Raw genomic sequence first — 461373 nt, 5'->3', positions numbered from 1 at the left:
GCACGGCCATGCGGGTGTCGAAGGCGCCGCTGCGCAGGATGCGCCAGCCCTGGTCGATCAGGCTGGCCAGCCCGCCCGGGGCGGTCATGACGATGAGGATGAAGAACGCGCCCAGGTAGAACTGCCAGGCTTGCGTATAGGCCGACAGCCAGGACGAGAACAGCACGCCCACCACGCCCCCGACGATGGGGCCATAGAAGTAGGCGCTGCCGCCGATGAAGGTAAAGAGCAGGATCGCGCCCGAGCGCAGCGCGCCTACGTACTCGGCGCTGACGATCTCGAAGTTGATGGCCGACAGCCCGCCCGAGACCCCGGCGAAGAAGGCCGAGAGGATCAGCGCCAGGTAGCGCACCCGCTGCGGATCGTAGCCGATGAAGGCGGCACGTTCGGGGTTGTCGCGCACGGCATTGAGGATGCGGCCCAGGGGCGTAGCGCGCAGCGCCCAGATGGCGATGGCGCAGACCAGCAGCCAGCCGGCGATGAGGTAATAGACCTGGATCTGCGGCCCATAGCTGATGCCCAGCACCGGCTCGCCGATGACGCGGTTGCCGGAAATGCCGCCCTCGCCGCCAAACACCTCGGGAAACATCAGCACGCAGGCCGACACCAGCTCCACCAGCCCCAGCGTGATCATGGCGAAGGTGGTGCCGGCGCGGCGCGTGGTCAGGTAGCCCAGCAGCACGCCGCACAGCGCGCCGGTGAGGCCGCCAGCTAGCGGCACCAGGGTCATGGGAAAGGCCAGCGCGCCCTCGGCCATGCGGTTCATCAGGTGGATGGCCCCGAAGGCGCCCAGGCCCGAATAGACGGCATGGCCAAAGGACAGCATGCCGCCCTCGCCCAGCAGCATGTTGTAGGACAGGCAGAGCAAGACCATCGTCCCCATCTGCGAGAGCAGCGACAGGGCAGCGCTTTGCGGGAAGACCAGCGGCGCGGCCAGCAGCACCAGCGCAAAGCCCAGCCAGGGCAGCAGGAGCCGCTTCATCCTCATCCCTCCCGCTGGCCCATCAGCCCCTTGGGCCGCACGATCAGCATCACCACCAGCAACAGGTAGGGCAGCACCGGCGCCACCTGGGCCAGCGTCAGGCGCAGCAGCGGCGCCAGCGCGCTGTCAGGAGCCACGCTCAGGCCGAGGCTGGCCAGCGAGACATCCAGCGCCACCGCGAAGGTCTGCATCATGCCGATCAAGAGCGAAGTGATGAAGGCCCCGGCCAGCGAACCCAGGCCGCCCACCACCACCACCACGAAGATGATGCTGCCCACGGCGGCGGCCATGCCCGGCTCGGTGACGAAGGCATTGCCGCCGATCACGCCAGCCAGCGCCGCCAGCGCGCAGCCGCCGCCAAAGACCAGCATGAACACGCGTGGTACGTTGTGGCCGAGCGCCTCGACCATCTGCGGATGGGTCAGCGCAGCCTGGATCACCAGGCCGATGCGGGTATGCCGCAGCAGCAGCCACAGGGCCAGCAGCATCAAGGCCGCCACCAGCAGCATGAAGCCGCGGTAGACCGGGAAGGCCGTCGTATAGAGCGTGAAGAGCGTGCCATCCAGTGCAGGCGGGATGCGGTAAGGCACCGGTGCGCGGCCCCAGACCAGTTGCACCAGCTCCACCACCAGATAGGACAGCCCAAAGGTGAAGAGCAGCTCCGGCACATGGCCATAGCGGTGCACGATGCGCAAGCCATAATGCTCCACCAGCGCGCCGGCCACGCCCACCACCAGCGGCGCGATCAGCAGCGCCGGCCAGAAGCCCAGTACGCCGGCAATCGCATAGGCGACATAGGCCCCCAGCATGTAGAAACTGGCATGGGCGAAGTTGGGCACGCCCATCATGCTGTAGATGAGCGTGAGGCCCGATGACAGCAGGAACAGCAGGAAGCCGTAACCCAGGCCATTGAGGAAGGTGATCAGCGCGAATTCCAAATTGCCAGCCTTGCCGCGAGAAGACCGGCCAGAGGCGGCCGGGATGAAAAGTGGAGCGATCCTATGGGATTCGCGCTTCTCTGTCAAAATAGCGCATTGCGCCCGGCTTCGGGCTCCACTGGCTGCCCATGACTCTTCCCTACCCGCGTCCCTATCCGCTGCCCCCGTTCGGCAACCGCTTTGCCGAGCTGCCCCCGGCTTTCCATACCCGGCTACAACCCACGCCCCTGCCCGCGCCCTATCTGGTCGGCTTCAGTGAAGACGCCGCCGCCAGCATTGCCTTGCCGCGCCCGCAGGCCGACGATGGCGATTTCCTCGACATCTTTGCCGGCAACCGCATCGCGCCGGGCTCCACGCCACTCTCGGCGGTGTATTCGGGCCACCAGTTCGGCGTCTGGGCCGGCCAGTTGGGCGATGGCCGCGCCATCACGCTGGGCGACCTGCCCGCCGCCGATGGCGCAGGCCGCATCGAGCTGCAGCTCAAGGGCGCCGGTCAGACCCCCTATTCCCGCATGGGCGATGGCCGCGCCGTGCTGCGCTCCTCGATCCGTGAATTCCTCTGTTCGGAAGCCATGGCCGCCCTCGGCATCCCCACCACCCGGGCGCTGACCGTGATCGGCTCGGACCAGCGCGTGCTGCGCGAGACTGCCGAGACTGCCGCCGTGGTCACCCGCATGGCGCCCAGCTTCATCCGCTTCGGCTCCTTCGAACACTGGTACTACAACCAGCGCTTCGACGATCTGAAGGTGCTGGCCGATACGGTGCTGGAACAGTTCTATCCCGAACTGCTGCGTGCAGAGAACCCCTATGCCGCCCTGCTCAAGGAAGTCACCCGCCGCACCGCCACGCTGATGGCGCAATGGCAGGCGGTGGGCTTCATGCATGGGGTGATGAATACGGACAACATGTCCATCCTCGGCCTGACGCTGGACTACGGCCCCTTCGGCTTCATGGAAGCCTTCGATGCGCGCCACATCTGCAACCATACCGACAGCCAGGGCCGCTACAGCTACCAGATGCAGCCGCGCATCGGCCAGTGGAACTGCTTCGCGCTGGGCCAGGCCATGCTGCCGCTGATCGGCACGGTGGAACAGACCGAGGCCGCGCTGGCCGACTACGAAGCCATCTTCCAGGCGCAGCACGACACGCTGTTGCACGCCAAGCTCGGCCTGCGCACGCGCCAGCCCGAGGACGAGCAACTGATCGAGGCCATGTTTGCCATCCTGCAGGCCAACCACGTCGATTTCACCCTGTTCTTCCGCCGCCTGGGCGATTTGCAGATCGGCAACACCGCCCATGACGAAGGCCTGCGCGACCTCATCCTGGACCGCCCCGCCTTCGACGCCTGGGCCACGCAATACCGCGCCCGCCTGCGCGCCGAAGACAGCGACGACCAGGCGCGCCAGCTTGCAATGCATGCGGTCAACCCCAAATACGTGCTACGCAATTACCTCGCCCAGGTCGCCATCGAGCGCGCGCAACAGAAGGATTTCAGCGAGGTGGCGCGCCTGCAGTCCATCCTGCGCCATCCCTTCGATGAGCAGCCCGAACACGACAAGTACGCCGACCTGCCGCCCGACTGGGCCAGCCACCTGGAAGTGAGCTGTTCTTCCTGAGCCGCCCACATCGCCACACATTGCCCTCATCAACAAGGAGCCAAGCATGACCAAACGCGTAGAAAAGACCGAAGCCCAGTGGCGCGAACAACTGGACCCGCTGGAATACCAGGTCACCCGGGAAGCCGCCACCGAACGCGCCTTCACCGGCCGCTACTGGGACCACCACGAGGCCGGCACCTACACCTGCGTGTGCTGCGACACCCCGCTCTTCACCTCGGACGCCAAGTTCGATTCCGGCTGCGGCTGGCCCAGCTACTTCGAACCCATCGACCCGGCCAACGTACGCGAGAAAGTGGACCGCAGTTATGGCATGATTCGCACCGAGATCATCTGCAACGTCTGCGACGCCCACCTGGGCCACGTCTTCCCCGACGGCCCGCCGCCGACCGGACTGCGCTACTGCATCAATTCGGCTTCGCTGCGTTTTGACCCGGCGTAAGCCAGCCCTTCGCACTATTTTTATTGACTCACTAAAGAAGCCGATCCGATGAAGTTCTTGTTCGACCTGTTCCCTGTCATCCTCTTTTTCGGCGTTTTCAAGTTCGCTGAAGCCGACAAGACCAAAGCGCTTGAATGGGTGACGCTGTACCTGAGCAGTTTCATGGCCGACAGTGCGCTACAGGAAAAGGACGCGCCCATCGTGCTGGCGACCGCCGTGGCCATCCTGGCCTCGCTGGTGCAGATCGGCTACCTGCTGCTGCGCCACAAGAAGGTGGACGCCATGCTGTGGCTATCCTTCGCCATCATTGCCGTCTTCGGCGGCGCCACCATCTATTTCCACGACGACACCTTCGTCAAGTGGAAGCCGACCATCCTCTACTGGTGCTTCGGCCTGGCCCTGCTGGTGTCACAGCTGTTCATGAAGAAGAACCTGATCCGCACCATGATGGAAAAGCAGGTCAGCCTGCCCGAACCGGTCTGGCCACGTCTGAATCTGGCCTGGATCGTCTTCTTTGCGGTCATGGGTGTGCTCAATCTCTACATCGCCTTCAACTACCCGCTCGACACCTGGGTCAACTTCAAGATGTTCGGCAGCATGGGGCTGATGTTCGCCTTCATCATCGGCCAGAGCCTGTTCCTGTCCAAGTACATGAAGGATGAGCAATGAGCGCTGCTGACACCCGGGTGCAGCGCATTACCGAGCGCCTGACTGCAACTTTCTCGCCGCAGGTCTGTCTGGTCGAGGATGAGTCTGCCCAGCATGCCGGTCATGCCGGTGCAGCCTCTGGCGGAGGACATTACAGGATCCGCCTGGTTTCCGACTTGTTCGAGGGCAAAAATCGGTTGAACCGCCATCGGCTGGTGTATGATTGCCTGTCCGACCTGATGCAGCAGGAGATCCACGCGCTGGCCATAGTGGCGCTCTCGCCGTCAGAGGCAACGAACTGAGACCAAGAACAAAGACCGACGCCTGCTTATCAAGCCCCTCCTGTTTTTCTTCTCCGTTTTGATTCATTCCTTTCTTTTCTAGGATTCAACAATGACATTCAAACCTGCTCGTCTGCTGGTGCTGCTGTTCGCAATCGCTTCCATTCCGGCCTTCGCCCAGAACCTGGCCGTGGTCAACGGCAAGGCGATTCCCTCCTCCCGCGCCGATTTGATGGTCAAGCAGATGACTGCGCAAGGCCAGCCTGACAGCCCGCAGCTGCGCGGCGCCATCAAGGAAGAACTGATCAACCGCGAAATCCTGATGCAGGAAGCCGACAAGCAAGGCCTGGCCAACAGCTCCGACGTCAAGAACCAGTTGGAACTGGCCCGCCAGTCCATCGTCATCCGCGCCCTGATCGCTGACTACCTGAAGAAGAACCCGGTCTCGGACGCCGACATCAAGGCTGAATACGACAAGTTCAAGGCCCAGGCCGGCGACAAGGAATACCACGCCCGCCACATCCTGGTGGACAAGAAGGAAGACGCCGAAGCCATCATCGCCAAGCTCAAGGCTGGCACCAAGTTCGAAGACCTGGCCAAGCAGTCCAAGGACACCGGTTCGGCAGCCAATGGCGGCGACCTGGACTGGGCGACCCCAGCCTCGTTCGTCAAGCCTTTCTCCGACGCCATGGTTGCCCTGAAGAAGGGTGAAGTCACCCCGACTCCGGTGCAGACCCAGTTCGGCTGGCACGTGATCAAGCTGGAAGACGTGCGTCCGGCCAAGGTCCCGACCCTGGACGAAGTCAAGCCGCAGATCGCTGAAGCGCTGCAACAGAAGAAGCTGCAGGCTTACCAGGAACAACTGCGCGCCAAGGCCAAGGTGCAATAAGCCCTTGGCGCTGCGGGAAGGCGTCTCGCCTTCCCCGCTGCAAGTTTCACCTTCATGCCCGGCCAGGTCCTGCCTGCCGGGCATGTTGCATTTTAGCTACGCTTCCTGCCTGTGGAAGATGAAGAAAATGGCTGAAAAAGGCCCGCAAAACGCCTCGAGACGCCTCGGAGCGCCACCGTCGGACGGCTGGAAAGCCACGCCAGAGGCCATAGAGAGAATTTTTCTTTATAAAAAATATACCGACTGATTTTTTCGACCGAGAATTTATTCTATAAATAATTATAAAAAAAAGAATTTCTCTGCACCAAATCGCGCATTTTGCGAACCGTCGTTCTGATATTCTTCATCCCTGTTCCAAATAGGGACAGGTTGCATTTCCCATCAGATCCAACAACAAGGGAGTGCAGCAATATAAGACGTGACGGGGAGGGGCACACAAGGTCGCTCCATGGCGTCATGACAAACACAACATCGTGGTTTCAGGAGAAATACCTATGAAGAAGAGTTCCCTGCTGCTGCTGGCAGCTGGCTTGACCAGCGGCGGTGCGGCATTTGCCCAGTCCAACGTCACCATCTACGGCATCGTCGATACCAGCATCCATTACCTGAGCAACGCCAATGCCCAGGGCAACAGCAATGTGCGCATGGATAACGGCGCCATCGCCAACAGCCGCATCGGCTTCAAGGGTACGGAAGACCTGGGCGGTGGCCTGAAGGCCATGTTCCAGCTGGAAAACGGTTTCAACAGCGACACTGGCGCCATGAGCAACTCCGGCGTGCTGTTCAATCGCCAGTCGTGGGTCGGCCTGCAAGGCGGCTTTGGCAAGGTTCGCGTCGGTCGCCAGAACACCCCGATGTTCGACCTGCTGGCCGATCACTTCGACCCGCTGACCGTGGGCAACTACGCCAGCAACTCCTGGCTGCCCGTGGCGGCCACCCTGGCCCGCCGCAGCAATATGCTGCGCTACGATGGTGACTTCGGCCCCGTCTCGGCGTCGGTCAGCTGGGGCTTCGGCGAAACCGCCGGCTCGGTGCGTACCGGTAGCCAGTTCGGCAGCTCGCTGCGTTACACCGCTGGTGCATTCGCCGTCGGTGGCGGTTATCAGCAGACTGTGAGCGGCACCGATTCCAGCCTCAAGCACACCTCGTGGACCCTGTCTGCCTCCTACGACTTCGGCCCGGCCAAGGTCTTCGGCGGCTGGATCAACATCAAGGACAACAGCGGCATCACTGGCTCGGTCATGGCCGCTGACAGCGACATCGGCACCCAGTGGACCTCTGCCGGCACCTTGGCGGCAGCCGCCAACAACCAGCGCAAGGACAACGGATTCTTCCTGGGCTCCAGCTACAAGGCAACCAATGCTCTGACCCTGACCGGCGCGTTCTACTATGACCGTAGCAAGAATGTCGCCTACGTCGCTCCGGTCGGCAACGTCGGCGACGGCAAGCGTTACGCCCTGGTCGGCTGGGCTGACTATGCCCTGTCCAAGCGCACCCAGCTGTACACCACCATCGACTACAACAAGGCCAAGGACGCCGCCGTGTACGAGTTGACCAACTCGGCCTCTGGCAAGAACAGCCTGACCACCGTCGGCGTGGGCATCCGCCACATCTTCTGATCTGCCTGAACGAGGCGCGCTCTTCCGGGAGCGTGTCTCTGCTGTTAAGGCATTCAGAAACAAAAAACGCAGTTCCTATTCGGAACTGCGTTTTTTTTCGCCTGAATGTTTGGGCCTGGATGTTGGCCTCGATGATCGCCCGGCGAACCGGGCAAGCTACCAGCGCAGGATCAACCCACCCACTTGCGGGCATTGCGGAACATGCGCATCCACGGCGAATCCTCGCCCCAGGAGTCGGGATGCCAGGACTGCGTCACAGTGCGGAATACGCGCTCGGCGTGCGGCATCAGGACCGTGAAGCGGCCGTCCGGCGTGGTCACCGAGGTGATGCCTTGCGGCGAGCCGTTCGGGTTGAACGGATAGGCTTCGGTGGCCGCGCCGCGATGATCGACGTAACGCATGGCGACGATGGCCTTGTCGATGTCACCGGTCTGCGAGAAGTCGGCGAAACCTTCACCGTGGGCGGTAGCGATCGGCGCCTGGGTGCCGGCCATGCCCTGCATGAAGATGGAGGGCGAATCGGCCACTTCCACCATCACGAAACGCGCCTCGAACTGCTCGGACTTGTTGCGGGTGAACTTGGGCCAGGCTTCCGCACCCGGGATCATGGACTTCAGGTTGCTCATCATCTGGCAGCCGTTGCAGATGCCCAGCGAGAAGGTGTCCTGGCGCTGGAAGAAGCGCGAGAACTGCTCGGCCAGTTGCGCATTGAACAGAATCGTCTTGGCCCAGCCTTCGCCCGCGCCCAGCACGTCACCGTAGGAGAAGCCGCCCACGGCGATGAAGCCCTTGAAGTCGTCCAGCTTGGCGCGATTGGCGATGAGGTCGCTCATGTGCACGTCCACCGCAGTGAAGCCGGCCTTGTGCATGGCGTAGGCGGTCTCGATGTGCGAATTCACGCCCTGCTCGCGCAGGATCGCCACCTTGGGACGGGCGGCTGCGCCCAGCGACAGGTACGGCGCGGCAATGTCTTCCTGCGGGTCGAAGCTCAGCTTGGGCGTCATGCCGGGATCGGTCGCGTCCAGCAGGCGATCGTATTCGGCATCGGCGCAGGCCGGGTTGTCGCGCAGGCGGGCAATGCGCCAGCTGGTTTCGCTCCAGACACGATGCAGCTCGGCGCGCGGCTGGCTGTAGATGTTCTTGGCGTCGCGCATGAATTCGATCACGTCGCGGTCATTGGGCTTGCCGATGATGTGACTGCACGCGCCCAGGTTGTAGCTGCGCAGTACGTTCATGACGTCCGACTTCTGCTCGGCCGGGACCTGGATCACGGCACCCAGCTCTTCGCTGAACAGCGCGCGCAAGGTCAGTTCATTGCGGCGCTCGGCCACTTGCGTGGTCCAGTTCTTGGAATCGCCCCAGTCGGCGGCATGCTCGCCTTCCATGGTGAGGATGTCGAGGTTGACCGAGATACCGGTATGGCCGGCAAAGGCCATTTCGGCCAGGGTCGCATACAGGCCGCCGTCGGAACGGTCGTGGTAGGCCAGCAGACGATCTTCGGTGTTCAGTTGCTGGATAGCGTTGAAGAAGGCCTTCAGGTCGTCGGCGCTATCCACGTCCGGGGTCTCGTTGCCGATCTGCTGCATCACCTGCGTGAGCGCCGAGGCGCCCATGCGATTCTTGCCACGGCCCAGGTCGATCAGGATCAGGACGGTTTCGCCCTTGTCCTTGCGCAGTTGCGGGGTCAGCACGCGGCGCACGTCGGTCACCGGCGCAAAGCCGGAGACGATCAGCGATACCGGCGAGGTCACCGACTTGGCGCCCTCTTCATCGCTCCAGGTGCTGCGCATGGACAGCGAATCCTTGCCCACCGGGATGGACACGCCCAGCGCCGGGCACAGTTCCATGCCCACGGCCTTGACGGTATCGAACAGCGCGGCGTCCTGGCCGGGCTGGCCGCAGGCCGCCATCCAGTTGGCCGAGAGCTTGATGTCACCGATCTCGGCGATCGGTGCGGCGGCGATGTTGGTGATGGCTTCACCGACAGCCATGCGGCCCGAGGCCGGGGCGTCGATCACGGCCAGCGGGGTACGCTCGCCCATAGCCATGGCTTCGCCCAGATACCCTTCCAGGCCCATGGCGGTCACGGCCACGTCAGCCACCGGCACCTGCCAGGGACCGACCATCTGGTCGCGCACGGTCATGGCGCCGACGCTGCGGTCACCGATGGTGATCAGGAAGGACTTGTCGGCCACGGCCGGCAGGCGCAACACGCGCTGGGCCACGTCCACCAGATCCATGCCGGTCAGGTCGACCGGAGGCAATTGCTTCTCGACGTGCGTCACATCGCGTTGCATCTTGGGCGGCTTGCCCAGCAGCACGTCCATGGGCATGTCCACGGGACTGTTGTTGTGCTCGGGGTCGATCACCTTCAACTGGCGTTCTTCGGTGGCGGTACCGACCACGGCGAAGGGCGCGCGCTCGCGCTCGCACAGGTATTTGAACAGTTCCAGGTGTTCCGGCAGGATGGCCAGCACATAGCGTTCCTGGGATTCATTGCTCCAGATCTCGCGCGGGGCCAGGCCGCTTTCTTCCAGGGGTACCTTGCGCAGGTCGAAGATGGCGCCGCGCTTGGCATCGTTGGTGATTTCCGGGAAGGCGTTGGACAGGCCGCCCGCGCCCACGTCGTGGATGGACTGGATGGGGTTGTCGTCACCCAGCGCCCAGCAGGCGTTGATGACTTCCTGGGCGCGGCGTTCCATTTCCGGGTTGCCACGCTGCACCGAATCGAAGTCCAGGTCAGCCGCGTTCACGCCGGTGGCCATCGACGAGGCTGCACCGCCGCCCATGCCGATACGCATGCCGGGGCCGCCCAGCTGGATCAGCAGGCTGCCGACCGGCAGGTCGTTCTTCTTGGTGTGCTTGGCCGAAATGTTGCCCATGCCGCCGGCGATCATGATGGGCTTGTGATAGCCCATGACCTGCCCGCCCACGTTCTGCTCGTAGGTACGGAAGTAACCGCCCAGGTTGGGACGGCCGAATTCATTGTTGAAGGCGGCGCCACCCAGCGGGCCGTCGATCATGATCTGCAAAGGCGAAGCAATGCGCTCGGGCTTGCCGTAGATGCCGCCCTGGGCGTGGGCGTCGCGCTCGGCGACCGGCTGGGCGACATCGCGGGCGTTTTCCCAGGGTTGCACGGCGTGGGTGACCATCAGGTTGGAGACGGTAAAGCCGGTCAGGCCGGCCTTGGGCTTGGAGCCGCGACCGGTCGCACCTTCGTCGCGGATCTCGCCGCCGGCGCCGGTGGAGGCGCCCGGGAACGGGGAGATGGCGGTCGGGTGGTTGTGGGTCTCCACCTTCATCAGGATGTGGGTCAGCTCTTCCGAGGCTTCATACACGTTGCCCTTGGTGGCGCCACGCTGGTAGAAGCGCGAGACGGTTGCGCCCTCAATGATGGAGGAGTTGTCCGAATAGGCCACCACGGTGCCCTTGGGAGCCAACTGGTGGGTGTTCTTGATCATGCCGAACAGCGACTTGTCCTGCTTCTGGCCATCGACGGTCCAGTCGGCGTTGAAGATCTTGTGGCGGCAGTGTTCGCTGTTGGCCTGGGCGAACATCATCAGTTCAACGTCAGTCGGATTGCGCTGGGCCTTGGTGAAGGCTTCCACCAGATAATCGATCTCGTCATCCGACAGGGCCAGGCCCAGCTCGGTGTTGGCGCGTTCCAGCGCGGCGCGGCCGCCGCCGAGCACGTCCACGGACTCCAGCGGCTTGGCCTGCAGTTCGGAGAACAAGGCCGAGGCCTGCTGGGGATCGCGCAGCACGGTTTCGGTCATGCGGTCATGCAACAGCGCGGCCACGCCGGGGATGCTGGCTTCATTGAGCTTCTTGGCGCCGCCCAGGAGGCCCGTCTTGACCTGCACGCGGAAGATGATGCCGCGTTCGACGCGATGGATGTGCGCCATGCCGCAGTTGCGCACGATGTCGGTGGCCTTGCTGGCCCAGGGCGAAATGGTGCCCAGGCGCGGGATGACGACGAAGGTCTCGCCGTCGTCGCTGCCATTGAAGGGGTCGCCGTAAGTCAAGAGGCCATTCAGGCGCGCCTCGTCCTCCTGGGTCAGGGCCTGGGCGGCATCGACGAAATGCAGGTAGCGGCCGGACACGCCGGTGATGGCGGCGTCCACAGCTTGCAATTGGGTCAGGAGACGTTGGGTACGGAAAGCGGAAAGGGCATTGGAGCCCGGCAGGATCAGCATGGCGGAGTCGAGGCAGTTAGCTTGAATCGGGAAAACCGTCGCAGCAGCGCGGCAGGGATCGGTCCACCGGCACCGGCCAACCCGTCATGGCGCATTGCACAAGGGAAAAACCGTGCAGGCCGGGGGTCGTCGGAATGATGGATCGTGCGCGCGTCAGCTGGCAAAGCGCGCATTATACCGTGGTCCCGCCCCGACGTCCCGCCCAAAGCGAGCTTTCCACGCTGCCTCCGGTGGCCCCACCCAAAGAGGCTGTCATCGGGGACGCGGCGCCAGACGTTGTCACTCCTAGACGTCAATTTGTGCAGGCAGCTTGTACGGCAAGCCAGGCGGCGGTGCTGCGGCAATAGCGCAACGACAACAGAATTTCGCGGTATCATTCGGCCCGCATCGAAAAACCCGGCTGGCGCTGCGGCAGCCAGCCTTGCGGGGGCAGCGATGACCATGACCACAGCGGCCGCGCCGCTTCCAAGACGAACAGAGTGAACAGCACACATCGACAGATCGCCGTCATCGGCGGGGGACTTTCAGGGATTTGCAGCGCCTACTTCCTGGCCACCAAGGGCTATGAAGTAGCGGTGATCGAACGCCGCGCGCATGTGGCCGAGGAAGCCACCTTCGGCGACTCCGGACTGCTGGCCCCGGGTACGGCCATGCCGCTGACCCTGCCAGGCGCGCTGGCGACCTTTGCCTGCCGCTTCCAGGACGAGCCCCGTGTGCTGCTGGCCTCCGGCGCCGACTTCGGCCGCCGCCGCTGGATGCGCGCCACGCGCACTGCCCAGCAACATCATTTTGCCCAACACAAGCTGATCCTGTCGCGCCTGTCCGCCTATGGCCAGGATCTGACCCAGCAACTGCAGGCCCACTACAACATGGAACACGAGAACAGCGCCGGCGTGTTCCACCTGTTCCGCCAGAGCGCCGAGGCGGCGCGCCTGCCCGCCCTGCAGGAAGCGGCCAGCCAATGCGAGTACAAGCAGCTGACGCTGGATGCGGCGGGGATTCGCGCCCTGGAGCCGGCCTTCTCCTCCGAAGCGGCGCTGGCTGGCGCGCTCTACTACCCCAATGACATTGCCGGCAACAGCGTGCTGTTTGCCAAGCAGATGCGCAATGCCGCGCAGGCATTGGGAGTCAGTTTCCATTTCAACTCGACGGTGAGCAGCATCCGCAGCGAATTCGGCGGCCGCGTCACGCTGGAGGTGCAGTCTGCCCACCTGGCCTCGCACCTGACCATGGACGCCGTCGTGGTGGCCGCCGGCATGGCCAGCGCCGAGCTGTTGCAGCCCCTGGATACCCGCCTGCCGCTGCGCGCCTTACAGAGCTACTCGGCCCTGGTACCGGTCAAGAATCCCGACGACGCCCCCGCCATGGCGCTCTACGACGACAGCTACAAGGTCGCCATGACCCGCCTGGGCAGCCGCATCCGCATCAGCGGCCTGCTGGGCTTCGTGCCGGCTTCGCAGACCCTGCCCCCGAAGGCCTTGCGCAACCTGCTCAAGATCGCCGGCGACTACTACCCCAACGCGGCCAACTACAACCAGGCCCACTTCTGGAGCAACAGCATCGCCATGATGCCCACCGGCCTGCCCGTCGTGGGCCCGACGCGCCAGGGCAACGTCTTCGTCAACGTCGGCCATGGCGTCACCGGCTGGGCCGCCAGCGTAGGATCGGCGCGCCTGCTGAGCGACATGATGGCCGGCGAAGAGACCGAGATCCCCACCGCCGGGCTGCTGCCGCGCGACGTCCTGGGCTGAGGCCCGGCTCCATGGCGGCCGCCTGATTTTCATGCGGACCGGGCCTGCGTAGATAGCCTATTTCACTTAAAATTACGGCTCTTGCGTACGCACTGCCCCGCCTGAGCTTCACTTCATCCACGCAACACTAACGCATCAGCGATCACGATCATGAGCGCGCTCCATACCGTTGCCGAGATCCGCCGTATCGAACAAGAGGCCTTGGCGGCCCTGCCGCCCTACACGCTCATGCAGCGCGCCGGCGCGGCCATTGCCGAGCTGGCGCAGCAGATGCTGTGTTCCAGCACGGCCTCCTCGCCCTCGGTGCTGGTGCTGGCAGGCCCTGGCAACAATGGCGGCGATGCACTGGAAGCCGCCTGCCTGCTGGAAGAAGCCGGCATCGAAGTCACCGTCCAGTTGCATGCCGACGAAAGCCGCCAGCCGCCCGATGCGCGCCGCGCCCTGGCGCGTGCGCGTGAAGCCGAGATCCAGTTCATCGAAGACCACGGCGACGCCCTGCTGCGCCAGCAGGCCTGGGCCCTGGTCATCGACGGGCTGTTCGGCATCGGCCTGGCCCGTCCGCCCGGCCCGCGCCTGCGCCTGATCATCGACTACATCAACAGCCTGCGCTGCCCGGTGCTGTCCATCGATGTCCCCAGCGGTCTGGATGCCGATACCGGCAGCATCGTCGGCGGGCGTGACGGCGTCGCCGTGCAGGCCACCCATACCCTCACTTTCATCGGCGACAAGCCCGGCCTGCACACCTGCGATGGCAGCGACCACAGCGGCCAGATCGTGGTCGATACGCTGGAGATCGCCGCCGAGCGTTTCGCGCCCACGCAGGCTTTCCTCAATGGGCCGCAGAGCTTTGCCACGGCCCTCAAACCACGCGCCAACAACAGCCACAAGGGCAGCTATGGCGACGTCATCGTGGTGGGCGGAGCGCGCGGCATGGCCGGCGCGCCGGTGCTGGCGGCCCGTACGGCGGCCTTTGGCGGGGCGGGACGCGTCTATGTGGCCTTTGTCGATGATGGCCTGGCCTATGACGACAAGCACCCGGAACTGATGTTCCGGCTGGCCGACCGGGTCGAGTTCGCCGCCAGCGCGGCGCTGGTGGTCGGCCCCGGCATGGGCACCTCGCGCCATGCGCATGACATCCTGGGGCGCGCCCTGGACAGCGAAGCCGAGATCGTGGTCGACGCCGACGCCCTGAACCTGATTTCGGCCGAACCCTCCCTGCAGCACAAGCTGCACCGGCGCAGCCAGGCTGGCGCGGCGGCCAAGACCATCATCACCCCGCATCCCCTGGAAGCGGCGCGGCTGCTCGACAGCACCACCCAGCAAGTCCAGCAAGACCGTCCGCACGCAGCGCGCCAGCTAGCCCGCCAGTTCAACGCCATTGCCGTGCTCAAGGGCGCGGGAACGGTGATCGCCTTCCCCGATGGCGAGATCGCCATCAATCCCAGCGGCAACCCTGCCCTGTCCACCGCCGGCACCGGCGATGTGCTCTCCGGGCTATGCGGGGCGCTGCTGGCGCAAGGCTGGCCCACCCGCACCGCCGCCCTGGCCGCTACCTGGATCCACGGAGCGGCGGCCGACCAGCTGGTGGCCAGCGGCGTGGGCCCGGTAGGCCTCACCGCCAGCGAATTCATCCCGGCCATCAGAGCCGTGTTCAACCAGATCATCCGAGACCATGTCCAGCGCCGTCCTGTCGCAACTGCCCATCGCCCGCACCCATAAGCTGGGCATCCTGTTCCTGATCTCGGGGCTCTGGACCCTGTCGCTGCTGGATACCGCCGGCAAGCTGCTGGCCCTGGCCGGCTATCACGTGGTCATGATTGCCTGGATGCGCTATACCATCAACCTGTTCTTCATGGCCGCCACACTGGCGCCGCTGTACCGGCGCCGCCATGGGCGCAGCATCCTGCAGACGAACCGGCTCGGCCTGCAACTGGGGCGTGGTGCATTGCTGCTGGGCTCGACGCTGATTTTCTTTTCGGTATTGAAGATCGTGCCGCTGGCCGAGGGCACGGCCATGAATTTCTGCGCGCCACTGATCGTGCTGGCGATCTCGCCCTGGCTGCTGGGCGAGCGCAGCTATCTGTCACGCTGGATCGCGGTGCTGGTGGGCTTTACGGGCATGCTCATCGTGATCCGTCCCAGTGGCGACATCCCGCCCTACGGCGTGGCGCTCGGGCTGATCTCGGCCTTTACCCAGGCCCTGCTCTCCATCCTCAACCGCAAGGCCAGCCAGGCCGACAATCCCATGGTGACGCTGTTCTACGGCGCCCTGGTAGGCAGCGTGGTCTCTACGCTCCTGGTACCCTTCTTCTGGACCAGCCATACCCCGACGGCGGTGGAACTGGCAATCCTGGTCTCTACCGGCATCACCAGCACCATCGGCCACTTCCTGCAGAACAGCGCCTACCGGCACGCCGAAGCTTCCGTGCTGACGCCCTTCTTCTATGCCCAGATCATCTCGGCCTGCGGCATGGGCTGGCTGGTGTTCGGGCAATTCCCCGACCGCATCACGGTGCTGGGCATCGCCATCATCTGCGCCAGCGGCGTCGGCATTGCCTACATCGAGCACAAGCGCGCCCACCCGCTGCCGCCAGCCGATCCGATGGAATCGGTCTGAACCCGGCTCAGGCGACCTAGGCCAGCCGGCCAGCGGCGATAGTGATAGTGCGCTGGCAGCGCGCCGCCATGGCATTGTCGTGGGTGACCAGGACCAGGGTGGAGCCGCGCTCGCGGTTCAGTTCAAACATCAGCTCGATGACCGCCTCGCCGGTGGCGGCATCCAGGCTGCCGGTCGGCTCGTCGGCCAGCAGCAGCGGCGGCTCGGTGACGAAGGCGCGCGCCAGCGCCACGCGCTGCTGCTCGCCGCCGGAAAGGTATTTGGGAGAATGCTTCAGACGGCTGCCCAGGCCGACCCGGCCCAGCATCTCTGTAGCCTTATCACGAGCGCGGGCGTCGCCGCGCAACTCCAGCGGCAGCATGACGTTTTCCAGCGCATTCAAATGCCCCAGCAACTGGAAGGACTGGAACACGAAACCCAGCTTGCGCTTGCGCAGCAGCGCGCGGCCATCCTCGTCAAGCGCATAGATATCTTCCCCATCGAGCCGCACGGAACCGTCGCTGGGCGTATCCAGTCCAGCCAGCAAGCCCAGCAGCGTCGATTTGCCGGAACCGGAAGCTCCCACGATGGCCACCGTGGTGCCAGCGGCCACGGTAAAATCGATGCCATCGAGGATGGTCAGGCGGCCCGCTGGGGCCGATGCATCGGCAACGTGTTTGGACAACTGAAGGACTTCAATGGCTGGAATGGCGGCGGCAACAGCGGTAGCGGAAACAGGCATGCAGGGCAATCGGGCAAGAGGGTCGGCAACGGGTGCAGTGCGCCATACAGTGGCGATGTGGCTGTGGCGGCTGCTGGCGGGCGTCGCCCTGGTGCTGGCGGCGACGAGCGCTTATTCTGCCCCAAAAACCCTGCTCGTGCTCGGTGACAGCCTCTCGGCCGAGTACGGCCTGGAGCGCGGCACAGGCTGGACCGCCCTGCTGCAGCAACGCTTGCAGCAACACAAGCTGGCCACCGCCGTGGTCAACGCCAGCATCAGCGGCGACACCACCATCGGCGGCAAGAACCGCTTGCCGGCCCTGATGAGTCAGCACAAGCCTGACGTGCTGGTGATCGAACTGGGTAGCAACGACGCCCTGCGCGGCCTGCCGCTGAAGACCAGCCAGGACAACCTGCAGGCCATGATCGATCTGGCGCGACAGCAGCAGGCCAAGGTGCTGCTGGTAGGCATGCAGATCCCGCCCAACTACGGGCCGGACTACACGCGCCGCTTCAGCGCCATGTACCAGGATCTGGCCAAGACCAACAAGGTGGCGCTGGTGCCCTTCTTCATGGAAGGCATCGCGGCGGACTTGTCGCTGTTCCAGGCCGACCGCATCCATCCCAATGAGCAGGCGCAGCCACGCCTGCTGGATAATGTCTGGCCGGCGCTGAAGCCGCTGCTGGGCCTGAAGTAAGTCGTCGCCCGTACAAAACCAACAGCCCCCGCGCGCCAGGTCTGGCGACGGGGGCTGTCTGTCATGGGAGAGCGCCTTCAGTGACGCGCATGCAAGGCCAGGAAACGCCGCAGCAGTCCGGTGGACTGGGGCGTGTCGCTGACCTTCTCGCACAGCGCCTGGGCGTCGATGCCGCAGCCGCGATAGATGTCGGCGTAGTAATGCAGGTGGGCGCGCACGAATTCGGGCGAGAACTCCGGGTGGAACTGGGTCGAATAGACGTTGTGCTTGTGCTTGATCACATGATGCGGGTCCATCGGCGAGCGCGCCATGACGATGGCCTCCGGCGGCGGGCGCAAGACCGACTGCATGTGCAGCATGTGGGCCGGGAACTCGGGGGGCAGCACGCCCAGCAGTTCATCCTCGCGGCAGCATTCCAGGGTCTTGACGTGCATGGTGCCGGCGGCCCGTCCTGCCGGGTTGTAGCCGACTTCGCCGCCGAAGGCGTGGGTGAGCAGCTGGTGGCCGTAGCAGATGCCGAACATCGGCGTATCCAGCTCGGCGGCTTCGCGCAGCCATTCGGCGGTGCGTTCGCTCCAGTCTTCCTTGTCGGTCACCATGGCCGGCGACCCGGTGATGAAGACCGCCCGATAGCTGCGCGGGCAGGATGGGCGCTGGCCCTCGTAGACGGTCACGACCTGCAGTTCGCTCTGGCACAGCCCGGCCGCGCAGCCGATCTGCTGCGCATAGCCGCCATAACTGTCCTTGAGGGTGGGATTGGCATCGCCGGTCTGGATGATGAGAACTGGGGCAGGCATAAAAACGTGGTTGATAGTCAGGGCAACACGGCACGCAGCGTCGGCAGACCACCTGGCCAGGCCACGCCTTCCGGATCGGACTGCTCTGTGCTGTCGACGACAACGCTGGTGCAGCCCTCCCTTTCCGGAACGGCGCACACCTTCATGCGGATGACAGGGAATTTCATCTCGATCAATGAAACAGTGAATGTTCTCACCGCCTGCAACAACGGCCCGGCATCAATGAACAACTGGAAGAAGTGAAGCGGATTCCCCACTGCCGGCCCCTTGTGCATCCCGCCTGAATGCAGCGCCGGGTTCCATGATGAAACAAAAAAGGCCGCTGGAAAAGCGGCCTGAGGAAATTTTTTAGCAATTTGTGGCGCTCATGCCGACGATGCGCCGGCATGGGGCGCAGTCGCGCACCGATTCACGATTGCGGTGCGCGATTGCGGTCCGCGATTGCGCCATCCTGCCGCACGCATCGCCGCTCACTTGGCGGCATCGTCGGCGCTGACCGCTGCCGCACCCTTGAGCAGCTTGGTCTTGGCCTTCTCGCGCAGGTAGTCCAGATAGGACAGGGCTTCCTGCTGCGACAGGGCGCTGGTGATCTGCTCGCGTTCGGCCTGGCGGCGGGCGGCATCGACGGTCTTGGGCTGTTCCACCTTGCTGATGCGGTAGATCTGGTAGCCCATGCCCGGGGTCTCGGCGCCCACATAGGCGGGCAGCTTGGCGGTATCGGCCTTCATGACGGCATTGAAGGCTTCCTGGGTCCAGCCGTCGGCCTTCACGCGGGAGACTACCTTGGCATCGCTGAAGCCGGCGGCGTCATCCTTGGCCTGCAACTGCGCCAGGCGTTCCTGGCCAGCCTTGACGGCCAGCAGTTGCTCTTGCTGCGCCAGCACGGCCTTTTGCACATCGGCCTTGACCTCGTCGAAGGGACGCTTGCTCACCGGCTTGTAGCTGGTGACGCGGCCTGCCACCAGGGTGTTGGGCGCGGTCTGCACGGCTTCGGTGTTGTGCTTGGCCTTGATCACGTCGTCGGTGAAGAGCGCGGTCAGGAACTTGGCGTTGTTGTAAGGCAGCGGGCCGGCAGCCGGGTTGGGCGTACGGGTAACGCCGGTGGCGGTCTGGATCTTCAGCTTGAGCTTGTCGGAGACGGCCTTGAGGCTGTCGCCGTTTTCATAGACCAGGTTGTTGAACTGGTCTGCCATCTCGGAATACTTCTTGGCGGCGATCTGCTTCTTGATCTCGCTGCCGATCTCGGCCTTGACCGACTCCAGCGGCTTGACTGCCGCCGGCTTGATGCCGGTCACTTCGATGATGTGGTAGCCGAAGTCGGACTGCACCGGATCGCTGATCTCGCCCTGCTTCAGGCTGAAGGCAGCGTCTTCGAAGGGCTTGACCATGGCGCCCTTGCCGAAATAGCCCAGGTCGCCGCCGTTCTCGGCCGAACCGGGGTCTTGCGAATTGGCCTTGGCCAGCTTGGCGAATTCGCCAGGATTCTTGCGCAGCTGCGCCACCAGGCCTTCAGCCTTGCTCTTGGCGGCAGCCTGGTCGGCGGCAGACGCATCCTTCTTCACGGCGATCAGGATGTGGCTGGCGCGACGCTGCTCTTCGGTGGCGTAGAGCTTCTTGTTCTGCTCGTAATAGGCCTTGATGTCGTCATCGGTCACCGCCGACTGGGCGGCCACGGCCGCCGCGTCCAGCACCACATACTCGATGTCGGCCTGTTCCGGGATCTCGAAGCGGGCGGTGTTCTTGTCGTAGTAGTCCTTGAGCATCTCATCGCTCACCTTGACCTGGGCAGCGTAGCTGTCGGGCTTGAAGTTGAGCATCTGCACCGTGCGTTCCTGGTCGTTCAGGGCCGACAGGTTCTCGGCCACGGTCTTGGGCGCAAAGGCGGTGGTCTGGATGGCGGCGTTCAACTGCTGCACGGCCATCTCGCGGCGCAGGCCGGCTTCATAGGACTTGGGCGTCATGCCCTGCGCCGCCAGCAGCACGCGGTACTGCTCGTTGTCGAACTTGCCGTCGGCCTTGGTCAGGCCGGGAATCTGCAGGATGCTCTGTTGCAGCACCTGGTCCGGCACCACCAGCTTGCTGGCCACCACTTCCGCCCCCAGGGCGCGCTGGGCGATCAGGTTGTCCAGGATGGCGCGGCGCGCCTGGGGACTGTCGAAGATCTTGCTGTCGAACTGGTTGCCGTACACCTGGCGCATGCGTTCGAGCTGCTGACGGTGGGCTGCGTCCCATTCTTCCTTGGTGATGGTCTGACCGGCCACCTTGGCCACGCCGTTGTCGTCGGTCAGTCGGCTGTAGCCTTCCAGGCCGAAAAAGGCGAACGACGGGAAGATGAACAGCAGCAGCAGGAACTGCATCAGGCGCTGGTGGGTACGAATGAAATCAAACATGTATAGCCAATCAATAAACGATCTGGTCAATGAAGATGGACAAGGGCTGCCATGGCGGCGTCCGCGGATAATAAAAAAGGCGAACTCGCGTTCGCCTGGTTCCGGCGCAGGTCCCTTGGACCTGGGACGCACAACGCATACCGTCGTGCACGCGCGACATTATACACATGCCAATGCCGCAGGACACCTTGATAAGAGCTTACTCGCCCATCTGCGCCAGGGCCACGCTGCGTAGCTGGAAGCGCCCATCGTTATTGAAAAGCCAACTTTCCGACAATTCGATGCGGTTATGCTTGAGCAGCGCCGCCGGCGGCTTGGGGAAAGGCGCCGCCGATTTCAGGCTGCCCATGGCGCTGGCTTCGGCGTGCCTGTCGCGGTTGCTGCGCAGGATCTCGCTGGTGACCAGGTTGCCGTCGGCATCGACCACATACTTGATGACGATGACCGAGCGCAGCAAGGCCTGAGGCCGCTCCACATAGACGCTGGTGAAATTGACCTGGGAGATGCGCTTGGCCAGGTCGACCTTGTAGCCATCCACGGTGGTGGCGGTGGAGGTGCCGTCGGAGGTGGTCTTTTTCTGGTCGATCAGCTGCCGCGCCAGGGCGTCGCGGTCCTCCTTGCTGCTTTCCGGTGAAGAACAGGCTGCCAGCAGCGCCGCCACGCCAATCCCGGAGGCCAGCAGCCGCCTGACCCCTTTGGATCTGCCCAATCCACTAAATCTGGTCATATGAACTCCTCAATAGGTGAATGATATTCCTTCACCAGGAAGGCCTCGTCAATGTCCTTTTATGACCATATCAGAGGGCCATGATTCCCCTGGCGCGGGAGCATTCCGGCTCATCCATAACTTCAAGCTATAGCACGAATACCGGGCCGCTATCACAGCAGGGGGTGTCATCCAGCAGTCATATTAGGCCCGTACCATCCGCTTGCTTTCCGAACCCAGGCACGCCCCGCAAACACGCATGGGCGCTGCCTTCGGGCAATACGCGACCTAGCCGGACACACGCCACGATGATGCATACTCCCACCGCCGCTCCGTTCATGACTGCCGCCACGGAGGAGGATGCCGCCGTGTTCCTGTCGGTACGCGAGGTGGAAAAGCGCTTCGGGAGCTTCACGGCGCTGGACCGCGTGTCGCTGGAAGTGCGCCGTGGCGAGATGGTCTGCCTGCTAGGCCCTTCCGGCTGCGGCAAGACCACCCTGCTGCGTACCATTGCCGGGCTGGAACGCCAGGACAGCGGCCGCCTGCATGCCGATGGCCGCGACATTTCACAACTGCCGCCGCAGGCGCGGGACTACGGCATCCTGTTCCAGTCCTATGCGCTGTTTCCCAACCTGAGCGTGGCGGACAATGTGGCCTATGGCCTGGGCCGCATGAGCCGCCAGCAAAAGCGCGAGCGGGTCACCGAGATGCTCTCGATGGTGGGCCTGGACGGCAGCCAGGACAAATACCCCGGCCAGTTGTCCGGCGGCCAGCAACAGCGCGTGGCGCTGGCCCGGGCGCTGGCGCCCTCGCCTTCCTTGTTGCTGCTGGACGAACCGCTCTCGGCGCTGGATGCGCAGGTACGCGAGCACCTGCAACTGGAAATCCGCCGGCTGCAGAAGCAATTCCGTATCACCACCCTCATGGTCACCCACGACCAGGAAGAAGCCATGGTGATGGCCGATCGCATCGCCGTCATGCAGCATGGTCGCATCGAACAGTTCGGCACGCCCGAGCAGATCTATCGCCGCCCGGCCACGCCCTTCGTGGCCGACTTCATCGGCCAGGCCAACTGGCTGCCCTTCACCCGGCTGTCCGGCTCGCAGGTGGCAGTGGGCGGCCTGCATCTGGAAATCCAGCCCGACGAGAGCGACCGCGCCAGCGGTCGCTTGTTCTGCCGGCCCGAGGCAGTGCAACTGTTCTCCGACGAGGGCTGCGCGAACCGCTTCCTGGCGCGGGTGGTGGACCGCATCTACCTGGGCGACCGCTACCGCCTGGCGCTGGCCGCCGAGGCCCTGCCGGGGCAGACCTTGCTGGCCGATGTCAGCAGCCAGGCGCACGAACGTGTGGCCAGCCTGGACGCCCAGGATGGGCTGTGGGTGACGCTGCCGCGCCAGAGCCTGCAAGTGTTTGCCTGATGCGCACCGAGATGACCATGCCTGCTACCGTGTCTGCGCCCCTGCCCACCCTCAGTGCTGAAACCAGCACCTCCGCCCGGCCCGCGCCCGTGCCGGATCGCAGCCAATGGCTGCCGGGCCTGCTCAAATGGATGCTGCTGATGCTGCTGGCGCTGGGGCTGGTCGGTCCCCTGCTATTCATCCTGGCGCAGGCGGTGCTCACGCCCGCTGGCCAGTGGGCGGGGACGCAACCCTTTGTGCAGTTATTTGCCAACATCAACTTCCTGCCGATGCTGGCGCGCAGCCTTTGGGTATCAGCCGTGACGGCAGTGGTCACGGTGCCGCTGGCCTACGTCTTCGCCTATGCGCTGCAACGGACCTGCATCCCCGGCAAGGGTTTGTGGCGCGGCATCGGCCTGCTGCCGCTGCTGGCGCCCTCGCTGTTGCCGGGCATTGCGCTGATCTACCTGTTCGGCAACCAGGGACTGTTCAAGGAATGGATGGAGGGCAGCATCTATGGCTTCTGGGGCATCTTGCTGGGTGAGGTGTTCTACACCTTCCCGCATGCGCTGATGATCCTGCTGTCGGCGCTATCGCAGGCCGATGGCCGTCTCTATGACGCCGCCCAGGCCATGGGCGCATCGCGCTGGCGCATCTTCACCACGGTGACGCTGCCGGCCACGCGCTATGGCATCTTTGGCGCGCTGTGCCTGGTCTTCACGCTCACCATCACCGACTTCGGCGTGCCCAAGATCACCGGCGGGGCCTACAGCGTGCTGGCGGTGGAAGCCTACAAGGCCGTGGTCGGACAGCAGCAGTTCGGACGCGGCGCGCTCATTGGCCTGTTGCTGCTGGTGCCGGCGCTGCTGACCTTCACCCTGGACGCCTGGCTGCAGCGCCGCCAGCGCGCCAGCATGAGCAGCCGCTCCGAAAACTATGTGCCACGCGCCGACTGGCGGCGCGATGGCGCCAACCTGCTGGCCGTGATGCTCATCGCCAGCGCCATCCTGATGATGATCGTGGTGGCCATGGGGGCTTCGGTGGTCAAGCTGTGGCCCTACAACCTGCAACTGACGCTGCAGCACTACGATTTCGACAACATGGATGGTGGCGGCTGGCTGGCCTACTGGAACAGCCTCAGGCTGGCCTGTGGCACTAGCGTGGCCGGCACCCTCTTCATCTTCTGTGGCGCCTGGCTGATGGAAAAGACCCGTGGCCAGGCTTGGCTGTCCACCCTGCTGCGCATGCTGTGCTTCCTCCCGATGGCAGTGCCGGGACTGGTGCTGGGGCTGGGCAGCCTGCTGTTCTTCAACCATCCGGCCAATCCCTTCAACTTCCTCTACGGGACGATGACGCTCCTGGTGCTCTGCTCTGTCGTGCACTTCTACACCACCGCGCACCTCACCGCAGTGACGGCCCTGAAACAGCTCGATCCCGAATTCGAGGCCGCCTCGCTGTCGCTGAAGGTGCCGCTGCTGAAGACCTTCATCCGGGTCACCGTACCGCTGTGCCTGCCGCAGTTGCTGGAGATCTTCCGCTACCTGTTCGTGTCCTCGATGACGACGGTCTCGGCGGTGATCTTCCTGTACCGGCCCGACACAGTGCTGGCCTCGGTCGCGGTGCTGAACATGGATGACGCCGGCGATGTCGGCCCGGCTGCCGCCATGTCCACGCTGATCCTGCTGACCTCGGCAGCGGCATCGCTGCTCATGCACCTCGCCGGCAGCCGCTGGCTGGCGCGCGCCCAGGCCTGGCGCCGGGGACGGGCGCACTGAGCGGGCCGGTCAGGCCAACGATTTCTCCACCTTGCGTCCTCGACGCGTTTTCAACCCAGCCATTCACAGACGAAGGCCATCATGAAAAAAACCAAGCTGTTTTCCCTGTTCGCATCGGTGATCGGCGCCGGCATGCTGTTCTCGGCCCAGGCCCATGCGGCCACTACGCTGACCGTCTACACCGCCCTGGAAGCCGACCAGATCAAGGCCTACCAGGCCGCGTTCCAGAAGGCCAATCCGGACATCGAAATCAAGTGGGTGCGCGACTCCACCGGCATCGTCACCGCCAAGCTGCTGGCCGAAAAAGCCAACCCGCAAGCTGACGTGATCTGGGGCCTGGCCGCCACCAGCCTGGCCCTGCTGGACAAGGAAGGCATGCTCATGCCCTACGCCCCGCAGGGCCTCTCGGCCATCGACGCCAAGTACCGCAGCGCCGCCAATCCGCCGGCCTGGGTGGGCATGGATGTGTGGGCCTCGGCCATTTGCTTCAACACCGTGGAAGCGCAAAAGCAGGGCCTGCCCAAGCCGACCTCCTGGGCCGACCTGACCAAGCCAGTCTATGCCGGCAAGATCGTCATGCCCAACCCGGCCTCTTCCGGCACCGGCTACCTGGACGTGTCGGCCTGGCTGCAGATGATGGGCGAGGACAAGGGCTGGGCCTACATGGACGCCCTGCACAAGAACATCGGCCAGTACACCCATTCCGGCTCCAAGCCCTGCAAGCAGGCTGCGACCGGCGAATTCCCGATCGGCATCGCCTTTGAATACCGCGCCGTCAAGACCAAGAAGGAAGGTGCGCCCATCGACGTGATCCTGCCGTCCGAAGGTCTGGGCTGGGACATCGAAGCCACTGCCATCGTCAAGGGCAGCAAGCATCTGGAAGCAGCCAAGAAGCTGGCCGATTTCTCCGCCAGCAAGGAAGCCATGGCCTTGTATGAAAAGAACTTCGCCGTGGTCGCCATTCCTGGCGTGGCCAAGCCGGATGAACTGCTGCCGGCCGACTACGAGAAGCGCCTGATCAAGAATGACTTCACCTGGGCCAGCACCAACCGTGACCGCATCCTGACCGAGTGGAGCAAGCGTTACGAAAGCAAGTCGGAGAAGAAGCAGTAAGACGTAGTAAGGCCGTCGGGAAATACCCTGTTACCGTTCGACCTGAGTAGGCCCGATCCGGGCCGTATCGAAGGCTGCCGCGAGCTTGTCGAAGGCGTTCACCGACGCTGATCCTTCGATACGCGGCTTTGCCGCTACTCAGGACGAACGGTAGTCGGGGCGCGACAGCCTGACAGACCCAACACGCTGCCGCAGCCAGCCTGCGACAGCGTGCAGAGAGGACCACAGGACGCCGCCAGAGCGCCCCCGCACAACAGGCAACGCCTCATCTCGCAACCCTATCCGCTGGAGCATCCCCCATGACGCTGTCCCCCTCAGAACACGATCCGCAGCACTTCGACCTGGCCGTGGTCGGCTCAGGCATCCTTGGTCTGGCCCACGCCTACGCTGGCGTCAAGCGCGGCCTCAAGGTCGCCGTCTTCGAACGCACCGGCACGCCGCTGGGCGCATCCGTGCGCAACTTCGGCATGGGCCTGGTGACCGGCCAGCCGCCCGGGATCATGCTGGACCTGGCCCGCGAAAGCCGCGCCATCTGGCTGCACCTGGCCGCACGCGCCCACTTCAGTGCCCGTGAAGCCGGCACCTTGCTGTTCGCCCGCAGCGAGGCCGAACACGATGTGCTGCAGGAATTCATGATGGTGCGTGCACGCCAGTACGATTACCGCGCCTCGCTGCTGGAAGGCGACAAGCTCAACGCCCTCTACAATGGCCGCTTCCGTCACCACCGTTCGGTCCTGCATGGTACCGAAGACCTGCAACTGTATTCGCGCGAAGCCATGCCGGCGCTGGTGGCCTACCTGCATTCGCAGGGCGTGCATTTCCGCTTCAATACGCTGGTGCATGGCACGGGCGATGGCCGCCTCTCGACCACGGCGGGCGAATTCCGCGCCGAGCGCGTGGTGGTCTGCTCGGGCCACGATTACCTGACCCTGTTTGCCGACCGCCTCCAGCCGATGAACCTGAAGCAATGCCGCCTGCAGATGCTGCGCTTAAAGAGCGAAGAAGCCCTGCCGCTGACCCATGCGGTGCTGACCGGCCTGTCCTGCACCCACTATGGCGCTTTTTCGGACTTGCCGACGGCGCGGGCGGTGCACGCCGAGATCGAGGCCAACGCCCCGCTGCTCAACAAGCATGGCATCCATCTGCTGGTCAGCCCTACGCCTTACCAGGAACTGATCGTCGGCGATTCGCACCACTATGGCACCGATGCACCGCCCTTCAACAGCGAAGAAATCGACGAACTGCTGCTGGGCCTGGTGGAACATACACTGGCGACCCGGGTGAAAGTGATCGAACGCTGGCAAGGCGTCTATGGCAGCAAGGGTCCCGGCCCCTTCTCGGCCCTGGCCATCGATGCGCAGACCTCGGTGGTGCTGATGCATACCGGCATCGGCATGAGCGTGGGGCTGGGACTGGGGGAACGGGTGGTCAAGGCGCTGCTGGAAGGTGCTGAACTACCCTCCCCGGCCGCCGTGCCTGTTGCGGTGACCGCACTGGCCTGAGTCCAACTCCCGGTGACTGGCCGATGCTGTGGCGGCAGCGGTCAGAAAAACTTTTGCTGCTCCTTCGGGCCGCCAGCATCACCGCCCAACTCCTCATTGCATCGCAATAGCGCCCGCATCCCGCAACACCGCGCGGGGCGGGCGTTTTTCCTGTTGCGCTGCAACCAGGTTTGGACGTCCGCAGCTGTAAGCTTGTGTAAGTTTGCAGCAAGTCCTGCGTAAGCTTGGCGTCGCACACTCGCGCCATGGACAAGTGGGTCCTTACGCAAGCAATGCGAAGCCAATATCGCGGTTTGTGTCTGACGGGGAGGCGCGGGGTGTGATCCTTGATGCTGTCTCCGGTGCGTTCTTGCATAACGCCCCATTCGACCATCTGTTGCATATGTCGCATCTGTTGCACCCAGTGCAGTAGCAATATCAATTAAAACCAAGGAGACCAGCATGACCACAGCATCAGTCAACACGACTGCGCGCGGCATCACACCGGAGGAAAAGAAAGTCATCTTCGCCTCGTCGCTAGGCACCGTTTTCGAATGGTATGACTTCTACCTCTACGGCTCGCTCGCGGCCATCATCGCCAAGCAATTCTTTGCCGGCACCGATCCCAACACCGCATTCATCTTCGCCCTGCTGGCCTTTGCCGCCGGTTTCATCGTGCGTCCCTTCGGTGCGCTGGTGTTTGGCCGCCTGGGCGATCTGGTGGGCCGCAAATACACCTTCCTGGTCACCATCCTGATCATGGGCGCCTCGACCTTCATCGTCGGTGTGCTGCCCAACTACAACTCCATCGGCATCACCGCCCCGATCATCCTGATCATCCTGCGCATCCTGCAGGGCCTGGCGCTGGGCGGCGAATACGGTGGCGCGGCGACCTACGTGGCCGAACACGCACCGGAAGGCCGTCGCGGCTCCTTCACCGCCTGGATCCAGACCACCGCCACGATGGGCCTGTTCCTGTCGCTGCTGGTGATCCTGGGCGTGCGTACCGCCGTGGGTGAAGCCGCCTTCGCCGACTGGGGCTGGCGCATTCCCTTCCTGGTCTCCATCCTGCTCTTGGCCATCTCGGTGTGGATCCGGATGTCCATGAACGAGTCGCCGGCCTTCCTGAAGATGAAGGCTGAAGGCAAGACCTCCAAGGCTCCGCTGACCGAAGCCTTCGGCCAGTGGAAGAACCTGAAGCTGGTCATCCTGGCGCTGGTCGGCCTGACCGCAGGTCAAGCCGTGGTGTGGTACACCGGCCAGTTCTACGCGCTGTTCTTCCTGACCCAGACGCTCAAGGTCGATGGCCCCACCGCCAACATCCTGATCGCCTTGGCCCTGCTGCTGGCTACGCCCTTCTTCCTGTTCTTCGGTTCGCTGTCGGACAAGATCGGCCGCAAGCCCATCATCCTGGGTGGCTGTCTGATCGCCGCCGTGACCTACTTCCCCATCTTCAACGGTCTGACCCACTTCGCCAACCCGGCGCTGGAAGCAGCCCTGCAAAAGTCGCCGGTGATCGTCACCGCTGACCCGGCCAGCTGCCAGTTCCAGTTCAACCCGACCGGCACCAAGAAGTTCACCTCGTCCTGCGACATCGTCAAGGCCAAGCTGTCGGCTGCCTCGGTGAACTACCAGAACGTGGCGGGCGCCCCGGGTTCGGTGGCGACCGTGAAGATCGGTGACCGCATCATCACTTCCTACGACGCTGCTGGCCTGTCCAAGGAAGATGCTGCGGCCAAGGACAAGCAACTGTCCAAGGACCTGGCTGACGACATCAAGGCTGCCGGCTACCCCAGCAAGGCTGATCCGGACCAGATGAACAAGCCCATGGTCCTGCTGCTGCTGTTCATCCTGGTGATCTACGTGACCATGGTGTACGGCCCGATCGCTGCCTGCCTGGTGGAAATGTTCCCGACCCGCATCCGCTACACCTCCATGTCCATGCCCTATCACATCGGCAATGGCTGGTTCGGCGGCCTGCTGCCGACGACCTCCTTCGCGCTGGTGGCCTTCAAGGGTGACATCTACTACGGCCTGTGGTATCCGATCGTGATCGCCCTGGTCACCTTCGTGATCGGTATGCTGTTCGTCAAGGAAACCGTGCGTAACAACATCCACGACTGATCCCCGATCAGCATCAGGTTCTACCTCGCCCCGCGCCTTGTCGCGGGGCTTTTTCTTTGGTCCTTGCCGACGGCTCTCTCCTGCCGCTTTCCTGCCATGGCCGCTTCGGCCTCGGCTTTCTCCTGCACCAGTTCCAGCAAGCCCTGCGCGGCCAGCGACAGGCTGCGCTCCTTGGGTGTGACGATCAACAGGGGGCGCTTCAACTCGGGCGCATCCAGCGGGATCGCCACCAGGTTGGGCAGGCGGAACTGGAACAGCGTCAGTTCCGGCACCACGCTCACGCCCAGGCCGCTTTCGATCAAGGCCGCGACCGTGGCCAGGTGTTCCACTTCCAGCCCGGTATGGATCACGCCCCCGGGACGCAGCACCGCGTCCAGATGCTGGCGCACGCTGGTGGAGCGGGCCAGGTGGATCATCTCGCATCCCGCCAGCTGGGTCACCTTGATGCGGCGCTTGCTGGCCAGCTTGTGGTCCTTGCGGCAGACCAGGTAGAACGGATCCGAGCACAGGGGCCGGGTGTCGAACTCCAGCAGGTTCGGCCCCGGTGCGGTCAGGGCGATATCCACCTTGCCATGGCGCAGCAGGTCCAGGCACTGGTCGGAGATGGCGTCGAACAATTCCACCGTCACGCCCGGATAGCGCTGCCGGTAGTCGGCCAGCACCGGCGGCAGCCAGCCCGCTGCCAGCGAGGGCAAGGCCGCAATGGCCACCCTGCCCTTGCGGCGCGCCACGTAGTCGCTCATGTCGGAAAACGCCGCTTCGATGTCCGATACCAGCTGGCGCGCCACCTGCACGAACAACTCCCCCTCGGGGGTGAGCGTGACATTGCGGGTATCGCGCTCGAACAGGCGCGCACCGGCGGCTGCTTCGATCTTCTGGATCATGGCGCTGAAGGCCGATTGCGAGACATGGCAGCGCTGCGCTGCATGGCCGAAATGGCGGCAATCGGCCAGGGCCAGGAAGGCTTGCAGCAGGCGCGTGGAGATGTTGGTTTGCATGAGGGCGAGCGGCCTTGGATTATGCGGAAAAGTCGATCAATCAATCGAAAAAATCGACTTTACAACAAAATCGACCGCCACCTACACTCGCCCCTGATCCCATCCCGCAGCCCCACTACAGAACAATGAGCGGGCGCGATGGATGCGATGACAAGAACATCAAACCAAAAAAACGGAGACACGCATGTTAGCCCTGCTCGGCTTTGTCACGATCGTATCCTTGTTCACGGCCATCCTCACCAAGAAGATGTCGCCCTTGGTGGCGCTGATCGCCATTCCCATCGTCGCCGCGCTGCTGGGTGGCTTCGGCTTGCAGACCTCGAAGTTCATCGTCCAGGGCGTCACTGCCATTGCACCGGTGGCGGGCATGTTCGTCTTTGCCATCCTGTTCTTCGGCATCGTGACGGATGCCGGCATGCTGGACCCCATCATCAGCCGCATCCTGAAGACCGTTGGCAGCCGCCCCACCCGCATCGTGCCCGGCACGGCCTTGCTGGCGCTGCTGATCCACCTGGATGGCTCGGGTGCGGTGACCTTCCTGATCACCATTCCGGCCATGCTGCCGCTGTACACCCGCCTGGGCATCGACAAGCGCATCCTGGCCTGCGTGGCCTCGATGGCCGCCGGGGTGAACTTCCTGCCCTGGACCGGGCCGATGATCCGCGCCTCGGCGGCCTTGCACATTCCGGTCTCCGACATTTTCACGCCGCTCATCCCGGTGCAACTGGTGGGGTTGACCTTCGTCTTCATCGCCTCCTACCTGCTGGGTCTGAAAGAAGAACGCCGCCTGGGCCTGGGCAAGGGCTCCACGGTGGACTTCGTGCAGCAGCATGAACTGAGCGAAGCGCAGTTGAAGATCCGCCGTCCGCAGAACTTCTGGGCCAACATCGTGCTGACCATCTTCGTGCTGGGCGTGATGATCAGCGGCAAGGTCGATCCGGTGGTGATGTTCATGATCGGCGTGGTGCTGGCGCTGATGATCAACTACCGCGACGTGACCATGCAGCGTGAACGTATCGATGCGCATGCCAAGGCGGCGCTGCTGATGGCCAGCATCCTGTTTGCGGCGGGTGTGTTTACCGGCATCATGACCAAGTCCGGCATGCTCTCGGCCATGGCCAAGACGGCCGTGGGCCTGGTGCCGCCGGAGATGGCCAGCCACATCCCGGTGGTGCTGGGCGTGCTGTCGATGCCGCTGTCGCTGCTGTTCGATCCAGATTCCTTCTACTTCGGCGTGCTGCCGGTGATTGCCGAAGTGAGCCACATGCTGGGCGTACCGACCATCCAGGTGGCGCAAGCGGCACTCTTGGGCCAGATGACCACGGGCTTCCCGGTCAGCCCGCTGACACCCGCCACCTTCCTGGTCTGCGGCCTGGCCGGCATCGAACTGGCCGATCACCAGAAATACACCATCCCCTTCCTCTTCGGCGCTTCGCTGGTGATGACCATTGCCTGCGTGGTGCTGGGGCTGTTCCCGCTGTTCTGAGGGCACTGGCCAGATGAACACAGATACGTTTTGGAGAATCGCATGACCCACCATCCGCAACGCAAGGTGCGCATCGGCGCTGGCGCCGGCTACTCGGGCGACCGCATCGAACCGGCCGCCGAACTGGCCGAACGGGGTGAGCTGGATTACCTGATCTTCGAATGCCTGGCCGAGCGCACCATCGCCATCGGGCAGCAGGCGCGCCTGGCCGATCCGGCCAAGGGCTATGACCCCTTGCTGGCTGAACGCATGCACGCAGTGCTCAAGACCTGCGCCGACAAGGGCGTGCGCATCATCACCAACATGGGCGCGGCCAACCCCATGGCGGCAGCACAGCGCGTGCGCGAGATCGCCCGCACGCTGGGCCTGGCGCACCTGAAGGTGGCCGCCGTGACCGGCGACGACGTGCTGCAAGCCGTGCAGGAAGGGGACTTCCGCATCGAAGACAACGGCCAGCCGGTGAGCTCGCTGGGTGAGCGCCTCATCTCGGCCAATGCCTACCTGGGCGTGGCTCCTATCCTTGAAGCCTTGCAAGCAGGCGCCGACGTGATCATCACCGGTCGCGTGGCCGATCCGGCCCTGGTGCTGGCGCCTCTGGTGCATGAGTTCGGCTGGGCCGCCGATGACTGGGACAAGCTCGGCCAGGGCACCCTGGTAGGCCACCTGCTCGAATGCGCCGGCCAGATCACCGGCGGCTACTTTGCCGATCCGGGCAAGAAGGATGTGGCCGGCCTGGCGCGGCTGGGCTTTCCCATCGGTGAAGTCAGCGCCGATGGCAGCGCCGTCATCACCAAGGTGGCCGGCTCCGGCGGCCAGGTCACGGCGCAGACCTGCAAGGAGCAACTGCTCTACGAGATCCACGATCCTAGCGCCTATTACACGCCCGATGTGGTCGCCGATTTCTCACAAGTGCAGATCACCAAGATCGGTCCCGACCGAGTGGCCGTTAGCGGCGGACGTGGCCGGGCGCGCCCCGCCACGCTAAAGACCACACTGGGCTATCGTGACAGCTTCATCGGCGAAGGCCAGATCTCCTATGCCGGCCCTGGCGCACAGGCGCGTGCCCAACTGGCAGCCGAGATCGTGCGCGAACGGCTGGCGCTGACCGGTGTCGAGACCGAGGAGTTGCGCCTGGACCTGATCGGCATGAACGCCATCGCGGGTCCACAGATGTCGGCTGGCGCGCCGGAACCCTACGAGGTGCGCCTGCGCGTGACCGGCCGCACGGCCAGCATGCAGCAAGCCGTGCGCATCGGCAATGAAGTGGAAACCCTCTACACCAATGGACCAGCCGGCGGTGGCGGCGCGACCAAGTCGGCCCGCGAGGTCATTGCCGTGCTGTCGCTGCTGCTACCGCGCAGCCTGGTCCATCCATCCGTTCATATCGAGGAGGCCTGACATGTTGCTCAGAGAAATCGCCCATTCGCGCGCCGGGGACAAGGGCGACATTTCCAACATCTCGGTAATCGCCTATCGGCAGGAAGACTACCCGCTGCTGGAGCGTGAACTGACCGCTGAACGGGTGCGCGCGCATTTTGCCGGCGTGGTGCATGGTGAAGTAGTGCGCCATGCGCTGCCACATCTGGGCGCGCTCAACTTCGTCATGCAACGGGCGCTGGGTGGCGGCGTGACGCGTTCACTGGCGCTGGACGCGCATGGCAAGTCCTTGTCGGGCGTGATGCTGGACCTGGAATTGGCGTGAGGTGAGCCTCTGGCAAGCCTGGATCAGGCTTGCCAGGGATTGATGACCGTCAGCTCTGCGGCCAGATAAGGGGTGACGTCGCGCGACGCCACGAGGAATCCGCAAGAAGCGGCAATGGCGGCTATGTAGCCATCCGGCGTGGGAAATCCCCGACCTGCACGCCTGGCCATGGCGGCCAGCTCGGCATGCGAGCGTGCGGCGTCCATATCGAAGGGCAGGACGCGGTCCTTGAACATGCGCAGCAAGCCCTCGAAGCGACGCGCCAGCAGATCCTGGCGACGGCCGGCAGGCAGGCAAGCAATGCCGAAGCCGATCTCGGCCACCGTAATGCTGGTCAGGTAGAGCGTGTCGGGCGCCTGGGCATTGAACCAGGCCTGTACGGCGGCGTCCGGGGCGGGCTTCATGGCCTCGGACACCACATTGGTATCCAGGACGATCATTCGAAACTCATCGGCTGGGCTGGCGCACGTTCGCGGGTCTGCTGCAGGGCTTCGACATCTTCATTGCTCAGACCCAGCTCCCGGCTCATTGCCGCCAGCGCGTCTCCCAGGCGCAGTTGTCCGGCAGGCCTGACTGCCAGAGTGAGAATCTCGCGGATTTCCGCCTCGGTGCTGCGGCCATGCTGGGCCGCGCGCACGCGCAGGGCGCGATGGACCTCGTCGGGGAGGTTCCGGACTGTTAGGGTCGCCATGACAGCATTACTCCTAGATGATAGCAATGCATTCATTCTAGACATTTGAAGCTCTCCTTTCTAGCGTAATTTATGTGCGGTGCGTCGCCAGTCCGTGCTTCCTCGGCGGCAAGGTTCTCAATACACAGGATCGCGGGATTTTCGTGCTGATTTGCCCTTAGAAAGAAGAGGAAGACCGACGTTATTCGAGAACTTCCACCACTGAACCCCCAATAACTTTCCACATGGAAAAATAGGCAAATTTTCGCCAATTTTTGTGACTGAAACTACCTACATTGCGACTGTCCAAACAGTGCAAGATTTGGTATCGTCCGCCCGTGATTGATTTCTCGCACTGCATCAGCGCCCCCCGCTGACTCTCCCTCCTCCGATATGAAAAAACCAACTCGACTCGGCACCCCGCTTTCCTCCTCCGCTACCAAGGTCATGCTGCTGGGCTCAGGTGAGCTGGGCAAGGAAGTCATCATTGCCCTGCAACGCCTGGGCGTTGAGGTCATTGCTGTTGACCGCTATGAAAACGCGCCCGGCCACCAGGTCGCGCATCGCGCCCACGTCATCAACATGACCGATGGCGCTGCCCTGGCCGCCCTGATTGAACAGGAAAAGCCGGACCTGATCGTGCCCGAGATCGAGGCCATCGCCACTGAAACCCTGGTCAAGCTGGAAGAAGCCGGCCGCGCCCGCGTCATTCCGACCGCGCGCGCCGCCTGGCTGACCATGAACCGCGAAGGCATCCGCCGCCTGGCCGGCGAAACCCTGGGCCTGGCCACCTCGCCCTACCGCTTCGCCGACAGCCTGGAAGAACTCAAGGCCGCCATCGACCAGATCGGCTATCCCTGCGTGATCAAGCCGGTCATGTCCTCTTCCGGCAAGGGCCAATCCAAGATCGACGGCCCCGACGAGATCGAGACCGCCTGGAACTACGCCGCCGCCGGCGGCCGCGTCGATGCAGGCCGCGTGATCGTCGAAGGCTTCATCGACTTCGATTATGAAATCACCCTGCTGACGGTGCGCTCGCTCAACGAGAACGGCGACACCATCACCAGCTTCTGCGACCCCATCGGCCACGTACAGGTCAAGGGCGACTACGTCGAATCCTGGCAACCGCATCCCATGCCCGGCGCGGCGCTGGAAAAGGCCCGCGACATCGCCCGCAAGGTCACTGAGAACCTCGGCGGCCTGGGCCTGTTCGGGGTGGAATTGTTCGTCAAGGGCGATATGGTCTGGTTCTCCGAAGTCAGCCCGCGTCCGCATGACACCGGCATGGTCACCATGGTCAGCCAGGTGCAGAGCGAATTCGAACTGCATGCCAAGGCGATCCTGGGCCTGCCCGTCAACACGGCGCTGCGCGCACCTGGCGCTTCGGCTGTCATCTATGGCCAGCACGAAGCCCGCGGCATCGCCTTCGATGGCGTGGCTGAGGCGCTGCGCATCCCCGGTGCCGAGATTCGCCTCTTCGGCAAGCCTGAATCCTTTGCCCGCCGCCGCATGGGCGTGGCCCTGGCCAGCGCCGACAACATCGAAACCGCCCGCATCCGCGCCAAGCAGGCCGCTGCCAAGGTCAAGCCGGTGATCCCGGAATAAGGCTGCACGTCATCGGCGTACTGACGGGCTCCGATGCTTCATCGGAGCCCGTTTTGCTTTTACCCGGGCCGGCTGCGCCGGGACGGGAAACGATATAAACAATACCCTGGCCGCGACTGGTTATAATCGTCGCCTCCCTCCACTACAGCAGCTTTGCTCACGATCATGAAGTGCGATGTCGCCATCCTCGGCAGCGGTCTGGCCGGTCTTTCCGTAGCTCTCCATCTGGCCGAGAAGTATCAAGTGGTGGTCGTCTCCAAGGGAGAACTGCTGGACGGAGCCAGCAACTGGGCGCAAGGCGGCATTGCCGCCGTGCTCGATTCCCACGACAGCCACGCCCAGCACATCGCCGACACGCTGGTGGCCGGAGCGGGCCTCTGCGATGAGAGCGCCACCCGCACCATCGTCGAACAGGGCCGCGAAGCCATCGAATGGCTGATCGAACAGGGCGTGCCCTTCACCCGCGACGACAGCGCCGAACTGGGCTATCACCTGACCCGCGAAGGCGGCCACAGCCAGCGCCGCATCATCCATGCTGCCGACGCCACCGGCCACGCAGTGCAGGTGACGCTGGAGCAGCGCGTGCGCGCCCATCCCAACATCACCCTGCTGGAACATCACTGCGCCATCGACCTGATCCACGCCCGCAAGCTCGACGCAAAAGCCGAGCCGCGCTGCCTGGGCGTGCATGTGCAGGACACCGCCAGCGGCAAGGTGCTGGCCATTGCTGCGGCCCGCACCGTGCTGGCCACCGGCGGCGCCGGCAAGGTCTACCTGTACACCTCCAATCCCGATTCGGCCACCGGCGACGGCATCGCCATGGCCTGGCGCGCTGGCTGCCGGGTGGCCAACATGGAATTCATCCAGTTCCATCCGACCTGCCTCTACCACCCTTACGCCAAGTCCTTCCTGATCAGTGAGGCGCTGCGCGGCGAAGGTGCGCTACTGAAGCTGCCGCTGTCGGCCGGCGCAGCAGCCGGACAGCGCTTCATGCCGGAACATGACGAACGCGCCGAACTGGCGCCGCGCGACGTGGTAGCCCGCGCCATCGACTTCGAGATGAAAAAGCGCGGCCTGGACCATGTTGACCTGGACATCAGCCACCAGAGTCCAGCCTTCATCGCCGAACATTTCCCTACCATCCAGGCACGCTGCCTGGAGTTCGGCATCGATATCACGCGCCAGCCGATTCCGGTGGTGCCGGCAGCGCATTACACCTGTGGCGGCGTGGTCACTGACATGGCCGGCCGCACTGACCTGCCGGGCCTGTACGCCGTGGGCGAGACTGCCTATACCGGCTTGCACGGTGCCAATCGCCTGGCCAGCAATTCCCTGCTGGAATGCCTGGTGCTGGGCCGCGCCGCCGCCGCCGACATCGAGCATGAACTGGCCGCCGGCAACTGGCGCGTGGACGAGGTGCCGGCCTGGGATGAAAGCCGCGTCACCGATGCCGATGAAGAAGTGGTGATCGCCCACAACTGGGACGAGTTGCGCCGCTTCATGTGGAACTACGTCAGCATCGTGCGCACCGACAAGCGCCTGGAGCGCGCCCAGCACCGCATCCGCCTGCTCAAGGAAGAAATCGACGAGTACTACGCCAACTTCCGCATCTCGCGCGACCTGCTGGAACTGCGCAACCTGGTCGATGTTGCGCAGTTGATCGTCTCCAGCGCCCTGATGCGTAAGGAAAGCCGCGGCCTGCATTTCAGCCAGGACTACCCGCGCACCCTGCCACGCGCCACCCCCACGATCCTGCCGGGCCGCAGCTGAAGCGATGCGCGCACCTTGCAAGGCGCTGCTGCGCACCCTCCTCCTGGCGCTGGCCAGCGTCAGCCTGGGCGGCCCCGCTGTGGCCGAAACCAGCAGCACCGCCGCCCCCGCAGCCACACAGCCGCGTCCGCGCGTGTGCCTGGTGCTCTCCGGCGGCGGCGCACGCGGCTACGCCCACCTGGGCGTGCTGCAATACCTGGAGCAGCTGCATATCCCCATCGATTGCATCGCTGGCACCAGCATGGGAGCGCTCATCGGCGGGCTCTATGCCAGCGGGCTGGATGCCGAGCAGCTGGAGCGGCGGTTGGCGGCCACCAATCTGTCCGACATCGCCTTCGACCGCAATGAGCGCTCGCGCCTGCCGCAAGCGCAGCGCGAGGATGAGTTCCAGTATCCGATCTCGATCTCGGCCGGCCTGGACGGCAGCAAGCTCAAGCTGGCCTCTGGCCTGGTCCAGGGCAACAAGCTGCTGGCCTTGCTGCAGAACTGGACGGCCCAGTTGCCTGCCAACATCGACTTTGCCCGCCTGCCCATCCCCTTTCGCGCCGTCGCCACGGATCTGAGCCTGGGCAGCGAAGTGGTGCTGGACCATGGCTCCCTGCCGCGCGCCATGCGCGCCAGCATGGCGGTGCCGGGCCTGTTCGCGCCGTTTCGCATCGACCAGCGCACCCTGGTCGATGGCGGACTGGTGAGCAACCTGCCGGTCCAGACTGCGCGTGACATGGGTGCTGACGTCGTCATTGCCGTCAACATCGCCACGCCGCTACAAGACGCCGCACAGCTGCAATCGCCCACGGCAGTGGCGCAACAGATGGTGGGCATCCTGATCCAGCAGAACGTCAAGGCGCAGAAGGCCTTGCTGGGCGCGCAAGACATCCTGATCGAACCGCAGATGGAGGGCATGTCCTTCACCGACTTCGCGCGCGGCAAGGACGGCGTCAACGCCGGCTGGGAGGCGGCCCAGCGCCAGCAGGCCCGGCTGCTCCAGCTCTCGCTGACACCGACGCAATGGCAAGCCTATCTGGATCGCCGCACGCACGACGGCATGGCGCTGGCCGCGGGCACCCGTATCGACGCCATCGAGATCCGCAGCGGCAGCCGCATTCCGGCCAGCTACGTGCGCAGCCGGCTGGCGGTCAAGGAAGGCGATGTCTACGATGGCCAGCGCATCAACCAGCAGCTATCGCAACTCTCGACCAACGGCGACTTCAACAATGTCACCCAGGAACTGGTAAGCCGCGAGGATGGCCGGCACGTGCTGCTCATCGATGCCGAAGAAAAATCCTGGGGACCGCAGTACCTGCTCTTCGGGCTGGGCGTGTCCAACAGCTTCAATGGACGAGGCGGCTTCAACCTGCAGCTGGGCCACCGCTATCCGTGGATGAACCAGAGCGGCCTGGAGTGGCGTAACGACCTGGTGCTCGGCGCCAAGCGCGCCAGCCTGCAGACCGAGCTGCGCCAGCCGATCTGGGGCAGTACCGGCGCCTACCTGTCGCCCTATCTGGAAGTGAGCCGGCGCTACGTCGACCTGTATCCCGACGGCAGCGACGTGAAGGCCTCGCCGATCAACGAATACCGCATCGATTCCGCCCAGGGCGGCCTGGACCTGGGCCTGCCCTTGTCTCGCCTGGGCGAGCTGCGGCTGGGATTGAGCTATCAGCACGTCAAGTACTCTCCCACCTATAACCTGCCGGCGGGCGGCAGCATGCTCTTTGACAGCGTCCAGACCAGCCAGCCCGTGGCGCGCCTGCGCCTGACCATCGACCAGCTTGATGACGCGCTCTTCCCGCGCAAGGGCTATTACCTCTCCGCGGAAGCCAACCGTGGGCTGGGCAGCGACGAGCGCCGCTTCTCCAACGTCCAGGCGCGCACCCTGTGGGCTGTCAGCCACGAACGCAATACCTTGAACCTGGCGCTCGAGGGGGCCAGCAGCCTGTCGGCCAACAGTGCGGGCATCGGTTTCACGCTGGGCGGTTTCCAGCACCTCTCTGCCTATGCGCCCGACCAGTTCTTTGGCAACTACTTGCTGTATGGCCGCCTGAGCTGGCTGCGCGACCTGGCCGACATCAGCCTGCCGGGACTGCGCAATCCAGTGCTGGGCGCGAGTCTGGAAGCGGGCAATGTCTGGCAGAGCCGCGATGCCTTCGGCGATGGGCCTTACAAGAAGAGCCTGAGCCTGTTCCTGGGAGGCAGCAGCCCGGTGGGGCCGCTGTACTTCGGCGTGGCGCTGGGCCAGCAAGGGGTCTGGAATCTGTATCTCCAGCTGGGCCGGGTGTTCTGAGGGTTGCGCTCAGTCGGCCGGATCGATGAGCCAGACGCCGCCCACCCTGGGTCCGGCGTCGCGACTGCGCGGCAAGGGGCGACTGCGGTCCAGCACGGTGCTGCCATCCTGCAGACGCACCGGCATCTGCACCGCCCGCGCCGGATCATCCCCATCCAGCCAACGTTGCCGCAGGCGCGCCTGGTCCAGCGGCGACACCAGCGCCAGCACCTGATCCAGTGTCTGCGCGACTGCCGCCGGTACGCCCAGCACGCCGGCCACATCGCCTTGCCAGGTGAAGCAGCGGGTCTGTACATCGAACACATAGGCGACCTGGCGGCTGGCCGCCAGCGCCAAATGCAGTTCGCGCCGGCTGCGCTCGGCCTCGTCCAGCTGTTGTCCGCGTCGCGTCTTGAAGGCCCCGACGAACAGCGCCAGCAGCGCCGCCACCCCCAGGTAGACCTGCAGTTCCAGCAAGGCATTACTGGCGTGCAGCTGCACCAGCTTGACGAAAGGTCCACCGCCACGCGCGTCATAGACCATGGCCAGCAGCGCCAATAGCAGCGCCGCCCAGGCGCCGCTGCGCGCTCCCCAGGCCAGGGTGAGCACGGCCAGCAGCAACAGCGGGAGATAGCTGGTGGCGAATTCAACGTCCAGCAAGCGGCGGTCCAGATCGCTGTTGAAGGTCAGGTAGGCCGTCGCCAGCATGCCGGTCAGGCAAGCCAGGCCGATCAGGAATTCGCCGCGGGTGAGGCCGCGCGGATGGGCGCGCGCGCCGGGCACGCACAAGAGCAGCGCAGGTGTCACCAGCAGGATGCCGACCAGTTCCGAGAAAATCCATAGGCGCAAGCTGGAAGCGAAGGGCAAGCCTTGCGTGACCTGCTGCCAGCCGGCGCCCAGCAAGGCGCTGGCCACGCTGGCCCCACCCGCGACCAGCACGAGCGCACGCACGAAAGCCAGCCCCGACAGGGGCCGAGGGCGACGATGCAGCAACGCGACCGCCACGGCGGCGACACCCGTTTCATTGAACGCCAGCAGCAGCACGCGCCACAGCTCGCGCTGCTCCAGCGCCCCCAGGCCGACCTGGGCCGCAATGATCAGCACCAGGAGCGCAAACCAGCGCGGCAACGGGGTCAACCACAGTGCCGCCACGGTGATCCCAGCCGGCAGCCAGACATGACCGCCGGCGAAGATCGCCCCATGCAGGTGCAGGCAGGCCAGGCCTGCCAGGAAATACGCCGCCGCCCATGCCAGCGGGGCCGCCAGTTCATTGGATTGCACGATGCGATTGATTGCCGGTTGGGTAGGAGGATGGATTGGGCGACATTCTAGCAGCCATAAAGCAAAGCCCGTCCTGCAAAAACAGGCCGGGCCTCAGGCGCAGCGCCGCAGCGGGAAGACTTAGCCGACCACGCGCAGCGAAAAGTCGGTGGCCTGGACGTCCTTGGTCAGGCTGCCGATAGAGATACGGTCCACGCCGGTCTCGGCAATGGCGCGCACGGTCTGCATGTTGATCCCGCCGGAAGCTTCCAGCAAGGCGCGGCCGGCGTTGACGGTGACGGCTTCACGCATCATCTCCAGCGAGAAATTGTCCAGCAGGATGGAGCGCGCGCCGGCCTGCAGGGCTTCGTTGAGTTCGCCGATGCTCTCCACCTCAACCTGGATGCTGACACCGACGTTGAGCTTGAGAGCGGCCGCCACGGCGGCGGTGATACCGCCAGCGGCGGCAATGTGGTTTTCCTTGATCAGGATGCCATCGTACAACGCCAGGCGCTGGTTGACGCCTCCGCCCACCCGGACCGCGTACTTCTGCGCCAGGCGCAGGCCGGGCAAGGTCTTGCGGGTATCGAGGATGGAGGCGCGGGTGCCCTGCACCACGTCCACGTAACGGCGGGTGGCGCTGGCCACGCCAGAGAGCAATTGCAGGAAATTGAGGGCTCCGCGTTCAGCGGTCAACAAGGCGCGGGCCGGGCCTTCGATGATGCAGACCTCGCTATCGGCGGCCATGCGTTCGCCTTCAGCGTAACGCCAGCTGACCTGCAGGCGCGGATCGAGACGGGTCATGACCGCCTCGAACCAGGGCGCGCCACACAGCACGGCGGCTTCGCGCACGATCACGCGGGCCTTGACGAATTCACTCTCGGGGACCAGCAGGCCGGTGTAGTCGCAGTCGCCCACGTCTTCGGCGATGGCCTGGTTGACGTTGGCGTCGAAGGCCGCATGCAGAGCGGCATCGAAAGGCCCGAAAGGATTGCGCAGATTGCTGGCGGCAATGGTCGAGGCGGATGTGAGGGCGTGGAGCGTCATGCGGGACCGATTCCTGCAAACAGTTGCTGTTCGTCTTCAAGGCGCGCCGAGGGGCGGACCTTGGCCTTGCGCTGGGCGGCGAAGTCCAGCATGCGATCGATGCAGACCACCGCCTGCTTGCCGACTGCGGGATCGACATGGATCTCGTTGGCGCCGGTCTCCAGCACATGCAAGAGATTCTGCAAGCCGTTCATGGCCATCCACGGGCAATGGGCGCAGCTCTTGCAGGTGGCGCTGTTGCCGGCAGTCGGGGCATCGATGAAGCGCTTGCCAGGTGCGGCGGCACGCATCTTGTGCAGGATGCCGTTGTCGGTGGCGACGATGAAGGCCGGGGCGTCGGAGGCCTGCACGGCGGCGATCAGCTGTGAAGTCGAACCGATCACGTCGGCCTGGGCCACTACTGCCTCGGGCGACTCCGGGTGCACCAGCACCAGCGCGTCCGGATGCTCGGCGCGCATCAGTTCCAGTTCCACGCCCTTGAACTCGTCATGCACCAGGCAGGAACCCTGCCACAGCAGCATATCGGCTCCGGTCTGCTTCTGGATGTAGCTGCCCAGGTGCTTGTCGGGCGCCCACAGAATCTTCTTGCCCTGAGCGTGCAGGTGCTGGACGATTTCCAGACCGATGCCGGAGGTCACCATCCAGTCGGCGCGCGCCTTCACGGCGGCGCTGGTGTTGGCGTAGACCACCACGGTGCGGTCCGGATGCTGGTCGCAGAAGGCGGCGAATTCATCGGCCGGGCAACCCAGGTCCAGCGAACAGGTCGCCTCCAGGTCGGGCATGAGGATGCGCTTTTCGGGACTCAGTATCTTGGCGGTCTCGCCCATGAAGCGCACGCCGGCCACGACCAGGGTCTGGGCGGCGTGGTCACGGCCGAAGCGGGCCATTTCCAGCGAATCGGAGACGCAGCCGCCGGTTTCCTCGGCCAGGTCCTGCAGATCTCCATCGACGTAGTAGTGCGCCACCAGCACCGCCTGCTTTTCCTTGAGCAGCTGGCGGATGCGCGCTTTCAATTGCGCGCGTTCCTCGGGGCTGGGCGTGGCCGGTACCTTGGCCCACGCATTGGCGGTACAACTGCCGCCGGTCTCCATTTGGGGTCGCTCGAATTCGACGACCTTGGTTGCTGTTGCTTGCATGGCGGTCAACAATGCTGTGCTGATGCGGTTGGGGGGATTATTCGATGCCCTGGCTGGCCAGGTAGTCTTCGTAGCCGCCCTGGAAGTCGATCACCTGGCCGTCCTTCACTTCGAGGATGCGGGTAGCGAGAGAAGACACGAATTCACGGTCGTGCGAGACGAAGATCAGGGTGCCGGCGTACTTTTCCAGCGCGATGTTGAGCGACTCGATGGATTCCATGTCCATGTGGTTGGTCGGTTCATCCATCAGCAGCACGTTGTGGCGGCCCAGCATCAGCTTGCCGTACATCATGCGGCCCTTTTCGCCACCGGAGAGCACCTTCACCGACTTCTTCACATCGTCGCCCGAGAACAGCAGACGACCCAGGATGCCGCGCACGGCCTGGTCATCGTCGCCTTCCTGGGTCCACTTGCCCATCCAGTCGGTCAGGGTTTCGCCACCGGCGAATTCTTCGGTCGGGTCCTGCGGCATGTAGCCGACGTTGGCGTTCTCCGCCCACTTCACCTCGCCGGAATCGGGATGCAGTCCGGTGACATCACCGCCGATGCTGCGCAGCAAGGTGGTCTTACCCGCACCGTTGGCGCCGATGATGGCGATCTTCTCGCCGGCTTCGACCATGATGCTGAAGTTCTTGAAGATGTCGCGGTCGTAGGTCTTGGTGATGCCCTGGGTTTCCACGGCCAGGCGGTGCAGCTTCTTCTCGCCTTCGAAACGCACGAACGGGTTCACGCGGGAAGACGGCTTGATGTCCTCGACCTTGATCTTGTCGATCTGCTTGGCGCGCGACGTGGCCTGGCGGGCCTTGGACTTGTTGGCCGAGAAGCGGCGCACGAAGTCCTGCAGTTCGGCGACCTTTTCCTTGGCCTTGGCATTGGCGGCCAGCTGCTGGGCGCGCGCTTGCGAAGAGGCCAGCATGTAGTCGTCGTAGTTGCCCGGATAGACCTTCAGCGTGCCGTAATCCATGTCGGCCATGTGGGTACAGACCTGGTTGAGGAAGTGGCGATCGTGGGAAATGATGATCATGGTGGAATTGCGCTCGTTGAGCACTTCTTCCAGCCAGCGGATGGTGTTGATGTCCAGGTTGTTGGTCGGTTCGTCCAGCAGCAGGATGTCCGGGTTGGAGAACAGCGCCTGGGCCAGCAGCACGCGCAGCTTCCAGCCGGGCGCAACATTGCTCATGGGACCGTTATGCTGTTCGATGGGCACGCCCACGCCCAGCAACAGCTCGCCGGCACGCGCTTCGGCGGTGTAGCCGTCGTATTCGGCGAACTTGGCTTCCAGATCAGCCGCCTTCATGTAGTCGTCGTCGGTGGCGTCCGGATTGGCGTAGATGGCGTCGCGCTCGGACATGGCGGCCCACATCTCGACGTGGCCCATCATGACCACATCCAGCACGCGCATCTCTTCATAGGCGAACTGGTCCTGGCGCAATTTACCCAGGCGCTCGTTGACGTCCAGGCTGACGTTGCCGCCCGAGGGCTCCAGGTCGCCGCCCAGGATCTTCATGAAGGTGGACTTGCCGCAGCCATTGGCGCCGATCAGGCCGTAGCGATTGCCATCGCCGAACTTGACGGAAATGTTCTCGAACAACGGCTTGGCGCCGAACTGCATGGTGATGTTTGCGGTGGATAGCACTGCGAAAACCTTTTCAAAAATGTAACTTGCGTGCGCAGAACGAAGCCGATGCCGTGGCACGCGAAACGGCGGATTTTACCACTCCGAGCCCGCCACTGCTCGCTTTGCGCCGTCGGCAGGCCGCTAAAACTTGTCAAAAACCAATGCTGGCTGTGATGCCGACGCGGCTGGCGCTTACAATTGCCCGGGATTTTTCGCCCCGGTCGGGGTTCCTATCCACTTTGACACTCTGGACACTGCAAGCATGAAGCGAGCCCTCTTCCCTGTCTTCCCTGTCGCACTCTTCCTCGCTGGCGTCACCCTGATCCCATCCCTGGGCCACGCCGCCGACAGCGGCTACAACATCTGGACCAACGAATACACCGTGTCCAGGCAGCAACTGCAGAGCGCCATTGCGCCGCAATTCCCGCGCAAGCTGCGCTACATGGACATCTTCGACGTCACACTGAGCAATCCGCGCCTGGGCATGCTGCCTGCCGACAATCGCATGAATACGGTGGTCGATGCACAGATCGCCAATCCCTTGCTGTTGCAGCGTCCGGTCAATGCCGTGCTGACGCTGAGCAGCGCCTTCAAATACGACCCGGCCACGCGTTCGCTGCGACTGGATGCGCCCAAGGTGGACAAGGTCGACAGCAGCGACCTGCCGCCACAGTACGCACAGCAACTGACCGCCTTGGGCAACGCTGCGGCTGACCAGTTCCTGCGCGACTATGCGCTCTATACCTTCAAGCCGGAACAGCTGCAGATGAATGGCAAGAGCTTCGAACCGGGCAAGATCACCGTCGAGCAGGATGCGGTGAAGGTCGAGATCAAGGAAAAATGACCTCCCTGGCCACTGGCCAGGTTCAGCGGCGGGTCAGGGTCGGATAATCCGACAGGGTCAGCGTAAAGCCATCCGCACCCTGCGCATCCAGCACGGCATGTGCGCCGATGGGCAAGGTGACCAGGTCGCGCACGTGGCCGAACGGCAGGCCGGTGACGATGGGTGTGGCGATGTGCTGGCGCAGGAAGGCCAGCATCTGGGTGAAATCGTAGCCGTTGTCGATCTCGGCTAAGCGATAGCCGGAGAAGTCGCCCAGCAAGATGGCGCGCTGCCTGGCCAGCACGCCCGCCTGATGCAATTGCAAGATCATCCGTTCGACGCGGAAGGGATGCTCGTTCACATCTTCCAGGAACAGGATGCCGCCCTCGACCGGCGCAAACTGCGGATGACCCATCATGTGCGCCATCATCGCCAGGTTGCCGCCCCACAGCTTGCCCTCGCAACGCACCACCGGGCTGGCCGGATCGGTACGACGGTCGCCGATCGGAGCGCGGTCCATGCCATCCGGTCCGCTGTAGTTGCGCACCATCACCCGGGGCGAGGTCAACGTCTTCCAGAAGCAGGCCAGCGCCTGCCAGTCCGGCGACTCGGCGCCGAAGTCGCCGCACAGCATTGGTCCCTGGAAACCACCCTGGCCGCAGTGCGCCAGCAAGGCGCACTGCAGGGCGGTAAAGTCGCTATACCCCACCAGCAGCTTGCCGCTGGCCGCCAGGGCGGCGATATCCAGCGCGGGAAGGATGCGGCTCATGCCGTAGGAGCCGCGCAGGCCGAGGATCACGTCCACGTCCGGATCGGCGGCAGCCTCCATCAGCTGTGCTGCGCGCTGCGCATCGGTCGCGCCGAAGCGCTGATAACGCTGCTGATGGTCATAGAAGTTGCGCACCCGGCAACCCAGCGACTCCAGCAGCGCCACGCCGCGCGGCACCCGCTCGGGGTCAACGCCGGCGTGACCGCAGGGGGCCACGATGGCCACGCCGGTGCCGGGCGGAACCAGCCCCTCCAGAAGTTCACGACCTGCTGTCATCCTGCTGCTCCATTTTCCTGACTGTCCTCACCGGCGGCAGCCTGCAGACGTTGCTGCTTGAGCTGTTCGCGCCGCATGACAAAGAAATCCTTCAACAATTGTCCGCACTCCTCGGCCATGACGCCGCCCAGCAGGGCTGTATGATGATTCAGCTGATCCTGCTCGAACAGGTTGACCACCGAACCGCAAGCACCGGTCTTGGGATCGGCAGCGCCAAACACCACCCGTGCCAGGCGCGCATGCATCATGGCGCCGGAACACATTACGCACGGCTCCAGCGTCACATACAGTTCGCAACCCGGCAAGCGATAGTTGCCCAGGATTTCCGCTGCGCGGCGCAAGGCCATGATCTCGGCATGGGCAGTGGGATCATGCTTGCCGATGGGCTGGTTGAAGCCGGTGGCGATGACGACGCCGTCCTTGACCACCACCGCCCCCACCGGCACCTCGCCCAACTCCCAGGCATGCCGGGCCTGCTCCAGCGCGGCGCGCATGTGCAGCAGATCGGCCTCGCCAGCCGCCGCTGATGCGGATGGCACAGTGCAAGGCGCGTCCATCAGTCTGCCGTAATCTCGGCCCAGCAATTGGGCGTTTCATGCAGCACCAGCTTTTGCAGGTGCAGGCCGGTGCCATAGCGGTCCTTGTAGGCCGCCTTGAGGATGGCGAAGGCTTCGCGGGCCAGGTTTTCCACGGTCGGGATGCTGCCGATGATGACCGTCTTGTGGCCCGGCAGGCTGGCCAGGAAGTCGCGCACGGGCGTGTCCTTTTCATAGACCAGGAAGGCGTGGTCCCAGACATCGACCAGGTGTTCCTTGGCCAGGGCCTTGATGTCGGAGAAATCCATGATCATGCCATTGTCGGAATTGCCCTCGATGTCGATGACCGCGCCGGTCAGAGTGATTTCCAGCGTATAGCGGTGGCCGTGCAGGTTGCGGCACTGGCTCTTGTGGTCGGGGATACGGTGGCCGGCGTCGAATTCGAGTTTGCGGGTGATGGTCAGCATGGATGTTTCTTCAGAGAAGCCCGCTGCATCAGCTGTGCAGCGGACGGGATGAGGCTATTGTAATCACGCGGCGCACAGCCGCATGAAGGAAAATTCAGGGAATATTGAGCAGCTTGTGGGTCTGGATGCTCAGCTTCCACTTGGGATTGTTCTTGACCATCTCGATGGCCAGACGGGTATTGGCAGCCGCCTGCAAGCCGTCCATGGGTTGCAGCAGGAAGTGCTGGAAGTCCAGCTTTTCATACTCATCCAACGGCTGGCCGGGCTGCGGCACCACGACTTTGAGTTCACTGCCGCGCCGAACCTTCAGTTCCGATCCCATCTTGGGGCTCACACAGATCCAGTCCACGCCGTCAGGCACGTCGATGGTGCCGTTGGTCTCGATGGCGATTTCAAAGCCCACCGCGTGCATCGCCTCGATCAAGGCGGCATCCAGTTGCAGCAGCGGTTCACCGCCGGTGAAGACCACATACTTGCTGGGTGCATAGCTGGCGGGCCAGAGGCTGTCGATCTTGGCGGCCAGTTCGGTGGCAGACTTGAATTTGCCGCCGTTTTCGCCATCGGTGCCGACAAAGTCGGTGTCGCAGAACTGGCAGATGGCGCGAGCGCGGTCTTCCTCGCGTCCGGTCCACAGGTTGCAGCCCGAAAAACGGCAAAACACCGCCGGACGACCGGCATGAGCGCCCTCGCCCTGCAAGGTATAGAAGATTTCTTTGATGCTGTAAGTCACGATAAGGGATGGCCGGCCTGGCAGCCACAAACAGAAGGGGTCGGACAACGCCAGCGTGAATCCATGACTAAGTCACTGATATTGCAGCCGATTTCGCTGGCGTCCAGGGGGCATATTATAGCCGGTCGGGGCCGATCATGAGCTCATTGATCCTCATCAGGCATCATTGAGCATCAAGCCCGGCGGCGGCAAATCCAGCTTCAATCCCAGGCGCTCGATCAGCCGGCGGGCATCGAAGGGGGCCTTGACCTTCATATCGTTATCAAAATAGCAGTACACATCCCGACTGGCGCGCTTGCGCGGGGCGGCCGCCGAAATGCGCGGCCCCTGCTCCGGCTGCCCGCCTGCGGCCCAGGCGCGGATGCGCTCGGCCCAGGCGTCGATGGCCTCATCGCTGTAGCCGCTCTGGTACAGGCGCTTGTCGCCGTGCAGGCGCAGGTACATGAAATCGGCCGTGACGTCTTCCTGGTAAGGCCACTTCTTGGGCGCATCCGCGATCACCAGGGCCACCTGGTACTTGCGCAGCAGCTTGATGAAAGACTCGTCCACGAAACTGTCATGGCGGATTTCCATGGCATGGCGCAGCTTGCGCTTCCTGTCGATCTCCAGCGCCACCCTGCCCTGCATGCGCGGCTCGTGCCCTTGCGCCAGGGCCATGGCCGCTTCGGTATCGTGCGGCAGCAGGCTCAGGAAGTGTTCCAGCGGTTCAGGCTCATAGCGGAAGCTGGGCGGGAACTGCCACAGGAAAGGCCCGAGTTTTTCCTTCAGGTTGAAGACACCGGAGGCAAACACGTTGGCCAGAGCGCCATCGATGTCCTGCAGGCGCCGGGTGTGGGTGATGAAGCGATTGCCCTTGTGGCTGAAGAGAAAACCGGCTGGCGTTTCGTCATACCAGCGCTGATAGCTTTCGGGGCGTTGCAGGGCGTAGAAGGAACCGTTGAGTTCGATGCTGGGCAGTACCCTGGAGGCGTAGTGCAACTCATCGTCCTGTCGCAATCCCTTGGGATAGAAACTGCCGCGCCAGGGCGCGTAACGCCAACCGGAAATACCGATCCAGATCTTGCTCATGCATGTCTCCTTGTTCACCTATGCAAGCGTGTGACTGAAGGCCGGCCGCTTGGTGCCAGCCAGCACGACAGTAGCGGTGCGGCTGCTGTTACACTGCTGCCCTCAAAAAGACTGTTCGACGCCTGCCTTGCCGCCATGACCACTACGAATGCCATTACCCAATTTCGCCTCAGCTCGCCCCCGCCCGAATTCGACCATCCGCGTGAAGACCGCCGACTGGACGGCAATCCCCTGCGCACTACCTGGAACCACTTCACCAGCGCCAGCGGCGAAGTAAACGCCGGCATCTGGGCCTGCGAAAAAGGCAGCTGGCGCATCGCCTTCGCACAGAACAAGGACGAGTATTTCTATGTACTGGAAGGTCGTTGCCGGGTCATTGATGAGCAAGGCCATGCGGCCGAGGCAGGACCAGGCGATGCGATGGTGATTCCGGCTGGGTTTAAGGGGGTCTTTGAGGTGGTGGAGGCGGTGCGGAAGCACTACGTGATTGTCACGGGGAAAATCTCATCGAACCAAACCGATCGTGCTGACCGCGAGTAGAGGAAATACCAACCTTCGGCGAAGCGCAAGGCACCCAAGTCCGATGAATCTGTCATCAGACCAGTCCTTTCAAGTCCAATTAGCTGAGGTGGCACTGCGTTGCCGGACAATTCCGGCAAATATATAATTTCGCGCAATTAAAATATGCCTTAGGTGTGATTATTGTGCATATGCGACCCTGTTCCAGGCTAAAAACGTATTTACAATTTATGAGCATCCTTCAACGCCCCGCACTTTCACACTCGAAATATCGCTCAGACATTGATGGTTTAAGGGCTATCGCGGTGTTAGCAGTAGTGAGCTTTCACGGCTTCCCCAATTTCATTAGAGGTGGATTTATCGGAGTAGATGTTTTCTTTGTTATCTCCGGATACCTTATCTCAACCATCATTTTTGAGAATCTGGACAGAGGTACCTTTACTTTTACAGAATTCTACGCTCGCCGCGTAAGACGCATTTTTCCTGCCCTTCTTCTCGTATTGAGCACATGCTTTGTTGTGGGTTGGTTCGTCCTTCTAACGGACGAATATAAACAGTTAGGCAAACATATTGCAGGTGGCGCCAGCTTTGTTTCGAACTTTCTTTTGAGAGATGAGTCCGGCTATTTCGACAATAGCGCTGAAACCAAGCCGTTGTTACATTTATGGAGTTTAGGTATTGAGGAACAATTTTATATTTTATGGCCAATGTTATTATTTTTTTCCTGGCGACGGAAACTCAACCTCTTAACAATCACCATTATTGTCGCCTTAGCTTCCTTTACTGCAAATATTAAAGGAATTAATAAAGATGCGAGCGCCGCTTTTTATCTACCCCAGTCAAGATTTTGGGAACTGCTAAGCGGCACCTTGTTGGCATGGTTCACGCTTTATAAGCAACACACAACAATCGAACTTAGGTCCAGATTAGGTACGTGGATACTTCAGTTTATATATAGCGAAAAGCGGAAGTCTGACGGAAAATTTTTAATCGACGTCTCGTCCATCACTGGCTTGTGCATAGTGCTGTACGGCTTCTGGCGAATCAATAAAGAACTGGCGTTCCCTGGAATGTGGGCATTGGTTCCCATTTTAGGCACAATATTAATTATTGCCGCCGGGCCGGCAGCCTGGGTTAATCGCACCTTGCTTTCCAACAAAATTCTGGTTTGGTTTGGACTGATTAGCTTCCCGCTTTACCTATGGCATTGGCCCGTACTTTCTTTTGCAAGAATAGTCGATAATGAATTGCCAAGCTATTCATTGCGCGTAGGAGCGATAGCCCTTGCTATCATTCTCGCCTGGTTTACGTATGAAATTGTTGAGCGCCCTATACGCACAGGAAATAATACCAACACAAAAATCACAGTAACAGCGCTTATAGGCCTAATGGCCCTCGTGGGGGCTGTCGGCTACTGGACATTTGCGGCTAATGGATGGGAGTCCAGAGTGTCCGCAGATATCACCAGAATTTCCAGGGCAGCCGGTGAGTGGCAGTATCCTGGAAAACTAACCGCATTCAATTTTGAAAACAGAACCTTCTACCGCCAAAATTCGAACGTGGATGAAATAACATTGTTTATCGGCGATTCGAATATTGAGCAATACTACGTCCGCACCGATGAGTTAATTTCGACCAAGCCGAACAACAGCAATAGCGTAGTTTTTGCAACTGGAGGTGGCTGCCTTGCCATTCCCGGCTCCCCATATGACGAGGTTCATATGAGTTGCACCAACTTAATGGAAACCGCGCTCAACTATGCCAAAACTAATGCAAGCGTAGCAAGCGTCGTTATAGGTGCCCAATGGAATAGCTATTTATCAGACGGATATGGATTAAGAGGAAGCTTTGGAACTGCAGGCAAGGATTATTCCGCAGCCTTAAACCGCTTGGCGAGATATATAAGAGAACTAAAGTATTTAGGGAAAAAAGTTTACCTCATTTTAAATATCCCAATCGGAGATGAACTTGATCCTAAATTTATGATTACGCGCGACCTCAAGTATTTCCCACATGCAATTAAGCTGAAAGAGGGAGGATTGAGTAGAAAAGATATTGATGAAAGATATGGAAAAATACAAAAGGATTTAGAGCAGATCGCCCGGTCCGCTGGAGCGGACGTGGTAAATCCCATGGACTTTTTATGCAACGCTACCAAATGTTCCAGCTTAGATGATGAAGGCGAACCCATCTACAAAGATAGATCTCATTTGCGTCCGCAGTATGTAAGATATAGGGCTAGCTTTATAGATGAATTTCTTACGTGGCATTAGTTATTTACGCCTCCATTTCTGGTCAATACAGGAACACTGACAGAGACGTTCCCATCGCTTAACCCAAGTAGGGTTTGCTTGAGTATTACAAAACACCCCAAAAGTGGGATCGGAATCCAAAGTTTTGGGGTGCAGTTACATCATGCGAATCTTAGGCGCTTTCTCGCCATCCGCTATCGATCACATAGGCGCGATCATTCCCACTCGATGGTCGCCGGCGGCTTCCCCGAAATGTCATACACCACCCGGTTCAAGCCCCGCACCTCATTGATGATGCGGTTGGACACCCGCCCCAGCAGCTCATGCGGCAGATGCGCCCAATGCGCCGTCATGAAGTCCTGGGTCTGCACCGCACGCAGCGCCACCACGTATTCGTAGGTGCGGCCGTCGCCCATGACGCCCACCGACTTCACCGGCAGGAACACGGCAAACGCCTGGCTGGTCTTTTCGTACCAGGTCTGGCCATCTTCATCCTTGGTATTGCGCAGTTCTTCGATGAAGATCGCATCCGCACGACGCAACAGGTCGGCGTATTCCTTCTTCACTTCACCGAGGATACGCACACCCAGGCCTGGACCCGGGAACGGATGACGGTAGACCATTTCCGGCGGCAGGCCCAGCGCCACGCCCAGTTCGCGCACCTCGTCCTTGAACAGTTCGCGCAGCGGCTCCAAAAGCTTCAGGTTCAGCGTTTCCGGCAGGCCGCCGACGTTGTGGTGGCTCTTGATGGTGTGGGCGGTCTTCTTGCCCTTGCCGGCGCTTTCGATCACGTCCGGATAGATGGTGCCCTGGGCCAGCCACTTGGCGCTGGTCAGCTTGGCCGATTCGGCCTGGAACACTTCGACGAACTCGCGGCCGATGATCTTGCGCTTGGCTTCCGGATCAGTCACGCCAGCCAGGTGGCCCATGAACTGCGCGGTGGCGTCCACGTGGATCACTTTCACGCCCAGGTTCTTGGCAAACATCTCCATGACCATCTTGCCTTCGTCCAGGCGCAGCAGGCCGTGGTCGACGAACACGCAGGTCAGTTGGTCACCGATGGCGCGGTGGATCAGGGCCGCTGCCACGCTGCTGTCCACACCGCCCGACAGGCCAAGGATGACTTCATCGCTGCCCACTTGCTGGCGGATCATCTCGACGGCTTCGGCGATGTAGTCCGGCATGTTCCAGTCCGACTGGCAGCCGCAGATCTCGTGCACGAAGCGGCCCAGCATGGCCTTGCCCTGCACGGTATGGGTGACTTCCGGGTGGAATTGCAGGCCATAGAAACGACGCTCTTCGTCGGCCATGCCGGCGATCGGGCAATTGCCAGTAGAAGCCATCAGCTTGAAGCCGGCGGGCATTTCGTTGACCTTGTCGCCGTGGCTCATCCAGACCTTCAGCATGCCGTGGCCCTGGGCGTTGGTAAAGTCGCTGATGTTGTCCAGCAGCTTGGTGTGGCCGTGGGCGCGCACTTCGGCGTAGCCGAATTCGCGCAGATGACCGTTCTCGACCTTGCCGCCCAGTTGCTCAGCCATGGTCTGCATGCCGTAGCAGATGCCCAGCACCGGCACGCCCAGTTCGAAGACCGCTTGCGGAGCGCGCGGGGTATCGCCTTCGGTGACGCTGTTGGGGCCGCCGGAAAGGATGACGCCGGCTGCGCCGTAGTTGCGCACGAACTCGTCGGTCACGTCATGCGGGAATACCTCGGAAAACACACCGGCTTCGCGCACGCGGCGAGCGATGAGCTGGGTCACCTGGGAACCGAAGTCGAGGATCAGGATTTTCGAATGCGAATGCGTGGACATGGGCAATGAGGTCTGGCTACGTTAGCTACGTTGGAAATGGACTGCTGAAAAGTTCAACAGCCCGACAGCCTGGCATGATGCCGTTGGACTGTCGGGCTGTGGCCGCATCGAAAATTACTCGGCGCGGTAGTTCGGGGCTTCCTTGGTGATCTGCACGTCGTGGACATGCGATTCACGCATGCCGGCCGAAGTGATCTCGACGAACTCGGCACGCTCGCGGAAGTCGTCAATGGAGGCGCAACCGCAGTAACCCATGGAGGAGCGCACGCCACCCACCAGTTGATACAGGATGGCGACCACCGAGCCCTTGTAGGCAACGCGGCCTTCGATGCCTTCCGGCACGAACTTGTCGGCGGTATTGTCGCCGTCCTGGAAGTAGCGATCAGCAGAACCATCGGCCATTGCACCCAGCGAGCCCATGCCGCGATACGACTTGTAGCTGCGGCCCTGGTACAGGATCACTTCGCCCGGCGCTTCTTCGGTACCGGCGAACATGCTGCCCATCATCACGGCCGAAGCGCCGGCGGCCAGCGCCTTGGCGACGTCGCCCGAGAAACGGATACCGCCGTCGGCGATGACCGGAACACCAGTGCCCTTCAGGGCTTCAGCGACGTTGGCGATGGCCGAGATCTGCGGCACGCCGACACCGGCGACGATACGGGTAGTGCAGATGGAGCCGGGGCCGATACCGACCTTGACGGCGTCCGCGCCATGCTCGACCAGCGCCTTGGCGGCAGCGGCGGTAGCGATGTTGCCGCCGATGACTTCCACGTGTGGGAACTTGGTCTTGACCCACTTGACGCGGTTGAGCACGCCAGCGGAGTGGCCGTGGGCGGTATCGACCACGATCACGTCCACGCCGGCGGCGACCAGCAGCTCGATGCGCTCGTCATTGTCAGGGCCGACGCCGACGGCCGCGCCCACGCGCAGCTTGCCGTGTTCGTCCTTGCAGGCGAAGGGGTGTTCGGTGGATTTCTCGATGTCCTTGACGGTGATCAGGCCGCGCAGCTCAAAGGCGTCGTTGACCACCATCACGCGCTCCAGGCGGTGCTTGTTCATCAGACGCTTGGCTTCTTCGGGATCGGCGCTGGAGCCGTTTTCCTTGACGTAGACCAGCTTCTCACGCGGGGTCATCTTGGCGCGGACTTCTGCGTCCAGTTCTTCTTCGAAGCGCAGGTCGCGGTTGGTGATGATGCCCACCAGCGCCTTGCCTTCCACCACCGGGAAGCCGGAAATGCCATGCTGCTTGGACAGCGCGATGACATCACGGATCTTCATGGTGGGGGGAATGGTGATCGGGTCGCGGACCACGCCGGACTCGAAACGCTTGACCTTGGAAACCTCGCGCGCCTGTTCCTTGGGCGTCAGGTTCTTGTGGATGATGCCGATGCCGCCCTCTTGCGCCATGGCAATGGCCAGACGACCTTCAGTCACGGTGTCCATCGCCGCCGAGACCAGCGGAATGTTCAGCGAGATCTTGCGCGTGAGGCGCGTGGTCAGGGAAGTATCTTTGGGGAGGATGTCCGAGAAGGCCGGAACGAGCAGCACATCATCGAACGTGAGTGCTTTTTGGAGAAGACGCATAGTGTTTCCTATAGGCGCAAAAGCGAATTATACAGAAAACTTGAACTTGCGTCTTGCCCTGCTTGCGTTTATCCATCCTGGCGTGGCAAAAACGCTGGATAGATTGAAATCGCGACAAGCACCGCCCCCGCTCAAGATGGGGGAGTCGGCTCCTTCCCCAGGGCGCGGCGACGACGCGATTGCTTGGGATCGGCGATCAGGGGACGGTAGATTTCGATACGGTCACGCTGGCGCAAGGGGCTCTCGAGCGGCTTGACCTTGCCAAAGATGCCGACCTTGCAGGCCGACAAATCGATGGCAGGATGCTGGCGCAGCAGTCCGCTGTCCAGGATGGCCTGCTGGATGGTGCAGCCCGGCTCGACTTCCAGGTCTCGCAGTATCTGCAAGCCGGGCGCCGCGTAGCACAGCTGCACTTGCAAAACAGACACATCAGCCATATATCTGTTCGGCGCGCTTGCAGAAGGAATCGACGAAGCTGTTGGCGATCATGCTGAAGACGGGTCCGATGACGCCTTCAAGAATGCGGCTGGAAAACTCGTATTCCATATCGAATTCGATCTTGCAGGCATCTTCGCGCAAAGGCTTGAAGGTCCAGCGGCCTTCGAAATGCTTGAACGGCCCTTCCACCAGGCGCATGGTCATGCTGGTGGGACGCACATTGGTGTTCTGGGTGCTGAAGGATTGCTTCAGGCCGTGGTAGTTGATCTTGATCTTGGCGGTCAGGCTCTCATCGCTGCGCTCGGAGACCTCGACACCGCCACACCAGGGCAGGAATTCAGGATAATCCTCAACCTTGTCGACCAGGTTGAACATCTGCTCCGCGCTATAGTTGATCAGGACGGTTTTGTGAACGACTGCCATCGAGGGTGATCCGTTTGATAAAATCGCAAAGGCACAATTTTAACCGACGAGACGAATTTTTATTTAGATGAGCATTATTGATAACAAAAAGGCCTTTTTCGATTACTTCATCGAAGAGCGATTCGAAGCCGGCCTCGTCTTGCAAGGTTGGGAAGTCAAGTCGATCCGCGCTGGCCGCGTGCAATTGAAGGAAGCCTATGTGATCGTGCGCAATGGCGAAGTCTATCTGTTCGGCTGCCACATCAGTGCGCTGACCAGCACCTCCACGCACGTGCATCCGGAAACCACCCGCACCCGCAAGCTGCTCTTGAATGCAGCCGAGATCAGCAAGCTGATCGGCAAGGTCGAGCGCTCCGGCTACACGCTGGTGCCGCTGAACCTGCACTACAGCAAAGGTCGCGTCAAATGCGACATCGGCCTGGCCAAGGGCAAGAAGCAGCACGACAAGCGCGAGACCGAAAAGCAGCGCGACACCCAGCGCGAAATCCAGTCGGCGATGAAGCAGCATCGCCGCTGATCCCTCCCAACCGCCCTGCCCGCCACCACGGCTGCCCCTGGCAGCCGTTTTCATTTCGCCTGCAGCAATCGCTCGGTGCAAACGGCAAGCATCTCTTCAATGACCGGGCCCCACTGACCCCGCTCACGCTGGCGCAGCAGCTGCAGCGAGGGATACCAGGGCGTCTGGCTACCCTTGACACCCCAGCGCCACTCGCCGTCATACCGCAAGGGCAGCAGGCAAGGCACGCCCAGCGCGCCGGCCAGATGCGCGACAGCGGTGTCCACGCTGATCACCAGATCCAGGGCACAGAGCAAGGCCGCCGTATCGGCCCAGTCGGCCAACACCGGCGTATGCAAGCGCTGCGCCAGCGTCGCATGAGCGGTCTGGTCGTCTGCAGGCACTTCGACCTGCAGGCTGACAAAGTCGGCGGGCAGCGTCCAAAGCGGCGCGAGCGCATCGAGCGGGATATCGCGACTGTGATGCACCGTGGCGTACTGCCGGCCAGCCCAGGCAATCCCGATCCGCGGGCGGCGCGGCATGGCTGGCCACAAGGCCGACAGATAGGCCTGCCACTGCTGCAGCCGCTGCGGCTGGGCCGCCAGATAGGGCGTTGGCGGGCCCTGACGTGGATCGGGCAGTCCCAGCAGCAAGGGCAGGCTCAGCAGGGAAGCGTGCAGATCATGGTCCGGTGCCTCGCCGGGATTGGCCATGCATCGAACCTGGGGCAGGCAAGGAGCCAGCACGGCCAGCAAGGACGCCGGGGCGCACAGGCTCACCTCTGCCGCCTGCTGCGCCACCAACGGGATATAGCGGGCAAACTGCAGGGTATCGCCCTGCCCTTGCTCGGCCCAGAGCAGGACGCGCTTACCGCGCACCTGCTCCCCGGGCCGCCAGCGTGGACGCGGGCTGTCGATGCCACGCCGGGCCAGTTCGGCGATGCCGAAACGCGCTTCGTGGGCGCGCCACCCCTCAGCATAGTGTTGCTGGCTCAGCAGCATGTGGGCGCGGCCCACCTCAGCCTCGGGGAAATCAGGATGCCACCGCAAGGCTTGCTCAAAGGCGGCCTGGGCCTGCTCGATGCGTCCCATGCGGCGCAGGATGTCGGCCATGTTGAAGGCACGCAGGGCGCGGGCCTGGTCATCGTCAGCGGTTGGGGGATAGCATTGCAGCGCCTCCTCATGGCGATTGAGCCGCAACAGGATGTCGGCATGCAAGGCGTGCAGCGCCGGGCCGGCCTGCCCCGATGCCAGCGCGCGCTCCACTGCCGCCAGGGCTGGCAGGGGCTGATCCAGTTGCAGACGGGCGCGCGCCAGGTCGATCAGCGCCGCGCTGTCTGATGCACCCTCGTCCGCCGTTTGCAATTCGCACTGGGTCGCCCAACGCTGCAGCAGGCTGCGATGCAGCGCCCTGGCCTCGACATAGTCCGGCGCCAGGTCCAGACAGGCGGCGCAGGCAGCAATGGCCTCGGGCAAGGAGCCCATTTCCTGCAGCAGGTCCGCGCGCTGCATGTACAAGGGAAGAAATGACGGGTCCAGGGCCACAGCCTGATCCAGCGCCGCCAGGGCGGCCTCGGCTTGCTGGGCGCCGCGCAGCGCGATGGCGTCGCACATCAGGCCCATCAGACGGGCCAGGGTGACAGGATCGGGGGAATTCATGGCCGGCAGCTTAACATGGCTACCGGTAGCACCCTGCTATGGGCAGGCGGCGGGATGGCCGTTCCGTGTTAAGTTGACGCTCGGCTGGCAAAGGGGAGTAAAGTTCTGCAAAGGTGCTCCCGCCAACGTGGCTTGGAATCCTGCCGTGCAGGACACTGGCAAGGGCCTGGCTGTTCTGCGCGCCGCAGTAAATGATTGTAAAGATGCAATTGTAAAGAAGCTTGGCAACACTTCTGCAAATCCTTTTACGGCATATTACCGGCTGCCGACGCCCGGCGGCATGTGTGCGGGGCAATTCGAGAATGGAATGCAGCAATGTCTAAAGTGCTTTTGATCGATGATGACGTGGAACTCGTCGACATGCTCAAGGAATACCTGGAGCAGGAAAAATTCGAAGTCAATGTCGCCTACGATGGCGAAGCAGGCGCCGCCGAAGCGCTGACCGGCCAGTACGCCATCGCGGTGCTGGACGTGATGATGCCGCGCCTGAACGGTGTTGACACCCTGCGCCGCATCCGCGCCAAGAGCAGCATGCCGGTGGTGATGCTGACGGCCAAGGGCGATGACACCGACCGTATCATTGGCCTGGAGCTGGGCGCTGACGATTATGTTCCCAAGCCCTGCTCGCCGCGCGAGATCGCGGCGCGCATCCGCGCCATCCTGCGCCGCGCCTCGGCCGAGAACAACGAGCAGTCGCCCTACTCGCCGCTGGCCGTAGGCGCACTGTCGATGTGGCCGGAACAGCGCCGCGCCACCTGGAACGGCAAGCCGCTGGAACTGACCAGCAGCGAATTCAACCTGCTGGAAGTGCTGGCGCGCAATGCCGGCAAGCCGGTCAGCAAGCAACACCTGTCCGAACAGGGCCTGGGCCGCCCGCTGGCGCGCTTTGACCGCAACATCGACGTCCACCTCTCCAGCATCCGCCAGAAGATCGCCGCCTTGGGCAGCGACAAGAGCTGCATCCAGACCGTCTACCGACTCGGCTACCAGTTCATCAAGGAATAAAGTGGGCCGGTTATTCTGGAAGTTCTTCTTCTTTATCGCCATCGCCCAGATCACCGCCACCTTTGGCGTGGGCGTGCTGTTCTGGGTCGAAAACCTCGAACGCAGCAATCGCAACTCGGAAATCGACCTCAGCCCGCCGGCCTCCTTCATGATCCGCTCGGCTGCCGCCACCCTGCAGTTCGGCGGCACCGAAGCGCTGCGCAGCCTGATCAACGAGGGCCGGCCGCATCGGCTGCAGCTCTATGCCCTAGACGAAGACAACAAGGACCTGATGGGCCGCGAGGTCTCGCCAAAACTGGTGGAACAAGCCAAGCATATTCTGGCCACCGAGCGCGAGCGCCGGGTGGTGGAACGGGTCAAGGCCCCCAATGGCCACAGTTACCTGATGTTCATCCCCGCGCCCAGTGACGAGTTCGGCCCGGGCGGTCCTCCCGGAGGTGGGCGAGAACCCCACCGGATAGGTGAGCGCGGACCCAAGTCCATGTTCTTCCCGACCATGCCCATCGCCGTCGCGCTATTGGCCAGCCTGGTGTTTGCCTTACTGCTGGCGTGGTATTTCTCGCACCCCATCGGCCATCTCAAGAATGCCTTCAACCAGGCCGCCAATGGCAACCTTGACCTGGAGCTGGAGCCGGTCATGAGCGCGCGCAATGATGAACTGGCCGACCTGGGCCGTGACTTCGACCTCATGACTGCCAAGCTGCGCACCCTGATGGAAAGCCAACGGCGGCTGCTGCACGATGTCTCCCACGAACTGCGCTCGCCGATTGCACGGCTGCAGGTGGCCATCGGGCTGGCGCGGGTACAGGACAAGGACAAGCTGGACCTGACCCTGGAACGCATCGAGCGCGAAAGCGTGCGCATGGACAAGCTGGTCGGCGAACTGCTGACGCTCTCGCGCCTGGAAGCCAACGTGCCAGGCTCGATGGAAGAACCGATCGCCATCGAAGCCATGCTGGGCGACATGATCAACGATGCCAGCTTCGAAGCCGAAGCCATTGGCAAGCATGTGGACGACCAACTCGACTGCAGGGTGCAGGTCAAGGGCAATCCGGAGCTGCTCTACCGCGCCATCGAAAACGTGCTGCGCAACGCCATCAAGCACACCGCGCCGGGGACCACGGTACAGATCCACACCCAGCTCGACGAGATCAACAAGCTGCTGCACCTGTCCATTCTTGACCGGGGGCCAGGTGTGCCGGAAGAAGAGATGAACAGTATTTTCGAACTGTTCTTCCGCAGCAGCCGCACCAAGAGCAACAGTTCCGGTCACGGGCTGGGACTGTCGATCGCCCGGCGCATCGTCGAAGCCCACCATGGTTTCATCCAAGCGGCCAACCGCAGCAATGGCGGCTTGCGGGTCGATATCACCCTGCCCTTCATGGCGGATGAACCTGCGCGGGGAGATACCGTAGAGAGCTGATCATCCACTGCCAGTGAAGCGACGCCACCATCGACAAGCCCCGTGCTGCATCAGGCAGGACGGGGTTGTTGTTGCGACTGACCAAAGCCGAAGGCGCTATCTGGGACCAGGAGTAGGGTCAAGAGCAGGAGCAGAATCAGCATCAGGAGCGGGCTCGACCGGTGCTGCCGACGGCTGCACGATGGCCGCCATCAGGCCGCGCTGCACCGCAGCCTGGAAGGCCTGCAGCCCCTCCACATCCTGCTCGGGCGGATAGGCCACGGGCATGCGGTTGAACAACACCGCCCAGGACCAGCCATCGGCGCGCGACTGCAGGTAGGCATAGCTGCCGGCGGGCAGCGCACCGCTGTGCGAGATGATGTCTACGCCGCCGGTTCGGGTCAGCACCCACCCCAATCCATAGGGGTTATCAGGCATGCGCGGATGACGCTGCTTCATTAACGCCACGGTCTGAGGCTGGAGCAAAGCGGGCCGGTTGCGCCCCTGCGCCGCATCGACGAACTGCACCAGATCGGCGGCGCTGGCGATCCAGCCGGCCGTTGCGTCCATGCTGGAGAAATGATGGACGGCGTAGGATTGGGGAATAGCAGCGCCCTCGCCTTCAGCAGCCGGGACCGCTGGCCAGCGCGCATCGTCATAGTAGACCGCCTCGCCGGCGGCCCGCCCCGCACGACCGTCGGCTGCGATGGCGGCATCGCTGACGCCAGCAGGATGCCAGACCAGCGCCTGTACGGCTTGCGCATAGGGCTGACCGGAACGCTGCTCGATGATGCGGCCCAAGACGACATAGGCAAAATTGTCGTAGAAGAATTCCGTACCAGGCGCGGCATCCAGCAAACGTTGCTTGAGCACGTAGGCAATCACATCATTTGCCGACGCCGGCGACTTGACCTTCATCGCCTCGGCGATATGGCGCAGGTCGTAAAGCGGCTCGTAGTCACTGTCGCCCCAGCCAGCGGTATGCTGTAACAGGTCGCGCAGGGTCATCTGCAACACGCGCCGGTCAAGCGGCTGGGCAAAATCCGGATAGGCCGTGTCCGGCAACAGACCGTCTGGACCGAACACCCTGCGCTCCAGCGCCTCAGGCAATTCACCCTCGAACAGCTTGAGCACCGCCATGGCGGTCACGGACTTTGAAATGCTGCCGATACGGAACCGCGTCTGCGGCGTCACCGGCGTCTGCGTTTCGGTAACCGCCATGCCATAACCGCGCTGGTAGACCAGGCGACCCTGGTAGGCAATCGCGATGCTGGCGCCGGGTATCGGGTAGGCGGCCAGCAGGCGTCCCATCTGTGCATCGACGCGGTCCTCCAGCCCCTGCAGTGGAGACGGAGCCGTTTCCTGGGCCCATGTGACGCGGCCCGGCGGCAGGACGATGGCGGCCAGCGCGGCCGCCAGCAGGGAACGGCGGCGAGCTGCGACAGGCGCTGCAGAAAAAGGAAAGCGCTGCATCCTGTCTTACTTCTGCTGCTTGACCACTTGCAGGGCCGAGGCGATCAATCCGCTCATGTCCGAGAGATTGGCCGGGACGATGATGGAGTTGTTGGCCTTGGCCAGCTTGCCGAATGCGTCCACATACTGCTCGGCCACCTTCAGGTTGACCGCGTCCTCCCCGCCCGGTTGCTGGATCGCGGCAGCGGTCTTGCGGATGGCTTCGGCGCTGGCCTCGGCGATGGCGAGGATGGCGGCAGCCTGACCTTCGGCGCGATTGATGGAGGCCTGCTTCTCACCCTCCGAGCGGGCAATGGCGGCTTCGCGCTCACCGGTGGCGATATTGATCTGTTCCTGCTTGCGGCCTTCGGAGGCGGCGATGAGGGCGCGCTTCTCGCGTTCAGCGGTGATCTGCGCCTGCATGGCGTGCAGGATTTCCTTGGGCGGGGTCAGGTCCTTGATCTCGTAGCGCAGCACCTTCACGCCCCAGTTCTCGGCCGACTCGTCGATGGCGCTGACGATGGCGGTGTTGATGTGGTCACGCTCCTCGAAGGTCTTGTCCAGTTCCATCTTGCCGATCACCGAGCGCAGCGTGGTCTGGGCCAGTTGGGTGATGGCGGCGATGTAGTTGGAAGAACCGTAGGAGGCGCGCATCGGATCGGTGATCTGGAAATAGAGGATGCCGTCCACCTGCAACTGCGTATTGTCCTTGGTGATGCAGACCTGCGGGGGCACGTCCAGCGGGATTTCCTTGAGGATGTGCTTGTAGGCCACGCGGTCGATGAAGGGGACCACGATGTTGAGACCCGGCGCCAGTGTGGCGTGGTACTTGCCCAGGCGTTCCACCACCCAGGCATGCTGTTGCGGGACCACCTTGACCGTCTGCACGACGAAGACGATGGCGAGGAAGAAAATGACCAGAGTAACGCTACCCAGCATGGAATTCTCCTGAAAACGAGAGGGGGGAAGAGAACAAGGACAAGGACAGTGCGAATCAGCGCGGCGCCACCAGCAGGCGGCTGCCGCGTATTTCGCGGATGACGTAACTGCCGGGTAGCGCGTGATGTCCCGGCAGCAGTTCGACGTCCCATTGCGCGCCGCGATACGGTACGCGGGCGAGATATTGCGTGCCATGGGCTTGCCAGGCCGTGACCTCGATGCTCTGGCCGATATCCAGCAAGAGACTGGGATCGTCATTGGAATTGCTCTGGCGCAGGCGGCCATAGGGACTGCTGCGCAAGCCCAGCACGGCGGCCACACCGACCACGGCGGCCACCAGCAACTGCCATTCCAGCGCCAGTCCGCACCACGCCGCCACGGCGCCGGCCGCCAGGCCCAGCGCGATCATGAGCAGGTAAAAGGTGCCGGTGAAGAGTTCCGCACCCAGCAAGCCGCCGGCCAGCACCAGCCAGATAGCCCAGTCCGTCATCATTGATTCCCCATGAAGTAAGCTGCAAACGGCATCAGTCTACCGCAGCTGAGGAATGCAAAAACAAAGGCGCGGACATTTCTGCCCGCGCCTTCGACTTCTTTTGACGGTTTTACTCGATGAGAGTAATGCTTACCTCATCCTCACTTCTTGGCCAGTTGCTGCCAGGTGTCGATGACCGTGTCAGGGTTCAGCGAGATCGACTCGATGCCTTGGTCCATCAGCCATTCGGCGAAGTCCGGATGGTCCGAAGGACCTTGGCCGCAGATGCCGACGTACTTGCCCTTTTCGCGGCAAGTGGCGATGACCTTGGACAACAAGGCCTGCAGCGCCGGATCGCGCTCGTCGAAGTCGGCCGCCAGCAGCTCCATGCCGGAATCGCGGTCCAGGCCCAGGGTCAGCTGGGTCAGGTCGTTGGAACCGATGGAGAAGCCGTCGAAGTGTTCCAGGAACTGCTCGGCCAGGATGGCGTTGGAAGGCACTTCGCACATCATGATGACGCGCAGGCCGTTCTCGCCACGCTTGAGACCATACTTGCCCAGGAGCCCGATGACCTTCTCGGCCTGGCCCAGGGTGCGCACGAAGGGCACCATCACCTCGACGTTGGTCAGGCCCATGTCTTCCCGCACGCGCTTCATGGCCTGGCATTCCATCTGGAAGGCTTCGGCAAAGTCTTCGGCCAGGTAGCGCGCGGCGCCACGGAAGCCCAGCATCGGGTTTTCTTCGTCCGGCTCGTAGCGCGAACCGCCGATGAGCTTCTTGTACTCGTTGGACTTGAAGTCCGACAGGCGCACGATCACCGGCTTGGGCCAGAAGGCGGCGGCGATGGTGGCGATGCCTTCGGCCAGCTTGTCAACGTAGAAGGCCTTGGGCGAGGCATGGCCACGGGCCACCGATTCGACGGCCTTTTTCAGGTCAGCGTCGATGTTCGGGTATTCCAGGATGGCCTTGGGGTGCACGCCGATGTTGTTGTTGATGATGAATTCCAGACGCGCCAGGCCGACACCGCCGTTGGGGATCGACTGGAAGTCGAACGCCAGTTGCGGGTTGCCCACGTTCATCATCACCTTCAGCGGGATCGGGGGCAGTTCGCCACGGGCCACTTCGGTCACTTCGGTTTCCAGCAGGCCGTCGTAGATCTTGCCTTCGTCGCCTTCGGCGCAGGACACGGTGACCAGGGTGCCATCCTTCAACACATCGGTGGCGTCGCCGCAGCCGACCACCGCCGGCACACCCAGTTCACGGGCGATGATGGCGGCGTGGCAGGTACGACCGCCACGGTTGGTGACGATGGCCGAGGCGCGCTTCATCACCGGCTCCCAGTTGGGATCGGTCATGTCGGCCACCAGCACGTCGCCGGGCTGTACACGTTCCATTTCGGCCGGATCCGTGATCACGCGCACCGGACCGGCGCCGATCTTCTGGCCGATGGCGCGACCGGTGGCCAGCACGGTGCCGGAGCTCTTGAGCTTGAAGCGTTGCTGGGCGTCGGTCGCCTTCTGCTGCGACTTCACGGTTTCCGGACGAGCCTGCAGGATGTAGAGCTTGCCGTCGCGGCCGTCCTTGCCCCATTCGATGTCCATTGGACGCTGGTAGTGCTTCTCGATGATGGTGGCGTACTTGGCCAGTTCCACCACTTCGGCGTCGGTCAGGGAATAACGGTTGCGCAGTTCCACCGGCACATCCACGGTCTTGACCGAACGGCCAGCCTTGGCTTCGCCGGTGAATTCCATCTTGATCAGCTTGGAACCCAGGTTGCGGCGGATCACCGGTTGCTTGCCCAGTTCCAGCATGGGCTTGTGGACGTAGTATTCGTCCGGGTTGACGGCGCCCTGCACCACGGTTTCACCCAGGCCATAGCTGGAGGTGATGAAGACCACATCCTTGAAGCCGGATTCGGTATCGATGGTGAACATCACGCCAGCCGCACCGACGTCGGAGCGCACCATGCGCTGCACGCCGGCCGACAGGGCCACTTCAGCGTGGGTGAAGCCCTTGTGGACGCGATAGGAGATGGCGCGATCGTTGTAGAGCGAGGCGAAGACGTGCTTCATCGCTTCGAGCACGTTGTCGATGCCGACCACGTTCAGGAAGGTTTCCTGCTGCCCGGCGAAGGATGCGTCGGGCAGGTCTTCTGCGGTCGCGGAAGAGCGCACGGCGAAGGACATCTCGGCGGTCGAATCGGCCACCAGCTTATCGTAGAAGGCACGGATCTCCTGGTCCAGGCGGGGCTGGAACGGGGTATCGATGATCCATTGACGGATCTCGGCACCGGCTTGCGCCAGCGAACGCACGTCATCGATATCCAGGCCTTCGAGGCGCTTGGCAATACGGGCGGCCAGGGTCGGGCCGCCATCGGCGCTGTGCTCCAGGAAATCGCGGAAAGCTTGCGCAGTCGTGGCAAAACCGCCCGGCACGCGTACACCAGCGCCGGCCAGCTGGGAAATCATTTCCCCCAGCGATGCGTTTTTGCCACCGACGGACTCGACGTCCGTCATGCGAAGAGTTTCAAAGGAGGCTACGTATACCGCCCCCTGGGTGTTTGCTGCGTTGGACATGACTACCCCTAGCTTGATGATAAGAAATCTTCGCGGGCGCGGCATGGGTCGGTTTATTTTTGTTATTCTGCGACGGTTGCGGCAGCAGGTGCGGCTTCGAGGAAGTGCCCAGAGACATCAGCAGACGCGCGCAGGCACCGAGGACGTTTGCCAGGGCAAACATCATCAGGAACTCGGTCAAATTGCGCAGGCGAATGACGGTCATCAGGATGGGCTACTCGAAAAGTTGCTAGGCATTGTACCGCGTGAAATCATTTTTGTTCGTTGCACCAAACTTTTTTTCAATTTTTCCAAAAGACAATAATCTCCACCATGCTCGACCCCATGCCGATCCCGCACCCCTCTCCTGTCCTGGCCGCCAACCGCACGGTATTCTTCGTCTCCGACGGCACCGGGATCACTGCCGAGACCTTCGGGCATTCCGTGCTGAGCCAGTTCGAGCTGCGTTTCAAGCAGGTCCGCCTGCCCTTCATCGATACGCTCGACAAGGCCCATGACGCCACCCGCAAGATCAATGAAGCCTATCAGGTCGATGGCAAGCTGCCTATTGTCTTCTCCACCCTGGTCAAGTCCGAGCTGTCTTCGGTGATCCGCCAGGCCAAGGCCATGCATATGGACCTGTTCCAGACCTTCGTGGAGCCGCTGGAGCAGGAGCTGGAGATGAAGTCCACCCACACCATCGGCCGCAGCCACAATACGGCTGACTCCGAGGAGTACCGCAACCGCATCGAGGCGATCAACTTCTCGCTGGCGCACGATGATGGCCAGTCCAACAAGAACCTGTCGGAAGCCGACGTGATCCTGGTGGGCGTCTCGCGTTCGGGCAAGACCCCGACCAGCCTCTATCTGGCCATGCAGTTCGGCATCAAGGCCGCCAACTACCCCTTGATCCCGGAAGATTTCGAACGCGACAAGCTGCCCAGCGGCCTGGTGATGCACAAGAAGAAGATCTTTGGCCTGACCATCGCCGCCGAGCGCCTCTCCGAGGTGCGCAATGAACGCCGCCCCGGCAGCAAGTACGCTTCGCTGGAAAATTGCCGCTATGAAATCAATGAAGCCGAGAAGATGATGCGGCGTGAAGGGATTCGCTGGATGTCTTCCACCGCCAAGTCCATCGAGGAAATCGCGGCGACCATCCTGCAGGAAATCAAGCCCGAGCCGCGCTGACGCCAGTCTGCCCCGTTCCGCCGCTGTCACCGTCGCCACAGCGGCGGTAGGTGGTCAGCACCCGGGTGCGTTTGCGGGGGCCGTTGATGAAGGTCTCCATGCTGAACGCATCTTCACTGTCGAACGTGTACGCAGCGTTGTAGCAGTCAGGGCCGCACAGATGATCGGCGGCGGGCACCAGCCTATTCCCTCGCAGCAGATAGCTCTGATAGGGTTGCCCTACCCGTTCGCCATCGGCAAACAGGACATCGAGCCGGTCCTGGCCAAAACGGTAGTCAAACAGGCGAGAGAAAAGGATGGGCCGCCCTTGCCCGTTGGACAGCATGTGCAACTGGCCGCGTTCGCGATAGAGCAACTGCGCGGGCTGACCGGTCGGCGCAAAGCTCATCTCGCCGCTTGCGCTGGCCTGAGGCGCTTCGCCTCCCTCCCAGATGGTGCGGCTGAACTGCCATTGTCCCTGCAAGCAGGACGCCAGCGCGGCCATGTCGGCAATGACAAAGGCAGCCACGTCCGCAGCCTCAACGACCAGCAGTACGCTGGCGCAGCTGTTCGAACAGGCAGACAGCGGCCGCTGCCGCCACATTGAGCGATTCCATCTGGCCCAGGTGCGGGATCACCACCTCCTGGGTCGCGGCCTCCTGCAAGGCTGCCGAGACACCCTGTCCCTCATGGCCCAGCAGCCAGGCCACCGGCCCGGAGAGATCGCAATCGTAGATGGTCTGGGCCGCATGGGAACTGGTGGCCAGCAAAGGGATGCGGCTGGCCGCGCACAACGCCACCAGGTCGGCATCTTCAAAGATATCCAGTACGAAATGCGCCCCCATGCCGGCGCGCAAGACCTTGGGCGACCACGCTGCGGCCGTACCGGGAGAGCAGAACACCTGCCTGACGCCCGCCGCCGCAGCGCTGCGCAGGATGGAGCCGAGATTGCCGGGATCCTGCAAGCCATCGAGCAGCACCGCCGATTCCGTCAGGGCCTTGGGCGCGCTGGCCACGGGCGTGGCCACCAGCAGGAACAGGCCCACGCCGTTATCTACCGTACTGACGGCGTCGTAGAGCTTGTCGGCCAGCACCAGGCACTGGGCCTGCAGGGCTTCGCATTGCGCCAGGATGGGGGCGACTTCCGGATGATATTGGGCGCTTTCAGCGACCACGCACAACTGTGGTGCGCCGCGATGCTGCAGCCAGGCTTGCGCCAGATGCACGCCGTCGAGCAGGCTCTGGCCAGCACGGCGACGGGCCTGGCTGCTGCTGGCCAGCTGCTTGAGCTCCTTGAAGAGCGGATTGTCTTTGGAGGTGATCAGCTTCATGCGCACTCTCTTAGGCCGCCAGGCCCGGCTGGGCAGTCAGCAAGGCCTTGACCGGCGCATAGGAACGGCGATGCACCGGCGAGACGCCATGCAGGCGCAGCATCTCCAGGTGCAGCGGCGTCGGATAGCCCTTGTGGCGGTCGAAGCCATAGTGCGGATAAGTGTCATGCAAGACCATCAGCGCAGCGTCACGGGCGGTCTTGGCCAGGATGGAGGCGGCCGAGATGGCTGGCACCTTGTCGTCGCCCTTGACGATGGCTTCGGAACGGATGCTCATGACCGGGCAGCGATTGCCATCGATGAGCGCCAGCGTGGGCAGCGTCGAGAGCGCCTCCACGGCGCGCCGCATGGCCAGCATGCTGGCGTGCAGGATGTTGAGTTCATCGATCTCCTGCTCGTTGCAGGACGCGATCGCCCAGGCCAGGGCCGACGCCTTGATCTCCAGCGCCAGGCTGTCGCGGGCGGCTTCGGTGAGCTTCTTGGAATCGCGCAGGCCCTTGACCGGTCGGGCCGGATCGAGAATCACCGCTGCCGCGAACACGGGACCGGCCAGCGGACCACGGCCGGCCTCATCGACCCCGCAGATGATCTCGCCGGTGTAGTCGTCAAACAAAGCCAGGGTCTGGGGCGCCGCCTTGGGCATAAGTATTTCCTTGATCAAACTATCGAACCGATCGCCATGGCGATCTTCTTGCTTATCCTGCTTATGCGTCAGCGGCGGCGCGCGCCGATGACTTCACATACCGCATTGGCGCTTTCCCGGCTGGTGTCACGCAGCAGGGACTGATGCATGTCGGCAAAGCGCCGCGCCAGACGCTGCTGGTGCGCGTGATCTTCCAGCTGGAACCACATGGCGTCGGCCAGCGCCTCGGGCGTGGCCTGGTGCTGCAGCAGTTCGGGCACCAGGAACTCGCGCGCCAGGATATTGGGCAGACCGACCCAGGGCTGGTAAGCCATGTGCCGCATGATCTGGTAGGAGGCCCAGTTGACCTTGTAGGAGATCACCATCGGCTTCTTGTACAGCGCCACCTCCAGCGAGGCCGTGCCGGAGGCGACCAGCACGGCGTCCGAGGCTTCCATGGCGCTGTGCGACTGGCCCCGGATGACGCTGATGTCCAGGTCTTCGTAACCACCCTGGCGAATCTGTTCCTGGAACGCCGCCATCTGCCGGTCACCGGCCATGGGCGTGATGAACTGCAGTTGCGCATCGCGTTGCTTCAACAGCCGCGCCGCCGCCAGGAAGCCTTCGCCATTCTGCTTGAGCTCGCTCATGCGACTGCCCGGCAGGATGGCCACCACCCTGCCCGGCCCGTTGAGGCCCAGGCGCTGACGTGCTCCCATGGTATCGGGCTGCAGCGGAATCACCTCGGCCAGCGGATGGCCGACATAGGTAACCGGCACGCCGGCCTGGCGGTAGATGCTTTCCTCGAAGGGGAAGATCACCAGCATGTGCGACACCGCCCGCTGGATCTTCTTGATGCGCCAGCCGCGCCACGCCCAGATCTGCGGACCGATGAAATGGATGGTCGGAATACCGGCCTTCTTGAGCTGTTCTTCCAGCCCCAGATTGAAGCCCGGGTAATCGACGCCCACGAAGACATCCGGCCGGTCCGCCAGCAGCTTGTTGCGCAGTGCCTCCTGGATGCCCTTGATCTCGCGGTAGCGCGGGATCACCTCGAACAGGCCGCGCACGGTCAGCTTGTCCATCGGCCAGTCGCTGGCGAGGCCTTGGGCCATCATGTGCTCGCCGCCGATGCCATGCAGCCGCACCTCGGGCAGGCGTTCGCGCACGCCGGCCAGCAGGCGGCTGCCCAGCAGGTCGCCTGAGCTTTCCCCCGCCACCAGTGCAATGGACTGGCGGCGTGTGATGTCAGCGGATGATGCCACGGGCCGAAGCCTCGATGAATTCGCGGAACAGGCGAATGTACTGCGCCGAATTGGCCGAGCTGGCTTCCATCTGCGCCAGCTCTTGCTTGGCCTCTTCCAGCGGCAGGCCGGCGCGGTAGATCACCTTGTAGGCGCGCTTGATCTCCATGATCTGCTCGCTGCTGAAGCCACGACGCTTGAGTCCTTCGCTATTGATGCCCGCCGGCACTGCACGGTTGCCCGCCGCTGTGACGAAGGGCGGCACATCCTGGCTGACCGCTGCAGTAAAGGCGGTCATCGCATGCGCGCCGATATGGCAGAACTGGTGCACGGTGGTAAACCCGCCCAGGAAGACGTGGTCGCCCAGGTGGACGTGGCCGGCCAGGGTGGCATTGTTGGCCAGGATGATGTTGTTGCCCAGCTGGCAGTCATGCGCCAGGTGGACATAGGCCATGATCCAGTTGTCGTTGCCGATGCGGGTGGCGCCGGCGTCCTGTACGGTGCCGCGGTTGAAGGTGACGAATTCGCGGATGGTATTGCGGTCGCCGATCTCCATGGTGGTCGGCTCGCCGGCGTACTTCTTGTCCTGCGGCGCGGCGCCAATGGAGGCGAACTGGAAAATCTCGTTGTCGCGGCCGATGCGGGTATGGCCTTCGATGACGACATGAGGGCCGATGCGGGTGCCCGCACCGATGCGCACGTCCGCTCCGATGACGGCGTAGGCGCCGATCTCGACCGATTCGTCGATCTGCGCACCGGGGGCGATGATGGCGCTGGGATGGATCTTGGACATAGCCTGTGCTTCGATAGGGTTCGCTGGATGAAACAATGGCAACTTCTACAAGGGTTGCAACGAGGGCACTGATTGCACCAACCGCACCAATTGCATCAATTGCAACAATGCGATGTTTCAATGAATCAGGCCCGGCGCGACCTTGCCAGTCGCCACCGGGCCTGCCTTGCAGCCTGCGTGGGCCGGTCGGGAAATCAGGCGCTCTGGCTGGCGTCGGCGGCGCTGCGCATGGTGCACATCAGATCGCCTTCCACGGCCACCTGGCCGTCCACGGTGGCCACGGCGCGGTACTTCCAGATGCCACGCGCACGGCGGGTGATCTCCACGTCCATCTTCAGCTGGTCGCCCGGCTCGACGGGCCGCTTGAAGCGCGCATTGTCGATGCCGACGAAGTAGACCACGGTGTTTTCATCAGGCTTGCGGCCTTCGGTCAGGAAGGACAGCAGCGCGGCGGTCTGGGCCAGTGCCTCGATCATCAGCACGCCGGGCATGACCGGCTTGTGCGGGAAGTGACCATTGAAGAACTCTTCATTGACGGTCACATTCTTGATGGCGGTGATGGTCTTGCCACTCTCCCAGTTCAGCACGCGGTCCACCAGCAGCAGCGGGTAACGGTGCGGCAGGTACTGTTTGATTTGATTGATGTCGAGGCTATTCATTCTCTTCTTGATTCTCTGAAAGCGGGGCTTGGCCTGCTTGTTCTTGTGTCAACGTTTTGAGCGATTTTTCCAACGCCCGGATTTTCTCACGCATCGTGCCCAGATTGCGCACTAATGCCGCCGATTTTTCCCAGTCACGGTGTTCGGTGATGGGGTAGAAGCCGGTGTATTGACCCGGCTCAAGGATGGAGCGCAGGGCCAGCGTGCCCGCCGAGACGTGGACCTTGTCCACGATGGTGATATGGCCATGGATCATGGCGGCACCACCGATGGAGCAATACTTGCCGATCTTGGCGCTGCCAGCGATGCCGGCACAGGCGGCAATGGCGGTATGCGCGCCGATGTGGCAGTTGTGGGCGATCTGGATCTGGTTGTCGAGCTTGACACCCTCTTCGATCACGGTATCGGCCAGGGCGCCACGGTCGACGGTGGTATTGGCGCCGATTTCGACGTCATCACCGATCATCACGCGGCCAACTTGCGGAATCTTGATCCACTGCCCGGCCTCGTTGGCGAACCCGAAGCCATCGGCCCCGATCACGGCGCCGGAGTGGACGATGCCGCGTGCACCGATCTCGCAGGCATGATGCAAGGTCACGCGGGCATGGAAATGCGTATCCTCACCCACCTTGGCGTGGCGGCCAATGAAGCTGCCTGCATCGATGCGCGCACGGGCGCCGATGACGGCGCCTGCCTCGATCACCACCATCGGGCCGATCACGGCGTCCGCCGCCACGCTGGCGCTGGGATCGACCACCGCGCTGGCGTGGATGCCCGCAGGCGGCACCACCTCGGCCATCGCCTGGAACAGTTGCGCTGCGCGGGCGAAATAGGCGTAGGGGTTGCGGGTGACGATGCGTGCGCCGGCGTAGGCCTGCACCTGGGCGTCATCGGCCTCGGAGAGGATCAGCGCCGCCGCCTGGGTCTGGTCGGCCTGGGCGCGAAACTTGGGGTTGGAGAGGAAGGTGATGTGACTGGAACCCGCCGCATCCAGCGGTGCGATGCCCTGGACGGCGATCTGTGCATCGCCCTTCAGCTCCCCGCCCAGGCGCTCGACCAATTGCTGCAGCCGAATAGTCATCTTGGCTTTCCGAATGAGTTGCGTTGCGTCTGAAACGAAGCCGCCTGCACTGCCCTGACGGACAATCCGGCGGCCCTCAAGCGACATGCGGGCGCCAAGGCGTTGCCGCCTCGCGCCCGCATGGTCAGGACGGACTTACTTGGCCAGTTCCTTGAGCACCTTGTCGGTGATGTCGATACGCTTGCTGGCGTAGACCGCTTCCTGGAAGACGATGTCGTACTTCTCGGCTTCGGCGATCTGACGGATCACCTTGTTGGTACGCTCCAGCACCACGGCCAGTTCTTCGTTGCGGCGCTGGTTCAGGTCTTCACGGAACTCGCGCTGCTTGCGCTGGAATTCCTTGTCCAGGTCCGACAGGTCACGTTGACGCTTGGCGCGATCCGAATCCGACAGCACGGCAGCGTCCTTGTCGAGCTTGTCGGACTGGGTCTTCAGGCGCGCGGCCATGTCTTGCAGGTCGCGGTCACGCTTGGCGAACTCGGCTTCCAGCTTGGACTGTGCGGCCTTGGCCGGGGCGGCTTCGCGGAAGATACGCTCGGTGCTGACGAAGGCGATTTTCGAGCTTTCCTGCGCGTGGGCAGGGGCAAGGCTAAACAGGCAAGCAGCCATCACGACGGTCTGCAGGGACAGGAACGATTTGGTCATGAACTTCAAGATTACTCTCCGTATTACGAATCAATGATGACCGCTTTAGAAGCCGGTACCCAGTTGGAACTGGAAGGTTTGAGACTTGTCGCCAGTCTTCAGGTTCAATGGCTTGCCGAAGCTGAGCTTGAGCGGGCCGATCGGCGACACCCAGCTGATACCCACACCCGCGGAATAACGCAGGTCGTTGAGCTTGATGTTCTGGCCATCGGCGAAGACGTTGCCGCCATCGAAGAAGGTGAACCAGCGCAACGTGCGGTCCTGGCCGGAGCCGGGGAACGGGAATTGTAACTCCACGTTGCCGTACAGACGAGAGGCGCCGCCCATGGAGTCGCCGTATTGGTCCTTGAGGCTACCCAGTGACGAGGCTTCGTAGCCGCGCACGGTGCCGATACCGCCGGCATAGTAGTTCTTGAACACCGGATAGGGCTTGCTGCCGATACCGCGGCCATAGTCCACTTCGCCATTGAGGGCCAGCGTCACGGCCTTGCTGAAGAACGGCTGGAAATACTGGTGCTGGTAGCTGGCGCGATAATACTTCAGCGTACCCAGGTAGGAGACTTCCAGGTTGGCGCGCTGGTAGCGGCCGGTCGTCGGGACCAGGGCGCTGTCGCGACCGTCGCGCTGCCACGCCACCGTCAGCGGGATGCTGGTGGTCCGGGCGCTGCCGATGCCGCAATTGTTGCTGGTGTTGGTCACATCGCAACCCGCCACGCCGGCGCCGCCGAAGTCACGCACGTACTGGCGATACAGCGTCGGGCTGGTGGTATCGGTGCTGACGTCGGTGTTTTCCAGACCCACGCCGAAGAAGACGCGATCCAGTTCCGAGAACGGCACGCCGAACTTGATGCTGCCGCCCAGGGTCTTGACGCGGTAGTCACCGGTGGCGTAGACCGACGGGCGCACCGTGCGCAGATAGACTTCATAGGTGCGGCTGATGCCGTCATCGGTGAAGTAAGGGTTGGTGGTCGACACCGAGACCGTGCGGTAGCGCGAGCTGGTATTGATGTCGATGCCCACCGTATTGCCGCTGCCGAAGGCGTTTTCCTGCGAGATCGAGCCGGTCAGGCTGAGCTTGTCCGATTGCGAGAAGCCGGCGCCGAGCATGATGTTGCCGGTCGGCTTTTCCTCGACCTTCATGTTCACGTCCACCTGGTCGCTGGTGCCTGGCACTTCCGGCGTGTCCAGCGTGACTTCCTTGAAGTAGCCCAGACGGTCGACGCGGTCGCGCGAGAGCTTGATCTTCTCGCCGTCATACCAGGAATCCTCGAACTGGCGGAATTCGCGGCGGATCACCTCGTCGCGGGTCTTGGTATTGCCGGCAATGTTGATGTGACGGACATACACGCGCTTGCCCGGATCGATCATGATGGTGAAGGCGACTTCCTTCTTCTCGCGATCGACATTGGGGTTGGCGTTGACGTTGGCAAAGGCGTAGCCGAAATTGCCCAGGCGCTCGCCGATCTTCTTGGTGCTGTCGGTGAGCTTGGCGCCGGAATAGACGTCGCCCGCCTTCAACTGCACCAGCTTGGCCAGTTCCGGCTCCATGCCGAACATCTCGCCCTCCAGCTTGACGCCGGAGACGGTGTACTTCTCGCCTTCCTTGATGTTGACGGTGATGTAGATGTCTTTCTTGTCGGGCGTGATCGACACCTGGGTCGATTCGACCTGCATTTCCAGGTAGCCGCGATCCAGGTAGTAGGAACGCAGGGTCTCGATGTCGCCCTGCAGCTTTTCCTTCGAATACTGGTCAGCCTTGGTGTACCAGGTGAACCAGCCCGGGGTGGTCAGCTTGATCTGGTCGCGCAGCGTGCTGTCGGAGAAGACCTTGTTGCCCACGAAGTTGATCTGCTTGATCCGCGACACATCGCCTTCGTCCACCGAGAAGGTGATGGCCACGCGGTTGCGCTCCACCGGCGTGACGGTGGTGGAGACCTTGGCGCCATACAGGCCACGCGAGAGGTACTGGCGCTTCAATTCCTGCTCGGCGCGGTCAACCTGCGAGCGGTCGAAGATACGCGACTCGGCCACGCCGATTTCCTTCAACGCCTTGGTCAGCTGTTCCTTGTCGAATTCCTTGATGCCGGAGAAATCGACGCTGGCGATAGCTGGACGCTCCACCACCTGCACCACCAGCACGTCGCCCTCGGACTCGATGCGCACGTCACGGAAGAAGCCGGTGGCATACAGCGCCTTGATGGCCGCAGTGCCCTTCTCATCGGTGAAGGTATCACCCACGCGCACCGGCAGGTAGCTGAAGACGGTGCCGGCCTCGGTACGCTGGATGCCTTCGACGCGGATATCCTTGACCACGAAAGGCGTGACCGCCATGGCCTGGCTGGAGCACAGGGCAAAGGCGGCGGCTGCGATCAGGCGACGGGAAAAGGTCGGGATGGGATGTTGCGCAGGGTGTAATTTCATCTATCGTTCATCAACAGTATTTTTGCCGTGGCTGTGCCCGACAAGATGCTGGTAAGAAATTGAGAACGGATTCGCGATCCATTGCCAATTGCTTAACAACTGCCTTCGGGGATAGGCCGGCAAATATAAAAAATCCGGTCTTTTTCAGGCCGGATTCATCCTTGGAACATCAGTCGCACGATATCGTTGAATGCGGCAACGAGCATCAGCGCCATCAGGATTCCCAGGCCGGCACGCTGCGCGATTTCCCCAAACCGCTCGGAAACGGGCCGCCCTGTCAAAATCTCCAGCGCATAATACAGCAAATGACCGCCATCTAAAACCGGGATTGGCAAGAGATTCATCACCCCGAGGCTGATACTGATGAAGGCCAGGAAGCTCAAATAGCTGACCAAGCCTACCCGGGCGGTCTGTCCAGCATAGTCTGCAATGGTGATGGGGCCGGTGATGTTCTTCAGCGAGACCTGGCCGATCACCATCTTGCCGATCATCTTGATGCTCATCACGCTGGTATCCCAGGTGCGACGGACGCCCTTGGCCAGCGCGGTGAAGGGGTCGTCGCTCACGGTGGCCATTTCCGGTGCCAGCGGCACTTCGACCTTGATGCGACCGATACGCTTGCCGCTGCCCTCCTCTTCCACGCTGTCAGGCATTACCCGCACGGTGAAGGGCTCGTTGCCGCGCACAGCTTCCAGCGTCAGCGGCTTGCCCGCCGATTCGCGCACCGTTTCGACGAAAGCCAGGCCGTCCTGGACCGGGGCGCCATCGATGGCCGTGATGCGGTCGCCCGTCTGCAGGCCGGCGGCCTTGGCGGGTCCGTCCATGATCTTGCCCAGCACCGCAGGCGGACGCGCCAGCGACAGACCCAGCTTGGCCAGGAAGTCTCCCTCCAGGTCATCGGCGGCGATGCTGCCCAAAGGCAAGCTGACCGTATTGAGCAGCTTGCCACTGCCATTGGGATTGGGGCGCTCCACGTCGAGCCGGGCATCGGCCTTTTCCAGCACCAGTTGCATGAGCTTCCAGCGCACCTCGGACCAGACATGAACCGGCGCGCCATTGATGGCAGTGATGCGATCACCGGCGCGCAGGCCGGACTGGTAGGCGACACTCTGAGTGGCCGCTGCGCGCAGCACGGGCACAGGTTCCGGCACGCCATGCATGTAGAGCCCGGCGAAGAGCAGGATCGCCAGCAGGAAGTTGGCGATGGGGCCGGCGGCCACGATGGCGATGCGCCGCCAGACCGACTGGCGGGTGAATTCGCGCTTGAGATCAGCCTCGGAGATGTCTTGCAGGTCTTGCTCGCGGGCATCGAGCATCTTCACGTAGCCGCCCAAGGGCAGGATGGACAAGGCCCACTCGGTCTGGTCGCGGCCGAAGCGGCGCGACCAGATCACCCGGCCCATGCCCACCGAGAAACGCAATACCTTGACTCCGCACCAGCGCGCCACCAGGTAATGACCCAGTTCATGCACCACCACCAGAGTGCCGAGGGCGACGAAGAAAGCGATCAGGGTATGCAGCAGCGTCATCGTGAAATCAGGTGTTCGGCATGAGAACGCGCCTGCCGGTCCTGCTCCAGCAGCGCATCGATCTCATCGGCTTGCCGGTTGGGGATGGCGGACATGACCTCGTCAATCAGGGGAGCAATCTTCCCGAAGCCGATACGGCGATCCAGGAAGGCCTGCACGGCGACTTCATTGGCGGCATTGAGGATGGCCGCCAGGGTACCGCCAGCACGCAGGGCATCATACGCCAGTTTCAGGCAGGGAAAGCGTTGGAAATCCGGTTGGCTGAAGGACAATTGCGCAATCTGCGCCAGATCCAGCGGCGCCACACCAGAGGCGATGCGCTCCGGATAGGCCAGTGCGTTGGCAATGGGCGTGCGCATATCGGGGTTGCCCAGCTGTGCCAGCACGGAACCATCCGCATAGGACACCATGGAATGGATCACGCTCTGCGGATGGATCACCACCTCGATCTTGTCGGCCGGCGCACCGAAGAGCCAGTGCGCCTCGATCACTTCCAGGCCCTTGTTCATCATGGTGGCAGAATCCACCGAAATCTTGCGCCCCATCACCCATTTGGGATGGGCCACCGCCTCTTCCACCGTGACGGTATCAAGGGTGCATACATCGCGCGTCAGGAAGGGGCCGCCAGACGCGGTCAAGAGGATCTTCTCGACGCCGTGGGCGGGCATGGAGCGCGTATAGCCCGGCGGCAGGCACTGGAAGATGGCATTGTGCTCGCTGTCGATCGGCAAGAGGCTAGCGCCATGGGCAGCCACGGCATCCATCAGCAACTGGCCGGAAATGACCAAGGCTTCCTTGTTGGCCAGCAGGATCTTCTTGCCGGCGCGGGCGGCCGCCAGCGTCGAGGCCAGGCCGGCGGCGCCGACGATGGCCGCCATGACCATGTCGCAGCCATCGGCTGAAGCAATGTCGCACAGCGCCTGCGGGCCGTACGCCACCTCGGTCTTGATTGCGCGCGCAGCCAGCAGGGACTGCAGCTCGGCAGCGGCGGCAGCCGTCCCCACCACGGCCACCTGCGGGCGGAACTGCGCACACTGCTGCGCCAGCTCGGCTACGCGCGAGTAGGCGCTCAGGGCATAGACGCGATAACGGTCAGGATGGCGCGCCACCACATCCAGCGTAGACACGCCGATGGAGCCGGTAGAACCAAGAATACTGATGGACTGCATGGAAATTCCAGGAGCAAGGCGGCCGCTTACGCGGCGGCCAGCCAGAGATCGACCAGCGCCGCCAGCGGCAGCACGGGAATGAGAGCATCGATGCGGTCAAGCACGCCGCCATGGCCAGGCAGCAGGTTGCTGCTGTCCTTCATGCCGGCGCGACGCTTGAGCTGCGACTCGAACAGGTCGCCCGCCACGCTGGCGGCCACCATCACGGTCAGCACGCCCACGAAGCCCAGCCAGCCCCAATGGCTGTAGAGGTGATACTGGAAGGTTTCTCCCGCGCCCATGGACATGGCCACCGCCGCCGAGATCACCAGCACGGCCAGCCAGCCGCCGACGGCGCCTTCCCAGGACTTGCCGGGCGAGATCGTGGGCGCCAGCTTGTGACGTCCGAAACCCTTGCCCGAGAAATAGGCGCCGATATCGGCCACCCACACCACCGCCATGACCGACAGCAGGTACAGCGGCGAACGCTGGAACAGATCGACGATGGCCACGAAGCACCCCAGGATGGAGAGCATGTAGGTGGCGTTGAGCAAGCGGTTGGCGAACGACTCCACGGGTGGCAGGCCCAGGCCCAGCGCGGGCACGAAGCGCACCGCCCAGAGCAGTACGCAGAGCACGTACAGGGGCCTTACGCTGGGCATGCCGGTAAAGAACAGGATGATGCAGAAGGCCAGCGTCCAGAGCGCAGCCCACAAGGTGGGGCGCGGGCTCTTGAACAGGCGGAAGCACTCCCAGGCGCCCGCTGCGAAAAACACCAGCGCAGCCATCGCAAAGGCCGGGAAGTAGCCGAAATACAGGATGGGCAACAGGATCGCCAGCAGGATCAACGCCGTGATGACACGCGTCTTGAGCATCAGGAAGCCTTTTTCTGGTCCAGCACCTGGGCGCTGGTGCGCCCGAAGCGGCGCTCGCGTTGTTGATAGGAGGCTATCGCCAGATCCAATGCCTTGGCATCGAAATCGGGCCAGAAGGTCTCGGTGAAATACAGTTCGCTATAGGCCAGTTGCCACAGCAGGAAATTGGAGATGCGCTGCTCGCCGCCGGTGCGGATGAACAGGTCCGGCTCGGGTGCATAGGCCATGGCCAGGTAGGGAGCCAGTTCCTCTTCGGTGAAATCGGCGTGACCAGGCTTGTCCTTGATCATCTTCGAGACCGCCTGCATGACGTCCCAGCGCCCGCCGTAGTTGGCGCAGACGGTCAGGGTCAGGCGGCTGTTGGCAGCGGTCTGGGCCTCGGCCTTGGTCGCCATTTCCTGCAATTTGGGGTCAAAACGGCTCATATCGCCGACGATCTTCAGGCGTATGCCGTTGGCAGCCATCTTCCCTACTTCGCGCTCCAGCACCGTCATGAACAGGCGCATGAGCACCGAGACCTCGTCGGCCGGGCGACGCCAGTTCTCGGAGCTGAAGGCAAACAGGGTAAGGAATTCGATACCGCGCTCGGCGCAGGCCTCGACGATGGAACGCACCGCGTCCACGCCCTTGGCATGCCCTGCCACGCGGGGCAGGAAGCGCTTGGTCGCCCAACGGCCATTGCCGTCCATGATGATGGCAACATGGCGCGGAACTGCGGACGTCTCCGGAACCGCCAGAGTTGAGCTTTGATGCTTCATGAAATTATTTTTGCATTCAGTGCATTGAGGTCGCCGGGCCATGGTAGCGGGCCAGACCGGCTTTGACAAACAGACTGGCCGGTATATCCTCCCTGCCCCGTCTTTTCTTTCCCCACTGCACCTTTTCTTGTCGTATATGCCTGGGCGGCGCGGCCCGCCAGGGACCGCGCAGGAGCTGCCAAACGGCTTACACCGTCATCACTTCCTTTTCCTTGTCGGCGACCATCTTGTCGATGTCGGCGACGAACTTGTCGGTCAGCTTCTGGATCTCGTCCTGGCCGCGGCGCTCGTCATCTTCCGAGGCAACCTTGTCCTTGACCAGCTTTTTCAGTCCTTCGTTGCCTTCGCGGCGGATGTTGCGCACGGCGATCTTGGCATCTTCGGCTTCACTCTTGACCAGCTTGACCATTTCCTTGCGGCGCTCTTCGGTCAGCGCGGGCATCGGCACGCGGATCAGGTCGCCGTGGGTGGCCGGGTTCAGGCCCAGGTCGGCTTCACGGATGGCCTTCTCGATGACGGCGGCCATCTTCTTTTCGAAGGGCTGCACGCCGATGGTGCGGGCATCGATCAGAGTCAGGTTGGCGACCTGCGACAGGCCGGTGGGCGAACCGTAATATTCGACCATGACCTGGTCCAGCAGGCCAGTGTGGGCACGGCCGGTACGGACCTTGGCCAGGTTGGCCTTCAGGGTTTCGATGGACTTGGCCATCTTCTGCTCGGTATTTTTCTTGACGTCAGCGACACTCATGCTGCTCTCCTAACTTGGTGCAATAACTTGGCTTGTCTTGGTGGCAAATGCCTGAAAGACGGGCATTGTAAACGGGAATGGCCGGCCTGAGGCCGGTTTCTGCGCAGCAACGCGCTCAGACGTGAACCAGGGTTCCTTCGTCATCCCCCATGACCACGCTCCTCAAGGCGCCCGGCTTGACGATGGAAAACACCTTGATCGGCAGTTTCTGGTCGCGGCACAGCGCAAAGGCAGTCGCGTCCATCACCTGCAGGTGCTTGGCGATGGCTTCGTCGAAGGAAATCGACTGGTAGCGGGTGGCCGACGGATCCTTCTTGGGGTCGGCGGTGTAGACGCCATCGACCTTGGTGGCCTTGAGCACGATCTGGGCGCCGATTTCCGAGCCACGCAGGGCCGCGGCGGTGTCGGTGGTGAAGAAGGGATTGCCGGTACCGGCGGCGAAGACCACGATCTTGCCCTCTTCCAGGTACTGCAGCGCCTTCGGGCGCACATAGGGCTCGACCACCTGCTCGATGCCGATGGCCGACATCACGCGGGCCGTCAGGCCGGCCTGGCGCATAGCGTCGGCCAGGGCCAGCGAGTTCATCACGGTGGCCAGCATGCCCATGTAGTCGGCGGTCGCACGATCCATGCCCTGGGCGCCCGGCGCCACGCCGCGGAAGATATTGCCGCCACCGATCACGATAGCCAGTTCCACGCCCAGTTTGCTGATTTCTGCTACATCCGCGACCATGCGTTCGATGGTCGCGCGATTGATACCGTAGGCGTCGTCGCCCATCAGTGCTTCGCCGGAGAGTTTGAGGAGTACGCGCTTATAAGCAGGTGTTGTCATTGCAGGGCTCCGTTTTCTTTCCGATTCTGAATTGCTTGTTGACGCATCCGCATACACTCCCGTCGTGACGAAACGGCGCGCTTTCGCCGCCGGGAGGATGCCTGGACACATGAGGTGGGTACTGCTGCGCCCGACTGTTACTGCACTTGCTGCACCTGGTACTGCATCTTCACACCTGCCGCCTTGATCTGCCTGCCGCAAGCCAGAGGCTGGAGCACGACCTTGACTGTAGATGCGAGCGCCCGGGAAAGTTCCGGGACCAGCTTAAAAAAACGGGCCTCTCGGCCCGTTTTTCCTGCGACGCTTACTGAGCTTGTTTCGCTGCAGCCACTTGCGCTGCCACTTCAGCAGCGAAGTCGCCTTGCTTCTTCTCGATGCCTTCGCCCACCACGTACATGGCGAACGACTTGACGGTGCTGTTGGCAGCCTTGAGCATCTGCTCGACGCTTTGCTTGTCGTTCTTCACGAAAGCCTGGTTGAACAGCGACACTTCCTTCAGGTACTTCTGCACCGAACCATCCACCATCTTGGCGACGATGTCGGCAGGCTTGCCGGATTCAGCAGCCTTCAGGGCGGCAACCGAGCGTTCCTTCTCGATCAGGTCGGCCGGCACTTGCTCGGACGACAGGGCGACCGGCTTCATGGCGGCGATGTGCATGGCCACGTCCTTGCCCACTTGCTCGTCGGCGCCGTCGAATTCGACGATCACGCCGATACGGGTGCCGTGCAGGTAGGAAACCAGCTTGGCCGAGGTTTCGAAGCGCTGGAAGCGACGGAAGGACATGTTCTCGCCGATGCGGCCGATCAGTTCGGTGCGCAGCTCTTCCAGGGTCTTGCCATCGGGCAGCTTGCAGGCGCCCAGAGCAGCCACGTCAGCGGGGTTCTGCTCGACCACCAGCTTGGCGGCGGCTTCGACCAGACCGATGAACTCGTCGTTCTTGGTCACGAAGTCGGTTTCGCAGTTCACTTCGACCAGCGCGCCGACGTTGCCGGCGATGTAGGTCGAGATCACGCCTTCTGCGGTGATGCGGGAAGAGGCCTTGGAAGCCTTGCTGCCCAGCTTGACGCGCAGGATCTCTTCGGCCTTGGCCATGTCGCCATCGGCTTCGGTCAGCGCCTTCTTGCATTCCATCATCGGCGCGTCGGTCTTCGCGCGCAGATCGCCCACCATTGCTGCGGTAATTGCCGCCATACTTTTCTCCTGACTGGGAGGCATCCCGCCTATGGCGGCATGCCTGAAACTCGAAAATTGAATCAAAAAAAAGGGGCCACTGCGTCACTACCCGCTGTCACCCCTTTTTCTACTACCGTACTACCGGAAGAGCAGAATCAAGCCTGCTCGACCTCGACGAATTCGTCGCCCTTGACTGCTTCAACCACGTCGTTGACGGCGTTGGCGCGGCCTTCCAGGACAGCGTCAGCCATGCCGCGAGCGTACAGAGAGATCGCCTTGGCGGAGTCGTCGTTACCCGGGATCACGTAGGTGACGCCTTCGGGCGAGTGGTTGGTATCGACCACGCCGATGACCGGGATGCCCAGCTTGGCGGCTTCGGTGATGGCGCCCTTGTGGTAGCCGACGTCGATGACGAAGATGGCGTCAGGAATGCCGCCCATGTCCTTGATGCCGCCGATGGCCTTTTGCAGCTTTTCCTGCTCACGGCTGAACAGCAGGGCTTCCTTCTTGGACAGCTTCTCGACCGAACCGTCTTCGATAGCAGCTTCCATATCCTTCAGGCGCTTGATCGAGGTCTTGATGGTCTTGAAGTTGGTCAGCATGCCGCCCAGCCAGCGCTGGTCAACGTAGGGAACACCGGCGCGCTGTGCTTCAGCAGCCAGGATTTCGCGGGCTTGACGCTTGGTGCCGACGAACAGGATGGTGCCGCGGTTGGCCGACAGTTGACGCACGTACTTCTGCGCCTCCTGGTACATACCCAGGGTCTTTTCCAGGTTGACGATGTGAATCTTGTTGCGATGGCCGAAAATGAAGGGGGCCATCTTGGGGTTCCAGAAGCGGGTTTGGTGACCGAAGTGGACACCGGCTTCCAGCATTTCGCGCATGGTAACGGACATGAATTTCTCCAGGGTTAGGTCTGGAATCCGCTCGGTCATCCGGCTCATGCAGCCAGACACCCTTTTAGCGAACGGATTCGCGTTTCAAAAGATATTTTCTACAAACATTGCCAAAAAGACATGAAGAATCATTCCGCATACCTGATTTCGGCGTCTGACCTGTGGTTTTCAGATCAGCCCGGCATTCTACTCGACCCCGTCACTTTGTTCAAGCAGCACATGAACCCGGACTGCGAAACCCTTCACAAGCCCCGCCACCGCAGGCCGGAGACTGCAAAACAGAAACCAAGACCGTCGTCTATAATCCTGTCTTGACGATTTTCTAGCGAATTGCGATTCATCATGGGCAACATCACCATCAAGACCGCCGAAGACATCGAAGGCATGCGCGTAGCCGGCCGCCTGGCCGCCGAGGTGCTGGACTACATCACCCCCTTCGTGAAACCGGGCGTGACCACCGGCGAGATCGACCGCCTCTGCCACGAGTACATGACCAATGTGCAAGGCAGCATCCCGGCGCCGCTGAACTACTGCCCGCCCGGCTACACGCCCTACCCCAAGGCCATCTGCACCTCCCTGAACGATGTGATCTGCCACGGCATCCCGGGCGACAAGGTGATGAAGAACGGCGACGTGCTCAACATCGACGTCACCATCATCAAGGACGGCTACCACGGCGACACCAGCCGCATGTTCTTCCTGGGCGAGCCCTCCATCCTGGCGCGCCGCCTCACCGAGATCACCTACGAATGCATGTGGCTGGGCATTTCCAAGATCAAGCCGGGCGCGCACCTGGGCGATATCGGCCATGTCATCCAGCAGCATGCGGAAAAGGCCGGCTACAGCGTCGTGCGCGAATTCTGCGGCCATGGCATCGGCAAGGTCTTCCATGAAGAACCGCAAGTGCTGCATTACGGCCGTCCCGGCACCCTGGAAAAGCTGGAAGCCGGCATGATCTTCACGGTCGAACCCATGATCAACGCCGGCCGTCGCGAGATCCGCGAAATGGGCGACGGCTGGACCATCAAGACCAAGGATCGCAGCCTCTCGGCGCAGTGGGAACATACGGTGCTGGTCACCGAAACCGGCTTCGAAGTGCTGACCGTCTCGCCGGGCATGCCGGCGCCGCCGGCCTTCATCCAGAACCAGGCCGCCGCCGTAGCCTGAACCGGACTGGCGCAGCAAGACCGAGATGCCGGCGATCCTGCACACGGCTTCCGGCATGAAACCTGCTAAGGGCATGGGGCCGCATGGGGATGCGGCCCTGTTCATTTCTATCGGCCATGCCCGGCCCTGCCTTCACTGATCATTCCAACGATGCCCACTCTCGCCATCACGCTCAAGAAACAACTCAAGGCCGCGCGCCAGCAGGCCATCGAGGTGTTCCAGTCCAATCACAAGACCGAGCAGTTGCTGGCGCAGTTGCGCCGCAACGTCGATGAGGCCCTCACCCAGGCCTGGGAGGCCCTGGGCATGTCCGGCAACGCCGCACTGGTGGCCGTGGGCGGCTATGGTCGCGGCGAACTGTTCCCGCACTCCGACGTAGACGTGCTGATCCTGCTGGACAAGGCGCCGGACGCCGGCAAGAAAGAGAAGCTGGAATCGCTGGTGCAGCTGTTCTGGGACATCGGCCTGGAGATCGGCCACAGCATCCGCACCATCGATGAATGCCTGGACGAGTCCGCCGCTGACATCACAGTACAGACCAGCCTGCTGGAAGCTCGCCTGGTGACCGGCAGCCGCGCCCTGTTCAAGCAGCTGCAGGAACGCTACCAGGCCGCCCTGGACCCGCTGGCCTTCTTCCAGGCCAAGACGCTGGAGATGCGCCAGCGTCACGTGAAATATGAAGACACGCCCTACAGCCTGGAACCCAACTGCAAGGAAAGCCCCGGCGGCCTGCGTGACCTGCAGGTGATCCTGTGGGTGGCCAAGGCGGCCGGCCTGGGCCACTCCTGGAGCGAACTGGCCGAACACGGCATGCTCACTTCCACCGAAGCGCGCCAGCTGCGCCAGAAGGAACGCGCCTTCAAGGACATCCGCATCCGCCTGCACATCCTCACCGACCGCCGCGAAGACCGCCTGGTGTTTGACATCCAGACGCAGATCGCCGAAACCTTCGGCTTCAAGACCACCGACACCCGGCGCGCCAGCGAATACCTGATGCAGCGCTACTACTGGGCGGCCAAGGCAGTCACTCAGTTGAACACCATCCTGCTGCAGAACATCGAGGCGCACCTCTTCCCGCAGCAAGCCGTGCCGCGCCAGATCAACGAGCGCTTCAATGAAGTCAACGGATTTGTCGATATCGCCCACGACAATGTCTTCGAGGAGACGCCCTCGGCCATGCTGGAAGTGTTCCTGGTGCTGTCCGAACATGCCGAGCTCAAGGACATGTCGGCGCGCACCATGCGCGCGCTCTGGCATGCCCGCTTCAAGATCGACAACGCCTTCCGCAACAATCCCGAGAACCATCGACTGTTCATGCAGATCCTGCAAAGCAAGCGCGGCATCACCCACGCCCTGCGCCGCATGAACGCCACCAGCGTGCTGGGACGCTACCTGCCCAACTTCCGCCAGATCGTCGGGCAGATGCAGCACGACCTGTTCCATGTCTACACGGTGGACCAGCACATCCTGATGGTGGTGCGCAATGTGCGCCGCTTCACCATGAGCGAACACGCCCACGAATACCCCTTCTGCAGCCAGCTGATGGCCAATTTCGCCCAGCCCTGGGTGCTCTACGTGGCCGCGCTCTTCCACGATATCGCCAAGGGCCGCGGCGGCGACCACTCCAAGCTGGGCATGGCCGACGCCCGCGCCTTCTGCGTACAGCATGGCATCTCGCCGGAAAACACCGATCTCATCGTCTTCCTGGTGGAACAGCACCTGGCCATGTCGCATGTGGCGCAGAAGCAGGACATGTCCGACCCCGACGTCATCACCGCCTTCGCCCAGTTGGTCAAGGACGAGCGCCACCTCACCGCGCTCTACCTGCTGACGGTGGCCGATATCCGCGGCACCAGCCCCAAGGTCTGGAACGCCTGGAAAGGCAAGCTGCTGGAAGACCTCTACCGCATGACCCTGCGTGTGCTGGGTGGCGAAGAACCCTCGGCCGACCGCGAACTGAAGAATACCCAGCAGGAAGCCCTCAAGACCCTGCGCCTGTACGGCCTGCCGGCCGATGCCCACGAACAGCTGTGGAAGCAGCTCGACGTGGCCTACTTCCTGCGCCACGACGCCTCCGACATCGCCTGGCAGACGCGCTGCTTCTTCGACAAGGTCGATACTGCCGTGCCGCTGGTGCGCTGCCGCCTTGCCCCCATCGGCGAAGGGGTGCAGGTCGCGGTCTACACGCCGGACCGGCAAGACCTCTTCGCCCGCATCTGCAGCTATTTCGACGAAAAGAGCTTCAGCATCTTCGACGCCAAGATCCACACCACCCGCAACAATTACGCGCTGGACGCCTTCCTGATCAATGCCCCGGTCTTCGCCAAGAACTACCGCGACATCATCAACCTGATCGAGCACGAGCTGGGTGCGCTGCTGCAGTCCGAGGAGCCCCTGCCGGCACCCTCCAAGGCGCGGCTGTCGCGCCTGTCGCGTACCTTCCCGGTCAATCCGGCGGTGGACCTGCGTCCGGACGAGCGCGGCCAGTACTACCTGCTGTCGATCTCGGCCAATGACCGCGCCGGCCTGCTCTATTCGATCTCCAACGTGCTGGCCAAGTACAAGATCAACCTGCATACCGCCAAGGTGATGACCCTGGGCGAGCGGGTGGAAGACGTCTTCCTCATCGATGGTCCAGGCCTCTCGCAGCCGCGCAACCAGATCCTGCTGGAAACCGATCTGCTCAAGACCCTGCGCATCTGATCCACTCCGGCGGGGCCGCTGCTGCGGTGGCGCGGCGGCCCCGCTTGGCCGTACAATCTCACCCTCGCCGCTGGCCGGCTTCCGTTTTTCGCAAGGCAATCCCCATGACTGAACCCGTACGACTTTCCAAACGCATGTCCGAACTCGGCCTGTGCTCGCGCCGCGAAGCCGACGAGTGGATAGAGAAAGGCTGGGTGCGCGTGGATGGCGTGGTGGTGTCGGTCCTGGGCAGCAAGGTGCTGCCGCACCAGAAGGTCACGGTGGAGCGCCAGGCCAGCGCCGAACAGGCGCAGCGCGTGACCATCCTGCTCAACAAGCCCATGGGCTACGTCAGCGGCCAGGCCGAAGACGGTTACAAGCCCGCCGTGGTGCTGGTCAACGAACAGTCGCGCTGGGCCGAAGACCAGACCGAGATGCGCTTCCACCCGCGCCAGTTGAAGAGCCTGGTGCCGGCCGGACGGCTGGACATCGATTCGGTGGGCCTCTTGGTGCTCACGCAGGATGGCCGCATCGCCAAGCAGCTCATCGGCGAAGACTCGGCCGTGGACAAGGAATATCTGGTCCGGGTGCAGTACACCCGCCCCGGCAAGTTGCCCGAGGCCGACCTCAAGCGCCTGAACCACGGCCTGATCATGGATGGCAAGCCCTTGCGTCCGGCCAAGGTGGTCTGGCAAAACGAAGATCAGTTGCGATTCACCCTGCGCGAAGGCAAGAAGCGTCAGATCCGCCGCATGTGCGACATGGTCGGACTCAAGGTCATCGGCTTGAAGCGCGTGCGCATCGGCGGCGTGAAGCTGGGCGAGCTGCCGACTGGGCAGTGGCGGTATCTGCGGCCAGATGAGAAGTTCTAAGCCAGCGCAACCAAAAAATAACGGCCCTGATCGAAAATCAGGGCCGTTATTTTTGCGGCATTCGATGTCAGCAAATTACCGTTCGTCCTGAGATCAGAGAAAACGATCCAGAATCTTGCGGCTGTGCTTGTCCAGCGCCTTCTGGTCACGGATCAGGAACTGGATGCCATGGCTGTCGGCAATGAGCAGCGCCGGCGCAGCCAGGCGACGAATGTCTTCCTCGCCCTTGAGTGTGAAGGTCGTCGCGCCGCGCGAGGTCTGCACGGTCCAGTCGCTCGGCGTGGCGAAGGTGGAAACGCTGATGATGCGCTGGATCTCCGGCATGAATTCGCGGCTGGCCAGCTCTTGCTCGACCAGCGCGCGCGTGGGCGCGTCGAGCTGATCAAGAGTATCGATCCAGGCCAGCTCATGGCCGTCGCTGCTGACCAGGGACATGCCCTGATCAGGCGAGGTGATGGGAAATGCGCGCACCGGGATCACGTTCTCGTGGGCCACACCCTCGGCATCGGTCAGCACCAGCCGGCCGAAACTGTTGCGTTGCAGGGTGAAGGACTGGGGAGCGTTCATTGGGGTGTTCATGGTCTTACTCGCCCTTCTCTTCTTCGCTCACCGAGACCTCGGCCTCGCCATCAGGGTTGCGCGCCTGGGCCTGGTAGAGCTTGTAGTAATGCCCTTCACGGGCCATCAATTCTTCATGGTTGCCGACCTCGACCACCTGGCCGCGGTCCAGCACCACCAGACGATCCGCCTTGCGCAGCGTCGACAGGCGGTGCGCGATGGCAATCGTGGTGCGCCCTTGCACCAGGTTGTCCAGCGCCTTCTGGATTTCCTTTTCGGTAGTCGTATCGACCGAGGAAGTGGCTTCATCCAGGATCAGGATGCGCGGATCGATCAGCAGCGCACGGGCAATCGAGATGCGCTGGCGCTCGCCGCCCGACAAGGCCTGGCCGCGCTCACCGACCAGCGAGTCATAGCCCTGCGGCAGGCGCAGGATGAATTCATGGGCATGGGCCGCACGGGCGGCGGCGATGATTTCCTCACGGGTGGCTTCCGGCTTGCCGTAGGCGATGTTCTCGGCAATCGTGCCGAAGAACAGGAAAGGCTCCTGCAAGACCAGGCCGATGTTGCGGCGATACTCGGAGATCGGCAGCGAGCGGATATCCACGCCATCGATGCGGATCGCCCCTTCGGAGACATCGTAGAAGCGGCAGATCAGGTTGACCATGGTGGACTTGCCCGAGCCGCTGTGGCCGACCAGGCCGATCATCTCGCCCGGTGCAATCGACAGGCTCATGTTGCGGATCACCGCGCGATTGCCATAGCGGAAGCCGATGTTGCGCACCTCGATGGCGCCCTGCACCTTTTCCAGGTGCACCGGATTGGCCGGCTCCGGCACGCTGGAGACGTGGTCCAGGATATCGAAGATGCGCTTGGCCCCCGCCGCCGCCTTCTGCGTCACCGAGACGATGCGGCTCATCGAATCCAGACGGGTGTAGAAGCGGCTGATATAGGCCAGGAAGGCCGTCAGCACACCCACCGTGATCTGGTTGCTGGAGACCTGCCAGATGCCGAACACCCATACCACCAGCAGACCCACTTCGGTGAGGAAGGTCACGGTCGGCGTGAACAGCGACCAGATCTTGTTGACCCGGTCATTGACCATCAGGTTGTGGCGGTTGGCTTCGCGGAAACGCGCCACTTCGCGCTTTTCCTGGGCAAAGGCCTTGACCACGCGGATGCCGGGGATGGTGTCGGCCAGCACATTGGTCACTTCCGACCAGATGCGGTCGATCTTTTCGAAACCATGGCGCAGGCGATCACGCACCACATGGATCATCCAGGCGATGAAGGGTAGCGGCAGCAAGGTCACCAGCGCCAGCCAGGGATTGATGGAGATCAGGATGGCTGCGGTCATGATGATCATCAGCACATCGATGGCGAAATCCAGCAGGTGCAGCGACAGGAAGACGCAGATGCGGTCGGTTTCCGAGCCGATGCGCGCCATCAGGTCGCCAGTGCGCTTGCCGCCGAAATATTCCTGCGACAGCCGCAACAGGTGGGAATACGTGGTGGTGCGCAGGTCCGCGCCGATGCGTTCGGACACCAGCGCCAGGATGTAGGTACGCGCCCAGCCCAGCCCCCAGGCCAGCACCGCCGCACCCAGCAGGCCCGACAGGTAGAGCATGGCCAGGTGGGTATCGATGGGTGCGCCGTTCTGGAATGGAATCAACACATTGTCCATCAGCGGCATGGTCATGTAGGGCGGCACCAGCGTGGCGGCGGTGGAGGCCAGCGTCAGCAGGAAGCCCAGCAGCAGCGAGCCCTTGTAGGGCTTGGCAAAGCGCGACAGGCGGAACAGCGCCCAGGTGGACGGCGGGGCTTCCTTGGTCTCGGGGCAGATGGCACAGGTTTCCTGGCCTTCCGGCAGCACAGCCTTGCAGTTGGGACAGACATCGCCCTCTTCCTCGGCCTGCACGCCCGAGGCCAGCAAGTCGCGTTGCTGCTCGAACAACTTGATCAGGCGCAGCGCCTGCGGATTCTGCGACAAGGTATAGCGCCATGCCGCCAGCCGTCCCGCGCCATCGCAGAGCTCCAGCGTTCCGACGCCAGCATGGTCATGGTGCTTCAGTTGCAGATCGGAGCGATAAGCCCATTCCTGCCACGCCTGCCCCGCATGCGGGCTGGCCAGCAGGCGGCGGTCGGTGGCCAGCACCAGCGAACGGTTGAATTGCAGCTGGGCGTCGAGATCCAGCTCCAGCCAGGCCAGCACGGTTTCGCCAGCGACCAGGCGGGCGGCGATTTCCGACTGCCAGCGCTCGGGCAGGCTGGTATGGGCGGAAGGAAGTGAGTCAGTAGTCATGTAACGGCAACGTTGAGCCCGATGTGAGCGGTGAGGCTAGAGATAATGGATGAGCAGGTCTCTGCGGACCTGTTGCCTGCGCCAGCGGCGCAGCGCGCGATTATAGCGCAGCGCTCCCCACCTGCACGGCTCCACCGATAACGCGAGAACCTGCAAAATGGTGCACCTGAACACCAGCGCAAGCGTACTTTTCCTCATCCTGCGGATCCCTGAAAGGCGTGCCGGCCATGTTTTTTGCGCCCGGACTGCCCCGAGCGCGGGACAGTCTGCGACAATAACGTTCACGCCCATTCCGACGTCCTCCCCATGACCTACGCGCCCTCCCCCCGCCAAGCTGATCCGATTGATCCGTTTTCCGGCTGCGGGTACAGGCGCTGATTTCCCGCCAGCAAAAGAATTGATGGCCTGCCTGTCACTCCCAGTAAACCAAACGCCGCCCTGCGCGTTAGTGTTCCATGCGCTATTCTGACAGAGTGCTGACCAACCCGGGGTTGGACAGCCTCGGGCTGGCGCGATGTCCCAGGGAAGAAGGCAGCATCGGCGAGACGGCTTGCAGGGGGCGCGCGCTCGGCCCCAGGCAAATTGAGCGGCATTAGCGGCATGAGCGATACTAGCGGCACTGTTAGCAGCACATTAAGGCGGCACACACCACACATGAAAAACATCGAATTCCTCCGTTTCCTGAACCTGAAGGGTCCCAACATCTGGACCTACCGCTCCGCCCTCGAAGTGTGGATCGACATCGGCGAACTGGAGGACTTTCCCTCCAACACCATTCCCGGCTTCCCGGACCGCCTGACCACCTGGCTGCCTTCCCTGATCGAACACCGTTGCAGCTATGAAGAGCGCGGCGGCTTCGTGCGCCGCCTGCACGAAGGCACCTGGCCCGGCCACATCCTGGAACACGTCACGCTGGAACTGCAGAACCTGGCCGGCCTGCCCGGCGGCTTCGGCAAGGCGCGCGAGACCAATGTGCGCGGCGTCTACAAGGTGGTGGTGCGCGCCCGTCATGAAACGGTGACCCGCGCCGCCCTGTTCGCGGCCCGCGACCTGGTGATGGCCGCCATCGAAGACCGTTCGTACGACCTCGACGGCACGCTGCGCAAGCTGCGCCGCATGGTCGACCGCCTGTGCCTGGGTCCCAGCACCGCCTGTATCGTGGACGCCGCCGACGAGCGCCGCATCCCCACCATCCGCCTCTCCGAAGGCAACTTGGTGCAACTGGGCCACGGCTGCAAGTCGCGCCGCATCTGGACGGCCGAATCCGACCAGACCAGCGCGATTGCCGAAGGCATCTCGCGCGACAAGGACCTGACCAAGTCGCTGCTGGAAACCTGCGGCGTGCCCGTCCCCGAAGGCCGCCTGGTGGAAAGCCCCGAAGACGCCTGGGAAGCCGCCCAGGACATCGGCCTGCCGGTCGTGGTCAAGCCCTGCGACGCCAACCATGGCCGCGGCGTCTTCATCGACCTGAACACTCGCGAGGAAATCGAGACCGCCTACAAGGTGGCGCTGGAAGAAGGCAGTGGCGTGCTGGTCGAACGTTTCATCCCGGGCCTGGAACACCGCCTGCTGATCGTCGGCGGCAAGCTGGCCGCCGCCGCCCGCGGCGAACCGATCTTCATCGTCGGCGATGGCAAGTCCACCGTGCAGGACCTGCTGGACGAGCTCAACCGCGACCCGCGCCGCGGCCTGCTGGAAGAACACCTGCTGGACCCCGTGCTGCTGGACCGTGAACCGGCCGCCGCGCTGGAACTGCAGCGCCAGAACCTGACCACCGAGTCGGTGCCCGCCGCCGGCCGTCGCATCCTCTTGCTGCGCAATGGCAACGTCTCCTCCGACATCACCGACCTGGTCCACCCCAGCGTAGCCGCTGCCGCCTCGCTGGCCGCACGCATCGTCGGGCTGGACATCGCCGGCGTGGACATCGTGGCCGAGGACATCTCCCGCCCCCTGCAAGACCAGGGCGGCGCCATCGTCGAAGTCAACGCCGGCCCCGGCCTGCTGATGCACCTGAAGCCCTCGGACGGCAAGCCGCGTCCGGTCGGCGAAGCCATCATCGACAACCTGTTCGGCCCGGAAGAAAACGGCCGCATCCCCATCGTCGGCGTCACCGGCACCCACGGCAAGACCACCATCGCGCGCCTGATCGCACGCATCGTGCACCTCTCGGGCAAGCACGTCGGCCTGGCCTGCGGTGAAGGCCTGTACTTCGGCGAACGCCAGATCGAGCGCGGCAACCGCGCCAACTGGGACGCTGCCCATCGCGTGCTGCTGAACCGCGCCGTCGAAGCCGCCGTGTTCGAGAACGGCAGCGCCGCCATCCTGGCCGAAGGCCTGGCCTATGACCGCTGCCTGGTCGGCGTGGTCGCCAACATCGACCCCAACGACAGCCTGCCCGAGTTCTACATCGAAAACGCCGAACAGATCGCCACCAAGGTCAAGCGCACCCAGGTCGACCTGGTGCTGCCGGACGGCGCGGCCGTGCTCAACGCCGATGATCCGCTGGTGGCCGACATGGCCCAGCTGTGCGATGGCGAAGTCATCTTCTTCAGCACCGACCCGGCCTCGGAACTGGTGGCAAGCCACCTGAAGGAAGGCGGCCGCGCCGTGTTCCTGCGCGATGGCAACCTGATCCAGGCCGACGGCGAACGCCAGTGCAAGGTCAGCTCGGTGGACGCCATCCCGCTGACCGAGAACGGCGCCGTAGCCTACCAGGTCGAGAACGTGCTGGCCGCCGTCGGCGCCGCCTGGGCGCTGGGGATCAGCCCCGAGGTGATCCGCGCCGGCATCGAGCTGTTCGGCACTGAACGGGCCGAAGAGCAAGGCCTGAAGTTCAAGAGCCAGGCCGCCTGAGCCGCCGCGCTGGCCGGTATTGCAAGACAGACTGAATCAAGATCAAGAGACACCTAGGAAAACTTGTCCATGGACGTATCCCGCATTCGCGCCCTGCGCGGCCCCAATCTCTGGAGCAGACACACTGCCATCGAGGCCATCGTTTCCTGCACGGAAGACGAACGCGTCATCGACAACATGCCCGGCTTCGAGCTGCGCCTGCGCGCCCGCTTCCCGCAGATCGGCTTTCTCGAACCCGATGGCGGCAAGCAGGTCGTCTCGCTGGCCCACGCGCTGGCAGCAGCCGCACTGGGCCTGCAATCGCAGGCGGGCTGCCCGGTCACCTTCAGCCGCACCGTGTCCACCGTCGAGACCGGCATCTACCAGGTCGTGGTGGAATACAGCGAAGAAGAAGTCGGCCGCCTGGCCTTTGATCTGGCGCTGGAACTGGTGCGCGCCGCCCAGGCCGATGCCCCCTTCGACCTGACCGCCGCCCTCACCCGCATCCGCGAACTGGATGAAGACGTGCGCCTGGGCCCCTCCACTGGCTCCATCGTCAACGCCGCCATCAAACGCGGCATTCCCTTCCGCCGCCTGACCCAGGGCAGCATGGTGCAGTTCGGCTGGGGCAGCCGCCAGAAGCGCATCCAGGCGGCCGAAACCAGCAACACCAGCGCGATTGCCGAATCCATCGCCCAGGACAAGGACCTGACCAAGATGCTGCTGCACGCCGCCGGCGTGCCGGTGCCCAACGGTCGGGTGGTCGAGACCGTGGAAGACGCCCTCAAAGCCGCCGAGGAAATCGGTTCGGCGGTGGTCATCAAGCCGCTGGACGGCAACCAGGGCAAGGGTGTGGCCGTCAACATCAGCACCCCGGAACAGATCACCCGCGCCTTCAACAACGCCGCCCTGATCAGCGATGAAGTCATCGTGGAGCGCTACCTGCCCGGCCACGACTTCCGCCTGCTGGTGATCGGCAAGACCCTGGTGGCCGCCGCCCGCCGCGATCCGCCGCAAGTCATCGGCGACGGCGTGCATACCATCCGCCAGTTGATCGACCAGGTCAACGCCGACCCGCTGCGCGGCGACGGCCACGCCACCTCGCTGACCAAGATCCGCCTGGACGACATCGCCCTGTCGGTGCTGTCCGGCCAGAACCTGGACCCCGAAGCCATTCCCGCCCAGGGCGTGCGCGTGGTCCTGCGCAACAACGCCAACCTCTCCACCGGCGGCACCGCCACCGATGTCACCGATGACGTGCATCCCGACGTGGCTGCCCGCGCCATCGCGGCAGCGCAAATGGTAGGCCTGGACATCTGCGGCGTGGACGTGGTCTGCAACTCGGTGCACATGTCGCTGGAAGAACAAGGCGGCGGCATCGTCGAAGTCAACGCTGCGCCGGGCCTGCGCATGCACCTCTCGCCGTCGTACGGCAAGGCGCGTGATGTCGGCGAAGCCATCGTCTCGACCATGTACGAGGATGGCGACGATGGCCGCATTCCGGTCGTGGCCGTGGCCGGCACCAACGGCAAGACCACCACCGTGCGCCTGATCACCCACCTGCTGGCCAAGACCGGTCTGCGCGTGGGCATGACCAATACCGATGGCGTCTATATCGACGGCCAGCGCACCGACACCGGCGACTGCAGCGGCCCGCGCAGCGCCCGCAACGTCCTGTTCCACCCCGATGTGGATGCCGCCGTGCTGGAAACCGCCCGTGGCGGCGTGCTGCGCGAGGGCCTGGGCTTTGACCGCTGCGCCGTGGCGGTGGTCACCAACATCGGCATGGGCGACCACCTGGGCCTGTCCTACATCAGCACCGTGGAAGACCTGGCCGTGGTCAAGCGCGTCATCGTCGAGAACGTCGCCCCGACCGGCACCGCCGTCCTCAACGCGGCCGACCCCATGGTCGCCAAGATGGCCGCCTCCTGCCCTGGCTCGGTGACCTTCTTCGCGCTGGACCCGACCCACCCCATCATGGCCACGCACCGCGCACAAGGCCATCGCATCGTCTACCGCGACGGCGACGCCATCGTGGCCGCGCAAGGGACGTTCGAAAAACGCCTGAAGCTCTCCGGCATCCCCCTGACCCGCGCCGGCGCCATCGGCTTCCAGGTCGAGAACGTGATGGCCTCCGTGGGCGCGGCCTGGGCGCTGAACCTGGACTGGGAGCAGATCACCGGCGCCCTGGCCAGCTTCATCAGCGACAGCGGCACCGCCCCAGGCCGCTTCAACCTGTTCGACTACAAGGGCGCGACCCTGATTGCCGACTATGGCCACAACCCCGACGCCATCCAGGCCCTCATCAAGGCCGTGGACAGCCTGCCTGCCAAGCGTCGCTCGGTGGTCATCAGCGGTGCAGGCGACCGCCGCGATGTCGACATCACCCGCCAGACCGAACTGCTGAGCGACGCCTTCGATGAAGTGGTGCTCTACCAGGACCAGTGCCAGCGCGGCCGCGAAGACGGCGAAGTGATCGCGCTGCTGCGCCAGGGCCTGTCCAAGGCTTCGCGCACCAGCGACGTGAAAGAGATCAATGGCGAATTCGTGGCCATCGATACGGCGCTGGCCTCGTTGCAGCCGGGCGACCTGTGCCTGATCCTGATCGACCAGGTCGAAGAAGCACTGGCCCACATCGACGCGCGCGTCAAAGAAAGCAGCTGAGCCTGCCGTCTCATGTGAAAAAGGGCATCCCCATCTTACGGCGGGGATGCCCTTTTTGCGTGGCGGCGGCGTTACCTCAGTCGTCCTGACTGGGATCAAGCTCCGGGAACAACACCTCGGTAAAACCGAACTGGCGGAAGTCACGGATGCGCATCGGATAGAGGATGCCCTGCAGATGGTCGCACTCATGCTGGACCACACGGGCATGGAAGCCCTCCACGCTACGATCGATGGGCTCGCCGTTCTGGTCAACGCCCTGGTAGCGCAGCCGGCTCCAGCGCGGCACCACGCCGCGCATGCCGGGTACCGACAGGCAACCTTCCCAACCCTCTTCTTCCTGATCCGACAAGGGCGTCAGGACCGGGTTGATCAGCACGGTCTCCGGTACTGGAGGCGCGTCCGGGTAGCGCTGGTTCTGGCCGAAGCCGAAGATCACCAGCTGCAGGTCCACGCCGATCTGCGGCGCAGCCAGACCAGCGCCATTGACCGCACGCATGGTCTGGAACATGTCATCGACCAGGCGCGCCAGTTCGGGCGTGCCGAACTCCGTCACCGGCTGCGCCTGGCGCAGCAGGCGCGGGTCACCCATCTTCAGAATCTCGCGTATTGCCATGATTGCACTCCAATGAAAGACGCCCGGGCAGGCCGGGCGTCACTGCTGCGATAGGACCACAGCGCCAACAGGCTCAACAGGCTCAAGCCTGCTTGCTGGCCACATCCTTGAGGAATTCGCTGAAGGCCGCGCCGGTCTCGGGGTGCTTCATGCCCATGGCGACGGTGGCTTTCAGATAGCCCAGCTTGGAACCGCAGTCGTAACGCTGGCCCTGATAGCGATAGGCCAGCACCGATTCCGCCTGCATGAGCTTGGCGATGCCGTCGGTGAGCTGGATCTCGCCACCGGCGCCGCGGCCGATGTTTTCCAGGTAGTCGAAGATGCGGTTGTTGAGCACATAGCGGCCCACCACGGCCAGAGTGGACGGAGCTTCTTCCGGAGCCGGCTTCTCGACGATGGCGTTGACGCGCTCCAGGTTGGGCTGGTAAGGCGTGGCGCTGACGATGCCGTATTGCTTGGTGTCGCTCTGCGGCACTTCCTGCACGGCCAGCATGCTCATGCCTTCGCGCTCGTAGATCTCGGTCATCTGCGCCAGCACTGGCTTGACGCCGGCATCGGTATCCATGAAGTCGTCAGCCAGCAGCACGGCAAAGGGTTCCTCGCCCACCACCGGACGCGCGCACAGCACGGCGTGGCCCAGGCCCAGCGGAACCGATTGGCGGATGAAGATGCAGTTCACGCTCTTGGGCACCACGTTCTGGACGATTTCCAGCAGCTTCTTCTTGCCCGCCGCTTCCAGTTCGCTTTCCAGCTCGTAGGCCTTGTCGAAGTGGTCTTCGATGGCGCGCTTGTTGCGGCCGGTGATGAACACCATTTCGGTGATGCCGGCAGCGACCGCTTCTTCGACCGCGTAGTGGATCAGAGGCTTATCGACGATGGGCAGCATTTCCTTGGGCTGGGCCTTGGTGGCCGGCAGGAAGCGGCTGCCGAGACCGGCGACGGGGAAAACGGCTTTCTTGATCTTCTTGATCATCATGACTCCGAGGGAAAATTATCTGTTGCTGCGCCCGGCTTGCCGGAAGTGGCTTCCGAACGCATTGTAAACCTAGTCAGCCACCGGCTCGGCGCACAGGGCCTTGAGACCATCCTCGTCCAGGATGGTGATGCCCAGCTCTTCCGCCTTGGCCAGCTTGCTGCCGGCCTCGGCGCCTGCGACCACATACGTGGTCTTCTTGGACACCGAACCCGTGACCTTGCCACCGGCCGCCTCGATGAGCTGGGACGCCTCATCGCGCGACAGGTTGGGCAAGGTGCCGGTGAGCACGAAGGTCTTGCCGGTCAGGTGCTTGGCCGCCGCCTCCACCCCGGCGCTTTCCGGCCAGTGTACGCCCACTGCGCGCAACTGCTCGACCAGCTCGACATTGAGGGCATCGTCGAAGAAGCTGCGAATCGACGCAGCCACCACCGGGCCCACGTCCGCCACCTCCAGCAACTGCGCTTCGCTTGCCGCCAGGATCTTGTCGATGCCGCCAAAGTGCCGCGCCAGTTCCTTGGCGGTCGCCTCGCCGACGTGCCGGATGCCCAGCGCATAGATGAAGCGAGCCAGCGTGGTGGACTTGGACTTCTGCAAGGCATCAAGCACGTTCTGTGCCGACTTCTCGGCCATACGGTCCAGCTCGGCCAGGGCCGACAAGCCCAGGCGATACAGGTCCGCCGGGGTATTGACCACCTTCCTGTCGACTAGTTGCTCGACCAATTGTTCACCCAGGCCTTCAATATCCATGGCCCGGCGTGAAGCAAAATGCTGCAGTCCGCCCTTGCGTTGGGCGGAACACTTCAGCCAGCCGCCCGAACAGCGCGCTACCGCCTCATCCTCGGCGCGCACGATGGGCGAGCCGCAGACCGGGCAAGCCGCAGGCATGACGAAGGCGCGGGCATCGGCCGGACGCTTCTCCGGCACATAGGCCACCACCTCGGGGATGACGTCGCCAGCGCGTCGCACGATGACGGTGTCGCCGATCTGGATGTCCTTGCGGCGCACCTCGTCTTCGTTATGCAAGGTAGCGTTGGTGACGGTGACCCCGCCCACGAAGACCGGATTCAAGCGTGCCACCGGGGTGATCGCACCGGTACGGCCCACCTGCACCTCGATGTCCTGCACCACGGTCAGCGCTTCCTGGGCCGGGAACTTGTGCGCCAGCGCAAAGCGCGGCGCGCGCGAGACGTAGCCCAATTGCTTTTGCTGGTCCAGCCGGTCCACCTTGTAGACCACGCCATCGATCTCGTAGGGCAGGCTCTCGCGCTTGGCGCCGATGCCACGGAAGAATTCCAGCAAGCCGGTCGCGCCTGTGACCACGGCGCGCTCCTTGCAGACCGGCAAGCCCAGTTGCTGATACCAGTCCAGCAAGGCCGAGTGCGAAGACGGCATGTCCGCCCCTTCCAGCACGCCGATGCCATAGGCAAAGAAGCGCAGCGTACGCTGCGCCGTGATGCGCGAATCCAGCTGGCGCAGGCTGCCGGCAGCGGCATTGCGGGGGTTGGCAAACTCCTTCTGGCCGGCGTCGCGCTGGCGCTGGTTCAGGCGCGCGAAATCGTCCTTGTACATCAGCACTTCGCCACGCACATCAAGCACCTGCGGGATGGCGTCGCCATGCAGGCGCAGCGGGATGGCGCGTACCGTACGGATATTGGCGGTGACGTTCTCACCGGTGGCACCGTCGCCGCGTGTGGCCGCTTGCACCAGCACGCCGTTTTCATAGCGTAGGCTGATGGCCAGGCCGTCGAACTTCAGCTCGGTGGCATAGCGCACTTCCTGCAGGGTTTCCAGGCCATCGCGCACGCGCTTGTCGAAGGCTTCGATATCTTCGTCAGAAAAGCCATTGCCCAGCGAGAGCATGGGAATGTCGTGCCGAACCGGCTCGAACTGCGGCAAGGGGCCAGCGCCCACGCGCTGGGTCGGCGAGTCCGGTGTGAGCAGCTCGGGATGGGTGGTTTCAAGCGCCTGCAATTCCTGGAACAGCCGGTCGTATTCGGCATCCGGAATGCTGGGCTGGTCCAGCACGTAGTAGCTGTAGTTGTGGCGATTCAGGTCGGCGCGTAGCTCGAAGGCGCGCACCAGCCAGTCCGGCGCCCCTTGCGGGGGCCGTCCGGCGGAAAACAAGTCTGCTGGCATCGTGGAGGAGGTAAAAACGCGCCTTAGCTGAACAGGCGCAGGGCGCGCGTGGAACCGGCCGGAATCTCGGCCGATTCCATGGCGCTGTAGAAGGCCGCGACCTGCTCGGCGATATCGGACAAGGCCTCATCGGAGAGCGGCTGGTCGCTGTCGTCGACGATCACCCCGCCCAGGCGCTGGGCCAGCGAACGGGCGCAGGCCACCAGTGCGCCATAGCCATCTCGGGCCGGCGACACGCGCGGCACGTCCAGCAGCAGGGTCAGGCGGTCGGTGGTCTCGTCGGTGGGGGTGGCGTTGGTGGAGAGCGCAAAGAGCACCTCGCCTTCGCCATCCTGCATCACCAGGTAACCCTCGGTGCGGCGGTCGAAGCCTTGCCGGGTCAATGCGGCCAACAGGGTGGCCAGGCTCCAGGGTGCGCCTTGCGAGCGCACGTTCACCGACAGTTGCGCATCGTGGTCGGCAATGAACTGGTGCAGCGCCTGGGCGGTGCGGATGACGTCGGGCATGTCCGGCAGTTCCGGCTCGCCCGAGAGCGAATCGGTCAGGTCGCGCAGACGCATGACCAGCTCGGAATACTCGATCTCGTTGAGGGCATTGCTGCGGTTGGCCAGTTGCGCCCCGGCCAGCAAGGCGTTGTAGACGCCGCCATGGGCGATGGCTTCCCACTGGCCCTCGAGGGTGCGGCCGATGAAATGCACCGGCTTGTTGCCGACGTGGCGCAGGTTCTGCAGCAGCGGCAGCAGCTTGTCGCCGCGCAGCGGGTTGTCCAGGGCGATGGGGATATTGCAGTCGATCAGTTCATCGACCGGCAGTTCGCGCTTGGGGGCCAGGCGCGCCTGCATTTCAGGCGGGGGCGCAAAGGCCGGTGCAGTCTCGACCGGATCTTGCGCACCGGCGATGACCTGGGCCACGGTCGACTGCGGCGCTTGCGCCAGGACCTCGTCCGTCAGGGCAGCATCGCCTGGCTGGGCCGGGGCCGCCATCGGTGCATCACCCAGGAAGGGTTCGCGCGGCTCAAACTCAGCCTGATCGAGGTAGGCCTTCACGGGGGCCGGCACCGGCTTGCGTTCCGGCGCTTCATAGAAGGAGGGTTCGGCGCGCTCGCCGGTCACAGCGCCTTCGGACGGCTCGACGCGACGTTCGGCCACGGGCGCGGCAGCCGGCGCCAGCGTGGGCTCGACCAGAGGTGCATCCTCGTCGGGCGACATCAGCACGTCATCGTGGGACGACGAAAAGGCGCGCTCTACCGTCTTGCGCGCCTTGTGTTCCTGCCACTTGTTGTAGGAAATGACACCGGCGACGAAGACGCCGCCGAGAATGATCAGGCTGGTCTGGAGATCCATCATCATGCTGCACGACCTTTCAGGCTGGCTGGCGGAAAGACGCCGTCAAGGGCGCCGCGTGGCATGGTCGGCTGGGAAAAGCTGCTCATCGAAGAAGTCCGAATCCTATCAATCCAATAAGGCCTGGACCGCGGCTGCGGCCGGTTCGGGGCTCCGTCGATGCGGCCCGGCTGGACTGGTGCAAGCCAGCCAGGGGAGAAATCGGGCGCATCCGGCGAAGGAGAAACGGCAGGTTCGCGGTCAAGATATTGTTATTTTTCCATGGCCCGTAGGGGCCCAATCAATGCTGTTCCAGCGGGGCTAGCGCCTGCTCCGGGCTGGACGACAAGGTTTTCAGGGTACGGTCACACCCCCGCCTTGTCAAGCCGACAAAGGCCGGGGGAACGACCACGCTGGCCGTCAGGCTGCCTGCTCCGCGCTGGAGAAGTTGGCCGCCGATTCCATGTCCACGGCAACGATACGCGACACGCCCTGCTCTTGCATGGTCACCCCGATCAGTTGCTGCGCCATTTCCATGGCGATCTTGTTGTGCGAGATGAAGAGGAACTGGGTGTGCTCGGACATGCGCTTGACCATGTTGGCGAAGCGTTCGGTGTTGGCATCGTCCAGCGGCGCGTCCACCTCGTCGAGCAAGCAGAACGGCGCCGGGTTCAGCTGGAACATGGAGAACACCAGGGCCGTGGCGGTCAGCGCCTTCTCGCCACCGGAAAGCAGGTGGATGGTGGCGTTCTTCTTGCCCGGGGGCTGCGCCATGACCTGCACGCCGGAGTCCAGGATCTCGTCGCCGGTCATGATGAGCTTGGCCTGACCGCCGCCGAAGAGCACCGGGAACAGTTCCGAGAAGTGGTGGTTGACCTTGTCGAAGGTGTCCTGCAGCAGGTCGCGGGTTTCCATGTCGATCTTGTGGATCGCATCCTGCAAGGTGGTGATGGCTTCGTTCAGGTCGGCATGCTGGGCGTCGAGGAAGTGCTTGCGCTCGGAGGCGGTGGCCAGTTCGTCCAGCGCAGCCAGGTTGACCGCACCCAGCGCCGCGATGGCGTTGGTCAGGCGGGTCACTTCGCCTTGCAGGTAGGACGGGCGCATGTCGCTGGTCAGCTTTTCCGACAGCGCGGCCTCGTCGGCCTGGGTCTGCGCCAGCGCTTCGGAGAACTGCTCCTGGTTCAGGCGTGCTGCCTGTTCCTTCAGTTGCAGTTCGGTGATGCGGTCACGCTGGGGCTGCAGGCTGCGTTCTGCCTGCATGCGCGATTCTTCATGGGAACGCAATTGCTGCGACAGCTGGTCCAGTTCGTGGCGGGCGTCGGCCAGCGCGCGTTCCTGTTCACTGCGGCGGTCCAGCAGTTCCTGCAGGCCGGCCTGGGCGGCCTGGTCGTCCAGGCTTTCCAGTTCCAGCGATCCCTGCTGCATGCTGGCGAACAGTTGCGCGGCCTGTTCCAGGGCGGTGGCGATACCGCGCTTCAATTCCTCGATCTTGTTGCGATGCGACTTCTCGGCGAATTCGGTTTCCTGGGCGGCGCGCTCCAGCTCGCGCAGGCGGGTGCGGGCGTCGTTGAGCTGCTGTTCCTTGTTGAGGTAATCGGTCTGGCCATTCTCGTGCTGCTCCTGCAGCTCGGCCAGTTCGATGTCCAACTCCTCGAAGCGGGCCTCGGATTCGGCCTGCACCTGCTGCTGCTCGGCTTCCTGCATGCCGATTTCTTCCAGGTCGGTGGCGATCTGGGTGCTGCGCTGGTTGAAGCGCTCCTGCACCTCGGCCAGCTTCATCACTTCGATCTGCAGGCTGTGCGCCGACTGGGTCAGCGAATTGACGCGCTGGCGCAGTTCCTGCAGGCGCTGCGAGGCCGCCGACAAGGCCGCCTCGGCGCGCACGGCGCGACCCTTGGCTTCTTCAGCCAGCATCGACTGCGCGCGTTGCTGCTTGGTGATGTTCTCGATTTCCTGCTGGCGCGCCAGCATGCCGTCCTGCTCCGAATCGGAGGCATAGAAACGCACGCTGGAATTGCTCACCACATGGCCCTGGCGAGTCACGAACAGGCCGCCCAGCGGCAGCTTGGCGCGCTCGGCAAAGGCGGTGGCCGTGTCGTCGGCGATGTAGATGTGGTTGAGCCAGTCGTTCATCAGGGCGCGCAGGCCCGGATCGTTCAGCTGCAGGAGCGTGACGAAGGGCTTCAGGCCCGCCACCGGCTGGGCTTCGGGCTGGGCCAGGCCGGCATTGGGGGCGTACAGCGCAAGCTTGGCCGGCGGCGCATCGCTGAAGAAGGCCTTGGCCCAGTCCAGGTTGGACATTTCCAGTGCCGACATGCGCTCGCGCAGCACCGCTTCCAGCGCGGTTTCCCAACCGGATTCGATGTGCAGCTTCTGCCACAGACGCGGCAGTTCGGCCAGGCCGTGCTTTTCCAGCCAGGGCTGCACCTTGCCCTGGGCTTGCACGCTTTCCTGCAATTGTTTCAGGGCGGTGAGGCGGGCTTCCAGCTGGGCATTGGCCGAGGTTTCCTTGCTGACCAGCTCTTGGGCGGTGCGGCGCTCTTCTTCCAGGCGCGGCAGTTGCTCCTGCGCCTCGTCCAGGTACATGCTGGCCTCTTCCAGCGAGGCCTGCTTTTCTTCCAGCTGCATGCGCAGGTTGGACAGGTGGACCTCGTCGGGCATGGCCATGCCGTTCTTTTCCTGCATCAGGCGCTCGCGGCGCGCCGCCAGGCCGGAGAGGATGTTGGAGGCATTGCGCTGGTGCGTCGATTGCAGCTCGATCTGCTGCTGCACCTGCATGATCTTGCCGCGTGATTCGGTAGTCTTGACCTGCGACTCGCGCCATGCTGCTTCCAGCGAAGGCAGGCGGTCGCTGGTGTCCTGCACGGCGTGCTGGGCCTGCTCCACGCGCATGCCGAATTCTTCCAGCTGGATCTCGGCCTCGGCCAGTTCTTCCTGCTGCTGGGTGCCCTGGCGCTGCCACTGGTCGCGCTGTGCGCCCAGGGAGTTCAACTGGGCCTGCAGGCGGTTGCGCGATTCGATGACGAACTTGATCTGCGCTTCCAGGCTGCCGATCTCGGAATTGGTCTGGTACAGATGACCTTGCGCCTGGTGCAGGCGGTCGCCGGCGGCATAGTGCGCCTGGCGCATGTGTTCCAGTTCGGTTTCGACGTGGCGCAGCTTGGCGGTCTGCTCTTCCAGGTCGATCTGGGCGCGTTCGATTTCCTTGAAGAAGCGCTCCTGCTCGGCCTTGGCTTCGTTCTTGCGCAGCAGCCAGAGCAGCTTCTGCTTTTCTTCCTGGTCGTTCTGCAGCTCGTGGAATTTCTTGGCCACGGCGGCTTGCGCTTCCAGCTTTTCCAGGTTGGTGTTCAGCTCGCGCAGGATGTCTTCCAGGCGCGTCAGGTTTTCGGTGGTGTCGTGCAGGCGGTTCTCGGTCTCGCGGCGGCGTTCCTTGTACTTCGACACGCCCGCGGCTTCTTCCAGGAAGATGCGCAGCTCTTCAGGACGCGCCTCGATGATGCGCGAGATCATGCCCTGCCCAATGATGGCGTAGGCGCGCGGGCCCAGGCCGGTGCCGAGGAAGATGTCCTGGATGTCGCGGCGGCGCACGGACTGGTTGTTGATGTAGTAGGAAGACGTACCATCGCGGGTCAGCGTGCGCTTGACGGCGATTTCGGCGTACTGCCCCCACTGGCCCGCCGCCTTGCCGGCGGAATTGTCGAACACCAGCTCGACCGAGGCGCGCCCGGCCGGCTTGCGGTGGGTGGAGCCGTTGAAGATGACGTCCTGCATCGACTCGCCGCGCAGCTCGGAAGCCTTGGATTCACCCAGGACCCAGCGCACAGCGTCGATGATGTTGGATTTGCCGCAGCCGTTCGGTCCGACCACGCCTACCAGCTGCCCCGGAACCTGGAAATGCGTAGGCTCGACGAAGGACTTGAATCCAGATAATTTGATGGAAGTTAGACGCACGTTATCGACAAATTAAAACAATTGGGAGAAAGCGGGAATTTTGCTTCCGGAAAGGCCGGTATCATAACATCGCAAGCGCCGGACCAGACCAAAAACGGCTCCTGGCCTGCACTGTCAGCAGCAGCACGGTGGCCAGGCCTATCCCGGCGCGCAAGAAAAAGACGCTGCGCCGACTCGCATCAGCGCAGCGTCTTGCCTTGGGTAGCAGGCGCGCCCGTTCCCGGACTGCGCCAGCGCTGGAATCAGAAGGTCTCCCAGTCCCCGTCATCGCCAGCCGGCATGGCCTTGGAGGTAGAGGTCGGCTTGGCGGCTGGCGCTGCCTTGGCGGGCGCGGGCAAGGGCGCCGCCCCGCCCGCAGGCTTGGCCAAGGACTTGCCGGCCAGCGGTTTGGCCGATGCAACGGGGATAGCAGCTGCGGCAGGCGCTTTGCGCACGACATTGGCGGTGGCGGCAGCCATCGCCGGCGCCAACGGGGTACTGAGGTTCTCTTCACCATCGACGCGGAACGTCGATACCGCCGCCTTCAGGCGGCGCGCCTGCTCTTCCAGCGAACCGGCGGCTGCAGCGGCCTGCTCGACCAGGGCTGCATTCTGCTGGGTCACCTGATCCATTTCACCGATGGCGAGGTTGACCTGCTCGATGCCGTTGCGCTGCTCTTCGGACGCTGCCGAGATTTCACCGACGATATCGGTGAGGCTGCGCACCGCCGCCACCACCTCGCCCATGGTCTGGCCAGCACGCGCCACCTGGTCCGAACCGCTGCCCACGCGCTGCACCGAATCCTCGATGAGGGCCTTGATTTCCTTGGCCGCCTGGGCGCTGCGCTGGGCCAGCGAACGCACTTCCGACGCCACCACGGCGAAACCGCGCCCCTGCTCGCCCGCCCGGGCCGCTTCCACCGCGGCATTGAGGGCCAGGATGTTGGTCTGGAAGGCAATGCCGTCGATGACGCCGATGATGTCGGCGATCTTGCGCGAGCTGCCGGTGATGCCCTCCATGGTCTGCACCACCTGCCCCACCACCTCACCCCCACGGGTAGCGATGTCGGAGGCGCTATGGGCCAACTGGCCGGCCTGGCGGGCATTGTCGGCGTTCTGCTTGACGGTGGCGGTCAGCCCATCCATGTTCGAGGCCGTCGTCGCCAATGAGCCTGCCTGTTCTTCGGTGCGGCTGGACAGGTCGAGATTGCCGGCGGCGATCTCGCGGGCGCCGATGTCGATGGCGTCGGTGCCCTGGCGGATGCCCTTGATGACCCCGGCCAGCCGCTCGCGCATGGTGGCCATCGCGTAGAGCAGGCTGCGGGTGTCCCCGGGGCGCGTGTGCACCTGCACGGTCAGGTCGCCATTGGCAATGCGGGTGGCGATATCGACCGCATAGGCCGGCTCGCCGCCCAGGCTGCCGGTGATGCGACGGATGATGGCCAGCATCATCACCGACACCACCACCCCCACCACCAGCAGGATGCCCAGCAGGCGGAACAGGTCAGCACGGAACTGCGCCTGCACGTCGCTGAGGAACACGCCGGTGACGATGAACCAGTCCCAGTCCTGGTTATGCACCACATAGCTCATCTTGGGCGTGCGGTTGCTGTCATCGGTACCCGGCAGGCGTCCCATGTACTGGACGAAGCCATGCTGCTTCTCCTGGCCCACCTTCATCATCTCGACGTAGTAGGCCTTGCCTTCCGAATCCTTGCGGTCGGCCACGTTCTTGCCCACCATGGCCTTGTTGGACGGCAGCATCAGTACCACCGGGCGGGAATCGAAGATGAACAGGTAGTTGTCGCCGTCGTAGCGCATGGCGGCAATGCGCTCCAGCGCGTTCTTCTGGGCTTCTTCCTTGGAAACACGGCCGGCAGCGACATCGGCCACATAGCTCTTGACCACGCCATTGGCGGCCTCGACCACGCGCCGCAAGCCGTCCTTGCGTTCATCGATCATGTTTTCACGGGCGCTGAAGGCCGACCACGCAGCCAGCAGCAACAAGCCCGCCCACATCACCACCAGCGCCGACAGCAGCTGTGCCTTGAGGCTTTTCATTATTTTCTTCTCCGGGTTCGACGGCCGTCCTCGTGGGTCGGCCAGGTTTGGCGAACCCGCACGATACCCCTGAAAGCTTCCTGACAATCCACTGAATACACCGGCTCCATGAGCCCGATTGTTCAGATTGCACGTTGTACAGCTTACTTTTCATTCACGAGCACGGATGTCACCTGGCAAGCAATCATGTCTGGCGATCAACAGGGCGAGGGACCATCAGCCCGGCAATGACGGTATAATCGCAAGCTTTCCCAGCCCTTTGCCCTGGCCGACCGCATGCAAGCCGCATGTGCGCTGGCCCGCGAAGCTTTACTCCAGTCCAGCGCCGTGAATCCCTTACTCGACCAACTGCAGCCGTATCCCTTCGAAAAGCTCAAGAAGCTCTTCGCCGGCGTCACGCCCGATCCCGCCTACCGCCCGATCAGCCTGGGCATTGGCGAGCCCAAGCATCCGACTCCGGCCTTCATCCAGCAGGCGCTGATCGACAACCTGGCTGGCCTGGCCTCCTACCCGGCCACCCTGGGCAGCGACGCCCTGCGCGGTGCGATTGCCGACTGGCTGCAGAAACGTTATGACATCCCGCGTCCTGACCCGGCTACCGAGATCCTGCCGGTCAATGGTTCGCGCGAGGCGCTGTTCTCGCTGACCCAGACTGTGGTCGATCCGACCAGGCCGGGCGCGCTGGTGATGTGCCCCAACCCGTTCTACCAGATCTACGAAGGCTCGGCCTATCTGGCCGGCGCCCAGCCCTACTTCGTCAATTCGGACCCGGCGCGCAACTTTGCGCCCGATTTCAGCCAGGTACCGCAAGAGGTGTGGGAACGCGTACAGCTGCTGTTCGTCTGCTCGCCGGGCAACCCGACGGGCGCGGTGCTGACGCTGGAAGACTGGAAGGAACTGTTCGCCCTGTCGGATCGCTATGGCTTCGTGATCGCTTCCGACGAGTGCTATTCCGAGATCTACTTCAACGAGGACCCGCCGCTGGGCGGCATGCAAGCCGCGCGCCTGCTGGGGCGCGACTACCGCAACCTGATTTCCTTCTCCAGCCTGTCCAAGCGCTCCAACGTGCCGGGCATGCGCTCGGGCTTCGTGGCCGGCGATGCGGCCATCCTGAAGAAATTCCTGCTCTACCGCACCTACCACGGCGCGGCCATGAGCCCGGTGATCCAGGCCGCTTCCGTGCTGGCCTGGCAGGACGAGACCCACGTCCAGGACAACATCGCCAAGTACGTCACCAAGTTCTCCCAGGTCACTCCGCTGCTGCAGGAAGTGCTGGAGGTGGCCTTGCCCGATGCGGCCTTCTACCTCTGGGCCAAGGTCGACAAGCTGATCAACATCAGCGACACCGAATTCGCCCAACGCCTGTACGCCGAATATAATGTCACGGTGCTGCCCGGCAGCTACCTGGCGCGCGAGGCGCATGGCGTCAATCCGGGCGCCGGCCGCATCCGCATGGCGCTGGTGGCCGAAGTCGAAGAATGCCTGGAGGCGGCGCACCGCATCGTCGCCTTCACCAGGAAACTGGCCGGCCAGGCCTGAGTCCGACCAAGAAGCCAGATTCATACCCCTTTCACCCAACCGTTCATAGATATCAACATGACACAGTCCATTCAGCAAATCATCGATCAGGCGTGGGAAGACCGCGCCAGCCTGTCCCCCAAGAGCGCTCCGGCCGACATCCGCAATGCGGTGGCCGAAGTGATCGCAGGCCTGAACGATGGCACCCTGCGCGTCGCCAACCGTCAAGGCGTCGGCCAGTGGGAAGTCAACCAATGGGTGAAGAAGGCCATCCTGCTGTCCTTCCGCCTGGAAGACAACGTGCCGATGTCGGCCGGTACCGGCTACCCGCAGTTCTACGACAAGGTGCCCACCAAGTTCGCCAACTACACCGCTGAAGATTTTGCAAAGGGTGGCTTCCGCGTGGTGCCGCCTGCCGTTGCCCGTCATGGTTCCTTCATCGGCCGCAACGTGGTGCTGATGCCCTCCTACGTCAACATCGGCGCCTATGTCGATGAAGGCACGATGGTCGATACCTGGGCCACCGTCGGTTCGGCTGCCCAGATCGGCAAGAACGTTCACCTGTCCGGTGGCGTGGGCATCGGCGGCGTGCTCGAGCCGGTGCAGGCCGGCCCCGTCATCATCGAAGACAACTGCTTCATCGGCGCCCGCTCGGAAGTCGTCGAAGGCGTCATCATCGAAGAGAACTCGGTGCTGTCCATGGGCGTGTACATCGGCCAATCGACCAAGATCTATGACCGCGAAACCGGCGAAGTCCACTATGGCCGCGTGCCGGCAGGTTCGGTGGTGGTGCCGGGCAACCTGCCCTCCAAGGATGGCAAGTACAGCCTGTACGCTGCGATCATCGTCAAGAAGGTCGATGCCCAGACCCGCTCCAAGACTTCCATCAACGAACTGCTGCGCGGCGAGTAATTCCGCACCAGCGGCTTGCCTGAAGTCCTGAAGCACCCACGCGCCGCGCCGGTCGTCTCGTACACCGGCGCGGCGTCGTGTTCTAGTGACCTCGATTGCGAGAACAAGCGCGAGAACAAGCATGAGCGACAAGATCACCCTCTACGGCATCCCCAACTGCGACACCGTCAAGAAGGCCCGCGTCTGGCTGGACGAGCAAGGCATCGCCTATCACTTCCACGATTTCAAGAAGGCGGGCCTCACCGCCGGGCAAGCGCAAGCCTGGTTGAAGGATGTGGAGCGCGACGTGCTGGTCAACCGCAAAGGGACCACCTGGCGCGCCCTGCCGGACGAGCGCAAGGCCGCCATCACCGATGACACCGCAGCGGTGGCCCTGATGGTGGAAAACCCCTCGGTGGTGAAGCGTCCGGTGCTCTTCGATGGCAAGCAGTATCACGTCGGCTTCAAGGCCGATCAGTATCAACACATTTTCGAGAAATGATCATGAGCAAGACGCTGGCCCTGACCCAGGAATTGATGTCCCTTTCTTCCGTCACCCCCGAAGACAAAGGCTGCCAGGCCAGGCTGGCGGAATTGCTCACGCCGCTGGGCTTCGTCTGCGAGACCATCCAGTCCGGCGATGTCACCAACCTGTGGGCGCGCAAGGGCACAGCCCAGCCGCTGGTGGTCTTCGCAGGCCACACCGACGTGGTGCCCACCGGCCCGCTGGAGAAGTGGCAGTCGCATCCCTTCCAGCCGACCCTGCGCGATGGCCGCCTGTACGGTCGCGGCGCCTCCGACATGAAGACCTCGATTGCCGCCATGGTGGTGGCTTGCGAAGAGTTCACGGCGGCGCATCCGGACCACAAGGGTTCGATCGGCTTCCTCATCACCAGCGACGAAGAAGGCCCTGCCATCGACGGCACCGTGGTGGTCTGCAATGCCCTCAAGGCGCGTGGCGAACAACTGGACTACTGCATCGTCGGCGAGCCGACCTCGGCCAAGACCCTGGGCGACATGATCAAGAACGGCCGCCGCGGCACCATGTCGGGCAAGCTGACTGTCAAGGGCATCCAGGGTCATATCGCCTACCCGCAGCTGGCGCGCAACCCCATCCACCAGGCCGCGCCCGCCCTGGCCGAGCTAGTGGCCGAGCAGTGGGATGCGGGCAATGAATACTACCTGCCGACTTCCTGGCAGATTTCCAATATCCATGGCGGCACCGGCGCATCCAACGTGATCCCGGGCGACGTGGTGATCGACTTCAACTTCCGCTTCTCCACCGCCAGCACCGTGGAAGGTTTGCAGCAGCGCGTGCATGCCATCCTCGACAAGCACGGCCTGGAATATGACCTGAAGTGGACCGTCGGCGGCCTGCCCTTCCTGACCCCGCGCGGCGACCTGTCGGATGCCCTGTCCAAGGCGATCAAGGACGAGACCGGGCTGGACACCGAGCTGTCCACCACCGGCGGCACTTCCGATGGACGCTTCATCGCCCAGATCTGCCCGCAGGTGATCGAGTTCGGCCCGCCCAATGACAGCATCCACAAGATCGATGAGCACATCGAAGTGCGCTACATCGATCCCTTGAAGAACATCTACCGCAAGACGCTGGAAAACCTGCTGGCCTGAGCTGGCGGCATTGCATCCAAGAGAACCTCATGACTCCCAACAATTTCTCCACCGTGCGCGACCTGCTGCGCTACGCCGTGACCCGCTTCAACACCGAACAACTGTTCTTCGGCCACGGCAGCAGCAATGCGCTGGATGAAGCGGCCTACCTGATCCTGCATACGCTGAAGCTACCGCTGGACCAGCTCGATCCCTTCCTCGATGCACGTTTGCTGCCCGAGGAAATCGCTTCGGTCATGCGCGTCATCGAACGCCGCAGCAAGGACCGCGTGCCGGCCGCCTACATCACCAATGAAGCCTGGCTGGGCGCCTATCGCTTCTATGTGGATGAACGCGTGATCGTGCCGCGTTCCTTCATCGCCGAACTGATTCCGCAGCATTTCTCGCCGTGGATCCAGGACCCGGAAGCCATCGAGAATGCCCTGGATCTCTGCACCGGTTCGGGCTGCCTGCCCATCCTGCTGGCTGACGCCTTCCCGAATGCGCAGATCGACGCCGTCGATATCTCCGCCGACGCCCTGGCCGTGGCGCGCAAGAACGTGGATGAATACCAGTTGCAGGAGCGCATCAACCTGGTCGAATCCGACCTGTACACGCAGCTGCCGCTGCGCAAGTACGATCTGATCATCAGCAATCCGCCGTATGTGAATTCCGGTTCCATGAGCAAGCTGCCCCAGGAATACCTGCGCGAACCGCAACTGGCGCTGGCCGGGGGCGAGGATGGCATGGACCTGGTGCGCAAGATCGTCGCCGGTGCTGCCGAGCGCCTCACGCCCGAAGGCGTGCTGGTGGTCGAGATCGGCAATGAGCGCGCCTTTGCCGAAGCCGCCTTCCCGGAACTGGAACTGACCTGGCTGACCACCAGCGCCGGGGATGACATGGTCTTCCTGGTCACGGCTGAACAGCTGCAACTGGCCTGAGCTTGAGCGCTTGCTCTTGCACCGCGTCCCAACGATTGTGAATCACTGATGATCCGTTTCCAGCAAGTTTCCCTCCAGCGGGGCGTCAAGCCTTTGCTGGAGAATGTCGACCTGACGCTCAACCCGGGCGACAAGATCGGCCTGATCGGCGCCAATGGCGCCGGCAAGTCCAGCCTGTTTGCCATGCTGCGTGGCGAGCTGCATGCCGACTTAGGCAATATCGATTTCCCGGCGCGCTGGCGCATGGCCTATGTGGCGCAGGAAACGCCGGCGCTGGACCGTCCGGCCATCGAGTACGCCATCGATGGCGATGCCCACCTGCGCCAGCTGGAAGCCGATCTGGCCCGCGCCGAAGCGCAGCCCGATGACAAGCACGACGGCAACCATATCGCCGAGCTGCATACCGCCCTGGCCGATGCCGATGCCTATACGGTGCGCTCGCGCGCCGAGCAATTGCTGCTGGGCCTGGGCTTTTCGTTGGAACAGATGGCGCGACCGGTGGCCAGCTTCTCTGGCGGCTGGCGCATGCGCCTGAACCTGGCGCAGGCGCTGATGTGCCCGTCCGACCTGCTGCTGCTGGACGAACCGACCAACCACCTGGACCTGGATGCCATCATCTGGCTGGAAGACTGGTTGAAGCGCTACGAGGGCACCCTGCTCATCATTTCCCACGACCGCGATTTCCTGGATGGCGTGGTGAATGTGATCGTTCATATCGATGATCGCAAACTGAAGCGTTATTCCGGCAACTACAGCGCTTTCGAGCGCCAGCGTTCGGCTCAACTGGAACTGATGGCCGGCATGATCGAGAAGCAGCAGCGCCAGCGTGCACACCTGCAATCCTTCATCGACCGCTTCAAGGCCAAGGCGACCAAAGCGCGCCAGGCGCAGAGCCGCATGAAAGCCCTGTCCAAGATGGAAGAGCTGGCGCCGCTGCGGGCGGCGGCGGAATTCTCGTTCGAATTCCGCGAGCCCTTGTCGGCCCCCAATCCCTTGCTGGTGATGGAAAAGGTCAACGCCGGCTATCACATCGAGGGCAAGAATGGCGCGCCCGATGAAGACAAGATCATCGTGCATGGCATCGATTTCTCGCTGCAGAACGGCCAGCGCATTGGTCTGTTGGGCGTCAACGGCGCGGGTAAATCGACGCTGATCAAGACCGTGGCGGGCGAGATCGATCCGCTCTCCGGCACCGCCCGCCTGGGCAAGGGCCTGGTGATCGGCTACTTCGCCCAGCACCAGGTGGAGATGCTGCGCCATGACGAATCGCCGCTGTGGCACCTGACCCGGCTGGCGCCGGATGTGCGCGAGCAGGAGCTGCGCAATTTCCTCGGCAGCTTCAACTTCAACGGCACCATGGCGACCTCCTCCATCGCGCCGTTCTCGGGCGGCGAAAAGGCGCGCCTGGCGCTGGCCCTGATCGTCTGGCAGCGCCCCAACCTGCTGCTGCTGGACGAACCGACCAACCACCTGGATCTGGAAACGCGCGAAGCGCTCACCATGGCGCTGGCGCAGTTCGAGGGCACGCTGGTGCTGGTCTCCCACGATCGCCACCTGTTGCGCGCTACGACCGACCAGTTCCTGATCGTGGCCGAAGGCAAGCTGCAACCCTTCGATGGCGACCTGGACGACTACAAGGATTGGCTCTTCAAGACCAAGCTGGCGGCCCGCAATGATGCGGCGGCTGCCGCGCCTCTACCCACGGCCAGCCAGCCGGTGGTCGAGGCCCCAGCCTCGCTGGTGGACCGCAAGGAACAGAAGCGACTGGAAGCCGAACAGCGCCAGAAGATGTCGGCCCTGAAAAAGCCTATCGAGGCGCGCATCAAGCGTCTTGATGAGCAGATCGCCAAGCTCAACGCCCGCAAGGCAGAGATCGACGTCCGCCTGGCCAGCCCGGACATCTACGACGCCGCCAACAAGGAAGAACTGAAGACTCTCATCACCGACCAGGCCTACTGCAGCAAGGAACTGGACCAGCTGGAAAACGAATGGCTGGAACAGCAGGAGGCGCTGGAGCAATTGCAGGCCTGAAGACCGCAGGAACCGGGGCCGGCATAAGCTTTCTACATCAAAGTATTAAACCAGCCCTTGCAGTTCGGCAAAACGAGGGCATCATTGCGACCTGGCTGCAATGTTTGCGGCGAAAGTTTTTATAAGGACATCGAGATATGAACAAGAACATCAAGCAATGGTTGCTGGCCGGTGTGGGCGCGGCGCTGCTGGCTTCTTCCCTGAGCGTCTCGGCAGCGGACCTGCTGCAGTCGGTCAAGAGCAGCGGCACCCTGAAGGTGGCGCTGGAAGGCAACTATCCTCCGTTCAACTTCAAGGATCCCAAGACGGGCGAACTGACCGGCTTCGAGGTCGATGTCGCCAAGCTGCTGGCCGCCAAGCTGGGCGTGAAGCCGGTCTTCACCACCACCGAGTGGAGCGGCATCCTGGCCGGTCTGGGCGCGGGCAAGTATGACGTCATCATCAACCAGGTCGGCATCACCGACGAGCGCCAGAAGGCCTTCGATTTCTCCGATCCGTACACCCTCTCCAGCGCCCAGCTGATCGTGCGCAAGGATGAAAAGCGCGAATTCAAGAGCCTGGACGACCTGAAGGGCAAGAAGCTCGGCCTGGGCCAGGGCACCAACTTCGAGCAGAAGGCCAAGGCTGTCGCCGGCATTGACGTGCGCACCTATCCGGGCTCGCCCGAGTACCTGGCTGACCTGGCGGCAGGCCGCATCGATGCCGCCTTGAACGACAGCCTGCTGGTGGGCTACATACTGAAGTCGACCAACCTGCCGCTGAAGGCTGGCAGCCCGATTGGCACCGTCGACAAGATTGGCATCCCCTTCCGCAAGGGCAATCCGGAATTCAAGGCTGCCCTGAACAAGGCCCTGGCCGACATCAAGGCAGATGGCAGCTTCAAGGCCGCTTCCGAGAAGTGGTTCGGCATTGACGTGAGCCAGCCGCCGAAAGCACAATAAGGCGCGTTCAAGGCCCGCCTTGCCGTCCGGCTATTGCCGGGCGGAACGATCTATCCCCGCATTGCGGGGATAATTTTTTATATCGAATGCTTATGGAAATCCTCGAACTGCTGCAGCAAGCCGCCCCGACGCTGGCCAAGGGAGTGGGCTACACCCTGCTCTTCGCGCTGGCCTCGATGCTGGGTGGCCTGGTGCTGGGATTCATGCTGGCAGTGGCGCGCATCGTCCCGTGGCGGCCGATCCACTGGCCCGCCGCCATCTACGTGAGCATGATGCGCGGCACGCCGCTGCTGGTACAGATCTTCGTGGTCTATTACGGCTTGCCGGGCATGGGCATCGAGTTCTCCCCACTCACGGCAGGGGTGCTGACCCTGAGCCTGAACGCCAGCGCCTACCTGTCGGAAAGCCTGCGCGGCGCCATCCTGGGCGTCACGCGCGGCCAGTGGAATGCGGCCTTCAGCGTCGGGCTGACCTACTTCCAGACCCTGCGCTACATCATCGTGCCGCAGGCCGTGCGCATTGCCGTGCCGTCGATGAGCAATACCCTGATCAGCCTGATCAAGGATACCTCGCTGGTATCGGTCATCACGGTGACCGAGCTGATGCTGGCGACCAAGGAGGTCATTGCCGTAACCTTCCGTCCGCTGCCCCTGTATGTGGCGGCGGCGGCCATCTACTGGATGCTGAGCCTGTGTTTCGAGGCCCTGCAACACCGCCTGGAGAAGAAGCTGGGCAAGGCCCACCAGATATAGACCTGAGAGATCTGAATCTGAGAGACCTGAGAGAGCTAAGGCCGGCTTGTCCGCGCCAATAAAAAAGCCCGGAACATGTTTTCCGGGCTTTTGCTTGTCGGGGCAGAATCTTTTCCGCCCGCTGATATCCATGCAGATCAGCGCTTGACGCGATAGATGTCCTGGCCGACCTCGTTGATCTGGCGACGCAGTTCGCGCCGCTCGTCTGCGCTGAGTTTGCCGTTGCGGCGCTGCTCCTGGTCGCTGGCCATCTGGTTGCGATGATCCTGCGGGTTGAAGTCGCCCGCGTGCTGCCTGAAGTCACCGGGCTGGCCAGGCATCGGACGTCCGCCCTGGGGTGGGCCCGCCATCGCGGCAGCTCCCACGCCGAGCGTCACCACCGCGGCCAGACATAGCTTGTTGACGACTGCACTCTTCATAACGCGTATTTTCCAGATACAGAGAATCAGAACCAGGAAGCGACGATGAAGCCATCAGCAGCGAGACAATGACAATGCCGACGTCGCTTTCCCTACGTGATTCCAGTTTAGGCCGCAGGCCGCGATGGTATAAGATGATTAAGGTAAGGGATGTAACAGTTTGTAATGGATGGACAAGCCTGACTTGCTCAAAATCGCCAAGACGCTACCATAGGCAACATGAATACGACCAACGGCAACAATAGTAATACGACAACATCCGCCAATCAATTCAAAGTGTTGGTGGTGGACGACGACATCCGTCTGCGCGACCTGCTGCGTCGCTACCTGACCGAGCAGGGGTTCAACGTGGTCACGGCGGAAAACGCCCAGGCCATGAACAAGCTCTGGATTCGCGAGCGCTACGACCTGCTGGTGCTGGACCTGATGCTGCCCGGCGAAGACGGGCTGGCGATCTGCCGCCGCCTGCGCGGCGCGGGTGACCAGACGCCCATCATCATGCTCACCGCCAAGGGCGAGGACGTGGATCGCATCATCGGCCTGGAAATGGGCGCAGATGACTACCTGCCCAAACCCTTCAATCCGCGTGAACTGGTGGCCCGCATCAATGCGGTCTTGCGCCGCAAGGGACCGGACGAACTACCGGGCGCGCCGTCGGAAACGCCGGAAACCTTCGAGTTCGGCGATTTCATCCTGGACCTGGGCACCCGCACGCTGAAGAAGAACGGCGACACCATTTCCCTGACGACCGGCGAATTCTCGGTCCTCAAGGTATTTGCCCGCAATGCCCGTCAACCGCTGTCGCGGGAAAAACTGATGGAAATGGCGCGCGGTCGCGAATATGAAGTCTTCGACCGCAGCCTGGACGTGCAGATCTCGCGCCTGCGCAAGCTGATCGAGCCCGATCCGGCCAATCCGCTGTACATCCAGACCGTCTGGGGCCTGGGCTATGTCTTCATTCCCGAAGGGAAACCGCGCTGATCGTCCGTTTCACCCCTGACCTGCAGGCCGCTTGCCGATGAAAGTCCGTACCCAATCAGGATGGTTCAGCAACGGCCTGTTCTGGCGCACCTTCTTCCTCCTGACCTTCCTGATCACCGCCAGCATGGTGGCCTGGGTGGCCAGCTTTCGCATGGTCGAACGCGGCCCGCGCGCGGAGCAGCTGGCCGCGCAGATCGTCTCGGTGGTCACCATTACCCGCGCCGCCCTGACCCACTCGGCCCCGGAGATGCGCCGCGAATTGCTGTTCGACCTGGCCAGCAACGAAGGCATCCGCATCTATCCGCTGGAAAAGAGTGACCGCATCGTCCCGCCGGAGGATTCCCCCATCGTCCCGGAGCTGGAGTATTACGTGCGCCAATCGCTGGACGAGAACACCTTGTTCGCCTCCAGCGTCAACGACGTCGAAGGCTTCTGGATCAGTTTCAACATCGATGACGACAAGTACTGGCTGATGCTGGACCGGGGCCGCCTGGACCGCACCTCCAGCCTGCAATGGCTGGGCTGGGGTTCGATTGCCCTGTTCCTGTCGCTGATCGGCGCAGTCTTCATCTCCACCCTGATCAACCAGCCGCTGGCGCGCCTGACAGCTGCCGCCCGGGCCATCGCCAAGGGCCGCCAGCCCGAGCCCCTGCCCGAATCCGGCCCCACCGAGATCGAGGAAGCCAATCGCAGCTTCAACCAGATGGTGGCCGACCTGAACCGTATCGAATCGGACCGCGCCCTGATCCTGGCCGGCATCTCGCACGACCTGCGCACGCCGCTGGCGCGCATGCAGCTGGAGGTCGAGATGGCCAACCTGTCCGACGAAGCGCGTGATGGCATGCACTCGGACCTGGCGCAGATGGACAGCATCATCGGCCAGTTCCTCGATTACGCCAAACCCTTCGACACCAGCAGCCTGGAAACCATCGACCTGGCCGACGTCTTGCAGGATGTGGCCGGCAATGCGTCGCGCCTGTCCGATATCCGGGTCCACACCCAGATCACCCCCGACACGCAAGTCGCCGGCAATGGCACGGAACTGGCCCGCGTGTTCAGCAACCTGGTGGAAAATGCCCGCCGCTACGGCAAGACCGAAGGTACCGATTGCGCCGAGATCGACATCCGCAGCCGCATCGAGGGTCATCAGGTGGTGGTGGAAGTGTCGGACCAAGGCCCCGGTGTGCCCGTCAACGAATGCGAACGCCTGCTGCGCCCGTTCACCCGGCTGGACACGGCGCGCGGCCAGGCCAATGGCTCCGGCCTCGGGCTGGCCATCGTCAATCGCATCGTGCTCAAGCACAATGGCAAGCTGCTCCTGAAGGGACATGAAGAGACCCGCAGTGGCCTGCTGGTACAGATCACCCTGCCGCTGCAAGGACATCGGCGCCATGCCTGACCGGGCTATCCTGCTGCTCCTGCTGGGCGCCGCCACCCTGCTGCCCGCCCAGGCCACGGCGCAAAGCTATGCCGACCGCAACCTCAGCCTGCCCCAGGGAGGCAATGAAGGGCGCCGGCCCATCGTCATCCTCTCCCCCATCGTGCCAGGAGCGCCGGCTGCCGCACCCGCGGCCGCGCCCACCAACGGACCGGTGGGCTCTTACGCGTCTGAAGCCGCCGGACCGGATATCCGCGCCCGCAATGCCGACTACGTGACGCAATTCAGGGTAGTAGGCACGGTGCCGCCCGGGTCGACGATCAGCAAGGTCAGCTGGCGCTACACGGTCTCGAACAAGCCGCCCGGCTTCGAAGCCTTGCTGTGCTGGCAGGACGCGGGCAACTGCTGGCATGTCACCGACGCCAATACTGGCAGCACCGATTTCTTCAATGGTCGCGACGCCAGCAAGCCCTTCCAGCTCTACTATCGGGTGCGCGCCCGCGCCGCTGTGGGTGAAGCGCCCATCAAGGGCGGGATCAACCAGGTCATCGTCACCTACAACATTCCCGGATAGCCTGGCAGGCTGGCTTCAACCGGCGTGATCGTCGATCTCGCGGGCTTTCTGCAAGGCGTCGTCGATACGCTCCACCGCGATCACCTTCAAGCCTTCGATGGCCTGCTTGGGCGCATTGGCCTTGGGAATCACGGCAATCGAGAAACCTAGCTTGGCTGCTTCGCGCAACCGCTCCTGTCCCCGTGGCGCGGGACGAATCTCACCGGCCAGGCCGACTTCGCCGAACACCACCAAGCCGCGCGGCAAGGGCTTGTTGCGCATGGAAGAATTGATGGCCAGCAGTACCGCCAGGTCAGCCGCCGGTTCGGTGATCTTGACGCCGCCCACCGCATTGATGAAGACGTCCTGATCGAAGGCGGCCACTCCCGCATGCCGGTGCAGCACCGCCAGCAGCATGGCCAGGCGGTTCTGCTCCAGCCCCACCGAGAGGCGGCGGGCGTTGGGTACGTGCGAACTGTCCACCAGCGCCTGGATTTCCACCAGCAGCGGACGGGTCCCCTCCTGGGTCACCATCACGCAGGAGCCAGGAACCTGGTTTTCGTGTTGCGACAGGAACAGGGCCGAGGGATTGGAAACGCCCTTCAAGCCCTTCTCGGTCATGGCAAACACGCCCAGCTCATTGACCGCGCCAAAGCGGTTCTTGAAGGCCCGCACCAGACGGAAGCTGGAATGGGTATCGCCCTCGAAGTAAAGCACCGTATCGACGATATGCTCCAGCACGCGCGGCCCGGCCAATGCACCTTCCTTGGTGACGTGGCCGACCATGATGATGGTGATGCCCGAGGTCTTGGCCACGCGGGTAAGCTGGGCGGCGCATTCGCGCACCTGGGCCACCGAACCAGGGGCCGAGGTCAGCGCATCGGAATAAAGGGTCTGGATGGAATCGATCACCGCCACTTCGGGCTTGTGCTCGGCCAGGGTGGCGAGGATCTTTTCGAGCTGGATCTCGGCCTGCAGTTGCAGCTCGCGCGCATCCACCGCCAGCCGCTTGGCGCGCAGGGCGATCTGTGCGCCTGACTCTTCGCCGCTGACGTAGAGCACCTTCTTGAGCCGGGAGATATTGGCCAGCGCCTGCAGCAGCAGGGTCGACTTGCCGATGCCGGGATCGCCACCGATCAGCGCCACGCCACCCGGCACAAGGCCGCCACCCAGCACCCGGTCGAATTCCTCGATACCCGTGCCAAAGCGCGGCACATCGATGGCCTCGATGTCGGCCAGGCTCAGCACCGGTGCAGTCTGCGCCAGGCTTTGCGGCGAATTGGAGTAGCGGTTGCCGCCCGCCGGCTCCACCAGGGTCTCGACCAGGGTATTCCACTGACCGCAGGCCGGGCATTGACCGGCCCATTTGTTGCTGACGCCACCGCATTCGGTGCAGGTGTAATTGGTCTTGACCTTGGCCATCGTTGTCTTGCGCTTCCTTGTCGTCTTGCTTGTTCAATGCTGCAGCGGTGCTACCCGCACCCCTGCCAGTTTGCGCCCTTAGTCCACTTCCCGCACGGCCACGCGGGGCGCCAGCGCGCACATGAGTTCATAGCCGATGGTGCCTGCGGCATAGGCGACCTCGTCGATGGGCAGCCTGCTGCCCCACAGTTCGACCTGGCTGCCCACGTCGGCGCCGGGGATGTGGGTGAGGTCCACGGTGAGCATGTCCATCGAGACCCGGCCCACGGTGCCGGTCTTGACGCCATCGACCAATACCGGCGTGCCATTGGGCGCATGGCGCGGGTAGCCGTCGGCATAGCCGCAGGCCACCACGCCGATCTTCATGGGCTTGTCGGCCACGAAGCGGCTGCCATAGCCGATGGCCTCGCCCGCCGGGACCTGCTGTACGCCGATGATGCGGCTCTCCAGCGTCATCGCCGCGCGCAGCCCGAAATCGGCGGCCGAGCCTCCGCCCGGCGTGCCGCCATAGAGCATCACGCCAGGGCGCACCCAGTCATTGTCATTGGCCAGTTCGGCATGCATCAGGTCGGCCGCCGAGTTGCACAGGCTACGGGGACCGTCCAGCCCTTCGGAACCGGCCTGGAAGCGGCGCACCTGCTCGGCCAGCGGCAAGAGCAGATTGCCGGCGTCGTCGGCGTTGGCGAAGTGGGTCATGAGGGTAATGCTGGCCACGCTGGGAATCTTCTGCAGCCGCGCGTAGGCGGCGCGGTAGGCCTCGGGCTTGAAACCCAGGCGGTTCATGCCGCTGTTCATCTTCAGGTGGGCGTGCAGGCTGGCGGCGGCGGTAAAGGCTTCCAGCTGCGCGATCTGCTCTTCGCAGTGCACCGCGAACTGGATATCGTGCTGCGCCAGCACCGGCAGGTCGTCGGCCTCGAAGAAGCCTTCCAGCAACAGGATGGGCTTGGTCCAGCCCAGTTCGCGCAGGCGCACCGCGTAATCCGGCTCGATCAGGGCCAGGCCGTCGGCTGCGGCGAAACCGCGCATGGCGCGCTCCAGGCCGTGCCCGTAGCCATTGGCCTTGAGTACGCCCCAGACGCGGGCGCCAGGAGCATGGGCGCGAGCGACGGCGAGATTGTGTTGAAGTGCGGAAATGCTGATGGAGGCGACGATCGGTCTTGGCATGATGTCCTGTGGCGGCGTTGGGCAAATGACAATCAAGACGCAGGCAATGCGCACCTTGAGCAGTCATGCCGCCCGGCCTGGCTGTCGCGGTCCGCCCGGAAGTTTTTGCCCAGCGGGGAACAAGCGGGCATTTTACCGGACGAACATCTTTCTGGTTTGACTTATGACGGAGTGCGCATGGTTTCATGGTATAAAGCTAGCCGGACATCATTTGTTATACATCTTGGACAGGGATGAATCGCGGTTTCTATACCATCATGGCGGCGCAGTTCTTTTCGTCGCTCGCCGATAACGCGCTGCTGATCGCCGCCATCGCCCTACTTGCCGAAATGCATTCGCCAGCGTGGATGACCCCGCTGCTGAAGCTGTTCTTCGTGCTTTCCTATGTGCTCCTGGCGGCTTTCGTGGGCGCCTTCGCTGACGCTTTCCCCAAGGGCAAGGTCATGTTGATCACCAACATGATCAAGATCGTCGGCTGTTCCCTCATGTTCTTTACGGTCCACCCGCTGCTGGCCTATGCGGTGGTCGGCTTCGGCGCGGCGGCCTATTCACCGGCCAAGTACGGCATCCTCACCGAACTGCTGCCGCCGGAGAAACTGGTGGCGGCCAATGGCTGGATCGAGGGGCTGACGGTGGGTTCCATCATCATGGGTACGGTGCTGGGCGGTGCGCTGGTCAATCCCAAGATTTCCTCGGTGATCCTCTCCTTCGATTTCCCGCTGGTCGATCTGCCCATCGACACCCCCACCGAAGCCGCACTCTGCATCATCTCCCTGATCTACGTGATCGCCGCGCTCTTCAACTTCAATATCCCCGACACCGGCGCCCGCTACGAACACCAGGAACGCAACCCCATCCGCCTGATCGTCGACTTCGCCGGTTGCTTCACCACCCTCTGGAAAGACAAGCTGGGCCAGATCTCGCTGGCAGTGACCACGCTCTTCTGGGGGGCCGGTGCGACGCTGCAGTTCATTGTGCTGAAGTGGGCCGAGAAGTCCTTGCACATGCCGCTGGACAAGGCCGCCATCCTGCAAGGCATCGTCGCCGTGGGCGTGGCGCTGGGGGCCATGGGGGCGGCCCGTTTCGTGCCGCTGAAGAAATCGCTGACGGTCATGCCCCTGGGCATCATCATGGGCATCGTGGTGATGCTGATGACCACCACCACCTCGGTCTGGGTAGCCTATCCACTGCTGGTGATCGTGGGCGCCCTGTCGGGCTATTTCGTGGTGCCGATGAACGCCTTGCTGCAGCATCGCGGCCACGTGCTCATGAGCGCCGGCCACTCGATCGCCGTGCAGAACTTCAATGAAAACCTCTCGGTGCTGACCATGCTGGTGCTGTATGCCTTCATGGTGCGCATGAACCTGGATGTGAATACCGTCATCATCATCTTCGGCTCCTTCGTGGCCGGGATCATGTACCTGATCATGCGCCGTCATGCCGCCAACCAGCGCGAGCATGATTCGCTGGCGCTGATCGGCGAGGACAAGCACGACCATCACTGAGCTCGATCCTCAGCCCGCTGCCACCCACGATCTGATTCTGATCAGATCCGCACCAGCGCGTGCCGCGCCGTATCGGCGGCACGCTGCTCCCAGCCCGGCGGCACGATAAAACCGCGGGCAAGCTCCAGCAACTCAGGTTCTCCTCCCTTGACGATGCGGCATTGCGCCACCATCACCGGACTCTGGTCGGCCAGGAAAGCCGTTTCCAGGGCTGCCTGCAATGCCGGCAGCGACAATCCCTGCGCCATGGGCGCACGCGCCGGCGCCAACCAGGCCAACCGGGGCAGGATCAGGTAGAGATCGTCAGGCTGGTGCTGTGCCGCCAGTCGCGGCAGCTCACACCAGAAGCCGCGACAATGATCCGCCGCCACGCCCAGGGACGCGGGCAGATCGACAGCCTCGCCATGGCGGTAGAACAACCAGCCCTTGACCAGCGCGCGCGCCGCCGTCACCGGGGCAGGCAGGACGGATGCAGCGGCAGGATGAGCCGACAGCATGAGTTGCTGCTGCATGATCTTGCGCATCTTCTTGCCCAGGGTATCGGCCAGATTGGGGCCGACGAAGGCTGCGGCGTCCGTCCCCGCATCAGCGACCGACTGCGGCGCGAGCAGGTAGAACTTGGTGGCGAATTCCCAATGGATCAGACCAAACTCGTCATCACCGGGCGGACGGACGAGGAAATCGAATTCGCCCAGCGTTTCATGCGTCGGTCCCTGCTGGCGCACCTGCAGGTTGGCGGCAACCAGCCAATCCTGCTGCTGGAGATAGAACGTCAGCAACTGCTCGGCATAACGTCCCAGACGGGCGGTGGGCTGGCGCGCCAGGTGGGCGTGCAAGGCGGCGTTCAGGCCAAGATCATGTTCCAGATCATGCAGCCAGCCCGCCACCTCGGGCGCGACCGGCCCCAGCGTGGCGATGCGACCCTCCCAGCAAGGCGCATCCTGCGCCAGCAGGTCGGGCGCATAGAGCAACCAGGCCAGCGCACGCACATGCGGATCGCGCAGTTCAGGCCAGCGCTGGTGGAAGCGCACCTGGTGGCTGGACAAGCTCGTCGCCGCCCGACCGGACAAGACGTCCATCACCTTAGCGCGCCTGCGCCTGATAAGTGCTCATGGCCAGGCACAGGTCGGCCCAGGTCTTGCTCTTGTCCTGCAGCGAACGCAGCAGATAGGCCGGGTGATAGGTCACCACCAGCGGCAGCTCCTGATAGCGATGAACCGTACCGCGCAAGCGCGCCACCGGGGTGGTCGGATCCAGACCCAGCAGCGAGATGGCCGCCGTCTTGCCCAGCGCGACCAGCACGGTGGGCTGGATCAGCTCGATCTGGCGCTGCAGATAAGGCAGGCAGGACGCCACCTCCTGCGGCGAAGGCGGCCGGTCGCGACCGGTCTCGTCGGTGGGACGGCATTTGACGATATTGGCGATATAGGCGTTGTCGCCGCGCTTGACGCCCATGGACACCAGCATATTGTCCAGCAGCTTGCCAGCCGGGCCGACGAAGGGCTCGCCCTGGATATCCTCATTGCGTCCCGGACCTTCACCGATGAAGAGCCACTTGGCCTTTTCATCGCCGACGCCGAAGACCGTCTTCTTGCGTCCCTGGCACAGGCCGCAACGGCGGCAATCCGCCACCTGTTCCTTCAACTGCGGCCAGTCCATCTGTTTGATCCTGGCGATCACGGGATCGACCGCAGGCGCCGGCTCGTCGTCTTCGCCCTCCGGGATCAGCACGGGCTCCAGGGAGGCGGCAAAATCCATTTCGTCCAGCCAGGCCGGCGGTCCGCCCTCTTCTTGCACGGGGGCGCTGCGCGGCATCGGTGCGGCAGGCGCCTTGGGCGCGGCTACCGGTGAGGCTTGTACTGCCGGACGCTCAGCCATTGGCGCCGGCTCCCGCGCGGGCTGCACCGGGACAGGGGACGGGCTCTCGACGGTCTCGACAGCGGCGGCTGTCGGCGTGGCGTTGGCTTGCTGCTGCGCCTGTTCCTGGACTTCTTCCACGGCCAGCTCGCGCCGCACCCACACCGGCCCGATGCCCAAGGCATCGAGCAACGCCAGCGAGGAGCCGAAGCCGTTTTCCTGATTCGTTTGTTCACTCATAGCGGCAGGCTCATGACGATGGCCCCTTCGCGGGACTGGTTGGCGGCCGGATAGTAGTTCTTGCGTCGGCCAATCTCGGCAAATCCGTAATGCCGGTAGACCTTGGCCGCATGGAGATTGGATTCACGCACCTCCAGCAGCATGATGTGCATGCCGTGCTGGCGCGCCAGGGCCGTGGCCCGGTCCAGCAGCAAGCGGCCCAGGCCCTGGTGCTGGTGCGCGGCGGCCACGCTGACGTTGAGCAGATGCGCCTCTTCTACCGCCAGCATGACCAGGAAATAGCCCAGCAATTGCCCCGCGCTATCGCGCAGGGTCTGCGCCTGGTAACCGCTGTACAGCGAATCCTGGAAATTGCCGCGCGTCCAGGGATGCGAATAGACGGCCTGCTCGATCTCGACGACTGCGTCGAGATCCTCGCTACTCATGGGCGCAAATTGCAGACTGCCGTATTTCTCATGCACGACAGCCTCGGGCAAGGTGGCCACGCTGCTCATGCCGCGCCCTTGGCGGCGTCCCGCAGCTCGCGCTCGGCAGTGGTCAGCGCCACCTTGTTGCGCAGGTAGAACGGCTGGGCCTCTTGCGCCGACACACCGCGCCCCTGGTCGAGATGATGCTGCCCCAGCGTGGCAACGTGCTGCGCATGCGGCATGCATTGGGCATAGGCGGCGGCGAACTGGCTGGCGCAGAAGTCCGGCGTGAAATGCCCGGCATAGGCCGACAGCCCGTTGCCACAGGCATACGGACGTCCTTGCGTATTCACGTCAGCGGCAGCCGACAGGACTGGCTCGGCCAGCACATCCCAGCCGCCGCTGCGGGCGCGGTAGCGCGCCCAGTAGACCTCGCCCATGCGGGCGTCGAGGATGGCCAGCACCTCGGTGGCCTGGGCATCATGCACGCGGCAGGCCTGGGCCGCCGCTTCCAGCGTGACCACCGGCACCACCGGCCGGTCAATACCGAAGGCCAGGCCCTGGACCACGCCGCAGGCTGTGCGCACGCCGGTGAAGGAACCCGGGCCGACGCCAAAGGCCAGCGCATCACATTGCGCCAGCGCCAGGCCGGCTTCGGCCAGCAGTTGCTGGATCATGGGGAGAATGGCGTCGGAGTGCGTCTGGGCGCCAGCCGACTGCCGCGACAGCAGCTTGCCTTGGTGCAGCAAGGCTGCAGAGGCGAGCTCGGTCGAAGTTTCAATGGCAAGAATCGTGGACATCCCGCTATTTTACCGTGCGCGCAGCATTCTTCGGCTTGCCTGCGTGAAGGATGACGTAGTGTGCGCCAGCGCAAACCGGCTGCCGCCGAAGCGGTTAAAATACGCGGGCCATGTCTTACCAGATCCTAGACCAGACCAACCGCCGCCAACTCGCCGAGGCGCTTCGCAACGACACCTGGGTCGTTGCCTGCCTGTGCGCCAACTGGTGCGGCAGCTGCCGCGAATATGACGCGGCCTTCCGCGCCTGGGCCGAGCGCTATCCCCAGCATCATTTTGTCTGGATCGATATCGAAGACCAGGCCGACCTGGTCGGCGAGCTCGACATCGACAACTTCCCCACCCTGCTCATGGAACGCGGCGCGACCGTGGCCTTCTTCGGACCGATGGAACCCGATACCCGCCTGGCCGAACGCCTTCTGCTGGCCCAGATGGAAAAGAGCGACGCCGAACTGCAGCGCGAAGCCATCAGCTCGGCCGAGCGTCGTAGCTGGCAGCAGGATTGCAGCCTGCTGGACAAGCTGGCCGATGTGATCGGCTGAACAGCCCTCCTCCCGTCGCTGCAGTTCAACTCAGCCAGGGATCATTTTCCGGATGCGGAAAGCGCGCGCTGATGAATTCGGCAAAACTGCGCACCTTGGCCGACAGCAGGCGCCGGCTCGGGTAGACCATGGACATGATCACCTGGCCCATGTCGAACCCCGGCAAGACCTGCACCAGCCGACCGCTGCGCAGGTCATCCCCCAGCGAATACGAGGGCCGCAGCACGATCCCCATCCCGGCCAGCGCCAGATCGCGCAACAGCACCCCGCTATTGGAGACGACCTTGCTGACGATGGGCACATCCAGCACGCCGCCCTTGGTATTGACGTGCCAGTGATGACGCAGATATTCGTGCGAGAAATTGAGGCAGCTGTGGCGCGACAAGTCCTCTGGCTGTTCCGGCGCGCCCTGGCGCGCAATATATTCCGGCGAGGCGCACAGGATGACCCGCGCCACCCCCAACTGTCGCACGATCATGCTGGCGTCGAATTTCTGCATGCTGCTGAAGAAGCCGATATCGATGCCCTCCTCCACCAGATCAATGGATCGGTCTGACAGGCTGATATCCAGCGCCACCTCAGGGTAGGCCTGCGAGTAGGCCGACAGCATCTCGCCCAGCTGCGACTGGCCAAAACCGGCATTGCAATAGATGGCCAGGGTGCCGGCAGGCCGCTTGGTCTCCAGGGACACCAGCGCCTCGGCATCGTCAACCTCGGCCAGGATCATCCGGACCCGCTCCAGATAGGCCTGCCCAGCCTCGGTCAGGGACAGGCGACGGGTGGAGCGGTTCAGCAGCCGCGTTCCCAGATGCGCCTCCAGGTCGGCGATGAAGCGCGTCGCCACGGCATTGGAAATGTCCAGAAGCTCGGCCGCACGCACGAAACTGCCCTGCTCGACCACCTTGGCGAACACCCGCATTGATTGCAGCCTATCCATTTTTCAAGCCCCAGATCGTTCCAGAAAGAGAAATAGTCAATTCCGATTAGACCCATTTTTCTTTGCGTTGGCAATATTTACACTTCAGACATCGGTTAGCGCATTGCAACAAGCACTGGCCGGTTCCGCCAGATGCCTGTAGCGGGCTTTCCCACAAGGAGAGCACCCCTCCCGCAAAGGGCGTCTGCGGAGCTTTCCCCACTCATCCAACACAGAGGACAAGATCATGAACATCAAGAATATCGTCGTTGCCGCTTCCCTGCTGGCCGCCGCTGGCGCCGCCATGGCCGAGGCTCCGTATCCGCCGGAAACCGCCTTCCACTCCACCAAGACCCGCGCTGACGTGCAAGCTGAACTGGTCCACGCCCGCGCCAACGGTGAAATCGCCGTGCGCAATGAGTACCCTATCATTCACCAGGCGCCCTCCGCCCTGAGCCGCCAGGACGTGCAGAACCAACTGCGCCAGGCCAGCAGCACCGCCCAGCAAGACCTCTACAGAGGCGCCTGATTGCAGCGTGTCCGTTAGCTTGCGCAGCTGATGCGTTCCGCAGACCGCGTCTGAACCGTCCGGCCCGGCAAGCCCATGCCTTACCGCAGTACCGCAGCACTCCGTACCGCAGCACCAACTGCCATGTCGCCCTCTTTCATTGCCGGCGCATGACAGCTGGTGCCCCGACCACCTCTCCCTCCTTCCGCGGCAGCATCTTCCTCCCGCCTGATCATCCTTTCCTGCATCAAATTTGCATGGTCCGTTAGCCTCTTTGGCAAAACGCGCAGACATCGCCGCTCCCGCTCACCATAATGCTGCATTGCCACATGCAAAAATGGCGCGTGGACGCCCTTCCCGTCCAGCTTTTCCTTGAGATTTTGGCGCACCGCATGTAAAGTCAAGGGTTTGTTCCTTCCGGCCTAGCTAAGGGTTTTCTTGTCAAAGTCGGGCCACCTTTTTTTATCCCCTATGGCTTTATACGTTCACAAATACGGCGGCACCTCGATGGGCTCGATCGAGCGCATCCAGAATGTCGCGAAGCGCGTTGCCAAATGGCACGACGCAGGCCATCAGATCGTCGTCGTGCCTTCGGCGATGTCTGGTGAAACCAACCGCCTGCTGGGCATGGCCAAGGAAATCATGGCCCAGCCCGACGGCCGCGAACTGGACATGCTGGCCTCGACCGGCGAACAGGTCTCGGTAGCACTGCTGGCCATCGCCTTGCAGGCGCTGGGCAAGCAGGCCGTCTCCTATGCCGGCTGGCAAGTCCCGATCAAGACCGATTCGGCCTTCACCAAGGCGCGCATCCGCTCCATCGATGACGCCAAGGTCCGCAAGGACCTCAACGCCGGCAAGATCGTCATCATCACCGGTTTCCAGGGCGTGGACGCCGACGGCAACATCACCACCCTGGGCCGTGGCGGCTCGGACACCTCGGCCGTGGCCGTGGCAGCCGCCATCAAGGCCGCAGAGTGCCTGATCTACACCGACGTCGATGGCGTCTACACCACCGACCCGCGCGTGGTCAGCGAAGCCCGTCGCCTCAAGACCGTGACCTTCGAGGAGATGCTGGAAATGGCCTCCCTGGGCTCCAAGGTCCTGCAGATCCGCTCGGTCGAGTTCGCCGGCAACTACAAGATGCCGACCCGCGTGTTGTCCTCGCTGACCGACCCGCTCACGCCGCTGGCCGAAGAAGCCGCCTCCGGCACCCTGATTTCGTTTGAGGAAGACAAGAACATGGAACAAGCAACCATCACCGGCATCGCCTTCAGCCGCGACGAAGCCAAGATCACCGTGCTGGGCGTGCCTGACCGTCCGGGCATCGCCTACCAGATCCTGGGTCCGGTGGCTGACGCCAACATCGAAGTGGACATGATCATCCAGAACCAGTCGGTGGAAGGCAAGACCGACTTCACCTTCACGGTGCCGCGCGGCGAATACGCCAAGGCCGTGGAAGTGCTCAACAACAGCGTCAAGGCGCACATCGGCGCGGCCGCCATCAACGGCGACACCAAGGTCTCCAAGGTCTCGGTGGTGGGCGTGGGCATGCGCAGCCACGTGGGCATCGCTTCGCAGATGTTCCGCACCCTGTCCGAAGAAGGCGTCAACATCCAGATGATCTCCACCTCGGAAATCAAGATCTCGGTGCTGATCGACGAGAAGTACATGGAACTGGCCGTGCGCGCCCTGCACAAGGCGTTTGACCTGGACAGCGCCAAGTAAATCACGCACCGTTCAAGGCGAAGACCGCACCGGTGAAAAAACAGTGTTTATTTGCAAGACCACTGTTGACCGGATGTAAATGAGACGATATTATCTCGGTCTTCGCTGAGGCAACGCAGCAATGCGATAACAGCCTTCAGTGTGGAGACGTGGCCGAGTGGTCGAAGGCACTTCCCTGCTAAGGAAGCATACGGGCTTAAACCTGTATCGAGGGTTCGAATCCCTCCGTCTCCGCCAAGCATTACTAAGCCCCTGTGTTTACAGGGGCTTTTTTATTTCACCATGACTCCAGCTCGGCACTTCGCTGGACTACGCCAAGACTAGATACAGCAGGTTTATCAATGACTTAGGCGAGTTCATCATATGCCGGTGCTTTCTGAAACTTGACCCGACTTCCTCTCTCCTGGCCCCTAGAAGGCTCCTGGGAACCGGGTCTTTCTGAGGAGTCGTCATGGCAAAAATCAAGCTCACCAAGTCCGCTGTCGATGCGGCACAACCCCAGGCGCAGGCCGTCGAACTCCGGGATACGCTGGTTCCAGGCTTCTTGTGCAAGATTACCCCGTCGGGCCGCAAGGTGTTCATGCTCCAGTACCGGACGAACGCCGGCGAGCGCCGCAAGCCCGCCTTGGGCCAGTACGGAGAACTGACCGTCGAACAGGCTCGCTCGCTCGCGCAGGAATGGCTAGCCCAGGTACGCCGGGGTGGTGATCCCGGCGCAGACAAGGCGGAAGCCCGCAAAGCACCCAGCGTCGAGGAGTTGTGCAAGAAGTTCATGGAGGACCACTCCAAGAAGCGCAATAAGCCGAGCACCCGAGTTGGCTATCAAGGCGTCATCGATCGCTGCATCATCCCGTTGCTGGGCCGCAAGAAGGTCCACGACGTGAAGCGCCCTGACATTGCCGGGCTGATGGAAAAACTTTCGTACAAGCCGACCGAGGCGAACAAGGCATTCAGCATCCTGCGCAAGATGTTCAATTTGGCTGAGGTGTGGGGCTATCGGTCTGACGGCACCAATCCCTGCCGCCATGTCCCAATGTTCCCTGCCGGCAAGTCCACCCACCTTATCAGCGACGAGGACATGGGAAAACTTTTCCGGCAGCTCGACAAGATCGAGATCGAGGGGCTGGAGAACTACGTCATCCCGTTGGCGATCCGCCTGCAATTCGAGTTTGCCGGCCGCCGTGGCGAAATCGTCTCGCTCGAATGGGAATGGATCGATCTCGAAAACCGCCGCGTCGTCTGGCCCGACAGCAAGACCGGCGGTATGTCCAAGCCCATCAGCGAGGAAGCCTACCGGCTGCTTTCGACGGCGCCGAGGGAGGAAGGCAATTCTTACGTCCTGCCGTCGCCGCGCCATCCAGGGCACCACCTGACCACGGGCGAGTATTACGGCGGCTGGAGCCGTGCGCTCAAAGCGGCGGGGGCAACGCATGTGGGGACGCACGGCATCCGCCACCGCTCGGCGACCGACATCGCCAATTCGGGTATCCCCGTCAAGGTCGGCATGGCACTCACGGCGCACAAAACCGTGGTGATGTTCATGCGCTATGTCCACACCGAGGACAAGCCGGTCCGGGAGGCCGCCGAACTGGTGGCGAGTCGGCGCAAGGCAATCACCGGCACCAAGCCGCAGCCTGCGGAGGCAACGGCATGAGCAAGCGCGAAGTCGCCGTTCCTTCGCCCGCAGCGCCTTCGGCGCTGTTGGGCGACATCCGGGCACTGATCGAGGCGGCGCGCAAGCGTGCTGCCTCGACGGTGAATAGCGAACTGACGATGCTCTACTGGCACATCGGCCAGCGCATCCGCACGCAGGTCTTGGACGGGCGCCGGGGTGCCTATGGCAAGGAAGTCCTGCCCACCCTGGCGGCGCAGTTGGTGAAGGAGTACGGGGGCAGCTTTGCCGAGCAGAACCTGCGCCGTATGGTGCAGTTTGCGGCCACCTTCCCCGACGAGCAGATTCTCGTATCACTGATACGAGAATTGAGCTGGACGCACTTCATCGCCCTGATCCCGCTGAAAGACCCACTCCAGCGGGACTACTACGCACAGATGGCGAGCGCTGAACGCTGGAGCGTGCGGACGCTGCGTGAACGCATCGACTCGATGCTGTACGAGCGCACGGCGCTGTCCCAAAAGCCGGGCGAGACGATCGCGCAGGAGCTGGCGGCGATGCGCGATGCGCAGCGTATGTCGCCCGCCCTGGTCATGCGCGACCCGTACATCCTCGATTTCTTGGGGCTGCGCGATACTTGGCAGGAAGGCGACCTAGAGGCGGCAATCATCCGCGAAATGGAATCCTTTCTGCTGGAGCTTGGCGTGGGGTTCAGCTTCGTGGCCCGGCAGAAGCGCATCCCGATTGACGACGAGGACTTTCACCTCGATCTGCTGTTCTACAACCGCAAGCTGCGGCGGCTGGTGGCGGTGGAGTTGAAGGTCGGCGAGTTCAAGGCGGCCTACAAGGGGCAGATGGAGCTTTACCTTCGGTGGCTGGACAAACACGAACGGGAACCGGAGGAAGCCTCGCCGCTGGGGATCATCCTTTGTACCGGCAAGAAGCGCGAGCAGATCGAATTGTTGGAGCTGGACAAGTCGGGCATCCACGTTGCCGAGTACCTGACCGCCTTGCCGCCGAGGGGCGTGCTGGTGGAGCGGCTGCACCAAGCGACCCAACGAGCGCAGTCACAGATCGAACAACGCAGCAATCGAGAGACGGGGCATGATAAGAATTCAGATGACTGAGACCTGATTGGCGTACTAACTCAATGCCACTACGCGGTCCCGATTTTCGTGCGGTTAAGCAGCACGCGACGCCGCGCCGAGCCACCGCTCCATCACGAAAATCACAATGGTGTGTAAGGCGTGGACAGCCAAACGGGCCTCTGATGGAACAATTTTCGGAGGTTCGATGCCACGCCCATGTGCTGTCCCAATGTGAGTGCGATAGGCGCCAACGCCAGCCGCTTTACAGCGTAGCTGTCACTCGTCGATGTCGGCTTGCCGGCAACCCAATTGAAAGGGAAGCCTCACAAGCCGTATTTCCGTTTCCGGTTCTTGAAAGCCGGTTCGGTACCTTCGAGGATTTCGACGACCTTGGCCTTAATCACTGACGACTCGATGCCGCCGGAGATGTAGTTGAAGGTGTTCGTCGCCTTGTCGCATGTGGCACAGATGATTTGCTCGGCATCGCACACAACGGCGAGGTTGGGGTTGTGGGTCACCATGATGACCTGGCGGCGTTGCTTGGCGGCTTTGATGCATTTCACGAGCACCTTGAAAATCGTCTGGTTGTCGAGGTTCTCTTCCGGTTGGTCGATGATGATCGGGATGTCGTCCTTGTCCACCAGGAGGTAAAAGACAAGCAGAAGCAGTCCGCGCTCGCCGGGCGAAAGCTGGCTGATTTCCTGCTGGTCGAACGTCAGCGAATATCTCGGCGCAAGGTAGCTCATGCCGAAGAGGTAGTCGAAGATGTCCTGAGGCTCACCGCCACGCCGGAGCTGGTCTGCGATCTTCATTTCACGACCGCCGCCTGATTCGCGACGGTCGAAGTGGAGCATGTCATCAATGGTGTCGAGAAATTTCAGGGTGGAGTCCACGTCCCCAAAATTGACCTCCTTCAACAGCCCGCGCATGAGCTCGTTGCTATCATCCACGCCCGAAAAGCTGCCACGAGATTGGCGGTTGATTCGCGGGAAAAACTGCCCTTGAAAGTTGGACTCTTCGATGCGCACATCGAAATCCAGTGGTAGATGCATGTCCATCTGGGCGGCTGACTTGACGAATTCCTGCACGGGCTCATACAGCCGGCGGTATTCCTCAACCGTTTTGAAAATCTGCTCAAGGACTTTCTTGACCAGCTCCATGCGGCTGGCTCTCAACTCCGCGAGCTTGGCTGGAAGGGCGCCCAGCGACTCGATTTCCGCCTTGAACCATTCGATTGATTGTGACTTTTCCTTGCTGCCCACGAGCTCTTCCTTGGCTCGCTCCCACCTGGCGACCTGCTCTTTGAATAGGACGAACAAGCGCTGCTTTTCGCCGAGCTTGCTCTTGATCTCGGCAACGGCAGCCTCGGCCGCTTCGCGCCTCTTGTTGAGACCAGATGGGTCTTGGTTGGCGAGCGCCGCGTCGATGCTCGTGATCGAATCTTTCGTCGCCTTGTTGAGCGCCTCGATTTTCGTGGTGTCGATCTTCAAATCCACCAACTCGTCCGCGTTCAAAGCCCCGCTAACCTCTGCCAGCATCGGGGTCAACTCGGCGACAAACTGGTCGTGGGCTTTTTTGTGGTTGGCGATGGCTTGGGTGATCCGGCTCAGGACGGCTTGTCGCTTCGCTTCCGTGACCTTCTTGTCTCGGAGCTGCTTTTCCTCGTCGCGCAGTTTTTTGAGTTCGTCTTCCAAGGCTTGAATCTTCTCTGTCGCAACCTTGGACTCTTCCTTGGCTGCATCCGATGCTGTGGGGTCCTCGACTTGCGCGGGCTTTGCTCCTTCGAGGGCAGTCAACTCGGCGACCTTGGCGTCGAGTTGCTCTTGGAGGGACTGCTTGAACTCCGACGTAAGGCGGCGCTCGGTTTGCAATATGTCAGCATTGGCCCGACGTCCCCCCGCCTTCAGTAGCGGTCCGGTTTGAGTCCGGGATTTACTGTAACTGTTTTGCGTAGGCGGCGGGCGTCAGCCCGCCCAGTGCTTTTTTCGGTCGCTCCTCGTTGTATTCACGGCGCCAGTTTTCGATTTCTGTTCGCGCGTGCAAAAGGCTGGGAAACCAGTGCTCGTTGAGGCATTCGTCGCGTAGCCGTCCGTTGAACGATTCGATGTAGGCGTTCTGGTTAGGCTTGCCCGGCTCGATAAGCCGCAGCTGCACACCACGTTCGTGAGCCCAGGCGACCATGGCCTTGCCACAGAACTCCTTTCCGTTATCGCTGCGAATCACCTTCGGGAGACCACGCGCGATCGCCAGGCGGTCCATGACCCGCGTCACGCCGATGCCCGAGATGGCTCTCTCGATTTCGATGGCGACGGCCTCGTGCGTCGCGTCGTCGACGATCGTCAGGCATTTGATGATGCGACCTTCGGCTGTGCGGTCAAACACGAAATCCATCGACCAGACCTCGTTCGCAGCCGCCGGGCGAAGCAGTGGCTGCCTTTCGGCCGGCGGGACTTTCTTTCGCTTGCGGCGCCGCACCTGGAGGCTGGCCTCTTGATACAGGCGCTCGACCCGCTTGTAATTCACCGCGTGCCCGGCTTGGCGAAGCTTCAGGTAGATCATGCCCACGCCATAGCGTTTATGGCGATTCGCCAGCGCGCAGATGATCTCGCGCAGTTCGACGTTACGGTCGGGGCGCGGCTCGTAGCGGTACGCGCTTGCACTCATGCCGGCAATCGCCAGCGAACGGCGCTCGCTCAGCTCCCGGCCGATCAGATAGCGCACCAGCTCGCGCCGGTCCGGTGCGCTCACCATTTTTTTCGCAGAGCGTCTTTAATCACCTCATTTTCCAGAAGCTGCTCGGCTAGCAGCTTCTTCAGCCGGCCGTTCTCAGTCTCCAGGTCCTTCAGCCGTTTGGCCTCCGGCACGCTCATGCCACCGAACTTGCTGCGCCACAGATAGTACGAGGCCTCACTGAAACCGTGCTTGCGGCACAGGTCCTTGACCGGCATGCCGGCCTCGACCTCACGCAGGAAACCAATGATCTGCTCTTCGGAAAAACGCTTCTTCACGTCCAATCTCCTTCTCGTGGGGATTGGACTCGAAACCGGGCCGCTACTCAAATCTGGGGGGACGTCGGGCCTTCGAGATTTCTTTGAGCACTTGCTCGCGCGCACTGTCGATCTCGGCGACTTTGAAATTTAGCAGCTCATCCATGGAGTTGTAGCCCAAGCGGGCCTCTTCCGGGACGTGCGTGTAAATGATCTTGCGCAGCTCGGTGTCAAACGTCGCTGAGCCGCCATCACCAAGCTCGTTACACAGCGTCTCAAGGTAGCTTTGCGGCAGATACTTGACCCGCTCCACGCTAGTGTCTGGTGGGTCTTGGTCGAGATGTCGCTCCGACTCTGTGCCGTCGTGCCAACCGAGCGCACCGACGAAGTGAGGGGCGAGCTTGTTTCGTGGGTTTCTGAAGCGCTTATCGTTCAGAAATGAAAAGCTCTTGAAGTTTTTGGTGTCACCCGCCAGCGCTGCGATGTCGGCCATGGCACTCTTCCCGCTGCCCTTGTTACCGATGATGGCGACCAAGTCGTGGCTCAGCGGCATGTCAATATCAAACCAAGTGTCGGCGAGCGAGGAACCGGGCTTGCGATTGACCCGAATCTTGGACACGTATTTCGTGCGATTGGCCTCAACAAGCAGCCGCTTGGGCGGCGTGTCGCCGATGAACACCCGGTCTTCGAATTCGGTGATGGCCTGCACCAGTCCATCAAAGGTTGGATCGGCTTTGATCCAGGTGAAGCAGTTGCCGACGCGATCTTTGTCCGCCGAGCTGCTCAGGGCGTGGGCGTCGGAGCAGTCGAGCAGCGTGGCCTTGACACTGGAACCCGAAAGCTTCTTTCTCGCAGCGTCATAGGCGGCGGGGTTGGCCGCGGCGGTGAAAACCAAATCGGCTTGGTTGATGATGTTGCGCTTTTCGGCGATGGATTGGTCGTCCCATTTTAGGTTGTCCCATTCGGTCTTGCCAATTGCAATCAAGTATTTGCCTGCGAGATAGTGTCGGTCGAGCGCCTCGACGACCTTCTCCAGGCTCACGCACAGGTTGTTGAAGCCCTCCTGCAGGGGCGGCGCGTAGTCAGCTTTCTTCTCGGCCGGCGCCGAGTCGATGATCATTTGCCCGAGCTCGGCCAGGCTGTCTCGGGTTATGACTCCCTTCCATTTTCCATTCCAATTGGTGGAATCGGAAATTAGCTGGTAGCTGGGGGCCAGGGAGCCTAGGAATTGCTGCCGAATGACCTCAGGGTCCAGCGCGTCGAATACGACGTGCAGGTTGATGCGGTTCCAGCCGGATTGAGAATAAGTTCCGTCCTTGTCCTTCTTGACCACTCCGGCAAACTTGTCCAGGCGCAGCTCGATTACTGGCAGCACGAGGTCAATGTTTTTCAGCCTGCCTTGCTCTAGTTTGGCCTTGCGCACGCGTTCGTAGCCGTCAATGAAGATGTAGTCGTTGATGCCAATTACCTTGAATTCCGCCGGCAGAGCTTCTAGGTCGAGCAGGAAAGCGTCCCAAGCTTCTTCGTTCGTCCCAGGGTAGTTGTGAACAATCGACGATGGCGTGTGGACATGCAAGTCCCACTTCTTCCAGGTAGAGCCAGCCGGTTCATTTTTCATTCCCTCCTCCATCTTCTTGTTGAACGGAATATACGGCTCTAATGACGGAATTCGGAATCTTGTTAGTCATGGTTCCCCATTCAGTTCTTCTGGTCAAGACGTTGACTTAGACATCAAGGGCCAATCTTCCGGCACCAGCGCTGGCGGTTTGGTCCATGGCTGCTCGACCAAGGAATCTTGGAACCACTGGTCCCGAAGATTGGCATGTTCTGTCACGATGAGTTGGAAGCCAGGGACATCCTCTTTCGTGAAATTCAACAATAACTCGAATAGTCGGCGGACCGCTGCCAAGTCGGCGTCTGCCTCCGTTTTCTGGACAGTTCCATCCGCTTCTTTATAGACCTTCTCCGAAGGGAAATAGACTTGGGTTGGCTGGTCGATAAGCAGGAACTGAGGGACCGGGCAATTATTTTTCGATGCGAAAAGATGCAGTGCCAATAATGCGGAGAGGTGGTAGGCCAGATGATTTTCGCCACCACCGGTGCGGCTCATGGGAACCGGACGATCCGGGCGGTCAAAAACGATGGTGAGATGGTTGAGATCAAGCCGTGCGGGGAAAGCGCTGAACTCCGCCTCGAAGGTTTGGATGTACCGTGACACCTGCGCAGAGATGTTATTCAAAATCGAAGTTAGTCGTTCGTGGCTGTCATCAGCACCGACTTTCTTCTCCAACTCCTCAACCTTGAACTTCAGGCGCCGATGCTCTGCTTCGCGCGAAACCAACTCCGTATTGGGCACAAGATTTTCCAGGAACAAACTGATGCGGCCAACAACCCGTGCCGCTGCATTGTTACGCGTTCCCATTTGCGCGATCACTTCGTTGGCCGCGATCGCAGCAGACAACTCCGCTTCCTTATTCTTTATCGCGTCCACGACCTCTCGTACTTTGTCATCCTGTTCGGCAAGGTACGCCTCCAATTTTGGGCGTTGACCCGCGACAATGCTCATTTCTTCGTCGAGTGTTGCCAGTTCTTTGAGGAGCACTTGCGCAACAGGGGACTCCAGAGCCAGGTTCGCTTCGCAAAATGGCCACTGCCATTCACCGGTCTCAGGGTTCTTGGGAAGAGCCTTGATTGAAGCGAGTCGATCTTTTTGCTCCAGCGCCTCACTTTCAAAACCGCCAGCCCGCTTGGAGAACTGGCGGGCAGCATCAACCCTGGATTGCGCCTCTCGCCGATCCTTGCGTAGTTGGCTAATCTCTTCTTCGAGTCGAGATATTCTTTGACCGTCGTCGTCGGGAACTGAGGCCGGTTTCCATTCCAGGGCAGTACGCAAGGCGTCGATCACGCCATCCGGCCCAGCCTGTTGATTCTCCGGCGCGATGATGCCAACCGCCTTGGCCTCCGAGAAAAGGCCGATTCCTTTCTGCTGGGATGTATCGATGGCATCCCGAGCCTGTTCGAGGAGCTTTGCGTTAAGCTTCAGCTCTCGCTGCGCCGCGCGCAGCTTGGCTTCCAGCTCGTACCGGTCATTGGAAGAAATGCCCAGAAGGATCTGGCAACGTGTCGCGGATCGCCTGTGGCTGAAAAGTTTCATTCTGACGATAGAAAAGTTGATCCTTGTTGGCAACGATGCCTTGCTTCTGAAATAGGTAGTAGTACGTGTGCTTGACGTTCGCGTCATAGCTTTCCCGGCTGTGTTCGATCGCAACATCAGTACGGTTCTCCGGGACACCCAACAATCGCGATAGCAACGCAACCACCGCATCGTCGTCGGTATTGGCCGCCAATTCCTTAAAGTCAGGGGCTGCCAGTTGATTGCCCCTTCGCAGCATGGCGGTACTGCAGCTTGTACCACCGGCGGTCGGCGTGGGCTTTGCAATCAGTACCTGTTCCTGGGCGAACTGATAGATCACGGCGAACCATGCCACCTTGTCACGAATAATGCCTTCCGGGACATTGAAGGTTGAGCGCCCCATACAGTATTCGATGATTTCGGAGAGTGCCGATTTCCCGGTGGAGGAGCGACCGGTGATGACGTTCAGACCGTCCACCTTGAACTGAAGATCTCGGCGCTGCCCGTCATGACTGTAGATATGAATCGATTTGATTTTCATGGGCGTATTCCAAAAGTCGTGTACACCGTCACGCGGTCTGCGATGCGGGCAAATTCTTTTCCAACAATGCGTGCGACGCGCTGGCAGGAGATGGACTCATCGGTCCCTGTCACGGATTTCCGAACGCGTTTCGGCACAGTCTTCAATCTGCCATCTGGCGACACGACAAAACATCCTCGCTCCATCAGCACGCCGAAAGCTTCGAGCGCAAACGGCAGCAGGTCGCGGGCACGGTCAGCGAAGCCAACCAGCAACTGAGGATTCTTTTCGGCGATTTTCAAAAGATAACTGCGAGAACTGCCCGCAATCACTTCACGAGCGTCTTTCTGCAAACACAGCGGCAGTACCAACAGCGCAAGAGAGAACGGCATGCCGTCGGGGTCCTCCTCCTCATAGCCTTGCAATGCCCTGAATAGAACTAGGCCGCAGAATGCGGGATTGAAAAGATTCTTGACTTCAAATGGTCGTTGATCCCATCTTTTCATTCCGCAGCCCCCAACAACTGGCCGACACGGCTGAGGAAACGTGGGTGCCAATAGACCCTTGGAAGTGGTCGGCTGTTTGCAAGGATATGGAATCCGCCGCGCACAACATAGGGCTCGGTCACACGCTCCCGAATGCGAAGGGTACTGCTATTGCCGCTCTCCAAGTCAGCCCATTGATACAGCGCTTTTCCCGCTTTCAAAAGAACTGCATCGGCACTGTCCTCATCAAGTTCCTCAAAGACCACATCCCGGTAGCGACTCCATTCATCAATAAGGCGGTCTTCGTACTCTTCCATTTCTCCCGAGACAAGAAGGTTTTGGCGAGCCCAGGAAGACCGCTGCTCGAAAGCTCGGTAGTAGTCCAATATGGCGTTGCGAATGCGGTTGGAGGCAATACCAATTTCTCGCAGTTGGACAACAAACAGGCGCGGATCATTATCTGCGTCGATTTCCCCAGCGGGCACTTTTCCCCTGAAGGTGATCGGAAGGTTGTCTGATTTGTACTCCTCAGCAAACGTGGAAAGCTTGTCTGAGATTTCGTAACCGAAGACGGCTTCTGCTCGCTTGCCGGCCAACAGGTTGACGATGGTGTCATTCCACCAACCTTCGAGGCGCTCGAAGATGGCATCGCGGTTGTCGCGCCGGATGCTACGCATGTGCTGATCTTTGACAATTGAAGGCACATCCTCGATGCGAGGACCTCCATCAAAGATCACGATGCGCGAAAGGAAATCTTCCTTTTCGTCATCGTTGAGTTTGTGGAACTCGGTGGCGATTTCACCAATGAGCTTCGATTCGGACTTGGCCAGAACGTCGGCTGCAACCTGTGATAGGGATGCAGCCGCGTCGTCTGCCGGTGGTTCCAGCAGGAAGCGCTGTAAAAACGAGGTATCTGAAACCGTGCCCGTCGAAAACAGGAAGAAGCGGAGACTTGCTTCGCTGCGCCCATCACGGTTATAGCGGGACAGCCAGATTCGGACCGACTTCCAGAAGTCCGTTGAAAGGTCTGTCAACCGATCACCAACGCCCTTGTGCTTGAGCGAGGCAAGTGTTTTGACGCCATCCTTGTCAAGGAAGTCAAGATCATCGTCTTTTTCAATTAAAACTGACGTGTTTTCCGGCAACTGCAAGAGTCTAAGCAGTGCAAAGCGAGGCTGATAGATATATCCCAGCCCTTGTTCGCCGGCGGAATACTGATCGGTGGAAGCCTCTCCCAGGCTTTAGTCCCTATGTCCGTTGTTCTTCGTTTGAGTCGCCAGACATGACATGAAGGAATTTAAGCTAGTACCAATTTTGCTTGGCCCGCGCCGGTTGCATTCCCCTGATGCCCAAGTCATTGCTGCTCACTTTTTATCAATAGTAACAAACCGATTCCTTTGTTGGGAGTTATTGGGTAGTCAAGAGTGGGCTTCTTGGACAATGTTCTTGCATATGACAACAGTTTGAACGTCCCAGCGTGCCGCCGTCGGGCTCGCGGGCTACGCCCCATGCCTCGTGCCGAGTCATGGCCATGCGGCTTTGATCTCTGACGCCTCCGGCCGATTCTGCGCTCCCGTCCTGCGCGCTGCGCTTGCCCATAGGTCATGGAGTGTGTAGAGGTGGACTTGCTGTTCCCTTCACCGTACCACGCTGTTCTCGCTGTCAAGGTCTACGCGCACGGTGTGCGCTTGCGTCCTGCCGGTTGTCTGCGAACCCTGACAACTGCGCTGCAGCGTGTGGGGCCGGTCTCGGGCAATTCCGCCCGAGCAACCGGAGCACGATCATGTCGCAACTTTCTCTGTCCCTCGATTCCTCGCTGCTGGTGCGTGACGTCCAGGGGCGTTATCTGCCGGCAACTGCCGACCAAATTCTGGAAGCTGCGCGGTATATCATCGACCAGAAGATTGCGCGTGGGACGTTGTTTACTTCACCGGCGCTGGTCAAGGACTATCTGCGCACCAAGCTGGCCAGCTTCGAGCATGAGGTTTTCGCTGCGCTGTTCCTCGACAGCCAGAACCGTCTGATCGAATGCGTGGAGATGTTCCGCGGCACCATCGACCAGGCATCGGTGTATCCGCGCGAAGTCGTGAAAACGGCACTGCAACACAACGCTGCGGCCGTGATCTTTTCGCACAATCATCCGAGCGGAAATTCCGAGCCGAGCCATGCGGACAAGCTGCTGACCCAGCGCCTCAAGGAAGCCCTGGCGCTGGTGGACGTGCGTACACTGGATCACATTGTCGTCGGCGGCGAGGCCACCACGTCATTCGCAGAGCGTGGCCTGCTCTGACCGAGGGGGCTTTGCCCCCTTTTTGCTGCGCCCGGCGCTGTTATTTGTTCCCGTTGCGTTCGCGCTGGCGGAGTCGCTTCATGTACGCGTCATCGACCAGATCGTCTGGCCCCAAGTCCAGGGCGCAGTTTGCCAACGAGGCCAGCGTCCGGTCGGTGAGCTTGCCCCCCCTTGGCAGTTGGCCGTAACTCTCCGCGCTGTTCTCCTCGATGGCGGCGAACAGCGCCTTGAAGAAGTCTGCGCGTGACGGGCGCGCCGCCGCTGTGGCGGCGGCCGTCAACGGGTCCGTGGCCGCCAGGACAGCCTTTTCCGCGTCGGAGGCGAGTTCCTGCATGAACTCGCCCAAGGATGGCCAGTATTTCAGATCGAACTGCCCACGAAGGGCGCCCAGCTTCTCTTGGACGTAGGACTGGAACAGATAGTTGTTCTGAGACGCTGCTTCGATGACGTTGCAAACGTGGTAATGGGTGTCGCTGCTGAAGCCGGATGTGTCGTGGAGATCGGAGCGCTGCTCCAGCAGCATCGCCAGTTCGGCCGTCTTCCTTGCAATCTGCTGGTTGACGTTGGCGAGATCGCTGCGTGCGGCGCGCGCCTCCTGCATCTTCTCCGGATTCCAGAACGCAGCCGTACTCAACACCAAGCCAAGAAAGACCTGGAGCGCTGGCGGACGCGCATGGAGTTTGTCGTGCAATTCTTCGTAGGCATCGCGCAGCTCGATTCCACGCCTCAACAGCCGATCCACAACGGCGTTTTCGCTGGGCAAGATGTGGTGCTCGATGTTGTAGCGCTTTCCCTCCAGAAGAAGGTTTTCGCAGGTTTGCTGCGCGTTTGTTGGTTGCAATGAACTCATGCTCGATCCTTGATTTATCTAACACTTCACAGCGTACAGAACCAAGGCAAGCTTGTCGGTACCCCAGCAATTAACACCAGATAGTCTCTGAGGTACCCGCGTTATCCAATTGATAACGACATATGGGCGTCCCCGGCCAAGGAGGTGCGGCCGGTCGCGCTGTCGTGCTTTGCATCGAGCCACCTGCGGCGTCTCGCCCCATTCGGGCTTCCATCGTTCCCTCGCTCCGCTCGGCTGACGCCTTCGGCCCGGCTTCCCGATCCGGGCCTGCGCGCTTCGCTTGCCGTGCGGTCGGCACACAGGGATGGCCGTTGCCTGTCCAGCCATCTCTCCTGACTCCATCACCTTGCTCGCGACTGTAGCCCGCGGTCGTGTGCCGTCAAGGCGCACAGGGCCGTGTCCTCGGCTGCGCCTGCGGGCCGCACCAACCCTGCGCTTGTTTCCTTGACGACACCCGTCCGCGCGCTCCTGACCGTCGCGGGCGATGAACTCAGGAAAGACGGCGGCAACGAGGCCAACCGGGTTCTTCGTGCCGACCGCACCGAACAGCCGAAAGGCTGGGCTCCGAATCTTGGAATCCGGTGTGCGGTGTGAACAGCAAACCCTTTTTTGTCAGGAGAAAGATCATGCAACTCGCATCCCGTTTCGCTTCCCGTTCCCCGTCGCTGCGCAGCGATTCCCCGCTGTCAGATGACCAAATCCGCCGCGTGGCCCCGTCCATCTTCGCGGACGCCCCGCATGAGAGCCGTTCCGAGCGGTACAGCTACATCCCCACCGCCGCCGTGCTGACCGAACTGCGCAATGAAGGCTTTCAGCCTTTCATGGTGACGCAGACCCGCGTGCGCGATGAAGGCAAGCGCGAGCACACAAAACACATGCTGCGCTTGCGCCACGCCAGCCAGATCAACGGCTCGGAAGCCAATGAAATCGTGCTACTCAATTCCCATGACGGGACGAGTAGCTATCAGATGCTGGCCGGGATGTTCCGCTTCGTTTGCAGCAATGGCCTTGTCTGCGGCGACACCGTGGCAGATGTGCGTGTCCCCCACAAAGGCGACGTGGCCGGACTCGTCATCGAAGGCGCTTACCAAGTGTTAAGCGGTTTCGAGCAGGTGAAGGAGTCCCGCGACCTGATGCGCGGCATCACGCTGGACGATGGCGAATCCGAAGTGTTTGCTCGTGCCGCGCTGGCCCTCAAGTACGACGACCCGGACAAGCCCGCACCTATCACCGAATCGCAAATCCTGATGCCGCGACGGTTCGACGACCGCCGCCCCGACCTGTGGAGCGTGTTCAACCGCGCCCAGGAGAACTTGACCAAGGGCGGATTGCATGGCCGCGCCGCGAATGGCCGCAGGCAGAGCACGCGCCCGGTGCAGGGCATTGACCAAAACATCCGTCTGAACCGCGCCCTGTGGCTGCTGGCCGATGGCATGCGCGCCCTCAAAGCCTGAATCGTCCCTCCCGCCGGAGGGGCGGTTTCCCCTCCATTCCTTGTTTCATTTGATTGGAGATACACCATGAACGCCATTACCCAAACCGAAGCCCGCGCCATCAACACCGCCGCCGCTATCCCGCTGGAAGCCGCCGACCCGAGCAAGAACCTGATTCTGGTTCCCCTGTCGCGGCTGGTGCTGCGACCCACGGGCCGCAACGTGCGCAAGACCCCGCGCATGTCCATCCCCGAACTGGCCGCGTCCATCCAGCGCGTGGGCCTGCTGCAAAACCTCATCGTAATTACCGCCGCCGATGGCGAGCATTATGAAGTCGTGGCCGGTGGCCGTCGCCTCGCAGCCCTCAAGCTGCTGGCGAAGAAGCACCGCATCCCGAAGGAATGGGAGGTGCCTTGCCTGCTGGTGGCCGATGGCACGGCCCGCACCGCCAGCCTCACCGAGAACGTGCAGCGCGAAGCCATGCACCCGGCAGACCAGTTCGAGGCGTTCGCCGCGCTGGTAGCCGAAGGCCGACCCGTCGAAGACATTGCAGCGGATTTCAGCGTCACGCCGCTGGTGGTACAGCGCCGCTTGAAGCTGGCGAACGTCTCACCGCGCCTGATGGCCGACTACCGCGCCGATGCCGTCACGCTCGATCAGTTGATGGCCCTTTCCATCACCGACGACCACACCGCGCAGGAAAGCGCGTTCTACGATGCGCCGACTTGGCAGCGCCAACCGTCCGTGCTGCGTGAACGTCTCACCGAGCGCGAAATCGACGCCTACCGGCATCCGCTGGTGCGCTTTGTCGGGCTGGATACCTACGAGCAGGCGGGCGGCGGTGTTCGCCGCGACCTGTTCGCTGAAGACGATGCGGGCGTATATCTGACCGATGCTGCGCTGCTGGAACGGCTGGCGCAAGACAAGCTGGCGGGCATCGCCGCCAAAGTGAAGGCCGAAGGCTGGGCATGGGTGGATGCGACGCCCAGCGTGACCCATGCCGACCTGCACGCTTTCCAGCGTGCGCCGAGGGAACGCCGCGAGCCGACCAAGCGGGAAGCGCAGCGTATCGAGAAGCTGAAAACCAAGATGCAGGAGGTAGGCGTTGCCCTCGATGCCGCGCTGGACGCGGAGGACGAAGAAAAGGCCGATGCGCTGCAAGAGCAAGGCGAGGCGCTGGGCGAACAATTGCAGGCGCTGGAAGATGGCTTGCAGGGCTATGGCCCGAATGTGAAAGCCGCAGCCGGGACCATCGTCACCATCGACCGCAGCGGCGAGGCCGTGATTCATCGCGGGCTGCTGCGCGAGGCCGAGGCCAAGGCGCTGCGCACGCTGGAACGGCTGCGGCAGGGTTTCGGCAGTGAGGAAGCCGAGAACGACGACGAAGGAGAAACGGCAGGCGAAGCGAAAACCTCCACCATGTCCGACCGGCTGGCGCAGCGCTTGAGCGCGCATCGCACCGCCGCGCTGCAAATCGAAGTCGCCCGACATCCGCAGGTGGCGCTGGCCGCTCTGGCGCATGGCATGGTGCAGACCGTCTTGCAGGCAAGCCACTATGGGACCGACCTGCCGCTGGGCGTGCGCCTCACGGTGCAAAACCGGCTGGAAGGCCCGGCCCCGGACTGGCCGGAATCGTCCGCCGCTGTCGCCCTGCGCGAACTGCAACATGCATGGGGTGGCAAGCTGCCCGAGGATAGCGCCGAACTGTTCGCCGCGCTGCTAGCGATGGAACAAGGCGAACTGGTCAAGCTGCTGGCCGTATGCGTGGCTTCGACGGTGGACGTGGTGACGCCTCGCGCAACGCAGCACCAGCCCGGCGACGAACTGGCGCAGGCCGTGGGCCTCGACATGGCCGCATGGTGGCAGCCGACAGCCGAGGGATATTTCCGGCATGTGCCGAAGGCCGCGATTTTGCAAGCGGTGGGCGAGTACGCGCCGGAACACGTCAACCGGCTGGCGAAGCTCAAGAAGGCCGATATCGCCAGCGAAGCTGAGCGGTTGGCCGATGGTACCGGCTGGATGCCCGCCATCTTCAACGCCGAAGACTCGGCAGTGCAAGAGGCTACGCAGGAGGATGGCCCGGCGCAAGACGCGTCGGAGAATGCCGAGGCCGTGGCTGATGAACCTGCCGAGGCGCTGGCCGCTTGACCCGTGCCGAAAGCAAGCGCCCCGGCTTTGACCGGGGCGTTTCGCTTCAAAGGAGATATGCCCATGACCCGTAGCACCAGCCGCCCGCGCATGGTGGCGATCTATGCCCCTGGCACGGTACGCGCCCGCGGCTGGCACGGCGAAGGCGACGTGCGCGGCTACCGTCCACCTCGCGGATGGACGACCCGCGCCGACCTCACCGACATTCACCCATCACGGGCCGCGCCTTGCCGCATGCCGTGTAGTGACTCATCGAGACGAAAGGATAATCGTCGTCCCACGCATTGTTCGCCAAGAAAAAATTGCGGCCCCGGCGCTACCTCGCGCCGGGGCCGATAAAAAGAACTGGGCGCGACCCGATGGCCGCGCCCAGTTTTAACAACCAATGCAAAAGCACCGCGCTGCTGCCAGTGTTTCACTGGCAGCAGTTCAAACATGCAGCAGAACGACCCAATCGCCCCCAATATGTGGCTATTGAGGGAGTGACGTCTGTTTTTGTTCGCGCGTTGGGATTTTCTGGAGTGGCAGAAGATCCATGACATCACAGAATAGTGAGCGGTTCTTCCAGTCGTTTCTGTCGCCAATCACATAGAAACGCCGCTTGGCCCGCGTTGCAGCCACGTTCAGGAGATTGGGCTCCGAAACGGCCCAGTTGCGGGCTCCTGAACCAGCGGTGTTACCACCCAGCACCATGACGACAACCGGCGCTTCCTTGCCCTGCATGGTGTGAATAGTGCCGAACACAATTTTGTTGCCCACAATTCGTTTGAGATTGTTCCGAACGTCTGTGAAGGGGGTGATGACGGATATGTCTTTGGCCTCCACGCCATCCTCACGCAACAGCGCCAGCAGTTCCTGCAAGGCTTTACCTTCGGCGGGCACCCAGTTCCCTTGAGACGTGCCACTGGCATGTATCCAGCCAGTCGATAAACTGGCGTGCGTCTCCTTCTCGGGACTTGGCGCAAGCGTTCCGTACACCATGGTACCGTCATAGGCAATGCGATTGGCGAGCCCGTGCATCGGCCTGTCGCAGCGGCGATGTACGGCTAGCGGGAGTCCTACCCAAGTCTTGCTACCGGCCGGGCCTGCCATACGTCCCCACGGGGTAGCCTGGTCAGCCAGCGTCTGCGCTGATTGCCGGTTGGGGAGCCAATGCGCATCGACGCGGTAGCGCGTGCGCATGTGTTCTAACACTGCATCGGACACAGTTACGATGGGTTTGAGTTGCAGGGGATCACCCACCAGCAACGCGCGCCGGGATCGCCACAACGCCCCCACCGCAGCTTGCGGGGAAGCTTGACCAGCCTCATCCACCAGCAGCCAGCCAATTTCACCGGCCCCCAATGAGCCGAACGAACGGGCAAACGACGCGAAGGTACTGCTCAATACCGGAACGACCATGAACAGCGAAGCCCAGGCCGAACGGATGGCGTCGCGCGAAAGACCTTGGAAGCGTGAGCCGGTCAATAGACTGTTGATAAGGAAGAGGTTGGAGCGCATCCGGGATGCCTCCAACTCGAAAAACGTCCGATGGAGCTTGAGTGCCTGGATGAAGACGCGCGCGCGGGCTTGTCTCCAGCCTTCAATACGCCAGGGCTCGGCCAGTTCAATGGCATCGCCGCGACCGATGGTATCGCCTTGCAGCCAGGCGACCAGGTGATCGGCTTGGCAGGCACTGGCCAGACCGGTAGCGTCTCGCGTCAGAGCTTTTTCTTGACCCTGCAATTGCAGCAGTGCCCGACGCGCCTCGGCGGTCTGCTTTTCCAAGCTCTCCCTTGATATATCGAGTTGCTTGGTGAGGCGTGTTATTCGAGCGAACTCGGCAGAGGCCAGATCACGTTCGCCTTCCAGCAATTCCTGCGTTGCGTTCCAGTCGCGTTGAGCCTTCCAAAGACTGAATAATTTCGTCCAGAAACCCGGCTTAAGGGCTTGGTGTTGTTTAAGTGCGTCCAGGCACTGCTTGAGCGCTAAGTTGGCGGGGCGGCTTTCCTCGGCATCCAGGTGCACGAGCTGTGCTAGCGCGTCGGCTAGTTTCTGTTCGAGGGCATCAAGTGTTTCGGATTTGTCGGCGATCTTCTTTCTGGTCTGGCAGATCGACTGGATCAACTCGCGAATGCGAACGGCATCGGCGCACGTTTTGCGCATCTCTGTCTTGGCCGCTTCGTAATCGGAGACCGCTTGCCGCCACAAGGCTTGGCGTTGTTCCGATGAGCGTGCCGCGTTGACCTCGGCATGCGCGTTGAGCCAACCCATGAAGCCCTGCGGGCCTTTCTCTTTTTCGGGGGCCGCATCGTCGTGATCGTCGTTGCCGCTGTCACTCTCCTCCACAGCAGAAGGGGCGGAAATCTGGGTATTTACGTCGTTCTCAATTTCCTCGTCTGACTCGACATCTGCATCTTCTTCCGCCTCCGATTCAGCCTTGTCTTTGCTGCCAAAGGGACGCTGACCATAGAAATAGCAATCCACGAAAGTTTTCCGCCGGGCCTTGCTGCCCAATGCACCGGAAATCAGTCCCCAGGCTGGTTTGCCGCTGGCCAGCTCCCCCAGATCGGCGAAATACTCAGCATCCGGCAGCCAGCTCTCGTCGATCTTGTCGCGCTGGGGCAATTCGAGCGTGACATTCTCCACGGCGCCGTTATTGGACGAGGCGACCACGATCTCGAAGCCATATAGCGCTGGGTTGAGCCTGAAGCAAGCCTGCGGCTTGCCACCGTCATTGGCCTCTTCACGCCCGTTGCTCGCGAACCCATCGGAGGCTCGGCGCAACTTGGCAAGTGCATCGGCTCTACTGGTGACAATGGCCGCAATCAAGTCGCGTAATAGCGTGGTCTTACCGGTGCCTGGTGGGCCGTTGATGCCCAGCATTCCCTGGCCATTGGCGAGAGTGGACAGGATCGTATTGACGGCCAGTTGCTGGGAATGCACAAGTCCCAGATGCCGCTCGGCGGGCCAGCAGCTATTCGGATAGGCATCCGGCATCAATCGCTCAATCAGCGGCAAGGATGCGCGGTCGTCATCTACGTGCAGACGCTGCTGAGGGTCGTACTGGCGGAGGTATTGGTCTAGGGGGGCGCTTTTCACGCCCTTGCCGATGCTGTCGGCGACATCGGCAAGATCGTCGAGCAAGAAACTGTTGAGCGGATCATCTTCCGATTCGGGCTTATTGGGCTTGACTGGCTGAGAGCGGAAACGGAACAGATGGCGATCCACATGGCCGAAAAAATCCGCTATCCCAAGGAATTGGAGAATCCATTGGGTCAACTCCCGCAGGGCGTTGCCGGATACCTGGCCTGCAAGCAATGTTTTCGCCTGATCACCGGCAGCTTTCTGATCGTCCTCGAATCCCCTTGTCCAGTCTTTTCCAGTCAGGACCCGCCCCAGGAACCATGCCTCACTGGAGAGTACGAAACTGTTATCGACCATTTGGCCGGCCATGGTGAATTTCGCAGCAAACAGCGCAGATTCTCGAAACTGTGGCTCTCGATAACCTTGATCGGCCCCATAAGCTTCCTTCAGCTTTTCCGCGACGAGCCGACTGTCATACAGGTGAGCATACAGTGTGTGGCTCCAAACCCGCTTCTTGGGCAATGCCTGTTTGACAACATTACTTTCAGGAGCCCAGGGAGGAACAGGATGCTGGATAGGCGTGTCGTGAATGAACGCACTATATGCGTTGCCGCGTTTCTTTAGCTTGGGCGCTGATTGGGGTTGAAGCAACTCGACTGCGTGCCAATACCGGACGATGTTCTCCTGCCCCATCAAAATTTTCTCCCCCGTCATGTTCAATCCTTTTTTCCTTTGCATTTCGTAAAGCCTAAATTGCAGCACGCTTGTTTGAGCTGGCACGGGCCTTCGATCTTGGCAATTAGGCCCTAATAATGCTCATTTCCTAGATGATCTCATGCCGTGGCGATGCGATGGGCGCTGAGTTTTGCCCTGATTTGCTGGACTTGGTTGTGCAAATGGATGCCGTGCTCAATGCTGGTGGTTCGTCTACGCAACGTCACGCGGGACGGTTCACGGACACGCCGCTCAGCCTTGCCATGGAACTTTCACACCACGCCTCAAGCATGCCGCCGCAGGATGCGGCGGGGGTGTTTGCGCTTTCCGTTGAGGTGATCGGCCTTGTCTGCATCAAGGGGCAAGCCGGCGAAGCAGTCCTGCTGGGCTGTCGAGTCGGCCCTGTCTCCTTGCGGAGCAGTCGGCCCATGCGTCCTTGGCTTGTCGTGAATCCTGGCGGGGGCACGGCTGCGCCTTGGGCTTCATGGCCGCAACCGTCCGGTGCAAACAATTTCCCCTGCGCGGTCACTGCGTTCGGCGCATTCCTCGCGGGACAAATTCTTTGCACCTCCCGGTCCTCCACTGCGTTTCGGCCGCAAGCGGTGCGACCCGCCCATCCCCCGCCTGACGGATCACAACAAGGACGCGATGGGCGCGACCTTGGTTAAACCGCAAGGAGAAAACATCATGGCCACCATCGGCACCTTCACCGCAGACAAAGACGGCTTCACCGGCACGATCCGCACCCTGACGCTCAACGTCAAGGTCAAGCTCATCCCCAACGAAAAGGAAAGCGATAACGCCCCCGACTTCCGCGTTCAGGCGGCCGGCGGCTACGACATCGGCGCGGCGTGGAAGAAAGTCAGCAAGGCCGAGCGGCCCTACGTGTCCTTGACCCTCGACGATCCCACGTTCCCGGCGACGATCTATGCCCGCCTGATCGAGGAAGAGGACGGCACGCACAACCTCATCTGGTCGCGCAGCAAGCCCCAGGCGGCCTGACGGCCGCTCAGCGCCCCGTCCATTGCGGCGGGGCAGCCGTGCTCTGCACGGCAAACTACGATCTAACCGCTGCGAGCTGGCTCTCGGTCTCGGTCATCAGCACGGCGGTACTGCATTCAAGTGCGCCGGCGATCTTGAAGATGATCGCCAGAGTGGGCATGTGCTCTCCGCGCTCGACCTTTCCCATATGGGAACGCTCGACGCCCGCCAGATTCGCCAGCAACTCTTGCGCAATCCCACGTTCCGTCCGCAGCGCGCGCACCGCCGCGCCGAAGGCTTGCGCCAATTCGGCATCGAAGGTGGTGGCACCGGTCGGCCGACCGGGTTGGATGGATCGCTTCTGCATAGACAGAAGCGTCCAATTTTGGAATAATTAAAACCACGTTATATTTAACTCATTGGTTGAATTTCGTCCGCTCCCGTGCTTTTACGGAAATCCGTATCGGCGGATTTCGGCAGAACCGGGGAACCGTATCCGTGTCTTACCTGACTTCCACAATTCCCTTTTCGGATTTCTGTGCCTGTACGGATTCGATGGCATGCGTATTCGTGCTTACTCACGAAAGCACACAGCCGGTTCAGTGCTTCTTCACTTTCGCGCAAAAGCACGTTCGTGCATTCGCAGATGCGTGGGATTCCTGCCCATGACCCAGCCGCTCACCACTGCCGACGAACGCACACGACTGCTCGCCAACGGCGCGGCCCGCGCCGCCAGCCAGAGCATCGATCCGCTGCCGGTGGTTCGACTGTTCACGCCGGATGCGCATGCGACCTGGCTGCTGGCCGCGCTCGACCCGGCCGATGGTGATACAGCATGGGGGCTGATCGACGTCGGCATCGGTATGCCCGCACTCGGGACGGTCAAGCTGTCCGACCTGGCGGGCATCGTCGGGCCGCAGCAGCGGCCCATCCTGCGTGACCTGTATTTTGGCGCCTCGCGGCCGTTATCGGAGTACGTCCGGCTGGCGCAACGCGATGGTTCCATCCCGGAATAACGCCCCACCTGCGTCCTGAGCGGGCCATCCAGACCCAGGTCGTTACGGCGCATTGAGTCTTTTTCAGTCAGAGTCAAGACGGTTGCGGTCTGGATAGGCACTCTTGCGCCAAGCGGGTGCGATCTTGGCCGAAATAGACTGGCTGCGGGGCGTGGCTTGCGGCACGGTGTCCTATAACGCAGCCCCATTCCAGAGCTGCGTGACCGTCGCACTCGGATCGCCCGTGCAAGGTTTCGGAGCCAATCGGTCTTGACACGCCTTTTACCGCTCAAATCTATGTTTTTCTGATGACGCTCTGATGTCGTTGATGCCGTAGCTTTCGCACCCGGCGCTCTTGGCGACGTTCCTGTTGAACAGGAGGTTGCGTCATGGCTGACCGAAGCGCCGATTACTGGTATCCGACCGCCGCGTATCTCTACGTGTTGCACCTCGACGCTCCCGCGCTGGCTTGGGAGTACCTGCGCCGCCATCCCGACTACCGGCGCGACTGGCTGCGCCATCGAAGCAGGCCGGAAGCGGCACACGCCTGGGGGCTGCGCGTGCTGGAAGACCCGGCGCTGGATGCGCGCGACGCGCATCCAGCCTGGTTCCCCGACCACGACGCTGTGCTCCAACTCTATCCGGACGACGATCCACCGCCCGATGCCGACGTTTTCGAGTTCTGGCGCATTCCCGGCCATAAGCATCTGATCCACGATGGCAAGCGCTTGGTGTTGGTGGCACGCTGGCCCGACTGCTGCGTGCGGCTCGCACTGGCAGCGGGCCTGGCCGATGGCATGGCCTATCTCTATGGCGTCCGCGCGTGCGCTGCGCCCTGCGGACGCTACCGCTTGATGGCGGCCGAACTAGACAAGCTGGCCGCAGTAGCGGAAACCGCGCCTGTGGCAGCTGCCCGCTCCCGGCCCACGCCCGCCGCGCTGCTGGAGCTGCACACCCTCCAGGCGCTCGACGCGACTCTGGCGGGCGCCTCCTTGCGAGAAACAGCCGCTGGGCTGTTCGGCGCCGAAGCCGTGGCCGGCGGCTGGTACGCCGACGGTGGCCTGCGCTCGCGCGTGCGTCGCCTCGTACAGCGCGGTCAATCGCCGATGCGCGGCGGCTACCGCCGCCTGGCACAGCTCGAATGACCTGGGGAGGGTCGCTTTGCCTTCATTGCAAAACGACCCTCTGCGCTTCGCACCTCTTTCTTGAGACTGCCTCCATCCGGTCGCGTTGTGTGGCTGGGCTTTGCTGACCGATGGAGGTTCTCACCATGCGACCCGCTCCCTTACGACCTGCCGCCGTTGCCGTCGCCACGCCGGCACAGCCCCAGCGCTATCTCACCAACGACGAGGCTGCCGACTACCTGCGGCTGTCGCCGCGCACGCTGGAGAAGCAGCGCGTGATCGGCAACGGGCCGAAGTTCCGCAAGTTTGGCCGGCGGGTCATGTACGCGGTGGCCGACCTTGATGCCTGGGCCGACCAGCGCAGCTTCGAGACTACGTCCGACCCCGAATACGCCGAGCAACACTCAGCCGACAGCCGTGCGCGCTGATCGGAGGCTCGCCGGTGGCCACCACCATGTCCAACGCACCGCAGGAGCGGGAACAGCTCGACCTGTTCCGTGCCTTGCCGGGCGACATGGCGCCGCGCGACAGCCAGGACTTGATGGCCTTTCCGTTCTTCTCGCTAGCGAAATCGCGGCGTACGACGCCGATCGACTTTCGCAGCGGCAACGTCACGATCCGTGTGGAAGGAACACTGGAACACGGCATCGCCACGATCTGGGATGCGGACATCCTGATCTGGGCGGCATCGCAAATCGTGGAAGCACGCGACGCGGGCTTGCGCCCGTCGCGGCTGATGCAGGCCACGCCCTACGAGATCCTGCGCTTCATCGGGCGCAGTACGTCGCTGCGCGACTACCAGCGCCTCAAGGCTGCGTTGGATCGCTTGCAATCCACCACGGTGGCCACGTCCATTCGCGAAACGACCGGGCGGCGCCTGCATCGCTTCTCATGGATCAACGAGTGGAAAGAGTTGGCCGACGCTCGTGGGGCGCCGCTGGGCATCGAACTGATCCTGCCGGACTGGTTCTATGCGGGCGTGCTCGACGCCGCACTGGTGCTCACCATCGACCCGGCGTACTTCCGGCTCACGGGCGGCATCGAGCGCTGGTTGTACCGACTGGTGAGGAAGCATGGTGGGCGCCAGCCAGGCGGCTGGCAATTCGACTTTCAGCACCTGTACCGCAAATCGGGCAGCGTGGCGCGGTATTACGACTTCGCCGCCGATCTGCGCGCGCTGGTGGCACGGCAAACCTTGCCGGGCTACCAATTGGGCATCGAGTACGTGTCCGGTATTTCTTCTCCGCTGTTGACGTTCCGGCCCGTGCCGTCCACGGCACGGGGATAACTGCGGGACAAACTGTGGACGGGCTCGTGCTATCAGGCAACAGGGGTATCGTGCTATCAGGCAAAGAATCCTCGTGCTATCAGGCAAAAAAAACGGCCGCAAACCCAGTAACGGCGCGGGTTTCGACGCTCCTTAACTTACCTAACTTAAATTCTCTAACTTTTAGTAGAAGCGCGCCGTTTCGGTGGACAACTGCCGCAAGGCAAAACAAAATCCGTTTTGCAAAGCAAAAGCAGGCAAGCCTTCCAGATCGGAGGGCCGCGCCATGATCATTGCCTTGCTCAATCAGAAAGGTGGCGTGGGCAAGACCACGCTCGCCACGCACATCGCGGGCGAACTGGCGATGCGCGGGCAATCGGTCATCCTGCTGGATACCGATCCGCAGGGTTCATCGCTGGACTGGACGCAGCGCAGGAGTCAGCAAGGTCTACCCAGGCTGTTCAGCGCCGTGGGCCTGGCACGCGAAACGCTGCACCAGGAGGCCCCAGAACTCGCCAGGAGGGCTGATCACGTCATCATCGACGGACCACCCCGTATCGCCGCCTTGGCGCGCTCCGCGCTGCTGGCGGCCGAGCGTGTGCTGATCCCGGTGCAGCCCAGTCCCTACGACCTGTGGGCCAGTGCCGAGATGGTGGCGTTGATCCGCGAAGCGCAGGTGTTTCGGCCTGCGCTGCGCGCGGCCTTCGTCATCAACCGGCGCGTCAGCACCACCATCATCGGCCGGGAGGCGCGGCAGTCACTTGCCGAACAGCCGCTGCCTGCGCTGCGTTCAGAAGTGCATCAGCGCATTGTCTTTGCTGACAGCGTGGCCGCCGGTCGGCTTGCCCGCGAGACGGCGCCCGACAGCGCTGCTGCACGCGAGATCGCCGCACTCACCGACGAACTGCTGCGGTGGCCGACATGACCACTGAACGATCTGCGCGCGGCAAACGCATCGGCATCGGCGCTCGTCCGCCGACGAATCCGCACGCCGAGGCGTGGATTCGCCAGGGCGACGCCGATGCTTTGCAAAAGGGCGACCTCTACACCGCGCGCCTAACCCTCGACATCACGCCCGCCATGCGGGCGCGCATCAAGGTGTCCGCCTTCACGCGTGGCGTGACGGTGGCCGAACTGCTGCGCGCACTGCTGGGGCGCGAGTTTCCGGAGAACTCCCAATGAACGTACAACCTTCGGCGGCCGCGGCTGCCACGACCAACACAAATCCGCCTTCACTCGCGATGCTCGCCAGACGGACCAGCACCGTACCGTTGACCCGCGTATCACTCGCCTACGTCGAACGGCGCATCGACCTCTACCTGCGCTTCGGCGAACCGTCGCGGATCGTCCGGCTTGACCACTGGCGCCGTGTCGCGGTGTTCTTACCGGGAGCCGTGTTTTGCCGTATCCGGTGGCAGGCCAATAATTACGGCACGATCCGTTGGGAACTCATGGTGATGCAGGCTTGCACGTCGCTGGATGCGGCGCAGCGCATCCCCGGTGTGCTGCCTGGCGCGCGTCTGCTGCTGCACGCCGAAGGCGAACCCGCCGTCCGGGCTGTGTTTGCGCAGCTCGACGCCATCGAGGAGCTGGGCATTGCGCCAGCCGACGTGTCGCCCGCCTACTGGCGCACGCTCGGCAACCGGCTCGCTGCGCGCTTGCCGCTACCCGAATATACCACCGAGCGACATGCGGCTTGGCTGGCCGGGAGGGCGTTGCCATGACGACGATTTCCACATCCAGCATCGCACCGCATCCTCGTTCGTGCCTGCGCGCTCGCATCGTGCTGACGGGCTTCGCCGCTGCCGGCCTCGCTGCGCTGGCCTGGGCCGCGTTCGTGTCGCCGTTGCCGCGTCTGACCTATAACCCGTCCGACAGTGTGGCGGTCGGCTGGTATGGCATTGAACCGTTCGCCCATCGGGCCGCCTCGCTGCCAAGCCCGTTGTCCGTGGACAGCATCGCGCTTGTCCCACTGCCGGCCGAGGCCGCCGCGCTCGCTGCGCAACGCGGCTACCTGCCGACGCGCGTTCCGCTGCTCAAGCGAGTGGGCGCCGTGTCACCGCAGGAGGTGTGCGTCGCTGGCGGTATTGTTCGCATCGACGGCGTGCCTTCGGCTGCCGTGCTGCGTGCCGACCGCATGGGCCGTCCGCTGCCATCGTGGCCGCAATGTCGCCGCCTCGAACCGGGCGAACTGTTCCTGTTGAGCGTGACCAATCCGGCGTCGTTCGACAGCCGGTATTTCGGCCCGGTTGCTGCGTCCACCGTGATCGGTGTTGCGCATCCGGTCTGGCTGGAGACGCGTCGATGATGGCCGCCGATTCGCTGCGCTTCATCGTGCCATCCGGCGTGTCGCCCTGCTGGCCGTCGCCGTGTCGTCGCGCATGTCGTGGGAGCGCATCTGCGCCGCACGTCGCGCAACATCCGGCGACGCTTTCCACCGTGCAGGCATCTTGCCTTGAACGCGACCGGCCGAGGGCCGTGGCCGCGTTCCCCGGCGCGCTGGCTGCGAGCAGCGCAGCGCCGCCGGGCCACCGATGCCCGGAGCGACAGCGAGGGGCAAAGGCGGAATGCCGCTGTAATCGTCGTCAAGGCGGTAGCGCGCGGCGGTGCGTTCGTGACGCGACTACCATGAAAGCCTCTTAACGCACCACTGACACCAAGGAGCACGAACATGGATCACCCTCTCTTTGCCGGTTTGGACGTCTCCATCCAGGAGACCGCGGTGTGCGTCATCGACGACGCCGGACACGTGCTGATGCAAACGACCGTCGCAACGCAACCCACCGCGATCGCGACGGCGCTGGCGCCGTACCGCAAGCGCCTGGGCCGGGTCGGCCACGAAGCCGGCGCGCTGTCGCCGTGGCTGCATCCGGCGCTGCTGGCCCAGGGACTACCGGCGGTGTGCCTGGAAGCACGACGCGTGCGTGCCGCGCTGTCGGCGCAGCGTAACAAGACCGACGCGGCCGATGCGCTGGGCATTGCGCACATCGTGCGCACCGGCTGGTACGGCACGGCGCACATCAAGCAGGAGAGTACCTATCGATTGCGCCTGCTGCTCACGCAGCGGCGCAACCTCAAGCGCAAGTTCCTCGACCTGGAGAACACCATTCGCCACTCGCTCAAGGCGTTTGGCATCCGCCTGCACAAGGTCGGGCGGGCCGGTTTCGAGCCGGCCGTGCGCGAGGCGGTGGCCGAAGACGCGCTGACCCGCGAGCTGATGGACAGCATGCTCACGGCGCGCGCGGCGCTCTGGAAGGAGTACCTGCGCCTGCACAAGCTGGTGGTGCGATACGTCGCCCAGCATCCCGTCTGTCGCCAGTTTCTCGCCATCCCCGGTGTCGGTCCGGTGACCGCGTTGAGTTTCCTGACCGCCGTCGAGGATCCGTCCCGGTTCCGGCGCAGCCGCAACGTCGGCGCGTACTTCGGGTTGACCTCCAAACGCTGGCAGTCGGGCAGTTCGATCGACATCCAGGGGCGCATCAGCAAGGCGGGCGACCCGGACGTGCGCCGTGCGCTCTACGAAGCCGCGACCGTGATGCTCAAACGCTATCGCGGCCAGGACAAGATCCGCGAGTGGGGCCTGCAACTGGCGCGCAAAAGCTGTCATCACAAGGCGGCCGTGGCGGTGGCCCGCAAGCTGGCCGTCCTCATGCACGCCATGTGGCGGGACGGCACGGTCTATATCGGCGACGCGACGCTTAGCGATGAGGCGCGTGCCCGGCACCACCACGACAAGGCAAGGCGGTTGCTGGGCGCCGCCTTGGCGTGAGCCTGGCTGGACTTAAGCCCAGCCACTGAACACCTTGATGAGGTCAACGCGTTCCTTGTGAACACCGTAGCGATGATGCAGACCTGGACCGACGGCACGCACGATGTCTTGCCTGTGGCGGCGTACGCCGACCACGCTCGAATGCCTGTGATGTGGCGCCGTCAGACCGATCGCGTAATGCGCCCCGACGATTCGCCTGCCGTGGTCTTCTACGGCCGCGGCCCCATTCGCCCGTCGGTGAGCGCGGAGGAATGCACGGCGCATCCCCGCTCGGTTTGCCAAGGACACGACGCCCTCGTGGTGTGGACTGATGTGATGTTCCGTCTCCGTGCGCGAGCATGCCGACAGAGACGGAACCGATGTGCAGATGGTCGTCACCCAAGAGATCCGCCATGCAACCCCGCACGGAACCCTTGACGCCGATTAGGAAGGCAAGACAAAAGGACGCGGCACTGGGCCGCGTCGAAAGCCTGTCTGCACATGGGGGTGGCACGGCACGGAGCGGCTTCGCCGCCGTGCCGCTTGGGGCGCGAGGCCCGCGCCAATGCAGGCAGGTCCGCGTGCTTCGCACGACCGGACACGCCAGAGCTTGCAGAGAGCGCAGACGTGACCGACCGCCGCGACGACGATTTCCGCGTGCGTCCCAGTGCCCCGAAGAGCCGGGGCAAAGGCCAGGTCCAGAGCTTCGTTTCCAAGGTGCTCAAGCAGGCGGGCAAGGCCAGCGGCGGCAAGTCCTCGGTGCGCCATTCCGGCGCTGGCGGTGGCCAGGGCCAGCGGCCCGGCTCGCGTCTGGGGCGCGGCCATACTGCGGCGCGTTTCGCGGGCGCGAAGCTGACGCCCATGTCGCGGCGCGTGACGATCAAGACCTTGCTGGTCAATCAACGCAACGCCAGCCCGCAGTCGCTCGCCAAGCACCTGCGCTACATCGAGCGCGACGGCGCCGGCCGCGATGGCGAACCTGGGCGGGCCTACGGGCCGCAGACCGACGACGCCGACCTCGATGCCTTCAAGGAGCGGGCCGCCGACGACCGGCATCATTTCCGCTTCATCGTCTCCCCGGAGGACGGCGCCGAGCTGGACGACCTGCGCACCTATACCCGGCATCTGGTGAACCGGATGGAAGCCGACCTGGGGACGCGGCTGGATTGGGTGGCGGTCGATCACTGGAACACCGACAACCCGCACACGCACCTGATCGTGCGCGGGCGCGACGACACCGGCAAAGACCTCATCATCGCCGGCGACTACATCGCCCACGGCTTCCGCCATCGGGCCGCCGAGCTGGCGACGGAGTGGCTGGGGCCGCGCACCGAACTGGAGATCCAGCAAACCTTGCAGCGCGAGGTGGAGCAAGAGCGGTGGACGAGCCTCGACCGCACGTTGCAGCGCGAGGCCGGCGAGGATGGCCGCGTGCAGATCGAACGCCTCAACGAACCCCGTCTGCAACGCCAGCGCCTGCTGCTGATTGGCCGCCTGCAACGCTTGCAGCGCCTGGGTTTGGCCGACGAGACACAGCCCGGCACCTGGGCCGTCCATACGGATGCGGAGAAGACCTTGCGCGCCCTGGGCGAACGTGGCGACATCATCCGCACCATGCAGCGCGCCATGAGCGGCCAGCCACGCGAGCTGGCGGTGTTCGAGCCGGGCGATGAAGGCCGAACCATCATCGGTCGCGTGGCGGCCAAGGGGCTGGCCGACGAGCTGCACGACCGCGGCTATCTGGTGATCGACGGGGTGGACGGCAAGGCCCACTACGTCGCGTTGAACACCCGTGACGAGCTGGCGAACTATCCCACCGGAGCCGTGGTGGAGGTACGTGGCTCCGCCGAGGTGCGGGCGGCCGACAAGAACATCGCCGCACTGGCGAGCGATGGCCTGTACCGCACCGATCATCACCTGGCGATCGAGCAACGCCGAGCCAAGCCCGGCTGCGACCCGCAGGAGGTCGTCGCGGCCCACGTCCGCCGGCTCGAAGCCCTGCGCCGGGCCGGCATCGTGGAGCGTGTGGCCGACGGGCTATGGAAGGTGCCGGACGATCTAGCCGAACGTGGCCGCCAATACGACGCCCAGCGCTTGGGCGGTGTGGCGGTAGAACTGAAATCGCACCTGTCGATCGATCGGCAGGCCCGCGTGATCGGCGCGACCTGGCTGGATCAGCAGTTGATCGGCGGCGGCAAGGGGCTGGGTGACCTGGGCTTTGGCGGCGAAGCCAAGCAGGCGATGCAGCAGCGTGCCGACTTCCTCGAAGAACAGGGACTGGCCCAGCGGCGCGGGCAGCGCGTGATCCTGGCGCGCAACCTGTTAGGCACACTGCGCAACCGGGAGCTGTCAAAGGCTGCGAAGGACATTGCCGCCGACACCGGCCTGGAGCATCGGTCCGTCGCCGACGGTCAGCGCGTGGCCGGCATCTACCGGCGCTCGGTCATGCTCGCCAGCGGTCGCTACGCGATGCTCGATGACGGCATGGGATTCAGCCTGGTGCCGTGGCGACCAGTGATCGAGCAGCGGCTGGGGCAGCAGCTCGCGGCGATGGTGCGCGGTGGTGGCGTGTCATGGGAAATCGGGCGCTCGCGCGGGCCCGCGATCATCACCTAGTGTGCTGTCCCGCTGATACGTGAGCAAAGTCGATGCAGTTTCTCAAGAATCGAGTCAGCTGTGGCAGTCCATGCGAAGGGCTTGCATGTCTGGTTGTAGGTGGTCACGAAGTGATCGATCTTGTTGATCAGATCCTTGACTGAGGAGAACGAGCCTCGACGAATCGCCTTGTCGGTGATCAAGCCGAAGAAGCGCTCTACCTGATTGAGCCACGAGCTGTAGGTCGGGATGAAGTGCATGTTCCAACGTGGCCTGGCGGCCAGCCAAGCACGCACCTTGGGATGCGAATGCGTGGCGTAGTTGTCCACGATGCAATGGATGTCCAACTCGCCAGGCACCGATTTGTCGATCGTTCGCAGGAACGCCAGGAACTCTTGATGGCGATGACGCGGCTTGCACTCGGCGAGCACCGCACCGTTGAGCACATTGAGGGCTGCAAACAGCGTCGTGGTGCCATGTCGCACGTAATCGTGGGACGCCCTCGACGTATCCCAGCCCCAAAGGCAGCATCGGCTGGGTCCGCTCCAGCGCCTGACACTGGCTCTTCTCATCCACGCACAGCACCAGCGCGTTATCTGGCGGGCTCAGGTACAGCCCGACCACGTCGCGCAGCTTCTCGATGAAGAACGCGTCAGTGGACAGTTTGAAATGTTCGCTGCGATGCGGCTGCAGACCAAACATCTTGAAGTAGCGGTGCACGCTGGTCTTGGAGATGCCCGTCTCTTCGGCCACCGCACGCACGCTCCAATGCGTGGAGCCATCGACTGGCTTGGTATGCAACGTGGTGTTGATCAACCCGGCAAGTCGCTCGTCGTCGATCGAGCGGGGTTTGCCGATACGCACCTCGCTGTACAGCCCATCGATGCGGCGCTCGATGAATTGCGTGCGCCATCTGCGAACGGTGCCAGGGTTCAGTTGCAGGCGCGAAGCGATGGCGCTATTGGTCTCGCCATCCGCGCTGGCCAGGACGATCTTGGCTCTGCTGCTCAGCGCCGAAGGCAGCGAGCGGCTTCGTGTAAACGACGCAAGTTGCGCTCGCTCATCTTCGCTGAGTACCAATGCCGCCTTCGGTCGCCCTCTTGCCATCGCGATATCTCCTCTTGGAAAGATACCGCAGGGCACGCAATATTTATGCTGGATATGAGCGGGACGGCACACTAGCAGGAGTTGGCCGCGTCAGCGCCGCGCACCGTCTGCTTTCTTGCCTGCACCGGGAGTTGTCACCCGGCCCTGCTTCAATCGGGCCGCCGCGGCCACCTTGACCAGGCGCTGGAACGTGGGGCATTGCGCATGGCTGGGCGCGGGGCATTCCGCAGCATGGCGCAGCCCTTCGCTCATGGCCCGCAGGCGTTTGATCGTGGCGTCGATCTCATCGGCCTTGGCCATCAGCAGGTTCCTGTCGACCTGGGGGGCACCAGCGGGCGACAGCATGGCACCAATCTCGTCCAGCGAAAGGCCGCCAGCCTGCCCCAAAGCGATCAGTCCCAACTGGTCAAGCACGTCCGACGCGAAATGCCGCCGCTCCCCCGCGCTTCGGGTCGCCGAGATCAACCCCTTCTTCTCGTAGAACCGCAGCGTGGAGGCCGGCACACCTGTGCGCCGAGCGACTTCAGAAATGTCCATGAACCCTCTTGACTTGAAGTTGACTTCAACTTCTATCCTGCCACCAGATCAGTTTTACGGCAACGGTAAGGAGCAGACATGGCGACGGCGGAGGAGATGGCAAGGGTGGTGCTGATCGGCGTCGGTGCGACCCTGGTGATGGACCTGTGGACCGCGCTGCTGAAGGCGCTGGGTGCCGCCACGTTGAACTACGCGCTCGTCGGCCGCTGGGCCGGCCATTTGCTACAAGGGCAACTGGCGCACGCGAGCATCGGCAAGGCGGCGCCCATCCGCGGTGAGCTTCCGCTGGGATGGGCTATTCACTACGGCGTTGGCATCGCATTCGCCGTGCTGCTGGTGCTCCTTTGCGGAACCGGCTGGCTGAGCGATCCGACCTGGGAAGCGGCTTTGGTCGTGGGCGTGGCAACGATCGTGTTCCCCCTGTTCGTGATGCAGCCCGCCATGGGTGCCGGGATCGCCGGGTCGCGCACACCTGCGCCATTCAAGAACGGGCTGCGCAGCCTGGCAACGCACGCAGTCTTCGGGTCCGGGCTCTATCTGTCAGCGGCCGTGCTGAAGCGGATCTGGACCTGAGAGATCGATCCAGTCCCCCAAGAACGAAACGAGGAAGCACACGCACCATGACCACCAGAAAGCACACAACGTCTATACCGCCGGCCGTCTATCTGCTTGCCCTGAGCCTGTTCGCAATGGGCAGCGCCGAGTTTCTGATGGGAGGCATCCTCCCGATGATCGCGGGCGACCTGCAAATCAGCCTGCCCATGGCGGGCACCTTGATCTCCGCATTTGCCGTTGGTGCGCTGATCGGTGCGCCGCCGTTTGCCATCCTGGCGCTGCGATGGCCTAAGCGCGCCACGCTGGTTGCCAGCCAGATTGCCTTCATCGCCGTGACGGTGGTGAGCCTGCTGGCCTCGGGCTACTGGCCCATTCTCTTCGCCCGCTTCGCGATGGGGCTGACCTATGCCTGCTTCTGGGCCGTCGCGGCATCCACTGCCGTGCAACTCGCGCCGCCGGATCGGCATGCCAGGGCGCTGTCCATCGTGGTCAGCGGCCTGACCGTCGCCATGGTTCTGGGAGGACCTGCGGGGACGTTCATCAGTGAGGCCACCGGCTGGCGCGGCGGGTTCTGGGCGGTGGCGGCCGTCACGGCCGTGGCAGCGGTCGCCGGCTTTCTGGTCCTGCCGAGGAAGGCACCCGGCGATGCACAGGAGCAAGATCTGAAGACCGAACTGCTCGCGATGCGGCGTCCCGTTCTCTGGCTGGCCCTTGCCACGACGGCGGCCACCACAGCCGCCTATATGGGAACGTTCGGATATCTGGGGGCACTGCTGCTTGATGTGAGCAAATTGCCCGCGCGTTGGCTGCCGGCTGTGTTGACCCTGTTCGGCGTTGGCGCCTTCATCGGATTAACCATCGGGGGGCGCACGGCGGATCGCCGTCCTTTCACCACGCTGTTGACGGGCATCGTTGGCTTGATCCTCGTATCCGCCTCGATCGCGATGCTGGCCCCGGATGCCGTAGCGACCGTATCGCTGGTGTTCCTGCTGGGTGTGGCGGGTTTCTTGCTGAATCCGGCGGTGTGGGGCCGAGTCTACGTCCTTGCGCCCGACGCGCCGATGCTGGCCGGCGCGATGAACTCTTCTGCTTTCCAAGCGGGCCTGACGGTCGCTCCGCTGCTGGCCGGGCTGCCGATCAGTCGCGGCCATGGGCTGCCGGCGGTTGGATGGGTCGGTGCTGCCATCGGCGTTGCGGCACTCGGCCTGGCACTTCTCGGAGAAAGGGGAAGTCGCGCAACGGCTTCGAAGTAGCACGGAGTTGCTGCGAGCGTGGAACTCGACAGTCTTTCCGAATATGCAGAAGCACAGCGAATCGGCGAAACACAGAGCGTGATTTTGAGGAGGAGACATGGAGCTTCGCCATCTGCGCTGCTTCCTAGCCGTCGCCGAAGAACTGCACTTCGCCCGTGCGGCCGAGCGACTGCACATCGAGCAGTCGCCGCTGTCGCGTGCGATCAAGGAACTGGAAGAAGAACTGGGCGTGGTGCTGTTCGCCCGTACCACGCGCAGCACGCGGCTGACCCGCGCGGGCAAGCTGTTCCTCGATCATGTGCCGCGCGTCTTCGCCGCCTTGCAGCAAGCCCGCGACAGTGTGAAGGCGGCTGCCAATGGCTTCCACGGACAGTTGCGCATCGCGCTCTCCGACGGCATCACGCCGTCCCGCCTGCCGGCCCTGCTGGCGCTGTGCCGACAGGAGGAACCCGAGGTCGAAATTCGGCTGACCGAAGTGCCGCTGTCGCAGCAAATCAAGGGGCTACACGATGACCTGTACGACCTGGGCTTTGCCCGCGCCGATGAAGTCGGCGATGGCATCGTCGCAATGCCCGTCTGGAACGATCCGCTGATGGTGGCCGTGCCCGCACGGCATCCCTTGCTGGCCCACAAGCGCATCCTGCTCGAAGAACTACTGCGCTATCCGCTGGTGCTGTGCGATCCGCAGGCGTGCGAAGGCCATGCGCGGCAGGTCGAGCGCGTGCTGCGCCGCGTGGACATGGAACCGCTGGTGGCCGAGCGGGTCGCGTCCTGCGACCTGATGATGGCGCTGGTTTCGGCCGGCTTCGCCCTGGGCCTGACCGGCGCCGCGCACATCGCGGCCAGCCGAGAACAGGGCGTCGTCGCGCGGCCGTTGGTCGGCCGCCCGCCGATGCTCACGACCTACCTGCTGCGCCTGGATAGCGAACCTTCGGAAACGCTGGCCCGCTTCATCGAGCGCGTGCAGGCCATCGAGTCACCGGAAGTCGCCAGACCTGCGTCAGGCCATATTCCTGATCCCCCCGAGGAGCCCCAGCCATGAAGAAGGCAATGCGCTTAGAAGGCAATGCGCTTTTGCTAGCCGTGGTGCTGACCGCCTGCGGACAATCCGAAACTCCCAAGCAGGCCGACGTGCCAACCGTCGAAGAATTGGCATCCGACCCTGCACACCTGAAAGAACTACGCCAACAGTGCAACACGGTTCACGCCACGCTGGGCGACGTGCTGTGCAACCGGGTAGCCGAAGCTAAGCGTAAGCGGTTATATGGCAACGGAAAGTGCCTTGTACGCCGCCGGAGGAACCGCTCTAATTCTGAAGATATCTGCGACAGTGCCCGGCAGAGGCATGCGGACAGGATGGTCGTCAGAATCCCGCGCTACCGCTACGACGCAATTTGGCTTGCGGCGACTCACTCCGTGTAGTGAACAAATGCGATCTTGTTGCCGTCGGGGTCGCGGACATAGGCGCCATAGAAGCTCTCGCCATACTGCGGCCGAGGTCCCGGCGCGCCTTCATCGGTTCCACCCTGCCGCATGGCGATCCGATGGAGGCGATCGACCTTCTGCGGACCATCCAGCAGGAAGGCGGTCATGACGCCGTTCCCCATACTGGCTTCGCGCCGATCGTAAGGGTAGCCGGTGATGAACCGAGGAAATGCGGGGTTGTCAGGCCGTCCCCATGAAGCTGTCCGCTCATCTCGCCAGCACAGCGACAGCCCCATTTCCTCGAACAGCGGGGCGTAGAACTGGACGGACCTGTCCAAGTCCTTCGTACCAACCATTGTGTACCCGATCATGATTGCTCCGTCATCGTGTTTTAAGGATGTTGCTCAGCCAATCCTGCACGGCTAAAAGAACTTCGCCAACGGGTGCAAGACGGATTGCGCCACGCCGGGCGACGTGCTGTGCAACCGCATGGCCGAGGCTACGCGCAAACGGTTCTAGGCGATGGCAATACTCCCTACACGCCGCCGGAGAATCCGCCCAAGTTCTGACCGTGGGCGAATGACCTTCTTGCTGATGGTTCAAGCCAGATCCTGCGCGACGCGTTCGACCAGGAAATCGAGCAGCACCCTGACCCTGGCCGGCACATGGCGGCCGGGGCCGACGAACACCGCATGGATGTCTTCCACGGCGCCGCCGTTGTGATTTTCCAGCAAGGGCACCAGCCTGCCAGCGGCCAGATCGGCTCCGACGTGGTAACGCGCCAGCCGGGCGACACCGACCCCGGCCAGCGCCATCTGGCGCATGCTTTCGCCATCGCCCAGGCGCAGGTCGCCCGACGGTGCGATGGCGATGTGCGCGCCATCCTCGCCGATGAAGGGCCAGGCATCCACATGCCGGGCATAGTTGAAGCCCAGGCGCCGGTGCTGGTGCAGGTCTTCGGGCTGTTGGGGAGTGCCTGCGCGCCGCAGATAGTCTGGCGAGGCGACCACCACCAGGCCGCTGGCGCCGAGCCGGCGCTGGGTCAGACGCGAATCGGGCAGCGGCCCGGTGCGGATCGCTACGTCGCTGCGGTCGTCCAGCAGATCGACCACGACGTCGCTCAGCGTCACGTTCAGTTGTACGTCCGGGTAGCGTTGCAGAAATTCCGACAGGCGCGGCAGCAGGTAATGGACGCCGAAGGCCACATGGCTGTTGATCCGCACGCGCCCGCGCGGTGATCCCACCTGTGCGGCCTCGTGCTCGGCGCAGTCGATGTCGTCGAGGATGCGCAGGCAGCGTTCATGGAAGGCACTGCCTTCGGGAGTGAGTTGCAGCTTGCGCGTAGTGCGATGCAGCAGCTTCGTGCCTAGGCGCGTTTCCAGCCGATGGATGAGCTTGCTGACAGCCGAGGCCGTCATGCCCAACGGCTCGGCGGCGGCGGTGAAGCCTTCGGCGGCGACCACCGCGATGAACACTTCCATCTCGAAGCGGCGCTGACGGGCAACCTGTCGCGCAAGACGTTGATGCTGGCGGTGATGGCCTTGTTCGTCCTCGCCAATGCGGCCGCTGCGTTGAGCGCGAGCTACGAATTCCTCATCGTCGCGCGCATCGTCTCCGCCTTGCCGCATGGCATCTTCTTCGGTGTCGGTGCTGCGATCGCCGCGAGTCTGGTGGGGGAAGATCGACGGGCTTCGGCGGTGGCGATCGTGTTCGGCGGCCTGACGATCGCGGTCGCCGCCGGCGTGCCGATTGCGACCGTCATCGGCCAGCGCCTGGGCTGGCCGATGGCCTACTGGTTCGTCGCGGCCATCGGTCTGGTGTCGCTGCTGGCGATGGCGGCCACCTTGCCGCGCAAGATCGACATCGCGCCGGCCGGCAGCCTCATCGAGCAGGTCAAGGTGCTGGGCAGCGGACGCCTGCTGATTGCGTTCGGCATGAACTTCTGTGCCTGGGGCGGCACCTTCGTCGCCTTCGCCTACCTGCCCAGCATCCTGGCCGACATCACCGGCTTCGGCCCGAACGGCGTGGCGTGGATGCTGGCCCTCTACGGTGTCTCGGTGATCGTCGGCAATTTCCTTGGCGGGCGCGTCTCCGACCAGAAGGTGGTGCCGGCGCTGGCGCTGATGCTCGGCGCGCAGGCGGCGGTGCTGCTGGTCTTCACCTTCACCGCGTCGTCCATGCTCGGCTCGATCCTGACGCTGGGCGTGCTCGGCGCGCTGATGTTCTGCAATGTGCCGGGCCTGGCACTCTACGTCGTGCAGCTTGCCCAGCGCCATCGGCCCGGCAACGTGGACATCGCCTCGACCATCAACGTGTCGGCGGCCAATGCCGGCATCGCGCTCGGCGCATTCATCGGCGGCTCGGTGGCGGATTCCCGCCTGGGCTTGGGGGCGACGCCGTGGGTTGGCGCGATCATGGTCGGCGTGGGGTTGTTGCTGACGGTGTGGAGTGGTTGGCTGGACAGGCGGCCGGTGCCGGTTGCGGCGGTGTTGCCTGGCAGCACCCAAGGACGTTGAACATGTTAGACCGCATCCCACGGCGCGTCCCGCCAGCGTTCCAGCAAAAAATCGCTGAACGCCCTCAGCCGCCGCGGGAAGGGTTCGCGCCGCGACCGGACGATGCTGATTTTGGAAGGTGTAGCTTCCCACTCCGGCAACACCCGAAGCAGCCGCCCGTCGCGCAGTTCCTCGTAGATGTCCCAGGTCTCGCGCAGCGAGACGCCCAGCCCGGCCAGGCACCAGGCATGCAGCACGTCGCCGCTGTCGCTGCACAGCGTGCCGCCGACCGCGACAGGCTTCTCCCGCCGGCCCTTGCGCAGCGGCCAGGTGCTCTGCAGCAGGCCCGGATAGGCGAATACCAGGCAATTGTGCTGCGCCAGTTCTTCCGGTTGCGCGGGTTGTCCATGCGCTTTCAGGTAGTCGGGAGACGCCGCCAGGATGCGCCGGTTGCCGGCCACGCGCCGCGCCACCAGCCGCGAATCGGCCAGCTCGCCCATGCGGATCGCCAAGTCCAGGTCGCCGCCATACAGATCCTGCACCTGGTCGGACAGGCGCAGGTCGAAACCGACGTGGGGATGCAGACGGCAGAAGTCGTGGATGGCCGGGGCCACGAACTTGCGGCCGAACGGTGTGGGTGCCGTCAGGCGGATGGTACCGCGCAGTTCCTGATTCGCGCCGATCGCCAGTTCCTGCACTTCTTCCAGCACACCCAGCGCCACGCGCGCCCGCTCGGCGATGGCCCGGCCTTCATCGGTGATGCGCAGGTTGCGGGTGTTGCGCTCGAACAGCGTGGTGCCCAGCGCCTGTTCCAGCCGGGCGATCTGTTTGCTGACCGTCTTCGGTGCCAGGTGCAGTTCGCGTGCGGCGGCAGAGAAGCTCTGCTGCTCCACCACATGCACGAACACCGCCAGGTCATCGAGGTTGCGCAGCGCCATTTGGGCAATTCCGTAGAAAGTGTTTGTCTATTTTGGTCATTCAAAGGATATACCGATTCGCCCAAACTGACGCCCTTCGTCCCCATGCTGCCGTCGCCATGCTCTCTACGGAGGTGTGCCCGGCAGCGCACCCCGACAGGAGTTTCAGATGACCCAGCGCATTCTTGTCGTCTTGACCAGCCATGACCGCAAGGGGCCGGCCGATGCCGCCGATGCCGCGCCCAGCGGCTTCTACTTCTCGGAAGTCACGCACCCGCACATGGTGTTGAGCGAAGCCGGCTACGCCGTCGATTTCGTCAGCCCCAAGGGTGGCAAGACGCAGGTGGACGGGTTCGATCTGGACGATCCGGTCAATGCCGCGTTCTGGAACGACCCGGCGCTGCGCGCCGCCACCGAGAACACCTTGGCGCCGTCGCAGGTCGATCCCGAAGCCTATGCCGCGATCTTCTACGCCGGCGGCCACGCGACGATGTGGGACTTCCCGGGCAATGTCGAGCTGGCCGCCATCGCGGCGCGCATCTACGAGCGCGGTGGCGTGGCCGCGGCGGTCTGTCACGGGCCGGCCGGGCTGGTGAACGTCAAGCTGTCAGACGGCCGCTATCTGGTCGATGGCAAGGACGTGTCGGCCTTCACCGACGACGAGGAACGTGCGGTCGGCCTGGTCGATACCGTGCCGTTCCTGCTGGCCGATGTCTTGGATGAACGCGGTGCCCGGCATATTCCCGCACCGAACTTCCAGGGGCACGTGGTGGTCAGCGAGCGGCTGGTGACGGGGCAGAACCCGACATCGGCCAAGGGCGTGGCCGAAGCGATGCTGCCTTTGCTGGCGCAGCGGGTATCCGCATGAACGCGCGCATGCCCCTCGTTATCTACGTGTTCGCGTTGTGCGCGTTCGCCCTAGGTTTCACCGAGTTCGTCACCATCGGGCTGGTGTCCACCATTGCTGCCCACCTGCATGCCAGCGTCAGCCAAGTCGGTACGGCGGTCACGGCCTACGCGCTGGGCGCGGTGATCGGCGCGCCGGGCTTGACCGCACTCGCCACACGTTGGCCGCGCAAGCGGCTGCTGCTGGTGGCGATGGCGCTGTTCACGCTGGGTAACGCGGTGGTCAGCGTGTCCGATGCGCTGACGCCGATGCTGGTGGCCCGTTTTGCGTCGGGCCTGGGGCACGGCGTGTTTCTCGCCGTCGCGTCCAGCGTGGCCACACAACTGGCGGGCCGGCATCGCGCGGGCGCGGCGGTGGCGGTGGTGTTCGGCGGATTGACGCTGGCCTTGGCGCTGGGCGTGCCGCTTGGCACTTACCTCGGCAGCGTGTTGAGCTGGCAAGTCATCTTCATGGCCGTGGCTGCGAGCGGGGCGATTGGTTTCCTGGGCCTGCTGACCCTGATGCCGACGGATCGCGCCGATGCCTCGGCGCAGGCTAACGCGATGGATGGCCTCAAGGCCATGTTCAATCCGCGCCTGCTGGCCGGCGCCGGTATCACCGTGTTGGCCTATGCGGGATCGTTCTCGCTCTATACCTATATCTCGCCGCTCCTGTTGCAGGTGACGAAGACCAGCGAAAGCACGGCCAGCCTGTTGATGCTGGGCTACGGCGTGATGGCGGCCATCGGCAACGTGTGGGGCGGACGGCTGACCGATCGCAGGGGCGCTGACGCGGCCGTGATGACGGTGCTGGTCGGCTTGGTTGTGGTGTTGCTGGCGATCTGGGCCTGTGCGCCGTCCCTGCCGCTGATGGTGCTGCTGACCGGCCTGCTGGGTGCGCTGACCTATGCGGCGGTGCCGGCCTTGCAGGCGCGGGTGATCGGCCTTTCGCACCTGCATGCGCCGCAGGCGCCCGCCGTGGCGGCCGGACTGAACATCGCTGGCTTCAATGGCGGCATTGCACTGGGTTCCATGCTGGGCGGTGCCAGCCTGCAAGCGCTGGGGCTGACCAGCACGGCGTGGGTCGGTGCCATTGCCGTGGGCCTCGGGATTGGCTGGATGCTCTGGCAGATGCGGCAGGCGCCAGCACGTCGCATCGACGTGTCGGGATAGGCGCAGGCGATGGGCATCGGCATGGGCCTTCCCGAGGCGGCCTCGGCAGTTAGCGCGGCCCTATCCCGATCAGGGCTTGAAAAGCTCCGCGCCCATGAAGTCGATGAACGCGCGCAGCTTCGGCGCCAGGTGCTTGCTCGACGGCCAGAGCAGGCGGAAGGTGCCCTGATGCGGGTTGAAGTCATCCAGCACCGTCGCCAGTTCGCCCGCAGCGATCGCGTCGCGCACCATGAAGTCGGGCAGGCAGGCGATGCCGAGTCCATCGCGGGCGACGTGAACCAGGACCTCGGTGGTATTGCACACCATCGACGCGGAAAGGCTGGGTTGCGCCTCGCCTTGTGGCCAACGCAAGGGCCACGGCTCGAACTTGCCGGTGCTCGGAAATTTGTGTTGCAGGCAGGCATGACCCGCGAGGTCGGCCGGCACGCGCGGCGTACCGCGCGCAGCGAAATACCGGGGCGCGCCGACCAACAGCAGCTTGAAGGTGCCCAGCGGGCGCGACATGAGCCGGGAGTCCGTCGGCTCCCCGGTGCGGATGACGGCATCGAAGCCTTCTTCGATCACATCGACCATCCGATCCGAGAAGTCCACGTCCATTTCGATGGCCGGGTAGCGGTGCATGAAGGCCGTCAGTGCCGGCATGACCAGGCCGCTGACCAGCGGCAGGCTTACGCGCAGCTTGCCTTGGGGTGCCTGCCGGGTTTCCGACAGTTCCAGCTCGGCCGCCTCGACCTCGCACAGGATGCGCCGGCAACGCTCCAGAAACAGCGCCCCCTCCGCCGTCAGCGTGATGCTGCGCGTGCTGCGGTGGAGCAGGCGCACGCCCAGTCGCTCTTCCAGCCGCGCCACGCTCTTGCCCACGGCGGAGGACGAGAGTCCTAGCACGCGCCCGGCTTCCGAAAAGCTGCGGGCTTCGGCCGCTCGCACGAAGAATGCTATGCCATTGAGGGAATCCATCTCGCCACCGATCTAAGAATATTTGTCCGACATGTTTGGAACCTTAGCCTATTTTTCTTAATCGCGCGCGCGTCTACGCTAACGGCTGCACAGGTTGGACGCGGCTGTCCTAGCCTTTCAAGTACGGCCGTGATGTCTGCCTGTCCCTCTACGGACTCTCTGCGGACGTTTTTCATGACACAAGTTTTGGCCGCCACGCGCGGCACCACTGGCCGCGATTGGCTGCAACTGCTCGCTGCTTGCCTCACCGGCATCCTGATCCCGTTGTGCTTCACCGGCCCGGCCGTCGTGCTGCCTTCCATCAGCGAGGAACTGGGCGGAACGGCGGTGCAACTGAACTGGGTAGTCAACGGCTACATCCTGACCTACGGCAGCGCCATGATGGCCGCTGGCAGCCTGACCGACACCTATGGCCGCAAGCGCGTCTGGCTGATCGGCCTGGCGCTGTTCGTACTGGTGACATTTGCCATCCCGCTGGCGCCGACAGTCGGGTGGATCGACGGCCTGCGTCTGCTGCAAGGACTGGGCGGCGCGGCCGCTTTCGCTGGCGCCATGTCCTCATTGGCGCAGACCTTCCACGGCCCCATCCGCACGCGGGTATTCAGCCTGCTCGGCACCACGTTCGGCATCGGCCTGGCCTTTGGGCCGCTAGCGGCCGGCTGGCTGGTGGAGGTTGCCGGTTGGCGCTGGGTGTTTCTGGCCACGGCACTGATCGGGGTCGCCGGCTTCGGCCTGGTGTGGGCCAGCGCCACGGAATCCCGCGATCCGCAGGCGACGGGTCTGGATTGGCCGGGCGCCATCAGTTTCACGGCCGCGCTGACCTTGTTCACCTACGGCATCCTGCTGGCACCGGAGCAAGGCTGGGGCAGCGCCACGGTGACGGGATCGCTGCTCGCGGCAATTCTGTTGTTTGTAACGTTTGTGCGGATCGAGCGACGTGTCGCCCGCCCGATGCTCGACCTGTCGCTATTTGGTCGTGCTCGTTTCGTCGGCGTGCAGGTACTGGCCGCGTCGCCAGCCTTTTTCTTCGTCACGTTGATCGTGATGCTCCCGGGTCGTTTCATCGGCATCGACGGGCTAGGCGCGTTTGAAGCCGGACAAATGATGATTGCCCTGGCAGCGCCGCTGCTGGTGGTGCCATTCCTTGCGGCGTTGCTGTCGCACCGGTTCACTGCCGGCGTGCTGTCCGGCGTCGGGCTGCTGTTGGTGGCGGTCGGGCTGGTCTGGCTGGGACAGGTGCTGGCCGGCGGTGCCGGCCCTGCGCTGGTGGCGCCGCTGGCGCTGATCGGCATGGGCATCAGCCTGCCGTGGGGACTGATGGACGGTATGGCCGTGAGCGTGGTGGAGAAGGAACGCGCGGGCATGGCGACCGGCATCTTCAACTGCATGCGCGTCTCGGCTGATGGCATCGCCATTGCGATAGCCGGCGCATTGCTGGCGTTCCTGATTCAGGGTGGGCTGCGCGGCGCCTTGGGCACAACTGATCCAGCCGTTGTGATCGAGGCCGCCAACCGTGCCGCGCTCGGCGATCTGGCACAGGCCAGCTCCCTCGTCACCGGAGAGCGTGCCTTGCTGCTGGCGAGCTACGACCACGCATTCCGCTGGGTCTTGTACGTCCTGGCCGCTGCATCGGCACTGACAGCATTGCTGGTGTTCGCCTTGCTCGGCCGTTCGCGTGCCCATGAAGACGCGGGAGCGACGGCATGAGTCTGGTCGGGACAGGGTCCTTGCCCATCGACCTCGCCCAGCATCGCGCCTATGCGCGGGTCTTCCAGCCGGGACGTCTCACCTTCGGTTTCATTGCCCCGCTGGAAGGCTACCCGGATTCCCCTGCGCCCACGCTGGAGGGACATGCGGCCTTGGCTCGCCAGGCCGACGCACTCGGTTTCGCGGCCATCTGGCTGCGCGACGTGCCATTCCTCGACCCCAGTTTCGGGGATGTGGGGCAAATCCACGATCCGATGGTCTATGCCGGCTGGCTGGCGGCAATTACCCAGTACATCGCCATCGGCACGGCCGGCATGGTGATGACCTTGCGCGATCCCGTGCTGGTCGCCAAGCAGGCGGCCAGTGTCGATCAGCTTTCCGGCGACCGGCTGTTGCTGGGGCTGTCCACGGACGACCCGGCAACGGAATACCCGGCCTTGGCCCAGTGCTACGACAACCGGGTGGAACGCTATCGGGAGGCGCATGCGCTGCTTCGCGTCGTGACCGAGCAGCGTTTCCCCCTGCACCAGACGGCGCACTACGGGCGGCTTGATGGAAACCTCGACCTTGTGCCCAAGCCTGTGGGCAACCGCCTGCCGACGCTGGCGATCGGCCGCTGCGGCCAGGACATTGACTGGCTCGCTCGGCACATGGACGGATGGATCTGGCATCAAAGCGATTTCGACCGCCTGCTGGACGTGCTGGCGCAATGGCGCGCCAGTGGCGATGGGCGGGTGTTCAAGCCCTATGGCTACGGCATCTTCTTCGATCTCGACGAGAACCCGGACGCGCCCGTGCAGATAGACCGCGGCATCTGCACGGGCCGGAATGCGCTGATCGCGCTTTGGAAGCGGCAACAGGCGCACGGGGTGTCCCACGTTGCGTTGAACCTGAAGCCGCTAAGGCGTCCCGCCGCCGAAGTCCTGGCGGAGCTGGCCGAGCATGTGCTGCCGGAGTTTCCCGTCGGGGCGATGGGTGCGGCGCGGTCAAGCACCCGGGAGGCCCAGCCATGACCGGCCGCGCATCCACCCTCCCCATGTGGGGTGCGGCATGGCTGGTGACAGCGGTATTCATGCTGTCCAACTCGCCAACGCCGCTGTACGTCCACTGGCAGCAGGAACTCGATTTCTCCACCGGCACGCTGACGGTGATCTTCGCCCTCTACATCGCCGGCCTGTTGAGCACCCTACTGGTAGCCGGGCAGTTATCCGACCGCTTTGGCCGCAAGCCGATGCTGCTGCCCGGCCTGCTCGCCGCACTGACGGCCTGCCTGCTGTTCGCCGGAGCGCAGTCGGTGCTGGCATTGGGCATCGCCCGCCTGCTGACGGGCATTGCCGTGGGCGTCATGGTATCGGCCGGCATGGCGGCGGTCGGCGACCTGGGCGGCAGTGAGCGTAGGCGCCAGGCGGCGTTGCTGGCTTCGGTGTCGATGGTATTCGGAGCCGGGTTGGGACCGCTGCTCGCAGGCGGCCTGGCGCAGACGATGGCGCATCCGATCCTGCCGGTGTTCGGCACCGATCTGGCCGTCCTCGGCAGTGCGCTGGTCGTGGCCTGCTTGTTACCCCTGCATCGTCCGGTTCGATCCAGCGGCCAGCCGTTGCAGCTTCGGCTGCCCACGGTGCCCGCCGCCAATCGGCGGCATCTGGCCTACGGCATCGCCACCTTCGGGCCGGGCATCACGGCAACCTCGTTCGTGCTGACGCTGGGGCCATCGCTGCTGTCCCGGCTGCTCGACGTGCGCAGCCCCATGATCGCTGGGGGCATGGCCTGCGCCATGTTCCTGACCGCCACCGGCGTGCAATTCGCGGTGCGCCACTGGCCGATTCGCTCAATCTTCCTGGGCAGCACCACGGCCACCGTACTGGCGATGACAAGCCTGGGCATCGCCGTGCATGCCTCGCTCGCGCCGATGCTGGTGGCGGCGGCGCTGCTGGCAGGTGCCGGACAGGGGCCTGGGCCAATTGGGCGGCCTCACGTTGATCGGTTTGCATGTTCCCGACGAACGGCGTGCCGAGGCCAATGCGGTGCTGAACATCTGCGGATATATCCCGGCGGGACTGCTGCTACCTGATTGACCGGGTGGGATTGGCCGATGGCGCCACGCTGTTCGCCATCGTGCTGGGCCTGACCGCAGCCTTGGGCGGGTTCTTGGTGTTCAAGGCGCTGACACTGGTAGAACTTGGCACGCCGCGCATCACGCGGATGCGTGGGAGGGAATGACAGATGGAACTTCGGCACCTGCGCTGCTTTCTGGCTGTGGCCGAAGAACTCCACTTCGCCCGAACAGCCGTATGGCGGTGCATCGAGCAGTGGTCACGATTCCGAGCAGTCCGCTGGAACGGCGGCGTCCTGCTGCCGCGCATACACCACCAGCCGCAGGTGCCGGTCTTCATCAACCGTCAGCGAGGTGTGTTCGAACGACTCGGGCTGGCCGTCGATCGTCAGCTTGCGCACGCCGTTGCAGGGCGCATGCACATCGTGCTGTCGCCACCAAGCCTTGAATTCCGGCGATACCTGTTCCAGCTCGTCCACCAGTGCGTGAATGTCCGCCTCCTGCATGGCCCGGGCAAAGTCGCGGCGGAAGCTCGACAGCATGAGCGGAGCCTGTTCTTCCCAGGCGTCAATGCGCGCATGCAGCAGCGAATCGGTGAACAGCAGCCAGAGCAGGTTGCGCCGCTCGGGTGCGTGCGTGCCGAAGCCGAACAGCGCATCAGCCGGCGCGTTGAAGCCCAGCACGTCCCATCGCACGTTGAGCACGAAGGCCGGGTGCGGCAGATCGTGCATCAAGCGCCGCACCAGCGGTGGCAGCACACACCACGTCTTGCCCGGTTCGGCCGGCGGCCGTTCGTGGGCCAGCAAGAACAAGTGGCGACGTTCGGCGGCATCCAGTTTCAGCACCCGCGCCAGGTTGTCCAGAAAGGTGGACGACACGTTAATGTCGCGCCCCTGTTCCAGCCATGTGTACCAAGTCAGGCCGACGCCGGCAAGCGCAGCGACTTCCTCGCGCCGCAGCCCTGCTGTGCGGCGGCGGCCACCGCTGGGCAGTCCCACGTCGGCTGGCGCCAGCCCTTCGCGGCGTGTCCGCAGGAAAGCAGCCAGATTGGAGCGCGTTCGTTCCAAGGTTCGCATCGCTTACTCATTGCTTTTAGTAATAGCATAAACAGTTAAATTGTAATGGCTTAAAGAGGGATTGAGAATGATCGTGTCTTTACCCTGGATACGCAAGATGAACTCAAATTCCTGCTTTTCGACGCCGCCCGTGCGCGCCGTCAGTGGCCCACCCTGGCTCGGCTTGGCCGTGCTGTTGCTGGCGGGCTTCGTCACAATCTTCGACCTGTTCGTGGTCAATGTCGCCATCCCCAGCATGCGGGCCGGGCTGGGCGCGAGCTTCGCGCAGATCGGCTTCATCGTGGCCGGCTACGAGCTGGCCTTCGGCGTGCTGCTGATTACCGGCGGGCGGCTGGGCGACCTGTTCGGGCGCCGCCGGCTGTTCGTTGTCGGCATGGCGGGCTTTACGCTGGCCTCGGCCTTATGCGGGCTAGTGCCCAGCGCTGGCTTCCTGATCGGCGCACGGGTATTGCAAGGGCTGGCCGCCGCCTTGCTGTTCCCGCAGGTCTATGCGTCCATTCGGGTGAACTTCGAGGGCGACGACAGCCGCCGCGCCTTCGGCCTGCTGGGGATGACGCTGGGACTGGCCGCCATTGCCGGACAGGTGCTGGGCGGCTGGCTGGTGCATGCCGACCTGTTCGGGCTGGGCTGGCGCAGCATCTTCCTCATCAATGTGCCCATCGGTCTGTTCGCCGTCGCGGCGGCACGCTACATCCCCGAATCTCGCGCGCCACAGCGCCCGACGCTGGACTGGACGGGCGTGGCACTGGTCAGCGCCGGGTTGGCGCTGCTGCTGGTGCCGCTGATCGAGGGGCCGGGCCAAGGCTGGCCGGCCTGGAGCCTGTTGTCGCTGGGTGTGGCGGTGTTGCTGCTGGCGCTGTTCCATCGGCAGCAGGAACAACGACGAATGGCGGGCGGCTTGCCACTGGTGGACATGCGCTTGCTGGTCCAGCGCCGATTCGCGCTGGGCGCGGTGCTGGTGCTGCTGGTCTATTCCACGTCCAGTTCCTTCTTCCTGTGCTTCGCCTTGCTGGTGCAGACCGGGCTTGGGCTTGACCCCTTCGAGGCGGGCAGCATCTTCGCGCCGTGCAGCGTGGGATTCGTGCTGGCATCGCTGTCCGCGCCGCGGCTGGTGGCGCGCTGGGGAACGCGCGCCATCGTCGCGGGTGCGCTGGTCTATGCGGCTTCCATCGGGCTGTTGATCGCGCAGGTGCGGATAGCGGGCGCGGAGCTGGTGCCTGCGCGGCTGATTCCCGTACTGGTCCTGGTCGGCGCGGGCCAGGGTTTCATCATGACGCCGCTGCTGAATCTGGTGCTGGGCTTTGTTGATGACGCACAGGCTGGCATGGCCTCGGGCGTGATCTCGACCGTCCAGCAGGTCGGCGCAGCACTGGGCGTGGCCGTGGTCGGCATCCTGTTCGGCGCGGCACTTGCCGGTAATGGCGCAGCAACGCACGCAGGCCAGTATGTCGCGGCCTTCGTGGCCGGGATGCTCTACAACCTGAGTGCGGCCATGCTGGTCTGCGTGCTGTTGCTGATGCTGGCGAGAACGCAGAGGTCGGCGCGCTGACGAGAGACGGTGCGCGATGGAACTCCGGCATCTTCGCTGCTTGCTGGCCGTCGCCGGAGAACGCCACTTCGCCCGCGCGGCGGAGAAGCTGCACATCGAGCAATCGCCGTTGTCGCGCGCCATTAAGGAACTGGAGGAAGAACGGGGCGTGGGGCGCGTCTGCGCCGCTTTGCAGCAGGCGCGCGAAAGCGTGAAAGCGGCCGCCAATATCTACCTGCGCTCGGTCATACTCACCAGCGGGTGCTACGCGATGCTTGACGACGGCATGGGATTCAGCCTAGTGCTGTGGCGGCCAGTGATCGCCCAGTTGTTGGAACAGCAACTCGCCGCGACGGTGCGCGGCGGCAGCGTCGCCTTGGTGTCTCGTAAGCTATCGCTTGACCAACAACCCACGCAGCAGCAACTCCAGCGCGGCAATACCGCGTGCCAGACGCGCCCTGCTATCCTCGCCGTCGGCGATCCAGAACGCCGCTTCGGCCAAGCTGCCGTAGATCAGCGATGCCAGCGCTTGAGGATCAGTGTCGTCCACTACGTCTTGCTGGATGAGCTTGTCGATCAGCCGCCGCATCGACTCGACGCAATGGCGCTGCGAGTCAGGCGAGGCACCGCCCAGCACTGCCCTGGCATCGCGCAGCACGATGCGCTGGATTTCCGGCTCCAGCGCCATTTCAAGATAGGCGCGACAGCGCCTGCAAAAGCCTTCCCACGCATCCTCGGCGGTGTCGGAAATGGCTTGCAGGCGCTGATCCGTCTCGGCGTCGATCTGCTCCACCACAGCAGCCAGCAATCCCTTCTTGTCGACGAAGTGGTGGTAGAGCGCGCCACGGGTCAGGCCCGCCTGCGCGGTGAGGTCATCCATCGAAGTGTCGGCGTAACCGTGCTCGGTGAACACCCAGCGGGCAGTCGCCATCAACGTGGCGCGGGTTTCTTCCATCTCGGCGCGGGTACGGCGAACCATCCATCTTCTCCTTACATACGACGCGCATGATTATTTACAAACAGTGCGTATGATTATATGATTCTATTCATACGCCTTGCATGTATTTTTGCCGCATAGCGATGCCTTGGCAAGCGGATGCTCTCTGGAGAACGAGATGGCCAACCCTTATCGAGCACTTTTCGCCGCACGCGGCACAAGAGGCTTTGCCCTAGCGGGCCTGTTGGCGCGGATGCCGCTGCCGATGACGGGCATCGGCATCATCACCATGATGTCGCAACTGCGCGGCAGCTATGCGCTGGCCGGGGCCGTCTCCGCCACCTTCGTGTTGACCTACGCGCTGCTGTCGCCGCAGATCTCCCGGTTGGTGGATCGGCGTGGACAAGGCCGCGTGCTGCCAGTCGCCACGGCCATCAGCGTCATCGGCTTTCTGCTCTTGATCGCGGGTTCCAAGTGGCAGATGGCCGATTGGACCTTGTTCCTCGGCGCCTTGCTGGCCGGTTTCATGCCCAGCATGTCGGCCATGGTGCGGGCGCGCTGGACAGCGTTGTGCCGAGGCCAGCCACGCTTGCAGACAGCCTATTCGCTGGAAACAGTGTTCGATGAAGTCACCTTCATTGCCGGACCGCCGCTGTCGGTGGGGCTTTCCGTGGCGGTGTTTCCCCAAGCCGGCCCGCTCGCGGCGGCGCTGTTGCTGATCCTGGGTGTGTTCGCCCTGGTCGTGCAGCGCAGCACCGAACCGCCGGTCGAGGCACAAGACGCCGCCAAGGACGGTTCGGGATCGGTGATCCGGCTGGCGCACGTGCGACTGCTGGCGCTGCTGATGGTGGCCATGGGCGTCATCGTCGGCACCGTGGACATCGTGAGCGTGGCCTTCGCCGAACATGCGGGCCAGCCGGCGGCGGCCAGCCTGGTCTTGTCGGCCTATGCTGCGGGTTCCTGCCTGGCCGGGCTACTGTTCGGCGCCCTCAAGCTGCAAACGCCCTTGCATCGGCTGTTGCTGCTGGGCGGGCTGGCAACCGCCGCAACCACCGTGCCCTTGCTGCTGGTCGGCAGCGTTGCCGCCCTGGCCGGGGCGGTGCTGGTGGCGGGACTGTTCTTCGCGCCCACCATGATCGTGGCGATGTCGCTGGTCGAGCGCCTGGTGCCCGAGCACCGGCTGACCGAAGGCATGACCTGGCTGCTGGCCGGGCTGAATGTGGGCGTGGCGCTGGGTGCGGCTGCATCCGGCCAGGTGGTCGATGACGGTGGAGCACGGGCTGGATTCACCGTCGCGCTCTGCGCAGGTGCGGTGGTGTTGCTCGTGGCGCTGTGGGGACATCAGCGCCTGCGCACGCATGGCTCGCCTGTATCGGATGCCGCGTGATTGCGGCTCCCCCGATTCCGTCATTTCAAGGATTTAAGCCATGAGCACGTTTTCATCTGCGTCCACAGGGGCTTCCGCGCGACATGCTTGGCTGGCAAACAAGCTGTCCACGCGCGGCACGCTGGTGGTGGGGAGCTTGGCCGGCATCGTCGGCACGCTCGCGATGGCGCCGGCCACCTTTGTGGGCGCGGGCTATGTGTTGATCGTGCCTGGGCTGGTGATCTCCGGCGTTGGCCAAGGCATCGTGTGGACGGCGATGTGGATCGCGGCCAGTTCGGGCGTGGCCCATCACGAGCAAGGCATCGCTTCGGGTATGGCCTCGACCACACTCAACGTGGGCAACGCGATTGGCTTAGCAGTGCTGGTGGCACTGGCGAACGCCGGGCTATCCGGCCTGCACGGCGAGCCGCTGCGCAGCGGTCTCGCGCAGGGAGCACAGCAAGCGTTCTATCTGGCGGCGGCAGGGATGGTCTTGGGACTGCTGATAGCGCTTACGTTGCCGCGTAAGGCGGTGAACGCTACGCAGTCCGGCGAAGCAACTTGAGCGAAGGAGACGGCCGTGGAACTGCGACATCTACGTTGCTTCTTGGCCGTAGCCGAAGAACTCCACTTCGCCCGTGCCGCTGAACGGCTGCATATCGATCAGTCGCCGCTATCTCGCACGATCAAGGAGCTGGAAGAAGATCTGGGTGCGCCTTTGTTTGCGCGCACCACGCGCAGCACCCGATTGACCCGTGCCGGCAAGCTGTTGCTCGAACACGTGCCACGCGTGTTCGCCACACTGGATCAAGCTCGCGCCAGCGTGCGCGCCGCCGCCGCAGGCTATGACGGTCAGTTGCGTATCGCGCTGTCCGACGGCATTGCTCCGGCACGCCTTTCCTCGCTAATGGCACTGTGCCGGCAGGAAGACCCGGAGATCGCCATCCACTTCGATGAAGTCCCGCTCACCCAGCAGATCAAGGGACTGCACGATGATCTGTACGACGTGGGATTTGCCCAGTCCGCCGATGTCGGCGACGGCATTCTTGCCGAACCCGTTTGGTGCGATCCGCTGCGACGTCTTCGCTGCTTCCTGGCTATTGCCGAAGAACGCTCCGTCGTGCAGTCGCCACCGTCGAATTCGATCAAGGAACTGGAAGGTGAATTGGGCATGCAGTTGCTCCCTCATACCACGCTCAGCACATGCCTGACCTGTTTCTATCTATTTACTGTTGCTGAAGTCCAGTTGTTCGCGCAGCAGCGCAACGAATGCGCTCGCTGGCGGAGAAGCAAGCTTCGGCCAGACAACATAGAGGACACGGTTCGGAGCGTCCTGAACGGCCACATGGACGACGCCATCCAGCTTCGTGGCCACGGATTCTGGAACCAGACTTGCGGCCAGACCGCGCGAGACGAACTGCGCGATCAGATTCAGGTGGTTGACCTCAAAATGGATCTGGTGCGCAACACCAGCGGCAGCGAATGCTTTGTCGGTCTGGCGGCGGGCACTGCTGTCCTGTGGGTAGTCCACAAGCGGCAGCGTCGCCAGTCGTTCGAGCGTAAGACGTCTGCGAGACGCCAGCGGGTGTTCCGGTGGCAGCAGCGCGACCAGCCTCTCCTGCGCGATCCGCAGGTGCGCCATGCCTTCGATCTTCTCCCCCTGCCACAGGCCGATGAGGGCGACATCCAGACGCCGCTGACGCAGCCGCACCAGCAATTCTTCGCTGCCGCTCTGCGTCAGTCGGATCTCAACTTGCGGATGACGCGCATGGAACTGCTCGATCAGTGCCACGATGTCGATGCTGCCGAGGGCGCTGATCGTGCCGATCGCAAGCTGGCCTCTCACCTGTCCGGCCGCTGCCGCGACTTCTTCCGGTATGCGACGTGTGGCTTCCAGCGCAGCATGCGCTTGCCGCACGAAAGCCTCGCCCGCCAGGGTGAGGCGCACGCGGCGCGAGGTACGCTCGAACAGGGGCGTACCCAGTTCATCTTCAAGCCGCGCCACTTGATGACTCAAGGCCGACTGTACCGTATGACACCGGCTCGCGGCGCGCGTAAAGCTGGATTCCTCGGCGACCGCCAGCACGAATTCGATTTGCCTAAGATTCATTATCCATCTACAAAACAGATTTATTAGATGATAATAATACATTTTACTCATGGATTGGATGAAGGGAAACTGTGCGCCGTACATTTCCGATTTCTTACCCATGAATGCCATGTCACAGTCCAAGCCGGCTCAATCTCTTACAACGCCCCTACTGTGGCTGATGGCCTCGGCAACGGGAATCGCCGTTGCAGGCAACTACTACGCCCAGCCTTTGCTGCCCACGATCGCGGCGCAGTTTGGGACTTCCGAAGCAGCGGTAGCCTGTATCGTGACGACAGCGCAACTGAGCTATGGCGCGGGACTGCTTCTGCTGGTGCCTTTTGCGGATTTGCGCGAGCGCAGAAGCCTGGTCGTGGCCCTGATGCTGCTGGCGGGTCTCGGCCTGGCGCTCAGCGCGGCGGCAACGACCTTGCCGCTGTTGCTGGTGGGCACGGCCATCACCGGATTCTGTTCGGTTGTCGCGCAGGTGCTGGTACCTTTTGCAGCGACGCTCGCCGCGCCGGAACAACGTGGGCGCGCAGTCGGCACCGTGATGAGCGGCTTGCTCCTCGGTATTCTGCTCGCCCGAACCGTGGCGGGCGGGCTTTCTTCCCTGATGCACTGGCGAGCCGTGTATGTGGTCGCGGCCGTTGCGATGGCGGTCTGCGCCATGGCCCTGAGGCATTCATTACCCCGCTACCAGGGCGATGCCGGTGTGGGGTACGGGAAATTGCTACGCTCGGTGATCCAACTGTTCGTCGAGGAATCTGTGCTGCGCGTGCGTGCCATGCTTGGCATGATATCGTTCGCGCTGTTCAGCCTATTTTGGACGCCGCTGGCTTTCCTACTGGCCGCGCCCCCCTATGGCTACTCGGATGCAGTGATCGGTCTGTTCGGACTGGCAGGTGCCGCAGGGGCAATGGCTGCCACAGTGGCGGGGCGTCTGGCCGATCAGGGCCGGGGAACCACTGCTACATGGCTCGGTCTGCTGGGCCTGCTGCTCTGCTGGTTGCCACTCGGATTTGCTCAGGCGTCGCTGGCTGCGCTACTGGTCGGTGTGCTGCTGCTCGATCTGGCCGTGCAACTGGTGCATGTCAGCAATCAGAACGCCATCTACGCGCTGCGGCCACAAGCCCGCAATCGCCTCAACGCGGGATACATGACCTGTTATTTTCTGGGTGGGGCCGGTGGTTCATGGCTGGCGGCCTATCTCTATCCACGCGCGGGCTGGTTCGGCATCGTGGCGGCAGCAGTCGGCCTCGCCATGATGGGCATCGTAGTCGGCCTTGCGGGGTTGAAGCCCAGCCCATACCGATCCAAATGAAGAATGAGGTGAACGCAAGCCGCCATCTCATCGTGGAGCATGCGCCGATGGGCGGGGCGTGACTGTGGAACTGCGACATCTACGTTGCTTCCTTGCCGTGGCGGAAGAACTCCACTTTGCCCGTGCCGCCGAACGACTGCATATCGATCAGTCGCCGCTATCTCGCACGATCAAGGAGCTGGAAGAAGATCTGGGTGCGCCTTTGTTCGCGCGCACCACGCGCAGCACCCGATTGACCCGGGCCGGCAAGCTGTTGCTCGAACACGTGCCACGCGTGTTCGCCACACTGGATCAAGCCCGCGCCAGCGTGCGCGCGGCCGCCGCAGGCTATGACGGTCAACTGCGTATCGCGCTGTCCGATGGCATTGCGCCGGCACGCTTTTCCTCGCTCATGGCACTGTGCCGGCAGGAAGATCCGGAGATTGCGATCCACTTCGATGAAGTCCCGCTCACCCAGCAACTCAAGGGGTTGCACGATGATCTGTACGACGTGGGATTTGCCCAGTCCGCCGATGTCGGCGACGGCATTCTTGCCGAACCCGCATGGCGCGATCCGTTGCGGGTCGCTATCCCGGCGCGCCATCCCTTGCTGGTACATGCACGCATTCCCTTGGATGAGGTCTTGCGCTATCCGCTGGTAATGGGCGACCCGCAGACCTGCGAAGGCTACAACCACCAGATCGAGCGGGTGCTGAGCACGCTGGACAAGGAACCGCTGGTGACCGAGCGGGTAATGTCCTTCGACTTGATGATGGCGTTAGTCGCAGCCGGGTTCGCCCTGGCGCTGGTCGGTGCCTCGCAGATTGCCGCCAGTCGTGAGTCCAACATCGTTGCGCGACCGCTGGCCGGCGGCTCGCCAATGCTCACCACCTACCTGCTAAGGCGAGATAGCGATCCGTCAGAAGCACTGAGTCGGTTTGTTGCCCGCGTCGGCAGACTGGAAGCTGATACCCGCAAGGAACATGTGCCTGCTGGCGACGCTCCTTCCGATGAATTGGAGAAATCCTGATGAACACCGCTTTCCGAACCGCTCATGTACTCGCCTTGGCCGGCTTGCTGTCGGCCTGCGGGCCATCGCCCGCCAATGACTCGGTGGAGTTCCTGACCGCCCATCCCGAACGCATCAAAGAAATCCAGCGACTGTGCCGTGAAGATCGCTCAAAGGTCTCGGACGACCTGTGCCTGCGTGCGGCTGAAGCTGCCAAACGGCGATTCTTCGGCGACCGGCCCGAACAGCGCGCCAAGTAGTTCGCTGGGCGGGGTGGTGGTGGAATTGAAATCGCACCTGCCAATTGGGCGGAAGCCCCGCGTCATCGATGAAGCTTTCCATCGACCAAGGGTACGCAGATCTAGAAGTCCAACAGGTGTGCAATGCCCCATTCTCGCAGCGCGGAGATTGGAAAGCGGTACAGACAAAGCGGGACTCTCGTTCAGAATTGAACAGCCATCGCGTTGAAGGTTAATTAAGAATCAAATCCTTTCGCTGGAGATTCTTCCTCGCAGCATATCAATGAATGCCCTGGTCCTTGCTGGCAAGACTGAATTTTCATGCCATAACGCATGAACTGGAATTGGCGACGGCTCATGCTCAGGCAACAGCACCTCCAGAAGCCCCTGATCAATTTCATTTCTCACCTGCCAAAGAGGTGCCAATCCAATTCCAATGCCATGCAAGACGGCGGCATTTGCGGAAGCTGCATCATTGCAACGGAATCGCCCCGCCACAGATACCCTGAGCAGAGCTCCATTCTCTGTCAGTGGCCATACATCGCCCTCAGGGCCAAATGTCCTAACGACACATGCATGCTTTCCTAAGACAGAAGGATGCAAAGGACGTCCATGCTGGGCAACGTATTGAGGCGTTGCGACAACGACGCGTCTCAGTTTTGCGAGAAGACGCGATTTCAATGCGGAGGACTCCAAATCGCCAATTCGGATGACGATGTCCAACTTGTTTTCCAACAGATCCACTATGGCGTCCGAAAGTGCAAGATCTACTTCCACGTTGGGATAGCGTTCAACAAATGCAGCAACTGCCGGAACGATGTACCGAGGAGCGAATTGAACAGAGGCTCCGACACGGAACAAGCCAAATATTTCTGTTGTACTCCTCCGAGCCTCGGTTGTTGCTTCGTCAAGGTCATGTAGGGCGGTTTTCAGGCGCTCGTAGAAGAGGCCGCCTGCAGCAGTAACTTGCATCCGCCGCGTGGTCCGCTGGACTAGCGCCACCCCCAACTCTGTTTCAAGAGTGCTGAGGGATCTGCTCACATTTTGAAGTGAGCAGCCCAGTTTTCGAGCTGCGGCAGTCAGGCTTTTAGCTTCGATTGTGGCAATAAAGATGCGGTAATGCTCAAGGCTGGCCATTGTCACTATTTCCGTGAGAGTCAATCACTTTGCATGGTGATTATACGCCGCAGACTTGAGAGTAGCATGACTGCATCTATTCATTCAGACGGCTCATGAAAATGGACAAATCCCCATCGTCACAAAATGCAATCAACAGTCCGATGCCTCGCATGCCGCTCATTGCACTGTTCGCTACGGCTGTAGGAATCGTTGTTCTGGCACTTTATGCATCTCAACCACTGGCAGGCATCATCGGTCCGGAACTGGGCCTTTCAACCAGCATGTCGGGATTGGCAACTACATTGACCTTGTTCGGTTATGCGGTGGGATTAATTTTTCTTGTTCCCATGACAGACATCGTTGAGAACAAGAGACTCATTTTGACAACTCTTGTGGGCGACGCCTTTGCTTTATTCATACTGGCAATATCTCCAAATGGACTCGTATTCCTTTCGGCATCATTCGTCGTTGGTCTGCTCACCAGTGCGATACAAATGTTGGTGCCTGTTGCCGCATCGCTGAGTTCTGAAGCACATCGTGGACGCACGATTGGCAACGTCATGAGTGGCTTGATGTTGGGGATACTAGTATCCCGCCCTGCGGCCAGCTTGGTTACTCAGTTCTTCGGATGGCGATATTTGTACGGCTTTCTTGGGGTGATTGTTGCAATTCTCACCATCATTCTCCAAAAGCACATTCCTTCCCTCAGGCCTGCACGCCGAGCAACATATTGGCAGCTAGTGAGGTCATTAATATCCATTATTAAAGAGGAACCAGTTTTACGGCGTAGGGCTGCAAGCCAAGCTATGTGCATGGGGGCATTTGGTATCTTTTGGACCTCTGTCGCTCTCCAACTTGGTCAAGCGCCGTTTCTGTTAGGACAAGGGGGAATTGCCTTGTTTGCGCTAGCAGGGGCGGCTGGAGCAATCATTGCACCGATTGCCGGGCGTGCCGGTGATCGTGGGTGGACGAGACCCATGACTGTGTCGGCACATTTGGCGATCATGTTCGCCCTGATGCTGGCTTACGTTGGCGTTGCAGTGCTATCCAATAACAGAAGTCTTTCTCTTGGCGTGTTGATATTCGCGGCGGTTATTCTCGATCTAGGCGTTATAGCTGACCAGACATTGGGGCGCCGTGCGATCAATCTTTTGCGTCCTGAGGCCCGAGGACGGATGAATGGTCTTTTTACCGGGCTATTCTTCCTTGGCGGCGCTTTAGGTTCAGCTCTATCTGGAATAGTTTGGAATGCATGGGGTTGGCCCGGCATTTGTATTGTTGGACTTATTTTTGGGGCGTTCGCTGCAGCCCTTTCTTTGACAAAGAAGTCAGATTGATTTCGAGTCAGCAGTGCTGTTTCTATATCTCAAACTCAACTTTGAGGGGTAGCGGAATATGGAAATTCGGCACCTCCGCTGTTTCCTGGCCGTAGCAGAAGAACTCCACTTCGCCCGAGCGGCCGAACGACTGCATATCGACCAGTCGCCCTTGTCGCGCACGATCAAGGAGCTGGAAGAAGATCTGGGTGCGCCTTTGTTCGCGCGCACCACGCGCAGCACCCGATTGACGCGGGCCGGCAAGCTGTTGCTCGAACACGTGCCACGCGTGTTCGCCACACTGGATCAAGCCCGCGCCAGCGTGCGCGCGGTCGCCGCAGGCTATGACGGTCAACTGCGTATCGCGCTGTCCGATGGCATTGCGCCGGCACGCTTTTCCTCGCTCATGGCACTGTGCCGGCAGGAAGATCCGGAGATTGCGATCCACTTCGATGAAGTCCCGCTCACCCAGCAACTCAAGGGGTTGCACGATGATCTGTACGACGTGGGATTTGCCCAGTCCGCCGATGTCGGCGACGGCATTCTTGCCGAACCCGCATGGCGCGATCCGTTGCGGGTCGCCATTCCGGCGCGCCATCCCTTGCTGGTGCATGCACGCATTCCCTTGGACGAGGTCTTGCGCTATCCCCTGGTAATGGGCGACCCGCAGACCTGCGAAGGCTACAACCACCAGATCGAGCGGGTGCTGAGCGCGCTGGACAAGGAACCGCTGGTGACCGAACGGGTAATGTCCTTCGACTTGATGATGGCGCTGGTGGCTGCCGGGTTCGCCTTGGCGCTGGTCGGTGCCTCGCAGATTGCCGCCAGTCGCGAGCCCAACGTCCTCGCACGCCCACTGGCCGGTGGCTCGCCGAGGCTCACCACCTACCTGCTAAGGCGAGATAGCGATCCGTCAGAAGCACTGAGTCGGTTTGTTGCCCGCGTCGGCAGACTGGAAGCCGATACCGGCAAGGAACATGTGCATGCTGGCGACGCTCCTTCCGATGAACCGGAGGATTCCTGATGAACGCCATTTTCCGCACCGCTCATGTACTCGCCTTGGCCGGCTTGCTGTCGGCCTGCGGGCCCTCGCCCGCCAATGACTCGGTGGAATTCCTGACCGCTCATCCCGAGCGCATCAAAGAAATCCAGCGACTGTGCCGTGAAGATCGCTCAAAGGTCTCGGACAACCTATGCCTGCGTGCGGCTGAAGCTGCCAAACGACGCTTCTTCGGCGATCGACCCGAACAGCACACCAAATAGTTCGCCGAACGCCTGCTGTCGCCCAGTCGCGACGGATTCACTACCGATTCGCTTATCACGCCGCAGCACGCTCGTGCCTGCGGCATTTTTATGGGCTTCGCCGCCGCAAGAAGTCCGGCTTTTTCTGCCTTAATTCCCGCCATAACGGCCTTTGACCGGCCCTGATCCCGCACCGAACCTGATGACTGCGGCACGTCCCCGTGCTGCTGTTCTTGGGCTTCATTTTGCGGGAGAAGGGAGCGGTCGGCATGCAAGGTCAAGGGGTCCTGTTCGGGCAAATCGGTGTCGTCTTCGGCATTGTGATTGTCGGTGTGTGGTTCGCCACCCAATGGACAGCCGCCGCCCTGGGCTACCAGCTATGCCTGGGCTCGCCCTGGTTCGATCTCCTGGGGACGCCGATCTATCACCCCTGGCGGTTGTTCGAGTGGTGGTTTTTCTTCGACGCCTATGCGCCGCGCATCTTCGACACCGGCGGCCTGATCGCAGGCGGCAGCGGCTTGGCCGCCGTGGTGGTCGCCATGGCCATGTCGGTGTGGCGTTCGCGGCAGTCGAAACTGGTCACCACCTACGGTTCGGCACGCTGGGCTGATGCGGCAGCTATTCGGGAAGCAGGACTCACCCAGAGCGCAGGCGTATTCCTCGGTCGGCTCGATGACCAATACCTGCGACACGAAGGCCCGGAACACGTCCTGACCTTTGCCCCTACGCGCTCGGGCAAGGGTGTGGGCCTGGTCGTGCCGACGCTGCTCTCCTGGCCAGCATCCACCGTCATCCACGACATCAAGGGCGAGAACTGGAGCATCACAGCTGGATGGCGCTCGCGCTTTTCGCACTGCCTGCTGTTCAACCCCACCGATGCGAAATCGGCCGCCTACAACCCGCTGCTGGAGGTCCGACGCGGCGCGCATGAAGTGCGCGACGTGCAGAACATCGCCGACATCCTGGTCGATCCCGAGGGCGCTTTGGAGCGCCGCAACCATTGGGAGAAGACCTCGCACGCGCTGCTGGTCGGTGCCATCCTGCATGTGCTGTACGCGGGAGAGGACAAGACGCTGCGCGGTGTCGCCAACTTCCTGTCTGATCCGGCCAGCCCGTTCGAGCTGACCTTACACCGGATGATGACCACGCCGCACTTGGTGAACGGGGATGGTGGTGGTCCGCATCCGGTCGTGGCATCGGCCGCACGCGAAGTGCTCAACAAGAGCGACAACGAGCGTTCCGGCGTGCTGTCCACGGCCATGTCCTTCCTCGGCCTGTACCGCGATCCCACGGTGGCCGAAGTCACGTCACGCTGCGACTGGCGCATCGCCGACCTGATTGCTTCCGAGCATCCGGTGTCGCTGTACCTGGTGGTGCCGCCCTCGGACATCAGCCGCACCAAGCCCCTCATTCGACTGATCTTAAACCAGATCGGGCGACGCCTCACGGAATCGCTCGACGGTTCGGACGGCATCGCACGGCGCCACAAGCTGCTGCTGATGCTCGACGAGTTCCCGGCGCTGGGCAGGCTCGACTTCTTCGAGACGGCCCTGGCCTTCATGGCCGGCTATGGCATCCGCAGCTTCCTCATCGCGCAGTCGCTCAACCAGATCGACAAGGCCTACGGCCAGAACCATTCGATTCTGGACAACTGTCATGTGCGCGTGACCTTCGCCACCAACGACGAGCGCACCGCCAAGCGCATCTCCGAAACGCTGGGCACCGCGACCGAATTGCGCGCGCAGCGCAACTACGCGGGCCACCGGCTGGCGCCTTGGCTGGGACACCTGATGGTGTCGCGCCAGGAGACGGCCCGCCCGCTACTGACGCCCGGTGAAGTGATGCAACTGCCGCCGGACGAGGCCGTGGTGATGGTGGGAAGCAGTCCGCCGATCAAGGCCAAGAAGTTGCGCTACTACGCCGACGCCAACTTCAAGCGCCGCGTGTTGCCACCGCCGGTTCTCACGGCGGGGCGTTACGCCGACGTACCTCCCTCGCGGCCCGACGACTGGAGCGGCTTGGCGATTCCCACGGTGCCGGCCACGCCAACCAGCCAGGCGGCCGAAGGCTTCGCTACTTCAGCCGATGACGGCGGCCCGCGTCGCCAGCCCGAGCTGTCCGACGTCGCCGAGTTCGATCCGGACATGGCGCCATCGGGCGGCGACGTGTCGCTGCTCGATGACGACGACTTCCCACTTCCCCTTCCTCGCCAGTTCGATCCGGCCATGCAGCGCACGGCCCGGCTGGCGTCCCTCGATCCCAACGACGGAATCGAGCTATGAGCCACTACCGCCTGAATCTGTTCATCCAGCACGAGCACGCCAAGCGCCTGGAAGAGCTGGCCGCCAAGAAAGGCGTGTCCAAGTCGTCCATCGTCGCGGCGGCGCTGGCGTCCTGGCTGTCGCCCGACGCGGGTGACCAGCGCGAGGCGGCCATGGCCAAGCGGTTGGATCGGCTGTCACGCCAGGCCGAACGGCTGGAGCGCGACCAGAACATCGCCATCGAGACGCTGGCGCTGTTCATCCGCTACTACCTCACCGTCAGCACGCCGGTTCCCGAGGCGCACCAAGACGCCGCCCGCGCCCAGGGCAAGGCACGCTTCGCGCAGTTCACCGAGCAGCTTGGCCGCCACCTGCTGCGGGGCCGAAGCCTCGTGCGCGATGTGGTGGAGGAACTGCACCCCGACCCGATGCCCATGGAGGACGCGGAAGCACCAGCCGAGGCGCGGGAGCGTGCGTCATGAGCGCCAACATCTCCGCAGGTGGGCAACTTCCGCACGAGCTGCGCTCGTCCGCTGCGGCGTCGATGGATCGCCGCATCCAGATGCTGCGCACGGCCATGGGGCCGCTGATTGCTGCCGCACTCGACGACCCGGATGTGGTGGAAGTCATGCTCAACCCGGATCGCACCCTGTGGGTGGACCGGCTTTCCACCGGCCGCGCGCCGATGGGGGTTGAACTGTCCGAGGCCGACGGCGAACGCATCATCCGGCTGGTCGCAACGCATGTCGGCGCGGAAGTCCATCGCGGCCAGCCGCTGCTGTCGGCCGAGTTGCCTGAAACCGGCGAACGCTTCGAGGGCATCCTCCCGCCCGCCGCGCCGGGGCCGGCCTTCGCGCTGCGCAAGCGGGCCATCGGCGTGATCCCGCTGGACCAGTACGTCCTCGACGGGATGATGACCCGCGTCCAGGCGGACTTCCTGGTGGGCGCCGTGCGCGAGCGTAAAAACATCCTGATCGCTGGCGCCACCAGCAGCGGCAAGACCACGCTCGCCAATGCCTTGCTCGCCGAAATCGCCGCCACGGGTGACCGTGTGCTGGTGCTCGAAGACACGGTGGAACTGCAATGCGCGGCCCGCGACCACGTGCCGTTGCGTACGCGCGCGGGCGTGGTGTCGATGACCGAGCTGGTGCGCTCGTCCATGCGCCTGCGACCGGATCGCGTCGTGGTGGGCGAGGTGCGCGGCCCCGAGGCGCTGGATCTCATCAAGGTATGGGGCACCGGCCATCCGGGCGGCATCGCCACCATCCACGCCGGCTCCGCGCTGGGCGCGCTGCTGCGCCTGGAGCAACTGATCCTCGAAGTGGCGGTGAATCCGCCCCGTGCGCTGATCGCCGAGGCCGTGGACGTGGTGATCCACATCGGCGGACGCGGGCGCAAGCGCCGCATCGAGAGCATCGCCCGCGTCCTCGGCGTCGACGGCGCGGGCTACCAACTGGCGGACGCGCTGGATGCTCCATTCCCAGAGCTATCACCCATCGCCTCCGTTTCTTCCCTATCCCTTAACCACCCTGGAGAACTGCCATGACGCAGATGACCGTTCCTGCTTTCCGTGTTTGCGTCAACCCGCTTTGCCACCTGTCCCGCCTCGCGTACCTGCGCAGCCTGGCGCGCCCTGCGGTGCAAGGGTTGCTGCTGGCGGCGCTGCTGCTGGTCCTGGCCGGCACCGCGCAGGCCGCCGGCTCCTCGATGCCGTGGGAAGGCCCTTTGCAATCGATCTTGCAGTCGATTCAAGGACCTGTGGCGCGCATCGTGGCCGTGATCATCATCATTTCGACCGGCCTGGCGCTGGCCTTCGGCGATACCTCGGGCGGTTTCCGCAAGCTGATCCAGATCGTCTTCGGTCTGTCCATCGCGTTCGCCGCGTCCTCGTTCTTTCTGTCGTTCTTCAGCTTCTCCGGCGGGGCGGTCGTATGAGCGCGCCGGATATCTTCGCGGCCGGGTTCGCCAACGGATTCGAGATTCCGCTGCATCGCTCGCTCACCGAGCCGATCCTGCTGGGCGGCGCACCGCGCACCGTGGCAATCGCCAACGGCACGCTGGCCGCCGCCGTCGGGCTGGGCCTGCAACTGTGGATTCCGGGTGTCCTGCTCTGGATCGTCGGCCATTCGCTGGCGGTCTGGGGGGCGCGCGTCGATCCGCAGTTCATGGCCGTCTTCGCCCGGCACCTCAAGCACCCGCCGCTGCTGGACGTGTGAGGGACAGGCCATGCTGAACCTAGCCGAATACCGCCATCGCCCGGCATTGCTCGCCGACTGGCTGCCATGGGCCGGGCTGGTGGCGCCGGGTGTCGTCTTGAACAAGGACGGCAGTTTCCAGCGCACAGCACGTTTCCGTGGGCCGGACCTCGACAGTGCGACGCAGGGCGAGCTGATCGCCACGTCGGCGCGCTTGAACAATGCGCTGCGCCGCCTGGGTTCAGGCTGGGCTCTGTTCATCGAGGCCGAGCGCCGCGCAGCCGCCGACTATCCGCACGCCGAGTTTCCCGAGCCGCTGTCGTGGCTGGTGGACGAGGAACGCCGCGCAGCATTCGAGGAATCGGGCCATCACTTCGAGAGCGGTTATCACCTGACATTGATGTACCTGCCGCCCGAGGAGTCCCGCGCCCGCGCCGCGGAGATGCTGTACGAGAACCGGCCTACCGAAGGCGTGGACTGGCGCGAGCGCCTGGCCGCCTTCGTCGCGGAGACGTATCGCATCTTCGACCTGCTCGATGGCGTAATGCCGGAGATCGCGTGGCTGGATGACAGCCAGACGCTGACCTACCTGCATGCCACCGTTTCGACGCGGCGCTATCGCGTCGGCGTACCCGAGGTGCCGTTCCACATCGACGCGCTACTGACCGATTCCGCGCTGGTCGGTGGCCTGGCACCCATGTTGGGCGACCAGCACTTGCGTGTCGTGTCAGTGCGAGGCTTCCCAACCTCGACCTGGCCGGGGATGCTGGATGACCTCAACCGCCTGGGCTTTGCGTATCGCTGGAGCACGCGCTTTCTGTGCCTGGACAAAGCCGAGGCGGAAAAGGAACTCACGCGCCTGCGCCGCCAGTGGTTCGCCAAGCGCAAGAACGTCATCGCGCTACTGCGCGAAACGATCTTCCAGCAGGAAAGCCCGTTGGTCGATACCGACGCCAGCAACAAGGCCGCAGACGCCGATGCCGCCTTGCAGGAACTGGGCAGCGATCAGGTCGCCTTCGGCTACCTCACCGCCACGGTGACGGTGCTCGATGCCGACCCCGCCGTGGCCGACGAAAAGCTGCGCAGGGTGGAACGTGCCATCCAGGGACGCGGCTTCGTCACGATCCCTGAAGCCCTCAACGCCGTGGATGCGTGGCTGTCGTCCATTCCCGGCAATGCCTACGCCAACGTGCGCCAGCCCATCGTCTCGACGCTGAATCTGGCGCACCTGATGCCGGTGTCAGCGGTGTGGGCTGGCCCGGAGAAGAACGACCACCTCGACGGCCCACCGCTGATCGTCACCCGCACCGATGGCGCGACGCCGTTCCGGCTGGTCACGCATATCGGCGACGTGGGCCATACGCTGGTCGCGGGGCCGACTGGCATGGGCAAGTCGGTCTTGCTCGCCACGCTGGCGATGCAGTTCCGCCGTTATCGCGGCTCACGCATCTTCGCCTTCGACATGGGGCGCTCGATGCGAGCCACGATTCTCGGGCTGGGCGGCGAACACTACGACCTCGGGATGGATGGCGAAATCGCCTTCCAGCCATTGGCACGCATCGACCGCGAGGGCTACCGCACCTGGGCCGCCGAATGGATCGAAGGCCGCCTGCTGCACGAAGGCGTCGCAGTCGGCCCGGACGAGAAAGCGTCCATCTGGTCGGCGCTGGGAAGCCTGGCCGGTGCGCCGGTGGAGCAGCGCACGATGACAGGACTGTCCGTTCTGCTGCAATCGAACGCACTGCGCCAGGCGCTGTCGCCGTATGTGCTCGGCGGCGCACACGGCAAGCTACTGGATGCCGACCATGACCGGCTGGGCATGGCCGACGTGCAGTGCTTCGAAATGGAAGAACTGATGCACAGCAAGGCCGCCGTCATGGCGGTGCTGCATTACCTCTTTGCGCGCTTCGATGAGCGCTTTGATGGTGCGCCCACGCTGCTGATCCTCGATGAAGCGTGGTTGTTCCTGGACGACCCGGTATTCGCCGCGCGCATCCGGCAGTGGCTCAAAACACTGCGCAAGAAGAACGTGTCGGTCATTTTCGCCACGCAGTCGCTGGCCGACATCAAAGATTCGAGCATCGCGCCCGCGATCATCGAAAGCTGCGCCAGCCGCATCTTCCTGCCGAACCCGCAGGCGACCGAGCCGCAGATTCGCACGATCTACGAGGGTTTTGGCCTGAACTCGCGCCAGATCGAGATCGTCGCCACTGCACAGCCCAAGCGCGACTACTACTACCAATCCCGTCTCGGCAATCGCCTGTTCGACCTCGACCTGGGGCCGGCGGCGCTGGCCTTTGCGGGCGCTTCCACGCCGCAGGACCAGCGTGACATCGACCGCGTCCTGCTGGATGCCGGCGTGCCCGGTTTCGCGGGCGCCTGGCTGCGCCATCGCGGCCTCGATTGGGCCGCCGACCTGCTGCCCGAGTTCCCCAGTGTCTCACCGGCGGCGGCGTCCTTCCTCGTTTCTCAACTATCGGGGGGTTCCCCATGAAAACCAAGCCTCGTCTGTTGTCCGTCACGCTCGCCGCCGTGCTGTCGGTGTCGATGCTGGTTGTACCGCCCGCATCGGCCATCACCTTCATCGACCCGGCCAACCTGGTGCAGAACACGTTGACCGCCATCCGCACGCTGGAGCAGATCAACAACCAGATCCGGCAGCTTCAGAACGACGCGCGAATGCTCACGAATCAGGCGCGCAACCTCGCCAGCTTGCCCTCCAGCGTGGTGGGCCAGTTGCGCACCAATCTGGCGACGACACAGCGACTCATCGGCCAAGCCCAGGGCCTGGCCTACGACGTGGCGACGCTGGATCGGGCGTTTGCACGTCTGTATCCCGAACAGTACGCCGCTACCGTGAGCGGCGATGAGATGTATCGCCAGGCGCAAGAGCGCTGGAAGAACACACTCACTGGCTTACAGACCGCAATGCAGATGCAGGCCCAGGTGTCGCAGAACCTGGGGGATGACGAGAACGTGCTGACCGACCTCGTCGGCAAGAGCCAGTCGGCGCAAGGCGCATTGCAAGCGATGCAGGCGACGAACCAGCTGCTGGCCTTGCAGGCCAAGCAATCGATCCAATCGCAGCGACTGCAACTCACGCAGGATCGCGCCGCCTCGCTCGAACTGGCACGGCAGGCGGCGGCGACCGAGCGCGCCCGCGAAGTGCGACGTCGCTTCCTCGGCACCGGCACGCCGTACACGCCGCAGCCCGTCCATTTCTACAGCCGCTGACGGAGGTGGCCATGCGATGCGCTTGCCTCCTACTGGCCGTGCTGTTGACCGCGTGCGCTCAACAATCGGAAGACACGCCATGAACGACGTGACCCTCATCGACCGCTTCCTCGACACGTTCTCGCGCTACATCGACTCCGGTTTCGGGCTGCTGCATGGCGAAGTGATGTACCTGACCGCCACATTGATCGTCATCGACATGACGATCGCCGGCCTGTATTGGGCGCTGAGCCACGCCACCGGCCAATGCGAGGACGTGATCGCCAAGCTGCTGCGCAAGGTGCTCTACGTCGGTGCCTTCGCCTACCTCATCCACAACTTCAACGCACTGGCCGGCATCGTGTTCCGCTCGTTCGCCGGGCTGGGGATCACCGCCACCGGCTCGGCCATCACGATGGAGCATTTTCTTCAGCCGGGGCGGCTGGCGAAGACGGGCATCGACGCGGCCGCGCCCATTCTGAAACAGATCGGTCACCTGGTCGGGTTCCCCGACGTCTTCGTGAACCTCGATGCGATCGCGGTGCTGTTTCTCGCCTGGCTGATCGTGATCCTGTCGTTCTTCGTGCTGGCGATCCAGCTCTTCATCACGCTCATCGAGTTCAAGCTGACGACCCTCGCCGGGTTCGTGTTGATTCCGTTCGCACTCTGGAACAAGACCGCATTTCTCGCCGAGAAGGTGCTCGGCAACGTGGTGGCGTCGGGCGTCAAGGTCCTGGTGCTGGCCGTCATCGTCGGCATTGGTTCGGGCCTGTTCGCGTCATTCCAAGGGTCCCCCGCGGAGCCGTCCATCGACCATGCGCTGGTCGTGATGCTGGCCTCGCTCGCGTTGCTGGCGCTGGGCATCTTTGGTCCCGGCATCGCCACGGGTCTTGTGTCCGGTGCGCCGCAGCTCGGTGCGGGCGCGATGGCGGGAGCCGCGGTCGGTGCGGTCGGCACCGGCGTGGCCCTCGGTGCTGCCGCCACTGGCGTGGGGGGTGCCGTCATGGCCGGGGCACGCATGGCGCCGGCTGCTGCAAAACTCGCGGGCTCCGGCGCCCGTGCCACCACGTCGGCGGCCAGCAGCGCCCGGTCGGCGTTCCAGGCCGGTTCCGCTGCCGCCGGCGGCGGGGCCAAGGGTGCGGCAGCGGGTCTCGGTAACGTCGCCAAGACCGGCGCGCACGCCGCCGGCCGCCGCGCCGCGTCCGGCGCTTCGGCGGCCGGGCAAACGATGGCCGACGCCTTCCGCGCCGGCTGGAACGGCGCGGAAGCTGGTGCAGGCCAGGCTGTCGCTGGCGAAGCAGACGACGCAACAGACGGTGCCGCCAGCTCGCAGAAGCAAGAACCACCCGCCTGGGCCAGGCGCATGCATCGCCGACAGCAAATCACCCATGCCGCGACCACCGTCGCCCACACGCTGCGCGGGGGCGACGGTGGCGGCGCCGGGCAAGGCCCGAGTCTGCGCGATGCCGCGGAATGACACCCTCTCTGACTGTCAAGGAGAACCCCGATGCGATTCCAACGACCCCAGGTGCGCTATGCCGAGTCGCCGCCGCCTGCCACCCCGTATCAAGCCGCCGCCCAGGTGTGGGACGAGCGTATCGGCGCGGCCCGCGTGCAAGCGAAAAACTGGCGATGGATGGCCTTCGGCTGCCTGCTGCTGGCGCTGCTGATGGCCGGTGGCCTGGTATGGCGCTCCGCGCAGTCCATCGTGACGCCCTACGTCATCGAGGTGGACACCAGTGGCCAGGTGCGCGCGGTCGGCGAGGCCACCACACCGTACACACCGGCCGATGCGCAGATTTCTTACCACCTCGCGCACTTCATCACGCTGGTGCGCGCGCTGTCCGTCGATCCCATCGTCGTGCGGCAGAACTGGCTCGACGCCTACGACTACACCACCGACAAGGGTGCGGGCGTGCTCAACGAGTACGCCCGCACCCATGACCCCTTCGCGCGCATCGGTCGCGAGTCGGTGACGGTGCAGATCACCAGCGTGACCCGCGCCAGCGACACGTCCTTCAACGTGCGCTGGACGGAGACGCGCTTCGTCAACGGCGCTCTGGATCGCACCGAACGCTGGAACGCGGTGCTGTCCACCGTCCTGCAAACCCCGCGCACCGAACAGCGCCTGCGCAAGAACCCGCTGGGCATCTACGTCAACGGCCTGTCGTGGAGCCGCGAACTGGATGCGTCTGAAGGAGTGAAACCATGAACCCGTTTTTCCGCTTTTACGCTTTGCCGGCGATCCTGCTGGCCTCGTCTGTCCTGTTCGCGGGTTGCGCCTCGCAGGGCAAGCCGCCGCCGTCCGTCTCGCTCGATGAGCCGGTGCAGGCACAGCCCTTGCCGGAACCGCCCAAGCCGGTCGAAGTCATTACCGTGCCCGAGCCGCTGGCTTTACCGGATCAGTTGAAGCCGCTGTCGGGCACGAACGGCGCTAGGCCCACGCCAGAATCGGCCGACGACACCGTGCGCGTATCGAAAGCCAATGTCGAGGCGCGCATCGCGCCGACGCGCGAAGGGTACGTCAATGCAATTCAGGTGTGGCCCTTCAGTGATGGCGCGCTCTATCAGGTCTATACCGCACCGGGGCGCGTGACCGTGGTGTCCTTGCAGCCCGGCGAGGAACTGGTGACGGTGGCCGCCGGCGACACGGTGCGCTGGATCGTGGGCGACACCTCCAGCGGCAGCGGCGACGCGCTGCGCGTGAATGTCTTGGTGAAACCCATCCGCTCGGCCCTGAAAACCAATCTGGTCATCACCACCCGCCGCCGCACGTACTTGCTGGAACTGACTTCGACCGAAAAGGCGTGGATGGCGTCCGTGTCCTGGGAGTACCCCAAGGACGCCCTGCTGGCCTTGCGGCGCCAGAACCAGGTGGCGCACGCGGCCGCACCCGCCGAGCGTGGCTTGTCACTGGAGAAGCTCCGCTTCCGCTATGCCATATCGGGCAACAACCCGCCGTGGAAGCCGCTGCGCGCCTTCGATGACGGCGAGAAGGTCTATATCCAGTTTCCGGCGGGCATCGGGCAAGGCGAGCTGCCGCCCTTGTTCGTGATCGGTGCGCAGGGCGACGGGCAACTGGTGAACTACCGGTTCCGTTCGCCTTATTACATCGTGGATCGGCTGTTCGGTGCGGCCGAGCTGCGCCTGGGTGGCGACAAGGGTGACGTGGTGCGGATTGAACGCACCGATGGCACACGGGGGAACACACCATGAGCCAGGACGAAACCCCAGACGTACCGATTTCGGACACTGCGCCGAAGGTCGCGCCCGAAAACCTGACGCTGCGAGCGCCGCCCCGCGCGGTGACACGCCTGAACCGGCGCACGCTGGCGATCCTCGCCGGCGGCCTGTCGGTTGCCGTGCTCGGTGCGCTGATGTGGTCGCTGCAACCGCCGCGGCGCGGTACTGGCGAGCAGCCCGAGCTCTACAACGTGGATCGCGTGTCGAAGTCCGAAGGGCTGGACGCGCTGCCGGCGGACTATGCCAAGCTGCCGCCCACCGTGCCCGCGCTGGGGCCGCCGTTGCCCGGCGACTTGGGGCCTGCCATCGCGCAGTCCCAGCAGCCGGCCCTGGCCAGTTATACGCCGCCCGGCCAAGACCCCGGTGCAGCCGAGCGTGACGCGCGGCGCAAGGAAGCCGAATCGGCCGCGGCCTCGTCCGTGTTTTTCCGCTCCGGTGCGCAGCAAACCGCGTCGGAGGCGCCGTCGCAGGCCGTCGCCGCACCAGGCTTCGTCGCCAACGCGGCGTTCGACCCGATGGCCGCTGGCCCGGCATCGACGGCGGCACACACGACACCATCCGCTGCCGACCCGACCGCTGTACAAAACCGGCAAGACCAGAAAGAGGCGTTCCAGAAAGCCGGAACGCCTGAAATCCGTAATTCCGGCAACCTGCAAATGCCGACCTCGCCGTATCAGGTCATGGCCGGAACGGTCATCGCCGGGGCACTGGTGACGGGCATCAAGTCGGACCTGCCGGGCGACGTGATCGCCACGGTGACCGAGCCGGTCTATGACACGGCTACCGGGCGCTTCCTGCTGATCCCGCAGGGCGCGCGCATCCTGGGCAAGTACAACAGCCAGGTCAGCTATGGGCAAAGCCGTGTGCAGGTGGTGTGGAACCGGATCATTCTGCCCGACACGTCTTCGCTGACGCTTGATAACCTGGCCGGCACCGACCCGGCCGGCTACGCCGGACTGGAAGACGGCGTGGACTACCACTGGGGCCGCATCTTCACCGGGGCGGCGCTGACGACGTTGCTGGGCGTCGGCGCCGAACTGGCCGCGCCGCAGAACCGGCAGAACGGCGATCGCGTCATCATCGCCGGACGCGACAGCGCCCAGGACAGCGTGAACCATGTCGGCCAGGAGATGACCCGGCGCAACATGAACGTTCAACCCACCTTGACCGAGCGGCCGGGCTTGCCAGTGCGCATCATTGTTCAGCACGACATTCAGCTCAAGCCCTACCAACCGATGTTCTACCAACTGGGAGGTTCGCGATGAACACCCCTCGAAAACTTCGTTTAGGCCCGCTCCCGAAAATGGAGTCCACGAAGCTGACCTTCGCTTGCCCGGCCAGCCTGAAACTGGATCTGGATCGTTATGCATGGCTCCATACACAGACCTATGGCGAACCAGTCGATGCCGTGACGCTGATCCCGCACATGCTCGAAGCCTTCATGGTGGGGGATCGGGGGTTCAGGAAGGGAAGCTCTGTTTCTTCATAGTGCGGAGCCACACTGGCGAACGGCTTCGAATGACATTCGGCGTGAAAGTGAACAAACGTCTCAAAGAAAGGCAGTTCCTGGACAGGTAATAATATCCCGCTCAGGTATCGCCGGAAGCCCTGCCAAGTGTAGATATCAGCGGTAATTGGCAGGTAGCCGTCAGCGCTTAATGGCACGTAGTGGTCTGGTCACGTTACACCAATCACAAGGGTGCTCCTCGCTGCCTCGACCACATCCTCTGTGATCGCGTTCATGCCATTGATCCGAAGGATGCGCTCGATCTGGACAAAGAGTCGATGCAGCAGGCAGAAATTGCCGCCCGTGATCCGGACGATGGCAGCGACGGCGTGGGCGTCAGTGAAGTCCGCTTCATCCATGGCAAGCCCGAGGTCGCGCCAGCGCCGCGTCAGCACGAAGGTCAGCTCCTGATCCTGTAATGGCCGGTACTGGTGGGCGAAGCAGACCCGACTGAAAAGCTGCGGGTAACGCGCCATGCGTTTTTCGATGCCGGGCATCCCGATCAGGATCAGCCCGACCCCGTGGCGGTCGAACAGGTCGCGCATGTATTCCAGCCCGGTCTTGGACAGGCGCTCCGCCTCGTCCACAATCAGCAGTTCGACACAACGCTTCCGGCGGGTCTCGGCCAAGGCGCCCGGCTTCGGACGGACATGCTGGTCATGCAGATATCCCCTCGGTTCATGAGGAGCGGGAGGTCGTGGCGCAGCTCGCGGAAAGCGCAGCCGACATTCGGCGTATAGAATGCGGCTCGCGAGCGGGCGCTACGCGATGCTGGATGACGGCATGGGCTTCAGCCTGGTGCCGTGGCGGCCGGTAATCGAACCACAGCTGGGGCAGCAGATCGCCGCAACGGTGCGCGGCGGCGGGGTGTTGTGGGAAATCGGGCGACAGCGCGACATAGGTATTGCGTGAGATGGCGCAGAACCGAGCACCGGCGCAAGAGTGACTGTCGGCTGCTGTGCAGCCCGCCGTGTCCTGGCGCTATTCTCGTATGCTGATCCGTTCCATCCAGGCAAACAGTTCGTCCAGATCGTAGTCGCCGCTGTGCGGGCGATCCCAGGGCAACGCCAGATCAACGGCATAGCCCTTGTTCTGTAATGTCGCCGCGAGGATGACGGGCACGGCCAGCGAGGTGTCACGATCCTTGGTGCCGTGGCGGATTCGCCAATGCGGCGAGGTGCTGGCGTCGGCCGCGCCAATGTAGCGAAGCGGGTTCATCATCTTCACCGTCGCCGCATCGGCCAGCGTCGCGCCAGCGGCCGTACTGCGGCGCTGGGAGAAAGTGGTGAAATGCTGCTTGTCTATCGTCTCCGTGCCGAACAACTGGTTTTCACCGCTGCTCAGGTCTAGCGCGTCGAAAGCCGGCGGCAACTTCTGGCGACCCGCATAGCGCACATAGCGGTCGAAATCGAGGCTCGTCACCTTGCCGTTTGCCACGGTCAGCCAGTCCAGCGCCGAGAGGTTCTGCCCAGCGTCCAGCGCCGTCTGCGCGGAAGCGATGACCAGCAACTTGATGTAGGTTTTGAAACTGCCATTGCCAGCCGCGTCCAGCGTCAATGCCTGCCCTTGTGGTTCGCGCAATCCCAAGCTGTCGAGATAGGCGGGGAACTGTGCCTTGAGTGCATCGGATATGTCGATCTGCGCGGTCGTCAGGGTGCCCGCGACTTCCCGGCGCTGGACGTTGTAATCCAGCATCGACATGTCGAACTTCTTGTAGTCGTTGACGCCGTTGAATTGCCACTCGTAGGCACTGTCTGCGTGCTCCAAGTTGGTGATCGGGCAATAGGCCGAGACGGCGAAGATGTTGTCGCGCGCGGGTGCGGCACCGAGCGCCTTCAGATATGGCTCATAGTCGGCGCTATTGCCGCTGGCACCGAGCAACGCCGACAGCGCACCGCCGGCGCTGGTGCCGTTGGAAATGATCTTCTCGGCATCGCCAGGTATGCGCGCGTCGTTGTAACGCAGATAGCGCACCGCAGCCTTGAGATCGACGATAGCCGCAGGCGCCTTGCCGGTGTACGTGCCGCCGGCATCCTGGGTGGTGCGGCCGCGTGCGCCGGGCGAGGCCACGACATAGCCCTTGGACAGCGCCACGGCGATGGCACTGACACGGGTTTCCCCGGCGCCGGGGCCGTTTGCGCCGGCCGACCGTATTCCCTCGGGCGGTATGCTTTGGGGCGTGCGCCCGGCGCCTGCCGGCGATGCCGCCATTCCGCCGCGTGCTCCCGCGCCCGGTGGCAGGTCGCGTCTGCCCTCTGGCGTGCCCGGCTGGCTGGGCATGTAGCCGCCGACCTGGTTGGGGAAGAAGATCGGCGCCGTTCGGGCGTCGAACGCACCGACGCGCTCGTCGTGGAAATACGCCTCGGGGACGTAGATGTTCATGACCTGATAGGTCGTGTCCACCGGACTGGCGACGTAGACGACGTTTTCGTAGGCACGCACTGCGGTGGCCTTGCCGTCCACGACGACGGAGCGCGCCTCGTACCGATCCATGGGGAATTCAAGACCGGACGATTGGGTTTCGCGACCGTCCTTGATCGCGAGCGACGTGGTGCCGGTGCATCCGGCAAGCAAGCTCATCATCAAGACGGCGCATCCGGCAAGGGAGATCGGTTTTGGCCAATACATTGCTTCATTACTCCGAAAAGGATTGGTCATGGCGATGACTTGATTCACGCCGTTGCGTTGTCTGTTCTGACAGGGCGCGCTTGAGAACATTGAAAACCCGGTCATCCGTGGATTGCGCCACATTGAAGCGCAAGAAGTCCTGCGCGCTCAGTGACTGGCTGAAAGCATTGCCTGGCGCCAGCACCACACCGTCTTTCAGGCATGACCTGGCAATGGCAGCGGCATCTATGCCCTCCGGCAATCGGCACCAGAGGAACATGCCCGCCTGGGGAACAATCCAGGGTGTGATGCCGATGGCTTCGAGCCGGGCAATCGTCCTCACCATTTCCTCTGCCAGCCGCAGCCGTACCGTCTCCATGTGCTTGCGGTAGCCGCTGTCGGTCAATGCAATCAGCACCATGTCGGCAGCCAGTCGCCCGCCGCCGAAGCTGGTGGCGATCTTCAAGTCAACGAGGTTTTCGATCCAGTTGGCTCGCGTTGCGATATAGCCGCAGCGCAGCGAGGCCGAGACGATCTTGGAAAAGCTGCCGATATGGATGACGCGCGAGAGGCCATCGAAGGCCGCCAGCCTCGGTGCTGGATTGGCCTCGAAGTCGGCGAAAATGTCGTCCTCGACGATGACGAGATCGGAAATGTCGGCCAGCTTCAGGAGCCGGTGCGCGATAACGGGCGATAGCGTCGCGCCCGTCGGATTGTGGATGCCCGAGTTGGTGATGTAGAGCCGGGGCGAGTGCTCCTGCAACGCGGCCGCGAACCTTTCCACATCCGGCCCGTGCGGCGTATAGAGCACGCCCACCACCTGCACGCGATGCGCTTTGAGCAAGGCATGGAAATTAAAGTAGCAGGGGTCATCCACGAGCACGGTATCGCCCGGCTCCAGCAGGAAGCGGCAAATCAGGTCGATCGCCTGCGTCCCCGACTCGGTAAGCATGATCTGCTCGGGAGCCGCCTCGATGCCGGCACTCGCCAGTCGCCGGGAGAGGAACTGACGCAACGCCGGGTGGCCCAACGGCGTTGCGTACTCGGCCAGCTCCAACGTATCGGCCCGCGCCAGGGCACGCAGGGCGCGGCGCATCCCTGCTTCGTACAGCCATGCGGCAGGCAACCAGCCGCAGCCCGGCTTGAGCGTGGTGGCGTCCGTCTCCAGCGACTGGCGTGAAACCCACAGCGGATCAACTTCCCTGTCCCGCTTGGAGCCAATCTGCGTCAGCGCCAGCGGAGCCACCGGCCCGGCCACATAGAAACCCGATCCTGGGCGGGAGGTGATGACGCCCTCTGCCGCCAGCCGTTCATAGGCTTCAACGACGGTTGAAACCGAAACCTGCATCGCACGCGCCTGTGCTCGCACGGAAGGCAGGCGCGTCCTCGGCAGGTAGGTGCGCGAAGCGATCCTCGATTGGATTTCCGCCATCGCCGCATTGATGCGCGTGCCACCCCGTTTCACTTTACCCCTCTCAACTGTACTGGCTTCATATACATAACAGTTTTTTCTAACCGTACCTGACTGTACCTAGCTATTATAATGTGTGATCAGGAGCGTGTCCTCCGATGTCTTCCTGGCTCGACGCCAGCCATTGCCATTCGAGTGGGCTCTGCGTCATTCCGCCACCGGGCACTGGTACCCAAGGTGCATCACGAGAGCGCCGGTCCGCCGGACGTGCACAGCCGCATCACCCGGTTCGCACACCCGTCTGCTCGACCCCATCCAGCCAGCGCGACATCACGTCACGTGCGGCACGCCGTAGGGCCACGCCGTGCGCCTGTGCCTTTTCGCGTAACTCGCGTGGATCGATCTGCGCTTGCCCTAGCTCACAGGCATGGCCTACCAGCCATTGCTCCAGCGCTGCCGGATCGGCTTCCAGATGGAACTGAAGGCCCAGTACGGCGTTACCCATCGAGAAGGCCTGGTGCGCGCACGTGGGCGTGCGGGCCAGATGCAAGGCCCCGTTGGGGATGTCGAATTGGTCGCCGTGCCAATGCAGCACTGGTACGCCGTCTAGCGCCGTCAGCGGGGAGGAGTGGCCTTCGGGGGTGAGCTTCAACGCGCCGAAGCCGATCTCCTTGACGCCCATCGGCGCGACACGCGCACCCAGTGCCCGAACGATGAGTTGGGCACCCAGGCAGATACCCAGCATAGCGCGCTGGCTGCCCAAGCGCTGGCGAATCAGCTCGACCTCGTTCGCAATGAACGGATAGCAGGCGTCGTCGAACGCGCCGATCGGTCCGCCGAGCACCACCACTAGATCGGGCGACAGCACGTCCAGCGACGCGAGGTCATTGATCGCCGCATCGACGTAGCGCACCGCATAGCCGCGTTCACGCAGTAGCGGCTCCAGCGTGCCGAGGTCTTCGAAGTGGACGTGCCGAATGGCGAGGACCGTGCGATTCATGGGTGTGTACTTTCAAAAGAGGGGGGGGGGAAGAAGCATCCGGCCAGTAGTCACTGTCGGGAGTACTGCGCGCACCAAAGATGGCTTGGCCGACCCGCACGACGGTGGCGCCTTCTTCGATCGCCACCGCGAAGTCGCCGGACATGCCCATGGACAGCTCATTCAACCCGACAGTGGGGGGGACATCCTGCCGTAGCCGGTCGCGCAGCGTGCGCAACCGCGCGAAGCAGGCGCGCACGCGGGCGGTGTCTGCCGAGAATATCGCTAGTGTCATGAGCCCTCGCACCCGCAACGCGCCGAAGACTGGCAAGGCCCGCAGGAAACCGGGCACTTCGTCCGGGGGCAGTCCAAACTTGCTGGCTTCGCCCGATGTGTTGACCTGCACGAACACGTCCAGCGACCGGCCTTTGGCCTGCAAATGGCGGTCCAGCGCCTCGGCGACGCGCAGGCTGTCCAGTGCCTGGAACTCCGTGGCGAAGCGTGCGACCCGCTTAGCCTTGTTGGTCTGCAGATGGCCGATTACCGACCAGCGCAGATCGGAGAGATCGGCCATCGCCTCCCACTTTCCATGCGCCTCCTGCACTTTGTTTTCACCCAGCAGGCGGCAGCCCGCCGCATAGGCGAGCCGGAGGTGGGCCACGTCAACGGTCTTGCTGACCGGCAGCAGTCGAACGCTGGCAGGATCGCGGTCCACGCGGGCGCAGGCGGCGGCGATGCGGTCTCGCACAACAGCGAGGTTGTACCGGAAGTCTTCCACCGATTCTGCGCGAGGCCAAGGTTCATGCCGAAGGCCGTCCACCGCATCGGCGGTATGGGGATGAGGGTTGAAAGTCATGTGAGAAATCGTAAAAATATTCTACAATTTGTCCTAGGACAAATTTATCATGCCGGGAGCCATTCATGCAAATCAAAGGTGAGACCGCATCCGACATCTTCGACAGCGTGCGTGCCCTGGTGCGCGGCGGCGACCTGTTGCCGGGTCAGGCTCTGCCCACGGTACGCGCGCTAGCTGCGACGTTGGGTGTGAATCGCAACACCGTGTCGCTGGCCTATCAGCGCTTGGCGGCGGCCAGGGTGGCTGTGACTCAGGGGCGGTTGGGTACGGTGATCTGCGAGCCGGCCGGTTCCGACGAACAGGAGGGCCTGCTTCCCGACTCTCCTTTGGTGGACTTGTCCAGTGGCAACCCGGCCCTGGCCTGGCTGCCGGACATCGGCGCCGCGATGGCCGGTCGGGCTTATCAGTCACGCCTGTACGGCGAGCCGCCCATCGGCCCCGCACTCGACACGCTGGGCCACTATTGGCTGGCCCCCGATTCGCCGGACGGCCTAGTCCTGAACCTGACCCACGGCGCCGTGGATGCCGTGGAGCGGTTGCTGGCCACTTACCTGGTGGCCGGCGACCGCGTGGCCGTGGAAGACCCCTGCTTTCTTGGCAGCATCAACACCTTGCGAACGCAGGGCCTGCAGGCGGTGGGGGTGCCGATGGATGGCGAAGGTATGCAGGCATCGGGATTGGAGCGCGCCTTGGCGCAAGGGGCGCAGGCTGTCATCGTCACGCCCCGCGCGCAGAACCCGACCGGCTGCAGTCTGAGCCCGGAACGCGCGCAGGCGCTGCGCGAAGTACTGGCCCAGCATCCGCACGTGTTGGTGATCGTCGACGACCATTTTTCGTTGCTATCGACGATGGCGTACTACAGCGTGCTGCCGGCGAACGCGAGGCGATGGGCGCTGGTGCGGTCGGTGTCCAAGATGCTCGGGCCGGACCTGCGGCTGGCCTTCGTGGGCAGTGATGGACACACCGCGGACCGACTGCGTCTGCGGCTGTCCGGCGGGACCACGTGGGTTAGCCATCTGTTGCAGGACGCGGTATCGGCCTGCCTGTCGTCAGCCAAAGTCGCCGCGCAGATCCAGCAGGCGCGGGATGACTACGCGCGGCGCCGGTTGGGGATGGCGGCAGTTTTACAGGCACGGGGATTACGGTGCAGCCTGCCTGCCGATGGGCTCAACCTGTGGTTGCCACTGCCGCACAGTGGCCAGGCCGTGGTCTCGGCCATGGCGCTCAGGGGCTGGTTGGTGCGAGCCGGGGATGCCTTCGGGATCGAGACACCGGCGCATGGCCTGCGCATTACGGTGTCCGGCCTGGAGCAAGACGCATTCCACACGTTCGGCGGTGCGCTGAGGCAAGTCATGGACGCGATGAGCGGCTGACATGGTCTCTAAGACCGCCAGGCACCCGCTGGCGACGCCTGCCGCTAGCATCAGCCGGCAACTGACCATCCACAGGACCGCCGGCCATTGCGACGGAGCATCTATTGACCACACCACCATCCCGGAAGTCGAGCGATGCAGGCCGCACGTCGGTGAGATGGAAATCTTGTAACCTTCCTCGAAGCGCAAAGGGATTATCCAGTAGTGCGTCAGCTTCTGCGGGACGAGCCGCGAAGTAGCGAAACTTCGAGGCAATGCTTCGGCGCTGGTGGTTTGTGCCTTCTGCAATACGATCCTGCTTGCGCTCCCGACGCGCCTATGTGGCACCTAGCCCTTGTGGGTGCTCTCGTTCCTAACGGCAAAAGGCAGAGCCAACCTGTTGTCACGTCACGTATTTCCGCCAAAGTGCGATGAGAACAAGGTGCTTGACACAGGCCATTTTTTATTGCCTTCTCGGCGAACAGCGTTCGCCAGAATTCAGCCGGAGCAGCCCTCGCGGCTGCCCGCCCCAAGCTATCCCAGCAGCCTCACGCCCCCCCTCTGCGTGAAAAGGGGCCATCCCGGCCCCATTGATTACTGGATGATGCCGCACGCCACGCGCGCCCCGCCGCCGCCCAGGGGCGCCGGGTGGTCAGAGTGATTATCGCCGCCGAAATGCACCATCAACGCATGGCCTCGCACCTCGTCGAGCGTCTTGATGCGTGGCGCCAGCACCGGATAGTCGGCGCGGCCGTCTGCGCTCACATAGATTGCCGGCAGGTCGCCCAGATGGCCCTGGCCGAACGGTCCTTCATGCTTGCCGGTCTTGTCCGGATCCCAATGTCCGCCGGCTGCCATGGCCGGCTCCATCTTGCCGTCCTTGCTGAGCGGCTCGCAAGACGCGTTCTGATGCACGTGGAATCCGTGAATACCCGCCGGCAACCCCGTCAGCGCCGGCTGGAACAGCAGGCCATAGGGCGTCTGCCGGATGCTCACCTCGCCCGCAGGCGCGGCCAGTCCCTGGGCATTCACAAGATGGATGGCTACCTTGATCGGGGGCTCGTCAGCCGCCCATGCGGATGTGGCAGCCACCAGGGCGGCCATTGCAATGATGTGTTTCATGGTCTCTTCCTATGGTTGGTAAAGCGCTCAACATTAGACGCATTACGGCTCCGGACCCAATGAAAGCCCAAAAATGTCGCTTAAGCTGGGCAGCATTCGAGATGAATACCTAGGCCGGACGTATGCACGCACCTGCCAGCATAGGGCCGGTCACGGCGATGGACAATGGGAAATGCGCCCTTGGCGCATCAGGTCAGCAAGCTGACTAAGCCTGACTGGCGGATGAGGACTCCAGCGCCAGCTTGCGCCCTTCCAGCAACATGGCATGGAAGTCCGCCGCCGGAACCGGACGCGAGAAGATATAGCCTTGCAGCTCGTTGCAGCCGGCTTCGCGCAGGAAATTGAACTGCTTTTCATCTTCCACGCCTTCGGCGATGACCTTGTGGCGCAATTGCTTGGCGATGCCGATGATGGCGCTGGCGATGGCGCAATCATTGGTATCGTCGGGAATGCCCATGGTGAAGGAACGGTCGATCTTGAGCGTATTGATGGGGAAACGCTTCAGGTAAGACAGGCTGGAATAGCCCGTGCCGAAGTCATCCAGGGAAATGGTGATGCCCAGGCCGCAGATCTTTTCCATGATGGAGATGACCCGGTCGGTGCTGTGCATGAGCATGCTCTCGGTGATCTCCAGTTCCAGCCATTCACCGCTGAGCATGTGCCGCTCCAGCGCCGCCCCCACGCGGTCGGGCAGCGAGCGGGTGAATTCGCGCGCGGTGACATTCAAGGCGATGCGGATAGGCGGCAGCCCCGCATCCTTCCATGCACGCGCCTGACGACACACCGCATCCAGCACCCAGTCGCTCAACTGCACGATCAGGCCGGTCTCTTCTGCAATGGGGATGAACTCGCCCGGCAGCAGCAAGCCGCGCTCCGGATGCTGCCAGCGCACCAGCGCTTCGGCGCCGGTGATGGCCAGGGTCTGCATGTCGACCTTGGGCTGGTAGTACAGCAGCAGCTCGTTGTATTCGAAGGCGTGCAGCAATCCGGTTTCGATGCGCAACAGGTCCAGCGTGTTGCGGTTCATCTCTTCGCTGTACCAGGCGTAGCCGCCTTCATCGTTCTCGCCCCCCTGCTTGGCGCGGTACATGGCGATATCGGCCAACCGCAGCAGAGTTTCGGTATCGGTGGCGTCTTCAGGGTAGAGGCTCACGCCGATGCTGGCGCCTACACGCAGCTCATGGCCGTCGATGAAGAACGGATCGTCGAACAAGGCCAGCAGCTTCTGGGCAACGTGACCCGGAGAATCCTTGTCGATCCCGAACAGCGCCACGGCAAACTCGTCAGCGCCCAGGCGGGCGACCACATCCTGCTCACGCAAAGCGCGGCGCAAGCGCATGGCCACTTCCACCAGCAGCATGTCGCCGGCGACGTGGCCCAGGGTATCGTTGATGGGTTTGAAGCGGTTGAGGTCGATGAACATCACGCAACCATGCATGTCCTCGTGCCGTGCTTCCTGCAGCGCCTGATCGACGGTGCGGGTGAGCAAGGTGCGGTTGGGCAGCCCGGTCAACGCATCGTAGTAGGCCAGATGATGGATCAGCTTCTCGGCATTCTTGCGTTCGGTGATGTCGTTGAGATAGCCGATCAGACCGATGGGATGACCGTTCTGGTCGCGCATGACCGACAAGGACAGGCTGGCCCAGAAGACCTCGCCCGACTTCTTGCGCCGGCGCACTTCCATCTCGCGCCCGCCGTGTTCCAGGAACAGGTCGTGCAGCGAATCTTCTTCGTCTTCATTCTCGTAGAGGAACAAGACATTGCGACCGATCGCCTCCATGGCCGAATAGCCGAACAATTGCTCGGCGCCGCGGTTCCAACTGGTGATGAAGCCGGCCGGGTCCATGGTGATCACCGACTCGTGCATCTGGTTCAGGATCTGGGCCTGCTGTTCCAGCTTGGCTTCGATCTGGTCCAGTGAGCGCACGCGCTGCTCGGTGTCGGCACGGCCCTGCATCAAGCGCCCCAGGAAGGCGGCCAGCATGGCCAGGCGCTGGCGCTCCTGATCCGAATACGGACGGGTCAAGGGCGGGAAGACGAAGTGACCGAACAAGGCGCCCTCGCATTGCACCGGCTGGCACAAGCCGCCTTCGACCGGTGTGCTCGCGCCGATCACATAACGCCCGCCCGGACGCTTGAGCAAGCCAGATGCAATACCTCCCAGCGCCGCATGCAGCGCCATGCCGTGCAGGTTCTGCATGGCATCCAGCAATGCCGAGCAGCACGCCAGATCGTCAGTACCTACGGAGGAAAGCATCGTAATCACGCCTCGGTGCTAACGCGTGTGGCCCAATTGAAGGCCTGGATGAGACAGCGGCAATACACCTCGGCATCCAGGCCGGCCGCATCCAGATCGGAATGGCGCAAGGGGATGCGGCCATCCTCTGAGCGCTCGACCACATCGAGCAGCTTGCCCAGGCGGCCGCTGCGGCGCACCAGGGCGTGGACGATGTCGACAGGCAGCTTGAGGGGCTCGATGATGTCGTTGAGCGGCATTCCCAGCAGGATGTCGAGCAGGGAGAACATGCCGATGATGAAGGCGCGGTCCAGCTCTTCCTGGGTGCAGTCGATACGCTGCGCCATCGCTTCCATCATCGCCGCGCGCGCGGCGGCGCGGGGTAGCAGCGGATTGGCCGACTCGTCGCCCGGGAAGCGGGCATACAGCAGCAGTTGCAGCCAGCGCTGCAGCTGGCGGCGGCCCAGCAGGTTGATGGCCTGGGTGAAATTGGTAATGTGCGCAGAGAAGCCGAAGGCGGCCGAGCTGACCAGCTTGAACAGCTGGTAGGACAAGGCCGGATCCTGCTTGAGCAGCGACTCCAGCTCATTGGCGTCGGCGTCGCGCGCCACCAGCTCCAGCAGCTTGAGCAGCCGCGCCCGCGAGATCGAATTCTTCTGCGACAGGCGGCTGTCCGGATGCAGCGCATAGTCGCCCGAGAACCAACGGAAGCCTTGCACCCGGCAAGCGTCGAACTGCACCGCATCGGCGACGTTCTCGGCCAGGTGCGGGCCGCGCAGGCCATGCAGCCACTGCGCTGTCTCAGGCAGCTTGCCGATGCTGGCGTCCAGGACGATCGATTCAACGAAGGGGAAGACGCTCGCGCCCTGCGCGGGCAGACCGTCGGCGATGATGGAGAAACCGCGGCTGTAAAGCCAGTCCAGCGCATCGATGCGGGCCGGATCGACACAATGCTCCACCGGCACCCGCAAAGCCAGCTGGCCTTGCGGGAATTGCTCGCGGAATGCCGGCGCAAAGCTGGCCGGGTCGCTCACGGGGATGATGCAGGTCAGGCCGCCGAGGGCCTCATGCAGCTCGAATTCGTTGAACAGTCTCGCCAACAGGGCGCTGCCATCTTCCACCGCCGGCGAAATATGCAGGGACAGCGCGGTCCAGACGTGATGCACGTCGGCAACGGGCTGCAAGAACACGAGCGGAAAGGGAAGGCTTTTATCCTGTAAGGCCATATTTTTAGCTTGGCGCGCCACGTTAGCCTGCCGAGGCGCCCTGACATGGTGAAAAACCCCAGAAAAGTTTCCCAGCAGAATACTTAATTAAAATTAAATTTTTGCTAAATATACCTGATAAAGCCCGCCTTGCAACAGTGCTTTATCCTGACAGGAAGATTTCCTGCAGGTCATTGAGAAAGCGCCGTCCCAGCGGGGTCGGACGGATCAGCGCGTGATCGCGGTACAACATGCCCTTGCGCTCGGCCAGGTCGAGCTGCTTGCCGATCTGGTTCAGCGCCAGGCCGGTGCGCTCGGCAAACAGGTTGGGCGGGAAGCCTTCGGTCAGCCGCAAGGCGTTGAGCATGAATTCGAAGCCCAGGGCGTCGCGACCGATCTCGGCCTCTTCCTGAATGTGAGTGCCGGCCTTGATGTGCTGCAGATAGGCCTGCGGGTGCTTGTAGCGCATCTGCCGCACGATGCGGTGCGGGAAAGACAGCTTGGAATGCGCACCCGCGCCGATGCCCAGGTAATCGCCGAACTGCCAGTAGTTCAGGTTGTGGCGCGCACGCCGGCCCGGCTGGGCATAGGCAGACACTTCATAGTTGCCGTAGCCGGCCTGGGTGGTCAGCTCGCCGATCATGTCCTGCATGTCGGCGCTGGTATCCTCATCCGGCACCGCTGGCGGGAACTTGGCGAACAGCGTGTTGGGTTCCAGCGTCAGGTGGTATAGCGACAGGTGCGGCGGCGCAAAGTCGATGGCGGTCTGGATGTCGGTGCGAGCTTGCTCCAGCGTTTGCTGCGGCAGCGCGTACATCAGGTCGAGGTTGAAGTTGTCGAAATTGGCATGGGCGATCTCCACCGCCTTGTGCGCTTGGCCGCCATCATGGATACGGCCCAGCGCCTGCAGGTGGGCGCTATTGAAGCTCTGGATGCCGATGGAGAGGCGATTGATCCCGCTTTCCCGGTAAGAACGGAACTTGTCGGCCTCGAAGGTACCGGGATTAGCCTCCATGGTGATTTCGATGTCGGCGTCCAGCGGCAACAGGGTGCGCAGGTCCGAGAGCAGGCGATCCAGCCCGGCCGCCGAGAGCAGGCTGGGAGTGCCGCCACCGATGAAGATGGAGTAGATCTTGCGGCCCCAGATCAGCGGCAGCGCCTGTTCCAGGTCCAGCCGCAAGGCTTCCAGATATTCCTGTTCGGGAAACCCGTCCTTGACCTCGTGCGAATTGAAATCGCAGTAAGGGCACTTGCGCACGCACCAGGGGAAATGCACATACAGCGACAAGGGCGGCAAGGCCGTCAATTGCAGGCTACCGGGCTTGAGAAAGGCCAGCGCCGCCTGGGCCGGCCCACTGGCGCCCTGCCCGGCCACAGCGGTGACGGGAACCGGTTTGATGGGGATCATTTCAGCTTCTCGACCAGCGCGCGCAGGGCCTGGCCGCGATGCGACACGGCATTCTTCTCGGACGCGCTCAGTTCGGCCGCAGTCTTGCCCAGTGCAGGCAGCAGGAAATACGGGTCATAGCCAAAACCACCCTCGCCGCGCGCCTGCTCGACGATCTCACCCTTCCAGACGCCATCGGCAATGACCGGCTGCGGATCATCGGCGTGACGCACATAGACCAGCACGCAGTAGTAATAGGCCGACTTGTCGGCATGGGCAGCGAGTTCGCGGATCAGCTTGGCATTGTTGGCGGCGTCGGACTTGGGTTCGCCCGCATAGCGCGCCGAATACACGCCAGGCGCACCGCCCAGCGCATTGACGCAGACGCCGGAATCATCGGCCAGCGCCGGCAGGCCGGTCAGGCGCGCCGCGTGACGCGCCTTGGCCAGGGCATTCTCGACGAAGGTGGCGAAAGGCTCTTCGGCCTCGGGCACGTCGAACTCGCCCTGTGGCCGCACGTCCAGCCCGATGCCGCCCAGCAGGCTGGCGAATTCCTTGAGTTTGCCGGCGTTGTTCGACGCCATCACGATCTTTTGCTTGGTATCCATGCTTGTCTGCTCGTTGGTTGCCAGGTGCGCTGCGCCTGGGCGAAAGCGCCGCGGCGCAATGAAAAACGCCATGTCCTGTTGCAACATGGCGTCCTCGATAGCGGCATTGTAAGGGCATTCGCGTCGGTGCGCCGACGCACACCCTGCCCGCCTTTACAACCCCAATTACAGCCCCAATGCCTGCTTCTGCAAGCCGTTGAGGGTGGCGATACCTTGCTGGGCCAGATCCAGCAGGGCATTGAGGGTGGCGCGATCGAACGCGGCGCCTTCAGCAGTGCCCTGCACTTCCACGAAATGGCCGGCGTCGGTCATGACCACGTTCATGTCGGTATCGCAGTCCGAGTCTTCCGGGTAATCCAGGTCCAGCACCGGCACGCCCTTGAACACGCCCACCGAGATCGCCGCCACGAAGTGCTTCACGGGAATGGTCTCGATCAAGCCCTGGGCCTTGAGGCCGGCGAAGGCGTCATACGCCGCCACCATGGCGCCGGTGATGGCCGCCGTGCGGGTGCCGCCGTCGGCCTGCAGGACGTCGCAGTCCAGCTGCAGGGTGCGCTCGCCGAAGGCTTCCAGGTCGAAGGCGGCGCGCAAGGCGCGGCCGATCAGGCGCTGGATTTCCTGGGTGCGGCCGGACTGCTTGCCCTTGGCGGCTTCGCGGTCCATGCGGGTGTGAGTGGAGCGGGGCAGCATGCCGTACTCGGCGGTCAGCCAGCCCTGGCCTTTGCCCTTGAGGAAGCCGGGCACCTTTTCCTCGATGGAGGCAGTGCAGAGCACCCGGGTATCGCCGAACTCGACCAGCACCGAACCCTCGGCATGCTTGGTGTATTGACGGGTCAGGCGCACCTCGCGCAATTGCTCGGGGCTGCGGCCGCTGGGGCGATGGGATGCTGTCATGAAAATCCTTGTATTGAGTACGAAAATGCTGGAAAACGGCGGCTGAGATGAACAATACGGCAGAAAATCCGCCATTTTTGATCTTTTGATGGCGCGCGGCGGCCAATCTTCTTTAAAATGCGGGCTCCGAGCGGGCATCGTTCGTTCCGGGCAGACCGCACAGGCTGCCGCCGCAACGTTCAAGTCCGGCATTGTAAAGGATGACCCGCGCGCCGTCGCGCCGCGTAATGCATCATCCCGACCTGCCCCGGCCACGCCCGCAAGCCCATCCAACCTGACAGCGCGGTTGCGCCATGCATGCCGCCCCGCGCTACGGAGCCTCGATTTGACCATCTACAGCATGACCGGCTATGCCGTCACCACCCGTGAAACCAGCGCCGGCACGGTCACCCTGGAAATGAAGAGCGTGAATTCGCGCTTCCTGGACCTGCAATTCCGCGTCAACGACGACCTGCGTGCGGTCGAACCGCTGCTACGCGAGGCCATCATGGGCCGCCTGGTCCGGGGCAAGGTGGAATGCCGCCTGTCCTTCGGCCGCAAGGTCGCCAGCGCCAACAGCCAGGCGCTCAACAGCAACGTGGTGGCGCAACTGGCCACCCTGCAGGACCAGCTGCGCGCTCAGTTCCCCGATGCGGCGCCGCTGTCGGTCAATGAATTGCTGCGCTGGCCCGGCGTGATGGAAGAAGCCGAGATCAGCCAGGAAACCCTGCAAGCCGACATCCTGGCCACCCTGCAACAGACCCTGGACGCCTTCGTCGACACCCGCGCCCGTGAAGGCGCGGCCTTGCAGGCCGTGATCCTGGCGCGCGTGGATGCGATGGAAGCGATTGTGGCGCGCATCACGCCGATGGTGCCGCAACTGGTGGAGCAGTTCCAGCAGAAGGCCACCGACCGCATGGCCGAAGCCCTGGGCCTGGCCCTGCAGACGCAGAACGGCGCGGCGCCGGTCGCTACCCGCGAGGAATCGCTGGAGCGCATCCGCCAGGAAGTCACCCTCTACGGCATCCGCATCGACATCGCCGAAGAACTGGCGCGCCTGACGGCGCACCTGGCCGAGACCCGCCACATCCTCAAAAAGGGTGGCCAGGTCGGCAAGCGCCTGGATTTCATGATGCAAGAGCTCAACCGCGAAGCCAATACCGTGGGTTCCAAGGCCGCCGTCAAGGAGCTGGCCGACGCTTCCATGGAACTGAAGCTGCTGATCGACCAGATGCGCGAGCAGGTCCAGAATCTGGAGTGAACTGAGGGCGAACTGAGGGCCGAGCAAGCAGCGCCCTTCACTACCCGACAATATTAGCCAAAAGACATTTTTCAGCGAGGACATCATGCCCGTCCAAAAACCCACTTCCGGCAGCCTCTTCATGGTGGTCGCCCCCTCCGGCGCCGGCAAATCGACCCTGGTCAACGCCCTGCTCAAGCAGGAGCCGGCCATCAAGCTGTCGATCTCCTTCACCACCCGCGCACCGCGTCCGGGCGAAGAACATGGTCGTGAATACTATTTCACTGATCCTGAAGATTTCCTGAAGCGTCAGGCTGAAGGCGAATTCCTCGAATGGGCCGAAGTCCATGGCAACTACTACGGCACGTCGCGCCTGATGATCGCCGACCAGATCGCCAACGGCACCGATGTGCTGCTGGAAATCGACTGGCAAGGCGCGCAGCAGGTCAAGAAGCAGTTTCCCAACGCCATCGGCATCTTCATCCTGCCGCCCTCGATCGCCGCCCTGGAAGAACGCCTGAAAAAGCGCGGCCAGGACGAGCCGCACGTCATCACCCGCCGCATCCTGGCCGCGGGCGGCGAAATCGCGCACTCTCCGGAGTTCGAATATGTTATTATCAATCAAGAGTTTGCCGTCGCTTTATCGGAGCTGACGGCCATTGTCCAGGCAGCCCGCTGCCGCTTCCCGCAACAAGCCGCCCGCAACGCCTACCTGTTCACCCAGCTGGGCATCCACGCGAGCTGAGCCTGCCAGGGCGCCGGACCGATCCAACCACACGCAAGACCGTCATTCAGGAGTTACTCATGGCCCGCATCACCATCGAAGATTGCCTCAAGCAGATCCCCAACCGTTTCCAGTTGACCCTGTCGGCCACCTACCGCGCCCGCCAGCTGCTGCAAGGCCACACTCCCAAGGTCGACGCCAAGGACAAGCCCACCGTGACCGCCCTGCGCGAAATCGCCGCTGGCAAGGTCGGCGTGGAAATGCTCAAGAAGGTTCCGGCCTGATCCTGGCTCGTCCATGAAGCTGATAACGGACAAGTATGAGCCTGACCACTACCGACTCCACCTTATCAGCCACACCTAGCCCCAAACGTGCCGCCGGCTCCGGCCGCACCGCAGCTCCCACCGAAGTCGCCCCGGTCGCCCACAGCGGCGTGGCGACTTTCGCGCACCTGATCCCCAAGCTCGAAGAGTACCTGACCCCTTCCGAACTGAAGAAGGTCAAGGAAGCCTATCGCTTCGCCGACGAGATGCACCTGGGCCAGATGCGCAAGTCCGGCGAGCCCTACATCTCGCATCCGCTGGCAGTGGCCGAGATCTGCGCCGAGTGGAAGCTGGACGCCCAGGCCATGATGGCCGCCTTCCTGCACGATGTGATGGAAGACCAGGGCGTCAAGAAGGAAGAGCTGATCGAACGCTTCGGCGCCTCCGTGGCGTCGCTGGTGGATGGTCTGTCCAAGCTGGACAAGATCGAATTCCAGAGCCAGGTCGAGGCGCAGGCAGAGAATTTCCGCAAGATGCTGCTGGCCATGGCCCGCGATGTGCGGGTGATCCTGGTCAAGCTGGCCGACCGCCTGCACAACATGCGCACGCTGGGCTCCATGCCGCCCGAGAAGAAGCGCCGCATCTCGCGCGAGACCATGGAAGTCTATGTGCCCATCGCGCACCGCCTGGGCCTGAACAACATCTATCGCGAATTGCAGGAGCTGTCCTTCGCGCACCTGCATCCGCTGCGCCACCGCACCCTCTCCAAGGCCGTGAAGGCGGCACGCGGCAACCGCCGCGAGGTGGTGACCAAGATCATGGAATCGGTCACCAGCACCTTGATCGCCGCCGGCATCCCGGCCCAGGTCGATGGCCGCGAAAAGACCCTCTACGGCATCTATCGCAAGATGCGCAACAAGCACCTGAGCTTCTCGCAGGTGCTGGATGTATATGGCTTCCGCGTGGTGGTGGACAGCTTCGCCAACTGCTACGTGGCCCTGGGCACCCTGCATTCGCTGTTCAAGCCCATGCCGGGCAAGTTCAAGGACTACATCGCCATCCCCAAGTTGAATGGCTACCAGTCGCTGCACACCACCTTGATCGGCCCCTATGGCACGCCGGTGGAATTCCAGATCCGCACCAGCGAGATGCATCGCGTGGCCGAATCCGGCGTGGCTGCGCACTGGCTGTACAAGGATGACGAAGGCAGCCTGACTGACCTGCAGCAGCGCACCCATGCCTGGCTGCAGTCGCTTTTGGACATCCAGAAGCAGACCGGCGATTCGGCCGAGTTCCTGGAGCACGTCAAGGTCGACCTGTTCCCCGACTCGGTCTACGTCTTCACGCCCAAGTCCAAGATCATCGCCCTGCCCCGTGGCGCGACGGCGCTCGATTTCGCCTACAGCATCCACACCGACATCGGCGACCAGACCACCTCGGCCATCATCAACCACGAGCCCGCCCCCCTGCGCGCCGAGCTGCACAACGGCGACATCGTCGAGATCATCACCTCGCCGACCTCGCGTCCCAGCCCCAACTGGCTGGGCTATGTGCGCACCGGCAAGGCGCGCTCGGCGATCCGCCATCGCCTGCGCACCGCCAACCAGGTCGAGTCGCAGGCCGTGGGCCGTCGTCTCTTGGGCAATGCGCTGCATACCCTGGGCATCGAACCGGAACTGCCGTCTCATATCGTCGAGCGCCTGCTCAACGAATCCAGCGCCAAGACCATGGATGACCTGTATGCCGAGATCGGCATCGGCACCCGCATGGCCCCGCTGGTGGCGCGCCACATCATGACCATGATGGACACTGGCGTGAGCGTGCCGCAGCTCGATCCGGAAGGCCACATGCTGCCCAACAAGCCCGACCCGGTGGTCATCACCGGCAGCGAAGGTGCGTCGGCGCAGTTGTCCTCCTGTTGCATGCCCATCCCAGGCGACCGCCTGACCGGCTATCTCAAGGCCGACCAGACCCTGATCGTCCACACCCAGGAATGCGACACCGCCAAGCGCCTGCACGCCAAGGAACCGGACCGCTGGATCGAACTGGTCTGGGGGCAGGACCTGAACCGCCGTTTCGATTGCCGCATCACCATCCTGATCCACAATGAACGCGGCACGCTGGCGCGCATTGCGGCCGAGATCGGCGAATCGGACGCCAACATCGTCTCGGTGGCCATGGATGACGAAGGCGGCAATGCCTCGATGAAGTACCTGCGCTTCACCATCCAGGTCGAGGATCGCGTGCACCTGGCGCGCCTGATGCGCGGCATCCGCAAGATCGACAGCGTCGCACGTATCCTGCGCGAACGCGGCTGATCCCGCCTTGCCCAGCCCTGCAAACGCCCGCTGATGCGGGCGTTTGTCTTTGTGCGCCCAGCATGGGCGCACTCCTGCGGGTGCAAGTCCCGCCATGAGCTGGTCACAGTGAATGAAGTGAAGCGCAACTGCATGAGGGCGACCAAGTGTGGGAAGGAAGCGTGGAGCGTAAATCGCGAGCCGATGAACAAGAATCGCATAGAAGGCGCTGCCGAGCAGGGCGAGCGGGCAAAGAACCGCGAAGCTCTTGTGACCAAGGCGAAGCGGCGTAAATGCGGCGGTTGTGCGATGAAGGAGTGCGTTCTTACCTGGGGAGACCTCGCCTCACGCCTGAAAGGGCGACGGTGTGAAACCGGAGCGAGGAGTCAGCAGAGGCCATAGTAGCCGCCATTTGGGGGTGAAGGGCCGAACGAGTAGGAGGACCGAAGGCCATGTTGCTCGGAGGTGCATTGCATCAGAAGCCTGCGCAAGCAGGGCGCGACGCGGTAAGGCGAGGTGAAGCCACGCCCGAAGGGTTGCGTGATGAAGCACAGACGGCGCATCAAGACACCGGAGGTCCGGGGCGAGCAGGCCTGCTGGAGCAGGTGCTCGCCAGAGCCAATCTGGTGAAGGCGTGGAAGCGCGTCAAAGCCAATGGCGGCAGTGCCGGGGTGGATGGGAAGTCGATCACTGAGACGGCGCAAGACCTCAAAACGCAATGGCCTAGGATACGGGAAGCGTTGCTGGATGGCAGTTACCGGCCGGAGCCGGTCAGACGAGTCCAAATCCCGAAACCTGAAGGTGGCCTGCGTGAATTGGGGATCCCGGCGGTCAGGGACAGGCTGATCCAACAAGCTCTGTTGCAAGTATTGCAGCCCATGATTGATCCGAGCTTCTCGGAACACAGTTACGGCTTTCGTCCGGGACGGCGGGCACGGGATGCGGTGCTGAAGGCACAGCAGCATGTGCAGGCTGGCTACCGGGTGGTGGTCGATGTGGATCTGGAGAAATTCTTTGATCGGGTCAACCACGACATACTGATGGAAAGGCTATCGAGGTGGATTGCGGACAAGGCCGTACTGCGGCTGGTACGTCGCTACCTGGAGGCTGGGATCATGGATGGCGGGGTGGTCAGCGAACGCTACGAAGGTACGCCGCAAGGCGGGCCGCTGTCGCCGCTGCTGGCCAATGTGGTGCTGGATGAGGTGGATCGAGCATTGGAGAGACGGGGACACCGCTTCGTGCGCTATGCCGACGACTGCAACGTGTATGTACGCAGTTTGAGCGCGGGTGTACGGGTGCTGGAAGGCCTGCGCAAGCTCTATGGGCGACTCCACCTGAAGGTCAACGAAGCCAAGACAGCGGTGGCGCGTGCGACTGGCCGCAAGTTCCTGGGATATGCCCTATGGCAAGGCCGGGACGGACAGATCAAATGCGCGGTGGCGGGCAAGGCGATGAAGACCTTCAAACAGCGTATCCGGGAGTTGACGCGTCGCACGTGCGGGCGCAGCCTGTCGGAGGTAGCGGAACGGCTGCGGACCTATATGCCGGGTTGGAAGGCATACTTCCAGCTGGCGCAGACGCCACGGGTGTTCCGTGAACTCGACGAGTGGATCAGGCACCGGCTACGCGCCTTGCAACTCAAGCACTGGCGTCGAGGGCCTACGATATACCGGAAATTGCGGGCGCTGGGCGCCTCGGAGGCGGACGCTACCAAGGTGGCGGCCAATAGCTGTCGATGGTGGCGCAACAGCTACCATCGACTGAACCGAGCCATGCCCATCGCTTACTTCGACCGGCTCGGGGGGCCTCGGCTCTGTTGACCTCAACGACTCGAACCGCCCGGTGCGGACCCGCACGCCGGGTGGTGTGGGAGGGGATCGGCCAGGTTCTGGCTGCCCCTATCCCGATTCTGGGATCCGTGTTGCGGGCAGCGCATGGCTGGGAGTCTGACAAGGCAAGTCTCGCTTCTCTGATAGGCAAGCGGCGAAGAGGCGAGGAAACTGAAGCTCGGGCTTCATCGGCCCACAATAAAATGAATATAAATAATATAAATCGCCATGCCCAAAAAACTGATCACGAGGACCCCTCGTCCCTCCGCACGCCAGGACATCCTGAAAACCGCCCAAAACCTCAAAATGGCCCGCTCCGCCCACGCCTACGTGCGCGGCAGCACCCTGCGCTTCTACAACTGGCTCAATGAAACCCAGGCCAGCAGCCTGCCCGAAGGCCCGGCCATCTGGATCTGCGGCGACTGCCACATCGGCAACCTGGGACCGGTGGCCAATGCCGAGGGCAAGATCGACATCCAGATCCGTGACTTCGACCAGACCGTCATCGGCAACCCCTCACACGACCTGATCCGGCTGGCGCTTTCGCTGGCCATGGCCGCGCGCAGTTCGGACCTGCCGGGCGTGATCACGGCCAAGATGATGGAGGTGCTGGTGGAGGGATATGAATCTGCCTTCCGCCCCGGTGACGACCTGCGCCTGGGCAAGAAACCGCAATCCGTGCGCGTGGCCCTGAAGACCGCCCATCGCCGCACCTGGAAGGAACTGGCGCATGAACGCATGCAAGGCAAGACCGTGCATATCCCGCTGGGCAAGCGCTTCTGGTCGGCCTCGCGAGAGGAAAGAAAAGAAATCACCGCGCTGGTGCAGTCGGCCCCGGCGCGTGCCTTGCTCACCGCCTTGCGGCATCGCCAGGACGACGCCGCCATCAAGATGCTCGATACCGCCTACTGGATGAAGGGATGCAGCTCGCTGGGCCTGCTGCGCTTTGCCGTGCTGCTGGATGTGAACGAACAGGCCAGCGAAAGCAGCGACCTGTGCCTCTTCGATATCAAGGAAGCCGTCACCGCCGCTGCGCCCCGCTACCGCGATGCCGGCATGCCGCGCGACAACGCCGAACGCGTCGTCACCGGTGCCCGCCGTCTTGCGCCGCACCTGGGTTCACGCATGCTGGCCACACGGCTGCTGGAGCGTCCCGTATTTGTGCGCGAACTGCTGCCGCAGGACCTGAAGCTGGAGATCGATCACGTGAGCCAGGAAGAAGCCCTGCGCGCCGCCCGCTACCTGGCCCGCGTTGTCGGCCAGGCGCATGCCCGCCAGATGGATGAAGCGACCTGCCGCGCGTGGTACACCGAACTGGCACGGCAACGGTCGAAGACGCTGGAAGTGCCGTCCTGGCTGTGGCGCAGCGTGGTCGACCTGGTGGCCAACCATGAGCGCGCCTATCTGGAACATTGCCGCCGCTACGCCCTGGGCGAGCAGGCCGTGGAGTTCTAAGGCGGACTCAGGCCGCTTTCTGCGGCAGCGAGAGTGCAGCGGCCTCGCGCTCCAGATGCGCCTGGCAAGCCTGCGCGCCCTTGTCGGCAATGCCGCGCTCGAGCTTGTCGGCGAAGAATTCGATGAGCGCACTGACCGCACTGGGCAATTGGCGCCGGTGCACGTACACGGCATAGAAGCCCATGGTGTCGCGCTGGTAATCCGGAAGGATATTGACCAGGCTGCCATTGCGCAGGTCTTCGGAGGCCAGCATGGTCGGCAGCAGCGCAATGCCCAACCCCGCCCGCGCCGCACGCAGCTGCCCTTGTGCGGTGTTGATGCACAGGCGCGGTACCACCCGCACGTTTTCCGGACCGTGCGGCCCTTCCAGTTTCCACACCGTATGCTGCGGTGCCTGCGACGTCGCCAGGCAGGCATGGCCCACCAGGTCAGCCAGGGCCTGGGGCGTACCTCTGTGCTCCAGGTAGCGCGGACTGGCGATGAGGGCCATATGGCTCTGCACCAGCTTTCTTGCCACCAGGCTGGAGTCGGGCAGCACCCCGCCACGGAAGGCCAGGTCAATACCTTCGGCGATCAGGTCGGCGCGCCCGTCATTGAGCACGAACTCCAGCTGCACCTTGGGATAGAGATGCATGAATTCATGCATCCACTCGATGGAGAAATTGTCGAAAAAGTCCACCGGCGCGGCCACCCGCAGACTGCCGGCGGGCTCGCCCTGGCTTTCGGTGAGGCTGGCGCTGGCGTGTTCGATGTCCTCCAGGCCCGGGGCGCAGCGCTCGAAGAATTCCCGCCCCGCCGCCGTCATGTTGAGCTGCCGCGTGGAGCGTTGCAGCAGCCGCACGCCCATGGCCGCCTCCAGCGCCTGCAGGCGGCGGCTGATGGTATTGGGCGGCATCGACAGCCTGCGCCCCGCCGCGGCAAAGCTGCCGGCGCGCACCACATGAACGAAAAGCCAGATATCGTTGAGGTCAAGCATGGGTCGATTTTTCCAATTACTTCCAAAAATGGACTGGTGAAATGCGATTCTCGCATCTATTGGAAGAAATGAAAACTAGGTATTGTTCGCATCAATGCAGACGTTCTCAGCGCTTCAGATTTCACCTCCCAAAGCTGATGAGCAATGAGCACGCTGCCTCTCGAACAATTGAAAGGATCACCATGAGCACCCTCCTGCATATCGACTCCAGCGCCCGCAGCGGCGGTTCCATCTCGCGCCAGCTGACCGCTTCCTTCGTCAGCCAGTGGCAAGCCAAGAACCCGGGTGGCAAGGTGGTGCATCGCGACCTCGCCGCCAACGCCCTGCCGCACCTGAGCGAATCGCTGCTGGGTGCCTACTTCACCCCGGCTGATGCCCGCAGCGCCGAGCAGGCTGAAGTGATCAAGCAATCCGACGCCCTGGTGGACGAATTGCTGGCCGCCGACACCATCGTCATCGGCGTGCCGATGTACAACTTCGCGCCGCCCTCCACCCTGAAAGCCTGGATCGACCACGTCTTCCGCGCCGGCCGCACCTTCAGCTACAACGAAAACGGTCCGGTCGGCCTGGTCAAGGGCAAGAAGGCCGTCATCATCCTCTCGCGCGGCGGCAAGTATTCCGAAGGTCCGATGGAAGCGCTGGACTTCCATGGCAAGTACCTCAAGGGTGCACTGGGCTTCATCGGCATCACCGATGTCGAACTGGTGGTGGCCGAAGGCGTGTCCATGGGTGAGGAAGCCGCCAAGCAGGCCGTGGCCAGCGCCGAAGCCAAGATCAACGCCAGCGTCTGATCACGGCGGCGTCAAGCATTCAACATCAAGCATCAAGCTTCAACCATGACGGGGTGCGCCGGCAGCAGCGGCGCACCCCGTTGTGCTTCAAGGATGACGGATGACGGATCAGTGATTGCCCAGCCCCTTGTGCATGCGGCGCAGGCCCAGCCACACACAGGCCGCCACCACTGGCACCACCAGGCCGGTGGCCAGGTCGGGATTGATGGGCAGGCCCGCCGCCTTGGCGGCCTTGCCGGCATAGCCGATCAACCCGATCACGTAGTAGGAGATGGCCGCCACCGACAAGCCCTCCACCGCCTGCTGCAGCTTGAGCTGCTGGGCCGCGCGGGCGTTCATCGATTCCAGGATCTGGCGGTTCTGCTGCTCCTGCACGATGCCGATGCGGGTGCGCAGCAGGTCGTTGGTATGGGCGATGCGCTCGGCCAGTGCTTCCTGGCGCCGGGCGATGGCCTGGCAGGTGTTCATGGCCGGGGCCAGGCGGCGTTCCATGAACTCGCCGATGGTCGGCACGCCCTCGATGCGCTGCTCGCGCAACTCCTCGATACGCGCCTGCACCAACCGGAAATAGGCTTGCGAGGCCGAGAAACGGTAACTGTTCTCCAGTGACAGCTTCTCGATGCGGGCCGCCAGCCCGGTGATCTTGCGCAGCACCCGCTCGTCCTCGGCCTGCTCTTCCGGGGTGCCGCCGGTGGATTGCTCGGACTGCACCATGGCGGCCGTCAGCGCTGCCAGATCGCCTTCGATCTCATTGAGCAGCGGGCCGGATTGCTGCGCATGGGGCAGGCCCAGCAGCGCCATCATGCGATAGGTCTCGATCTCCAGGATACGCTGCGCCAGCCGGCCGCCCTGCAGTTCACGCAAGCCGATGTCGCGCACGATGAAGCGCGAGAAACCGTCCGACTGGATCTTGAAATCAGTCCAGATCTCGCCGCCCTGCAAGACCTTGCTCGAACTCATCAGCTTGCCTTCGAAGATGCGCTGCATCTGGCGCGCCGTGCCAGCCGGATCATCGTCGCCGGGCTCCACCACCACGTGCGCGGCCACCATCAGCTTGCCCTTGAGCGAGAGCAGCCATTGCTGCGGAATATGCGCCAGCGGCGCGCGGGCAAAGGCATCGGCCGTCGAGATGGCTTCCTCATGCGCCTGGGCGAAGGTGTAGGTGGCGAACTCGGTATGGCACTCCCACTTCAGGCGGAAGCGGCCGAAGTCGTGATAGAAGTGCTTGGCCTCGCCACCCGGCGCTACCACGCCGAAATGAGCGCACAGGTCGTCCAGCAAGGCGTGCTGGGCGCTGGCATGGCGGCTGCCGTTGCCATCTTCGCGGACATAGACGGCCAGGTGCGTGAGCGTCTCCGAGCGTGTGAGCTGGAGGAAGGGGCGCGAATGCACCTCAGCCGCCAGGACGACGCGCTGCGGATGGTTCAGGCTGGCAAAAACGATGGACATGGGACTTTCTCGTGGATGATGGGAATACGGTCTTGCACCGGGACGCAGCACTCTTGGCGGTGCCGGCGTCCATCACAGGCCCGCATGCGAAATGCATGCCGGCCCCGGTAAAAAAGCAGAGGCCTACTGCGGCGCTGGATAGCTCACTTCAAGAATGGTCAGCTGTTCCAGCCCGGCCGGCGTCTGCAGCACGACTTCATCGCCCTCGCGCGCCTTGGTCAGCGCCCGCGCCACCGGTGAAATCCAGCTGATGCGGCCCTTGAGCGGATCGAGCTCATCGATGCCGACGATGGTCACGGTATGCTCTTCGCCGCGCTGGTTCTCATAGGTGACGGTCGCACCGAAAAAGATCTGGTCGCTGCCGTGATGCACCGAAGGATCGACCACCTCCGCATTGTCCAGACGCTTGGTCAGGAAGCGGATGCGCCGGTCGATCTCGCGCAGGCGCTTCTTGCCGTAGAGATAATCGCCGTTCTCGGAACGATCGCCATTGGAGGCAGCCCAGGACACCACCCGCACCACTTCCGGACGCTCTTCATCGATCAGGTGCAAGAGTTCATCCTTGATGCGCTGGTGGCCCTGCGGGGTCATGTAGTTCTTGCTGCCGGCGGGGATGGAGGGCAGCGCGATGTCCTCATCGTCATCGTCGCCGTCGGATTCTTTGACAAAAGCCTTGTTCATGCTGGATACGGTCCGGTGTGCTGGCCGCCGTGCGGCCTGTTGCGTGGTCGCCCTATTGTAGCCGCATGCAGGGCGCTGCAACGGTACAGTTGCGCCGATTAATGGCGGCGCGGCTGTGCTGGCGATCAAGGCTCGCCCTTTGCCGCGCACTCGGCGATAATCTGCTTTCCCGCCTGCGCGCAGGCTTGATCACAATCCACGCACCCACGACACGCCCATGTCTTCCCTCGCTCCCCGCTATCGCATCGGTCTCATCGCCAACCGCGCCCACCAGGACGCGCCCGATTCCGCCCTGGTCCAGCTGCTGACCGGCTCGCGGCATCGCATCGAAAGCCTGCAACCTGAACTGATCGTGGTCGGCCGCACGCTCGACGCCATCGGCCAGATGAACTTGCTGCCGGGCTATGAGCATCTGGTGCGCTTCCCCTATGGCCGGCACGGCGGGCTAATGAAGCTGGTCTCGCGCACCGTGGACGAAGATCCCGAGCGCACCCTGGATGCGGTGATCTACCTGATCGATCCGGTCGATCCCTCCTCGACCTTCCCGGAAGCGGTGGCGCTCAAGCGCCAGTGCGTCATCCACGGCAAGCCCTTCCTGTCCACCCTGGCCGGCGCCCAGGAGTGGTTCGAACTGGAAGCCCTGGCCAATGGCGCGGCACCCGATACATCGCTAGACGACCGTTTCCAGCTAGGCCAGGAAGGCATCGCCCTGATCGCCCACGACGCCATGAAGTCACGCATGCTGGAGCTGGCCGAAAAACACTTCGCCGTGCTGGACCAGTTCGCCTTCCGCTGCGCCACCGGCACCACCGGCGGCCTGCTCAACCAGTTGGCCATGAAGATCAAGGGCGAGGCTGGTCGCCATTGGGTCAAGCCCTTCCTCTCCGGCCCCTTGGGTGGCGACGCCCAGATTGCCGAACTGATCCTGGACCAGCAGTGCCGCCGTGTGCTGTTCCTGGAAGACCCGCACGTGGCGCGCCAGCATGAAGCCGACATCCAGCTGCTGGAACGCGCTGCCCGCACGGTCACGGCTTACGCTTCCTGCATGAGCGATGTCAAATGGGGCGATCGCTGGCTCACGCTGATCGGTCAGCGCGCCCAGTGACGCCCGGATGACTTCATCTTCCCCTGCCCCGCGCCGTCCGCGCCACTGGCGTCGCCGCCTGCTGGCGCCGCTGATCTACACGGCGGCCCTTCTGCTGATGCTGGAAGAATGGCTCTGGGACGCCAGCCAGGCCGTGCTGGCGCGCATTCCCGACTGGCCCTTGCTGGTGCGGCTGCAACGCTGGGTGGAGCGGCTCTCGCCCTATGCGGCGCTGCTGATCTTCCTGGCCCCCACCCTGCTGCTGTTGCCGGTGAAGATCCTGGCCCTGCTGTCGATCACCCACGGCCATCCCACGCTGGGGCTATGCATCGTGCTTACCGCCAAGGTGCTGGGCACCGCACTGGTGGCGCGCATCTATGCGCTGACCCGGCGTAGCCTGCTGTCGCTGGCCTGGTTCCAGCGCTATCACGACAAGCTGATGGAAATCAAGGCCCGCCTGTTGGCGCAACTGCATGCCAGCGCGGGCTGGCGGCAGTTGCAACGGCTGCGGCAGTCGCTGCGCGAAGGCATGCTGAGACTGCGCTTGCGCCTGGCGGCCACGCCCTCTTCGCCATTGGCGCGCATGCTGCGGCTGGTGCGGCGGCTGGTGGCGCGTATGCGCAGGCGTTGACGACCTGGAACCTGCGCGCCCATGAAAAAGGCTGCCTTTGACGGCAGCCTTTTTCATGGGCAATCGGCAGGGACGGCGACGTCAGTCGTCGTCATCATCGTCGATGAAGCCTTCGGGCGGCGGCGACATATGCATGTTCGCCTGCGCGCCGATGTTGTTGTTGGAGATGCTGTTGCCCCACTCAAAGGCATGTTTCTCGGCTTCGAAGAAGTCATCCGCCGATAGCTGCAGTTCATCGAGCAGGCGCTGCATCTCGGCCTGGTCCTGATCGCGCTGCTCGGTACACTCGACCAGCCGCAAGGCCACGCCGTAGAAGCCGGTGCGGCGCAGCAGCGCCTCGCGGATCTCGGTGCTCACGGTGATCTGGCGCAGCACCGTTTCCATGCTCATCCCGAAGAGCGCATCGACCAGCGACATGATGCCCACCGTGAAGGCCATCTCCGACATCTTGCGGCGACCCGGCCGGATCCTGGTGGTGATCAGCTCCAGCATCTTGCCGCGCGTGGCCGCCAGGATCATCAAGGGCGACATCGTATGCGCCTGCTCCTTGTCGGTATTGGCAAACAGCAGGATCTGCAGCCAGCGCTTCAACTGACGCCGGCCCAGCACGATCAGCGCCTGGCCCAGCGAATCGATGAACTTCTGGAAACCGTAGACCGGGGTATTGACCAGGCGCAGCAGGGTCAGGCTCAGCGCCACGTCGCGCTTGATGAAGCGCACGATTTCGCCATTGTCCACATTGCGCACCAGCAGAGTAAGCAGGTGCATGATGACCATCTTCGAAGCCTCCAGCTTCTTGCCCTGGAGGATCATCGGCCTGGCGAAGTAATAGCCCTGGAAATAGTCGAAACCGAAGGTGACGCAGTCATTGAACTGCTGCAGGGTCTCCACCTTCTCGGCCAGCAATTCCTTCTGTGCGCGCTTGAAATGCACCGACAGCTTGAGCAGCTTGCTGGGATCGACTTCCATCACGTCGATCTTGATGATCTTCACCAGCGGCAGCAGCTCTTCGATCTCCTGCGACTCGGCCACCACATCATCGAGCGCGAATACGTAACCTGCCTTGACCAGCTCGCGCACGCGCGCCACCAGCTCGGGCGTGACGCGTACGGTTTCCAGGATTTCCAGCACCACCTTGTCGTTGGGCAGGAAATAGATGAAATCGCTCATCAGCACGGCCGCATCGACATTGATGAAGCCCTGCAGATTGCCGATCACGTTGGACAAGCCCAATTCGGAGGCGTGGGCAATGACGGCGGCGGTGGCCGTCACGTCATCCTTCACATTGGCCGGCCCGAACGCGGCGCTGCGAAACAGCAGTTCGTAGCCGATCAGGTGCTGCTCACGGCTGAGAATGGGCTGGCGCGCCAGGTAGAAATCGAGCGCTTGATGAGTCGAGGTGGATTGGTCGGATGACTGATCAGACATGGTTGTTGTTTTGGCTACCTCAAGCGTTGCGTTAAATGTTGCCTCAAGGAAAGCGCGCTATTGTATGCCGACTTGGCATGACTTTGCCAAGAAACGACAGCGGCCGGACTCAAAAAATTCACAAATAATCACAACGGAGGCGTTATTTTCCATTACGTCTCACCCGATTCGAGGACGAATTCGGCGCTGTCATCCACCCCCAGCACATCGACCAGGTAAGGCATCAGCTCGCGCAGCATCGGCTCCAGCGTCCACGGCGGATTGAGGACGAACATGCCGCTATTGTGCAGTCCGAATCCATCCGGGGCCGGGCCATGGATGGCCAGCGAGACATTGAGCCAGCTCTTGGCGCCCAGGCGCTTGAGACGCTCGGGCAACTGGCGCGATTCATTGCGCTGCAGGGCGGGATACCACACTGCGTACATGCCAGTCGGAAAGCGCGTGAGCGCATCGGCCAGCACCTGGGCGACATGGGTATAGTCGCGCTTGTCTTCGTAAGGCGGATCGATCAGCACCAGCGCCCGACGCGACGGCGGCGGCAGCAGCGCCTTGAGTCCCTGGAAGCCATCGCCGCGATAGACCATCACCCGCTTGCCGCGCGCAGACGGGCGCTGGCCCTGGGCCGCCGCGTGGGCTTCGAGCTTGCGGAAGTTTTCTTCCAGCACCTTCACTTCGGTAGGATGCAGTTCGAACAGCCGCAGGCGATCCTGCTCGCGCATGACCTTTTCGGCACAGTAGGGCGAGCCGGGGTAATAACGCATCTTGCCGCTGGGATTGAGCGACCTGACCAGGTCCACGTATTCCTTCAGGGCCGGCGGCAGGTCCTTGCGGTCCCACAGCTTGGCGATGCCGGTATCGTATTCGGCGTTCTTGCTGGCGTAGTCCCCATCGAGCGCATAGACGCCCGCGCCGGCATGGGTGTCGATGACCATGTAGGCAGTGTCTTTCTGCCCGAGATAGCGCATCAACTGGATGATCACCATATGCTTCAGGACATCGGCATGATTGCCGGCATGAAAAGCGTGGCGATAACTCAGCATGGAAAATTCACTTCTAGGATGGGGTTGGAAATAGGATGACTGGACAAATCGACAACAGTGCGAACGCTCAGCATCGAAGAGATCATGACGTGTGACATTGTAACAAGGATACATGAGCAGTTGTCGGACTAATCCGCCATTGTTACAAAGATACAGCGCTGTGCGCCCCATGGGCGCGGCTTGCATCGCGTTCACGGGTCATCCCCAGATGCGAGCCCGATGATGTCGCCCAGCTCGACTTTCAGTTCCCCGCGCGATCCAGACGGAAGTAGGCATCCAGCAGCGAGGTCTTGAACACCACTCCCAGCAGCTGAGGATCGTCCGCACTGGCAATCACTGGCAGACGTTCACCCTGATGGTCGAGGAACAATTGCAGCGCTTCGCCCAGGGACATGTCCGGCGTCACCTCGTGCAGGAAATGCGGCCGCAGGAAATCGCGAGCCACCCGCCCTGCCGCTTCCTTCTTGTCCAGCAGCCAGGAAGTGATGTCCTGCAGCGCCACCACCCCCAGATAACGCTGGCGCCCGTCCACGATGTAGACATACTTGACCGGATACTTGAGGAACAGCGCACTGATCTCTTCCAGGCTAGCCTCTTCATGCAAGACCGTCTCGGCGGGCCGGATCAGCTCGCTCATGTGGGTGCCGCGCAAGCGCAGGCGCTCTTCGTTGTCGCGGTGGCGCTTCAAGGTGATCTCGTACATGGAGCGCCCGTCCACGCTGCGCGCCACCACATAGGCGACCACGCAGGACAGCATCAGGGGCAGCACCACCTGGTAGCTCAGGGTCATCTCGAAGATCATCAGGATGGCCATCAAGGGCGCATAGGAGGCTGCCGCCAGGAAGGCGCCCATGCCCACCATGGCATAGGCAAAGGGTTGCGAGATGTGCACCGGCAGCACGGCCTGGGCGGCATCGCCGAACAGATATCCCGCTGCCGCGCCGACGAACAGCGTCGGAGTGAAGATACCGCCCACTGCCCCCGAGCCTACGGTGATGGAGGTCGCCAGCACCTTCACCACCAGCACCATCAGCAGCGCCTGCCAGACCCAACTGGTATGCAGCAGCGAATTGACCAGGCTGTAGCCATTGCCCCAGACCTCGGGCACCTGCACCGAGATCAGGCCGACCAGCAGGCCGCCCACGCCCAGGCGCACCGGCAGCGGCAGGCGCAGCTTGCCAAAGCCGTGCTTGCCCAGTTCCAGCACGCGCAGGAACTGCGGCGCCAGCACACCGGCCAGCACGCCCAGCACGAGGAAGAGCAGCACTTCCCAGCCACCGATCTCGGGGAAATACGGCATCTCGTAGGCCGCGCGATAACCCGGCAGCTCGCGCATGGTGATATTGGCCACCACCGATGCCACCACCACGGGGCCGAAGCTTTCCATCACCAGCGAACCCAGGACGATCTCGGTGATGAAAAAGGCCCCGGCGATAGGCGCGTTGTAGGCAGAGGTAATGCCGGCGGCCGCACCACAGGCCACCAAGAGGCGCAGGCGGGAAGAAGGAAAATGCGAGAACTTGCCCACCAGCGAGGCGCACAGCGCCGAGAGTTGCACCATCGGACCTTCGCGCCCGATGGAGCCGCCCGAAGCAATCGAGGCCAGCGAAGAGATGCTGCGCAAGAGGGTATTGCGCACCGGAATGGCGCCATCGCCGATGGCCACCGCTTCCATGTAATCGCCGCCATTGCCGGCCGGGGTGCGCTTGGCCCAGACCAGGAACAGCCCGGCCACCACACCGCCGCAGGTCGGCAGGAGCACGCGGGTATACCACGGCAGGCCCTTGGCGATATCGACGAAGCTGCCGTCGTGGCCCGTCATCCAGATCTGCAAGAGCGCGATGCATTCGCGGAAGGCGATCGTGGCCAGGGCGCCGACAAAGCCGGCCAGCGCGCCCCACAACAGCATGGAATGGCTTTCCGAGACGCGGCAGGCGTTGAGCAGCCGCAGCCGATATTTGATCCAGAACTCACGCATCGCCGTCGTCCGGCTGCGTGGCGTTCATCAGCATATGCAGGTGCCGCAGGTCGGCAGCGATGCTGGCGGCCGCCTTCTTCTGCATGCGCCGATAGCGCGTCAACACCTCCTGGCCCAGCGCCGTGACCGCCGCACCGCCCCCGCGCGAGCCGCCGGTGGCGGTCGTCACCAGCGGGCTGGCGAAACAGCGGTTCATCTCCTCGACCAGCAGCCAGGCGCGCCGATACGACATCTCCATCTCGCGCGCCGCGCCGGAAATCGATCCGGTCCGGCCGATGGCCTCCAAGAGATCGGCCTTGCCGGGGCCGAAGGCGATGGTCTCGCCCTGCATCACACGCACGCGTAAGGTCTTGGAATCATTCATGCGCGTGATTGTACAAGGGCGGCCCGGTAGCGGCCAGGGCGGCGCTTAGAATTGACGTTCGTTATATCCTTGCGTATATTTCGCCACACACCACTACACGCCGCCCCGCGCTTTTCCTGCTTTGCCTTCCCTTTCCAGGACGCCTGATGCCAAATAATTCCCGCCTCAAAAACGCGCTTGGCGCAGCCTGTGCCGCTGCCCTGATGCTGGCCGCTGGCGCCGCCCAGGCCACCGATCTGGTGGTCTCGGCGGCGGCCAGCCTCACCAATGCCTTCAAGGAGCTGGCCCAGTCCTTCGAACAGCAGCACCCCGGCGTGAAGGTGGTAAGCAACTTCGGCGCCTCCGACATCCTGATGCGGCAGATCGTGCGCGGCGCGCCGGCCGATGTGTTCGCCTCGGCCGACCAGACCGCCATGGACAAGGCGGTGGCCGAACAAGCCGTCGATCCGGCCACCCGCAAGAACTTCGCCGCCAACCAGATCGTGCTCATCGTGCCGCAAGGCTCGCGCCTTGCGCCGACATCGCTGGCCGACCTGACCCAGCCCGACTACAAGCGCATCGCGCTGGGCAATCCGGCCTCGGTTCCCTTCGGACGCTATACCAGGACGGCGCTGGAACAGGCCGGCCTGTGGTCCCAGGTGCAGGCCAAGGGAGTCATGGCCGAGAACGTGCGCACCAGCCTGGACTATGTGGCGCGCGGAGAAGCCGACGCCGGCTTCGTCTTCGCCACCGATGCAGCCATCATGCCGGAGAAGGTCAAGGTCGCCCTGCGCCTGCCCTCCGAACAGCCTGCCACCTACCCCATCGCCGTCACGTCGGGCAGCAGGCAGCCGGCACTGGCCGCCCAGTTCGTGGCCTACGTGCTCTCCCCGGCTGGCCAGGCGGTGCTGGCGCGCTACGGCTTCCTCAAGCCCTGAACACCGCCGGTCTGCTCAAGCATGCATCCCGTCTGGACACCGCTGCTGCTGTCGCTGAAGGTCGCCGGCCTGGCCACCCTGCTCAACTTGGTACTGGGCGTGGCGGCCGCCTATGGACTATCGCGCTGGCGCTCGCCGCTGCGTGACTTCATCGATTCGGTACTGACCTTGCCCCTGGTGCTGCCGCCGACCGTGCTGGGCTATTACCTGCTGGTGCTGTTCGGCCGTCGCGGTGCGTTGGGCGCATGGCTGGAGCGCTTGGGCATCGAACTGGTCTTCACCTGGCAAGGCGCGGTGCTGGCCTCCACCGTGGTGGCCTTTCCGCTGGTGCTCAAGGCGGCGCGGGCGGCCTTCGAGAGCGTGGATCACCAGATGGAAGATGCGGCGCGGGTGTTGGGCGTGTCGGAGGCCGGTGTCTTCTTCCGCGTCAGCCTGCCGCTGGCCATGCGCGGCATCATGGCGGGCGTGCTGCTGGCCTTTGCCCGTGCGCTGGGCGAGTTCGGTGCGACGCTGATGGTGGCGGGCAACCTGCCGGGACGCACGCAGACCCTGTCGGTGGCCATCTATGAAGCAGTACAGGCAGGTGACGATCGCTCCGCCACCCTGCTGGTGGTGATCACCTCGATCACCTGTATCGTGCTGCTGATGGTGGCCGGACGCCTGACCCCGGACCGGGCGCAGCAACAACTCCGCTAAATCGTCTATCTCATTGACCTGCCCGTGAGCCTCGACCTCCAGATCCAGAAACAGCTGCGCGCCGGTGATCGCCGCTTCGAGCTTGACCTCAGCCTGGTCAGTGCGAGCCAGCGCATCGTGCTCTACGGCCCCTCGGGCGCGGGCAAGAGCCTCACGCTCAAGGCCATCGCCGGGCTGATGCGGCCCGACAGCGGCCATATCAGGCTCAATGGCCGTACGCTCTTTGACAGCAGTGCCGACATCGACCTGCCGGTGCAAGGGCGCAACGTCGCCTACCTGTTCCAGGACTACGCCCTCTTCCCGCACCTCTCGGTGGCGCAGAATATCGCCTTTGGCCTGGCGCGCGGGTGTTTCAACCTGCGCCGGCCGGCGCTGCATCCGGCAGTAGCAAAGTGGTTGCGCGCCTTCGAGCTGGACGACATCGCCCATAGTCGCCCTGCCCAGATTTCCGGCGGCCAGCGGCAGCGGGTAGCACTGGCGCGGGCGCTGGTGGCCGAGCCTGACATCCTCTTGCTCGATGAGCCCTTCTCGGCGCTGGACCTGGGCTTGCGCGAACGCATGCGCACTGAACTGGCCGAACTGCAGGCACACCTGCAGGTTCCCATGCTGCTCATCACCCATGACCCGGCCGACGTGGAAGCGCTCGGGCAGGCTGTCTTCGAACTGCGCGACGGTCGCCTGCATCAGAGCTGACGCCTGACGCCGACCGACGAAAAAAAATGCCGCACTCTTGTGGAGTACGGCATCAAGTTCGGGGATCACCCCACCGGCCCGCGCAAGGAATCGGGCCGGCGTACATCACACACATTCACTCAAGACTCGGATCATCGCGTCTTAGGTCAATCAGGCCGCCTTCTTGGCCTTGTCATCGAAGAACTGTTCATCCTCGGTCGAACCGTGCAGCGCCGTGGTCGAGGACTGGCCCTGCTGGATCGCCTGGGTCACGGCGTCGAAGTAGCCGGTGCCGACTTCGCGCTGGTGCTTGACCGCCGTGAAGCCCTTGGTGGCGGCGGCGAATTCGGCTTCCTGCAGTTCCACGAAGGCCGACATCTGGTTGCGGGCATAGCCGTGGGCCAGGTTGAACATGGAATAGTTCAGCGCATGGAAGCCAGCCAGCGTGATGAACTGGAACTTGTAGCCCATGGCGCCCAGCTCGCGCTGGAACTTGGCGATGGTGGCGTCGTCCAGGTTCTTCTTCCAGTTGAAGGACGGCGAGCAGTTGTAGGCCAGCAGCTTGCCCGGGAACTTGGCGTGGATGGCTTCGGCGAAGGTCTTGGCGAAGGCCAGGTCCGGCTTGCCGGTTTCGCACCAGACCATGTCCGCATACTCGGCATAGGCCAGGCCACGCGAGATCGCCTGGTCGATGCCCGGATGGGTCTTGAAGAAGCCTTCGACAGTGCGCTCGCCGGACAGGAAGGGCTTGTCGTTGGCATCCACGTCGGAGGTCAGCAGATCGGCGGCCTCGGCGTCGGTACGGGCAATCACCAGGGTCTTGGTGCCCATGACGTCAGCGGCCAGGCGCGCGGCATTGAGCTTCTCGACGGCTTCGCGGGTCGGCACCAGCACCTTGCCGCCCATGTGGCCACACTTCTTCACTGACGCCAGTTGGTCTTCGAAGTGCACGCCAGCGGCGCCGGCTTCGATCATCGACTTCATCAGTTCGAAGGCGTTGAGCACGCCGCCGAAACCGGCTTCGGCATCGGCCACGATGGGGGCGAAGAAGTCGATGTCATCCTTGCCTTCCGACCACTGGATCTGGTCAGCGCGGGCGAAGGTATTGTTGATGCGCTTGACCACCATCGGCACCGAGTTGGCCGGGTACAGCGACTGGTCGGGATACATTTCACCGGCCAGGTTGGCGTCGCCAGCCACTTGCCAGCCGGACAGGTAGATCGCCTTCAGGCCAGCCTTGACCTGCTGCATGGCCTGATTGCCGGTCAGCGCGCCCAGGGCGTTGACGAAGGGTTCGTTGTTGACCAGGTTCCAGAGCTTGTCGGCGCCGCGCTTGGCGATGGTGTGCTCGATCTGCAGCGAGCCGCGCAGGCGGACCACGTCGGCAGCGCTGTAGTTGCGCTTGATGCCCTTCCAGCGGGGGTTCTCTGCCCAGTCGCGTTCCAGGGCCTGGATTTGCTGTTCACGTGTGCTCATGTGGATCTCCTTTTTGGTCAATGATGAAGTGGCTTGAAAGTGGCTTGAAACCGGATGAAATCGTTGATTCCATGACTTCATAGTAGGCCTGCGGGAGCGGAGCAACAATGTCTTATATAAGATATCTGTAAAATTTTTATACGAATAAAATCAATAACTTATATCTTCAATTTCGCGATACGAAACAAAAATCCAGAGAATGAAAAAGGTTTTTGATGCAGCGCACCGGCACTTTTCACATTGCGGAATAAAGATTTCGTATCGTAAAAATCAGTCCATATGAAACCTCTTGCAGTCACGCCGTTCATACTCACTCTGCCAGCGTGCACCCCTCGGGTTGTTTAAACGCACAAGAAGGCAGAGAATAAGCGCCTAACTCAGCTAACGGTGATCCAACGCCGAACCGTCTTCATGCATTACGCCCTGGACATCCGCACTTTCCTTTTCAGTCATTATTTCTATACAGGAGTGCGGATCGCAATCGGGGTGGTCGGCCTGACCCTGCTGGTGTTCAACGTGGCCGACATGCCCACCACGATGACGGTGTTCCTCGGTGCGCTCTGCACCAGCCTGATGGACCTGCCCAGCCCGCTGCGCCACAAGTTCAACGAGATGCTGGCCGGCGTCTTGCTCTGTACCGTGGTCATGCTGCTCATCAGCCTGTGCGCGCCCATTCCCTGGCTGGTCAGCGCCATGATGGTGGTGGTGAGCTTCTTTGCCAGCATGATGGTGGTCTATGGCAAGAAGACCATGCCGCTGCAGTTCGCCGCGCTCATGGTGATGACCCTGTCCATGGAAAACCAGGTGCCCATTGCCGACGCCTTCCTGCACGCGGCCCTGTTCCTGGGCGGCGGGCTGGGCTACCTGGCCTATTCCATGGCGGTATCGTGGTTCCTGCGCCGGCGCATCAAGCAGCAGGTGCTGGCCGAGGCGCTCTTCGAACTGGCGCGCTATCTGCGCATCAAGGCCGACTTCTATGACGTCAGGCATGACCTGGCAGGCCAGTTCAACCAGCTGGTGCGTCAGCAGATCGTGGTGGCCGACAAGCAGCAGGCCTCGCGCGACCTGATCCTGCGTGATCTCTATACCAAGCAGGACGGTCTGCTGGTGCAGGTACACCTGTCCATGCTGGAGCTCTACGAGCAAGTGCTCTCCACCCATGCCGACTACGCCTTCCTGCGCCAGCACTTCGGCGACGCCGACGTGATGGTGTTCCTGCGCGACCTGGCCACCAAGGCCGCCCAGGATATCGAATCGATCGCCTACGCCATCACCCGCAACAAGGCTTCCGAGCCCACCGTGAACTACAAGGCCGAGCTGCGCGCGGTGCAGTTCGAAATGCACGAACTGGCCCAGCCCGGCCCGCGCCAGGCCTCCGAAGAAGCGCTGACCATCCTGCGGGTGACCTATAACAAGATCCGCGACATCATCGAACTGATCGGCCAGGTCCACCAGGCCACGCAGAACCCGGTCGACCCCATCCCCATCCTGCCGGGCTCGGACATGACCCCGTTCCTGACCCAGCAGAAGTTCAAGTTCAACATGCTGCTGGTGAACCTGCGCTGGCAGTCGCCGATCTTCCGTTTCGCCATCCGGGTGGCGCTGGCAGTGACCACGGGCCTGTGGATCGCCAACCAGTTGCCCTACATGGCACACGGCTACTGGATCGTGCTGACCATCGTCATCATCCTCAAGCCCAATTTCAGCGCCACCAAGCAGCGCATGGCCGACCGCCTCATCGGCACCGTCATCGGCTGCCTGATCACCATGCTGATCCTGCGCTTCGTCCACAATCCGCTGGGCCAGCTGGCAGTGCTGTTCGCCGCCAGCGTGGCCGCGCCCGCCTTTACCTACATCAAGTACCGCTACACCGCCATTGCCGCCTCGGTGCAGATCCTGATGCTGCTGAACTTGCTGGTGCCGGCCGGTCACCAGGGCGTCATCGGCGAGCGCCTCATCGACACCCTCATCGGCGTGGCCATCGCTACCGTCTTTTCCTACGTGCTGCCGGCCTGGGAATACCGTGACCTGCCCAAGCTGCTGCGCAACGTACTCAAGTCCAGCCAGCGCTACCTGACGGCCAGCCGCGACATGCTCGAGGGCAAGGTGCAGGACGACTTCTTCTATCGGGTCTGCCGCAAGGGTTTCATGGACAGCTTGGCAGCGCTCATCTCGGCGCTGGTGCGGATGATGGACGAACCGGCTACCAAGCAGCGCGCCGTGCGCGAGCTGAACCGCTTCATCGTGCAGAATTACCTGGTGGCGGCCCACATTGCGGCGCTGCGCCTGATGCTGCGCCGGCATCAGGAAAACCTGCCGCAAGCCCAGGTCAGCCGCCTGATCGAAGAAACCTACCTGGAAGCCAGCCAACACCTGGCCGAAGCCCAGCGCCTGCTGGCGCCCCAACCGAGAAAGCGTGGCGGCGCCGTGACGGTCTCGCCGCAAGCGCCGCAAGACAAGGCGCTGTCAGGCAAGATCGAACTGATCGGCCCACTGCCGCCCGAACCCGTGCCGGCCGAAGCCAGCGCCTGGTCTGGCTGGGACAACCTGCGCCGGCGCACCAGCCTGCTGAACCAGGATCTCAAGGAAATCGTCGTGCAGACCGCGGCCATCGACCAGATCCTGCGCACCCGCAAAGACTGAGGCCCGCACAAGGCGGGCCCCGGGAGAACGCAGCGGCGGCTTAGAGCGCGCTGCGCGAGACCAGCACGCCATCGACATCGGCATAGATCCAGTCGCCCGGATAGACCGCCACGCCGGCAATGCCCACCTTGATATCCGCATCCCCGGCGCCCTTGCGGAAGCTGCGCTGGGGATGCGTGGCCAGGGCGCGGATACCGACCTCGCAGGCATTGAGTTCCGCCGCATCGCGCACACAGCCGTTGACCAGGATGCCGGCCCAGCCATTGTCCTGCGCCAGTTGCGCCAGGTTGCCGCCCACCAGGGCGCAACGCAGGCTGCCGCCGCCATCGACCACCAGCACATGGCCCTGGCCTGGCGTTTCCAGGGTGGCGCGCACCAGTACATTGTCCTCGAACACCTTGAGCGTGCGGGCCGGGCCGCAGAAGGACTGCTTGCGGCCGAAGGATGCGAAGATCGGCGGCAACACGTGCAGTGTGCCGGCGGCGAACTTGTCTTCATGGGCGTCGCACAGGTCGCAGGTGGCGAAAGTCATGGGAACTCCTCCGTAGTCTGGGTAGGGACAGCCTACACCGACAGGATGCGATGCAGGCGCTTCTGGTCGAACATACGGGAATCGGCCACACGCAGCAAGGTTTCCACGTCCAGGCCGTCATCCGGATAGAGCGAGACGCCGACCGAGGCATCGACCACATACTGCTGGCCCTCCCGTCCGGGGATAGGCTTGTTGACGGCGTGCCGGATCTTGTCGGCAATGCTGCGGGCTGCTTCCATATCGCTCACCCCGTGCAGGTAGACCACGAACTCGTCGCCGCCGAAGCGCGCGACCGAATCATCATGGCGCAGGGTATGCTGCAGACGCTGGGCGATGCTCACCAGTACCTTGTCACCCTCGTCATGGCCGTATTCGTCATTGACCGCCTTGAAGCGGTCCAGGTCAATGAACAGCAAACCGAAATGCAAGGGACTGCCATCGACGCAGTTGCTGCGACGGAAATCAATCTGGGCAATCAGCGAATCGCGGTTGAGCACATTGGTGAGGCGGTCGGTGCGCAGGTTGCGTTCCATCTCCACGAAGCTTTGCGCCAGCTGGCCGATCTCGTCATTGCGATTGATATTGAGGTCCGGGAAAGGACCGCCATTGCCGATGCTCTTGGCCGCCTGGGTCAGCCTGCGGATGTCGCGCAAGACCCAGCGCAGCAACAGGAAGCCGATCACGAAGGTCAGGCACACCGCCATGAGCCCCAGCATCAGCGTCTGGTAGACACCGCTGGTGACCGAACCGAGGAAGTCCGAGCGCGGCGCCGCGCTGATGGCCAACCAGTCCAGACCGGCGGCATCGTGGTGCAAGCGGAAGGCCACTTCGATCTTGCCCCCTTCGGTACGCGAACTCAGCAGCACCAGGCTGCCGGACTGGGCAGGCTGTCGGGCCAGATAACGATGCACCTCCTCATAGGCCTGTCGCACCAGGGGCGAGCTACTCTGGCTGGCGTTGAGGCGGCGCAGGTCGGGATCCTGGTCGCGGATCTGGTGCAGGGGCTCATCGATGGAATCGGCAATCATGTCGCCGTTGAGTTCGGTGACAAAGGCCACGCCGTGCGCCCCCAGCGGCAGCGCGCGCAGCAGCGTGGTCAGACGTAACAGGCCGATGCTGCTGTTGGCCACGCCCAGAAGCTTGCCGTTGGCATCGAAGATGGGCTTGGAGAGGTTGATGCCCAGGTGCTTCTGGCGATAGTCCGCATACACCGAAGACCAGGTCTCGCGCCCGCGCTGCACCGCCTGCACATACCAGGGGCGCTTGCGCGGTTCATATTCCTGGGTCGCCACCAGTTCCATGGGCGTACCGGGACCGCGCAGCTGGTACACGTAGTTCTTGTCATCGGGTTCGCGCACGCTGTAGGTGAACTGGCTGCCCTCCTCCTGCTTGATGCCCAGGAAGCTGCCATCGGCGCCGCCGAAATAGACATAGCTGGGATCCTCGAACATCAGGTTGGCCAGCCAGAGCCGCTCTTCCAGCTCCTTGCGGTCGACCGGAAAAGGCAGCATGGCGGGGGACTGCCCCGGAGCGGCAGTACGCACGGCCGCCGGCGCCACCACGTTGAGGCTTTCGCGCGCTCCCATGGTCTGCCGGTCGATAGCCTGGCTGACCCGACCGATCACTTCGGTGAGCGCATTGCGGGCCAGCACCTCGGTGGCGTCGTCACCGGCGCGATAGAGGAACCACCCGATGGTCAGCACCAGGCAGACCATCAGGAAAACGAAAGGCAGGATGAATAAGCGCTGCAGGGACGATTGCTTCAGAATCGCCCCCGTTGGATATCAGTACCGATGTCGCTGCGAATTCCCGTTAAGACCATGTATTGTTTGCTCAAAGGCAATATTGTCACTATCTGGCGATGGCTGCCCACGCCTTGGCCTCGATTGACGGCGCACCGGCATGCTCACCTGGCGCGTCCCCCGAGGAAAGTAAATCACATTAATCCTGTATTGTGCATAGCTTTTTTGCACTTTTGCCAAAGAAATCCGTTGCCTTGTCCCTTCAAGAGCCGCGCCGGGCGTGAAGAATGCAAATCCGGCCCCGCTGATTAGCTGTTGCACAAGTTTTCTGAACAGTTGTTCACTTGTCGTTTACAAAGTGAGATTTTTGCCATCCTGCAAAGAAAAAGGCAGCCGCATCTTCATGCGGCTGCCTTGATCGCCGCCCGCCTTGCCCTGAAGCAAAGGGGCGCGCCGGACGGGCTTATTTGCAGAACTACCTGCCGAACTACCTGCTGAATTACTTGCTGAAACTCAACTGGCCATGCTCCACGTCCACCCGCACCACATCCTTGGGCCCGAACTTGCCGGCCAGGATCTGCTTGGACAGCGGGTTCTCGATCTCCTGCTGGATGGCGCGCTTGAGCGGACGAGCGCCATAGACCGGATCGAAACCAGCCTCGGCGATCTTCTGCAGACCGGCCTCGCTGATCTCCAGGCCGATCTCCAGCTTGGCCAGGCGCTGCTCCAGGATGCGCAGCTGGATCTTCGCGATGGCGCCGATGTTCTTGGCGTCCAGCGCGTGGAAGACCACGATCTCGTCCACTCGGTTGATGAATTCCGGGCGGAAGTGCGTGCGCACCTCGGCCATCACGGCCAGCTTCACCAAGGCCGGATCGCTGTCTTCCATGCTCTGGATCTTGTGCGAACCCAGGTTGGAAGTCATCACGATCACGGTGTTCTTGAAGTCCACGGTACGGCCCTGGCCATCGGTCATGCGGCCATCGTCCAGCACCTGTAGCAGCACGTTGAAGACATCCGGGTGGGCCTTCTCGATTTCATCGAGCAGGATCACGCTGTAGGGCTTGCGGCGCACCGCTTCGGTCAGGTAGCCGCCCTCTTCATAGCCGACATAGCCCGGCGGCGCGCCGATCAGGCGGGCCACGGAATGCTTTTCCATGAATTCGCTCATGTCGATGCGGATCATGGCGTCTTCGGTATCGAAGAGATAGGACGCCAGCGCCTTGCACAGCTCGGTCTTGCCCACGCCGGTGGGACCCAGGAACATGAAGGAACCATAGGGCTTGCTGGGATCGCCCAGGCCGGCACGGGAACGGCGGATGGCGTCGGAGACGGCCACGATGGCTTCGTCCTGGCCGACCACGCGTTCATGCAGCACGTCTTCCATGTGCAGCAGTTTTTCGCGTTCGCCCTGCATCATCCGCGAGACCGGAATGCCAGTGGCGCGCGCCACGATCTCGGCGATTTCTTCAGCGCCCACCTGCGTGCGCACCAGCTTCGGCTTCTCGGTCTTGACGCCCGCCGCATCCTTCTTGTTCTGCACTTCCAGTGCGGCTTCGAGCTCGGCCAGCTTGCCGTACTTCAGCTCGGACACCTTCTGCCAGTCGCTCTTGCGGGTGGCCTCTTCCATCTGCAGGCGCACCTTCTCGATTTCTTCCTTCAACTGCTGGCCTCCCTGGGCGGTCGATTTCTCGGCCTTCCAGATTTCTTCCAGGTCGGCGTATTCACGCTCGAGCTTCTCGATTTCTTCCTCGATCAGTTGCAGGCGCTTCTGCGAGGCTTCGTCCTTCTCGCGCTTGACGGCTTCGCGCTCGATCTTCAACTGGATCAGGCGACGGTCGAGCTTGTCCATCACTTCCGGCTTGGAATCGATCTCGATCTTGATCTTGGCGGCAGCCTCGTCGATCAGGTCGATGGCCTTGTCCGGCAGGAAGCGATCGGTGATGTAGCGATGCGACAGCTCGGCCGCGGCCACGATGGCCGGGTCGGTGATGTCCACGCCGTGGTGCACCTCGTACTTTTCCTGCAGACCGCGCAGGATGGCGATGGTGGCTTCCACGCTGGGCTCGTCCACCAGGATCTTCTGGAAGCGGCGTTCCAGCGCGGCATCCTTCTCGATGTACTGGCGGTATTCATCCAGGGTGGTGGCGCCCACGCAATGCAGCTCGCCGCGCGCCAGGGCGGGCTTCAACATGTTGCCGGCATCCATCGCGCCCTCGGCCTTGCCAGCGCCCACCATGGTGTGCAGCTCATCGATGAAGACGATAGTCTGGCCTTCGTCCTGGGCGATTTCCTTGAGGACCGCTTTCAGGCGTTCCTCGAATTCGCCGCGATACTTGGCGCCCGCCAGCAGGGCCGCCATGTCCAGCGACAGCACGCGCTTGGACTTGAGGCTGTCCGGCACTTCGCCATTGACGATGCGCTGGGCCAGGCCTTCGACGATGGCGGTCTTGCCCACGCCGGGTTCGCCGATGAGGACCGGATTGTTCTTGCTGCGCCGTTGCAGCACCTGGATGGCGCGGCGGATTTCATCGTCGCGGCCGATCACCGGGTCCAGCTTGCCGGCGCGGGCGCGTTCGGTCAGGTCCAGGGTGTATTTCTTCAGGGCTTCGCGCTGGCCTTCATCCTGCTGCGAGGATACGGAGGCGCCACCGCGCACGGCGGTGATGGCGGCTTCCAGCGACTTGCGGGTCAGGCCGTTTTCGCGCGCGGCGCGGCCGGCGTCGGACTTGTCGTCCACCAGGCCCAAGAGCACCATTTCACTGGCGACGAACTGGTCGCCATGCTTTTGCGCTTCCTTGTCGGCCAGGTTGAGCAAGGCCACCAGTTCGCGGCCGACCTGCACTTCGCCGCCATTGCCGGAGACCTGCGGCAGGCGCTTGACGGCCGCCTGCAAGGCGGCAGACAGGCCATTGACGTTCACGCCGGCGCGCTGCAGCAGCGAGCGGGCGCCACCGTCGTCCTGGTTCAGCAGCGCCAGGATGAGGTGGACGGGTTCGATGTATTGATTGTCGTGGCCGACAGCCTGGGATTGCGCATCGGCCAGCGCTTCCTGCAATTTGGTGGTGAGTTTGTCGAGACGCATGGTTCGCTCCAATTTTTCAATAAGATGAAAGTTGGGCCTGCGCCTGCGATTTTCAAGCAATGATCGTGCCGTCTGTGTTGATCTGCATCAGGTCACGCAGAGTGCTCATCATCCCGCAAGGGCGCGATAGCTTGCAAACCCGGCAACACAGAGCACGATGGAGCCCAGCAGATGCAAGCCGGAGTGGCCGATGGCCCAGAGGTAATCGCCCCGCTGCAACAGAATCATGGCTTCGGCCGAGAAGGTGGAAAAGGTGGTCAGCCCGCCCAGGAAACCCGTCACCGCAAAGAGCCGCCACTCCGGCGGCAATCCCGGGTGCTGCTCGAAATACGCCACCAGGAAACCGATCACGTAGGCCCCGATCCAGTTGGCCGCCAGCGTGCCCAGCGGCACGAAGTGACCCGACACGTTCCACACCACCGAGATGCGCCAGCGCAACCAGGCGCCCAGTGTCGCTCCCATCCCTACCGCCAGCCATCCCATGACATTCCCCCTTGATTGATCAGGCCTGCAGCCCAGCGCGCGTGGCCAGGCCCTGCATTTCCTCGCGCAGGCTGCCCAGGCGCTCCAGCGCCTGGTGGTCTTCCTGCAGGGTCCTGTCCACTGTTTCGTGCATCCAGTCTACCCAGGTGCTGATCTTGGCGTCCAGGTACTGACGGGAAGGATACAGTGCATACACGCCCATGTTCTGCAGGCGATGCTGTGGCAGCACCCGCACGATGGTGCCAGCGCGCAGAGCATCCACGGCCGAATAGATCGGCAGCACGCCGATGCCCATTCCCTCGCGGATGGCGGTGAGCATGGCCTCGGCCACGTTGACCTGGAAATTGCTCTTGACGGCGACGACCGCCCCGCCTTCCGGCCCTTCCAGTATCCACTCATCCAGCGGCGAAATGGGGCTAACCAGTTGCAGGCAGGCATGGTTGAGCAGGTCGGCGGGCTGCTGGGGAGCGCCGTATTTGTCGAGGTAGGCCGGCGAAGCGCACAGCATGCTGAAGGTAGAGCCGAGCTGGCGGTAGATCAGGCCCGAATCGGGCAGTTCGCGCGCCAGCACCAGGGAGACGTCATAGCCTTCTTCCAGCATGTCGGGAATGCGCTGGGCCAGGGTCAGCTCCACCGCCACATCCGGATAACGCTTGTGGTAGCCCGAGATCGACGGGATCACGTAGCGCTGGCCAAAGCTGGTCATGGCATGGATGCGCAGGCGGCCCGAGGGCTTGACGTAGGCGGCGCTGGCCTCGGCCTCGGCTTCATCGACATAGGACATGATCTGCTGGCAACGCAGCAGATAACGTTCACCCGCTTCGGTCAGGGCGATGCGGCGCGTGGTACGGTTCATCAGGCGCGTGCGCAGATGGCGCTCCAGATCAGCCACGGCGCGCGAGACATGGGCCGTGGTCAAGCCCATCTGCTGGGCCGCCTGCGTAAAGCTGCCGGCCTCGACCACACGCGCGAAGACGCGCATGTTTTGCAGGGTATCCAACATTTTCCTTCACTGTACACGGGGGTGCGGCGCGTAGACGGCGACAGCGTCGGTGCCGGGCGCACCTCCGGATGACAGCATTGTTACCCAGATTGGAGCAATCATTATTGCTACTTCTGATATAAACAATTGCCAAATAGCAGATTTTTCCAAAAATAATTACAAAATAGAATACATATCTTCTGATATTTGCATATTTTCGGGTAATTCCATGACACGTATCGCCTTCTCCAAGCTGCCGGCCCTGACCGTCATTGCGCTCTCGCTGACAATGGCCGGCTGCGCCGACCAGGGCGGCATCCAGCCGCAAGCCCAGGTCCGTGACGTGGCCGTGCTGGATGCCGGCCAGGCCATCCGCCAGGCCGCCAGCGAAGCCGGCTGGCCACAGCGCGCCTGGTGGCAGGCCTATGGCGATGCGCAGCTGGATCAACTGGTGACCCGCGCCGTGGCCGGCAACCCCAGCATGGCGGTGGCCGCCGCCCGGGTGCGCCAGGCGCAGTCGATGGCCGTGGTGGCGCATGCCGGCGAATTGCCCAGCGCCCAGCTGGATGTGTCGGTAGGCCGCAAGGACTGGTCCGACAACGTCTATTACGGCGCAGCCTTCCGCAACAAGCTGACCTGGAACAACACCGCCACGCTGGGCCTGTCCTATAACGTCGACCTGTGGGACCGCAACAAGAACGCCACCCTGCGCGCCCAGGACGAAATGCACGCGGTGGCCGCCGACGCCCGCGCCGCCCAGTTGGACCTGGAAGGCAATGTGGTGCGCACCTACGTGCAACTGGCGCTGCAATATGGCCTGCTGGACAACACCGAAGCCCTGCTCAAGGAAGAACAGAAGATCCTCGATCTGGCCCATCGCCGCTTCAAGGGCGGCCTCGGGACACAGCTGGAAATCACCCAGGCCGAATCCCCCCTGCCCGAAACCCGCCGCCAGATCGAAGCCCTGCAGGAAAACATCGCCCTCATCCGCAACCAGCTGGCTGCGCTCCTGGGCGCCGGCCCTGGCACGGCCGATGGAATCACGCGGCCTGGCATGCAACTGCAGACCCGCCTCGGCCTGCCCAGCGCGCTGCCTGCCGACCTGGTGGGCCGCCGTCCCGACATCAGCGCCGCGCGCTGGCGCGTGGAAGCGGCTGCCAAGGGGATTTCGGTGGCCAAAGCGGCCTTCTATCCCAATATCAACCTGCTGGCCGGCATCGGCCCGGCGGCCGCTGGCGGCGGCCTGTTCTCCTTCCTCTCCGCCCCCAACCTGCAGACCACCTACGGCCCGGCGATCTCGCTGCCGATCTTCGAGGGTGGGAGACTGCGCGGTCAACTGGGGGCGGCCAGCGCCGGTTATGACATCGAAGTGGAGCACTACAACGCCCTGCTCTCGCAGGCCCTCAAGGGCATCTCGGACCAGGTGGTGACCCTGCAATCGGTAGCGCGCCAGCAAGAGCAGGCGCAGCAGTCGGTGCAAGCCGCGCAAAAGAACGTCGACATCGCCACCCGCGCCTACCAGCGCGGCCTGACCGACTATCTCAATGTCCTGCACGCGCAGACCCAATGGCTGCGCCAGCAGCAGATCGTGCAGCAGTTGCAGGCGCAGCGGCTGGCCGCCTATGCGGCCCTGCAGACCGCGCTGGGCGGCGGCATCGAGGAGGCCGCACCGGCCAAGGTGGCGGCGCGATGAGCAACCCTGCCCTGCCCTTCAAGGCACAGCTGCGCGAGGCCGCCGCCGACTGGTGGCGCAGCGATGCGCCGACCTGGGTCTATGTCTTCAAGATGGTCTTGGCCGGCCTGCTGGCGCTGGGCATCGGCTATGGCCTGGACCTGGAATCGCCGCGCTCGGCGCTCATCACGGTCTTCATCGTGATGCAGCCGCAAAGCGGCATGATCCTGGCCAAGAGCTTCTATCGCGTCATCGGCACCCTGGTGGGCTCCATGGCCATCGTGGTGTTCGTGGGACTGTTTGCGCAGACGCCCGAGCTGTTCCTGCTGGCATCGGCCCTGTGGATCGGGCTGTGTACCGTGGGCTCGGCGCACAACCGCAATTTCCGCTCCTATGGCTTTGTGCTGTCGGGCTATACGGTCGCGCTCATCGGCCTGCCGGCGGCGCTGCATCCGGCCATCACCTTTGATTCGGTGATGACGCGGGTCACCGAGATCATGGTCGGCATCGTCTGCGTCGGCCTGGTCAGCGCGCTGGTGTTTCCGCAGGCCAGTGCGCCTGGACTGGTACGCATCATCCGTGGCCGCTTCACTGCCTTCGTCGATCTGATCAGCGCCACCCTGGGCGGCACCGCCGACCGCAAGCAGCTCGAAGCCACCAATGCCCGCTTCGTGGGCGACATCATCGGCCTGGAAGCCATGCGCAGCGCGGCCATCTTCGAAGACCCCGAAGTGCGCCTGCGCAGTGGCCGGCTGACCCGCATGAACAGCGAGTTCATGGCCCTGTCCACCCGCATGCATGCGCTGCACCAGCTGATGAACCGGCTGCACGCCAACCCGGCTGCCAGCGCACAGGTGGTCATCGATGCCATCTCGCCCTACTTCCGTGAAGTGCAGCCCCTGCTCACACGCGCCAGCGGCGAGCCGGTCATGAGCGCACTGGATGCCGCCGACGCCGCCCTGAAGCTGGACGCCTACAAGCGCGAGCTGCCGCGCCGCGTGCGCGCCACCCGCAACACGCTGGCCGAACAATGCCAGAGCGACAGCGCCATGCTGGACTTCGATACGGCCTCCGAACTGCTCTATCGCGTCATCGAGGAACTGCACGCCTACACCCTCACCTATGCGTCGATGACGCAGCGCCACCATGAGCGCGAGCAGTGGGAGCATTCCTATGCGCCCAAGACCAGCATGACCACCGCCCTCATCGCCGGCGCCCGCGCAGCCATCGTGATGCTGTGCCTGGCCGGCTTCTGGATCGCCAGCGGCTGGCCCAGCGGCGACGTGGCCGTACTCAACGCCGCCGCCTTCTGCGCCATCACCTCGGCCGCGCCCGATCCTGCCAAGGCCACCCGCACGGTCGCCATCGGTGTGCTCTTCGCCGCCGTGGCCGGCTACGTCTACACCTTCCATATCCTGCCGCGCCTGGATGGCTACTGGATGCTGGCCAGCGCGCTCATGCCGGTGCTGATGCTGGCGGTCTACCTGACCACCAAGCCCAAGTGGGCCGGCTATGGCCTGGGGATCTGTATCTTCTTCCCCTTCCTGGCGGTGCCCGACAACTTTGCGCATTTCAACGCAGCCGGCTATCTGAACGAGTCGGTGGCTCTGGTGGTGTCGCTGCTGGTCACCGCCGTGGCCTTCATGGTGCTGCTGCCGCCCACCACCGACTGGACCGTGCGGGTGCTGGAAAAGCAGCTGCGCAAGCAGGTGGTCGATGCCTGTTTCGGCAAGCTGGCCCATCTCGCCCTCAAGTTCGAGAGCGGCACCCGCGACCTGATGCACCAGATCACCATGTTCACCACCAGCCGCCCGCTGCTGCGCCAGAAGGCGCTGGGCTGGATGTTCGCCACGCTGGAAGTGGGCCACGCCATCATCGAGCTGCGCAACGAGCTGCATGGCATCCGCACCGAAACACCGGACCTGCTGCCAGCCTCCGCCTATGCCGCCCTGAACCGCCTGCGTGAAGCCATCCCGGCGCTGTTCGCGCAGCCCTCGGCGGCGACCCTGGCCAGCGCTCTGGCGGCCAATGACGCCACCATCGCCGAGGTCCAGACCGCCATCGGTCCGCATTACCGCGAACGCAGCGAACGCCATCGCCTGCAACGCACCTTGAGCTATCTGCATTTCATCCGTACCGCCCTGCTCGATGAACAATCGCCGCTGCACACCATGCGCGCGGGGGCTACGAACAACACAACGGGAGAGCGCCATGCCACGTGAGATTTCCTTCTTCGACGCCTATATTCCGACCGTCCTGCTGCTGGCGGTGGTGGCCGCCGTGCTGGCCATGCTGGCAGACCGGGTGCTGGTGCGCCTGGGCTTCTATGAGCTGACCTGGCACCCGGCGCTGTTCAGGGTGAGCCTGTTCGTCTGCCTGGCGGCCTTGCTGGGGCTGGCGGTGTATCGCTAGCCTGCTGGTTCCTTCCGCGCCCATCCCTTACGAAAAGATAAAGCAACATTCAGGAGTAGTTCATCATGTCGGTCAAATCGATCTTCCGCGTTCTCATCACCACGGCCATCTTCCTGCTGGCCATCCTGCTGGCCTGGAGCCTGTGGCAGCACTACATGCATTCGCCCTGGACCCGCGACGGCCGCGTGCGCGCCGAAGTGGTCAATATCGCCCCCGACGTTTCCGGCCAGGTCGTAGCCCTGCCGGTGCGCGACAACCAGTTGGTCAAGAAAGGCGACCTGCTCATGGAAATCGACCCGGCCCGCTACACGCTGGCGCTGCAGCAGGCAGAAGCCGCCGTCACCGCCCGCAAGGCCGAGCTGGACGTGCGCCGCGCTGAAGTGGAAGCGCGTCGCGCCGACCTGAACATGCGCCGCGCCCAGGCCCGCCGCCGTGCCGACGTCGATGCCCTGGTGGTCTCGCGCGAAGCCCGTGAAGACGCCGGCAGCCAGGTCACCGCCTCGCAAGCCCAGTTGGAAGCCGCCCAGGCCCAGCTGCAAGGCGCCCAGGCGCAATACCAGGCCGCCCTGTCGCAGCGCGATACCGCCAGGCTGAACCTGGAGCGCACCAAGGTCTTCTCGCCGGTGGATGGCTACATCACCAACCTGAACGTGCGCCGCGGCGACTATGCGGCGGCCGGCGCGGCCAAGATCGCCGTGATCGACAGCCATTCCTTCTGGGTCTATGCCTACTTCGAAGAAACCAAGCTGCCGCTCTTGTCCATCGGTGACCGGGCCAGGATCCAGCTGATCAACGGCGCTTCCATGGAAGGCCACGTGGACAGCATCGCCCGCGGCATCTACGACCGCGACAATCCGCAAAGCCGCGAGTTGACTGCTGACGTGAACCCGACCTTCAACTGGGTGCGGCTGGCCCAGCGCATCCCGGTGCGCATCCAGCTCGACAAGGTGCCGGAGAACGTGCTGCTGGCCTCGGGGCTGACTTGCACGGTGGTATTGGAACCGGGTAGCGGCAAGCAACAGGCCGTGGCCAAGAACTGATGGTCTGAAGAAAAGAGGGGAGAAAGGAGGCGACCTGGCAGCAGGTCGCCTTGTTCATGGGCGCTTGCGTATCACTGCGCCGACGCTCATGCCCACCGGCTTGAGCAGCTTGTCGGCGGTCGCCAGGGTGGGACTGGACTCGCCTCGCTCGATGTCTTGCAGTGTACGGGCAGACACGCCGCACAATTTGGCATATTCGGCGATGGTCAGCCGCAAGGTGGTGCGGATCTTGCGAATCACCGCAGGCACCGGCAGGGTCGGATCAGCCGCCAGTTCATCGAAGAGCGCGCGCCGCTCTTCCATTTGCTCAATGGCGCTCAGGGGCTTGAAGCGTTTGTCCATTCAGAGCGCCTCGAGTTGTGCCCGTACCTGCGCCACGGTGGCCGCCAGCGGGTCAAGGAAGTTGGATTCGATACCCAGGCTGCGGCCATAGTCCAACACAGGTCGGTCAACGGCCATGCAGGATATCCTCATATACACACTAAACTATCATTATTACCAGGAAAAACTAGATCAATAATGATAGTTTGATGTGAAAGTAATACAAGCACTAGTCTGCAAACACCTGCCAGACCAGCCACACATTGGCCGCCGAAATGGTCACGAAAAGCAGCCAGGCCAATGCGCTCACCCACCAGCGGTTGACCAGGTCGCCCATCAGATCGCGGCGGCTGGTGAGGCGGATCAGCGGATACATGGCAAAGGGCAACTGCAGCGACAGCACCACCTGGCTGGCCACCAGCAGCTTGCCCACCGAATGCGGCCCCAGCGTGAGCACGCCGATCAGCGCCGGCACCAAAGCGAGTGCACGGGTGATGAGGCGGCGCTGCCAGCAGGGAATCTTCAGCTTGAGAAAGCCTTCCATGATGACCTGTCCGGCAATGGTGCCGGTGAAGGTCGAACTCTGCCCCGACGCAAACAGACCCACGCCAAAGAGGATGGCCGCCATGGCCGACCCGGTGATGGGGTCCAGCAGGTGGTAGGCCTCATCCAGCTCGGCCACCTGGGTATTGCCGCTCTTGTGGAAGGCCGAGGCCGCCAGGATCAGGATGGTGGCGTTGATGACCATGGCGATCAAGAGCGACACCGTGGTATCGACCCGCGTATAGCGCACCGCCTCCAGCAGCGACGCCGGATCGCGCTGCACGCTGCGGGTCTGGACGATGGAGGAATGCAGGTAGAGGTTGTGCGGCATCACGGTAGCGCCGATGATGCCGATGGCCAGGTACAGCGGTTCACGGCTGGAGATGGCCTGCAGCGAGGGGACGAAGCCCTGCATCACCTCGTGCCAGTCCGCCTTGACGAAGGCCAGTTGCGCCAGCAGACAGGCGGCGATGGTGATGACCAGTCCCAGGATGATGGCCTCGACCTGCCGGAATCCCCGGCCCTTCAGGCCCAGCACGATCAAGGTATCCAGCGCGGTCAGCAACACCCCCACCGGCAGCGACACGCCCAGCAGCAGATTGAAGGCCAGCGCACAGCCCAGCACCTCGGCCAGGTCGCAGGCGATGATGGAGAGCTCGGCCAGCACCCACATGCCCTTGCCCACCGCCGGCGGATAGTGCTCGCGCGAATGCACCGCCAGGTCCTTGCCGGTAGCGATGCCCAGTCGTGCGCACAGGCATTGCAGCACGATGGCCGCCAGGCTGGAGAGCATCACCACGAAGAGCAGTTGGTAACCGAACTGCGAACCGGCCTGGATGGAGGTGGCCCAGTTGCCGGGGTCCATGTAGCCGATCGAGACCAGCAAGCCCGGGCCGACATAGATGCGCAGCTTCTGCCAGACCGAAGCGCCACGCGGCACCTGGACCGTGCCGGCGACTTCGGAAGGACAGAACGGCGCCGTGGCCGTGGTGGGCAAACCCGGGATGCGGGGAAAACGGAAAGTGAATGGCAAGACGAGCTCCCCCTGTGTGCCGTTGATGGCGGTGCGCCCGATCAGCGTCCCGGGCGGCCGCGACTTATTGTGACCACTTGGCCAGCGCCGTGTCGTCGCTCTCGCGGGCGTCGACCCAGCGCTCGCCTTGCGGCGTCTGCTCTTTCTTCCAGAACGGCGCCTGGGTCTTGAGGTAATCCATGATGAATTCGCAGGCCGCAAAGGCTTCGCCGCGATGAGGCGAGGTCACCGCCACCAGCACGATCTGCTCGCGCGGCAGCATGGGACCGACGCGATGGATCACCAGCGCATCGAAGATGGGCCAGCGCGCCTTGGCCTGCTCGACGATCTGTTCCAGGGCGCGTTCGGTCATGGCCGGATAGTGTTCCAGCTCCATCTCGGAAACCGCTGCACCCTCGTTGAGATCGCGTACGGTCCCGACGAAACTGACCACCGCCCCGACACGCGGATTGGACAGGCGCAACTGCGCCACTTCAGTGGAAAGATCGAAATCGGCAGTCTGGACGCGGACGGGCATGGCTGGTCAGAAAAAGAAATGCAGGCTGAGATTCTACCAGCGCAGGCCAGCCCGCGAGCTGGCCTGGATCAGACCAGCAGCCCCCACAGCACCAGCGTCATGCCTAGGCCGATCACCGAGACCAGGGTCTGGATGACCGACCAGGTGGCCAGCGTCTGCTTCAGGTTCAGCCCGAAGTATTCCTTGACCATCCAGAAGCCGGCGTCATTGACGTGGCAGAAGAACACCGAACCCGCCCCAATGGCCAGCGCCATCAAGGAATTGTGCGTGGCCGACAAACCCGCCACCAGGGGCGCGACGATGCCCGCAGTCGCCGTGGTGGCGACGGTGGCCGAACCGGTGGCCTGGCGCAACGCCACGGCAATGATCCAGGCCAGCAGGATCAGCGGCATGTGGGTGCCATCAGCGATCTTGGTGATGGTGTCGCTGATGCCAGCCGACAGCAGGGTCTGCTTCAAGCCGCCGCCCGCACCGATGGTCAGCAGCAGGCCGGCAATCGGCGGCAAGGCGCGGCGCAGCGTCGCGCCGACCTCGAAGCGGCTGCTGCCCTGGCCCCAGCCCAGCACGACCACGGCGAAGAGCACCGTCACGGTCAGCGCGATGATGGGTTCGCCAAAGAAATTGAGCATCTCGAAGAGCTCGGTCTTGGGCGTAACCCAGATGCGCGCCACGGTGCGGCCCAGCATCAGCACCACCGGCAGCAGGATGGTCACCAGCGCCACCAGGAAGCTGGGTTGCGACTGCCCTTCCCGGGCGCTGAACAGTTTGCCGATCTGGTCTGGCTCGGCCAGATTCAGGCGCGGCGCGATGAAGTTGCCATACAGGGGACCGGCGATGATCACCGCAGGAATGGCCACGATGAAGCCCAGCAACATGGTCGTCCCCAGGTCCGCATGCAAGGCAGAGACGGCGATCAGCGGGCCCGGATGCGGCGGCAGCAGCGCGTGCAGGGTCGTCATGCCAGCCAGCGCCGGAATAGCCACGCGCATGATGGGCAGTTCCGAGCGGCGCGCCATGACGAAGATGATCGGCGCCATCATCACCAGCCCGACCTCGAAGAACAGCGGCAGACCCACCACCAGCGCCACCAGCGCCATCATCCAGGGGATGAAGCTGCCGCGCGCATAGCGCAGCAGGGTGTTGACGATACGGTCGGCCGCGCCGGATTCGGCCATGAGCGCACCCAGCATGGCGCCCAGGGCGATGATGATGCCGGCTTCGCCGAGCAGGCTGCCGGCACCCTTGCTGAAGGCCTTGGCGATATCTTCCAGCGGCAGGCCGGCGCCGATGCCGGCCACGAAGGTGCCGATGAGGATGGAGAGGAAAGGTGCGATGGACAGGAAACTGATCAGCGCCACGATGGTGACCAGTGCGGCCAGCGTCACCAGCAGCAACTGCGTGTCCTGGGCCGCCCAGGCGGCCAGATGAGTCGAAATCAAGATGGTTCCTTCTTCAGGTGTGGATGAATGCGCATCGCTTCATTGGACGATGTCTTGTGCACCCCCTCCGCCGGCCTGTTTGGCGCAGGCCGTGTCTCCTCCCAAAGAATCCGGATTTCCGAATGTTTGGTTCAGCCCGCTGGGCGCGGGTCTTCCGTCTTTTGCCAGACGCTGGCCAGCCACGGCTGCTGCTCGCGCGGCAAACCGTCGGGGCGGTAATAATGCCGCAATTCAATGAATCCTGCTGGCTCCAGGTAACGGCGCCAGCCTTCCAGGCTATGCCAGACGCCATAGCGCGGACCGCTCCAGCCCTCCAGATCGCCACCTCGCGGATTGGAACTGAAGAGGATGCCGCCGGGCTTGAGGCTGGCCCGCAACTGTCCCAATACACGCGGCAGCTCGGCTGACGGTACATGGAACAAGGAGGCATTGGCAAAAATGCCGTCGAAGCGCTGCAACGGCAGCTCCAGCCTCAGGAAATCCTGATGCAAGACCTCGCAACCACTGGCCGCACGCGCCATCTCGACGAATTCGGCAGTACCGTCCAGCCCCACCGCCACATGACCGCGCCGGGTGAATTCGATCAGGTCGCGTCCAGGACCGCAGCCGAAGTCGAGGATCGTGAACGGTCCCTGTCCGGCTGTATCTGGTCTAGCGCTCAGGGCTTGCAGCAGCGCCGCCATGTTCTGGCTGACGTCATGATCCCAGGTGCCCTCGCGAAAGCTTTCGGCATGGCTGCTGTAATGCTCCAGCGTAGCGGCGGCAGGATCGCGGCGGGTGCTCATCTCAGCCACCGGTGACGGGCGGGAAGAAGGCCACTTCGCCCCCGTCGGCGATTTCGGTATCGGCCTCGGTCATCTCGTGGTCGTAGGCCATGCGCAGGTTCTTTTCCGGCCCCAGCACCTCGGCCCAGATGCCGCCCCGCCCCATCAGGAAGGCGCGCACGTCGCCAACCGTCTTGACGCTGGTCGGCAGCTCGATCACCTCTTGCGAGGTCTTGAGGGCTTCGCGCACGCTGGCGAAGAAACGCAGTTCGATTTTCATGGGATGTCCTTGAGGAGTTCAGTTCAGCAGGTGATCGAAGGCCAGGAACTGCACCATGTCGCCAGCGGCGATGGTCTGTCCTGGCGGATTGTCGATCAGGCCATCGGCCCAGGCGGTCGAGGTCAGCACCGCCGAACCCTGGCTGGGGAAGAGGTCCAGGCCGCCTTGCGCATTGCGACGCACGCGCAGGAATTCCTGGCGGCGGTCGGCGCGGGGCCAGTCGAAATCGGCGCGCAGGGCGACCGCCTGCGGCAGCACGGCCTCGCGTGGCAAACCTTGCAGGCGCAGCAGGAAGGGTCGCACAAACAGCAGGAAAGTAACGAAGGACGAGACCGGATTGCCCGGCAAGCCCATGAAGAAGGCTTCACCTGCCCCCTCCCCGCGCCGCACCTGGCCAAAGGCCAGCGGCTTGCCGGGCTTCATGGCGATCTGCCACATGTCGATGCGGCCTTCCGCTTCTACCGCCGGCTTCACATGGTCTTCCTCACCCACAGAGACACCACCGCTGGTGATGATGAGGTCATGCTCGCGGGCGGCTTCGCGCAAGGTCTCGCGGGTGGCCTGCAGACTGTCCGGGACGATGCCGAAGTCGCTGACCTGGCAACCCAGTTTCTGCAACAGCCCGCGCAGCAGGAAGCGGTTGGAATTGTAGATGCCGCCCGGCTTCAACGGCTGGCCCGGCATGGTCAGCTCGTCACCGGTGAAGAAGACCGCCACCCGCACGCGACGCAGCACCTGCAGCTGCGCCTGGCCGATGGATGCGGCCAGCCCCAGTTCCTGCGGGCGCAGGCGGGTACCGGCGGCGAGGATGGTGCTGCCCTGGCGGATATCTTCGCCGATGGTGCGCACCCATTCGCCCGCTACGGGCACGTGGCGAATCACCACATGCTCGCCATCGGCCTCGCAGGCTTCCTGCATGACCACGGCGTCAGCGCCCGCCGGCATCACGGCGCCGGTGAAGATGCGGGCCGCCGTGCCAGCCTCCAGCGGCTGGCCGACTTGGCCGGCCGGGATGCGCTGGGAGACGCGCAAGCGCGCTTGACCCGAGGCGCAATCAGCGGCACGTACGGCATAGCCATCCATCTGCGAATTGTCCATCCCCGGCACGTCGATGGACGCCGTCACCGGCTCGGCGAGCACGCGCTCGCAGGCGTCCAGGGTGTCGATGAGCTCGCGCTGTGCGACCGGTACGGCCGCAGACAGCAGGGTCTCCAGCGCCTGGCTGACGCTTTGCATGGGCGCGCGTGCCGGCTTGGCCGAAGACGTGGAGGCGGAGGAATTGGGCGTGGAAGACATGGCAGGCCTGACGAAGAAGATCGGGCAACGGGTCAGCGTTGTTTTCTGGTCGATACAGCGACCCGACATTCTAATGCAATCGACGCCCTTGCGCGCCGCATGAAAAACGCCGCCCGGGCCAATGGCGCGGACGGCGTTGAACGCTGAGCCGTGCGGCTTACAGGCCGGTGTGTTGCGCCACGTAGGCCTTCACCCGCGCCGCATCGGCCGGCATCACTTCGAAGCGCTGGGGCAGCGCCTCGATGTTCTCGAAACCGGCCGGACGGTCGGCATCGCGGCCCAGGGCTTCGCGGATGGTTTCGTTGAACTTGGCCGGCAAGGCCGTTTCCAGCACGATCATGGTCACGCCCGGGGTGAGGTGCTCGCGCGCCACCTTGATACCGTCGGCGGTGTGGGTATCGACGGTGATACCGTAGGTCTTTTCAGCAAAGCGGATGGTCTCCAGGCGGTCGGCATGGGTGGACCGGCCCGAGGCAAAGCCATACTGGATCACGCTGGCGAATTCGTTGCCGTCGCAGCCGGCCTGGCCGCTCAGGTCGAAGCCGCCTGCGGTCTCGACCTTGTGGAACAGGTCCTTGACGCGGGCGCTGTCGCGGCCCAACAGGTCATAGACGAAGCGCTCGAAGTTGGAGGCCTTGCTGATGTCCATGCTGGGGCTGCTGGTGTGATAGGTCTCGGCCGACTTGCGCACGCGGTAGATGCCGGTGCGGAAGAATTCGTCGAGCACGTCGTTCTCGTTGGTGGCCACCACCAGCTTGTCGATGGGCAGGCCCATCATGCGGGCGATGTGGCCGGCGCAGATGTTGCCGAAGTTGCCCGAGGGGACGGTGAAGGACACCTTCTGTTCGTTGCTGGTGGTCGCGGCCAGGTAGCCACGGAAGTAGTACACCACCTGGGCCACCACGCGCGCCCAGTTGATCGAGTTGACAGTGCCGATCTTCTTGGCGGCCTTGTACTCCAGGTCGTTGGAGATGGCCTTGACGATGTCCTGACAGTCATCGAAGACGCCTTCGATGGCCAGGTTGAAGATGTTGGGGTCTTGCAGGCTGAACATCTGCGCGGTCTGGAAGGCGCTCATCTTCTTGTGTGGCGACAGCATGAAGACGCGGATGCCCTTCTTGCCGCGCATGGCGTATTCGGCGGCGCTGCCGGTGTCGCCGGAGGTGGCGCCGACGATGTTCAATTCCGCACCCTGCTTGGCCAGCGCGTATTCGAACAGGTTGCCCAGCAGTTGCATGGCCATGTCCTTGAAGGCCAGCGTGGGGCCGTTGGACAGGCTCTGCAGCACCAGCTTCTTGCCGCCCTGCTCTTCCAGCGTGCGCAGCGGCGTGATCTCGGCCGCATGTTCGCCGGCGCGGGTGTTGCGATAGACGTCGGCGGTATAGGTCTTGTGCGCCAGCGCCTTGAGGTCGGCTTCGGGGATGTCGGTGGCGAACTTGCGCAGCACCTCGAAGGCCAGGTCGGCATAGGACAGCTTGCGCCACTGGTCCAGTTCGGCGCCGCTGACCTGGGGATACTGCGCCGGCAGGTACAGGCCACCGTCCGGGGCCAGGCCACCCAGCAGGATTTCGGAGAAGGAAGGTGTTGCAGCGTGACCGCGGGTGGAGACGTATTGCATGTCGATAGGAAGCGCCGTAGGCGGCTGGAGCGTGAAGTGGGAAGAAAGTCCACGATTATACGGTGTGAGGGCGCAGCACAAAAGCGCAGCCGGGGATTTGCGGCGAAAACCGCCCCAGCGCTGCCCCGGCAGCCACTTGCCGTGGATCATCAAGCTGAAATAAAACGTTACCAGGCTTGAAACACGGCCATGGCCGGGCTATGCTGCGCCACTTCTTGCTGCGCCGCCCGGTCTCTCTACTGGCCGGGAATGTTTGCACGCAGGCTACATCAAAGACGCTCTTCAAACTCAACAAGGATGGAAACGGCATGAACATCAAGATCAAGACCCTGCTGGCCACGGCCGGCCTGTTTGGCGCGGTGCTGGCAAGCCTGCCGGCCCACGCCGAGAACTGGCAATCCCTGGGCGGCACCGACCAGGCTGAACTGCTGATCGATACCGATTCCATCGTCGAGTCCGGCGGCATCCGCGAAGCCTGGTCGCTGTGGAACTTCAAGGAAGCCCGCCCCAACAACGGCGACAAGAGCTTCCCCACCCTGAAGTCCTACAAGGACCTGCATCAATACAACTGCAAGGCCGGGACCATGAAGCTGGTGCGTGAAATCATCTTCGCCGAGAACGATGGCAAGGGCGACAAGCGCGATCACTCCGATGCGCTCAAGGGCATGGAATTCGCCAAGCCCAAGCCGATGTCGGTGGGTGACGCCATGCTGCAGGCGGTCTGCAACGTCGAACTGAAGAAATAATCACTGTTCGGCGTTGCCAACGCCGATACGACAGGCACGCCCAGCAGCCAATGCCGTTCAGCTTAAGACTGAGCGGCATTTTTATTGGGCGAGAGATCCATTCAAATCAAATACAAACACATAATTGATTAATTTGCTTAGTTGCGCAATTTAAACAATTTGATTAAATATTTCTGTTTTTTGTTTTATTTGGTGATATTGTTTCCCCCATCGCTGTATCGATCGATGTCCATCTTGGGGGGGCCCACAATGACTATCGCCAAAAAGCTCTATGCACTGATCTTCACTACCTTGCTTGGCCTGTTCGGGCTGACCATCCTGAGCATTCAGCAGCTCGACAAGGTCAATACCGACGCCAGCTATTCAACGCTCAATACCGTTCCCAGCCTCTTGGTCCTGGACGCAGCCAGAAGCAGCTTCGCCTCGGTCCGTCTTGCTCTTTGGCGCTACCTGGGCACCACGGACGCTCAAATGAGGGCCCGCTTCGAGCAGGACATGATCAAAGGGCATAAGAAGGTATTGGAAGCATTGGACCAATACGAAAAAGAAGATATTTCGAATGATGCGGATCGCAAGTTGCTGGAAGGCGACCGGCAAGAATTCTCAAATTATGAGAAAGCAAGGGAAGCTGCGATGGCGATGACGGCATCCGGAAAGATCGATGAAGCCAAAGCGTACATGTTGTCGCAGCAAGGCTTGGTAGACAAGGCAACCAAAGCATTCGAGGACCACAAGGATTTCAACGTGGCACTCGGCAAGCAAGGGGGAGAGACAGCTGCGGCGACCATGAAGACCGCCAATATCCTGGCCATCGGGGTAGCGCTGCTGGTTGGAGGGATCGTGGCGATCAGCGGCCTGCTGCTTGTCCGCAAAATCGTGGCCTCGCTGAACCTGGCCGTTGATGTCGCCAAGTCCATTGCACAAGGCGATCTGACCCGGCAGATCAATGCTACGTCGAAGGATGAAATCGGGCAGTTGATGAGCGCCATCGGCGAGATGAACACCAGCCTGGTCAATATCGTCGGCGACGTTCGCACCAGCGTAGGCGCCATCGCCACTGCTTCAAGCGAGATTGCTTCTGGCAACCTCGATCTTTCCGCCCGTACGGAAACACAGGCTGGGTCCCTCGAAGAAACGGCCTCGGCCATGGAAGAGCTCACTTCGACTGTCAAACAGAATGCGGATAATGCTCGGCAAGCCAATCAGCTCGCCTGTTCCGCATCCGATATCGCCAGCGAGGGCGGCAATGTCGTCAGGCAAGTCGTCTCGACCATGCAGGCCATCAATGATTCGGCACGCAAGGTGGTGGAGATCATCAGCGTGATTGACGGAATCGCTTTCCAGACCAATATTCTCGCGCTCAATGCCGCGGTCGAGGCCGCCCGTGCTGGCGAGCAGGGGCGTGGCTTTGCGGTGGTTGCCTCTGAAGTGCGCTCCCTGGCGCAACGATCCGCCACAGCGGCCAAAGAGATCAAGCTTCTCATTGATGATTCGGTGACCAAGGTCGAGGACGGCGGCAAGCTCGTCGCACAGGCCGGCACGACCATGGATGAAGTGGTCGCCAGTGTCAGGCGGGTCACGGATGTGGTCAGTGAGATCAGCGCCGCCAGCAGCGAACAAAGCGACGGTATCGGCCAGGTCAATCAGGCGATCACCCAGATGGACGAGACCACTCAGCAGAACGCGGCATTGGTGGAAGAAGCCGCCGCTGCCTCGCAATCCTTGCGCGAGCAGGCCGGACGGCTCGAGCAAGCCGTCGCCGTGTTCAAGCTCAATTCGACATGGGAAACCGTGCATTCCAGCGCATCCATCGAAGCGCAGCCCGTCGTGCAGCCTTCGCTCAAGAAGCTTGCCACCAAGGCGGCGGCGCCTCGCAACACCGCCAAGATCTCTCCCGCAGCCACGACACCCAGATCTACCTCAATGGCTGGTCAGATGGAGGGAGATGAGGCTTGGACTCAATTCTGAGGTGACAGATTTTCATCCGGGAATTCACCGGATCGCCCTCCAGTGAAAAAAATCGCCGCCCTGCGTCATGCAGGAGCGGCGATTTTCCTTGATACCCATCCAGGGAAGTCGAAAGCCAGGAATCTGGCAGCAACAATCCATATCTGGCTACCACGCAGCTTGCTGAACATGGTTCAGCAAGCAGACTCACTCAGGCCAGCTCTTCCAGGCGGATCTTGGTGACCGTCCCCATCACGGTGGTCAGCGCCTCGATCTTGGCGATGGCGGCCTCGATGTTCTTTTCCTGGGTCTGGTGGGTCAGCATGATGATGTCGGTCTGCTGTTCACCTTCGGCCGGCTCCTTCTGCAGCATGGCGTCGATGGAGATGGTCGAATCGGCCAGGATGCGGGTGACATCGGCCAGCACGCCGGCCTGGTCGGCCACGCGCATGCGCAGGTAGTAGCTGGTGGAGACCTCCGACATCGGCAGCACCGGGGTATCGGCCATGGCGTTGGGCTGGAAGGCCAGGTGAGGCACGCGGTGCCCCGGATCGGCGGTAGCCAGGCGGGTGATGTCGACCAGGTCGGCGATGACGGCCGAGGCGGTCGGCTCGGAGCCGGCGCCCTTGCCGTAGTACAGGGTCTCGCCGACGGCGTCGCCGCGCACCACCACGGCGTTCATCGCGCCTTCGACGTTGGCGATCAGGCGCGCAGCCGGGATCAGCGTGGGATGCACGCGCAACTCGATGCCCTTGGCGGTCTGGCGGGTGATGCCCAAGAGCTTGATGCGGTAGCCCAGTTGCTCGGCATAGGTGATGTCGCTGGCCTGCAGCTTGGTGATGCCTTCCACGTGGGCCTTGTCGAACTGCACCGGGATGCCGAAGGCGATCGAGGCCATGATGGTCAGCTTGTGGGCCGCGTCCACGCCTTCGATGTCGAAGGTCGGGTCGGCTTCCGCATAGCCCAGGCGTTGGGCTTCCTTGAGCACGACGTCGAAGTCCAGGCCCTTGTCGCGCATCTCGGAGAGGATGAAGTTGGTGGTGCCGTTGATGATGCCGGCGATCCACTGGATGCGGTTGGCGGTCAGGCCTTCGCGCAGCGCCTTGATGATGGGGATGCCGCCGGCCACGGCCGCCTCGAAGGCCACCATGACGCCCTTTTCCTGCGCCGCCTTGAAGATCTCGTTGCCGTGCGTGGCGATCAGGGCCTTGTTGGCCGTGACCACGTGCTTGCCGTTGGCGATGGCCTTCATGACCAGGTCCTTGGCGATGCCATAGCCGCCGATCAGCTCGATGACGATGTCGATGTCGGGATTGCTCACCACCAGGTTGGCGTCGTTGACAACCTTGACTTCTCCATTGGTCAGTTCGGTGGCGCGCTCGGTGTTGAGATCGGCCACCATGGTAATTTCAATGCCTCGGCCAGCACGGCGCGCAATCTCTTCTTGGTTGCGCTTGAGAACATTGAAAGTACCGGAACCCACGGTGCCGATGCCGAGCAAACCTACTTTGATGGATTTCATATTGTCTTCGTGGTTGGTGAAAAATGACCGCCACACCTGCCCGCGCGGGCGTGACGGGGACAGCTGAAGCGGTCAGGCCGTGCCGTGGCGGCGGCGATAGCCTTCCAGGAAATGCGCGATGCGGCCCATGGACTCGGTCAGGTCGTCGGTATTGGGCAGGAACACCACGCGGAAGTGATCCGGCGTGGGGCAGTTGAAGCCCGTGCCCTGGACGATCAGCACCTTTTCCTCGGCCAGCAGCTCGTAGGCGAATTCCTGGTCGTCCTTGATCGGATAGATCTCCGGATCCAGGCGCGGGAACATGTACAGCGCCGACTTGGGCTTGACGCAGCTCACGCCCGGAATATCGGTCAGCAGCTTGTGGGCCAGGTCGCGTTGCTTGGTCAGGCGGCCTTGCGGGCCGACCAGATCGTTGATGCTCTGGTAGCCGCCCAGCGCGGTCTGGATCGCGAACTGGCCGGGTGCATTGGCGCACAGACGCATCGAGGCCAGCATGTTGAGGCCCTCGATGTAGTCGCGGGCATGCTTCTTCTCGCCCGACACCACCATCCAGCCGGCGCGGTAGCCGCAGGAACGATAGTTCTTGGACAGGCCGTTGAAGGTGATGAACAGCACGTCGTCGGCCAGCGAGGCCAGCGAGGTGTGGGTGTTGCCGTCGTAGAGCACCTTGTCGTAGATCTCGTCGGCCAGGATGATCAGCTGGTGCTGGCGCGCCAGTTCAATGATCTCCTTCAACACCTCCACCGAATACAGCGCCCCGGTGGGATTGTTGGGGTTGATGACGACGATGGCCTTGGTGTTGGGGGTGATCTTCTTCTTGATGTCGGCGATGTCGGGCTGCCAGCCTTGCTGCTCATCGCAGACATAATGCACCGGTGTGCCGCCGGACAGGCTCACGGCGGCGGTCCACAGCGGATAGTCGGGTGACGGGACCAGCACTTCGTCACCGGTATTGAGCAGCGCGTTCACGCTCATGACGATCAGTTCGGAGGCGCCATTGCCCAGGTAGATGTCATCGATGGTGACGCCCTCGATCTTCTTCTGCTGGGTGTAATGCATGACCGACTTGCGCGGGGCGAACAGGCCCTTGGAATCGGTGTAGCCGGAGGCGTTGCCCATGTTGCGGATCATGTCCTGCACGATCTCGTCGGGCGCGTCGAAGCCGAAGGCGGCCAGGTTGCCGATGTTGAGCTTGATGATCTTGTGGCCCTCTTCCTCCATCTGGCGCGCCTTCTCCAGCACGGGACCCCGAATGTCGTAGCACACATCTGCCAGTTTCTTGGATTTCTGAATCGGTCGCACAGCTCTTCCTCTTCCTCAACTTCTACTCATTGTCAGACGACCCGGACGGGTCGCCATTGTCGGCCAGCCCCAGGAACCTTTTTGCGCCTATCGCCTCCATCACGACGCATTGCCATGGTCGCTGATGGCGCACCAGTTGTGCTGCGGCGCAAGCAAGACCAGGCTCAAGCGCTGCAAAGCCGCCCCGGACGCAGCCCGCAGGGCAAGCCGGGAACCGGCCATTTTGCCCAAAGCTAAGCATTTTATCAATCAAATAGGCGTGCGCCAGGGTAGGAAACGGCTACAATGCTGCACTTTACGACCCTGTTGCTGCGATGCATGTCGGAATGACATCCCGGTGCCGTCGCCTCGCCACGCCTCCAACGTAACCCGGCCACGGCTGCGCTGCAGCCCATCCTGCGATGAAGCTCCATTCAACCGAAACCAAGCAATACCAGACCGTCACCGCCTACGATGAAGAGGGGGTCGAGCTCAATGCGATCCGCTTCACCAACAGCCTCCTGGTGCTGCCCGAAAGCGAGCCGGTCCCCTGGCCGGTGGACAGCTTCGAGGCGCTCACCGCAGCGCACTTCGCGCAGATCGACGCCACCCTGCCCGACGTGGTGATCCTGGGCACCGGCGAGCGCCAGCGCTTCGTCCACCCCAAGCTGACCACGGTGCTGACCGCGCGCCGCATCGGCGTGGAATGCATGGACAACCAGGCTGCCTGCCGGACCTACAACATCCTCATGGCCGAAGGCCGCAAGGTGGCGCTGGCCCTGATCATCCCGCCCCAAGCCTGATCCGCTCTTTGCAGCGACAAAAAACCGAAGAACCCGCACAAGGAACCGCTGTCAATGCGCGAACTGTACAAATCCAAGGCGTTCGTCTGGACGCTCCTCATTCTCTTCCTGCTGGTCTGGTTCTGGATGCTGGGCGCACGCGTCCTGGTCCCTACCGATGAAGGGCGCTACGCCGAGATGGCGCGTGAAATGGTGGCCACGCAGGACTGGATCACCACCCGCCTGAACGGCATCAAGTATTTCGAAAAGCCGCCGCTGCAGACCTGGATGAACGCCATCACCTTCGAGCTGTTCGGCCTGGGCGAATGGCAGGCGCGGCTGTGGACCGGCCTGTGCGGCCTGCTGGGCATTGGCCTGGCGGCCTACACCGGCAAGCGCGTCTTCAGCGCCCGGGTGGGCTACTATGCGGCGCTGGTGCTGGCTTCCAGCTTCTTCTGGGCCGGCATGGGCCACATCAATACGCTGGACATGGGCCTGTCGGGCATGATGACCATCGCCCTGTGCGCCCTGCTCATGGCGCAGCGCGACGGCGCCTCCCGCGAAAGCCAGCGCAACTGGATGCTGCTGTGCTGGGCCGGCATGGCGCTGGCCGTGCTCTCCAAGGGGCTGATCGGCATCGTCCTGCCGGGTGCGGTGCTGGTGCTCTACACTTTCTTTGCGCGTGATTGGGCGATCTGGAAGCGACTGCATCTGGTCAAGGGCCTGGTGCTGTTCTTTGCGATCTGCACGCCCTGGTTCGTGGCAGTGTCGCTGCGCAACCCGGAATTCCCGCAGTTCTTCTTCATCCACGAGCACTTCCAGCGCTTTACCACCAAGATCCATAGCCGCACCGGTCCGTGGTATTACTTCATTCCCATCCTGCTGCTGGGCATCATTCCCTGGCTGGGCGTGTTCTTCCAGAGCCTCTGGAAAGGCACCCGCGAACAGCGCGACACCGCCGGCTACAACAGCCTGAACGGCGGCCGTTTCCAGCCCAAGCGGCTGTTGCTGGTGTGGGCGGTGTTCATCTTCGTGTTCTTCAGCATCTCGGACTCCAAGCTGCCCTCCTACGTGCTGCCGATCTTCCCGGCGCTGGCCCTGCTGATCGCCTGCTACCTGGAAGAAGCCGACCACAAGGCCCTGGCCTGGGCTGGCTCGCTGGTGGCGCTACCCTCGGCAGTGGCGCTGGCCTTCATTCCGCGCGTGCCCGAGCTGGCCAAGGATGCCTACTCGCTGCCGCTGGTGCAGGCGCACATGCCCTACCTGTATGCCGGCGCACTGATCTTCTTCATCGGCGGCATTGCCGCTATCCGTCTGGCGCGCCAGAACAAGGACGGCGCCGTCACCGCACTGGCGGCCACGGCCTTCCTGGCGGGCCAACTGCTGATCCTGGGCCACGAAGCGCAGGGCCGCTATTCGGCTGGCGTGGACTATGTGCCGGCGCTGCAGGCCGAGCTCAAGCCGGAAACCCCGATCTATCTGGTGGGGCGCTATGAGCAGTCGCTGCCCTTCTACCTGCGCCGCACCATGACCCTGGTGCAGCATGCCGACGAGATGGCCTTTGGCCTGAAGCAGGAGCCGCAGCTGTGGCTGCCGACGGTGGATGCCTTCGTGGCTCAATGGGTGGCCGACCACGCCGCCGGCAAGAAGGATATCGCCATCATCAACCCCACCATCTACCAGCAACTGCTGGAGCGCAAGCTGCCCATGCGCCTGATCGGCCAGGACCCGCGCCGCGTCATCGTGGCCAACGACCCTGCGCCTGACGCTGCAGAAAAGAAGGCGGCGAAATGAACCTGACCACCTTTGGCTTCCTCTTTGCCGGGATCTGCCTCAATGCCGTGGCCCAGCTGCTGCTCAAGGCCGGGACCAACGCCGTGGGCGCGATCCACCTGACGGCCGAGAACTGGTTCTCGACCGGGCTGAAACTGGCCATGCAACTGCCCATCATCGGCGGCCTGTCCTGCTACGTGATCTCGTTGGTGGTCTGGATCATCGGCCTGTCGCGGGTCGACGTGACCGTGGCCTACCCCATGCTGTCGCTGGGCTACATCATCAATGCCGTGGGCGCCTGGTACTTCCTGGGCGAAGCAGTCTCGCTGCAGCGCCTCCTGGCCATCGGCGTGATCATCGTCGGCGTGGTCTTGCTGACCCGAAGCTGATTTACAATAGCGCCTTGCCGCGCCCGGCCTGCCGGTGCGCCCGGGCGGCTGCCGCGCTTGCGCCAGCCGCCTCCTTCCCGAATATTGTCTGACCGGAATCCAACATGAGCCTGCCTTTCCTCCCCTTTGCCAAACCCACCATCGATGAGCCTACCATCGCCGCCGTCGGCGAAGTGCTGCGCTCGGGCTGGATCACCAGCGGCCCCAAGGTGCAGGCATTCGAAAAGGCCTTGTCCGACTACCTGGGCGGACGCATCGTGCGCACCTTCAATTCGGGCACCTGCACCATGGAAATCGCCCTGCGCATCGCCGGCGTGGGTCCGGGCGACGAAGTCATCACGACGCCGATCTCCTGGGTGGCCACGGCCAATGTGATCCTGGAAACCGGCGCCACGCCGGTCTTTGCCGACATCGACCCGATCACTCGCAACATCGATCTGGACAAGCTGGAGGCCGCCATCACACCGCGCACCAAGGCGGTGATCCCGGTCTACCTGTCGGGTCTGCCGGTGGATATGGATCGCCTCTACGCCATTGCCGCCAAGCACAAGCTGCGCGTGGTGGAAGACGCCGCCCAGGCGCTGGGTTCGACCTGGAACGGCAAGCGCATCGGCGCCTTTGGCGACTTCGTTTCCTTCAGCCTGCAGGCCAACAAGAACATCACCAGCTCCGAAGGCGGCTTCCTGGTCCTGAACAACGCCGAGGAAGCGCGCCTGGCCGAGAAGTATCGCCTGCAAGGCGTCACCCGCAGCGGTTTCGACGGCCTCGAAGTGGACGTGCTGGGCGGCAAGTTCAACATGACCGACGTGGCGGCCGCCATCGGCCTGGGCCAGTTTGCCCATATCGATGCCATCACCGCCCATCGCAAGGAACTGGCGCGCCACTACTTTGCCTGCTTCGGCAGCGATTTCGAGAGTCGTTATGGCGCCCAGCTGCCGGTGGCCGACTTCGAGAATTCCAACTGGCACATGTTCCAGCTGGTGCTGCCCGAGCGCATCACCCGCGCTGCCTTCATGGAAAAGATGATGGAAAAGCAGATCGGCATCGGCTACCACTATCCGGCCATCCACCTGCTCAAGCTCTACCGCGAGCGTGGCTTCGGCGAAGGCATGTTCCCGGTGGCCGAGCGCGTGGGCCAGCGCATCGTCTCCCTGCCCATGTTCAATACAATGAGTAAAGATGACGTTGTCCGTTCGGTAGAGACAGTAAAATCCGTGCTTGGCTGATTTTTGCCGAATTGCAAAGAAATTCGGCATAATTCGGCATCATTCGGTAAAACGCGCATCCGCTGCCCGTAAATTGTATTTGCGCAACCCGCCTCACCTTGCCTGACAAGCTGGCCTGACCGCCGCGACCGACCTGCGTCGTGGTGCATCGGGCCTTTGATTTATTTCAGTACCAGCATTTCCAGCACTAGAGATTTGATGAAACCAGAACTGTCCGTCGTCATCCCGGTTTACAACGAGGAATCGGGGCTCTCCAAACTGTTCGAGCGCCTCTACCCGGCGCTGGACGCCTTGGGCTACAGCTATGAAGTCATCTTCGTCAACGATGGCAGCCGCGACCGCTCCGCCGGCATCCTGGCCGAGCAGTATCGCCTGCGTCCGGACGTGACGCGGGTGGTCCTGTTCAATGGCAACTACGGCCAGCACATGGCCATCATGGCGGGTTTCGAGGCGACCCGGGGCGACATCGTCGTTACCCTCGACGCCGACCTGCAGAACCCGCCCGAAGAAATCGGCAACCTGGTGGCCAAGATGCGCGAGGGCTACGACTACGTCGGCTCGATCCGCCGCAAGCGCCAGGATTCGGCCTGGCGCACCTATGCCTCCAAGGCCATGAACCGCCTGCGCGAAAAGATCACCCGCATCAAGATGACCGACCAGGGCAACATGCTGCGCGCCTATGGCCGCAACGTCATCGATCTGGTCAACAAATGCCGTGAAATCAATACCTTCGTGCCTGCATTGGCCTACACCTTCTCGCGCAATCCGACCGAGATCGTGGTCGAGCATGAGGAGCGCTCGGCCGGCGAATCCAAGTATTCGCTCTATAGCCTCATCCGCCTGAACTTCGACCTGGTGACCGGCTTCTCGCTGGTGCCGCTGCAGTTCTTCTCGCTGCTGGGCATCGGCCTGTCGTTTGCCTCGGCGGCGCTGTTCATCCTGATCGTGCTGCGCCGCCTGCTGATTGGCGCCGAAGTGGGTGGTGTCTTCACCCTCTTCGCCATCACCTTCTTCCTGATGGGGGTGATCCTGTTCTCCATCGGCCTCTTGGGTGAATACATCGGCCGCATCTACATGCAGGTGCGGGCCCGCCCGCGCTACGTGGTGCAGGCCATCCTCGAACAATCCACTGCGGAAGACAATCAATCCACATGAACGCCGTCGTATTCGCCTACCATGATGTGGGTGTGCGCTGCCTGAAGGTCTTGCTCGCCCGTGGCGTGCAGGTTTCCCTGGTGGTCACGCATGAAGACAGCGCTACCGAGAATATCTGGTTCGGCTCCGTGGCCGGCGTCTGCCGCGAGCATGGCATTGCCTGCATCACGCCTGCCGACCCCAAGTCGCCGCAGCTGCTGGCCCAGGTGCAGGCGGCCCAGCCGGACTTCATCTTCAGCTTCTACTACCGCCATATGCTGCCCGTCGAAGTGCTGGCCGCGGCCAAGCGGGGCGCCTACAACATGCATGGTTCGCTGCTGCCCAAGTATCGCGGCCGCGTTCCCATCAACTGGGCGGTGCTGCACGGCGAAACCGAAACCGGCGCCACCCTGCACGAGATGACCGTCAAGCCGGACGCCGGCGCCATCGTGGCGCAGACCTCGGTGCCCATCCTGCCGGATGACACTGCCCATGAAGTCTTCGGCAAGGTCGTGGTGGCGGCTGAGCTGACGCTCTGGAACGTGCTGCCAGCCATGCTTTCCGGCCGCACGCCCAGCCTGCCCAATGACTTGTCCAAGGGCAGCTACTATGGCGGACGCAAGCCCGAAGACGGCCGCATCGACTGGCGCCGGACCGCCCGCGAGGTCCATAATCTGGTGCGCGCGGTGGCCCCGCCGTATCCAGGCGCCTTCGAGGAAATCGCGGATGATAAAATTACGGTCACGAGGACCCGGCTGGTTCCGCCGTCGGCTCACCCTGCCCTGCAGCGCGCCCATGGCATGCAAGACAAGTTCTTCGAAGGCGGCAAGTTGTACGCGCGTTGTGGCGATGGCAACTTCCTCCAGATCCTGGGCATCCAGATCAATGATCAGGATGCTTCACTCAACAATTACCTGAAATACATGGCCTCCTGAAGTCCGGCCATCCACTAGCTCTCACTACTATGAAAAAAGTCCTCATTCTCGGCGTCAACGGCTTTATCGGCCATCACCTGTCCAAGCGCATCCTGGAAACCACGGACTGGCACGTCTACGGCATGGACATGATGACCGACCGTATCACCGACATTCTGGAAAACGAGGCCTACAAGTCGCGCATGCACTTCTTCGAGGGCGACATCACCATCAACCAGGAATGGGTGGAATACCACGTCAAGAAGTGCGACGTGATCCTGCCCCTGGTGGCCATCGCCACCCCCTCGACCTACGTGAACGCGCCGCTGCGCGTGTTCGAGCTGGACTTCGAAGCCAACCTGCCGATAGTGCGTTCGGCGGCCAAGTACAAGAAGCACCTGGTCTTCCCCTCGACCTCGGAAGTCTATGGCATGTGCCATGACGAGGAATTCGATCCGGAAGAATCCGAACTGATCTGCGGCCCCATCAACAAGCCGCGCTGGATCTACTCCTGCGCCAAGCAACTGATGGACCGCGTGATCTGGGGCTACGGCATGGAAGCCAACCTGAACTTCACCCTGTTCCGTCCGTTCAACTGGATCGGCGCCGGCCTGGACTCGATCCACACCCCCAAGGAAGGTTCGTCCCGCGTGGTGACCCAGTTCTTCGGTCACATCGTCCGTGGCGAGAACATCTCCCTGGTCGATGGCGGCCTGCAGAAGCGCGCCTTCACCTATATCGATGACGGTATCGATGCGCTGATGAAGATCATCGCCAACGAAGGCGGCGTGGCCTCCGGCAAGATCTACAACATCGGCAACCCGGTCAACAACTACTCCATCAAGGAACTGGCCGACATGATGCTGAAACTGGCCGCCGAGTATCCGGAGTACGCCGAGACCGCCAAGCAGGTCAAGCTGGTCGAGACCACCTCGGCCGCCTACTACGGCAAGGGCTACCAGGACGTGCAGAACCGCGTGCCCAAGATCACCAACACCTGCGAAGAACTGAACTGGGCGCCCACGACCACCATGGCCGATACCCTGCGCAACATCTTCGACGCCTACCGCAGCCAGGTAGCCGAAGCGCGCGCCCTGATGGACTGATTTCCGTCCTTCAACGGCCAGCAAAACCGCGCTCTTGCGCGGTTTTGTTTTTCCGGCGTGCGCTGTTGCAGTCACGACCGCCCTGCTGCTGCACCTGCGGCATTGTCGTTTCGTCAAGCAACAGATAGGCCGCTGGCGTCTGTTTGACGCTGTATGCTGCGTTGCTGCATATTGTTCTATCCGGCGCAGGATGCTAGTCTCGCAACTTATCGGCAGGGCTGGACGTTGTCCGGGCCTGCCTACAACAGGACGGACCACCGCCCTCACCCTCATCTTCACCCGGCCCAGCGAATTGCCCAAACTCACACTCAAGATCGACGCTGACACCTACCGCGGCACCCGCGTGGGCGTCCCCAACCTGATCAGCCAGTTGCGCCGCCACGGCGCCGGCGCCACCTTCCTGTTCTCGCTCGGCCCCGACCATACCGGCTGGGCCCTGAAGCAGATCTTCCGTCCCGGTTTCTTCAGCAAGGTCTCGCGCACCTCGGTGGTGGAACACTATGGCATCAAGACACTGATGTACGGCACCCTGCTGCCGGCCCCCGATATCGGCAAGACCTGCGCCGACTTCATGCGCCAGGCCCATGCAGCCGGTTTCGAATGCGGCATCCACACCTGGGATCACCGGGTCTGGCAAGACAATGTGCGCACCGCTGACGCCCAATGGACCACCGAGACCATGCAGCAGGCCTATGGCCGCTATCACGACATCTTCGGTCACGCCCCGCGCACCCACGGCGCTGCCGGCTGGCAGATGAATGACCATGCCTTCGTGCAGCTGGACCAGTTCGGCATCGCCTACTCCTCCGATGGCCGCTCGCAATTGCGCGAAGACGGCAGCCTGGCCGACCAGGACGCCGGTCCGCATCGACTCTCGGTGTTCGGCAAGCCCCTGTCCTGCGTCCAGTTGCCCACCACCTTGCCCACGCTCGACGAGATCCTGGGCCGCACCATCCGCGGCAAGCTCATCGATGCAGGCAATGCCGCAGAGCTGCTGCTGGAATTGACCAAGACACCGCGTGACCACGTCTTTACCCTGCATGCCGAACTTGAAGGGCAGAAACTCGCCCCCATCTTCGAGCGGCTGCTGGCGGGCTGGCGCGCCCAGGGCTATGAACTGGTCTCCATGGGCGACTACTACCAGAGCATCCAGAACGACGTCCTGCCGATCCTGCCCATCAGCTGGGGCGAATTGCCCGGCCGTTCCGGCGACATGATCCTGCAGGCCATGTAAGGCCACCTGACTTCATCCAATACGACATCACCTACCGGGGCGCCACTTTGACAGACCGACCATCCCTCCTCAACAAGACCGTTCCAGACTTCTCGGCCGCCATGACCAGCGGCAAGACTTTCCAGCTGGCCGACTACCAGGGCAAGAACCTGGTGCTGTATTTCTATCCCAAGGACAACACCCCGGGCTGTACCACCGAGGGCATGCAGTTCCGCGACCTGCACGCGCAGTTCCAGGCGGCCAATACGGAAATCTTTGGCGTCAGCCGTGACAGCCTTAAATCGCATGAGAACTTCAAGGCCAAGCTGGGCATGCCCTTCGAGCTGATCTCGGACCCCGACGAAACCCTGTGCACCATGTTCGATGTCATGAAGATGAAAAACATGTATGGCAAGCAGGTGCGCGGCGTGGAGCGCAGCACGTTTGTGATTGACGGCGCAGGCAAAGTGGTGAAAGAATGGCGTGGAGTGAAGGTTCCTGCACACGTCGACGAGGTGCTGGCCTTCATCCAAACTCTGGCCTGACCCTCACCCTCTTGCGAAACGCCCCAGGCGCCCTCGCAACGGCCCGCGAAGCGGCAGGGCCAGGCCGCGGAGGATTCGTCTGGCAAGCGTTTCCGACGCGTTCAACAAAAATGCGGTCAAACGATACAAGCCATTGAATTCAAATAGAAAAACGTTTGCTGGGAGCCGTTTCAGGTTAAGGCCCAAGGCCTGCCGAAACGGCTTTTTTACTTTTCGATTTGCCACTCCCTCTAATCAAGCCCTCGCCTTTGCCTCCCTCCATTCGCCGGGCAAGGGTTTCATTAGACTTCGCGGCCCCGCAGCTTTGTCCTGCTTCCCTTTGCTGTATGCAGTTCTGCTTCACCTGTTCGCTCTGACAAAGCGGAGTTTTCTTCATCCACTTCCGAGGTCCTGATGCCCCTGCCCAAAATGCCGAGCAAACCAGCTTCGATGCTGTCTCCCGAGGACTATCCCAAGGCCGATCGCAGCAAGCCTGTCAAACCGAACATTACTCTCGTAGAAACAACATCTGCTCCTGCCGTTGCCTCACCAGTAGCCGCCGTTGCCCCTGCCGTGGAAGCCAAGGCCGCGGTACCACGCGCCCGTATCACCGGCAAGACCACGACTATCGCCGAAAAACCCAAGGCCGCACCCAAGAGCGCTGAAATCCGTCCCAAGTCGCCCACCAGCCGGGTGGCCGACAAGCTGGGCAAATCCAAGCTCTTCGTGCTGGATACCAATGTGCTGATGCATGATCCGACCTCGCTGTTCCGCTTCGAGGAGCACGACATCTATCTGCCCATGGTCACACTGGAAGAGCTGGACAACCACAAGAAGGGTATGTCCGAAGTGGCCCGCAATGCCCGCCAGATCTCGCGCTCGCTGGATGCGCTGGTGTCCGACGTGGCCGAGGATTCCATTGACCTGGGCATTCCCCTGGCCAAGTTGGGCAACAAGGATGCCAAGGGCCGCCTGTACTTCCAGACCAAGCTGCAGAACGCCGCCCTGCCCGAAGGCTTGCCCGAGGGCAAGGCCGACAACCAGATCCTGGGCGTAGTGCGGGCGCTGGATCAGCAGTATCCGGAGCGTCCGGTGGTGCTGGTGTCCAAGGACATCAACATGCGCCTGAAGGCGCGCGCCATCGGCCTGCCCGCCGAAGACTACTTCAACGACCATGTGCTGGAAGATACCGACCTGCTGTATTCGGGCATCCAGCAACTGCCGGATGACTTCTGGAACAAGCATGGCAAGGGCATGGAGTCCTGGCAGGAAAGCCGCCATGGCAGCAGCTATACCTACTACCGTGTCACCGGTCCCTACGTGCCATCGCTGCTGGTCAACCAGTTCGTCTTCATCGAGCCCAAGAATGGCGAGCCGGCCTTCTACGGCCAGGTCACCCAGATCAACGGCAAGACTGCCGTGCTGCAGACCCTGCGCGACTTCGGCCATGCCAAGAACAGTGTCTGGGGCATCACCGCGCGCAACCGCGAGCAGAACTTCGCCTTGAACCTGCTGATGAACCCGGAGTGCGACTTCGTCACCCTGCTGGGCCAGGCCGGTACCGGCAAGACCCTGCTGGCGCTGGCCTCGGGCCTGGCCCAGGTACTGGAAACCAAGCTCTACAACGAAATCATCGTCACCCGCGTGACGGTGCCGGTCGGCGAAGACATCGGTTTCCTGCCGGGTACCGAAGAAGAGAAGATGGGCCCCTGGATGGGCGCCTTTGATGACAACCTCGAAGTGCTCAACAAGTCCGATGGCGATGCCGGCGAATGGGGACGTGCAGCGACCCAGGACCTGATCCGCTCGCGCATCAAGATCAAGTCGCTCAACTTCATGCGTGGCCGTACTTTCGTGAACAAGTTCTTGATCATCGACGAGGCCCAGAACCTGACGCCCAAGCAGATGAAGACCCTGGTCACGCGCGCCGGTCCAGGCACCAAGATCGTCTGCCTGGGCAACATCGCCCAGATCGACACGCCCTACCTGACTGAAGGCTCCAGCGGCCTGACCTATGTGGTCGACCGCTTCAAGGGCTGGGCGCACAGCGGGCACGTCACCCTGGCGCGCGGCGAACGCTCGCGCCTGGCTGATCATGCCAGCGACGTGCTGTAAGGACGTTGATGTAGTTTCCTTCAGCATCAAAGCAAAAAGCCACGTGAAAACGTGGCTTTTTGCTTTTTGGCCGCCGCCACAAACGCAGCGGCCAGAGAGTGACTTACAGCACGTGCACGCCGATCCACCAAGCGATCGCCGCCACGAAGGCCGAGGCCGGGATGGTAAATATCCACGCCCAGACGATGTTGCTGGCTACACCCCAGCGCACGGCCGACATCTTCTGCGCCGCGCCCACGCCGACGATAGCGCCGGTGATGGTATGGGTGGTCGAGACCGGAATACCCAAGGCGGTGGCGATGAACAAGGTGATCGCACCACCGGTTTCGGCGCAGAAACCACCAACAGGCTTCAACTTGGTGATCTTCTGACCCATGGTCTTGACGATGCGCCAGCCACCAAAGAGCGTACCGAGGCTGATGGCGCAATAACAGGAGATGATGACCCACATCGGCGGCGCTTCCGGCGAGGAATAGCCGGAGGCGATCAGCAGCATCCAGATGATGCCGATGGTCTTCTGGGCGTCGTTGCCGCCGTGGCCCAGGCTGTACATGGAGGCCGACAGCAGTTGCAGGCGTCGGAACCAGCCATCGATCTTGCGCGGCGTGGAGCGGAAGAATATCCATGACACCAGCAGCATCATCAGCGAGCCGAACACCAGGCCCAGCAGCGGCGAGAGCACGATGAACAAAATCGTCTTCAACAGGCCCGCCGAGATCAGCGCACCCGTGCCCGCCTTGGCCACGGCAGAACCGACCAGACCACCGATCAGGGCGTGCGAGGAAGAAGACGGAATACCGTAGTACCAGGTCACCAGGTTCCAGAAGATGGCGCCGATGAGCGCGCCAAAGATGACGTACTGATCAACGATGGCAGGCTCGATGGTGCCCTTGCCTACCGAGGCTGCCACGTGCAGCTGGTGGAAGACGAACACTGCCGCCAGGTTGAAGAAGGCGGCCATGGCTACGGCTGTCTGCGGGCGCAACACGCCCGTGGAAACCACGGTGGCGATCGCATTGGCAGCGTCGTGGAAGCCGTTCATGAAGTCGAACAGCAGCGCCAGGACGATCAACAACGCGAGGATATGTAAGCTGATTTGGATTGTTTGCATGGGGAAACCGTTGTGTGAAGCCAGCGGCGCCCCCTGAGGAATCGCCGCTACGCCGGGGGATCAGGCGTTTTCGACGATGATGCCTTCGATGATGTTGGCTACGTCTTCGCAGCGGTCGGTGACGGTTTCCAGGATTTCGTAGATGGCCTTGAGCTTGATGAGCGTGCGCACATCCGGTTCATCGCGGAACAGCTTGGACATGGCCGCGCGCATGACATGGTCGGCATCGGATTCCAGGCGGTCGATTTCCTGGCAGATGGCCAGGATCTGGCGCGAGTTGTCCATGTTGGACAGCAGGCCCACGGCCGATTGCACCTTCTCCGCACAGGACAGGCACAGCTCGGCCAGGCGCTTGGCTTCGGGGGTGATGGCCTTGATGTCGTAGAGGGAGATGGTCTGGGCGGCGTCTTCGAGCAGGTCCAGGATGTCATCCATGCGGGTGATCAACTGGTGGATGTCGTCGCGGTCCAGCGGGGTGATGAAGGTCTTGTGCAGCAGTTCGATGGCATTGTGCGTAACCTTGTCGGCTTCCTTCTCGACGGCCTCAATGGCATGCACACGGATTTCGAGGTCATCGAAATTGGTCATCAGCGCCACCATCTCTTTCGCACACTTGACCGCCAGCTCTGCATGCTGATTGAAAAGGTCAAAGAATTTGCCTTCCGTCGGCATCAATCGTCCAAACATTTTTCTCTCTCATCAATGGTTAGCGCCCATGTAAAGCGCCGTTTTGAACCGGCCTGCGGCTGTCCCCTTGGAAAGCCGGTACCCCGCCCTGCCGATCCTGCACGAACGGCCTTGGGAGCCGTTCGCCTTGCATGACACGGGCGGCCCGACGCCGCCCGTGATCCTTGTGCAGCGACGCGCCCTGGTGGCGTGCCGCCGGTGGCATCAGTCGCCGCCGTAAGGCTGCGCCAGATTGCCGATATAGTTGTCGTACTTGGTATACATCCCCAGGAAGGACAGGCGAATGCTGCCGATGGGGCCATTACGTTGCTTGCCGATGATGATTTCCGCCGTGCCCTTGTCGGGCGAGTCCGGATTGTAAACTTCATCACGGTAAATGAACAAAATAACGTCAGCATCCTGTTCGATGGCGCCCGATTCCCGCAAGTCGGACATCACGGGACGCTTGTTGGGACGTTGTTCCAGCGAGCGGTTCAGCTGCGACAGCGCGATCACCGGGCAATTGAGTTCCTTGGCCAGGCCCTTCAAGCTACGCGAGATTTCCGAGATTTCGGAGGCGCGGTTTTCAGAAGAGCTGCCACCGTTACCCGACATCAGCTGCAGGTAGTCGATGATGATCAGGCCCAGCTTGCCGCACTGGCGCGCCAGGCGGCGCGAGCGTGCGCGCAATTCGATGGGCGACAGCGCCGGTGTTTCGTCGATGTAGAACTGGGCATCGTTCATCTTCTGGATGGCGTGCGTCAGGCGCGGCCAGTCCTCGTCCAGCAGGCGACCGGTACGCAGGCGGTGCTGGTCCAGGCGGCCGACCGAGCCCAGCATACGCATGGCCAACTGGGCGCCGCCCATTTCCATCGAAAACACCGCAACAGGCAGTCCCGATTCGATGGCGACGTGTTCGCCAATGTTGATCGAGAACGCCGTCTTACCCATGGAGGGACGACCGGCCACGATGATCAGGTCGCCTGGCTGCAGGCCGGAGGTCATCTTGTCCAGGTCCATGAAGCCGGTTGGCACACCAGTGATGTCGCTGGAGCTGTCGCGGTTGTAGAGCTCATCGATGCGCTCGACCACTTGCGTCAACAGCGGCTGGATTTCCATGAAGCCCTGCGAGCCGCGCGAACCCTCTTCGGCAATGGCGAAGATCTTGGATTCGGCCTCATCCAGCATGGACTTCACATCCTTGCCCTGCGGATTGAAGGCATTGCCGGAGATTTCGTCGGCCACCGTGATGAGCTTGCGCAGGATGCCGCGATCGCGGACGATCTCGGCATAGCGGCGGATGTTGGCTGCAGAAGGCGTGTTTTGCGCCAGCGCATTCAGGTAAACCAATCCGCCCACCTCTTCGGCCTTGCCGCTGGTGGACATGGCTTCGTAGACGGTGATGACGTCAGCGGGCTTGGTGCTGTTGATGAGCTTGACGATGTGCTCGAAGATGATGCGGTGATCGTAGCGGTAGAAGTCTTCGGCGCTGACGAAGTCGGCGATGCGGTCCCAGGCTGCGTTGTCCAGCAACAGGCCGCCCAGCACCGATTGCTCGGCCTCGATGGAGTGGGGCGGCACACGGAGCGCATCGAGCTGGGGGTCCGATGACTCTTTCTGGCCACGGAAAAATTCTGGATTGCCGCGGGACGATTCTTTCATGGCGCGCATTATAACCTGCTGATGTGAAGCCGTTGGTCAGGGCGGACGTTTTTGCACACCCTGATGCTGCGTGCGAACGAATGCAACATCAAGACATCTGCCGCCCCAGCCGATCCGGCCGCCAGTAGCGGGATATTTTGGTCAAACTGACAATAAAAAAGCCAGGCGAACCCGGCTTTTCTATTGCAAAACGAATTGCAGCAAACAGGCGTATTACGCTTGCTCGCCCTTGACAGCGATGGTGACGTCGACCACCACGTCGGTGTGCAGAGCAACCGACACCGGGTGCTCGCCAACGGTCTTCAGGGGACCGTTGGGCAGGCGCACCTGCGACTTCTCGACAGCAAAACCCTTCTTGCCCAGGGCTTCAGCGATGTCGAAGTTGGTCACGGAACCGAACAGACGGCCGTCAACGCCGGCCTTCTGCGACACTTCCACGGTGGCGCCGGTCAGCTTTTCGCCTTGGGCTTGGGCAGCGGCCAGCTTCTCGGCGGCAGCCTTTTCCAGGTCAGCGCGCTTGGCTTCGAATTCAGCGATGGCTGCATCGGTAGCGCGGCGGGCCTTGCGTTGCGGGATCAGGAAGTTGCGTGCGAAACCGTCCTTGACGCGCACGACATCACCCAGACCGCCGAGATTCACGATTTTTTCCAACAGAATGACTTGCATGTTTTTCTCCTATTTCTCGACGCTGATTAGGCGTTGTGCAGATCGGTGTACGGCAGCAGGGCCAGGTAACGCGCGCGCTTGATGGCGGTGTCAACTTGACGCTGGTAGTGGGCCTTGGTACCGGTCAGGCGTGCCGGCATGATCTTGCCGTTTTCCTGGACGAAGTCCTTCAGGGTGTCCACGTCCTTGTAATCGACCTGTTCAACGCCAGCGGCGGTGAAACGGCAGAATTTCTTGCGCTTGAACAGCGGGTTTTGCTGTTGACGCTTGTTTTTCAGCTTGCTTTTATCGAACTTTTTACCGAATGCCATGGTTGGCTCCTGTATCTAAAAATTGGGTAAGGTCTGTTTGGCTATCTTGCGCCGCTCAATCCGGCGCGACCGGGCCAAAATCAACGATATGAAACACGACGCTCTTGCTGTTGCGATTCTTGCGGGCCAAAAAGCCGGTGAACCGGAAGACTTCACCCAGTGCCGCCCTGTTGAGCGCACCGGAGATTTCCCCCGCTGCCAGCGCCGCGATCTCGAATTCGACCTGACGCTTCATGCCAGCTTCCACCTGTTCCGACTGATGCTGCAACCTGGCAGTGACAATCGGGATACCGGCCGGCGTATAACGTAGGACATCACGTTCGGCCAGGCTGGCGATGACTTGAAACTGGTTCACTCTCCGCTATGTTCGCAGCGCTTAAGCTGCCGGAGCTTCGGTACGGCTCTTGGCCGCGTCTTCCTTCTGCACTGCCTTCAGGATGGGGGAAGGACCGGTTTCGGCCTTCTTCATCTTGACGGTCAGGTGGCGCAGGACGGCGTCGTTGAACTTGAAGCCGGTTTCGATTTCAGCCAGCGTTTCGCTGTCGACTTCGATGTTCAGGCAGACGTAGTGAGCCTTGGCCAGCTTCTGGATCTGGTAGGCCAGTTGACGACGACCCCAATCTTCGACACGGTGGACCTTGCCGCCGCGGGTGGTGACGATGCCCTTGTAACGCTCGATCATCGCCGGCACTTGCTCGCTTTGGTCCGGGTGGACGATAAATACGATTTCATAATGACGCATGTAGACTCCTTATGGACTTATTGAAGACGCCCACCCCGGCGTCAAGACGGGTGTGGGAAGAGGAAAACCCAAGATCATACAAGCTTTTGGACATAACAGCAATCATGGGCACGTCCGACCGAGGCCTGGCAGCGACAAATCACCTTCATTGAAGGACAAGAAGGCGCAGGGGCGCAGAAAGAGAGCGATCCTCTCACCATTTTCAGCCCCTCTATATATAGAGGGCCAACTGTCCATCTATCTATAAGTGAAGAAGTGAAGAAAAACAGCAAAAGCCGCGTTTTCGACCGCTGGAAATGCATGTTGCCGTTGACACAAGGATTGCACCTGTATAAAAATACAGACTGTTCATCCACACAGCCTTCCCCGAGAGAAAGGCCCTTCCATGCTCAAACTGACCGCGCGCCAGGAACAGATCCTGAACCTGATCAAGAACGCCATCGAGAACACCGGCTTCCCCCCCACGCGCGCCGAGATTGCCGCCGAGCTGGGCTTCCGCTCTGCCAATGCCGCCGAAGAACACCTGCAGGCCCTGGCGCGCAAGGGCGCCATCGAGATCTCGCCGGGCACCTCGCGCGGCATCCGCCTGCGCGAACCGGGTGGCCTGGCTGCCAGCCGCCAGATGGCGCTGCCTCATCCCGCCCTGATGCAACTGAGCCTGCCGCTGATCGGGCGTGTCGCCGCAGGCTCTCCCATCCTGGCCCAGGAACACGTGGAAAAGACTTACCAGGTCGACCCGGCCATGTTCTCCGGCAAGCCGGACTATCTGCTCAAGGTACGCGGCATGTCCATGCGCGACGCCGGCATCCTCGATGGCGACCTGCTGGCCGTGCGCAAGACCGACCAGGCCCGCAATGGCCAGATCGTGGTGGCCCGGCTGGCTGACGAAGTCACGGTCAAGCGCTACCAGAAGACCGGCTCCGTGATCACCCTCTTCCCGGAAAATCCCGACTTCGAACCCATCATCGTCAAGCCCAACGAAGAACAGTTCGCCCTGGAAGGCCTGGCCGTAGGGCTCATGCGCAGCTGGAACTAGACGCCGAAGACCCCACCGCGCCGCAGAAAGCTCCGCACTGCGACCGGGAAGCACCCGAACCATGCAAAACCTTCGTCTAAAACGAAGGTTTTTTGCTTTCTGTTTTCCTCTTCGCCTGGACGTCGGCGCGCATATCATCCCTGCTGGAAAGCTATATCCGGTGCAACTACAGCACCCAACCACAAGGACCCCCTTCGATGTCGACGCGCAAGAACAGCAACAAGCACGGCAAGCCGGTCACCCCGCCGCCCAAGCATCCCCTGCAAGACCTGCTCGACGTGCGCAAGGCGCTTGACCTGCTGGATAGCCGCAAGACCGACGAAGCCAAGGCATTATGCATGGCGGTCCTGTCGCGCAATCCCACGCTGGTGTTCGCCAATCATGCGCGCGGACTGGTGGCCATGCACGAAGGCAAGTTCGCCGACGCCGAAGCCTATCTGCGCAAGGCCATCGAAGCCGATCCCGAAAACGCCGAATACATGAGCAACCTGGCCGGCACGGTGCTGAGCCAGGACCGCATCGACGAAGCCATCTCCATCTACGAGCACGCCATCCGCATCGACCGGGACCACCGCGCCTCGCGCATAGGCCTGGCCAATGCCCTGCACGAGAAGAATGACCCGGAAGCCTCGGTCGCCTATTTCGAGGACGCCGTCAAGCGAGAACCCAATGCGCCCGGCCCCCTCTCCCACCTCGGCCGCGCCCTGATCGAATGCAAGCGCTACAACGAAGCCGTGGCCGTGATCCTCAAGTCGCTGGAACTGCAGATCAGTTTCGCGCCGTCCCATACCGCCCTGGGCGAGGCTTTCCATGCCATGGAGATGTACAAGGAAGCCATCGAGTCCCACAAGACGGCCATCCTGTTGGATCCCCAGGATACCTATGCGCACAACAAGATTGCCGATTCCTACCTGAAGCTGAACCGGATCGACGAGGCCCACGAACACCTGTTGCGCGTCATCGAAATCGCCCCCAAGGATCCCAATGCCTACGTCAAGCTGGGATCGAGCTATTTCTCCACCAGTGACCGTTTTGACGATGCCATGCGCATGTTCAACAAGGCGCTGGAAGTGGATTCCAAACACGCCCTCACCTATAACAACATCGGCGCCATCCAGCACGATCACGGCGACCTCGAAGACGCCATCGGCAACTTCCGCAAGGCGCTGGAACTGCGTCCCAACTATCCCACGGCCAGGCACAATATCGCCCTGAGCCTGCTGCTGCAGGGCCACCTCAAGGAAGGCTGGGAGTGCCATGAGAGCCGCCTGGTGACGCGCGAACGCTCGCACGTCTACCGCCTGATCCACAAACTGTTTGAACTGATCCCGAAGTGGGATGGCAAGTCCTCCCTGGCCGGTAAGTACATCCTGTTGATGCACGAACAAGGTTTTGGCGACAGCATCCAGTTCCTGCGCTACGTGCGCATGGTGCTGGACCAGGGCGCACGCGTGGCGCTGCACGTCAAGAATCCGCTGTACCGCCTGTTCCAGTCCTACTCCCCGGAGGTGACGCTGATCCGCGAAAGCGATCCGCTGCCGCCCTGCGACTGCGCCTACGTGCTCATGAGCCTGCCCTACGCCATGGGCACCGATACCGTGGACGACATCCCCAGCGTGCCCGGCGGCTACCTGTCGGCCGATCCCATCCTCAAGAGCAGCTGGGGCGAGAAGATCCGGCAGTTGAGCCAGTCACCCGAGAAGCTGCGCGTGGGCGTGGTCTGGGGCGGCAACCCGGAACACGGCAACGACCGCCACCGCTCCATTGCCATGGACAAGTTCGCAACACTGTTCCAGCTGCCCAATATCGAGTTCTACTCGTTGCAAAAGGGCAAGCCACTGGACGCCTTCAAGGAACTGCCTTCCGGCCTGCCGATCTTCAACCTGGGCGATGACTGCCAGGACTTCGCGGACACGGCCGCGGCCATCGCCAACCTGGACCTGGTGGTCAGCGTGGACACCTCGGTGGTCCACCTCGCCGGGGCCCTGGGACACCCCACCTGGGTACTGCTGCCCCATGTGCCGGACTGGCGCTGGCTGCAGGACCGTGAGGACTCGCCCTGGTACCCGGGCATGCGGCTGTTCCGCCAACCAGCCCTGAGCGACTGGGACTCCGTACTCACCAAAGTCGGCCAGGAGCTGGTCGCCTTGCAGCAGAAGAAGGCCGGAGGATAAAGATTTCCCTCCGACAATTGTCGGATTGACATCGAAAAAAGGCCGCCCGCGAGGGCGGCCTTGTCGTTTCGGAGAAATTTCTTTACCACAACAGATATTTTCCTAAAGTTTTTCAGATTGCCGTCGAAAAAGGATTTGCTTGGAGTTTCAAAGCACGCAGTTTTAGTTCGGAAAGTCTTGAAAAAGATTTTTTTGCGTAAAACCCTAAACTTTTTCCAAGACTGCCCGATAAAGCAATCAACAGAGGTTGAAACGCCTGGGGCTCATGGGTAGAAGACCAAAGTTAAGCACTGAAACTCGGATCATCGGTCTCAAATCTTAGGAGAATTAACATGGCATCAGTCATCAATACCAACATCCCGTCGCTTAATACGCAACGGAACCTGAATGCGTCGCAATCGTCCCTGAACACCTCGATTCAACGTCTGTCCTCCGGTCTGCGCGTCAACAGCGCCAAGGACGACGCCGCCGGTCTGGCCATCGCCGACCGCATGAACTCCCAGGTCAAGGGTCTGGCAGTTGCACAACGTAACGCCAACGACGGTATCTCGATGGCGCAAACCGCTGAAGGCGCTCTGTCGACCGTCGGCGACAACCTGCAACGTATGCGTGAACTGGCTGTCCAGGCTGCCAACGGCACCAACAGCGCACAAGACCGCAAGACCCTCAACGACGAATACACCCAGCTGTCCCAGGAAGTGTTCCGCGTCCTGAACGGCACCAGCTTCAACGGCCAGAACCTGTTCACCGGTACCGGTCAAGGCGCTTCGGCTGGCACCGGCTCTGATTCGGCCAACGTGTCGGCTTCCCTGACCCTGTCCTTCCAGGTCGGTGCCAACGTGTCGGACAACAAGCTGAACGACCAGATCACCATCACCCTGGATGACCTGTCGAACAACGGCACCATGGCCAACGTCATCGGCACCAGCGCCAAGGGCCTGATCGGTCTGGGCAATACCGCCGGCGTGAGCACCGCGCAAGCGACCTACACCTCGGCCAAGGCTGCTCTGGACAACCTGTTCGCTACCGGTTCCTCGCTGTCCTCGTCGGCCCTGGCTTCCTCGGCTGTGACCCTGCAAGCTACCGTTGACAGCGCCAAGCTGGCTCTGGACCAAGCTGTTGCCGCTCCGTCGGCTCAAAGCGATGCACAGAAGGCGATCCAGAACCTGGACAAGGCCATCAGCCTGATCTCCTCCAAGCGTGCAGAGTTCGGTGCCGTGCAGAACCGCTTCAGCGCCGTCATCAGCAACCTGCAAGTGTCGAGCGAGAACATCACCGCGTCGCGCAGCCGTATCATGGATACCGACTACGCGCAGGAAACCGCGAACCTGACCCGTGCGCAGATCCTGCAACAAGCTGGTAACGCGATGCTGTCGCAGGCGAACTCGGCTCCGCAGCAGGTCCTCTCGCTGTTGAAATAAGCCTGATAGCTAGGTAGGATGACGTGCGGGGGATAGTCCATATTCTCCGCACGTTCCTTTAAGGAAGGGAGTAGCACCATGTCGATTGCCCCACTCAATATCGCCTCCGCGGCTGACTCCGGCACCGCTTACGCACTGCCGAAGACCGCAGCCAAGCCTGACCCCGTGGTATCGACCGTCGCACCAGTAGCCGCTCCGGACGCCCGTCGCGCTACCGACAGCGAAGTCAACGACGCCGTCAGCAAGCTCAATAATTTCGCCGCCAGCAATGCCGCTGCACTGAACTTCTCGAAAGATGAAGACACTGGCAAGACCATCGTCAAGGTCATGGACACCGCCACCGACACGGTGATCCGTCAGATCCCCAGCGAAGAAGCGATTGCCATCGCAAAATCGATCGACAAGATGCAAGGCTTGCTGATCAACCACAAGGCTTGAGTTATACCTCGAGTCTGCTACGAACTGCAGTGGCTCGAATGACGTCATGCGCCAATGGACTATCATTGCGCATGATGGATTCGACTACCCCAGTTCATAACGGATTCACCTAGACATCCGCACAGCGTCCCTCCTGCACCGACGCCGTACTTGAGAGCCACTCTCCTCTTGACCGCGCCGCAGTCCGCACGGCGCTGTGCCCCAGCAAAGATTGAGGAGTTGAACCATGGCCACATCCACCGGCACCATTTCCACCTCGGCAGGCCCGCTCGACGTCGCCACCCTGGTCAGCCAGCTGATCTCGGCCGAAAGCCAGTCGCAACTCACTCCACTGACCACCCAGGCCAGCAGCTACAACACGCTGATCTCGGCCTACGGCAGCTTGAAGAGCGCCCTGTCGACCTATCAGTCGGCCATCAAGGCGATGACCTCCGCCAGCTTCAGCGCCCAGAAAAGCTCGGTCAGCAACGCCGGGACCGGCAGCAACCTGACCACCGATCCGTTCTCGGCCGACATCAACGGCGATGACTCCACCAAGATCCTGGCGCAAAAGATCCAGTCCGCCGGCATCAGCAGCGGCACCACCTTCAATTCGGGCGACTCCATCGCCATCAAGATCGGCACCAACTCCCCCGTCTTCGTCACCCTGCAGGCCAATTCCACCCTGGCCGGCGTGCGTGACGCCATCAACGCCGGCAAGACCGGCGCGACGGCCTCCATCGTCACCGATGGTTCGGGCGACCACCTGGTGCTGGAATCCAATACCGGCGGCACCGCCAATACCATCAAGGTCACGGCCAACAACAGCCTGTCCGGGTTCTTCTACGATCCGTCCAGCTCCACGTCCAGCACCATGACGCAGACGCAGGCGCCGCGCGACGCCACCAAGGCGGCCTCGGGCAACTATGCTGTTGCGGTGTCGCAACTGGCCCAGGCCGAGAAGCTGAGCTCGGCCAGCATCGCCCCGGGCAGCACCTTCGACAACGGCCTCTTGGCCATCAAGACCGGCAGCGGCAGCACCACCATCATCAAGCCGACCACCAACACCCTGGCCGGCGTGCGGGACGCCATCAACAGCAGCGATGCCGGCGTCAACGCCACCATCGTCAGCGACGGCACCAATGACCACCTGGTCGTCACCGCCAAGACCAGTGGCTCGACCAACACCATCAAGATCACCGGCACCGAGAACTTCGCCGTCTTCAACTCCGACCCCAGCGGCACGGTGATCTCGCCCAATGTCGCCAGCGGCCAGACCTACAGTGCGGGCAACCTGACCCTGAAGGTCGGGGACAGCAGCGTCAATATCGCTCCCGTGGCCAACGGCAGCGGCAATATCGACCTGACCCAGGTGAAGCTGGCCATCAATAGCGCCAACGCCGGCGTCACTGCGTCTATCACCAATGACGGCAGCAACGACCATCTGGTGCTCACGCCAACCGGGTCCAGCGCCACTGCAGCCGTCTCGCTGACCGGCACCAGCGACTATGCGGGCCTGAGCATGAGCGGCATGGGCCAGTTGCTCAAGGCGCAAGATGCCAAGCTGTCCATTGACGGCGTGAACGTGACCAGCCCGACCAACAAGGTCGAAAACGTAATTTCGGGCGTGACGCTGAACCTGTCCAAGGTCACCACCTCGGCGGACAACTTCACCCTCAACATCAGCAACGACACCTCGGGCATCACCACTGCGGCCAACTCCTTTGTGACAGCCTACAACACGCTGGCCAAGGCAGTGGCCGGAATGACCGCGCAGACGCCTTCGACCACCCTGGGCCAGGCCAACACCTCGGCGCCGCTGGCCAGCGAGTCCTCGGTGCAGACCATCATGAGCCAGCTGCGCAATACGATGTTCAGCTCGGTGGATGGCGGCAATGGCATCAACACCCTGTCCGACATCGGCATTTCGTTCCAGAAGGACGGCACGCTGGCGCTGGATTCGACCAAACTGTCGACGGCCGCGACCAACAATTTCGCCGGCATCGCCAATCTGTTCGCTGGTACGGACCCTGATCCGACCAACACCACTTCGTCCAAAAATGGTATTGTCACCAAGTTGCAGACCTTGATGACCAGTCTGCTCAGCGACAACGGCATCATCGCCACCAAGACCAGCGGCCTGCAAGCCAGCCTGAAGATCAATCAGGACCGCCAGACGGCAGTGCAGACCCGCTTGTCCAACCTGAAAGACACTTATACCAACCAGTTCAATCGGCTCAACACCACGCTTTCCAGCATGCAGTCGACCCAGAGTTATCTGACCCAGCAACTGGCCAGCCTGGCCAAGAGCAGCGGTTGAGCTGAATCCGCGAACATAGGAGAAAGTCATGTTCGGAACCATGAAACGCGGGGCCAACGCCTACGCCAATATCGGGGTGGAAACCGGCGTCCTCGCCGCCAGCCCGCACAAGCTCATCACCATGCTGTTCGATGGCGCCCTGGTGGCCATCGCGCTGGGCAAGAAGTACATGGCCGAAGCCAACATCAAGGACAAGGGCGAATCGATCACCAAGGCCATCCTGATCGTGGATAACGGCCTGCGCGCCAGCCTGAACAAGGAAGTCGGCGGCGAACTGGCGCTCAATCTGGATTCGCTGTACGAGTACATGAGCCGCCGCCTGTTCGAGGCCAACGCCACCAACAATCCCGCCATCCTGGATGAAGTGCACAGCCTGCTCGAAGACATCCGCTCGGCCTGGGAACAGATCGGGCCCAACGGCCAGCCGGCCCCGATGCAGGCTGCGCCTGCCCCGACCGCTGCATTTTCCCAACCCAGCTTCGCAAAGGCTTGACTGACATGAATGGTGACGAGGTCATCGCCATCTACGAGTCGATCTCCCGATTGACTGACGAAATGCTGGCAGCCGCCCGCGCTGCCGACTGGGAACTGCTGGCCACGCTGGAGACCCAGTGCGGCAAGCACATCAGCAACCTGCGCAATTGCGAGGAGAGCATCTCGCTGTCCGATGAGCTGCGCACCCGCAAGGTCGACATCATCAAGAAGATCCTGGAAGACGACCGCGACATCCGCAACCTGACCGAACCGGGATTGCGCAAGCTGTCTGCCCTCATCCAAAGCAACCAGACCGAACAGAAGCTGCTCAATACGTACGGCATGGGTAGTTGACCATGTTGCCGCGGGCCGACATCGCCAGCGCCGTCCACCCCGTCAACGCCGTGGAACCCGCCACGGCTGTCGTCTCGGTCGCCGACACCCGACAGGAAGCCTTCAGCCGCCTGGCCCAGATTGCAGTGGGCCAGCAGATGTCCGGGCGCATCCTGTCCAACTTCAGTGACGGCACCTTCCTGGTGCGCATCGCCAATACGGCCGCGCGCATGGTGCTGCCCAACAATGCCAAGGTCGGCGATACGCTGGTGCTGACCCTGGTTTCCAAGGATCCCCGCCCGACCTTCTCGGTCAACGAAGGCAGCATCCGGCCCGATGAAGAAAGCGCCTCGGTGGCCCTCAGCAATGCCGGGCGCGCCATGCAGAAGGACCTCAAGTCCCTGCAATTCGTCACCCGGGATGAAGCCGGCGCCGGCCACATCGCCCAGAACGAGGATATCGCCGCCGACGCCCAGGCCAAGGGCACGCGCCCGGGACAAGCCGGCGCGCCGACCAGCACCACCACCACCCTGAGCAACGCAGCCAAACTCATCGACAGCCTCTTGCACGCCTCCCAGCAAGGCGACATGGCCGATCACGTCAGCGCCCCCGCTCCCTTGCTGCCTCGCGCCGGACTGCCACCAGAGCAGATGGCCGGCGCGCTCAAGGACGCCATCGCCTACAGCGGCGTGTTCTACGAATCCCATGTCTCGGCCTGGGCCGCCGGCCAGCGTCCGGCCGCGGAATTGCTGCGTGAACCCCAGGCCCAGGTGGCGGCCAAGCATGGCGGCGAAATCAACCTGCTGAGCCAGAACGATCCAGCCCAGAACCAGCTTGGCCAGATCATCAACCTCCAGCTCAATGCACTGGAGCAGCAGCGCGTGCTGTGGCACGGCGAAGTCTGGCCGGGCCAGAAGATGGAATGGGAAATCAGCCAGGAACATGACCAGCAACAATCCAAGACCCAGGCGGACGACGAAGCGCCGCCCAGTTGGCACAGCGTGGTGCGCTTCGACTTCGCTCACCTGGGCGGTGTGTCGGCCTCGATCCGCCTGATCGGCCAGCAGATCCACGTCCAGGTCAAGGCCGACAACGAAAGCACCGCCGCCGCCCTGCGCGGCAACAGCAGCCTCTTTGCCGACGCCATGGCCGCGGCCGGAACCTCGCTGGATTCCCTGATCGTCAAGCAGAGCAATGGAGAAACCTAACATTCCCCTGCAGAATGCCGTCGCGTTGGCCTACAACGCCAGTCAGGCAGCTCCCCAGGTCGTGGCCAAGGGCCGCGGCCTGGTGGCCGAGGCCATCATCGCCCGCGCCCGCGAAAGCGGCGTCTATGTCCACGAATCCAAGGAACTCGTTTCCCTGCTGATGCAGGTGGAACTGGACCAGCAGATCCCCCCTGCCCTGTACCGCACCGTCGCCGAGTTGCTAGCCTGGCTATATCGTATTGAAAATATGCAATTAAATTCATCGGTGATGTATGATACGGGACTAAATTATTCCAATAATTCCCCAGGGGAAAGCGATCCCATTCGCTGAATTCAGACGTATCGACGCACAGATGGCCAACCAAGACGAGATCGACGACGACAGTCCCTACCGGGTCCGCTCCCGGAGGGAGATCATTTCCCTGCTCACCAGCATGATGGAAAAGAATCAGCTGCTGAGCCTGATGATCAAGGGTGGCTCCGAGTCGGTGATCACCTCCATCCTCGACGTAGATGCGGATGAAGACGCGATCACCCTCGACGCCGCGCCCAGCGCGATGCTCAATGACAGTATCGTCTCCAGCAAGCAGATCGACTTCGAGGCGATCTACAACAGCATCCGCATCACCTTCGTTGTCGATGGTGCACGCCAGATCGAATACCAGGGCCGCCCGGCGCTGCAGGTCGCCATCCCGGAAAGCCTGGTGCGACTGCAGCGACGCGAGTTCTTCCGCATCCCCACGCCCATTGCCAAGCCGCTGCGCTGCACCTTCCGCATCACCCAGTCGGATGGCTCGTTTGTCACCGTGGTCACGATGCTCAACAACATCAGCGCCGGCGGCGTGGGCATCACCGATGAAAAGAAGCTGCTCTCCACCACGCCCGGTGTGATCTACGAAGACTGCCAGCTGGAGCTGGGCGACAACACCCTGGTCTCGGTCAAGCTGCAAGTGCGCGACTGCAAGGAATTCAAGATGACCAATGGCAAGATCGTCAACCGCTTCGGCTGCCAGTTCATCGATATCCCGCGTACCGTCCTGGCCGCCATCCAGCGGTTCATCACCAAGCTGGAACGCGAGCAGAACGCCAAGGCCTCGGGAATGATGTAAGCCCGCCAAGACCAGCGAACCCCAAAAAAATACCCCAGCAACCGGGCCACCGGCTTCTGGGGTATTTTTTTGCCTCGCCGCCCGGCGCCCGCCCTGCAGACGCTGGAAAACAGCCGAGATATCACACCTGCATCGTCATGATGTCACGGTAAGCCGACACCAGCTTGTTGCGCACCTGGATGCTGGTCTGGAAGGAAATGCTGGCCTTCTGCGACGCAATCATCACATCGGACAAGTTCACACTGTCATCGCCCATGGCGAAGGCCTGCGACATCTTGGAAGCCTTCTGCTGCGAATCGTTGACCTGGTCGATGGCGCCCTTGAGCACCTCCGAAAAGTCCACGCGCGGCGCGGCCTTTTCGACCTTCAGACCGATCTGGGCCGGTTCCGACACGCCCTGGGCGCGTGCTGCGGCAGCCTTCAGCTGGGCCACCATCGCTTCGATCTTGCTGGTATCAATCACACTTTCGATCGCCATTTCCCACCTCTTGGTTTGATCTTTTGCATTCCTGCCACATGCTGACACGCACTGCGGCCTTGTACACGAGCACCTTAACATCATTGCATTGACAAATCGAACCGATAAGCGGGGAATTTGCCATTCTGTTCGGGCGATCAAATTCCCGCTGCGAACGCACAATCCACACTGAGCAAAAAACCTCACAAAGGTAAGCAGTGGACCAAGTCTTTATCAAGCTGGCAATCAAGGGGTCGCCAGAGGGGAAATCATGGCGGTAGCAGCCGATGGCACAATGACCGGCGACACCAACAATACGGGCGAGCTCGGCAGTAACGAGGGCGTGCCCGGATCTCAACCTGCCCAGAACGGCATGATGGGCTACGCCCGCTCGCCGCAAGGCAAGCGCATCCTGCTCATCATCGCCGCCGCCGCCACCCTGGCGGTGATGGCCGGTATCTGGCTGTGGAGCCAGAAGGTCGAGTACCGGGTCCTCTTCTCCAACTTCAATGACCGCGACGGCGGCGCCATCGTGGCGTCGCTGCAGCAGATGAACGTGCCCTACAAGTATTCCGATGGCGGCACGGCCATCCTGGTGCCGGAGAACATGGTGCATGACGCCCGCCTGAAACTGGCGGCGCAAGGCCTGCCCAAGGGCGGCAATGTCGGCTTCGAGCTGATGGAAAACCAGAAGCTGGGCATTTCCCAGTTTCTGGAGCAGGTCAATTTCCAGCGCGCCCTCGAAGGCGAGCTGGCGCGTTCTGTGGGCTCCCTGGCCTCGGTCCAGACCGCCCGCGTCCACCTGGCCCTGCCCAAGGCTTCGGTGTTCGTGCGTGACCAGCAGAAGCCGACCGCTTCTGTCGTCCTGAGCCTGTATCCGGGCCGCTACCTGGACCCGCAGCAGGTCAGCGCGATTGTCCACCTGGTGGCCAGCAGTGTGCCGGAACTGTCGCCCAAGTCGGTGACCATCGTTGACCAGAACGGCAACCTGCTCTCCGACACCACCAAGCAAGCCCAACCGAATACGCTCGATCCGACCCAGCTGAAGTATGTCCAGGACATGCAGCAGGACATCATCAAGCGCGTCGAATCCATCATCGCCCCCATCGTCGGCAACGGCAATGTGCGCGCCGAAGCGACGGCCGACGTCGATTTCTCCCGTTCCGAGCAGGCCTCGGAAGCCTACAAGCCCAACCAGACCAAGGATAGCGCCGCCGTTCGCAGCAAGCAGAGCAGCGAAGCCAACAGCGCCTCCAACGGCACCTCAGGTGTGCCGGGCGCGCTGTCGAACCAGCCTCCGGCTCCGGCGACTGCGCCCATCGTCAATCCGGCGGTGGCCAACGGTGCGGCCAACCAGACTGGTGCCGCCACCCCCAATGGCGCCCTGCCGACTCCGACTGCCACCGGCAACTCGCGCAAGGACGAGACCATCAACTACGAGGTCGACAAGACCGTGCGCTACACCCAGCAACCGATGGGCGGCGTGCGTCGCCTGACGGTGGCCGTGGTGGTGAACTACAAGCGCACCCTGGACAATACCGGCAAGATCGTGATGCGTCCGCTCACCGAGGCCGAGCGCAACCAGATCACCGACCTAGTCAAGGAAGCGATGGGTTACAACAAGGATCGCGGCGACTCGCTCAACGTGGTCAACACCCAGTTCAGCACCGACATGGAGCCGGAAGTGCCGCTGTGGAAGCAGCCTGGCATGATCGACCTGGCCAAGGAAATCGGCAAGTACGTGCTGGTGGCCGCTGTCCTGCTGTTCCTGTACTTCCGCGTCCTGCGCCCTATCGTCTGGAAGCTGTCCGGCCGCGAAGAACGCGAACGCCTGGCCAAGGAAAAGGCCGAGGCCGAAGCCGCCGCCGCTGCCGCAGCAGTTGCCGCCGGCTTCGATCCGGACGATCCGGACGCCATCGTCAACCTCTCCGGCGAGCCGGCCGTCGACGAGCGCGCACAGTACAAGGCCAACCTCGAAACCGCCAAGCAGTGGGCCAAGAATGATCCGAAACTGGTGGCAAGCATCATCAAGTCATGGGTGAACAATGAGTAACGACGGCGTTCAGAAAGGTGCCATCCTCATGCTCGCCCTGGGCGAGGATGAGGCCGCCGAAGTGATGAAATACCTGGGCCCGAAAGAGGTCCAGAAGCTGGGCGCGGCCATGTCGGCGCTACGCAACGTGAGCTTCGAAGAAATCAATGAAGTGCTGGAAGCCTTCGTCGCCGAGACCGGCCAGGCCTCCTCGCTGGGCCTGGATTCGGACGAATACATCCGCAGCGTGCTGACCAAGGCCCTGGGCGACGACAAGGCCACTTCCCTGCTCAACCGCATCCTGGGGGGGCGCGATGCTTCCGGCATCGAAAGCCTCAAGTGGATGGACGCGCAGTCCGTGGCCGAGCTCATCCGCAACGAGCACCCGCAGATCATCGCCACCATTCTGGTCCACCTGGAACGCGACCACGCCTGCGGCATCATCAACAATTTCACGGAACGTTTGCGCAACGACGTCATCCTTCGTATTGCAACCCTGGACGGCGTGCAGCCGGCTGCGTTGCGTGAACTCAATGATGTGCTGACCAAACTGCTGACCGGCAACGAAAGCCTGAAGAAGCAACAGATGGGCGGTATCCGTACCGCAGCCGAGATCCTGAACTTCATGTCCGGCGAGAACGAGACCTCGGTCATGAACAACCTGCGCTCCTACGACGAGGACATGGCGCAGAAGATCATGGACGAGATGTTCGTCTTCGAGAACATCATCGACATCGACGGCCGCGGCATCCAGCTGCTGCTGCGCGAAGTCCAGTCCGAGTCGCTGATCGTGGCCCTGAAGGGTGCCTCGCAAGGCCTGCGCGACAAGATCTTCGCCAACATGTCGCAGCGTGCGGCCGAGATGATGAAGGAAGACCTGGAGTCCAAGGGACCGGTGCGGCTGTCCGAAGTGGATGCGCAGCAGAAAGCCATCCTGCAGATCGTGCGCCGCCTGGCCGACGAAGGCCAGATCGTGCTGGGCGCCAAGGGCGAGGACGCGTTCATCTGATGCGCCTGATGCAGCCTGCTGTCGGCATGCCGGCCTGAGGAGTCAAAGAAGCCATGCGTGCAAAGATCATTCCCAAGGAAGAAATGACGCCCTACCAGCGTTGGGAGCTGGCGTCCTTCCACGACGAGCCCGAACCGGAGCCAGAGCCGCTGCCGGAAGAGGAAGAATTCCTCGAAGAACCGCCGCCGGTGCCGCAACTGACGGCCGAGCAGCTCGACGCCATCCGCGAGGCCGCCCGCCAGGAAGGTTTTGCCGAGGGTCGCGAACACGGCCTGCAGGCAGGCCGCTCCGAAGGCTACGTCGCCGGGCTCCAGCAAGGCCAGCAGGAAGTCAACGAAATCATCCAGCACTTCCGCCAGATCGCCGTCAATTTCAGCACCGAAGTCTCGCAATGCAGTGAAAAGATGGCCCCCGAGCTGCTCGACCTGGCCCTGGACCTGGCCAAGTCCATGCTCAAGACTGCACTCAAGGCGCGACCCGAGCTGGTGCTGCCCACGGTGAGCGCGGCCATCCAGGCCCTGCCCGTGCTGCAGCTGCCGGCCAGTCTGAGGCTGCACCCGGAAGACGCCGCCCTGGTGCGCAAGCATCTGGGCGAAGAACTGATCCAGCAAGGCTGGAAGATCGAGGAAGACGCCCTGCTCGATCGCGGCGGCTGCCAGGTCGAAACCCGCACCAACCAGATCGATGCCACCACCCAGACCCGCTGGGAGCGCCTGGGCGAGTCGCTGTCCAAGCAGCTCGACTGGCTGGAATGATGTCTTTCAAGTGATAACGACCTGAACGGGAGACCCGCATGAACTCCCCGATGCCATCCCATAGCAGCCTGTGGCAAGCCTACCTGCACAACTGTCGCAGCCTGGTCGCCATGGCCGAGCCCACCATGACCGCTGGCCGCATCACCCGCGTGGCGGGCCTGGTGATGGAAGCGGTCGGCCTGAAGCTGCCGGTGGGCAGCCCCTGCAACATCCCCCTGCCCAATGGCACCATGATCGAGGCAGAAGTGGTCGGGTTCCAGGACGATCGCCTCTTCCTGATGCCGCAAAGCGATGTCGAAGGCATCGTTCCCGGCACCCGGGTCTATCCGGTCGAACCGGTACGCCCGCCGCCGCGCACCGGCCCCATCAGCTTCACCCCGCGCCGCGCCGATGAGCACAGCCGCCGCCTGCCCGTGGGCGAGGAATTGCTGGGTCGCGTGCTCGATGGCGCTGGCCGCCCGCTGGACAACCTCGGACCGCTGCATACCGAACGCTCTGCGCCCCTGGCCGTGCGCGCCGCCAACCCGCTGGGCCGCGCGCCCATCCGCGACATCCTCGATACCGGCATTCGCGCCATCAATTCCATGCTCACCGTCGGCCGGGGCCAGCGCATGGGCCTGTTTGCGGGTTCCGGCGTCGGCAAGAGCGTGCTGCTGGGGATGATGGCGCGCTACACCAGCGCCGACGTGATCGTGGTCGGCCTGATCGGCGAGCGCGGCCGCGAAGTCAAGGAATTCATCGAACAGATCCTCGGCGCCGAGGGCCTGGCCCGCTCCGTGGTCGTGGCCGCCCCTGCCGATACCCCGCCGCTGATGCGCCTGCAGGGGGCGGCCTATTGCACCTCCATTGCCGAGTATTTCCGCGACCAGGGCAAGGACGTGCTGCTCATCATGGATTCGCTGACCCGCTATGCCATGGCGCAGCGCGAGATCGCCCTGGCCATCGGCGAACCGCCCGCCACCAAGGGTTACCCGCCTTCCGTGTTCGCCAAGCTGCCGGCGCTGGTGGAACGCGCCGGCAATGGCGACGAAGGCGGCGGCTCCATCACCGCCTTCTACACCGTGCTCACCGAAGGCGATGACCAGCAAGATCCCATCGCCGACGCCGCCCGCGCCATCCTGGACGGCCACATCGTGCTCAACCGCCAGCTTGCCGAGGCCGGCCACTATCCGGCCATCGACATCGAACAGTCCATCAGCCGCGCCATGCACGGCATCACCGACGCCGAACATCAGCGCAGCTCACGCCACCTGAAGCAGTTGTACTCACGCTTCCAGCGTAACCGCGACCTCATCAGCGTGGGCGCCTATGCCGCCGGCAGCGACCCCATCCTGGACGAGGCTATTGCCTTATTGCCAAGAATGGAAGCATTTTTGCAACAGGGCATCCATGAGCAAGCCGATGTATCAGAGAGCTTGAGGCAACTTACCGCTCTATTCGGGTGATTGAGCGCAAGCAGCCAAAAATATAATCAGTGCAATCATGGCGACTCCCTCCGCACTCGACACGCTGATCGAATTGGCGACCAAAGAGACCGACGAAGCTACCAAGCGTCTCGGTCGGGCTGTGCGCGTGAGTGAGGAAGCACAGCAGAAACTGGGCATCCTGCAGCAGTACCGCGACGATTACGCCGCGCGTTTCCAGGAAACCCTGAGCAATGGCCTCACCGCCCTGAGCTATCGCAATTTCCAGTTGTTCATCGAAAAGATCGACAACGCCATTGCCGGCCAGGAAGATGTGGTCAGAAGCAGCCAGCAGCGTGTCGCGGAAGCGCGCGCGGCCTGGCAAGCGTGCGAGCGCAAGCGCATGTCCTATGACACGCTGGCCACGCGCGCGCGGGACAAGGAAATGCAGAAGCAGAACAAGCGCGACCAGAAGTCCATGGATGAACACGCATCGCGCATCACGTTCTACAAGCGTTGACGCCCGACCAGACAGCACGTACCCGCAAGTTACCGACAGGCCACCATCATGAACACTTCCCTGCCGCTGTTGAATGTGATCACCGGCTCGCAAGCCGCTACCGGTGCGCGCTCCGCCAATCCGGCCGACAGCTTCAGCGCCGATGTGCCTTTCAACCAGGTCCTCAACAGCCAGGTCAGCACCCGCAACCAGCAGAACCCGTCTCAGGACAAGCCGCAGGCCGCCCAGGAGCAGCAGCCCGCCGCGCCCAGCCAGCCGGCCCAGAGCGCGGCCAGCACCAAGGCCAGCGCGGCCAATGGCAGCGAGCAGAAGCAGGACAGCGCCAAGGACGAGGACAAGGATAGCGACGACACCACCACCCAGGCCTCGGCAGAACTGCTGGCCCTGGTGGCCAACATTGCCCAGAACGCCGTCAAACCGGTGACCGACGGCAAGAGCGAACATACCGACGCCGACCTGCTGGCCCAGGCCAAGCGCGGCGGCGCCAAGCTGACGCTGGTCGATGAGCAGCAAGCCCTGGCAGGCGACGGCAAGGACAGCAAGATCGACCTGGCCGGCCTGCAGAGCAGCCTGGCCGCCAACAAGGGCAAGCAGGACGGCGCCGCCGACGTGACACGCAAGGCCAACGCAGCCGAAGCCAATCCCACCGACGCCCATGCCGCCAAGGGCGAGAAGCCGGCCGTCGATCTGGGTAGCGAAAAAGCCCAGGCGCTGCCCAAGGAAGACGCCAGCACCCTGGCCAACCGCGCCCAGTATGGCAGCAAAGCCACCACCGAGACCGTGGCCACGGCCAAGCAGGAGCTGCCCCACGCCACACCGACTCCGGTGGTCATGCCGGCCATGCAGCAGGCGCTGGCCGCCAACCAGACGCAGGCCGTCTTTGGCACCGCCTACACCGACAAGATCCAGCCCAATGTGGGCAGCGCCGGCTGGGATCAGGCCGTGGGCAACAAGATCACCTGGATGGCCACCGGCGGCATCCAGAGCGCCTCGCTGACGCTGAACCCGCCCGACCTGGGACCGATGCAGGTGGTGCTGAACGTGCACAACCAGCAGGCTGACGCCACCTTCATCACCGCCCAACCAGAAGTCAAGCAAGCGCTGGAAGCGGCCATGCCCAAGTTGCGTGAAATGATGGACCAGGCCGGTATCCAGCTGGGCCAGGCCACCGTCAACACCGGCATGCCCAATCAGCAGCAAGGCGCCAACGGCGGCCAGCAGCAGGCGCGCAGCTCCTCTGGCGCCGGCGGCGCAGGCCAGGAACAGGACGGCGAAATCGCCATCACCGGCGCGACCACCGCGGCGACCACCAGCGGCCTGGGCCTGGTCGACACCTTCGCCTGAGCGCAGGAGAAGATCGGCCCCCTCATGCAAGGCAACGCAATGCAATATCGTCCGCGCAGGACTCAACAATAAGAAAACTTTGCCGTTAAGCAGATATCCACATACCACGCGCTGACGAACTGAAAGGACTAGTAGATGGCAACAAAAGGAAAAGCCCCGGCCAAGGGAGCTGAAGCAGAAGCAGCACCGGCAAAATCGAGCAAGAAGATGCTCTTCATCATCGTCGGCGCAGTGCTGGTGCTGGTCATTGGTGGGGCCGCAGCGTTCTTCATGATGGGCGGCAAGGGCAAGAAGGGGGAGGATCATGCCGAAGAAAAGTCCGAGGCCAAGGCCCCGACCTTCGTGGTGATCGAGCCCTTCGTAGTGAACCTGCAGCAGGAAACCGGTGACCAATACCTGCAAGTGGCGATGACCCTGCAGGTGCCGGACGGCCAGACGGCCGAAGCGCTCAAGCTGTACATGCCGCAGGTGCGCAGCCGCCTGCTCATGGTGCTCTCCAGCAAGAAGGCCTCGGAACTGCTGACCAGCGAAGGCAAGCGCCGCCTGACCGACGAGATCATCGACCAGCTCGGCGAGCCGTTCTCGGGCAAGGGCCGTGGTCCGCAGATCACCGATGTGTTCTACACGTCCTTCGTGATCCAGCAGCAGTAAGCAACAGCGCGCAGCTGACGGCAACCGAGGCGGCAACAGCAACAGTAATAGACACAGAACACAGAAGGCAGGGATTCACACCACCATGGCCGAGCACTTTCTATCACAGGAAGAAGTCGATGCCCTTCTGAAGGGCGTGACGGGAGACGAAGACGAAGAAAAGGTCGTCGAAGAAGCTCCTGGTACGGTACGTACCTACAACCTGGCAACGCAGGAACGGATCGTGCGCGGGCGCATGCCCACGCTCGAAATCATCAACGAGCGCTTCGCGCGTCTGTTCCGCATCGGCTTGTTCAACTTCATCCACCGTACCGCCGAGATCTCGGTCGGTCCGGTGAAGGTGTCCAAGTACAGCGAGTTCATCCGCAACCTGGTGGTGCCCACCAACCTGAACCTGGTCCACATCAAGCCCTTCCGCGGCATCGGGCTGGTGGTGTTCGACCCGCAGTTCGTCTTCATGCTGGTGGACAACATGTTCGGCGGCGATGGCCGCTTCCACACCCGCATCGAAGGCCGCGAATTCACGCCCACCGAGCAACGCATCATCATGCGCGTGCTGGAGATCACCTTCGAAACCTACTCCAAGTCGTGGGAACCGATCTATCCGATCGAATTCGAATTCATCCGCTCGGAAATGAACACCCAGTTCGCCAACATCGCCACGCCCAACGAAGTGGTGGTCTCGACCACCTTCACCGTTGAGCTGGGACCAGTGTCGGGCGAAATCCATATCTGCACGCCCTACTCGATGATCGAGCCGGTGCGTGACCGCCTCACCAGCAGCATGCAGGGTGAGGCGCTGGAAGTCGACAAGCGCTGGATCCGGCTGATGAAGCAGCAGATCCAGACCGCCGAGGTCGAACTGATCGTCAATTTCGGCACCGCCCGAGTCAACTTCACCGACCTGCTGCACATGCAGGTGGGCGACGTCATTCCGCTGCAGACCAATACGACCGTCGAGGCACAGGTTGACGGCGTGCCGGTGATGGAATGCAGCTACGGCCAATCCAATGGCCAATACGCCTTGCGCGTTGAAAAACTGCTGTCCATCACCCATCAAGAAACACCGGAAAGCTTTCAAGGAGATTAGTAATGGCTGATGAGAACGTAGCAGGCGCAGGCGCAGCGGAAGACGATCCGTGGGGCGCGGCCATGGCCGAGCAGACGCAGGCTGAAGAAGCGCAGAAAAAAGGCGAGATGGAAGACGAGAAAGGCATCAGCGCGGCACCCGCGATGGCCACCGTCTTCAAGGATCTCTCCGGGGACGATATCAAGACCAACACCCCCAACGACATCGACTTCATCCTCGATATCCCGGTCCAGCTGACCGTGGAACTGGGACGCACCAAGATCGCCATCAAGAACCTGCTGCAACTGGCGCAGGGCTCGGTGGTGGAACTGGACGGCATGGCCGGTGAACCGATGGACGTGCTGGTCAACGGCTGCCTGATCGCTCAGGGCGAAGTGGTGGTGGTCAACGACAAGTTCGGTATCCGTCTCACCGACATCATCACGCCGGCCGAACGCATCCGCAAGCTCAACCGCTGAACGGGATGGTCGGTCGTTGATGAATCATCCGGTGGCAGCCTTTCTTTCACGCAGCCTGCAACAGTGCCGGGCGGGCCTTGTGTCCGCCCTGCTCTTTCTGGGCGGCGCCATGCTCGGCAGCAGCGCTGCCTGGGCCGACAACGGCGCTGCCGCCAACACGGCAGCCAACACCCTGAGCCCCCCCGCTCCCGCCGCCCATGCCGCCGCGAACACAGCGGCTGCAGCGGCGCAGAGCGCTGGCGCGGCCCTGCCGTCTTCCGGTGGCAGCGTCTTCACCATGCTGCTCGGCCTGACCGTCGTGCTGGCCGTGCTGGCGGCGGTGGCGTGGCTGTTCAAGCGCTTCGGCCTGAACCAGGGCTTGGCCGGCAATGCCGCGGCCAAGGTGGTGGGGGGCGTGAGCGTGGGCACGCGCGAACGGGTGATGGTCATCGAGGTGGGGGAGCAATGGATCGTGGTCGGGGTCGCGCCTGGCCGGGTCAATGCGCTGGCCACCATGCCGCGCCAGACGCTGACCGCCGCACAGGCAGGCGCTACCGGCAATGCGCCGGCCTTCGCCACCTGGCTCAAGCACACCATGGATAAACGTAATGGCGCAGCCGGCAACGGCGAGCGCCCGGGTCAAGATGGCAGCACTTCCTAAGCCGCAAGGCATCGTCTCAACCGCGGCCCGCAAGGCTGCTGCGCTGCTGCGCAACCGTTACTGCTGGCTGGCGCTGCTGTGCCTGCCCTTGGCAGCCTCGGCCCAGCAGGGTATTCCCGCACTCAACAGCATGCCCGCTCCGGGCGGCGGCACGAACTATTCGCTGCCGATCCAGACGATGCTGTTGCTCACCTCGCTGTCCTTCCTGCCGGCGGCCTTGCTGATGATGACCTGTTTCACCCGCATCGTCATCGTGCTCTCGCTGCTGCGCCAGGCACTGGGCACCCAGTCGACCCCGCCCACGCAGGTGCTGGTGGGGCTGTCGCTGTTCCTAACCTTCTTCGTCATGAGCCCGGTGTTCGACCGCATCTATACCGACGCCTACCAGCCCTTCGCGGAAAACAAGATCCAGATGATGGAAGCGCTCGACAAGGGCGCGCAGCCGCTCAAGGAATTCATGCTCAAGCAGACCCGCGAGTCCGACCTGGCGCTGTATGTGAAGCTCTCGCGCGGTCCCGCCCTGCAGGGTCCGGAAGATGTGCCGCTGCGCCTCCTGGTGCCGGCCTTCGTCACCAGCGAACTGAAGACGGCGTTCCAGATCGGCTTTGCCATCTTCCTGCCCTTCCTCATCATCGACATGGTGGTGGCCAGTATCCTCATGTCCATGGGCATGATGATGATGTCGCCAGCGCTGGTGTCGCTGCCCTTCAAGCTGATGCTGTTCGTGCTCGTGGATGGCTGGCAGCTGCTCATCGGGTCGCTGGCCCAGAGTTTTTACTAGCCTAGGACAAGGAAGAGCCTGATGACTCCAGAAAGCGTCATGACCATGGGCCGCCAGGCCATGGAAATCACCCTCCTGATCGCCGCGCCGATGCTGCTCACGGCCCTGCTCATTGGCCTGCTGGTGAGCATCTTCCAGGCCGCCACCCAGATCAACGAACAGACCCTGGCCTTCATTCCCAAGCTGCTGGGCGTGTTCCTGGCCATGATCGTGGCCGGTCCGTGGATTCTGACGGTGATCGTGGATTACATGCACACCATGTTCAGCGGCATTCCCGCCATGGTCCAGTAGTAGGTCCGTGGCCGCAACGCAGCTTGCGGCCTCCGATGCATGCTTACCTTCTCCAGCCAGCAACTCTATATCTGGGTCGCCATGTTCATCTGGCCGACCACGCGCATTCTGGGCCTCATGGCCATTGCTCCTCCGTTTGGCAGCGCCAGCGTCCCGATGCTGGTGAAGGTCTTGCTGGGCGTGGCCATCGGCGCGGTGATCGCGCCCGACGTACCGATCCCGCCGGCCATCGAGCCCACCTCGATGACAGGCATCATGATCCTCTTGCAGCAGTTGCTCATCGGCCTGTCCATGGGCTTTGCCATGCGCATCGTCTTTGCCGCCGTGGAAGCGGCCGGTGAATTCACCAGCACCACCATGGGCCTGTCCTTCGCCGCCTTCTTCGATCCCCAGACCCAGGGCCGCACCGCCGTCATCAGCCAGATCTTCTCCCTGCTGGCCACGATGGTGTTCCTGAACCTGAACGGCCACCTGATCCTGTTGCAGGTGGTGGCCGAGAGCTTCCACACCTTGCCCATCACCGGCCAGCCCATCACCACCGAGGGCTTCCATCAACTGGTGCTGTGGGGCGCCAAGATCTTCAGCATGGGCCTGCAATTGTCGCTGCCGCTGCTCATCGCCCTGTTGATCACCAACTTCGCGTTGGGCGTGCTCACGCGCGCAGCGCCGCAGCTGAACCTGTTCGGTATCGGTTTTTCGATTACCATGTTGGCGGGTTTCATCTTGATCGGCCTCACGCTTCCCTATATGCTCACGCCGGTCCAGAAGCTGCTCTCCGATGGCGTGGAGATGGTGCGCCTGCTGGGCAGCGTCCCGCCGGTCAATGCTGCGCCCAAGCCTTGACGCCAAGCCGCCGCTAGCCCGAGGCGACATTTACCTGATCTGACGATCTTGCCGCCATTCTCCGTTCACACTAGCGCCTGATCTTTCCCAGGCCGCTGCAGGTCTTTTTTTTCGCATGAAACTTGCCCAGCTACGTCGTCCCAAATTCATCCTCCTGGCCCTGCTCGTGCTGCTCGTCGCGGCCTGGATCATCCGCAGTGTACTGACCCCGCCAGCGCCGCCGACCTACCTCAGCGCCACCGCCCGGGTGGCCGACATCCAGGACGTGGTGCTGGCCAGCGGCACCGTCAAGGCCTACAAGCAGGTCAGCGTGGGCGCCCAGGTATCGGGCCAGATCAAGTCGCTCAAGGTGGCGCTGGGCGACCAGGTCAAGAAGGGGCAGCTGGTGGCCGAGATCGACTCGCTGACCCAGGCCAATGCCCTGGCCAGCGCCGAGTTCTCGCTGCAGAACCTGCAAGCGCAGTTGCGCGCCAAAGAAGCCAGCCTGAAACAGGCGCAACTGGCCTATGCGCGCCAGAAGATGATGCTGGCCGGCGACGCCAGCTCGCGCGAGAACTTCGAAAGCGCCGAGGCCACCCTCAACACCACCCAGGCCGACATCGCCGCCCTGCAGGCGCAGATCAAGGATGGCGCCATCAAGGTCGATACCGCCCGCCTGAACCTGGGCTATACCCGCATCAGCTCGCCCATCGAAGGCCGGGTGGTGGCCATCGTGGCGCAGGAAGGCCAGACCGTGAACGCCAACCAGAGCACCCCCACCATCATCAAGGTGGCGCGCATGGATACGGTGACCATCAAGGCGCAGATCTCCGAAGCCGACGTGGTCCGCGTCAAGCCAGGCCTGCCGGTCTTCTTCACCATCCTGGGCGATCCTGACCACCGCTACCGCACCACGCTGCGCGCCATCGAGCCGGCGCCGGACTCCATCCTTCAGGACGACACCTCCAGCAGCACGACTTCCAGCACCAGCAGCAGTAGCGCCAGCTCCACGGCGATCTACTACAACGGCCTGCTGGATGTCCCCAATCCCGAGGGCAAGCTGCGCATTTCCATGACCACCCAGGTCAATATCGTGCTATCCGAAGCCAGCAATGCGCTGGTGCTGCCTTCCACCGCGCTGGGCGCCAAAGCCGCCGATGGCAGCTACACCGTGCGCGTGCTGGACGACCAGGGCCAGGCGCATGAGCGCAAGGTCAGGATAGGCATCAACACCAACGCCCTGGTGCAGATCGTCGAGGGCGTCAAGGCCGGTGAACGCGTGGTCACTGGCACCGTCCTGCCCGGCGCCACCGCCAGCAGCAGCGAGCACGACGGCCCGCCGCCGCATATGTGAGGCCGACCATGCGCACTCCCCTGTTACAGCTGCGCGGCCTGCGGCGCGACTTTCCGGCTGGCGATGACAGCATCACCGTCCTCAATGACGTCAACCTGGACATCCAGGCCGGCGAGCTGGTGGCCATCGTCGGCGCCTCCGGTTCGGGCAAGTCCACGCTGATGAACATCCTGGGCTGCCTGGACAAGCCCAGCGCCGGCAGTTACCTGGTCGCTGGCCGCGAGACCGGCAAGCTGGATGCGGATGAACTGGCGCAATTGCGGCGCGAGCATTTCGGCTTCATCTTCCAGCGCTATCACCTGCTGTCGGACCTGGACGCCACCGCCAACGTCGAAGTCCCCTCGGTCTACGCCGGCCTGGAGCCGCAGCAGCGCCGCCAGCGCGCCGCGCAATTGCTGGCCCGGCTGGGATTGACCGAGCGCAGCCATCACAAACCGGGGCAATTATCAGGTGGGCAGCAGCAGCGCGTCTCGATTGCGCGCGCGCTGATGAACGGCGGCGACGTCATCCTGGCCGACGAGCCCACGGGCGCGCTGGACAGCCACAGCGGCCAGGAAGTCATCAAGATCCTCAAGGAGTTGCATGCCGAGGGCCACACCATCATCATCGTCACGCACGACATGCAGGTGGCCAGCCACGCCCAGCGCATCATCGAGATCAAGGACGGCGTCATCATCGCCGACCGGCGCAACGAGGAGACGGTTGCTGCCCTGGCCGCCACGGCCAGCAGCAGCGGTGCGGCCGCAAAGCAAGGCCGCCAGGCCAGTCCCTGGCGCGCCTGGCTGGACCGTTTCAAGGAAGCACTGCGCATGTCGCTCCTGGCCATGAATGCACACCGCCTGCGCAGCTTCCTGACCATGCTGGGCATCATCATCGGGATTGCCTCGGTGGTCTCGGTGGTGGCCCTGGGCAGCGGCTCGCGCGAGCAGATCCTGGCCGACATCAGCGCGATGGGCACCAACACCATCGACATCTTTCCCGGCGCCGACTTCGGCGACATGAAGTCGGCCTCCATTCGCACCCTCACGCCCGCCGATGCCGCCGCCCTGGCCGAGCAGAACTTCGTGGACAGCGTCACGCCCAGCGTGGCCACGTCATCCTCGGCCCGGTACGGCAACATCTCCGTGAACGCCACCATCAACGGCGTGGGCGAACAATACTTCCGGGTGCGCGGCCTGAAGATGGCGCAAGGCAAGAGCTTCGATACCGAGGGCATCCGCCGCTACGCCCAGGAAGTGGTGATCGATGCCAACAGCTACAAGAAGCTCTTCCCCGATGGTGGCAACGCCCTGGGTGAAGTGATCTTCCTGGGCAGCGTACCCTGCCGCATCATCGGCGTGACGCAAAAGCGCGAGAACGGCTTTGGCAACAACAATTCACTCAATGTCTGGGTCCCCTACACCACCGCCATGAGCCGCGTGATCGGCCAGCGCCACCTCAGCGGCATCACCGTGCGCGTCAATGACCAGGTGCCCAGCGCCGCTGCCGAGCAAGGCATCGTCCAACTGATGACGCTGCGCCATCGCACCAAGGACTTCTACCTCTTCAACACCGACAGCATCCGCCAGACGGTCGAGAAAGCCACGGCCACGCTGACCCTGCTGGTGTCAATGATCGCCCTGATCTCGCTGGTGGTGGGCGGCATCGGTGTGATGAACATCATGCTGGTCTCGGTGACCGAACGCACCCGCGAGATCGGCGTGCGCATGGCCGTGGGAGCGCGCCAGAGCGACATCATGCAACAGTTCCTCATCGAAGCCGTGCTGGTCTGCCTGGCCGGCGGCCTGCTGGGCGTGCTGCTGGCGCTGTCCTTCGGCGCCCTGTTCTCGCATTTCGTCAGCAGCTTCCGCATGATCTACTCCACGGCGTCCATCGTCAGCGCCTTCGCCTGCTCCACCCTGATCGGCGTGGTCTTCGGGTTCCTGCCGGCGCGCAACGCGGCGCGCTTGAATCCGGTCGACGCCCTGGCCCGCGAATGAAATCACTGCCCATGTCCCTGCCCGTCCCGTTCCGTCTTTCGCTGCTGCTCGCGCTCACGCTGCTGGGAGCCTGCAGCCCGCTTACCCGCAGCGCCTACACTCCCGTGTCCACCCAGACGCCGCTCAACTGGCAGCAACGCAGCGACCAGCCCGAAGCTGACGTGCAGCGCTGGTGGCAAGGCTTTGGCGACGCCACGTTGACCGCGCTCATCGATGAAGCCCTGCGCAAGAACAATGACCTGGCCCTGGCGGCCATCAAGCTCAGGCGCGCCCAACTGCAGGCCGGCCTGGCCGATGACGCTTTCGTGCCGGCGCTCAGCGCCAGCCTGGGAGCAAGCAGCAGCAAGCAGCTCGATGGCGACCGTATCACCACGCGCGCCAGCCAGAGCTCGGTCAAACTCAGTTATGAAGTGGACCTGTGGGGGCGTCTGGCAGCCACCTCCGACCTCAGCCGCTGGGAAGCCCTGGCCACCGAGCAGGATCGCCAGAGCGCAGCGCTCACGCTCATCGGCACCACCGCCAATCTCTACTGGACCGGGGCCTACCTGAACCAGCGCCTGGCCACGGCCGAACAGAGCATCGCCTATGCAGAGAAGACCCTGGAGCTGGTGCGCACCCAATACCAGGCGGGGGCGGTGTCATCGGTGGAAGTGCTGTCGGCGCAGCAGAATCTCTACAGCCAGCAGTCGAGCTATACCGAGCTGGTGCAACAGCGCGTGGAGAACGACAATGCCCTCTCCATCCTGTTCGACCAGCCGCCCGGCAAGGCCATCGCCCTGCCGGCACGGCTGCCGGAGCAAGCGCTGCCCGTGCTGGCCGCTGGCGTGCCGGCGCAACTGCTGGGGCGGCGGCCCGACCTGCGCGCGCTTGAATTGCGCATCCGTAGCACCCTGGCGGGCGTGGACCAGGCGCGCCTGAATTATTATCCGCAACTGAGCCTGACCGGCACGCTCGGCACCAGCAGCGACGCCCTGCTGCGCCTGGTGCAAAATCCCGTGGCCACGCTGGGCGGCGCGCTGACGCTGCCCTTCCTGCAGCACAGCGAGATGAAGTTCAAGGTCGGCATTTCCCAGGCCGACTTCGACAGCGCCGTGGTGAACTTCCGCAAGGGGCTCTACACTGCCTTCAGCGAGGTCGAGAACGCCCTGTCGGCGCGCCAGCAGTATGCCCGCCAGCAAGCGCTGCTGGTGCGCAACCTGGACGCCGCGCAGGCCGCCGAACGCTTGCTGGAAGTGCGCTACCGGGCCGGCTCGGCCACCTTGCAGCTCTGGCTGGACCAGCAGGACAAGCGGCGCACCGCTGAAATCTCGCTGGCCCAGGTGCGCCTGAACCAGCTGAAGAACCAGATGACGCTGTACCAGGCGCTAGGCGGAGACGCCAACGTGCCTGCGGCCATCGGTGCGCAGTGAGTGCGGCAAGCGAAACCCCTCATCAAACAAAAAGGCGAACCCCAGGGATTCGCCTTTTTTGCTTGCTCGCCGCGATCCTGAGGGAGCGGCCGGGATGACTTACTTCAGGTAGTTCAGCAAGCTCAGGCCGCTGGTGGTGACGAACACCTTTTGCGCAGCTGACAGATAGGTCTGGGTCAGCGTGTAGTCGCTGATGAGCTGGTTGACATCGGACGGGTTGCGGCCCAGCAGGTTGTTGATGGTCTGGGTGTAGTTTTCCTTGTTGACTTCACCCGCCGCATCCAGATTGTCCAGCTCGTTCTGGCGCGCACCGATGGAGGCCTTGGCGGTGGTCACGTTGTTGAGCATCGCGTCGATCTGGGTATTGAACGAAGCCAGATTACGGGCCAGCGCGGCCTGGCTGCCCACCACCGGGGTGCGTGCCGCGTCGGCGGCGTCAGACTGCAGCTTGAGGGCTGCCGTGGCCGTAAAGACCGCCTGGTAGGTCGGATCGGTGGGGCTCAGCGCATTCAACTGCGCCAGCGAGGTCTTGTAGGCGGCAATCGGCGTGAGGCCGGAACCGGCCGGATAGACGAAGTTGTTGGCGGCAGTCTCATCAGCCTTGTTGGCAGCCTCGGTCACGGGCACCGACAAGACGTTGATGAAGTTGTTCATGGTCTTGAAGATATCCTGACCATTGCCCTGGAAGATGGCTTGGCCGGAAGCGCTGATATCCATCACACGGGTCGAATCGACCTGCAGGCTCATGGCGCCCTGGTCGCCGTTGTAGACCACGCCGCCCGTGCCATCGAGGGTGAACGGCTGGGTGGTGCTCTTGAAACCGGCGAAAACGTAGTTGCCCTGGCCGTCCTGGGCATTGGCGTAACCCAGCACCTCGGCCAGGTTGCCCTTGATCTCGGAGGCCATGTTGATGCGCTCGGTATTCGAATACGAGGCATTGCCCGCGGTGATCACGTTGGACTTCAACTTGGTCAGCATGTTGGTCATGCTCTCCAGGTTGCCCTGCACGCTGGCCAAGGCGCTGTTGGCGTTCTGGCGATTGACCTTGTACTGCTGGTTCAGGTCCGCGGTCTGCTGCATATCCAGGGCGCGGGCGGCAGCCACCGGGTCATCCGAAGGCAGCAGCACCCGTTGCTGCGCAGTCACCTGCTGCGACAGCTTCAGGAACTGGCTCTGCATGCTGGTCAGGTCGTTGTTGCTCGACTGATAGATCATCTGGGTGCTAATACGCATGGTCTTCTTCCTCTAATCAGTTTAACGGCCCAACGACAGCAGCACGTTGATCATGTCGCTGGCCGCCTGGATGATCTTGGCGGCGGCCTGGTACTGCTGCTGGTTCTGGATCATATGGGCCAGTTCTTCGTCCTGGTTGACCCCGGACTCGGACTGCTGCTGATTCTGGATCGCGGTCAGGCGCGCCTTTTCGGCGGTGTTGGTGACGTTGATCTCGTTGGTCTTGTTGCCGATGGTAGCCACCAGCTGGGAATACGAACCCTGGAAGCTGGTGCCGTTGATGGTGTTGGCCGTCTGCAGCTTGCCCATGGCCAGGGCATTGCGGTTGTCCGAGGCGGCATTGGTATTGGCCGCGATGGTGAACTGGTCGCCATTGCCGGGCTGGCCGGAAATGGCGAACTGCACGCCGCTGATCTCGTAGCTATCGCCTGCCGTGTAGGACAGCGTGGTCGCGCCACCGGCGATGGTGGTGGTGGTGCCATCCTTGTGGGTGATGGTGCCGCCGCCTGCGGGCACTGCAGGCGAGATGTTGAATACCGGCGGCGCCGCCGTGCTGTTGTAGGTCAGCGTAGTCGGCTTGGTCAGCGGCGTCGTGGTGGTCAGGTAAGCCGGGGTAACCGAACCGGTGCTGATGGTGGCCGTCCCCTTGTTGGCGGAGACCGGTGCGAAGTTGAACTTGTCGCCGGCGGCCGGCGAACCGGTCAGGGCGTAGGTCACGCCACCACTGGTGATGGTCATGCCCGACTTGTAGTCGAACGGCGTTGCGCCTGTCACGCTGGCGGTGGTGCCATCGGCGTAGCTCACCGTCACACCAGGGACCGGCGTGGCGCCCGTCCAGGCCGCTGACAACTGCATCTTGGGCGGCGTCGAGGCGTCCAGGGCGGCGGTGAAGGACACCGATGAGCCCTGTTGATATTGACTCGAGTCCAGCGAGGTGTTGGAGATGATGGCGTTGCCGGTATTGCTCGCCGGCATGCTGGCGTTGACGTTGTTGGTCGCGTTGATCGAGGTAGCGATCGGGGCGGCCGTGGCCAGCAATTGGGTATTGTTCAGCGCCAGCGAGAAGCCCGCCGCGCCATTGGCGGTCGGCTGGATCTTGTAGGTATTGCCGCTGGCCATGGTGGGCGCAAACGGCCCCGGCGCGGCAGCGCCATTGGAATAGGTCACCCCGTCCAGCGTGACCGGGAAGGCGCCGGGCGCCTTGATGGTCTTGGTGTTGTCGGACAGACGGGTAAAGGTGTAGTTGGTGCCGTCGTAGCTCAGCGTGTAGTCGCTGGTGGTCAGTGCCGACGGATCCGAGATGGTGGTGGTCAGGTTGGTCGTGCCGGTGTTGCCCGGGTAACCGATCAGGTTGGGCGAACTGACATTGAACAGCGCCGTACCCTGGTTGCCGTTCTGGTCCAGGCCCAGCTTCTGCTGCTGGTTGAACGCCGTGCCCATGGCGATGGCGATACGGCCCAGGGCATTCTGGGTCGGGTCCAGGGTTTCGGAACGATACTTGAGCAGACCACCCAGGCTGCCGCCATCATAGAAGAAGCTGTCGGGGATGGTCGAGGTGCCGCCACCAGGAATAGCCTGGCCGATCTGCAGACGCGAGACATCGGTGGGCGAATTGGTCACCACCATCTGCGTGACATTCTCGCCCGCCACCAGCGACTGGCCGGTGCCGATGAACACGCTCACCGAGCCGGTATCCTGCGGCACGGTGGTGATCTTGACCAGCTTGTTGAGCTGGGAGATGACCTGGTCGCGCTGGTCCAGCAGATCATTGGGCGGCTGGCCGCCACCGGTGCCGACGGCCTTGACGATGGCCTGGTTGAGCTGGGAGATCTGCTGCGCGAAGGAATTGATCGACGTGACGGTCGAGGTGATCTGGCTGTTGACGCTGGCGCTGCTCGAGGAGAGCTGGTCATTGATGCTGGAGATGCGCGCCACCAGCGTGGAGGCCTGCGACAGCACCGACTGGCGCGACGCCTGGGTGTTGGGATTGGAGGCCAGGTTCTGCACCGCACTGAAGAAATCCTGCAGCGCCGGCGACAGGCCGGCCTTGGTGTCGGCCACCATGTTGTTGATCTGCGAGATCTCGGAATAGTACGAATCCAGCGAGCTGGCCGAGGTCTGCGAGGCCAGCGCCTGCTTGTTCAGGAAGTCGTTGTAGACGCGCTTGATCTCGGTGACCTGGGTACCCTGGCCGACGAAGCCGTAGCCATAGTTGATGCCGCCTGCCGAGCTTTGCACGACTTCCTGGCGATTGTAGCCGGGCGTCTTGCCGTTGGAGATGTTGTGGCTGGTGGTGGCCTGCGCCGCCATGGCCGCCTGCAACGCGCTTTGCCCGATACTGAAGATATTAGTTGCCATGCTAGGTTGTCGTCCCTGAAAGCTTTTAGCGGAATAACCAAGTCAACGGCAGCATTGGCCAAAACTTTAGACGACACTGGCCGAAATTGTTTCCGTCCGGTACCGATGAGCTGGCCCAGGCCGCCGCAGCCTCACAGCACCAGCGCGTCCTGGCTCAGGCCGACAGCGACTGGCGGATGATGCGCGAGAGCTTCTCGGCGTAGTGCGGGTCGGTGGCGTAGCCGGCGCGCTGCAGGCCATAGGCGAAGCCATGGGCATCCTGGGCGCTGGCCAGCACCTTCTCGTAGCGCGGATTGCTACGCAGCAAGTTGGCGTAATCCTTGAAGGCGTCCGCATAGGAATCATAGGCGCGGAATTTCTCCACGCGCTTCTGCGGCTTGCCGTTGATGTATTCGATGGTGGTGGCCTCGACCACCTTGCCGGTCCAGTTGCCAGTGGCCTTGATGCCGAACAGGTTGTGCGCCGAGCGACCGTCGCGGCTGACGATCTCCTTCTTGCCCCAACCGGTTTCCAGTGCCGCCTGGGCCAGCATGAACTTGGCCGGGATGCCGGTCATCTTGCTGGCGATCTCGGCATCGGCCTGCAGACGGTTCTGGAAGGCTTCCACGTGGGCCGGCTTGTTGGTGCTGCGGCGCTGCTTGCCGTTGCGGCCATCCTGGTCGGTGCTCTCGGCGGCCTGCTGGCTGGCGAAGCTCTGGATGAACTTGGCCCGGTCGGCCTCGCTCATGTCCTTGACCAGCGGGATGCCCATGGGCAAGCCTTCATCGCCGCCCGGCACCTGGCCATCCAGGTCCTGCACGTCCGGCAGCTTCTTGGGCAGCGAGGCCGAGAGCTGGCGCGTCAAGACATCAGCCAGGCCGACGCCGCGCTGGGCCAGGGTCTGGCTGAGCTGCTGGTCCAGCATGGACGTAAACATCTTGGTCTGCTCGTTGTCGAAGGGACCATTCTGCGGCGTGGCGTCACGCATGCTCTTCATCATCATGTTCAGGAACAAGGCCTCGAACTGCTTGGCCGCGCCCTTGATGGATTCCGGCGAGTTCTGCTTGGCCGCCTCGCGCAGGCCGTTCAGCCCATTCGCATCGACGGCCAGACTTTCTGTCGGATTGGATGGGTTGATCTTGTTGAGCATGGAATACCTTGGATGAGAACGTTGTTGTTGGATCGCAGCCGCCCCGGCCACCCTTGCCACCTGGGCCGGTCTGCCGGGTCCGTCCTGTTACATCAGATCACTTCGAGTTCAGCCCGCAGCGAACCGGCCGCCTTCATGGCCTGCAGGATCGCCAGCAGGTCCTGGGGCGTAGCGCCGATGGCGTTGAGCGCCTTGACCACCTCGGCCAACGAAGCACCGCCCTTCAACAGCATCACCTTGCCCGGCTCCTTGTTGATCGAGATCTGGGCATTCTGCACGCCCGCCGTCTGGCCACCGGCCAGGGCATTGGGCTGGCTCACGGCATTGTCGGCCTGGATCACCACCGAGAGGTTGCCGTGCGAGACTGCGCAGGTATCGAGCATGACGCTCTGGTTCATCACCACCGAACCAGTGCGCGCATTGAGGATGACCTTGGCGGCCAGCTTGCCCGGCGTCACATCGACGTTTTCCAGCGCGCCCAGGAAGGCCACGCGGTCACCACTGGAGATCGGCGCGCGCACGCGGATGACACGGCCATCCTGCGCCACGGCGGTCTCGTTGCCGAAGCGCTTGTTAAGCGCATCCACCACCCGGCTGGCGGTGGAAAAGTCGTTGTCATTCAATTCCAGCACGATCATGTCGCTGGTGCCCAGCGAACTGGGAACGGCGCGTTCCACCGTTGCCCCGCCCGAGATGCGGCCGGCCGACAGCTGGTTGATGATGGTGCTGCTACCCGCCGCCGACCCACCCGCGCCACCGACCACGATGTTGCCCTGGGCGATCGCATAGATCTGGCCGTCCGCACCCTTCAGGGGCGCCATCAGCAAGGTGCCGCCACGGATGCTCTTGGCATTGCCGATGGAGGACACGGTCACGTCGATCAACTGGCCGGGCTGGGCGAAGGCCGGCAGGTTGGCCGTCACCATTGCCGCCGCCACGTTCTTGAGCTGCATGTTGCTGCTGGTGCCGGTTGGCACATTCACGCCCAGCTGCTGCAGCATGCTGATGACGCTTTGCACGGTAAAGGGTGTCTGGGTGGTCTGGTCACCACTACCATCCAGGCCCACCACCAGGCCATAGCCCACCAACTGGTTCTGCCGCACGCCCTGGATGCTGGCCAGGTCCTTGAGCCGTTCAGCCTGCGCTGGCATGGCGGCGGCCAGGGCCAGCGCGGCGACGCCTGCCGTACACAGCAACTTGCGGCCTATCCTGGTCCATTGCATCGGAAACAATCCTTTCCGGGTCATCACACTACTCCACATCAGAAAGGAGAAATACTGAAGAAGAAACGTCCCAGCGAGGACATGAAGTCAGCCATGTCCACGCGGGTATTGGTACGATATTCGACCTTGGCATCGGCCACCAGGGTGGACGAGACGGTATTACCGGTCTGGATGTTGTCAGGACTGACGGTGCCGGAGAAGCGCACGTACTCCACGCCCTTGTCTAGTGCCACCTGTTTCTCGCCGGCCACCACCAGGTTGCCATTGGGCAGCACTTCCACCACGGTCACGCCGATGGTACCGGTGAAGGTATTGCTGGAGGTGGTCGCCCCCTTGTCATCGAACTTGGCCGAGGAACTGCCGTTGGCCGTCAATTCCTTGATGGAGGTGCCAAAAAAGGTCGGCACCGGCGAATTCACCGCACCCGTCTTGCTGGCCGAACTGGCGGCGGACTTGCCAGCGCTGGTCTTCTCATTGATCACGATGGTCAGGGTGTCGCCAACCAGGCGTGCGCGGCGGTCTTCCAGCAGCGGACGATAGACCGCGCCCTGGAAGATCGCGCCAGAGGTCGGCGGCGCATAGGAGGCAGGCTGCGGGCGCGCCGACTTCGGTCCCGCCACGATGCTGTCGGGCACGGTGGTGCAACCAGCCACAGCCAATATCCCCGCGAGGGTCACCCATTTCAGCATGCTCTTCATCTCTGCCTCGTCCTTGCTTGTACTGCCAACTACCTTGTTCAATGAATCCAACTACCCTGCCCGGCTTACAGCTGCGACAGCTTGGCCAGCATCTGATCCGAGGTGGTGATGGCCTTGCTGTTGATTTCGTAGGCGCGCTGGGTCTGGATCATGTTGACCAGTTCTTCCACCACGTTCACGTTGGAGGTTTCCACGTAGCCCTGCCACAGCGCACCGGCGCCGTTGGTGCCGGGGTTGTTGGGGTTGGGCGCACCGGAGGCGGCGGTCTCCATGTAGAGGTTTTCGCCGCGGCTTTCCAGACCGGCCGGGTTGATGAAGGTGGCCACCTGGATGGTGCCGATCTGCGTGGTGGCCGTCGAGCCAGCCTGCATGATGGAGACCACGCCGTCACGGCCCACGGTCAGCTTGGTGGTGTTCAAGGGCACGGTGATCGGCGGCTGCAGGGTGTAGCCGCTGGAGGTCACCAGTTGGCCCTGGCTGTCGGTCTGGAAGGCGCCATCGCGGGTATAGGCGGTGGTGCCGTCAGGCAGCAGGATCTGGAAGAAGCCATTGCCCTGGATCGCCAGATCCTTGTCATTGTTGGTCTGGTTGACGTTGCCCTGGGTGAAGATGCGCTCGGTGGCCACCGGACGCACGCCGGTACCGATCTGCAGGCCCGAGGGCAATTGCGTCTGCTGCGAAGACTGGGCGCCGGGCTGGCGCACAGTCTGATAGAGCAGGTCTTCGAAGACCGCGCGTGAACGCTTGAAGCCGTTGGTGCTGACGTTGGCCAGGTTGTTGGAGATCACGTCCAGTTGCGTTTGTTGCGCATCCAGGCCGGTCTTGGAAATCCACAGGGAACGAATCATTTATTTCTCCGTATTGAGCGCGTACGCTACAGGTGCATCAGGACAGCGACAGGATCGAGGTCGCCTTGGTCGCATCGCTTTCGGCGGTCTGGATCATCTTCATGTTCATTTCGAACTGGCGCGAGAGATTGATCATGTTGACCATCGCCTCCACCACATTGACGTTGCTGCCTTCGAGTGCACCGCTGGCCAGGCGCACATTGGCGTCTGGCTGTGCTGCGCCGGTGATGGTGCGAAACAGGCCGTCATCACCGCGCTTCATGTTCTTTTCATCCGGGTTGACCAGTTTGATGCGACCCAAGACGTTAACCGCATTGGGAATGCCGTTGGTCGGGATGGCCGACACCGTACCGTCGGCGGCAATGGCCACGGTGGCGTCGGGCGGGATCGTGATCGGACCTGCATCGCCCAGCACGGTCTGGCCGGACTGGGTCTGGAGGATGCCGTTCTCGTTGATCTTGAAACTGCCGTTGCGGGTATAGGCTTCGCCGCCATCGGCGGTCTGCACGGCGATCCAGCCACGGCCCTGGACGGCCACATCCAGAGCGCGACCAGTATCCTGGATCGGCCCTTGCGAAAAATCGTTGCCTGCGGTCGAATCCACCACGAAGGTGCGGGTGGGCAAGCCATCGCCCACCACCGGCGCGGCGCGGAAGGTGTTCAACTGGGCGCGAAAGCCCGTCGTCGTAGCATTGGCCAGGTTGTTGCTGGCGGTCGCTTGCTGCTCAAGCGTATGCTTGGCGCCCGACATGGCGGTGTAGACCAGACGATCCATAAAACCCCTTTGGCGTGACGCCAGCCTGCGGCGCCACCGGTTGAAACCGGCCGCCGGCAAGGCCGGCGACCGTGGTACTTGATGCGCGCCCGCGGACGCGCCCTGCCCGCCTTATCAGCGCAGGCTGACCAGCGTCTGCAGCACGGTATCCTGCACCTTGATGGTCTGCGAGTTGGCCTGGTAGACACGCTGGGCCACGATCATGTTGACCAGCTCGGCGGTCAGGTCGACGTTGGAGTCTTCCTTCGCACGCGCCTGCAGGGTGCCGAAGGTGCCGGTGGTGGGCTTGCCCACCAGGGGGCTGCCTGCCGCACTGCTGGCCTGATACAGGTTGTTGCCCAGCGGTTGCAGGCCGTTGGGGTTGGCGAAGTTCACCAGCACCACGGTGCCCAGGTTCTTGGTCTGCTGGTTGCTGTAGGAACCGATGATGCTGCCATCCTTGTCCACCGAGAAGCTCGACAGGGAGCCCGGCGGCATGCCGTTCTGCACTTGGGCCAGGTTGACGAAGGCCGAACCGGTCTGGGTCGAGCCAGCATAGGAAATATTGATCGGCGCTGCGAACACGCCACCAGCCTTGGCCACGGTCGCCAGTTGGGCCGCGGGGATGGTCAGGGTGTTGTTGGTGGCGGTGATGGCTGCACCGTTGATCAGGGTCATCGTGCCGGTGGAGTCGAAAGTCATCGTTCCCAGGGCTACGGGCACCGCAGGCGTGGCGCCGTTGTTCAGCGTGGTGTTGTCGATCTTGGCGTAGACGGTCCAGGTGGTGGTCGGAGGCGTACCCGTCGGTGCAGCCTTCACATAATAGGTCTGCATGCTGTAGGGATTGCCCAGGCTGTCATACAGATCCACGCCGGTGGAGCTGTTGTAGCTGGTCGGATCGGCGGCGTTGAACGGGGTGGTGGTCGGCACCGACAGGCGCGAGTCCAGGTTGACCTTGGTCGAGATGGTGGTCGTCGGCGTGGCCGGGATGGACGAGGTGTCGATCTGCAGCGGCACCGGATCACCGCCCTGTGCACCGGCGGCCCAACCCATCAGGTAAGCGCCGTTCATGCTGGGGTTGACGATGTAGCCGCTCTTGTCGAGCTGGAACTGGCCATTGCGACCATACATGGGCGACTTGTTGGTCAACGAGGCCGAGAGCTGGAAGAAACCGTCGCCATTGATGGCGATGTCCAGCGGGTTGTTGGACGAACTGATATTGCCTTGCGTGAACTGCTGGGCCACGTTGGCCACGGTTACACCGATGCCCACCGGCGAGTTGCCGGAGCGATTCATCGAGTTGGCGTACATGTCGGCAAATTGCGCCTGCGACTGCTTGAAGCCGACCGTGCTGGCGTTGGCGACGTTATTACCGATGACGTCCAGGCTCTTGGCAGCGCCGTTCAGTCCACTCAGACCTTGTTGAAAACCCATGAGATATCCCCTTGCCCCGAAATTAGTCGGTAGTAACGATTAAAGAATTTGCACAACGTCAGTCGGCTTGATGGTGCCGATGTTGGAGACGTTGAGCTTGATGCCGTCCGCAGCGGTCGAAACGCTGGCCACGGTGCCGAACGCCAGCGCGGTGGCGTTCACGGCGGTGCCATTGTTGGAGGCGGTGACGGTGAAGGTATAGTTGCCATCGGCAGCCTTGCTGCCGGCATCGTTGGTGCCGTCCCAGATCACCGGCACCACGCCGGAAGCCTGCGTACCCAGGTCCATGGTGCGCACGACCGCGCCGGTGGAATCCTTGACCGTGACCACGACCGAGGAAGCGTTGGTGGCCAGGTTCACGCCCATCACGGCGTGCTGCTTGGTGACGTCGTTGCCGCTGGCGTCCTTGGTGGTCTCGGAGGTCAGCTGGACGCTATTGCCCGGCGCCAGCACGCTGTGGCCGATCATGTTGGCCGAGGACAGCGCCTGGGACGAATTGAGGTTGCCCATCAGCGTGGCCAGGGTGCTATTGAGCTGGCTGATGCCCGAGACGGTGGAGAGCTGCGCCATCTGCGAGGTCAGCTGCGAGTTGTCCATGGGATTGTTCGGATCCTGGTTCTTCATCTGCGCCATCAGCAGCGTCAGGAAACGGTTCTGGATCGCATCCGGGCTGTTGTCGGTCAGGCCCGAAGAATTGGAAGTGGACGAGCTGCTGCTCGTGCCATTCATCGCGGTGAGCAGGTCATTGGAGACGGTAGCCATTGATCAGGTCCTATTGTCCGATAGTAAGAGTCTTGACCAGCATGGCCTTGGCCGTGTTCATGGTTTCCACGTTGGTCTGGTAAGAGCGCGAGGCCGAGATCATGTTGACCATTTCCTCGACCGGGTTGACGTTGGGCATGGCCACGTAGCCATTGCCGTCAGCCATGGGATGCTTGGGGTCGTAGACCAGCTTGGGAGGAGCCTGGTCTTCCACCACGGCGGCCACCTTGACGCCGCTGTCCTTGACGCCGCCCACCGGGATGGCCTGGAACACCACCTGCTTGGCCTTGTAGGGCGTACCGTCAGGGCTGGTGGCGCTGTCGGCGTTGGCGATGTTGCTGGCGGTGGCGTTGAGACGCTGCGACTGCGCGCTCATGGCCGACCCAGCGACGTTGAAGATATTGGAAAGAGACATGGTTTATCAGCCCGGTTGGATGGCGTTGAGCATGGCCTTGATCTGGCCGTTCACAGCAGTGACGCCGGCTTCGTAGCGAAGGCCGTTGTCGACGAATTCATTGCGTTCCACATCCAGATCGACGGTGTTGCCGTCCACGCTGCCCTGGGCCACGCCACGGTACTGCAGCGGCGAGCCGCCGATGCTGCCGGGTCCGGTCTCGGGCGCCGTTCCCGCCACATGGGACGCAGCAGTACGCGCCAGCTCCAGCGGCGGCATGGCGGTGGCCTTGTTGTCGAGGGCGTTCTTGAGCGCATCGGCGAAATTGACGTCGCGCGCCTTGTAGTTGGGGGTATCCGCATTGGCAATGTTGGACGCCAGCACCTGCTGGCGCTGGGCGCGCAGGTTCATCGCCATCTCATTGAAGCGGAAGAAATCGTCTAGCTTAGAGACCATCAGGCCCTCCAGATAACCCGGCGCCGCCCGCGCTGTTCGCGCACTACGCCGATGATGGAATTACGTAGGCTTGATCATACGTTTCCACCCGCGACTCTAAGGGGCGATAAAGAGAGAAAAGCCTCCCCTGTTTGCCCTTTTGAGCTCGCGCGCGCGAAGTAACATTGCTGCCAAGATTCGCCAATGTCCCCTTGGGACAAGTTGCTCAAGATGAAACACCTTCTCCGCGCATTGCGTCACGCCTGCGCCGCCTTGGCCTTGCTGGCTGGCGGAATGCTGGCCTTGTCTCCCGCCTCGGCGCAAAACGATCCCAATGCCCCGCAACGCCAGGACTTGCAGATCGTGCAACAAACGGCCGAGCAATTCCTCAAGGCCCAGACCGCCGGACTGCCGGGCAGCATCACCATTCAGACCGACCCGATCGATCAGCGCATGGTGTTGCCGGCCTGCCTGGATCCCCAGGCCTTCATGCCAAATGGCGCGCGCCTGTGGGGCCGCACCTCGGTGGGCGTGAAATGCATCGCTCCCTCTCCGTGGACCCTCTACGTGCGCGCCAACGTCCAGGTGATCTCGGACTACCTGATCGCCGCCGTGCCGCTGGCCCAGGGTCAGACCATCAGCGCCGGCGACATCAGCCGGGTGCGGGGCGACATGTCGGCCCTGCCGGCTGGCGTGATCACCGAAGAATCGCAGGTCATTGGCCGTGTGGCCGGCATGTCGTTGCGCGCTGGCACGCCCTTGCGCATGGACGCCATCCGCAACCAGCGGGTGGTCCAGCAGGGCCAGTCGGTGCGCGTGGTCTCCAATGGCCCCGGCTTCCAGATTTCCACCGAGGCGCGCGCACTGTCCAATGCCAACGAGGGCCAGATGACGCAGGCGCGCACCGCTGCGGGCCAGGTGGTCAGCGGTATTGCCAAGGCTGGCGGGATTCTGGAAATCAACTATTGAAAATCAGCTATAAAATTAATACAGGGCAATTCCTCCTCGGGTCTCGTCACATGAGAGAATGTGAAGAAATATCCTTCACACCCCTCAATTAGATGCGCTGGCTGTTAAAGTTTGCGCGGAAATGGTCGATAATCAATGCGACAGGCGGGTGCAAAGCGCCCCCACCCTACAAGGAATACTGCCGTGAACGTTAACGACGCCCTCAAATCCGCCGCGCTCAACACTGAGCAGACCCAGGCCCAGCCTCGCAACAACGCCCAGGCGGGCGCGACTGCCGGCAACAGCGCCGCCAGCTCTGCCGCCTCCGACAGCGTGCGCCTGTCGGCGACCTACCAGTCGCTGGAAACCAAGGTCAGCAGCAGCAGCGGCAGCTTCGATGCCAAGAAAGTCGCCGAAATCAAGGCCGCCATCGCCAATGGCACCTTCCAGATCGACGCCGACAAAGTGGCCAACGGCCTCATCGACACCGTCAAGACCCTGATCAACGCCCGTCGCGCCTGATCCCCAGTACAGGATTGATCTGCATGAACCCGGCTAGCCAACTGCAACAGGAACAAGCGGCCTTGTCGCGCCTGGTCGAAAAACTGCGCCAGGAACAGGCTCTGCTGGCCGACGCCACGCCAGAAGGACTGACCGAGGTCATCTCCGAAAAAGCCACCATCGTCGCCGACATGGCCACCCTGGCCGGCAACCGCCATACCCTGCTAGGCCAGCTGGGCTACAGCGAAGACGAAGCCGGCATGCAGAAGTGGATGAATGAGCGCGGCAGCGAGGCCGACCGCGAGCACTGGGCGGCCCTGTTCGAACTGGCGCAGGACGCCAAGGAACTGAACCGCGTCAACGGCCTGCTGATCGGCAAGAAGATCTCGCTCAACCAGAGCGCCCTGACCATACTGCAAGGCAAGACCGGCGCCGGCAATTTCTATGGCCCCGATGGCCAGAACAGCATCAGCGCATCGGGCCGCAGGCTGGGTGTGGTGTAACGCCGCCACCCCTTTCCGCTTCAGCAGAAAACCAAAAGCCCGGCATTGCCGGGCTTTTTGCATGATGGGCGGGATCCGTATCAGGCCACGCCGCTCCAGGAATGCTCGCGCAGATAGGAGCGCATGCGTGAAATGGCCTGGCTGTGCAGCTGGCAGACGCGCGACTCGGACACCCCCATCACGGCGCCGATTTCCTTGAGATTCATCTCCTGCTCGTAATACAGCGCCATCAGGATCTGCTCGCGCTCGGGCAGAGCCTTGATCGAATCCACCACCGCTTCGCGGAAGCCGCCATTGATCAGGTTCTGCAGAGGATCGTCCGAGTCCGAGGTCTGGTGACGGTCCAGGAAGTGCTCGTGGCCGCCGTCGTCGTCATGGAAATCTTCGTAGTAGATCAACTGATGGCCGCCGCATTCGCTCAGCAGGGACTGATAGTCCTCCAGACTGATCTGCATGTGCTGCGCCAGCTCGGCTTCCTTCGGCTGCCGCCCCAACTGCTGCAGCAACGTCTGCATGGCTTCTTCGACCTTGCGGGCGTTCTGGCGGATGCTGCGCGGCAGCCAGTCGCTGCTGCGCAGCTCATCGAGCATGGCACCGCGAATACGTTGCACGGCATAGGTCTCGAACTGGGCGCCATGGGTTTCCTCGTAGCGGTTGACGGCATCGAGCAGGCCCATCATGCCGGCCTGGATGAGGTCGTCCACCTCCACGCTGGGAGGCAACTTTGCCTTGAGCTGATGCGCCAGCTTCTTCACCAGCGGCGCATGCTGCTCCAGCAAATCGTTCTTGCCTTTTTTTCCCTTGACGTTATACATGCACGTCACACTCCCAGACTCGCACCGTCGGTCGCCATCCCGTAAGTGCTGCGCGCCGATTCGGCTGCGGTGAATTTCTTGGACAGGCGCTGGAAAGCCAGCGCCGCCGTCGCGAACGGAAACACATCCATCACCGCGCGCCCCTGCCCGGTGGCGCGACGGATATGGTCGTCGGCCGGGATGGCGCCCAGGTAATCGAGCTGCGCCGCCAGGTAGCGGCTGGCCGCCTGCGCCATGTTGGCGTAGACGGTGCGCGCCTCGGCTTCGGTCGCATCATTGACGATGAGACTGAACGGACGACGACCAATGCGGTCGCTCAGGCTCTTGAGCAGCACATAGGCAGCCTTGATCGAGGACGCCGTGGTCGAGACCTGGATCACGATCTCCCCCATCTCCATGGTCGGCACCGGCAGCGACTGGTCCGCCGACAGCACGCCATTGACCAGGGTGATCTCGGCCTGCTCGATGAGGCTGTCGAAGATCTCCGCCAGTTGCCCGGCCTGCGGATCGCTGGCAGAAGGAACGCTGCGCCGCGCAATGCGCGCCATCGAAAAACCTTCCGGCAACATGCGGGTCGCTTCGCGCGGTGCACGCTCCATGCGCGCCACCTCCTGCAGCGTGGCCACGTCGTGGCGCAAACCGATGCGGGTGAGCAGCCCGGTGGTGGCCACATCGCCATCGATGACCAGCACGCTATGCTTGGCCTGCGCCAGCGAAGCTGCGAGATTGATGAGCATGGCGCTCTTGTCTTCCTCCCCTAGCACGGAGAAGAAGGTAAACAGCCTGGGGACCGGACGCTCCAGCATCCGGCGCAATCCAGCGGCCTGGTCGCCATCGTAACTAGCCAAAGCTCACCTCGCGCAGACCTTTGTCATTCATGGACATGGCGGTGGGACCGATCACGCCGGGTAACTCACCCTCCTGGAATTCGAAAGGCGCAGTCTCGCGCTTCTGCTTGAAGGCGCGGTCGGCCAGGTAGAGCTTGTTGGCCACATGCAGGTCTTCAGGCACGCGCTGGCCGTTGGCCACGTAGTGCAGGTTGAGCTTGTGACGGATCACCACGTCCAGCACATTGCCGATGGTGGCCGCTTCGTCGAGCTTGGTGATGATGCAGCCGGCCAGGCCGGAGCTGGAATAGGCATGCACCACCTCGTTCAAGGTGCCGCCAGTGGCGGTGGCGTTCAGGCACAGCAGGCGCTTGATGTCCACGCCGGCGCCGGTGAGCATGGCGTCCTGCTCGGCCACCATCTGGTCGCGCTGGCCCACACCGGCGGTGTCGATCAATACGGTGTGCTTGCCCTTCAACTCTTCCAGCGCAATGCGCAGGTCGGTCTCGTCCTTGACCGAGTGCACCATCACGCCCAGGATCTTGCCGTAGATGCGCAACTGTTCGTAGCCGCCGATACGGTAGCCGTCGGTGGTGATCAGGGCCAGCTTGCCGGAGCCGTGGCGCATCACGCAGCGCGCCGCCAGCTTGGCGGTGGTGGTGGTCTTGCCCACGCCGGTGGGGCCGACCATGGCGAAGACGCCGCCGTTTTCCAGCAATTCGTTTTCGTTGGCCAGGGTGTTGAGGTTGCGGGCCAGCACCGACTTGACCCAGAACATGATGTCTTGGGACTTGGAATTGGCCGGCAGGTTTTCCGTGATCAGACGCGACAGGCTGGCCGAGAAGCCGGCCGCCAGCATTTCCTTCAGGACGATGCCCTTGAGCGGTTCACGCTTCTGCGTGCCGCCCCAGGAAATCTCGGCCAGTTGGGTTTCCAGCACGCCGCGCATGGAGCGGATCTCGCTCATGACCTCGGAGAGAATCTCGTCGTAGTCCTTGCCATCGAATTCAGGCAGGGCCGAACGCGGACGGTCCTGCTCCTGCTCGTGCCCCTGCTGGGCGGCGGCCGAAGTGGCAGGACGACGCTGAGCGCTGTCGCGGGTGCGGTTGCGCCAGACGCGGGCATCGGCCGCCGGCGCGGCCTCGGCGCGACCCTGGCCGCGTTCGCTGCCGGGCTGGTCCAGCAAGGGAGCGCTGTCCCGCGCCGGGCGGGCTTGCGCCGGCGGCGAAGACAACAGGGCCGGACGGCGTGGCTGCTGCGCCGGCGGCAAGCCCGACTGCTGCTGCAGCGAGGCGGGCTGGGGACGACCTGACGGGGCGCGCGCACCGGTGGGCGCGACCAGGGTCGTCATATCCTCATTGGCCATGGCCAGGATTTCCACCCCGTCAGGAATATTGCGGTTGGAGAGAATGACGGCATCCGGCCCAAGCGCCTCGCGGACCTGGCGCCAGGCCTCGCGAGAAGAATTGGCGATAAATTTCTTGACGTTCATGCTTGCCCTCCAACTAGGCTGGTAACTTTAATCGTTTTCGACTCGGGTACTTCAGCGTGCGACAGCACGCGCAATTGTGGCATGGCCCGGCGCAGGAAGCGCGCCAGCAGCGTACGCAAGGGCGCGCCCACCAACAGCACCGGCGAATACCCCATCTGTTCCTGGCGCTGCGCCGCTATCTCGGTATGCTGCACCAGCGAATCGGCCAGGCCCGGCTCGATGCCGCCGGACTCGCCGCTGGCCTGCAGGGCCTGCATGAGCAGACGCTCCAGCTTGGAATCGAGCGCCATGACCGGCAACTCGGTTTCGCCCGGGAACATCTGCTGCACGATCGCCCGGCCCAGCGCGATACGCACGATCGCGGTGAGGTCGGTCGGATCCTGGATGCGCGCGGCGTGCTCGGCCAGGGTCTCGATGATGGTGCGCATATCGCGGATATGCACGCCTTCGGCAAGCAGGTTCTGCAACACCTTCTGCAGGCTGCCCAGCGGCAGCATCTTGGGCACCAGGTCCTCGACCAGCTTGGGCGCATCCTTGGCGAGGTGGTCCAGCAGGCTCTGCACCTCCTGGCGTCCCAGCAGCTCTGCAGCATGGGTGGTGATCAGGTGGTTCAGGTGCGTGGCCACCACGGTGCCGGCATCGACCACGGTGTAACCCATGGTAGAGGCTTGCTCGCGCAGACCATTGTCGATCCACACCGCCGGCAGCCCGAAGGCCGGGTCGGTGGTCATCATGCCCGGCAAGGGACCGGTCACCATGCCGGGATTGATGGCCAGATACTGACCAGCATGGGCCTCGCCGTTGCCGACTTCCACTCCCTTGAGGGTAATGCGATAGGCCGAGGGTTTCAATTCCAGATTGTCGCGGATATGGATCGGCGGCGACAGGAAGCCCACTTCCTGGGCGAATTTCTTGCGGATGCCCTTGATGCGCTTGAGCAACTCGCCGCCCTGCCCCTTGTCCACCAGCGGGATGAGACGATAACCCACTTCCAGGCCGAGGGTATCGACCGGCATGACGTCGTTCCAGGTGGCCTCTTCGCTTTCCTGCGGGGCCGCCGCCGCGCCGCCGCCGGCGGCCGCCTGCGCCTGGCTGGCAGCGGCCTCGGTCTTGGCCTTTTCGACGCGCTTGCTGATGGCGTAGGCGCCACCGCCCATGGCTGCGGCCAGCAGGATGAAGGCGATGTGCGGCATGCCGGGGATGAGACCCATGCCGCCGATGATGACGGCGGTAATGTAGAGCACTTCCGGCTTGGCGAAGAGCTGATTGATCAGCTGGCCGCCCACGTCCTGGTCGTTGGCCACGCGCGAGACCACCACACCGGCGGCGGTGGAAATGATCAGCGAGGGGATCTGCGCCACCAGGCCGTCACCGATGGCCAGCAAGGTGTAGTTCTTCAGGGCGGCGTCGAAGGCCAGGTCGTGCTGCACCATGCCCACCACCAGGCCGCCGACGATGTTGACGACGGTAACGATGATGCCGGCCACGGCGTCGCCGCGCACATACTTGGAAGCACCGTCCATGGCGCCGTAGAACTCGGATTCCTGCGCCACTTCCTTGCGGCGGGCGCGGGCTTCGGGCTCACCGATCAAGCCGGCGTTGAGGTCGGCGTCGATGGCCATCTGCTTGCCGGGCATGGCGTCCAGGGTGAAGCGCGCGCCCACTTCAGCGATACGGCCAGCACCCTTGGTCACAACCATGAAGTTGATGATGGTCAGGATCACGAACACCACGATACCGACCGTGTAGTTGCCACCGATGAGGAAGTGACCGAAGGCCTCGATCACCTTGCCGGCGGCGTCCGGGCCGGTATGGCCTTCGGTCAGCACGACACGGGTGGAGGCCACGTTGAGCGACAGGCGCAGCATGGTCGAGACCAGCAGCACCGCCGGGAAGGCGATGAAGTCCAGCGGCTTGACGGTATAGAGCGCGGTCATCAGCACGATCACCGACAGCGAGATGTTGAAGCTGAACAGCAGGTCCAGCATGAAGGCCGGCAGCGGCAGCACCATCATCGCCAGCATCATGACGATGAGGATGGGGGCCGCCATGGCCTTGGCGTTCTTGACCGGCACCCAGGCCGGGATTTTCATGGTATTGAGTTTGGTTGCCATCGTTACTGCCTGGTTCTACGCTGTGAGCCGCGCGGTTTCTTGGGCGCGGTGAGCGGGTCGAGTTCCTTGGGTACTTCCAGCCCGGTCGGTTCGACCGGACGCGTGCCGCCAAACTGGCCGTAGGTGCGCAGCTGGAACACATAGGCCAGCACCTCGGCCACGGCGGTGTAGAGGGCCTCGGGAATCTCGTCACCGATCTCGGTATGGGTATGCAGGGCACGCGCCAGCGGTGGTGCTTCCAGCAGCGGCACGCGATGTTCGCGGGCCAGCTCGCGGATCTTGGCAGCGATCTCGTCACTGCCCTTGGCCACCACCTTGGGCGCGCCCATCTTGCCTTCGCTGTATTTCAGGGCGACCGCATAGTGGGTCGGGTTGGTCACCACCACATCGGCCGTCGGCACCTCGGCCATCATGCGGCGGCGGGCCATGGCGCGCTGCATCGCGCGGATCTTGCCCTTGATGTGGGGGTCACCTTCGGATTCCTTGTGTTCCTGCTTGACCTCTTCGCGCGTCATGCGCAGCTTGCGGCCGTAATTCCAGAGCTGGTAAGGCACATCCAGCACGGCAATGAAGATCAGCGCGCTGACCATGGTGATGAAGCTGATCCAGAGCAATTGCGCGGCGTGGGCGCCCGCCGTCTTGAGCGACTCCACCCCCAGCCCCATGACCGCATCGAGCTGGCTGCGTATGGTCACCCAGGCCACCGTTCCCACCAGCAGGGTCTTGAGGACGGCCTTGCCCAATTCGACCAGGGAATTGATCGAAAACATGTTGGCAAACCCGCTGATCGGATTGAGCTTGCTGAACTTGGGCGCCAGCGAGCTGACATTGAACAGCCAGCCGCCCAGCGTCAGCGGCGCGGCCATGGCCGCCAGGGTCATCAGGAAGGCCAGCGGAATGACCGCGATGGCCACATCCAGACAGCGCGCGCTCATCAGGTTCATCAGCACCACCGGGTCATAGATGGCCGCCCGTTCCAGGCTCATCATGGCCACCATGACGCGGTCCAGGCTGGTCACCACCGGGCCGCTGAACATCCAGACGCAACTGCCGCCGACCAGCAGCACCAGGCAGGTGGCCAGTTCGCGCGAACGCGGCACATCACCCTGCTCACGGGCACGCTCTATGCGTTTGCCCGTGGCGGGTTCTGTCCGCTCCATGTCGCTGTCTTCGGCCATGCGCCGCACCCCCTGCTAAACTGCTGCCCGCCCGGCGTCGCGTGCGCTGGACGGATTTATCGAACAATAGGGTAGGATTATTGGCGAGCAGCCAGCGCGGGCATCAGGGGAATAAGGGCGGAAAGGTCCCCCATTTCGGACTAGGCAAAAACGCAAGGCTCTGCCTGTGGCAGTACGCCACGTCTCGGAACGGGATAATGAGGGAGGAATGTGTTGCCAGCACAACAAAGGATGGGGAATTGCCTTGACAACAACACCCCATCCGGCAGAGAGCTCAGAAACCCAGGCTCTCCAGCAGGTCATCGACCTGCCCCTGGTTGGCGATCACGTCCTTGCCGGCCGGATCGATCTGCGGGCCGTTGAGCAGGCCCGTATCCTCGCGCTTGGCTTCCGATGGCGCATAGTCCACCAGCAACTGCACCAGTTGCGACTCCAGATCATGCGCCAGCTTGGTCACACGCTTGATGACCTGACCGGTCAGGTCCTGGAAGTCCTGGGCCATCATGATGTCCAGCAGTTGCTGCTTGGTCACGCTGCTGTCCTCGCTGGCCTGGGCCAGGAAGCTGGTGGTGCGGGCAGCCAGGGCGCGGCAGGCCTCTTCGGAGAAGCTGCCGGCGGTGGCCGCATCCCACTGCGCCTTGAGGTCGGCAGCGCCTTCGCTGATGCGATCCTGCAAGGGGCTGGCCAGCTCGGTGGCGTTGAGCACGCGCTGGGCGGCCTGCTCGGTCATGCGCGCCACATACTCGAGGCGGTCGCGCGCATCCGGCATGTCGCTGGCGGCTTTTTCGAGCAGGCGGTCGAAACCCAGGCCGCGCAGGCTGTCGTGCAGGTTGCGGGTCATGTGCCCGATGCGCACCAGCACCTCTTCGCCGACCCCGGCGCCGTCGGCCGAAGGGTTGCGGACGGGATTGACGCCGTTGTCCACGTCAGCCACCTGCTGCCATCTTCTCGAAGATCTTGCCCAGCTTTTCATCCAGCGTGGCGGCGGTGAAAGGCTTGACCACGTAGCCGTTGGCGCCGGCCTGGGCGGCGGCGACGATGTTTTCCTTCTTGGCTTCGGCCGTCACCATCAGCACCGGCAGCTTGGACAGCGCCGGGTCCTTGCGGATTTCCTGCAGCATGGTCAGGCCGTCCATGTTGGGCATGTTCCAGTCGGAGACCACGAAGTCGAACTGGTCGCTGCGCAGCTTCTGCAGGGCCTGCACGCCGTCTTCAGCCTCATCGACGTTGGTGTAGCCCAATTCCTTGAGCAGGTTGCGCACGATGCGGCGCATGGTCGAGAAATCATCGACGACTAAGAACTTGGTATTGGGACCCGACATGCTAAGACTCCATCTATTCAATTGAATTCTTGGTTAACGGCAAGCCCGGATACGAACTTGAGCCGCCACCTGTTATGGGCAAGCGCCCTGGCGCTCGCTTCCCTCTCGGTTGCCACGGCATTGTAGTGCAGCAAAACCAAAAAAGGCAGCACAATGCGTGCGGCAACCGCGTTTCAGACCCGCAGCGCCCGGCTTCCGTGTTCCGCCAGCCACGCCAGCACCCGGCCCGGCATGGCCTGCAGGGCCAGCACTTCATGGGCTGCCCCCACGGCGATGGCTTCCCGCGGCATCCCGAAGACCACGCAGGAAGCCTCGTCCTGGGCAAAATTGTAGGCACCGGCATTGCGCATTTCCAGCATGCCCTGCGCGCCATCCTTGCCCATGCCGGTCAGGATCACGCCCACGGCGTTCTTGCCGGCGCAGGTCGCCGCCGACTGGAACAGCACATCCACCGAGGGACGATGGCGGTTCACCGGCGGCCCTTGGTCGAGCTGGGTCATGTAGTTGGCGCCGCTGCGCACCAGCTTCAGGTGCGAATGGCCCGGCGCAATATAGGCGTGACCCGGCAGCACCCGTTCATTGCCGGCCGATTCCACCACCGAGATCTTGCACAGGTTGTTCAGGCGCTGGGCGAAGGAACGGGTGAAGCCCTCGGGCATGTGCTGGGTGATCAGGATGCCGGGGCAATCCGATGGCATGCGGATGAGGAATTCCTTGATCGCTTCAGTGCCGCCCGTGGAGGCGCCGATGATGATCAGCTTTTCACTACTGGTCAGGGGATTGCGGATCTGCGGCAAGGCTTCATTACCGCCCCCGGCCGCCTGCTCGGCGCTGCGCGACGGACGCGCCCGCACACGCGCCTTGGCGGCGGCGCGGATCTTGTCGGCGATCATGTCGGCATATTCCTGCATGCCGCTCTGGATGGAGATCTTGGGCTTGGTCACGAAATCGATCGCGCCCAGCTCCAGCGCGCGCAGGGTGATTTCCGACCCGCGCTCGGTCAGCGAGGACACCATCACCACCGGCATGGGGCGCAGGCGCATGAGCTTCTCGAGGAAGTCCAGACCATCCATGCGCGGCATTTCCACGTCCAGCGTGAGCACGTCGGGATTGGTCTGCTTGATCAGCTCGCGCGCAATGATGGGGTCCGGCGCTACGCCGACCACTTCCATGTCCGGCTGGCTGCCGATGATTTCGCGCATGACGCTGCGGATCAGCGCCGAGTCGTCAACGATAAGAACTTTAATTTTCATCACTCAATCACTCAAATATCGGTATAGGCCTGCAACCCCTGCCCGTCCTGCGCCACTGCCTCAGAACAGATCCACCTCGCCGCCCACTGGCTTGGTGACCAGCTTGCTGGCGTAGGCTTTTTCACGATCCACCAGCGTGTTGTTGTGCATCTGCTTGAGCTTCTTCACCAGCACCTTGCCGGTGCGGGGGAAGAAATACACCTTGCGCGGATAGATGTCGTTGAGATCCTCGGCCACCACGCGGATGTTTTCCGCCTTCAGGTAGCGGCGCACGAACTCAGCGTTGCGCTCGCCCACGTTGATGGCCGAGAACCCGCGCAGCACGTTGCCGCCGCCAAAGACCTTGGCCTCCAGGTTCTCGCGCCGCGCCCCGGACTTGAGCACCTCGTTGATCAGCACTTCCATGGCATAGGTGCCATAGCGCGCCGAGGCCGACACGGGGCTACCGTCATCGCCGCCGCCATCGGGCAGCATGAAGTGGTTCATCCCACCGATGCCGGAGACGCGGTCACGGATACAGGCCGAGACACAGGAGCCCAGCACGGTGACGATCATCATGTCCTTGGTGGTGAAGTAATACTCCCCCGGCAGGATCTTCGCAGCGTCGCAGTCGAAGGTGCGGTCGTAGTAGAGATTGGAGGCAATCTGCTCCGAAGCCTGGCTCATGGCTTGGTCCTTGCGCCGCGCTGCGTGGCGTTGAGTTCATAGACCGTCTTGCCCTTGAGCTTGAGGGCGTCGGAGACATACAGGAAGTTCTCCGAATGGCCGGCGAACAGCAAGGCATGAGGCTTCATCAATGGCACGAATCGGGACAGGATCTTGCTCTGGGTAGGTTTATCGAAATAGATCATCACGTTGCGGCAGAAGATCACGTCGAACTGCCCACTCAGGGGCCAGCCATCGGCCAGCAGATTGAGCTGCTTGAAGGTGATCAGCTTGCGCAGTTCCGGGCGCACGCGCACGTAGCCCTCATGACTGCCCTTGCCGCGCAGGAAGAATTTCTTGACCCGCTCCGGCGACATCTTCTCGATGCGCTCCATCGGATAGACGCCATTGGAACCGGTGGCCAGCACATTGGTGTCGATATCGGTGGCCACGATCTGCACCGGCGGCGTCAACGAGCCATAGGCTTCGCAGGCCGTCATGGCGATGGTATAAGGCTCTTCCCCGGTGGAGGCCGCCGAGCACCAGATGGTGGCCGGTTCCTTCAAGGTCTTGAGGAAATCGGCCAGGATGGGGAAATGATGCGCCTCGCGGAAGAACGAGGTCAGGTTGGTCGTCAGGGCGTTGGTGAAGGCTTCCCACTCGTCGGTGTCGTGGGTGCGTTCGAGCATGTCCAGGTATTGCTGGAAAGAGGTGATGCCGGTGGCGCGCAGGCGGCGCGCCAGGCGGCTGTAAACCATTTCCTGCTTGCTGTCGGCCAGCGCGATGCCGGCCCGCTGGTAGATCAGGCCACGCACGCGTTCGAAATCACGGCTGTTGAAATCGAATTCCTTGCCGGATGATTCGCCCTTGCTTGGCACCGTAGGCTTCACTATCTTTCCTTCCCTGGCGCAACGCGCTCGAAACGCGCGCCGCTTGCTGTTACTCGCCGCCCCGCATGGGCAGGCGTCCCCTTGTCGAATAATCTATCAGGCGTCTAGCCGGGTCAAGCAAATCAACCCCGGAAATGAAATGGTTTTCTCCCGCTATTGCGGCAAGTCAATTTCCCTGAGCCGTGCATGGGGCTCTCATCCCCTGGCAATTCTCACCGATACTTTCGCTGGCGACGGGACCGGCGCTGGCGTCGTCGCCACCGCAGGCGCAGGCGCGTGGCTGGAGCGGTAACCGACCCGGAAGCCGCCCCAGTGCTTGCCGTTCACATGAATAGGCACCGACAGGTCATGCATCACCTCGCCCGTATCCCGTTTATAAGTTTGCAACAGGAAGGACTTGGTATTGGACCCGCAACGCTTGCCAGTGCGATCGCTGAAGATGCGCTTGGTGCGGTTGTTGACCAGGTCCACGTCGTAGTTACCGGTGAGCGGCTGGGAGAATTTCTTGTTATGGGTGGGGAAATAGCCATTGCTATCCACCGCACCCGCATAGGCCAGTTGCGGCATGCGCTCCAGCAGTGCCTCCTGGATGGCTGGCAGCACGCGGTCGGTGAAGGCGTCGAACTGGCTGGAATGCTTTTGCGGCGAGGTGTTGAGAATGGGCTTGTAGTGGCGGTCGAACAGCGCCGCCTCGGTGATGACCCCGGCCCGGATCGATTCCTCGAACAGCTTGCCCACCGCTGCCGCAGCGCTGGCAGCGGCAATGCGGATGTCATCGTGGCCGCCGCGTGCGCCGCCCTCGACGATGGCCTCGAAGACTGCCTCGGCGCGCTCCGAGAGCTGCATGGCCGACGCCGCCACGCGCGGCAGTTCGGTATCGGTCTGCAGCATGCCGTTGCGGATGTCGGTGATGGCCTCGGCGATTTCCTGGGTGGTCTGCACATGCTCGCGGGACGCCACCGCGATTTCCTCGATCTGCTCCTGGGACTGGCTGGCCGAGCGCTCGATGCTGTTCAACAGCCCATGCACCTTCTCCACGTTCTGGGCCGCTTCCAGCACCCGGCTGCTGAGGGAATTCATGCCACTGGCAGCCCGTTCAGCCTCTTCGGTAATGGCGCGCACCATCACGCCGATATCGTCGGTAGCCTCCTTGGTGCGCTGGGCCAGCTGGCGCACTTCCCCCGCCACCACGGCAAATCCGCGCCCCTGCTCACCGGCGCGAGCGGCTTCAATGGCGGCGTTCAGCGCCAGCAGGTTGGTGCGCGCGGCGATCTCGCTGATCACCTCGGTGATGCCATGGATGCGGCGCGATTTCTCCTGCAACTGCGCCATCATCGACGACGCCGACAAGGCATCGGTACGCGCCTGACCGATCTGCTGCAAGCCGCGGTCCACCTCGGAGCGTCCGCTCACGCTCTCGGTGCGCACTTCGGAGGCGATGGAGGAGGCGCGCTCGGCATTGGCGGCAATCTGTTGCGTGGTCTCCGCGTTCTGTTCGGCGCTGGCGGCGATGCGATTGGCCGCATCCACATCCTTGCTGAGCTTGTTCTTGATGGTATCGACGAAGAAGGAGGTCTCGGCGGCCCCGATCATGATGTGATCGATCTGCCCACTGATGCGGTCAACCAGTTGATTGCCCTGCGGCTGGCCACGCTGGCGCAACAGCGCGAACACCGCCATCCCCAGCAGCACGCCCAGACCTTGGATCACGGGGCCAGGCAGCCACTGCCCGGCCCCAAGCGCATCCAGCGCCAGCCGCGCCAGGCTGCCCACCACCAGGCCGGCCAGCCAAGGCCCCACGGCCCGCACGCATTGCATCAGCTTGCCGGTCCCGCCGGCTGCCCTCGTTATTGCCATCGCTGTCTCCCTGCGGATTTCCCGCTTGTTTTTACCTGCTCCCGGGCAGGTATGGTTGCGGACGAGAAACGCCGCATTGTCCCGAGGCTATAGCGCCTAGCTTACGCGTAGCTGAATTGGTCAGCAGTTTCCCCATTACCTGACAGCCCAGCCACACTTGTCCCGATGCCTGATACAATTCAGGCTTTATAGGATAGGGGGTATGGTATGGCACACCTGACGCAGGACAAGGACGCCCTGCTCAAGCGCATTCGCCGCATCAGCGGACAGGTCCAGGCGCTGGAACGCGCCCTGGAGGGCGAAACCGACTGCGCCAAGACCTTGCACCTCGCCGCCGCCATCCGGGGCGCGGTCCACGGCCTGATGGACGAACTCATCGAAGCCCACGCGCGCGAACACGTGGCCCGCCCCGGCCTGACCGACAGCGAACGCAGCCAGGGACTGGAAGAAGTCCTGGAAGCGATTCGCCGCTACGCCAAATGAAAGGAACGCCCATGCAAAGCACCTCCCCCTTCCGCCATGAGCATGTCTATCTGGGTGCCAATCATGACCGCAACACCCGGCGCACGCTGTGGGTGGTGGTCCTGACGGCGGTGATGATGGTGGCCGAGATCGCAGCCGGCTACATGACCGGCTCCATGGCCCTGCTGGCCGACGGCTTCCATATGGCCACCCACACGGGCGCACTGGCCATCGCAGCTGGCGCCTATGTATTTGCGCGCCGGCATGCGCACGACCAGCGCTTCAGCTTCGGCACCGGCAAGGTGGGCGACCTGGCCGGCTTTGCTTCGGCGCTGGTGCTGGCCGTGATCGCCATCGGCATCGGTGGTGAATCGCTATGGCGGCTGGCCAGCCCCAGCCCGGTGGAGTTCGGCGAGGCCATCGTGATTGCGGTGATCGGGCTGATCGTCAACATTGCCAGCGCACTGCTGCTGATAGAAGGACATCATCATGACCACGCCGATCACGACGCTCATGCACACCACGCCCCTCACACTCATCACGCACACGGCGAGGACCATCACCATCACCAGCACCACCATGCCCACGACAACAACCTGCGCTCAGCCTACCTGCATGTGGTGGCCGATGCGCTGACCTCGGTGCTGGCCATTGCCGCCCTGCTGGCCGGTCTCTATCTGGGCTGGACCTGGCTCGATCCGGCCATGGGCGTGGTCGGCGCAGTGGTGATTGCACGCTGGTCATACAGCCTGCTGCGCACCAGCGCGACCGTGTTGCTGGACGTCACCGATGAACAGGTGGCAACCCGCATCCGCCAGGCGCTGGCCGATGAGCCGGTGCAGATCGACGACTTGCATGTCTGGCGCATTGGCCTGACCGCGCGCGCAGCCATCGTCAGCCTGTCCGGCCCGGCAGAACAGGAAGAAACACCCTTGCGGCAAAAGCTGGCCGCCCTGGAGCAACTGCAGCATCTGAGTCTCGAATACCGGCGACTGTCGACCTGACGAACTGCCCGCACTGACAAAAAAAAAGCAGCAGGCCGTATCCCTGCTGCTTTTTTCATCTCGTTGCCATCAGCGGCTCAGCGCCAGCCGCGGTGCCAGCCGTAGTGCGGATGGTGCCAGCCCCAGCCATAGTAGGAGTGATATTCCCAGACCCAGCCCGGCCCGGGCGAGGCATAGGTGGGCTCGACATACACCACGCCTGGCGGCGCGACATAGGCAGGATGGACTGCTGGCGGCGTCACCACGCATCCGCCCAAGGCGAAGGTGGCGGCCAGTGCCGGGATCAGTAACAGGGATTTCATGCTTGCGCTCCTGGATGTGTTTGGCGGAATGTTCCGGAGCCGATGTCCGGACGCCACGTGTGGCCGTGGTGGTCGGATAACGGCTGGGCTCGAGCGTAAGCAGACGCGAAATTGTGTGTTTGTGTAACCCGGCCCACATGGCCGGGGCCGCTCACGCCTGACCAGCCCGGCGTGCCGAGGCGCGCGAAAGCGCCGCCCAGTCGAGATGACCTTCACCATGGGCCAGACCATCGATATGCAGGTCGCGCAGCGCGCTGGCCAACGACAGCGGCACATTGGCCTGCTCGCCCGCCTCCAGCGCCAGGCGCACATCCTTGAGCCCGAGCGCAAGCTTGAAACCGGCCGGCTCGAAGCGGTCATCGGCAATCGCCTGCCCATACCCCTTGTAGACCGGCGCCGCGAAGGCCGTGGAAGTCGCCAGTTCGATGAATCCCGCCTTGTCCAGTCCATACCCCTGCACCAGCGCAACGGCCTCGCTCATGGCGCCGATGGCGCTGGCAATCATGAAGTTCATGGCCAGCTTGGCAGCATTGGCCTGCTCGGGCTGCCGCCCCAGGCACCAGGTCTTCTGGCCCAGCACATCCAGCAAGGGCTGGACCGCCGCCAACGCCTGTTCTTCGCCAGCGGCCAGGATATTGAGTTGCCCAGCCTCAGCCACATTCACCCGCCCCAGCACCGGCGCGGCGACATAGGCCACGCCACGCGCCTGATGCGATCCCGCCAGGCGCAGCGCCAGCGCAACCGATATCGTTGCCATGTTGACATGGATCGCACCCGGCCTGAGCGCGGCCAGTGCGCCGGCGTCCAGCAAGGTGGCCTCGGTGGCGTCATCGTCCGCCAGCATGGAGATCAGCACATCCGCATCGGCGGCAGCCTCCGCCGGCGTTGCTGCTGCTTGCGCGCCCAGCGCTGCCAGCCGCTCTACGGGCGCGGGCGAACGGTTCCAGGCGCGCACGGCATAGCCGGCGCGCACCAGGTTGGCAGCCATGGGGAAGCCCATCGTGCCCAGACCGAGAAAAGCGATTTTCATAGCCACAGCTCCTTTGATCGTCGAATCATTCATTGCATGTCTTATGCCTTATCCGGATAAATTGGAAACCATCGATTCCAATCCAAGTAAAAAAATCAATCCAGCACTTTCAGCGCCACATCCACCAGCGCCAGCATTTCCTTGCGGCTGCGCCCTGCCTTCCCGACCACTCGCATGCCTTGGGTCAGGCACAAGAGCAGACGTGCCGTCGAGGCGGGATCGGCATGCGCGGCCACCGATCCATCCCGTTGTCCCTGGCGGATCAGCTCTTCCAGCAAAGCCTCGTTACGGGCCAGCGACGAGGTGATCCGCGCTGCTACGGACGGTTCGAAGCCCGTGATTGCCACGGCGCTGCTGACAACCAGGCAACCCTGCCGCCCTGCCGCGCCCTGAGCGGACTCAGCATAGAACAGCAGCATATTGCGCAAGCGCCCCCGCCCTGTCGCGCCCGCGTCGATGGCGCGCCGGAGCTTTTCGGAACGCTGCGTCCGATAGCGCTCCAAGGCAGCCAGAAAGAGAGATTGTTTGTCCCGGAATGCCTTGTAGAGACTGCCTTGAGCCAGCTGCATGGCCTCGCTCAGATCGCTGATCGAGGCGCCGGCATAGCCGCGCTCGCTGAACACACGCACTGCGCCATCCAGGGCCTGGTCGGCATCGAACTCACGCGGCCGGCCGGGGTTGCGCCGGCGGGATGAAGGAGCAGAAGAGGAGGAAGAAGCAGGCATGAAAATATTAATTTGGAAATGATTGCTTCCAAATATATCCATTTTTCTGCATCTTGGAAAGACGGGAGAAAGGAAACCGGCGATTGCCTAATGTAGACCTTGGTGTATCCTAGTGCAGAGACGGGCAGCTTACGCCGCCTCAAGCACTATAAATTCATAGGGGATCACAAACTCATCATGAACAACATCGATTCGCTGGATAACAGAACGTCCTACCCGGGCAGCGCGTCGGCGCAAAGCAAGAGCAATGCGGCGACCTCCTCCTTCGAAAGCAAGCTGCAGCTGGCCAAGGGCTCAGCCAAGCCCGATCCCGCGAGGGAACTGCAGGAGTGGCTGGCGATGACGCCGGATCAGCGGCTGTTCTTTACCGTGCTGCACTCCATGGGCGTATCGAAAGAGCAGTACGAACAGATGTCACCCGAGGAAAAGGAAAAACTGGCGGAGAAAGTTCGCGAGCGCATCAAAGAAATGGCCAAGAATGGCACGGCAGGCACGGCATAATCCTGCCAGATCAAATCGCCCCAAGAGCGCGCCACCGGATGAGCGGATTCAAATTCGGGATTTGCGCGCCTTGGGCGCTACTGTTGCAGCTCGAACGAGGCTGCCGATAGAACAGATCCAGACCCGCCTGGCACACACACGTCGCAACAGACGTCCGGAATCCATATCAAGGCAATGACTGCCCAGGTCTCGGAATCGACTTTCCGCTACCCTGCCTCACAAAGCAAAACAGCACTGGATCAGGCTATTGCCCAATACAGTGCTGTCTTTTCTTATGGCTTTCGCCACAAGCGTTGAATCTAATGGTCGGGACGGTGTGATTCGAACACACGACCCCTTGCACCCCATGCAAGTACGCTACCAGGCTGCGCTACGCCCCGACTGAAGACAAAGATTATAGCAGCATATGTTTTTAATTCAACTGTTTCTGGAAAACATTTTTAATATTTTTCAGACCCGATGCGACAGGCGGCACCAGGGTGCGTACTCCTGGCCGGCGAAGCAGCTGCGGGGCACGCCCCGCACAATGTGCACCTGTTCGGTTTCCGGCATGTACGGTTCGTCGAAAAAGTAGGCCGTGTGCACCGCTTCGCGCCCAGCCAGCGTCAGGTTGAACGCTCCTCCCAGGTTGGGAATCCCCAGACCAAGCGCGATCACCCTTCGCACCACGTGACGCGGAATGATGCGAAACTCGCCGCGATACACGACAAGCATCCAGGCGAGTTCTTCTTGTGTGAGTTCGATGTCCATTCGCGCCAAGCCTTTTTGAGGAGACTTGACGATAACATCTTGATTTTTCTAGGTTTATCAGAAAAATCTCAAAAATCGAAGGAATTTGAGGACGGGTGAGAGAGCCGGTCTAGAGGCCAATCCTGGCTCAATTACCACCGAAGAACTCGTTGAGCAGGAAGTTCTGCAAGCCCTTGGTATCCTCCAGTCGCGCCGACAGGGTCACCACCCTGCCCAGCCGCTGCGAATCGAAGCTGAAGTCGCCGCTATAGTATTTGCGGATCAGCGCAATCATGCTGTTGACCACGGCCAGTTGCACATTGCCGCCAAAGCCGGCATCCACTTCGATAAGTTGCTTCTCGCTGCGGCGCTGGTCGGTGGTCCAGCCACGGAAACTGTACTGGGCCACGCGCGGCCCCATGCTGATGATCTGGAAGACACCGTTGGTGCCGCGTCCGCGCCGATCCTGGAAAGCGATGTTGGCGCGGGCGATGTCGTTGGCCGAGGGATTTTCGGCGGCGCGGGCAGCGGCGTTTTCCTCGGCGGCAGCCTGCTCGGCGGCCTGACGCTGCTCGCGGCGGCGATTCATCGACGTCATGAAGTCCTCTTGCGGCGCAGCCTGGGCCATGGGCGCGGCATTGCTCACCGGCGCGCTGGGCGCAGTGGGACGCGGCGGCTGGGCAGTCCGCGCCGGCGCGGCATGGCGAGGTGCCGGCTTGGCCGCAGGCTTTTTCGGCTGGACTTTCTTGGGCGGCTCAGGCGCTGGCTTGGGCGGCTCAGGCTGGGCCACCGGCGCGGGTGCCGGCGGACGCACGAAAGTCACTTGCAGCGGCGCATCGGGCCGCCCCGGATTGTCCAGGGGCGGCGGCGTCTCGTTGAGCTTGGCGCGGATGAACAGGAACAGCAGCGCGTGCACCAGCACGGACGCACCCAGCCCCAGCGCAGTTCTGCGCCGGGAACGGGACAGGCATTGTGGACGGGAAGCTGAAACGAACAAACTCATACCTTGCGGCGGCGGCTCCTGGGAATCAGCCGGAAGATCAGGCCTTGAGCCCGATTCCGAAGCCGATCAGTAAAGGCGACATTCTAGCTGTTTTTGCCCTGCGCGCAGCATGCACCATCAGGCGCAACCGTACTCAACGCCAATGGCCACGCCGGCCCCAGCCGCTGCTATAGCCGAAATAGAAGGACGAAGACGGATAGCTGTAGGCAGGATAAGCGGGATAGGCTGGATAAGCCGGATAGGCATAGTAGGGAGAATACACCGGCTGCGCCGGATAGACCGCCGCCCCGTTATACGGATCGACAGGCACGGCCACACAGCCGCCGAGCATCAGCGCAGCAGGCAGGACGGCCAGGCAGGCAAGTGATTTCATGGGATGAACTCCTCAGCCGAATGGCGGCTAATATGAAACTATCCACCAGCTCGGGGACGGCTGCCATCGTGCTTACCATTTGTTACCCGCGATTCCTTCCTGGCGGCAAGCTCATGCGGACGTGAAAAAACTTCATGAGCGCTGGCTGCCGCGAGAAGCTTTGCGCCGGCAATAGGCCGCGCCTGCGCTTATATAATGGCGCGACCGTCAAGACTACCGAGCACAAAGCGATATTCACCATGACTTCTCCCCGCCCTGCCCTTCGCCCTCCCGTCGTTGTCATCGCCCCCGATTCCTTCAAGGGTTCGCTCTCGGCCGAGGACGTCGCCCGCGCCATCGGCGCCGGCATCCGGGCGGCCATCCCCGATGCGGAAATCCGCCTGCGCCCCATCGCCGATGGCGGCGAAGGCACGCTCGACGCGCTCATGCATGCCGGCGGCGAGCGCTTCGCCATCGCCTGCCGCAATGCCGCTGGCCAGATGACCGAGGCGCCGGTGGGCATCCTCAAGGATGGCAGCGCGGTGGTCGAATCAGCGGCCATCGTCGGTCTCACCGATGCGGCTGGCACGGCGGTGGCCGTGGAGCGCCGCAGTACGCTGGGGGTGGGCGACGCCATCAAGGCCCTGCTCGACCGTGGTGCGCGCAGCTTCCTGGTCGCCTTGGGCGGCAGCAGCACCAACGACGGCGGCGCGGGCCTGCTGGCCGCACTGGGCGTGGTGTTCTACGATGCGGCAGGGACTGAGGTCGCGCCGGCACCGGCCGAACTGCACCGGGTGGTGCGAGTGGACGCCTCCGGGCTCGATGCGCGCGTGAAAGAGGCGCATTTCGTGGCCATGTCCGATGTCGATAATCCGCTCTGCGGTGCAGAAGGCGCGACCGCCGTGTTCGGGCCGCAAAAAGGAGTGCAGCCCGACCAGGTCGCCCCCCTGGACCAGACCCTGGCGCACTTTGCCCAGGTGCTGGAAGAGGCGCTGGGCCGCCAGGCAGCCACCCTGCCCGGCGCTGGTGCTGCCGGCGGGCTGGGCTACGCCCTGCTGATGCTGGGCGCGCAATTCCGCTCGGGGGCGCAGACGGTAGCCGATCATATCGGCTTGGACCAGGCCCTCACCGGCGCGGACTGGCTCATCACCGGCGAAGGCCGCAGCGATGCCCAGACCCTGCACGGCAAAGCGCCCTTCATCGCCAGCCAGCGCGCACGTCAGTTGGGTGTGCCTACCACCCTGCTCTCGGGTGGCATCGACCGGCAGTCGCTGGCGCAATTGCAGACCAGCTTCTCGGGCTGCTTCTCCATCGTCTTCGGCCCCGGCTCGCTGCAGGACGCCATCGCCCAGGCGCCGCAATTGCTGCAAGCCAGCGCTGAGCAGTTGGCCCGGCTGTGGCAGAACGCTGCGGCAATGCGCTGAACGAAGCGCGCCTGAGCGCTGCCAAGTTGTTCACAAAAATCGGGGACAGGCCTGTGGAGAATCCTGGGAAAAGCCAGGCAAGCCATTGAATGCTAAGGCTTTTATGGGAGCGGCGCGCAGACATGCAAAGCGCCGTCAAACCACTCCTCGACGATGCGCAGACGCGACTTGTCCTCGCGCTGGTGCAGTTATCCCCAAAAAATGGGGGCAAGCCTGTGGACAAGCCTGGGAAGATTCCGCTAAGTCATTGATATAAATAATTTTTCTTTTTCTGCCCGCGACGCAGCAAACCTGTCCGGCTCAGGCCGCCGCCGTCTCCAGCAAGGTGCTCATGCGGCGCTTGCCGGGAATGCGGCGGATCAGCCAGGAGCGCACGGCATTCCATTCCCCGGTCTCGGGTTCGTTGCCAGCCTGGAACAGGAAGTAGCGCCACAGCAGCAGCAATTCATTGCGGGTGGTGGCGAGCTTGCGGAAGCGCAGCTCACGCTCCACTTCCGGCGAATGCATCAGTCCCTCGCGCACCGCTGCGGCCATGCGCTCGAACTCGGGCGAAAAATCATTGCGGCCATCGATCTCGAAGAGCAGGCCGCCGTGATTGCAGAACGGCGCAGGGTCGAAATACGGCTGCTGCTTCATCCGCGCAAAGGCCCGCACCAGATAGCGCGACACCTGCAGGGAGACCTTCATCTGCTCATCGAAACGGGTCGCGCTGACGTTATTGCCATGCCAGCGATACTTGATCAGCTTTTGCGGCACGTTGTTGCACTTGCCCTGGATGCCGAGCTGGCCGAAGAGGAAGTAATCCTCGGCCAGGTTCTTGACCATCATCTGCTGTTCCTGCGGGAACACGCCCATGAAATCGACGCCATAGCGGATCCCCTGGCGCTGCACCTCGGCAAAATCCAGCATGGCCGTGGGGTGGGCAATGGGATTGCGGAACAAGCTGGCTGCCGCCACGCGCTGCACGCCCACCGGCATCTTCATCTCATGGATAGGACCACCCTTGGCATCGATCACGTCGGCCTGGCCGCCAATGGCCACGCACTGCGGGCTCGCCTCAAAGGCCGCCAGGGAAATGGCCATGCGCTCGGGATAGCAGACGTCGTCGGCATCGTGACGCATCACGTAGCGGCAATCGCTGATCTCCAATCCCTTGTTGAGCAGGCCCGACAAGCCATCGGCCTCGGGGAAGCGATGCAGTTCGATGCGGGCATCGCGTTCGTGATAGCGCTCCACCATCTCGGCGCTGCCATCGGTGGACCCGTGGTCCAGCACCAGCACGCGCCAGTCGCTCACCGTCTGGGCCTGCAAGCTCTCCAGCGACTCCGCCAGGAAATCCACGCCATTCTTGACCGGCAGCAGCACATCGATGGTCGCCATGATCACACTCCTCTGTTTGAATTAGCTTCTCGTACTGCCGCTCAGGCAGCCTCTTCTTGCGCCAGTCGCTTGGCCAATGCCTGCCAGCGCCAGGTATCGGCGCACATGGCTTCGATGCCGCGCTGGGCGCGCCAGCCCAGCTCGCGCTCGGCCAGTTCGGTGGCGGCGTAGCAGCAGGCGATGTCGCCGGGACGGCGATCCACCAGTTGGTAAGGCAGCTTGTGGCCGCAGGCCTGTTCGAAGGCCGCCAGCATTTCCAGCACGCTGTTGCCGCGTCCGGTGCCCAGGTTGTAGGTGTAGACGCCCGGCCCCTGCTCCAGCTTGCGCAAGGTCTTCAGGTGCCCCAGGGCCAGGTCGACGACGTGGATGTAATCGCGCACACCCGTGCCGTCCGGGGTCGGGTAGTCGCTGCCATAGACCGACAGCGCCGCGCGGCGGCCATCGGCCACCTGCGCGATGAAGGGCAGCAGATTGTTGGGAATACCGCTGGGGTCTTCGCCGATGAGTCCGCTCTCATGCGCGCCCACCGGATTGAAATAGCGCAGCAGCGCAATGCGCCAGCTGGGATCGGCCACGTGCAGGTCACCCAGGATCTGCTCCACCATCAGCTTGCTGCGGCCATAGGGATTGGTGGCCGAGAGCGGGAATTCTTCCGTGATCGGCACGCTGGCCGGATCGCCATAGACGGTGGCCGAGGACGAGAAGACGATGTTCTTCACGCCATGCGCAGCCATGGCTTCGAACAGCACATTGCTGCCGTGGACGTTGTTGTCGTAGTAGCGCAGCGGCTGCGCCACCGATTCGCCGACCGCCTTGAGGCCGGCGAAGTGGATCACGGCCTCGACGCGATGGCTCTTGAAGACGCCGTCCAGCACCGCGCGGTCACGAATGTCGCCCTGCACGAAATGCGGACGCTGTCCGGAAATCTGCGCGATGCGGTCGATCACGCTGGCGCGGCTGTTGCACAGATTGTCCAGCACCACCACGGCATAGCCGGCATGGATGAGCTCGACGCAGGTGTGCGAACCGATGTAGCCGGCGCCGCCGGTGACGAGGATGGTGGCTTGGGTCATGTCATGTCCTTTTGCAGTAATTCGGAAGAGGCGGGTGCAAGGCTGCCTGCCGGCGTGCGCGCAATCACGCGTGCGGGGGCGCCTACGGCGGTCGCGCCCGGCGGTACGTCGTCCAGCACCACGGACATCGCCCCCACCTTGCAGCCATCGCCCAGGTGGACCGCGCCCAGCACCTGGGCGTACGCACCCAGCTCGACGTTGTCGCCCAGCACCGGCACCGGACCGCCTTCGCGGCGGTTGCCGATGGTCACGCCCTGGCGCAGCGTGCAGCCCGCACCAATGACCACGTCGCCATGCAGGAAGATGTTGCCGAAGTGCCAGATGCGCAGGCCCGGGCCTATCCTGGCGGTGCGCGGCAGGCTGATGCCGAATGCGGTTTCGACCAGCCGGAAGGCCAGCCAGTAGAACAGGTTGGCGATCTTGCGGGACAGTCCCGCCGGGCGCGCCTCGATACGGCGGCCCCAGCGATACACCCAGATCGCCCAGATCGATTGTTCCTTGAGGAAGGGGCGGCGCATGTCATAGCGCCGCAGGTCGGCTTCCCAGTCGGGATCTCTCGTCATCCAGGTCTCTCGTCGGAAGGTCATTGAAGGGATACAGGCGTGGCCAGCCGGTGAAATCGGGCGCTGCGCCACATGACCTTCAACAGAGCGGCTGCAGGCCGAAAAGTTCTTATTGCGGAGCAAAAAACTGATGTCGCCGGACTGCGACACATCCGCCTGCACAGCGATGTGCAGCGCAACAAATGGATTGCTGCGCCTGCGGAACTTTGTACCCCGTTTATCGACCTCAAGCGTGCAGATGCTGGCGTAAGCATGCCCGGCGCTGCCCCTCACGAACCAGCATGAAGAACAACACGATGAACATCGCCTACCTGATCCTGGCCCACAACAATCCCCGCCTGCTGGACACGCTCCTGGCCCAGCTCGACAGTGACCAGGCGCAGGCCGATGCACCGGCGCATTCGAAGGCTCATTTCTTCCTGCACATTGACCGCAAGGCCGATATCGCTCCCTTCCTGGGGCTGGCCGACCGCTATCCGCACCTGCACTTCTGCCGCGATCGCGTCGATGGTGCATGGGCGCATTTCTCGCTGGTGGAAGCCACGCTGCGGCTGATGCGCCAGGCGATGCAGACCCTGGGCACGCCCGACCGCGTCGTCCTGCTCAGCGGCGCTACGCTGCCGGTGCAACCGCCCGCTTACATCGCCAGCTTCTTTGCGCGCGAGCGCGGAGCCAACTACATGGATGCCTTTGCCATGCCCAATGAAGAGTACGGCAAGGGCCTGGGCCGGCTGGAGCACTACTGGATACGCCGCAGTCCGCCCATGCACCGCTATCGCTGGATGTTGCAGGACTTCATCAACGCCCACCTGCCGCGCCGCAATTTCCGGCGCGCCTTCGGCCCGCTGCAACCGGCGGCGGGTTCGCAATGGTGGGCCATCACCGGCGAGGCCTGCCGCTACGTGCTCGACTATGTCAGCGAGCATCCGCGCTTCGTGCGCTTCTGCCATCACACCGATTGCCCGGATGAGTTCTTCTTCCAGACCATCCTCTGGAATTCGCCCTTCAAGGATAGCCTGCGCCCTACCCTGACCTACACCGACTGGCGGCCCGGCAAGCAGAGTCCCGAAGCCATCAACAGCGATACGCTGGCGCAGTTTGCCCAGGACGTGGTCTTCAATTCGCCGCACAACAACAGTCCGCTGGCCCCCGGCGAAGTCTTGTTCGCGCGCAAGTTCGATGAGCAGGACTGGCCGGTCATCGAGCAACTGGTCGCGCTGCTGCAGGCCAAGGCAGCGCGCCAGGCTGCCGCCCCGCTCAGGGAATCAGCCTGACCCAGCCCAGCCGCCCTGCGCCCTGCAGGGCCTTGAGCTTGCCGATGGCATAGGCCAGCAGCGCCGACAGCACCGCCGTCACCAGGAACACCTTGCCGCCACCGAACTTGCCATTGAGCTTGAAGGCCATCTCGAAGATGGGATGGAAGTAGTAGATGCGCGCCGACATGTGGTCGCGATAGTTCAGCTGCACCTGGCGCGCCGCCAGGAACAGCACGGGCGCGACCACGATCAGGCTGGCGTAGAGGTCGCGCGTCTGGTTGCGGCTCAACCATCCCCACAGCACGATCTCGCCCACGAATAGCACGCCCACCAGCAGCAGCACCGGCAATGAAACATGCAACGGCGTCTGGCGTCGGCGCAGCGCCATGCCGATCAGCAGGAAGGGCAAGGCGACCGTGAGCGCGTTGCGATACAGGTCGAAGTGGCCGTGGATGGCATGGGCAAAGTCATTGCCATTCCACAGCGCAATGGCCTGCAACACAATGCCTGCGACGAAGCACAGCAGCGCCACCGGCAGCAGCAAGGACAAGTGCGCGCGTCCCAGGTAGGCCAGGCAAGCCGCCACGATCAGCGCCGCCAGATACCACAGGTGATGCCAGCCCGTCGCCAGATTCTGCACAATCGAAAGCAATGCGTCCTGCGGCGAAGCGGTATCGAGCCACAAGGGCGAAAACAGCAGGCTCAGCAACAGGTAGAGCAGCACGATGCGGCGCAGCCAGGGCAGGAACTTGTCACGCTCCAGGCTCAAGAAGTAGCCATTCATCACAAAGAACACCGGCACAGCGATGCGGAAGATGCCGTTGGAGGTCAGTGAGTTCAACGCCGGCAGGCTCGCGAACGGGTTGGTATGAATGCCCACCACCATCAGGCTCATGATGAGCTTGAGGATTTCCAGGCCGCCATAATGCTGTTTTTCCATCTGCCTCTCCCCTGCCCGTCCTACTTGCCGCCCGCGTGCAGGGTCGGCGCCAGCGACGCCTTGTACTTGCCGTACTTGAGCTGCTTGACCGCGAACTTGGCGTGCGAACGTCCACCACCGAGCATGGTGAAGAAGTCGCTGGCTGACAGCTTGATCTGCTGGTAGCCCGCCAGCGAACGCAAGAGGCCAGCCATGTTGCGGCGCTGGCAGTGGCGGTCGTAGAACAGTTGCGCCGCCGAGATGATGCGCTCGGGTGACTTCAGCGTAATGCGTTCGAACTCGTGGGAGATGTCCATCAGGTAGGTGTTGGAGCAGATGCTCACGGCCGGGCCGAAGGTGCGCACCAGCCGCACCCAGGTTTCCCAGTCCTGCCAGGCCGGCATGGCGGCGTCGAACATGCCGATCTCGACGAGGCGCTCAGGGGTGGTGAAGACCTGGTTGCCGATGGCATTGGTCTCCAGGATCGCGGGCAGATCCACGCGGGCGTCCAGGTCCCACAGCATCACGCTGCCGCCGGCATTGACGATGCGGCGGTCGAACAGGCAGGAGAAGGACTGGCCCTCTTCTTCCAGCGCATGCCACTGGCGCACGAAGCGCTCGATGCGGTCGGGCATGAAGACGTCGTCATCGTCGATGCCGGTGATGAAACGCCCCGTCGCCGCCTGGATGGCCAGGTTGCGCGCCGCGCAGGCGCCCTGGGATTGCGCGTTGTGGATCAGCTTGATCTGGATGTCGCTGTGCTGCCCGTGCAACTGATTGACGTAATCGCAGGTGCCGTCGGTGGCGCCGTCGGAGACGACGATCAGTTCCAGTGGCCGATAGGACTGCGCCAGCACCGAATTGAGTGCGCGCGTGAGCAGGCCGAGGCGGTTCTTGGTGGGGACGTAGATGGTGACCAGGTCGTTCATGGCGTGATTGTCATTCTTGTCATGGAAATTGAACGGGGATGAAACGGGAATGGAAAACACGCTTCCACTCAGGCGCGCCCCACCATCTTCTTCATGTCCAGCACCAGCTCCTTGGAAAACAGCAGCGTCAATCCCGCAAACACCGCCGCACCGCAGGCCGCCAGGCCGAACAGCACCACCTGCGGGCCGACCTGGTCGCTGCGCATCCATTGCAGCAGCGGCGCCAGCAAGGCCAGCATCACCAGCGAGAAGGCCACCGGCTGCCACAGCGCGCGTATCAGTTGCAGCAGGTTGCTATGCAACTCGCGGGTGGCGAAATAGAAATGCGGAATGGCATTGAGCACATTGGCGATCAGGTAGCAGATGGCCACGCCCTCGATGCCCCAGTGCACGCCGATGAAGAAACTGCCCACCTGCAACACCGCACCCAGTGCGCCCAGGCGCATCATCAGGTCGGTGCGACCGGTGGCCATGAACACTGCACCCGTGGTGCTGATGATCGATTGCAGGAAGCCCACCGGCGCGAGCCAGGCCAGGATGATGGGCACGCTCTCCCACTGCGGCCCCAGCGCCACCCGCACGAAGGGTTCGCGCAGCAGCCACAGGCCCGCCATCATGGGCGCGGTCACGGTGGCGATCAGGCGCAGCGAGCGCAGGTAGAGCCGCGCCATCTCGGCGCGCTGGCCCTGCTGCCGGCTCATCACCGGAAACAGCGCGCGATTGGCCACGTAGCTCATGCTCTGCAAAGGGAACATCATCACCTTGTAGGCCTGCGCATAGATACCCAGGGGAATCGCGCCCAGGATGCGGCCGATGACCATGCTGTCGGCATTGCGGGCGAAGAAGTTGACGAAGGAAAAACCGGTCAGGTTGCCGCTGAAGCGCCACAGCCCGCGAAACTCGCTGCGGCTCCAGACCTTCTCGGGCCGCCAGCGGCTGGCCAGCCACAATTGCAAGGCCGAGAGCATGGCCGACACCAGCGTCTGCCACACCAGGCTGTAGACGCCAAAGCCGGTAAAGGCCAGCGTGACCGCCGTCACCAGCGCCACCGCCGCCGAGACGATCTCGATGCGCGCCAGCGTGCGGAAATTGGACTCACGCTCCAGCAAGGCGCTGTGTACGGCGCAACTGCTGGTGAGCGGAAAGGACAAGGCCATCAGGCACAGCACCGGGGCCAGATGGGGCGTGCGGAAGTAATCCTCGACCATGGGCGAGATGACGATGAGCACCAGCGCAATCGACACACCCAGGCCGACATTGAGCCAGAAGACGGTATTGGTGGTTTCGCGGGTGAGGTTCTCTTTCTGGATGACCGCCGCGCCGGTGCCCATGTCGCGCAGCAGCGAGGCGAAGTTGACCGCCACCGTGGCCATGGCCAAGAGGCCATACTCGGACGGCGCCAGCAGGCGCGAGAGGATGAAGATGGAGACCATCTGCAAGGCAATGCGCACCATCTGGGACAGCGTCAACCAGCGTGCGTTGGACATAGCCGAAGCCATTATGCGACCTTCCTTTCTTCGGCAAAGCCGTAGCGGCCTATCATGGCCGCGATCTGCGTATCGTTGTAGCTGCCGGTGAGATTGTCTTCCCACAGGGCGCAGGCCTGGGAACCGTCCCAGCAATGGAAATAGCTATCCCGGTTGACCGAGGGCGCGCGCCGGAAGCGCGCACCGTTGCGACGCGCCATCCACCAGAACCAGATGTCATCGCCGCGTGGACACAGGCGCATGAACTCGTCCTGCTCCAGCACCTGGGCATCGAGCACGCCGGGCGCATACAGCACGCCGCCAATGCCGGTGGGGAAATGCAGCGCATCGGCGCCGTATTCGCGGATGGAATGCTCCCACTCGTTGTAGGGCAGCGGCAATCCATCGGCGCCCAGCCGGATGCGGTGGACGCGGTGGGCGATGACTTCCTTGCGCTCGGGCTCATAGGCGTCCACCAGTTCCTGCAGCCAATGACGCCAGTAATGCACGTCATCGTCGGCGGTGACGATGATGCTCCTGGGATCGCTCTGCAATTGCGGGATCAGCTTCTTGTAGGAGCGCAGGTCGTCGCAGGCCTTGATTTCCAGGCCATGGCGCGTCAGGTCGGTCACGCTGGCCGGCAGCTTGTCCATGTCCTGGTGCGCGATCCAGAGCACGATGCGCGCTGGCGCATAGCTTTGCGCCAGCAGCGACATCAACGTCAGGTGCAGCGTCGGAAAGCGCGGCGGATACGAGGTCAGCGACACCACCACACCACTGTCGAGCTGGCGGCGCACCGCGAAGCGGCGGCCATTGAGCAGCCAGTTGACCTGGAACTTGAGGAAGAAGCCAGCGGTGGGAAAGAGTCTGGCATCGGCGCGCAATCGCTTCAACATCACTGCCTCACTTGGGACGCTTGGAAGGACGGCCGATGGCGTGGTATTCCACACCGAGGCGCGCCATGGTCACCGGTTCGAACAGGTTGCGGCCATCGAAGACCAGCGGCTCTTTCAGCGTGGCCTTCACGGCGGCGAAGTCCGGGCTCTTGAAGGATTTCCATTCGGTCACGATGACGACCGCATCGGCCCCTTCCAGCGCTTCCATGGCACCGCCCGCATAGTGCAGGTCGGCCTCCTTGCCCGGCAGATCGGCCAGATCCACTGCGAAGGCATGGCGCGCTTCTTCCATGGCCACCGGATCATAGACCTGCACCTTGGCGCCACGCTGCAGCAGTTCGCGCACGATCACGCGGCTGGGTGCAGCGCGCATGTCATCGGTATTGGGCTTGAAGGCCAGCCCCCAGACCGCGAAGGTCTTGCCGGAGAGATCTTCGCCCAGGCGCGCCACGATCTTCTTGAGCAGCACCTGCTTCTGCTTGTCGTTGACGGACTCCACCGAACCCAGGATTTCCAGTTCCTGGCCATGCTCGCTGGCCGTGCGCGCCAGTGCCTGCACATCCTTGGGGAAGCAGGAACCACCATAGCCGGTGCCGGCATAGAGGAAGCTGAAACCGATGCGCGGGTCCGAGCCGATGCCCTTGCGCACGTGCTCGATATCCACGCCCAGGCGGTCGGCCAGGTTGGCCAGTTCATTCATGAAGGAGATGCGGGTGGCCAGCATGGCGTTGGCGGCGTACTTGGTGAATTCGGCCGACTTCACGTCCATGTAGAGGATGCGTTCGTGGTTGCGGTTCAGCGGTGCATACAGTTCGCGCATCACCTCGCGCGCCTCGGCGCCGGCCGCGCCCTCTTCCACGCCGATGACGATGCGGTCCGGGCGCATGAAGTCTTCCACCGCCGCACCTTCCTTGAGGAATTCCGGATTGGAGACGATCATCGCATCGAGCTCACCACGGCCACGCGCTTCCAGTTCAGCGCGGATGGCGGCCTTGACCTTGTCGCCGGTGCCCACCGGCACCGTGGACTTGTCCACCACGATACAGTTACGTTCCATGTGGCGGCCGATGTTGCGGGCTGCCGCCACCACGTATTGCAGATCGGCCGAGCCATCTTCATCGGGGGGCGTGCCGACCGCGATGAATTGCACCTCGCCATGGGCCACGCTGGCGGCCACATCGGTGGAGAAGATCAGGCGGCCCGAGGCGCGGTTGCGGGCGATGATTTCCTTCAGGCCCGGCTCATAGATGGGCACGCCGCCGCTGTTGAGGATCTCGATCTTGTTGCGGTCCACGTCCAGGCAAAAGACCTTGTTACCCAGTTCAGCCAGGCAGGCGCCGGTGACGAGACCGACGTAGCCGGTCCCGATGACGGTGATGTTCATGCGTTTCCTTTCAGCTCCTCGGAGCAGAGCAAGTTTTTACAGCGATCTAAGACTGGCGCGCGCCGGTTTGATTCCCGCCGCGCAGCATTAATGTCATCAAGCTGCACCGGCGGATGTGAGGGCTCCGCTCTGATCGATGGTGTGCAGCAATGTCTCCTCGCCTTCCCTGAACTTTCTGGCAAAAAGCACAGGCCCTGCCCCGTATAGCCGGCTGTCGTCGATGAAGCCGCCGGCCTTGAGCCGCTGATAGATCTCAGCGGTCATGATTTCCGGATTGGCGCGCCCTTCCACCCAGTAGGTGTAGGTCAGGTTGCGCCGTATCCTGCCCTTGAGATCCGAATTGGAAAGGATCGTCTGGAAATAGGTCTCGTCCGGGCAATAGGAGTTGACCAGGAAGCGATAGATCTCCGGCCGCCGGCGATGGAACTCCAGGATCACCGTGCAGGCCGCATGCGTGAGCGCCCACCAGGTCGAACCGCCGTGCGGCACCAGCTTGCCGAACAGACCGGCGATATGGCGCGGCGGCACCTTCAGACCCAGCTTCCACCACAGCTTCATGAACAGCTTGCGCGGCAAGGGATCGGCCGCGCTCGGGCAATAGGTGGTGATGCGGCTCATCGGCTTGCTGGGACTACCCAGCGGCACGCTGTTGATGAACTCGATGTGCGCATTGTCGGCAAAGAATCCTTCGATCTGCTCGGCGCCGAAGAGCGGATAATCCGATCCACTGATGAGCACGTAGCGATCGAAGGGACCCGCCTGCACGGCGTTCGATATCAGTTCCAGGATCGCATCGACCTGGGAAATCTCGCCCCATCGCACGTCATGGCGGCGCGCCGTGAATTGCACATGCTCGCGCTGCAGGCCGGCATAGGCCGCCGCGTCGGACTTCGCATCCAGATGGATGAAGAAGCGGGCGCGGCCACTGTCGAGCTTGTCGATGATGCGTGCGGTATGGTGAGGCGTATTGTGGATCAGCAGCAGATAGGCGATGTTCATGGATCGTAATCTCTTGTCCGCTACGCCAGCGTCTAACCGTGCATCAGCGACATGGCCTCAGGCACGCTTGTAGACGTCGTCGAAGCGGACGATATCGTCTTCGCCCAGGTAGCTGCCCGACTGCACCTCGATCAAGTGCAGCGGCAGCTTGCCGGGATTTTCCAGACGGTGGGTCACGCCGATGGGCAGGTAGATCGATTCGTTTTCGCTGAGCAAGGTGACTTCCTCACCCCGCGTGACCAGCGCCGAACCACTCACCACCACCCAGTGTTCGGCCCGGTGATAATGCATTTGCAGGGACAGCTTTTCGCCTGGCTTGACGATGATGCGCTTGACCTGGAAGCGATCGCCGGCATCCACGCTCTCATAGCTGCCCCACGGACGATAGACACGCTTGTGGTGAATATGTTCGCTGCGTTTCTTGTCCTTCAACTGATCGACCACGCCCTTGACGTCCTGAGCCTTGTCCTTGTGCGCCACCAGCACGGCGTCATCGGTCTCGACCACGATCAGGTCCTGCAGGCCCAGCACCGCCACCATGCGGCTCTCCGCGCGCACCAGCGAGTTGGACACGCCATCCAGATAAACATCGCCACGGGTGACATTGCCCTGGGCATCGGCCGGCATGACTTCCTGCAGGGCGCTCCAGGAGCCCACGTCGCTCCAGCCGATATCGGCCGGCACCACCACGGCGCGGCGGGTGTTTTCCATGACGGCGTAGTCGATCGATTCGGCTGGTGATGCGCCAAAGGCAGCTTCGCCCAGGCGGCAGAAATCCAGGTCGGTATAGGCCTTGGCCACCGCGTCCTTGACCGCTGCGGCGATGAGCGGACGATGCAGTTCCAGTTCTTCCAGATAATCGCGGGCGCGCAGCAGGAACATGCCGCTGTTCCAGTAGTAGCGACCATCGGCGACGAAGCCCTGGGCGCGCTCCAGGTCCGGCTTTTCCACGAAGCGTTCGACGGCGAAGTTGCCGGTATCGCCGTGGGCGGCGCCGCGCAGGATGTAGCCATAGCCGGTTTCGGGCTTGCTGGGTGTGATGCCGAAGGTCACCAGCGCGCCCTCCTGCACCGAGCGCATCGCTGCGCGCACGGCCTCATGGAAGGCCTCGCGGTTGGTGATGACGTGGTCGGCCGGCAGCACCAGCATGACCGCATCGGGGTCCTGGCGCATCAGCTGCAGGGCCGCGGCCGCCACCGCCGGTGCGGTGTTCTTGCCTTGCGGCTCCAGTACGATGGCATGGGGGCGCACATCCATCTCGCGCAATTGCTCGGCAATCATGAAGCGGTGCTCGTTGCCGCACACCACCAGCGGGGCCAGCGCTTCGGGCCAGGCGCACACGCGCGCCACCGTTTCCTGCAGCATGGTCTGCTCGCTCACCAGCGGCAGCAGCTGCTTGGGATAGGCTGCACGCGAGAGCGGCCACAGGCGGGTACCGGCGCCGCCGGAAAGGATGACGGGATAGATCTTCATGATGGACTCTCTTCACTGGCTGGAGCGTGGCGGGCGGCGAGGGTTGCCGGCGCGGCTGGCGCTCTGTTGTTTGAATTTTTTGTCACACGGAAACTTGTTGCCCTACGCCACTGCAATCTGCTGCAAGGCAGTCCTGGCGCGGTGTTGCGCTGTGCAGGCAGTGTACTAGAACGCACTGCCTGCGACCAGTTCAGACGCGCCTCGGCCAAGCCGCCTGGCACGCAAGAACTGACGATGGCTGACCGTTTCTGCACCATGGCTGACTCCACGTTCAGGCGCGCGCCTGCAGCAGATAGTCGGCGCAATGCAGCGTAATCTGTCGCCGCAACGACGCCGAGGCATTGATGATGGCCCAGGGCCGTGCGCGCCGTACGCAATCGCCATACAGCAGCATCAGCTGCGCCAGCGCCGCGCTGTCGATGTACTGCAAGCGGGTGCAGTCCAGCACCAGGGGCGCATCGCCCTGTGCGGCCTGGGCCAGCACAGGGCGCAGGCGCGCCAGATTGGCCTGGCCTAGCGCACCGGAAAACAGCAGCTCGCAGTCGCCGCCATCCCGGCGGCAGCCGATCTCGGCCTCGTCAAACAGCGCCGCAGCGGGACGATGGCGGCGACTCTCCCAGATGCAGTGCAGCACCCGCGTGGCCAGCAGCCGCAGCAAGGCCATGCCGTCATCGAAGTAGCGCCGCCACAGCTTGGGTTCTTCCTTGATGCGCCACAGCCATTCCAGGCCGGTCTTCTGCGCCCAGCGCGGTGCACGTGACACCGTGCCGGCGACGAAGTTGACCACCGCGCCCAGATGGCTGACCACCGGTGCGCGCAGTTGCGCCAGGTTGTGCTGGATCCAGGCCTGCCCCTTCTTGGCCCCCAGCGCCACCACCAGGAAATCGGCGCGGCTGTCATTGATGTGCGCCAGGGCCTGCGGCGGGCTCATCTCTTCGATGCTGCCAAAGCCGGGGGAAGCGTAGCCGACACTGCGCAGACCCGAGGGGGCGGCATTGAGTTTTTCGTCCGCTGCCTGCGCCACGCCGGGCGGGCCACCGAAGAAATACACGCGCAGCGGCGCCTGGCCATTGTCCATGCGCTGTTCGCGCAGTGCCTGGAAGAGGCTCGATCCGGCCACCCTCTCCTTGATGGGCAGACCCAGGGCGCGGGCGATCCAGACCAGCGGCATGCCATCGGCAATGGACAGGTCGCTCTGGATGACGGAATGGCGAAACGCCGCATCGTCCAGGCAGGCCACCGCGAAATTGAGATTGGGCGTGGACAGGAAGCAGCGCCGCCGCTCGCTGGCGGCGCGCTGCAGGATGCCTGCGGCCTGTCCCAGGCTGACGCGGTCGAACGGCAGGCCGAGGATGCTCCAGACATCGCGCTCGAAATCCGGTCCGCTGGCGATGACCTCGCCGGGCGCTTCGAGGGGAGCGGAAGCAGACGCCGGTTCACCCACGCGCGCCTTGATTTCCGAGTTGATATTGACGTTATTCTGAATCACGTTTTGACCTTACCCATTCGACTTGCCGGTTGAACATGAACTTGCAATACAAGGGCAGCTTGCGCGCCACGTAAGCAAAAGCAGCACCCAGTTCGCGCAGGCTGATGACCTCGCGAGCAAAACCCGACCAGGCCAGCAGCACCGCCGCAGCAATCGCCGCCACGATCAGCGTGGCCAGCAGGCAAGCCGCTATCCAGCCGGTCAGCACGGCCACGAGTGCGCTCACCACCCACGCCCCGCCGGCCATCATCACCAGCAAGGCCAGCGGCGGCACGCACAGGTCCAGCGCCAGCCCGGCCAGCGCACCCTGCCCCGACACCAGCGCCCCGCCCAAGAGGCGCGGCACGTAGGAGAGGATGACGCTGAGGTGACCATGCTCCCAGCGCGTGCGCTGCGTGGCCGCGCCGCTGTCGCTGCTGGGGAAATGGCTGTAGACCATGGCGTCGGGGCAGAACAGCGGCGCCTGGCCGGCACGCGCCAGGTCCACACCCAGCTTCATGTCTTCGACGATGTGCCCGGTGGCCAGGTCGGCCTGGCCGATCTGCTGCCAGGAAAACGCCATGCCGGTGCCCATCAGCTGGCACGGCAGACCCAGCTTGTGCCAGCCCAGCGGGCGCACCAGATTCTTGACCACCCAGGCGAACTCGGCGATCTTGCGCCGACTGCCCGCGCCCGCCGGCGCATGCATCAGGTACAAGGCCTGCACCGGGCGACCACTGCGCCAGCAGACCCGGGCGATGCGCTCCAGCGCGCCCGCGCCCAGCAGGCAATCGGCATCGACCACGATGAGCACCTCCGGCGGATCGGCCGCCAGGTGGCGGATGCCATGATCGAGCGCATACCCCTTGCCGCGCAGCATGTCGTGGAAACGTTCGCTCACTTCTGCACCCGCATGGCGCGCGATATCCGCGGTAGCATCGCTGCAGTTGTCGGCCGCCACCAGCACGCGGTCACCCTCCTGCAACTGTCGCCGTATCCCGACAATGACTTCGGCAATGCCGCCGGCCTCATTGTGGGCCGGCACCAGCACCGCCATGCGCGGACGCTGCGGGCTCTCGGCCAAGGGCCGGGGGCCCGCCCAGCGCGCTGCCAGCACCTGCACCAGCAGCACCGCTGCGGGAATGGCCAGGATCAGCAGGGCCAGCATCAACAGAATTTGCAATAGCAGGATCATCATCAAACTTTCTTGGTCTCAGGCCTCATCGGCCGCCTTTTGGAGAGTTCATCCTCAAAAAGATTCCGCACGATATTTACTAACAATTGTGAAGATCGTTCCAGCGATATTCATTGCCACACGACCACTATCTTCATAGCGAAAAAACTCTATACTGCAGCTCATGGCCATCGCAATAGCGTCAGAAAAACTAACAAATACGGTCCTTCACCTCATCCTCACACTCACCTCAAAGGAATGATGATGCAAGTACGCACCCGCCCACCACGACTTCTACCACTGCTGGCCATGCTCGGCGCGCTGCACGCCGCCATGCCGGCCCAGGCCGACGACTGGGGCACGTACCGCAAGCCCTTCGCCGCCGATTCGCTGTGGAACAGCCGGCCCGTCAATCCCAGCTTTGCGTCGGATGTGATCCCGACCTCCACCTACTTCCCGGCCATCAACGCCGGCGCCTATTCCACTGGCGTGTTCCTGGCCTCGCCGCAAGATCCGCCGGTCACGGTCACGGGCGCAGCCGGCAGCAAGGGCTTGCTCATCACCGACGAAGAGGGCTACCACGACATCACCATCCCGCACTGGCCGGCTTCGGTGAAGCCCGCGTCCGGCTCGGATGGCCATGCCGACATCGTCGATCCGACCACCAACATCATCCATTCCTTCTGGCAGTTGAAGCAGGTCGGCACCCAGTGGACCGCCGCCCAATACTCCTGGACCAAGCTCGATGGCCGCGGCTGGCCCGATCCTGCGCACTACTACCAGGGCGCGCGCGCCACCGGGGTGCCTGCCTCGGGGGGCCTGATCCGCACCCACGAGGTGGAACAGAAACCGGACTACTATCCGCATGCACTGGCCATGTCGCTGACCTTCAACGGCCTGTCGGCCAACCCGACCTACGTCTTCCCGGCCACCTCGGCCGATACCAATGCCGCCAAGCTCAACAGCGGCGCCTTCCCGGAAGGCGCGCTGGTGATGCTGCCGCCCGACTTCGACACCAGCAAGCTGACCGATCCCGAGCTGCGCCGCGTGGCCGAGACCTTGAAGCGCTACGGCGCCTACATCGTCGACGCCAACACCGGCACACCCTTTGCGATCTACGTTGAGATCGGTGCGTCCTACAACCTGCATCCCAATGGCTGGAACAACACGGCCGCCAGTGAACTGCAAGTCATCCGCGCCGCCCTGCGCCGCGTGACCGGGGCCAGCGGCTGGGTCGATGGCAACGGCAAGAGCTTCACGCCCAACCAGAACCTGAACATGCTCTCCATGCGCGGCAACTGGACCCAGCAATCCGGCAGCACCCTGGGCAAGTACAGCTCCTGGGACCAGGCGGTGGTCTTCCCGGCTTCCAGCAGCGTCTCCGAGGTGGTCAACTACGCCAACCGCGGCATCGCCGGTATCAGCTGGGCCAAGCCGGTCATTGGCCGCAACTACAAGCTGACCGCCCGCACCACCGGCGGCGGCAAGCTGCGCTTGCTGGTGCAGGACCAGGCCACCGGCAAGGCCGCCTTCGACAGCGGCTACCTCGACAACGGCCAGAGCAAGACCTTCACCTGGACCGCCGCCAAACCAGCGCTGGCGGTCTATGCCCGTAGCGGCGGCACCGGCCAGCCCTCCAACGTTGGGGCTGAGCTGATCAGCGCCGACTGAGGCTGCCCGCACTTCCCGCTGGCCTCAGCGCCCCGCCCTCTCACGAGCGCGGGGCTTTTCTTTGCTCTCCTGACTCTCCCTGCCACTTCACGGCTGCGCCGCCGGCAACAAGCCGCGCCGCTGCATCTCGGCCAGCAACAGCCGCGACGCCGCCAGGCTGATGTGCTGGTTGTCGTTGTACAAATAGGCGTCGCCCAGCTTGGCCTGGCACTTGCCATCCGGACAGAACAGGCCCTGCGGATCGAAGAACAGCGCTTGCGGATGCGCGCGCTGCAGGGCCGCCACCGCCGCGTCATAGTCGCGCCGCAACGCCTGATGCTCGGCCTCAGTGTAGGCGCAGTCACGCGCCTGGCCGTCGCTGAAACGGTTCACGCAGGCATGTGGATCGAGCTTGAGATAAGGCACGTCGGGCATGAAGACGACCTTCTTGCCTTGCTTGCGGAAGGCCTCGATCAGCGCCCCGTAGCCCGACAGGAACGCGTCGCGCTTGCTCAGCGTGCGTCCGTCCTGCTGGTATTCGGAAGGCTGCGAGAGGTCGCCACGGGGATAGGCGCCACTGATGACCACGGTATCGATGGAAGGCAGCTTGCCCGCCACCGCAATGGCTTCATTGGCGATGGCCGTGCAATTGTTGGCCCAGCGCAGCAGATGGGTCGGCGTATAGGGCAGGTTAGGATAGACGCGGCAGGCATGGCCGGCCACCATCATGGCCGGCATCTTGACGTCGCCCGAGAAGATCGCCGAGTGCAAGGCCATCACGTGGCTGTCACCCACGAACAGGGTGCGCGGCGCGGCCGAGTTGGACAGGCAGACTTCTTCATCCACGCCCTCCATGCCATTGAGGCGCGCGCAGCTGCCATCGGAATTGCGCGAGCCTTCGAAGACATCGCTCTGGGTCAGGTAATCGAGCTTGCCATTGATGGCGCGCTCATCGAAGCCACCCTTGAGGTAGATCGTCAGCCCGCCCAGGCCCACAGCCACATTGATGGCCAGCAGTACCAGCACGGTGCGGCTGCGGGTGGAGCCGCGCAGCGGACGTTCGATATAGCGATAGGTCAGCCAGGACAGCAGCAGCGCACCCAGCACCGCCGCGGCACGCCATTCGGCCGGCGCGCTCTCGCCCTCGATGATGGTGGCGAAGGCCAGCAGCGGCCAATGCCACAGGTACAGCGGATAGCTCACCAGGCCCACTGCCACCATGCCCTTGCTGGCCAGCACGCGGCGATTGAACCAGGCGCCCGGTCCCGCCGAGAGCAGCAGGAAGGCGCCCAGCGAAGGCAGCAGCGCCCACCAGCCCGGGAAGGCGCGCGCGCCATCCAGCAGGGCAAATCCAGCCACCAGCAAGGCTGCGCCCAGCCAGGCCTGCAGGTTCTTGTAGCGGCGCGTGAGGTCTTGCCGGTGCAGGTTGATGTAGGCCAGCGCGCCGCCGATCATCAGTTCCCAGAAGCGCGCCAGCGGCGAATAGAAGGCTGCGCTCTGGTCATGGCCGATGAAATAGAGATTCACCCCGAAGGACAGCAGGCCGATCACGCCCATGATGCCCAGGAAGCCCCAGCGGCGCTTCCAGACGAAGGCCAGCAGCAGCGGCCAGAACAGGTAGAACTGTTCCTCGATGGCCAGGCTCCAGAGGTGCAGCAACGGCTTGGTCTCGGCGGAATTGTCGAAGTAGCCGCTCTCGCGCCAGAACAGGAAATTGGAAATGAAGGTGGAGCCGCCGAAGAGGTGCTTGCCCAGTTGCTTGTATTCATCGGCGAAGAGCACGAACCAGCCCGTCACCAGGCACAGCGACATCACCGTCATCAAGGCCGGGAAGATGCGGCGCACCCGGCGCACATAGAAATCGACGATGGAAAAACGGCCATGCTCCAGGTTCTTGAACAGGATCAGCGAAATCAGGAAACCCGAGATCACGAAGAAGATGTCCACGCCGATGAAACCGCCCGCAAACCATTCCGGGAAGGCATGGAAGATCACCACCGAGCCCACGGCGACGGCACGCAGGCCATCGATGTCGGGCCGGTAGGCCGGATGCAAGGACGGCGCTGCGCCCGCGCCGAGCGCATGTTCCCCTGCCATCCCCCCCGGGCGGCGTGGGTGGGGTGCCGGTGGTCCGGCGTCATTTTTCTTGGTCAAGAACACGTATAGGCTTCCTTATCGGTTTGGATCGGGATCAGCGGAAACGCGCGCGCAGCACGCGCAGCGGCGCATCGATGCAGCGGTCCACCGCCATGGCGAACAGCAGCGAGAACACGGCGGCCACGGCGATGTTGATGGCCGCGTTGTGCGACACCCAATCCACGTTGCTCAGCAGGATTTCGTGCGAGAGATAGATCGAATACGAATAGATGCCGATGCGCTGCACCCAGCGCAGGTTGAGCAGGCGGAACGGGAAGCTGTGCGGATGCATCACCGAATAGAAGAACAGTGGCATCAGCGCCAGCCCCTGCACGCTATAGCGCAGGGTTTCGCGAAACACCTCATCACGCACTGCCAGCGACAACAGCAGCAGCACCACGCCCAGCGTCACGCCGCCCACGCGCACGGCCGGCTTGTGCAGCGCTGCGTAGACCGCCGGCGGCAGCTTCAGCGTGGCCAGGATGCAGCCGAACAGGATGGAATCGATGCGCGTGTCGGTGGCGTAATAGGTACGGTCCATCGATGCGTCCCCCAGCAACACCAGGCCGTAGCGCCACAGCAGCACCAGCAGGCAGAGGCCGCCCAGGTAGAGCGGGATCTTGCGGCGGTCGGCCTTGTGCATCAGGAAGACGAACAGCGCCGGGAAGACGAAGTAGAAATGCTCTTCCACCGCCAGCGACCAGAACACCCCGGTGCCCTGCGGCAGCGTATGGCCAGGGTCGAAGAAGAGCACGTAGTAATTGGCGAAGTAGAACAACTGCGCCAGGAAGCCCGACCAGGAGGCGTCGCCAGTGAAGATGCCCAGCCAGGTGAGCGTATAGGTCAGCACCAGCACCAGCAACAAGGGCGGCGTCAGGCGCAGCAGGCGGCGCAGGTAGAAGTGGCGTACGTTGACACTGTCGCTGCGGTCGAACTCGCGCACCAGCAAGGTGGTGATGAGATAGCCGCTGAGGAAGAAGAAGATGGTCACGCCCAGTCCGCCGGGCACGATGCGGCCCAGGCCGGCGTGGCTCAGGAAGACGATGGCGATGGCCAGCGCGCGCCAGCCATCCAGCGAAGGGATTTCCTTGTGCTGGGTATGGACCATGCCCAGCGCGCGCCACTCCTGGGCGCTGCCAGCGGGAGAGAGGCTGCGGGCCAGCGTCATCGGGTCCCTCCTGCGGGTGCGGCCAGGCCCAGCGCCTGCGGCTGCGGGGCCAGGTGGGCGTTGAACAGGCGCGCCAGCTTGGCGGCCTCGACATTGACCGAATGCCGTTCCACCGCGCGCAGCTGGGCCGCCTGCCCCATCGCCGCCAGTTGTTCGGGCGTGGCTTGAAGGCAGGCTTGCATGGCGTCGGTCAGGCGTTCGATGTCGCCGGCCGGGAAGAGCCAGCCGTTTTCTTCATGGATCACCAGCTCGGGGATGCCGGCGATGTAGGTGGTCAGCACCGGGCGGCGCAAGGCCATGGCTTCCATGATCACCACCGGCAAGCCTTCCGCAAAGCTGGGCAAGACCATGGCGCGTGCGGCCAGCAATTCTTCGCGCACCTGCGCGCTGCTGATCCAGCCGGTGATGCGGATGTGTTGCTGCAGGTCGTGATGGGCAATGCGCTCTTCGATCTGGGCTCGCATCTCGCCATCGCCGGCCAGCACCAGTTCGAAGGCCACGCCGCGACGCATCAGTTGCGCCGCTGCCTCCACCAGCAAGAGCTGGCCCTTCTGCTCGCACAGGCGACCGATGCAGACCAGGCGCGGGGCGATCTGCGGCGTGGTGGGCGCACCGGCGTAGAAGGCGCGCTCCAGGCCGCAGTGGACGATGGCGACCTTGTCCCAGGCGCTCTGCTCCACCCAGCGGTACAGCTGGCTCTGGCAGAACGAAGTGATGGCCACCGTGAAAGCCGAACGGCGGATCTTTTCGTCCAGGCCCAGGGCCTGGGGCTTGTCGAACTCTTCCGGGCCATGCACGGTGAAACTGTAGGAAGGCCCGCCCAGGCACTGCGCCAGCATGACGATCTCGGCCGAGTTGGTGCCGAAATGGGCATGGATATGGCGCACCCCTTCAGCGGCGCACCATTGCGTCACCTGCGCGGCTTCGGCCAGGTAGGCCAGGTGGTAAGGCAGCCCGCGCTCGCCGCGCCGGGCCATCTTCAGGGCCAGGCCTAGGGCGGCCAGGAAGCGTCCGGGCGCGGCCGTCAGCTGGCGCAGCAAGGGGGCCAGCAATCCCGCCATGCCCCGGCGCAGCACATAGCGGGTGCGGCCGAGTTCGGCGCGGTCATCGTCATCGACGATCTCGGCATCCCAGCCGCGCAGCGCGATGCGCACGACCTCGAAGCCCTGGGCTTCGACCGCGGCGATCTCGCGGCGGATGAAGCTGTGGCTGACCTTGGGATACTGGTTGATGAAGTAGGCGATTTTTGTCGGCATGTCGTGTCGTGGCGCAATGCGCGTTCAGTTCGAGGGTTCCGGATGGCGCAGTCCCGGCATGGCGGCGCGATGCAAGGGACGGACCTTGCGCTGGCGCAGTTCTTCCTGCCAGGCTTCGCTGTTCATGTAGACCGAGCAACCCATGCCCAGCAGCAACCAGAAGTACCAGTTGAAGGCCAGGTAGGACAGCAGGTTGTCGGAGGCCGAGACGACCAGGTATTCGACCAGGGTGCAGATGAGGATCACCCCACCCAGGCGGTCCAGGCGATAGAGCTTCATCAGCTTGCGCAGCACCATGTAGAAGATGCTCAGGTAGGCCAGCATGCCGATGAGACCGGTATCGAAGAACCACTGCACGAACACGCTGTGCGCGCCCCATTTGGTGGTGCCGGCCAGCGGGAAGAAGGTCTGCGAGTAGTACGGGAAGGATTCCACGCCGTACCCGGTCAGGTAGTGCGAGGGCGACATCCACTTCAGCCCCGACTCCCACAGGTAGACGCGCCAGGCGAAGGAATTGAGCTTGGCATAGGTCTGCACGGTGTTGCCGCTGTCGAGCTGCATCACGCGCTCCTGCACGCTGGGCACCAGCATGGCCAGCATGGGCAGGATGGCCAGGTAGATCAGGTAGCGCCGCTCGAACATCAGGCCATACAGCAGCAAGAGCATGAAGGAGGCGATCCAGGCGCTGCGTGTCTGGGTCAGCAGCAACAGCACGAACAGCAGCAGCATGTAGCCCATCAGCGCAAAGCGCTTGAACTGGGTCAGGCGGAAGAAGGGGCTCTTGAGCACGTACAGCCCCAGCGAAATCACCAGCGTCAGGTAGAAGGCCAGGATGTTGGGGTGGCCGAAGGTACTCTGCAGGCGGAAGTTGGCCAGCCCGCCGCGACCATAGAGGCCGGTGGCGACGATGCCATAGAGGGCCGGCACGATGGAAGAAGCGATCATCAGCTTGACCATGCTGCGGAAATCCTCGGGCGTGCGCACCACGTAGAAGGCGCAGACGAAGACGGCGAAGTAGGAGCACAGCGAGAGCACGATCTTGATGGCGGCCACGCGATCGGGCGAGATCAGCACGCCCGCGGAGGCGACGGCCAGCAGCACCAGCCAGGGCACGGCCATCCAGCGCGGCAGCTGCTTGGGCTTTTCCACCACGAAGAGGAAGGCGATCAGGATGATCAGGCCATTGATGGCCGCACCCAGGCCCATGCCGCCCCCCACCCGGGTCGATTCGAGCACGATGTCGCCCGAGGCGCGGAACAGGAAGATCAGCAGCAGCAAGAGCTTGCGGTTGAACAGGAACAGCCCGCCCAGCACGAACAGCGCCGGCAACGCCGCCAGGCGGCCGACGCTGTCGCCCAGCAGCGCGATGGCCACGGGCAAGGCCATGCCGACCAGGATGGAGACCAGGACGGCGGCGGCCAGCAACAGCCATTGGCTGCGATCGAGGGAATATCGTTTCATGCTTGCATCCTCTGCACGGGGCCAGGAGAAAATTCAGATTGCATCAGGCCGGCAACAGCAGGCCTGGATTGTTCTTGCGCAGCGCGGCTTCCAGGTCTTGCAGGAAGCCTTGCTGCAGGGCGAAGGCGGCGTCTTGCCCGGATGGATCACTGATGAGGCTGGAGGCGCGCACCAGGATGCCGTCGGCGATACGGCCTTGCATGCCCTGGCGGAAAATCGTCAGGCGTGCATCCAGGCCGCCGACCGGCAGTGCATCGCCAATGCGCGTCCAGTAAGTAACCGGCTCCATGCGGTCGCCGCTGCGGGCCAGGAAGCGCCGCCCTTCGATGGTCTTGCCGTCGGTAGCGCGCATGGACAGCGGCTGTTGCCCGGAGAGCGTGAAGCCCTGCGCCACATAGCAGACCTCGGGCGGATGGATCTTGACGTCCTGCATCTGCTCGCGGGCGTAGGCCAGCGCCAGCATGACCTGCTGGCCGCGGCTGTTGACGTAGGTGCGGGCGATCTCGTCGTCATAGGGCTGCTCGGCGGTGCGGCCGGTGCCTTCCTGCAAGGCCGTGCTCACCTGCAGATAGGGCGAGGGCACCATGCGCCAGTCGCCGAAGCGTTGCGGCAGGAAGGTCGCAAACGGTGCGGTCTTGGCCACGCTCTCCTGGTGCGGCGCCAGCGCATACGCCGCGCCCACGGAGACCAGCATGCCGCCGGCCAGCACCGCAGCCACCGGCATGCGCAGGGCAAAGAGGCCGTCCTGGCGCAACGGTGCGGCCGCCTGGCGGCGCACTGGCGCGACCGGCAGCGCCCTGCCCCGCCAGCGCGCCAGCTGCACGGCGATCCAGCGCAACAGGCTGTCCATGCCGATGATCAGACCGAGCGCCACGAAGAACAGCAGCATGCCCGCAAAGCCATGCAGGAAACCCTGCCCGGCGGCGTCCCCGAGGTAGTAAGTGATCAGCGCCAGCACCACCACGCGCACCGTGTTGGCGGTGAAGGAGATCGGCACGATCAGCAAGGCCAGGAGCGTGTTGCGCACCAGCGAGGGATGCCGCACCAGGTTCATGTACAGCAGACCCAGCGCTTCCAGCGTGAACAGCGAATTCAGGCCCGCGCAAGCGTCGGCCACCAGCAACTGGTAGGGGCCGATGCTGATGATCACGCCGCTGCGCGCCACCGGATAATCGAGCCACTGCAACAGATGCTGGGCCGCATAGGACACGCCTATCTTCAGCGGCTGGGTCAGCACGTCCACCACCGAGGCCGGCAGCGGCACCATGAAGAGCATGAAGAAGAAGGCGAACCACAGGCGGCGGCAGGTCTTCACGCCATACACCAGCAAAACAATGCCCACCAGGATGGGGATGAGCGAACCGGCTTCCATGAACAGCACCGTCTGCGCCCGGCCCAGGGCAAAGCACAGCAGGCCCAGCAACAACATGAGGCTGCCCGCCAATGGCGCCGGCTGGCGCTCGATCAGGCCCTCATCGCGCAGCTGGCGAATGCGCACGCCCAGGTAGACGCAGGCCACCACCAGCACGATGGGTCCGTGGGCATTGCGTTCGCTGCCCCACACCCCGTGCAGCAGGTCCACGAAGCTGGGCACGTACATGGCGGCCAGCCCGAGCGCGACCAACAGCCAGGACATGAGTCCAGGGCTGCGCTCCTGCGGGGGATTGAGGGTCTGTTCCAGGCTCATGACGGACGTGTCTGCGGCAGGTTCAGAACTCGTTGAGCACGCTGCCCACCACCATCACGCGAGCATCGGCCAGGCGGTCGGTGAGACTGCGCACGGCGCTCATGTGGCTGACGTTCTTGCGCACCACCATCAGCGCTGCACCGGTACGCCCTGCCACCATCTGACCATCGGCGCAGTCGCCGCCGGCGGGCGTGTCGATGAGGATGACGTCGTAGCTGGGCGCGAGCTCCTGCAAGAGTTGCGCGAAGGTCTGACGGCCCAGCAGTTCCTGCGGATTGGGCGGGGTCGGACCGGTGGGCATGACCGACAGATCGATCAAGGCCGGAATGCGCTGGATCGCCTCGGCCGCCGTGGCGCGGCCAGCAATCACGCCGGACAGGCCATTGCGGTTGTCCAGCCCGAACAGCTCGTGCTGGCGCGGGTGGCGCATATCGGCATCGATCAGCAGGGTGCGCTCGCCCAGTTGCGAGAAGACCACTGCCAGATTGGCCGCCAGGAAGCTGCGTCCTTCCCCGCGCGCCGGGCTGGTGATGGTCAGGGCCTTGTGGCCGAGATCGGCGTCGAACCAGCGCAGCATGAGCTGGCTGCGCAGCGCGCGCAGGGTTTCCACTTGCGCGCTGAAGGGGTTGTAGGCGGCCACGACGGCTTCGCTGACCTTGCTCTCGCCCTTCATCAGGTAGGGATAGTCGAACTGGCGCGAGAGGGCCTGGTCGATGTCGGCCTGGGTCAGCAGGCCCAGCTGGATGGCGGCGTCACCGAAGCGCATGCCGCGCTCGCGCTGCAGGCGCAGGATGCGTTCGGCCTTTTCCGGAGTGAGCTTGCCGACGTCGATGAGGATCGCGCCGATGGAACGGTTGGGCAAGCTGTCTTGTTCCTTGCTGTGGATGAGAGTGACGGTATCCATGGAGTGACCTTTACATAGGAAGCGGTAACGATCCGGCCAGCCTGGGCTGACCGGTACGAAGATGGGCGCGGCTCAGTCTGGAGCCATCAGCCCATCAGACTGGCGCGGCGCCCGGGTCGCGGCCAAAGCCCAGGCGGCGGTCGCGGCCCTTCTGCGCCGCGGGGTGGGAGATCACACCCAGCACCGGCAGGCCGATCCCCTCCACCAGGTCCGCTTCGGAACGTACGCGGCGATTGATCAGTTCCAGGCCCAGGGCGGCCATCACGCCCAGCACCAGGCCGACGAACATGGACAGGATCAGGTTGATGAACAGGCGCGGGCTGGACGGCGCGGTGGGCGGCATGGCGCTGGCCAGGATGGAAATGTCGGACTGGTTGGACTGGCCTTCCAGGTTGGTCTGGGTGAAGCGCTGGGCGGTCAGCTCGTAGGCGCGCTGGGCGCTGTCGAGATCACGCGAGAGCACCGACAGTTCGTCGCGGGTGCGATTGAGCTCCAGCACCTTCTGCTTTTGCGCATTGAATTCGCTGCGGATCTCGGCTTCGCGCTTCTGCAGGATGCTGGCGTTGGTGGCCACGCTGGCCGAGGTGGCGGCAATGGCGGCATTCAACTGGGCGCGCAGGCCATCGACTTCGGCCTTGGCGTTCAGGTAGTCCGGGTGCTGGGTGCCCAGGCGCTTGGCGGCCTGGGCGAAGCGGGCTTCGGAGGCGGCCAGGTTGGCCTTCAGGTTCTGCACCAGCGGATTGCCGTTGACGTCCGGCGAATTCTGGGCGCTGCCTGCGGCCTGGCGGCGCGACTGCGCTTCGGCCAGTGCGCCTTGGGCGGCCACCAGCTGGGTGGAGAGATCATTGAGGCGATTGTTTTCCACGTCCACGCGGTTGTCCAGGTTGGTGATGCCGTGTTCCTGCTGGTACTTGGACAGCTTGGCCTGGGCCTGCTCGTAGTTCTCGCGCAAGACCTTGATCTGGTCATTGAAGTAGGCCGATGCCTTGCGGGTCGGGTCCAGCTTGAGCTGCATGCTGACCTGCTGGTAGGCCTCGGCAAAGGCGTTGGCCATGGTCGCCACGGTCTGCGGGTCGCGGCCCTTGTAGGTGATGTCGATCACGCTGCTGTCACGCGAGGCTTGCGCATCGAGGTTGCCCAGCAGGATGCCGGCCAGCCAGTTGCGGATGTCGAGCTGGCTGTTGCTGTTGGCGTAGCTCTCCTTGACGGCGGGGTCTTGCGCCAGCTTGAGCGCGTCCACCACCGCCAGCGCGGTGCTGCGGCTGTTGATGATATCCACCTGCGTGGGCATGTAGCCCGGCAGCGCCTGGGCCGTGACCATGGTGCCGGTCACCGGATCGGTGGCCTTGTAGTTCAGCACCACCGAGGAGGTGGCCTTGTAGGTCTTGGGCAAGACCAGGCTCACCACCAGCGCCGCCGCCACGGTGACGCCGAAGATGGCCAGGATGATCTTGAGATGGGCCCGCAGGATCAGCAGGAACTGGGATAGGTTCATTGGAATACTCCTGACAAGAATGTCGTGACCGGGAAGCTCTGGGCTGGACGCTGACGGCGCCCGGTCAGAACCAGCTTTCCTTGACGTAGACGATGTCGTCCGGCAGCAGCAGGTCGTCCTTCTTGACGCTGATTTCCTGCAGCTCGCCATTGGCATCGCGCCGCTTGACCTTGAGCCCGCGCTCGGTGCCGCGCGGGGTCAGGCCGCCGCCCAGGGTCAGGGCCTGCAGCACGGTGGTGCCGCGTTCGAGCTTGTAGGCGCCGGGACGCTGCACTTCGCCGTAGATGTAGAAGCGCTGGTAACGCTCCACATAGACCACGTCATTGGCGCCCACGGTGGGCAGCTCGGTGGTGTCGCCGTTGTGGGTGATGGCGTAGATATCGACGACGTTACGGGTGACCTTGCCGTCCTCGGTGCGCACGATGGTGATGGTGTCGCCGCCGTCGGGATTGACGCCGCCGGCCAGCGCGATCACATCGGCCACATTGCGGCGGCCATCAAGGGGATAGCGGCCGGGCTTGTAGACCTGGCCCAGCACCGAGATCATCTGGCTGGCCGGGGCCGTGACCAGGATGTTGACCTGCGGGTTGACCAGGTAACCGCCCTGCTTGAGCATGCCGGCGATCTTGCGCTCGGCCTGGGCAGTGGACATGCCGCCGACCTTGACCTCGCCGATCAGGGGATAGCTGATGATGCCGGCCTCGCTGATGCGGGTTTCCAGCGTCAGGTCCTGGCTGCCGTAGACGTTGATGCGGATCACGTCACCCGGCCCCAGGGGAATATCCTCGGCGCGAGCGCTGCCCGAGAAGGCGAGCACAGCAACCAGCAAACCTGCAAGCATTAGCAAAATTTTTCTCATGATTGTTTTGACTCCGGAGTTATGCCTGTACGGCCTGATTCGATGTTGGGGGTCTTGCAAATTCTGGCGGCGCGGCCCTAGCGGATGGCGGCGCCTGCCGCGACGTCCTTGCCGGGGCTGGTCGCATCGGCCACGGGGGCGACGCTGTTGTCCTTCAAGGTCTTGGCCGAATCGAAGTAGACGATCTTGGCGTCGGCCTTGAGCCGGGCCACGGCCTGCTCGGTGATTTCGCCCTGGCGCTGGTTGGCCAGGTATTGCTCGATCTGCTGGGTGGCGGCCGCGCGCGAGAGCGGCACGTTGCGCACATCGGCCAGCGCGGCCAGGATGGCGGCATCGCCCTCATTGACGATGAAGAGCTGGCCCTTTTCCATCTTCTTGACGCCGGCCAGCATCGGCGGCGGCAGGTCCATGGAGGTCTTGGTGACCTGCAGGCGCGTGAAGGGGATGTGCTGCTTCTGCAGCCAGGCCGCCACGTCTTCCAGCGGACGCACGCCCACCATCATCTTGGTGAGTTCCTCATTGACGCTGGCGCGGTCGATCACCAGCTCGGCGAATTCGTATTGCTGCCGCTGCGCGAACCAGTCCGGATGCTGGTCGTAGAAGGTGCTGACCTCTTGCTGGCTGGGCCGCGCGGGCTTGGCCAGCTTGCGCTGCACATAGCTTTGCGCCAGTACCAGGTCGCGCGCACGCTCCATGTCGGCCAGCACGGCGGGGTCGGCGTCGAGCTTTTCCTTGCGCGCTGCATTGACCAGTACCTGGCGCGCCACCAGGCCATCGAGCAATTGCTTGTTGGCTTCGCGCGCACCGCCCTTGCCCAGTTCGGCGTTGAGCTGGTGGATGGTGATTTCCTTGCCGTCCACGCTGGCCAGGGCCTGCCCGGAAGCGGCCTGCTCCTGCTTCCCGCAGGCTGCCAGCAGCGCCAGCATGAGCAAGGCGGCGCCGCTCTTGAGCGCGCCTGCGGCAGGTCGGGTGATACCTTTTTCTGTCTTCATTTCTTCGTATCCTTGGTACTTGGTAAGGCTGGCAGCTTCGTTCTCAGCGAGATCGGGTCAATAAGCGTTTTCCCGCTTGAGCACCAGGCGCACGGTCTGCACGATGATCCAGAGATCGAAGGTGAGCGACCAGCGGCGCAGGTACTCCAGGTCGAATTCGATACGGGCCTTCATCTTGTCCAGCGTCTCGGTCTCGCCACGCAGGCCGTTGACCTGGGCCCAGCCGGTGATGCCCGGCTTGACCTTGTGGCGCAGCATGTAGCCCTTGATCTGCTTGCGATAGAGCTCGTTGTGGGCCACTGCGTGCGGACGCGGGCCGACGATGCTCATGCGTCCCTGCAGGACGTTGACGAACTGCGGCAGCTCGTCCAGCGACGACTTGCGCAGGAAGCCGCCGATCTTGGTCAGGCGGGCGTCGCCCTTGGTGGCCTGCTGCACATTGGCGCCGTCTTCCAGCACGGTCATGGAGCGGAACTTGTAGACCACGATCTCTTCGCCATCGAGCCCGTAGCGGCGCTGCTTGAAGATCACCGGACCCGGCGAGGTGGCCTTGACGCAGATGGCGATGACCACCAGTACCGGCAGCAGCATGAGCAGGATGACGGTGGCCAGCAGGATATCGCTGACGCGCTTGACGAAATTGTTCATGCCCGTGAAGGGCGTTTCGCAGATGGCCATCACGGCCATCCCGCCGACGTAGTCGAAGCGGGCCTGGATCAGATTGAAGATGTAGATGTCGGGAACGAAGTAGATCGAGGCGGTGGTGTCCTGCAGCTCGTCGATCATCTGCAGCACGCGCGGCTGGGCCGAGATGGGCATGCTGATGTAGACCATGTTGATGTTGTGCTTGCGCACATAGGCGGCCACGTCGGACATCTTGCCCATCAGGGGCGTGAAGGTACCCTGCGGCTGGCGGCCGATCTCGCGGTCATCGAAGAAGCCCATGAGCTTGATCATCAGCGCGGGATAGTTGTCCATGCGCTCGGCCAGCTTCAGCGCGGCCGGGTTGACGCCAATGATGATGGCCTTGCTGACCTCGCCCTTGGTATGCAGGTCACGCATGACGCGCGACTGCGCGTACTGCGACACCAACAGGCCCAGCGGCGTGCCGATCACCCAGGCCGCCAGCACGCCCGGCGCGAACTGCTGGTAGAACTCGCAGACATAGCCGATCAGGCCCAGCACCGCCACCACGGCAAACCAGTCCACGAAGATCGATGCCACCGGACGCGCCCCCTTGGGATTGCGGCGCAGGCGGCGCTCGTGGAATTCGGTGAAGAAATAGGAGCTGATGAAGAAGGCCATGATGGCCAGCATCCAGTAGTCCCCCGAGAACGGCAGTCCGTGCAGGCGTACCAGCACCCACAGGTAGGCCACGATCATGGCCGGTTCCAGCAGGCGCTTGAACACCATGACGATCACGTTGGGCTTGACGTTCACCATGGGAAGGGTGTCACGGATCTCATTCATTTTGGGGGCCTCAGAACTCATAGCGCGTGGTCAAAGCAATACCGTTGGAGACATAGCCATAACCGCTGATGTTGGAGGACGAATCCTCACGGTAGATGGCCGCCATCAGGGACAGCGAGCGCAGGGGGGCGTAGATGACGCCGAAGCTGTATTTCTTGTAGGTATCCTTGCGGCCGGAGGGCGTGACACCGGTGACCACGGCTGCACCGTTGTAGTCACGTCGCTGGTAATCGATGCCGGCATCCACGCGGATCTTCTCGGTGGCGCGCCAGCGGGTGGACAGGCTCAGGCCGTTGGTCAAGGCGTAGTTGGCGTCGACGTCGCTCACGCCACCGATCTCGCGATACAGGTTCATCGTGAAAGCGGTCTTGGCAGTGGCGTCCCAGTCGGCGATCAGGCGCGCATTGAGACCGCTGAAATTGGCCGCGCCGCCCGTGTCACGCTCGCGGCGCACATAGCCGCCGAGGAACTGCAACTTGGTCTTGTCACTGTAGAGCCAGGAGACGCGCGCCTTCAATTCATCCTGGCTGAACGAGTTGTTGATCAGCGTGCCGCTCACCAGGGTCGGCTCGGGGTAATTGCCGCGCGTATGCCTGACCTGGAGGCCGGCGATGCTGCCACTGCGAGCGGTGTAGTCCAGACCCATTTCGTAGATGTCCTGCGAAAAGCTGTTGTTCTGCAAGGAAGGCAGGTCGTAGCCGAGACTGAAGCGCGAATACTGACCGCGCACAGTCCAGTCCGGGTGCAATTGCCAGGCTGCCGTGGCATAGCGGGTCTGCGCGGTGCGGATGTTCTTCTCCAGCACGCGCAGGTTCTGGAACGGCGTCAGACCTTGCGAATACACATAACCGATGTCACCCGAAAGATGCTCTCCCAGCACCCAGCCCCAATAGGCATTGAGGTCGCGCTGGTCGTTGTTGAACTGCCTGAAATTGTCAAAGGTGTTCTGCGTCAGCCGTGCGTCAAGCCGGATATGTTGGCGGCTGAACATCCGGTCAAAGCGCACTCCGCCTGCCTTGGACTGCACGGTGTCGGACATTTGCGTCGTGCCCAGCGTGGACTGCGCCTGCGCCGAATCACGCAGTCGCAGCAAATTGTCGTCATAGAGGATCGAGTACTGCACGTACGGCGTCACCACCTGGCCATCATCGTCGGCATGGGCCTGCTGGGCGGCCATGAAGGCAAGCACAGCAAGGACTTGCGCACTACGTCTACGATTGAGCCAGGAATGTCTCTGCCAAGCCATCTTTCCAATGTCCTTTCTTTTTAGATAAATCTTTTATAACAGTGGCGATTTCCGGCGTCGGCATTGCTGCGTCGCAACAGAAAAAATCAGAGTTCATCATGCATCATTTTTGACACTTAATCAAAAAATATTTGTTGCCAAACGAAACAATGTGTGCTAAGGCAAAAACACCCCTCTTCCGTCAATCGGATAAGTCCGATAGCTCTTGTAGGAAGAACGGAAGTTTTGGGTTCGGAAGCTCCGACACGGCTGTTTTTCTGCGTTTTTGATGAACTTGGCGGGCATCGGGGGATCAAGCTCATCTTGGACTTGGCGTTGAGCGCCCTGCTTTTTCTTTTCCTTCATGAAGTGACGACAGACTGGATGTTTGGTTTTCTTTCCCAAGAGTGGTGGCATGCCCTGAGCTTTTTCGGCGACAGTGCGCTGACTGTTCCCGGTGCGGTTGTGCTGGCCCTGTGGCTGGCCGCCAATGGGCGCTGGCGCACGATGCTGCGCTGGCTATGCGCCTTTGGCGGCGCGATGATGATCGTGGTGGTAAGCAAGCTGCTCTTCATGGGCTGGCATATCGTGCCGCCCTGGCTACCCAACTTCACCGGCGTGAGCGGCCACTCGGCCTCGGCCATGTGCTTCTATCTGGGACTGGGCTTGCTGCTCAGCGAAGCAAAGAGCGGCACGGCGCGCGCAGTGACGGTATCGGGAGCGGTACTGCTGGCGGTGACGGTGGGACTGTCGCGGCTGGCGATCAAGGTCCACTCGCCCTCGGAAGTGATCACCGGCCTGGCGCTGGGGGCATTGGCCGGGGCCTGGTTCTGGCTGGGACTGCGCGGACCGGCCGAGGTCTTGCGCCGACGCTTCGTGCTGGTGGCCTTCGCGGCCTTCATGCTGGCGGGATCGGATGCGCGGCCGGCGCCGACGCAGCAACTGCTGCAACAGATCGCGCTGTGGCTGTCCGGGCATGAGCGCGTCTATACGCGCAGCGAGCCGTTGTGAGTTGTCCGGCCTGATGAAAAAAACGCCGGATGCCCTGCGGCTCCGGCGTCATGCGACAAGCAGCGGCCCCATCAGGCCGGCTTGATCATGTAGAGCGCGTGTTCATCGTAACTGCGCAACTTGGCATGCAATGCCGGCGGCGCATCGGCCAGCACCTCGAATCCACAGCTGCGCCAGTAAGGCGCGGAGCCATGCACCGCCACCAGCGCGGCATGCGCCAGGTCATCCTTTTCCATGAGCGTCGACAGTTGCTGCATCAGTGCGCGACCCAGTCCGGCTGAGCGCGCCGTCGGCAACAAGGCGACGTCGTGCAGGTAGAGGCAGTCGGCACGAGGATCAAGTTCTACCAGGAAACTGTCCAGCGCCGGAGGCTGACCCAGAAGAGCCGGATGCATGAACGCATACCCGACTGCCTGACCTGTGCCACTACCCTCACGAGCGATGCAGCATCCCTGTGGATACAACGCCAACCGCTCGGCAAAGACTTCGCGCCGCTCGTAGAATCCCGCATGCACCAGCGCCGCGATCGCCATGACAGCATCGAGGTCAGCGAGCTGCATGGGTTGCCATGTCATGCTCATAGAATAAAAGACCTATATTTTTTTATATCATTTATATAATTTTCGAGTATCGAGGCCACAAACCATATGCGCCAAGAAAAAAACCGCTGGCAAGCAGCGGTTTTGCAAATGATCCGGCCAGCAGGGCTCAGGCGGCGGCCACGGCTTCCGGGCGCAGCACCTGCAGGATATCCAGTAGTTCCGCGCGCACCTTCTCGATGCCCTCTTCATCCAGGCTGATCGATGGCGGCTCGGGAATCTCGGGCTGCTCGGGCTCGTTGCTGCCATCGAGCTTGTTGCGCGCACCGCTGATGGTGAAACCCTGCTCGTAGAGCAGCTCGCGGATGCGGCGGATCAGCAGCACTTCATGATGCTGGTAGTAGCGCCGATTGCCGCGCCGCTTCACGGGCTTCAACTGCGTGAATTCCTGCTCCCAGTAGCGCAGCACGTGCGGCTTGACGCCACAGAGTTCGCTGACCTCGCCAATGGTGAAGTAACGCTTGGCCGGAATGGGCGGCAAGACGATTGCCGCAGGCTTATTGACACGATCGTTCATAGATTAGACGGACATTTCAACGGGGCTGCCGCTGGAGAGCTCCACCATTTCCTTCAGTTTCTGACTTGCGTGGAAAGTGACCACGCGCCGTGCGGTAATCGGTATTTCCTCACCGGTCTTGGGATTGCGGCCAGGCCGTTGCGGCTTGTCGCGCAGCTGGAAATTGCCGAAGCCGGACAACTTGACGGCCTCGCCGCGCTCGAGGGCGTTGCGGATCTCGTCGAAGAAGGTTTCCACCATGTCCTTGGCTTCGCGCTTGTTCAGACCGACCTGCTCGAACAAAAGTTCGGCCAGCTCGGCCTTGGTCAGCGTGGGCAGGTTCTTGTCGGCCTGCGAGCGCGCCTGGGATTCAAGCACGGCGCGATGCAGGTCGGCGTCCAGCACGGATTGAAATTCGTTCGAATTCACGTTGTTCATGGCGATGAATGACTGGGCCTCAACCGATTCCGGTCTGTAATTATTTTCGCTCGCGGACATCACATCAGGCACGCAGTCTGGCGCCGAGCTTGGCGCTCGCAGCGGCCACCAGTGCATTCATCGCAAGGTCAACCTTGTCATCCTGAAGGGTGTTTTGAGTATCTTGCAAGGTGCAGCGGAACGCAAGGCTTTTTTCGTCGCTCTCCAGTCCGCGACCTTGATATTCATCAAATAAAACAAGGGCTTGCAGAATCTGGCAGGCCGGATTGGCCTGCTTCTCGGCGGCAAAGACGTCCATGAGCTGCTGCGCCCCCACGGACTGCTTGACCACCAGGGCGATATCGCGGCTCACGGCCGGGAACTTGGAAATCTCGACATAGGTCGGCAGGTCGCGCTGCTGCAATGCATCAGCATCGACTTCGAAGACCACCGGCGCCAGCGGCAGGTCGTACTTCTGCTGCCACTTGGGATGCAGTTCGCCGATCACGCCGATGACCTGCTCACCCAGCAGCACCTGGGCCGTGCGCCCCGGATGCAGGGCCGGATGCTCGCTCTTGACGAAGCGCAGGGTGCGCGGCGCGAACAGCGCTTCCAGGTCGGCCTTCACATCGAAGTAATCGACGTTGCGGGTCGCCTGCCCCCATTGCTCCTCGGCTACTGGACCATAGGCCAGGGCCGCCACGCGCTTGGGCTGGTCGAAACCGGCCACGGCCAGCGGACCATCGGTCACGGCGGCGTTCTTGCTGAATACCGCACCGACTTCAAAGACGCGGATACGCGCGGCCTTGCGGTTGACGTTATAGCGCGCATTGGCGACCAGGCCGGCGATGAGCGAAGAGCGCATCACGCTCATCTGGCTGGCGATCGGGTTCAACAGCTTGATGGGATCGGTGTTGCCGGCGAAGTCGGCTTCCCAGGCGCTTTCCACGAAGCTGAAGTTGACCACTTCCTGATAATCCTGGTCAGCCAGCAGGCGACGGATGGCGAACAGCGAACGGGTGTTCTCCGGCGCGATGCGCATGGCATGGGCAGCCACCGGCGGCAGTGCCGGGATGTTCTCGAAACCGTAGACGCGGGCGACTTCTTCGATCAGGTCTTCTTCGATCTCGATGTCGAAGCGATAGGACGGCGGCGTCACCGAGAACAGGCCCGGCTGGTAGTCGAAGGACAGGCCCAGGCGCTTGAAGATGTCCGAGACCATCTCGTCAGTGATCTCCACGCCGATCACCTTGGCAGCGCGTGCGGTGCGCAGCGTAACCGGTTCGCGCTTGGGCAGGTTGACGATCTGGTCGTCCACCGGACCCACACGGGTCTCGGCGGTGCCGCAGATTTCCAGCAGCAGCGCGGTGATGCGTTCGATGTGATCGACCACGGTGGCGAAGTCGACGCCACGCTCGAAGCGATGCGCGGCATCGGTCGAGAAGTTGTAGCGGCGGGCGCGGCCCTGGATGGCCTGCGGGAACCAGAAGGCCGCTTCCAGGTAGATGTTGGTGGTGTCCAGCGAGACGGCGGTAGCGTCGCCCCCCATGATGCCGGCCAGCGATTCGAGCTCCTTGTCGTCCGAGATCACGCCGACCCATTCATCGACTTCCACGGTATTGCCGTTCAAGAGCTTCAAGGACTCGCCCTTGCGACCCCAGCGCACATCCAGGCTGCCGTGGATCTTGTCGAGATCGAACACGTGGGAGGGACGGCCCAGCTCCAGCATGACGTAGTTGGAAATGTCCACCAGCGCCGAGATCGGGCGCTGGCCGCTGCGCTCCAGACGCTGCTTCATCCATTGCGGGGTGGCGGCCTTGGCGTTGAGGCCACGGATGACACGACCGGCGAAACGGCCGCACAGGTCGGGCGCGGAAATGCGCACCGGCAGCTTCTCATCCAGGTTGACGGCGGCCGGCTGGAAGGTCGGGGCCTTCAGCGGGGTGCCGGTCAGGGCCGAGACTTCACGCGCCACGCCCAGCACCGACAGGCAATCCGCCTTGTTGGGGGTGAGCTTGATGGTGAACTTGAGGTCATTCAACTGCAGGTAGTCACGGAAATTCTGGCCCACCGGCGCATCGTCGGGCAACTCCAGCAGGCCGCCATGATCTTCCGACAGCTTCAGCTCGCGCGCCGAGCACAGCATGCCTTGCGATTCCACCCCGCGCAGCTTGCCGACCTTGATCTCGAAGGGCTTGCCATCGGGGCCCGGCGGCAGCACGGCGCCGACCATGGCGCAAGGCACCTTCAGACCGGCACGCACATTGGGCGCGCCACAGACGATGTTGAGGATGGTGCCGGTATGCACGTTGACGCGGCAGACGTTCAGGCGATCGGCATCGGGGTGCTTGGCGACTTCCAGCACCTCACCCACCACCACATTGGTGAACGGGGGCGCAACCGGTTCGACTTCCTCGACTTCCAGGCCGGACATGGTCAGCAGATGCGACAGTTCATCCGAGGTCATGGTCGGGTTGACCATGGTACGCAGCCAGTTTTCAGAGAATTGCATGATTCAGACTTTCAGCTATCAGCCAGAGGCGCGCTGCGACGTAACTTGAGGTGACGTGACACAGCACCCTTCATTCGGATTAATTGAATTGCTTCAGGAAGCGCAGGTCGCCTTCGTAGAACAGGCGCAGGTCGTTGATCCCATAGCGCAGCATGGTCAGGCGCTCAAGGCCGGAGCCGAACGCGAAACCGATGTACCGCTCGGGATCCAGGCCCATGTTGCGCACCACGGTCGGATGCACCTGCCCGGCGCCGGAGACTTCCAGCCAGCGGCCCTTCAACGGACCGCTGCCGAAGGCGATGTCGATCTCGGCTGAGGGCTCGGTAAAGGGGAAGTAGGAGGGACGGAAGCGCACCTGCAGGTCATCGGTCTCGAAGAAGGCCTTGACGAAGTTGAGGTAGACGCCCTTCAAGTCGGCGAAGCTGATGTCCTCGGCGATCCACAGGCCTTCGACCTGGTGGAACATCGGCGAGTGGGTGGCGTCGCTGTCGACGCGGTAGGTGCGGCCCGGGGCGATGACCTTGATGGGCGGCTTGTTCATGCGGGCGTAGCGCACCTGCATCGGGCTGGTGTGGGTACGCAGCAGCAGGGGCTTGCCCTGGCTGTCGTTGCCTTCGATGTAGAAGGTGTCCTGCATGGAGCGCGCCGGGTGGTTCTCGGGGCTGTTCAATGCAGTGAAGTTGGTCCAGTCGGTCTCGATCTCGGGACCGTCAGCAACATCAAAACCGATGGAGCGGAAGATTTCCTCGACACGCTGCCAGGAGCGCATCACCGGGTGGATGCCGCCCACGCCACGGCCGCGGCCCGGCAGGGTGACGTCGATGGCTTCGGCATTCAGGCGCGCCTGCATCTGGGCATTGGCCAGCGCATCGCGGCGTGCGGTCAGCGCGTTTTCGATCTGTTCCTTGGCGACGTTGATGATCGCCCCTTGCACCTTGCGCTCTTCCGGCGCCAGCTTGCCCAGCCCCTTCATCTGCTCGGTGATCTGGCCGGTCTTGCCGAGGTACTTGGCCTTGGCGTTTTCCAGTGCGGCGGCGTCGGGCGCGGCGGCGAAATCAGCCTGCGCCTGCGTGACCAGTTGGCCCAGGAGTTGGTCTAGGGGATTCATGCGGTAAGTCTCGCTCCAATCGAAAATCCGACGACGAAGTCGAAAAGGAAAAAAATCCACGAAACCGTGGATCAAAAACATACGGGGCATCGGTGTGACACCTCTGCCCCGCAGGATTTTGCAGCGCCGGCTGCTCGTCTGACTTGCGTCGTGGATGTTGCGGCCGGCTACCGCGTCAACACGCTGTCGATTTAGGCGGCAGCGATGTTGGCCTTCACCTGGTTGACGATGGCGGCGAAAGCAGCCTTGTCGGTGACAGCCATATCGGCCAGAACCTTGCGGTCCAGTTCGATCGCAGCCTTCTTCAGGCCGTTCATGAACACGCTGTAGGTCACGCCGTGCGAACGCGCAGCGGCGTTGATACGGGCGATCCACAGTGCGCGGAACACGCGCTTCTTGTTACGACGGTCACGGTACGCGTATTGACCAGCGCGCATGACTGCTTGCTTGGCGATACGGTAGACGTTTTTACGACGGCCGCGGTAACCCTTGGCGAGTGCGAGGACTTTCTTGTGACGGGCACGTGCTGTTACCCCACGTTTGACTCTAGGCATAGTAGCTCCTTAGTGTAGGTGAGGTTAAGCGAACGGCAGCATCGCGCGAACGGAATTCAGGTTCGTCTCATGGACGCCCTCGGTACCGCGCAGTTGACGCTTGTTCTTGGTGGTCTTCTTGGTCAGGATGTGACGCTTGAAGGCTTGACCGCGCTTGACGGTACCGCCCGGGCGGACGCGAAAACGCTTTTTCGCGCTGCTCTTCGATTTCATCTTAGGCATAGCAACTCTGTCCTTTCGGACAGCTCCATTTTTTGATGATTGCAGGTGGCAGCACACTCGCTGCTCTTGGATGCCTGCTCTCACTTATTTGACAGCGGGAGAACCCGCTGCTTTTGCCTGGCGCAGTCGCCTGCGCCCTGCAAATCCTTTGTCGGCCTTCGCTGCCGCGTTGTGGCGGCATGGACGACACCGGGGAGATGTCGTCCTGATACGGCTAACTGCTTGAAACCCTACAACCTGGAAAGCTGAAAAATATATAAATGATTTAAATGATCCAAATGATCTAAATGATTTATTTCTTTTTCTTGGGCGCCAGCACCATGATCATCTGGCGACCTTCCATCTTGGGAAACTGCTCGACCTGGCCATACGGTTCCAGGTCAGCCTTCAGGCGCTCCAGCACACGCATGCCGATTTCCTGGTGAGCCATTTCACGACCGCGGAAACGCAGCGTGATCTTGGTCTTGTCACCCTCTTCCAGGAACTTGGTGAGGTTGCGCAGCTTGATGTTGTAATCGCCATCATCGGTACCCGGGCGGAACTTGACTTCCTTGACCTGGATGACCTTCTGCTTGAGCTTGGCCTCGTGCGCCTTCTTCTGCTCCTGGTACTTGAACTTGCCGTAGTCCATCAGACGGCAGACCGGAGGTTGCGCGGTGGGCGCAATCTCGACCAGATCGACTTCAGCCTCTTCGGAAAGACGTAAGGCTTCCGCCAGGCTGACGATGCCCAGCGGCTCGTTTTCAACACCCGAAAGGCGCACTTCTGGCGCAGTGATCTCGCGATTGAGGCGATGCGACTTGTCAGTAGCTATTGCAGTTTCCTTTTAAAATCCAATAAATTAAGCCGTGCTCTTGCGCTGGGAGGAAGCCCTAGCTTCCCCGTCTCAGGCTTTGGCGACCACCTCATCCTTGAGGCGCTCCACCAAGGTGTCGATGGACATGACGCCCAGATCGACATTGCCCCGCGCTCGCACGGCCACAGTGTTGGCATCCCGTTCTTTATCGCCGACAACCAGGATATAGGGCGGCTTCTGAATTGAATGCTGCCGTATTTTATAGGTAATCTTCTCGTTGCGCAAATCGGCCTCTACCCTAAACCCTTGTTTTTTCAGCGTTTGTGCAACGTTCTGCACATAATCCGCCTGTGCATCGGAAATATTCAGGATGACAACTTGTGTTGGCGCCAGCCACAAGGGCATCGCGCCGGCGTGGTTTTCGATCAGGATGGCGATGAAGCGCTCCAGCGAGCCGACGATGGCCCGGTGCAACATTACCGGCACCTTGCGATTGTTGTCTTCCGTGACATATTCCGCACCCAGGCGGGCCGGCATGGAGAAGTCCACCTGCATGGTGCCGCACTGCCAGGAACGGCCGATGGAATCCTTGAGGTGGTATTCGATCTTGGGACCGTAGAAAGCCCCCTCGCCCGGCAGCTCTTCCCACTCGGAGCCGGAAGCGCGGATGGCTTCACGCAGGGCGTTCTCGGCCTTGTCCCAGACTTCCTCGGCGCCGATGCGCTTTTCCGGACGCAGGGCCAGCTTCACGGCCACTTCCTTGAAACCGAAGCAGTCATAGACTTCACGCACCACGCGGTTGAAGGCAGCCACTTCATCCTGGATCTGGTCTTCGGTACAGAAGATGTGACCGTCATCCTGGGTAAAGCCGCGCACGCGCATCATGCCGTGCAGCGCACCGGAAGGCTCGTTGCGGTGGCACTGGCCGAATTCGCCGTAGCGCAGCGGCAGGTCGCGGTAGCTGTGCAGGCCGGAATTGAAGATCTGGATGTGTCCCGGGCAGTTCATCGGCTTCAAGGCATAGGCGCGATTTTCGGACTCGGTCGTGAACATGTTTTCACGATAGTTTTCCCAGTGACCGGTCTTTTCCCACAGGGAACGGTCCAGGATCTGCGGCGCCTTCACTTCCTGATAGCCATTGTCCTGGTAGACGCGGCGCATGTATTGCTCGACCTGCTGCCAGATGGTCCAGCCCTTGGGGTGCCAGAAGATCAGGCCCGGCGCCTCGTCCTGGAAGTGGAACAGGTCCAGCGCGCGGCCCAGCTTGCGGTGGTCGCGCTTTTCGGCCTCTTCCAGCATGTGCAGGTAGGCTTCCTGGTCTTCCTTCTTGGCCCAGGCGGTGCCGTAGACACGCTGCAGCATCTCGTTGTTGGAGTCGCCACGCCAGTAGGCGCCGGCCAGCTTCATCAGCTTGAAGACCTTCAGCTTGCCGGTAGACGGCACGTGCGGGCCGCGGCAGAGGTCGGTAAAGCTGCCTTCGGTGTAGAGCGACACATCCTCGTTCTGGGGAATGGAGGCAATGATCTCGGCCTTGTAGTCCTCGCCGATGGACTTGAAGTAAGCCACGGCCTCATCACGCGGCAGCACCTTGCGGGTGACCGGCTCATCCTTCTTGGCCAGCTCGGCCATCTTCTTTTCGATGGCTTGCAGGTCTTCCGGAGTGAACGGGCGCTTGTACGAGAAGTCGTAGTAGAAGCCATTGTCGATGACCGGGCCGATGGTGACCTGAGCGTCCGGGAACAGCTCCTTGACCGCATAGGCCAGCAAGTGGGCGGTGGAGTGACGGATCACCTCCAGACCATCCGCATCCTTGTCGGTGATGATGGCCAGTTCTGCATCCTTGTCGATCAGGTAGGAGGTATCGACCAGCTTGCCATCGACGCGGCCAGCCAGGGCCGCCTTGGCCAGGCCGGTGCCGATGTTGGCAGCGACCTGCGCCACCGTGACCGGGTTGTCGAACTGGCGTTGCGAACCATCGGGAAGACGAACTGAAACCATTGTGCACTCCATGTCGGCAGCCTTGCTGCCTTGCCTGTTGAGGGTAATGTCGAAAAGACGGACGAAAAAAAACGCGGACCAGCCGCGCTTTTTCAAAGGACGAAAAAGAACCCGACTAGCGTCGCGTTAAAACCTCGGTGGTAGTTCGCGGTGTCATAACCGGTTTGCCTTTCTCGCTCTTACAGATTCGGTATAGGGACCACCTGATTGGGTCCGCCGCAGGGCGGTCGCACAGGGTAGGCGGCGATTATAGCAAATTTCGCCCCATGCATTGGCACAAGTATTCACCAGCGCTGCAGCGCCGGCACGACCATGACATCACAACAAGCCCGGACGCCAGATACGCACCAGGGCGACCGTAGCACAACGTTCCTCAGCGAATCTCATCATTTACCGACGCAAATATCCGTCTTTACACGCACTGCCCCGCGCCCTGCCGCTTTTGCGTGCTAGGATCAGGATCAATTCAAGGAGAACAGCATCATGCCGGACGCCAAGAACTGCATCGAGCAACATTCGCAACGGACCGTCATCAACAACCGTGAATACACACTGCAAAGTCGCACGGTCGAGCTGGATAACGGCGAGCGGCACGAGGAATATCGGGTCCTGCTGGACGGCCTGGAAATCAAGTCATGGACGCGCGGCGACGTCGTCCGCTATTTTGGCCTGGGCTGAAACGACCCGCCTCCGCACCAATGAAAAAACGGCATCCGCAGATGCCGTTTCTTTTTCCCGGGCAAGACTGCTCAGCAGCCCGCGCAGGCCATCAGAACCTCAGGCCTTGGCCAGATGCGCGCGACGCGCCAGGATCTTCTCGATCTTGTCCTTGAGCGTGGCGGCGTTGAAGGGCTTGACGATATAGCCGTCCGCACCGGACTGGGCCGCCTCGACGATATTTTCCTTCTTGGCTTCGGCCGTGATCATCAGCACCGGGAGATGCGCCATCGACGGCGTGGCGCGAATCTTCTTGAGCAGGGCCAGACCATCCATGACGGGCATATTCCAGTCGGTCAGCACGAACGTCACCGGCAAGGCTCCCGCCTCCAGGATCTTCAGCGCCGAAGAACCATCATCGGCCTCCACCATCTTGGTGTATTCGAGTTCCTTCAGCAGCCCGCTGACAATACGACGCATGGTCGAAAAGTCATCAACTACCAGGAAATACTGATCATCTGCCGCCATAGCTAATTTCGTTTTTTCGGTGAGATAAGAGTTCGAGGACAAAACTCGCAAAAAATTCGTTAGCAAGTTTAATTCATTTTTCGATGCTTCCGCGAAACATCGGGCTGGATAAACGCCAAAACGAGGTTTTACCGGGCAGTAATCCAGCCAGCATTGATCGGGGACAAGCCGGCGCAAGGCAGGTCACGCGCTGCAGGAAAGAGCGAGGAAAGAAAAGTGAGAGGCAAAAAACAAAAAAGGAAGTCGCCAATGCGCTTCCTTTTCGGTATCACTTCGCTGCCAACCCCTCTGCATCGACAGAAGAATTGGTAGGCACGATTGGACTCGAACCAACGACCCCTACCATGTCAAGGTAGTGCTCTAACCAGCTGAGCTACGCGCCTAGCGAAAACGGTGCATCAAAAATCAAAAAGGAAGCAGCCGGAGCGCCTCCTTTGAGCTTTCTTCGCCCCAACCCTTCCACACCAGGAAGAATTGGTAGGCACGATTGGACTCGAACCAACGACCCCTACCATGTCAAGGTAGTGCTCTAACCAGCTGAGCTACGCGCCTAACGAAGAAGCGAGAGTATAGGAAGCTTTTGGACTTTTGCCAAGGGGTAAATGGCAAAATCATCAAAAAATTTCAGCTTCCCTTCTCGACCGCCCTGCCCCGCTCTTATTGCCGCTTGGCCTCGATCACGCCCTTGACCTCGCGGATCACCGTCAAGGCCTTCTGCAACTGCTCGGTAGAGCCGATCTCGGCGGTAAAGGCCATGCGTGCATGCCCCTTGACGCTCTGCGTACTCACGCCGATCACATTGATCTTGTCGCGCAGGAAGATATCGGAGATATCCCGCAGCAAGCCCTGGCGATCGCTGGCCAGCACGAAGATATCCACCGGATAGACCGTCTCGCGCGCCGGCGCGCCCCAGGTCGTCTGGATCACCCGCTCGGGCGCGTGCAAACTCATCTCGGCGAAGTTCTTGCAACTCACGCGGTGAATGGACACGCCTTTGCCACGCGTGACAAACCCGGCGATGGCGTCCGGCGGAGCTGGCTTGCAGCAACGCGCCAGTTGCGTCAACAGACCATCGGTGCCCACCACCAGCACCCCTGACTTGGCGCCCTGCACGATGCTGGACGCACGGCTCTTGCGGGTGATGAGGGTCTCGTCGTCGATCTCGGGCTTCTTTTCCTGCCCCTCGTGCAAGGCCTGCTCGACGTGACGCAGGCTGAATTCTTCCTTGGCCAGCGACAGGCACAGGTCATCGACCTTGGCAAAGCCCAGCTTCTGCGCCAGCTCTTCCAGGTTGACCGCCGTCTTGCCCTCGCGCTGCAAGGTCTTTTCCAGCAAGCCCCGGCCCACCGACAGGGTTTCCTGCTGCTCGATGGCGTTGAACCAGGCGCGGATCTTGGAACGCGTGCGCGAGCTGACCGCATAATCCGGACTGAGCCAGTCACGCGACGGCCCCACGCCGGGGCCGCTCTTGACGGTGATGATCTCTACCGTCTGGCCATTCTTGAGCGCCGTGTTCAATGGCACCATCACCCCATCCACACGCGCCCCTCGGCAGCGGTGGCCGACATCGCTGTGCAGGTGATAGGCGAAATCGATGGGCGTGGCGCCGCTGGGCAATTCGATCACCCGCGCCTGGGGCGTGAGCACATAGATGCGCTCGTCCAGGGTGGCCGACTTCAGCTTCTCGACCCAGTCGCGGCGCACCTCTTCCTGGTCCACCACGGCGTCGGTGACTTCATTCTTCCAGGCCAGCAGCTGGCGCAGCCAGGCGATCTTCTCGTCGTATTTCTGGGCAGAGAAATTGGAACCGCCACTCTCCTTGTAGCGCCAGTGCGCCGCCACCCCGTACTCGGCGAAATGATGCATCTCGTGGGTGCGGATCTGCACTTCCAGCGCCCGGCCATCCTCGGCCGTCACCACCGTGTGCAGCGACTGGTAACCGTTCTGCTTGGGCCGCGAGATGTAGTCATCGAACTCTTCGGGAATCGGCGTCCAGATATCGTGCACGATGCCCAGCACTGCATAGCAGGTCTTGACGTCATCGACGATCACGCGGAAGGCGCGCACGTCATAGAGTTCCGAGAAGTCGATGTGCTTGCCGCGCATCTTGTTCCAGATGCTGTAGATATGCTTGGGTCGGCCACTGACCTCGGCACGGATATCCTGCGCCGCCATCTCGGCGCGCAGGCGCGCAATGGCGTTGGCGACGAAGGCTTCGCGCTCCAGCCGCTTTTCTTCCAGCATCTTGGCGATGCGCTTGTAGGTCACCGGCTCAAGGAAGCGGAAGGACAGATCCTCCAGCTCCCACTTCAGCTGCCAGATCCCCAGCCGGTTGGCCAGCGGCGCATACAGCTCGAAGGTCTGGCGCGCGTAGTTGGCGCTGGCCTCGTCTTCCTGCTTGGTTTCGGCGAAGTAGCGCAGCGTGGCCACACGCGAGGCCAGGCGCACCAGCACCGCGCGCATGTCGGTGGCCATGGCCAGCAACATCTTGCGCAGGGTCTCGATCTGCGCGGCGGCCTGCTGGGCAGCGTTCTTGCCACGCAAGACCTCCTGCTGCGGCTGGAAGCTGAAGCTGTGGAAGCGCATCAGTTGGCGCACATTGCCCACCAGGTCGGCAATCTCCTTGCCGAAACGCTCTTCCAGCTTCTCTTCCAGTTCGGGATGCAGCATCTGCACCTCGAAGGCCAGCGCGGCGATACGGGTGGCGGCATCGACATTGAGCGCAGTCAGCACCGTGGCCACCGAGATGGAGAACTGCAGCGCGTTCTGCCCGGACAGGATCTGCCTGTCGGCATAGAGCGGCTCGAGCTCGGCCAAGGCCTGCGCGACCCGTGCGGCATCCTCAGGACCGAGACCAGCGGTGAGCGCCGCCAGGCCTTCGCCCTGTGTACTTGCTACCGAAACCATAAATGATTACTTCTGTGCAGCGACGATGATGATTTCCACCAGCAGTTCGGGACGGGCCAGCTTGGCTTCGACGGTGGCGCGCGGAGGGGCATTGCCGGGCGCGACCCATTCGTCCCAGACGGCGTTCATGCCAGCAAAATCCTTCACGTCGGACAGGAAGATCTGGCACGACAGGATCTTGCTCTTGTCGCTGCCGGCCTCGGCCAGCAGGCGGTCGATATGACCCAGCACTTCGCGGGTCTGGCCTTCGATGTTCTGGGTGGTGTCTTCGGCGATCTGGCCGGCCAGGTAGACGGTGCCGTTGTGGATGGCGACTTCGGAGAGACGGTTGCCGACGTGCAGGCGTTGTACGGACATGGTGATTCCTTTTACGTGATGCCCGGCTCCCGAAGAGCCGGCTGATTCAAAATCAACTTCAAATTCAAAAACGGCGTGCAGCAGGCGCACTCAGCCCAGCAGGAACTGGCGGGCGACCTCGATCTGCGGTGCATGCATGAAGGTCGGTGCATGTCCCACATCAGGCAATTCAACCAGCTTGGCCTTGGGGCCGCGGCGGGTCATTTCCTGGGCCACCTCCGGCAACAGCAGGTCGGATTGGGCGCCGCGCACCAGCAACGTGGGACAACGGATGGCGTCATAGGCGGCCCACAGCATCTGCTCGGCCACGCTGGCGGCTTCAGGCGTGGTCTGCTTGAACGGCAGCGCCAGGGCGAGATCGTAGTGACGCACCCACTGACCCTGTTCGTTCTGGCGCAGCACGTCCTTGGCCAGCTTGTGCCATTCCTCGTCGCTGTGCTGGCCGAAGCTGGCCGAGATGGTGCGGATGTACTGGGCAGCCTCCTCGAAACTGTCGAAGCGCACGTCCTGGCCGATGTAGTCACCGATGCGCGCCAAGGCGGCACCATTGATGGACGGGCCGATATCGTTCAAGACCAGGCGACGGATGGGATTGCCCGGCAGCGAGGCCAGCGCCATGCCGATCAGGCCGCCCATGGAAGTGCCGAACCAGTCGACGATCTGCGCGTCCAGACGCGCCAGCAGCGTGACCATGTCACTGACATACTGCGGCACCGTATAGAACTGCGGATTGGCCAGACGCCCGGAGCGCCCGCGCCCCACGACATCCGGACAGATCACGCGATAGGTATCGCACAGCTCGCGCGCCATGCGATCGAAATCATCGGAGACGCGGGTGACGCCATGGACGCAGACCAGCACATTGGGATTGCGCGCGTCGCCCCACTCCTTGTAGGCCATGGTGTGCAAACCGGCGGGCGAGATGCACTGCACTGTCTTGACTACGGCTTCAGTCATGGTGAGGGTTTTCCAGATGAAAGAAGACGTCATTCTACCCTCTCACGACAGCTTATCGGCCGAAAATGAAACTCTCGGACGGGATGGAATGCCGTCCGGCGCGTGCAAACAGACCGGACGTGGTGCACGAACCAGATGTATCAAAAACCCGGAATTTTCCGCAGAAAAAACGGATGATGCAGTGCAAGTCGCTGCTATAATGCGTCCCTTTTCCGGCGGCCCTCGCCGGCATCTCTCATGCCTGAGTGGTGAAATTGGTAGACACAGCGGACTTAAAATCCGCCGCTTACCCGGAAGGGGGCGTGCCGGTTCGACCCCGGCCTCAGGCACCAGTCAAGGCTTTCAAGCCGATGCGATGGCTTCCGATGGAAATATCGCAGTCCTGCAGAAGCAGCCCGTAGTACCAATCCCCTAACGATTTACGACACGTATGCAGGCGGACCTGATCAACAGGATGGCCAGACGTCGGATAAGGCGATTTAGGAGGAGATCAGACGCTGGTGAGTGAAATTTGAGTGCGCGATCTGCCCAAAAGGCCATATTGTGTAATCGTGTGTACAATCCACAATACCCTGCATGAACAGCGCAGCCCTCATCAAACGACTCAAGGCCGACGGCTGGTACCTGGTACATACAGTAGGCTCGCACCACCAGTTCAAGCATCCGACCAAGCGCGGCAAGGTGACGGTGCCACATCCCAAGAAGGATCTGCCCTTGTCCACGCAGAACAGCATTCTCAAGCAAGCGGGCCTGAAGTAACGGCCATCAGGAGAAACCCATGCTCTACCCTCTCTACGTCCACAAGGATGCCGAAAGCGCCTATGGCGCTGCCTTCCCCGATTTTCCCGGCTGCTTCGCCGCAGCGGACGAGCTGCAGGATCTGCCCGCCGCCGCGCAGGAGGCGGTGGAGGCGCATTTCCACGGGCACGCCGAGCCTATCCCCGACCCGAGCGCGCCCGAAGAATGGGTTGACGATGAACAATTCCAGGGCGGTTACTGGATGCTGGTGGAGATCGATCTGTCGCGCGTGAACGCCAAGTCAGTACGACTCAACGTCAGCCTGCCGCAGAACCTGGTGGCGCGCATCGATTCCGTGGCACAGGCGCGACGCATGTCACGCTCGGCCTTCCTGGCGCTGGCGGCTGAGCACGAAATGCAGAGCGGAATACGCTGATCTTTTGCCCGCCGCCCTCGCGCGGGGCAAGTGAATTTCTCACGAACGCATGAAGCCAGTGGCAGGAACGCTGAGATCAGATTCGATGGAGGATGTAAAAGGCGGCCTCTTTGCCGGGCAAGGGCCAAGCGTGCAACAGCCCTCAACGCTTGAGCAACTCCAGCGCGTCTTCCGCCACGCTGCGCAGGTTGGTAATGGTGGCGTTGAGTTCGGCCAGCTCGGCCGCGGTCGGCGGCTGATCCATGCCATTCTTTACCAGCGAAGCCTTGATGATCGTGGCGGCCATCTGCCACGCAGCTTTATTGTGCGCGTCAACCAGCTCACGCCGGATACGGTCCAATTCCGCTTTCTGATGTTTGTCCATTGCTGTCGTTGACGAGGCTGTATTCGAATCGGTGCATGTGCGATGCAGGTTCACCTTAGTCCCGATGGAAAACCCTTCTGCTGCAGGCTCTCAACATTACTTTCAGTCGGGCAATTTAACAAGTGATTTTACCTTCAGGTATCTGACCGATGAGCTTTGACGAGCCTTGTTCCCGTCGAGTGATAAGCGCTTCGAGCTGAACTGTTACCGATCTTTACGATCTGTCCAAACCTGGCATAGCCCGAATCCTTTACAATTCCCGCCACTCGTCTGTCTGCCGTTGGAGATCCGCCGCATGTTGCGTCCGCGCCTTTCTGTTTCGCTCTGCTTTGCCGCCACCCTCTCGCTGACCCTGGCCGCCTGTGGCACCAAGGCGGCTTTCTATCACCAGGAAGAGTTCAGCGACACCAGCGCCTTCTCGCGCAGCTTCCCTGGCAGTGAAAAGGCCGTCTGCGAAGCCGCCCGCCGTGCGCTGCTGGGTCAGGGCTACATCATCACCAAGGCTACCGACAACACCATGGACGGCAACAAGAGCTTCCAGCCGGCCGCCGACAAGCATATGGAAATCGCCTTCCATGTGGTCTGCGCTTCCAATGGCAACGGCAAGAGCTCGACCATGTTCGTCAGCGCCACACAGGATGGCTACGGCATCAAGAAGAGCAACAGTTCGGCCAGTCTGGGCGTGAGCGTGCTGGGCTCGGTCTCGATGCCCTTTGCCGCCAGTGACGACTCGATGGTGCGCGTCTCCAGTGAAACGATACGCTCGTCGGACTTCTACGACCGCTTCTTCGGCGCGGCCGAGCGCTATCTGCTGGTCGATGTCGACGACGACACGGCGCCGGGCAAGAAGTAATCTACAAATCGTCAGGACTGATCTGATTGACCAATGGAAATGGCGGCCTAGGCCGCCATTTCCATTGCTGAGGACCCTTGCGCTTGCAGGGGCCAGGCAGGGGATGCCAGCTCAACGTCCCCAATATCCCGGAGGAGGCGGCGGACGGTGCCAGTGACGGTGATGACCACGGTAATAGTAATAATCACGTTCCACGTACACCGGGGCCGGATTGACGTAATAGACCGGCGCCGGACGCACATAGACCGGCGGCGGCGGCGCATAGACGGGGGCCGGCTGCACATAGACAGGCTGCGGAGCCACGTATGCACCCGGCACGCCGATGTTCACGCCGATCGAGACATGCCCCGCCATCGCCGGGGCGGCAGACAGGCCGGCCACGGCGGCAACGATGGCCATGCCGGCAATCACAGAAATCGACTTTTTCACGTTAGCTCCTCGCTGTTCTGAATACGTGACCAGACTATAGCCCCGCCCCGACAGCGCTTCCAGACCAAACCGGTAAGGTTTGTAAGCAAATGATTCACAAATGTTAAGTAAATGTTGAATCACAATGCTTCAGTCCGGAAGCCCTGCTGCTACATCAGCCGCATTCAGGCCGCATTCAGGCTGGCCTGCGCGCCCGCGCGCACTTGCGCCAGCTTGGCCACGGTGGTGGCGCAGGCCTGGGCGGCTTCGCGGCCCTTGACCAGGAAGTGCTGGTGGAAGTAGTCGTGATGCTCGCTGTGGGAATGGAAGTGATGCGGCGTGAGCACTGCCGAAAACACCGGCACTTCAGTGTCCAACTGCACTTGCATGAGCGCAGAGATGACCGACTGCGCAACGAAGTCGTGGCGATAGATACCACCATCGACCACCAGCCCGCTGGCGACGATGCCGGCGTAGCGGCCAGTCTTGGCCAGCACCTTGGCATGCAGGGGGATTTCGAAGGCGCCGGGCAGCTCGAAGAAATCGATGCTGGCGGCGGGCCAGCCCAGCTTGGCCATTTCCTCGGTGAAGGCGATGCGGCACTGGTCGACGATATCCTTGTGCCAGCAAGCCTGGATGAAGGCGATACGTTGACCGTGATGGGAAGAGACGGCAGAGAGATGCGATTGCGACATGGGTTCAGGACTCCTGTTCGATGAATAAACAGGGCGTTGGAATGCGCGGCCGCACGCACACTGCAGGGCAGCGGCGTTGACCGAACATCCCGTTCTCTTTCATCCGGACTATGACCGTCGGCCCCGGAATCACACCAGGTCTGCTGACCCCGGCTCACCTGAAAGGCAGACCGGGCGCTCGCGGGCTACAGAAGACGTCGGACGACGCCGCCTGATTACCGCCGGTGGGGAGTTTCACCCCGCCCCGAGAACGTATTGCTGCGCAGCAGGCGCAAACCTGCTTGCCACAGCAGCCGCGACTGTATCATGTCAGGAAAAATGCTGCAGATGGCGGAGCGAATTGCTGAAGTTCAGGCGCCCTGCCCGACCAGTTCCAGCATGCCCCGCGCAATCTCCCGCTCGCCCATGATGACGCGCTGGGCGCCGTGTTTTTCCAGGTGCTCGATCTCGGCGTCGGAATGCGCCCGCGCCACCACCTGCAGGCCGGGGTTGAGCTCCAGCGCATTCTCGATCACCTGTCCAGCCTCGAACACTTCCGGAATCGCCACCAGCAGCCAGCGGGCGCGATCGATGGCGGCCGCCTGCAGCAACTCGCTCTGGGCCGCATTGCCGTAGAGCGCCGGCACGCCTGCGGCGCGCAAAGCCTCCAGGTTTTCCAGCTGGGCTTCGATCACCACGAAAGGCTTGCCCTGGGCGCGCAACTGCTCGCCAATGCCGCGCCCCACCCGGCCAAAACCGACCAGCACCACGTGATCCTGCAACTCCACCGTCTGCGGTCCGTCGTCGGCTTGCGGCGCCTTGGGCAGGCGCGCTTCATAACGGTCCAGCAGCGAGAACAGCAGCGGATTGAGCAAGATGGAGAGAATGGCGCCCCCCAGGATGAGGTCGCGCGCCATCGGCGAGAGCAGGTCCAGCGACAGGCCCAGCGTGGCCAGGATGAAGGAGAATTCACCGATCTGCGCCAGGCTGGCCGAAATGGTCAGCGCGGTACCGTTGGGATAACCGAAGGCCCGCACGATCAAGAGCGCCCCCAGCGACTTGCCCACCACGATGATGAGCACGGTGGCCAGCACCAGCAGCGGTTCGCGCGCGACGATGGAGGGGTCGAACAGCATCCCCACCGAGACAAAGAACAGCACCGAGAAGGCATCGCGCAGCGGCAGCGACTCTTCGGCGGCGCGATGGCTCAGTTCGGATTCGGACAGGATCATGCCGGCGAAGAACGCGCCCAGCGCGAAGGAGACTCCGAACACATAAGCCGAACCCAGCGCAAAGCCCAGTGCGATGGCCAGCACCGCCAGGCGGAACAGTTCACGCGAACCGGTATCGGCGATGCGCTCCAGTATCCAGGGAATGACCCGGCGACCGACGATGAGCATCACCGCCGCAAAGGCCACCACCTTGCCCAGGGTAATGCCCAGGGTCAGCAGCACGGCGTTGCCGCTCAAGGCCTCGCCCTTGCCGCCGAGAATGCCCGAGAGCGCCGGGATGAGCACCAGCGCCAGCACCATGGCGATGTCCTCGACGATAAGCCAGCCCACGGCGATGCGGCCGCGCTGGGTTTCCACCAGGCGGCGCTCCTGCAAGGCCTTCAACAGCACCACGGTACTGGCCACCGACAACGCCAGGCCGAACAGGAAACCCTCTCCCATCGGCCAGCCCAGCAGCCAGCCCAAGGCCATGCCCAGCAAGGTGGCGATGGTGATCTGCGCTACCGCACCGGGGATGGCGATGTTCTTGACCGACAGCAGATCCTTGAGCGAAAAATGCAGGCCCACGCCAAACATCAGCAGGATCACCCCGATCTCGGCCAGTTCCTGCGCCAGGTCAGCGTCGCCCACGAAACCGGGCGTGAAGGGGCCGATGGCAATGCCAGCGACCAGGTAGCCGACCAAGGGCGGCATCTTGAGACGATGGGCCAGGGTGCCGAAGATGAAGGCCAGCACCAGGCCTGCGACAATGGTGGCAATCAGGGGAGTGTGATGGGGCATCAGTCAGGTTTCCTTTCTGGGTGGATGAATTGTCGGAATGACTGGAAGGCCTGGCGCAGCAACCGTAAAGAGACTAGCACGGCCACTGCCCCGGCCAGGGAACTGCTGCACTTGGCGGGGCGCAGCAGCAAGGACAGCAGGCGAATCAGCGACGCGACTGCAATGCAGCAATGCGCGACTCCAGCGGAGGATGGCTGGAGAACAGGCCCATCCAGGATTCGCGCCCGGAAATACCGGCGGCCTGCAGGTTCTGCGGCAGGCCATCGGACTGCATGCCGCCCAGGCGACGCAAGGCATTGATCATCGGCGCGTTGGAACCCATCAACGAGGCTGCACCGGCATCGGCCCGGTATTCACGCTGGCGCGAGAAATACATGACGATGATGCTGGCCAGGATGCCGAAGATGATTTCGCAGACGAACACCGTGACCATGTAGCCGATGCCGGGACCGGAATTCTCTTCATTGTTGCGACGCAGGAAGGAATCGACGAAATAACCGACGATGCGCGCAAAGAACATCACGAAGGTATTCACCACGCCCTGGATCAGCGTCAGCGTGACCATGTCGCCATTGGCGATGTGGGCCACTTCGTGGGCCAGCACGGCCTCGACCTCGTCCTTGGTCATTCCCTGCAACAGGCCGGTGGACACCGCCACCAGCGAATTGCTCTTGCTGGCACCGGTGGCAAAGGCGTTCGGCGGACCGTCATAGACGGCCACTTCCGGCATCGGCAGTTGCGCCCGCGCGGCCAGGTTCTGCACGGTCTGCAAGAGCCACAGTTCGGTGGAATTCTGTGGTTGCTCGATCACGCGCGCGCCGGTGGACCACTTGGCGATGGTCTTGGACATGAACAGCGAAATGAAGGAACCGCCAAAACCCATCAGGCCGCAGAACACCAGCAGCATGCCGAAGTTGAGTCCGTTGGCGGTGAGGTAGCGGTTCACACCGAGCAGGCTGGCGGTGACGCTCAAGACCAGCATGACGGCCAGGTTGGTGACAAGGAAGAGGATGACGCGTTTCATGATTTTTCCTGAATGACAATGAGGGCCGCACACTGCGGCGACGGCCGGGTCGGAACGGGGGGACACAAAATGGGGGCGGCCAGTCCGGGTGGCTGGCCGACTCCTGTCCTGCAAGCAAAGCAGGATTGGCCGAACCAGGCCGGATACTGGAATATCAGGCCAGTGGGGGTGGCCGCAACTGCTCGCGCAGATAGGACGACCAGGTCAGGACAGTCGAGAAGACGTGAGGAAACGGATACCAATGCGCATCCGGGGTAGCAATGCTCGCCGGCAGCGTGGGATCTTCCAGCTCGGCTTGCAAGGAGGGAAAATCATCATCCTCGTCGGGCGCATCCTCGCTGGCAATGTCCGCCAGGGACTCGCCGGCCAGGGCATGTGCATGCCACTGCCCCAGTGTGGCCGAGGCTTCGCATAGCTGCGCCTGACCACCCTGCACGGCCTGGCGCAGCTGTGGCTCCGCCGTCGCCGCCAGCAATTGCAGCGGGATCAGCAAGGTCAACAGCAAGAGCAGCAGTCGGCGCATCGAGTCCTGTTCAGGAAGAAAAATTTGTCAGCATCTTGTCAGCAAGAAAGGCTGCATTATACGCAAGATTGCGGCAGATCAGCCCATTGCCCCACCCTCCCCAGGCAAGGCGCCCAACGAAGTTATCCACAAAACCTGTGAACAAGCCTGTTGATAAGCAATAGCCAGCATTCTGACAAGCTTGAGTGGCAAGGGTTTCCAATAAATTGCTACAGTTTTGCACAAAGGTGCATGTTTTTTTCCAAAGGGTAATCCGCTTCGGAAAGTGGCCCGCCATGAAAAAAGGAGACCTTGCCGGTCTCCTCGATCCACCTCACGCGTTAGCAACAGCGCCCTACCCGGCCTTTGCCGCCATAGCGCGCCTCCTGCCGTTCGCGGAAGAATTCTTCATAACTCATCACGCACTGATCGGGATGCGATTTTTGCATATGGGCCACGTAGTTGTCGTATTCCGGCATGCCGACCATCAGGTTCAGCGTGCGGCCGACCTGGCGCCGCCAGGCCAGCAGTTGCGCCAGAGCGCCAGGTTTGCTCATTGCCGACTCCTGAAAGACATTATTGTTGCGCCAGCGCGCTGGCCGGCAGGGTTTCGTAGGGAGCTTCCTTGACGCTGGGCTGGTGCGCCGAGCGCGCCTTGAGCACCGTACGGATGCCAAACACCAGCACGCTGATCACCACCAGCATGAACATGGCGGCCAGGCCGGCATCGACGTAGTCATTGAAGATCACCTGGCGCATCTGCTCGATGGACTTGGCCGGGGCCAGCAGCTTGCCCTCATCCAGCGCCGCCTGGTACTTGCTGGCGTGCGCCAGGAAGCCCACGCGCGGATTGGCGTCGAACACCTTCTGCCAGCCCGCCGTCAGGGTGCAGGCCAGCAGCCATGCGGTGGGCAGCACGGTGACCCAGGCAAAGCGGTCGCGCTTCATCTTGAACAGCACGCAAGTGGCCAGGATCAGGGCGATGCCGGCCAGCATCTGGTTGGAGATGCCGAACAGCGGCCACAGGGTATTGATGCCACCCAGCGGATCGACCACGCCCTGGTACAGGAAGTAGCCCCAGCCGGTCACGCACAGGCCGGTGGCAATCAGGCTGGCGACCCAGGAGTCGGTGCGTTTCATCGGCGGGATGAAAGCGCCCAGCAGATCCTGCAGCATAAAGCGGCCAGCGCGGGTGCCCGCATCCACGGCGGTAAGGATGAAGAGCGCTTCAAACAGGATGGCGAAGTGGTACCAGAAGGCCATCATGGCCTCGCCGGTCACACCGGAGAGGATCTGGGCCATGCCCACGGCCAGCGTGGGCGCACCGCCGGCGCGCGAGATGATGGTGTGTTCCCCCACGGCCTGGGCGGTGTGGGTCAGCATCTCGGGGGTGATATGGAAGCCCCACTGCGAAATCACCTGAGCGACGTTTTCCGGCGTGGTGCCGATCAGCGCGGCCGGACTGTTCATGGCGAAGTAGATGCCCGGCTCGATGCAGGAGGCGGCGATCAGCGCCATGATGGCCACGAAGGACTCCATCAGCATGGCGCCATAGCCGATGAAGCGGGCGTGCTTTTCGTTTTCCAGCAGCTTGGGCGTGGTGCCCGAGGAAATCAGCGCATGGAAGCCCGAGACCGCACCGCAGGCAATGGTGATGAACAGGAAGGGGAACAGCGAACCCGACCACACCGGACCGCTGCCATCGATGAAGCGGGTCACTGCGTGCATCTTCAGGTGCGGAGCGATGAAGACGATGCCCAGCGCCAGCGCCAGGATGGTGCCGATCTTCAGGAAGGTGGACAGGTAGTCACGCGGGGCCAGCAGCAGCCACACCGGCAGCACCGAGGCGACGAAACCGTAGCCGATCAGCATCCAGGTCAATTGCTTGCCGTCGAAGGTAAACATCTGGCCCAGTGCAGGATGTTCCTGCACATACTGACCACCGACGATGGCCAGCATCAGCAGCACGAAGCCGATCCACGACACTTCACCGATGCGGCCCGGGCGGATGTAGCGCGAGTAGACGCCCATGAACAGCGCAATCGGAATGGTGGCCGCCACGGTGAAGCTGCCCCACGGCGATTCAGCCAGGGCCTTGACCACGATCAGCGCCAGCACCGCCAGGATGATGACCATGATCATGAAGGCGCCAAAGAGCGCGATCACGCCGGGCACCTGGCCCAGTTCGGACTTGATCAGGTCGCCCAGCGAACGGCCATCGCGGCGGGTGGAGATGAACAGCACCATGAAGTCCTGCACCGCGCCGGCAAAGACGACCCCGGCCAGGATCCACAGCATGCCCGGCAGATAGCCCATCTGCGCGGCCAGCACCGGCCCCACCAGGGGCCCTGCGCCCGCGATGGCGGCGAAGTGGTGGCCGAAGAGCACGTACTTGTTGGTCGGCACGTAGTCCAGGCCATCGTTGAACTTGTAGGCCGGCGTCATGCGGCCGCCATCCAGGCCCAGCACGCGCTCGGCGATGAATTTGCTGTAGAAGCGGTAGGCGATCAGGTAGACGCACACGGCGGCCACCACCAGCCAGACGGCATTGATCGATTCGCCGCGCTGCAACGCGACATAGGCGCAGGCGCCAGCGCCTGCCAGGGCCAGCGCGAGCCAGCCCAGCCGGGAAACTATCCGGTTCATTGTTCTCCTCCTTGCGGGGTTCTTGTAGGGTGATGAAAGTATTCTTGTTATGGGCGTCGCCGGCATCAACAACGCAAAGACACAGACAGGCCGGCGCGACGCCCGTCAGTATCGGCACCCCACCGCAGCCCCACAAGCGCAGCACTACGCAGAGCCTCTACGTAGAACTACGCAGAGCGGCGGCCAGCGCAGCAGTTTTTCGCGGCCCCGGGCGAGGCTTTGGGTAGAATCGCGGCATGAAGCTGCGCCAGAAAATCATCTTCCTCGCCATCGTTCCCTTGTGCCTGGCCTTCACCGCCATCGCGCTGGTGGTGCGCTACCAGGCCGTGGAACTGGCCAGCCAGCAGCGCGCTGCGGTAGAGGCGGCCTACCTGGCCAGCAAGAACACCGAGCTGCGCCACTACGTCGACCTGGCCCAGCATGCCCTGGCCCATCTCTACGACACCGGGCGCACCGACGACGCCATCAAGGAAGAGGCGCGCCATCTGCTGGCCGACCTGGAATTCGGTGACGACGGCTATTTCTTCGTCTATGACGACACTGGCCGCAGCATCATGCATCCGCGCCAGCCCGAGCTGGTAGGCAGCGAGATGTGGAACTGGCGCGATGCCTCCGGCAGCTTCACCATCCAGCATCTCATCGAGCGCGCCCGGCAAGGCGGCGGCTATGAGCGCTACCTGTGGCGCAAACCTTCCAGCAAGACCGTCGCGCCCAAGCTCGGCTACGTCATCAGCCTGCCGCGCTGGGGCTGGGTGATCGGCACCGGGATCTACCTCGACGACGTGGAGGCAGCGCTGGCGCAGATCGATCGCCAGAACTCCGGCTATCTGCACCAGACCTTGCTGCTGATCGCCTCCATCGCCTTGGCCAGCGCCCTGGCCGTGGGCCTGGCCGGATTGCTGCTGAACCTGAGCGAGCACCGGGTGGCCGACGCCAAGCTGCGCCAGCTGGCCCAGCGCGTGGTGCGCTCGCAGGAAGAAGAACGGGCACGGCTCTCGCGCGACCTGCATGACGGCATCAGCCAGTGGCTGGTGTCGATCAAGCTGCAGATCGAAGCCGCGCTGGTGCGCCTGAACGGCACGCCCGAACAGGCCGCCACGGCGCGCGCCGGTTTCGAGAAGACCGCCACCCAGATCAATGGCGTGCTGGCCGAAGTGCGGCGCATCTCGCACGACCTGCGCCCGGCCATCCTGGATGACCTGGGACTGGCCGCCGCGCTGGAACACCTGTGCGGCGAATGGCGCGATGCCGCCGGCGCGGGCGTGGAGATCGTCTTTGAAAACCAGGCCCAGGCAGGCGACGGTGCGGCGCTGCCCGACGTGGTCAATACGGTGCTGTTCCGCATCGCCCAGGAGGCGCTGACCAATATCGCCCGTCACGCCGGCGCCAGCCGGATCAAGGTGCGCCTCTACCAAGGCCACAACCTATTGATGCTGCAGGTGCAAGACAATGGCCACGGCTTCGACCTGGGCCAGGTGGATGACCACTCGCGCCATGGCATCGGCCTGCGCAACATGCGCGAACGGATCGAAGCCGTCGGTGGCGAGCTGGGCATCGATTCCTCGCCGGCCGGCACCAGCATCAGCGCCGTCATCGCCCGTGCTTCCCTCCCCTCACTGATCCCTGCCTGACACCATGACCGCTGCCACCGCCCCTGCCACCACCCGTATCATGCTCATCGACGACCATCCGCTGGTGCGCGACGGCCTGCGGGCGCGACTGGAAACCGTACCGGGACTGGAGGTGGTGGCCGAAGCCGGCCATGCCGACGAAGCCCTGGCTGCGGCTGCCGCGCAAGAGATCGACCTGACCCTGATGGATATCAACATGCGCGGCATCAATGGCATCGAGCTCACCGCCCTGTTCCATGCCCGCCATCCTGAAATTGCCGTGCTGATCCTGAGCATGCATGACAAGGCCGAATACGTGATGCAGTCCATCCAGGCCGGCGCACGCGGCTATGTGCTCAAGGACGCCCCCAGCCAGGACATCGTCCACGCCATCGAAACGGTGCGCTCGGGCGGCATCTACTACAGCGCCGCGCTGGCGCGCCAGCTGACCCAGCCACTGCCGCCGCGCGAGTTGCTCACGCAGCGCGAGCGCGAGGTGCTCATGCATATCGCCAATGGCGAGTCCAACAAGCAGATCGCCCGCGAACTGGACCTCAGCGTACGGACGGTGGAAACCCATCGCCTCAATATCAAGCGCAAGCTTAATATCGATGGCCAGGCCGAGTTGATCAAGTTTGCGGTGGAATCGCGCGGTGTCGGCGGCGCGCCGTGATGGCATTCACGGATGCTGCGGCAGCGCCAGGCGCATGACTTCGCCATAGGCAATCTCGCCACGCTCCTGCACCGCCAGCAGGGCGATGGCGTCCAGCGCCGCTGCATCCGGTGCGCTAGCCTGAAGCTGCCCTGCCTGCCAGGCCGCACAGGCGCGCAACATGCGGATCGATCCGGCGTGACAGACCACGATGAGGTCGCTCACGCCGTCCCCTTCGGCCTGAGCATGCTGCCGTAGCCGCTCCCAGGCGCGCCACATCCGTCGCGCCACCGCCGGCAGGGTCTCGCCGCCGCCCGGTGCGTAGTGCAGCAGATCCTGGTTCCAGGCCTCCACCTCGCTCCAGGCGATATCGTCCCAGGCGCGCAGCTCCCAGGCGCCGAAATCCATCTCGCGCAGGTCGGGTTCGACCGTCAGGGGCCGCCCCAGGGCATCCGCCAGCGCCTGCGCCAATACCGCGCAACGCCGCAGCGGGCTGGTGACGATCGCGGCCCTCTGCGGCCATTGCAGCAACTGCAGCAATTGCGGCAGCAGCGCGGCGAAGCTGGCCTGCCAGACGTCATCGGCGACCTCCACATCGCTGCTGCCGTAGCAATGGCCCTGATCAATGCGCGGCCGGGGGTGACGGATCAACAGCAGCGCCATCGCTCACGCCGTCAAGAAGGCCGGCAGGCTTGCCAGCACGCCGAGGTAGAAAAAGGTCTCGCTCAACTGCTGCACTGCGCCCAGACCATCGCCGGTATAGCCACCCAGGCGCCGCTGCAAGCGGTACGCCAGCCAGAGCGCTGCCAGCGTGGCCAGCCCAAAGCCCATGGCGATGCGTTGCCAGGACATCAGACCCAAAGCGACCGTACCAATGACCGGCACGATCACCCACACGGTGGCGATGAGAAATTCGCCAGCGCTCATGCGCTGGGCCAGCAGCTTGGATTTGCCCTCTTCGCGCACGTAGTCCATGCGCCAGATCAGGCAGGTGGCCAGCCAGCGCGACAGCGGATGGGCAATGCCCAGCGCCGCCAGGATCTGCAAGGGCAGCAGCGCATCGAGCGCGGCCAGACGGGTGAGCATCAGCAAGACCAGGCCGATGACGCCATAGCTGCCCAGGCGGGAGTCCCGCATGATCTCCAGCGCGCGCTCCCGGCTGACCGCGCCGCCCAGTCCATCGCAGAGATCGGCAAACCCGTCTTCATGGAAAGCGCCAGTGAGCCAGATGCCGGCAGCCGTACCCAGCAGCACCGCCACAGGCTGCGGCCAGAACTGCACCGCCAACAGGTACACCAGGGCCGAGGCCCAGGCGACGATCCAGCCCACCAAGGGAAAATAACGCATGGAGTGCGCCAGCCAGTCCGGCTGGAAACCCACCCAGCGCGGGATGGGCAAGCGCGTGAAGAATTGCAGGGCGGTGAAGAACAGGCGCAGTTGGTACAGCACACCTCTGCCCGGCGAGGATGAGCTTGGCATAGGCTCAGTCATGCTTGCCACTGACGCTGGCCGACGAGAACGTCGCCATGTCGGCCAGGAAATTGACCGCTGCCTGCAACAGCGGCAAGGCCAGCGCCGCGCCGGTGCCCTCGCCCAGGCGCAGGTCCAATTGCATGAGCGCACGCGCGCCCAGGTGAGCCAGCATGCGACCATGGCCAGCCTCGTCGGAACAATGCGAAAACACGCAATACTCCAGCACCACCGGCTGCAAGGCCGCAGCTACCAGCAAGGCGGAGGTGACGATGAAACCATCGATCACCAGCACCATGCGCCGTTGCGCACCGCGCAGCATCGCCCCACACATGAAGGCAATCTCGAAACCACCCAGCGCGGCCAGCGTCTCCAGCGGCGTCTGCGCCTGGGCATGCCTCTGCAGGGCGCGCGCGATGGCGTCTGCCTTGCGGGAGACGCCCTGGGCATCCAGGCCGGTGCCGGCGCCCACGCAGTCCTGGACGGCGATGCCGGTCAAGGCGGCCATCAAGGCGGCCGCGGCGGTGGTGTTGCCGATCCCCATTTCGCCGAAGCCCAGCACATCGGCCTGCAGCGTATCCACGAAGCGCATGCCGGCCTCCATGGCGGCGGCGCACTGCGCCGGGCTCATGGCCGGGCCACGGCAGAAGTTGGCGGTGCCGGGCGCAATCTTGCGATCGACCAGGCCGGGACGCACGCCGAAGTCGTGATTGACCCCGGCATCGACGATATGCAGGGCAATCCCGTTCTGGCGAGCAAAGACATTGATGGCCGCGCCGCCGGCGAGGAAATTCTCGACCATCTGCCAAGTCACGCTTTGCGGATAGGCCGACACCCCTTCTTCGGTCACCCCATGGTCGCCAGCGCAGACGATGATGGCCGGGCTGGCGATGGTGGGTCGCTCGGTGCCCTGGATCAGGCCGATCTGCCGCGCCAGGCGCTCCAGCACGCCCAGGCTGCCCAGCGGCTTGGTCTTGTCATCGATGAGGCGGTCCAGCCGGGTTGACAGGACGGCGTCCTGGGGGGAAACGAGGGTGGGAATCTGCATGGGGCGGTCGCGGCGACAAGGGCAGGATCAAGGGAGCGACAGTATACGAGATCGCCGGCTGCCGGGCGAGCCGACGAAGCGCGCCAACAAAGCGAGCCAACAAAAAAGGAGCCCCGCAGGGCCCCCTTTGCGAACGCGCCAGGCCTGGCGACGCTCAGGCCTTGACGCCGGTCTTGTCGAGCACACCGTAGATGGTCGCGGCCAGCTCATTGGCCTCGAACTTGGCGACGTAGGCATCGCCGCCGACGCTACGGACGTGATCCTCGTTGGCCGAACCGGACAGCGAGGAGTGGATGATGACGGGGATGCTCTTCAGATAGTCTTCACGCTTGATGTTGCGGGTCAGCGTGAAGCCATCCATCTCGGGCATTTCCAGATCGGTCAGGACGAAGGAGATCTTATCGGAGATGGGCCGGCCCTCGGCACGGGCTTCCTTGGCCAGTTTCTGGATCTTTTCCCAGGCTTCCTTGCCGGTGACGTGCATCTCGTAGGGAATCTCCATGGCCCGCAGGCCCTGCTCGATGAGCGAGCGCGCCACCTTGGAGTCATCGGCGGCGATGGCCACCGTCCCTGGACGGATGCCATGGCTGGCGCTCTTTTCCAGGTTTTCCATCTTCATGTCGCGGTCGGTGGGCATGATCTCGTGCAGGATCTGCTCCACGTCCAGCACCTGGGCCAGGCGGCTGGTGTCCTTGTCAGCGTCCAGACGGGCGATGCTGGTGACGAATGCACCACCGCTGCTGGTCTCGGCCGACAGCACCTGGCTCCACTCCAGGCGCACGATCTCATCCACCGATTCCACGGCGAAAGCCTGGGTGCTGCGGGCGTATTCGGTGACCAGCAGGATGTTCAGGCCGGTCTTGGGCACACAGCCCACCACGGCCGGCAAATCGATGACGGAGATGATCTGGCCGCGGATATTGACCATGCCCAGCATGGGCGATTGCGTCCCGGCCGCCTTGGTCACCGGCGGCATGGGCACGATCTCGCGAATCTTGAACACATTGATGCCGAACAATTCAGAGCGCTCGCCGTGCGGATCGGTCCCCAACCGGAACAGCAACAGCTCGAATTTGTTAGATGCCGTGAGATTGGTTCTTTCATCAATCTCTTTCTGGAAATTATCCATTTCCCCCACTCCCCGTTGGATATGATGTGACAGGCAAATGCCTGATTCACAAATGTAGTAGGGAAAGTGCTACGTGGCAATCAGTCAATCAAATCATTTTGATTTTCATGATTTTTTGTCGCAAGAACGTTCTCTTTTGCTCGCCCGACATCCCCGGCTTGCAGCCCTGATGTGATGAGCAGCAAGGTCAGGATGGCAAGAACAACGGCCAGTCCTCCGATGAGCCGATCTGCCGCGACGGTGTCGGCGAGCAGGCCGGTGACCACCACGGCCAGCAGGAAGGCCGCGCCCGAGGCGCTATCCAGAAGCGCAGTGGCGCGCCCGAGACGGGACGGATCGACCGTCTGGTACAACTGCAACAAGCCCAGGCTCATCACCACCCCTTCGGCCAGCCCAGCCATACTCACCAGCAGTGCGGCGCTGCCGAGACCCTGGACCTGCGACACGCCCCCTATCGCCGCGCACATCAACAACAGGCCCAGGCGTATGACGCTATCGCTTCTCCCAGCAATACGGTGCCAGGATGACAAGATCAGACCGGCCACGACCCCTGCCCCGTAAGCCCCGAAGAGCAGCCCCACATCAGCCGAGGGCCTGTGCAAGACCTCTTTGACATAAATGATCGCCAGGATTTCGAAGCTGCCCAAGGCCATCATGACCAGCATGCTCGCGGCGATGGGCAGCCAGCCGCTACGCCCAGGAACTGCGATGTCCCGCACGAAAGCCGTCCAGCTCCGGGCAGGTACCTGCGCCACCGGGGTGTCACGACGTTCAGGCAAGCTCAGGCTGAGGCCGCCACTGGCCAGCATCAACAGTCCCATCGCCAGGATCGCGGCGCCGCTTCCGGCCACCCCCGCCAGCAAGCCGCCGGCCATTGCTCCGAGCGCCATGCCAGCCATCCTGGCCCCGATCGCATATGCATTGGCCGATGGCAACCGCCCAGAGCCGACCAGGCAAGGCAGCAGCGCGCTGGCAGCCGGGGTGAAGAACCTGTTGCACACCGCCGTCAACGCGGCTATCGCCAGCAAAGGTGCCGGACTGGTGCGGGTGGCCGGCAGAGCAAGCAGCAGGATGAGGGCCAGTCTGGCTGCGCATGAACCGCCCAGTATACGGCGCAAGCCACTGCGATCTGTCACCGCGCCGGCCCACGGCCCCAGCAGCAGCATCGGCGCCAGTTCGGCCAGCACCAGCAGCATGACCTGAAACGCCGATTGAGTGAGTTCGAACATCAGCATCTGCAGCAGGACGATGAGCATCCAGTCCGCCATCGAGACCAGGAACTGCAGGATGATCAGACGCATCAGGGCCTGCCTGGCTCTGCCCGCCGGCGCATTCATCCGGCCACTTCCAAACGGTCCTGGCCGCTGACGCCGTCCGCTGTCGTCGGCGTCAGCACGAAGCGCCGCAACAGGTAGCGCAGCGGACCGCCCAGCCAACGTGGAGAGGCCGTGATGCGGGCGTAGAGACCGTCGAATTGACAACCCATTTCCTGCTTTTGCTGTTCATTGGAGATGCCGAAATTGATTCGCCTAAGGCCCGCCTCGTAGGCCACGCGCACAATGTGATGTCCCATGGCGCGATGGACTGACAATTTGGCCGTGCGCGCCAGATCAACACCGCAGTAGGTTGACTCCAGTTCTTCGCCGAGGATGAAACAGAGATCGAAGGCATCGATCTGCTGCTCCCGGCGCAACAGCAGGAACACCGCATGCGGCAGACGACTCATGCTGGCAAAGAAGGCGGGGCCCACTTCGATCTGGTCCGCAGAGCGATGCTTGTGAAACAGTTGCAGCCACAGTTGATGCAGGCGCTGGGCTTCAGACAGGCTCAGTGCGCTGGCCCGCCGTATCTCCACCGTGTAACCGGCTTTGTCCAATGAACGTATCTCGCGGCGGATATGCTTGCCGCGCGGATGACTTGCCACAAACGCGGCAAAATCGGCCTGCTGCAAGACCAGACAGGCCCGTCTGTATAGCAGGTCGAGCGATGCTTGCCCCAGGCAGTGCGGTCCGGGAAAATCGCGGGCCACGAATAGCCTGGCCCCTTGTGCCGCCGAAGCCTTTTCCAGAGCGGCGATCAGCGAGTCCGCCAAGCCGGTATCGGCATGCGCCCCGGCGAGCATCATGGCCAGACCCGTATTGAGCGGAGTCCCCATGGTGCTCACCTTCAGCTCTACCCACCAGGACAAGCGGAGGGACCAGATGGTGGCCACCGCAGCGCCGACCAGTTGACCATCGCGCCACGCCGTGGCATAGAGGAATTGGCACGCAATCCTGCTTTGTTCAAGCGCCAGCAGATAATCATGACGACAGAATTGTCCGGGATGCCGCAGACCTTCCCACTGCTGCGCATCGATGGCCGCAATCGTTCCATCCAGCCGGATATCAAACGCACCCTCCAGTGGCACAGCACGCCCTGCCTCCCATGTCATCGCGCCAGGGGGAACGCTCTGGCTCATCCCTGGGGATCCCCGACGATCTCGGCGCCATTGGTTGCGTCCACGCTTGCGCCCTGCCCCAATAGATCTTTGAGGCTGGCCACGAAACGATCGATCTGCGGCTCGGTATGCAGACGATGCAGGATCAGGCGGATCAAGGACTGATTGGGCTTGACCGCTGGATAGCGGAAGATGGGGACGCAGAATCCCTGCTGCTCCAGTGCTTGCCGTACCTGTTCAGCCTTGTCATCCCGACCGATCATCACCGAGGTGATATAGGACGCGGTGTCATTGAGGCGCAGACCGCTGGCCTGCAGTTTCAGACGAAACATCGCACTGCGGTCCAGATAGTCGTCCATGATCCATGGATTGGCCCGCAGACGCTCGATGATGAATGCCGCCAGATCCGCAGTGGGCGGCTGGATGGCCGCCGTAAAGATGGAGGTTCCACTGAGCACCTCGAAGGCATCGATGAACTCGGCGCTTCCACTGATGGCCCCACCCTCCAGACCCACCGACTTGGACAAGGACACCATGATGAAATCAGCCCGCCGCATGTGACGGAACTGTTCATGGAAAGGACGTTGCGATGGACCGTAGACCATGAAGCCATTGGCGTCGTCGATATAGCTCAGGGCATCGAAACGCTGGCAGACATCCAGTATTTCACCGATGGGGGCGACACTGCCGTCTGAAGAATAGAGGCTTTCAAAAACCACGATGGCCTTGCGCCCACCCAGCTTGGCCAGTACCGCAGTCAGGTCGGTCACGTCGTTGTGCTTGAACGCCAGCAGCGACTCACCGAACTTGAGATGCGAGGCTGCCTTCCAGAGACTCCAGTGACAGTCCCGGTCGAAGACAAGCACGGCGTCGCGATTGTCGATGGCGCTACGCGATGAGAAACCGAACCTGGCCGTCATGGCGTTGATGAAACCGATATTGGCGAGCATGCCGGAAGCGAAGCTGAGCGTACGCTCCTTTCCGTGCAAGGTGCTGAGCATGTTCTCCAGCCGCAGGTGCGGCTCGCAGATGCCCTGGGTGGCGCGCGATCCGCCGGTGGAGAGACCATAACGCCGGGCCGATTCGACAAAGGCATCCAAGACCCGCGCATCCTGCTGCCAGCCGAGATAATTGATCCCCGAAAAGTTGACGTAAGACCGGCCGTTGCGAGTCACTTCGGCGCCTGACATGCCTTGCATGATGACCGGTTCATGCAGGAAACCTTCGGCAACCGATGACGCGACGAAGCGCTGGAAACCCCAGCGCGCGCTCTTGGAAGAATGGCTCATGTTTTCCCTGTGTCGATGATAGAGGTGTTGCCTGGGGCAAAGGCGAAAAATGCGAAATGAATTGCCCCCGGTTTTTGGTCGGCATCAAAGAATTGCCCCACCCTTGTCAGCGTGCTTATAATTGCGTCCGATCGTCCCACCGATCCTCCGCCACGCTTGAATTCACTCATCGTCTCACCGCAAGGTGAAGCCACGATGAAGACATTATCAAGATTTCACTAAGGAGGACCTTGTGAGCAAAGGACGAATACTGATCGTCGAAGATGATCTCGACGGCGCCGACATCCTCGACGCCTACCTGAACCGCGAAGGTTTCCAGACCCGTCAGGCTGCCGACGGGCACCAGGCGCTGGAACTGTACCGGCGCTGGCGGCCCGATCTGGTGCTACTGGATGTGATGCTGCCTGGCCTCAGCGGCAATGAAGTTCTGGCGGCGATCCGTCAACATGCCTCCACTGCCGTCATCATGGTCACCGCCGTGGCCGATCAGCCTCGGCTGATCAATTCCCTGCTCTATGGCGCCGACGACTATGTCGTCAAACCCTATCATCCCGGCGAGGTGGTGGCGCGCGTGCATGCGGTGTTGCGACGCCTGCTGCGCCCCCTCTCGGACGCGCCACAGCAGGCCGTCCTGCGTCACGGCGCCCTGACGCTGGACTCCGATGCCGCGCTGGCCACGGTCGACAAGGACGGCCAGCCGCAAGCACTGACCCTGACACGCACCGAACTGAACCTGCTGGCGCAGATGATGGCGGCGCCCACGCGCATGTTTTCGCGCGCTGAATTGCTGGCCCATAGCCAACCCGAGAGCGACGCCATGGAACGCGTGGTGGACGCCCATCTCCACAACCTGCGGCGCAAGCTGGAACAGGCAGGCATCCGCGAGGTCGTGGTGACGGTGCGCGGGCTGGGCTATCGCTTCCGGAATCCCTCATGAGCGCGCCCCTGCATGCACACGCACACTCACGCGCCCGCCAGCTGTGGTACTGGATCAGCCTGCGCATGATCGCCCTGGCGCTGCTGGCGGCCCTGCTGGTGGGGACCGGCATGTGGTTGCGCTTTTTCTGGTGGGAAGCGCGCCTGCGCGAGCGCATCCCCGACGCCATCCTCAACGAACTCAAGCGCCTGGAGAACGATCCCTACGCCGATGCCGAACGCCTGCGCCAGATCTACGGGCAATATCTGTACGGCGACTATTTCACCCCTGAAGTGTTGCAGGCCGATCTGCTCTGGTTCAGCCTGCTGGTGCTGATCGCCCTGCCGCTCATCGTTGGCGCCGGCTTGATGCTCTCGCTGCGCCTGTCCCGACATCTTGACGCCGTGGCCGTGGCGGCGCGCCGCATCGCTGCCGGTGACTTCAGCGCGCGCGCCCTCTCCTGCAAGCAAGTGCCTGCCGCGCTGGATGATCTGATGCGCGATGTCAATGAAATGGCAGAACGGCTGGAGCGTCGCGAGCGCGAGCTGCATGCCTCCAGTGCGGCCATCGCCCATGAATTGCGCACGCCGCTGACGGCGGCCAAGGCCCGGTTGCAGGGCATCATGGATGGCATCTTCGATCACTCGCCGCAGCAATTCTCGATGATCATGCGGCAGCTGGACCAGCTCAACCGGCTCATCAGCGATCTCTACCTGCTCTCGCTGGTCAGCGCGGGACAATTGGCCCTGGTGCGCTCGCAGTTCCTGCTGCGTCCTCTGCTGGAAGAGCGCCTGGCCTGGGCCGCACCGAGCCTGCGCCTGCTGCCCATGTCCGCCGCGCTGTACTGCTGCGAACACCTGCCGCTGAACGCCGACCGCGACCGCCTGGGGCAAGCCATCTCGATCCTGATCGACAACGCCCTGCGCTATGCGGCCAGCGGAAAATTGTTGACCATCAGCGCCGGCCTGCACGATGGACAGATACATATCGATGTGGAAGATGATGGCCCCGGATTTGCGCCAGAACATCTGGAGCTGGCCTGCGACCGCTTCTGGCGGGCCGAGCACTCGCGCAGCCGCCATGCCGGCGGCAGCGGCCTGGGGCTAGCGGTGGCGGTGGCGATCTGTGAAGCGCACGGGGGCAAGCTGAGCGTACACAATCGCCCGGCAGGGGGTGCGCGGATGCACCTCGAATTACCGGCTGAAGGGACGGCACCGCAAGGCGCTTGAGGAATCCTTCATGGATTCTTGGCGCGGACTTGTTGGACGCATGGTTTATTACGGGCTGCCCAATCAATTTGCCCGCCGTCATGCACCCCAGCCCTTCCTCCCAGCACCGATGTCCGCTAGTACTCATCGCGGCGTCTTCATTGCCTGGCCTTGCCGGCCTGCTGCCGGACGCGCCGGAACTGGCGCAGCACCACACTGCCCCGGCCTCCGACACGGGACGGGCATGAGCAAAACAATGTATCGTCATCTGCGGCTACTGCCCGCCCTGGCGCTATGCGCCTGTGCGCCGCTGACAGCGCCGCTGCCACCGTCCGCGCTGGCAATGCCGACGCACTACCCGCGCATTGGAGCAGCAGATGCACAAGCCAACGCTGCTCCGTCCGCATCCGCCATAGGCTGGCAAGACTACTTCCCGCAAGCGCCACTGCAATCGCTGATCACGGAGGCGCTGCGCCATAACCCTGATCTGCGCGACATGCGCCTGCGGCTGCAACAAGTGCAGGCGCAATGGCGCATCCAGCGCAGCGCCGGGCTGCCGGCCGTCAACCTGGAGGCGCAGGCGCGCCGCTCACGCGGGCCGCTGGAGCCGCCCGAATCGGGGCCAGCGGCGAGCACCCGGGAGTACCGGGTCGGCCTTGGCGCGAGCAGCTGGGAGCTCGACTTCTGGGGCCGCATCGCCAGCCTCAACGAAGCAGCCTTGCAGGAATGGATGGCCAGCCGAGCCGCTGAACAAGCCCTCGTCATCAGCCTGATCGGCCAGGTCGCCGAGGCGTGGACCAGCCTGCGCGAACTCGATGAGCGCCTGCATCTGCTGGAATCTCTCCAGGCCGCTAGCGCAGAATCGCTGGCCCTGATGCAAGCACGCCACGATGCAGGCCGCGCCGATGCGGGCGCACTGGCGCAGCAACGCAGCGAGCTGGCGCAGATGCGGGCCGAGCAAGCCGAACTGCAGCAGATGCGGGCCAGCCAGCGATCGACGCTGGAAATGCTGGCCGGCCTGACGCAACTGCCGGCCGCACTGGAACCCACCCCGACCACCATCCTCCTGCCGGTCGTGCTGGCGCCCGGACTGCCTTCGACGCTGCTGGTCGCACGGCCCGACATCATCGCCGCCGAGCATCGCCTGCAGGCGTCGGCCGCCCAGGTGGAGGCGGCCCGAGCGGCCTTCTTCCCGCGCATCAGCCTCACTGCCTTCGGCGGCGTGGCCAGCACAGCACTGCAGGACTTGTTCAAAGGGCCCAGCAGGGCCTGGAATTTCGTTCCCGAGATCAGCCTGCCATTGCTGGACGGAGGCTTGCGCCAGAGCCGCTACGATATCGCCGCATTAGACCGGCAACGGGCGCTGCTGGACTATGAACGGACGGTCCAGAACGCCTTTCGCGAAGTCGCCCAGCGTCTTGAGCAAACGCACTGGTTGAAAGAGCAGCTCAAGTTGCGCCGCGAGGTCGTGCAACAGCAAGCGCAACGGCAGGCGCAGATGCACATGCGGCTGCGCTACGGGCGCGCCAGCCGGCTCGATGTGCTGGAGAGCGAACGCGACCATCTGCGCGCGCAGCAGCGCCAGCACATGCTCGAACACGCCCTGCTGCGTAACCAGATCGCCCTGTATGTGGCCCTGGGCGGTGGAACGCAACATCTCTCCGCCGCCTCTCCCTCTCAACAAGAGTAGATGCATCATGAACCGAAGCTTGCAACATCCCCTCTTTGCGGGTCTGCTGCTGGTCGTCCTGGCGGCAGTGGGCTGGATGGGCTGGATCTGGTGGCGCCACGCAGATGCGCCCTCCGGCCTGGTCTCCAGCAATGGCCGCCTGGAAGCCACCGAGGTCGATATCGCCTCCCGCCTCGGCGGACGTATCCGGCACATGCTGGTCGATGAAGGTGAAGCGGTCCAGGCGGGCCAGGTGCTGGCCTATCTGCAGGTCGATTCCCTGCATGCGCAACTGCGTGAAGCACGAGCGCAGCAGCAGCGCGCCAGCCAAGGCGTGACAGTGGCGCAGGCCCAGTTGGCCATGCGCCGCAGCGAGCAGCGCGGTGCGCAGGCTTTGACCGTTCAACGACACAATAGCCTCTCCGCCGCCACCCGCCGCGTCGAGCGCAGCCAGCCGCTGGGTCGTGTGCAAGCCCTGAGCACCCAGGAGGTGGACGATGAAGAGACCGCCCTGGCCGAAGCGCGCGCGCAGCTCGATGCCGCGCAAGCCCAGGAAGAAGGAGCGCGCGCCGCCATCCGCGCCGCCGAAGCCGACGTGGCCAGCGCCCAGGCAATGCTGGAAGTCGCCCAGGCCGCTACCGCACGCGTTGAGGCCGACCTGGAGGAAGGCGCCATCCGCGCTCCTCGCGATGGTCATATCCAATATCGACTGGCCCAGGCTGGCGAGGTAGTGACCGAAGGGAGCAAGCTGCTCAACCTGATCGACCTGTCGGACCTGCACATGCACTTCTTCCTGCCAGCCGAACTGGCCGGCAAGGTGCGGCTTGGACAAGAGGTGCGGGTCGTGCTCGACGCCATGCCGGCAGACGCCCTGCCCGCCAGGATCACCTATGTCTCCAGACAGGCGCAGTTCACACCGAAGGCCGTGGAGACCGCCAGCGAGCGGCAGAAGCTGATGTTCCGGGTCAAGGCCCAGTTGACGCCCTCGTCCCGTGGCAGCATCGCGCCGCATCTGAAAGCAGGCATGCCCGGCGTGGCCTGGATCAAGACCGCCGAACAACTCCCGTGGCCGAAGACCTTGCCTGCACCGGAACAATCGCCATGACCGCGCCAAGCTGCGCTGCCCGCGTGCACGATGTCAGTCACAGCTACGGCAAGAACCCGGCACTGTCCCATGTCGAACTGGAGATTCCTGGCGGCTGCATGGCGGGCCTGATCGGGCCGGATGGTGTAGGCAAATCCACGCTGCTGTCGCTGATCGCCGGGGCGCGTCGCATCCGTGCCGGCCGCATCGATGTGCTGGGTGGCGATATGGGTCAGGCGGCTCATCGGGAGGCAGTGTGCCCGCGCATCGCCTACATGCCGCAGGGACTGGGCAAAAATCTCTATCCCACCCTGTCGGTGGAAGAAAACCTCCAGTTCATCGCCCGCCTGTTCGGGCAGGACGCACAAGAACGACGCCAACGCATCGATGACCTCACCCACAGCACAGGCCTGCAGCCCTTCCTGGCGCGGCCAGCCGGCCAGCTTTCGGGCGGCATGAAACAGAAGCTCAGCCTGTGCTGCGCACTCATTCACGACCCCGACCTGCTGATCCTGGACGAACCCACCACCGGCGTGGACCCGCTGGCCAGGGCGCAGTTCTGGGAGCTGATCGCGCGCCTGCGACAACGCCATCCCGGCATGAGCGTCATCGTGGCAACGGCCTACATGGACGAGGCGCAGGCCTTCGACTGGCTGGCGGTGATGGACCAGGGCCGGGTGCTGGCCACCGGCGCACCGGCAGCGCTGCTGGCGCGCACCGGTGCAAGCTCGCTGGAAAGCGCCTTCATCGCCTTGTTGCCAGCCCATCGCAAAGCCGGCCATGAAGCCCTGTCCATCCCGCCACTGGAAACCCATGCCGATGACATCGCCATCGAGGCCGAGAACTTGAGCATGCGCTTCGCGGACGGCTTCACGGCGGTCGATCACGTCAGTTTCCGTATCCGTCGCGGCGAGATCTTCGGATTTCTCGGCTCCAACGGATGCGGCAAGACCACCACCATGAAGATGCTCACCGGCCTGTTGCCGGCCAGCAGTGGCCGGGCTCGCCTGTTCGGGCAGGAGATCGATCCGCGCGATGTGTCCTTGCGCAAGCGGGTGGGCTACATGTCGCAATCCTTCTCGCTGTACAAGGACCTGAGCGTGCGCCAGAACCTGGCGCTGCACGCGCGCCTGTTCCACCTGCCGGCGGCGCAGATCGGCCCGCGCGTGGAGGAGATGGCCCGGCGCTTCGAGCTGACGCCGGTAATGGACAGCCTGGCCGCCGACTTGCCCATGGGTATCCGGCAGCGGCTTTCGCTGGCGGTCGCCACGATCCATGGCCCGGAGATATTGATCCTGGACGAGCCCACATCCGGCGTCGATCCGGTGGCGCGCGATCATTTCTGGCAATTGCTGGTCACGCTGTCGCGACGTGACAAGGTCACGATCTTCCTTTCCACGCACTTCATGAACGAGGCGCTGCGCTGTGATCGCATGTCCATGATGCATGCGGGCAAGGTGCTCGACAGCGATACCCCTGCCGCGCTGATGCACAAACGCGGCGCCGCTACGCTGGAGCAAGCCTTCATCGGCTATCTGGTCCAGGCGGGCCAGGACGAGAAGCATGCGCTCGCTGGCGAAAGCCGCCAGACAGACGCGATGCCGGCCGGACTCCCGCTCGATCCTGCCCCGCCCACCTCTTTCAGCTGGCAACGCATGCTCAGCTATGCCTGGCGCGAAGCCCTGGAGTTACGCCGTGATCCAGTGCGGGCAACGATGGCCTTGCTGGGCTCGCTGCTGCTGATGTTCGTCATCGGCTACGGTATCAGTACGGACGTCAACGGACTGCCCTATGCGGTGCTGGACCAGGACCAGACCAGCGCCAGCCGCGATTATGCTGCTGCGCTGCGTGCCTCGCCCTATTTCCAGGAGCGTGCGCCGCTGCAGGGGCCGGCGCAGCTGGACAAGCGCATGCGCAATGGCGAGCTGACGCTGGCCATCGAGATTCCCTCCGGTTTCGGTCGTCATCTGGCGGCGGGCCGCCAGGTCGAGATCGGCGCGTGGATCAACGGCGCCATGCCCAGCCGGGCGGAGACGGTCCAGGCCTACGTGCTGGGAATGCACCAGCACTGGCTGGAGCAGCGCCAGCAGCGTCTGCAAGGCCGCCCGCAGACGCCCGCTCTGGAGATCCAGACACGCCTGCGCTACAACGCTGACCTGCGCAGCCTGCCGGCCATCTTGCCCGCGGTCATTCCACTGCTGCTGCTGACGCTGCCGGCCATGCTGACCGCCTTGGCGGTGGTGCGGGAAAAGGAATTGGGCGCGATCATCAATTTCTACGTCACACCAGTGACGCGCCTGGAATTCCTGTGCGGCAAACAGCTACCCTATATCGCCCTGGGCATGCTCAATTTCCTGCTCATGAGCATGGCCGCCGTGACGCTGCTGGAATTGCCCGTCAAGGGCAGCTACGCTGCGCTGGTGCTGGCCACGCTGGTGTACCTGGTGACTGCCACCGGCATGGGCCTGGTTGCCTCGGCGCTCACGCGCAGCCAGATCGCGGCCATGTTTGCCGCTCTGCTCGGCACCTTGGTCCCGGCCACGCAGTTCGCCGGCATGACCACACCGGTGAGTTCACTGGAAGGCATGGGCCGCCTGGTCGGCGACATCCATCCTGCGACCCACATGTTCCTGATCAGCCGAGGCGTGTATGCCAAGGCACTTGGACTGGCCGACGTGGCCGCATCGCTGGCCCTGCTGCTGGCCACGTTGCCCGTCGTGATGGGGCTGGCGGTGCTGATGCTGCGCAAGCAGGAGGGCTGAGATGCGACAGGGTCTCGCCAATCTGTGGCAGTTGACGCTCAAGGAATTGTGGAGCCTCTGGCGCGACCGGGTGATGCTCTGCCTGATCGTATTGAGCTTCACGGGCATGGTCTACAGCGCCGCCTCGGCCATTCCCGACACCTTGAGCAATGCCGCCATTGCCATTGTCGATGACGACGATTCTCCGCTCTCGCAGCGCCTGGCCGCGGCTTTCATGGCGCCGCAATTCAGCACGCCCCAGCGCATCAGCGTGGCCGAGATGGATGCTGGACTGGATGCGGGCCGCTATGTCTTCGTCCTGCATCTGCCGGCGGGCCTGCAAAGCAAGCTGCAGACGGGCAAGCCGGCCGAAGTGCAGTTGAACGTAGACGCCACCCGCATGGACCAGGCCTACAGCGGCAGCGCGTATGTGGAGCAGATCCTGCAACTGGAGATCCGCAGATTCCTGCAGAAAAGACCGGACGAACCGCCCCAGGCGGTGACGCTGGCCTTGCGGGCCCGTTTCAATCCGGCATTGGAAAAGACCTGGTTCAGCAGCGTGCTGCAGATCATCGACAACATCACCATGCTGGCCATCATCCTGGCGGGCGCTGCGCTGATCCGCGAGCGCGAGCATGGCACCATCGAACACCTGCTGGTGATGCCGGTATCGCCTGTCCAGATCATGGGCGCCAAGGTCCTGGCCATGGGCGGCGTGGTCCTGGTGGCGGCCACGCTGTCCTTGCATGGCGTGGTGCGCGGCTTGCTGGACGTCCCCATCGAAGGCTCGGTCGGTCTGTTTCTTTTTGGGGCTGCGCTGAGCCTGTTTGCCAATACCGCGCTGGGGATCTACCTGGCCACGGTGGCGCGCAGCATGCCGCAGTTCGGCCTCTTGCTCATGCTGGTATTGCTGCCGCTGATCTTGCTGTCGGGCGGGGCTACGCCGCGCGAGAGCATGCCGGTGCTGATCCAGTATCTGATGCTGGCCGCCCCGTCCACGCATCTGGTCAGGCTTGGCGAAGGTGTCCTGTATCGCGGCGCCGGCCTGGAGATGGTCTGGCCACAACTGCTGGCGCTTTTTCTGATTGGCAATATCCTGCTGTGGATTTCGCTGCGGCGCCTGCGGACCATGCTCACGCAGATGAACTAGAAGCGCCAGATCGGGATGACCGGGACGATCGCGATATAAGAAGGGAGCAGAGGGAAAAAGGAAGGGAAGGAAAACCAGGCAGAAATGAAAAGAGGAAGCCCGAAGGCTTCCTCTTTCAATCTGGAGCGGGAGAAGAGTCTCGAACTCTCGACCTATACCTTGGCAAGGTATCGCTCTACCAACTGAGCTACTCCCGCATGGGAACTACCACTTTACTGCAACAGGAAACCGAAGCTGCCTGCCTTGAATCTGGAGCGGGAAACGAGTCATGCACTAGAGCGCTAAGCCTCTGTTTCCTAATCACTTTCTTCGCTTGGGTGATTAGCGAAGAGCTCAATTATAGCCTTGTTTTTCTTCCTCGGCAACAGCGTTCATCCAACAACATCCAGAAAGGCCCACGGATGTCCATCTCAACGACACAGCAACGGCTGCCGTTGGCGGACATAGAGCATTCGTGATCACGCTTCCTCTAATTGGACGGAGGCCGCGCTAAAGGTTGGAACTGGCTTGCCTAGTGCCGCGCTTGCCCCGCGTAGCTGCATCGTCTCTAAGAGCATGCGTGCGAGCACAGCGATGGGCTGCATGCTGCGATATGACCCAGTGGCGGATAACTGAGTAGGACCGTCATGCAACAGGCTCACACGGAGCACAGCGCTCAGTTGCAGAATGCTTTGTCGGTATATCAGGATTCTGAAGGAGTATGAGGTACTCGGTTCTCCCCCATGACCATCTAAGCATGGCCACCGGCTGCTATCGCGTGTGCCCTGTGAAACCACTCCGATATCAGACCATATCGAATCGGTCTTGATGGGCTGGACGCACCCCATGACGCTGGCACCGTGAGCGCCATTGTCGAGCGTGCTTCTTCTCTGTTGCTCGATGGGCCGGCAACTGGTCGATTCTTGCACAGTGAGCAAGAGAGGGTTAAGTGTGGCGGATGCGATGATCTCTTCCGTCCACGTTCCAGGGCATCGTCCCGGGCATAGCCACAGGCATAACGACACAACAGCCCCTTGGGCAAGAAAGGAGCCGGTGATGTAGCGCTTCCGAAAGGAGACGAAAACATGCACAAGGATCCACCATTATCAAAGGTGTTCTATCGTCCCATCGAAGCTGCCATACGGTGGGCTGGGTTGTTGCGGTACAAGGCGGTGATCCTCACATCGATCGCATCACCGCGCTGCCTGCCGCAGATGTTGGACTGCCCGCGATGGAACGAGTGTCGGCTGTACTCGGAACGCATCTACGACGGCATCCTCAACTCTGAACTGCCCTTCGGCAGGAACGGGATCACGCTCAATGACCCCGCACTCGTGAGTTCACCCGACCTGACCGTCCGCCACGTCGATCTGAAACGCTGGATGTGTACCCACTATCCTGAGCATCGGCCCGGATTCCTGTTCAGCCGCAGCGAGCGCATGGCGCATCCTTTCATCACCATGGAAACAGGTCAGGCGCTCCTAGTGGAGCGGCTGGCCCTGAAATCCGCCTTGGAGCAGTCCAAGCGCCAACTTCGCGAGCTGCAGGAAAAGCACGACGCGCTCCTCAAACAGTCCACCGCGATTCCTGCTTGCACTCAATGTGCGATCAGCGATCGGGCCGAGGCCACTTACCTGAACATCATCGGTGGCATGCTGGAACTGATGCTTGGCCAGTCGCCTGCTGGCACGCCGTACTCCAGCTTAAAGACCCAGGAGGCGGTGGTGAACGCCTTGGTCGCCCATCACCGTGGCGTCATGGGGATCGCGGAGCGGACATTGAACGGCAAGTTCGCCACAGCCAGGCGCCGGCTGCATAGCGTCACCCTGTGAAATTTTCCAGCTTGTATATGCAAGCGCGGAGATTGCATTTGCAATGTCTTTCCGCAGCCAGGTCTATTGAATAGAGGTCACGCCAACAAACGCCACTGAGCGTTCAGGAGTGACCGCCATGCCGCAAACACCTGTGCTGCCACCGAACGAGCGCCGCATCCTGCGGCTCGATGAAGTCGAAGCGAAGTCCGGCTTCAAACGCGCCCACATCTACAACCTGATGAAGAAGCGCCAGTTCCCGCAGGCGCTGCGCCTCGGCATTCGCGCCGTCGGCTGGGACTCGGTCGAGATCGACCAGTGGATCGCCGACCGCCTCAACAACCGGTCTTGACCGCTTTCCCTCGAATTTCCCATTCTCAGACGGAGAGCGCCATGCAGGTTGTATCCATCATTTCGACCAAGGGCGGCGTGGGCAAGACAACCACCGCCGCCAACCTCGGCGGACTCGCCGCCGATGCGGGCTTGCGGGTGCTGCTGCTCGACCTCGACGTGCAGCCCACGTTGTCTTCCTACTACGAGTTGGACCGGTGCGCCCCTGGTGGCATCTACGAGTTGCTGGCCTTTAATGAGCGCGACCTTGATCGACTCGTGTCCCGCACGAGCATCGCGGGCCTGGACCTGGTGCTGTCCAACGACCACCGGGGCGAACTGAACACCCTGCTGTTACATGCGCCGGATGGACGCCTGCGGTTGCGCCATCTGCTGCCGGTGCTGGCGCCACTCTACGACTTGGTCTTGATCGACACCCAGGGTGCGCGCTCGGTGCTGCTGGAAATGGCGGTGCTCGCCTCCGATCTTGCGCTCTCGCCCGTGCCGCCCGAAATCCTCGCCGCCCGCGAGTTACGGCGCGGCGCCATACAGTTGCTGGAGGACATCGCGCCATACCGCCACCTGGGCATCGAGCCGCCGACGCTGCACTTGCTCATCAACCGCGTCCACCCGGTATCCGCCAATGCACGGCTGATCCAGCAAGCCCTGCGCGACCTGTTCCAGGACCATGCCGGCATCCGCGTGCTCGCCACCGACGTGCCGGCCATCGAAGCGTATCCACGCGCCGCAACACGCGGCCTGCCCGTGCATCGGATCGAGTACCGCCAGCCACCCGGCAGAGTCGCGCCCGCTGCGCTCGACACCATGCGCGCGCTCGCCAGCGAACTGTTCCCTCAATGGCGGGGCCAGCTCGCTCAAGTGTCAGGCCGCCTGCAGCGACCTCTTAAAACCGGGAGGCTTCATGGCGAACGCACATGAACTGGCCCGCGGGCACAAGCGGCTGCGCGCCCTGATCGAGTTCGCCGTAGGCGAAGGCTGGCACGTCAAGCGCACACGCGGCGGGCATCTCAAGTTCACCAAGAACGGCTGCGCCGCGATCTATACCAGCTCGACTGCAAGCGACCACCGCGCGGAGTTGAACGCCCGGGCGCAGATCCGACGCGCCGAGCGCGAGGCCCGCATGGCACAGGCCGATGGCCTCCGGGGAGGAGGCCATGGCTGACATGACCTCCCAGGACATGGCCGGCAAGCTGCTTGCCGCCGGGTTCGAGCGCAGCGGTCCCTCGGCCACGGCCTTGAGCGACCCGATTGCCGACACACCCATGGTCGTAACGCTGGACCAGTTACGTCCCTACGAGCACGACCCGCGCAAGAAGCGCAACCCTGCCTACGAAGAAATCAAGGCATCGATCCGCGAGCGCGGCCTGGACGCAGCGCCGGCCATCACCCGCCGGCCAGGCGAAGACCACTACATCATCCGCAACGGCGGCAACACGCGGCTGGCGATCCTGCGTGAACTCTGGTCGGAAATCCGGGACGAGCGGTTCTTCCGCATATCGTGCCTGTTCCGCCCCTGGCCCGCGCGAGGCGAGATCATCGCATTGACCGGGCACCTTGCGGAAAACGAGTTGCGCGGCGGCCTCACCTTCATCGAGCGGGCGCTCGGCGTCGAGAAAGCCCGCGAGTTCTATGAAGCGGAAAGCACCGCCACGCTGAGCCAGTCAGAACTGGCCCGCCGCCTAGCCGCCGATGGCTACCCCGTTCAGCAGTCACACATCAGTCGCATGGCCGATGCGGTGCACTATTTACTGCCCGCCATCCCGACCGTGCTCTATGGAGGGTTGGGCCGACACCAGGTCGAGCGGCTGGCGGTCATGCGCAAGGCCTGCGAGCGTACCTGGGAGCAATATGCAAAAGGCAAATCACTCCCTTTGGACTTCGAAGGATTCTTCCAAGAGGCGCTGTCGCAGTTCGACACTCAGGCGGACGAGTTCTCGCCACAGCGCGTGCAGGATGAGCTGATCGGCCAGATGTCAGAATTGTTGGGCATCGACTACGACGTGCTGGCGCTGGATCTGACCGAATCCGAGAGTCGCCACCGTGCCTTGCTCAGCGACCCCACGCCGCCCTCGACGGCCCCCACATTGCCTGAGTCTAGTGCCATTACGAGGCCGCCGGTCAAGCCGGCGCCTTCGGCCACGGCGCCTTCATCTCCTGCGGAACCGTCATCAGGCGTGCCTACCACGCGCGAGGATGATACGGCCGCTGACGCGACGTTCGCGGGAAGCCCTGCGGCAGAGCCTGACGGTCTGCTTCAGCATCACATCGTCTCGCCGGCACCGACGACCGAGCGTCTCCAGTCCATCCAGCGCATGGTCGCCGACGAGTTGGGAGATGCGCTGCCGCCCGATTTCTCGACCAACGTGCTGCAGTCCATCCCGGTGCAGGCCGGTGGCCTCTATCCCATCTCCGATGTCTGGTACATCGATCCGGGCCTGGACATGCCCGACCGGCTACGCATCCACATTGCACAGTTCGCGCGCGAGATCGCCAGCGAGGTGAATCTGGACGGGTGCATCGAAGACCGTCCCGACGGTATCGGGTTCGCATGCCGTGGCCGAGCCCCATCGGGATCGAGGCACGCCGTGATGGTGCTGCTAGCGTGCCTCGCTGGTCAGAACCCGGCCGAGGTCGGCCTGGACAATGGGCAGCTCGCACTCGATCTGCCGACGCTGCTGCTCGGTCAGGGCCAAAGCCACGACGCCCAGGCCGCGCGCTTGAGCGACACCGCAATGGTCAAGCTCTTTCGGCTGCTGCGTCTGGCCCGGCGCCTGCTGGATTTGGACGCCGGCACTGCGGCTCCCAGGACCTGAGCGAGGAAGCCTGGCATGTCCGCACCGCACCCCCTCAACCAGGCCGTCATCGCCCAGGCGCTGTATGACCTGCGCAATGGACAACTGCGGCGCTGCAAGCTGATGGGGTTCGGTGAGGAGGAACTGGACGCGCTCAAGCACCCCGCGTTGATCAGCGTGCTGGCCAACGCGAGTGTGTCGTGGTGTTCGGTGACGGTCAATCGCGAAGTGCTCCGGCGACTGCTCAAGCAGGCGCAGGACGTGGAGAAGGAGATTGCCACGGTCGATCGCATGTTGCGCCTGGGTTCCAGCACAGAAATGGTGAGCCGCTTTTACGGCCTCACCCACCAGGAAGTCGCCCTGCGGCGCGAGATCCTTGGCCTGCCCAAGCGCAAGGGGCGCCACCCTGTCTTGGACGAGACCCAAGATACGGAACTGTGGCGGCAATGGAAGGCCGTGACCAGCAGCAGAAACGTCGATCTGGAGGACGAGACCTCAATTCTCGATGCGGCAATGAACCTAGCCGAAGGCATGTCACTGCCGCTGTCGGTGGTCTGGGCCGCGATCAAGAACTGGGTCGATCAGGGATTGGGATAAGCGATGGCCGTGGACGACACCGCACAACGCGCGCCGCGCCAAGGCCGTGTCGCCCTAACTGATCTGTTCGAGGGCGCTCTGAAGGAACTCGCGTCTCGTTCCAGCGCACCCGCGACCGCACCCAACGACGGCTTCCTCTTCAGCGGCAACCGGCACGAGAGCGTGCCCAGGCGACTGTTCCTCGATCGTCGGCTCACGCCGCTGGAGCGCAACGCATGGCAAGTGTTCAGGTTGTTGCTCAACCAGGACGGGGTAACTGCGTTCCCCACTTATGAGCAGTTGCGCCCCTGGCTGGCGTCGATGCCCTGCGCAGGATCAGCCTCGCATGAAACCGTGGCACGGGCGTTGACGCTGCTGCGCCTGACACGCTGGCTGAGCCTGGTGCGGCGGCGACGCGACCCCAAGACCAGCCGCATCCTCGGCAACCTCTACGTGCTGCATGACGAGCCCCTGACCCCGTTCGAGGCGATGCAGTTGGACGCCGACTACCTGGAGTTGGTCAGCCAGGCCCTCGGCCACTCGGCCAAGGCCGTGCAGGTCGTGGGCCTGAACACCTTGAAGGAGATCGCGGACGACCCGCTGCTGTCCGGCCGCACGTTGCCGTCGCGGCTGCAGGTGCTTGCCGAGCGCCTGGCGCGCCAGGGCATCGCGGCGCCCGAAAGTTATCCACAGGAGGGAGCCTCCGACGATTCCGAAGAAGGGCCCGCGAGCCTTCTTCGGAATGGCGAACGCCCCTCTTCGGATTCCGAAGCAGGGCCGAAACCCGCACCAGACGCCTCTCTTCGGAATCCGAAGCAGGACCGTACTGTACGTAGTAGTCGTATTGATGAAGTACGTACTACCGCGCGTGAGCGTGGGCAGGCGCGCGCGATGCAGGGTGTTCGCCTGCCCGAACGCTTCCTCGGTTTGAAAGAAGAGCAGCAGGCCGGTGCCTTGGTGGCCTTGCAGCAGGTCGATGCCTCACTGCGCCAGTCCGTGCTGGACGAATGGGCCGAGCGCTGTCGTGGCAGCGCCATCCGCAACCCGGCCGGCTACCTGTTCGGCATCATCCAGCGGGCCATCCGTGGAGAGTTCAATGCGTGGGCCAAGCAGGCTGGGGCGGCACCCCCACCCGCCGCCGCGCGAGATGCGCCACCTGAGCCACCACGCAATGTGGTTTTGCCCGAGGTGACCCGGCAGCACATCGAACGGCTGCGCGACCTTCTGCGCAAGAGTTGAACGTTCGGTGCGATCAGACCATGAAGCGGACGCCTATGGCGTTCGGTGGAGCTATCCCCTGGGGATAGCTTGTTGGCGGTGATGGATCTCGGACGTGGACAGGCCGCGTATCGAATGGTCGCCTCAGACGTGGACCATCTGCGTAGGCCTCGGCGAACAGCTTTCCTTGGCGCTCCTTGGAGCTATCCCCAGGGGATAGTTGTGATGCAGGGTTTAACGCCCGCATGCTGGTCCAGCACGACGCGTTTCCCAGCGCATGTCCGCCGCCATTGGCGCGAGCAGCGCTCCGTGGTGTTTGATGGAGCTATCCCCTGGGGATAGCTCTCGCCGCGCGCGGCGATCACTGATGAAAACCGGGGACTGGCCCATTTCGGTTTGTTGACTGACGGCCTTCCAGTTCCTGCCCAAGCTAGTCGCTCCTTTCCTTTCGGCGGGCGGTCACCATGGCAACCAACGAACCTTTGCAACTGAATCTCGGCTCCCTGCGCAGTGCGATGTCGCTGACGCTGCACACCCATCACGCTTCCCGCATCTGGCACGGTCGTGCCGCCGCCGAGGGCCGACCGGGCATCGTTGGCTTGAATGGATACATCGCCGTGATGAACAAGATGAAGCGCGGTGCGGAACAGGATGATCCCTACAGCGACTGGTGGATGCTGCGCATCGAGGACAAGCTCGACCAGACCAAGACCACGCTGCAGAAGTTGCGCGAGCAGGTGGACCAGGCGCTGGCCGGCGTGCCCGCAGCATTGACCTTAGGCGAAAACCTCAACGTGCAGCCCGTCAAGCTTCCCCTGTTCGTCAACGCCCAACTGGGCTTCGCAGCGGTCTATCTGCTGGCCGACTACGACGACATCGCCCGCAAGCTGATCCTGGCCCACCACACCGCGCTCATCGACCGCAGCACCTTGGAACGCTGGCTCAACGAGGGCGCACATGCATTGCGCAGCCTGTTCTCGCTGGCCCAGCAGTACCGCTACTCCGGCTGCACTCGTGATGACTTCGCGGCGAAGAACGCCGCGGCGCGGGCCGCGCTGGAGAAATATGGCGAGTTGCCGCAGGACGTGCTCGAAGGCACGCGCCACTCGAAGTTTGCGCCGCCCGTCGTGCGCCGCGGTTTGCAACAGCGCAGTGATAGCACTGCCGCAGCCGCACCTCCCAGCGACGAAGGCACTGCCGCCGATCCGGCGGAGGCCAGCACCGGCGAGGACGAACAGGCATGAACGAACCGAACCGCGAACCGCGCTACTTCCGTGGTCTGGAACAGCCCACCTTCATGCAGCTGGAACACGCGGCCTCTCTAAAAGGCCTTTTAAAGCCCTTTAAAGGTAAGGGGGACTTCGAGGCCTGGGCCAGCCAGTGCTTCGCCATGCGCGACGCACTGATCGGTTTGGCGCAGCGACAGGTGCTGCCACAGGCTGGCGGGCATCCCTTCCATCTGCTGCCCATTGAACTGGCCCAGCAGACCACTGGCGCAGGAACGACCTTTCTGCGCTGGCGCAGGCACGACCGTTCGGCCATGGGCGTGGCCCTGTGGCAGGAGCTGATGGCGAGCACCGGCACGCCGGTCAACCTGCTCGCCGACCTGCACGCGATCGAGCTTCAGCGCATCACGCTGAACATGCAGATCAGCCTGCTGCACACCCTGGGCAGGCAGGCGCAGGAATGCGCCAGCAAGGCCGCCGAAGCGGACGACGCCTACCTGCGCCGGCTCACGTCCCTTCCCGCCGCCATGCGCGATCGGTGATTGCGCCGGGCATCCCAGCACGCGCCCGGCGCCGACGAGGCACGGGTATTTCAACCACCACGGAGATCACACCATGAGCACGCATTTTTCCGGCGAAGGCAACATCGGCTCACCACCGGAGTACCGCGAATTTACCAACGGCAACGACGAGCCCAGCCGCCTGCTGCGCCTGAACGTCTATTTCGACAACCCTGTGCCGAAGAAGGATGGCACCTTCGACGATCGCGGCGGCTTCTGGGCGCCGGTAGAAATCTGGCACCGCGACGCCGCGCACTGGAAGGATCTCTACCAGAAGGGCATGCGCGTGCTGGTCATCGGCCGCATGGAGCGCGAACCCTGGACGGACAACGAAGATCAGCCGCGCGAGACCTGGCAGATCAACGCGCGTAGCGTCGGCATCCTGCCGTTCCGCATCGAATCCGTGGCACTCAGCCCGAAGCCGCAGGAGGGAGAGCCCAAGCCCCAGGCCGCACAGGAACCGACTGCGCCGAAGGAAGCCAAGCGCAGGAAGTGAACCGGCATGGAGGGCGGTCGCACATCTTCGCCGCCCTCCATGCTCTCGCGAACTATCCCCAGGGGATAGCGCCATCAACGTCCACCGGCTTCCACGCGCTCCCGAAAATCGCGGCTCCCGGCCCGTACACCACCGGCTGCACGCCAATCCCGCCGCAGCCATTCCATCTCGTGAAAACGGTCGCCACCGCATGCAGCTTGTTTGCTGCCGCCCCTGCCGGTGCTCGGCATGCTCGATGCCAGCAACGCCATGAACAACGGGAATCGGATGGACGGACATGCGGCTGTTTCTGTGCGAGAAGCCCTCTCAGGGCAAAGACATCGGGCGGATTCTCGGCGCAACGCAGCGCGGTGAAGGCTGTCTCAACGGTTCCGGAGTCACCGTCACCTGGTGCATCGGCCATCTCGTCGAGGCTGCAGCGCCCGAAGCCTACGACGAGCAGTTGAAGCGTTGGTCCATCGAGCAATTGCCCATCATTCCCCAGCACTGGCAGGTCGAGGTCAAACCGAAAACCGCCACGCAATTCAAGGTCGTCAAGGCGCTCTTGGCGAAGGCGACCCACCTGGTCATCGCTACCGATGCCGACCGCGAGGGCGAGTTGATCGCTCGCGAAATCATCGACCTGTGCGGCTACCGCGGCCCCATCGAACGCCTGTGGCTGTCGGCGCTCAACGACGCATCCATTCGCGCCGCACTCGGCAAGCTCCGGCCATCGGCCGAGACATTGCCGATGTACTACTCGGCGTTGGCGCGCTCTCGGGCGGACTGGCTCGTCGGCATGAACCTTAGCCGGTTGTTCACGGTGCTGGGACGGCAGGCCGACTACGACGGTGTGCTGTCGGTCGGCCGCGTCCAGACCCCGACGCTCAAACTGGTCGTTGACCGCGACCGTGAGATCGCAGCCTTCGTGTCCGTGCCGTACTGGGCCATCGACCTGTCCCTGTCCGCTGGCGGCCAGCCTTTCACCGCGCAGTGGGTTCCACCCGGCGGCTGCACCGACGACGCCGGCCGATGCGTGCAGCAGCCCATCGCCCAGCAGGCCGCGCAGCAGATCCGCGCCGCGGGCAGTGCCCAGGTGGTGTCGGTCGAGACCGAGCGCGTGCGTGAAGGCCCGCCGCTGCCGTTCGACCTTGGCACCTTGCAGGAGTTGTGTTCCAAGCAACTTGGGCTGGACGTGCAGGAGACATTGGACATCGCCCAGGCCCTGTACGAAACGCACAAAGCCACCACGTACCCGCGCTCGGATTCCGGCTACTTGCCTGAAAGCATGTTCGCGGACGTGCCAACTGTTCTGGACAGCCTGCTCAAGACCGATCCCTCGTTGCGCCCGACCATGGGCCAGCTCGACCGCTCTCAGCGCTCGCGCGCCTGGAACGACGGCAAAGTCACGGCGCACCACGGCATCATCCCGACGCTCGAACCGGCGAACCTCTCCGCCATGAACGAGAAGGAACGGGCGGTGTACCGGCTGATCCGGGCGCACTATCTGGCTCAATTCCTTCCTCACCAGGAATTCGACCGCACGGTGGCCGAGCTTTCCTGCGGCCAGCAGAAGCTGACAGCGACAGGCAAGCAGGTCGTGGTCAAGGGCTGGCACCTAGTACTGGCCGAGCCCGAAGGCGAAGCTGGCACGGGCGAGGACGGCGACGCTGCGGCGCGCAGCCAGGTACTCCCCGCGCTGCGCGAGGGCCTTGCGTGCCAGGTGGCCGAGGTCGAGATCAAGGCGCTCAAGACGATGCCACCCAAGCCCTATACCCAGGGCGAGCTGGTCAAGGCGATGAAGGGCGTTGCGCGCTTCGTGACCGACCCGCGCCTGAAGCAGAAGCTGAAGGACACAACCGGCATCGGCACCGAGGCGACGCGGGCCAACATCATCAGCGGGCTGATCACCCGCGGCTACATCGTAAAGAAGGGACGCTCCATTCGGGCATCGGATGCGGCTTTCACCCTGATCGACGCTGTGCCCGCGGCGATTGCCGATCCTGGCACCACCGCCGTGTGGGAGCAGGCGCTCGACATGATCGAAACCGGCCAGATGACCCTGGACGCCTTCGTCAAGAAGCAATCCGCCTGGATCACGCAGCTCGTGCAGCAGTACCGCAGCATCACCTTGTCCATCAAGCTGCCTCAAGGGCCTGCCTGCCCGCTGTGTGGTGCTGCCACCCGGCAACGCACAGGCAAGAGCGGTGCGTTCTGGTCGTGCGTACGGTATCCCGACTGCAAGGGGACGGTAGCCATCGAATCTAAACCGGGACACCGCACCAGCGGCGGCAACCGCAGCAAGGCACCCACGCAGCGCCGCTCGTCCAAGTAACCGTCTCACCGAACCCCGTCGCATCGGCCGCGACCGATGCACTGGCCTCGCCCCCCGCGAGGCACCCAGCACGCACAACCTTCTGCGATGTGTGCATGTCCGCATCGGCCGTTCCTGCCGACGCGGCGAGAAGGCGTATTGGTCCATCGCCCGCGTCCGTGGGCGCTTTGTTCCGCGTGTTTCCGTTTTCCCGGTCGGTCTCCCAACGGCTTGCGGCGTGAGCCGCTGGGAGACCCACTGGGTCAGCGGTAATCGATGCCGGCGCCTACCGGCGAAACAACAGGCTCCTTTTGTACGCGGATGCGCGCCAAAGGATTTCGGCCCCAACCACGACACGGGCCGGGTGCGATCGCTGATGCAGCGACAGGCTCTACCGACGGCCACGTTCTGCGACAGCCCACAGGTGGTTTCCTCCTCGACAGCCGAAGACCTGCGCGGTCTTCGGCGCCTTTCTCCCGTCCATCCATGACCCGTGAAAGGAGAAAACCCATGCACCACCCATCTATTTACTTGCCTGCGTTGCAGTACGGCAGCGTGTGCAGCGGCATCGAGGCGCTCAGCCTCGCCTGGAAACCTCTCGGCTTGCAACCGGCCTGGTTCGCAGAAATCGAACCATTCCCCAGCGCGGTGCTCTCGTACCACTACCCCGGTGTCCCGAATCTCGGCGACATGACCCTGATCGCCGGCCAGGTTCGCGCCGGCACCGTGCCAGCCCCCGACATCCTGGTCGGCGGAACCCCTTGCCAATCTTTCAGCGTCGCTGGCGACCGGCTCGGCCTGTCCGATCCGCGCGGTGCGCTGAGTCTCGCCTATGTGGAGTTAGCCAATGCCATCGACAAAGCCCGTCAGCAAAACCACTGCTCGCCGGCCACGCTCGTCTGGGAAAACGTTCCAGGCGTCCTCAGCGATCGCAGCAACGCCTTCGGACACTTCCTGGGCGCACTGGCCGGAGAAAGCCGTGCGCTCGAACCGCCAGGGGAAAAGTGGACGCACGCGGGTTGTGTGTCTGGACCCCGCCGCCGCATCGCGTGGCGGGTGCTCGACGCCCAATTATGTGGAGCTCCACATAATTGGGCTTATGGATAGCGTAGCGTTATGAAAAGTCGGCGTAACGCAACCAATAATAACAGGTACTTGCGCCGAACTTACTTCACATAATCAACCAGCGGGCCGGTGATCCTTTCCCAGTGATTGCAGCCAACTGAGCAGTTCGACATCCTGGCTCCACGCCGGATATGGGGTTCTTGACGTGCTTGGATAGGCCATTTCCAACGCAGCCTTCTTGCTGTCCAGATCTGCCCGCGCATAGATCTCTGTCGTCTTAATATCGGAGTGGCCGAGCAGGTCGCGGATGTAGATCAGATTCACGCCAGCCTGCAGCAGGTGCATGGCTTTGCTGTGTCTCAATGTATGCGGACTGATTTTTGTCCCCAGTAGACCCGGATTTACCTGCGCGACTTCCCTGGCATACTTCTGCAGAATGTAGGAGATGCCTGCCCTTGTTAGCCGCTTCCTGACGTTGTTGCAGAACAATGGCCTGTCTTTTTGCTCCGGGTACTGCCCGTGATGCTCCTGCAGATATGAAACTAAAAGAGCCGTCGTCGGCGCCAGCAGAGGGACCAAACGGACTTTGGCCCCCTTGCCCAACAGCCGTGCGGTTGCCGGTGCTGTCAGCTTCAAGTCGCTCACGTTCATGTTCGCAAGCTCCTGAACTCTGGCCCCCGTGTCATACAGTACGCTGAGCAGAACCAGATCTCTTCGTCCCATAGGTTTCCGTGCATTGGGCTGCTGGAGCAGCACTTCCACAGCCTCAATGGACAGGTAGTCCACAGTTGAAGATTGCCGCTTCTTGAATTGGATATTGAGGATTTGTTGGCACAGGAGGATATGCTCTGGATAGATCGACATCACGAAGCGAAAGAAGCTCGTTATCGCGCTGAGGCGTTGATTCCTTGTATTGACGGAATTGCCCCTGTCCTGCTCAAGCCACAGAAGAAACGCTTGTATTTGCTTCTGATGCAAATCCGCAATGCAAATCCGCTCGATCTTCACGCCGGCCTGATGCTCCATGAATCGCAAGAGGATAGAAAACGTATCTCTGTAGGACGCCACGGTGTTCGCGCTCATTCCGCGGTGCGCGGCCAGGTGCTCTCCCAGGAATTTGGACAATGCGTATGCGAAGTCAGTTGGCTGCCGATGCTTAGTCATCCAAAGCCCCCTCGGTCAAATGATTGATCTCGGGGAAGATGTGTCCGAGTCTCGCTTCAAGCGTCGAGGTTATGTCCGGATACACCTCGGCTGTCAGCCTCAGGTAGTAATAGGTCGAAGTGAGATTGGCGTGCCCCAGGTAGGCCGAGAGTACAGGCAACAGGGCGTTCAGGTCTGCCTTCTCCTTAGCCCATCGGTTAAGCCGATGGCAGACGAACGTGTGCCGTAAATCGTGGAGCCGTGGACCACGGTCTTTGCCGTAATACGGTATCCCCACCTGCCACAGAATTTGTCTAAAGCGTCTTCCAAAGTCGCCCGGGCTGCAAGGTTCGAGCTTCCTGTTGAAGAAAAATGGCGCGAAGTCATTCACGCCTGTCAACGCTTGCGCTGCATATGCCCGACATGTTTCGGCCAGAGTGCTTGACATGGGAACAAGCCGCTCATGGTCGTTCTTCCCATGCCTGACATGCAGAACGCCGTGATCCAAATCGACATCGCGAACTTGTAGCGCAAAGACCTCCGAAATCCTCAATCCGCATCCATACAGGATCTTGATGACCGTGGGGATGGAGCGATGCATCAGTCGTGACGCAGGGCTTGGCTTCAGGGCGCTCGTATAGTCGAATATTCGACCGATCTCTTCGCCAGTGAAAATGTACGGGACGTGCGAACTCTTTCGAGGAATCCTGGCTGGAAGAAGGAAGGACGAATGCCCTTGCCGTTCAAGAAACCTGGCGAAACGATGCATCTCACCCACACGAGAATGCCGCGTGGATTCGGCTTCGTTCGGACGTTTCTTGCACCAGGCCGAAGCCAGTTCTTCAGTGATGGTGAAACCCTGAATGCTGTAGCCCTTGCTGAAGTTATCAAACATGCGCAGGAGCATCGCCTGCTGCTTATACACCCGCCCCAGGGAGCGCATCTGGGTCACGAACGCATCGCACATCGGTGCGAAAGGGCCGGTAAAGTAAGTTTTTGATGTAGACATCAGGCCACCTCCAGCGCGCACAGGCGCAGTTGCGGCAGGTTGACCTGAACGTACCCGTTGGTGCTGCCAATATCGAGATGGCCAATAGTGTGGGATATGGTCTGAATTGGAACCTGCTTCTGTAGCAATGTCGTCGCCAGGCTATGACGCAGTGAATGAACGCCTCGGGGCTTGTTCGCTGGAACATGGATATCTGCCCTGCGAAGGTATTGGATCATTTGCTGATGTAAAGCAGACGTCAGACCATCAAACGGCGCGATATGTTTTATGAATACGAATTGGCAATCCGACTGCGGCCGCCCGTTCCGCAGGTAGTCAATAATTGCCCACCCAACTTCATCCATAATCGGAAGGTCAAGTGGCTTTTTTGTCTTTTGTTGAACGATCGAAATCACATGCCTTGACCAGTCAAAGTGATGGAACATCAGTCCACGAACATCACTGATCCGCAGCCCGATTCTTGCCAGCAGAAGAAAGATCGCATAGTTTCGCTTGCCAAGAGCATTGCTCCTGTCAATCGCAGACAGGATCTTCTCGGTCTCATCAGTTGAAAACACTGTTGGCAGTCGCTGACGTTTTTGGCGTCGGACGATGGGTATCGCGTTGTCGAAGTTCTCGACATGAAATCCATTGGAGCAAGCGTACTGAAAGAGCTGCTTCAGAATCCGCAGCGTCGAGCCGACGGTATTCGATGAAAATCCGGCCAACGACTCAATGTACGAATTGATGTGCTGAATCCGGATGAGTCGGAAGTCTTCAATGCCGAGATGGACCAGGAAATGTTCAAGCCGAAACAGCCGACTTCGCCACGTGTGGAGCGACCCAGGGGCAACCCCTTGGGCGGACAAGTGCTGTAGAAAGCCTTCGAACACTCGACGATAGGACTTCGTGAAGCCTTTCAACGTGGCGTGTGATTGCTTGAAAACGGTCCCATACCGTTGGAAGTCGCTGAGAAGATGGATTGCTCGATGGATGTTGTGGGAAGCGTCGGGGTCATCAAGGCGGTGTCCATAGTGGTTCTGGATGAACTCGCGCGCCATTTCCATCGAAAACGCACCGGAAGCGTTTTCGTTGGCATAGGGAACCAGATTTCTCCAGATTGAATTAAGGCGGGTGATAGTGGCGCCGCTGTAGCCCATCACTTCCAGCTTCCCGGTCAGTTCTTCTACCAGCCGAGCCGTCTCCTGTACGACATTTCTGTTCTTCATGCTCATATCTCCGATTTGCGTGGCGACATGCCACGAAAATCATCATCGGAGATTATGTTGAGCAATAGCTTGGGAGAGGTCTGAGTTTTGGGGCCTGAGTGCAGTTTCTGTGCATAACGCAGTGCTATCCATAAGCCCAATACTTCGGCGTTGCCCAGCGCCGTCGTCGTGTGTTTCTTGTGGCAAGTGGTCGAGACGATCTCGATCCCACCGCAGTACTTTTTGAGCCCGGTGGCGTGTGCGGGCATCCTGCGCCGGGCCATGCACCGTGGCAAGACGCTTCCCCACATGCTGCACCAGGTGCTGATGCAGCAAGCGGCTTTGCCGGATTGAAGCCAGCCTACGGCAAGGTGACGTACTCGTTCGGCGGTGGCAACACGAAGGGGCCGATCGACGTGGCCGCCTGCCTGACGGCGGCACCCGGCGCCAAGAATGACTTCGAGGTCGAAACCTTCACCGTGCAATCGGTGACGGGCTCAATCAGCCATGCGCTGAACACTGCGAACAACGGCAAGGGGTGCAGCGAAGACGGAACGGGGCGTGGCGTGCCGATCATCGCTATTCGCCCCGAATCCACGGTCGTCGCCTTCGCGCAAAACAATCGCAGCGAGGTACGCCTGGAGTCGGGCCACGGGCAAGTCACCGGGACGATCATGTCCGGCGGAAAGCCAGGGTATGGCCAGCCTCTCGTCGCCTGTGTGGCGCTACGCGGCCGCGAAGCCGGCGTGACTGCGGAACTCTCGCTCGTGTTGTCTCCCGCGCTGCGCGCGAGTAGCGGCGGTGGTGACAAGGGCCATGTGCTTGCACCGACCTTCGAGGCTCATTTTCGCTACGAAGCTAACGAGCCAGGTGATGCGGACTGGTCGCAATGGCGCGTGCGCCGGCTTATGCCGATGGAATGCGAGCGCCTTCAGGGCATGCCCGACGACTATACGCTTATTCCATACCGCGGCAAGCCCGCCGCAGATGCGCCGCGCTACAAGGCGATCGGCAACTCGATGGCGGTGCCATGTGTGGCCTGGCTAGGCGAGCGCCTGTTGCAGACATTGCGCGGAACACGGTGATGAAGGGTTTCTGTTTTCCGGGCGACAGGAATCTGCGTTGCGCTGATGCTCCCTCCATGCGTCGCTGACTTCGTCAGCACCATGCCAGCAGCCTGGGTCTTCCGGCTGCCGCGGATTTTCTCCGCGCGACCCGCCAGTCCGCTTCGCATCGACCACCGCGGACGAGCGCCCACCAGCGCCGATGCTGCCTTGTTCCACCGACCGGGAGGTTTTCGCTTCCCGACAGGGATGTGGCCTCCGACTTTCCCCAGGAGATCGCCATGTCCTTTCCGTTTTCGGCGGAGCTTCTCAGCTCCTCCCAAGCCCGAGCCGATGCCGTTGGCTATCTGGCGCTGATCTACGTCGGCAAACGTCTGCCTCTCCAGGTCTGCCACAGCGCTGCCGGCCATTACATCGGCACCACCGATGCCGAAGGTCCGGTCTCACGCGAATCCGTCCAGTACTTCCGCTCGTACCAAACGGCCAGCCAGGCCATGACGACAGGCCACTGGCAGCAACGGCTTTATCCCTAAACCATCCTCGTCAGGAGTTTTCTCATGAACCAGTCTTTACCCCAAGACTCACTCGATCTGATCGTGCGGGAAACGCAGCACTTCTCACAAGCACCTGAAGCGTTCTTCCAGGCCTGGAAGCGTGGCGCTGAAATCGCCGGCCCCCAATGGTTTGGCGATGGAACTGCCGATGGGCTGCAACGCGCCCAAACCAAATGGGATCTTCGCCCGAACACGCAGCGAATCAACGATGCCATCGGCGTGCTGAGTAGCGGCCAGCGGATGTTTCTCGCCGCGATGGTGAGCTTCTACAACGAACGCAAGGGCGGCGCCATGCTCAAGCGCTGCAGCTTCTACGGCCTGGCCGACTTCGGTGGTCTCGATCTGGAGCGTCGCCAGGTACTTGCCGACCTCCTGTTGAACTACAGCGGCTGGTGAGTTCGTCCAGGCTTATCGCCATCGTCCATTCCTTCTCACCCGGGACATACGCTCCATTCCGAGCCATGTCCTTCTTTCATCGCCCGAAGTCGCTCGGCTTCGGGTTTCTCCCTTGCGGATGCTTGTCCGCCAGGGCTGGCTCCGTTCGTTTCTCGAAAGGAGTCACCAATGACCAATATCTACGGTCGCTGCTGGGAAATCAGCACGGCACACCTCACACAGGATGCGTGGACTTACCTCGCCAATTTGGCAGACATTGCCACACCGACTGGCTTTCTGTTCATCGCGTTCCGCATCCCATACTGTCCGGCGATCGGCGTGAAACTGATCTCCATCCCGTGGACGGACGCCAACCTCGGACAGGCTGATGGCATCACCTCCGAGCAGTTGCGGCAAGAGCATCTGGACAACGGCCTTCCGGTTGAACTGGCTGACGTGCTGCATCTGGCCGGTGAGGCCGACGTTCGTATCCTGATCTTCGATGCCGATGCCCAGGTGCAGGAAGGTCTGCCGGTGTACGAAGCATAACCACGCTCCACAAGAGCATCTCCCGTCCCTGCGGAATAGCACCCGCAAGGGTGTCGATCCGCTCTTTTTCTGGAGTATTTCCATGTTCCATTCCGAACCCGCCTTGAGCGACCTGCTGACGCACCTGGGAAGCACTATCCGCGACCTGTGCCAGCGCCAGATCGACAAACATCGTCCCCTGGAAAACCTCAACCTCCCCAGCATCGTTGATCGCGTATGGTGCGAACACGGAGCCGACGCGGATTTCGACCAGCAACTAATGGCCTGCATCAGCTTCATGTACCATGACGGCGCAACCGGCCAGACCTTGGTATTCGAGCGCGAGAAGGGCAAATTAAACATGCGCGAGATCGACACATCCGATTTGGTAGACACCAGCATCGACAGTTACGAAATGGTGCTGTTCGACGGTGGCAATATCGACGGTGACTGCTGGAAGCACGTTTTTTTTCCACGACAGCGCACACACTATTTCGTATACAAAGCCTGACCCACCCAGCCCCTCCACCGAGGGGCTTTTTTTCGACCGAAAACGGGCGCCGCCAGATTCTGATTCCTCCGCGCACGATCACTGCTGCCGCGCAATGCTGCACGCATGTTCGCTGGCGTAGCCGGCGCATGCCCAGGCAGTCGAGACCTTCGAGACTGCGAGTGCCAACCGCACTGGTCATTGCCATCCCCAGGACGCACGCCGCGTCCATCCACGCCACCCACAAGGGACATTCCTCCCTTGCGGGCAGGGAGTCCCTTGCCTTTCTTCAAGGAGATTCCCATGGACCGTTCCACTATTCGCAACCAGATGCCCACGCTCGTCGTGGGTCATGTGCCACGCAACATCCGCACGTTCAAGTTCCGCGTCATCGACGACCAGCCGCAGGAATCGGCGCTGGGCTTCATGATCGACCCGCAGCCCTTCGATGGCACGGTGATCGCGACGACCGACGAAGCCGTTGTCGTCAAGACCGGCCGCGCCGAGTTCGTGGCACTGGATCGTAAGCTGGTCACGACCGTCCCCGACGACGGTGCCAAGGTGCATGTCCATCCCTACGCACGGCGCCGTTTCGACGGCCTGCGCGCGGATACCCCGGAAGAGCGCACCGAGCACACTGCCGACGGCACACCCTATACCGTCAAGACGCACATCCTTGGCTCGGCGCCAGCCAAGCTGCCCATCCCCGAGCCGCAATGCCCGGAGCTGGGCGACCTGATCCAGCAACTGGAGCAGCTTCCGGCTCCCGACCGCTTCCGGCGCATCACTCACCTGCTGGTCGATGCCGGCGCACGCGACTTCACCTGGGTCGATCCGACGCCGGACAAGATCATCGAGACGCCCCCGGCGATCAGTTTCACCGTCGAAACTACCAAGTTCGCGGGCCGGGTCACGGTGCTCTATGACCGTGCCGGCGATGTCTACGTGGTGGAGCTGCGTCGCGACGATGAACTCGTGGACCGACACGACGAGGTGTATTTCGACAGCCTCGGCGAAGTCCTCGAACGCTTGATTGACGACGGGCGCTGGCGCCAGATCGAGGTAAGCGTCACCTCCGGCACGAAGGCCTCCCGCCAGCGTCGGGCGGCGTGAAGCTCAACTCATCCCCGTCTACATCTCTGCCTCGCAGGCTCCCTACCCATCAGGCGGGGAGCCTTTTTCCTTTTCAATCCATCGGAGATTCATCCATGTCACTACGATTCAAAGGCGCCGATCTACGCCCCGTGCTGGCGGAAGCAATCGTCAATCAGTGCAACGTCATCCTCGCCAAGGACCAGGGTGCGTATTTCCTAGCCGAGCGCGGGGAACGCCGCACCGATGGCCGCCAGAAGCTGATCGCTTACGCCGTCGGCTGTAACCCGGATACCGACCCGTTCGACGACTGGTGGGAGCTGGTGCGCGCCGAGCTGGGTGGCGACGACTTCGGCGAGTTCTTGGACCCGAAGGACGGCGTCTTCACGCGCATCCTGAACAGCGAGGACGATCTCGAAGTGTCCGCCACCGAGACACAACTGTTCTTGCAAGCGGTCGAACCGACCAAGAACAGCGGCTAACCCTCCGGTCTCATCGCCCCCGCAAGGGGGCTTTTTTTCCTCGCGCCGCGGCCGTTGCCGTGCGCCTGAACTCGTCTCCGGGCCACACGGCCTTCTTCGCCGGCCAGCCCGCCGGCATGTCACCGGAGACGAGCATGCGCGACCCGTTCAAGATAGACCAGCCCACCTGCATCAGCTTCAGTGGTGGACGCACGAGCGCCTACATGCTGTGGCGCGTCCTGCAGGCTAACGATGGCTTGCCCGCCGACACCGCGGTCTGCTTTGCCAACACGGGCAAGGAAGTCGAAGGCACGCTTCGTTTTGTGCGCAACTGCGCTGCACACTGGATGGTGCCTATCCACTGGCTCGAATACCAGCCGGAGGCACCGGGCTTCGTGCAGGTCGATTTCCAGCGCGCCAGTCGCGAGGGCGAGCCCTTCGAGGCGCTGATCCGCAAATGCCAGTACCTACCCAATCCCGTCGCACGGGGCTGCACCACCTCGCTGAAGATTCGCCCGATGCACCGCTTCCTGCGGCATCTGGGCTGGACGACATGGGACCAGTTCATCGGCATCCGTGCCGACGAGCAGCGGCGCGTCGCCAAGATCCGCGCGCGCGGTCACTCCACCGAATCTACTCACGAGACCATGTGCATGCCGCTGGCCGAGGCGGGCGTGACCGTGCGCGACGTGACGGCCTTCTGGCAAGCGCAGCCGTTCGACCTGGAACTGCTGACCATCAACGGCCGCACGCTCGAGGGCAACTGCGACCTGTGTTTCCTGAAACCACGCGGGCAGCGCCTGGCGCTCATCAAGGCCCGCCCGGAAGCGGCTGTGTGGTGGATTCGCATGGAGTCGCTGAACCTTGCCAGCAAGCCCAGCGGCGCGCGCTTTCGCATCAACGGCCCGAGTTACGCCGATCTAGCTCGCTTCGCAGCCAACCAGGGCGACCTGTTCGACGCCGGCGAAGAACCGATTACCTGTTTCTGCGGCGACTAACGGTCGAGGCTGGTGTCGCCAATGCGGGCGCATACAGCTTCCGATTTCCAGTGGTCTCGCCCTGACCGGCGTGCCACGCTCGTTTCATGTTCCGCTGACGTTGTCAGCAACATGCCAGGCAGCCTTCGGTCTTCGAGGCTGCGCACGGTTCTCCCGTGTGACCGAACCAGTTCGCACCGGCATCCATGCGCGAACGACCGTCGATTTCGATGGTGATGCCATCGCTGTTCCATCAACCCACGCGGGGGTTCCACACCTTCCCCGCCTGGGTCGGGTGTGTCTCCGCTTCTTTGTTCTTCAGGAGATTCACCATGACCACTTCCAATACCACTTCCAACGAAAAGTCCTTTTTCGACCTGCATATCACCGGTCTGGGCTACCTCAATCGCATCCGCGAGGTGAAGCCCAAGAAAGGTTCCCCCTTCCTGGCCTGCGACATCGCGGCGCTCAACGGTCCTACCGATGACGTCTCGTATGTGCGCTTCGACACCCGCGTTTCGGGTAACGAAGCACAGCACCTGGTTCGCCGCTGCGAGGATGCGGTCAAGGCCGAAAAGAAGGTCTTGATCGGCTTTCGCCTCGGCGACCTCTGGGCCGATGTCTTCACCTATACCAAGGGAAAGCGCGTCGGCGAGCAGGGGGTGAGCTTCAAAGCCCGCCTGCTGTTCATCTCCTGGATCAAGGTCGATGGCGATCTCGTCTACAAAGCCGAGTCCAAGCCGACCGACTCCGACAACCGCGAAAGCGACGTTCCGGCTTCTGCCGAAACGCCCGCACCGCAGGAAGCTCCGGCCCAGGCGTCCCCCGCGCCGGCCGCTGAAGCTGACGTCGAGGCCTCCGCACTGGAGTCCGCCGAGTCGTTCTGACCCGCTGATCCACAAGGCCCCGCACTCCGGGGCCTTGTTCTTCTCCCCGCAGCCACCCCATCGTCGGTCATCTCGAAGGCCAGTGGCTGTCCTTTATTCGCTGGAGCCTCCCATGATTACCATCCCAGGCCAATTAGCCATCAAGACCATCCACGGCAGGAACGGCGACTTCAACGTCGGCCGCCTGGCGACCTCCATCGGCGAGTTCGTTGTGAAGAACGCCGAACTCGACCAGTACGCCGAAGGCAAGTACGAGGGCGATTTCGCTATTGCCGAGATCCGCCCGTCCACGTACACCGCCAACGGTCGCATGGTCATCGAAATCCGCGCCCTGCTGGGCGGAATGACGCTCTCCAACATCGACGAACTGAGCGGTGACGAAGCCCGACAACTGAGCCCGCAGGAAGTCGATCCGATCGACGAGGAAGCGCAGGCTCCCGCACCGACAACGCCCAAGGCTCCGGCCAAGGCGAAGTCCCGCGGCCCGCGCGATCCGCTGGTCGACACCACGCCGTTCGGTTCCAAGCCGGCTGTGGCGTCCCCCGAGGCTTCGGCCGAGGCGGACGACGCAGCGCTGTTCGGCACCCTCTGGCCGCTGGGCGAGATCGTCAAGCTCGACGCTACCGTCGATCGTCGTGTCCTGCGCGAGCAGCGCGACCGTCTCGGCGTGCTGGGCTACGAGTTCGCGCCGCTGTCCCAGGACTGGCACCTCGCCATTGCCTGATCTTTCCGTCGCCTCGGCGACGTTCACCGCCCGCCGGGGTTCTTCCTCGCAGGAAGGACTCCGGCCTTTTTCTTAAGGCCTCCCATCCCCATCATGTCAGCGACCACTTCCAATGCCCTCGGCGGGGATACCTGCCCTGTGTCGGACGAACCCGCGTGGCGAACTGTCTGCGAGAGAGCGGCCACGCAAGCTAACGCAGGGTGCGGACTGTCTTACGACTACTACGTAGAGCGTTTCAGTTCGGAGATCGATGCGCAAGTTAGTCAATTTCCGGAATCCCAGCACTCAACAGCGCTGCAAATAGCTCAGGAATGGGGCTAAGCAACACCCGCCGAGCGGCAGGAGACGCGGAGCTGGAACTCTGAAAACGGCTATTGCTCGCATGGGATCGAGTTGGGATATTGCCCGGCCGGTTGCGATCGAGACGACGACTGGGACTGAAATCCCAGCATCGGTTCCCACGCCGTACATACGGCATTTCCACACACCCGCCGGGGTTCTTCCCCGATGGGGAAGCTCTGGCAACTTCACCTAGGAGCTTCACCATGAGCCGGCACTACTTTGATACGACCAACAAGGGCTTTCCCATCACCGTCATCCTCGGCTGGGATCGGCCGATGGGTTACTTCCTCCTGATGATCCAGAAGCCAGCCGAGTTGATTGACGACACGGCAATGGTCGAGGACGACGATTTTCTGTACAGCAACCTTCACGAGAGAGATCCGTTCGGCCATGACCTCGACTACGACCGCGAGGCTCTGCGTCATTTTCAGATCGTTGTGCCAGAAAGCATGTTCATCCAGTCCGAGCGCGACCAGGAAATGAATACCGGCAATCGCACCGTCAAGCATCAGGCAGACGGTTCCTTCACCGAACGGGAACTCTGATCCCAGGTAATTCGCGTTCTTTCATCCATCCCACGGGGCAGTCATTGCCCTGGCGGGCGGTGCTGCTCTCTCTTTATCGAGGACATCACCATGCCTGCTTCCGCCTCATCCAAACCGCTGTACCGCATCGACGAGTGCCCCGACCTGATGGCCGACGCCTGCGTCGGTGACGATCAGGGCAATCTGATCTTCCTGTCCATCTGGGCGCGTGACACCGCCGTTCAGGAGTTCCTCGCACGCCTCACCCTCGGGCGCGACGAGCAGGGATTGGACCAGTTCCACGTCATCACCCCGGAAGGCGGCTCGCTGCCGCTGTTCGTCGGCAACGTCGAACGCCTGGAGAAGCGAACCACGCGCGCCTACCGGCGCACGCTGTTCGGGTCGCTCTCCAATGTGTGGCTGTTCGACAAGCGCTGCGTGCAGCCCGACAAGGCCAACGCCAGCGCCCTGGCGCTTCTGCCCCGCGATTCCACGTACCGGCTCGACCGGCTGTGGACGCTGGTGCAGGACACCTGCCCGTTGCCTCTGCTCGACCACTGGCGCGCGACCGTGCTGGAACTGCTGCAAACCCGCCAGATGCTGGCCGGCCTCCCGTTCGCTCTTGGGCCGCTGGAGGGTCACCGGCTCGCCATCGACGTGCCGGCGCTGACCACCGCGCTCGGCGGTCTGATCCGCACAGGCGCGCTCGGCGTCTCCGACTACGAGCTGGCCTCGAACGCGCCCCTGCGGCACGTCGCCTGAAGTCTTCACCACGGGCATGTGCGTCAGCACATGCCCGCTTTCCTTCATCCCATTCCAGGAGAAATCCCATGGCTCTCATGTTTCCGCGGCTTGCCCGTAATTTCATCAAGAACGGCTATTTCCCGACCGATGAACCGACGTTGGAGCGGGTGCTGTCCGCACTGGCGCCTGCCAACGGCCCCATGTCCATCATCGATCCGTGCGCCGGCGAAGGCGTGGCGATCGCCGAAGCCGCCCATGTCCTCGGGCGCGAGCAGGCCAAGGCCTTCGCAGTCGAGTACGACGCCGAGCGGTCACGCCATGCCCGCAGTCTGGTCGACCACTGCATCCACGGCGACCTGATGGATACGCTGATCTCCCGCCAGGCCTTCGGCTTGCTGTGGCTGAACCCACCGTATGGCGACCTGAGCAAGGACGTCAACGGCAACATCGGCTACCAGGGTCAGGGCCGTGCCCGGCTGGAGAAGCTGTTCTACCAGCGCAGCTTGCCGCTGCTGCAATACGGCGGCGTGCTGGTCTTCATCGTGCCGTCCTACGTGCTCGACGCTGAGCTGGTCGGTTGGTTGACCCGGCACTTCGCCGAGCTGCGCATCTACCAGGCGGTGGACAAGCAGTTCCGGCAGGTGGTGATCTTCGGTCGGCGCATCCGCCAGCGCGACCAGGCATCGGATGCGGTCAAGGCCACGCGCGGTCTGCTGTTGCAGATCGGGCAAGGCGATGCCGCAGCCGAGGAACTGCCGAGCGAATGGCCGTTCCTGCCGTATACCGTCCCTGCGGCTCAGGCCGAGCCGGAGCACTTCTACCGCGTGACGATGGAACCGGAGCAGTTCGCCGATGAAGTCGGTCGGCTGCAAGGGCTCTGGCCGTCCGTGGACACGCACCTGGGCGCCGCGCAAAAAGCGCTGCGGCCTCCGGCACGTGCGTTGTCGCACTGGCATCTCGCCCTGGCTCTGGCCGCGGGCGCGATCTCCGGCGTGGTGCGCTCCAGGAATGGTCGCGTGCTCGTCGTCAAAGGAGACACTCACAAGGAGAAGACTCTCCAGCAGGAGTTCACCGAGTGCGACGACGGCTCCGTGGCCGAGACCCGCATCCTCACCGACAAGTTCGTCCCCGTCATTCGCGCCTGGGACATGACACCCGGTTCGCCCACACGGGGCGAGGTCCTCACCATCCGCTGATCGCGGTTCACCCACGACGGCTCGCCGTCGCTCTCATCCACCCAACCGGGGTCTACCACCCCGCTGGGGTGCCGTGGCCCCTTCATTCTCCAAGGAGCACACCATGGCAACCCAAGCATCTCCCATCGCCCTGACCTCGAACCGGCGCTTCTCGCCCGGCCAGATGGTCATGACCTGCGGCGTCGATGAACTGGTCCGGCAGGGCCGGCTCAACCCCGCGCCGTTCCTGCTTCGCCATCTCCATGGCGACTGGGGCGACCTCGACGACAGCGACCGGCGCCAGAACGACGCCGCGTTGAAGTCCGGCGAGGATCGCCTGTTCTCGTCCTACCAGGTCGAGCCCGACCTGACGCTCTGGATCATTACCGAATGGGATCGCAACGTCACCACGCTGCTGCTGCACAGCGAGTACTGATCCTCTCCACGCACGACGGCCACGCGCCGTTCTTCTCTTCCCACACCGGGGCATGCCATCGCCCCGTGGGGGTGGTGCATGCCCCATTTTCATCTGGAGCATCACCATGTCCCTTGATCCCGAAACCCTCGTCGCCCAGACCTCGCCCGTGCAGGGCGAACTGCTCGACGCAGAACCTTCTCCGCTCACCCTGAGCCTTCAGGACTTCGTTGCCGAGTTCGGCGACGAACTGCTCGATTCCCTCAACCGCGCCAATCCGCCGGTTTACTCCGGCACGCCGCAGGCACACCGCCAGCTCATCGTCGCCAGCCTCAAGCGCAAGCTGTTCCCGGCACAGGCCGAGGTGGTCCATGCCGCCGCCGAGCTGCTGATCGACCGTGGCGAACGCGCTGCGGTCGTCAACGGCGAGATGGGCTGCGGCAAAACCACCGTCGGCATTGCCACCGCTGCCGTCCTCAACGCCGAAGGCTACCGCCGCACGCTGGTCCTCTCACCGCCGCACTTGGTCTACAAGTGGCGGCGCGAGATCCAGGAGACGGTGGCTGGCGCCAAGGTCTGGGTGCTCAATGGCCCGGACACGCTGGTCAAGCTCATCAAGCTGCGCGAGCAGCTCGGTGTGCAGCCGTCCGGTCAGGAGTTCTTCGTCCTGGGCCGCGTGCGGATGCGGATGGGCTTCCACTGGAAACCCGTCTTCACCCGGCGGCGCACCCGCGACGGCGACGTGGGCATGTGCCCGGATTGCGGGCACGTCATCACCGACCTCGACGGCGAGCCGGTCAACCCGATCGAACTCGAAGCCGAGGAGTACCGCCGCAAGTGCAGCCATTGTGCCGCGCCGCTGTGGACGCTGATCCGCCCGAGGGGCTTGTCCACCAGTGACCAGTCCTCCGCCGTGCTCAAAGCGCTCAAGCGTATCCCTACCATCGGGGACGTCACCGCGCAGAAGCTGATGCAGAAGTTCGGCGATGCGTTCCTGGCGTCGATGCTGGGCGACAACATCCACGAGTTCATCAATTTGATGGATGGCGATGGCGAGCTGGTTTTCTCCGACCGTCAGGCCACGCGCATGGAACGGGCGATGGCGAACATGGAGTTCGGCTTTGGCGAGGGCGGCTATCAACCCTCGGAGTTCATCAAACGCTACCTGCCGCAAGGCACGTTCGACCTGCTCATCGCCGACGAGGCGCACGAGTACAAGAACGGTGGCAGCGCCCAAGGGCAGGCCATGGGCGTGTTGGCGGCGAAGTCGCGCAAGACGTTGCTGCTCACTGGCACGCTGATGGGCGGCTACGGCGACGACCTGTTCTATCTGCTGTTCCGCGCCTTGCCTGGACGGATGATCGAAGACGGCTACCGCCCGACCAAGAGCGGCAGCATGACGTCAGCAGCCATGGCGTTCATGCGCGATCACGGTGTCCTCAAGGACATCTATTCCGAGAGTACCGGCACCGCGCACAAGACGGCCAAGGGCACCAAGGTATCGGTGCGGACAGTCAAGGCGCCGGGCTTTGGCCCGAAAGGGGTGCTGCGCTGCATCCTGCCGTTCACAATCTTCCTCAAGCTCAAGGACATCGGCGGCAACGTCCTGCCGCCGTATGACGAGGAGTTCCGCGAGGTGGCGATGGACGCGGCGCAAGCCGCGGCCTACCGCGACCTGTCCGGGCGGCTGACGGCCGAGTTGCGCCAAGCTTTGGCGAAGCGCGACACGACGCTGCTCGGGGTGGTCCTCAACGTGCTGCTGGCCTGGCCGGATACGTGCTTCCGGTCGGAAACAGTGGTGCATCCGCGCACGCGCAACACCCTGGCGTATGTCCCGGCTCAGTTCAACGAGTTGGAAGTCATGCCCAAGGAACGCGAGCTGATCGACATCTGCCGCCAGGAGAAGGAGGCGGGTCGCAAGACCCTGGTGTATTCGGTCTATACCGGCACGCGGGATACCACGAGCCGGTTGAAGATGCTGCTGGAGCAGGAAGGCTTTCGGGTGGCGGTGCTGCGCGCGAGCGTGGACGCCAGCCGTCGCGAAGACTGGATTGCTGAGCAACTGGACCGTGGCATCGACGTGCTCATCACCAATCCTGAGCTGGTCAAGACGGGATTGGACTTGCTGGACTTCCCCACGATTGTGTTCATGCAGTCTGGCTACAACGTATATAGCCTCCAACAGGCGGCACGTCGCTCCTGGCGCATCGGGCAGAAACAACCCGTGCGCGTGATCTACCTCGGCTACGCCGCTTCCTCGCAGATGACCTGCCTGGCGCTGATGGCCAAGAAGATCCTCGTGTCCCAAAGCACGTCGGGAGACGTGCCCGAGTCCGGGCTGGATGTGCTCAACCCGGATGGGGATTCCGTCGAGGTCGCACTGGCCCGCCAGTTGGTCACTGCCTGATCTCCAAGCTTATCGCGGCGGCTCTCTGCCCGCCGTTTCTCTCCTCTCCTAATCGACGCGTCCATGCCCCTCGCGGGCATGGACGCATCGTTTCTTTCTACAAGCAGCCTTTCACAACACCCAGCCAGCCAATACCATCGGTATCCACCTGAGGCTAGACGTGTTGAAGGAAGAAGGACGAGTTACGCGACGCACGGATGAGCGGTTCGAGTGAACCGAGTGCCACTACAAAGGTCCATGCATGACCCACCATGCAAGCAATGATCGAACGTCAAACCGCAGAAGTTGTCAACAACAACTCACACATGGATATGTGAGTTACGCCCCCTTGTAAGGGGCCGGGAAACCGAACAGATAACCTTGAAATTGAGAACAGCCGTAGGTCCTGAGCCATTCAGCCTGCTCCGGCTTTTCCACACCTTCAGCCGTGACATCCAACCCAAGTTGCTGGCACAGCTTAAGAACGGCGCCGACTATCGCCGTTGCCCCGGCGTCGGAATGCAGATCATGTATAAAAGAGCGGTCGATCTTGATTTTACTAAACAGACTCGTTCGTAAGTAACTCAAAGAGGAAAATCCGATGCCAAAATCATCAAGGACGATGTGAATGCCCATGGCCTTGAACTCCTGAATGACGCGGTAGTTATCTCCCTCATTTTCTAGAAGAGCAGACTCCGTGATTTCAAGCTCAAGCCTGTCCGGAGGCAAACCGCTGTGTTCAAGGGCCTGTTTCACTCGTTCGGCCAGTTGCGGATCCCTAAATTGCCGAGGTGAAAGGTTGACCGCCACCCTTTCCCCCTCAAGCCAGCCTGCGACCTCGCTGCATGCCAGGTTCAACGCAAATGCGCCTATGTCGTGGATAAGACCGGTTTCTTCGGCCAGCGGTATAAACACAGAGGGAGGTACCTCGCCTCTGACCGGGTGATGCCAACGCAGCAGAGCCTCGTAAGCCACCACGCACTCCGAAATGCTGTCAACGATAGGCTGGTAGAACAACTGCAACTCACCGTTTGGCACTGCGTTCCGAAGATCATTTTCTAGACTGAACCGCTCGGCTGCCTTCGAAGCCAGTACGTCCGTATAAAACGTGTAGCGGTTACGCCCCGAAGATTTGGCCTCATACAGCGCAATGTCGGCAGCGGCAAGTATGTCCTCTACGTCAGAGGATCCGCCAACATAAATAACCCCACCGATGCTACACCCGGAAATGACCTTTTTTTCGTTGAAAACAAAAGGTTTCCGCAATGCGTTACTCAAGCGCGAGGCGATGTCACCGCCGATTTCCAATGATTTTATGCCTGGACACACCGCCACAAATTCATCACCGCCTGTCCGCGCAAGAATGTCCCCGTCACGCAAAACCTCCAGAAGGCGGACTGATGCTTCCTGCAGAAGAGCGTCGCCTACCGGATGACCCAGCACGTCATTGACACTCTTAAATCGGTCAATATCGAATATCATGACGGTACACGCTGTTTCTGTTGCCAGAAATTCACCAAGCGACGACATTAACCCACGCCGGTTGAGCAAACCTGTCAGCGGGTCATGAAGTGCCTGGTGCCTGGCTTGAACTGCGGCCTGGTATTCGGTCGATATGTCCAGCAGCGTAAACAACACGATATCCCTAGCCGACCCTACCGTGAGCCGCTCGGCGGTTAACCTGAGCGAGAATTCGGGCTCCCCATCTGCTGAAGAAAGCGTTTCACAGAGACTTTTGCCGTCAAGCAAGTCAAGGCCTCGACTGAAAAAACCTAAGAGGTTATCGGGTAGCTTCGTCATCGGACCGGAACGGAAGTTAGCGCCAACAATCAAACCCTTTATCCAGGTCAACTGCGTCGCTGCCGGGTTCGTTCGGAGAATAGCCCCGGAATGCGCATCGCACAGGATAAGGCCGCAAGGGGTGTGGCTGAATACCTCGTCGAGAAGCTGACTGATACTGGCAAGTTCAACCTCATTCTTTCTGACGGCAGCCAATGCGCTATTGAGCGCCGTCCGTTCCGCATAATTGCGCGATATGTCGCGGACAATCTTAATAAAGGCGGCCGGATCGCCATCTCGCGGATGAAGATACTCAATCTCCACCGACGCTCGGAAGACACTACCGTCACGGCGCAAACGCCAGCCCTCGCCAGAATACCCCCCTCGCTCACGTGCAATTGCCAAGTTGGCATCCGGCACCTGCGCTTCCCTTTCTTTATCGTCATAGAAGACGGAAAAATGAAGCCCCGTGATATCTCGCTCCTCCCAGCCCTTAATCTGCCGTGCGCCCCGATTCCAGCTCAGCACCCGCCCGTCTGCGGAGAGCAGATAGATGGCACAAAGGGACATTTCAGACACGGCGGCCCCGAGACGGGCATCGCTGACAGGATTCATTCGGGACTCTCGGCTTCAAGCAAACGGGTGTCACTAGGATTAATCGGGTGTCAGAGACTGTTATCGGCAGGCGATCGTCAGAATTCAGGCTCCCGGTAAAAAATTGCAAAAATTACCTCGTCTGACGGTATCAACAACCTCGGTTCGACATGCTGCCCCACGATCTAGGATCAGGCCATTCACGCCAACCAAATCATGCGCGTTCCCCACTAGAGGGAGCATTGTCTGCCATATACATTGAGGAAGATCGATTATAAAACCGCGTTTATGCCTTCACGTTTATTTTACCATCGTCATGTGTTGACTCCTTACGTATTCTTCGGGTTGCGATGAAAGGACACCATTCAGATCATTCCCCGACGGGGCGGGGCAGCGAGCTATAAAAGATGAGCCAGCATCCAGCCCTATTCAGATGCTCATACCCGCGCCCGATAGAACCCGGCGGCGTTGTTTCCGAGATGCGTGAGCTCATGACGACGAGATCGCACGACTTAAACCAAGGAGCCGATCCATGAAGACTTTCCGCGTCGTGGTCACGTACCGTAAGGCTTCGGGCATGGACGCATGCCCGTCTTCACCGTCGGCGCCACGTCGAGGTATGTGACGTCGGTATCCACTACGACAAAGTAGGGTCCCTCTAGCTGAGGACATGGGTTACGAAAAACCCATTCTCTTGCTAAGAACGTGTTATCTTTTAAGCAAAAGAGCGAGAAATGCTAGGTGGAAGAACTGCGAGCGTTGGCTTAACTAAAAGCTGGCCGGTCCCATCTTAGCGCTAATCATCGGCCAGGCCATACGTCGTGGTTCGTTTGGCTCGGTCAAGCAACTGATTAAGCGTATCGCTCAATTCGTATCCCACTAAAACGAGAATTGCAAACCTTTACATGGACCGCTTCTGCTGACTCCATCCTCGCAAAACTACAAAGACTTTGTACGAGAATCAGCGGAACGGAACACTAGCTGGAGCGCTCAATTATTGACGCAAAGGGGCTGCAAGAATCAAGTGCAACGTTGAGCCACCGCTGCCGACCCAGTTGAGCCTCGAATAATTAATTTGGGGGCCGACGCCTGGACCACCGTTGTCTCAGAGGCGCGACCCGCCATGAGTTCAATAAGCAGTGCAATCCCTTTCTCCGCCATCTCGGCCGTCGGAATTGCGACGGTCGTCAAGCCCGGTCGCGATTGGCGAGCAGGCTGAATATCGGTGATACTCACCACAGATAGGTTTTTAGGGATCAAGTAGCCGAGATCTAACGCTGCGTTCAGCACGCCAAGTGCCGGAAGATCATTCGAGACGAATATTGCCGTTAAATCTGGGCGAGCCGTCAGCAGATTCTTCGCGGCCGCATATCCTGCATCGAACGAGTCGCCAGTAAACCGTTCGTCAGCTTTCAGGCACCTGACTTTCGATTCAGCCATGGCTTCTCGAAAACCAGCATAGCGCGCCCGGTGTATGCCCTGTTTCGAGCTACCGATAACTGCGCCGATACGAAGATGCCCAAGCCCGACCAGATGCTCTACGGCAAGCCGGGCAGCACCTTTCGCGTCGAACGTCACGCACGGAACACCTGGTGGTTCGTCCGGTAACTCCCAAACCGAAATGGCAACGGGAATACCTCGACTCTGGAGTAATCGTAGCTCAGCGAGCGGCGGATCGGAGTAATTTGCGACTAGCACACCGTCAGAAAGCGAGCCTGCGACCTGCTCCAGAAAACTCATACCGCGGTCGACCTCGTGGTCCGTGTTGCAAACGAGTAGATGACGCTCGTGCTTAAGCGCAGAGAGATTCGCCGCGAGCGCGAACTCAGGGTAGAACGGATTCGTGATGCAACTGAGCATTAGGGCAAGTGTCGGCGATCTTCTCTCAACAAGCGCACGTGCGTTCAGATTAGGTCGGTAACCTTGGCGCTCTACCGCGCCAAGCACTCGCTGACGCGTCTCTTCGCTTACCCGTCCTCGGCTGCGAAGTACGTTGGATACGGTCATCACCGACACGCCAGCGTACTCTGCAACGTCTTTGATGGTCACGGACTGCGCGAATGGTTTACCGTTCATAGGGAGCAGGCTTGTTTGAGTGGATGGGGCAAGTTTTCAACGAAATAATACAACCGTTCCTTATAGCCACGTAAACCAAATGATTAATGAAAGTCCTATTGCACCTGTCAGCGATAGTGGATAGTATTACTGAAAAAAAGAACGTAATTTGCTCCGGAGAAGGCCGTAGGCCTTTTTTTTGTATCCGGATGATGTAACGTTAAATCAAATAGGAGGAGACATGGTAGCCATTGCATTGAAAGGCGTGGAAAAATCATTTGGAGAACACACGCCTGTGCTGCGCAACATTGATCTTGATATCGGGGAGAACGAGTTTTGCGTTTTCCTCGGACCATCTGGATGCGGAAAATCGACGCTGCTCCGCATAATTGCGGGCCTTGAGGATGCGACTTCCGGGGATGTGCATATCGGCGGCCGGATCGTGAACGCTGTTCCCCCATCCAAACGAGGCGTGGCGATGGTTTTCCAGAGCTACGCGCTCTTTCCCCACATGACCGTTGAGCAAAATCTCGGATTTGGGCTGAAGCTCGCAGGCGTGTCGGTAGACGAGATAGCCCGCAAGGTCAACGGCGCGGCGAAGATATTGCAGTTAGAGCCATTGCTCAAGCGCAAGCCTGTGGCACTCTCCGGCGGACAGCGGCAACGTGTCTCGATCGGCCGCGCCATCGTGCGTGAACCCGGTGTTTTTCTGTTCGATGAACCGCTTTCGAATCTCGACACAATGCTTCGCGGGCAAACACGCGTCGAAATTGCCAAGCTTCACCGCCAATTCGCGCGTGCTAGTACGGTCTATGTGACGCACGATCAGGTTGAGGCTATGACACTCGGCGACAAAATCGTCCTGCTGCGTGCCGGTAAGGATGCCGAGTGCTTCGGCAGCATCGCTCAGGTCGGCTCGCCGCTTGATCTCTACCATCGTCCGAATAGCCGATTTGTTGCAGAGTTCATCGGTAGCCCAAAGATGAACATCCTGGATGGCTCCGTCATGGCAATTAACGACGAGGGTGCAAGCGTTAAGTTGGAGAGGACCAACGAAATAGTCTCGGCGAGCGTCGACGGCGCCTCTTTGAAAGTAGGTCAGCCAGTGCAATTCGGGATTCGACCCGAACATTTCGCTGACGTTTCCAGCCTCAGTTCAGCAAATGAGGAAAATGGACATACGGTTCACAGAGACACGCAGGTTTTTCTTCGCAATGTGACTCTCGTGGAACGGCTTGGCGAGCACAGTTATGTACACGTCGAAGACCGCGATCAAACCATCATCATCGCAAAACAAGCCGGTGATACGAACTATAAAGTAGGTGCGCCTATCGCGCTTCATTTCCATTCCAAATCCTGCCACTTGTTCACCGCCGACGGCCGCGCAGTGCCGAAACGTTAATAATAAAATATCTGGAGACAACAATGAAACGTCTGCTCGTACTCTCAATCCTGGGGGTTACCCTCTCTTGCATCAGCGTTGCCAATGCGGGAACGCTCCAACTGAATATTGCATTCAAAGGTGCTGAAACACGTGCGGTGTGGGAGCGGTTGATTCAAGAATTTCAAAAGACAAACCCGGACGTCACGCCGAAAGTCGCATTCGTCGAAGAAGAGGCCTATAAGGTGCAGCTTCCAGGTTGGCTTTCTTCGGTGGCGCCGGACGTGATCAACTGGCACGAAGGCGAGCGCATGGCTTACTACGCTAAGCGCGGCCTGCTCGAAGACCTCTCTTCTGATTGGCAGAAAAACAACTGGGATGTGCTGTTCGCGTCGCTTAAGACCCCATCGTCATTCAACGGCAAGCAATATGCAATGCCCACGCAGTATTTCGCGTGGGGCATCTATTACAGAAAGGATCTCTTTGAAAAGGTTGGTATCAAGGAAGAGCCAAAAACCTGGGAGGAGTTTCTTGATGCATGCAAAAAGCTTAAAGCCGCAGGTATCGCGCCTATCGCAGTGGGCGGACGCGACTCGTGGACATTGGCAGCATGGTTCGACTACCTCGATTTGCGCATCAATGGTTACGAATTCCACATGCAACTGATGAAGGGTGATATTGCCTATACCGACGCTCGTGTCAAGAAGGTATACAACGCGTGGAAGACGCTGATCGACAACAAATACTTCATCGACAACCCGCTGTCGTACAGCCTTGATTCCGTCCAGCCCATCTACAGTCAAGGCCATGCTGCGATGATGCTAATGGGTACGTTTCTGTCTCCTGGACTGCCGCCCAACACGAAGCTGCAAACGGGTTTTTTTCGTTTCCCGACCATCGACCCGAAAATTGCGCCCGCAGAAGATGGTTCCGTGGAGTGTCTTAATATCCCCGCGCGTGCGGCGAACAAAGCCGACGCGCGTAAGTTTCTCGCCTTCATCGGTCGCTCCGATATCAATGGAGAACTTGCTAAGGGGTTGGGTACACTGCCAGCCAATAACCAGGCGGCAATGCCGGAGGATCCGGTTGCGAAGATTGGCTTCCGGATTCTCTCGAAGACCACGGGCGGGGTCGCACAATTCTATGACCGCGACATGACCAAAGAAATGGCCGATGAGGGAATGAAGGGGATGCAACGGTTTATTACGGACCCGTCGAAACTCGACGTCATTCTTGGTGACCTTGAGAAGACGCGCAAGCGCATCTACAACAAGTCCTGATTAGCGGGGTTTGAAATGACTATGGTTCAGACGGGCAAGTTGGTGCAGGATGAATCGCACGTTGGCTTGAAGAAAGATTCGGCACACTCGCAACGGAGGGGGGCGTCGGCGCAACTTGCTACAAGACGCAAACGGGCAGCAATACTGTTTCTGTTGCCCGCATGCGTGATGTTCGGCATCTATGTGATTTATCCGATCTTCAGCAGCATAGTACTGAGCTTCTATAAGTGGGATGGCATGAGCGAGAGGACCTTCATTGGCATTGCGAACTACGTCGAACTGTTCCACACCGACACGTTCTATGTAGCACTGAAGAACAATGTGTTGTGGTTGCTGTTTTTTCTGCTCGCGCCGCCTATCGGCCTGGCCATCGCGCTCTACCTGAATCAGAGCATTAAAGGCATGCGTCTGGTGAAGTCGCTGTTCTTTTCTCCCTTTGTGTTATCAGGAGTGGTTGTCGGCCTCGTGTTCAGCTGGTTCTACGATCCTGCGTTTGGTCTCTTAAAAGTGTTCGTTGGTCACGGTATTCCCGTTCTCGGAAATGAAAACTACGCAACATTCGGTGTCATCGCCGCAGCGTTGTGGCCGCAAATTCCTTTCTGCATGCTGCTGTATTTGACGAATCTAACGAGCATCAATTCAGAGGTTATCGAGGCTGGCAGAATGGAAGGGGCATCAGGCTGGGCCCTCCTGTGGCACGTTGTGTTACCACAGTTGCGTCCCGCAACATTCATGTCCGTCGTGCTCACGATTATTGGTGCATTGCGAAGTTTCGACCTGATTTCAACCATGACCGAAGGCGGTCCGTTCGATAGCTCGACGGTTCTTGCCTACTTCATGTACGACCAGGCTATCAAGTACTTCCGTTATGGCTATTCGGCTGCAATCGCTGTCGTGCTGTTTCTCATCATGCTGGTGTTCATCGTGTATCAGCTGCGCAGACTTCTCCACGCTGAGCGATAAAGAAGGAAAATTGATATGTATCCGACCCCCGTAAGCAAATGGAGTCCCGCTGGGCGTTTAGCATACAAGGCTTCACTGCCCATTGCCCTTGTGATTTGGCTCTTGCCGCTCCTCGCCGTTCTTCTAACATCAGTGCGCTCCTCTGAAGACCTAATGACAGGCAACTATTGGGGGGTGCCCCATGGGCTAGCTTTGTTCGAGAACTACAAGACAGTGCTCGTCGGCTCGCCAATGTTGCACTATTTCTTGAACAGTTTCCTCATCACAGTTCCGTCGGTCTTGGGAGCCATCGCATTATCTGCGATGGCTGGGTTCGCACTGGCAACTTATCCGTTCAAGGGCAACGGCACTCTCCTCGGAATCTTTGTCGTAGGAAACTTCGTGCCCATTCAGGTTCTGATGATTCCAGTGCGTCAACTGACGCTCAATCTTGGGCTGTTCAACACAGTCGAGGGATTGATTCTTTTCCATGTGTCGTTCCAAACGGGCTTCTGTACTTTGTTCCTGCGCAACTTCATCAAAGAGCTTCCGTACGAGCTTATCGAGGCTGCCCGCATAGAAGGTGCCAGCGAATGGCAGTTGTTTTACCAAATCATCCTGCCGTTGATTGCCCCTGCATTGGCCGCGTTGGGAATTCTTGTTTTCACGTTCGTCTGGAACGACTACTTCTGGGCACTTTGCCTAACTACAGGTGACGATGCAGCACCAATAACAGTGGGCGTCTCTGCGCTCAAGGGGCAGTGGACTACTGCCTGGAACCTCGTGTCGGCCGGCTCCTTACTTGCTGCTATTCCATCGGTGGCGGTCTTCTTCGCAATGCAAAAACATTTCGTCGCTGGCTTAACGTTCGGTGCTACGAAAGGCTAAAGCACTCGTTTTGGACTCGCAGAACGTCGTGCACTCATAACATTCACAAAAGGAATAACTTCATGAAAGTTGGTGTTGACTACTACCCCGAGCACTGGGATGTCGCGATGTGGGAGCAAGACGCGCGGCAAATGCGCGAGGCAGGAATTAAAATAGTTCGTCTTGCGGAATTCGCCTGGTCCAGGCTCGAACCAACCGAAGGTCAATTCGACTTCGACTGGTTGGACCGTGCGATTGCTGTGCTCTCAGGCCAAGGGCTGGAAGTCGTACTCGGGACGCCTACGGCCACTCCGCCGGTTTGGTTGACCACTGACTATCCCGACGTACTCCCGGTCGACAACAAAGGACATACTCATTATGCGGGCGTTCGCCTTCACCGTTGTTACAATAGCCCCTCTCTGCGTAAATACGGCGCTCGGATCATCGAGAAGCTCACTCAGCACTACGGCTCGAATCCGGCTGTAATCGGCTGGCAAACTGATAACGAGCTAGCAGCGAATGACTGCCACTGCGAAAATTGCACACGAAAGTTTCGGAGCTGGCTGCAGGAGAAGTACAAAACACTTCCAGAGCTGAACCGTGAGTGGGGAACCGTCGTCTGGAGTGGCGAATACAGTGATTGGGCACAGGTGAAAACGCCGCTTGGTGGTTCGCCGTTTCTTAACCCTTCCTTCCTGCTCGACTTCCGACGTTTCTCATCTGACACTGTTGCCGACTTCAATCGATTCCAGGCCGCACTCCTCCGAGAGAACAGCCCCGGCAAGTTCGTGACGCACAATCTCTGGGGCTATCCGGTCTCGGCTGATTACTATGACATGTTCGACAGCATGGACTTTGCTTCTGTCGACTACTACCCCGCGACTGACCTTCTCGACGATTCGAAGTCGCGGATGTACCACGGAGCATTGACGCTCGATCTCACGCGTGGCGTCAAGCAGAAAAACTTCTGGGTAATGGAGCAACTCAGCGGTACTCCGGGATGCTGGTATCCGATGTCGCGCACTCCGTTCCCCGGAATGATTCGGGCTTACGCGTGGCAAAGCGTGTCGCGCGGCGCGGACACAATTGTTCAGTTCCGCTGGCGTTCGGCGCGTATCGGCGCAGAGCAATTCTGGCATGGACTGCTCGACCACCATGGTGAACCTGGCCGCCGATACAAAGAGTTTGTCCAGTTTAGTGAAGAGGTGAACAGGCTCGCTCCTCTGCTTGAGGGCACGACGTTGGATAACGACGTCGCCATGCTCTTCTCTCACGAGCAGCTCAACGCCTTTCAGATTCAACCTCAGGCAGATGGCTTCGATTACCTCACGAACTTCAAGAGCCTGCATACCGGACTGATGAGCATGGGGGTTAGCACCGATGTGCTCAACTGGCGAAGTGATTTCCAGGGCTACAAGCTAGTTATCGCGCCAATGCTTTATCTCATTAATGACGAGATTGCGGACAAGCTGCGAGAATATGTCAGCAATGGCGGCAAGCTTGTTTTGACCACGCGTACAGGTGTGAAGAACATGAACAACGTATGTCTTCCCAACCGGCTTCCGAATCTCCTAACGGAGCTGGCCGGCGTGTATGTTGACGAATATGATCCAGTGGGAAAGGACACGCAAAAGATATTGCTACAAAATGATCAGGCGTATTCTTGCAGCCAGTGGTGTGACGTCCTTACTCCTGTGACGGCGGAGACAATAGCCACGTACGAGAGCGAATATTTCGCGGATCGAGCAGCCATTACGCGAAACGTAGTCTGCGCAGGTTCCGTTTATTACATCGGTACCATCTTGGACGCGGATGCAAATCGAGCGCTCCTGCGGCGCATCGCGTCGGAGGCTGGTATCGATTTCCAGCTTAATGTACCGGAGGGGGTCGAAGTAACTACGAGAAGCACTGAAGGTCGGTCTTTGCGTTTCATCCTAAATCTTTCGAAAGACTCAAAAGTGTTGTCGATTCCAAAGGGCGACTATGTAAGCGCAATTTCCGGAGACCGACTCCAGGGTGGAATAATCGAACTCCAACCTGGTGAGGTAGAAATTCTGGTCCAAGGTACCGAAGAAGGGTATTCCAAGCTTTGGCAATCAAGGAATTAAAACTCTCTGCAAAGACTTTCTTTATGCCGTTGCAGACATAAAGAAGCTGATCTTAAACACTTTTTCGCTTATGTGTCAGTTCGGACTTTATCCCGGCATGCCCCCTATTAACGCTCATTTAGAAATTGCGTTAACACTTATTTGAGCCAGAAATTCTTCCGTGGCATCCTCGAATCTTGGCCGGAGCTCTTCCGGTACTGCGAATCGGCGATATTTATAAGAATCGCGTGCACGTGGGTGATTTGCCAACGAGCTCGACACTCATAGAAATGCCAGGCGGTGAAGCTCACGGCCAAGAAATCACACTTTGGCAGGCACTCCCTCCTCCACGCAAATGGACCAGAGGGGAATACCGCCTGCTCAATAAATTCGAATATTCCGTGATCTCGTGGGCGATGAAGAAATCAAGGTGCTTCGTCTACACCTCTGGGGATGTCACCTACATCTTTCCTAGAACGACAATCTTCAAGGCCTTCTATGCATGATGGCCAACGCGTTTTGCACAGGAAGGTGGAGTGACACCAAAGAGATGACTCTGATGACCGAAAACGACTTGAAGTCATGACTGCGATCCGAAATTACCCCGGATGGCAAGTGGAATATCGTGTTGCACACGAATCTGAACGATCCATTAGCTTGTTGGGTGGCCCTCTATAACTTCGATGAATACGCAGGCGTGTGCGTCAATCAACTCTATTCTGAAACCCTACGGGAGCGAACCGCTCCAGACACCAAGCCAAATTGGTACGCAAGCGCCAAGATTCCCTTCAAAGAAACGGACGAGTTGTTCAAGATGGAGGTTCACTGCTTCAATTTACGCGAATGGAGCTATTACGAAGATGGGTAAAAAATTTCCCATCCGAAGTTTCTTGTCACAGAGATCAGCAGGCTCGCGTGGCCAGAGTGGGTCCCCCGTAATTGTCCACGGACAAATGAACAGTGGCGATACGGCCGAAAATCAGGTTCACACTGACCTTCCCAAACCATACCAAAAGAAACAAACAGTATTAAGGAACGGCGAGCAACGACCACACGAAGTAGAAAGCAACATCTATCCAACTCAGGCCACAACTCTGGTCAATTTCAGCGCTTCCGATTGGGGATGGTTGAAGGAGCCGAAGACCGAGAAGATGGTCAAGAAGCTGAGCCAGACATATCGTCCACCGGAGCGTCCTGCGGATATCAGGCAGGAAAAATATCCACCGGTACTCCTGGAAATACAACAGATGCTGTTGATTGAGGCATTGCGGAAGTAATCAATCGCAAAGCGGAGAAGAGATTCGACCATCTTTTGACTGCACTGGAAGATCTCAGGAAGGCCAATAAGATCGACAGCGTGAATTTTTTGGCAGGAACTGCAGCCAACCGACACGGGCGCCGCGGCAACCTCAACGTCTGGTAGTTCTTCTTCAGGCAAGGATCTCCTGAGCAGGCAAAGCTTCCAGGCAGAAGCTGGCGATACGTTCACCAGGACCAAGGCGCTGCGGGTCGCCGCCACCGCATCTTGTCTTCCGGACCGCGTTAGTCATTGCCATCGCCATTGAGCAGCAGTCGCCCTACTGGGTTGAAATTGAGTGCCGCAAAAGTGAAGCAGGCTACCGCTCAATTCTTTTGGGAGGAGTGCCCGCTGCCGATGTCGACAGCTACATCGCCGGCACCCTGGAGATCGTAGCAGATCAGAAGGGACGAAACATGGAAGATAAGCTCTATAAGGCTGCGCAGATCGCCAGCGTCCAAGTTGGTTTTTACAGGCACCAGTATCTTCGTGATAGTACGTCCATGTAATGACCCACTAAAAACCTGCTCAGTAGATAATCCTAAAAGGGAATCAAAATGAGCAAGGTCATGGAAGAAGAATTCAAACGTTGGACAGCCAAGCGCAAAGCGGCGCTGGTGATGGAAATCATCCAGGGAAAGACGACGGTAGCCGAGGCTAGCCGGTCGTTTGATATCCCGCCATCCGAGATCGAAGAATGGGTCGATGAAGGCCGCAAAGGGATGGAGAACGCCCTGCGCGCCAAGCCGCTGGATGTGAGAGAACAGTACGAGCGGCAACTCAAGGAGCTGCAGGAAGCCTACGGAGAAGCCATGCTGGAGCTGCGCGCCAGAAAAAAATTGGCGTCCCTGTTGGGCGAGGAAGACAAGTAATCGAGACCATCCGCCAGGGACTCAAACAAGACGGTTTCGATGTGGCTGTCAGCAAGATATGCGCGTGGTTTGGGATTGCCAGGCGCAGCGCTTACTACAAGCCGGTGAAGGCTGAGCCCAAGGTGCAGGAGCGCTTTGCCGAACCCATTCGCAAGATGATCCTGGAAGAGCCGTCCTTCGGCTATCGCACGGTGGCTGGCCTGCTCGGGTTCAATAAGAACACGGTGCAGAGGATCTTCCAGATCAAAGGTTGGCAGGTCAAGAAGCGTCCTATTGGTTTCCGGCCCAGGGTGAAGGCCTTGCCGTCGGTAGCCACAGGACCAGACCAGCGCTGGGCAACCGATCTGTGTCGGATCTGGACAGGGCGAGATGGCTGGGCGGTGCTAGCCTTGGTGATTGATTGCCACACGCGGGAATTACTGGGCTGGCATCTGTCGCGTTCGGGCAAGTCGAAGACGGCAGAGTCGGCCTTGGAGCAAGCGCTGATCGCGCGTTATGGCTCACTGGGTCGCGTGACGGCGCCGTTCTTGCTGCGCTCAGATAACGGCTTGGTGTTC

Annotated in this window: 418 protein-coding genes, 6 tRNA genes, 11 pseudogenes and 1 riboswitch (1 of these 436 only partly in view); of the genes and pseudogenes, 220 read left to right on the top strand and 215 right to left on the bottom strand. The window is 62.7% G+C overall.

What is annotated here, in order from left to right:
- Both BGK68_RS18800 and BGK68_RS18795 read right to left on the bottom strand, forming a co-directional pair.
- Positions 1-982, bottom strand: partial view of a branched-chain amino acid ABC transporter permease gene (locus BGK68_RS18800; RefSeq protein ID WP_075258331.1) — the 5' portion only. It extends 227 nt beyond the left edge of the window; only the first 982 of its 1209 coding nucleotides appear in the window; its start codon is at positions 980-982; its stop codon lies beyond the left edge, outside the window.
- Positions 983-984: 2 nt separating this feature from the next.
- Complete coding sequence (locus BGK68_RS18795; RefSeq protein ID WP_075258330.1) at positions 985-1920, bottom strand: branched-chain amino acid ABC transporter permease; 936 nt, start codon at positions 1918-1920, stop codon at positions 985-987.
- 128 nt (positions 1921-2048) lie between these two features.
- Here BGK68_RS18795 and BGK68_RS18790 point away from each other — a divergent pair, with 128 nt between their 5' ends.
- The 6 genes from BGK68_RS18790 to BGK68_RS18765 all read left to right on the top strand — a co-directional run bounded on the left by BGK68_RS18790 (position 2049) and on the right by BGK68_RS18765 (position 7415).
- Entirely contained in the window at positions 2049-3536 is a 1488-nt protein-coding gene (locus BGK68_RS18790; RefSeq protein WP_075258329.1) for a protein adenylyltransferase SelO, read from the top strand.
- Positions 3537-3582: 46 nt separating this feature from the next.
- A complete protein-coding gene (gene msrB / locus BGK68_RS18785) occupies positions 3583-3978 on the top strand; it encodes a peptide-methionine (R)-S-oxide reductase MsrB (protein ID WP_013234224.1) in 396 nt (131 codons plus the stop codon).
- Between the two features lie 48 nt (positions 3979-4026).
- The gene (locus tag BGK68_RS18780; protein ID WP_075258328.1) at positions 4027-4647 is read left to right on the top strand and encodes a septation protein A; all 621 of its coding nucleotides are present in this window, start codon (positions 4027-4029) and stop codon (positions 4645-4647) included.
- Entirely contained in the window at positions 4644-4928 is a 285-nt protein-coding gene (locus BGK68_RS18775) for a BolA family protein (RefSeq protein WP_013234222.1), read from the top strand. Before BGK68_RS18780 ends, BGK68_RS18775 begins: the two co-directional genes overlap by 4 nt.
- Before the next feature lie 91 nt (positions 4929-5019).
- The gene (locus tag BGK68_RS18770; protein WP_075258327.1) at positions 5020-5796 is read left to right on the top strand and encodes a peptidylprolyl isomerase; all 777 of its coding nucleotides are present in this window, start codon (positions 5020-5022) and stop codon (positions 5794-5796) included.
- Between the two features lie 494 nt (positions 5797-6290).
- On the top strand, positions 6291-7415 hold the full coding sequence (locus BGK68_RS18765; RefSeq protein ID WP_075258326.1) for a porin: 1125 nt from the start codon (positions 6291-6293) through the stop codon (positions 7413-7415).
- Between the two features lie 170 nt (positions 7416-7585).
- Here BGK68_RS18765 and purL read toward each other — a convergent pair whose 3' ends face one another.
- The gene (gene purL / locus BGK68_RS18760; protein ID WP_075258325.1) at positions 7586-11611 is read right to left on the bottom strand and encodes a phosphoribosylformylglycinamidine synthase; all 4026 of its coding nucleotides are present in this window, start codon (positions 11609-11611) and stop codon (positions 7586-7588) included.
- Positions 11612-12090: 479 nt separating this feature from the next.
- Here purL and BGK68_RS18755 point away from each other — a divergent pair, with 479 nt between their 5' ends.
- The 3 genes from BGK68_RS18755 (at position 12091) to BGK68_RS18745 (ending at position 15979) form a co-directional block, all read left to right on the top strand.
- The gene (locus BGK68_RS18755; RefSeq protein WP_075258324.1) at positions 12091-13362 is read left to right on the top strand and encodes an FAD-dependent oxidoreductase; all 1272 of its coding nucleotides are present in this window, start codon (positions 12091-12093) and stop codon (positions 13360-13362) included.
- Between the two features lie 150 nt (positions 13363-13512).
- The gene (locus tag BGK68_RS18750) at positions 13513-15081 is read left to right on the top strand and encodes a bifunctional ADP-dependent NAD(P)H-hydrate dehydratase/NAD(P)H-hydrate epimerase (RefSeq protein WP_075258323.1); all 1569 of its coding nucleotides are present in this window, start codon (positions 13513-13515) and stop codon (positions 15079-15081) included.
- Positions 15035-15979 (top strand): DMT family transporter, encoded by a 945-nt coding sequence (locus BGK68_RS18745; RefSeq protein WP_075258322.1) that lies wholly within the window; start codon positions 15035-15037, stop codon positions 15977-15979. Before BGK68_RS18750 ends, BGK68_RS18745 begins: the two co-directional genes overlap by 47 nt.
- 16 nt (positions 15980-15995) lie before the next feature.
- Here the strand turns inward: BGK68_RS18745 and BGK68_RS18740 are convergent, their stop codons facing one another.
- The gene (locus BGK68_RS18740; protein ID WP_075258321.1) at positions 15996-16700 is read right to left on the bottom strand and encodes an ABC transporter ATP-binding protein; all 705 of its coding nucleotides are present in this window, start codon (positions 16698-16700) and stop codon (positions 15996-15998) included.
- A gap of 55 nt (positions 16701-16755) precedes the next feature.
- On the opposite strand from BGK68_RS18740, the gene BGK68_RS18735 reads away from it, so the two are divergent.
- Positions 16756-17376, top strand: a complete 621-nt coding sequence (locus tag BGK68_RS18735; protein ID WP_075258320.1) for an arylesterase — start codon at positions 16756-16758, stop codon at positions 17374-17376.
- Between the two features lie 77 nt (positions 17377-17453).
- Here the strand turns inward: BGK68_RS18735 and BGK68_RS18730 are convergent, their stop codons facing one another.
- From BGK68_RS18730 to BGK68_RS18715, 4 genes are all read right to left on the bottom strand, one after another.
- Positions 17454-18173: a glutamine amidotransferase gene (locus BGK68_RS18730; RefSeq protein ID WP_075258319.1), complete on the bottom strand. Its 720-nt coding sequence runs from the start codon at positions 18171-18173 to the stop codon at positions 17454-17456.
- Between the two features lie 17 nt (positions 18174-18190).
- Positions 18191-18448, bottom strand: coding sequence for a hypothetical protein (locus BGK68_RS18725; RefSeq protein ID WP_075258318.1), 258 nt, complete (start codon positions 18446-18448; stop codon positions 18191-18193).
- Between the two features lie 195 nt (positions 18449-18643).
- On the bottom strand, positions 18644-20563 hold the full coding sequence (locus tag BGK68_RS18720) for a SurA N-terminal domain-containing protein (protein WP_075258317.1): 1920 nt from the start codon (positions 20561-20563) through the stop codon (positions 18644-18646).
- Positions 20564-20762: 199 nt separating this feature from the next.
- Complete coding sequence (locus BGK68_RS18715; protein WP_075258316.1) at positions 20763-21290, bottom strand: TonB C-terminal domain-containing protein; 528 nt, start codon at positions 21288-21290, stop codon at positions 20763-20765.
- 317 nt (positions 21291-21607) lie between these two features.
- Here BGK68_RS18715 and BGK68_RS18710 point away from each other — a divergent pair, with 317 nt between their 5' ends.
- From BGK68_RS18710 to BGK68_RS18690, 5 genes are all read left to right on the top strand, one after another.
- On the top strand, positions 21608-22687 hold the full coding sequence (locus BGK68_RS18710) for a putative 2-aminoethylphosphonate ABC transporter ATP-binding protein (protein WP_075259890.1): 1080 nt from the start codon (positions 21608-21610) through the stop codon (positions 22685-22687).
- Positions 22688-22698: 11 nt separating this feature from the next.
- On the top strand, positions 22699-24441 hold the full coding sequence (locus BGK68_RS18705) for a putative 2-aminoethylphosphonate ABC transporter permease subunit (RefSeq protein WP_075259889.1): 1743 nt from the start codon (positions 22699-22701) through the stop codon (positions 24439-24441).
- Between the two features lie 132 nt (positions 24442-24573).
- Positions 24574-25554, top strand: a complete 981-nt coding sequence (locus tag BGK68_RS18700; RefSeq protein WP_139972754.1) for a putative 2-aminoethylphosphonate ABC transporter substrate-binding protein — start codon at positions 24574-24576, stop codon at positions 25552-25554.
- A 299-nt stretch (positions 25555-25853) separates the two neighbouring features.
- Entirely contained in the window at positions 25854-27056 is a 1203-nt protein-coding gene (locus tag BGK68_RS18695; RefSeq protein ID WP_075258315.1) for a TIGR03364 family FAD-dependent oxidoreductase, read from the top strand.
- A gap of 441 nt (positions 27057-27497) precedes the next feature.
- Positions 27498-29159 (top strand): MFS transporter, encoded by a 1662-nt coding sequence (locus BGK68_RS18690; RefSeq protein ID WP_075258314.1) that lies wholly within the window; start codon positions 27498-27500, stop codon positions 29157-29159.
- Between the two features lie 20 nt (positions 29160-29179).
- Here BGK68_RS18690 and BGK68_RS18685 read toward each other — a convergent pair whose 3' ends face one another.
- Positions 29180-30157 (bottom strand): LysR family transcriptional regulator, encoded by a 978-nt coding sequence (locus BGK68_RS18685; RefSeq protein WP_075258313.1) that lies wholly within the window; start codon positions 30155-30157, stop codon positions 29180-29182.
- A gap of 184 nt (positions 30158-30341) precedes the next feature.
- Between BGK68_RS18685 and BGK68_RS18680 the strand changes: the two genes are divergently transcribed.
- Genes BGK68_RS18680 through BGK68_RS18670 form a run of 3 tightly spaced genes read left to right on the top strand, consistent with a single transcriptional unit; the run spans position 30342 to position 33345 of the window.
- On the top strand, positions 30342-31643 hold the full coding sequence (locus BGK68_RS18680) for a CitMHS family transporter (protein ID WP_075258312.1): 1302 nt from the start codon (positions 30342-30344) through the stop codon (positions 31641-31643).
- Positions 31644-31685: 42 nt separating this feature from the next.
- Positions 31686-33041 (top strand): acyclic terpene utilization AtuA family protein, encoded by a 1356-nt coding sequence (locus tag BGK68_RS18675; RefSeq protein WP_075258311.1) that lies wholly within the window; start codon positions 31686-31688, stop codon positions 33039-33041.
- A 1-nt stretch (position 33042) separates the two neighbouring features.
- A complete protein-coding gene (locus BGK68_RS18670) occupies positions 33043-33345 on the top strand; it encodes an AtuA-related protein (protein ID WP_013234202.1) in 303 nt (100 codons plus the stop codon).
- Between the two features lie 23 nt (positions 33346-33368).
- Here BGK68_RS18670 and BGK68_RS18665 read toward each other — a convergent pair whose 3' ends face one another.
- Both BGK68_RS18665 and BGK68_RS18660 read right to left on the bottom strand, forming a co-directional pair.
- The gene (locus tag BGK68_RS18665; RefSeq protein WP_075258310.1) at positions 33369-33785 is read right to left on the bottom strand and encodes a type II toxin-antitoxin system VapC family toxin; all 417 of its coding nucleotides are present in this window, start codon (positions 33783-33785) and stop codon (positions 33369-33371) included.
- Positions 33782-34036 carry a FitA-like ribbon-helix-helix domain-containing protein gene (locus BGK68_RS18660; protein WP_013234200.1) on the bottom strand — a complete coding sequence of 85 codons (255 nt, stop codon included), beginning with the start codon at positions 34034-34036 and terminating at the stop codon, positions 33782-33784. The genes BGK68_RS18665 and BGK68_RS18660 overlap by 4 nt, the downstream gene beginning before the upstream one ends.
- A gap of 372 nt (positions 34037-34408) precedes the next feature.
- Between BGK68_RS18660 and purT the strand changes: the two genes are divergently transcribed.
- The 3 genes from purT to BGK68_RS18645 all read left to right on the top strand — a co-directional run bounded on the left by purT (position 34409) and on the right by BGK68_RS18645 (position 39671).
- Positions 34409-35620, top strand: coding sequence for a formate-dependent phosphoribosylglycinamide formyltransferase (gene purT / locus BGK68_RS18655; protein ID WP_075258309.1), 1212 nt, complete (start codon positions 34409-34411; stop codon positions 35618-35620).
- 165 nt (positions 35621-35785) lie between these two features.
- Entirely contained in the window at positions 35786-37390 is a 1605-nt protein-coding gene (nadB, locus tag BGK68_RS18650; RefSeq protein ID WP_075258308.1) for an L-aspartate oxidase, read from the top strand.
- 4 nt (positions 37391-37394) lie between these two features.
- Positions 37395-39671, top strand: coding sequence for a patatin-like phospholipase family protein (locus BGK68_RS18645; protein WP_075258307.1), 2277 nt, complete (start codon positions 37395-37397; stop codon positions 39669-39671).
- Between the two features lie 9 nt (positions 39672-39680).
- Here the strand turns inward: BGK68_RS18645 and BGK68_RS18640 are convergent, their stop codons facing one another.
- The 4 genes from BGK68_RS18640 to BGK68_RS18625 all read right to left on the bottom strand — a co-directional run bounded on the left by BGK68_RS18640 (position 39681) and on the right by BGK68_RS18625 (position 44729).
- Positions 39681-40931 carry an MASE1 domain-containing protein gene (locus BGK68_RS18640; protein ID WP_143433107.1) on the bottom strand — a complete coding sequence of 417 codons (1251 nt, stop codon included), beginning with the start codon at positions 40929-40931 and terminating at the stop codon, positions 39681-39683.
- A gap of 120 nt (positions 40932-41051) precedes the next feature.
- A complete protein-coding gene (gene nadC / locus BGK68_RS18635; protein ID WP_075258305.1) occupies positions 41052-41957 on the bottom strand; it encodes a carboxylating nicotinate-nucleotide diphosphorylase in 906 nt (301 codons plus the stop codon).
- Complete coding sequence (gene nadA, locus BGK68_RS18630) at positions 41954-43093, bottom strand: quinolinate synthase NadA (RefSeq protein ID WP_013234194.1); 1140 nt, start codon at positions 43091-43093, stop codon at positions 41954-41956. Before nadA ends, nadC begins: the two co-directional genes overlap by 4 nt.
- Positions 43094-43130: 37 nt before the next feature.
- Positions 43131-44729: an ABC-F family ATPase gene (locus BGK68_RS18625; protein ID WP_075258304.1), complete on the bottom strand. Its 1599-nt coding sequence runs from the start codon at positions 44727-44729 to the stop codon at positions 43131-43133.
- A gap of 244 nt (positions 44730-44973) precedes the next feature.
- On the opposite strand from BGK68_RS18625, the gene BGK68_RS18620 reads away from it, so the two are divergent.
- Entirely contained in the window at positions 44974-45555 is a 582-nt protein-coding gene (locus BGK68_RS18620; RefSeq protein ID WP_075258303.1) for a DUF1439 domain-containing protein, read from the top strand.
- Between the two features lie 22 nt (positions 45556-45577).
- On the opposite strand, the gene ldcA is transcribed toward BGK68_RS18620, so the two are convergent.
- The 5 genes from ldcA to BGK68_RS18595 all read right to left on the bottom strand — a co-directional run bounded on the left by ldcA (position 45578) and on the right by BGK68_RS18595 (position 49380).
- Entirely contained in the window at positions 45578-46579 is a 1002-nt protein-coding gene (gene ldcA, locus BGK68_RS18615; protein ID WP_075258302.1) for a muramoyltetrapeptide carboxypeptidase, read from the bottom strand.
- Positions 46576-47136 (bottom strand): tRNA adenosine(34) deaminase TadA, encoded by a 561-nt coding sequence (gene tadA / locus BGK68_RS18610; RefSeq protein ID WP_075258301.1) that lies wholly within the window; start codon positions 47134-47136, stop codon positions 46576-46578. Before tadA ends, ldcA begins: the two co-directional genes overlap by 4 nt.
- Complete coding sequence (gene queD, locus BGK68_RS18605; protein ID WP_013234189.1) at positions 47136-47582, bottom strand: 6-carboxytetrahydropterin synthase QueD; 447 nt, start codon at positions 47580-47582, stop codon at positions 47136-47138. The genes tadA and queD overlap by 1 nt, the downstream gene beginning before the upstream one ends.
- Positions 47583-47676: 94 nt before the next feature.
- A complete protein-coding gene (gene queE / locus BGK68_RS18600) occupies positions 47677-48312 on the bottom strand; it encodes a 7-carboxy-7-deazaguanine synthase (protein ID WP_075258300.1) in 636 nt (211 codons plus the stop codon).
- Between the two features lie 156 nt (positions 48313-48468).
- The gene (locus BGK68_RS18595) at positions 48469-49380 is read right to left on the bottom strand and encodes a DUF72 domain-containing protein (RefSeq protein ID WP_075258299.1); all 912 of its coding nucleotides are present in this window, start codon (positions 49378-49380) and stop codon (positions 48469-48471) included.
- A 135-nt stretch (positions 49381-49515) separates the two neighbouring features.
- Here BGK68_RS18595 and BGK68_RS18590 point away from each other — a divergent pair, with 135 nt between their 5' ends.
- Both BGK68_RS18590 and BGK68_RS18585 read left to right on the top strand, forming a co-directional pair.
- Positions 49516-49920, top strand: a complete 405-nt coding sequence (locus BGK68_RS18590) for a cupin domain-containing protein (protein ID WP_075258298.1) — start codon at positions 49516-49518, stop codon at positions 49918-49920.
- A 209-nt stretch (positions 49921-50129) separates the two neighbouring features.
- Positions 50130-52172, top strand: a complete 2043-nt coding sequence (locus BGK68_RS18585; protein WP_075258297.1) for an acyltransferase family protein — start codon at positions 50130-50132, stop codon at positions 52170-52172.
- A 194-nt stretch (positions 52173-52366) separates the two neighbouring features.
- Here the strand turns inward: BGK68_RS18585 and guaA are convergent, their stop codons facing one another.
- The 4 genes from guaA to BGK68_RS18565 form a co-directional block, all read right to left on the bottom strand.
- Positions 52367-53959 carry a glutamine-hydrolyzing GMP synthase gene (gene guaA / locus BGK68_RS18580; RefSeq protein ID WP_075258296.1) on the bottom strand — a complete coding sequence of 531 codons (1593 nt, stop codon included), beginning with the start codon at positions 53957-53959 and terminating at the stop codon, positions 52367-52369.
- Between the two features lie 114 nt (positions 53960-54073).
- The gene (guaB, locus tag BGK68_RS18575; protein WP_075258295.1) at positions 54074-55543 is read right to left on the bottom strand and encodes an IMP dehydrogenase; all 1470 of its coding nucleotides are present in this window, start codon (positions 55541-55543) and stop codon (positions 54074-54076) included.
- Between the two features lie 131 nt (positions 55544-55674).
- Positions 55675-55980, bottom strand: coding sequence for an RnfH family protein (locus BGK68_RS18570; RefSeq protein WP_075258294.1), 306 nt, complete (start codon positions 55978-55980; stop codon positions 55675-55677).
- Entirely contained in the window at positions 55973-56404 is a 432-nt protein-coding gene (locus BGK68_RS18565; RefSeq protein ID WP_013234181.1) for a type II toxin-antitoxin system RatA family toxin, read from the bottom strand. The genes BGK68_RS18570 and BGK68_RS18565 overlap by 8 nt, the downstream gene beginning before the upstream one ends.
- Before the next feature lie 67 nt (positions 56405-56471).
- Between BGK68_RS18565 and smpB the strand changes: the two genes are divergently transcribed.
- Positions 56472-56921 carry an SsrA-binding protein SmpB gene (smpB, locus tag BGK68_RS18560; RefSeq protein WP_039788244.1) on the top strand — a complete coding sequence of 150 codons (450 nt, stop codon included), beginning with the start codon at positions 56472-56474 and terminating at the stop codon, positions 56919-56921.
- A gap of 50 nt (positions 56922-56971) precedes the next feature.
- Here the strand turns inward: smpB and BGK68_RS18555 are convergent, their stop codons facing one another.
- Positions 56972-58558, bottom strand: a complete 1587-nt coding sequence (locus tag BGK68_RS18555) for a tetratricopeptide repeat protein (RefSeq protein WP_075258293.1) — start codon at positions 58556-58558, stop codon at positions 56972-56974.
- On the opposite strand from BGK68_RS18555, the gene BGK68_RS27585 reads away from it, so the two are divergent.
- Genes BGK68_RS27585 through BGK68_RS18545 form a run of 3 tightly spaced genes read left to right on the top strand, consistent with a single transcriptional unit; the run spans position 58557 to position 60986 of the window.
- The gene (locus tag BGK68_RS27585; protein WP_143433103.1) at positions 58557-58892 is read left to right on the top strand and encodes a hypothetical protein; all 336 of its coding nucleotides are present in this window, start codon (positions 58557-58559) and stop codon (positions 58890-58892) included. The genes BGK68_RS18555 and BGK68_RS27585 overlap by 2 nt on opposite strands.
- A complete protein-coding gene (locus BGK68_RS18550; RefSeq protein ID WP_013234178.1) occupies positions 58874-59563 on the top strand; it encodes a response regulator transcription factor in 690 nt (229 codons plus the stop codon). Before BGK68_RS27585 ends, BGK68_RS18550 begins: the two co-directional genes overlap by 19 nt.
- 1 nt (position 59564) lies before the next feature.
- On the top strand, positions 59565-60986 hold the full coding sequence (locus BGK68_RS18545; RefSeq protein WP_075258292.1) for an ATP-binding protein: 1422 nt from the start codon (positions 59565-59567) through the stop codon (positions 60984-60986).
- 96 nt (positions 60987-61082) lie between these two features.
- Here BGK68_RS18545 and BGK68_RS18540 read toward each other — a convergent pair whose 3' ends face one another.
- The 4 genes from BGK68_RS18540 to ppsA all read right to left on the bottom strand — a co-directional run bounded on the left by BGK68_RS18540 (position 61083) and on the right by ppsA (position 66344).
- Positions 61083-62438, bottom strand: coding sequence for a serine hydrolase domain-containing protein (locus tag BGK68_RS18540; protein WP_075258291.1), 1356 nt, complete (start codon positions 62436-62438; stop codon positions 61083-61085).
- 6 nt (positions 62439-62444) lie between these two features.
- On the bottom strand, positions 62445-63356 hold the full coding sequence (locus tag BGK68_RS18535) for an SPFH domain-containing protein (RefSeq protein ID WP_075258290.1): 912 nt from the start codon (positions 63354-63356) through the stop codon (positions 62445-62447).
- Positions 63357-63411: 55 nt separating this feature from the next.
- The gene (locus BGK68_RS18530) at positions 63412-63846 is read right to left on the bottom strand and encodes an NfeD family protein (RefSeq protein ID WP_075258289.1); all 435 of its coding nucleotides are present in this window, start codon (positions 63844-63846) and stop codon (positions 63412-63414) included.
- 143 nt (positions 63847-63989) lie between these two features.
- Positions 63990-66344 carry a phosphoenolpyruvate synthase gene (gene ppsA, locus BGK68_RS18525; protein WP_233149344.1) on the bottom strand — a complete coding sequence of 785 codons (2355 nt, stop codon included), beginning with the start codon at positions 66342-66344 and terminating at the stop codon, positions 63990-63992.
- A gap of 58 nt (positions 66345-66402) precedes the next feature.
- Here ppsA and BGK68_RS27870 point away from each other — a divergent pair, with 58 nt between their 5' ends.
- Together BGK68_RS27870 and ppsR are read left to right on the top strand one after the other, a co-directional pair.
- Positions 66403-66708 carry a hypothetical protein gene (locus BGK68_RS27870; protein ID WP_158035479.1) on the top strand — a complete coding sequence of 102 codons (306 nt, stop codon included), beginning with the start codon at positions 66403-66405 and terminating at the stop codon, positions 66706-66708.
- Positions 66709-66716: 8 nt separating this feature from the next.
- Positions 66717-67571: a posphoenolpyruvate synthetase regulatory kinase/phosphorylase PpsR gene (gene ppsR / locus BGK68_RS18515; protein WP_041310638.1), complete on the top strand. Its 855-nt coding sequence runs from the start codon at positions 66717-66719 to the stop codon at positions 67569-67571.
- Here the strand turns inward: ppsR and BGK68_RS18510 are convergent.
- The 17 genes from BGK68_RS18510 to rpsB form a co-directional block, all read right to left on the bottom strand.
- The gene (locus BGK68_RS18510) at positions 67552-68079 is read right to left on the bottom strand and encodes a DUF6314 family protein (RefSeq protein WP_233149343.1); all 528 of its coding nucleotides are present in this window, start codon (positions 68077-68079) and stop codon (positions 67552-67554) included. The genes ppsR and BGK68_RS18510 overlap by 20 nt on opposite strands.
- 10 nt (positions 68080-68089) lie before the next feature.
- Entirely contained in the window at positions 68090-68881 is a 792-nt protein-coding gene (locus tag BGK68_RS18505) for a TrmH family RNA methyltransferase (protein ID WP_075258287.1), read from the bottom strand.
- Between the two features lie 10 nt (positions 68882-68891).
- The gene (gene rnhB / locus BGK68_RS18500; RefSeq protein WP_069373878.1) at positions 68892-69524 is read right to left on the bottom strand and encodes a ribonuclease HII; all 633 of its coding nucleotides are present in this window, start codon (positions 69522-69524) and stop codon (positions 68892-68894) included.
- A gap of 68 nt (positions 69525-69592) precedes the next feature.
- Entirely contained in the window at positions 69593-70768 is a 1176-nt protein-coding gene (gene lpxB / locus BGK68_RS18495; RefSeq protein WP_075258286.1) for a lipid-A-disaccharide synthase, read from the bottom strand.
- Positions 70752-71540 (bottom strand): acyl-ACP--UDP-N-acetylglucosamine O-acyltransferase, encoded by a 789-nt coding sequence (gene lpxA / locus BGK68_RS18490; protein ID WP_075258285.1) that lies wholly within the window; start codon positions 71538-71540, stop codon positions 70752-70754. Before lpxA ends, lpxB begins: the two co-directional genes overlap by 17 nt.
- Positions 71541-71734: 194 nt before the next feature.
- The gene (gene fabZ / locus BGK68_RS18485; RefSeq protein ID WP_075258284.1) at positions 71735-72199 is read right to left on the bottom strand and encodes a 3-hydroxyacyl-ACP dehydratase FabZ; all 465 of its coding nucleotides are present in this window, start codon (positions 72197-72199) and stop codon (positions 71735-71737) included.
- Positions 72192-73280, bottom strand: a complete 1089-nt coding sequence (gene lpxD / locus BGK68_RS18480; RefSeq protein ID WP_075258283.1) for a UDP-3-O-(3-hydroxymyristoyl)glucosamine N-acyltransferase — start codon at positions 73278-73280, stop codon at positions 72192-72194. The genes fabZ and lpxD overlap by 8 nt, the downstream gene beginning before the upstream one ends.
- A 135-nt stretch (positions 73281-73415) precedes the next feature.
- A complete protein-coding gene (locus tag BGK68_RS18475; RefSeq protein ID WP_013234166.1) occupies positions 73416-73925 on the bottom strand; it encodes an OmpH family outer membrane protein in 510 nt (169 codons plus the stop codon).
- Positions 73926-73970: 45 nt separating this feature from the next.
- The gene (gene bamA / locus BGK68_RS18470; protein WP_075258282.1) at positions 73971-76346 is read right to left on the bottom strand and encodes an outer membrane protein assembly factor BamA; all 2376 of its coding nucleotides are present in this window, start codon (positions 76344-76346) and stop codon (positions 73971-73973) included.
- Between the two features lie 155 nt (positions 76347-76501).
- A complete protein-coding gene (gene rseP / locus BGK68_RS18465) occupies positions 76502-77875 on the bottom strand; it encodes an RIP metalloprotease RseP (protein WP_075258281.1) in 1374 nt (457 codons plus the stop codon).
- Positions 77872-79044 carry a 1-deoxy-D-xylulose-5-phosphate reductoisomerase gene (ispC, locus tag BGK68_RS18460; protein ID WP_075258280.1) on the bottom strand — a complete coding sequence of 391 codons (1173 nt, stop codon included), beginning with the start codon at positions 79042-79044 and terminating at the stop codon, positions 77872-77874. The genes rseP and ispC overlap by 4 nt, the downstream gene beginning before the upstream one ends.
- 26 nt (positions 79045-79070) lie before the next feature.
- Positions 79071-79898, bottom strand: coding sequence for a phosphatidate cytidylyltransferase (locus tag BGK68_RS18455; RefSeq protein ID WP_075258279.1), 828 nt, complete (start codon positions 79896-79898; stop codon positions 79071-79073).
- Complete coding sequence (uppS, locus tag BGK68_RS18450; RefSeq protein WP_075258278.1) at positions 79898-80656, bottom strand: polyprenyl diphosphate synthase; 759 nt, start codon at positions 80654-80656, stop codon at positions 79898-79900. Before uppS ends, BGK68_RS18455 begins: the two co-directional genes overlap by 1 nt.
- Before the next feature lie 187 nt (positions 80657-80843).
- The gene (frr, locus tag BGK68_RS18445) at positions 80844-81404 is read right to left on the bottom strand and encodes a ribosome recycling factor (protein WP_075258277.1); all 561 of its coding nucleotides are present in this window, start codon (positions 81402-81404) and stop codon (positions 80844-80846) included.
- A 115-nt stretch (positions 81405-81519) separates the two neighbouring features.
- Complete coding sequence (gene pyrH, locus BGK68_RS18440; protein WP_075258276.1) at positions 81520-82236, bottom strand: UMP kinase; 717 nt, start codon at positions 82234-82236, stop codon at positions 81520-81522.
- A gap of 304 nt (positions 82237-82540) precedes the next feature.
- Positions 82541-83428, bottom strand: coding sequence for a translation elongation factor Ts (gene tsf / locus BGK68_RS18435; RefSeq protein WP_075258275.1), 888 nt, complete (start codon positions 83426-83428; stop codon positions 82541-82543).
- A gap of 137 nt (positions 83429-83565) precedes the next feature.
- Complete coding sequence (gene rpsB / locus BGK68_RS18430) at positions 83566-84306, bottom strand: 30S ribosomal protein S2 (RefSeq protein WP_075258274.1); 741 nt, start codon at positions 84304-84306, stop codon at positions 83566-83568.
- A 342-nt stretch (positions 84307-84648) separates the two neighbouring features.
- On the opposite strand from rpsB, the gene map reads away from it, so the two are divergent.
- The 3 genes from map (at position 84649) to BGK68_RS18415 (ending at position 89027) form a co-directional block, all read left to right on the top strand.
- On the top strand, positions 84649-85473 hold the full coding sequence (map, locus tag BGK68_RS18425; protein ID WP_075258273.1) for a type I methionyl aminopeptidase: 825 nt from the start codon (positions 84649-84651) through the stop codon (positions 85471-85473).
- A 150-nt stretch (positions 85474-85623) separates the two neighbouring features.
- Positions 85624-88176, top strand: coding sequence for a [protein-PII] uridylyltransferase (locus BGK68_RS18420; protein WP_075258272.1), 2553 nt, complete (start codon positions 85624-85626; stop codon positions 88174-88176).
- Positions 88177-88280: 104 nt separating this feature from the next.
- Positions 88281-89027 (top strand): pseudouridine synthase, encoded by a 747-nt coding sequence (locus BGK68_RS18415; RefSeq protein ID WP_075258271.1) that lies wholly within the window; start codon positions 88281-88283, stop codon positions 89025-89027.
- A 93-nt stretch (positions 89028-89120) separates the two neighbouring features.
- Here the strand turns inward: BGK68_RS18415 and BGK68_RS18410 are convergent, their stop codons facing one another.
- Both BGK68_RS18410 and BGK68_RS18405 read right to left on the bottom strand, forming a co-directional pair.
- Complete coding sequence (locus BGK68_RS18410) at positions 89121-89606, bottom strand: cyanophycin metabolism-associated DUF1854 family protein (protein ID WP_075258270.1); 486 nt, start codon at positions 89604-89606, stop codon at positions 89121-89123.
- 4 nt (positions 89607-89610) lie between these two features.
- Complete coding sequence (locus BGK68_RS18405) at positions 89611-91887, bottom strand: cyanophycin metabolism-associated ABC transporter (protein WP_075258269.1); 2277 nt, start codon at positions 91885-91887, stop codon at positions 89611-89613.
- A 654-nt stretch (positions 91888-92541) separates the two neighbouring features.
- On the opposite strand from BGK68_RS18405, the gene BGK68_RS18395 reads away from it, so the two are divergent.
- Positions 92542-94740, top strand: coding sequence for a cyanophycin synthetase (locus BGK68_RS18395; protein ID WP_075258267.1), 2199 nt, complete (start codon positions 92542-92544; stop codon positions 94738-94740).
- Positions 94741-94809: 69 nt separating this feature from the next.
- On the top strand, positions 94810-97383 hold the full coding sequence (gene cphA, locus BGK68_RS18390; protein ID WP_075258266.1) for a cyanophycin synthetase: 2574 nt from the start codon (positions 94810-94812) through the stop codon (positions 97381-97383).
- Between the two features lie 76 nt (positions 97384-97459).
- Here the strand turns inward: cphA and def are convergent, their stop codons facing one another.
- The 6 genes from def to BGK68_RS18360 all read right to left on the bottom strand — a co-directional run bounded on the left by def (position 97460) and on the right by BGK68_RS18360 (position 108420).
- Complete coding sequence (gene def / locus BGK68_RS18385) at positions 97460-97996, bottom strand: peptide deformylase (protein ID WP_075258265.1); 537 nt, start codon at positions 97994-97996, stop codon at positions 97460-97462.
- An 82-nt stretch (positions 97997-98078) separates the two neighbouring features.
- Positions 98079-98969 carry a UTP--glucose-1-phosphate uridylyltransferase GalU gene (galU, locus tag BGK68_RS18380; RefSeq protein ID WP_075258264.1) on the bottom strand — a complete coding sequence of 297 codons (891 nt, stop codon included), beginning with the start codon at positions 98967-98969 and terminating at the stop codon, positions 98079-98081.
- 72 nt (positions 98970-99041) lie between these two features.
- Complete coding sequence (gene ligA, locus BGK68_RS18375) at positions 99042-101108, bottom strand: NAD-dependent DNA ligase LigA (RefSeq protein ID WP_075258263.1); 2067 nt, start codon at positions 101106-101108, stop codon at positions 99042-99044.
- A gap of 23 nt (positions 101109-101131) precedes the next feature.
- Complete coding sequence (locus BGK68_RS18370) at positions 101132-102457, bottom strand: cell division protein ZipA C-terminal FtsZ-binding domain-containing protein (RefSeq protein ID WP_075258262.1); 1326 nt, start codon at positions 102455-102457, stop codon at positions 101132-101134.
- Between the two features lie 393 nt (positions 102458-102850).
- Entirely contained in the window at positions 102851-106381 is a 3531-nt protein-coding gene (gene smc, locus BGK68_RS18365; protein WP_075258261.1) for a chromosome segregation protein SMC, read from the bottom strand.
- Between the two features lie 242 nt (positions 106382-106623).
- The gene (locus BGK68_RS18360; RefSeq protein WP_075258260.1) at positions 106624-108420 is read right to left on the bottom strand and encodes a methyl-accepting chemotaxis protein; all 1797 of its coding nucleotides are present in this window, start codon (positions 108418-108420) and stop codon (positions 106624-106626) included.
- Between the two features lie 327 nt (positions 108421-108747).
- Here BGK68_RS18360 and dapC point away from each other — a divergent pair, with 327 nt between their 5' ends.
- The 8 genes from dapC to BGK68_RS18320 all read left to right on the top strand — a co-directional run bounded on the left by dapC (position 108748) and on the right by BGK68_RS18320 (position 117105).
- A complete protein-coding gene (dapC, locus tag BGK68_RS18355) occupies positions 108748-109959 on the top strand; it encodes a succinyldiaminopimelate transaminase (protein ID WP_075259887.1) in 1212 nt (403 codons plus the stop codon).
- Positions 109960-110016: 57 nt separating this feature from the next.
- Entirely contained in the window at positions 110017-110850 is an 834-nt protein-coding gene (gene dapD, locus BGK68_RS18350) for a 2,3,4,5-tetrahydropyridine-2,6-dicarboxylate N-succinyltransferase (protein ID WP_006462557.1), read from the top strand.
- A gap of 121 nt (positions 110851-110971) precedes the next feature.
- Positions 110972-111331 carry an ArsC family reductase gene (locus BGK68_RS18345; protein ID WP_075258259.1) on the top strand — a complete coding sequence of 120 codons (360 nt, stop codon included), beginning with the start codon at positions 110972-110974 and terminating at the stop codon, positions 111329-111331.
- A gap of 2 nt (positions 111332-111333) precedes the next feature.
- Positions 111334-112461, top strand: a complete 1128-nt coding sequence (gene dapE / locus BGK68_RS18340; RefSeq protein WP_075259886.1) for a succinyl-diaminopimelate desuccinylase — start codon at positions 111334-111336, stop codon at positions 112459-112461.
- Between the two features lie 29 nt (positions 112462-112490).
- Positions 112491-113381 (top strand): 50S ribosomal protein L3 N(5)-glutamine methyltransferase, encoded by an 891-nt coding sequence (prmB, locus tag BGK68_RS18335; protein ID WP_075258258.1) that lies wholly within the window; start codon positions 112491-112493, stop codon positions 113379-113381.
- A gap of 48 nt (positions 113382-113429) precedes the next feature.
- On the top strand, positions 113430-115412 hold the full coding sequence (locus BGK68_RS18330) for an ATP-binding cassette domain-containing protein (RefSeq protein ID WP_075258257.1): 1983 nt from the start codon (positions 113430-113432) through the stop codon (positions 115410-115412).
- A 137-nt stretch (positions 115413-115549) separates the two neighbouring features.
- Complete coding sequence (locus BGK68_RS18325) at positions 115550-116353, top strand: cystine ABC transporter substrate-binding protein (RefSeq protein ID WP_075258256.1); 804 nt, start codon at positions 115550-115552, stop codon at positions 116351-116353.
- Between the two features lie 92 nt (positions 116354-116445).
- Complete coding sequence (locus BGK68_RS18320) at positions 116446-117105, top strand: amino acid ABC transporter permease (protein WP_198937231.1); 660 nt, start codon at positions 116446-116448, stop codon at positions 117103-117105.
- A gap of 137 nt (positions 117106-117242) precedes the next feature.
- Here the strand turns inward: BGK68_RS18320 and BGK68_RS18315 are convergent, their stop codons facing one another.
- A complete protein-coding gene (locus BGK68_RS18315; RefSeq protein ID WP_075258254.1) occupies positions 117243-117524 on the bottom strand; it encodes a hypothetical protein in 282 nt (93 codons plus the stop codon).
- A gap of 219 nt (positions 117525-117743) precedes the next feature.
- Between BGK68_RS18315 and ompR the strand changes: the two genes are divergently transcribed.
- The 3 genes from ompR to BGK68_RS18300 are packed head-to-tail and all read left to right on the top strand — an operon-like array spanning position 117744 to position 120457.
- Positions 117744-118505 carry an osmolarity response regulator transcription factor OmpR gene (gene ompR, locus BGK68_RS18310; RefSeq protein WP_013234134.1) on the top strand — a complete coding sequence of 254 codons (762 nt, stop codon included), beginning with the start codon at positions 117744-117746 and terminating at the stop codon, positions 118503-118505.
- A 37-nt stretch (positions 118506-118542) separates the two neighbouring features.
- A complete protein-coding gene (locus BGK68_RS18305; RefSeq protein WP_198937230.1) occupies positions 118543-119904 on the top strand; it encodes a sensor histidine kinase in 1362 nt (453 codons plus the stop codon).
- On the top strand, positions 119897-120457 hold the full coding sequence (locus BGK68_RS18300) for a flagellar protein FlhE (protein WP_198937229.1): 561 nt from the start codon (positions 119897-119899) through the stop codon (positions 120455-120457). Before BGK68_RS18305 ends, BGK68_RS18300 begins: the two co-directional genes overlap by 8 nt.
- Positions 120458-120472: 15 nt before the next feature.
- On the opposite strand, the gene radA is transcribed toward BGK68_RS18300, so the two are convergent.
- Positions 120473-121858 (bottom strand): DNA repair protein RadA, encoded by a 1386-nt coding sequence (gene radA, locus BGK68_RS18295; RefSeq protein WP_075258252.1) that lies wholly within the window; start codon positions 121856-121858, stop codon positions 120473-120475.
- A 78-nt stretch (positions 121859-121936) separates the two neighbouring features.
- Entirely contained in the window at positions 121937-123022 is a 1086-nt protein-coding gene (gene alr, locus BGK68_RS18290; protein ID WP_075258251.1) for an alanine racemase, read from the bottom strand.
- Between the two features lie 233 nt (positions 123023-123255).
- Here alr and lplT point away from each other — a divergent pair, with 233 nt between their 5' ends.
- Positions 123256-124527, top strand: coding sequence for a lysophospholipid transporter LplT (gene lplT / locus BGK68_RS18285; protein ID WP_075258250.1), 1272 nt, complete (start codon positions 123256-123258; stop codon positions 124525-124527).
- A 41-nt stretch (positions 124528-124568) separates the two neighbouring features.
- On the opposite strand, the gene BGK68_RS18280 is transcribed toward lplT, so the two are convergent.
- The 4 genes from BGK68_RS18280 to tsaB are packed head-to-tail and all read right to left on the bottom strand — an operon-like array spanning position 124569 to position 127831.
- A complete protein-coding gene (locus BGK68_RS18280) occupies positions 124569-125606 on the bottom strand; it encodes a DUF1853 family protein (RefSeq protein WP_075258249.1) in 1038 nt (345 codons plus the stop codon).
- 4 nt (positions 125607-125610) lie between these two features.
- Entirely contained in the window at positions 125611-126624 is a 1014-nt protein-coding gene (locus tag BGK68_RS18275; protein WP_075258248.1) for a uracil-DNA glycosylase, read from the bottom strand.
- Positions 126621-127118, bottom strand: a complete 498-nt coding sequence (gene rimI / locus BGK68_RS18270) for a ribosomal protein S18-alanine N-acetyltransferase (RefSeq protein WP_075258247.1) — start codon at positions 127116-127118, stop codon at positions 126621-126623. The genes BGK68_RS18275 and rimI overlap by 4 nt, the downstream gene beginning before the upstream one ends.
- Positions 127115-127831: a tRNA (adenosine(37)-N6)-threonylcarbamoyltransferase complex dimerization subunit type 1 TsaB gene (tsaB, locus tag BGK68_RS18265; protein WP_075258246.1), complete on the bottom strand. Its 717-nt coding sequence runs from the start codon at positions 127829-127831 to the stop codon at positions 127115-127117. The genes rimI and tsaB overlap by 4 nt, the downstream gene beginning before the upstream one ends.
- 110 nt (positions 127832-127941) lie before the next feature.
- Here tsaB and BGK68_RS18260 point away from each other — a divergent pair, with 110 nt between their 5' ends.
- The gene (locus BGK68_RS18260) at positions 127942-128370 is read left to right on the top strand and encodes a thioredoxin family protein (RefSeq protein WP_013234124.1); all 429 of its coding nucleotides are present in this window, start codon (positions 127942-127944) and stop codon (positions 128368-128370) included.
- Between the two features lie 25 nt (positions 128371-128395).
- Here the strand turns inward: BGK68_RS18260 and BGK68_RS18255 are convergent, their stop codons facing one another.
- Positions 128396-129307, bottom strand: a complete 912-nt coding sequence (locus BGK68_RS18255) for a LysR family transcriptional regulator (protein WP_075258245.1) — start codon at positions 129305-129307, stop codon at positions 128396-128398.
- A 226-nt stretch (positions 129308-129533) separates the two neighbouring features.
- On the opposite strand from BGK68_RS18255, the gene BGK68_RS18250 reads away from it, so the two are divergent.
- The 5 genes from BGK68_RS18250 to BGK68_RS18225 all read left to right on the top strand — a co-directional run bounded on the left by BGK68_RS18250 (position 129534) and on the right by BGK68_RS18225 (position 134258).
- A complete protein-coding gene (locus BGK68_RS18250; protein ID WP_075258244.1) occupies positions 129534-129815 on the top strand; it encodes a DUF4148 domain-containing protein in 282 nt (93 codons plus the stop codon).
- 450 nt (positions 129816-130265) lie between these two features.
- Positions 130266-131519, top strand: a complete 1254-nt coding sequence (locus BGK68_RS18240) for an aspartate kinase (RefSeq protein WP_041310622.1) — start codon at positions 130266-130268, stop codon at positions 131517-131519.
- 143 nt (positions 131520-131662) lie between these two features.
- Positions 131663-131756, top strand: a tRNA-Ser gene (locus tag BGK68_RS18235).
- A 214-nt stretch (positions 131757-131970) separates the two neighbouring features.
- Positions 131971-133173 carry a tyrosine-type recombinase/integrase gene (locus tag BGK68_RS18230; protein WP_075258242.1) on the top strand — a complete coding sequence of 401 codons (1203 nt, stop codon included), beginning with the start codon at positions 131971-131973 and terminating at the stop codon, positions 133171-133173.
- Positions 133170-134258 (top strand): PDDEXK nuclease domain-containing protein, encoded by a 1089-nt coding sequence (locus tag BGK68_RS18225; RefSeq protein ID WP_075258241.1) that lies wholly within the window; start codon positions 133170-133172, stop codon positions 134256-134258. Before BGK68_RS18230 ends, BGK68_RS18225 begins: the two co-directional genes overlap by 4 nt.
- Before the next feature lie 54 nt (positions 134259-134312).
- Here the strand turns inward: BGK68_RS18225 and BGK68_RS28710 are convergent.
- The 8 genes and pseudogenes from BGK68_RS28710 to BGK68_RS18185 form a co-directional block, all read right to left on the bottom strand.
- A pseudogene (locus BGK68_RS28710) lies at positions 134313-134465 on the bottom strand (abortive infection family protein); the annotation flags it as partial.
- Positions 134466-134542: 77 nt separating this feature from the next.
- Positions 134543-136126, bottom strand: a complete 1584-nt coding sequence (locus BGK68_RS18215; RefSeq protein WP_143433101.1) for a TrlF family AAA-like ATPase — start codon at positions 136124-136126, stop codon at positions 134543-134545.
- Between the two features lie 25 nt (positions 136127-136151).
- A protein-coding gene (locus BGK68_RS18210; RefSeq protein WP_407645732.1) for an IS3 family transposase occupies positions 136152-137167 on the bottom strand; the annotation gives its coding sequence in 2 pieces (ribosomal slippage) (positions 136152-136969 and positions 136969-137167; 1017 coding nt in all).
- A gap of 103 nt (positions 137168-137270) precedes the next feature.
- Positions 137271-138824: a hypothetical protein gene (locus BGK68_RS18200; RefSeq protein WP_198937228.1), complete on the bottom strand. Its 1554-nt coding sequence runs from the start codon at positions 138822-138824 to the stop codon at positions 137271-137273.
- A 93-nt stretch (positions 138825-138917) separates the two neighbouring features.
- Positions 138918-140360, bottom strand: a complete 1443-nt coding sequence (locus BGK68_RS18195; RefSeq protein ID WP_233149341.1) for a DUF3732 domain-containing protein — start codon at positions 140358-140360, stop codon at positions 138918-138920.
- Positions 140293-140880, bottom strand: a complete 588-nt coding sequence (locus tag BGK68_RS28390; protein WP_233149340.1) for a hypothetical protein — start codon at positions 140878-140880, stop codon at positions 140293-140295. Before BGK68_RS28390 ends, BGK68_RS18195 begins: the two co-directional genes overlap by 68 nt.
- Complete coding sequence (locus BGK68_RS18190) at positions 140877-141365, bottom strand: three component ABC system middle component (protein WP_075258239.1); 489 nt, start codon at positions 141363-141365, stop codon at positions 140877-140879. The genes BGK68_RS28390 and BGK68_RS18190 overlap by 4 nt, the downstream gene beginning before the upstream one ends.
- The gene (locus BGK68_RS18185) at positions 141362-142495 is read right to left on the bottom strand and encodes an ABC-three component system protein (protein WP_233149339.1); all 1134 of its coding nucleotides are present in this window, start codon (positions 142493-142495) and stop codon (positions 141362-141364) included. Before BGK68_RS18185 ends, BGK68_RS18190 begins: the two co-directional genes overlap by 4 nt.
- A gap of 632 nt (positions 142496-143127) precedes the next feature.
- Here BGK68_RS18185 and radC point away from each other — a divergent pair.
- Positions 143128-143634 carry a RadC family protein gene (radC, locus tag BGK68_RS18175; RefSeq protein WP_075258236.1) on the top strand — a complete coding sequence of 169 codons (507 nt, stop codon included), beginning with the start codon at positions 143128-143130 and terminating at the stop codon, positions 143632-143634.
- A 40-nt stretch (positions 143635-143674) separates the two neighbouring features.
- On the opposite strand, the gene BGK68_RS18170 is transcribed toward radC, so the two are convergent.
- Positions 143675-144484, bottom strand: coding sequence for a hypothetical protein (locus tag BGK68_RS18170; protein WP_075258235.1), 810 nt, complete (start codon positions 144482-144484; stop codon positions 143675-143677).
- Positions 144485-145110: 626 nt separating this feature from the next.
- Here BGK68_RS18170 and BGK68_RS18165 point away from each other — a divergent pair.
- The 3 genes and pseudogenes from BGK68_RS18165 (at position 145111) to BGK68_RS18155 (ending at position 148310) form a co-directional block, all read left to right on the top strand.
- Positions 145111-145938, top strand: a complete 828-nt coding sequence (locus BGK68_RS18165; protein WP_075258234.1) for a DUF932 domain-containing protein — start codon at positions 145111-145113, stop codon at positions 145936-145938.
- A 66-nt stretch (positions 145939-146004) separates the two neighbouring features.
- Positions 146005-148065 carry a ParB/RepB/Spo0J family partition protein gene (locus BGK68_RS18160; protein WP_075258233.1) on the top strand — a complete coding sequence of 687 codons (2061 nt, stop codon included), beginning with the start codon at positions 146005-146007 and terminating at the stop codon, positions 148063-148065.
- Positions 148066-148128: 63 nt separating this feature from the next.
- Positions 148129-148310: pseudogene (locus BGK68_RS18155) on the top strand (hypothetical protein).
- A 226-nt stretch (positions 148311-148536) separates the two neighbouring features.
- On the opposite strand, the gene BGK68_RS18150 reads toward BGK68_RS18155, so the two are convergent.
- Positions 148537-151911, bottom strand: a complete 3375-nt coding sequence (locus BGK68_RS18150; RefSeq protein ID WP_233149338.1) for an AAA domain-containing protein — start codon at positions 151909-151911, stop codon at positions 148537-148539.
- A gap of 621 nt (positions 151912-152532) precedes the next feature.
- Here BGK68_RS18150 and BGK68_RS18140 point away from each other — a divergent pair.
- Positions 152533-152847, top strand: coding sequence for a DUF736 domain-containing protein (locus BGK68_RS18140; RefSeq protein WP_075258231.1), 315 nt, complete (start codon positions 152533-152535; stop codon positions 152845-152847).
- A gap of 55 nt (positions 152848-152902) precedes the next feature.
- Here the strand turns inward: BGK68_RS18140 and BGK68_RS18135 are convergent, their stop codons facing one another.
- Positions 152903-153193, bottom strand: a complete 291-nt coding sequence (locus BGK68_RS18135) for a helix-turn-helix domain-containing protein (RefSeq protein ID WP_075258230.1) — start codon at positions 153191-153193, stop codon at positions 152903-152905.
- 298 nt (positions 153194-153491) lie between these two features.
- Between BGK68_RS18135 and BGK68_RS18130 the strand changes: the two genes are divergently transcribed.
- The 10 genes from BGK68_RS18130 (at position 153492) to BGK68_RS18070 (ending at position 162576) form a co-directional block, all read left to right on the top strand.
- Positions 153492-153842 (top strand): DUF2958 domain-containing protein, encoded by a 351-nt coding sequence (locus BGK68_RS18130; RefSeq protein WP_075258229.1) that lies wholly within the window; start codon positions 153492-153494, stop codon positions 153840-153842.
- A gap of 368 nt (positions 153843-154210) precedes the next feature.
- The gene (locus BGK68_RS18125; RefSeq protein WP_075258228.1) at positions 154211-154966 is read left to right on the top strand and encodes a DUF2285 domain-containing protein; all 756 of its coding nucleotides are present in this window, start codon (positions 154211-154213) and stop codon (positions 154964-154966) included.
- Positions 154967-155091: 125 nt separating this feature from the next.
- Positions 155092-155373, top strand: coding sequence for a helix-turn-helix transcriptional regulator (locus tag BGK68_RS18120; protein WP_075258227.1), 282 nt, complete (start codon positions 155092-155094; stop codon positions 155371-155373).
- A 26-nt stretch (positions 155374-155399) separates the two neighbouring features.
- Entirely contained in the window at positions 155400-156233 is an 834-nt protein-coding gene (locus BGK68_RS18115) for a replication initiator protein A (RefSeq protein WP_143433212.1), read from the top strand.
- Between the two features lie 265 nt (positions 156234-156498).
- Complete coding sequence (parA, locus tag BGK68_RS18105; protein WP_075258225.1) at positions 156499-157137, top strand: ParA family partition ATPase; 639 nt, start codon at positions 156499-156501, stop codon at positions 157135-157137.
- Entirely contained in the window at positions 157134-157394 is a 261-nt protein-coding gene (locus tag BGK68_RS18100; RefSeq protein WP_143433097.1) for a chromosome partitioning protein ParB, read from the top strand. Before parA ends, BGK68_RS18100 begins: the two co-directional genes overlap by 4 nt.
- The gene (locus BGK68_RS18095; RefSeq protein ID WP_075258223.1) at positions 157391-157936 is read left to right on the top strand and encodes a DUF2840 domain-containing protein; all 546 of its coding nucleotides are present in this window, start codon (positions 157391-157393) and stop codon (positions 157934-157936) included. The genes BGK68_RS18100 and BGK68_RS18095 overlap by 4 nt, the downstream gene beginning before the upstream one ends.
- Entirely contained in the window at positions 157933-158520 is a 588-nt protein-coding gene (locus BGK68_RS18090; RefSeq protein WP_075258222.1) for a S26 family signal peptidase, read from the top strand. The genes BGK68_RS18095 and BGK68_RS18090 overlap by 4 nt, the downstream gene beginning before the upstream one ends.
- Before the next feature lie 363 nt (positions 158521-158883).
- Entirely contained in the window at positions 158884-159981 is a 1098-nt protein-coding gene (locus tag BGK68_RS18080; RefSeq protein WP_075255857.1) for an IS110 family RNA-guided transposase, read from the top strand.
- Positions 159982-160587: 606 nt separating this feature from the next.
- On the top strand, positions 160588-162576 hold the full coding sequence (locus BGK68_RS18070) for a relaxase/mobilization nuclease domain-containing protein (protein ID WP_075258221.1): 1989 nt from the start codon (positions 160588-160590) through the stop codon (positions 162574-162576).
- Here the strand turns inward: BGK68_RS18070 and BGK68_RS18065 are convergent.
- A pseudogene (locus tag BGK68_RS18065) lies at positions 162573-163662 on the bottom strand (IS630 family transposase). The gene BGK68_RS18070 and the pseudogene BGK68_RS18065 sit on opposite strands and share 4 nt — an antisense overlap.
- 90 nt (positions 163663-163752) lie before the next feature.
- Positions 163753-164199 (bottom strand): helix-turn-helix domain-containing protein, encoded by a 447-nt coding sequence (locus BGK68_RS18060; RefSeq protein ID WP_075258220.1) that lies wholly within the window; start codon positions 164197-164199, stop codon positions 163753-163755.
- 78 nt (positions 164200-164277) lie between these two features.
- Here BGK68_RS18060 and BGK68_RS18055 point away from each other — a divergent pair, with 78 nt between their 5' ends.
- From BGK68_RS18055 to BGK68_RS18040, 4 genes and pseudogenes are all read left to right on the top strand, one after another.
- Entirely contained in the window at positions 164278-164772 is a 495-nt protein-coding gene (locus BGK68_RS18055; RefSeq protein WP_075258219.1) for a DUF2938 domain-containing protein, read from the top strand.
- Positions 164773-164819: 47 nt separating this feature from the next.
- Positions 164820-166007, top strand: a complete 1188-nt coding sequence (locus tag BGK68_RS18050) for an MFS transporter (RefSeq protein WP_075258218.1) — start codon at positions 164820-164822, stop codon at positions 166005-166007.
- A gap of 97 nt (positions 166008-166104) precedes the next feature.
- Positions 166105-167049, top strand: coding sequence for a LysR family transcriptional regulator (locus BGK68_RS18045; protein ID WP_075258217.1), 945 nt, complete (start codon positions 166105-166107; stop codon positions 167047-167049).
- A pseudogene (locus tag BGK68_RS18040) lies at positions 167046-167317 on the top strand (entry exclusion lipoprotein TrbK). The gene BGK68_RS18045 and the pseudogene BGK68_RS18040 overlap by 4 nt, the downstream one beginning before the upstream one ends.
- A 99-nt stretch (positions 167318-167416) precedes the next feature.
- Here the strand turns inward: BGK68_RS18040 and BGK68_RS18035 are convergent.
- The gene (locus tag BGK68_RS18035; RefSeq protein ID WP_075258216.1) at positions 167417-167803 is read right to left on the bottom strand and encodes a VOC family protein; all 387 of its coding nucleotides are present in this window, start codon (positions 167801-167803) and stop codon (positions 167417-167419) included.
- 33 nt (positions 167804-167836) lie between these two features.
- Here BGK68_RS18035 and BGK68_RS28385 point away from each other — a divergent pair.
- Positions 167837-168001: pseudogene (locus BGK68_RS28385) on the top strand (entry exclusion lipoprotein TrbK); the annotation flags it as partial.
- A gap of 30 nt (positions 168002-168031) precedes the next feature.
- Here BGK68_RS28385 and BGK68_RS18025 read toward each other — a convergent pair.
- Positions 168032-168913 carry a LysR family transcriptional regulator gene (locus BGK68_RS18025; protein ID WP_075259882.1) on the bottom strand — a complete coding sequence of 294 codons (882 nt, stop codon included), beginning with the start codon at positions 168911-168913 and terminating at the stop codon, positions 168032-168034.
- On the opposite strand from BGK68_RS18025, the gene BGK68_RS18020 reads away from it, so the two are divergent.
- Positions 168818-169948 (top strand): MFS transporter, encoded by a 1131-nt coding sequence (locus BGK68_RS18020; RefSeq protein ID WP_075258215.1) that lies wholly within the window; start codon positions 168818-168820, stop codon positions 169946-169948. The two genes, BGK68_RS18025 and BGK68_RS18020, sit on opposite strands and share 96 nt — an antisense overlap.
- A gap of 5 nt (positions 169949-169953) precedes the next feature.
- On the opposite strand, the gene BGK68_RS18015 is transcribed toward BGK68_RS18020, so the two are convergent.
- Positions 169954-170865, bottom strand: a complete 912-nt coding sequence (locus BGK68_RS18015) for a LysR family transcriptional regulator (protein WP_083657845.1) — start codon at positions 170863-170865, stop codon at positions 169954-169956.
- A gap of 148 nt (positions 170866-171013) precedes the next feature.
- Between BGK68_RS18015 and BGK68_RS18010 the strand changes: the two genes are divergently transcribed.
- Positions 171014-171712 (top strand): type 1 glutamine amidotransferase domain-containing protein, encoded by a 699-nt coding sequence (locus BGK68_RS18010; protein ID WP_075258213.1) that lies wholly within the window; start codon positions 171014-171016, stop codon positions 171710-171712.
- An 8-nt stretch (positions 171713-171720) separates the two neighbouring features.
- Positions 171721-172902 carry an MFS transporter gene (locus BGK68_RS18005; protein WP_233149337.1) on the top strand — a complete coding sequence of 394 codons (1182 nt, stop codon included), beginning with the start codon at positions 171721-171723 and terminating at the stop codon, positions 172900-172902.
- Positions 172903-172971: 69 nt separating this feature from the next.
- Here BGK68_RS18005 and BGK68_RS18000 read toward each other — a convergent pair whose 3' ends face one another.
- On the bottom strand, positions 172972-173859 hold the full coding sequence (locus BGK68_RS18000; RefSeq protein WP_075258211.1) for a LysR family transcriptional regulator: 888 nt from the start codon (positions 173857-173859) through the stop codon (positions 172972-172974).
- A gap of 174 nt (positions 173860-174033) precedes the next feature.
- Between BGK68_RS18000 and BGK68_RS17995 the strand changes: the two genes are divergently transcribed.
- Genes BGK68_RS17995 through BGK68_RS28065 form a run of 4 tightly spaced genes read left to right on the top strand, consistent with a single transcriptional unit; the run spans position 174034 to position 177786 of the window.
- On the top strand, positions 174034-175566 hold the full coding sequence (locus tag BGK68_RS17995) for an MFS transporter (RefSeq protein ID WP_075258210.1): 1533 nt from the start codon (positions 174034-174036) through the stop codon (positions 175564-175566).
- Positions 175567-175586: 20 nt separating this feature from the next.
- The gene (locus tag BGK68_RS17990; protein ID WP_233149336.1) at positions 175587-176579 is read left to right on the top strand and encodes an LLM class oxidoreductase; all 993 of its coding nucleotides are present in this window, start codon (positions 175587-175589) and stop codon (positions 176577-176579) included.
- A complete protein-coding gene (locus BGK68_RS17985) occupies positions 176576-177637 on the top strand; it encodes an MFS transporter (protein WP_198937227.1) in 1062 nt (353 codons plus the stop codon). The genes BGK68_RS17990 and BGK68_RS17985 overlap by 4 nt, the downstream gene beginning before the upstream one ends.
- 8 nt (positions 177638-177645) lie before the next feature.
- Positions 177646-177786 carry a hypothetical protein gene (locus BGK68_RS28065; RefSeq protein WP_198937226.1) on the top strand — a complete coding sequence of 47 codons (141 nt, stop codon included), beginning with the start codon at positions 177646-177648 and terminating at the stop codon, positions 177784-177786.
- 93 nt (positions 177787-177879) lie between these two features.
- Here the strand turns inward: BGK68_RS28065 and BGK68_RS17980 are convergent, their stop codons facing one another.
- Positions 177880-178695 (bottom strand): helix-turn-helix transcriptional regulator, encoded by an 816-nt coding sequence (locus BGK68_RS17980; protein ID WP_075258208.1) that lies wholly within the window; start codon positions 178693-178695, stop codon positions 177880-177882.
- A gap of 97 nt (positions 178696-178792) precedes the next feature.
- Between BGK68_RS17980 and BGK68_RS17975 the strand changes: the two genes are divergently transcribed.
- Together BGK68_RS17975 and BGK68_RS28375 are read left to right on the top strand one after the other, a co-directional pair.
- Complete coding sequence (locus tag BGK68_RS17975) at positions 178793-180244, top strand: MFS transporter (protein ID WP_075258207.1); 1452 nt, start codon at positions 178793-178795, stop codon at positions 180242-180244.
- Positions 180245-180260: 16 nt separating this feature from the next.
- Positions 180261-180584, top strand: a pseudogene (locus BGK68_RS28375) (LysR family transcriptional regulator); the annotation flags it as partial.
- 30 nt (positions 180585-180614) lie between these two features.
- On the opposite strand, the gene BGK68_RS17960 reads toward BGK68_RS28375, so the two are convergent.
- A complete protein-coding gene (locus BGK68_RS17960) occupies positions 180615-181202 on the bottom strand; it encodes a TetR/AcrR family transcriptional regulator (protein ID WP_075258206.1) in 588 nt (195 codons plus the stop codon).
- Between the two features lie 136 nt (positions 181203-181338).
- Between BGK68_RS17960 and BGK68_RS17955 the strand changes: the two genes are divergently transcribed.
- From BGK68_RS17955 to BGK68_RS17945, 3 genes and pseudogenes are all read left to right on the top strand, one after another.
- Complete coding sequence (locus BGK68_RS17955; RefSeq protein WP_075258205.1) at positions 181339-182547, top strand: MFS transporter; 1209 nt, start codon at positions 181339-181341, stop codon at positions 182545-182547.
- A gap of 40 nt (positions 182548-182587) precedes the next feature.
- Positions 182588-183091: an MFS transporter gene (locus BGK68_RS17950; protein ID WP_075258204.1), complete on the top strand. Its 504-nt coding sequence runs from the start codon at positions 182588-182590 to the stop codon at positions 183089-183091.
- A 15-nt stretch (positions 183092-183106) separates the two neighbouring features.
- Positions 183107-183601 (top strand): annotated as a pseudogene (locus tag BGK68_RS17945) (LysR family transcriptional regulator); the annotation flags it as partial.
- Positions 183602-183748: 147 nt separating this feature from the next.
- On the opposite strand, the gene BGK68_RS17940 reads toward BGK68_RS17945, so the two are convergent.
- Entirely contained in the window at positions 183749-184636 is an 888-nt protein-coding gene (locus BGK68_RS17940) for a LysR family transcriptional regulator (RefSeq protein WP_075259881.1), read from the bottom strand.
- A 100-nt stretch (positions 184637-184736) separates the two neighbouring features.
- On the opposite strand from BGK68_RS17940, the gene BGK68_RS17935 reads away from it, so the two are divergent.
- From BGK68_RS17935 to BGK68_RS17925, 3 genes are all read left to right on the top strand, one after another.
- Complete coding sequence (locus BGK68_RS17935) at positions 184737-185939, top strand: MFS transporter (protein ID WP_198937225.1); 1203 nt, start codon at positions 184737-184739, stop codon at positions 185937-185939.
- A 64-nt stretch (positions 185940-186003) separates the two neighbouring features.
- Complete coding sequence (locus BGK68_RS17930; protein ID WP_075258203.1) at positions 186004-186948, top strand: LysR family transcriptional regulator; 945 nt, start codon at positions 186004-186006, stop codon at positions 186946-186948.
- Positions 186948-187187, top strand: coding sequence for an EexN family lipoprotein (locus BGK68_RS17925; RefSeq protein ID WP_075258202.1), 240 nt, complete (start codon positions 186948-186950; stop codon positions 187185-187187). The genes BGK68_RS17930 and BGK68_RS17925 overlap by 1 nt, the downstream gene beginning before the upstream one ends.
- A 222-nt stretch (positions 187188-187409) precedes the next feature.
- Here BGK68_RS17925 and BGK68_RS17920 read toward each other — a convergent pair whose 3' ends face one another.
- Entirely contained in the window at positions 187410-188303 is an 894-nt protein-coding gene (locus tag BGK68_RS17920; RefSeq protein ID WP_075258201.1) for a LysR family transcriptional regulator, read from the bottom strand.
- 95 nt (positions 188304-188398) lie between these two features.
- Here BGK68_RS17920 and BGK68_RS17915 point away from each other — a divergent pair, with 95 nt between their 5' ends.
- From BGK68_RS17915 to BGK68_RS17845, 15 genes are all read left to right on the top strand, one after another.
- Positions 188399-189622, top strand: a complete 1224-nt coding sequence (locus tag BGK68_RS17915) for an MFS transporter (RefSeq protein ID WP_198937224.1) — start codon at positions 188399-188401, stop codon at positions 189620-189622.
- A gap of 58 nt (positions 189623-189680) precedes the next feature.
- The gene (locus BGK68_RS17910) at positions 189681-190625 is read left to right on the top strand and encodes a LysR family transcriptional regulator (protein WP_075258199.1); all 945 of its coding nucleotides are present in this window, start codon (positions 189681-189683) and stop codon (positions 190623-190625) included.
- Positions 190625-190864: an EexN family lipoprotein gene (locus tag BGK68_RS17905; protein ID WP_075258198.1), complete on the top strand. Its 240-nt coding sequence runs from the start codon at positions 190625-190627 to the stop codon at positions 190862-190864. The genes BGK68_RS17910 and BGK68_RS17905 overlap by 1 nt, the downstream gene beginning before the upstream one ends.
- Before the next feature lie 248 nt (positions 190865-191112).
- Entirely contained in the window at positions 191113-193125 is a 2013-nt protein-coding gene (locus BGK68_RS17900) for a conjugal transfer protein TraG (RefSeq protein ID WP_075259879.1), read from the top strand.
- Positions 193122-193586, top strand: a complete 465-nt coding sequence (locus tag BGK68_RS17895; protein WP_075258197.1) for a CopG family transcriptional regulator — start codon at positions 193122-193124, stop codon at positions 193584-193586. The genes BGK68_RS17900 and BGK68_RS17895 overlap by 4 nt, the downstream gene beginning before the upstream one ends.
- Positions 193583-194650, top strand: a complete 1068-nt coding sequence (trbB, locus tag BGK68_RS17890) for a P-type conjugative transfer ATPase TrbB (RefSeq protein WP_075258196.1) — start codon at positions 193583-193585, stop codon at positions 194648-194650. The genes BGK68_RS17895 and trbB overlap by 4 nt, the downstream gene beginning before the upstream one ends.
- Positions 194647-195039: a TrbC/VirB2 family protein gene (locus BGK68_RS17885; RefSeq protein ID WP_075258195.1), complete on the top strand. Its 393-nt coding sequence runs from the start codon at positions 194647-194649 to the stop codon at positions 195037-195039. The genes trbB and BGK68_RS17885 overlap by 4 nt, the downstream gene beginning before the upstream one ends.
- Positions 195036-195320, top strand: coding sequence for a VirB3 family type IV secretion system protein (locus BGK68_RS17880; protein WP_075258194.1), 285 nt, complete (start codon positions 195036-195038; stop codon positions 195318-195320). Before BGK68_RS17885 ends, BGK68_RS17880 begins: the two co-directional genes overlap by 4 nt.
- A 10-nt stretch (positions 195321-195330) precedes the next feature.
- Positions 195331-197793, top strand: a complete 2463-nt coding sequence (gene trbE / locus BGK68_RS17875; RefSeq protein WP_075258193.1) for a conjugal transfer protein TrbE — start codon at positions 195331-195333, stop codon at positions 197791-197793.
- Between the two features lie 53 nt (positions 197794-197846).
- Positions 197847-198533 (top strand): P-type conjugative transfer protein TrbJ, encoded by a 687-nt coding sequence (gene trbJ / locus BGK68_RS17870; protein WP_233149463.1) that lies wholly within the window; start codon positions 197847-197849, stop codon positions 198531-198533.
- Positions 198534-198612: 79 nt separating this feature from the next.
- On the top strand, positions 198613-199989 hold the full coding sequence (gene trbL, locus BGK68_RS17865) for a P-type conjugative transfer protein TrbL (RefSeq protein WP_075258191.1): 1377 nt from the start codon (positions 198613-198615) through the stop codon (positions 199987-199989).
- A gap of 30 nt (positions 199990-200019) precedes the next feature.
- Positions 200020-200724, top strand: coding sequence for a conjugal transfer protein TrbF (gene trbF, locus BGK68_RS17860; RefSeq protein ID WP_075258190.1), 705 nt, complete (start codon positions 200020-200022; stop codon positions 200722-200724).
- A complete protein-coding gene (trbG, locus tag BGK68_RS17855) occupies positions 200721-201728 on the top strand; it encodes a P-type conjugative transfer protein TrbG (protein ID WP_075258189.1) in 1008 nt (335 codons plus the stop codon). Before trbF ends, trbG begins: the two co-directional genes overlap by 4 nt.
- On the top strand, positions 201725-203020 hold the full coding sequence (locus BGK68_RS17850; RefSeq protein ID WP_075258188.1) for a TrbI/VirB10 family protein: 1296 nt from the start codon (positions 201725-201727) through the stop codon (positions 203018-203020). Before trbG ends, BGK68_RS17850 begins: the two co-directional genes overlap by 4 nt.
- Positions 203017-203244: a DUF2274 domain-containing protein gene (locus BGK68_RS17845; protein WP_075258187.1), complete on the top strand. Its 228-nt coding sequence runs from the start codon at positions 203017-203019 to the stop codon at positions 203242-203244. Before BGK68_RS17850 ends, BGK68_RS17845 begins: the two co-directional genes overlap by 4 nt.
- Positions 203245-203432: 188 nt before the next feature.
- Here BGK68_RS17845 and BGK68_RS17840 read toward each other — a convergent pair whose 3' ends face one another.
- Positions 203433-203891: an AAA family ATPase gene (locus tag BGK68_RS17840; RefSeq protein WP_083657844.1), complete on the bottom strand. Its 459-nt coding sequence runs from the start codon at positions 203889-203891 to the stop codon at positions 203433-203435.
- A gap of 112 nt (positions 203892-204003) precedes the next feature.
- On the opposite strand from BGK68_RS17840, the pseudogene BGK68_RS17835 reads away from it, so the two are divergent.
- Positions 204004-204174, top strand: a pseudogene (locus tag BGK68_RS17835) (DUF3363 domain-containing protein); the annotation flags it as partial.
- Positions 204175-204243: 69 nt separating this feature from the next.
- Here BGK68_RS17835 and BGK68_RS28370 read toward each other — a convergent pair.
- The 4 genes from BGK68_RS28370 to BGK68_RS17815 all read right to left on the bottom strand — a co-directional run bounded on the left by BGK68_RS28370 (position 204244) and on the right by BGK68_RS17815 (position 209115).
- On the bottom strand, positions 204244-205938 hold the full coding sequence (locus tag BGK68_RS28370) for a subtype B tannase (protein ID WP_233149335.1): 1695 nt from the start codon (positions 205936-205938) through the stop codon (positions 204244-204246).
- Positions 205898-207301 (bottom strand): aminotransferase-like domain-containing protein, encoded by a 1404-nt coding sequence (locus tag BGK68_RS17825; protein ID WP_075258185.1) that lies wholly within the window; start codon positions 207299-207301, stop codon positions 205898-205900. The genes BGK68_RS28370 and BGK68_RS17825 overlap by 41 nt, the downstream gene beginning before the upstream one ends.
- 259 nt (positions 207302-207560) lie before the next feature.
- Positions 207561-208280 carry a glutamine amidotransferase gene (locus BGK68_RS17820; RefSeq protein WP_075258184.1) on the bottom strand — a complete coding sequence of 240 codons (720 nt, stop codon included), beginning with the start codon at positions 208278-208280 and terminating at the stop codon, positions 207561-207563.
- Complete coding sequence (locus BGK68_RS17815; protein ID WP_083657842.1) at positions 208207-209115, bottom strand: YggS family pyridoxal phosphate-dependent enzyme; 909 nt, start codon at positions 209113-209115, stop codon at positions 208207-208209. Before BGK68_RS17815 ends, BGK68_RS17820 begins: the two co-directional genes overlap by 74 nt.
- A 65-nt stretch (positions 209116-209180) precedes the next feature.
- Between BGK68_RS17815 and ptsJ the strand changes: the two genes are divergently transcribed.
- The gene (ptsJ, locus tag BGK68_RS17810) at positions 209181-210488 is read left to right on the top strand and encodes a MocR-like B6 salvage transcription factor PtsJ (protein WP_075258183.1); all 1308 of its coding nucleotides are present in this window, start codon (positions 209181-209183) and stop codon (positions 210486-210488) included.
- Between the two features lie 573 nt (positions 210489-211061).
- Here the strand turns inward: ptsJ and sodC are convergent.
- The 6 genes from sodC to rph all read right to left on the bottom strand — a co-directional run bounded on the left by sodC (position 211062) and on the right by rph (position 217919).
- Entirely contained in the window at positions 211062-211589 is a 528-nt protein-coding gene (sodC, locus tag BGK68_RS17805) for a superoxide dismutase family protein (RefSeq protein WP_075258182.1), read from the bottom strand.
- A 205-nt stretch (positions 211590-211794) separates the two neighbouring features.
- A complete protein-coding gene (locus tag BGK68_RS17800) occupies positions 211795-213846 on the bottom strand; it encodes a putative bifunctional diguanylate cyclase/phosphodiesterase (protein ID WP_075258181.1) in 2052 nt (683 codons plus the stop codon).
- A 5-nt stretch (positions 213847-213851) separates the two neighbouring features.
- Positions 213852-215051 carry an EAL and HDOD domain-containing protein gene (locus BGK68_RS17795; protein ID WP_075258180.1) on the bottom strand — a complete coding sequence of 400 codons (1200 nt, stop codon included), beginning with the start codon at positions 215049-215051 and terminating at the stop codon, positions 213852-213854.
- A 142-nt stretch (positions 215052-215193) separates the two neighbouring features.
- Positions 215194-216438 carry a radical SAM family heme chaperone HemW gene (hemW, locus tag BGK68_RS17790; RefSeq protein WP_075258179.1) on the bottom strand — a complete coding sequence of 415 codons (1245 nt, stop codon included), beginning with the start codon at positions 216436-216438 and terminating at the stop codon, positions 215194-215196.
- Complete coding sequence (gene rdgB / locus BGK68_RS17785) at positions 216435-217025, bottom strand: RdgB/HAM1 family non-canonical purine NTP pyrophosphatase (protein ID WP_075258178.1); 591 nt, start codon at positions 217023-217025, stop codon at positions 216435-216437. Before rdgB ends, hemW begins: the two co-directional genes overlap by 4 nt.
- Positions 217026-217190: 165 nt before the next feature.
- On the bottom strand, positions 217191-217919 hold the full coding sequence (gene rph, locus BGK68_RS17780; protein WP_075258177.1) for a ribonuclease PH: 729 nt from the start codon (positions 217917-217919) through the stop codon (positions 217191-217193).
- A 325-nt stretch (positions 217920-218244) separates the two neighbouring features.
- On the opposite strand from rph, the gene BGK68_RS17775 reads away from it, so the two are divergent.
- The 6 genes from BGK68_RS17775 to BGK68_RS17745 all read left to right on the top strand — a co-directional run bounded on the left by BGK68_RS17775 (position 218245) and on the right by BGK68_RS17745 (position 225709).
- Entirely contained in the window at positions 218245-219159 is a 915-nt protein-coding gene (locus BGK68_RS17775) for a YicC/YloC family endoribonuclease (protein WP_083657841.1), read from the top strand.
- An 85-nt stretch (positions 219160-219244) separates the two neighbouring features.
- Positions 219245-219883 (top strand): guanylate kinase, encoded by a 639-nt coding sequence (gene gmk / locus BGK68_RS17770; protein ID WP_013234111.1) that lies wholly within the window; start codon positions 219245-219247, stop codon positions 219881-219883.
- 59 nt (positions 219884-219942) lie between these two features.
- Positions 219943-220146: a DNA-directed RNA polymerase subunit omega gene (rpoZ, locus tag BGK68_RS17765; protein WP_008112385.1), complete on the top strand. Its 204-nt coding sequence runs from the start codon at positions 219943-219945 to the stop codon at positions 220144-220146.
- A 35-nt stretch (positions 220147-220181) separates the two neighbouring features.
- A complete protein-coding gene (locus BGK68_RS17760) occupies positions 220182-222443 on the top strand; it encodes a RelA/SpoT family protein (RefSeq protein ID WP_075258176.1) in 2262 nt (753 codons plus the stop codon).
- 431 nt (positions 222444-222874) lie between these two features.
- Positions 222875-224245 (top strand): group II intron reverse transcriptase/maturase, encoded by a 1371-nt coding sequence (gene ltrA, locus BGK68_RS17750; protein WP_075258175.1) that lies wholly within the window; start codon positions 222875-222877, stop codon positions 224243-224245.
- Positions 224246-224482: 237 nt separating this feature from the next.
- Entirely contained in the window at positions 224483-225709 is a 1227-nt protein-coding gene (locus BGK68_RS17745) for a DUF2252 family protein (protein WP_075258174.1), read from the top strand.
- Positions 225710-225716: 7 nt separating this feature from the next.
- Here BGK68_RS17745 and BGK68_RS17740 read toward each other — a convergent pair whose 3' ends face one another.
- Positions 225717-226685: a LysR family transcriptional regulator gene (locus BGK68_RS17740; protein ID WP_075258173.1), complete on the bottom strand. Its 969-nt coding sequence runs from the start codon at positions 226683-226685 to the stop codon at positions 225717-225719.
- 182 nt (positions 226686-226867) lie between these two features.
- On the opposite strand from BGK68_RS17740, the gene BGK68_RS17735 reads away from it, so the two are divergent.
- On the top strand, positions 226868-227476 hold the full coding sequence (locus BGK68_RS17735) for an FMN-dependent NADH-azoreductase (RefSeq protein ID WP_075258172.1): 609 nt from the start codon (positions 226868-226870) through the stop codon (positions 227474-227476).
- 108 nt (positions 227477-227584) lie between these two features.
- On the opposite strand, the gene BGK68_RS17730 is transcribed toward BGK68_RS17735, so the two are convergent.
- Entirely contained in the window at positions 227585-228925 is a 1341-nt protein-coding gene (locus BGK68_RS17730; protein WP_075258171.1) for a DUF3422 family protein, read from the bottom strand.
- Positions 228926-229048: 123 nt separating this feature from the next.
- Positions 229049-229606 carry a transcription elongation factor GreB gene (gene greB, locus BGK68_RS17725; protein ID WP_075258170.1) on the bottom strand — a complete coding sequence of 186 codons (558 nt, stop codon included), beginning with the start codon at positions 229604-229606 and terminating at the stop codon, positions 229049-229051.
- 217 nt (positions 229607-229823) lie between these two features.
- Here greB and BGK68_RS17720 point away from each other — a divergent pair, with 217 nt between their 5' ends.
- Together BGK68_RS17720 and BGK68_RS28050 are read left to right on the top strand one after the other, a co-directional pair.
- Positions 229824-230711 carry a methylglyoxal synthase gene (locus BGK68_RS17720; RefSeq protein ID WP_075258169.1) on the top strand — a complete coding sequence of 296 codons (888 nt, stop codon included), beginning with the start codon at positions 229824-229826 and terminating at the stop codon, positions 230709-230711.
- A 7-nt stretch (positions 230712-230718) separates the two neighbouring features.
- Positions 230719-231321, top strand: coding sequence for a hypothetical protein (locus BGK68_RS28050; protein ID WP_075258168.1), 603 nt, complete (start codon positions 230719-230721; stop codon positions 231319-231321).
- Between the two features lie 81 nt (positions 231322-231402).
- Here the strand turns inward: BGK68_RS28050 and BGK68_RS17710 are convergent, their stop codons facing one another.
- The 4 genes from BGK68_RS17710 to BGK68_RS17695 all read right to left on the bottom strand — a co-directional run bounded on the left by BGK68_RS17710 (position 231403) and on the right by BGK68_RS17695 (position 236131).
- Positions 231403-232749 carry an EAL and HDOD domain-containing protein gene (locus tag BGK68_RS17710; protein ID WP_075258167.1) on the bottom strand — a complete coding sequence of 449 codons (1347 nt, stop codon included), beginning with the start codon at positions 232747-232749 and terminating at the stop codon, positions 231403-231405.
- A 152-nt stretch (positions 232750-232901) separates the two neighbouring features.
- On the bottom strand, positions 232902-233789 hold the full coding sequence (locus tag BGK68_RS17705; RefSeq protein WP_075258166.1) for a 23S rRNA (adenine(2030)-N(6))-methyltransferase RlmJ: 888 nt from the start codon (positions 233787-233789) through the stop codon (positions 232902-232904).
- Positions 233790-234030: 241 nt separating this feature from the next.
- A complete protein-coding gene (locus BGK68_RS17700; RefSeq protein WP_075258165.1) occupies positions 234031-235767 on the bottom strand; it encodes a ClcB-like voltage-gated chloride channel protein in 1737 nt (578 codons plus the stop codon).
- Entirely contained in the window at positions 235760-236131 is a 372-nt protein-coding gene (locus tag BGK68_RS17695; RefSeq protein WP_075258164.1) for a winged helix-turn-helix domain-containing protein, read from the bottom strand. Before BGK68_RS17695 ends, BGK68_RS17700 begins: the two co-directional genes overlap by 8 nt.
- A 146-nt stretch (positions 236132-236277) precedes the next feature.
- Between BGK68_RS17695 and modA the strand changes: the two genes are divergently transcribed.
- From modA to BGK68_RS17680, 3 genes are read left to right on the top strand one after another with little or no spacing between them, the layout of a single operon-like run.
- A complete protein-coding gene (gene modA / locus BGK68_RS17690; protein WP_075258163.1) occupies positions 236278-237048 on the top strand; it encodes a molybdate ABC transporter substrate-binding protein in 771 nt (256 codons plus the stop codon).
- 21 nt (positions 237049-237069) lie between these two features.
- Positions 237070-237744 carry a molybdate ABC transporter permease subunit gene (gene modB, locus BGK68_RS17685; protein WP_075258162.1) on the top strand — a complete coding sequence of 225 codons (675 nt, stop codon included), beginning with the start codon at positions 237070-237072 and terminating at the stop codon, positions 237742-237744.
- A 24-nt stretch (positions 237745-237768) separates the two neighbouring features.
- A complete protein-coding gene (locus tag BGK68_RS17680) occupies positions 237769-238437 on the top strand; it encodes a sulfate/molybdate ABC transporter ATP-binding protein (protein WP_075258161.1) in 669 nt (222 codons plus the stop codon).
- Between the two features lie 150 nt (positions 238438-238587).
- On the opposite strand, the gene aceA is transcribed toward BGK68_RS17680, so the two are convergent.
- Positions 238588-239892: an isocitrate lyase gene (gene aceA / locus BGK68_RS17675; protein WP_013234096.1), complete on the bottom strand. Its 1305-nt coding sequence runs from the start codon at positions 239890-239892 to the stop codon at positions 238588-238590.
- Positions 239893-240303: 411 nt separating this feature from the next.
- Here aceA and BGK68_RS17670 point away from each other — a divergent pair, with 411 nt between their 5' ends.
- Positions 240304-242535, top strand: a complete 2232-nt coding sequence (locus tag BGK68_RS17670) for an FUSC family membrane protein (protein WP_075258160.1) — start codon at positions 240304-240306, stop codon at positions 242533-242535.
- A gap of 40 nt (positions 242536-242575) precedes the next feature.
- Here the strand turns inward: BGK68_RS17670 and rraA are convergent, their stop codons facing one another.
- The 5 genes from rraA to BGK68_RS17645 form a co-directional block, all read right to left on the bottom strand.
- Entirely contained in the window at positions 242576-243067 is a 492-nt protein-coding gene (gene rraA, locus BGK68_RS17665; protein WP_075258159.1) for a ribonuclease E activity regulator RraA, read from the bottom strand.
- A 32-nt stretch (positions 243068-243099) separates the two neighbouring features.
- The gene (locus tag BGK68_RS17660) at positions 243100-244770 is read right to left on the bottom strand and encodes a diguanylate cyclase (protein WP_456077588.1); all 1671 of its coding nucleotides are present in this window, start codon (positions 244768-244770) and stop codon (positions 243100-243102) included.
- A 538-nt stretch (positions 244771-245308) separates the two neighbouring features.
- Positions 245309-247894 (bottom strand): ATP-dependent chaperone ClpB, encoded by a 2586-nt coding sequence (gene clpB / locus BGK68_RS17655; protein ID WP_075258157.1) that lies wholly within the window; start codon positions 247892-247894, stop codon positions 245309-245311.
- Between the two features lie 108 nt (positions 247895-248002).
- Positions 248003-248377 (bottom strand): fluoride efflux transporter CrcB, encoded by a 375-nt coding sequence (gene crcB / locus BGK68_RS17650; protein WP_013234091.1) that lies wholly within the window; start codon positions 248375-248377, stop codon positions 248003-248005.
- Between the two features lie 19 nt (positions 248378-248396).
- A complete protein-coding gene (locus BGK68_RS17645; RefSeq protein WP_075259876.1) occupies positions 248397-249377 on the bottom strand; it encodes a LysR family transcriptional regulator in 981 nt (326 codons plus the stop codon).
- 211 nt (positions 249378-249588) lie between these two features.
- On the opposite strand from BGK68_RS17645, the gene BGK68_RS17640 reads away from it, so the two are divergent.
- The 4 genes from BGK68_RS17640 (at position 249589) to BGK68_RS17625 (ending at position 254483) form a co-directional block, all read left to right on the top strand.
- On the top strand, positions 249589-251052 hold the full coding sequence (locus BGK68_RS17640; protein WP_075258156.1) for an efflux transporter outer membrane subunit: 1464 nt from the start codon (positions 249589-249591) through the stop codon (positions 251050-251052).
- On the top strand, positions 251049-253253 hold the full coding sequence (locus BGK68_RS17635; RefSeq protein WP_075258155.1) for an FUSC family protein: 2205 nt from the start codon (positions 251049-251051) through the stop codon (positions 253251-253253). The genes BGK68_RS17640 and BGK68_RS17635 overlap by 4 nt, the downstream gene beginning before the upstream one ends.
- Complete coding sequence (locus tag BGK68_RS17630) at positions 253243-253443, top strand: DUF1656 domain-containing protein (protein WP_008328259.1); 201 nt, start codon at positions 253243-253245, stop codon at positions 253441-253443. The genes BGK68_RS17635 and BGK68_RS17630 overlap by 11 nt, the downstream gene beginning before the upstream one ends.
- A 65-nt stretch (positions 253444-253508) precedes the next feature.
- Complete coding sequence (locus tag BGK68_RS17625; protein WP_075258154.1) at positions 253509-254483, top strand: efflux RND transporter periplasmic adaptor subunit; 975 nt, start codon at positions 253509-253511, stop codon at positions 254481-254483.
- Between the two features lie 54 nt (positions 254484-254537).
- Here BGK68_RS17625 and BGK68_RS17620 read toward each other — a convergent pair whose 3' ends face one another.
- The 8 genes from BGK68_RS17620 to thrC all read right to left on the bottom strand — a co-directional run bounded on the left by BGK68_RS17620 (position 254538) and on the right by thrC (position 262294).
- Positions 254538-254825 carry a helix-turn-helix transcriptional regulator gene (locus tag BGK68_RS17620; RefSeq protein ID WP_075258153.1) on the bottom strand — a complete coding sequence of 96 codons (288 nt, stop codon included), beginning with the start codon at positions 254823-254825 and terminating at the stop codon, positions 254538-254540.
- 208 nt (positions 254826-255033) lie between these two features.
- Entirely contained in the window at positions 255034-256380 is a 1347-nt protein-coding gene (locus BGK68_RS17615; RefSeq protein ID WP_075258152.1) for an Nramp family divalent metal transporter, read from the bottom strand.
- 64 nt (positions 256381-256444) lie between these two features.
- Positions 256445-256897: a molybdopterin synthase catalytic subunit MoaE gene (gene moaE, locus BGK68_RS17610; RefSeq protein WP_075258151.1), complete on the bottom strand. Its 453-nt coding sequence runs from the start codon at positions 256895-256897 to the stop codon at positions 256445-256447.
- Positions 256898-256965: 68 nt separating this feature from the next.
- A complete protein-coding gene (locus BGK68_RS17605; RefSeq protein WP_075258150.1) occupies positions 256966-258336 on the bottom strand; it encodes a GntT/GntP/DsdX family permease in 1371 nt (456 codons plus the stop codon).
- Between the two features lie 131 nt (positions 258337-258467).
- On the bottom strand, positions 258468-259121 hold the full coding sequence (locus BGK68_RS17600) for a class I SAM-dependent methyltransferase (protein WP_075258149.1): 654 nt from the start codon (positions 259119-259121) through the stop codon (positions 258468-258470).
- A 1-nt stretch (position 259122) separates the two neighbouring features.
- Positions 259123-259380 (bottom strand): molybdopterin converting factor subunit 1, encoded by a 258-nt coding sequence (gene moaD, locus BGK68_RS17595; protein WP_075258148.1) that lies wholly within the window; start codon positions 259378-259380, stop codon positions 259123-259125.
- Between the two features lie 18 nt (positions 259381-259398).
- The gene (locus BGK68_RS17590) at positions 259399-260616 is read right to left on the bottom strand and encodes a molybdopterin molybdotransferase MoeA (RefSeq protein ID WP_456077589.1); all 1218 of its coding nucleotides are present in this window, start codon (positions 260614-260616) and stop codon (positions 259399-259401) included.
- Positions 260617-260833: 217 nt separating this feature from the next.
- On the bottom strand, positions 260834-262294 hold the full coding sequence (gene thrC, locus BGK68_RS17585) for a threonine synthase (protein ID WP_075258146.1): 1461 nt from the start codon (positions 262292-262294) through the stop codon (positions 260834-260836).
- A gap of 308 nt (positions 262295-262602) precedes the next feature.
- On the opposite strand from thrC, the gene BGK68_RS17580 reads away from it, so the two are divergent.
- Entirely contained in the window at positions 262603-263040 is a 438-nt protein-coding gene (locus BGK68_RS17580) for a surface-adhesin E family protein (protein ID WP_075258145.1), read from the top strand.
- Positions 263041-263289: 249 nt separating this feature from the next.
- Positions 263290-265008 carry a methyl-accepting chemotaxis protein gene (locus BGK68_RS28360; protein WP_083657940.1) on the top strand — a complete coding sequence of 573 codons (1719 nt, stop codon included), beginning with the start codon at positions 263290-263292 and terminating at the stop codon, positions 265006-265008.
- Positions 265009-265198: 190 nt separating this feature from the next.
- Here BGK68_RS28360 and BGK68_RS17570 read toward each other — a convergent pair whose 3' ends face one another.
- Both BGK68_RS17570 and BGK68_RS17565 read right to left on the bottom strand, forming a co-directional pair.
- Positions 265199-266509 (bottom strand): homoserine dehydrogenase, encoded by a 1311-nt coding sequence (locus BGK68_RS17570; RefSeq protein ID WP_075258143.1) that lies wholly within the window; start codon positions 266507-266509, stop codon positions 265199-265201.
- 72 nt (positions 266510-266581) lie between these two features.
- A complete protein-coding gene (locus tag BGK68_RS17565; RefSeq protein WP_075258142.1) occupies positions 266582-267811 on the bottom strand; it encodes a pyridoxal phosphate-dependent aminotransferase in 1230 nt (409 codons plus the stop codon).
- A gap of 401 nt (positions 267812-268212) precedes the next feature.
- Between BGK68_RS17565 and BGK68_RS17560 the strand changes: the two genes are divergently transcribed.
- From BGK68_RS17560 to BGK68_RS17515, 10 genes are all read left to right on the top strand, one after another.
- Complete coding sequence (locus BGK68_RS17560) at positions 268213-268593, top strand: Mth938-like domain-containing protein (protein WP_075258141.1); 381 nt, start codon at positions 268213-268215, stop codon at positions 268591-268593.
- Positions 268594-268647: 54 nt separating this feature from the next.
- A complete protein-coding gene (locus BGK68_RS17555; RefSeq protein ID WP_075258140.1) occupies positions 268648-270366 on the top strand; it encodes a glycosyltransferase family 39 protein in 1719 nt (572 codons plus the stop codon).
- Complete coding sequence (locus BGK68_RS17550; RefSeq protein WP_075258139.1) at positions 270363-270734, top strand: DMT family transporter; 372 nt, start codon at positions 270363-270365, stop codon at positions 270732-270734. Before BGK68_RS17555 ends, BGK68_RS17550 begins: the two co-directional genes overlap by 4 nt.
- Positions 270735-270838: 104 nt before the next feature.
- Complete coding sequence (locus tag BGK68_RS17545) at positions 270839-271960, top strand: DegT/DnrJ/EryC1/StrS family aminotransferase (RefSeq protein ID WP_013234070.1); 1122 nt, start codon at positions 270839-270841, stop codon at positions 271958-271960.
- A gap of 198 nt (positions 271961-272158) precedes the next feature.
- Positions 272159-273115, top strand: a complete 957-nt coding sequence (locus tag BGK68_RS17540) for a glycosyltransferase (protein ID WP_075258138.1) — start codon at positions 272159-272161, stop codon at positions 273113-273115.
- Complete coding sequence (locus tag BGK68_RS17535; protein ID WP_075258137.1) at positions 273112-274029, top strand: formyltransferase; 918 nt, start codon at positions 273112-273114, stop codon at positions 274027-274029. The genes BGK68_RS17540 and BGK68_RS17535 overlap by 4 nt, the downstream gene beginning before the upstream one ends.
- Before the next feature lie 29 nt (positions 274030-274058).
- Complete coding sequence (locus BGK68_RS17530; RefSeq protein WP_075258136.1) at positions 274059-275114, top strand: bifunctional UDP-4-keto-pentose/UDP-xylose synthase; 1056 nt, start codon at positions 274059-274061, stop codon at positions 275112-275114.
- A gap of 292 nt (positions 275115-275406) precedes the next feature.
- Entirely contained in the window at positions 275407-276348 is a 942-nt protein-coding gene (locus BGK68_RS17525) for a polysaccharide deacetylase family protein (protein WP_013234066.1), read from the top strand.
- Positions 276349-276395: 47 nt separating this feature from the next.
- On the top strand, positions 276396-276872 hold the full coding sequence (locus BGK68_RS17520) for a peroxiredoxin (RefSeq protein WP_013234065.1): 477 nt from the start codon (positions 276396-276398) through the stop codon (positions 276870-276872).
- A gap of 393 nt (positions 276873-277265) precedes the next feature.
- Positions 277266-278966, top strand: a complete 1701-nt coding sequence (locus tag BGK68_RS17515; RefSeq protein ID WP_198937222.1) for a PhoH family protein — start codon at positions 277266-277268, stop codon at positions 278964-278966.
- 103 nt (positions 278967-279069) lie between these two features.
- Here BGK68_RS17515 and BGK68_RS17510 read toward each other — a convergent pair whose 3' ends face one another.
- The 7 genes from BGK68_RS17510 to rpsF form a co-directional block, all read right to left on the bottom strand.
- The gene (locus BGK68_RS17510; protein ID WP_075258134.1) at positions 279070-280077 is read right to left on the bottom strand and encodes an inorganic phosphate transporter; all 1008 of its coding nucleotides are present in this window, start codon (positions 280075-280077) and stop codon (positions 279070-279072) included.
- Between the two features lie 60 nt (positions 280078-280137).
- The gene (locus BGK68_RS17505) at positions 280138-280764 is read right to left on the bottom strand and encodes a DUF47 domain-containing protein (RefSeq protein WP_006462640.1); all 627 of its coding nucleotides are present in this window, start codon (positions 280762-280764) and stop codon (positions 280138-280140) included.
- Between the two features lie 204 nt (positions 280765-280968).
- Complete coding sequence (locus BGK68_RS17500; RefSeq protein WP_075258133.1) at positions 280969-282414, bottom strand: replicative DNA helicase; 1446 nt, start codon at positions 282412-282414, stop codon at positions 280969-280971.
- 204 nt (positions 282415-282618) lie between these two features.
- Positions 282619-283071, bottom strand: a complete 453-nt coding sequence (rplI, locus tag BGK68_RS17495; protein ID WP_039788422.1) for a 50S ribosomal protein L9 — start codon at positions 283069-283071, stop codon at positions 282619-282621.
- 26 nt (positions 283072-283097) lie between these two features.
- The gene (rpsR, locus tag BGK68_RS17490) at positions 283098-283382 is read right to left on the bottom strand and encodes a 30S ribosomal protein S18 (RefSeq protein ID WP_006462643.1); all 285 of its coding nucleotides are present in this window, start codon (positions 283380-283382) and stop codon (positions 283098-283100) included.
- Positions 283383-283437: 55 nt separating this feature from the next.
- On the bottom strand, positions 283438-283737 hold the full coding sequence (gene priB, locus BGK68_RS17485) for a primosomal replication protein N (protein ID WP_075258132.1): 300 nt from the start codon (positions 283735-283737) through the stop codon (positions 283438-283440).
- A 21-nt stretch (positions 283738-283758) separates the two neighbouring features.
- Positions 283759-284124 carry a 30S ribosomal protein S6 gene (rpsF, locus tag BGK68_RS17480; RefSeq protein WP_006462645.1) on the bottom strand — a complete coding sequence of 122 codons (366 nt, stop codon included), beginning with the start codon at positions 284122-284124 and terminating at the stop codon, positions 283759-283761.
- A gap of 385 nt (positions 284125-284509) precedes the next feature.
- On the opposite strand from rpsF, the gene lexA reads away from it, so the two are divergent.
- The 10 genes from lexA (at position 284510) to BGK68_RS17430 (ending at position 294616) form a co-directional block, all read left to right on the top strand.
- Complete coding sequence (gene lexA, locus BGK68_RS17475; RefSeq protein WP_075258131.1) at positions 284510-285160, top strand: transcriptional repressor LexA; 651 nt, start codon at positions 284510-284512, stop codon at positions 285158-285160.
- A 197-nt stretch (positions 285161-285357) separates the two neighbouring features.
- Entirely contained in the window at positions 285358-287334 is a 1977-nt protein-coding gene (locus BGK68_RS17470) for a tetratricopeptide repeat protein (protein WP_075258130.1), read from the top strand.
- A gap of 332 nt (positions 287335-287666) precedes the next feature.
- A complete protein-coding gene (locus BGK68_RS17465; protein ID WP_075258129.1) occupies positions 287667-288755 on the top strand; it encodes a flagellin N-terminal helical domain-containing protein in 1089 nt (362 codons plus the stop codon).
- Between the two features lie 78 nt (positions 288756-288833).
- On the top strand, positions 288834-289193 hold the full coding sequence (locus BGK68_RS17460) for a flagellar protein FlaG (RefSeq protein WP_075258128.1): 360 nt from the start codon (positions 288834-288836) through the stop codon (positions 289191-289193).
- Positions 289194-289419: 226 nt separating this feature from the next.
- Entirely contained in the window at positions 289420-291492 is a 2073-nt protein-coding gene (gene fliD, locus BGK68_RS17455; protein WP_075258127.1) for a flagellar filament capping protein FliD, read from the top strand.
- Between the two features lie 28 nt (positions 291493-291520).
- Entirely contained in the window at positions 291521-291985 is a 465-nt protein-coding gene (fliS, locus tag BGK68_RS17450; RefSeq protein WP_075258126.1) for a flagellar export chaperone FliS, read from the top strand.
- A gap of 5 nt (positions 291986-291990) precedes the next feature.
- Positions 291991-292320 (top strand): flagellar protein FliT, encoded by a 330-nt coding sequence (locus BGK68_RS17445; RefSeq protein WP_075258125.1) that lies wholly within the window; start codon positions 291991-291993, stop codon positions 292318-292320.
- A gap of 2 nt (positions 292321-292322) precedes the next feature.
- Positions 292323-293507, top strand: coding sequence for a flagellar hook-length control protein FliK (gene fliK / locus BGK68_RS17440; RefSeq protein ID WP_075258124.1), 1185 nt, complete (start codon positions 292323-292325; stop codon positions 293505-293507).
- Positions 293494-293838, top strand: coding sequence for an EscU/YscU/HrcU family type III secretion system export apparatus switch protein (locus BGK68_RS17435; RefSeq protein ID WP_075258123.1), 345 nt, complete (start codon positions 293494-293496; stop codon positions 293836-293838). The genes fliK and BGK68_RS17435 overlap by 14 nt, the downstream gene beginning before the upstream one ends.
- Before the next feature lie 22 nt (positions 293839-293860).
- Positions 293861-294616 (top strand): flagellar brake protein, encoded by a 756-nt coding sequence (locus BGK68_RS17430; RefSeq protein WP_075258122.1) that lies wholly within the window; start codon positions 293861-293863, stop codon positions 294614-294616.
- A 121-nt stretch (positions 294617-294737) separates the two neighbouring features.
- Here BGK68_RS17430 and fliE read toward each other — a convergent pair whose 3' ends face one another.
- Entirely contained in the window at positions 294738-295094 is a 357-nt protein-coding gene (gene fliE, locus BGK68_RS17425) for a flagellar hook-basal body complex protein FliE (protein WP_075258121.1), read from the bottom strand.
- Positions 295095-295344: 250 nt separating this feature from the next.
- Between fliE and fliF the strand changes: the two genes are divergently transcribed.
- The 16 genes from fliF (at position 295345) to BGK68_RS17345 (ending at position 311611) form a co-directional block, all read left to right on the top strand.
- The gene (gene fliF / locus BGK68_RS17420) at positions 295345-297126 is read left to right on the top strand and encodes a flagellar basal-body MS-ring/collar protein FliF (protein WP_075258120.1); all 1782 of its coding nucleotides are present in this window, start codon (positions 295345-295347) and stop codon (positions 297124-297126) included.
- Complete coding sequence (fliG, locus tag BGK68_RS17415) at positions 297119-298114, top strand: flagellar motor switch protein FliG (protein WP_006462657.1); 996 nt, start codon at positions 297119-297121, stop codon at positions 298112-298114. The genes fliF and fliG overlap by 8 nt, the downstream gene beginning before the upstream one ends.
- Before the next feature lie 53 nt (positions 298115-298167).
- Positions 298168-298869 (top strand): flagellar assembly protein FliH, encoded by a 702-nt coding sequence (gene fliH, locus BGK68_RS17410; RefSeq protein ID WP_075258119.1) that lies wholly within the window; start codon positions 298168-298170, stop codon positions 298867-298869.
- Between the two features lie 38 nt (positions 298870-298907).
- Entirely contained in the window at positions 298908-300314 is a 1407-nt protein-coding gene (fliI, locus tag BGK68_RS17405; protein ID WP_075258118.1) for a flagellar protein export ATPase FliI, read from the top strand.
- A 37-nt stretch (positions 300315-300351) separates the two neighbouring features.
- Positions 300352-300792, top strand: a complete 441-nt coding sequence (fliJ, locus tag BGK68_RS17400) for a flagellar export protein FliJ (RefSeq protein WP_013234041.1) — start codon at positions 300352-300354, stop codon at positions 300790-300792.
- Positions 300793-300840: 48 nt separating this feature from the next.
- Positions 300841-302136 carry a flagellar hook-length control protein FliK gene (locus BGK68_RS17395; RefSeq protein WP_075258117.1) on the top strand — a complete coding sequence of 432 codons (1296 nt, stop codon included), beginning with the start codon at positions 300841-300843 and terminating at the stop codon, positions 302134-302136.
- Positions 302137-302271: 135 nt separating this feature from the next.
- Positions 302272-302787, top strand: a complete 516-nt coding sequence (fliL, locus tag BGK68_RS17390; RefSeq protein ID WP_075258116.1) for a flagellar basal body-associated protein FliL — start codon at positions 302272-302274, stop codon at positions 302785-302787.
- Between the two features lie 85 nt (positions 302788-302872).
- Positions 302873-303877 carry a flagellar motor switch protein FliM gene (gene fliM, locus BGK68_RS17385; protein WP_075258115.1) on the top strand — a complete coding sequence of 335 codons (1005 nt, stop codon included), beginning with the start codon at positions 302873-302875 and terminating at the stop codon, positions 303875-303877.
- A gap of 2 nt (positions 303878-303879) precedes the next feature.
- On the top strand, positions 303880-304335 hold the full coding sequence (gene fliN, locus BGK68_RS17380) for a flagellar motor switch protein FliN (protein WP_075258114.1): 456 nt from the start codon (positions 303880-303882) through the stop codon (positions 304333-304335).
- A gap of 79 nt (positions 304336-304414) precedes the next feature.
- Complete coding sequence (gene fliO, locus BGK68_RS17375) at positions 304415-304975, top strand: flagellar biosynthetic protein FliO (RefSeq protein ID WP_233149334.1); 561 nt, start codon at positions 304415-304417, stop codon at positions 304973-304975.
- Positions 304959-305756, top strand: coding sequence for a flagellar type III secretion system pore protein FliP (gene fliP, locus BGK68_RS17370; protein ID WP_231944479.1), 798 nt, complete (start codon positions 304959-304961; stop codon positions 305754-305756). The genes fliO and fliP overlap by 17 nt, the downstream gene beginning before the upstream one ends.
- Positions 305757-305777: 21 nt before the next feature.
- Positions 305778-306047 (top strand): flagellar biosynthesis protein FliQ, encoded by a 270-nt coding sequence (gene fliQ / locus BGK68_RS17365; protein WP_013234034.1) that lies wholly within the window; start codon positions 305778-305780, stop codon positions 306045-306047.
- A 39-nt stretch (positions 306048-306086) separates the two neighbouring features.
- Positions 306087-306890, top strand: coding sequence for a flagellar biosynthetic protein FliR (gene fliR, locus BGK68_RS17360; protein ID WP_075258113.1), 804 nt, complete (start codon positions 306087-306089; stop codon positions 306888-306890).
- 115 nt (positions 306891-307005) lie between these two features.
- Complete coding sequence (locus BGK68_RS17355) at positions 307006-308223, top strand: efflux RND transporter periplasmic adaptor subunit (protein WP_075258112.1); 1218 nt, start codon at positions 307006-307008, stop codon at positions 308221-308223.
- Positions 308224-308231: 8 nt separating this feature from the next.
- On the top strand, positions 308232-310202 hold the full coding sequence (locus BGK68_RS17350; RefSeq protein ID WP_075258111.1) for a MacB family efflux pump subunit: 1971 nt from the start codon (positions 308232-308234) through the stop codon (positions 310200-310202).
- An 11-nt stretch (positions 310203-310213) separates the two neighbouring features.
- The gene (locus tag BGK68_RS17345) at positions 310214-311611 is read left to right on the top strand and encodes an efflux transporter outer membrane subunit (protein WP_407645702.1); all 1398 of its coding nucleotides are present in this window, start codon (positions 310214-310216) and stop codon (positions 311609-311611) included.
- Positions 311612-311710: 99 nt separating this feature from the next.
- Here BGK68_RS17345 and flgL read toward each other — a convergent pair whose 3' ends face one another.
- The 11 genes from flgL to flgB form a co-directional block, all read right to left on the bottom strand.
- Entirely contained in the window at positions 311711-312844 is a 1134-nt protein-coding gene (gene flgL / locus BGK68_RS17340; RefSeq protein ID WP_075258109.1) for a flagellar hook-associated protein FlgL, read from the bottom strand.
- 21 nt (positions 312845-312865) lie between these two features.
- Positions 312866-315202, bottom strand: coding sequence for a flagellar hook-associated protein FlgK (gene flgK / locus BGK68_RS17335; RefSeq protein ID WP_075258108.1), 2337 nt, complete (start codon positions 315200-315202; stop codon positions 312866-312868).
- 154 nt (positions 315203-315356) lie between these two features.
- Positions 315357-316331: a flagellar assembly peptidoglycan hydrolase FlgJ gene (flgJ, locus tag BGK68_RS17330; RefSeq protein ID WP_075258107.1), complete on the bottom strand. Its 975-nt coding sequence runs from the start codon at positions 316329-316331 to the stop codon at positions 315357-315359.
- Between the two features lie 92 nt (positions 316332-316423).
- Positions 316424-317554: a flagellar basal body P-ring protein FlgI gene (locus tag BGK68_RS17325; RefSeq protein ID WP_075258106.1), complete on the bottom strand. Its 1131-nt coding sequence runs from the start codon at positions 317552-317554 to the stop codon at positions 316424-316426.
- 38 nt (positions 317555-317592) lie between these two features.
- Positions 317593-318252: a flagellar basal body L-ring protein FlgH gene (locus BGK68_RS17320; RefSeq protein WP_013234025.1), complete on the bottom strand. Its 660-nt coding sequence runs from the start codon at positions 318250-318252 to the stop codon at positions 317593-317595.
- A gap of 65 nt (positions 318253-318317) precedes the next feature.
- On the bottom strand, positions 318318-319100 hold the full coding sequence (gene flgG, locus BGK68_RS17315; protein WP_013234024.1) for a flagellar basal-body rod protein FlgG: 783 nt from the start codon (positions 319098-319100) through the stop codon (positions 318318-318320).
- A gap of 37 nt (positions 319101-319137) precedes the next feature.
- Positions 319138-319875 carry a flagellar basal-body rod protein FlgF gene (gene flgF / locus BGK68_RS17310; protein WP_075258105.1) on the bottom strand — a complete coding sequence of 246 codons (738 nt, stop codon included), beginning with the start codon at positions 319873-319875 and terminating at the stop codon, positions 319138-319140.
- Positions 319876-319989: 114 nt separating this feature from the next.
- Positions 319990-321288 carry a flagellar hook protein FlgE gene (gene flgE / locus BGK68_RS17305; RefSeq protein ID WP_075258104.1) on the bottom strand — a complete coding sequence of 433 codons (1299 nt, stop codon included), beginning with the start codon at positions 321286-321288 and terminating at the stop codon, positions 319990-319992.
- A 39-nt stretch (positions 321289-321327) separates the two neighbouring features.
- A complete protein-coding gene (locus tag BGK68_RS17300; protein WP_075258103.1) occupies positions 321328-322050 on the bottom strand; it encodes a flagellar hook assembly protein FlgD in 723 nt (240 codons plus the stop codon).
- A 10-nt stretch (positions 322051-322060) separates the two neighbouring features.
- Positions 322061-322465, bottom strand: coding sequence for a flagellar basal body rod protein FlgC (flgC, locus tag BGK68_RS17295; protein ID WP_075258102.1), 405 nt, complete (start codon positions 322463-322465; stop codon positions 322061-322063).
- Positions 322466-322471: 6 nt separating this feature from the next.
- On the bottom strand, positions 322472-322900 hold the full coding sequence (flgB, locus tag BGK68_RS17290) for a flagellar basal body rod protein FlgB (RefSeq protein WP_075258101.1): 429 nt from the start codon (positions 322898-322900) through the stop codon (positions 322472-322474).
- A gap of 210 nt (positions 322901-323110) precedes the next feature.
- On the opposite strand from flgB, the gene flgA reads away from it, so the two are divergent.
- From flgA to BGK68_RS17275, 3 genes are all read left to right on the top strand, one after another.
- Complete coding sequence (flgA, locus tag BGK68_RS17285) at positions 323111-323848, top strand: flagellar basal body P-ring formation chaperone FlgA (RefSeq protein WP_075259874.1); 738 nt, start codon at positions 323111-323113, stop codon at positions 323846-323848.
- 183 nt (positions 323849-324031) lie between these two features.
- Positions 324032-324349: a flagellar biosynthesis anti-sigma factor FlgM gene (gene flgM, locus BGK68_RS17280; protein WP_075258100.1), complete on the top strand. Its 318-nt coding sequence runs from the start codon at positions 324032-324034 to the stop codon at positions 324347-324349.
- Between the two features lie 23 nt (positions 324350-324372).
- A complete protein-coding gene (locus tag BGK68_RS17275) occupies positions 324373-324831 on the top strand; it encodes a flagella synthesis protein FlgN (RefSeq protein ID WP_075258099.1) in 459 nt (152 codons plus the stop codon).
- Positions 324832-324911: 80 nt separating this feature from the next.
- Here BGK68_RS17275 and BGK68_RS17270 read toward each other — a convergent pair whose 3' ends face one another.
- The 11 genes from BGK68_RS17270 to BGK68_RS17220 form a co-directional block, all read right to left on the bottom strand.
- Positions 324912-325646 carry an RNA polymerase sigma factor FliA gene (locus BGK68_RS17270; protein WP_013234015.1) on the bottom strand — a complete coding sequence of 245 codons (735 nt, stop codon included), beginning with the start codon at positions 325644-325646 and terminating at the stop codon, positions 324912-324914.
- A gap of 5 nt (positions 325647-325651) precedes the next feature.
- A complete protein-coding gene (locus BGK68_RS17265; protein WP_075258098.1) occupies positions 325652-326452 on the bottom strand; it encodes a MinD/ParA family ATP-binding protein in 801 nt (266 codons plus the stop codon).
- Positions 326453-326486: 34 nt separating this feature from the next.
- Positions 326487-327965, bottom strand: coding sequence for a flagellar biosynthesis protein FlhF (gene flhF / locus BGK68_RS17260; protein WP_075258097.1), 1479 nt, complete (start codon positions 327963-327965; stop codon positions 326487-326489).
- The gene (gene flhA / locus BGK68_RS17255) at positions 327962-330079 is read right to left on the bottom strand and encodes a flagellar biosynthesis protein FlhA (RefSeq protein ID WP_075258096.1); all 2118 of its coding nucleotides are present in this window, start codon (positions 330077-330079) and stop codon (positions 327962-327964) included. The genes flhF and flhA overlap by 4 nt, the downstream gene beginning before the upstream one ends.
- Positions 330080-330081: 2 nt before the next feature.
- The gene (flhB, locus tag BGK68_RS17250; RefSeq protein ID WP_075258095.1) at positions 330082-331257 is read right to left on the bottom strand and encodes a flagellar biosynthesis protein FlhB; all 1176 of its coding nucleotides are present in this window, start codon (positions 331255-331257) and stop codon (positions 330082-330084) included.
- 274 nt (positions 331258-331531) lie between these two features.
- Positions 331532-332191 carry a protein phosphatase CheZ gene (gene cheZ, locus BGK68_RS17245; protein WP_075258094.1) on the bottom strand — a complete coding sequence of 220 codons (660 nt, stop codon included), beginning with the start codon at positions 332189-332191 and terminating at the stop codon, positions 331532-331534.
- Entirely contained in the window at positions 332184-332579 is a 396-nt protein-coding gene (cheY, locus tag BGK68_RS17240) for a chemotaxis response regulator CheY (protein WP_006712751.1), read from the bottom strand. Before cheY ends, cheZ begins: the two co-directional genes overlap by 8 nt.
- Before the next feature lie 173 nt (positions 332580-332752).
- Entirely contained in the window at positions 332753-333832 is a 1080-nt protein-coding gene (locus BGK68_RS17235; protein WP_075258093.1) for a protein-glutamate methylesterase/protein-glutamine glutaminase, read from the bottom strand.
- A 60-nt stretch (positions 333833-333892) separates the two neighbouring features.
- The gene (gene cheD, locus BGK68_RS17230) at positions 333893-334498 is read right to left on the bottom strand and encodes a chemoreceptor glutamine deamidase CheD (protein WP_075258092.1); all 606 of its coding nucleotides are present in this window, start codon (positions 334496-334498) and stop codon (positions 333893-333895) included.
- The gene (locus BGK68_RS17225; protein ID WP_075258091.1) at positions 334495-335367 is read right to left on the bottom strand and encodes a CheR family methyltransferase; all 873 of its coding nucleotides are present in this window, start codon (positions 335365-335367) and stop codon (positions 334495-334497) included. Before BGK68_RS17225 ends, cheD begins: the two co-directional genes overlap by 4 nt.
- A 195-nt stretch (positions 335368-335562) precedes the next feature.
- Positions 335563-337185 carry a methyl-accepting chemotaxis protein gene (locus BGK68_RS17220; RefSeq protein ID WP_075258090.1) on the bottom strand — a complete coding sequence of 541 codons (1623 nt, stop codon included), beginning with the start codon at positions 337183-337185 and terminating at the stop codon, positions 335563-335565.
- A 246-nt stretch (positions 337186-337431) separates the two neighbouring features.
- Between BGK68_RS17220 and BGK68_RS17215 the strand changes: the two genes are divergently transcribed.
- Both BGK68_RS17215 and dmeF read left to right on the top strand, forming a co-directional pair.
- Positions 337432-337707, top strand: a complete 276-nt coding sequence (locus BGK68_RS17215) for a metal/formaldehyde-sensitive transcriptional repressor (RefSeq protein ID WP_075258089.1) — start codon at positions 337432-337434, stop codon at positions 337705-337707.
- 11 nt (positions 337708-337718) lie between these two features.
- Positions 337719-338690: a CDF family Co(II)/Ni(II) efflux transporter DmeF gene (gene dmeF, locus BGK68_RS17210; protein ID WP_075258088.1), complete on the top strand. Its 972-nt coding sequence runs from the start codon at positions 337719-337721 to the stop codon at positions 338688-338690.
- Between the two features lie 77 nt (positions 338691-338767).
- Here the strand turns inward: dmeF and BGK68_RS17205 are convergent, their stop codons facing one another.
- From BGK68_RS17205 to BGK68_RS17195, 3 genes are all read right to left on the bottom strand, one after another.
- Positions 338768-338992 carry a hypothetical protein gene (locus BGK68_RS17205; protein WP_041310574.1) on the bottom strand — a complete coding sequence of 75 codons (225 nt, stop codon included), beginning with the start codon at positions 338990-338992 and terminating at the stop codon, positions 338768-338770.
- 151 nt (positions 338993-339143) lie between these two features.
- A complete protein-coding gene (locus tag BGK68_RS17200) occupies positions 339144-340022 on the bottom strand; it encodes an NAD(P)-dependent oxidoreductase (RefSeq protein WP_075258087.1) in 879 nt (292 codons plus the stop codon).
- A 95-nt stretch (positions 340023-340117) separates the two neighbouring features.
- A complete protein-coding gene (locus tag BGK68_RS17195; protein WP_075258086.1) occupies positions 340118-340789 on the bottom strand; it encodes a TetR/AcrR family transcriptional regulator in 672 nt (223 codons plus the stop codon).
- 135 nt (positions 340790-340924) lie between these two features.
- On the opposite strand from BGK68_RS17195, the gene BGK68_RS17190 reads away from it, so the two are divergent.
- Positions 340925-341248 carry a hypothetical protein gene (locus BGK68_RS17190; protein ID WP_048348532.1) on the top strand — a complete coding sequence of 108 codons (324 nt, stop codon included), beginning with the start codon at positions 340925-340927 and terminating at the stop codon, positions 341246-341248.
- A gap of 303 nt (positions 341249-341551) precedes the next feature.
- Here BGK68_RS17190 and BGK68_RS17185 read toward each other — a convergent pair.
- The 4 genes from BGK68_RS17185 to BGK68_RS17170 form a co-directional block, all read right to left on the bottom strand.
- Positions 341552-341628: transfer RNA gene (locus BGK68_RS17185), tRNA-Pro, on the bottom strand.
- A gap of 70 nt (positions 341629-341698) precedes the next feature.
- Complete coding sequence (locus tag BGK68_RS17180) at positions 341699-341998, bottom strand: hypothetical protein (RefSeq protein WP_075258085.1); 300 nt, start codon at positions 341996-341998, stop codon at positions 341699-341701.
- A 127-nt stretch (positions 341999-342125) separates the two neighbouring features.
- The gene (locus BGK68_RS17175) at positions 342126-342899 is read right to left on the bottom strand and encodes a hypothetical protein (protein WP_075258084.1); all 774 of its coding nucleotides are present in this window, start codon (positions 342897-342899) and stop codon (positions 342126-342128) included.
- A 214-nt stretch (positions 342900-343113) separates the two neighbouring features.
- Entirely contained in the window at positions 343114-343353 is a 240-nt protein-coding gene (locus tag BGK68_RS17170; RefSeq protein WP_075258083.1) for a hypothetical protein, read from the bottom strand.
- A gap of 239 nt (positions 343354-343592) precedes the next feature.
- On the opposite strand from BGK68_RS17170, the gene BGK68_RS17165 reads away from it, so the two are divergent.
- Complete coding sequence (locus BGK68_RS17165) at positions 343593-344756, top strand: glycerate kinase (RefSeq protein WP_075258082.1); 1164 nt, start codon at positions 343593-343595, stop codon at positions 344754-344756.
- Between the two features lie 300 nt (positions 344757-345056).
- Here the strand turns inward: BGK68_RS17165 and BGK68_RS17160 are convergent, their stop codons facing one another.
- Genes BGK68_RS17160 through BGK68_RS17150 form a run of 3 tightly spaced genes read right to left on the bottom strand, consistent with a single transcriptional unit; the run spans position 345057 to position 347772 of the window.
- Positions 345057-346136 carry a glycosyltransferase family A protein gene (locus BGK68_RS17160; RefSeq protein ID WP_075258081.1) on the bottom strand — a complete coding sequence of 360 codons (1080 nt, stop codon included), beginning with the start codon at positions 346134-346136 and terminating at the stop codon, positions 345057-345059.
- Positions 346137-346177: 41 nt separating this feature from the next.
- On the bottom strand, positions 346178-347209 hold the full coding sequence (gene galE / locus BGK68_RS17155) for a UDP-glucose 4-epimerase GalE (RefSeq protein WP_075258080.1): 1032 nt from the start codon (positions 347207-347209) through the stop codon (positions 346178-346180).
- Positions 347206-347772, bottom strand: coding sequence for a serine acetyltransferase (locus tag BGK68_RS17150; protein ID WP_075258079.1), 567 nt, complete (start codon positions 347770-347772; stop codon positions 347206-347208). Before BGK68_RS17150 ends, galE begins: the two co-directional genes overlap by 4 nt.
- A 72-nt stretch (positions 347773-347844) precedes the next feature.
- On the opposite strand from BGK68_RS17150, the gene BGK68_RS27865 reads away from it, so the two are divergent.
- Complete coding sequence (locus BGK68_RS27865; RefSeq protein ID WP_158035477.1) at positions 347845-348057, top strand: hypothetical protein; 213 nt, start codon at positions 347845-347847, stop codon at positions 348055-348057.
- Complete coding sequence (locus BGK68_RS17145) at positions 348054-349046, top strand: beta-1,6-N-acetylglucosaminyltransferase (protein WP_158035475.1); 993 nt, start codon at positions 348054-348056, stop codon at positions 349044-349046. Before BGK68_RS27865 ends, BGK68_RS17145 begins: the two co-directional genes overlap by 4 nt.
- Here BGK68_RS17145 and BGK68_RS17140 read toward each other — a convergent pair.
- From BGK68_RS17140 to BGK68_RS17100, 9 genes are all read right to left on the bottom strand, one after another.
- Positions 349030-349968 (bottom strand): acyltransferase family protein, encoded by a 939-nt coding sequence (locus tag BGK68_RS17140; RefSeq protein WP_075258077.1) that lies wholly within the window; start codon positions 349966-349968, stop codon positions 349030-349032. The genes BGK68_RS17145 and BGK68_RS17140 overlap by 17 nt on opposite strands.
- 20 nt (positions 349969-349988) lie before the next feature.
- Positions 349989-350876 (bottom strand): glycosyltransferase, encoded by an 888-nt coding sequence (locus BGK68_RS17135; protein ID WP_075258076.1) that lies wholly within the window; start codon positions 350874-350876, stop codon positions 349989-349991.
- A 68-nt stretch (positions 350877-350944) separates the two neighbouring features.
- On the bottom strand, positions 350945-352375 hold the full coding sequence (locus BGK68_RS17130; RefSeq protein WP_075258075.1) for an MOP flippase family protein: 1431 nt from the start codon (positions 352373-352375) through the stop codon (positions 350945-350947).
- Positions 352375-353238, bottom strand: a complete 864-nt coding sequence (locus BGK68_RS17125) for a hypothetical protein (RefSeq protein ID WP_075258074.1) — start codon at positions 353236-353238, stop codon at positions 352375-352377. The genes BGK68_RS17130 and BGK68_RS17125 overlap by 1 nt, the downstream gene beginning before the upstream one ends.
- Positions 353239-353245: 7 nt before the next feature.
- Positions 353246-354622: a UDP-glucose dehydrogenase family protein gene (locus BGK68_RS17120; RefSeq protein WP_075258073.1), complete on the bottom strand. Its 1377-nt coding sequence runs from the start codon at positions 354620-354622 to the stop codon at positions 353246-353248.
- Positions 354623-354718: 96 nt separating this feature from the next.
- Complete coding sequence (locus BGK68_RS17115) at positions 354719-355621, bottom strand: beta-1,6-N-acetylglucosaminyltransferase (RefSeq protein WP_075258072.1); 903 nt, start codon at positions 355619-355621, stop codon at positions 354719-354721.
- A gap of 57 nt (positions 355622-355678) precedes the next feature.
- The gene (locus BGK68_RS17110; RefSeq protein WP_075258071.1) at positions 355679-357094 is read right to left on the bottom strand and encodes a mannose-1-phosphate guanylyltransferase/mannose-6-phosphate isomerase; all 1416 of its coding nucleotides are present in this window, start codon (positions 357092-357094) and stop codon (positions 355679-355681) included.
- A gap of 271 nt (positions 357095-357365) precedes the next feature.
- Positions 357366-358583 (bottom strand): WecB/TagA/CpsF family glycosyltransferase, encoded by a 1218-nt coding sequence (locus BGK68_RS17105; protein WP_324617638.1) that lies wholly within the window; start codon positions 358581-358583, stop codon positions 357366-357368.
- Positions 358570-359760 carry a glycosyltransferase family 2 protein gene (locus tag BGK68_RS17100; protein ID WP_075258070.1) on the bottom strand — a complete coding sequence of 397 codons (1191 nt, stop codon included), beginning with the start codon at positions 359758-359760 and terminating at the stop codon, positions 358570-358572. The genes BGK68_RS17105 and BGK68_RS17100 overlap by 14 nt, the downstream gene beginning before the upstream one ends.
- 240 nt (positions 359761-360000) lie before the next feature.
- On the opposite strand from BGK68_RS17100, the gene BGK68_RS17095 reads away from it, so the two are divergent.
- Entirely contained in the window at positions 360001-361407 is a 1407-nt protein-coding gene (locus BGK68_RS17095; RefSeq protein WP_233149333.1) for an Atrophin-1 multi-domain protein, read from the top strand.
- 87 nt (positions 361408-361494) lie between these two features.
- On the opposite strand, the gene BGK68_RS17090 is transcribed toward BGK68_RS17095, so the two are convergent.
- The 11 genes from BGK68_RS17090 to epsL all read right to left on the bottom strand — a co-directional run bounded on the left by BGK68_RS17090 (position 361495) and on the right by epsL (position 376003).
- Positions 361495-363483: an acyltransferase family protein gene (locus tag BGK68_RS17090; protein WP_075258068.1), complete on the bottom strand. Its 1989-nt coding sequence runs from the start codon at positions 363481-363483 to the stop codon at positions 361495-361497.
- Positions 363484-363577: 94 nt separating this feature from the next.
- Complete coding sequence (locus BGK68_RS17085; RefSeq protein ID WP_233149332.1) at positions 363578-364690, bottom strand: acyltransferase family protein; 1113 nt, start codon at positions 364688-364690, stop codon at positions 363578-363580.
- The gene (locus BGK68_RS17080) at positions 364687-365946 is read right to left on the bottom strand and encodes a glycosyltransferase family 4 protein (RefSeq protein ID WP_075258067.1); all 1260 of its coding nucleotides are present in this window, start codon (positions 365944-365946) and stop codon (positions 364687-364689) included. Before BGK68_RS17080 ends, BGK68_RS17085 begins: the two co-directional genes overlap by 4 nt.
- Before the next feature lie 24 nt (positions 365947-365970).
- Complete coding sequence (locus BGK68_RS17075; protein WP_075258066.1) at positions 365971-367407, bottom strand: O-antigen ligase family protein; 1437 nt, start codon at positions 367405-367407, stop codon at positions 365971-365973.
- A gap of 43 nt (positions 367408-367450) precedes the next feature.
- On the bottom strand, positions 367451-369094 hold the full coding sequence (xrtB, locus tag BGK68_RS17070) for an exosortase B (RefSeq protein WP_075258065.1): 1644 nt from the start codon (positions 369092-369094) through the stop codon (positions 367451-367453).
- Between the two features lie 22 nt (positions 369095-369116).
- Entirely contained in the window at positions 369117-369998 is an 882-nt protein-coding gene (gene epsG, locus BGK68_RS17065; RefSeq protein ID WP_075258064.1) for a chain length determinant protein tyrosine kinase EpsG, read from the bottom strand.
- 94 nt (positions 369999-370092) lie between these two features.
- The gene (gene epsF / locus BGK68_RS17060) at positions 370093-371493 is read right to left on the bottom strand and encodes a chain length determinant protein EpsF (RefSeq protein WP_075258063.1); all 1401 of its coding nucleotides are present in this window, start codon (positions 371491-371493) and stop codon (positions 370093-370095) included.
- Positions 371494-371557: 64 nt separating this feature from the next.
- On the bottom strand, positions 371558-372352 hold the full coding sequence (gene epsE, locus BGK68_RS17055) for a polysaccharide export protein EpsE (RefSeq protein WP_075258062.1): 795 nt from the start codon (positions 372350-372352) through the stop codon (positions 371558-371560).
- Between the two features lie 77 nt (positions 372353-372429).
- The gene (locus tag BGK68_RS17050) at positions 372430-373344 is read right to left on the bottom strand and encodes an EpsD family peptidyl-prolyl cis-trans isomerase (RefSeq protein ID WP_075258061.1); all 915 of its coding nucleotides are present in this window, start codon (positions 373342-373344) and stop codon (positions 372430-372432) included.
- A gap of 57 nt (positions 373345-373401) precedes the next feature.
- A complete protein-coding gene (locus tag BGK68_RS17045) occupies positions 373402-374814 on the bottom strand; it encodes an undecaprenyl-phosphate glucose phosphotransferase (RefSeq protein ID WP_075258060.1) in 1413 nt (470 codons plus the stop codon).
- 10 nt (positions 374815-374824) lie between these two features.
- Entirely contained in the window at positions 374825-376003 is a 1179-nt protein-coding gene (epsL, locus tag BGK68_RS17040; RefSeq protein ID WP_233149331.1) for an XrtB/PEP-CTERM-associated polysaccharide biosynthesis outer membrane protein EpsL, read from the bottom strand.
- Between the two features lie 420 nt (positions 376004-376423).
- Here epsL and BGK68_RS17035 point away from each other — a divergent pair, with 420 nt between their 5' ends.
- Positions 376424-377050, top strand: a complete 627-nt coding sequence (locus tag BGK68_RS17035; protein WP_075258059.1) for a phosphatase PAP2 family protein — start codon at positions 376424-376426, stop codon at positions 377048-377050.
- A 71-nt stretch (positions 377051-377121) separates the two neighbouring features.
- Here the strand turns inward: BGK68_RS17035 and BGK68_RS17030 are convergent, their stop codons facing one another.
- From BGK68_RS17030 to thrS, 9 genes are all read right to left on the bottom strand, one after another.
- On the bottom strand, positions 377122-377610 hold the full coding sequence (locus BGK68_RS17030; protein WP_233149330.1) for a GNAT family N-acetyltransferase: 489 nt from the start codon (positions 377608-377610) through the stop codon (positions 377122-377124).
- Between the two features lie 148 nt (positions 377611-377758).
- Complete coding sequence (locus BGK68_RS17025) at positions 377759-378166, bottom strand: MerR family transcriptional regulator (protein ID WP_075258057.1); 408 nt, start codon at positions 378164-378166, stop codon at positions 377759-377761.
- A gap of 3 nt (positions 378167-378169) precedes the next feature.
- Complete coding sequence (locus BGK68_RS17020) at positions 378170-378583, bottom strand: integration host factor subunit alpha (RefSeq protein ID WP_026051953.1); 414 nt, start codon at positions 378581-378583, stop codon at positions 378170-378172.
- Positions 378584-378647: 64 nt separating this feature from the next.
- The gene (gene pheT, locus BGK68_RS17015; protein ID WP_075258056.1) at positions 378648-381074 is read right to left on the bottom strand and encodes a phenylalanine--tRNA ligase subunit beta; all 2427 of its coding nucleotides are present in this window, start codon (positions 381072-381074) and stop codon (positions 378648-378650) included.
- A 79-nt stretch (positions 381075-381153) separates the two neighbouring features.
- Positions 381154-382182 (bottom strand): phenylalanine--tRNA ligase subunit alpha, encoded by a 1029-nt coding sequence (gene pheS / locus BGK68_RS17010; protein WP_075258055.1) that lies wholly within the window; start codon positions 382180-382182, stop codon positions 381154-381156.
- 191 nt (positions 382183-382373) lie between these two features.
- The gene (gene rplT, locus BGK68_RS17005; RefSeq protein ID WP_006712690.1) at positions 382374-382736 is read right to left on the bottom strand and encodes a 50S ribosomal protein L20; all 363 of its coding nucleotides are present in this window, start codon (positions 382734-382736) and stop codon (positions 382374-382376) included.
- Between the two features lie 24 nt (positions 382737-382760).
- Positions 382761-382958: a 50S ribosomal protein L35 gene (rpmI, locus tag BGK68_RS17000; protein WP_006712688.1), complete on the bottom strand. Its 198-nt coding sequence runs from the start codon at positions 382956-382958 to the stop codon at positions 382761-382763.
- Between the two features lie 292 nt (positions 382959-383250).
- Positions 383251-383772, bottom strand: a complete 522-nt coding sequence (gene infC, locus BGK68_RS16995) for a translation initiation factor IF-3 (protein WP_075258054.1) — start codon at positions 383770-383772, stop codon at positions 383251-383253.
- A gap of 72 nt (positions 383773-383844) precedes the next feature.
- Positions 383845-385752, bottom strand: a complete 1908-nt coding sequence (gene thrS / locus BGK68_RS16990) for a threonine--tRNA ligase (RefSeq protein ID WP_075258053.1) — start codon at positions 385750-385752, stop codon at positions 383845-383847.
- 483 nt (positions 385753-386235) lie between these two features.
- On the opposite strand from thrS, the gene BGK68_RS16985 reads away from it, so the two are divergent.
- Entirely contained in the window at positions 386236-386430 is a 195-nt protein-coding gene (locus BGK68_RS16985) for a hypothetical protein (RefSeq protein WP_041311729.1), read from the top strand.
- A gap of 99 nt (positions 386431-386529) precedes the next feature.
- Here the strand turns inward: BGK68_RS16985 and BGK68_RS16980 are convergent, their stop codons facing one another.
- The 6 genes from BGK68_RS16980 to BGK68_RS16955 form a co-directional block, all read right to left on the bottom strand.
- Positions 386530-386937 carry a response regulator gene (locus BGK68_RS16980; protein WP_075258052.1) on the bottom strand — a complete coding sequence of 136 codons (408 nt, stop codon included), beginning with the start codon at positions 386935-386937 and terminating at the stop codon, positions 386530-386532.
- 306 nt (positions 386938-387243) lie between these two features.
- Positions 387244-387320: transfer RNA gene (locus BGK68_RS16975), tRNA-Val, on the bottom strand.
- A gap of 92 nt (positions 387321-387412) precedes the next feature.
- A tRNA-Val gene (locus BGK68_RS16970) sits at positions 387413-387489 on the bottom strand.
- Between the two features lie 105 nt (positions 387490-387594).
- A complete protein-coding gene (locus BGK68_RS16965; RefSeq protein WP_075258051.1) occupies positions 387595-389844 on the bottom strand; it encodes a RelA/SpoT family protein in 2250 nt (749 codons plus the stop codon).
- 6 nt (positions 389845-389850) lie between these two features.
- Complete coding sequence (locus BGK68_RS16960; protein ID WP_013233964.1) at positions 389851-390201, bottom strand: RidA family protein; 351 nt, start codon at positions 390199-390201, stop codon at positions 389851-389853.
- Between the two features lie 90 nt (positions 390202-390291).
- On the bottom strand, positions 390292-391158 hold the full coding sequence (locus tag BGK68_RS16955; protein WP_075258050.1) for an alpha/beta fold hydrolase: 867 nt from the start codon (positions 391156-391158) through the stop codon (positions 390292-390294).
- A gap of 239 nt (positions 391159-391397) precedes the next feature.
- On the opposite strand from BGK68_RS16955, the gene BGK68_RS16950 reads away from it, so the two are divergent.
- The 3 genes from BGK68_RS16950 (at position 391398) to BGK68_RS16940 (ending at position 392332) form a co-directional block, all read left to right on the top strand.
- A tRNA-Leu gene (locus tag BGK68_RS16950) sits at positions 391398-391490 on the top strand.
- 244 nt (positions 391491-391734) lie between these two features.
- Positions 391735-391917 (top strand): type II toxin-antitoxin system HicA family toxin, encoded by a 183-nt coding sequence (locus tag BGK68_RS16945; protein WP_075258049.1) that lies wholly within the window; start codon positions 391735-391737, stop codon positions 391915-391917.
- A gap of 19 nt (positions 391918-391936) precedes the next feature.
- The gene (locus tag BGK68_RS16940) at positions 391937-392332 is read left to right on the top strand and encodes a type II toxin-antitoxin system HicB family antitoxin (protein WP_075258048.1); all 396 of its coding nucleotides are present in this window, start codon (positions 391937-391939) and stop codon (positions 392330-392332) included.
- A gap of 142 nt (positions 392333-392474) precedes the next feature.
- Here BGK68_RS16940 and BGK68_RS16935 read toward each other — a convergent pair whose 3' ends face one another.
- Positions 392475-392696 (bottom strand): hypothetical protein, encoded by a 222-nt coding sequence (locus BGK68_RS16935; protein ID WP_041310548.1) that lies wholly within the window; start codon positions 392694-392696, stop codon positions 392475-392477.
- 295 nt (positions 392697-392991) lie between these two features.
- Between BGK68_RS16935 and BGK68_RS16930 the strand changes: the two genes are divergently transcribed.
- Positions 392992-393549: a DUF2242 domain-containing protein gene (locus BGK68_RS16930; RefSeq protein WP_075258047.1), complete on the top strand. Its 558-nt coding sequence runs from the start codon at positions 392992-392994 to the stop codon at positions 393547-393549.
- Between the two features lie 111 nt (positions 393550-393660).
- Here BGK68_RS16930 and BGK68_RS16925 read toward each other — a convergent pair whose 3' ends face one another.
- From BGK68_RS16925 to BGK68_RS16895, 7 genes are all read right to left on the bottom strand, one after another.
- Positions 393661-393978, bottom strand: a complete 318-nt coding sequence (locus BGK68_RS16925) for a hypothetical protein (protein WP_041310545.1) — start codon at positions 393976-393978, stop codon at positions 393661-393663.
- Positions 393979-394142: 164 nt separating this feature from the next.
- A complete protein-coding gene (locus tag BGK68_RS16920; RefSeq protein WP_013233960.1) occupies positions 394143-394652 on the bottom strand; it encodes a 6,7-dimethyl-8-ribityllumazine synthase in 510 nt (169 codons plus the stop codon).
- Positions 394653-394739: 87 nt separating this feature from the next.
- Positions 394740-394908: riboswitch (FMN riboswitch) on the bottom strand.
- Positions 394909-395002: 94 nt separating this feature from the next.
- Positions 395003-396643 (bottom strand): YbaL family putative K(+) efflux transporter, encoded by a 1641-nt coding sequence (gene ybaL, locus BGK68_RS16915; protein ID WP_075258046.1) that lies wholly within the window; start codon positions 396641-396643, stop codon positions 395003-395005.
- 145 nt (positions 396644-396788) lie between these two features.
- Positions 396789-397667 (bottom strand): protease HtpX, encoded by an 879-nt coding sequence (gene htpX / locus BGK68_RS16910; RefSeq protein ID WP_075258045.1) that lies wholly within the window; start codon positions 397665-397667, stop codon positions 396789-396791.
- A gap of 154 nt (positions 397668-397821) precedes the next feature.
- Positions 397822-398190, bottom strand: a complete 369-nt coding sequence (locus BGK68_RS16905; RefSeq protein WP_075258044.1) for a hypothetical protein — start codon at positions 398188-398190, stop codon at positions 397822-397824.
- Positions 398191-398510: 320 nt separating this feature from the next.
- Positions 398511-398726, bottom strand: a complete 216-nt coding sequence (locus tag BGK68_RS16900) for a YbdD/YjiX family protein (protein ID WP_075258043.1) — start codon at positions 398724-398726, stop codon at positions 398511-398513.
- A 19-nt stretch (positions 398727-398745) separates the two neighbouring features.
- Positions 398746-400815, bottom strand: coding sequence for a carbon starvation CstA family protein (locus BGK68_RS16895; protein WP_075258042.1), 2070 nt, complete (start codon positions 400813-400815; stop codon positions 398746-398748).
- A gap of 236 nt (positions 400816-401051) precedes the next feature.
- Between BGK68_RS16895 and BGK68_RS16890 the strand changes: the two genes are divergently transcribed.
- Both BGK68_RS16890 and BGK68_RS16885 read left to right on the top strand, forming a co-directional pair.
- On the top strand, positions 401052-402446 hold the full coding sequence (locus BGK68_RS16890; protein WP_075258041.1) for a cache domain-containing protein: 1395 nt from the start codon (positions 401052-401054) through the stop codon (positions 402444-402446).
- 4 nt (positions 402447-402450) lie between these two features.
- The gene (locus tag BGK68_RS16885) at positions 402451-403098 is read left to right on the top strand and encodes a response regulator (protein ID WP_075258040.1); all 648 of its coding nucleotides are present in this window, start codon (positions 402451-402453) and stop codon (positions 403096-403098) included.
- Positions 403099-403104: 6 nt separating this feature from the next.
- Here the strand turns inward: BGK68_RS16885 and BGK68_RS16880 are convergent, their stop codons facing one another.
- The 8 genes from BGK68_RS16880 to BGK68_RS27860 form a co-directional block, all read right to left on the bottom strand.
- Positions 403105-403740: a histidine phosphatase family protein gene (locus tag BGK68_RS16880; protein WP_075258039.1), complete on the bottom strand. Its 636-nt coding sequence runs from the start codon at positions 403738-403740 to the stop codon at positions 403105-403107.
- Between the two features lie 3 nt (positions 403741-403743).
- The gene (locus tag BGK68_RS16875; protein WP_233149329.1) at positions 403744-404556 is read right to left on the bottom strand and encodes an adenosylcobinamide-GDP ribazoletransferase; all 813 of its coding nucleotides are present in this window, start codon (positions 404554-404556) and stop codon (positions 403744-403746) included.
- 4 nt (positions 404557-404560) lie between these two features.
- On the bottom strand, positions 404561-405595 hold the full coding sequence (gene cobT / locus BGK68_RS16870; protein ID WP_075258037.1) for a nicotinate-nucleotide--dimethylbenzimidazole phosphoribosyltransferase: 1035 nt from the start codon (positions 405593-405595) through the stop codon (positions 404561-404563).
- 154 nt (positions 405596-405749) lie between these two features.
- Positions 405750-406724, bottom strand: a complete 975-nt coding sequence (locus tag BGK68_RS16865) for a chemotaxis protein (protein WP_075258036.1) — start codon at positions 406722-406724, stop codon at positions 405750-405752.
- Between the two features lie 80 nt (positions 406725-406804).
- Complete coding sequence (locus BGK68_RS16860; RefSeq protein ID WP_158035473.1) at positions 406805-408025, bottom strand: MFS transporter; 1221 nt, start codon at positions 408023-408025, stop codon at positions 406805-406807.
- Positions 408026-408057: 32 nt separating this feature from the next.
- Positions 408058-409182, bottom strand: coding sequence for a GNAT family N-acetyltransferase (locus tag BGK68_RS16855; protein WP_083657836.1), 1125 nt, complete (start codon positions 409180-409182; stop codon positions 408058-408060).
- Complete coding sequence (locus BGK68_RS16850) at positions 409179-410450, bottom strand: aminotransferase class I/II-fold pyridoxal phosphate-dependent enzyme (RefSeq protein ID WP_075258033.1); 1272 nt, start codon at positions 410448-410450, stop codon at positions 409179-409181. The genes BGK68_RS16855 and BGK68_RS16850 overlap by 4 nt, the downstream gene beginning before the upstream one ends.
- A complete protein-coding gene (locus tag BGK68_RS27860) occupies positions 410447-410620 on the bottom strand; it encodes a hypothetical protein (RefSeq protein ID WP_158035471.1) in 174 nt (57 codons plus the stop codon). Before BGK68_RS27860 ends, BGK68_RS16850 begins: the two co-directional genes overlap by 4 nt.
- A gap of 62 nt (positions 410621-410682) precedes the next feature.
- Between BGK68_RS27860 and BGK68_RS16845 the strand changes: the two genes are divergently transcribed.
- The 6 genes from BGK68_RS16845 to BGK68_RS16820 all read left to right on the top strand — a co-directional run bounded on the left by BGK68_RS16845 (position 410683) and on the right by BGK68_RS16820 (position 419218).
- Positions 410683-411387 (top strand): response regulator transcription factor, encoded by a 705-nt coding sequence (locus BGK68_RS16845; protein WP_075258032.1) that lies wholly within the window; start codon positions 410683-410685, stop codon positions 411385-411387.
- On the top strand, positions 411384-412595 hold the full coding sequence (locus tag BGK68_RS16840) for a sensor histidine kinase (RefSeq protein WP_075258031.1): 1212 nt from the start codon (positions 411384-411386) through the stop codon (positions 412593-412595). The genes BGK68_RS16845 and BGK68_RS16840 overlap by 4 nt, the downstream gene beginning before the upstream one ends.
- 223 nt (positions 412596-412818) lie before the next feature.
- Positions 412819-414264 (top strand): efflux transporter outer membrane subunit, encoded by a 1446-nt coding sequence (locus tag BGK68_RS16835; protein WP_075258030.1) that lies wholly within the window; start codon positions 412819-412821, stop codon positions 414262-414264.
- A 7-nt stretch (positions 414265-414271) separates the two neighbouring features.
- A complete protein-coding gene (locus tag BGK68_RS16830) occupies positions 414272-415348 on the top strand; it encodes an HlyD family secretion protein (RefSeq protein ID WP_075258029.1) in 1077 nt (358 codons plus the stop codon).
- The gene (gene rbbA, locus BGK68_RS16825; protein WP_075258028.1) at positions 415345-418089 is read left to right on the top strand and encodes a ribosome-associated ATPase/putative transporter RbbA; all 2745 of its coding nucleotides are present in this window, start codon (positions 415345-415347) and stop codon (positions 418087-418089) included. The genes BGK68_RS16830 and rbbA overlap by 4 nt, the downstream gene beginning before the upstream one ends.
- A 1-nt stretch (position 418090) precedes the next feature.
- Positions 418091-419218, top strand: coding sequence for an ABC transporter permease (locus tag BGK68_RS16820; protein WP_075258027.1), 1128 nt, complete (start codon positions 418091-418093; stop codon positions 419216-419218).
- Positions 419219-419339: 121 nt separating this feature from the next.
- Here the strand turns inward: BGK68_RS16820 and BGK68_RS16815 are convergent.
- Positions 419340-419415, bottom strand: a tRNA-Gly gene (locus tag BGK68_RS16815).
- Between the two features lie 867 nt (positions 419416-420282).
- On the opposite strand from BGK68_RS16815, the gene BGK68_RS16810 reads away from it, so the two are divergent.
- The 12 genes and pseudogenes from BGK68_RS16810 to BGK68_RS16755 form a co-directional block, all read left to right on the top strand.
- Positions 420283-421029: a hypothetical protein gene (locus tag BGK68_RS16810; protein ID WP_075258026.1), complete on the top strand. Its 747-nt coding sequence runs from the start codon at positions 420283-420285 to the stop codon at positions 421027-421029.
- Positions 421030-421147: 118 nt separating this feature from the next.
- Positions 421148-421360, top strand: a complete 213-nt coding sequence (locus BGK68_RS16805; protein ID WP_075258025.1) for an AlpA family transcriptional regulator — start codon at positions 421148-421150, stop codon at positions 421358-421360.
- Between the two features lie 41 nt (positions 421361-421401).
- Positions 421402-422277: a ParA family protein gene (locus BGK68_RS16800; RefSeq protein WP_075258024.1), complete on the top strand. Its 876-nt coding sequence runs from the start codon at positions 421402-421404 to the stop codon at positions 422275-422277.
- Positions 422261-422521, top strand: a complete 261-nt coding sequence (locus BGK68_RS16795) for a hypothetical protein (protein ID WP_075258023.1) — start codon at positions 422261-422263, stop codon at positions 422519-422521. Before BGK68_RS16800 ends, BGK68_RS16795 begins: the two co-directional genes overlap by 17 nt.
- Positions 422514-424172, top strand: coding sequence for a ParB family protein (locus BGK68_RS16790; protein WP_075258022.1), 1659 nt, complete (start codon positions 422514-422516; stop codon positions 424170-424172). The genes BGK68_RS16795 and BGK68_RS16790 overlap by 8 nt, the downstream gene beginning before the upstream one ends.
- A 15-nt stretch (positions 424173-424187) precedes the next feature.
- Entirely contained in the window at positions 424188-424748 is a 561-nt protein-coding gene (locus tag BGK68_RS16785; RefSeq protein WP_075258021.1) for a DUF2857 domain-containing protein, read from the top strand.
- Positions 424749-424751: 3 nt separating this feature from the next.
- Positions 424752-425966 (top strand): STY4528 family pathogenicity island replication protein, encoded by a 1215-nt coding sequence (locus tag BGK68_RS16780; RefSeq protein ID WP_075258020.1) that lies wholly within the window; start codon positions 424752-424754, stop codon positions 425964-425966.
- Positions 425967-426409: 443 nt separating this feature from the next.
- On the top strand, positions 426410-427189 hold the full coding sequence (locus tag BGK68_RS16775; protein ID WP_075258019.1) for a PFL_4669 family integrating conjugative element protein: 780 nt from the start codon (positions 426410-426412) through the stop codon (positions 427187-427189).
- The gene (locus BGK68_RS16770; protein WP_075258018.1) at positions 427186-427713 is read left to right on the top strand and encodes a DUF3158 family protein; all 528 of its coding nucleotides are present in this window, start codon (positions 427186-427188) and stop codon (positions 427711-427713) included. Before BGK68_RS16775 ends, BGK68_RS16770 begins: the two co-directional genes overlap by 4 nt.
- A 73-nt stretch (positions 427714-427786) precedes the next feature.
- Positions 427787-428227 (top strand): single-stranded DNA-binding protein, encoded by a 441-nt coding sequence (locus tag BGK68_RS16765; RefSeq protein ID WP_075258017.1) that lies wholly within the window; start codon positions 427787-427789, stop codon positions 428225-428227.
- A gap of 277 nt (positions 428228-428504) precedes the next feature.
- Entirely contained in the window at positions 428505-430541 is a 2037-nt protein-coding gene (locus BGK68_RS16760; RefSeq protein ID WP_075258016.1) for a DNA topoisomerase III, read from the top strand.
- Between the two features lie 489 nt (positions 430542-431030).
- A pseudogene (locus BGK68_RS16755) lies at positions 431031-431600 on the top strand (DNA cytosine methyltransferase); the annotation flags it as partial.
- 99 nt (positions 431601-431699) lie between these two features.
- Here BGK68_RS16755 and BGK68_RS16750 read toward each other — a convergent pair.
- Genes BGK68_RS16750 through BGK68_RS16740 form a run of 3 tightly spaced genes read right to left on the bottom strand, consistent with a single transcriptional unit; the run spans position 431700 to position 434945 of the window.
- Positions 431700-432749: a site-specific integrase gene (locus BGK68_RS16750; RefSeq protein ID WP_075258014.1), complete on the bottom strand. Its 1050-nt coding sequence runs from the start codon at positions 432747-432749 to the stop codon at positions 431700-431702.
- A complete protein-coding gene (locus tag BGK68_RS16745) occupies positions 432742-433737 on the bottom strand; it encodes a tyrosine-type recombinase/integrase (RefSeq protein ID WP_075258013.1) in 996 nt (331 codons plus the stop codon). The genes BGK68_RS16750 and BGK68_RS16745 overlap by 8 nt, the downstream gene beginning before the upstream one ends.
- Positions 433737-434945, bottom strand: a complete 1209-nt coding sequence (locus BGK68_RS16740) for a site-specific integrase (protein ID WP_233149327.1) — start codon at positions 434943-434945, stop codon at positions 433737-433739. Before BGK68_RS16740 ends, BGK68_RS16745 begins: the two co-directional genes overlap by 1 nt.
- Positions 434946-435122: 177 nt before the next feature.
- Between BGK68_RS16740 and BGK68_RS28740 the strand changes: the two genes are divergently transcribed.
- The 16 genes and pseudogenes from BGK68_RS28740 to BGK68_RS16660 all read left to right on the top strand — a co-directional run bounded on the left by BGK68_RS28740 (position 435123) and on the right by BGK68_RS16660 (position 447683).
- Positions 435123-435278 (top strand): hypothetical protein, encoded by a 156-nt coding sequence (locus BGK68_RS28740; protein WP_456077587.1) that lies wholly within the window; start codon positions 435123-435125, stop codon positions 435276-435278.
- Complete coding sequence (locus tag BGK68_RS16735) at positions 435275-436009, top strand: DNA cytosine methyltransferase (RefSeq protein WP_456077586.1); 735 nt, start codon at positions 435275-435277, stop codon at positions 436007-436009. Before BGK68_RS28740 ends, BGK68_RS16735 begins: the two co-directional genes overlap by 4 nt.
- Positions 436010-436269: 260 nt before the next feature.
- A complete protein-coding gene (locus BGK68_RS16730; RefSeq protein ID WP_075258011.1) occupies positions 436270-436521 on the top strand; it encodes a hypothetical protein in 252 nt (83 codons plus the stop codon).
- 24 nt (positions 436522-436545) lie between these two features.
- Positions 436546-436938 (top strand): hypothetical protein, encoded by a 393-nt coding sequence (locus BGK68_RS16725; RefSeq protein WP_075258010.1) that lies wholly within the window; start codon positions 436546-436548, stop codon positions 436936-436938.
- Positions 436939-437109: 171 nt separating this feature from the next.
- Positions 437110-437466, top strand: a pseudogene (locus BGK68_RS16720) (DUF5983 family protein); the annotation flags it as partial.
- Positions 437467-437725: 259 nt separating this feature from the next.
- A complete protein-coding gene (locus BGK68_RS16715) occupies positions 437726-437956 on the top strand; it encodes a uridylate kinase (RefSeq protein ID WP_075259869.1) in 231 nt (76 codons plus the stop codon).
- A gap of 282 nt (positions 437957-438238) precedes the next feature.
- A complete protein-coding gene (locus BGK68_RS16710) occupies positions 438239-439048 on the top strand; it encodes a GTPase (protein WP_075258009.1) in 810 nt (269 codons plus the stop codon).
- A 95-nt stretch (positions 439049-439143) separates the two neighbouring features.
- Positions 439144-439509, top strand: coding sequence for a DUF3085 domain-containing protein (locus BGK68_RS16705; RefSeq protein WP_075258008.1), 366 nt, complete (start codon positions 439144-439146; stop codon positions 439507-439509).
- A 134-nt stretch (positions 439510-439643) separates the two neighbouring features.
- Entirely contained in the window at positions 439644-440486 is an 843-nt protein-coding gene (locus BGK68_RS16700; protein WP_075258007.1) for a phosphoadenosine phosphosulfate reductase domain-containing protein, read from the top strand.
- A gap of 311 nt (positions 440487-440797) precedes the next feature.
- A complete protein-coding gene (locus BGK68_RS16695) occupies positions 440798-441352 on the top strand; it encodes an STY4534 family ICE replication protein (protein WP_075258006.1) in 555 nt (184 codons plus the stop codon).
- Positions 441353-441464: 112 nt separating this feature from the next.
- The gene (locus BGK68_RS16690) at positions 441465-442076 is read left to right on the top strand and encodes a DUF3275 family protein (protein WP_075258005.1); all 612 of its coding nucleotides are present in this window, start codon (positions 441465-441467) and stop codon (positions 442074-442076) included.
- Between the two features lie 545 nt (positions 442077-442621).
- Positions 442622-442963 (top strand): hypothetical protein, encoded by a 342-nt coding sequence (locus BGK68_RS16680; RefSeq protein ID WP_075258004.1) that lies wholly within the window; start codon positions 442622-442624, stop codon positions 442961-442963.
- A gap of 90 nt (positions 442964-443053) precedes the next feature.
- Positions 443054-443704, top strand: a complete 651-nt coding sequence (locus BGK68_RS16675; RefSeq protein ID WP_075258003.1) for a hypothetical protein — start codon at positions 443054-443056, stop codon at positions 443702-443704.
- 68 nt (positions 443705-443772) lie between these two features.
- Positions 443773-444882 carry a DUF6094 domain-containing protein gene (locus tag BGK68_RS16670; RefSeq protein ID WP_075258002.1) on the top strand — a complete coding sequence of 370 codons (1110 nt, stop codon included), beginning with the start codon at positions 443773-443775 and terminating at the stop codon, positions 444880-444882.
- A 103-nt stretch (positions 444883-444985) separates the two neighbouring features.
- Positions 444986-445297 (top strand): hypothetical protein, encoded by a 312-nt coding sequence (locus BGK68_RS16665; RefSeq protein WP_075258001.1) that lies wholly within the window; start codon positions 444986-444988, stop codon positions 445295-445297.
- A 106-nt stretch (positions 445298-445403) separates the two neighbouring features.
- Positions 445404-447683 (top strand): helicase-related protein, encoded by a 2280-nt coding sequence (locus BGK68_RS16660; protein ID WP_075258000.1) that lies wholly within the window; start codon positions 445404-445406, stop codon positions 447681-447683.
- A 318-nt stretch (positions 447684-448001) separates the two neighbouring features.
- Here BGK68_RS16660 and BGK68_RS16655 read toward each other — a convergent pair whose 3' ends face one another.
- Positions 448002-450056, bottom strand: coding sequence for a putative bifunctional diguanylate cyclase/phosphodiesterase (locus BGK68_RS16655; RefSeq protein WP_075257999.1), 2055 nt, complete (start codon positions 450054-450056; stop codon positions 448002-448004).
- Positions 450057-450828: 772 nt separating this feature from the next.
- Between BGK68_RS16655 and BGK68_RS28350 the strand changes: the two are divergent.
- A pseudogene (locus BGK68_RS28350) lies at positions 450829-451016 on the top strand (IS630 family transposase); the annotation flags it as partial.
- 39 nt (positions 451017-451055) lie between these two features.
- Here BGK68_RS28350 and BGK68_RS16645 read toward each other — a convergent pair.
- Entirely contained in the window at positions 451056-452084 is a 1029-nt protein-coding gene (locus BGK68_RS16645; RefSeq protein WP_233149326.1) for a LacI family DNA-binding transcriptional regulator, read from the bottom strand.
- A 247-nt stretch (positions 452085-452331) separates the two neighbouring features.
- Here BGK68_RS16645 and BGK68_RS16640 point away from each other — a divergent pair, with 247 nt between their 5' ends.
- The 5 genes from BGK68_RS16640 (at position 452332) to BGK68_RS16620 (ending at position 458668) form a co-directional block, all read left to right on the top strand.
- On the top strand, positions 452332-453492 hold the full coding sequence (locus BGK68_RS16640) for an ABC transporter ATP-binding protein (RefSeq protein ID WP_075257997.1): 1161 nt from the start codon (positions 452332-452334) through the stop codon (positions 453490-453492).
- 23 nt (positions 453493-453515) lie between these two features.
- Positions 453516-454751 (top strand): ABC transporter substrate-binding protein, encoded by a 1236-nt coding sequence (locus BGK68_RS16635; RefSeq protein ID WP_075257996.1) that lies wholly within the window; start codon positions 453516-453518, stop codon positions 454749-454751.
- Positions 454752-454772: 21 nt separating this feature from the next.
- Positions 454773-455714, top strand: coding sequence for a carbohydrate ABC transporter permease (locus tag BGK68_RS16630; RefSeq protein ID WP_083657834.1), 942 nt, complete (start codon positions 454773-454775; stop codon positions 455712-455714).
- Positions 455715-455729: 15 nt separating this feature from the next.
- A complete protein-coding gene (locus tag BGK68_RS16625; RefSeq protein WP_075257995.1) occupies positions 455730-456581 on the top strand; it encodes a carbohydrate ABC transporter permease in 852 nt (283 codons plus the stop codon).
- Between the two features lie 62 nt (positions 456582-456643).
- A complete protein-coding gene (locus tag BGK68_RS16620) occupies positions 456644-458668 on the top strand; it encodes a beta-galactosidase (protein WP_075257994.1) in 2025 nt (674 codons plus the stop codon).
- 1060 nt (positions 458669-459728) lie between these two features.
- On the opposite strand, the gene BGK68_RS27570 is transcribed toward BGK68_RS16620, so the two are convergent.
- Positions 459729-460085, bottom strand: coding sequence for a hypothetical protein (locus BGK68_RS27570; protein WP_143433092.1), 357 nt, complete (start codon positions 460083-460085; stop codon positions 459729-459731).
- A 416-nt stretch (positions 460086-460501) separates the two neighbouring features.
- Here BGK68_RS27570 and BGK68_RS16605 point away from each other — a divergent pair, with 416 nt between their 5' ends.
- Together BGK68_RS16605 and BGK68_RS16600 are read left to right on the top strand one after the other, a co-directional pair.
- Positions 460502-460816: a transposase gene (locus tag BGK68_RS16605; protein WP_017455550.1), complete on the top strand. Its 315-nt coding sequence runs from the start codon at positions 460502-460504 to the stop codon at positions 460814-460816.
- Positions 460817-460857: 41 nt separating this feature from the next.
- On the top strand, positions 460858-461373 hold a 516-nt coding region (locus BGK68_RS16600; protein ID WP_075257991.1), incomplete at its 3' end, for a DDE-type integrase/transposase/recombinase.

It is taken from the genome of Herbaspirillum camelliae (genome assembly GCF_001929405.1).
In the GTDB taxonomy this organism is placed as follows: Bacteria; Pseudomonadota; Gammaproteobacteria; order Burkholderiales; family Burkholderiaceae_D; genus Herbaspirillum; species Herbaspirillum seropedicae.
The sequence above is the reverse complement of the archived record's forward strand: the minus strand, read 5'-3'. Positions and strand labels throughout refer to the sequence as shown.

Coding starts and splice junctions, on each gene's coding strand:
- modA (WP_075258163.1), top strand. CDS start 236,278: ATGCCAAATAATTCCCGCCTCAAAAACGCGCTTGGCGCAGCCTGTGCC.
- BGK68_RS18535 (WP_075258290.1), bottom strand. CDS start 63,356: ATGCTGGGTAGCGTTACTCTGGTCATTTTCTTCCTCGCCATCGTCTTC.
- BGK68_RS18715 (WP_075258316.1), bottom strand. CDS start 21,290: ATGACCAGATTTAGTGGATTGGGCAGATCCAAAGGGGTCAGGCGGCTG.
- BGK68_RS18080 (WP_075255857.1), top strand. CDS start 158,884: ATGGATCACCCTCTCTTTGCCGGTTTGGACGTCTCCATCCAGGAGACC.
- BGK68_RS17845 (WP_075258187.1), top strand. CDS start 203,017: ATGAACACCCCTCGAAAACTTCGTTTAGGCCCGCTCCCGAAAATGGAG.
- fliL (WP_075258116.1), top strand. CDS start 302,272: ATGGCAACAAAAGGAAAAGCCCCGGCCAAGGGAGCTGAAGCAGAAGCA.
- BGK68_RS16800 (WP_075258024.1), top strand. CDS start 421,402: ATGCAGGTTGTATCCATCATTTCGACCAAGGGCGGCGTGGGCAAGACA.
- BGK68_RS17025 (WP_075258057.1), bottom strand. CDS start 378,166: ATGAACGATCGTGTCAATAAGCCTGCGGCAATCGTCTTGCCGCCCATT.
- rpsB (WP_075258274.1), bottom strand. CDS start 84,306: ATGTCCGTTACCATGCGCGAAATGCTGGAAGCCGGTGTCCACTTCGGT.
- BGK68_RS17820 (WP_075258184.1), bottom strand. CDS start 208,280: ATGAATCGCACGGTCCTCGCCATTCGGCACGTCCACTTCGAAGACCTC.
- rplI (WP_039788422.1), bottom strand. CDS start 283,071: ATGCAAGTCATTCTGTTGGAAAAAATCGTGAATCTCGGCGGTCTGGGT.
- purT (WP_075258309.1), top strand. CDS start 34,409: ATGAAAAAACCAACTCGACTCGGCACCCCGCTTTCCTCCTCCGCTACC.
- clpB (WP_075258157.1), bottom strand. CDS start 247,894: ATGCGTCTCGACAAACTCACCACCAAATTGCAGGAAGCGCTGGCCGAT.
- BGK68_RS17800 (WP_075258181.1), bottom strand. CDS start 213,846: ATGCTTTCCTCCGTAGGTACTGACGATCTGGCGTGCTGCTCGGCATTG.
- fabZ (WP_075258284.1), bottom strand. CDS start 72,199: ATGAATAGCCTCGACATCAATCAAATCAAACAGTACCTGCCGCACCGT.
- msrB (WP_013234224.1), top strand. CDS start 3,583: ATGACCAAACGCGTAGAAAAGACCGAAGCCCAGTGGCGCGAACAACTG.
- thrS (WP_075258053.1), bottom strand. CDS start 385,752: ATGGTTTCAGTTCGTCTTCCCGATGGTTCGCAACGCCAGTTCGACAAC.
- BGK68_RS16655 (WP_075257999.1), bottom strand. CDS start 450,056: ATGAATCCTGTCAGCGATGCCCGTCTCGGGGCCGCCGTGTCTGAAATG.
- BGK68_RS17955 (WP_075258205.1), top strand. CDS start 181,339: ATGGCCAACCCTTATCGAGCACTTTTCGCCGCACGCGGCACAAGAGGC.
- BGK68_RS17925 (WP_075258202.1), top strand. CDS start 186,948: ATGAACACCGCTTTCCGAACCGCTCATGTACTCGCCTTGGCCGGCTTG.
- BGK68_RS16775 (WP_075258019.1), top strand. CDS start 426,410: ATGGCAACCAACGAACCTTTGCAACTGAATCTCGGCTCCCTGCGCAGT.
- BGK68_RS18255 (WP_075258245.1), bottom strand. CDS start 129,307: ATGGATAGGCTGCAATCAATGCGGGTGTTCGCCAAGGTGGTCGAGCAG.
- BGK68_RS16760 (WP_075258016.1), top strand. CDS start 428,505: ATGCGGCTGTTTCTGTGCGAGAAGCCCTCTCAGGGCAAAGACATCGGG.
- BGK68_RS16605 (WP_017455550.1), top strand. CDS start 460,502: ATGAGCAAGGTCATGGAAGAAGAATTCAAACGTTGGACAGCCAAGCGC.
- BGK68_RS18275 (WP_075258248.1), bottom strand. CDS start 126,624: ATGAGTGAACAAACGAATCAGGAAAACGGCTTCGGCTCCTCGCTGGCG.
- trbL (WP_075258191.1), top strand. CDS start 198,613: ATGAACGACGTGACCCTCATCGACCGCTTCCTCGACACGTTCTCGCGC.
- BGK68_RS16700 (WP_075258007.1), top strand. CDS start 439,644: ATGCGCGACCCGTTCAAGATAGACCAGCCCACCTGCATCAGCTTCAGT.
- fliN (WP_075258114.1), top strand. CDS start 303,880: ATGGCTGATGAGAACGTAGCAGGCGCAGGCGCAGCGGAAGACGATCCG.
- rpsF (WP_006462645.1), bottom strand. CDS start 284,124: ATGCGTCATTATGAAATCGTATTTATCGTCCACCCGGACCAAAGCGAG.
- fliF (WP_075258120.1), top strand. CDS start 295,345: ATGGCGGTAGCAGCCGATGGCACAATGACCGGCGACACCAACAATACG.
- BGK68_RS18005 (WP_233149337.1), top strand. CDS start 171,721: ATGCCCCTCGTTATCTACGTGTTCGCGTTGTGCGCGTTCGCCCTAGGT.
- BGK68_RS17980 (WP_075258208.1), bottom strand. CDS start 178,695: ATGCGAACCTTGGAACGAACGCGCTCCAATCTGGCTGCTTTCCTGCGG.
- BGK68_RS16980 (WP_075258052.1), bottom strand. CDS start 386,937: ATGGCGGCAGATGATCAGTATTTCCTGGTAGTTGATGACTTTTCGACC.
- BGK68_RS17815 (WP_083657842.1), bottom strand. CDS start 209,115: ATGACTTTCAACCCTCATCCCCATACCGCCGATGCGGTGGACGGCCTT.
- BGK68_RS17705 (WP_075258166.1), bottom strand. CDS start 233,789: ATGCTGAGTTATCGCCACGCTTTTCATGCCGGCAATCATGCCGATGTC.
- BGK68_RS27870 (WP_158035479.1), top strand. CDS start 66,403: ATGACTACCCCTAGCTTGATGATAAGAAATCTTCGCGGGCGCGGCATG.
- BGK68_RS18690 (WP_075258314.1), top strand. CDS start 27,498: ATGACCACAGCATCAGTCAACACGACTGCGCGCGGCATCACACCGGAG.
- galU (WP_075258264.1), bottom strand. CDS start 98,969: ATGATCAAGAAGATCAAGAAAGCCGTTTTCCCCGTCGCCGGTCTCGGC.
- BGK68_RS18135 (WP_075258230.1), bottom strand. CDS start 153,193: ATGCAGAAGCGATCCATCCAACCCGGTCGGCCGACCGGTGCCACCACC.
- BGK68_RS16640 (WP_075257997.1), top strand. CDS start 452,332: ATGGTAGCCATTGCATTGAAAGGCGTGGAAAAATCATTTGGAGAACAC.
- BGK68_RS16635 (WP_075257996.1), top strand. CDS start 453,516: ATGAAACGTCTGCTCGTACTCTCAATCCTGGGGGTTACCCTCTCTTGC.
- BGK68_RS18750 (WP_075258323.1), top strand. CDS start 13,513: ATGAGCGCGCTCCATACCGTTGCCGAGATCCGCCGTATCGAACAAGAG.
- BGK68_RS17590 (WP_456077589.1), bottom strand. CDS start 260,616: ATGCAAAGCGTCAGCCAGGCGCTGGAGACCCTGCTGTCTGCGGCCGTA.
- BGK68_RS18665 (WP_075258310.1), bottom strand. CDS start 33,785: ATGATCGTCCTGGATACCAATGTGGTGTCCGAGGCCATGAAGCCCGCC.
- BGK68_RS17030 (WP_233149330.1), bottom strand. CDS start 377,610: ATGCAGCTCGCTGACCTCGATGCTGTCATGGCGATCGCGGCGCTGGTG.
- BGK68_RS18095 (WP_075258223.1), top strand. CDS start 157,391: ATGAACGTACAACCTTCGGCGGCCGCGGCTGCCACGACCAACACAAAT.
- ppsR (WP_041310638.1), top strand. CDS start 66,717: ATGCTCGACCCCATGCCGATCCCGCACCCCTCTCCTGTCCTGGCCGCC.
- BGK68_RS28390 (WP_233149340.1), bottom strand. CDS start 140,880: ATGAAAATCAAATCGATTCATATCTACAGTCATGACGGGCAGCGCCGA.
- flgJ (WP_075258107.1), bottom strand. CDS start 316,331: ATGCTCAACAAGATCAACCCATCCAATCCGACAGAAAGTCTGGCCGTC.
- BGK68_RS16900 (WP_075258043.1), bottom strand. CDS start 398,726: ATGAGCAAACCTGGCGCTCTGGCGCAACTGCTGGCCTGGCGGCGCCAG.
- BGK68_RS16680 (WP_075258004.1), top strand. CDS start 442,622: ATGAGCCGGCACTACTTTGATACGACCAACAAGGGCTTTCCCATCACC.
- BGK68_RS18165 (WP_075258234.1), top strand. CDS start 145,111: ATGCAACTCGCATCCCGTTTCGCTTCCCGTTCCCCGTCGCTGCGCAGC.
- BGK68_RS18700 (WP_139972754.1), top strand. CDS start 24,574: ATGCTGTTCTCGGCCCAGGCCCATGCGGCCACTACGCTGACCGTCTAC.
- lpxD (WP_075258283.1), bottom strand. CDS start 73,280: ATGACTATTCGGCTGCAGCAATTGGTCGAGCGCCTGGGCGGGGAGCTG.
- BGK68_RS18415 (WP_075258271.1), top strand. CDS start 88,281: ATGACTGAACCCGTACGACTTTCCAAACGCATGTCCGAACTCGGCCTG.
- BGK68_RS18395 (WP_075258267.1), top strand. CDS start 92,542: ATGAAAAACATCGAATTCCTCCGTTTCCTGAACCTGAAGGGTCCCAAC.
- BGK68_RS18740 (WP_075258321.1), bottom strand. CDS start 16,700: ATGCCTGTTTCCGCTACCGCTGTTGCCGCCGCCATTCCAGCCATTGAA.
- cheY (WP_006712751.1), bottom strand. CDS start 332,579: ATGTCGGGTCCCAATACCAAGTTCTTAGTCGTCGATGATTTCTCGACC.
- lpxA (WP_075258285.1), bottom strand. CDS start 71,540: ATGTCCAAGATCCATCCCAGCGCCATCATCGCCCCCGGTGCGCAGATC.
- BGK68_RS18570 (WP_075258294.1), bottom strand. CDS start 55,980: ATGGCTGATGTGTCTGTTTTGCAAGTGCAGCTGTGCTACGCGGCGCCC.
- BGK68_RS17895 (WP_075258197.1), top strand. CDS start 193,122: ATGAGCCACTACCGCCTGAATCTGTTCATCCAGCACGAGCACGCCAAG.
- rbbA (WP_075258028.1), top strand. CDS start 415,345: ATGACCGCGCCAAGCTGCGCTGCCCGCGTGCACGATGTCAGTCACAGC.
- BGK68_RS16620 (WP_075257994.1), top strand. CDS start 456,644: ATGAAAGTTGGTGTTGACTACTACCCCGAGCACTGGGATGTCGCGATG.
- BGK68_RS17735 (WP_075258172.1), top strand. CDS start 226,868: ATGAGCACCCTCCTGCATATCGACTCCAGCGCCCGCAGCGGCGGTTCC.
- ltrA (WP_075258175.1), top strand. CDS start 222,875: ATGTTGCTCGGAGGTGCATTGCATCAGAAGCCTGCGCAAGCAGGGCGC.
- ispC (WP_075258280.1), bottom strand. CDS start 79,044: ATGCAGTCCATCAGTATTCTTGGTTCTACCGGCTCCATCGGCGTGTCT.
- BGK68_RS16745 (WP_075258013.1), bottom strand. CDS start 433,737: ATGTCTACATCAAAAACTTACTTTACCGGCCCTTTCGCACCGATGTGC.
- BGK68_RS16895 (WP_075258042.1), bottom strand. CDS start 400,815: ATGAACCGGATAGTTTCCCGGCTGGGCTGGCTCGCGCTGGCCCTGGCA.
- BGK68_RS18330 (WP_075258257.1), top strand. CDS start 113,430: ATGATCCGTTTCCAGCAAGTTTCCCTCCAGCGGGGCGTCAAGCCTTTG.
- BGK68_RS17090 (WP_075258068.1), bottom strand. CDS start 363,483: ATGGCAGGGGAACATGCGCTCGGCGCGGGCGCAGCGCCGTCCTTGCAT.
- BGK68_RS16795 (WP_075258023.1), top strand. CDS start 422,261: ATGGCGAACGCACATGAACTGGCCCGCGGGCACAAGCGGCTGCGCGCC.
- BGK68_RS17505 (WP_006462640.1), bottom strand. CDS start 280,764: ATGTTTGGACGATTGATGCCGACGGAAGGCAAATTCTTTGACCTTTTC.
- flgC (WP_075258102.1), bottom strand. CDS start 322,465: ATGTCTCTTTCCAATATCTTCAACGTCGCTGGGTCGGCCATGAGCGCG.
- BGK68_RS17700 (WP_075258165.1), bottom strand. CDS start 235,767: ATGCGTGAGTTCTGGATCAAATATCGGCTGCGGCTGCTCAACGCCTGC.
- BGK68_RS16930 (WP_075258047.1), top strand. CDS start 392,992: ATGTTGCGTCCGCGCCTTTCTGTTTCGCTCTGCTTTGCCGCCACCCTC.
- epsF (WP_075258063.1), bottom strand. CDS start 371,493: ATGAACCTATCCCAGTTCCTGCTGATCCTGCGGGCCCATCTCAAGATC.
- BGK68_RS16955 (WP_075258050.1), bottom strand. CDS start 391,158: ATGACTGAAGCCGTAGTCAAGACAGTGCAGTGCATCTCGCCCGCCGGT.
- rdgB (WP_075258178.1), bottom strand. CDS start 217,025: ATGGATACCAAGCAAAAGATCGTGATGGCGTCGAACAACGCCGGCAAA.
- BGK68_RS17035 (WP_075258059.1), top strand. CDS start 376,424: ATGTTTGGTTTTCTTTCCCAAGAGTGGTGGCATGCCCTGAGCTTTTTC.
- BGK68_RS18685 (WP_075258313.1), bottom strand. CDS start 30,157: ATGCAAACCAACATCTCCACGCGCCTGCTGCAAGCCTTCCTGGCCCTG.
- BGK68_RS16820 (WP_075258027.1), top strand. CDS start 418,091: ATGCGACAGGGTCTCGCCAATCTGTGGCAGTTGACGCTCAAGGAATTG.
- BGK68_RS17625 (WP_075258154.1), top strand. CDS start 253,509: ATGTCGGTCAAATCGATCTTCCGCGTTCTCATCACCACGGCCATCTTC.
- BGK68_RS17470 (WP_075258130.1), top strand. CDS start 285,358: ATGTCGACGCGCAAGAACAGCAACAAGCACGGCAAGCCGGTCACCCCG.
- BGK68_RS18695 (WP_075258315.1), top strand. CDS start 25,854: ATGACGCTGTCCCCCTCAGAACACGATCCGCAGCACTTCGACCTGGCC.
- BGK68_RS28050 (WP_075258168.1), top strand. CDS start 230,719: ATGACTTCATCTTCCCCTGCCCCGCGCCGTCCGCGCCACTGGCGTCGC.
- BGK68_RS16790 (WP_075258022.1), top strand. CDS start 422,514: ATGGCTGACATGACCTCCCAGGACATGGCCGGCAAGCTGCTTGCCGCC.
- pheT (WP_075258056.1), bottom strand. CDS start 381,074: ATGCAATTCTCTGAAAACTGGCTGCGTACCATGGTCAACCCGACCATG.
- BGK68_RS18045 (WP_075258217.1), top strand. CDS start 166,105: ATGGAGCTTCGCCATCTGCGCTGCTTCCTAGCCGTCGCCGAAGAACTG.
- BGK68_RS17270 (WP_013234015.1), bottom strand. CDS start 325,646: ATGTATAACGTCAAGGGAAAAAAAGGCAAGAACGATTTGCTGGAGCAG.
- BGK68_RS17580 (WP_075258145.1), top strand. CDS start 262,603: ATGAACATCAAGATCAAGACCCTGCTGGCCACGGCCGGCCTGTTTGGC.
- BGK68_RS18705 (WP_075259889.1), top strand. CDS start 22,699: ATGACCATGCCTGCTACCGTGTCTGCGCCCCTGCCCACCCTCAGTGCT.
- xrtB (WP_075258065.1), bottom strand. CDS start 369,094: ATGAGCCTGGAACAGACCCTCAATCCCCCGCAGGAGCGCAGCCCTGGA.
- BGK68_RS17550 (WP_075258139.1), top strand. CDS start 270,363: ATGAACCTGACCACCTTTGGCTTCCTCTTTGCCGGGATCTGCCTCAAT.
- BGK68_RS16665 (WP_075258001.1), top strand. CDS start 444,986: ATGGCAACCCAAGCATCTCCCATCGCCCTGACCTCGAACCGGCGCTTC.
- BGK68_RS27585 (WP_143433103.1), top strand. CDS start 58,557: ATGGCCGGCAGCTTAACATGGCTACCGGTAGCACCCTGCTATGGGCAG.
- flgB (WP_075258101.1), bottom strand. CDS start 322,900: ATGGTCTCTAAGCTAGACGATTTCTTCCGCTTCAATGAGATGGCGATG.
- BGK68_RS16750 (WP_075258014.1), bottom strand. CDS start 432,749: ATGACTAAGCATCGGCAGCCAACTGACTTCGCATACGCATTGTCCAAA.
- cobT (WP_075258037.1), bottom strand. CDS start 405,595: ATGCAGATTCCCACCCTCGTTTCCCCCCAGGACGCCGTCCTGTCAACC.
- BGK68_RS18475 (WP_013234166.1), bottom strand. CDS start 73,925: ATGACCAAATCGTTCCTGTCCCTGCAGACCGTCGTGATGGCTGCTTGC.
- BGK68_RS18620 (WP_075258303.1), top strand. CDS start 44,974: ATGAAGCGAGCCCTCTTCCCTGTCTTCCCTGTCGCACTCTTCCTCGCT.
- moaD (WP_075258148.1), bottom strand. CDS start 259,380: ATGAAAATCGAACTGCGTTTCTTCGCCAGCGTGCGCGAAGCCCTCAAG.
- rph (WP_075258177.1), bottom strand. CDS start 217,919: ATGACAGCATCCCATCGCCCCAGCGGCCGCAGCCCCGAGCAATTGCGC.
- BGK68_RS18090 (WP_075258222.1), top strand. CDS start 157,933: ATGACGACGATTTCCACATCCAGCATCGCACCGCATCCTCGTTCGTGC.
- BGK68_RS18645 (WP_075258307.1), top strand. CDS start 37,395: ATGCGCGCACCTTGCAAGGCGCTGCTGCGCACCCTCCTCCTGGCGCTG.
- BGK68_RS16660 (WP_075258000.1), top strand. CDS start 445,404: ATGTCCCTTGATCCCGAAACCCTCGTCGCCCAGACCTCGCCCGTGCAG.
- BGK68_RS16835 (WP_075258030.1), top strand. CDS start 412,819: ATGAGCAAAACAATGTATCGTCATCTGCGGCTACTGCCCGCCCTGGCG.
- cphA (WP_075258266.1), top strand. CDS start 94,810: ATGGACGTATCCCGCATTCGCGCCCTGCGCGGCCCCAATCTCTGGAGC.
- rpmI (WP_006712688.1), bottom strand. CDS start 382,958: ATGCCTAAGATGAAATCGAAGAGCAGCGCGAAAAAGCGTTTTCGCGTC.
- dapD (WP_006462557.1), top strand. CDS start 110,017: ATGACACAGTCCATTCAGCAAATCATCGATCAGGCGTGGGAAGACCGC.
- BGK68_RS17190 (WP_048348532.1), top strand. CDS start 340,925: ATGAACAACATCGATTCGCTGGATAACAGAACGTCCTACCCGGGCAGC.
- BGK68_RS18420 (WP_075258272.1), top strand. CDS start 85,624: ATGCCCACTCTCGCCATCACGCTCAAGAAACAACTCAAGGCCGCGCGC.
- BGK68_RS17150 (WP_075258079.1), bottom strand. CDS start 347,772: ATGACGAGAGATCCCGACTGGGAAGCCGACCTGCGGCGCTATGACATG.
- BGK68_RS18745 (WP_075258322.1), top strand. CDS start 15,035: ATGTCCAGCGCCGTCCTGTCGCAACTGCCCATCGCCCGCACCCATAAG.
- BGK68_RS18540 (WP_075258291.1), bottom strand. CDS start 62,438: ATGCAGCGCTTTCCTTTTTCTGCAGCGCCTGTCGCAGCTCGCCGCCGT.
- BGK68_RS17130 (WP_075258075.1), bottom strand. CDS start 352,375: ATGGCTTCGGCTATGTCCAACGCACGCTGGTTGACGCTGTCCCAGATG.
- nadA (WP_013234194.1), bottom strand. CDS start 43,093: ATGCAAGCAACAGCAACCAAGGTCGTCGAATTCGAGCGACCCCAAATG.
- BGK68_RS16670 (WP_075258002.1), top strand. CDS start 443,773: ATGGCTCTCATGTTTCCGCGGCTTGCCCGTAATTTCATCAAGAACGGC.
- aceA (WP_013234096.1), bottom strand. CDS start 239,892: ATGAGCACACGTGAACAGCAAATCCAGGCCCTGGAACGCGACTGGGCA.
- BGK68_RS17265 (WP_075258098.1), bottom strand. CDS start 326,452: ATGCTGGAGCGTCCGGTCCCCAGGCTGTTTACCTTCTTCTCCGTGCTA.
- BGK68_RS27860 (WP_158035471.1), bottom strand. CDS start 410,620: ATGAGTGAATTCAAGCGTGGCGGAGGATCGGTGGGACGATCGGACGCA.
- BGK68_RS18125 (WP_075258228.1), top strand. CDS start 154,211: ATGGCTGACCGAAGCGCCGATTACTGGTATCCGACCGCCGCGTATCTC.
- BGK68_RS17935 (WP_198937225.1), top strand. CDS start 184,737: ATGAATGCCATGTCACAGTCCAAGCCGGCTCAATCTCTTACAACGCCC.
- BGK68_RS16965 (WP_075258051.1), bottom strand. CDS start 389,844: ATGGTTTCGGTAGCAAGTACACAGGGCGAAGGCCTGGCGGCGCTCACC.
- BGK68_RS18260 (WP_013234124.1), top strand. CDS start 127,942: ATGTCTTACCAGATCCTAGACCAGACCAACCGCCGCCAACTCGCCGAG.
- BGK68_RS27865 (WP_158035477.1), top strand. CDS start 347,845: ATGACCTTCAACAGAGCGGCTGCAGGCCGAAAAGTTCTTATTGCGGAG.
- trbB (WP_075258196.1), top strand. CDS start 193,583: ATGAGCGCCAACATCTCCGCAGGTGGGCAACTTCCGCACGAGCTGCGC.
- BGK68_RS16630 (WP_083657834.1), top strand. CDS start 454,773: ATGGTTCAGACGGGCAAGTTGGTGCAGGATGAATCGCACGTTGGCTTG.
- tsaB (WP_075258246.1), bottom strand. CDS start 127,831: ATGTCCACGATTCTTGCCATTGAAACTTCGACCGAGCTCGCCTCTGCA.
- BGK68_RS17720 (WP_075258169.1), top strand. CDS start 229,824: ATGTCTTCCCTCGCTCCCCGCTATCGCATCGGTCTCATCGCCAACCGC.
- fliM (WP_075258115.1), top strand. CDS start 302,873: ATGGCCGAGCACTTTCTATCACAGGAAGAAGTCGATGCCCTTCTGAAG.
- fliP (WP_231944479.1), top strand. CDS start 304,959: ATGGCAGCACTTCCTAAGCCGCAAGGCATCGTCTCAACCGCGGCCCGC.
- guaA (WP_075258296.1), bottom strand. CDS start 53,959: ATGTCCACGCATTCGCATTCGAAAATCCTGATCCTCGACTTCGGTTCC.
- flgL (WP_075258109.1), bottom strand. CDS start 312,844: ATGCGTATTAGCACCCAGATGATCTATCAGTCGAGCAACAACGACCTG.
- BGK68_RS17325 (WP_075258106.1), bottom strand. CDS start 317,554: ATGCAATGGACCAGGATAGGCCGCAAGTTGCTGTGTACGGCAGGCGTC.
- BGK68_RS18775 (WP_013234222.1), top strand. CDS start 4,644: ATGAGCGCTGCTGACACCCGGGTGCAGCGCATTACCGAGCGCCTGACT.
- BGK68_RS17950 (WP_075258204.1), top strand. CDS start 182,588: ATGAGCACGTTTTCATCTGCGTCCACAGGGGCTTCCGCGCGACATGCT.
- prmB (WP_075258258.1), top strand. CDS start 112,491: ATGACTCCCAACAATTTCTCCACCGTGCGCGACCTGCTGCGCTACGCC.
- BGK68_RS16770 (WP_075258018.1), top strand. CDS start 427,186: ATGAACGAACCGAACCGCGAACCGCGCTACTTCCGTGGTCTGGAACAG.
- BGK68_RS17885 (WP_075258195.1), top strand. CDS start 194,647: ATGACGCAGATGACCGTTCCTGCTTTCCGTGTTTGCGTCAACCCGCTT.
- BGK68_RS16885 (WP_075258040.1), top strand. CDS start 402,451: ATGACCGCTGCCACCGCCCCTGCCACCACCCGTATCATGCTCATCGAC.
- BGK68_RS16625 (WP_075257995.1), top strand. CDS start 455,730: ATGTATCCGACCCCCGTAAGCAAATGGAGTCCCGCTGGGCGTTTAGCA.
- tsf (WP_075258275.1), bottom strand. CDS start 83,428: ATGGCGGCAATTACCGCAGCAATGGTGGGCGATCTGCGCGCGAAGACC.
- BGK68_RS18370 (WP_075258262.1), bottom strand. CDS start 102,457: ATGATGATGGATCTCCAGACCAGCCTGATCATTCTCGGCGGCGTCTTC.
- rplT (WP_006712690.1), bottom strand. CDS start 382,736: ATGCCTAGAGTCAAACGTGGGGTAACAGCACGTGCCCGTCACAAGAAA.
- ligA (WP_075258263.1), bottom strand. CDS start 101,108: ATGCCAGCAGACTTGTTTTCCGCCGGACGGCCCCCGCAAGGGGCGCCG.
- thrC (WP_075258146.1), bottom strand. CDS start 262,294: ATGCAATACGTCTCCACCCGCGGTCACGCTGCAACACCTTCCTTCTCC.
- BGK68_RS18725 (WP_075258318.1), bottom strand. CDS start 18,448: ATGCACAAGGGGCCGGCAGTGGGGAATCCGCTTCACTTCTTCCAGTTG.
- sodC (WP_075258182.1), bottom strand. CDS start 211,589: ATGAAACACATCATTGCAATGGCCGCCCTGGTGGCTGCCACATCCGCA.
- rpsR (WP_006462643.1), bottom strand. CDS start 283,382: ATGGCATTCGGTAAAAAGTTCGATAAAAGCAAGCTGAAAAACAAGCGT.
- BGK68_RS18305 (WP_198937230.1), top strand. CDS start 118,543: ATGAAAGTCCGTACCCAATCAGGATGGTTCAGCAACGGCCTGTTCTGG.
- rpoZ (WP_008112385.1), top strand. CDS start 219,943: ATGGCCCGCATCACCATCGAAGATTGCCTCAAGCAGATCCCCAACCGT.
- BGK68_RS18170 (WP_075258235.1), bottom strand. CDS start 144,484: ATGAGTTCATTGCAACCAACAAACGCGCAGCAAACCTGCGAAAACCTT.
- BGK68_RS17115 (WP_075258072.1), bottom strand. CDS start 355,621: ATGAACATCGCCTATCTGCTGCTGATCCACAATACGCCTCACCATACC.
- BGK68_RS18670 (WP_013234202.1), top strand. CDS start 33,043: ATGTTGCTCAGAGAAATCGCCCATTCGCGCGCCGGGGACAAGGGCGAC.
- BGK68_RS17920 (WP_075258201.1), bottom strand. CDS start 188,303: ATGGCCAGCCTTGAGCATTACCGCATCTTTATTGCCACAATCGAAGCT.
- flhB (WP_075258095.1), bottom strand. CDS start 331,257: ATGGCCGAAGACAGCGACATGGAGCGGACAGAACCCGCCACGGGCAAA.
- BGK68_RS16855 (WP_083657836.1), bottom strand. CDS start 409,182: ATGAGCCAGAGCGTTCCCCCTGGCGCGATGACATGGGAGGCAGGGCGT.
- BGK68_RS17135 (WP_075258076.1), bottom strand. CDS start 350,876: ATGAACGACCTGGTCACCATCTACGTCCCCACCAAGAACCGCCTCGGC.
- BGK68_RS16830 (WP_075258029.1), top strand. CDS start 414,272: ATGAACCGAAGCTTGCAACATCCCCTCTTTGCGGGTCTGCTGCTGGTC.
- BGK68_RS16875 (WP_233149329.1), bottom strand. CDS start 404,556: ATGCCAAGCTCATCCTCGCCGGGCAGAGGTGTGCTGTACCAACTGCGC.
- BGK68_RS17635 (WP_075258155.1), top strand. CDS start 251,049: ATGAGCAACCCTGCCCTGCCCTTCAAGGCACAGCTGCGCGAGGCCGCC.
- BGK68_RS18115 (WP_143433212.1), top strand. CDS start 155,400: ATGTCCAACGCACCGCAGGAGCGGGAACAGCTCGACCTGTTCCGTGCC.
- radA (WP_075258252.1), bottom strand. CDS start 121,858: ATGGCCAAGGTCAAGACCAATTACACCTGCACCGAATGCGGTGGCGTC.
- BGK68_RS16690 (WP_075258005.1), top strand. CDS start 441,465: ATGATTACCATCCCAGGCCAATTAGCCATCAAGACCATCCACGGCAGG.
- BGK68_RS17300 (WP_075258103.1), bottom strand. CDS start 322,050: ATGGCTACCGTCTCCAATGACCTGCTCACCGCGATGAATGGCACGAGC.
- galE (WP_075258080.1), bottom strand. CDS start 347,209: ATGACCCAAGCCACCATCCTCGTCACCGGCGGCGCCGGCTACATCGGT.
- fliH (WP_075258119.1), top strand. CDS start 298,168: ATGCGTGCAAAGATCATTCCCAAGGAAGAAATGACGCCCTACCAGCGT.
- BGK68_RS17345 (WP_407645702.1), top strand. CDS start 310,214: ATGTCCCTGCCCGTCCCGTTCCGTCTTTCGCTGCTGCTCGCGCTCACG.
- rseP (WP_075258281.1), bottom strand. CDS start 77,875: ATGACGCTGCTGCATACCCTGATCGCTTTCTTCGTCGCCCTCGGCACT.
- BGK68_RS18250 (WP_075258244.1), top strand. CDS start 129,534: ATGAACATCAAGAATATCGTCGTTGCCGCTTCCCTGCTGGCCGCCGCT.
- BGK68_RS17620 (WP_075258153.1), bottom strand. CDS start 254,825: ATGGACAAACGCTTCAAGCCCCTGAGCGCCATTGAGCAAATGGAAGAG.
- BGK68_RS16840 (WP_075258031.1), top strand. CDS start 411,384: ATGAGCGCGCCCCTGCATGCACACGCACACTCACGCGCCCGCCAGCTG.
- BGK68_RS17125 (WP_075258074.1), bottom strand. CDS start 353,238: ATGTTGAAGCGATTGCGCGCCGATGCCAGACTCTTTCCCACCGCTGGC.
- BGK68_RS17045 (WP_075258060.1), bottom strand. CDS start 374,814: ATGAATGAGATCCGTGACACCCTTCCCATGGTGAACGTCAAGCCCAAC.
- BGK68_RS17145 (WP_158035475.1), top strand. CDS start 348,054: ATGAAGAACAACACGATGAACATCGCCTACCTGATCCTGGCCCACAAC.
- BGK68_RS16780 (WP_075258020.1), top strand. CDS start 424,752: ATGGCCGTGGACGACACCGCACAACGCGCGCCGCGCCAAGGCCGTGTC.
- BGK68_RS18160 (WP_075258233.1), top strand. CDS start 146,005: ATGAACGCCATTACCCAAACCGAAGCCCGCGCCATCAACACCGCCGCC.
- BGK68_RS18300 (WP_198937229.1), top strand. CDS start 119,897: ATGCCTGACCGGGCTATCCTGCTGCTCCTGCTGGGCGCCGCCACCCTG.
- BGK68_RS18050 (WP_075258218.1), top strand. CDS start 164,820: ATGACCACCAGAAAGCACACAACGTCTATACCGCCGGCCGTCTATCTG.
- flhA (WP_075258096.1), bottom strand. CDS start 330,079: ATGGCAACCAAACTCAATACCATGAAAATCCCGGCCTGGGTGCCGGTC.
- BGK68_RS17220 (WP_075258090.1), bottom strand. CDS start 337,185: ATGCAATGCGTGCGGGCCGTGGGGCCTTGGCTGGCCGGCCTGGTGGTG.
- BGK68_RS17500 (WP_075258133.1), bottom strand. CDS start 282,414: ATGCGCGCCATGAAAGAATCGTCCCGCGGCAATCCAGAATTTTTCCGT.
- modB (WP_075258162.1), top strand. CDS start 237,070: ATGCATCCCGTCTGGACACCGCTGCTGCTGTCGCTGAAGGTCGCCGGC.
- moaE (WP_075258151.1), bottom strand. CDS start 256,897: ATGCCCGTCCGCGTCCAGACTGCCGATTTCGATCTTTCCACTGAAGTG.
- BGK68_RS18730 (WP_075258319.1), bottom strand. CDS start 18,173: ATGCCTGCCCCAGTTCTCATCATCCAGACCGGCGATGCCAATCCCACC.
- BGK68_RS16920 (WP_013233960.1), bottom strand. CDS start 394,652: ATGTCGCAATCGCATCTCTCTGCCGTCTCTTCCCATCACGGTCAACGT.
- BGK68_RS17535 (WP_075258137.1), top strand. CDS start 273,112: ATGAACGCCGTCGTATTCGCCTACCATGATGTGGGTGTGCGCTGCCTG.
- BGK68_RS18735 (WP_075258320.1), top strand. CDS start 16,756: ATGTGGCTGTGGCGGCTGCTGGCGGGCGTCGCCCTGGTGCTGGCGGCG.
- fliJ (WP_013234041.1), top strand. CDS start 300,352: ATGGCGACTCCCTCCGCACTCGACACGCTGATCGAATTGGCGACCAAA.
- BGK68_RS17215 (WP_075258089.1), top strand. CDS start 337,432: ATGGCACACCTGACGCAGGACAAGGACGCCCTGCTCAAGCGCATTCGC.
- tadA (WP_075258301.1), bottom strand. CDS start 47,136: ATGGACGCGCCTTGCACTGTGCCATCCGCATCAGCGGCGGCTGGCGAG.
- BGK68_RS17020 (WP_026051953.1), bottom strand. CDS start 378,583: ATGAACAACGTGAATTCGAACGAATTTCAATCCGTGCTGGACGCCGAC.
- BGK68_RS18505 (WP_075258287.1), bottom strand. CDS start 68,881: ATGAAGCTGATCACCTCCAAAGACAATCCGCTCTTCAAGGAGCTCAAG.
- nadB (WP_075258308.1), top strand. CDS start 35,786: ATGAAGTGCGATGTCGCCATCCTCGGCAGCGGTCTGGCCGGTCTTTCC.
- BGK68_RS18590 (WP_075258298.1), top strand. CDS start 49,516: ATGACCACTACGAATGCCATTACCCAATTTCGCCTCAGCTCGCCCCCG.
- BGK68_RS17140 (WP_075258077.1), bottom strand. CDS start 349,968: ATGGAAAAACAGCATTATGGCGGCCTGGAAATCCTCAAGCTCATCATG.
- BGK68_RS17095 (WP_233149333.1), top strand. CDS start 360,001: ATGCAAGTACGCACCCGCCCACCACGACTTCTACCACTGCTGGCCATG.
- BGK68_RS18765 (WP_075258326.1), top strand. CDS start 6,291: ATGAAGAAGAGTTCCCTGCTGCTGCTGGCAGCTGGCTTGACCAGCGGC.
- BGK68_RS16850 (WP_075258033.1), bottom strand. CDS start 410,450: ATGAGCCATTCTTCCAAGAGCGCGCGCTGGGGTTTCCAGCGCTTCGTC.
- BGK68_RS17545 (WP_013234070.1), top strand. CDS start 270,839: ATGAGCCTGCCTTTCCTCCCCTTTGCCAAACCCACCATCGATGAGCCT.
- bamA (WP_075258282.1), bottom strand. CDS start 76,346: ATGAAATTACACCCTGCGCAACATCCCATCCCGACCTTTTCCCGTCGC.
- fliS (WP_075258126.1), top strand. CDS start 291,521: ATGTTCGGAACCATGAAACGCGGGGCCAACGCCTACGCCAATATCGGG.
- BGK68_RS18020 (WP_075258215.1), top strand. CDS start 168,818: ATGGATGAGCTTGCTGACAGCCGAGGCCGTCATGCCCAACGGCTCGGC.
- BGK68_RS18200 (WP_198937228.1), bottom strand. CDS start 138,824: ATGAAAAATGAACCGGCTGGCTCTACCTGGAAGAAGTGGGACTTGCAT.
- BGK68_RS16715 (WP_075259869.1), top strand. CDS start 437,726: ATGGCCTGCATCAGCTTCATGTACCATGACGGCGCAACCGGCCAGACC.
- queD (WP_013234189.1), bottom strand. CDS start 47,582: ATGCTGACCATCACCCGCAAACTCGAATTCGACGCCGGCCACCGTATC.
- BGK68_RS17910 (WP_075258199.1), top strand. CDS start 189,681: ATGGAAATTCGGCACCTCCGCTGTTTCCTGGCCGTAGCAGAAGAACTC.
- guaB (WP_075258295.1), bottom strand. CDS start 55,543: ATGCGTCTTCTCCAAAAAGCACTCACGTTCGATGATGTGCTGCTCGTT.
- BGK68_RS17640 (WP_075258156.1), top strand. CDS start 249,589: ATGACACGTATCGCCTTCTCCAAGCTGCCGGCCCTGACCGTCATTGCG.
- def (WP_075258265.1), bottom strand. CDS start 97,996: ATGGCAATACGCGAGATTCTGAAGATGGGTGACCCGCGCCTGCTGCGC.
- BGK68_RS17795 (WP_075258180.1), bottom strand. CDS start 215,051: ATGGCCTTACAGGATAAAAGCCTTCCCTTTCCGCTCGTGTTCTTGCAG.
- BGK68_RS17080 (WP_075258067.1), bottom strand. CDS start 365,946: ATGCCGACAAAAATCGCCTACTTCATCAACCAGTATCCCAAGGTCAGC.
- BGK68_RS18225 (WP_075258241.1), top strand. CDS start 133,170: ATGAGCAAGCGCGAAGTCGCCGTTCCTTCGCCCGCAGCGCCTTCGGCG.
- BGK68_RS18790 (WP_075258329.1), top strand. CDS start 2,049: ATGACTCTTCCCTACCCGCGTCCCTATCCGCTGCCCCCGTTCGGCAAC.
- BGK68_RS18345 (WP_075258259.1), top strand. CDS start 110,972: ATGAGCGACAAGATCACCCTCTACGGCATCCCCAACTGCGACACCGTC.
- BGK68_RS17710 (WP_075258167.1), bottom strand. CDS start 232,749: ATGTCTGATCAGTCATCCGACCAATCCACCTCGACTCATCAAGCGCTC.
- BGK68_RS17905 (WP_075258198.1), top strand. CDS start 190,625: ATGAACGCCATTTTCCGCACCGCTCATGTACTCGCCTTGGCCGGCTTG.
- fliD (WP_075258127.1), top strand. CDS start 289,420: ATGGCCACATCCACCGGCACCATTTCCACCTCGGCAGGCCCGCTCGAC.
- BGK68_RS17085 (WP_233149332.1), bottom strand. CDS start 364,690: ATGACGCTGGCCCGCAGCCTCTCTCCCGCTGGCAGCGCCCAGGAGTGG.
- BGK68_RS18035 (WP_075258216.1), bottom strand. CDS start 167,803: ATGATCGGGTACACAATGGTTGGTACGAAGGACTTGGACAGGTCCGTC.
- BGK68_RS17200 (WP_075258087.1), bottom strand. CDS start 340,022: ATGAAAATCGCTTTTCTCGGTCTGGGCACGATGGGCTTCCCCATGGCT.
- BGK68_RS16985 (WP_041311729.1), top strand. CDS start 386,236: ATGCCGGACGCCAAGAACTGCATCGAGCAACATTCGCAACGGACCGTC.
- BGK68_RS18405 (WP_075258269.1), bottom strand. CDS start 91,887: ATGACTACTGACTCACTTCCTTCCGCCCATACCAGCCTGCCCGAGCGC.
- fliK (WP_075258124.1), top strand. CDS start 292,323: ATGTTGCCGCGGGCCGACATCGCCAGCGCCGTCCACCCCGTCAACGCC.
- BGK68_RS16710 (WP_075258009.1), top strand. CDS start 438,239: ATGGACCGTTCCACTATTCGCAACCAGATGCCCACGCTCGTCGTGGGT.
- ldcA (WP_075258302.1), bottom strand. CDS start 46,579: ATGACAGCAGGTCGTGAACTTCTGGAGGGGCTGGTTCCGCCCGGCACC.
- flgK (WP_075258108.1), bottom strand. CDS start 315,202: ATGGCAACTAATATCTTCAGTATCGGGCAAAGCGCGTTGCAGGCGGCC.
- BGK68_RS17630 (WP_008328259.1), top strand. CDS start 253,243: ATGCCACGTGAGATTTCCTTCTTCGACGCCTATATTCCGACCGTCCTG.
- flgE (WP_075258104.1), bottom strand. CDS start 321,288: ATGGGTTTTCAACAAGGTCTGAGTGGACTGAACGGCGCTGCCAAGAGC.
- BGK68_RS17120 (WP_075258073.1), bottom strand. CDS start 354,622: ATGAACATCACCGTCATCGGGACCGGCTACGTCGGTCTCGTCACCGGC.
- BGK68_RS18010 (WP_075258213.1), top strand. CDS start 171,014: ATGACCCAGCGCATTCTTGTCGTCTTGACCAGCCATGACCGCAAGGGG.
- BGK68_RS18710 (WP_075259890.1), top strand. CDS start 21,608: ATGACTGCCGCCACGGAGGAGGATGCCGCCGTGTTCCTGTCGGTACGC.
- fliG (WP_006462657.1), top strand. CDS start 297,119: ATGAGTAACGACGGCGTTCAGAAAGGTGCCATCCTCATGCTCGCCCTG.
- BGK68_RS17510 (WP_075258134.1), bottom strand. CDS start 280,077: ATGCAAACAATCCAAATCAGCTTACATATCCTCGCGTTGTTGATCGTC.
- BGK68_RS17355 (WP_075258112.1), top strand. CDS start 307,006: ATGAAACTTGCCCAGCTACGTCGTCCCAAATTCATCCTCCTGGCCCTG.
- epsE (WP_075258062.1), bottom strand. CDS start 372,352: ATGAGAAAAATTTTGCTAATGCTTGCAGGTTTGCTGGTTGCTGTGCTC.
- BGK68_RS17465 (WP_075258129.1), top strand. CDS start 287,667: ATGGCATCAGTCATCAATACCAACATCCCGTCGCTTAATACGCAACGG.
- BGK68_RS18000 (WP_075258211.1), bottom strand. CDS start 173,859: ATGGATTCCCTCAATGGCATAGCATTCTTCGTGCGAGCGGCCGAAGCC.
- BGK68_RS17180 (WP_075258085.1), bottom strand. CDS start 341,998: ATGGACATCGAACTCACACAAGAAGAACTCGCCTGGATGCTTGTCGTG.
- rimI (WP_075258247.1), bottom strand. CDS start 127,118: ATGAGCAGCGTGGCCACCTTGCCCGAGGCTGTCGTGCATGAGAAATAC.
- BGK68_RS16880 (WP_075258039.1), bottom strand. CDS start 403,740: ATGGCGCTGCTGTTGATCCGTCACCCCCGGCCGCGCATTGATCAGGGC.
- dmeF (WP_075258088.1), top strand. CDS start 337,719: ATGCAAAGCACCTCCCCCTTCCGCCATGAGCATGTCTATCTGGGTGCC.
- BGK68_RS16945 (WP_075258049.1), top strand. CDS start 391,735: ATGAACAGCGCAGCCCTCATCAAACGACTCAAGGCCGACGGCTGGTAC.
- pheS (WP_075258055.1), bottom strand. CDS start 382,182: ATGAATCCCCTAGACCAACTCCTGGGCCAACTGGTCACGCAGGCGCAG.
- smpB (WP_039788244.1), top strand. CDS start 56,472: ATGAGCATTATTGATAACAAAAAGGCCTTTTTCGATTACTTCATCGAA.
- ppsA (WP_233149344.1), bottom strand. CDS start 66,344: ATGACGGACGTCGAGTCCGTCGGTGGCAAAAACGCATCGCTGGGGGAA.
- fliI (WP_075258118.1), top strand. CDS start 298,908: ATGAACTCCCCGATGCCATCCCATAGCAGCCTGTGGCAAGCCTACCTG.
- BGK68_RS16865 (WP_075258036.1), bottom strand. CDS start 406,724: ATGGATAATTTCCAGAAAGAGATTGATGAAAGAACCAATCTCACGGCA.
- BGK68_RS17110 (WP_075258071.1), bottom strand. CDS start 357,094: ATGAAGATCTATCCCGTCATCCTTTCCGGCGGCGCCGGTACCCGCCTG.
- BGK68_RS17730 (WP_075258171.1), bottom strand. CDS start 228,925: ATGTCCATCGTTTTTGCCAGCCTGAACCATCCGCAGCGCGTCGTCCTG.
- htpX (WP_075258045.1), bottom strand. CDS start 397,667: ATGAAACGCGTCATCCTCTTCCTTGTCACCAACCTGGCCGTCATGCTG.
- BGK68_RS17275 (WP_075258099.1), top strand. CDS start 324,373: ATGAACCCGGCTAGCCAACTGCAACAGGAACAAGCGGCCTTGTCGCGC.
- purL (WP_075258325.1), bottom strand. CDS start 11,611: ATGCTGATCCTGCCGGGCTCCAATGCCCTTTCCGCTTTCCGTACCCAA.
- BGK68_RS17460 (WP_075258128.1), top strand. CDS start 288,834: ATGTCGATTGCCCCACTCAATATCGCCTCCGCGGCTGACTCCGGCACC.
- epsG (WP_075258064.1), bottom strand. CDS start 369,998: ATGGATACCGTCACTCTCATCCACAGCAAGGAACAAGACAGCTTGCCC.
- BGK68_RS18060 (WP_075258220.1), bottom strand. CDS start 164,199: ATGGACATTTCTGAAGTCGCTCGGCGCACAGGTGTGCCGGCCTCCACG.
- ompR (WP_013234134.1), top strand. CDS start 117,744: ATGAATACGACCAACGGCAACAATAGTAATACGACAACATCCGCCAAT.
- pyrH (WP_075258276.1), bottom strand. CDS start 82,236: ATGACAACACCTGCTTATAAGCGCGTACTCCTCAAACTCTCCGGCGAA.
- BGK68_RS16705 (WP_075258008.1), top strand. CDS start 439,144: ATGTCACTACGATTCAAAGGCGCCGATCTACGCCCCGTGCTGGCGGAA.
- BGK68_RS16725 (WP_075258010.1), top strand. CDS start 436,546: ATGAACCAGTCTTTACCCCAAGACTCACTCGATCTGATCGTGCGGGAA.
- BGK68_RS18195 (WP_233149341.1), bottom strand. CDS start 140,360: ATGAAACTTTTCAGCCACAGGCGATCCGCGACACGTTGCCAGATCCTT.
- BGK68_RS16890 (WP_075258041.1), top strand. CDS start 401,052: ATGAAGCTGCGCCAGAAAATCATCTTCCTCGCCATCGTTCCCTTGTGC.
- lexA (WP_075258131.1), top strand. CDS start 284,510: ATGCTCAAACTGACCGCGCGCCAGGAACAGATCCTGAACCTGATCAAG.
- rnhB (WP_069373878.1), bottom strand. CDS start 69,524: ATGCCCAAGGCGGCGCCCCAGACCCTGGCTTTGTTTGACGACTACACC.
- BGK68_RS17740 (WP_075258173.1), bottom strand. CDS start 226,685: ATGCTTGACCTCAACGATATCTGGCTTTTCGTTCATGTGGTGCGCGCC.
- map (WP_075258273.1), top strand. CDS start 84,649: ATGGGCAACATCACCATCAAGACCGCCGAAGACATCGAAGGCATGCGC.
- BGK68_RS17760 (WP_075258176.1), top strand. CDS start 220,182: ATGAGCCTGACCACTACCGACTCCACCTTATCAGCCACACCTAGCCCC.
- ybaL (WP_075258046.1), bottom strand. CDS start 396,643: ATGCCCCATCACACTCCCCTGATTGCCACCATTGTCGCAGGCCTGGTG.
- BGK68_RS18455 (WP_075258279.1), bottom strand. CDS start 79,898: ATGCTCAAGACGCGTGTCATCACGGCGTTGATCCTGCTGGCGATCCTG.
- BGK68_RS18280 (WP_075258249.1), bottom strand. CDS start 125,606: ATGGACGTCTTGTCCGGTCGGGCGGCGACGAGCTTGTCCAGCCACCAG.
- BGK68_RS18325 (WP_075258256.1), top strand. CDS start 115,550: ATGAACAAGAACATCAAGCAATGGTTGCTGGCCGGTGTGGGCGCGGCG.
- BGK68_RS17960 (WP_075258206.1), bottom strand. CDS start 181,202: ATGGTTCGCCGTACCCGCGCCGAGATGGAAGAAACCCGCGCCACGTTG.
- BGK68_RS17320 (WP_013234025.1), bottom strand. CDS start 318,252: ATGAAGAGCATGCTGAAATGGGTGACCCTCGCGGGGATATTGGCTGTG.
- fliQ (WP_013234034.1), top strand. CDS start 305,778: ATGACTCCAGAAAGCGTCATGACCATGGGCCGCCAGGCCATGGAAATC.
- BGK68_RS18055 (WP_075258219.1), top strand. CDS start 164,278: ATGGCGACGGCGGAGGAGATGGCAAGGGTGGTGCTGATCGGCGTCGGT.
- BGK68_RS18585 (WP_075258297.1), top strand. CDS start 50,130: ATGAGCATCCTTCAACGCCCCGCACTTTCACACTCGAAATATCGCTCA.
- BGK68_RS18120 (WP_075258227.1), top strand. CDS start 155,092: ATGCGACCCGCTCCCTTACGACCTGCCGCCGTTGCCGTCGCCACGCCG.
- nadC (WP_075258305.1), bottom strand. CDS start 41,957: ATGACGCTCCACGCCCTCACATCCGCCTCGACCATTGCCGCCAGCAAT.
- BGK68_RS18315 (WP_075258254.1), bottom strand. CDS start 117,524: ATGAAGAGTGCAGTCGTCAACAAGCTATGTCTGGCCGCGGTGGTGACG.
- BGK68_RS17395 (WP_075258117.1), top strand. CDS start 300,841: ATGAACACTTCCCTGCCGCTGTTGAATGTGATCACCGGCTCGCAAGCC.
- cheD (WP_075258092.1), bottom strand. CDS start 334,498: ATGAGCCAGGCTTCGGAGCAGATTGCCTCCAATCTCTACTACGACCGC.
- uppS (WP_075258278.1), bottom strand. CDS start 80,656: ATGAAGCATCAAAGCTCAACTCTGGCGGTTCCGGAGACGTCCGCAGTT.
- BGK68_RS17555 (WP_075258140.1), top strand. CDS start 268,648: ATGCGCGAACTGTACAAATCCAAGGCGTTCGTCTGGACGCTCCTCATT.
- BGK68_RS17695 (WP_075258164.1), bottom strand. CDS start 236,131: ATGAATGATTCCAAGACCTTACGCGTGCGTGTGATGCAGGGCGAGACC.
- BGK68_RS18660 (WP_013234200.1), bottom strand. CDS start 34,036: ATGGCGACCCTAACAGTCCGGAACCTCCCCGACGAGGTCCATCGCGCC.
- BGK68_RS18190 (WP_075258239.1), bottom strand. CDS start 141,365: ATGAAAAGATGGGATCAACGACCATTTGAAGTCAAGAATCTTTTCAAT.
- trbJ (WP_233149463.1), top strand. CDS start 197,847: ATGCTGGTTGTACCGCCCGCATCGGCCATCACCTTCATCGACCCGGCC.
- BGK68_RS17205 (WP_041310574.1), bottom strand. CDS start 338,992: ATGAAATCCCTGTTACTGATCCCGGCACTGGCCGCCACCTTCGCCTTG.
- BGK68_RS17445 (WP_075258125.1), top strand. CDS start 291,991: ATGAATGGTGACGAGGTCATCGCCATCTACGAGTCGATCTCCCGATTG.
- BGK68_RS17075 (WP_075258066.1), bottom strand. CDS start 367,407: ATGAAACGATATTCCCTCGATCGCAGCCAATGGCTGTTGCTGGCCGCC.
- BGK68_RS17985 (WP_198937227.1), top strand. CDS start 176,576: ATGACCGGCCGCGCATCCACCCTCCCCATGTGGGGTGCGGCATGGCTG.
- BGK68_RS17160 (WP_075258081.1), bottom strand. CDS start 346,136: ATGGCGACCATCGATGTGCTGCTGCCGGTCAAGAATGGCGTGGATTTC.
- frr (WP_075258277.1), bottom strand. CDS start 81,404: ATGAGTGTCGCTGACGTCAAGAAAAATACCGAGCAGAAGATGGCCAAG.
- BGK68_RS17165 (WP_075258082.1), top strand. CDS start 343,593: ATGACTTCTCCCCGCCCTGCCCTTCGCCCTCCCGTCGTTGTCATCGCC.
- BGK68_RS18360 (WP_075258260.1), bottom strand. CDS start 108,420: ATGAAAAGCCTCAAGGCACAGCTGCTGTCGGCGCTGGTGGTGATGTGG.
- BGK68_RS16730 (WP_075258011.1), top strand. CDS start 436,270: ATGTCCTTTCCGTTTTCGGCGGAGCTTCTCAGCTCCTCCCAAGCCCGA.
- BGK68_RS17995 (WP_075258210.1), top strand. CDS start 174,034: ATGACACAAGTTTTGGCCGCCACGCGCGGCACCACTGGCCGCGATTGG.
- BGK68_RS17515 (WP_198937222.1), top strand. CDS start 277,266: ATGCCCCTGCCCAAAATGCCGAGCAAACCAGCTTCGATGCTGTCTCCC.
- BGK68_RS16935 (WP_041310548.1), bottom strand. CDS start 392,696: ATGGACAAACATCAGAAAGCGGAATTGGACCGTATCCGGCGTGAGCTG.
- rraA (WP_075258159.1), bottom strand. CDS start 243,067: ATGACTTTCGCCACCTGCGACCTGTGCGACGCCCATGAAGACAAGTTC.
- fliR (WP_075258113.1), top strand. CDS start 306,087: ATGCTTACCTTCTCCAGCCAGCAACTCTATATCTGGGTCGCCATGTTC.
- BGK68_RS17100 (WP_075258070.1), bottom strand. CDS start 359,760: ATGATGATCCTGCTATTGCAAATTCTGTTGATGCTGGCCCTGCTGATC.
- BGK68_RS17560 (WP_075258141.1), top strand. CDS start 268,213: ATGAAGCTCCATTCAACCGAAACCAAGCAATACCAGACCGTCACCGCC.
- BGK68_RS17350 (WP_075258111.1), top strand. CDS start 308,232: ATGCGCACTCCCCTGTTACAGCTGCGCGGCCTGCGGCGCGACTTTCCG.
- BGK68_RS17975 (WP_075258207.1), top strand. CDS start 178,793: ATGAACTCAAATTCCTGCTTTTCGACGCCGCCCGTGCGCGCCGTCAGT.
- fliE (WP_075258121.1), bottom strand. CDS start 295,094: ATGGCGATCGAAAGTGTGATTGATACCAGCAAGATCGAAGCGATGGTG.
- BGK68_RS18555 (WP_075258293.1), bottom strand. CDS start 58,558: ATGAATTCCCCCGATCCTGTCACCCTGGCCCGTCTGATGGGCCTGATG.
- BGK68_RS17825 (WP_075258185.1), bottom strand. CDS start 207,301: ATGGCGGAAATCCAATCGAGGATCGCTTCGCGCACCTACCTGCCGAGG.
- BGK68_RS18025 (WP_075259882.1), bottom strand. CDS start 168,913: ATGGAAGTGTTCATCGCGGTGGTCGCCGCCGAAGGCTTCACCGCCGCC.
- BGK68_RS18770 (WP_075258327.1), top strand. CDS start 5,020: ATGACATTCAAACCTGCTCGTCTGCTGGTGCTGCTGTTCGCAATCGCT.
- gmk (WP_013234111.1), top strand. CDS start 219,245: ATGCCCGTCCAAAAACCCACTTCCGGCAGCCTCTTCATGGTGGTCGCC.
- BGK68_RS17940 (WP_075259881.1), bottom strand. CDS start 184,636: ATGAATCTTAGGCAAATCGAATTCGTGCTGGCGGTCGCCGAGGAATCC.
- BGK68_RS16765 (WP_075258017.1), top strand. CDS start 427,787: ATGAGCACGCATTTTTCCGGCGAAGGCAACATCGGCTCACCACCGGAG.
- BGK68_RS18320 (WP_198937231.1), top strand. CDS start 116,446: ATGGAAATCCTCGAACTGCTGCAGCAAGCCGCCCCGACGCTGGCCAAG.
- flgG (WP_013234024.1), bottom strand. CDS start 319,100: ATGATTCGTTCCCTGTGGATTTCCAAGACCGGCCTGGATGCGCAACAA.
- BGK68_RS18100 (WP_143433097.1), top strand. CDS start 157,134: ATGACCACTGAACGATCTGCGCGCGGCAAACGCATCGGCATCGGCGCT.
- BGK68_RS16810 (WP_075258026.1), top strand. CDS start 420,283: ATGCACAAGGATCCACCATTATCAAAGGTGTTCTATCGTCCCATCGAA.
- BGK68_RS17900 (WP_075259879.1), top strand. CDS start 191,113: ATGCAAGGTCAAGGGGTCCTGTTCGGGCAAATCGGTGTCGTCTTCGGC.
- parA (WP_075258225.1), top strand. CDS start 156,499: ATGATCATTGCCTTGCTCAATCAGAAAGGTGGCGTGGGCAAGACCACG.
- BGK68_RS17050 (WP_075258061.1), bottom strand. CDS start 373,344: ATGAAGACAGAAAAAGGTATCACCCGACCTGCCGCAGGCGCGCTCAAG.
- BGK68_RS17235 (WP_075258093.1), bottom strand. CDS start 333,832: ATGAAAATTAAAGTTCTTATCGTTGACGACTCGGCGCTGATCCGCAGC.
- BGK68_RS16960 (WP_013233964.1), bottom strand. CDS start 390,201: ATGTCCGTACAACGCCTGCACGTCGGCAACCGTCTCTCCGAAGTCGCC.
- flhF (WP_075258097.1), bottom strand. CDS start 327,965: ATGAACGTCAAGAAATTTATCGCCAATTCTTCTCGCGAGGCCTGGCGC.
- greB (WP_075258170.1), bottom strand. CDS start 229,606: ATGAACAAGGCTTTTGTCAAAGAATCCGACGGCGACGATGACGATGAG.
- BGK68_RS16785 (WP_075258021.1), top strand. CDS start 424,188: ATGTCCGCACCGCACCCCCTCAACCAGGCCGTCATCGCCCAGGCGCTG.
- BGK68_RS17540 (WP_075258138.1), top strand. CDS start 272,159: ATGAAACCAGAACTGTCCGTCGTCATCCCGGTTTACAACGAGGAATCG.
- BGK68_RS18230 (WP_075258242.1), top strand. CDS start 131,971: ATGGCAAAAATCAAGCTCACCAAGTCCGCTGTCGATGCGGCACAACCC.
- flgF (WP_075258105.1), bottom strand. CDS start 319,875: ATGGATCGTCTGGTCTACACCGCCATGTCGGGCGCCAAGCATACGCTT.
- BGK68_RS16740 (WP_233149327.1), bottom strand. CDS start 434,945: ATGAAGAACAGAAATGTCGTACAGGAGACGGCTCGGCTGGTAGAAGAA.
- BGK68_RS18015 (WP_083657845.1), bottom strand. CDS start 170,865: ATGGCGCTGCGCAACCTCGATGACCTGGCGGTGTTCGTGCATGTGGTG.
- BGK68_RS18780 (WP_075258328.1), top strand. CDS start 4,027: ATGAAGTTCTTGTTCGACCTGTTCCCTGTCATCCTCTTTTTCGGCGTT.
- BGK68_RS17570 (WP_075258143.1), bottom strand. CDS start 266,509: ATGAAATCCATCAAAGTAGGTTTGCTCGGCATCGGCACCGTGGGTTCC.
- trbG (WP_075258189.1), top strand. CDS start 200,721: ATGAACCCGTTTTTCCGCTTTTACGCTTTGCCGGCGATCCTGCTGGCC.
- BGK68_RS16805 (WP_075258025.1), top strand. CDS start 421,148: ATGCCGCAAACACCTGTGCTGCCACCGAACGAGCGCCGCATCCTGCGG.
- BGK68_RS17195 (WP_075258086.1), bottom strand. CDS start 340,789: ATGGATATATTTGGAAGCAATCATTTCCAAATTAATATTTTCATGCCT.
- radC (WP_075258236.1), top strand. CDS start 143,128: ATGTCGCAACTTTCTCTGTCCCTCGATTCCTCGCTGCTGGTGCGTGAC.
- BGK68_RS18720 (WP_075258317.1), bottom strand. CDS start 20,563: ATGTTTGATTTCATTCGTACCCACCAGCGCCTGATGCAGTTCCTGCTG.
- BGK68_RS17430 (WP_075258122.1), top strand. CDS start 293,861: ATGGCCAACCAAGACGAGATCGACGACGACAGTCCCTACCGGGTCCGC.
- BGK68_RS18550 (WP_013234178.1), top strand. CDS start 58,874: ATGTCTAAAGTGCTTTTGATCGATGATGACGTGGAACTCGTCGACATG.
- ptsJ (WP_075258183.1), top strand. CDS start 209,181: ATGCAAATCAAAGGTGAGACCGCATCCGACATCTTCGACAGCGTGCGT.
- BGK68_RS16675 (WP_075258003.1), top strand. CDS start 443,054: ATGCCTGCTTCCGCCTCATCCAAACCGCTGTACCGCATCGACGAGTGC.
- flgA (WP_075259874.1), top strand. CDS start 323,111: ATGAAACACCTTCTCCGCGCATTGCGTCACGCCTGCGCCGCCTTGGCC.
- trbF (WP_075258190.1), top strand. CDS start 200,020: ATGCGATTCCAACGACCCCAGGTGCGCTATGCCGAGTCGCCGCCGCCT.
- BGK68_RS18595 (WP_075258299.1), bottom strand. CDS start 49,380: ATGAGCAAGATCTGGATCGGTATTTCCGGTTGGCGTTACGCGCCCTGG.
- BGK68_RS18530 (WP_075258289.1), bottom strand. CDS start 63,846: ATGACGGACTGGGCTATCTGGCTGGTGCTGGCCGGCGGCTTGCTGGGT.
- BGK68_RS16695 (WP_075258006.1), top strand. CDS start 440,798: ATGACCACTTCCAATACCACTTCCAACGAAAAGTCCTTTTTCGACCTG.
- BGK68_RS18680 (WP_075258312.1), top strand. CDS start 30,342: ATGTTAGCCCTGCTCGGCTTTGTCACGATCGTATCCTTGTTCACGGCC.
- BGK68_RS17850 (WP_075258188.1), top strand. CDS start 201,725: ATGAGCCAGGACGAAACCCCAGACGTACCGATTTCGGACACTGCGCCG.
- dapE (WP_075259886.1), top strand. CDS start 111,334: ATGAGCAAGACGCTGGCCCTGACCCAGGAATTGATGTCCCTTTCTTCC.
- BGK68_RS16860 (WP_158035473.1), bottom strand. CDS start 408,025: ATGCGTCTGATCATCCTGCAGTTCCTGGTCTCGATGGCGGACTGGATG.
- BGK68_RS17915 (WP_198937224.1), top strand. CDS start 188,399: ATGAAAATGGACAAATCCCCATCGTCACAAAATGCAATCAACAGTCCG.
- trbE (WP_075258193.1), top strand. CDS start 195,331: ATGCTGAACCTAGCCGAATACCGCCATCGCCCGGCATTGCTCGCCGAC.
- BGK68_RS17880 (WP_075258194.1), top strand. CDS start 195,036: ATGAGCGCGCCGGATATCTTCGCGGCCGGGTTCGCCAACGGATTCGAG.
- lplT (WP_075258250.1), top strand. CDS start 123,256: ATGAATCGCGGTTTCTATACCATCATGGCGGCGCAGTTCTTTTCGTCG.
- crcB (WP_013234091.1), bottom strand. CDS start 248,377: ATGGGATGGCTGGCGGTAGGGATGGGAGCGACACTGGGCGCCTGGTTG.
- BGK68_RS16905 (WP_075258044.1), bottom strand. CDS start 398,190: ATGCGCCGACTGCTGCTCTTGCTGTTGACCTTGCTGATCCCGCTGCAA.
- BGK68_RS18410 (WP_075258270.1), bottom strand. CDS start 89,606: ATGAACACCCCAATGAACGCTCCCCAGTCCTTCACCCTGCAACGCAAC.
- BGK68_RS16940 (WP_075258048.1), top strand. CDS start 391,937: ATGCTCTACCCTCTCTACGTCCACAAGGATGCCGAAAGCGCCTATGGC.
- BGK68_RS17170 (WP_075258083.1), bottom strand. CDS start 343,353: ATGAAATCACTTGCCTGCCTGGCCGTCCTGCCTGCTGCGCTGATGCTC.
- BGK68_RS17670 (WP_075258160.1), top strand. CDS start 240,304: ATGCATTACGCCCTGGACATCCGCACTTTCCTTTTCAGTCATTATTTC.
- BGK68_RS18675 (WP_075258311.1), top strand. CDS start 31,686: ATGACCCACCATCCGCAACGCAAGGTGCGCATCGGCGCTGGCGCCGGC.
- BGK68_RS18565 (WP_013234181.1), bottom strand. CDS start 56,404: ATGGCAGTCGTTCACAAAACCGTCCTGATCAACTATAGCGCGGAGCAG.
- BGK68_RS28360 (WP_083657940.1), top strand. CDS start 263,290: ATGACTATCGCCAAAAAGCTCTATGCACTGATCTTCACTACCTTGCTT.
- BGK68_RS17435 (WP_075258123.1), top strand. CDS start 293,494: ATGGAGAAACCTAACATTCCCCTGCAGAATGCCGTCGCGTTGGCCTAC.
- BGK68_RS18130 (WP_075258229.1), top strand. CDS start 153,492: ATGACCCAGCCGCTCACCACTGCCGACGAACGCACACGACTGCTCGCC.
- BGK68_RS18240 (WP_041310622.1), top strand. CDS start 130,266: ATGGCTTTATACGTTCACAAATACGGCGGCACCTCGATGGGCTCGATC.
- BGK68_RS18140 (WP_075258231.1), top strand. CDS start 152,533: ATGGCCACCATCGGCACCTTCACCGCAGACAAAGACGGCTTCACCGGC.
- hemW (WP_075258179.1), bottom strand. CDS start 216,438: ATGATCCCCATCAAACCGGTTCCCGTCACCGCTGTGGCCGGGCAGGGC.
- alr (WP_075258251.1), bottom strand. CDS start 123,022: ATGCCAAGACCGATCGTCGCCTCCATCAGCATTTCCGCACTTCAACAC.
- BGK68_RS17745 (WP_075258174.1), top strand. CDS start 224,483: ATGCCCAAAAAACTGATCACGAGGACCCCTCGTCCCTCCGCACGCCAG.
- BGK68_RS17600 (WP_075258149.1), bottom strand. CDS start 259,121: ATGAGCACCCGCCGCGATCCTGCCGCCGCTACGCTGGAGCATTACAGC.
- BGK68_RS17530 (WP_075258136.1), top strand. CDS start 274,059: ATGAAAAAAGTCCTCATTCTCGGCGTCAACGGCTTTATCGGCCATCAC.